Here is a 340,000-nt window from a genome sequence, read left to right as displayed (position 1 = left end):
ATTTGCTTGTCTTATCTGATTTTTAAAGAACATCCGGTCGCGCTTGGCTCACCGGGTCAGGGCTGCGTATTCTACGCTTTCCTGTTTTCGCGTCAAGTGATTTACTTCAAGGTTTTTCTGTTTGGCGATTTTGTCACCACACTCACCTTTTCGTTTACTTTCCGCGTTGTTACCTCAGCCCTGCCTGAGCAGTTTTGCCGTGACAACGGATGCGCATTATAGGGAGCCTGACTCGAAGTGCAAGCCCTTTTTAAAAGAAAAAGATCGCATGCCGATCTTTTAGGCAAAATGCGATCTTTCTTGGATCCAGACACTGAATTGGCTGGTTATTTAGCGGCGTTGACCGCAGGTGCGGCGGCTGGCGCCTCGATAATGCCTTTTAACAATGCTTCGGCTTTGGGGTCGTCCCAGTCAACGTAGCTTCTGACAAAGGCCACCAGCTGCCCTTCTCTGTTAAGGATAAAGGTGGCTGGAATGGTATCGAGGGGGAACACCTGCCTTAAGTTTTGCGGCGCATCGAAGAAAGAACCAAAGTCTTCCATCCCCTGTGCCTTTAAGAAGGCATCGACTTCAGCCTTGCCACCAGCATCAATAGAGATTGGCAGGAAGGCGAATGTCTTTGGGTCCAACTTGGCTTTAAGACGCTCCAGTGCCGGGATCTCCCTGACACAGGGCGGACACCAGGTGGCCCACATGTTAACCATCACGACCTTGCCCTGATACTGACTGAAGTCGACGGCTTTGCCACTTGCGTCTTCAAAGGGAACTGCTTCGATCGGAAACGGGTGGGGTAACTGGCGGATAAGATCGACGCTGGATGCCGGTTGCGCTGCTTGCTGTTGCATCCCCGGATAAGCGATGGCGGCCCCGGGGGCCGCCAACATCAGTGCGCAGACAATGCGCTTCATGATTTCTTACCCTTGTCGTCTGCTTCGACATCAGGCTTGTCGCCTTTGAGCAAGGCATCGAGTTCTGCTTGCTGCTCTGGCGTCAGGTCGGCCGCTTCCACCGGCTGATTACGCTGTTTACGAATAAACAGGATACCGGCGGTCAAACCGATCAGCAGCAGGATGACTGGCCCCAACCACAGAATGTAGGTACGACCTTCCATTCTTGGCTTATACAGCACGAAGTCACCGTAGCGGGTGGTCATGAACTCAATGATCTGATCGTCCGACTTACCCTCATCCACCATCTTGTACACTTCCAAACGCAGGTCGCGGGCAACCGGCGAGTTGGAGTCAATCAGGTTCTGATTCTGACACTGAGGACAGCGCAGCTCATGGGCCAGTGACAGCGCACGCTTCTGGTTATCTGCCGACTTGAACTCATAAGTGTCTACCGGCGTGGCCAGAACCAATGAGCTGAAGCACAGCAGCACCATGGCCAGTAATGCGTTCAACTGTTTCATGATGCGGCTCCTGTTGCGGCAGGGCTGTTGGCTGCCGCCTCTGTGGCGGCCTCCTGTTGCAGCTGCTTCACCATCGGATACAGGGTTTCAGTCCATACGCGCTGATCCACAGGACCTGCGTAGCGGAAACGAATAATCCCTTTATGGTCTACCAGGAAGGTTTCAGGCGCACCGTATACCCCAAGGTCCAGACCCAGACGGCCATCTTTATCAAAGATGTTCAGCGCATAAGGGTCGCCTTCGCGGCGCAGCTCACGAATAGCTTCGGCGCGCTCGTCGCGATAGTTGATGCCGTAGATTGGCACCAGCTTCTGGCGTGCCAACGACATCAGGAACGGATGCTCATACTTACAGGATGGGCACCAGGTCGCCCATACGTTCAGCAGTGCCACCTGACCTTTAAGGTTTTCCTGGGTGAGCATTTCACCCGGGGTTTCCAGTTTTTCCAGTTGGAAGGCAGGCACAGGCTTGCCCTCCAGTGCTGAATCCAGTTTCTGAGGATTGAGGAACAGGCCCTTGTAGAGGAACACGCCCATCCCCAGAAACAATACCAATGGAATGAATAAGACCAGCTTCTTCATTTTTTCTCCAAATCTCAGGCAGTTGCCAATTTGCCTTTGGCGTCTTGCTGCGCTTTGTCCTTGGCAGCAACCTTAACACGATAGCGTTTGTCTGAGGCAGCAAAGAAACCGCCCACCATCATGAAGATACCGCCGAACCACAACCAACGCACAAATGGCTTGTAGTTGAGACGCACCGCGTACTCGGTCGCGCTGATAGGGTCACCCATGGTGACGTACAGGTCACGGAACAGACCCCAGTCGATACCGGCTTCGGTCATGTCCATGGTGCGCACGTTGTACTGGCGACGATCCGGCTTGAGCAGGGTGACGAAGCTGTCACCTTTGTACACTTCAATCTGTCCTTGCTGAGCGGTGTAGTTTGGACCCACCACGTTTTTGGTCTCAAGGAACTTGAAGGTGTAACCGGCCAGCTCGTGGCTGACGCCGGGACCCATGCGCACGCTCTTCTCGATGGAGTAGTTGGACACCATGGTGCCACCTACTACCGACACAGCAATACCCAGGTGAGCGATGATCATCCCCAGTTGGCTGCGACCAAGACGCGCCAGGCTCAGGCCTTCGTTGGTCTTGATGGCGTTGTATCCGGCACGCAGGCTGGCGAGGGTGATCCACGTCGCGGTACCGATACCCAGGGCAACCCAGATATTGAACTCACCACCGGCGATGAAAGGCGCGGCAATACCTACCACTGCAGACACAATCGCAGGGATCATCAGCTGACGCTTCAGTTCACCGGCTTTGGCCTTCTTCCAGCGGATGATGGGGCCAATACCCATGAACACAAACATCACCAGCACGATAGGCACAAACACTGCGTTGAAGTATGGAGGGCCTACCGAAATCTTACCCATGCCCAGCGCATCAATCAGCAGTGGGTACAGGGTACCCAGCAGCACAGTGCCGCAAGCCACGGTCAACAGCAGGTTACACACCAGCAGCATGGTTTCTTTCGACCAAAGCTCAAACTTGGCCGGACTGGTCATCTCACTGGCGCGGAAGGCGAACAGAGTGAGCGAGCCACCAATGGCAAGACCGAGCAGCAACAGAATGAACATACCGCGGCTAGGATCGGCGGCAAATGAGTGCACCGATGTCAGTACCCCGGAACGTACGATAAAGGTACCCAGCAAACTCAGAGAGAAGGCGAAGATTGACAGCAGTACGGTCCAGTTACGGAAGGTGCCGCGTTTCTCAGTCACAATCAGCGAGTGCACCAGTGCAGTACCAATCAGCCATGGCATAAAGGATGCGTTCTCAACCGGATCCCAGAACCACCAGCCACCCCAGCCGAGCTCGTAGTAAGCCCACCAGGAACCTAGCGCGATACCGCCGGTCAGGAAAATCCAGGCTGCCAGAGTCCACGGACGGCTCCAGCGAGCCCAGGCAGAGTCAAGACGGCCACTGAGCAGCGCTGCAATCGCAAACGCAAAGCTCACCGAGAAGCCCACGTAACCCAGATACAGCATTGGCGGGTGGAAGATAAGACCCACGTCCTGCAGCATAGGATTCAGGTCACGCCCTTCCATTGGCGCCGGGAACAGGCGCTCGAATGGGCTGGAAGTCAGCAGCATGAACAGGGTGAAGCCCACGGTAATCATACCGAGCACCGCCAGTACCCGGGCGGTAAAGACTTCTTCCAGTCCCTTACTGAACTTGGCAACCGCCGCGGCCCAGACCGACAGGGAGAACACCCAGAACAGCAGAGAACCTTCGTGACCACCCCAAACGGCGGCGATCTTGAAGAAGCTGGGAAGTTGCGAATTGGAATGGTGCGCCACGTAGGCTACGGAGAAGTCATCGACCGCGAAGCTGTAGCCAAGGGTGATAACCGACAAACTGATAAAAAGGAACATGCCGTATGCTAACGGCCAGGCATAGCGCACAAGGTATTGATCCTTGCGTGCTACCCCGACAAGTGGCACGGTGCTGAGCAGGATGGCGAATGCCAGCCCTGTGATCAGCGCAAAGTGTCCAAGTTCCGGGATCATGGGTACTCCTCAGTCTTATATAGTCATGTCGACAGCCTGACTTCTACTATCGACGCACAACATGAATCACACATTAGTTTTTACGAATTTGCGCCATTTTAGTATTTGCTATAGTTCCTGTCTGCCACTTTCGCGCAAATATGGGTCGCCAGTCTCATTCTTGGTTTCACAGGCAAAACCGAGCTAACTCTACCCCTTGGCTGACATTCTGACGCCTTTTATCTGAATTGGTTGCAGTTAAATCAGCTTTCTGTGAACCAGTGCCCAACTCTGGCGTTTCCCGTCGGCGCTTAAGCTTATATTACTGTTCAATGAATATGCTTTTCGTATAATCTGACCCGCAAACCCGGCGGTATCGCCAGTCAAGGCAACCAAGGTGAAAAATAGATAATGACGACTTTCTGGATTCTGATTGCATTTGTTGTGCTGATCGGCCTTATGCTGATCTGGGTACCCCACTTCCGTCAGCAGCGCCTGCTCAAGACCGAAGAGGCAGGTGTACGTAAGCAAACCAACCTCGAGCTGTTCAACGAACGTCTCGCCATTCTCGAAAAAGAACTTGCCGAAGGCCTGCTGGATGACCAGGAATTTGAAGGCCTGAAGAAAGAGCTGGAAATCAGCCTGCTGCAGGACATTAAACAAGGCGCCGATGAATCGCTGGTTAATACAGTAAAACCCAAGGGCCTGCTGTGGCCAGTGCTGATGTCTGTCACGCTGCTGGGTATTTCCGGCTACCTGTATCAGGACCTGGGCCAGTACCAAAACGTATCTAACCCACCGCGCGCCGCCAATCCCCATGAAGGCATGACTGCCGAGCAAATCATGTCGCAGCGGGTACAAATGATGGAAATGGCCGTACAGGCCGAGCCGGACAACAGCCAGGCCTGGTTTAACCTGGGTCACGCCTATATCTCCGCCAATCGCTTTGATGAAGCGGTAAATGCCTTCGATAAAGTGATGGAGCTGGTTGGCACCCACGCCGAGCTGATTGGTCCCAAGGCCACAGCGCTGTACTACAAAAACAACCAGCAGATGTCGCCTGAGATCCAGGCGCTGATCGACCAGTCGCTGGCGCTGGATCCCAAAGATCCATCTACCCTGCTGCTGGTTGGTATGGATGCCTTCTTCACCGCCGAATACCAAAAGGCCATCGACGCCTGGCAGACCATTCTGGCCACCGATCGCAACGATATCGACCGCACTGCGCTGATCAACGCCATCGAAACTGCCAAAATGAAGATGATGTCTGAAACCGGCATGATGCCAACCGACAGCGTACATCAGGGCGTAGCAACAGCGGCTCCCACTGTAACTGTGCAGGTATCGGTATCGCCTGAGCTGGCAGCCAAGGTAAATGAAACCGATATGCTGTTCATCTTTGCCCGCGCCACCGAAGGCCCTAAAGTGCCACTGGCCGCAACCAAGCTGAGCGCCAAAACCCTGCCGGTTACCATCACTCTGGATGACAGCACCAACATGGGTGGCGATGTGAAGCTCAGCAGCGCCAAGCAGGTGGAAGTGATCGCAGTATTGTCCAAGCACGGTAGCGTGAAGCCACAAACTGGTGACATCAAGGGCACCCTGGCCTCCGTCGATGTGGGCGGCGAGTCTGTAAACCTGGTACTGGATACCCTGGTGCAGTAAAGCATCCATCTCGTTTAATGAAGCCGGCTAACCACGCCGGCTTTTTTATTGGCGCAGCCCTCTATTGGCACAGCTATTGGTTGGCGCAGCGGCTTAGTGGAGTAGCTCGTTATTGGAGTTGCTATTTGCTGGAGAAGCTATCTGTTAGAGAAGCGGTGCGGCCAAATCACAGGCAATAAAAAACCGGCCAGAGGGCCGGTTCTTCTAACTACATTCCAATTACTTGGACATGAACTCAATAGCGTTCTTGTAGTCTTCATCAGTACAGTCGGTACACATACCGCCTGGAGGCATAGCGTTCAGACCGCCTTTAACACTGGCAACCAGAGCGTCAACACCTTTGGCCAGACGTGGTTCCCACTGGGCAGCGTCGTGAGCCTTAGGCGCACCGGCTACGCCCATGCTGTGGCAAACCTGGCAAGCCTTGTTATAAATAGCTTCACCTTCTTGAGCAGATACGCTGGCAGCCATAGTCAGAGCAGCTACTGCAGTCATTGCTAACAGTTTTTTCATGTTCAATGTTCCTAATGCAAATACTTACATGCTCAACGCTGCCCTCGAAGGCAGACTAGTTTTAGCGAGCTAAGGGTACTACAAACTTCAAAAGATCTCACCTTTTTGTGAGATCTCTCCCAGCTTGTTTCGGGAGATGAGATTTAGGCCACAATTTCGGCAATATATTAGCAAATCTTAAAAAAGTTCCGGCATCATTGCACATATTGGAAGTGCATCAAATTGCTGATACTTAGTCACCTTACGAAGTAAACCCTGCCCTTTAAGTATGTTAGTATCGGCACAGTTCCACCGCTGGATTAGAGGTCTTGGTGACACAATTGACAACAACAACCAAAACACTGGTATCCGCAGATAAGCTGACCTGTATCCGTGAAGAAAGAATTCTCTTCGATGAGCTGAGTTTCAGCGTCAACGAAGGCGATATCATTCAGATCGAAGGCCCGAATGGGGCCGGTAAAACCAGCCTGCTCCGGATCCTTGCCGGACTCTCTCGCCCCTATGCCGGGCGCGTATTTTACCAAACCGAAGACATCACTCGCTGCCGCGACGAGTTTAACGAAGATCTCTTATATCTCGGGCACTTGGCGGGCGTTAAGAGCGAGCTCACCGCCGAAGAAAACCTTAACTTCAATTTAAGGTTAAGTGGCTATGATGACTTCAACAGCGGCGAAATCCTCGCCAAAGTCAACCTGAAAGGATTCGAAGAAGCACTGGCAGGCCACCTGTCCGCCGGACAGCACAGACGCACCGCACTGGCACGGCTGTGGCACACCAGCTGCAAAGTCTGGATCCTGGATGAACCCTTCACCGCCATCGATAAACGCGGCGTGGCTGAACTGGAACAACTGTTCCTGCGCCATGCTGACAACGGCGGCTGCGTCATCCTGACCACTCACCAGGATATGGGGCTCATCACGGACGAGCGGCTGCGCAAGCTCAAGCTCGAATACCGCTTTATATAAGGTTGGCTCCCATGAAACGAGGCATTAGCTACAGACAAGCGTTCTTCACTGTGCTCAAGCGCGATCTTAAGATCGCGGTACGTCACCGGGGAGACATTTTTAACCCGCTGCTGTTTTTTGTGATGGTAGTGACCCTGTTCCCACTGGGTATTGGCCCCGAGCCACAGGTGTTGACCCGCATTGCCCCCGGCATTATCTGGGTTGCGGCGCTGCTGGCATCCATGCTGTCGCTTGAGCGGCTGTTCAAGGCCGACTATGTCGACGGCTCGCTGGAACAAATGCTGCTGAGCCCGCAGCCACTGTATCTGACAGTGCTGGCCAAAGTGCTGGCCCACTGGCTGTTAACCGGGGTGCCACTGATTCTGGTATCACCGCTGCTGGCCGTGCTGCTGCACCTTGAGGACAACAGCTATGGTGCGCTGATGTCGACTCTGGCACTGGGTACACCAGTACTGAGTTTGCTTGGCGCCATCGGTGTTGCACTGACGGTTGGCCTGCGCAAAGGCGGGGTGCTGCTCAGTCTGCTTATCCTGCCGCTGTACATTCCGGTACTGATTTTTGCGACCAGTGCCATTGATGCCGCAGGAATGAATTTACCCTATGACGGCCAGCTCGCTATAATAGGGGCCATGCTGGTTGGGTCTTTAACACTGGCGCCCTTTGCAATTGGCGCATCACTGAGAGTGAGTACTAACTAATATGTGGAAGTGGTTACATCCTTACGCCGATCCCGAGCGTGCTTACAAGTTATCAGACAAACTCTTGCCCTGGTTTGCCTTTCTGGCTATCGCCTTTATTGCCACCGGTACCGTCTGGGGGTTGGCGTTTGCGCCGACTGACTACCAGCAGGGCGACAGCTACCGCATCATCTTTATCCACGTGCCGGCCGCTTCGATGTCGATGGCTGCTTACATGGGGATGGCCACCGCCGCCTTTATTGGCCTGGTATGGCAAATCAAGGCGGCCGACTGGACCGCAGCTGCCATCGCCCCAATCGGTGCGGTAGTCACCTTTATCGCCCTCTTCACCGGCGCCACTTGGGGTAAGCCTATGTGGGGTACCTGGTGGGTATGGGATGCGCGCCTGACCTCTGAGCTGGTGCTGCTGTTCCTGTACCTGGGTGTGATTGCCCTGTACGCCTCCTTTGAAGACAAGGTGCTGGCCGCCCGTGCCGCCGGCATTCTGGCGATTGTGGGTGTTATTAACATCCCGATTATCAAATACTCTGTGGAATGGTGGAGCTCACTGCACCAGCCATCCACCATCAGGATCACTGAGAAGTCCACCATGTCGACTGACATGCTGTACCCACTGCTCATCAATATCGTTGGATTTGGTTTGATGATCGGTGCTCTGACCCTGGTTCGATTCAAGGCCGAGATCCTGGCACGCAACGCCATGCGCCCATGGGTACGTCAAATGGCCCTGGCTCAAGGAGCTAAATAATGCAATTTGAAAGCTTTGCAGACTTTATCAACATGGGAGGTTATGCCTTCTATGTCTGGCTGGCTTACGGTGTTACCTTCACCAGCCTTATCACCCTTATCGTTCTTAGCACGCGCCAAAAAGGCAAGGTGCTCACGGAAATCGCTAAGAAAATCGCTCGGGAAGAGCGCCTGAAAGAAAGCCGGAGCAACAAAGAATGAACCCAAGACGTAAAAAGAGACTCGCCCTTGCAGTGGGCCTGATTGGTGGTGTGGCCGCGGTGGCTTCTTTGCTGCTGTACGCGCTGAACACCAACCTGAACCTGTTCTACACCCCTACCGAAATCATTCACGGTAAAGCCGATACCGGCATCAAGCCAGAAGCCGGCCAGCGCATCCGGGTGGGCGGCATGGTGACTGTTGGCTCCATGGTACGGGATCCCAACAGTCTGCACGTTGAGTTTGCCGTGCACGATGCCGGCGGCGGTGAAGTCATTGTGACTTATGATGATCTGTTGCCGGATCTCTTCCGTGAAGGCCAGGGCATTGTGGCTCAGGGCGTGCTGACCGAAGACGGCAAGCTGGAAGCCAGTGAAGTGCTCGCCAAGCACGACGAGAACTACATGCCGCCGGAAGTGGCTGAAGCCATGGGTAAAACCCATGAGAAGCTGCAGTACAGCGAAGATCAGAAAGGCGGTTCACGCTAATCTTCTCGAAAGCCTCCAATCGGAGGCTTTCTTTTTAACGGCAGGACTATACTTGGAGAAGTCATTCACGGAGATGACGCCATGTCCCGCTTGCTCATATTGCTCTGCTGCTTCCTGCTCTCGCCGGCGTTCGCCGCTCGGGTTGCCATTATCGAAAGCTACCATGCCGACTATGCCTGGGATCATGAGTACGTCCAGGGGATTGAAGATGTACTGACAGGCCATCAGCTCGAACGCTTTCAACTCGACACCAAACGTATTCAGCGTGAAGACTATGAAATGGCCGCAGACAGGGTCTGGAATGGCCTAACGGCCTATGACCCCGAACTGATATTGATTGGTGACGATAACGCCTTCAGATTGCTGTCAGCGCGTTTAAGCACATTGAATATTCCCGTGGTTTTCCTTGGGCTTAACGGTACACCCCGGGACTATGGTCTGGATCAGTTCAGCGCCATCACCGGGGTATTTGAACGGCCGCTGCTGAAACGCTCGGTGCTGTTTCTCAGTGCCTTGCTTAAAAAAGACGCCCCGCGAATTCTGGTGGTGTTTGATGCCTCAACCACTTCAACCGTATCCCACGATCATCTGAGTCAACTGGAGCCCTATGTGAAGGTTGGCAAAATTCATATCGATATCCGTCTGGATAACCGCAGCGAAGTGTGGCGGGAACGGGTAAGCCAGGCCAAAGCACAAGGCTACGATGCCATTATCGTTGGCCTCTACCATACTCTCTCAGAAGCTGATGGCAGCTATACCCAGCCCGACGAGATGCTCGGCTGGATCCACGACCACACCTCTGTGCCTTCCTTCGGTTTTTGGGATTTCTCGATTGGCCCCAGGGGCAACGTTGGCGGCTTTGTACTGGATGGCTATGCGCACGGCAAAACTGCAGCAGAGATGGCTGAACGTATTTTAAATGGTACTCCGGCGTCGAGTATCTATCCGGTGATAGACGACAGTGGCCGGTTTATTTTCAGTCGCAGTGGTATGAAAAAGTGGCAACTGACGGTGCCGGAAAGGCTGGATGGCAAAATCGACTGGATTGAATAAATCGCGGGCATAAAAAAACCGGACCCTAAGGTCCGGTTTTCTTCGCTTTCACTGATTACTCAGCGGCAGCTTCAACTTCAACAGCTACGGCAGCTTCTGGGCGACCTACCAGCTCGATGTAAGCCATAGGGGCTTTGTCACCGGCACGCAGACCACACTTCAGAATACGGGTGTAACCACCAGGACGCTCCTGGTAACGTGGACCCAGCTCGTTGAACAGTTTACCTACGACTTCTTGGTCGCGGGTGCGAGCAAACGCCAGACGACGGTTTGCTACGCTATCACTCTTAGCGAGTGTAATCAGGGGTTCAACTACGCGACGCAGTTCTTTCGCCTTCACAACGGTAGTCTTGATGATCTCGTGACGTACCAGTGAAGAAGCCATGTTGCGGAACATAGCCTGACGGTGGCTGCTGTTGCGGTTAAGTTGACGACCACTCTTACGATGGCGCATGACCTAATCCTTATAAACTATCTCTGTACCAATCCGGTCTTACAGGTCGTCTGCCAAGCTGGCTGGAGGCCAGTTTTCCAGACGCATACCCAACGACAGTCCGCGAGACGCCAATACGTCCTTGATCTCGGTAAGAGATTTCTTACCCAGGTTAGGAGTCTTGAGCAGCTCAACTTCAGTGCGTTGAACCAGATCACCGATGTAATGAATCGCTTCGGCCTTCAAGCAGTTGGCCGAACGTACAGTAAGCTCTAAATCGTCGACAGGACGCAGCAGAATAGGATCGAACTCTGGCTTCTCTTCTTTCTGCTCTGGAACAGACACATCACGCAGTTCTACAAACGCATCCAGCTGTTCAGCCAGAATGGTTGCAGAGCGACGGATGGCTTCTTCTGGATCGATAGTACCGTTAGTGGTCATATCGATTACCAGCTTATCCAGGTCAGTACGCTGCTCAACACGGGCCGCTTCTACGTTGTAGGCAATACGGGCAACCGGTGAGAAAGAAGCGTCAACCAGCAGACGGCCGATTGGGCGATCATCGTCTTCGTTCTGGGCACGGGCAGAAGCCGGCACATAACCACGACCACGCTCAACGCGGATACGCATGCTGATGTCATGATTACCGGTCAGGTGACAGATAACATGATCAGGGTTAGCGATGGTTACATCACCGTCGTGGGTGATGTCTGCTGCAGTAACAGGGCCTGCGCCGGACTTGCTCAGCGTGAGCATAGCCTCGTCTTTTCCTTCGATGATCACGGCCAAACCTTTCAGGTTCAACAGGATCTCGAGGATGTCTTCCTGAACGCCTTCCTTGCTGCTGTATTCGTGCAGTACACCGTCGATTTCAACTTCGGTGACCGCGCAGCCAGGCATGGACGACAGAAGGATACGACGCAACGCGTTACCCAAAGTGTGACCGAAACCACGCTCAAGCGGTTCCAGAACGACCTTGGCACGAGTTGGGCTAACCTGCTCGATGTCCACGAGACGCGGTTTAAGAAATTCTGTAACAGAACCCTGCATTGTGTCCTCTCTTGTTTGTTAGCCTTACTTAGAGTAAAGCTCGACGATCAGCTGTTCGTTAATATCCGCAGACAAATCGCTACGCTCTGGCAGACGCTTGAAAGCACCTTCCATCTTAGCGGCGTCTACTTCAACCCAAGTAGGCTTCTCACGCTGGGCAGCCACTTCCAAAGCCGCTTTGATACGGGCTTGAGTGCGTGACTTCTCACGGATGCTTACTACATCATTCGCAGACACTTTGAATGAAGGGATGTTAACAACACGACCGTTTACCATAACAGACTTATGGCTAACCAGCTGACGTGCTTCGGCACGAGTTGAACCAAAGCCCATACGATAAACTACGTTATCCAGGCGGGTTTCCAAAAGTTGCAACAGGTTTTCACCGGTGTTGCCTTTCAGACGTGCAGCTTCCTTATAGTAGTTACGGAACTGCTTTTCCAGTACACCGTAAATACGACGAACTTTCTGCTTCTCGCGCAGCTGAGTACCGTATTCAGACAGACGTGGCTTACGCGCACCGTGCTGGCCTGGAGCGGTTTCCAGCTTACACTTCGAATCAATTGCTCTCACACCGCTTTTCAGGAAGAGGTCAGTACCTTCCCGGCGGCTGAGCTTGAGCTTGGGACCCAAGTATCTTGCCATGTTCTTTCTCCAACTATCCTAACTAACGGCGTTACACGCGGCGTTTCTTAGGAGGGCGACAACCGTTGTGAGGGATCGGTGTCACGTCAGTGATGTTGGTGATTTTGTAACCAACAGCGTTCAGCGCACGAATGGCTGATTCACGACCTGGACCAGGACCCTTCACGAAAACTTCAAGGTTTTTCAGACCGTAGTCCTGAGCGGCAACGCCTGCACGCTCAGCTGCTACCTGAGCAGCAAACGGAGTAGACTTACGTGAACCACGGAAGCCTGAACCACCTGCAGTAGCCCAAGACAGAGCATTACCTTGACGATCGGTGATAGTCACGATTGTATTGTTGAAAGATGCATGGATGTGAGCCATGCCATCGGCAACCTGCTTACGTACGCGCTTGCGCGGAGAACGTGATGGAACTTTAGCCATTTCTCACCTTCCCGTTACTTCTTGATGGGTTTACGTGGACCTTTGCGAGTACGCGCATTGGTCTTGGTACGTTGCCCACGCAGGGGCAGGCTGCGACGATGACGGAGGCCACGATAACAACCAAGGTCCATCAGACGCTTGATGTTCATGGAAACCTCACGACGCAAGTCACCTTCTACTGTGTATTTGGCAACTTCTTCGCGCAGGGTATCGATTTGAGCTTCGCTCAATTCCTTGATCTTGGCATCTTCAGCAATGGCGGTAGCGGCGCAAATGGCTTTTGCGCGAGTACGACCAACACCGTAGATTGCAGTCAAAGCGATGACTGCGTGCTTATGATCAGGAATGTTAATGCCAGCTATACGGGCCACTATGCACTCCTTAAGTTAAAGGCCACCTGTGAAAAGCCCGAAAGGATACTCGACAGGTGACAGTTTTGCAAACATTTTTTGGCCAGCCCTGTTACCAGGGACTGGCCAGATTTTTTAGCCTTGACGCTGTTTGTGTTTTGGTTCAACACAGATAACGCGTACAACGCCGCTACGCTTGATGATCTTGCAGTTACGGCAGATCTTCTTCACGGAAGCTCGAACTTTCATTTCACAACTCCGTAAACTAACTTATCGGCCAAAGCGATCGAGATTCGCTTTGTTGATAAGGTTAGCTTTCTTCATTACAGACTCATATTGATGAGACATCATATGGGTCTGAACCTGAGCCATGAAGTCCATGATCACTACCACCATAATCAACAGGGAAGTACCGCCAAAATAGAACTGTACTTTCCAGGCGATGAGCATGAACTCCGGAATCAAACAGATAAAGGTAATGTATAACGCGCCTGCCAGAGTCAGTCGGGTCATCACTTTATCAATGTAACGCGAGGTCTGTTCGCCAGGACGGATCCCGGGAATGAACGCACCACTCTTCTTCAGGTTGTCTGCTGTCTCGCGTGGGTTAAACACCAGCGCGGTATAGAAGAAGCAGAAGAAGATGATCGCTGCTGCATAAAGCAGTGAGTACAGCGGTTGCCCAGGGCTTACGGCCAGCGAAATATCGCTCAGCCAAGACAGGGCTTCATTCTGACCGAACCACTGAGCCAGGGTTCCAGGGAACAGAATGATGCTGGACGCAAAGATTGGGGGAATAACACCCGCCATGTTCACTTTCAGTGGCAAGTGAGTGGATTGCGCGGCAAACACCTTACGGCCTTGTTGACGCTTGGCGTAGTTAACAACGATACGACGTTGACCACGCTCCACAAACACCACGAAATAAGTGACGGCGAATACAATCACGCCAATCAACAACAATACCAATACGTTCAAATCACCTTGACGCGCCTGCTCGGCCGTTTGGCCGATAGCTGATGGCAGGCCGGCCACGATACCTGCGAAAATCAGGATCGAAATACCGTTACCAATGCCACGCTCGGTAATCTGTTCGCCCAGCCACATCAGGAACATAGTCCCGGTAACCAAGCTCACCACCGCAACGAAATAGAACCCAAAACCTGGGTTCACTACCAGACCTGGAACTAGGTTAGGCAGACCGGTTGCGATACCGACCGACTGGAATGTACCCAACACCAGGGTACCCCAACGGGTGTATTGACTGATCTTGCGACGACCAGACTCACCTTCCTTTTTCAGTTCGGCGAGTGCGGGGTGCACTACAGTCAACAGCTGCATGATGATCGACGCCGAAATGTACGGCATGATCCCCAATGCGAATATTGAGGCACGCTCAAGGGCACCACCCGAGAACATGTTAAACATGCCCAAGATGGTTCCCTTCTGTTGAGCAAACAGCTCTGCTAATACAGCTGCGTCAATACCAGGAATTGGTACAAAAGAACCGGCACGAAACACGATAATTGCACCAATCACGAACAGGAGACGGGCTTTCAATTCTGACAGACCGCCTTTCGCGCTTTTTAAATCAAGTCCTGGTTTTGCCATCGACGTATTATTCCTCGATCTTTCCGCCAGCAGCTTCAATAGCTGCGCGTGCACCTTTGGTAACCTTCAGACCTTTTACGGTCACTGGGCGCTCAATGGTACCTGAAAGAACGATTTTCGCAAACTGGATGTTGCGAGTTACTACGTTCGCATCTTTCAGTGCGTTCAGGTCGATAACATCACCGTTAACTTTAGCCAGTTCGCCGAGACGAACTTCAGCAGTTACCATAGAAACACGAGAGGTAAAGCCGAACTTAGGCAGACGGATCTTAAGTGGCATTTGACCACCCTCGAAGCCTGGGCGTACACCGCCACCGCTACGAGATTTTTGACCCTTGTGACCGCGACCAGCGGTCTTGCCCAAGCCAGAACCAATACCACGGCCTACACGCTTAGGAGCAGACTTCGCGCCTACGGCAGGAGAAAGTGTGTTCAGACGCATTATCAGTCCTCCACCTTAACCATGTAGTAGACCTTATTGATCATACCGCGAACAGCTGGAGTATCTTCCAGTTCAACGGTGTGACCAATGCGACGCAGACCCAGGCCAGTCAGAGTGGCCTTGTGCTTTGGCAGACGGCCAATGGCACTTTTGGTCTGAGTTACTTTGATAGTTTTAGCCATGATGCATTACCCCCGAATTTCTTCGACGCTCAGACCACGCTTGGCAGCAACCTGCGCTGGTGACTTCATGTGCGTCAGAGCATCAACAGTCGCGCGAACGATGTTGATCGGGTTAGTGGAACCGTAGGCCTTAGACAGTACGTTGTGAACGCCTGCTACTTCCAGTACGGCGCGCATCGCACCACCGGCAATAATACCGGTACCCTGAGACGCTGGCTGCATGTAAACACGCGAACCGGTGTGACGTCCCTTAACTGGGTGGTGCAGAGTGCCTTCGTTCAGTTCTACAGTCACCATGTTACGGCGAGCCTTTTCCATTGCCTTTTGAATGGCAGCTGGAACTTCACGGGCTTTACCGTAGCCGTAGCCAACACGACCGTTACCGTCACCCACTACAGTCAATGCAGTGAAGCTGAAGATACGACCGCCCTTAACTACTTTAGAAACACGGTTTACTGCAATCAGTTTCTCTTGCAGATCGTCTTTCTGCTGCTGAGCTTCTACTTTAGCCATTGTAATAAACCCCTTAGAACTGGAGGCCAGCTTCACGAGCGGCGTCTGCCAGGGCAGCAACACGACCGTGATACTTGAAGCCAGAACGATCGAACGCAACAACAGTTACGCCCTTCTCGACGGCGCGTTCGGCGATGGCTTTACCAACGGCCTTAGCGGCATCCACGTTACCGGTAGACTTCAGGGCTTCCTTGATTGATTTCTCAACAGTAGAAGCCGCTGCAACAACCTGAGCTTCAGGATTGATCACCTGAGCGTAGATGTGACGTGGTGTACGATGTACAACCAGACGGTTCACGCCCAGCTCTTGGATCTTCTTGCGAGCGCGAGTAGCGCGACGCAAGCGAGATGATTTCTTATCCATATCGCGTTACCTTACTTCTTCTTAGCCTCTTTACGGCGTACCTGTTCGTCAGCATAGCGAACACCTTTACCTTTGTAAGGCTCAGGTGGACGATAGCCACGGATCTCAGCAGCCACTTGACCAACCAGTTCTTTGTCGATAGAACGCAGAACGATTTCGGTTTGGCTTGGGCATTCAGCAGTAACGCCAGCAGGCAGTTTGTGTACCAGCGGGTGAGAAAAACCCAGAGACAGGTCGACGTCGCTACCGGTTACTTTGGCGCGGTAACCCACACCAACCAGCTGCAACTTCTTCTCGAAACCCTGAGATACACCCACAACCATGTTGTTGATCAGGGCGCGTGCGGTACCCGCTTGAGCCCAAGCGTTAACAACGCCTTCAACAGGACCAAACTTGATAGCACCGTCTTCAACAGTCACTGCAACAGCGCTGTTGATTACGCGAGTCAGAGTACCCTTACCGCCTTTAACGGTAATTTCCTGACCGTTCAAGGTCACCTCTACGCCGGCAGGAATAGATACAGGTGCTTTTGCTACACGAGACATTCCTAGCTCCTTATGCTACGTAGCAGATAACCTCACCACCCATGCCAGCGAGGCGGGCGGCACGATCAGTCATCAGGCCTTTAGAAGTGGAAACGATTGCGATACCCAGGCCACCCATCACTTTTGGCAGTTCGTCTTTACCTTTGTAAATACGAAGACCAGGACGGCTCACGCGCTGGATAGTCTCAACAACTGGACGGCCCTGGAAGTACTTCAGAGTAACTTCCAGCTCGGCTTTATTGCCTTCAGACGCAACAGCGTAATCAGTGATATAACCTTCGTCTTTCAGCAGCTTAGCGATAGCTACTTTCAGTTTAGCGGAAGGCATCTTCACAGATACTTTGTTAGCAGCCTGGCCGTTACGGATACGGGTCAGCATATCCGCAATAGGATCTTGCATGCTCATATTAGCTTTCTCCGTGACAAGTACTTACCAGCTGGCCTTGCGCAGACCAGGAACCTCACCACGCATGGTAGCTTCACGCAGCTTGATACGGCTCAGGCCGAACTTGCGCAGGAAACCATGTGGGCGACCAGTTTGATTACAGCGGTTGCGCTGACGAGCGGCGCTGGAATCACGTGGTAAAGCTTGCAGCTTCAGAACAGCGTCCCAACGAGCTTCGTCGGTAGACTCTGGACTGTTGATGATAGCTTTCAGAGCAGCACGCTTTTCAGCATACTTAGCCACGAGAGCTGCACGCTTAGCTTCGCGTGCCTTCATTGAAGTTTTTGCCATTACGCTACCCCTTATTTCTTGAATGGGAAGTTAAAAGCGTCCAGAAGAGCACGACCTTCCTCATCGTTCTTGGCGGTTGTGGTGATCACAATGTCCATACCACGAACGCGATCGATCTTGTCATAGTCGATCTCAGGGAAGATGATTTGCTCACGCACGCCCATCGCGTAGTTACCACGGCCGTCGAACGACTTAGCGCTCAGACCACGGAAGTCACGGATACGAGGGATTGCGATATCCAGCAGACGCTCAAAGAATTCCCACATACGCTCACCGCGCAGGGTTACTTTGCAGCCAATAGGGTAGCCTTCACGGATTTTGAAACCAGCAACTGATTTGCGAGCAACAGTTACTACTGGCTTCTGACCAGCGATTGCAGTCATATCACGGACAGCATTTTCCATGATTTTCTTGTCAGCAACAGCTTCGCCAACACCCATGTTCAGGGTGATTTTCTCAATCCGAGGGACTTGCATGACACTGGTATAACCGAACTTTTTAGACAGTTCAGCGATAACAGTCTCTTTGTATTTATCATGCAGTTTCGCCATCGTTTACTCCAGTTACTTAACGAGTTCACCATTCGATTTGAAGAAACGTACTTTCTTGCCGTCTTCAAATCGGAAACCTACACGATCCGCCTTGCCAGTAGCAGGGTTAAAGATCGCCACATTTGATACTTGAATCGCAGCTTCTTTCTCTACGATGCCACCAGTGATACCCAGTTGTGGGTTCGGCTTGGTGTGCTTCTTAACGAGATTGATGCCTTCAACAACTACCTTGCCGGTAACCAGTACGCGAGTCACTTTGCCACGCTTACCTTTATCTTTACCGGTCAGAACAATCACTTCGTCTTCACGACGGATTTTTGCTGCCATTTTGAAGCTCCTTACAGTACTTCTGGTGCCAGCGACACAATCTTCATGAATTGCTCAGTACGCAGTTCACGTGTCACAGGTCCAAAGATACGAGTACCAATCGGCTGCAGGTTGTTGTTCAGCAGAACAGCTGCATTCCGATCGAAGCGAATGACAGAACCGTCTGGACGACGTACGCCTTTCTTAGTACGGACTACCACCGCGTTATACACATCACCTTTCTTCGCTTTAGCGCGAGGAATGGCTTCTTTAACAGAAACCTTGATGATGTCGCCGATACCGGCATAACGACGATGAGAGCCACCCAAGACCTTAATACACTGAACTCTGCGAGCGCCACTGTTACATGCGACGTCCAGAGTCGATTGCATTTGGATCATTTTAAGTGCTCCGCTATCGTTACTTCACGAACCCCATTATTGGGGCATTAACTAACCATTTTGGTCCAGAAACAGACAAAAATGGCGCGCAAGTATAACACCGTTAAATCTGAATGAACAGTGCTAAAAAACAAACGGCCCCAAAAAGGGGCCGTTTTTCTTTCCAGGCTAAAATTAAGCCTTAGAAACTACGTCTACCAGCGTCCAAGACTTGGTCTTAGACAGAGGACGACATTCGCGAATAGTCACTACGTCGCCTTCATTGCACTGGTTCAGTTCGTCGTGTGCATGGATCTTGGTTGTACGCTTGATGAACTTACCATAGATTGGGTGTTTCACCAGACGCTCAACAGCCACAGTAATGGACTTGTCCATCTTGTTGCTGGTCACGCGACCCTGCAAAGTACGGATTTTGTCAGACATTATGCACCCGCCTTAGAAGTAATAATGGTCTTAACACGCGCAATGTTACGGCGCACTTGCTTCAGCTGGTGAGTTTGGGCCAGCTGGCCAGTGGCGTGTTGCATACGCAGGTTAAACTGCTCACGCAGCAGACCAAGCAATTCAGCGTTCAGTTCTTCAACGCTCTTTTCTCTCAGTTCGCTCGCTTTCATTACATCACCGTCTTAATTACGAAGGTAGTCTTGATAGGCAGTTTGGCAGCGGCCAGACCGAAGGCTTCACGAGCCAACTCTTCTGGAACACCATCCATCTCATAGAGTACCTTACCAGGCTGAATCTGGCATACCCAGTATTCAACGTTACCTTTACCTTTACCCATACGCACTTCAAGAGGCTTAGCGGTAATAGGCTTGTCAGGGAAGACACGAATCCAGATCTTACCTTGACGCTTAACATGACGTGTCATAGCACGACGCGCAGACTCGATCTGACGGGCAGTCAGGCGACCACGGCCGACGGCTTTCAGACCAAAAGTACCGAAACTTACTTCAGTACCTGCAGCCAGACCACGGTTGCGGCCTTTGTGCATCTTGCGGAACTTCATACGTTTTGGTTGCAGCATTGCCGGCTCTCCTACTTGTTACGAGGCTTGCGCTTAGGTTGCTGCTGTTTCGGCTCTTCTACCTGAGGCAGCATACCGTCCAGAACTTCACCTTTGAAGACCCAAACTTTAATGCCGATCACACCGTAGGTGGTGTGGCTCTCAGAAGTAGCGTAGTCGATATCAGCACGCAGTGTGTGCAGAGGCACACGACCTTCACGGTACCATTCGGTACGCGCAATCTCAGCGCCGCCGAGACGGCCACTAACTTCAACTTTGATACCTTGTGCACCGATGCGCATGGCGTTCTGTACAGCGCGCTTCATAGCACGACGGAACATTACGCGACGCTCCAGCTGCTGAGCGATAGAATCAGCTACCAGCTTAGCGTCCAGCTCGGGCTTACGGATCTCAGCGATGTTAATTTGGGCAGGAGTGCCAGAAATCTTGGCAACTTCAGCGCGCAGTACTTCAACATCTTCACCCTTCTTACCGATCACAACGCCTGGACGGGCGGTGTGGATGGTAACGCGGATGCTTTTCGCTGGGCGTTCAATCACGATCTTGGATACAGATGCGGCTTCCAGTTTCTTTTCCAGAAACTTACGCACTTCCCAGTCGCTGTTCAGGTTATTTGCATAATCTGACTTATCGGCGTACCAGGTAGAGATCCAAGGCTTGGTGATACCCAGACGGATACCATTAGGATGTACTTTCTGTCCCATTGCTCTCTATCTCCTAGCGATCTGATACAACCACAGTGATGTGGCTGGTACGCTTCATGATACGATCAGCACGGCCTTTGGCACGTGGCATGATGCGCTTCATAGTTGGGCCTTCGTCAACGAAAACCTTGGCGATTTTCAGATCGTCAATGTCAGCGCCTTCGTTGTGCTCGGCGTTGGCGATAGCAGAATCAACGACTTTCTTAACCAGTACGGCAGCCTTTTTCGGGCTGAAAGTCAGAATCTCCAGGGCCTTTGCAACAGGCAGACCGCGGATCTGATCAGCAACCAGGCGAGCCTTCTGAGGCGACGTACGGGCAAAACGATGTTTAGCTAAAACTTCCATCTTAAGTCTCCCGTATTAGCGCTTCTTCGCTTTCTTATCAGCAGCGTGGCCGCGATAAGTGCGAGTTGGTGAAAACTCACCAAGCTTGTGACCAATCATCTCGTCAGTAACGAACACAGGTACGTGCTGACGCCCATTATGGACAGCGATGGTCAACCCAATCATTTGTGGGATGATCATAGAACGGCGTGACCAAGTCTTGATAGGCTTTTTGTCACCCGCTTCCACCGCTTTCTCTACCTTCTTCAGCAAGTGCAGGTCGATAAATGGACCTTTCTTGAGAGAACGTGGCATGGCGAATCCTCTTAATTACTTATTACGACGACGTACAATGTACTTGTCGGTGCGCTTGTTGCTACGAGTCTTATAACCCTTGGTTGGAACACCCCAAGGAGTTACTGGGTGACGGCCACCAGAAGTACGGCCTTCACCACCACCGTGTGGGTGATCTACCGGGTTCATGGCAACACCACGAACGGTTGGGCGTACACCTCTCCAACGCTTGGCACCAGCTTTACCCAGCTGACGCAGCATGTGCTCGGAGTTACCCACTTCACCCAGGGTAGCGCGACAGTCTACAGGCACTTTGCGCATTTCGCCGGAGCGCAGACGCAGAGTGGCGTATTCGCCATCACGAGCTACAACCTGAACATAAGCACCAGCAGAACGTGCGATCTGAGCACCTTTACCAGGCTTCATTTCCACCGCGTGAACAACAGAACCCACAGGGATGTTGCGCAATGGCAGAGCGTTACCCACTTTGATGTCTGCATCAACGCCAGAAACGACTTTGTCGCCAGCCTGCATGCCTTTGGCAGCCAGGATGTAACGACGCTCACCGTCGGCGTACAGCACCAGAGCGATGTTGGCGGTACGGTTTGGATCGTACTCCAGACGCTCAATCTTGCCTGGGATACCGTCTTTGTTACGCTTGAAATCGATCAGACGGTAATGTTGCTTGTGACCACCGCCAACGTGACGAACGGTGATACGACCAGTGTTGTTACGACCACCAGACTTAGACTTCTTGGCCAGCAGGCCAGCGAAAGGCTTGCCTTTGTGCAGATCGCTGTTAACGATCTTCACAACGCCACGACGACCTGGAGAAGTAGGCTTACACTTAACAATTGCCATGAGTAATCTCCTTACGCTTCAGCGCCAGCGAAGTCGATGTCAGCGCCGGCAGCCAGAGTCACATAGGCTTTTTTCCAATCGCTACGACGGCCTACACGGGCACCGTGACGCTTGGTTTTGCCTTTGTTGACGAGGGTGCGAACACCAGCAACTTCAACTTCGAACAGTTTTTCAACGGCAGCTTTGATTTCACTCTTGGTGGCATCGATAGCTACACGGAAAACTACAGTGTTGGTCTTCTCAGCAACCACAGTGCTCTTTTCAGAGATGTGTGGAGCCAGGATAACTTTCAGTAAACGCTCTTCGCGGATCATGCCAGCATCTCCTCGATTTGCTTCACAGCATCAGCAGTTACCAGGACCTTGTTGAACGCGATCAGGCTTACTGGATCCAGGCCTGCTACGTCACGCACGTCAACCTTGTACAGGTTACGAGCAGCCAGGAACAGGTTCTCGTCAACTTCTGCAGTCACAATCAGCACGTCTTCCAGGTCCATAGCTTTCAGCTTGGCCTTCAGTTCTTTAGTCTTAGGAGCTTCAACAGCAAACTCTTCAACTACAACCAGACGCTCTTGACGTACCAGCTCGGACAGAATGCTCTTCAGAGCGCCGCGGTACATCTTCTTGTTTACTTTTTGGCTGTGATCTTGGGTTTTAGCAGCGAATGTTACGCCACCACCACGCCACAGTGGACCTTTGATACCGCCGGCACGAGCGCGACCGGTACCCTTCTGGCGCCATGGCTTTTTGCCAGTGCCAGTGATTTCAGCGCGAGTCTTTTGAGCACGAGTGCCCTGACGCGCGTTCGCAGCGTAAGCTACAACTACCTGATGAACCAGTGCTTCGTTAAAGTCACGGCCGAAGGTAGTCTCGGAAACTTCAAGAGCGCGAGAAGCGTCTTTCAATACCAATTCCATTACTATCTCCTCAGACCTTAGGCTTTAACAGCTGGCTTGATGATCAGGTTGCCGTTGGTAGCGCCTGGAACGGCACCTTTAACCAGCAGCAGGTTACGCTCAACATCTACACGTACAACGTCCAGATTTTGAGTGGTAACGCGCTCAGCGCCCATGTGACCTGACATCTTCTTGCCTTTGAATACACGACCTGGCGTCTGGTTCTGACCGATAGAACCGTTAGCGCGGTGTGACAGAGAGTTACCGTGAGTCATGTCCTGAGTACGGAAGTTCCAGCGCTTAACGCCACCCTGGAAACCTTTACCCTTAGACTGACCAGTAACGTCTACTTTCTGCACGTCAGCGAAGATATCTACTTTCAGCTCAGCACCAACTTCAATGCCTTCGCCTTCACCGTCGGCCAGACGCATTTCCCACAGACCACGGCCGGCTTCAACGCCCGCCTTGGCAAAGTGGCCAGCTTCTGGCTTGGTTACGCGATGGGCTTTTTTGGCGCCAGTTGTAACTTGAAGTGCGCGGTAACCGTCGTTTTCCAGAGTCTTAACCTGGGTTACGCGGTTGGCTTCTACTTCGATTACAGTAACAGGGATAGACACGCCATCTTCGGTGAAGATGCGGGTCATGCCCACTTTACGACCAATAAGACCGATAGCCATCTCTACAAACCTCTTATAAGGATCTCTGTTAACCCAAGCTAATCTGGACATCAACGCCAGCAGCGAGATCCAGACGCATCAGGGCGTCAACGGTTTTCTCGGTTGGCTCAACGATGTCAACCAGACGCTTGTGAGTACGCAGTTCGTACTGGTCACGAGCATCTTTATTAACGTGCGGAGAGATCAAAACGGTGAAACGCTCTTTGCGAGTCGGCAGTGGGATAGGACCACGAACCTGAGCGCCAGTGCGCTTAGCAGTTTCAACGATTTCCGCGGTGGACTGATCGATCAAACGATGATCAAATCCTTTCAAGCGGATACGGATTCTTTGGTTCTGCATTGACCAGAGCTCCTAAAATGAACACATAAAAAATCACCCTCTAGCCATTTCCCTTTTGGGAAAGACAGAGCGAGATGATTTAACCGTTCGACCCCCAATCGGGGTCGCTGTAGTAGTGACCTTAAGCAAAAAGCCCGGTCAACTATGTCGCCAACCTAAGTTCGCGAGCGGCTTATTATACACGGCCGACACGCAGGATCAAGCTGGCTGAGCAATTCGTCGACAATAATCTGTCGAAACATAAGTAGCGCGGCATTATACGGACTTTTGCACAAATTGCCAGCTTTTTATGCACAGGCATTCTGGGGCCGATTTTTCTACCGGGCAACAAAAAGGCGACCCTGAGGTCGCCTTTTTCCAAGTCTACGAGATTACTCGTGGATCTTGGCTACTACACCAGCACCTACAGTGCGGCCGCCTTCACGGATAGCGAAGCGCAGGCCTTCGTCCATCGCGATTGGGCAAATCAGGGTAACAACCATCTTGATGTTGTCGCCTGGCATTACCATCTCTACGCCTTCTGGCAGTTCGATGGTACCGGTCACGTCAGTTGTACGGAAGTAGAACTGTGGACGGTAGCCTTTGAAGAATGGAGTGTGACGACCACCTTCTTCTTTAGACAGTACGTATACTTCTGATTCGAACTTGGTGTGTGGCTTGATGGTGCCTGGCTTGGACAGAACCTGACCACGCTCAACTTCATCACGCTTGGTACCACGCAGCAGGATACCGCAGTTCTCACCGGCACGACCTTCGTCCAGCAGCTTACGGAACATTTCTACGCCAGTACAAGTAGTCTTGGTGGTATCTTTGATACCAACGATTTCTACTTCTTCACCAACTTTAACGATACCGCGCTCTACACGACCGGTTACTACAGTACCACGGCCAGAGATTGAGAATACGTCTTCGATTGGCATCAGGAACGGCTTGTCGATAGCACGCTCTGGCTCAGGGATGTAAGTATCCAGGGCTTCAGCCAGCTCAAGGATCTTAGATTCCCAAGCTGGGTCACCTTCCAGCGCTTTCAGAGCAGAACCCTGAATTACTGGCAGGTCATCACCTGGGAAGTCGTATTCAGACAGCAGTTCACGAACTTCCATCTCTACCAGTTCCAGCAGCTCTTCGTCATCTACCATGTCACACTTGTTCATGAACACGATGATGAAAGGTACACCTACCTGACGAGACAGCAGGATGTGCTCACGAGTCTGTGGCATTGGGCCGTCAGTCGCAGCTACTACCAGGATAGCGCCGTCCATCTGGGCAGCACCGGTGATCATGTTTTTCACGTAGTCAGCGTGACCTGGGCAGTCAACGTGAGCGTAGTGACGAGTTGCAGTATCGTACTCGATGTGAGAGGTATTGATGGTAATACCGCGCTCACGCTCTTCTGGAGCGTTATCGATCTGAGAAAAGTCACGAGCCTCACCACCGAAAGTCTTGGTCAGTACGTGAGAGATAGCAGCAGTCAGAGTGGTTTTACCATGGTCAACGTGACCGATGGTGCCCACGTTTACGTGGGGCTTGTTACGTTCAAATTTAGCTTTAGCCACGATATATTCCTTTCTTTTCAGAAATACCCGTCAACACGAGCGGGTAATATCAGTTAGTTTAACAGTTACACCCTTGCTGGACATCAGCTGCGGGCTTCAATAACTGCCTTTGCAATGTTCTGCGGCGCGTCGGCGTACTTATAAAACTCCATGGAGTATGACGCACGACCCTGAGTTGCAGAGCGCAAATCAGTCGCATAACCAAACATTTCAGACAGAGGCACCACGGCATGGACTATCTTAACGCCACCGACGCCATCATCCATACCTTCAATCAGACCACGACGACGGTTCAGATCACCTACTACGTCACCCATGTAATCTTCTGGAGTGGTTACTTCTACCTTCATGCAAGGCTCGAGCAACACAGGTTTCGCCTCGAGTGCGCCCTTTTTGAAGCCCATTGAACCTGCAACTTTGAAGGCCATTTCGTTCGAGTCCACATCGTGGTAGGAACCATCGAACAGGGTGACCTTCACGTCCAGCACAGGGAAGCCGGCCAAAACACCGTTCTTCATCTGTTCCTGGATACCCTTGTCAACGGCAGGGATGTATTCCTTGGGAACCACACCACCCACGATTTCGTTGACAAATTCATAGCCGGCGCCTTCTTCGTTGGGCTCGATACGCAACCAGACGTGACCAAACTGACCACGACCACCGGATTGACGTACGAACTTACCTTCGGCTTCGACTTTGGCACGGATGGTTTCACGGTAGGCAACCTGAGGTTTACCCACGTTACACTCGACGTTAAATTCGCGACGCATACGGTCAACGATAATGTCCAAGTGTAGTTCACCCATACCTGAGATCAGAGTCTGACCTGATTCTGCATCGGTTTCTACCCGGAAAGACGGATCTTCAGCAGCCAGCTTTTGCAGCGCGATACCCATCTTGTCCTGGTCGGCCTTGGAGCGTGGCTCCACGGCAATAGTGATCACGGGCTCTGGGAACTCCATACGCTCGAGGATCACCTTATTGTCTGAGTCACACAGGGTATCCCCTGTGGTCACTTCTTTCAGACCGATGGCGGCGGCGATATCACCGGCACGCACTTCTTTGAGCTCAGTACGATCGTTGGCGTGCATCTGCACGATACGACCGATACGCTCACGCTTCTGCTTCACTGAGTTGTACACAGAGGCACCGGATTCCAGTACGCCTGAGTAAACGCGGATAAAGCACAAGGTACCCACGAATGGGTCAGTAGCAATCTTGAATGCCAGCGCAGAGAAAGGCGCGTTGTCGTCGGCATGACGCTCAACTTCTTTCTCATCATCGTCGATACCCTTAATCGCAGGTACGTCGACTGGAGCCGGCAGATACTCAACAACGGCATCCAGCACTGCTTGCACGCCTTTGTTCTTAAAGGCGCTGCCACAGGTGGCCAGAACGATTTCGTTGTTGATAGTACGCTGACGCAGTGCGGCCTTGATTTCAGCTTCGGTCAGTTCGCCTGATTCCAGGTACTTTTCCATCAGCTCTTCTGAGGCTTCGGCGGCACTTTCCACCAGGTACTCGCGCATTTCGGTGGCTTTATCCACCAAATCCGCAGGAATGTCTTCATAGGTGAAGGTCATCCCCTGGTCCGCTTCGTTCCAGTTGATGGCTTTCATCTTGATAAGGTCAATCACGCCTTTGAAGTGTTCTTCCGCACCAATGTTCAATTGGATAGGCACACAAGTAGCACCCAGACGCTTACGGATCTGGTTGCATACGCGATCGAAGTCGGCACCGGCACGGTCCATCTTGTTAACGAACACCATGCGCGGTACGCCATACTTGTTGGCCTGACGCCATACAGTCTCAGACTGAGGCTCAACGCCGGAGGCGCCGCAGAACACTACTACTGCACCGTCAAGTACGCGCAAAGAGCGCTCTACTTCGATGGTGAAGTCAACGTGTCCAGGGGTGTCGATGATGTTGATGCGGTGTTCGGTGAACTGGGCGTCCATACCGCGCCAGAAGGTGGTTACGGCAGCCGAGGTAATGGTAATACCACGTTCCTGCTCCTGAACCATCCAGTCAGTGGTCGCGGCACCATCGTGTACTTCACCGATTTTGTGAGACAGGCCAGTGTAAAACAGCACCCGTTCGGTGGTAGTCGTCTTACCTGCGTCAACGTGAGCACAGATACCGATGTTACGGTAACGCTCAATGGGAGTTGTACGAGCCACGATAATAACCCTCTATACCGGAATAACTTCCGGCAAAATCCGTAGCGGCGAGGACTGCCGAGGCAGTCCTCGCCATTTTTATTACCAGCGGTAATGAGCGAACGCTTTGTTCGCTTCGGCCATGCGGTGAACGTCTTCACGCTTCTTCACTGCAGTGCCTTTGTTGTCGGATGCATCCAGCAGTTCACCTGCCAGGCGCAGAGCCATAGATTTTTCACCACGCTTACGAGCAGCTTCAACCAACCAGCGCATCGCCAGAGCGTTGCGACGTACTGGACGGACTTCACAAGGTACCTGGTAAGTAGAACCACCAACACGGCGGGACTTAACTTCCACGGCAGGACGAACGTTGTCCAGAGCGGCTTCCAGAACCACCAGGTGGTCTTCGCCTTTCTTCTCGGCAACTACATCCAGAGCCTTGTAAATGATTTTTTCTGCGACGGATTTCTTACCGTCTTGCATAATGACGTTGATGAACTTAGCCAGCAACTCACTATTGAACTTTGGATCAGGCAGGATTTTGCGCTGACCTACTACGCGACGTCTTGGCATAACAATTCTCCGTATGCTTCAGGTATTTCCAAAACTGGAAGTTTTTAAAAAAAAGCTTGGCCTTACTTAACGGATAACCATTAAGACTTAGGACGCTTGGCACCGTACTTAGAACGAGCCTGACGGCGAGCGTTAACGCCAGCACAGTCCAGAGCGCCACGAATGGTGTGATAACGAACACCTGGCAGGTCTTTAACACGACCGCCACGGATCAGGATCACACTGTGCTCCTGCAGGTTGTGGCCTTCACCGCCGATATATGAAGTAACTTCAAAACCGTTGGTCAAACGCACACGAGCTACTTTACGCAGTGCAGAGTTTGGTTTCTTTGGGGTGGTGGTGTACACACGAGTACAAACACCACGCTTTTGTGGGCACGCTTCCAGTGCAGGCACATTAGTCTTGTCGACTTTTGGTGCACGTGGCTTACGTACCAACTGGTTTACAGTTGCCATGTTTTGCTCCGTTTAGTTGAAAAAGCTCAACGTAAGGGTGTAAAAATCTAATCCCACAGTAGTGGGACGCGGAATTTTAGAAAGGTCGGCGCAAACTGTCAAGAAATAGCCAACTTATGGACCGATTTACCGACAAAAAAGGCGCCTTTCGGCGCCTTTTTCACAGAGCAGTAACTTACTCTTGGCTACCGGCCAGGTTCAGCAGATCCGCCAGGTTCTGCTCAGCTTCGCTGGCAGTGATGGTCGGAGCCGCAGTTTCTTCACCCGCAGCACGCGCCTTGGCGCGGTTGGTGTGGTAAGCGAAACCGGTACCAGCCGGGATCAGACGACCCACAATCACGTTCTCTTTCAGACCGCGCAGGTTGTCGGACTTGCCGCCAACAGCCGCTTCGGTCAGAACGCGGGTGGTTTCCTGGAACGAGGCAGCAGAGATGAAGGACTCAGTCGCCAGAGACGCCTTGGTAATACCCAGCAGTTCACGTTCGAACTTGGCTGGCAGCTTACCGGCAGCTTCCAGATCGCGGTTGGCAATCTTCACGCGAGCCACTTCTACCTGTTCACCTTCCAGGAACTCAGAGTCACCGGCCTGGGTGATGATGCACTTACGCAGCATCTGGCGAATGATCACCTCGATGTGCTTGTCGTTGATCTTCACACCCTGCAGACGGTAAACGTCCTGTACTTCGTTCACGATGTAATTGGCCACGTTGTGGATGCCACGCAGACGCAGAATGTCATGAGCTGACTCTGGACCGTCGGCGATAACTTCACCACGCTCAACCTTTTCACCTTCGAACACGTTCAGGTTACGCCACTTAGGAATCATTTCCTCGTAAGCATCGCCACCGTCATTCGGGGTGATAACCAGACGGCGCTTACCTTTGGTTTCTTTACCGAAGGAGATAGTACCGCTGATTTCGGCCAGAATAGCAGGCTCTTTTGGACGACGGGCTTCGAACAAGTCAGCAACCCGTGGCAGACCACCGGTGATGTCGCGGGTCTTGGACGATTCCTGAGGAATACGAGCCAGGGCGTCACCCACGCTGATCTTGGCGTTGTCGTCCAGGTTCACAATCGCGTTACCAGGCAGGAAGTACTGCGCTGGCACGTCGGTGCCTGGGATAGTCAGGTCGTTGCCGTTGTCATCTACCAGACGAACTGCTGGACGCATTTCTTTACCGGCAGAGGTACGCTGACCTACGTCCAGTACCACGATTGAAGACAGACCGGTCAGTTCGTCGGTCTGACGGGTAATGGTTACACCGTCAATCATGTCTACGAACTTAATGCTACCTGCCACTTCAGTGATGATTGGGTGAGTGTGCGGATCCCAGTTCGCAATGATCTGGCCGGCATTCACCTCGGCACCTTCTTTGGTGTCAAGCACGGTACCGTAAGGCACCTTGTAGCGCTCTTTCTCACGACCCAGCTCATCGATGATGGCCAGCTCAGAAGAACGAGACACGATAACCAGTTTGCCGTCGCTGTTGGTAACGTACTTGGCGTTGTGCAACTTCAGAGTACCGGCGTTCTTCACCTGTACGCTGTTTTCGGCAGACGCTCGAGATGCCGCACCACCGATGTGGAACGTACGCATCGTCAGCTGTGTACCTGGTTCACCGATTGACTGGGCTGCAACCACACCGATGGCTTCACCCATGTTGATGATGTGACCACGGGCCAGGTCGCGGCCGTAACACTTGGCACACACACCAAAGTCGGTTTCACAGGTAATTACTGAGCGAACCTGAACTTCGTCAACGCTGTGCTGTTCGAGCTTGTCACACCAGGCTTCGTCCAGCAGAGTGTTACGAGGTGCCAGCACTTCGTCGGTACCTGGGTAGAACACGTCTTCGGCAACCACACGGCCCAGTACACGCTCACGCAGCGGCTCAACCACGTCACCGCCTTCGATCAGCGGCTTCATGGACAGACCTTCGGTCGCACCGCAGTCGTCTTCGATGATCACCAGATCCTGGGCCACATCCACCAGACGACGAGTCAGGTAACCGGAGTTCGCAGTCTTAAGTGCGGTATCCGCCAGACCCTTACGAGCACCGTGGGTAGAGATAAAGTACTGCAGTACGTTCAGACCTTCACGGAAGTTCGCCACGATGGGCGTTTCGATGATGGAGCCGTCTGGCTTGGCCATCAGACCACGCATACCCGCCAGCTGACGGATCTGAGCGGCACTACCCCGCGCGCCTGAGTCGGCCATCATGTAGATGCTGTTGAACGACTTCTGCTTTTCTTCTTCGCCCTGACGGTTAATCACTGTCTCAGTAGACAGGTTTTCCATCATGGCCTTGGACACCTTCTCGTTGGCGCTTGCCCAGATGTCGATCACCTTGTTGTAACGCTCACCGGCGGTTACCAGACCAGATTGGAACTGCTCCTGGATCTCGATAACTTCGGCTTCGGCGTCGGCAACCAGAGTGTACTTCTCTTCTGGGATCACCATGTCGTTGATACCCACGGAGGCACCAGAGATGGTGGCGTAGTGGAAACCGGTGTACATCAGTTGGTCAGCGAAGATAACGGTATCTTTCAGACCCAGCTGACGGTAACAGGTGTTCAGCAACTTGGAGATCTGCTTCTTGCCCATGTCCTGGTTCACCAGGTCGAAAGACAGACCTGCTGGCAGGATTTGCGACAGGATGGCACGACCAACAGTGGTATCAACGATACGACGCTGCTTGGTACGCTCACCGTTGTCACCCACGATGGTTTCGGTGATACGTACTTTCACGCGGGCGTGCAGCTCGGCAGCACCTACGCGGTACGCTTTTTCAGCTTCGGCAACAGACTCGAACGCCATGCCTTCACCGCGACCGTTTACACGCTCACGGCTGATGTAGTACAGACCCAATACCACGTCCTGAGAAGGAACGATGATTGGCTCACCGTTAGCTGGCGACAGGATGTTGTTGGTAGACATCATCAGCGCACGGGCTTCCAGCTGAGCTTCCAGAGTCAGAGGTACGTGTACCGCCATCTGGTCACCGTCGAAGTCGGCGTTGTATGCCGCACACACCAGTGGGTGCAGTTGGATTGCCTTACCTTCAATCAGTACAGGTTCGAACGCCTGAATACCCAGACGGTGCAGTGTTGGTGCACGGTTGAGCATCACTGGGTGTTCGCGGATCACTTCATCCAGTACGTCCCAAACCTCTGCAACTTCACGCTCTACCATCTTCTTGGCGGCTTTGATGGTGGTGGCCAGGCCACGACCTTCCAGCTTGCCGTAGATGAAGGGCTTGAACAGCTCGAGTGCCATTTTCTTTGGCAGACCGCACTGATGCAGACGCAGGGTAGGACCTACGGTAATTACCGAACGGCCAGAGTAGTCAACACGCTTACCGAGCAGGTTCTGACGGAAACGACCTTGCTTACCCTTGATCATGTCGGCCAGGGATTTCAGAGGACGCTTGTTAGAACCGGTAATGGCACGGCCACGACGACCGTTGTCCAGCAGCGCATCCACAGATTCCTGCAGCATACGCTTTTCGTTGCGTACGATGATGTCTGGCGCAGCCAGATCCAAAAGACGCTTCAGACGGTTGTTACGGTTGATCACACGGCGATACAGATCGTTCAGATCGGAAGTCGCAAAGCGGCCGCCGTCCAGTGGTACCAGAGGACGCAGGTCCGGTGGCAGAACTGGCAGCACTTTCAGGATCATCCACTCTGGCTTGTTGCCAGAAGTGTAGAAGGCTTCCATCAGCTTCAGACGCTTGGTCACTTTCTTGCGACGGGTCTCAGAGTTGATGGATGGCAGCTCTTCGCGCATCTGCTCGATTTCTTTCTCGAGGTCGATGGCACGCAGCAGATCCAGTACGGCTTCGGCGCCCATCTTGGCTTCGAATTCATCACCGTACTCTTCCAGAGAATCCAGGTAGTTTTCTTCGGTCAGCATCTGACCGCGCTCCAGGCTGGTCATGCCTGGCTCGATAACCACGTAAGATTCGAAATACAGTACGCGCTCGATATCACGCAGCGTCATATCCAGCATCAGACCGATACGGGACGGCAGTGATTTCAAGAACCAGATGTGAGCAACTGGGCTGGCCAGTTCGATGTGACCCATACGCTCACGACGTACTTTGGTCTGGGTGACTTCAACGCCACACTTCTCACAGATAACACCGCGGTGCTTGAGACGCTTGTACTTACCACACAGACACTCGTAGTCCTTCACAGGACCGAAGATGCGGGCACAGAACAGACCTTCGCGCTCAGGCTTGAAGGTACGGTAGTTGATGGTTTCTGGCTTTTTCACTTCACCAAAAGACCATGAACGGATCAGGTCGGGAGAAGCCAGACCGATCTTGATGCCTTCAAACTCTTCGGTCTTACCCTGCTGTTTCAGAAACTTTAATAAGTCTTTCACGTTTCTCTCCTGAAGGAGTTAAACCAGGTGCCCCGTCCTGCCGGGCGGGACACCGTGTTAATTGCCAAACGCGTTTGGCGCCCTGTTACTCTTGATCCAGCTCGATGTTGATACCGAGCGAACGGATCTCCTTCAGCAGTACGTTGAAGGACTCAGGCATACCAGGTTGCATCTGGTGGTTTCCGTCCACGATGTTCTTATACATCTGAGTACGGCCGTTCACGTCATCGGACTTAACAGTGAGCATTTCCTGGAGGGTGTACGCAGCACCGTATGCTTCCAGGGCCCACACTTCCATCTCACCGAAACGCTGACCACCGAACTGGGCTTTACCGCCGAGAGGCTGCTGGGTAACCAGACTGTAAGAGCCGGTAGAACGGGCGTGCATCTTGTCGTCTACCAAGTGGTTCAGCTTGAGCATGTACATGTAACCCACGGTTACATCACGCTCAAAGGCGTTGCCGGTACGACCATCAAACAGCTTCAGCTGACCAGAAGTCGGCAGGCCGGCGAGTTCGAGCATCTGCTTGATCTCTTTCTCTTTGGCGCCGTCGAACGCAGGAGTCGCAGTTGGCAGACCGTCTTTCAGGTGCTTGGCCAGGCGGATAACTTCTTCATCGGTGAAGGAGTCGATATCCACTTTCTGTTGGGTTTCACCCAGCTCGTAGGCCTGCTTGATGTAATCGCGCAGTTCGGCCAGTTCACGCTGCTCTTCGAGCATGGCGTTAATACGGTTACCGATACCCTTGGCTGCGGCACCCATGTGAACTTCCAGTACCTGACCGATGTTCATACGAGAAGGTACACCGAGTGGGTTCAGTACGATATCCACTGGGTTGCCTTGCTCGTCGTATGGCATGTCTTCGATAGGACAGATCTTGGAGATCACACCCTTGTTACCGTGACGACCCGCCATCTTGTCACCAGGCTGGATGGTACGCTTAACCGCCAGGTAAACCTTAACGATCTTCAGTACGCCTGGAGCCAGGTCATCGCCCTGGGTGATCTTGCGACGCTTGTGCTCAAACTTCTTGTCGAAGTCAGCTTTCAGCTCTTCGTGCTGTTCAGCCAGTTGCTCAAGTTCAGTCTGCTTGGTTTCGTCATCGATAACCTGAGTCAGCAGTTCCTTGCGTGGGATGGCATCCAGCTGAGCTTCGGTGTAACCACCGGCCAGCAGCAGACCACGGGCACGGCTCAGAACGCCTTCTTCGAGGATCTTGAACTCTTCGGTCAGGTCCTTACGAGCCTGAGCGATGTGCATCTCTTCGATTTCGATGGCACGCTTGTCTTTCTCAACGCCGTCACGGGTAAATACCTGAACGTCGATAACAGTACCAGTTACTGAGTTAGGAACGCGCAGTGAGCTGTCCTTAACGTCAGAAGCCTTCTCACCGAAGATGGCGCGCAGCAGTTTCTCTTCAGGGGTCAGCTGGGTTTCGCCTTTTGGCGTTACCTTACCAACCAGAATGTCACCGCCTTTCACTTCGGCACCGATGTAAACGATACCTGACTCGTCCAGCTTAGACAGCGCAGACTCACCCACGTTAGGGATGTCAGCGGTGATTTCTTCGCTGCCGAGCTTGGTGTCACGGGCGATACAGGACAGTTCCTGAATGTGAATAGTGGTGAAACGGTCGTCTTGAACTACACGCTCAGAGATGAGGATGGAGTCTTCGAAGTTGTAACCGTTCCATGGCATGAACGCCACGCGCATGTTCTGACCCAGAGCCAGATCACCAAGGTCGGTAGAAGGACCGTCAGCCAGTACGTCGCCACGAACGATAGGATCGCCTACCTGGCAGCATGGACGCTGGTTGATACAGGTGTTCTGGTTAGAACGGGTGTACTTGGTCAGGTTGTAGATGTCGATACCGGCTTCGCCTGGGCGCAGCTCATCTTCATTCACCTTAACCACGATGCGGCTGGCATCAACGTAATCGATCACACCGCCACGCTTGGCGGCTACTACTACGCCGGAGTCCACAGCCAGTGCGCGTTCGATACCGGTACCTACCAGCGGCTTTTCAGCGCGCAGGGTTGGAACGGCCTGACGTTGCATGTTCGCGCCCATCAGTGCGCGGTTAGCATCGTCGTGCTCGAGGAACGGAATCAAAGAAGCAGCAACAGAGATGATCTGCTGTGGCGATACGTCCATGTACTGGATGTCAGAGGCGCGCATAAAGGTAGATTCACCTTTATGACGACAGGCAACCTGTTCTTCCAGGATGCGGCCTTCGTTGTCCAGTTCGATGTTGGCCTGTGCAATCACATAGCGGCCTTCTTCGATGGCAGACAGGTATTCCACGTCGTCGGTTACTACGCCGTCAACCACTTTACGGTATGGAGTTTCCAGGAAGCCGTAAGAGTTGGTGCGGGCGAAGGTAGCCAGCGAGTTGATCAGACCAATGTTTGGACCTTCAGGGGTCTCAATTGGACACAGACGACCGTAGTGAGTTGGGTGCACGTCTCGCACTTCGAAGCCGGCACGCTCACGGGTCAGACCGCCTGGACCCAGGGCCGAAATACGGCGCTTGTGGGTTACTTCAGACAGCGGGTTGTTCTGGTCCATAAACTGAGACAGCTGAGAAGAACCGAAGAACTCTTTCACCGCGGCCGAAATTGGCTTGGCGTTGATGAGGTCCTGAGGCATCAGCTCGTTCAGGTCGCCCAGAGACAGACGTTCACGTACAGCGCGCTCAACACGTACCAGACCTACGCGGAACTGGTTTTCGGCCATTTCGCCAACGCTACGGATACGACGGTTACCCAGGTGGTCGATATCGTCCACTTCGTCGTTACCGTTACGGATTTCGATGATCTTCTTCATCACCGCAACGATATCGTCGTTAGACAGTACGCCAGTGCCCACGTCATCGGCAATTTCCAGACGACGGTTGAACTTCATACGACCTACTTTAGACAGGTCATAACGCTCTTCGCTGAAGAACAGGTTCTGGAACAGGGCTTCGGCAGCATCCTTGGTTGGTGGCTCGCCAGGACGCATCATGCGATAGATTTCAACCAGCGCCTCGAGGCGGTTGGTGGTGGAATCGATACGCAGGGTGTCAGAAATGTAGGCACCGTGATCCAGCTCGTTGATGTAGAGCGTGGAGATGTCCTTGATGCCGGCCAGCGACAGCTGAGCCAGATCTTCCAGACGTACTTCGTTGTTGGCGGTCAGCAGTACTTCGCCGGTATCCGGATCGATGTAGTCCTGAGCGGCAATCTTACCAACGATGTACTCAACCGGTACTTCCAGTTCAGTGGTGTTGGTTTTTTCCAGCTGGCGGATGTGACGCGCAGTGATGCGACGACCCTTCTCAACCACGAGGGTGCCTTCAGAGTCTTTGATGTCGTAGCTGGCGGTTTCGCCACGCAGACGCTCAGGCAGCAGCTTCATCACCAGAGAATCTTTCTTGATGCTGAAGTCTACGCGCTCAAAGAAGATATCCAGGATGTCTTGGGTAGAGTACTCGAGGGCACGCAGGATGATGGTCGCAGGCAGCTTACGACGACGGTCGATACGAACGAACAGTGCGTCTTTCGGATCGAACTCGAAGTCCAGCCATGAACCACGGTAAGGAATAATACGCGCGTTATACAGCACCTTGCCTGAAGAGTGAGTCTTACCACGATCGTGGTCGAAGAACACACCAGGAGAGCGGTGCAGCTGAGATACGATAACACGCTCGGTACCGTTAATAACGAAGGTACCGTTTTCAGTCATCAGAGGGATATCCCCCATGTAGACTTCTTGTTCTTTAATGTCTTTAACCGTGCCAGGAGCGGCTTCGCGGTCAAACAGCACCATGCGCAGTTTAACGCGCAGGGGGGCAGAATAAGTAACGCCACGGATTTGGCATTCTTTCACATCAAATACAGGCTCACCCAGCTTGTAGCTGACATATTGCAGCTCAGAGTTACCGGAAAAGCTCTTGATGGGGAAAACGCTGCGGAAGGCGGCTTCCAAACCGCGCTCACCGGTAGGATCTTGATCGGTGAACTTCTTGAAAGAATCTAACTGAATCGACAGCAGGTAAGGAATATCCAGCACCTGTGGACGCTTACCAAAGTCTTTGCGAATACGCTTCTTTTCAGAATAGGAGTAAACCATGGGTTTCCTCTTGCTTGCGAGATGTGACCAAGACTGAACTAACTCTTTGTTAATCCAGCACGTTTGCCCATCACCGTTGAAGGCAAGAACCTAACCAATAATCACTGCTAGGGACTGCAGACTGTGGCGATAAACGGTGAAAAAAATCGCCGGCGCTTACAGCGCAAAAAAGGCCGACGGCTAAAAAACCGTCAGCCTCCATCCGGGATCACTCCCGGATGTTGTAAGCTACAGAATAGCTTACTTGATCTCTACCTGAGCGCCAGCTTCTTCCAGCTCTTTCTTCAGAGCTTCAGCTTCTTCTTTAGATACAGCTTCTTTAACAGCTACTGGAGCAGCTTCGGCCATAGCTTTGGCTTCTTTCAGGCCCAGACCGGTAGCGCCACGGATAGCTTTAATAACAGCTACCTTGTTGTCGCCGTGAGCGGTCATAACTACGTCGAACTCGGTCTTCTCTTCAGCGGCAGCGGCTTCACCGGCACCACCGGCTACTACGGCAGCAGCAGCAGAAACACCGAACTTCTCTTCCATAGCTTCGATCAGTTCAACAACTTCCATTACAGACATAGCTGCAAAGGCTTCAAGGATTTGGTCTTTAGTGATAGACATAACAAAAATTTCCTAATGTTCTGAATTCAATTAATTCAAGCGGCCAGCTTAAAATTAAGCGGCTTCTTGCTTTTGATCGCGCAGAGCGGCCAGAGTACGAACGAACTTGCCAGCAGATGCTTCCTTCATAGTCATCATCAGCTGTGCCAGTGCTTCTTCGTAAGTTGGCAGTTTTGCCAAACGATCAATGTCAGCTGCAGGGATGAAGTTCCCTTCGAAAGCTGCACCTTTAACTTCGAATTTAGCTTGCTCTTTCGCGAAGTCTTTCAGCAGACGTGCGGCGGCACCTGGGTGCTCGTTAGAGAAAGCAATCAAAGTTGGGCCAGTGAACACTTCGTTCAGGCACTCAAAAGCAGTACCTTCAACTGCACGACGAGCCAGAGTGTTACGTACAACTTTTACGTACACAGCGTTGGCGCGAGCAGCTTTACGCAGAGCGGTCATGGCGCCTACAGTTACACCGCGAGAATCGGCTACAACTGCAGACAGTGCACCTTTGGCAGCTTCGTTGACTTCAGCAACAATCGCTTTTTTGTCTTCGAGTCTTAATGCCATTGGCTATACTCCTGGATTCTACCCGGGGAAACCCCGGAATTTACCTACCCACCCGAGGGTGAGTGACTTACGGTGCAGAGTATCCAGCAGAAAAAATCTAAACTGGGACTGACACCGTCTACGCAGGAAATTAAGTAAATCTAATGAGTTACACCTGCGGTCTTGGACGGAAACCTGCTCTCACCCGAAGGTAAAACACAGGCTTCAACCCACAAAAGTGCGCGCATTATAGACTAATGCGCGCCCCTTGTAAAATTAAGCAGTAGCTTCCAAGGTGCCCTGATCAACAGAAACACCGGCACCCATGGTGGTGGAAATGCTTACTTTCTTAACGTACTGGCCCTTGGCAGCAGCAGGCTTTTGCTTCTTCAGCGCAACCAGCAGAGCTTCCAGGTTTTCTTTCAGCTTAACAGAATCGAAATCAACCTTACCGATGGTGGTGTGGATGATACCGTTCTTGTCGTTACGGTAGCGAACCTGACCGGCCTTGGCATTCTTAACGGCTTCAGCAACGTTAGGAGTTACAGTACCAGTCTTAGGGTTAGGCATCAGGCCACGTGGACCCAGGATTTGACCCAGCATACCTACAACGCGCATTGCATCTGGAGAAGCAATAACTACGTCGAAGTTCATTTCGCCGGCTTTAACCTGCTCGGCCAGATCTTCCATACCTACCAGTTCAGCACCGGCTTCTTTGGCAGCTTCAGCGTTGGCACCCTGGGTGAACACGGCAACGCGCACGTCACGACCGGTACCGTGTGGCAGTACGATAGCGCCACGAACGTTCTGGTCAGATTTACGTGGGTCAACGCCCAGGTTAACGGCTACGTCTACGCTTTCAACGAACTTGGCAGTGGCCAGTTCTTTCAGCAGAGAGATAGCTTCGTTGATGTCATAGGCCTTGGTTGAATCCACTTTGTCGCGGATTACGCGCATGCGTTTAGTCAGCTTTGCCATTGTATTAGTCCTCTACTACCAAGCCCATGGAACGTGCAGTACCTTCGATTGAGCGAGACATCGCTTCAATGTCAGCACCAGTCATATCGGCGGCTTTGGTCTCAGCGATTTCCTGAACCTGAGCGCGCTTGATAGTACCCACTTTCTGGGTGTTAGGACGGCTAGAACCTGACTTCAGACCAGCAGCTTTCTTCAGCAGGAATGATGCTGGAGGAGTTTTGGTCTCGAAAGTGAAAGAGCGATCGTTGTAAACAGTGATCACTACTGGAATCGGCATGCCTTTCTCGAACTTTTCAGTACGAGCGTTAAAGGCCTTACAGAATTCCATGATGTTCACACCTTTTTGACCCAGAGCTGGACCAACTGGTGGAGATGGGTTAGCGGCACCAGCTGCAACTTGCAGCTTGATGTAAGCTTCAATTTTCTTTGCCATTGTGACATTTCCTCTATTTGGGTTCTAACGCCAACCCGCAACATGCGGTTCAGCTCCCCGAAAACAACGGGTGCGGATTATATAGAAACCCGCACCCGTTGCCAAACGGATTTTGTACTTTATTTAATCAGGACTTCTCAACCTGATTGAAGTCCAGCTCTACCGGAGTCGAGCGGCCGAAGATCATAACAGAGACCTTCACGCGGTTCTTGTCATAATCGACCTCTTCCACAGTACCGTTGAAATCGGCAAATGGACCGTCAACCACACGAACCACTTCACCTGGCTCGTACATGACGCGGTGAGTCGGAGACTCAGTGGTTTCCTGCAGACGACGTAGGATGGCTTCGGCTTCACGGTCAGTGATAGGCGCAGGACGGTCTGAGGTACCGCCGATAAAGCCCATCACACGTGGAATGCTTTTCACCAGGTGCCAGGAATCATCGTTCATTTCCATTTGCACCAGTACGTAACCGGGGAAGAATTTGCGCTCGCTCTTGCGACGCTGACCGGCACGCATTTCAACCACTTCTTCAGTTGGAACCAGTACTTCACCGAAGTACTCTTCCATGCCGTGCATCTTGATATGCTCGACCAGAGACTTGGCTACACGCCCCTCATAACCAGAGAAAGCCTGTACCACATACCATCTTTTCTTTGCTTCTTTAGCTTCAGTCATCGAGTTATACACCGGTGATCAGATTGACGATTCTCAGCAGCAGCGCGTCCAAACCCCAAAGGATCAGGGCCAAAACACCGGTCGCAGCCAGCACGATGAAGGTGGTGTTCAGGGCTTCCTGACGGGTAGGCCACACCACTTTTTTCACTTCGATGTGAGATTCACGGGCAAACGCCAGCGCCTGCTTACCCTTTTCGGTTTGCAGAGCCACAAAACCGGCGATGGCAAACGCCACAATTACACCCAGAGCACGCACGACCACGCTGGCCTCGCTATACATCTGGTTACCCACTACGGCCGCAGCCAGCAGCAGGATGGCTACGCCCCACTTCACGATATCCAGGGAGCTGCCCTGGTTTTCAGTATTTGTCGTCATCGGTTAATTCCGTTACTCACTACGGCCTGAGCTAGGTATCCCCTGTTGGGATCCGCCTATCCGAATTCGCCCCCAAGGATAGCCGCAGTGCGGTTTCGGGGCTCAAAAATCGGCCATAGATTGTATTCTTATTCAGCTTGCATAGCAAGGCCAGTTCAGCCACTTAGGCGCCGAGTTAGGCCACAAATGCCGGAAAAAGCAAAAGGCGACCCTAAGGTCGCCTTTTTCCAAGTCTACGAGATTACTCGTGGATCTTGGCTACTACACCAGCACCTACAGTGCGGCCGCCTTCACGGATAGCGAAGCGCAGGCCTTCGTCCATCGCGATTGGGCAAATCAGGGTGACAACCATCTTGATGTTGTCGCCTGGCATTACCATCTCTACGCCTTCTGGCAGTTCGATGGTACCGGTCACGTCAGTTGTACGGAAGTAGAACTGTGGACGGTAGCCTTTGAAGAATGGAGTGTGACGACCACCTTCTTCTTTAGACAGTACGTATACTTCTGATTCGAACTTGGTGTGTGGCTTGATGGTGCCTGGCTTGGACAGAACCTGACCACGCTCAACTTCATCACGCTTGGTACCACGCAGCAGGATACCGCAGTTCTCACCGGCACGACCTTCGTCCAGCAGCTTACGGAACATTTCTACGCCAGTACAAGTAGTCTTGGTGGTATCTTTGATACCAACGATTTCTACTTCTTCACCAACTTTAACGATACCGCGCTCTACACGACCGGTTACTACAGTACCACGGCCAGAGATTGAGAATACGTCTTCGATTGGCATCAGGAACGGCTTGTCGATAGCACGCTCTGGCTCAGGGATGTAAGTATCTAGGGCTTCAGCCAGCTCAAGGATCTTAGATTCCCAAGCTGGGTCACCTTCCAGTGCTTTCAGAGCAGAACCCTGAATTACTGGCAGGTCATCACCTGGGAAGTCGTATTCAGACAGCAGTTCACGAACTTCCATCTCTACCAGTTCCAGCAGCTCTTCGTCATCTACCATGTCACACTTGTTCATGAACACGATGATGAAAGGTACACCTACCTGACGAGACAGCAGGATGTGCTCACGAGTCTGTGGCATTGGGCCGTCAGTCGCAGCTACTACCAGGATAGCGCCGTCCATCTGGGCAGCACCGGTGATCATGTTTTTCACGTAGTCAGCGTGACCTGGGCAGTCAACGTGAGCGTAGTGACGAGTTGCAGTATCGTACTCGATGTGAGAGGTATTGATGGTAATACCGCGCTCACGCTCTTCTGGAGCGTTATCGATCTGAGAAAAGTCGCGAGCCTCACCGCCGAAAGTCTTGGTCAGCACGTGAGAGATAGCAGCAGTCAGAGTGGTTTTACCATGGTCAACGTGACCGATGGTACCCACGTTTACGTGGGGCTTGTTACGTTCAAATTTAGCTTTAGCCATGGTATTGCCTCAGTCCAAGATTCTTGGTGATGAAAACCTGCACATACAGAAAAAATCCGATGTCATTCAATGACATCGAACCGTTCGTTTAGATAAAAGGCGGCATGTTAAGAGAGGCTGGTGCTGATAGGCAGAATCGAACTGCCGACCTCATCCTTACCAAGGATGCGCTCTACCGACTGAGCTATATCAGCATCTCTTAATTTTTTGGAGCGGGCAGCGGGAATCGAACCCGCGTTATCAGCTTGGAAGGCTGGAGTAATACCATTATACGATGCCCGCGCAACCTAACTGTAGGCCACCTAGTACCTAGAAAATGGTGGAGGGAGAAGGATTCGAACCTTCGAAGGCGGAGCCGTCAGATTTACAGTCTGATCCCTTTGGCCACTCGGGAACCCCTCCAATCAAAATGGTGCCGGCACCAAGAGTCGAACTCGGGACCTACTGATTACAAGTCAGTTGCTCTACCAACTGAGCTATGCCGGCGCTTCATTTCGGTAGCGGATATTAGGTAAATGTGGCTTGGGTTGCAATAGAAAAATCGAATTTCAGCCAAAAAAAGTGCCAAGCGACGCTTTTTTGCACGGGCTCCGATGCAGATTACAACAAATTGCTTCCACTGGCCGACAATTGCCGTTGAACTATTGTTAATGGGCCATAGCTGTTGTACTGTGCGCAGCCTAAGGCGAGGAAATTGAATGATTAATAACCAGGCGCAGCAGGCGCTCTATCTCGATTTCGATCGGGAGCGCTGGGCAGAACTCAGGAACTCAGTTCCGCTGACGTTGGCAGAGGCCGATTTGGCTCGTCTGCGTGGTATTAATGAACGTATTTCCCTGTCTGAAGTGACCGACATATACCTGCCGCTGAGCCGTCTGCTTAACCTGATTGTGGGCGCCCGTCAGCAGCGCGGTGTGGTGTTGAATAAATTCCTGGGTAATCATCAGTCAGGCAGCCCTTATATCATCAGTATCGCCGGCAGTGTGGCCGTGGGCAAAAGTACCACCGCCCGTATTCTTCAGGCACTGCTGAAACAGTGGCCCGAACATCCCAAGGTTGATCTGGTAACCACCGACGGTTTTCTGTATCCACTGACCGAACTTAAGCGTAAGGGACTGCTGCAACGCAAAGGCTTCCCGGAAAGCTACGACACCAAGATGCTGATTGATTTCGTTTCATCGGTGAAGTCGGGTCAGGAACAGGTTGAAGCGCCGCTGTATTCTCACATTATTTATGACCGCCTGCCGGACACCCGTCAAATCATCGAAAAGCCGGACATTCTGATCCTCGAAGGCCTGAACGTACTGCAGACCGGGCTGGATTCGCCAGTGGATATCCGTCGTCCGTTCGTCTCGGATTTCGTCGACTTCTCTATTTATGTAGATGCCGATGAGTCATTACTGAAGGACTGGTATATCGAGCGTTTCCTGCAGTTCAGAAGCGGCGCCTTCGCCGATGAGAACTCTTACTTCCGTCACTACGCCAGTCTCGATGATGACTCAGCGCGGGAAATTGCGGCGCAGATCTGGGACAGTATTAACGGCCCTAACCTGCGGATGAACATTCAGCCCACCCGCGAGCGCGCCCATCTGATCCTGCAAAAGGGCGAAGATCACCTGATGAATCGGGTACTGCTGCGTAAGTAAGCTCTGTTCACACATAGCTCAATATAGAAAAATGCCGACCTTGGTGCAGATAACAACGATCTGCATCCCAGTCGGCATTGTCTTTCTTGACTGTCGCGAGTTTCTATCAGGCGGGTCGCAGGCTGATTTCCCCGCCGATAAAGCTTTTCAGTTCACCGTCAATGTCCAGCAGTAAAGCCCCCTGACTATCAATTCCGCGGCAAATCCCGCTCTCCACTTTGTCGGCCATCAGTAAGTTAACCTGCTTACCAATAAAGAGATCCGCTTGCTGCCAGCGAGTCACAAAGGCTCGTAACCCTTCGCGTTCAAACAGGGTTAAATCTGCCTGTAGCTGACGTTGCAGCTTTATCGCAAATTCGGTCTTGTCCGGCATGGCAACGCCCTGCAAATCAGCCCATGGCTGATCGATCGCCTCACCCTGTGCATCCGGCATGGCCATGTTCACCCCAATACCTATGATAAGCTCACAATTGCTGTCGGCCTGGCCTTTCATCTCCACCAGGATACCGGCAAGTTTACGGCCATCGAGGTACACATCATTCGGCCATTTAAGGCCAATATTATCTACCCCGAGATCAGCCAGTACCCTGGCAAGGGAGCAGCCGACAACGAGGCTCAGCCCCATCGCCTTGCTCATGCCATCGGTTAAACGCCAGAACAATGAGAAATACAGATGGCTGCCATAGGGTGACACCCACTTGCGTCCCCGACGGCCACGACCCGCAGACTGATGCTCGGCAATACACACATCGCCGCTTTCCAGCTCATCCGAATGGGACAACATAAAGGCATTGGTGCTGGGGATGTCATCAAAATAGAAGCAGCGCCGCTCAATCCCCTGTTTGAGTGCCGTCTCATCAATTAAAGAAACGGGCGTGGCCAGCTTATATCCACGGCCTTTCACACTGAAGATACTGAGTCCAAGGGTCTCAAGTACATCGATATGCTTGCTGATAGCCGCACGGGAAATACCGAGCCGCTCGGCCAGCGCTTCGCCTGACACAAACTCCTGGGTTGACAGCATGGCGATAATATCGCGCTTGCGTTGCCACTGTTCCATTTGCAGCTCCCTGTCTGGGTTAATCGTTTAAGAGTGAAAATCGGCCCACCACATTGGGCTCAGCTTCAAGTTGCACCCCAAAGCGAGTATGCACCTCATCGATAACATGTTTGGCGAGTTTAAGGATATCTTTGCCGCTGGCATTTCCAAAGTTAACCAGCACCAGCGCCTGTTTATCATGCACGCCCGCCTCGCCCAATCGAAAGCCTTTCAAGCCCGCTTTATCAATCAGCCAGCCAGCGGCCAGTTTCATCCGGCCATCTTCCAGGGCGTAAGCCACAGCATCGGGATACTGCTTTACTATGCTCGCAAAGGTTGCGGCATCCACAATAGGATTCTTAAAAAAGCTACCGGCATTCCCCAGCCTGGCAGGATCGGGAAGCTTCTCTGAGCGCACGGCTATCACCCGCTCGAAGATCATCTTCGGCGTCACTGTATCCATGCCAAACTCAGCCAGCGGGCCATAATTCAGTTTGGGCTGCCACAACTTAGGCAACTTAAAGCCGACCCGGGTAATAATAGCTTTACCGTTAAGCTGCTGTTTAAAGATGGAATCTCGGTAGCCAAACTGGCACTCGGCGGCCGTCAGCCTGACAGTCACGCACTCTGGCAGCGACAGGTACTCAACCCACTCACAGACATCCATCAGCTCAACACCATAGGCGCCTATGTTCTGAATAGGGGCTGCGCCAACAGTGCCTGGAATAAGCGCCAGGTTCTCAAGTCCCGGCATCTGCTTTTCAAGAGTCCAGCTCACCAGCTCATGCCAGTTTTCGCCGGCAGCCACACTTAAATGCCAGGCAGACTCATCCTCAAGGACCTCTATTCCCTTATTTGCCATCTTGAGCACAGTGGTATCTATGTCCGATGTCAGCACCACATTGCTGCCGCCACCGAGAACAAAGAATGACTGACCGCGCGCATCCAGCTCATGAATAAGCGCTGGCAACTCAGCGGCATCGGTGACCTCAATAAGCTCAGCACACTGATGATCGATACCAAAGGTATTATAGGACTTGAGAGAAACAGGCATACCGCTTTCCGCCACGAATAAAAAGCCATTGTAACCAAGGGTGGCATTCAGCGCATTAGCGACAGACAGAAACTGCCAATCCCACAAGGAATCTCGTTGATTGCGTGTAAATGTCGCAGTTGTGAAAGGTTTAAACGCAAAAAGGCCACCCGTTTGGGTGGCCTCTTCAACACTGTTTGTTTTCACTTTTCAAAGTGGAAACCAGAAATAGGCGCTTGGCAATGACCTACTCTCACATGGGGAGACCCCACACTACCATCGGCGCTGCTCCGTTTCACTACTGAGTTCGGAATGGGATCAGGTGGGACCAGAGCGCTATTGTCACCAAGCAAATTCGTTATGCCCTCGCTTTTTGGCAAGAACATGCAATTCGGAAAGCTGCTTTGCAGTAAATATGGTGGTCGCTACTGGGATCGAACCAGTGACCCCCTCCTTGTAAGGGAGGTGCTCTCCCGGCTGAGCTAAGCGACCGGTATTCTGTGCTATTGAGTTATCACTTCAATCAAGTCTGGTTTCTTCAAGACTATCTACACCATCTGAAACCCATCTGGGTTGTATGGTTAAGCCGCACGAGTCATTAGTACAGGTTAGCTCAACGCCTCACAACGCTTACACACCCTGCCTATCAACGTCCTGGTCTCGGACGGCTCTTCAGTGGACTCAAGGTCCAAGGGAAGACTCATCTTGGGGCTCGCTTCCCGCTTAGATGCTTTCAGCGGTTATCGATTCCGAACGTAGCTACCGGGCAATGCCATTGGCATGACAACCCGAACACCAGCGGTTCGTTCACTCCGGTCCTCTCGTACTAGGAGCAACCCCCCTCAATCTTCCAACGCCCACGGCAGATAGGGACCGAACTGTCTCACGACGTTCTGAACCCAGCTCGCGTACCACTTTAAATGGCGAACAGCCATACCCTTGGGACCGACTTCAGCCCCAGGATGTGATGAGCCGACATCGAGGTGCCAAACACCGCCGTCGATATGAACTCTTGGGCGGTATCAGCCTGTTATCCCCGGAGTACCTTTTATCCGTTGAGCGATGGCCCTTCCATACAGAACCACCGGATCACTATGACCTACTTTCGTACCTGCTCGACGTGTCTGTCTCGCAGTTAAGCTGGCTTGTGCCATTACACTAACCACACGATGTCCGACCGTGTTTAGCCAACCTTCGTGCTCCTCCGTTACTCTTTGGGAGGAGACCGCCCCAGTCAAACTACCCACCAGGCACTGTCCCTAGTCCGGATCCACGGACCGAGGTTAGAACACCAACACTACAAGGGTGGTATTTCAAGATTGACTCCACGAGAACTGGCGTTCCCGCTTCAAAGTCTCCCACCTATCCTACACATGTAGGGTCAATGTTCAGTGCCAAGCTATAGTAAAGGTTCACGGGGTCTTTCCGTCTAGCCGCGGGTATACGGCATCTTCACCGCAATTTCAACTTCACTGAGTCTCGGCTGGAGACAGCGTGGCCATCATTACGCCATTCGTGCAGGTCGGAACTTACCCGACAAGGAATTTCGCTACCTTAGGACCGTTATAGTTACGGCCGCCGTTTACCGGGGCTTCGATCATGAGCTTCTCTTGCGATAACCCAATCAATTAACCTTCCGGCACCGGGCAGGCGTCACACCGTATACTTCCTCTTGCGAGTTTGCACAGTGCTGTGTTTTTGATAAACAGTTGCAGCCACCTGGTATCTGCGACTGCCAGCAGCTTAAGGAGCAAGTCCCATCACCGCCAGCAGCGTACCTTCTCCCGAAGTTACGGTACCATTTTGCCTAGTTCCTTCAGCCGAGTTCTCTCAAGCGCCTTGGTATTCTCTACCCGACCACCTGTGTCGGTTTGGGGTACGATTCCTGCTAACCTGAAGCTTAGAAGATTTTCCTGGAAGCATGGCATCAACCACTTCAGTGCCGTAGCACCTCGTCATCAGCTCTCGGTATATATGTGCCCGGATTTGCCTAAGCACACTACCTACCACCTTAAACACGGACAACCAACGCCGTGCTGGCCTAGCCTTCTCCGTCTCTCCATCGCAGTTAGCAGAAGTACGGGAATATTAACCCGTTTCCCATCGACTACGCCTTTCGGCCTCGCCTTAGGGGTCGACTCACCCTGCCCCGATTAACGTTGGACAGGAACCCTTGGTCTTTCGGCGAGGGGGTTTTTCACCCCCTTTATCGTTACTCATGTCAGCATTCGCACTTCTGATACCTCCAGTGTGGGTTACCCCTTCACCTTCAACGGCTTACAGAACGCTCCTCTACCGCGTACACGTTATCGTGTACACCCGTAGCTTCGGTGAATTGCTTAGCCCCGTTACATCTTCCGCGCAGGCCGACTCGACTAGTGAGCTATTACGCTTTCTTTAAATGATGGCTGCTTCTAAGCCAACATCCTAGCTGTCTAAGCCTTCCCACATCGTTTCCCACTTAGCAATTACTTTGGGACCTTAGCTGACGGTCTGGGTTGTTTCCCTTTTGACGACGGACGTTAGCACCCGCCGTCTGTCTCCCGGATAGCACTCTTTGGTATTCGGAGTTTGCAAAGGGTTGGTAAGTCGGGATGACCCCCTAGCCTTAACAGTGCTCTACCCCCAAAGGTGTTCGTCCGAGGCGCTACCTAAATAGCTTTCGAGGAGAACCAGATATCTCCCGGTTTGATTGGCCTTTCACCCCCAGCCACAAGTCATCCGCTAATTTTTCAACATTAGTCGGTTCGGTCCTCCAGTTGATGTTACTCAACCTTCAACCTGCCCATGGCTAGATCACCGGGTTTCGGGTCTACGCCTTGCAACTAAACGCGCAGTTAACACTCGGTTTCCCTACGGCTCCGCTATTCGCTTAACCTCGCTACAAAACGTAAGTCGCTGACCCATTATACAAAAGGTACGCAGTCACGGTCTCAAGAACCGCTCCCACTGCTTGTACGTATACGGTTTCAGGTTCTATTTCACTCCCCTCACAGGGGTTCTTTTCGCCTTTCCCTCACGGTACTGGTTCACTATCGGTCAGTCAGGAGTATTTAGCCTTGGAGGATGGTCCCCCCATGTTCAGACAACATATCACGTGTGCCGCCTTACTCGATTTCATCATCGGTTAGTTGTCGTGTACGGGACTGTCACCCTGTACCGTTGCGCTTTCCAACGCATTCCACTAACACCCCGAAGACTTAAGGGCTAATCCCCGTTCGCTCGCCGCTACTGAGGGAATCTCGGTTGATTTCTTTTCCTGAGGGTACTTAGATGTTTCAGTTCCCCTCGTTCGCCTCACTAAGCTATGTATTCACTTAGTGATGACACCTTATGGTGCCGGGTTTCCCCATTCGGACATCGCTGGCTATAACGGTTGTTACTACCTCACCAACGCTTTTCGCAAGTTACTACGTCCTTCATCGCCTCTGACTGCCAAGGCATCCACCGTATACGCTTAGTCGCTTAACCATACAACCCGGATGAGTTTCCTCACCGTGCCGTATTGCAACCAGCTGGTTTTCGATAGTTCATTTTACTGAACTCGCCTTGAAGAATTTCCAAAACACTTGATTGAAGTGTTTGAGAACTCAATTTTTGTATTCACTGAACCGAAGTTCAGTTTCTACTATCAGCTTTCCAAATTGTTAAAGAGCGGGCTTAAAAAAGCCAAAGATAAATTCATCACTTATCTTTGGCGTCTCTATCCTTGGGACTTACGTCCTGAGACTCACATATTGAATAGTGGTGGAGCTATGCGGGATCGAACCGCAGACCTCCTGCGTGCAAAGCAGGCGCTCTCCCAGCTGAGCTATAGCCCCGTTTCTGCAATATGCAGTCTGAAACAAATACGTATTGATAAATCTCATTCAGGCGAGGCGGAAGCGGAGGACGTTTACTGGTGTAAACGACGACGTTTCCAACGAAGCATCAATGAGATTGGTGGGTCTGAGTAGACTCGAACTACCGACCTCTCGCTTATCAGGCGAACGCTCTAACCACCTGAGCTACAGACCCATCGCATTTGTCTCTTTATCTTCTATCAAGCAATCTGTGTGAACACTCAGCAGGATAATGTGTCGCTTAGGTAAGGAGGTGATCCAGCCCCAGGTTCCCCTAGGGCTACCTTGTTACGACTTCACCCCAGTCATGAACCACACCGTGGTAAACGCCCTCCCGAAGGTTAAGCTATCTACTTCTGGTGCAGCCCACTCCCATGGTGTGACGGGCGGTGTGTACAAGGCCCGGGAACGTATTCACCGTGGCATTCTGATCCACGATTACTAGCGATTCCGACTTCATGGAGTCGAGTTGCAGACTCCAATCCGGACTACGACCGGCTTTATGAGATTAGCTCCACCTCGCGGCTTCGCAACCCTCTGTACCGACCATTGTAGCACGTGTGTAGCCCTACTCGTAAGGGCCATGATGACTTGACGTCGTCCCCACCTTCCTCCGGTTTATCACCGGCAGTCTCCCTAAAGTTCCCGGCATTACCCGCTGGCAAGTAAGGATAAGGGTTGCGCTCGTTGCGGGACTTAACCCAACATTTCACAACACGAGCTGACGACAGCCATGCAGCACCTGTCTCAGAGTTCCCGAAGGCACCAATCCATCTCTGGAAAGTTCTCTGGATGTCAAGAGTAGGTAAGGTTCTTCGCGTTGCATCGAATTAAACCACATGCTCCACCGCTTGTGCGGGCCCCCGTCAATTCATTTGAGTTTTAACCTTGCGGCCGTACTCCCCAGGCGGTCTACTTAATGCGTTAGCTTGAGAGCCCAGTGTTCAAGACACCAAACTCCGAGTAGACATCGTTTACGGCGTGGACTACCAGGGTATCTAATCCTGTTTGCTCCCCACGCTTTCGTGCCTGAGCGTCAGTCTTTGTCCAGGGGGCCGCCTTCGCCACCGGTATTCCTCCAGATCTCTACGCATTTCACCGCTACACCTGGAATTCTACCCCCCTCTACAAGACTCTAGTCTGCCAGTTCGAAATGCAGTTCCCAGGTTGAGCCCGGGGCTTTCACATCTCGCTTAACAGACCGCCTGCGCACGCTTTACGCCCAGTAATTCCGATTAACGCTTGCACCCTCCGTATTACCGCGGCTGCTGGCACGGAGTTAGCCGGTGCTTCTTCTGTGGGTAACGTCACAGCTGATAGGTATTAACCATCAACCTTTCCTCCCCACTGAAAGTGCTTTACAACCCGAAGGCCTTCTTCACACACGCGGCATGGCTGGATCAGGGTTTCCCCCATTGTCCAATATTCCCCACTGCTGCCTCCCGTAGGAGTCTGGACCGTGTCTCAGTTCCAGTGTGGCTGTCCATCCTCTCAGAACAGCTAGGGATCGTCGCCTAGGTGAGCCATTACCTCACCTACTAGCTAATCCCGCCTGGGTTCATCCAATCGCGGAAGGCCCGAAGGTCCCCTCCTTTCCCCCGTAGGGCGTATGCGGTATTAGCAGTCGTTTCCAACTGTTATCCCCCTCGATTGGGCAGATCCCCAGGTATTACTCACCCGTCCGCCGCTCGCCGGCGAAGATAGCAAGCTATCTTCCCGCTGCCGCTCGACTTGCATGTGTTAGGCCTGCCGCCAGCGTTCAATCTGAGCCATGATCAAACTCTTCAATTAAAGTTTTGGTCTCAATGAATTTCTGCTGTCATGCTTCTGCATGAAAACTCTTTCATTGATAAAATCGTTTTGTCGACTTCATCAACCTGCGAGTATCCACACAGATTGCTTGATAAATTTTTAAAGAACGTGACCGACTTTCATCTGGTCAGGGCTGCGTATTCTACGCCATCCCGTTTTGACGTCAAGTGCTTTTTTAGCTCTTTCGGTCGACTGCCTAATTTTTGTTAAGGCCGTCGTTTGCGCTGTTTGACTGTCGTCATCCGCAGCGAACGAGGCGGCATTATAGGGAGGCTGACGGCAAGCACAAGCTCTTTTACCGCGCTTTTATTCTGACTGCCTTTAATTCAGACAATAAGGATGAATTACCGCCACTTATTGACCTTTGCTGTACAGATAGCACTCAAGGGCATATTTAGCTGATTTAGGAAGCATTAAACCAACGTTCATTTTTTCGACAGCGATCTGGTTTAATTCCAAATAATTCATTACTATATACCTGCTGTTAACAGTTCTTTATCATTTCCTTATTTTCATCAGAGTGAATTTGCATATGCAGAAATCATTTCTTATTGCGCTGGTCGCTGCCGCCGTTGGCGCCTTGGTGATATTCCAGTTTCTGCCCACCTTGCCTGCCTATTTAGCTTTTATTCTGGGCGCGATTCTGGCTGTGGGTGTTATTGCCGTGGTTCCGGCTTCTGGTACTCCTTCAGGCACTACCGAAACTGAATATAAGGGTCCAACCATGACCCTGTATGTTGGCAATCTGCCTTATCGTGTACACGAAGGCGAAGTGAAGGCTTTATTTGCTGAGTATGGTCCGGTTAATTCGGTTCGTTTGGTCAGGGATCGCAAGACGGGTCGTCGCAAAGGTTTTGGCTTTGTGGAAATGGCCGAGTCAGGCGCGCAAAAGGCCATGACTAAATTAAATGACTACACCTTCCAGGAACGTACCCTGAAGGTGAGAGAAGCGAAAAATCAGGACAATGAATCGGAGAAATCCGACGATTGATTGAATTGCCTTGGGTCTTCAGGGCAATTCTGCGTTTTGATTAGCTTTTAAAGCGGCGCACTTCGGTAAAGCCGTATGAATGTAAACTGGCGCTTAAGCCGCCGGATATCGAAGGCGTGGTATACCACGCCTTCATGCTATTTGGGCTTTGGCATTCGTGCTCGCCCTGACCTGCAAGCAAATGAGCAACTCGGCTGGCGATGGCTTTACCTGAATCGAGCAGCATGACTCCGTCGCCCAGCACCTGGGAAAACTCAGCCGCAAGCAGCGGAAAGTGGGTACATCCCAGCACCAATACATCGACCTGTGCTTCACGCACCGGGGCCAGTATCTGGCTAAGGTCGGTCATATTCACCGGCTGACCGGCCATTTTAGCTTCTGCCATGACCACCAGCTCTGAACTGCCAAACATATGTACCTGACAATGGCTGGCGAACTTTGCCACCAGATCGTGAGTGTAGCTTCGTCGAACCGTGCCCGGCGTGGCAATCAACCCAATGATCCCACTTTGACTGGACTGAGCGGCGGGCTTGATGGCTGGCACTACTCCCACAACCGGAATAGCCAGTGCCGCCCTTAATGCAGGCAACACCAGGGTACTGGCAGTATTGCAGGCAATGACCACCAGCGATGCCTTGATTTGCGCAGCGGCCTCCGCCACCAACGCCACACAACCGCTGATGAGTTCATCCTCTTTCAACTCGCCGTATGGCAGGCGGGCGTTATCGAACAGGTAGCAATAGTCCCGCGCCGGCAACGTACGACGAATTTCGTTCAGCACCGATAAACCACCGATACCCGAATCAAAAACCAGAATTGGACCTTGCAACTGAGGCTCCGATAGAAGATGAATGCCCGCGAATTTTCCCACAGCCTAAAATAAAGGGCAAAGCCAGAAAACTGGACATCCCCTCTCGCTGGGGTAAAATTTGCGCCCTTTTTAACGCCGGACGAGAAAGCAGATGAACCCACAAGTCATGGATCCCCAAGCCTACGAGCAGCAGCTCGAACAAAAGAGCCATGCTCTGACCGAGGCGTTTGCCCACTATAATCCGCCGGCGTTGGAGGTGTTTGCCTCGACTCCTGCTAACTACCGCATGCGCAGCGAGTTCCGGGTCTGGCACGATGGTGATGACCTGTTTTACTGCATGTTCGACAATGTAGCCAAAGAAAAGGTTCGTACCGACCAGTTTTTACCGGCAAGTGAACTCATCAACCAGATGATGCTGGCACTGATGGAGGAACTGAGACCGAATCGGGCGCTGCGTCATAAGCTGTTCCAGGTCGACTTCCTGTCTACCTTAAGCGGCGAAATCCTGGTGAGCCTGCTTTACCATCGTCAGCTCGATGACCTGTGGCTTGCCGAAGCCCGCGAGTTGAAAGCCAGACTCTCAAACCATTTCAAGGTGGATATCATCGGCCGTGCCCGCAAGCAGAAGTTTTGCCTCGACCGCGACTTTGTGGTGGAAACCCTCAATGTGAACGGCAAACCACTGCACTACAAGCAGGTTGAAAACAGCTTCACCCAGCCCAACGCCGGTGTGGCCGTGAAGATGCTGGAGTGGGCCATCGATGCTACCAAAGGTAGCCAAGGCGATTTGTTGGAGCTGTACTGTGGTAACGGCAACTTCTCCATTGCTCTGGCCGAGAACTTCGGCAAGGTGCTTGCCACCGAACTCGCCAAACCCTCGGTTGAAGCTGCCCAGTACAACATTCAAATCAATGGCGTGAAAAATCTCGACATTATCCGCATGTCGGCAGAAGACTTTACCGAGGCAATGAAAGGCGAAAAACGCTTCAACCGCCTGGGTGATATTGACCTCAACAGTTACCAGTGCAACACCATCTTTGTTGACCCACCGCGGGCTGGCCTGGATGAGGGCACGGTGAAGCTGGTGCAGGGCTATGAGAATATTCTCTATATCTCCTGTAACCCAGAGACCCTGAACGATAACCTCAAGGTACTCAGTGAAACCCACGACATAGTCCGTTTTGCGCTGTTTGATCAGTTCCCTTATACCCACCACACCGAAGCCGGTGTGATGCTAAAGCGCCGCCAGGCATAAGCAAGAATACCCAAGCTGCGGCCAAGGCCTGACTGCAACACCTGACGACAAAGCCTTTTCGCAACGCCGCGGAAAACAAAAACGGAGCCACTGGGCTCCGTTTTTCATTGCATCAAGGCTTATTTGTTTTCAGCCTTGTGCTGCAACACCTCGGCGCCCTTGGCGACCATCCGCAGCTGCAACACCAGCTGGTCGGCCAGTACCTTACGCTCCGACTTCTTCATATCCAGCGCCGCGGCTCCGGCGTTAAATACAAGAGTTACCATGGCTTCGGCCTGGGCACGGGCAAGTTCAGGCCGACGACGGGCCTTTTCTTCGGTGTAGTGCGCCAGCTCTGAAATAAAGTGTTCAATCTCGCGGGCAACGGCGGCACGAAACGGCGCCGAAGTACCTGAGCGTTCATGCAACAGAATGCGAAATACGTTGGGGTTGGAGTCCAGCACTTCCATAAAGGTATCAACCGAAATACGGATCACACTGCCACCCGCTTCGGCGCGCTGACGACCTTTGCGCATCATCTGACGCAGGGTTAAACCACCTTCGTCCACCATGGTCAGGCCAAGCTCGTTCATGTCTTTGAAATGACGATAAAAAGAGGTTGGAGCTATATTGGCTTCTCGGGCCACTTCCCTGAGGCTCAAACTGGAAAAACTGCGCTCGGCACTGAGCTGATTGAAGGCCGCATCTACCAAGGCGCGACGGGTCTTCTCTTTCTGCTGTGCTCTGATCCCCATGGCTTAATCCGTTCATCTTACTGATTCACTGGATAATAACGCTTTTGCCCTGAAAACACAGCCCCGCCTTTCTTGACCTTGTGAAGCCCCTCGACTAAATTAGCTTACAGATGTACGCTAAAAGCGATTTTTGGACACTATAATGAATAAACCTCCCATCATCTGGCTCAACCTCTCTCTGTTTGTTTTAACCTTTGGCACAGCAATAACACTTGTTCCCTGGCGGGGGATCACCCACGGCTTTGATGGCGCCGAATGGACAGCCTTTGTGGTGCTGGCCTTTTACAGCGGTTTGTCGATTACCGCGGGCTACCACAGGCTCTGGTCCCACAAGACCTACAAGGCAAACGCCGTAGTACGTTTCTTTTATGCCCTTGGCGGCGCACTGGCGCTACAAAACAGTGCCCTGCACTGGTCTTCCGACCATCGGGTGCATCACAAACATGTGGACAACAACGACAAAGACCCTTATTCAGCGAACATGGGTTTCTGGTACAGCCATATCGGCTGGATGCTGCGTGAGTATCAGGCCCACAGATACCACGATTACAACAACGTGCGGGATCTGCAGAACGACCCCATTGTGATGTGGCAACACAAGCATTATCTGGCACTCACAGTACTGATGAATATCGGCCTGCCAGCGCTGCTTGGCTGGATCAATGGTGACGTGTGGTCAATGCTGCTGCTCGCCGGCCTTGCCCGTCTGGTCGTTGTGCACCACTGCACTTTCTTTATCAACTCGCTGGCCCACATTTGGGGCTCGCAGCCTTACACCGATAAAAATACCGCCCGCGACAACCCGGTGCTGGCGTTTCTGACCTACGGTGAGGGTTACCACAACTTCCACCATATCTTTGAAAACGACTATCGCAACGGTATCCACTGGTGGGACTACGATCCAACCAAGTGGCTTATCAAAGGTCTCTCCTGGTTCGGTCTGGCCACTGACCTGCGTAAGGTGTCGGAAGAGCGTATTGAAAGTGCCAAACTGCAAATGCAGCTCAAGCGCAGCCAGAACCGTATCGCCGGGCGTAAGGACGCCGACGAACTGCTGGAAACCCTGCAACAGGAATATGAACGCCTCAAGCAGCAACTGCTGGCATACTACCAGGCCAAAAAGGAGCTATTGGATGCCCGTCGCTCACACCTGTGTGTGAAAGACATGCTGCCCAAAGTAGCCGAGCTCAAGTCGCGGCTTAAATTGCAGCAGCAAAGCTGGAACAGCCTGACCGCCACCTGCCGCTAATCCTGCCCGCGCGGCGCAAAGAAAACATACGGCCTCCTTGCATGGAGGCCGTATCCGTTTATCATGTTTGCCATCCCTTTCAGGCAGGCAATCGAAGTATGTCATCTCGCGATACTCACCCCATCAAACTGACCGAATACAGCCACGGCGCCGGTTGCGGCTGTAAAATTTCCCCCAAGGTGCTGGGCACAATTCTGGAGTCGCAGCTGCCAAGCTTTGTCGACCCCAATCTGCTGGTCGGCAACGCCAGCCGGGATGACGCCGCCGTTTATAAACTGAATGACACCACTGGCATTATCAGCACCACCGACTTTTTTATGCCGATCGTAGATGACCCTTTCACCTTTGGCCGCATCGCCGCCACCAACGCCATCAGCGATATCTATGCCATGGGCGGCACCCCGATTATGGCGATTGCCATTCTGGGCTGGCCAGTAAACACCCTGCCCGCCGAAGTGGCTCAGCAGGTAGTGGATGGCGGCCGCCAGGCTTGTATGGATGCCGGCATTATGCTGGCCGGTGGTCACAGTATCGACGCGCCCGAACCTATTTTTGGCCTGGCCGTTACCGGTCAGTTGCCACTCGAGCGCCTGAAGCAAAACAATACCGCCAAAGCCGGTGACAAGCTGTACCTCACCAAGCCCATAGGTATTGGTATTCTTACCACGGCGCAGAAGCAGAAAAAGCTGGCAGAGGCCGATGCCCACATAGCCCCTGAAGCCATGTGCACCCTCAATAAAATCGGTGCCGATATCGCCGTACTGCCCGGCGTGAGTGCCATGACCGACGTGACCGGTTTCGGCCTGGCCGGACACCTGCTGGAAATGTGTCAGGGCGCCAGTGTGGATGCTGAACTGAACCTCGATGCGGTGCCGCTGCTCGAGCGCGCCGAACATTACCTGAATCTGGGCTGCATCCCCGGCGGCACCCATAGAAACTTCGACAGCTACGGCGAACACCTGCCAACAGTGACCGAGCGTGAAAAGGCGCTGCTGTGCGACCCACAAACCAGTGGTGGTCTGCTGGTAGCGGTGAGCCAAGAGGCGGAAGCCGCATTGTGCGAACTACTCAGCAGCCAGGGCATAGCACCTGTGTGCATAGGCGAGCTGAAGGCTGGTCCCGGCAAGCTGCTGCTTAAATCCGGCGGTTTGGCATGAGCACAAATATCATCCCCGCCAGCCACTACCGGGACATCTTTTTGAGCGGGCATCCCATCATGGATGTGCGCGCGCCCATCGAGTTTAACAAGGGTGCCTTTCCCAACGCGGTGAATCTGCCGCTGATGACCGACAGTGAGCGGCAAAAAGTAGGCACTTGCTACAAGGAGCGTGGTCAGGACGCAGCAATCGAGCTTGGCCACCAGCTGGTTGGTGGCAAGGTTAAAGCCAGCCGCATTGAGGCTTGGAAAGCATTTTTTGAGGCGCACCCGCAGGGGTATCTCTATTGCTTCCGCGGTGGCTTACGGTCGCGCATTACTCAAAACTGGCTCAAAGAAGCCGGGCTCGATATTCCCTTTATCGAGGGCGGCTACAAGGCCATGCGCCAATTCCTGATTGATGAGATAGAAGCGGCGCCGGGTAAGCGCGAGATGCTGATCTTGAGCGGCATCACCGGCAGCGGTAAAACCGACTTTGTCCGCCTGCGAGGCGAATCGGTGGACCTTGAAGGCATCGCCAATCACAGGGGCTCAAGCTTTGGCCGTCAACACGAAGGTCAGCCGAGTCAGATAGACTTCGAAAACCGCCTTGCCATCGAACTGATGCGCCATCAGGAACAAGAACAGGCCAGGCTGCTGCTGGAGGATGAAAGCTTCCTCATCGGCCGTAATGCCATTCCCAACGTATTCTTCGAGCAGATGCAGCAGGCGCCGGTACTGGTGCTGACCGCCACCCTCGAAGAGCGCCTGCCGCGGCTGCTGGATGACTATGTGCACAAGATGCACAGCGGCTATGTTGAACGTCTGGGTGAAGAAGCTGGGTTTGCGGCCTTTACCGAGTTCCTGCTTGGCAGCCTTAAGGGCATTTACAAGCGCCTCGGCGGTAAGCTGCACAGCGAAGTGACCGAGCTGATGCAGCAGGCTTTGGCAACCCAGCAAAGCCGCAATGACACCAGCGGCCACCTCGCCTGGATTTCACTGCTGCTGGAAAGCTACTACGACCCCATGTATCACTATCAACTGGGTAAAAAGGCCGCCCGGGTGCGTTTCACCGGCACCCATGCCGAAATGCACGACTACCTCAGCAGCCTCTAAGCCCAAATATAAAGCCCTCGAATGAGGGCTTTATTGAGTTTTACTTTATTGAAACATCGATTATTTCAGAGGTATAGTTTTCAAAAAAGGTTGGCGTGAGTAAGGTTCCGCTCCGGCTCTGCAAGGCCCACTGTCTTCGAAGCTCATCTACTCCGCCAGACTGCCCGTAACCAAAACTTTCAAACATTACACCATAGGGTTCACTGGCGTCGATTTTAGCCAAGATGTCTTCTGGCAAGGTTAAATCCGGAAAAGTGCCTGTTACGGGAGCATTGATAGTCCAGGACATGTTATGCCCTGAAAAATCAACCACGAAGGCAGAACGGGAATTACCTATATTACTCAGGTCATAAGTAACGGCCGACTCACTTTCAACCCCCTGCAAGAAGGATTGAATTACAGCCAGCAATTGCTGGGAATTATCGTCGAGTGCCAATATCTGTGGCTGACTCGCATCTGCCACTCTTAAACGATTTGCACTATAATATACAACGTCTGCCTCGGCGCTACGTTCTAAAAATTCTAAGTGGCTGCCCTGAACAAAGTTGTGGGTATGAATGCCGGGAAATAAGTACAAAGCACCGGGGGTAGACATATAGTGGCGGCGCCCGTCCCGAGTCACCCCGTAAGCACTTGCCCCATCAAAGTATCCAGTAGATGCGGTCAGATTCACTTCTACCCCTAACTTGTCTTCTCCCGAGACTAACTCTTCGGTTAAATCCAACACGTCGTCTAACAGGTTAACATCCAATAAGGCGCCGTAGGCCGTATCATTCGGTACCGTTGGATGAAGCCATAAATCTACGCTGGGGTATTGTGCATCCGGTGCTTTACAGAAGCTATAAACACTCTCTTCAATAAGGGGGGTATTATCCAGATAGTGCTTTGAGTCTAAGAATATCTGATGTTCTGGAAAAGCGTCGGCAAGCTGAGTTGGATTAACCCTGACAGATTTGCATTCACAGCTATCATCCAAGGCATCATCATAACTCACGTTAATACCCAGATCCCCACCTTTGTATTCGAGACTGGTACTGATATAAAGCCAGGAATCAAAAAATGTCCGAACCAAACTGACATGGGCCGCATCAGCCGGTAAGGGGATATCTATATGACCTTGTGCGTCAGGTTGATGAACGGCCAATACAGAACCATCTTTTTTATGCAATACCACCTTCGCAGCGGTATCCGGAGACCTCACATCACACTTTGTACTTTGTCTGACAAAATCCCCTGAAAGCCTTGGTGCCGGAGGGGTTACCCCAGAATTACCACCTGAACTTCCTTGTGACTCACCCTCTCCCCCACCACCGCAAGCGGCCAGTGCCAACATCAGAAGACTTAACGTTAATTCCTTTTTCATAGCGCACTCCTGTTTTATTTTTTTGCGCCAGCAGAGCAGTTATATGAATGCTTCAACTACCGTTGCTCGACAGTGTTGACTGCGAAATACCTCAATTCAGACCAGCAATCCAATCAACAACGAGCTTTCCGACTTTGCAGGTCCACGAGCCTAACCGGACCAACCGAAAGCCCTCTGCCAAGGGCTTTCAAGTTGCCGTGGATTATTTGGCTCTTATAGTGATGGTTTCATAGATGTAATCATCTAGATTGACAGGGAAGGTTTGCGCTTTTTGTAGCTCCACGATTGCCTTGGTGTAGTCCGCATAGCTCCAATCGGGCTCATAACCAGAGAGCCTGAAAAACAGGTCTGCTTTATCCAGCGAATCCAGCTTGGCTTGAAAAGCGTCAGGGATTTTAAAATCAGGCAGAGTGCCAGATAAAGGTCCGGTCACATTCCAACTAACCACCAGAAATTCGACGAGTGATATATTCATCGCCTGCTTGCCTTCACTGAAAGAAGAGAAGTCATAGTTTACCGATGTCGCGTTGTTCATCCCTTCCAGCATCCGATAAAACTCACTGAGCACCAGTTGCTGATTGTGGGGGACATTCACATCCAGAGATGAAGTAAAGTCTGATACGGCTATTCTGCGGCCCTTACCGTAATACAAACTCGCTTCTGCGGTTTCTTCCAGCAGCTCGCTCTCAGATACAGTCAACTGTTGCCGGTCAAACAATGCTGGAAAAAAATGCGCGTCAGGTGCAGCCCAGTAACCCTGTCCACGCAGAGTGCCATCGACCAAGGCACTGCCATAGTGTCTTGGATTGGTCAGATTGCTGGTCACTGTAACCAGCTCTGACTGATTATCGGCACTGCTGAAACTACTTGCTTCCAGTATTATGTACTGCTCATCAGTCAGCTCACTGAATGCTTTTTTAAGAGCAAACGCCGGGTTACCCGCTATCTGGGGAGCAAGAGTCACCCGAAGCGTTTGACGTCCACCCTCACACAGCTGCTCATTCCAGACATTACTGGTTGAGCGAACCCGGAAGCCATTGACGTAAATATCATACGCGGGATAAGCCTGTTGTATTCCAGCATAGTCCAGGTAGACAGTCTTACAGTTACACTGGTCATCCATATAGCTTTCATAAAACCAATACTTACCCGCATCTCCAGCCGGCAGATTCATATCGGTGTACAAAGTCATTTCGTCAGAGTAATCGGAGATATCACCAACAGTGAGATGTTTGGCCTCTGTTGGCCATTCAATCTCGACCAATCCGCTGGTATCAGATGTTGTTTGCGAAAGAATAGTGCCATCATTACGATGGGCGATTACGGTTACGCCGGCACGCGCTTCTTCCAGTCCGCATTGCTGTGCGGCGGTAATTGTGCTGAGCTTGAGTTTTGGTGTACTGGGCACAGACGGGGAGCCATTGGAATTGCCTCCGCTATCAGTTCCACCATCACTCCCACCACCACAGGCGACCAGTGCCAACATTAAAATACTTAACGTTAATTCCTTTTTCATAGCACACTCCAGTCTTATTATTTTACCGCGCTATTAGAGCATTTGTTTAAGTTTCCAACAACTTTTGTTAAGGATGTTAAAAAAGCAATTCAGTCACCTTGGCCTGCAGTGCAAGACCGTCGGTTGCTGCGCCATCAACAGCAGGGGCAGTTTTAATCTCAACCTCGGGTCTGAATTCACCGAGATTGCCGTCAGGCGACAACCTGCCCTCCGGGAAAATACACACCAGCTCGCAATCCATCAGCGTCTAATCGATGCGCTCAAAGGCGGTGTTATAGGTCGTTTCGCACTGTTTGGGGGAGCAAATAGGGATGACGCCAACATGGCGGAATAGTTACTGCGCAGCAGGATCTCCGGGTAACGTCATCAGGCTTGGAGTAACAGATGCGCCGCGCGGCGATAGACTTCTCTATCACTAAACTCACCAAATTCCATTCTGACAATCATCCCCTCTATCAGGGTCATCAGACTCTCAACCCGAAACTCTTGGTCTTTCGCAGCAGAACCCAGCGCCTCCTTCAGCAGGGATCTCAGCCAGGCTTTGTGGTGTATCGCCTTGGCCGATATCGCCTCATCTACCTGTTTAAACTCCGCGAGCGCGTGCATAAACATACAGCCTTTGAAATCGGGTTGTTTGAACCAGTCAAAATGCCAATCGAGTATCGCATCCAGCCTGGATAACTCTGGCTGCCCTGTGCTGCCAGCCACCTCCAGCGCGGCATTTAACGATGCCTCCCAGCGTTGGTGACGACGCTCCAACACGGCCTCAATCAATTGATTTTTTGAGCCAAAGTGTCGGTACATTGAGGTTTTGGACACCTGCGCAGTGTCACGAATAAGGTCAACCCCCACGGCGGTATAACCAAACTCATTAAACAACCGCTCGGCTACATCTAGGATCTGCTCTCTTTTACTCATCGGCCTGACAATTCCGCCATCTAAAATTTTCCGTTGCACCAAGTGTACAGATCTGTATTATTTTTAAAAGTACAGATCTGTACACACCAGCTTCACGCTGAATCTTCTTGCACAAGGAAAACGCGATGAAACAACTTAGGGGCGGCGGCCCACTCCCCGCCAAGGCAACAACAAAGCAATTGATTAAAGGCCTGGCCGGCGGATTTTTTGGCATCTTGCTATTGGGGGGTATTGGCCACACCACCAGTGCGCCATGGCTGATGGCACCCTTTGGTGCCACCTGCGTGCTTCTGTTCGCAGCATCAGGCTCACCGCTCGCTCAACCACGGAATGTGATTGGTGGCCACTTGCTCGCCGCCAGCATAGGGCTGGCAGCGCTTTATATTTTGGGTGACTCAGTGCCGGTCATGGCACTGGCGGTGGGGCTCTCCATCATGATGATGCAGCTGTTTCGTGTTGTGCACCCACCAGCAGGAGCCAATCCGCTGGTGATAATCCTCGCAGGTAAAGCGGCGGTCGGCTGGGATTTTCTCATCACTCCTGTGCTGCTGGGCAGTGTTGCTCTGGTCGCGATAGCTGCTTTCATCAACAACATCGCCGAAGAAGCAAACTGGCCCAGCTATTGGCATGGTATTGGCCGCGGCAAACAGGAATAACCCCTTACTGTGAGGCTTAGCCTAAGGCGCACTGCCGGTCATTCCGGCTTATCAAGCAATTCGGCCACCTTGGCCTGCAGTGCATGACGGTCGGTTGCTGCGCCATCAACAGCAGGGGCAATCTTAATCTCGACCCTGGACCAGAAACGTTTGGGGCGGGTGGTCAGTGCATGGCCGTCCTTGTGACTGAAGAATGAACCCCACAAACCTTTCAGCGCCATGGGTACCACGGGCACTGGACGCCGGGCGAGGATTGTCTCAACCCCGGGCCTGAATTCACCGAGATTGCCGTCAGGCGACAACCTGCCCTCAGGGAAAATACACACCAGCTCCCCATCCATCAACGCCTCGTCGATACGCTCAAAGGCAGCGTTGTAGGTCGCCTCGCACTTTTTGGGTGAACAGATGGGGATAACTCCGGCGTGGCGGAACAGATATTTGAGCAGCGGCATTTCGCTGATGCTCTTGTCCATCACAAAACGCACCGGACGGGTGGAAGCGCCAAGCAGCAACAAGGCATCGACATAGCTCACATGGTTGGACACCAGCAGCGCCGCGCCTTCTTTGGGAATAAACTCCCGCCCCTTAATGCTCACCCGGTACAACAAATGGCTCAGCAGATAACTGGCAAAACGCTGAGCAAACTCAGGCACCTGACGGTATACATACCAGGCCACCACGGCATTCATCAGCGCCAGCAGCAGGAAGAGTTCGGGGATCCCCATTCCCACCACTCCAAGCAGCAACATAGACAGCAGTGCCGATACCACCATAAACAATGAATTGACTATGTTATTGGCAGCAATGGCGCGGGCACACTCGCCTTTGGCGGCCCGGGTTTGAATGAAGGCATACAGGGGCACGATAAAGAGGCCACCGCTGATGCCCACCATAAAGAGGTCGAACATCAAGCGCCAGTGCTGTGTCAGCTGCACAAATTCAGCCGCGCCATACAGGGAAGCTGGCGCCGCAATACCCGGCAGGGCAAACAGCATGTCCACCCCAAACAGAGTAAGACCGGCTACGCCGAAGGGCAGTACACCCAACTCTACCCGGCCAAAGGACAGGCGTTCGCACAGAAAGGAGCCCGCCGCAATGCCCACAGAAAACAGTGCCAGCAACACAGAAACCACAGTGGCATCACCATGAAGATGCTCGCGGGCAAAGTTAGGAAACTGAGTCAGATAGGTGGCCCCGAGGAACCAGAACCAGCTGATGGCCAGAATTGCCATCCAGATGGAAGGAGTACGCCTTACCCGGCGAATGCTGCGCCAGGTACCCGACAAAGGTGCAAAAGGCACCTTGTGTACCTTGCCCTGAGGCGGCAAGGCCGGGATCGCACGGCTACTCAGGTACCCAGCCAGCGCCAGCACGGCAACCGTTATGGCAGCAAACCAGGTGGCCCCGTCATTGGCCACCAGCAGCCCGGCGCTGAGGGTGCCCACCAGAATCGATAAGAAGGTACCCATTTCGACCCAGGCGTTTCCGCTGACCAACTCGTCTTCTTTCAGCGCCTGCGGCAGCAAAGAGTACTTTACCGGGCCAAAGTAGGCCGACTGACTGCCGGTCAAAAACAGCAGTAACAGCATCGCAAGGTAGTGCTCGCTCACCAGGGCCACCGCCGCACAGGACATAATCACCAGCTCAAGCAGCTTCAAACGGCGGATAAGCTTTGCCTTATCCATGTTGTCGGCAACCCCGCCCGCATGGGCCGAAAACAGGAAAAACGGCAAAATAAATACCCCGGCGGCCAGGTTCACAAACAGGTTGGGATCCATGGGCAGTTTGTCGACCTGGCTGTAAGCCACCAAAAGCAACAGTACATTCTTGTATATGTTGTCGTTGAGGGCCCCCAGACACTGAGTCAAAAAGTAGGGCAAAAAGCGGCGGCTCAGGATCATGGGTTCACCTCCCTGTGGTGATTGGTTAATGCCTCAATGGCATTGATTTGATTCTCAAGCTGAACAATGAGCAGTTTTGAAAGAGATTGATTGGCAAGAAACAACTTATCCTGCAGCGACAAGATGACTAAGCCATGTATTGCCGCCCACAGCAGCCGGGTTTGGCTGCGGGCAAGCTCTGCTGATAACGACGGAAACAACGCCGACACGCAGGCCTCGGGGTGGGACAGCACACGCTCAATCAGTGCCGAGTGCGCCTCGGGCAAGGGTGCCTCATCGGGCATCCTCAGCTCAAAGATAAGCGAAAACAAACTTTGGCTGGCCTCGGCAAGCTCACCGTAAGCGCTCACCATGGCGCTAAGCGCGTCAGCTGGCGCAAGTGTCTTTGTGGCAGTCGCAAAACTCGCCTCCAGCAGTGCCAGTTGCCTTGCCGCCACGGCAAGCAGCAAGTAATGAAAATTGCCGAACACCTTAATAAGGGTGCTGGGAGCATAACCTATGGATGCCGCCACCCGTCGCAGGCTGAGCGCCGATAGAGGCTCTTGCTGTAACAGCGCATCTACGGCTTCGATGGCCATAAGGCGGATTTCATCGTGACTGTGGTCTTGTCGTCGTGCCATTGCCGCTCCGGGCCACTGCTTAAATTAGCTTCAAGCTAACAGGGTACAAAATAAAAAACAATGTTCACAATAATTAAAAACGCCGTTCATTAAGCAAGCATTCAGAAAAGAAGGAAGGGTTAAGGTTGCGGGCCTGAAGTTCCCTGTGTACGAGTTTACTCAGGTTTCAGGAACGCCAAGTGTGATTAGCCTGAGTAGGCTGCGTGTGAGTGACCTGAGTGGGCTGCGTGTAAGTGACCTGAAGATGAGTGACCTGAGTTTGGCTCGCCTGAGCATCGCTGACCCGGCGCCTTGCTGATCTTAAACTACACTCGCTCGCCACTGTACCGTTTCGAGTTGCTTACTCAGGTACCATGCCAGCACATCAGCAACCTGTGCTCGCCCGGGCCGAAATAGTCGTGCTCAAGGGCTGTCTCGCTAAACCCCAGTTTTTGATACAAACCAAGTGCCGGGTTATCCGGTGCCACCGTCAGCTTTAACTGGCGGTAACCTTGCTGAAGACAATGCTGCATCAAGGCCTTACCGGCGCCAACGCCACGCTGACTGGCAAGCACTGCTACCGAAAGGATCCAGCCGGTGTCCCGTTCTTGCCCTGGGGTACACAGCACGTAACCAATCAGCTTATCATCGACGAAGGCGCCCACCAGACCGGTTGGCCAGGCATCGATGGCTTGGCGGAAAAAGAAATCAGGGTAGCAGTGGTCGCCAAAACAGGCCTGCTCAACGCCATGGGCAAGCTGCCAGTTGCTGGCATCGAGGGGTTTGATTTGCAAAATGTTATTCACCGATGAGGATCTTGTCCCATTCGAGATTGGGCGAGCCAACTACGATGAAGTTGGGATTTTCGAAAGTATCGCGTTCGTTGTAACTCAGGGGTTGCAGCTCGATATCCATCAGCTGGCCACCGGCTTCTTCGATAATGATCTGCGCCGCGCCGGTATCCCACTCGCCGGTGGGGCCGACCCGCACATAGCAATCCGCCCTGCCCTCGGCCACCAGACAACTCTTGAGCGCAGCGCCGCCCATCACCACCAGTTCACAGTGGCGTGGTTGATGAAAGAGTTTCAGTACCGATTGGGGATCCTGCCGACGGCTCACCGCCAGCCTGAGTGACGGCTCAGATGCGCCATCGATTTGCCGACTGGTAATGCGCACTTCCATGCCGCCGCTGCGCTTGTAGGCGCCAAGCCCCGCCACCGCGTAATAGCAAACGCCGGTCATAGGCACATAGACCACGCCCATCACAGGACGGTTGTGCTCAACCAGTGCAATAATTACCGAAAAATCGCCGCTACCGGCAATAAACTCGCCGGTGCCATCGAGCGGGTCAACCAGCCAATAGCAGGGCCAGTCGGCTCGTTCTGACAAGGGAATATCGGCCGCTTCTTCAGAAAGAATGGGGATATGGGGAGTAAGCGCCTTCAGGCCGTCGAGGATAATCTGGTTGGCGGCCAAATCCGCCGAGGTAACCGGGGTATTGTCAGATTTCACCACCCGCTCAAAATCCCCGGCCAGGTAGATCTCGCGGATCCGGTTTCCGGCACGGGTCGCAATGGCAATTGCTTCATCGACAAGCTGCTCTGGCTTCATAACCACTCCAGATTGGGGCTCAGCCTGTACTGGCCCGGGACACGTCTATTTAAGGTTTAGATGCTTCTGCGTCAAAAACAAAGCACTGACGCTACGGGATTCAGAGAAATCACTCAATTCGAGCAGCTCCTGCCACTTTTCCAGCGGCCAGGGCACAACTTCAATCGGCTCGGGCTCATCGCCTTCCAGACGGCTCTCATACAGGTCCTGAGCGAGAAAAATCTGCATCTTACTGGAGAAATAACCGGGCGCCAGGCTGAGTTCTTTCAGCAAGGTAAGCTTATGGGCCCCGAAACCGATTTCTTCCTGCAATTCGCGATTGGCAGCATCGATGGGGGCTTCGCCTGGGTCAACCAGGCCTTTTGGAAAGCCCAGCTCGTAGTTGTCGGTACCGGCGGCATATTCCCGCGCCAACAGCAGCTTATCACCCAGCACGGGCACAACCATCACAGCGCCGCGATTCGAGCCCTTCATGCGCTCGTAAAATCGCTCAACCTGATTGGAAAAACGCAGATGTACCTGCTCAATCTGAAACAGTCGGCTCTTGGCGACCGTCTCGGTATGCAGAATCTCCGGCTTTTGGCGCCGCTCAGCCATGCTCGCCCCTGATAGTTGAAATCCCTGAATCTTCTTGAGATACAATCTTACTATCCCGCATTTATTCTACCAATGGAATTTTCGTATGTTTCCCTGGGACGCAATCGACACCGTCTTGCTGGACATGGACGGCACCCTGCTCGACCTGCATTTCGACAACCACTTCTGGCTGTCGCTGGTGCCCGGCACCTTAAGCCGCACCCGTGGCATCAGTAACGAAGCAGCAAAAGAACTGGTACGTGAAGCCTACGACAGTGTCGCCGGCACCCTCGAGTGGTATTGCCTCGATTACTGGGAGTCACGCCTCGGGCTGGATATTATGGCGCTGCACCGCACCCTGGTAGACAGAATCAAACTAAGACAAGACAGCATGCCCTTCCTGCAGGCCTTAGCCGATGCCGGCAAGCGCCGTATTTTGCTCACCAACGCGCACCCAAACAGCCTGGCGCTGAAGCTCGAACACACAGAGCTTGCCAATGGCCTGGACGATATCCTCTCCAGCCATCAGACAGGCTATCCCAAGGAGTCGCCGCTGTTCTGGCAAGCCGTATTTGCCCGCTTCGAGCTTAACCCCAAGCGCTGCCTCTTTATCGACGACAGTGAAACCATTCTGAATGCCGCCAAGGCCGCCGGGATAGGCTTTCAGCTCGGGATCAGCAATCCCGACAGCCAGCAGCCCAATAAAGTGTTCCACGACTTTCCGGCGATCCACGACTACCGCCTGCTACTCAATGAGTTGCAACGTCGAAGTTAGTAAAAAAAGGCGCCTTAGGCGCCTTTTTTATTGTTTGCTCAAACCCCTGGAACCCGCCCCTGCCAGACGATAGGGTAGTATCCTTCGGCATCTTTGCGGCCAAGGAAGGCCAGGGCCTTTTTCATGTCAGCGGTTTGAAAATCGGTTTCGCGGATTTTGGCCTGTACCACCAGTTTGCCTTCATCGGCCAGCACCACAGTGCCAGCAAGCCCCAGCTGGTTTTTATCTTCCATGGCAACCAGTTGCACCTGGCCCGCTTCACAACTCAGGTTCAGCTCAATATTGCCAAGGGGATACTCACCGAATTGGTTTTTAAGATTGGCGTATTGGAGAAACAGCTTGCCGCTTAAGGCATCGCACCAGGGCTTACCCTGCTGGAATTCCGCCAACATCAGGCTCACATCCCCTTCCACCTTGGCACCAAACGGCAGCTTGGTGTTACCCAGCAAAAAGCCGTGGCCAGTGTCGAGCTTCAGATTGGCAACCCGGGCACCTGAGAGAGACCAGCCCAGTTCGCCTTTCATTTGCAGCGCAGAGCTGCGACCGCCTACCTGCACATCGGCCACCACAGCGCCGGTCAGCAACTTGAGCGCCTGTATATCCCAACGCACCTGCTCGAGCTGACGCTCGTTAATCTGTATCGTTTGCGCCTGCCCCTGCCACACTGTGCCGCTGACGCCACCCACATTCACGCCTTTTGGCATGGGAGCGAGCGCCACCACCACAGAGGCGGGCAGCAAGGCTATCAGGAACACCAGATACAGCAGGATGCCAATTAAAATCTTCTTCAACACGCGGTTAACCCTTTGCCCTTATTGGGCCAATTGAATACGACGAACCTTTACCATGCCGGGCGTATCGGTTTCGCCCACATCCAGCAGCTCAAGCGATAAGCCTTTTTGCTGCACCAAATCGCCAAGGTAACCCAGCAACGCATCGAAGGGCACATCGTCCATCCACAGCTGGATCTTATTGCCCTGTGGCTGCATCCGGGTGATGGTAAGACCATAACGACCGGCGGTCTGGTTAACCACATTGGTGATACTGCCCTGCATGGTCGGGCGGCTGCCATTTTGGCGCAGGCCTGCAAGCTTATTGGCGGTTTCTTTGACATAAGCCAGCGTTTGCTGCTGCGCCTTGAGGCGATTAACGGCGTCGGCTTCGGCATTGGCGATGGGGGTCCAAATGCCCCAATAGAACACGGCAATCAGCAACATCACGCCGCCAACGGCCACAATCTGCTGTTCACGGGTGGCCAGACTTTCCCACCAGGCTTTCAGCTTTTCCATGTTAGCGGCTCCTCAGGGTCAGGGTACTGGTCACGGCTTCATCGCTCGAGTTCATGGCGCCGGCATCCAGCTCAAAATCCTTGGCCACCAGTTCTTTGAACTTCTCGATTTGGGCGTAGTTAGTCGCACTGACCTGCATACGGATTTCATTGCGGGCGCTGTCGAATCTCAGGCTGTTGGGCTTAAGTTCAGGCACCGCCGCGAAAGAGGTTTTCAGGCTTTGCAGCATGACAAAGAATTCCGTGCCGCTGCCACTGCCGGAGAGCTTCTTAAGCTCGCTGTCGAGCTGTGAGCGCAGGTTCACAATACGGTTAGAGCCCGGCATCACCTGACGATAAATGGCTTCACTCTCTGCCTTGAGGCTATCGGCCTGCTGGCCCACCTGATAGATGGTCAGGCCCTTGTCCACCAGCGCCAGCAGCAGTGCCACGGCCACCACAATGGCGGCGCTCTTCCACTGCAGCAAATGCTTACTGAGTTCACGCTTGGGCTTGTACACCCCGGTCAGCAGGTTCATCGGCGCATGCAGAATGCCACGGGCCAACACCAGCATCGGCAGATCCAGCGTTTGCAGCTTAACTTCGGCGCCGGGCAGATTGATGTCGTTGTAAGTGGCCACTGTGGGCGCTATGTCCTGCTTATCCAGCAGCATAGGCAAGGCCACAGGCAGCCAGTCCTGAGGCAGGTTGTGACCCGTACCTTTACCGGTGCGCACCAATAGCTCCTGCCCCATCAGCATGGCGGCCCATTCACAGCTATCCAGCGGCAACGCCAGGCAATCAGGAACCAGTTTGCGGGCCTTGAGTCCAGCTTCCTGCAGCCAGCCAAGCCAGGTTTGCATCTGCTCGTGGGCCACTGCTGCCACCGCCAAACGCTCGCCTTCACGGCCACCCACCACAAAGTGCATATCATCTACATCGTCCGCGAGGTTCTCTTCCAGCATAAAGGGCAAGGCCTTGAGCGCCTGCCGCTGACCTTTTTCGGGCAGGTGAATTTCGGTCAGGGTCATGCTGGAGGCGGGCACCAGAATATCCACGGGCCTGTTGCCCGCTCGCTCGGTCAGGGTGGCGAGGGAATCTGCCCCGGGCAGTTCTCCCGAGGCAATGATCTCCTGCTCCTGCTCTGACCAAATCAGCCAGGCACAGCTGTCCTGAGCCTTGGCGCCCAGTCGGATAAATAGCCTTTCACTCACTGTCATTCTCCGGCCTCCACAGGGAGGCTGTATTGTTATTCTTTTTTACTGCTGACCGCCGTACTGGCGGGTCAGGGTGTCCATCTGGTTGCCACCGGTGCGGGCCAGCACGCTGTCGAGCCGGAACACCCTGTCATCCAGTTTGGACGCCGCTTCCAACAGGAAGAACTTGCTGTCCAGCACTATGCTGGATTTAATCTTGTCGTCGGCTTTGGCACTGGTCAGCTGCCAAAAATCGTCAATGTTATCGAAGCCGTCGGATGGCCGCTGATTGATAAGGCTCTCGGCCTCACCCACGCTGACTTGCCCATCCAGCATACCCACCAAAATGGCCGCCTGTTCCACCTTGAGGGTGTTGATGTTCAGCAGCTGGCGGTCATTGCCGGGAATGGCACACACATAGGGCGACAGCTTGCGGTACACATCTTCGGTAAAACCAATCACTGCCCTGAGTTCACTCTTGTGATTCATCAGGGTGTTGGCCGCCCGGTAAGGCACGGGGCGGGACTCATATTCGGCATCCTCGGCACCAAAGGGGCTGGTGATGGTATCTTCATCCAGATAATCCTTCAGGGTGTGGGTCAGGCGCTCGGCGCCAAAATCATCCATCCCCAGCGCCACCAGCAGCGCCTTGAATTGTCTGGCCGCCAAAGGCAGCTGCGGCTGCCCGTTTTCAACATCCTTTGAGGCCACCGACAGCGCATTGATATTAAAGCAGGCACGCATATCGCTGATTTTACCTGCTATTTCACCACCTTCGACCGGAAACACCACATTGGCCAGCGCCCAGTACTGTTGCAGGTGTACCTTGCCTTCGCTGTCGTCCAGATCCTGTTTCAAGACCTTACGTGCCAGTTCCTCCGCCGACAGAGCATACCAATAGCCCTGATCATACTGCGCCAGATTGAGTGTACGACGCATGCTGATCTGGTTGCGGGCAGTCACGTTACTGGCAATCACGGCAACAATAGCGACGATAAGCAGCACCACGATAAGGGCAACACCTCTTTGCTTACGCATCAGTATTCCCCCCCGCTCCGGCCGTTCTCATCTTCTTTCTCTTCGCCGTTGCCCGAACCGTTACCCGAGCCGTTGCCTGTGCCATTACCCGAACCATTGCCCGAGCCGTTTCCGGTTCCGTTACCGTTGCCGTTGCCGGAGTCATCATCTTTCCCGGACTCATCATCAGACTTGGCGGCAGCGCCCTTGGGCAACAGGAACTTGCGCTGAATTTTGCCAAAGCCTTCCAACTCGATTTCCATCGCGATAGCAGCGGGCAAAGCAGTGGCGTCTATCTTGCGCTCCCACTTGTCGCCCACGAAGAAGGCATATTCGACTCCAAGTACCTTATCAAACAGCACATCCTTCACTGGCTCGGCGCCGAACTCGGGCTCCGGATAAGGGTAATACCAGCGCTCCAGCTTACCCTCTATGACCACATAGGCCACCGACTGCACACTGCCACGGGGCAACTTGCCATCGGGATTGAGCCAGCCAATGCGAAAGAACACCAGGGCTTCACTTTCACTGTCCAGCATATCGGTACCGGTTTGCAGCACTGTGCTGCCGCGGCCACCTTCCAGCAGACGTGGCGTACGCGCCACCATCTGGCCAAGGTCGCGCTCAATGGCACCGAAGCCCTGCTGCAGGTAACGCAGCCGGGCACTGAAATCCTGAGTCACTTCATCGTTTTTCAGCACTGTGCCGAGTACAGCATTGGCCGCCAATCCCAGCAGCGCAAAAATGGCTATCGCCAGCAGCATCTCAATCAGGGTGAAACCCCGAGTGCGCGCCGCCTTGCTCCCCGGCATGCCAGCCTTATTCTTTATCGAAGACATAGCTGTTTATCTCGGCCAGGGTGCGGCTGTATCTGTCATCGTCGCTGACCTTAATGCGGATCAGCCGAAACTTGTCATCGGTGGTTTTAATCACCTCTTTGCGCCAGTACCAGGTACGGCCGGCAAGTTCAACCTCGCCGTCTTTCTTGCCTATGGCCGGAAACCCCGGCTCCAGGCGGGCATCCACCATCTGATTGTCGGCCACCCACTGTGCCAGGGTGCGCTCTTCCAGAATGGGCAGATTACCAATCATTTCGCTCATGCTTTTGGTGAGTGACAAAGCGGCAATGGCGAAAATCACCAGCGCCATCATCACTTCCAGCAACGTCATGGCCCGCTGACGCAAAAGGCGTTGCGGATGCTTAGAAGGCCTCATCGTCCGGCCTCCCCACCCTTACCCGGCCAAGGGCGTCGCCGGTGACCAACACAGCCACTTCGTCACCCAGCTGCTCGCGGCCGAGGAAATTTAGCTCGAAGGCCGTCATCTCACCGCTGGGGAACACCAGAATTTGTGGCTCGGGGTTCTTGGCTTTCTCTTCGGCGCTAGGCTCGTCGATAAAAGGCTCATCGAACCAGGATTCCTGCTCTTCTTCCTGATCCAGCGGCAGCCCTTCGACAATCAGGTTCAAACTGATGCCAGGCTGCATTTCACGCAGCGCCAGCAGGCGATCGTTTTCCAGTTTGTTCCATTTGCCTTCTTTGAAAATCACATATTGATACTGGGTGTCATCCACCACCACACCCAAAAACTGGCCGCTGAGCACGGCCTCGTCACGGATAAGGTCGGTGGCAGCCACAAACTGAGTGGCGGCCTTATCCAGCTCTGGTTTTATCCCCGACGAAGGCAAACTCAGGGTGACCGCAGCCGCAGCGATGCCCATTAAGAGCACCACCAGCAAGACTTCAATCAGGGTAAAACCACGTGCTTTCACTGGATGTCCGTATTACTGGAAGTTTTGCAGGTTCCAGTTACCGATATCGTCTTCGGTACCTGCTTGCATGTCCGGGCCAGCGCTGAAGATATCGATTTTGCCGTTCTCACCTGGGCTTAACAGCATATAGTCGTTGCGCCATGGATCCTGTGGCAGACGCTTCACATAACCGCCGTCACGATAGTTGCGTGGCTCGGGGGAAATAGTCGGCTTTTGCACCAAGGCTTCCAGGCCCTGCTCTGTAGTGGGGTATACGCTGTTATCCAGCTTGTACATGTCCAGTGCGTTTTCCAGCGCCACTATGTCGGCAACCGCCTTCTTGATATCGGCCGATTCCTTGTTACCCAGTACGTTTGGCAGCACCATGGCAGCCAACAGGCCCAGAATAACGATCACGACCATGATTTCCAGCAGGGTAAAACCGCGTTGTTGATTGCGCTTTTGCATCAAGCTTTCTCCTTGTAAAAATCGGTTTGGCAGCTTAACTGCCAATCAAATTGTTCATTTCCAGAATAGGTTGCAGGATGGCGAGTACGATAAAAAGCACCACCCCTGCCATGCTGATCACCAGCGCGGGTTGAAACACCCCCAACGCCAGATTCACATTGGCCTCGAATTCCCTGTCCTGGTTGTCTGCGGCCCGCTCCAGCATATCTTCGAGCTGACCACTCTTCTCGCCCGAGGCTATCATATACAGCATCATTGGCGGGAACAGCTTGGTGTTGGTGAGCGCCGTGCCAAGGCTGGTCCCCTCACGTACCCGCGCTGTCGCTTCTTCGACCGCTTCGCGCACCCGTAAGTTCTGCATCACATCGCCGGCGATACGCATACCATCGAGCAGCGGCACCGAGCTTGCACTCAAAATACTTAAGGTTCGGGCGAAACGGGCGGTGTTGATACTGCGGCTCACCCGACCGACCACCGGCAGACGCAGCAAAAACACATGGTATTTCATCTTGAACGCATCATTGCTGAGCATTCGCTGGAACACCACCACGGCCAAAATCAGCAGCCCGAGGATCAACAAGCCATAATCCTGCACGAAGGCGGAGGATGCCATCAAAATCTGAGTGGTAGCCGGAAGCTCCTGCCCCAAATGCTCAAACTGCGACACCACCTTGGGTACCACGGCGGCCAGCAACACAGCCACCACGCCGATGGCAACCAGAGTCAGCATCACAGGGTAAATCATCGCCTGGGTCAGCTTGGATTTAAGCTGTTGGCGCCGCTCGGTGTAATCGGCGAGGCGATTGAGCACCACCTCCAAATGGCCGGACTTTTCACCCGAGGCCACCATGGCGCGGTAGAGATCGTCAAAGATATGGGGGAATTCGGCCATGGAGTCGGCCAGCGAGTAACCTTCCACCACCCGTGAGCGCACTGCCATGATCATGGATGCCAGCCGGTCTTTTTCGCACTGCTGGCCCACGGCCTTCAGCGCTTCTTCCACCGGCAAACCGGACGCCACCAGGGTCGCTATCTGGCGGGTGATAAGCGCAAGCTCGGCCACCGAAATGCCACGGCGAAACAGGTTAAATCCTGCGCCCTTGGCCTTGGTTTCCTTTTCCACCACCGGCTCTATTTCCAGTGGCATCAGGCGCATGTCTCTTAACTGGCTGCGGGCGTGGCGGGCGCTGTCGGCTTCGACCACGCCTTTTTGCTGCTTGCCCTTGCCGTCGAGCGCCTTGTATTCAAAAGCCGGCATGCATTACTCCTCGCGGGTGACCCGCAGTACTTCTTCGAGGGTGGTAATGCCCGCGAGTACCTTCTGCATGCCGTCGTGACGAATGCTGGGCACCGACTGGCGAATGTGCTTTTCAATGGCCAGCTCACCACGGCCGCCGTGAATAAGCTCGCGCACAGTATCATCCACCAGCAGCAGCTCGTGGATACCGGTACGGCCGCGATAACCGTTGTGGCCACAGTGCTTACAACCTGTGGCTCGGTAAATCACCGCCTCTTCACTGCCAATGCCGAGCAGCTCACGTTCACGCTCGTCCGGTACGTGGGGCTCTTTACAGTTGGAGCACAGGGTACGCACCAGGCGCTGGGCCAGCACGCCGAGCAAGCTCGATGACACCAGGAAGGGCTCTACCCCCATGTCCTGCAAGCGGGTAATGGCGCCGGAGGCGGTGTTGGTGTGCAAGGTGGAAATCACCAGGTGACCGGTGAGCGAGGCCTGCACTGCAATCTGGGCGGTCTCGAGGTCACGGATTTCACCTATCATCACCACGTCGGGGTCCTGACGCAAAATCGCACGCAGGCCGCGGGCGAAGGTCATGTCCACCTTGGTGTTCACCTGGGTTTGACCTATGCCTTCGAGCTCATATTCGATGGGGTCTTCCACCGTGAGTATGTTGGTGTCGCGGGAGTTAATCTCGGTCAGACCGGCATAGAGGGTAGTACTCTTACCCGAACCCGTGGGGCCGGTGACCAGCAGAATGCCGTGGGGCTTACGGATAAGCTCATCGAAGCGGTAACGAATCGATTCTGTCATGCCCAGCTGGGCCAGGTTGAGGTTACCGGCGTTTTTATCGAGCAGACGCAGTACCACCCGCTCACCGTGGCTGGACGGCATGGTCGATACCCGCACATCCACGGCACGGCCGCCGATACGCAGCGAAATACGGCCATCCTGCGGCACCCGCTTCTCGGCGATGTCCAGACGGGCCATTACCTTGATACGGCTTACCAGCAGTGACGACAGCTTACGGTTGGGCTTGAGCACTTCCTTGAGTACCCCGTCCACCCGGAAACGCACCACCAGCTGCTTTTCATAGGTTTCGATATGGATATCCGAGGCCTCTTCTTTGATGGCTTCGGACAAGAGCGCGTTGATAAGCCGGATGATGGGGGCGTCGTCGTCGCCCTCCAGCAGATCTTCGGTCTGGGGCAGCTCTTCGGCGAGGGTGAACAGGTCCATCTCGTTGCCAATGTCTTCCATCAGCTGCTGCGCCTCGGACGAATTGGCCTGATATGCCTGGGTCAGCTTAGCCTCGAAGGCCGCTTGCTCCAGCCGCTGCAAAGGCACGGCTTCACCGGCGTAACGGCGCACTTCAAGCAACGCCGCCAGCGGCGTTTTCTCGGTGTAATACAGCCCCAGATTGCCGGACTCGTCCTTCGCCAGCACCAGGCCGAAGCGATGGGCAAAAGCAAATGGCAAGCGCTCACGGCTATTGGAGTGGTAAGCCTCGTCCGCCTGGGACTCGGCACTGACACCCAGCTCGCCCGACAAAAGCTCGAGGCTTTCGCCCTGATTGATGTCACTCATAGGCTCGCCCATTACTTGTTCTCATTGATGTAATTCAGGGCGGCGTCCTTTTCACGCATGTCGGTGTCCAGGCCCTTGCCTTCCTTGTAGCGATCGAGAATATCGTTCACTTCAGGCGGCAGATAATCTGACTGATTCCACTCTTCCAGAATCGGCACATCGGTATTGGGCATCAGGTTCACGCCACGGTCCTGCTGTTGCAGTTGCAGCGCGCGGAAGTAGTTGTACTTGCGACCGGCAATGCCTTCCATGGTGATACCGTCACGGATGATGGTGGGCTTGATAAACACCATCAGGTTTTTCTTTTTCTTGCCGCTGGAAGACGACTTGAACAGGTGACCCAGCAGTGGAATGTCACCAAGGATAGGCACCTTCTGCACGCTTTCCTGCACTTCTTCGTTGATAAGACCGCCAAGCACTACAATTTGGCCTGAATCGGCCATCACTGTGGTGGTCAAACGGCGGGTAGCAAAGGTCACGTCAACACCGGTTTTACCATTGATACCAGATACTTCCTGCTCAATAGCCAGCTTAACGGCATTGCCTTCGTTGATCTGTGGGGTGACTTTAAGCTTCACGCCCACTTCCTTACGCTCTACGGTCTGGAACGGGTTGGAGTTACCGTTGCTGGAGTTTTGTGAGCCGGTGAGGATAGGTACTTCGTCACCCACGATAAAGGCAGCTTCCTGGTTATCCAGAGTGGTGATGGACGGCGTGGCCAGTACGTTGGAGTTGGTGTCGGAGGACACGGCCTGAATAAGGGCACCGAAGTCGCCCATGGCCACGCCCCATGCCATGCCGTTCACCTTGCCCAGCGCCTGGGCCAGCAAGGTGATATCGCCTTGTTTCTCAGGGTTTTCTGTACAGGTGCCGTTTTCAGAACACACCTTGGTTCCTTCTACCGGACGGGCCTGCCAGATACCGGCGCCAATCTCACCTATGGTGGGACCAAGGTTGTTGAACTGGGTGCCACCACCGGATTCGGTCGCCCACTGCACGCCAAAGCCCACGTCATCGCCTTCGGCCACTTCCACGATAATGGCTTCTACCAATACCTGGGCGCGGCGGATATCTAGCTGATTGATGACGCTCTCCAGGGTGCGCATCTGATCCGGCTCGGCACTTATCACCAGGGCATTGGTGTCGGTGTGAGCCATGATGTTGATTTGGTTGCGACGCTTGCCGGGTGCCTGCTGGGCGCCGTCTTTATCGGCTTCCAGCTTCTGGGCAAAGCCGGTGAGCACTTCCACCAGATCTTCGGCCTTGGCATAACGCAGGTAACGTACCTTGGTGTTACCTGTGCTGGCCTGCTCGGCGTCGAGACGTTTCACCAGCTCCACTACCCGCTGGCGGCTCTTCTCATCGCCGCTGATCACCACGGCGTTGATACGCTCATCCGCCACGACTTTCGGAGCCTGTCCGGGCAGCTGAGCCTGGTTGGCAGAAGCACGGTAAAGGGTGTCGATAATCCGCACCATTTCAGAGGCAGAAGCGTGCTGCAGCGGCACCACAAGCACTTCGGTGTCGCCCTGCTTATCCACGCGCTTGACGATTTCCACCAGCTTGTTGACCACGGCGGCGCGGCCGGTGAGCATCAACACGTTGGACGGATCGTAGTTAACCACGTTGCCGCCACCGGCGTTATCGTTCAGCTGACGCAGCAGCGGCGCCAGTTGCTTGGCCTCTGAGTTGTACAGCGGCACTATGCGGGTCACCAGCTCGTCGCCTAAGCCTGGAGCCGAGTCGTCAGCCACACGGATGTTGGAGGTTTTGGCATCCTTGTCCTTGATGACCTTGAGCACGCCATTTTCCATTTCCACCACGGCGTAGCCATACACCTGCAGCACGTTCAGGAAGAACTGGAAGTACTGGTCTTCGGTGAGGTTATCGTAGCTTCTGACGTTAATCTTGCCGCGAATGGTGGGGTCGACAATGATAGTCTTGTTCAAACGCTTACCAACTGTGTTGATAAACTCCTGAATCTCGGCGTTTTTGAAACTTGGCGCCAGCTGTTCGTCGGCCGCGGATACCATCACAGGCGAAAGCAATACTGTACCGGCCATCAGGCTGGCAATCAGTTTGCGTCGGAATCCTTTGTTGTTCATCTAATTCTTATCCCCTAAATCTTGTGCTTATTGCGGCAAACTGAACATGATTTCAACCAGCTGACCTTCGCGCTCTACCATCACTGAAATTTCAGTGAGTTCGGACAGCTGTCCCATCAGCTCCAACGCCTGGGTGCTGACGGTCAAATCGTAACCGTTGATGGATTTGGCCAGATCGCCGGGCTTGAGGCCTGCCTGTTTGAACAGCCCGGGATCTTTGCCCGGTTGCAGACGATAGCCCGCCAGCTCTTCGCCACGGGTTACCGGAGAAATGGAAATGTAATCGGTGATCTTACTGGGGTCGGCCAGCAATTCATCACGGGAAGAAGACAATTCGGCGCCCACCTCGTCGCCACGCATATCGATACGGCGCACGTCCTCGTCGCGTTCGCGGCGGCTGTTACTGGCGGGAACAGAAGGAGAGTTGGTGTAAGGCACGCCATCGAGCATCAGGGTCTCGTAGCGGCCGGCGTTGGTGATAATCACCCGGTCGGCGTACACCTCTTTCAAAGACGCCGAGGTACCTTTGATTTTTTCACCCAGCTCGTAGGTTTCCTGGTTGCCACCGGATTCGATGATAGCCAGACCTTTCTGCTCGGCGGTGGAGGCCACAATGCCGGTCAGTACGATGGAAAGCGAGGTTTTAGGCGCGTCGGTAATGACTTCCTGAACCGGCTGTTCCTTGGGTTTGCTGTCGGCTTTGCCAAACAGCGACAGAGACTTGAGTCCGTCCAAATCCACGCTGCCACTGCCGCCTCCGGCGTTTACCGGGCTCGGGCGCCAGGCAACAGCCTCAGACTGCACAGGTACCAATCGCCAGCTGATCTCGGCCGCCAAATAACAGCAAACCGCGAACCCCAACCAAAAGGTAAGCCTACTCAGTGGTTTATGCGGTATGCTTCCTGCCCGTGCAATCACTTTATCCAATAAATCCATAATTTACGGACCCTCTTAACAGGTCTCTGTTCTGATTAGAATATTTTAGAAAAACCTGCATCATGCTAACCCAGCCATAACACGGCAACAACCCCATAACAGCGGTGCCTGTGGCGATTTTTAGCCATTTATGCTAACTTTGCGCGCCCGAAAAGGGTGTGAGGCAAGCCGCTAAATCGGTTTTTATGCGGCTGGATCAAGGCTGTGGCTTTCCAAGCTGTGATCCCATCCCTAATGTTGCAAAAATTTGCTTAGGTGGAGCGCGCGTGGATCAGAAGCACCAACCCCCACAATCCGTTCGTTTGGACAAATGGCTTTGGGCCGCCCGTTTTTACAAGACTCGGGCACTGGCCAAAGAGATGATTAACGGCGGTAAAGTACATTACAACGGGGCCCGCACCAAATCCAGCAAGAATGCGGAAGTGGGCGCCGTTCTTAAGATACGTCAGGGATATGACGAAAAAGAGGTGGTGATAGTGAAATTGTCGGAACAACGACAAAATGCCAGCATCGCCCAAACTTTGTATCAGGAAACGCCCGAGAGTGAGCGCAAGCGCGCCGACAACGCCGAGGCCAGACGCCTGAACATACTGAACAATCCGTCACCGGATACCAAACCCGACAAGAAGCAGCGACGCGAGCTCTTAAAGGCCAAATCCGGCGACTATTAATTTGGCCTGACGCCGATACCGAATAGAAGACAGCAAGATGAACAAAGACACTTTATACAGATACCTGTTTGAAAATGCCGATGTACGCGGTGAGCTGGTACAGCTGGCCGACGCCTATCAGTCAGTGGTCAATGCCCACAGCTACCCGGCGGTACTGCGCCGTTTCCTCGGCGAGCTGATGGCAGCCACCTCGCTGCTGACCGCCACCCTCAAGTTCAGCGGTGATATCGCAGTGCAGGTACAGGGCAACGGCCCTGTGTCACTGGCGGTGATCAACGGCAACAACCACCAGCAACTGCGCGGTGTGGCACGCTGGGACGGCGAGCTGGCTGACGATGCGAGCCTTGGCGATCTGTTTGGTCAGGGTTATATCGTGATCACCCTGACCCCGGACGAAGGCGAGCGTTATCAGGGCGTAGTGGCACTGGATAAGCCAACGCTGGCCGAGTGTATTCAGGACTACTTCCAGCAGTCTGAACAGCTGCCCACAGGTATTTGGCTGTTTGCCGATGGCGAACGTGCCGCCGGTATCTTCCTGCAGGTACTGCCAAGCGAAGAAGACCACAACGCCGAGTACGAGCACCTGACTACCCTCACCGCCACCATCAAGCAGGAAGAACTGCTGCAACTGCCGGCCGAGGAAGTGCTGCACCGTCTCTACCACGAGGAAGAAGTGCGCCTGTTCGACCCTGTGGAAGTCAGCTTTAAATGCACTTGCTCCCGCGAGCGCAGCGCTGCCGCCATTCGCAGCATCGAGAAAGCCGAAATCCTCGAAATCCTGGCCGAGCAGGGCCAAATCGAGATGGGCTGCGAGTACTGCAACAGCCAATACCGCTTCGATGCCATCGACATCGAAGCATTGTACGCCAATGGCTCCCTGACAGACTCAGGCACTGCAAAACAGTGACCGCGATCACAGCCATAAAACGGACGCCAGGGTGCGTCCGTTTTTTTTGACGAATTTTCAGATCCGGCTCACACATTGCAATCCGCTTAAGTTACAATCAGCGCGGGCGCCAGACCCGATAAATCAAGGCGCACCACAAACCGGCAACACAGATCGGTACCATAAATAGAAAACCTCTTAGAATTTGGAGACCTTACCTATGGCGGATGGAATCAACCGCGTACACCGTAATCCCTCAACTGCCGAGCTGGTAGAACTGGCACTCGCCAGAGGTGAAGGAGAGCTGACCGCCAATGGCGCCCTGGTTGCCAAGACCGGAGCCCGCACTGGCCGTTCTCCCAACGACCGCTTCATCGTCAAAGAGGCCGGTTCAGAAGCTGATATCGAATGGGGTGCAGTTAACAAGCCCTTCGCAGCCGACGCCTTCAACGCCCTGTGGGACCGTGTTGCAGCGTATCTGGCCGACAAAGAAGTGTTCGTATCCGATCTGGAAGTGGGCGCCGACCCTGAGCACTACCTGCCTGTTACCGTAACCACCGAATATGCCTGGCATCAGCTGTTTGCCCGTAACCTGTTCATCATTCCCGAAACCTTCAACAAGGCCGGTAAAGATGTGTGGCAAATCATGAACGCCCCAGGCTTCGTGTGTGAGCCTGAGCGTGACGGCACAGCCTCTGAGGCCACTGTTATCATCAACTTCGCTGAGCGCAAGGTACTGCTTGCCGGTCTGAAATATGCCGGTGAGATGAAGAAGTCCATGTTCTCGGTACAGAACTTCCTGCTGCCTGCCAAGGGCGTGCTGCCAATGCACTGCTCGGCCAACGTGGGCAAAGAGGGTGACACCACCCTGTTCTTCGGCCTGTCCGGCACCGGTAAGACTACCCTGTCAGCCGATCCCAAGCGCTTCCTCATCGGTGACGATGAGCACGGCTGGGCCCCAGGCAGCGTATTCAACATCGAAGGCGGCTGCTACGCCAAGTGTATCGACCTGAGCCAGAAGAACGAGCCGGTGATTTGGGATGCCATCCGCTTCGGCACCGTGCTGGAAAACGTAGTACTGGACGCCAATCGCGTACCTGACTACAAAGATTCCAGCCTGACCGAAAACACCCGCGCTGCCTACCCGCTGGAGCACATCGCCCAGCGCCAGGAAGCCAACCGTGGCGGCGAGCCACGCGCCGTGGTGTTCCTGACCTGTGACGTATCCGGCGTACTGCCTCCTGTGTCCAAGCTGACCAAGGAACAGGCCGCTTACCACTTCCTGTCTGGCTACACCGCCAAAGTAGGTTCGACTGAAATGGGCTCAACCTCTGCCATCCAGTCCACCTTCTCTACCTGTTTCGGTGCCCCTTTCTTCCCACGTCCTGCCGGCGTATACGCCGAGCTGCTGATGAAGCGCATCGAAGCCTTCAACAGCAAGGTCTATCTGGTGAACACCGGTTGGACCGGCGGTCCTTACGGTGTGGGCAAGCGTTTCGACATCCCGACCACCCGCGCTATTGTTGACGCCATCGTCAGCGGCGAGCTGGCCGACGTGGAAACCGTACACCTGGACAAGCTGAACCTGGACGTGCCCGTGGCCGTACCTGGCGTAGATTCTGCCCTGCTGAACCCGGTCAACACCTGGGGCGACAAGGCCAAGTACGACGAATACGCCCAGAAGCTGGCCGAAGAATTCCAGGCCAACTTCGCCAAGTATCAGGTACCTGATTCCATCAAGAACGCCGGCCCAAAAGCCTAAGCTGCTCCTGATGTAAAAAAACGGCTCCTTCGGGAGCCGTTTTTGTTGGCTGCGATTCACTGAAACCCCTGGCAAGCAGCGGTTGTTTGTGTGCTTATCCAATGTTATTGATAGCAATCCACAAACGAGATTGACTCACCAGCCAGGAAGTAACAACCAATGCAAACTACCCCAGAAGACCACCGTTTCGATGTGTTTGGCCAAACCATGTCGGTCAGCCGGGTCGCAGGGCAATGGCAGCTGTTTCTTGAGTCCAGCACCGGCATGAAACGGCGGGTATTCGATGTGGTGATCCCGGCCGAACTCACGGCCGCGGAACTGGCTGTCTATCTCGATGATATCTTCCACGAACGCGCCAGCGCCAAGTACCCCCGGGTCATCCCCATCGGCTGACTCCAAATTGTGAGCCAGATCAACGAAATATCCCTGTAGCAACAATGTCATGGTAAAAGGCTGGACAAGTGAGCGCTATGGTGCAAAAAATGGTCAATATAAGCCTTAAGCAGTAGAAGGATAATAACAAGCTTCAGCCAATTAGCCGGGGGGTATCAAGATGGCATTTAAACGCTATGCATCCGAACATGAAGAAGCCAAGGTCGATATGACCCCAATGCTCGACATCATATTTATCATGTTGATTTTCTTCATTGTTACCACATCCTTTGTGAAACCCATGGGTATTGATTACAACAAGCCAGAGAATGCCCAAAAGTCCAAAAACAAGGGCGACAATATTCTTATCACAGTCAATAAATCCGGTGTGGTGACCATGGAAGGCCGCTTGGTCGATATGGAAAGGATTACCGCCAATGTTGAGCGCAGGCTGGCTGAAACCCCGGGGGCGGCAGTGCTGATTCAGGCCGAGGGCGAGACTCTCCACGGCACCGTGGTGGGGGTAATGGACAGGGTGAAAACCGCTGGTGTGGCCAAAATCTCGGTGACCCAATCGGACGAATAGAGCCGAACTGGCCTGCGGTTTTCACCGCGCAATAAAAAATGGCTCCCGAAGGAGCCATTTTTTGTAGCTATCAGCGGCGGTTGAACACGGCGGCGACAATATCTCCCCAGCGCGGCTCTTTGCCATACATGCGAATGCCAAGCTCGAACACCCGCGCCGAGGCCTTGGACATCCACACCACGAACGCCGTAAGCAGCGCCAGCGAGCCCAGCCACTCCCACCAGGGTACGTCCGAGCTCATCACCCGCAGCGGCATGGCGCCAAAGGAAGTCAGCGGCAGCCAGCTCAGGATCTGCATCGCCTGACCTTCGGCGTTATCCATCACCATAAACACCGAGCCGATTAACAAACTCGGCAGCAACATCACCACGGTGCGGCCGGAATGGTTCGGATCATCAATGGTGGCGGTAAAGCCTGCGAGGAAGGTGTTGAGCAGCAACACCCCCATAATGAGAAACCCGAGCATGCACAGGATATCGCCGATGCCCAACGGAATACTGAGCGACGCCTTACCGGCGATGATACTTACGCCCTGGATCACCAGAAACGCTATCACCCCGTAGGTCACAATGGTTTTCAGCGAGAACAGCGACACGCCGATGATTTTGCCGTCAATCCACTCCCGAGGGGACACCAGCGTCAGCAGCTGCTCGGTTACCCTCTGTTGTTTTTCGCCGGTGATGGCGGTGAACATCAGTCCGAAACTGGCAAAGAAGCCGGTCATCAAAACCCCCAGAAACACCATGCCCACGATGCGTTTGAGTTTGCGCGCCTGCTCTTCTTCTGCACTCTCGCGGGTAAAGCTGATGGCAACCTCCGGCAGGGTATCGATAACCTGTTGCTGCTCAGCCGATAAAGGCAAGGCGGCAATCAACTGTTGCTGATGCCATCGCTGCAGCTGCGGTGTCAGCTTTTCAAGCCAACTGGTGGACTTCTCCCCCACCAGCTCAAGCTTGCCTTCGTGGGTCATCAGCAACAGATCCCAGTCTTTGCCAAGCGCCTGCGTTACCTGCTGCGCCGTATCGGCTGGAACCTGGGTAAACTGATATCCGGCAATGCTCGGCAGGGCCTCACCCACCACGGCAACCCGATAATCCTTGTCTATCCAGCCTTTAATTTGTGGCCAGGCCGACATGCCCATAAAGATCACCAACATTACAGCAATGCTGGCAAGTTCCTGTTTCCATTTGAGGAAACGTTTGAATTCAAATACAGCAATCTTCCAGCGGATCATACGGCTTCCTCCACTTCCCTGTTATTGCCGCCCACGGCCCTGAGATACAACTCGTGCAGATTTGGCTGCACAGGCGCGAAGGTCACCAGCTCGCCAAGGGCAGCCAGATCATTCAAAAATTGCTGCAAGCTGGCATCCCTGGTCTTGGTCAGCGACCAGTGCCCCTCGGCCGCAATCGCGGTATCTACCGTCGACAGTGCCTGCAAATCCGCGAGTTCAGGCTCGGGGCTCAGGGCGACCTGATAACCATCCCCCGGCGACAACTGCGCCATCACTTCGGCCAGGCTGCCGCTTGCCACTGGCTTGCCGTGGTTAATCAGCAGCATACGGTCGGCGAGACGCTCCACCAGCGCCATCTGATGGGCGCTGAGCACTATGCCCTTACCCGCCGCTCTAAGCTCAGCCAGCACAGATACCACCAGTTCCTGATTAACAGGATCCAGCCCGGAGAAAGGTTCATCGAGGATCAGCAGTTCGGGTTCGTGTAACAGACAAGCAATCAGCTGCACCTTTTGCTGATTGCCCTTGGAGAGTTGGCTGAGTTTGTCGCCACGCTTTTCGGCCAGCCCAAAGCGCTCGGTCCACAGCGCAATCTGACTGTCGATGCGCGCCTTGGGCAGACCACGCAGCTCGCCGATGTAATTCAGGTTTTGGGTAACAGTACGGTCCTGATACAGGCCGCGGTCTTCCGGCAGATAGCCGTAATCTTCTCTGGGCAAGCGCGACAGGGGCTTGCCGCCCTGGCTTATCACCAGCTCACCATTGTCAGGGCGGGTCAGCCCCACCAACATACGGATCAGCGACGACTTACCCGCACCATTTGGCCCAAGCAGCGCCAATATCTGGCCGCCTTCCACCTGCAGGCTCACGCCATCCACCGCCTTGACCGTGCTGTAACTCTTTTCAAGCCGGTTTGCCCGAATATGAATCATACCACCTCCCTATGTCGCTCCAGCGCAACCTTTGCCCAGAGCCATGTCATAATATGTCATCAATCCCGTTAAAATAAACACATCAATTACAATTGATTACACTTAATACTCTTTTAAGAAACATCGCCTTTGGCAGTGTAGTTGCCGTCACCAAGGCCCCTGGTGTGGCCGGTTTCCCCCTTGCGTACTGGCGGTAATTGCGAAAAGATAGGCCTTTGATTTTCAACGCCGCAAAAGGCCCCAGCATGCAGCTTTCCCTCACCAAATCCCGCCTTGCCCTGCTTGGCATCGCCCTCACCGCCGCCATGCCAGCCCTCGGCGGCGCCGTGAAAAATACCACCTTCGTCAACGACCCTATTCTGCCCCCAATTCAGCCATGGCAGGGAGCCAGTGAGTCGCTGCTGCAAGACCCAAAGCAAAGCTGGGCCACCCCGTTTGAGCAAAGTGGCGGGATAAAAAGCCCGGATTATCAAACCACCATGGCCTGGCTCGACAAGCTGGTGAGCCACAGCAAATATCTGTCCAAGGTGAGCCTGGGCAAGAGTCCACAGGGGCGGGATATCTGGATGATTGTTGCCAGCAAAGAAGGCCTGGCGACGCCGGATGCACTGGCGGGCACCGGTAAACCCAGCGTGCTGGTGCAGGCAGGGATCCACTCCGGTGAAATCGATGGCAAAGATGCCGGCATGATGCTGCTGCGGGATATAGAACACGGCGGCAAGAGCGAACTGCTGGAGTCGGCGAACCTGTTGTTTGTGCCTATTTTCAGCGTGGATGCCCATGAAAGAGCCAGCAAGTACAACCGGGTAAACCAACGCGGCCCGGTGACCATGGGCTGGCGCACCAACGCCCGCAACCTGAACCTTAACCGCGACTACGCCAAGGCCGACACCAAAGAAATGCAACTCATGCTGGCGGCCATCAACAGCTGGAATCCCAGCCTCTACATCGATGTGCATGTGACCGACGGCATCGACTACCAATACGATGTGACCTTTGGTTATAACCTCAAACAGGGCCTGAGCCCCGCCAGTTTTGCCTGGCTCGATGGCAGTTATCGTCCCGCCGTTGAAGCTGCCCTGAGCGCTGCCGGTCATGTGCCCGGCCCGCTGGTGTTTGCGCTGGACAATGCCGACATCCGCAAAGGTATGTCGCTGTGGAACGCCTCGCCACGCTTCTCCAACGGCTACGGCGATGCCCGCCACCTGCCCACCATCCTGATAGAAAACCACAGCCTCAAGCCCTACAAGCAGCGGGTGCTGGGCACCTATGTGATGCTGGAGCAAACCCTGAAAACCGTGGGCCAACAGGCCACAGCCCTGAAAACCGCCATCATGGAAGACAGCTTCCGTTACCCAGCGCAGGTTACCCTTAGCTGGAAGGAAGAAACCCAGGCCAGCGGCTGGGACTTCAAGGGCATTGGTTACAGCGTTGAAAAGAGCCCTATTTCCGGCGCCGATGTGGTGCGCTGGAATGGCGAGCCTGTCACCTACGAGCAGCTGCCGGTGATTGGCAACACGGCGCCGGACATCAGTGTCAGCCGACCCGAGGCCTATTACATTCTGCCCCAGTGGCAGGAAGCCATCGACAAGCTGGCGCTGCATGGGATTCGCTTCGAGCGCCTGCAAAAAGCCACCAAACTCAAGCTTGGCCGTTACAGCTTCAGCAATCCCGAATTTGGCGCCAAAGACTACGAAGGTCGTCAGCGGGTGAAGGCGGACACTGTGCTAAGTACCGTTGAAACCACGCTGCCGGCTGGCACGGTAAAGGTCAGCACTGAACAGGCACTTGGGGATCTGGCCATTTTGCTGCTGGAGCCTCAGTCACCGGACTCCCTGCTGCAATGGGGCCTGTTCAATCCCATCTTTACCCGCACCGAGTATATGGAGCAATACGCAGTAGAACCCATGGCCGCCGAGATGCTGGCCAAAGATCCGGCGCTGAAAAAGGCCTTTAACGAGGCGTTGAAGGATGAAACCTTTGCCGCAGACCCGGCAGCACGTTTGCGCTGGTTTTACGAGCGCAGCCCCTACTACGACGCCGAATACCTCAAGTACCCCGTGTATCGCAGCAACTGAGCTTGCGTAAATCCATAAACAAAAAAGCCGGGCACCTGCCCGGCTTTGTTATCCCTGAATGGGTCTGTAACGGCTTATTGGCCTTTGGTGGTCAGGTCAACCAGATGCACGCTCACTGATGCTACTCCGGCATCTGCATCAATGGCCGCTGCCAAAGCCAGCAGCTCAGCGCTGGCCGGCGCTTTGACCACAGCAAACTTGCCGTAAGTGTTCAGCACGGACACACCAAAGTTGGCCGCCAGGCCCTCGGCCGAGGCACCGTCAAGACGCACCACCAGCTCACCGCTGGCCTGGAACGACTTAAATCCGGTTTCATCCAGCAGCTGCTCGCCACTGAACAGCACTCCGGCGTTACCTACCTTCAAAAAGCGCTCGCCGTTGACGCTGATACCAAAAGCCGCCTCTGCCGGCACCGCAGCCAGTTCGGCATGGGCCAGCTCAGACACCGTTGGCAGATCGTCCGCCGCCAATACACTACCGGCAAACAAACCGGCGCACAGGATCATCATATGTTTCATAGGCTCTTTCCTCAGTGGCCGAAAATACGCAGTGACCAGTCACGCACCACGCCTGGCTCGGCGTTGTTGACTGTATTCAGCTTCAGCAGCTGACGGGTTTGGGTGTTGAAGGCCACAGTTTCACTGGTGCCCGCATCGGTATCCCTCACCCGCAGAGTCCAGACCCCGGCGGCCTGTTCGCCATAGAAGTGGTTGCTGAGCAGCACGCCATCTTCAATATTTTCTCCAATAAAGCCCACGCGCGGATTCATCAGAACGCTGCGGGTGCCGGAAGGTGACACCAGCTCAATCGCCAGATCGCGCAGACGACTGTGGTCAATATTGAGTTTCACCTGCACCGCTTCCACGGTGAGCGCTTGTTCCAGGTTCAGCTCGCTGGTTACGCCCTCAAGGGTCGCATCGGGGATCTGAGCATTGGCAGCCACATGGCTCCATGGAGTAACGACTTGCTCAGGCAGGTTTTGTACCCCACCGAACAGCACCTTCCACACGGCGGCATCCACATCCACCGAACCGAAACCATAGAAGTTATGGAAAGAATAACCTGCGGCATTGCGTTGCCAGCCAGGCAGGGCATCGTAGCTCGCCACAGTGCCATCGGCCTGGGTGAAGCTCAGCATGATGGGCGCGATATCGGCATCGTTCTGACGGGCAGTTTGCGCCAATACATGACGCACGGTGCGTGCATCCAGGGCGTGGTTGGCCGACATCACCACAGCGGCAGCGCCCGAGGCATTTGGCGCCGCAGAGGAAGTGCCGTTCATGGTGGCGGTGTAGTTGCACACAGGGTCAAGCTCGCTGCCACCATTGAGACGGTTGCTCGACGCGCCGGCGCGGTTCATGCCTTTGTCGCAGCCCTGAATATCTGTGGTGACTATGGCTGGCGCATCTGTGCCATATTCACCGCCCGGCGCGGCGACCCAGACGTTGGAACCCACAGACGAGTAAGACGAGCGCTTACCTTCGGCGTTGGTGGCCGACACCACCATGTTCCAGTAGTTGATGTTCTCGTGGGACAGGTTGGCGCTGTGGAACGGTAACCCATGGTTGTTGTAATACAGGCCGTCTTCACGTGGCAGGATAAGCCAGGCACCCAAGCGGTAGGTGCCGTAGCTGTTACCTGCGGACTTCACAAACAAAGAGCCCTGACCACGCTGACTGTCGTTGGTTACGTCGGCCATGGCGCTGTCTTTGGCCAGCAGCGAAGGATTGGCGTCGTAGTCATAGGGGAATGGCTTAAGCAGGGTTGAGCCATAACTCTGGTTATAGATGCGGGCGTCGGTAAAGCGGTTCAGCTCGCGCTTGCCGTTTTCGGCAGTGCGGCCGTGGGATAAAAACCAGCTCTGCTCGCTCTGGGCATCCAGATAGTTAAAGCCAATCAGGTTAGCAAGGGGGGCTACGCCGCGGCCACCCAGGCCATTGCCTTCCACCGCCGCAATAATGCCCGCCACGGCAGTACCGTGACCATGGCCGTCGGTAGGGTAACCCGAGCCATCCAGCAGGTTGATTGAGCCAGGCACCACGTTGGCGCGCAGGTCTTCATGATCGATCTCAACCCCTGAGTCGATTACCGCGACGGTAATGCCACGGCCCTTGATCCCCATGGCATGGGCAAAGTCCACATCCAGGTCTTCACCGGCGACACCGGTCAGCGGCGAGTAGCCATCCTGTCCGGTATTCTTCAGGTGCCACTGCTGTGGGGTAAAGGGGTCGCCGCCAAACAGCGGGTATTGCCACTGATCCGGGTTGGCCTGGGCAGTCCCTGCCATAGCCAACGAGATGCTGATGATGAGTCGATTTAACTTCATCGTGATTCCTTCTGTTGTCATTATTTTTGTGTTGCAAATGTTGTATTTGCAGCTCAAATGTACGGTTTTGTTATTTCCCATCCATACGTTAATCGCCTCGATTATTTCTTTTGGCTATAACAAGCCAAATCAGCGCCCAAACGGCCCTGCAGCGCGCCTGCGAGCGATAAAAAAACACACTGGGAATACACAGGGAAAACAGCACAAATCACTGATAAGTCAGTTCAAGAACAGGCTATCGGCCCAAGCAAAATGACAGCGATGTCATTTTATTGTTTTACGACACGGCCACCCATAACAAAGCGGTACGCCGTACTGGTAGGATGAGTTAAGGCAGGATTAGTAAGGCTCAGAAATCACAGAAAAATCAGCAAGCCGAAACCGGCTGCGACTTTTGATTGAATCAGCCTTACTGCCATACAAGCAACCGGACCAACGGCCGCCATGCAAAAAACCAAGCTCATAGGAGCCAAGTAAAAAAGCAGACCAGCAGTAGCCATGCAAGAAAGCAGGGCTGCGGATATCCGGGTACAGCTGCAGCTGATGGCTTGTGCTGCATGACCTTGTTGGAATCACAGCGCTGGCCATGAAAAAGCCGCCCACTGGCGGCTTCGTAAAGACACTGAACAGCAGGAAATATCAGTGGGCAGTGCTCAGCTCCGCCGGTGTCAGCATCAGATCGTCATACACGAAAAAGCCTTCGCTGCTTGCCGACTGCCACCAATGTTGCCACACGCCGGTGGCCCGCTCTTCCACCAGCTCGGCATGGGATAAGGGCTTCACCATGCTGCCAGCCGACATCAGCAAACCATAGGGTGTACGCCTTTTAATCATCTGTGGCACCAGCTTATTGGGACTATCAAGCCCCATACCACCGAGTAATTCATAGAAAGCATGCAAGGTGTTGTGATGAAAATTCTTCACCCGTTCGCTTTTCACTTCCACGTCCACGGCTTTACCCCGCACCGGATCCTGGGTGGCAATGCCCGTGGGACACATATTGGTGTTACAGTGGCGCGACTGAATGCAGCCCAGCGCCAGCATCATGGTGCGGGCGGCGTTGACGGTATCGGCACCCAGTGCCAACTTGGACAGCAAATCGAATGCCGAGGCGGTTTTACCCGAGGCAATAACGCGAATTTTGTCTCTGAGCCCCAAGCCTATCAGGGCGTTATTGACGAAATATACCCCTTCGAGGCACGCCATACCCATGCGGTTGGTGAACTCTACCGGCGCCGCCCCCGTGCCGCCTTCGGCGCCATCGACTGTGATAAAGTCAGGCAAGATGCCGGTTTCCAGCATGGCTTTGCCGATAGCCAGAAACTCCGCCGGATTACCGATACACAGCTTAAAGCCAACCGGTTTGCCACCGGACAATTGCCTCAGCTCTTTCACAAACCCAAGCAGCGCTTTGGGCGTTGCACATTTAGGGTGCACCGCAGGTGACACACAGTCTCTGTCCTGTGGGATCAGCCGGATCCGCGCGATTTCATCGGTGATCTTGGCCTTGGGCAGCACGCCGCCATGCCCGGGCTTGGCCCCCTGAGACAGCTTGATTTCAATCATCCTGACCTGGGGTAGCTTTGCCTGTCGGGCAAAGGCCTCGGCATCAAACTCCCCTTCGTGGGTGCGACAACCAAACAGGCCCGAGCCTATCTGCCACACCAGATCGCCACCGTGCTCAAGGTGATGGTCACTCACCCCGCCTTCGCCGGTGTTATGCCAAAAGCCGCCTTTTTTGGCGCCCAAGTTGAGCGCCTGAATGGCATTGGACGACAGCGAACCAAAGCTCATGGCGGAAATATTCAGCCGCGAGGCGCTGTAGGGCTGGGTGCAATCATCGCCGCCAAAGCTGACCCGCTTGCTGTCCTCTTTCACTTCACAGGGGCTGAGAGAGTGCCACAGACTCAAGTAGTTTTCCGACAGCAGATCCCGCTGGGTGCCAAAGGCGATGGTGTCACGCACGCCCTTGGAGCGCTGATAAACCAGTGAACGCTCCTCGCGATTAAAGGGCTTTTCTTCGGTATCGCTGGCAATAAAGTACTGCTGGATCTCCACCCGAAACGACTCCAGCCCATAGCGGATATAGGCCACCACCGGATACAGGCGGTTAAGACTGTGGCGGGAGAAAAACAGGTCGTAAAAACCTATCAGGGTGTAAGTCGCGGTTAACGCGAGCAAAATCCAGGCAATAACACCCGGGTGCTGGCTTACAAGCCAAATGGCCAGCGCGTTCCCCACTACCGCCACCAACCAGTACACCTTCTGCATAATCGTCATCGAGCAATTCCTTGAGCGTGCCGACACAGCGCCGGAACATCCTGTTAAATCCCAAAGGTATTATTGGGTTAAAAATCATGCTACTTGCATCTGCTGCAACAGAAAAGCCCCGAAATCACCCCGGGGCCCGGCATTTTGTCACCATACGTCGGCAAGCGCTTCAAACCCCTGGGGCGGAATCGCGCTTTGCCGCCAGTAGCGACCGCCATCCATGGTGCGGCCCAGCAGCGATTTATTCACCAGCTCCCGGCGGATTAGAGGGTGATCACCAAAGCAGATGAAAGGTTTGAGTAAGGCGTTTACTTCGGCCTCTGTGTATTCAACCCCATAGCGGAAACGACACCAGAAAAACCACAGGCTTTGTTGTTGCAGCGCAAACCGCGTCGGCCATTGGCGCAGCACATAGGCTTCATCCATAAAGGGCCTGAGTTTGGCAGGAATGGCGACATCCAACTGGCTTTGGCTTGCCGGCGCCGCCGTGACCGCAAAGGGATCGGGTTCGGTAACGGGCAATGTTGAATTGTCCTGCTCGGCTTTAAACTGTTGAAAATTTTGATAACCATTGGCGCGGGCAAGCAGGTTTAACATTTCCACATGGGTTGGGAACTGCTCACAGGCCATCAGTTGCTTACGCAGGGATTTGGCCAAAGCCGAGATATCGGCGGCCATAAAAGGCATTGGGTGTTTCATGACTGTACCTCGCACAGGCGCGCCCGCCTTGGGGTGTCAGTGATCGCCGGCTTCCAACGGGGCACGCGAATGTGTCGGTACCAATATGATAAGAGGGCAGGTTTAGCTCAGCTTGCGCTGCGGCGATGCCTGGGTGAACTGCAGACCCTGACAGCATCATACCCCGGCAGACACAGATGACAACCTCAGCTTTGCCATTTTTTCAAAAAGCACCTCAAGCCTTCGGCGCGCGCCTGCATCGACTGCGAAGCGGCGGGCGTTGGCGCTTGCCTGAGCAGGGCTTCAATGTGACGCCCTTCCAGCGCCTTAGCAAAATACCAACCCTGGATCAGATAGATACCCGAAGACAGCAACCAATCGAGATCATCCTGACTCTCCACCCCTTCCACCAGCAGCGCCACGCCCATGGAATCGGCGGTGCCCTTAATCAGCCTCAGCAGCGCGGCGATATGTGGATTACCGGCCACCCCATGCACAAATTGGCGGTCCACCTTCAGCAGGTTGCAGGCAATGGTTTTCAGGGTGCCGATATTGGACATGCCGGTGCCAAAATCATCCACCGCGATATGAAAACCAATCTCCTGTAAACGCTCGATGCGCTGACTGAGCACGCTGTCATCCAGGGGCACGCCGCTTTCGGTGATCTCCAGGGTGAAGTCGGCGGTTTTCAGGCCGTACCTTGTTGCCAGCTCGAACAATTTCACGTCCAGCGACTCTGTCTGCAAGGTGGTGCGGGAGATATTGACCGACATCTTCGGCAACGTCATCCCCTGACGTTGCCAGTGGCTGAGGTCACGACACACCTTCTCAAACATCAACAAATCCAGCGCCGGAGTTTTGCCCATGGCTTCAATCTGGGTCAGCACCTGCCACACCGGGGTATCGCTGTGCTCCGGGTTATGCCAGCGCAGCAGTGCTTCAAAGCCAAAGATGCCGCCCGAGGCCATATCCACCTGCGGCTGATAATAGGGAGCAAAATGATTTTCGGCGCTGTCGGCATGCAGGCAGGCCTGCAGATCTTTCGACAACCTGTGGTTGGCCACACCATCCTGATAATGGATGTTCGACAGCCCAAGACGCTGTTTTTCCGAGGCCGCCAACTCAGCCAGTTCGGTCAGGGCGGCGGCGCAGGCAAAATCAGGTTCGGCGCTGGCAATACCCACGCTCACATTGACCGAAATCGTCACCCCACCCTCGGTCACCGGCGCCTCAATGGCGTGCAATATCTGGCGCAGGTCGGCCTTTTGGTAACTGCCGGCCCAGGCATAGGCAAAGTTACCGGCGCCAAAATGCGCCAGCACGCCACCCTTGCACCATTGGCTGAGCCTTGAAGAGATATGTCGGATAACGGCATCACGAAAATCCAGCCCATAAGCGCTGGCAAGATGCCGCATCCGATGCACATGGATAAAGGCGGTACTGACTTTTTGCTGTGACTCATTCAGCAGCGCCTGGGTGCGGCGCAAAAAGCTTTTACGGTTTGGCAGCCCGGTCACGGGGCAGCGGTACATGTTCTGAATGGACTGATCCAGGTAGGCGCCAAGGCACTTGAGAATGGCCTGTTTTTCTTCGTCCATTCGGTGCGGCTGGGTATCCATCATCCACAGGGTTCCGACCGGAAAGCCACGCCCGCCCTGAAAGGCGTAGGCTGCATAGAAGCGAATAGAGGGCGCCTGACTCACCAGCGGATTGTGACAAAACCGCGGATCTTCACTGGCATTTTCCACCACAAACAGGTCATCGTGGGCATCGATGGCAGCACCGCAAAATGCCCCCTGCCGTGGCAGACTTTCCGCCTCAATGCCGTGGTGTGCCTTGATCCACACGGTATTGGAGTCGACCAGACTCACACCGCTGATGGGCATACCACACAGCTTGGCCAACAGCTCAGACATGGACTGCAGCGGGGTTTCGTTGTCTTCAATGACGGTTTGCAGCAGTTCAAGATCCTTCACCCGCATGGACTCGGCAAGGGTGGAGCCAACATCCATTACATTCAGCTCGGTTTTGTTCATGGCGACGCGACCTTGAAACAGGGACGTCTGAAAAGTGTAGTTCAAAAGCATGAGTTGCAGCCTGCCGGGTGCTAAGGCATGGCTTACCAGACTTCTGCGGCGCAGGAGTGCCAGGCAGCTGCTTGCGGCTAACTCACTGATAAGGCACCGGGCTTAGTCAAAGACGCTGGGCTTGGTCAAAGACGCTGGGCTTAGTCAGCTGCCAGCAATTCATCTACGCCCTGGTATTCGCCAATACTTCGACCAAAGTCATCCAATGCTGCCAGCACTGCCATAATCCTTGGCAACCCATACAGGCGGCGATGCACCTGAATAAACACCTCGCCCAGGTATTCCCTGTCCAGCGGCACCGGCAACAACACCAGAGACTTGAGCATCGGATGGCCCATAATGCCGTCGAACAGCACCATGGCACCAAGGCCCTGCACACAGGCCGCCAGCTGCACGTTGAAATCATCGCTGCTGAACACCGGCTTGAAGCCAGGCACCATGCGATTGAGCTCGCGGTTAACCTGAAAATGACCTTGATCGTCACTCCAGCAAATCAAATCCAGATCGCCGATTGTCGCCGCCGCAGACAGCGACGCCGCATAGTCGGCGCTGGCATAAAGCCCAGGCTTGCTGCGAAGCTTGCCCAGAGTCATCAGCCCAGGCTCAATCACCTCATGGGTGCGCAGGGCAATATCCGCCTCCCCGCGGGACAAATCCAGGGTCGTGGTGGTAGACAGCACTTCCAGCGTCAGTGCCGGGAAGCGCGCCTTTATCTGGCTGGCAAACTGGGTCAGCAGGGTCAGCGCAATACCGGGCGGCGCCGTCACCCGCACCTTGCCTGCAACCCGCTCAGCGGGACGGGCCAGACTGACCTCCGCATCCCGCGCCCACTGAGCCATTTGCGCCGCAGCCGGTAACAGACGCTCTCCTGCGGGCGCCAATTCACAGCCCTGTGGCTTTCGCACAAACAGTGGCTCGCCCAACTGTCCTTCAAGCTCGGCAATGCGGCGGCTCAGGGTGGGCTGGCCCAGCCCCAAATGGCGCGCAGCCGCGCTGAAACTGCCAAGTTCCGCCACCGCCACAAACAGACGAATATCTTCCCAGTTGAGTTTGCTGTTCATCGCATCCCTTATTCAGACAATTGCTATTCAAAAATGAATACACACATCAAAAATTAGCCAATTGTGGCTCACACCCATTCATGAAAGCATACCTAAAAGCTCACCAAGCACTCAACTGACGCGACAAATGATGAAGGAACCAAGATGAACAAACTCAGCCTGCCACGCCTGTTACTGCTCGCCGGCACATTGCTGGCGGTTATTCTGCTGGCGATGAACTGGGACACCCGCCAAACGAGCCACCCCAGCCAGCCGGCCAGTCTGGGCAAGCCCGTGTCGATGGCCGCCATGGAAGCCAGCCTCGAATCGCCCGGTAATATCGCCTTCACAATGCAGGTGAGCGCCGACTGGCAGGTGCCACTCAGCGGCCTGCTGAACTTAAACAGCGATGAGGCCAAAGCAGCAGGTCTGGTCGACAAAGACGAGCCCATAGAGGTGTATCTGTATGAATTTATCCATCCAACCCATGGCCGCTTTTTTATCGACACCGGCGTGGCTAAGGCGTTGCTGGACAACCCTGCCGACTTTGGCGTGGGCTCGCTGCTGCACAGCGCCTTTGGCTTTGAAAAACTCAAGCTGCGTCGCAGCAGCGGTGAACTGGCCGCAGGTGCGCCCATTGCAGGAATATTGCTGACCCATCTGCATCTGGACCATATCAGCGGCCTGCCGGAACTTGCCAAAGATATTCCCATCTACACCGGCACGCAGGAAGCCCACAGCCATGGGGTACTCAACCTCTTTACCCGCAAGGTGGCCGATACCCTGCTGGCTGGCAGGCCAGCGCTGAATGAATGGCGTTTCGATGAGCAAGGGGTAATAGACATATTTGGCGATGCCAGCGTGTTTGCCCTCAAGGTACCCGGCCACACCGAAGGCAGCAGCGCCTATGTGCTCAATACCCGGAATGGCCCGGTATTGATTGTGGGTGACACCAGCCATACGGCCTGGGGTTGGCAGCATGGGGTAGAACCGGGTGATTTCACCCAAAACCAGCCGCTGAACCGCCAAAGCCTGCTGGCGCTGAAGGCACTCAATGAGCGCCAGCCGCAGATGCAGGTATATCTTGGGCATCAGCGGTTGTGATACTTACAAAAAAGCCCCTTGCGGGGCTGGATTGAGGGTTTCAGGGCGTTTCACGCCCCGGGCCCAGCAAGGGGCAGGAGAAATAGGTATCCATGTCGTCCATCACGCCATCGCCGTTGGTATCTATCCACCAGCGGCCGCCCACATAGCCGTTGTCACCCGGGCCATATGCTGTGGTAGGGCCCATAGGGGCAGCCGGATCCAGCTGTTGATATCGGGCGTTGGGCCTAAATGGCAGTGGCGTGGTGGCAAAGGTATCGTAGTAAAGCCCTTGTCCTGACACATAAATGGTGCCCAGAGGTTTGCCGTTTCCACGGCCTTCGGCGAAGGCGCTTCCGGCGGCAGTACACAGCATCAGGCCGGCGACAATCAGTTTGCTATTCATAAGATGTTCTCCCAGGTTGGTCAGAAAGGGCGACGACCTAAACACCCTGCATTTGGAAGATTGCCCTTAAAAGATCACGGAAGGGTCACGCACAGGTCACAGCGGCTTCACGGTGTGCCCAGGTATCTCGCCTGAAGGCAATTTGTAAGCCCAAACCCATGTCGATAGCGTCGATACCACTGATAAGACCACACACAGCATCCAACAAACTTTTGCCTGGAAGCGCAGTTAACGCGATGAAATAAATGAAAAATGAATTTGCATAGTACATGAAGCCATAAAAATCAATAAAACCAACATAAAGTTTCATTTGATTTCACTGAGCAAAAAATACAACGTAGGGCGTACGGCAATCTCTGAAGCAAGGCATCATGACTCAAACTCTGACCCTGTTTTATCTCGACGAGCAGCCCGTTTATGCCCTCCCCGGCGAAACGGTACTGGATGCGCTGATACGTCACGGCCATGAGATGGGCCATTCATGCACCCCGGGCAACTGCCAGGCATGCTTACTCAAACATCTGGATGGTCCGCTGCCCCCAGCAGGACAAATTGGCCTGCCACCCACCCTGAAACAACAGGGCATGGTGCTGGCCTGTAATTGTCCGGCGCGTGCCAATATGCATCTGGTCAGCAATATCGAACAGCAGCTGTACCGGGCCAGACTGGTGCGGCGTCACTCGCTGAACGATGATGTCAGTCGCTTTGTGTTTGCCGCGCCGCCGGGCTATGCCTTTCAGCCGGGCCAGTGCGTGTCGATTCGCAACCCGGCCGGGGTGAGCCGCAGCTATGCCATTGCCTCGGGCGACGATGCCAATTCGTTTTCGCTGCACATTCGCCGTAAACCCAATGGCCTGTTCAGCAGCTGGCTACATGAAATCCTCAGCCCCGGCGATGAGATCCAGCTGACCGAACCCTGGGGACGCTGCCGTTATCGCAGTGCCTATGGCCAGGATGAACTGCTGATTTTCGCCTTCGATACCGGCATTGGTGCGGCCGTGGCCATGGTGGAAGAGGCTCTGGCCCGTGGCCACGAAGCGGATATTTATTTGTACCACTGGGGCCGCAGCCGCGAGGATTTATACCTGCACAAGCCGCTGCTGGAACTGATGCTGCGGGAGCGGCGCTTTTATTATCAGGGGCTGATTTCCAATCAGGGCGATTGTGACCGTATCGACCATAAGCGGATCCAATTGCGGGAAGCCACCGAGGTTCTGGCGCAGAAAATCCGTGTGAGTCGCTGGCAACGGCTGTTCCTGTTTGGCGACCCGGGCATGGTGGCCAAAATGGCCATTACCCCAAGGCTCAGACTGCTGGGGATGGATCGGGTGCACAGGGTGTCCTTTGATTATCGGGACTTACGCCGACTGCCCCGTTGATGCCACGCGGCATCCGGCGCTGAGGATACAAACACCCTGGCCAACCTGACTGCCGCACCGGGTCAGACAAAGGTGCCTTTCTGCCTGGGCAGGCTCGATGGCTGCCCGGTTACTGCTATGCTTGGCGAAGCCGCTGGCACCCCTTTTTGTTGCGACATCGAACAGAAAGGCAGCCGGAAGCAGAGTACAAACCACTCCCAATGAACGGAATCATAAGGAGCCACCCGTGAATCACATCCATGAGTCCAACGTGCTCGATGCCCTGCATCAGGGCCGAAAAATCGACGCCATCAAGATGCTTCGCGCCAGTCGAGGCATTGGCCTGAAAGAAGCCAATGATTTAATACAGAATTATCTGGTTGAGCATCCCCATCTGAGCGCGCAGATGCAAGGCCCCTACAATACCCTGATTGGGGTGGCAGTCCTGTTGGCCATGGTGTTGGGTGTCTGGTACTTCGGCTACGTGTTCTGATGCTTTTGGCGCTCTAAGCTAAACAATAAGCCAATCTTAAAGCTATTTGGTTAGCCGTTATTCCAGATAACGGCATTTCATGGCGCCAAGGACGAGTCTGCTATGCCAGAGGTAAATGCCCCGTTTTTACCAGGATAAGGGTTTCCTCATCCACGAAGGGGTGATGCTGGCTCATATGGGGGCTGCGGATCCAACTCAAGGCCGGGTAACTGCCGTATTCATCCTTGAATGTACCCCTGAGCACCAGAATCTCTTCACCGCCGAAGTGACGATGGGGGACAAACACTTCGCCCGCAGGCCAGAGCACCAGCGCCGTATGCTCGACCTCAAAACTGTGCAGCGGCATCACCTTAAGACCGCCGTGACCGGGCAGCCACTCGGCCTTGCTGGTATCCAGTCTCACGCTTACATCATCACCTTGGGCAAACTGAGCCAGTTTCACAAACAATATACAGCCCTGCTCGCTGAAAGGCGCATGGCTGCTGCCCGGTGGATTGCGAATATAAGTGCCCGGGCCATAGTCGCCGGTTTCATCGCTGAAGACCCCTTCGAGCACCAGTATCTCTTCGCCCCTTGGATGGCTGTGGCGAGCAAAACGAGCCCCCGGCGCGTAACGCACCAGACTGGTGGCATGGCCTGACTCTGCGCCCTCTCTGGCGAGGGGTTTACGCTCAATGCCCGCCAGCGGGCTGGGCAGCCAGGGTTGCTGGGCGGTGTCTATTACAACCCGCTTGGCGAAATCCATATTTAACATGCTAATCACCTCTCGGCGTTGGCAGCCGGCGGGCGGTAATCCCCCGCCAAACTGCATATCAAGGTCGTGTTACAGGGAGACTGCCGTCACCTTTACCGCATCGGCAATGGTGCGATAGTTCGGCGAGTACTGCTGTACAGAGGCCACAATCTCATCGTACTGGGCCTGGGTGCCGCTGCCCTTCACCTGAAAGTTAAACTTCAGCTCGGCAAATCCTATCGGCGCCTGCGGGTCTACGCCGAGGAAGCCACGCAAGTCCAGATCGCCGGTGATGGTCAGCTTCACCTCATCGAGTCGGATGCCATTGCTGGTCGCACCGGCAACAAATCCCACCATCATGCAGCCCGCCATGCCTCCCAGCAGATATTCCTGGGGAGTAGGATAACGGTTGTCACCCAGGAGCTGCTCCGGCTCACCCACATCAAAGCGAAAATCCTTTTCGATGAGGGTATCACCCAGGCGCTGGTTAAGGGTGCGAATTTCACTGTGCACCCCTCCACGCCAGTGGGCCTCGATGCCGTAACTTGAGACGGCGTCACCCGGTACCGCGGCGACCTGCTCTGTGTAGGCGGTCAGCGCCTCCAAATCTATGCCGTTCAACAGTGGTTCGCTCATCTGCTGCTCCTTAGTTTCTGCCAGCCATAACGCCACCGTCCACATCCAGGATGGTGCCAGTGATCCAGTCGGCCTTATCAGACAAGAGGAACTCGATGGAGTCTGCGATATCTTCCGGGCTACCGATGCGGCCAATTGGGTGGAAGTCGTTAAAACCAGCCAGGGTATCCTTAATCTGATCTTCGGCGATAAAGGACTTGTAAATGGTGGACATCACCACCGCAGGAGCCACGGCGTTTACACGAATGCCGTATTCGGCCAATTCCATCGCCAGGTTTTTGGTCAGGGCATGCAAGCCAGCCTTTTGCATCGAGTAGGCCGAAGAAGGTGTCGCCTTCACCGCCTGATGGGCCCACATGGAACCTATGTTCACTATGGCGCCACCACCGTGCTGCTGCATGTTTTTGGCAACGGCCTGGGTGATAAAGAAGAACGACTTGTTAATGTCGAGCTGCAAGTCGTAATCACGCTGGCTGTGCTCAAGGAAAGTCACGGGCTTAAAGAAGCCAGCCGCATTCACCAGATACTTGATATGACGCTTTTCTTCACCGAGCTGGGCGATGAAATTGGCAACGGCCTGCTGGTTGTACAGATCGACCTGTGCAGTCTCTACTTCACCACCTGTCTGCTGCTGTAGATCGGCTTTGGCTTCGGCCAGGGTCTTGGGATCGTGGGACAGGATGAGTGCTGTGTTACCCGCAAGTAGCATACGCTTGGCAGTTTCTTTACCCATACCGCTTGAGCCGCCAACAATCAGTGCAATTGATTTAGTCATGATTCGTTCCTCTGTTTAACTTGTCTATCTACCGATAGGTAGGTTTCAGGTGCAACTCTAGAGATCCGAATCAGGGTTGTCAACACCTACCTTCCGGTAGGTAGAAAAAAGTGTTATTCTGCCCGGCAATCGAAAGCACAGACAGAGCACCTATATGACGGCTTCTACCGTAGACAAGATTATGGATACCGCCGAGTCCCAGGTACGGGCCGGTGGTTATAATTCTTTTAGTTTCAGGGAAATATCTAAAGAAATAGGGATTAAGAGCGCCAGCATCCACTACCATTTCCCCACCAAGACCGACCTGGGGGTGGCTGTGGCCAGCCGCTATACCGACAGGTTTATGCAGCAACTAACTGCCTTGAGCGACACCCAGCCAGAGCCCCGGGCGAGACTGGAAGGCTATATAGACTTGTTTCGCCAAGCCCTGATCACCGACAGAAAGATGTGCCTCTGCGGCCAGCTCGCCAGCGAATCCGATGTGCTGCCGGAAGCCATTCAGCAGGAGACCCGGCGCTTTTTCGAGCTTAACCAGAGATGGCTGGAGCAAAATCTGTTTGCAGATGACCCCAATGCGGTGGCTCGTGGCGCCAGCCTGGTGGCAACGTTGGAAGGGGCATTGATGATGAGTAAGCTCATGGCCAACGAGCAGTTGTTCGAAGATATAGTGGCCGGCATAGCACTTTGAAACCTTCAAAATAACCAATTAGCTTAATTTAAAGCTAATTGGTTATTTATATTTCACAATCATTGGATTTCGAAGGGTAAATACGCCAGCCACAGCAATTGGCAGCCATAGCTGAGCCGCTGGTAAAGTCCCGGCTTGGTTTGTTGCCTGAAGGCCTTTGCCATGGCGAGCATAAACACCACTGTCAGTAGCAGTAACAGCAATGAAATGAGTCTGAACAGGGGGCTGAAGCTGCCACTGACAACCCCAATAAGCTGAGCAAGCAGTAAGGAAAGTACCATCAGCAAACCGGCCCAGGAATGGATTTTACAGGCGCGGCTGGGGGTAAGGGTTTTCGGGTCGGCGTCCATGGGAAAATAGCCTGCAACCCAGGTGCCTAAGCCATGAACTATCACCAAAGCGCCTAACACGGCACCGACCACACCGGCTGGCAGCAAATAGGCTCCGAGAGCCAGAAACATCACCCCAAGAGGGTAATTGTTAATCCGCGGTGAAAGGCGCTCGGTGGGCGCACCACTGGCTCCCAATTCACTGCAAAACTGTCTGCTGTGGCTGTACCCCAAATAACGAAACCCGGTAAACATTACCCCTAAGCTTATCCAAATGAGTATCACCAGCCCCAGCCAGGGGGCAAACATCTCAAGGCTCATTAACAGATCTCTGTGTAAAAAAGCGCCCCGAAAACGGGGCGCTTGATTCGATTTGAGTTTTTAACCCTTGGGCCAGCCGATGAGTGAGGCATTGGCCCAGTTGCCGCAGACACCCTTGGCTGTACTTTCGGTTTGCAGGCTCAGGGTTTCAACGCCGCGGATATCCAATTCTGGCTTGACCACCGCCGGCGCCTCAATCAGGCCCGAGTCGTACATCAGCTTGCCATCACCGAATATCTTAAAGTGCATGCCACCCTTGGTTTTGCAGCTGTCGTCGATACCAAGGTCAGCCCGCAGCAGCTGCCAGTTACCTTCGAGACGATAGTCGACCCTACTGTTGGCAGCCATCCCCAGCCCCTTGCTGAACTTAAGGCCGTTCATGCTCATGGGTTTGCCACCGATAGCAGTGTTTAACGCCACACGGCTGCCAGCGGACTTATCCAGCTTTTGCGGCGTGAGTTCGGCGAGGAACTGCTGGGTTCTGGGCGCTTTGGGCTCGGGCGCGGTCAGTACCTTGAACTCGCTGATGGTGATTGGCGTGACGCTCTTTGGCAGCAGCGCATTGAAGGCGCCGCCCTGACTCTTGGCCGCCGTCACCATGGGGTCGTTGCCAAGCTCATTCTGGGTGCTCAGTACCCTGAAACGCAGCAGGCTGCCGGGCTTGGGCACAAACTCCACCTTCTGCATGGTTTGGGATTTATCCAGCCTGCCCTTGGCCACCGGCTCGCCCCACTCGCCATTGTTTTCACCGAGGTAAACCTCGTAGTCGGCCACCTGACCATACTCCCAGTGCTTGTCGTTACGGGGCGCGATTTCAAACCCGGCAATAAAGCGGCGCTCGCCCAATGCCAGGGTAAACTCGTGGGCTCCAGTCTTTTGTGCCTGATCCCGCTTGGTTCTGAACCAGGTATCCGGATTGTTATCGAAGGCATTTTCCAGCGGATGCCCTGCTTCTTCGGCGGGACGGGCAAGCACCAGCAGGCTGTCGGCAGGGATTTCATTGCCAAGCTCGGGCGCCTGTGCGTAACCTGCGGTGGCAGCAAGCTGCTGTGATTCATCAATTTCCAGCTTGAACTCCAGCGCCTCACGCACCGAGACTTTTTCGGTTTTCACCAGCACAGTGCCGTACCTGGTATCCGAATAAGCCCAGCCACTCTTGGCCTTGGCGAGGGCAGCTTCATCCTTGAGGGCTTTAAGCTTTTTACCATCAAGCAGCACAGCATCTGGTTTTACGCGGGTATGCAGCCACAGCTCATAGACTCGCGCTTCATCCTGGCCATCGAACTTGCCCTCTGCCGCGCCAATGCTGACTTCAATGTCACCAGCCTTGCCCTCGTGCGCCTTCACCGCAAAGCGCTGGCGGGCAAACTCGCCCTGCTGATAACGACGGGTGTTGCCATCGTCTTCATACATCAGGTATTCAGACTCGCCATAAGGGTAAATATCCAGGGTCAGCACATCCTTGGGTTTATGCCCATCGTACAGCGCCTCTGGGTACATGGGGATAATGGCACCGGCACGGACAAACACCGGGATGGTGTTCAAATCCACCTGATAATCGATGCTGGCGCCGCCTTCAGGGGCATCCACCACCCGGCCGTCCCAGTAGTCAATCCATTGGCCTTTGGGCAGGTACACGTCTTCGCGCCAACCTTTGCTGGCGGTTTGTGAGCGATACACGGGGGCCACCAGCATGTCTTTACCCAGCAAAAACTGATACTTGTGCGCCTCTGTGTTGGCGGTGGGGTCGTCGCTGTAGTCCCACATCAGGCCGCGTACTATGGGCGCGCCGCTTTGCTCGGTTTCAAATGCCGTGGTGTACATGTAGGGGGTGAGGCGCATTTTCAGCTTCAAATAGTCGCGGTTGATGCTGCGATAGGGCTCATCGAACCACCAGGGGTGCTTGCGCGCCGCTTTTGACCAACCGGACATACCCATCAGCACCGGGGTAAAGGCCTTCCACTGCAAATCACGGGTAAAGGTTTCCGGGCTGCCACCAAAAATGGCGTCCACATCGCCGGTGGCATAAGCCTGACCGGACAGACCCGAGCCAATGAGGGTGGGAATATGCCAGCGGATATAGTCCCAGCTGCCGGACTGATCGCCGGTCCAGGTTACTGCGTAGCGCTGCATGCCGGCCCAGCCCATCACGGTCCAGAGGAAGGGGCGCGAGTCTGAATTATCCAGAATGCCATCGGCGGCGGCTTTGTTGGCATCCAGCGCATGCTGATAACCCTCACCGGTCCAGGCCACATCGAGCTTTTGCGCCCGGGTGCCGGCCTTACCCACTTCCCAGGCGATTTTATCTACCCCATCTTCGGTCCAAAGGCCGGTTCTGAAGCCGTATTTGGCAAGCCCTTCAACCACCTTGGGCAGGTCGGTATAGCCGCAGCCATAACCGTCGTTCGGTAATATCCAGCCGCCGGGCATATCGTGTTCGCGATATTTTTTGGCAACAGAGTCAATCACATCCGGCGTGGTACCCGTGGGGCCATCGCTCCAGCCATCGGGCACGGTGCCGGGCTTTTTAACGTTGTCGCCATCGTTGTAGCAGTCGGCGTCGCCGTATTCAAAGGCCCAGCGCGGGATGAGCCTGGCGCGGCCGGTTAGCTCTGTGTAGTCGGCCAGCACCTGCTGAATGCTGCCGGGGGCAAAGAAGAAGGCATCGAAACGACCCTCGTCGTGACCGAGGCGCAGGGCGTCGCTGCTTCTGAAGTCATAGCTGCCGTTGGCCCAGGTGTTGCGCAGCACGCCATAACCCTTACTCGACAGATAAAAAGGCGCCGGGCTGGGTCTGTCGCCCTCCTCCCAGCCGCCGGAGTATGAGATCTCCAGGCTCTTGCCCTTGAACTCGAAGGCGCCGTTTTGCTGGCCGCCACCGAAGAAGCGCTCGTCGGCATCTGTGCTCAGGGTCTGCACAGTGCTGGCCTCCCCAAGCTCCAGGCTTTGCAGCTCCTCGGTGATAAGGGTTTGATTATCGGCCTGATATAGAGCAAAGCGCAGTGGCGCTTCGTAAATTCGCAGTGCCAGCGCGCCTGTATTCAGCAGCCGATAGTCGCCTTCATCACTTAAGGTGAAGGGCACCGCGGGGTAATCGTTTTTAATTACTATGGATGCGGCTTTGCTGCCTTCGCCGACAAGCTTGCCACTGGCGCCCGCCTGAATGCGAATAAGTGTGGGCTTGAGCACATCAAGCTGCACCAGGGCGCCGCTGTCGGTATTGATGCTGACACTGCTGCCTTCGGCATTCAGGTTAACCAGCTTGCCCACGGGGGCGGCAATGGCGGTAGTGCCTATGGGTGCCAGTACCAAAGCCACGGCTAATGCCAGTTGCCTGGGTTTAATCGATGAAAGCCCGAAAGAGGCGTAGGGAGTGAGGGTTGCCATACATGTCCTTATCTGTCGCAAGGCGGTGACTTTCAGCAGTGCCTTTGCGATACAACCCATTTAATTCAGGAGGTTATCAATAGCAAATGCAGGCGGGCAAGCGCCTTTGCTGTGGTCATCTTTTATCTCATCAGACAATAAGAGCAGCTTAAACGAAAGTTTTCAACACTTTTGAAAACTTTCGATATCGAATTTAAATCACCCCAATGACATATGTCATCCGAAACTGCTGACAGCCCACACTGCCTTCAGCCCTGCAAGCGGCAGATACTTATCCCATCAACAGATGGAGGATAGGATCATGCAACAGACTTCAACCGTTTCTGAGTCACTGGATGTGCAATTACAGGCATTTCGGCAGCAGCGCGGCCTGGCAATGCCGCTATCGGGCACCTTTGTCTGGGCTGTACTGTTCGGTCTGAGTTTTATACTGCCTAAGTCGCAGCTGGTGATGGCAACCTTTATCCTGACCGGCAGCATAGTCTACCTTGCCATGGGTATCAGCCGCTTTACCGGCGAAAACATCTCCTTTAAGAAGCAGGCGAACCCTAATTGGTTTGAGACTGTCTTTCTGGCTGCGGTCGGGATGAGCTTTCTTACTTTCAGTATCACCTTGGTGGCGTTCAGGGAAAACTACCTGCTGCTCCCCTTCGCAGTGGCGGTGCAAAGCGGGCTGATGTGGCTGGTGTATGGAGTGTTAGCTGGCCGCAAAGTTGCCGTGGTCCACGCGATTGTACGTACCCTGCTGTGCACAGTGGCTTTTTTGCTCTGGCCCGAGCACAGCTTTACGCTGCAGCCGCTGATTGTGGTGTTGTGCTACGGATTCAGCATCCCACTGATGGAAAAGCACTGGCGCCGCCGTCAGGTGCTCAGCTTACATGCCGCCTGATAGCGGCGAATTCAAACACCAAGGGCGCCCGAGACAGGCGCCCCTGTTATACCAGAGGTTTGCGCGCCTTGATGGAAAACACCAAAGGCAGCGGCTTGCCGTCAAGGCGCTGGCGGAAACGCCCCGGCTCCTCTTCCAGCAGATTGTCGAAGCAGTCATAGGGGCTGAAGTCATATTCCCGCAGCGACTCAATCACCAAACCGGCGTTAATCAATGCCGAGACCACTTCACCCAGATCGTGGGACCAGCTGACCATGGTGTTCTCGGCCTCGCGGCTGTTTTCGGTGTAACTGCCCTCTTGCTCCACATCGGCTTTGCCGGTGTGAAAATAGTCGTAACCGTCCATCAGTGCCTTGATTGGATGAAACTCGGCAAGGAAGAAGAGGCCGCCGGGCTTAAGGCAGGAAGCGATGGTGTTGGCCCAGGCAGTTAAATCCGGCAACCAGCACAGCACCCCGTAGGAGGAATACACCAGCTCGAACTCGCCCTGTACCAGAGCACGGGCATCGAGCACATTGCCGCAGACGAAGTCTGCTCTGTCATCGAGCTTAAGTTCACTGGCAATGCTTGTTGCGGCGGCAATCGCCTTGGGGGAGAGATCAAGCCCGGTCACCGAAGCCGCGCCTGCGCGGGCCCATGACAGGGTGTCCTGACCGAAGTGGCACTGCAGGTGTAGCAGGCTCTTGCCGCGCACATCCAGCTCGGCGAGTTCTATTTCGCGCAAGCTGGTGTTGCCCGCCAGAAAGCCAGGGAGATCGTAAAAATCAGATTCGAGATGCAGCTCGGTACGGTTGTCCCAAGCGTTTTGATTTACAGTGAGAAAGTCGTCCATGATGTTATTTTTTAGCCGATGTTGCTGCCAAACATACCCGCTTTGACACTCAAGCACCAGCCACTAACAACATGGACGCAGTTTCAGCCAACCTGTAGCTTGCGAAAAGCTTCAACCGGCCAGAGAGACTTTCTTCTTGCCGGCCGCCTCGGCCCGCACGTCGGTATACAAGCGATACAGACCAAACAGCGGCAACAGCAGCATCAGCTTAAGTTGAATGTCCACCAGCGGCAGCTGCGGGAAAGGGGCCTTGGCCTGCAGGGCACTGATCAGCAGCGCCAGATACAGGGCGCCCAGCACCAGCATGCTGGTACGGGCCGACAGGTGGCAATCAGGCACGTAGCGCCAGGCGAGACGGGCACAGCCCCAACCAAGCCAGGCACCCATAACGATATCCAGCGGCCAATGGGCACCATTGGTCACCCGGCTCAGCCCAACCAGCACGGCGCCAAGCAGGATAATGGCTTTCAGATCGGCGCGGCGACACAGCGACCAGGCAATACCGGCCAGCGCAAACACAGTCCCGGTATGGGCAGAAGGCAGGCTGTGATTGAGACGCATGGCGCCAACAATCCGAATATCATCCAACACGGCGGCGGGGCGCATCACATCCAGCCCCTGCTTCATGGCGTTGATGATAAGCGCACTGAGGGCAATGGCACCGAGGGCTTTCCACAGCACCGAAGGACGAAAACACAGTAAAGTCACCCACAGGCAGGCGGCAATAACGCCATTGCCCAGATTGGTGATCAAGGCCAGCGGGGTATCAGGAAACGCCCTGCCCGCCTGGTTTAGCCACAAAAATCCCTGTTTGCTGGCTTCGGGAAACAGGCTGAAAAAAACAGCCAATGCACCCAAAAGGAAAAATACACTCTGTGCACCAGAGAGTTCAGTGTTACCCAGCTTCATCAAGCCGCCTCATTGTTATTTTTATGTAACTTTCGGCGTTAGCATATCGCTGCTTATGTCAATGAAGTGTCCACATCCGTCATACTTTTGTTGAACAGCACCCGGGCCACCACTTCGCTTGGGGCCATATCGATGGAAAACTGCCAGCCGTATCGCTTGCAAATGTCCTCCACCAGGATAAGCCCTATGCCGTGGCTTTCCCCATGGTCTATGGTTTCTCCGCCCAGATTGGAGATCAGCAGGCCACTGGTATCCACACTCAGCAGCACCCTGGCCCCCACGCTGTGGATAAAGGCATTGGCCAGCAGGTTTTCAATCAGGCAACTCACCAGCAGTGGGTGGGCATCAAGCTCGCAGGGCTGTACCCGCATGGCAAAATCGGCGGCGCTGCTTTGCCTGCGGGTAGCAAGACGCTCAAGCAAAGGCGCCAAAAATGCCTCATCCAACAGGCAGCGGCCATCTTTGTGTTCTGTCTTGCGGGCCAGCAGCAACAGCACACTGGCCAGGTTCTCCATTTGCTGTACTGCCCGCTGGGCACGCTGCATCGGCGGCGCATCCTTCTGCGCCATCTTACCCAGGGCGAGTTTGAGCACTGTCAGCGGCGTGCGGAACTCATGGCTGACGTAATGGGTGAAGTTCTTCTCCCGCGCCAGCGCCTGCTTTACCCGCGCATGGCTCTGATTCAGGGCGTTGACCAGCGCCACGTATTCGTGGGTGTCGTCGGCAAGGGGGATTGGCTGCAATGCTTCATTGCCGGTTTCCAGACTGCCGCGTTCCAGATGCTGCGCCAGGCTGCCAAAAGGTTTACCGATACGCCTTGCGGTGCTGCGGATATACAGGCTTGAAAGCAGCAGCAAGGCCGCACCGCCGCCAATCAGCAGGGTATCGAGCAAAAAGTCCTGCCAACCTTCCAGCTCAAACAAATCCGGGCGCTGCACCAGATACAGATGCCCAGCCTCCCGGGACACCACCAGCACGTTGAATTCCACATCGATATTGGGATGGTGCAGGTTATAAAGCCCGGGCTCACTGGATGGCAGTTGAGCGGCAAGTTCGGCAGGCAGCGATGGCAAAAGCTGGATCTGCGCCTCATCGGAGGGCGATAAGGCGCCGTGTTCATACGCATCGATCAGTTGCGGCGCCACCGTCTGCAAAAAGGCGCCACTGAGGTGGTTTTCCAGCGCATGGATGCCGTATTCAATCAACAGTGCATAACAGGCCAGCAGCACCGCAGCGCCAATCATAAAGCTGCGGTTAATCTTCTGTTCGATATTGGCATTCACAGCAGCCGGTATCCTTTGCGGGCCTGGGTGTGGATCCGCTTTTCGGTAAAGGGTTTATCGAGTTTTTGCCGCAGCAGATAAATGTGCTTTCGCAAAATATCGTCATCGGGCGGGCCTTCGGGCCAGACCGCCCGCTCCAGCACTTCGCGGCCGATAAGCTCGCCGGGGTGGCGCATCAGGCAGGTCAGCAGCGCAAAACACACCGGCGGCAATAACAGTTCTTCACCGGCGCGGTAGGCTTTATGGCTGCGTAAATCCAGCTCGATATCTTTATAGGTTAATGACTTGGAGAAACCTGCGCCCGAACAGCGTCTGACCACGGCATCAATCCTGAGCCTGAGCTCGTCCAGATCGAAAGGTTTAATCAGGTAGTCATCGGCACCGGCGCGCAGGCCATCGAGCAGATCGTCACGGGTGTCGCGGGCGGTGAGCATGATGACAGGCGTATTGACGCCGCCGTCCCGCAGGCGCTTGCACAGCGCCAGACCATCCATGCCGGGCAGGTTCAAATCCAGCAGGATCAAATCATAATTGTTCGACTGCGCTAACCTAAGACCTTGTAATCCATTGATTGCAAAGTCCCAGTCGTTATCACACAACTCTTCAGCCAGAGATGCAGCAATGTCGGCGTTGTCTTCCACCAGCAGAATTTTCACTCGGCACCCTCGGTAACCTTTTCCGAATTAGATACGGCATTTGCACTTAGGTTCCCGCAGCCAGACCCTGAGGCTATCAGGGCTTCCTTGCTGACCCTGGACAGTTTTTTCACCGCCAGTTCGCGCCGCAGCGCATCGCCGCGACTGCCAACATGCTCCTGATAAACCAGCGAAAGCGGCCCTCGACCACGCAAATACTTGGCCGCCTTGGGGCCGCCGCCCTGATGTTCACCGAAGCGGCGCGCCACATCTGTGGTCACGCCGGTGTATAGCTCACCGCCACCGCAGCGGATGATGTACAGCTGCCAGCTCTGGCTCACTCAAGCCCCCAGTGATGCAGGTTGAAAACGTACTCCAGCGCCATATCTGCAAACTGGCGGTAGCGGCCGGACTTACCGCCGTGCCCCGTATCGCACTGCCAGCCGTCGATCATTCAAGCCCCCAGTGATGCAGGTTGAAAACGTACTCCAGCGCCATATCTTCAAACTGGCGGTAGCGGCCGGACTCGCCGCCGTGGCCCGTATCACACTGCCAGCCGTCGATCACTCAAGCCCCCAGTGATGTAAGAAGAAGCCATACTCCAGCGCCATATCTTCAAACTGGCGGTAGCGGCCGGACTTACCGCCGTGACCCGCTTCCATATCGGTCACCAGCAAGAGTTCGTTGCTGTCGGTCTTGTAGTCGCGCAGCTTGGCCACCCATTTGGCCGGCTCAAAGTACTGCACCTGAGAATCGTGCAGCCCCGTAGTCACCAGCATGTGCGGATAGGCTTTGCGGGCCAGGTTGTCGTAGGGAGAGTAGCTCAGCATATAGTCGAAGCTGGGCTTTTCATTGGGGTTACCCCACTCGTCATATTCGTTGGTGGTCAGTGGAATCGACTCATCCAGCATGGTAGTTACCACATCCACAAAGGGTACGCCTGCGTTGATGGCCAGGTACTTTTCACCCGCCATATTGGCCACGGCGCCCATCAGTAAGCCGCCGGCACTGGCACCGCTGGCTACCACCTTATCTTTGGCGCCGTAACCCAGTTTGACCAAGCCGTCGGTCACATCGATAAAATCGGTAAAGCTGTTTATCTTGTTGAACATGCGCCCGGCGTCGTACCAGGGGCGCCCGAGCATTTCGCCGCCCCGCACATGGGCAATGGCATACACCACGCCCCGGTCAAGCAGGCTCAGGGCCGACAGCGAAAAGTCGGGGTCGACCACGCTGCCGTAGGCGCCATAGCCATATTGATACAGCGGATTGCTGCCATCTTTGTTGAACTTGTCTTTGCGGTACACCACAGACACAGGCACCAGGGTGCCGTCCCGCGCAGGCAACATCAGCCGCTCACTCTGATACGCCCCGGCTTCAAACCCCGGCACCTGCAGCTGCTTTTTCAGCTCACGCTTGCCGGTACTCAGGTTGTAATCAAAAGTGGAGTCCGGCGTGGTGAGGCTGGAATAGTGAAACCGCACCAGAGTTGAATCCTGCTCCGGATTCATCCCCAGCCAGGTGACATAGGCCGCTTCATCGAATTCGATTTCAGTGGGCGCAGTGCCATCGGGCTGATAGATACGGATATGGGTTTTACCCGCCTCACGGGTTTGCAGTACCAATGCCGACTTGAGCACCAGCACATCTTCAATCCGTACCGCTTCATCGTAAGGCAATACCTCACGCCACCTGGATTTGTCGGCGGTATGAGCCTTGTCGACCGCCATCAGCCGGAAATTGGTGGCCTGCCAATTGGTGAGCACGTAGTAGGTGTCGCCAAGCTTGGTAATCGAATACTCATGGTCTTCTTCCCGTGGCAGGAAGGGCACAAACTCGCCAAGAGGCGCATTGGCATCCAGCAGCTGCACTTCACTGGTGGTGGTGCTTTGGTGATAGAGCAGAATTTGGCTGCCATCCAGACTCTTGCCAAGGTCGATATAGAAGCTGTCGTCGGCCTCTTCATACACCAACACATCTTCGCTTTGGGGCGTGCCTAACTTGTGGCGGAATACCTGATAACCCAGCAGGGTTTGCGGATCTTTGGCGATATAAAACAGGTGCTGGCCATCGTTGGCCCAGATGGCTTCGCCTTCGGTGTTTTCCAGTACATCGTCAAGCAAGGCGCCAGTGGCAATGTCTTTGATATAAATACGGTAAATGCGGCGACTTAAGGTATCTTCGCCAAAGGCCAGCAGCTTGCCGTCTTCGCTGATGGTAGTTCGGCCAAGGGAGTAAAACTCGTGCCCGGCGGCACGTTCATTGGCGTCCAGCAGCACCTGCTCCGGGGCATCGAGCGACACCTTGCGGGCAATGATGGGGTATTCCCGCTCGCCTTCGACCCGGCGGTAGTAATACTGCCCCTTCCAGCGATAAGGCACCGAGCTGTCATCCTTCACCAGTCGCGATTTCATCTCATCGAACAGGGTGTCTTTCAGGGCCGTCCAGCCGCTCATGCGAGCCTTGGCATAGGCATTCTCGGCGTTCAGATACGCCAGAACCTCGGGGCTCTCGCGCTTATCATCCCTGAGCCAATAATAATTGTCGGTGCGACTGACACCATGCAGCGCCATGGTGTGAGGCACTTTTTTGGCAATGGGGGCGTCGGCGGCTTCTGGCGCCTGGGCGCTGTGATGACTGCAAGCAGACATAAATAAACATACTCCTGCTATCAAGGCGTTATGCTTCATAATTGCATTCCTTGGCTGAAACTGTACTCAGGGATTTCTGGCGGGCTCATGGCAGCAAACGGCGCCTGCCCGACGGCTTTTAGTTGTTGTATAACCTTTTTGTTGTTGCAGATCATAGTGCTGCCACGCCGTGTGATTTGCAAGACAGGCATAGCGCCGGCGTCAAAGAGAAACTGGACTCAGCCCGGGCTTAGTAGGACAATATCGCCGCTGTCACCCAGGTGACGGCATACATTCTCAGGGCGGGGTGAAATTCCCCACCGGCGGTAGATGAAGGGTCGTGATTTTACAGCACAACTCCTCAAAGCCCGCGAGCGCCTGCGAGCCAAGTTTCGCGCAGGGTCAGCAGATCCGGTGACGCAGCCATGCTGCCATTCCGGAGCCGACGGTGTTGTCCCGAAAGGTGAAAGGCGAGCTGTGGCTGCAGCTTTCATTCAGGGGCTCAGTCCGGATGGGAGAGAATGGTGAAACAGGTTCGGTTGTCCCGTCTGCCTTTGGCTGGCCGGGTGTTACTGCATGCCGCATACATGCACAGCGGCGGCGTAGCCGTACCTCACCTCTTGTCGATTGCTCTTGCCAGCAATCCGACATGTCTTTCTGTGCCCTGATCCAATAAATCAATGATGTTAAGGAATTTATTATGGATCAGTTTCAATCAAACCCTTCTTTGCTGGCGCAATACGGCAACCCGATTGAGCGGGTCGAAGCGGCCTTGTCTGCCCTTCGAAACGGTCGGGGCGTATTAGTGGTGGATGATGAAGATCGCGAAAACGAAGGCGACCTGATTTTTGCCGCCGAGAGTCTGACTGCGGCGCAAATGGCCATGCTGATTCGCGAATGCTCCGGCATTGTGTGCCTGTGCCTCACCGATGAGTGGGTTAAACAGCTGGAGCTGCCGCCTATGGTGGAAGACAACAGCAGCCAATACGGCACCGCATTCACCGTAAGTATTGAAGCCAGACATGGGGTTACCACGGGGGTGTCGGCTGCCGATCGGGTGACCACTATCCAGGCCGCCATTGCCGATGGTGCAAGACCTGAGCACCTTGCGCGCCCGGGGCATGTGTATCCGCTGCGGGCTCATCCGGCCGGGGTGCTGGGTCGTCGCGGCCACACCGAAGGCACGGTCGACCTGATGCGTCTGGCCGGACTCAAGCCTTTTGGCGTACTGTGCGAACTCACCAACGCCGACGGCACCATGGCCCGTTTGCCCGAAATAATCACCTTTGGTCAGCGCCACCAGATGCCGGTGCTGGCTATCGAAGATCTGGTGCAGTATCGCGAAGCCCTGCTGGCAAAAAGCGCCTGAGTTCAGTGCGGGGCCGCGGATACCACAGCGTATATGTGGCTGCCAATGCCTTAGCCGCCCGGCGAAAGTCAGGCCCAAAACTGCTTAAGTTTTAAACAGCGCACCCACCACGAAGGCGACTCCATGTCGCCTTTTTTCAGTCTATTACCGTACAGCAACCTCAAAAAATCAGTTTTTTGTCTGCCTTTTGTGACCTGGATTAGAAATCGATGAATTAAGGTTAGCCGCTCAATTTTCGCTGTGCTAAATCTTGCCGACCAAACGCTCTCACAGGGAAGTAAAGGGGTGCGATTACAATCCAAGATGGGGCTCTTTTACACATGGTGTCGCTGCACGACTACAGCCTGAGACAAAAACTGATCCTGTTTGCCGTTTTGCCTATTGTCATGCTGGCGGTATTCGGTATTGTCCGCGCCTGGGGTCTGCATCAGGAATTTCTCACCGCGCACCGCAACGCCATGGCGATTCAGGTCAGTAATCAAGTCAGCGACCTGATTTACGAACTGCAAAAAGAGCGCGGCCTGAGCCTCAACTGGCTGAGCGACCACCCCTCCACCACGGCCAAAGATCTCAATGCCCAGCAATCCATTACCGACCTGCACTACCGCCAGTTAATCCAGAGCGATCCGCTCGCCAAGTTACTGTCTGGACTCGAAGAAATCGACAGGCAGCTGTTCGATGAATGCCTCGCCAACATCAAAAAAAGCGCCAATCGTCTCACCCTTATTCGCCAGAAGCTGCTGCAGGAGCGGCGTATGGACGAACGCGCTTTTTTCAACGCCTTCAACGATGAACTCCTGCTGCTGGTGAACCAGTTGCAGCATCAGACCAATGATGCGGTGCAGTCGCGGGCCTATTCCGACCTGCTGCTGGCCCAAAGGATCCAGGAGCTGGCAGCCCGCGAGCGTGGCCTGCTCAATAATCTGCTCAGCTCAGATTCACTGGAGCTGGCGGCGATGCAGCCGTTGCAGGCGCTGATCCTCGAGCAGGCCCACGCCATGAGTCTGGCGCAGGACACCTTTGAGAATGAGCATCGACTGCTGTTTCTTCGGCTGCAATCTACATTGCAAAACCAGCAGGTGAAGGAAATCCGGGGGCTGCTCAACGAGCAGCGGCAGATAAGCCAGCTCGCCTGGGAACTCAGTGCCGGGCTTGGTTACGGCGGCCTTATCCATCATTTCAAAAACTACCTGCTGCGTGGTGACGAGGCCTATGCCGATGCCTTCAACGCCGACTGGCAGCGGATAAACCGGCTGCTGACCCAGCTGGAATCCAACAAACACTTAAGCCATGCCCAGCGTCAGGCGCTGCAGGACATTCGCGCCACCACCCTCGCCTACCACACCCACCTGCAGCGGATCCGCGAACTTAACCGCCGCGGCCTGAACGTGCGGGCGGTGGATGCCCAGGTGCAGGTGGATGACGGCCCCATGATGCGGGCGCTGGAGCATCTGAAGTATCCCGCACCGCCGGTGGCGGCTTCCCTGTGGTGGGATCTGGCCAGCGAGCGCATTGCCATGCTGCACGAACTGACCCATCAGATAAGTGGCAACATCGAAGAACTAAGTCGCCATCAGATGCGCATGGCGCTGTTATTTATCAGTATTTACAGTCTGGCCGCCGCACTCACCCTACTGGTCTCCCTGCTGCTGGGGCGGAAAATCATCGCCAGCTTTATGGGCAAAATTGAGAGCATCGCCACCGACATGCAGAAGATGGCCGATGACCCCAGGTTGGAGCTGACCATCAAAACCAAGGGCTCGGACGAGATTGCCCGCATGGCCGAGGCCATGAACAAGATGCTCAAAGAGCGCAAGAAATACCGCCAGGAGCTGGGGCGCGCCGCAGCCGTGTTCGAGTATTCCGCCGAAGGCATTATGGTGACCGACGCCGACAACCATATCGAACTGGTCAATCCCGCCTTCAGCCAAATTACCGGCTACAGCCTCGAGGAAGTCAAAGGCCGCAACCCGTCCATACTCAGCTCCCACCGCAACCCCGCCCACCTGTACGACGCCATGTGGGAGTCGCTGCGCACCACAGGCAAATGGGAAGGGGAAATCTGGAACCGCCGCAAGGATGGCCAGGTGTATCCCGAGTACCTCGCCATCACCCTGGTACGCGACGACGAGGGCCGCATAGTGCAGCACATTGGCCTGTTTATGGACATCAGCCGTCGCAAGCAATACGAGCAGGACATCTGGTACAAAGCCAATTTTGACGCCCTTACCGATCTGCCCAACCGCAAGCTGCTGTCGGAGCGTCTGGGCCATGAAATCAAGATGGCGCGCCACGATTCCCGCAAGCTGGCGGTGATGGTACTGGATTTGGACAGGTTCAAATTCGTTAACGACACCCAGGGCCACGACTCGGGCGATCTGCTGCTGAAAGCCGTGGCCGAACGGCTGCAGCAGATTTTGGGCTCCACCGACTTTTTGGCCCGCATCGGCGGCGATGAGTTTGTGATAGTGCTGCCAAGATTGGCGCAGGAATCCAGTGTCGAGCAGCAAGCCAAGCGGATCCTCGCCGGGCTCAGCGAGCCCTTTGTGTTGCAGGGCGCCAGCGTGGATGTGTCCGCCAGTCTGGGAGTGGGGATTTATCCCCAGGATGGTTTGGATGTGGAAACCCTGCTGCGCAATGCCGAAACCGCGTTGTATGGCGCCAAGGACGATGGTCGCGGCCACTTTAAATACTTCACTCCCGAGATGAATCAGGCGATGGTTGAACGGCTCGCCATGGAGCAGGCGCTGCGCCGCGCCGTCAGCCGGGATGAGTTTTTACTGCATTATCAGCCGGTCATGGACATTAAAACCGGCGACATCACCGCCATTGAAGCTCTGATCCGCTGGCAGGATCCGGACAAGGGGCTGATATCTCCTGCGCGCTTTATTCCGGTTGCCGAGGACATGGGGCTGATGCACGCCATCGGCAATTGGGTAATAGACAAGGCGCTTTGCGACCTGTCGCGGCTGCATGCCATGGGGCACGGTTTGAGTGTGGCCATCAATGTGTCGGCCTGTCAGTGCGACAGCAAGGGGCTGTCGCTGGAAGAACAGCTCAGAGGCGCTCTGTCGCGCCACGGTGTAGCGCCGCGCCATTTGCATGTGGAAATCACCGAAAGCATGTTGATGGACGACAGTAATCATTGCCTCGAAGTGCTGGGCCGTATCCGCGATTTGGGCTGCGCCATCTATCTGGATGACTTTGGCACCGGCTATTCTTCATTGAGTTATTTGAAGAAATTCCCCATCTCCGTCATCAAGATAGACAAGAGCTTTGTGGAGCAGCTGCCCGGCTGCGACTCAGATGCCAACCTGATCCGGGCCATTGTGCACATGGGTAAGTCGCTGGGGATGAAACTGGTGGCCGAAGGCATTGAAACTGAACAGCAGCAGGCGTTTTTGCAGAAGCTTGGCAGCGACTATGGCCAGGGCTTTTATATCTCCAAACCGCTGGCGTTTGACGAACTCACCGTCTGGCTCAATGAGCGCCTGGATCAGCGCAGAGGCCACTTCGACTCCATGAATATCTGAAACAAAAAAGCGGCCACCGGGCCGCTTTTTTGATTCCATCACCGCTTAAACAGCGGCTGGCTTCATAATGCTTTCGGCCTCTTTGGTGGCCAGCATTTCCAGGTCTTTATCGATAAAGAACAGTGCCTTGCCGTCTTCACCTACCAGGCGGATTTTGTCCACTATGCTCTTGAACAGCTTTTCTTCTTCGTGCTGCTCGGCCACGTACCACTGCAGGAAGTGGAAAGTAGAGTAGTCATGGCTGGTGAAGGCCGCATGGGCCAATTCATTGATTTTACGGGTAATGGTCTGCTCGTGCTCGTAGGTGTATTCGAACAGCGACAGCAGCGAAGTGAAGTCGGCACGGGGCGCTTCAATGGTGCCAATCAGCGGCAGGCCACCGGTTTCACTCACGTAGGTGAACAGACGACGCATATGACCCATTTCCTCATCGGCATGGGCACGCATAAAGTGGGCCGCCCCTTCAAATCCTTTGTCCTCACACCAGGCGCTCATCTGCAGATAGAGGTTGGATGAGAAAAATTCGAGGTTAATCTGCTCGTTGAGCTTGTCGATCATTGTGGCTGCCAACATGGTTCGTCCTTCATCTTTCGGGTTATTTTTACGTCGCGGCATTGTCCTTAACCCGCTGCAAAAGATCAACAAAATTTACCTAAATCAATGATTTTTAAATAGTAACACTTATCATTCTGATGCTAATGGCGCTTACATTTACTTACCATTGACTCATGTTTTGTTTACATCTGCCCATTATGCTTCGCAGCATGCCTGAAACAACCGGCCCCAGCCATGAACCTGACCCACACCAGCACCCGCAACCCGGCTGCCACTACAGTTGCTTTGATGCTAATTCTGATGTTTGGTCTGCTGGCCATTGCCAAACTGCCGGTGCAACTGCTGCCCAGCATTGAGCAGCCGCAAATCTCCGTGTTTAACAACTGGCGCGCGGCAGCGCCGCAGGAGATGGAATCCAACATCATAGAGCCGCAGGAAAATGTGCTGCGCCAGGTGCCCGGGGTCACTGAAATGACCTCCAATATTTCCCAGGGCTTTGGTGGCATCACCCTCACCTTCGATGTGGGCACCAATATGCAGGAGGCGATGATCAACGTGATCAACGCCCTCAACCAAACCCCGCCACGGCCGCTGGACGCCGGCGAGCCCTTTATCAATGTGGGCGGTGGCAACGGCGGTACGCCCAATCTGGCATCGCTGCTGATCTACACCCTGCCGGACAACCCCGAGACCGACCTGTCGCGTTACCAAAAGCTGATTGATGATCTGGTGGAGCCCAGGCTGCGTCAGGTCACAGGCGTTGGTGCGGTGCAGCTGCAAAGCCGTCTTCCCAAAGAGCTGCATATCGAGTTTGACCCCTTCCGCGCCGCAGCGCTGGGTATCACCCTCGACCAGCTGCGCTCGACCATTTCCCGCGCCGCCGATATTTCCGGCGGTACCGCCAAGGTAGGCAGACGCGAGTACACGGTGCGCTTTGCCGGCCAATACAAGCCCGAAACCCTGGGCCAACTGATTGTGGCCTACAACAACGGCCGCCCCGTGTATCTGCACGAGCTGGCCGAAATCCGGGTAACCACCACGGAGCAGCGCGGCTTTACCAAACGCAACGGCTTCCCGGCCTATTACATCACCTTGCAGGGCACCTTCGATGCCAACACTGTGGTGGCGCTGGATGGGGTTAATCAGGCCATCGCCGATCTGAACCGTGAGGTGCTCAACCCCCAGGGGCTGACCATAGAGCTGTCGTTCGACGCCTCGATTCACATCAAGCGCGCCATCCTGTTGGTGAAAGGTAATCTGGGGATTGGGGTGCTGCTGGCTTTGCTGATCCTGTATGCCTTCCTGCGGGATATGCGCGCCACCCTGATGATTGGCGTGACCATTCCGGTAGCCCTGTTGGTGGCCTTTATCACCCTGGAAGCCATGGGGCGTACCCTCAACATTATCTCCCTCGCCGGGCTGGCCTTTGCGGTGGGACTGGTGCTGGATGCAGCCATCATAGTGCAGGAAAACATAGTGCGGCTGCGCCAGCAGGGAATGGCGCTTGCCGAGGCGGTGCTCACAGGTACTGCCCAGGTTAAGGGTGCCCTGCTCGCTTCCACCGCCACCACTGTGGCCATCTTCCTGCCGGTGCTCTTTATGCCCGGGGTGGAGGGGCAGCTGTTTTCCGATCTGGCGCTGACTCTCTCAGTGGCGGTGGTGTCATCTTTTCTCAGCGCCATCAGCATTATTCCCATGCTCAACATGGTGTGGAAGGTCAAAGCCAGCCCTGCTCAAGGCAAGGATTACTGGCGACCACTGGCCGCCTGGATTGGCAAGCTCACCCACAGCCGCAAACTGGCAAGCTTTTGGTGTGCGCTGCTGATTGTGGGCACCAGCGTAATCAGTCTGGCGTTGATGCCACGGGTCGATTTTCTGCCCCAGGCCAGCGGCGATGGCATTTTTACCTTTTTCTCCCTGCCGCCCGGCGCCAATATCGAAGCCATGGAGGCCGAGCTTGGCACCTTGCTGATAAGTCGCCTGAAACCCTATTACGACAAGGAAAAACAGCCGTATATCAAGGGCTACAACTTCTCGGTGTTCGGCGCGTTCAACGTGCTGTTTATCTACCCCGAGGACCCGACCCGCATCGACGAAATGATAGGACTGCTTCGCAGCGAAATCCTTAAAGACCTGCCGGATACCCAGGCCTTCCCCAGCCGCAGCACCCTGCTGAACTTTGGCTTTAACGGCGGCCGCGCCATCAATATCGACCTGATTGGCTCTGACATGGAGCAATTGATGGAAGTGGCCTCCGCCGCCATGCCCATCATCAGCGAGGCTCTGCCGGGCGCAGTGGTGCGGCCAATCCCCGGGCTAAGTCTGGCGCAGCCGGAGCTGCAGCTCATCCCCGATGAGCATCGGCTGGCACAGGCTGGCGCCGACCGCAGCCAGATTGCCAACGCCATTCGCGCCTACACCTCGGGTTTGTGGGTGGGGGAATACTTCGACGGCAACGAGCGCATGGACGTACTGCTGAAAGGACCAACCTGGGAATACCCAGAGCAGCTCGCTGCCACCCCTGTATTTACCCAGGGCGCCGGGGTGCAAACCGTGGGCGAGCTGGCGCGCATCTCCCGTACCGTGGGGCCGACCCAGCTGCAACGGGTTAACGGCCGCCGGGCGATTTCGCTGTTGGTGATCCCGCCCCAGGATTTGTCCATGGATGAAGCCATGGAGCAACTGAACAACGATACTCTGGATAAAATCCGCGCCCTGTTGCCCTCCGAAGGTTCGCTGGCGTTCCGGGGGGTGGCCGACCGTCTCAGCCATACCATCACCCAGATGGGCACCAACTTCCTGATGGCCGTGATCATTCTGTTCCTGCTGATGGCAGCGCTGTTCAAGTCCGTCAAAGACAGCCTGCTGGTGATCCTGTCGATGCCGCTGGCCATTTGCGGTGGGGTGCTGAGCCTGCGACTGCTGAACCTGTTTAGCTTCCAGAGTCTGGATTTGCTCACCATGATTGGCTTTATCATCCTGCTGGGACTGGTGGTCAACAACGCTATTTTGCTGGTCGACCAAACCCGCCAGGGCTGCCGCGACGGCCTGAGTCTGGACGATGCCATTGCCGATGCCATTGCCACCCGGGCTCGGCCGGTTTACATGAGCACCCTCACCTCCATCTTCGGCATGTTGCCACTGATGCTGGTGCCAGGGGTAGGCAGCGAAATCTACCGTGGCCTTGCCGCCGTGATTGTGGGAGGCATGACCTTCTCGGCGCTGTTTACCCTGCTGTTGATGCCAAGTCTGCTCCGCCTTGCCGGCAGCCCCAAGGCCACCACGCCCGTACTGAATGAGGTAACCCAATGAAACCTGCCATCCTGACCGGCTTGCTGCTTGGCCTTGCCCTGAGCAGCGCCCATGGCGCCGATGAACGCACCGTTGGCGTAGCCAACGTCGAACAACGACCACTGTCGCCCAAGCTGATGGTGGTAGGCACAGTGCACAGCCGCAGCGTTGCCGAACTGACGCCGGGAGTGTCCGGCAAACTCGAATGGGTGATGGAGCCCGGCATCCGGGTCAACAGCGGTGAAACCGTTGCCCGGCTGGAAGACACCCAGCTCAAGCTGCAACTGGCAGAACAGCAGGCGCTGGTTGAGCGGGAGCAAATTACCCTGAGCCGACTGGAACGCAACCTGGAACGGTTGGAGCGACTCGCTGGCAGCCAGAGTATTTCCCGCACCGAGCTTGACGATACCCGTTCCGACCGCGACCTGGCCAAGAGCAATCTGACCCTGGCCAAGGTGCGGCTCGATATCATCCGCGACAACCTGAGCCGCACCCAGCTCAAGGCGCCCTTCAATGGTATTGTGATTGCCCGCCAGCATCAGGCCGGTGAAGACATAGGCCCCGCCGAACCCGTATTAACCATCACAGACCCGGATCATCTGGAGCTGCGACTGCACGCACCGCTTAAGCACAGCCGCCGGGTGAATGTGGGTGACGACCTCAGGGTGTATCACAGCCAGGGCGAGTTCAGCGCCCGTATTCGCAGCCTGATCCCTGTATCAGACGTGCGCAGCCAAACCTTTGAGGCCAGGCTGGATTTGCCCGAAGATATGGCCAAAGTGATCAACATAGGCGAGCTGGTATCGATGGCGCTGCCGATAGCACCGGCCACCCTCACCACCCTGGTGCCACGCGATGCGCTGGTGCTGCGCTCCAGCGGCGCGGCCGTGTTCAGGGTGAGCGCCGAGCAAACCGCCGAGCGCATTCCGGTGACCCTGGGCGACGGCGAAGGCCCCTGGATTGCGGTGGAAGGTGAACTGAGCCCCGGCGATCAGGTTGTGGTTCGCGGCGCCGAGACCCTCAGCGACGGCATGAAACTCAGCATCCGCCCGGGCAAAGGCCAGGCGATAGCCGCGGTGAAATAAGCCTGCCAGCCACTTGTGGCCCCCTTGGGCAGGCAAACTTGCGCTCAAGCACATTTTTGCCTGCCCAGATCATACAGTTATCCCCTCAGGACATGGCATAATGGCCGCTTGTTACCCACATTCGCCAATGACCGAGAACCTGAATGCACAGCCAAGACCCTTGCAGCAAACCGGGACTGATGCACCCGGACGACGCCATCGTTCAACTCCTGAGCCAGGTCAACACCATCAATGACACCGAAGTGGTGCCGCTCACCGACGCCCTGGGTCGGGTGCTGGCCGAAGATCTGGCCAGCCAGATTGACCTGCCACCGTTCAGCAACTCTGCCATGGATGGTTATGCCTTCCGCTTCGATGAGCTGCTCGCCCACAAGGGCGTGCTGACACTTGCCGGCAACGCCTTTGCCGGTCATCCATTCCATGGTGAACTCAAGCCCGGCCACTGTGTGCGCATCATGACCGGCGCCCCTGTGCCCACTGGCTGCGACACAGTGCAGATGCAGGAAGAAACCGAGGCCAATGGCGAGCAAATCCGCATTCAGGCCCCCAAGGCCAAAGGCGCCAATGTGCGCAGCCGCGGCGAAGAGCTGAGCGCCGGTGACAAGGTGCTCACCTCAGGGACCCGCATCCGAGCGGCAGAGCTGGGGGTGTTGGCTACGGTTGGCGTCAGTCAGGTGCGGGTGTACCGCAAGCTGCGGGTGGCGTTCTTTTCGACCGGAGACGAGCTGCGCCCGGTGGGCAGCGAGCTGGCACCGGGGCAGATTTATGACTCCAATCGCTACTCCATTCGCGGCCTGCTGGAAAAAGCCGGCATGGATTGGCTCGATTTGGGGGTGATCCCCGACAGTCCCGAAGCCATTCGTCAGGCCTTCCGCGATGCCGCCAGCCGTGCCGATGTGGTGCTCACATCGGGCGGCGTGTCTGTGGGTGAAGCCGATTTCACCAAACAAATTCTCGGCGAAGAAGGACAAATCACCTTCTGGAAGCTCGCCATCAAACCGGGCAAACCCTTTGCCTGTGGCCGCATTGGCGAGGCACTGTTCTGTGGCCTGCCCGGCAATCCGGTTTCCTCCATGGTGACCTTCCAAAAGCTGGTGTGGCCCATGCTGCGTAAGATGCAGGGCATGGCGCAAAAACCGGCTCTGCTGATTGAAGCCACCTTGGCCTCGCCTATTCGCAAGCAGCCAGGCCGGGTGGAGTATCAGCGCGGAATTTTAAGCCGCGATGCCAACGGGCTCTCGGTGCGGGTCACCGGCAGTCAGGGTTCAGGCATGCTCACCTCCATGAGCCTGGCCAACTGCTTTGTGCATCTGGCCCAGTTCCAGGGCGATACCGCCGCAGGCGAAACCGTGTTGGTGGAACCCTTTGATTCTGTGCTGGATTAAGGACCGATTTTGATGACCGAAGAGATCCTCAGCGACAGCGAGATGCTGCGTTACAGCCGCCAGATTTCCATCAAGGCGATGGATATAGACGGCCAGGAAAAACTCAAGCAGGCCAAGGTGTTGGTGATTGGTGCCGGAGGACTTGGCTGCGCCGCGATTCAGTATCTGGCGGTGGCCGGTGTGGGCGAGCTGACCCTGGTGGACTTCGATACCGTCGAGCTGTCAAACCTGCAACGCCAGGTGTTGCACCGCGACAGCCGTATTGGCATGGGCAAGGTGGAATCGGTCAAAATCGCCGTGACTGAGCTGAACCCCCATGTGCGGGTCACAACAATCAATGCCGTGCTGGACGATCCTGAGATGGATGCACTGGTGGCACAGCATCAGTTGGTGCTGGATTGCACCGACAATGTGGCGGTACGCACTCAGCTCAATCAGGCCTGTTTTAACCATAAGGTGCCGCTGGTGTCCGGCGCTGCCATTCGCATGGAAGGCACCGTCAGCGTGTTTGATTATCGCGGCGATACGCCCTGCTATCAGTGCTTCTCCAGCCTGTTTGGCGAGCAGCAACTGACCTGCGTCGAGTCGGGCATTCTCGCGCCCGTGGTGGGTATGATTGGCTGCATTCAGGCAGTGGAAGCCATCAAGGTGTTGACCGGCATGGGCAAACCACTGGCAGGACGCCTGCTGATGGTGGATGCCATGACCATGGAAATCCGCGAGATGAAACTGCCAAAACAAGCCACTTGCAGCGTTTGCGGCGCACAATCCAGCTAAGACGAGAATAAAAACGGCAGGGCTGTTTCTGACTCAGCCCAGCCTCGACCACTCCTCGATACCCCAGCCATCCAGGGCCGCCAGACGTTTCAGCAGCGCCGCCCTTGGGTGCTGCGACTCATTAATGTCCAGACTGTGGATACCGTAACGACGACAGAGCCTCAGCAGCACCAGCGCCAACTCGTCGGTTTTATCTTTGCTGTCCAGCGACAACCACATCCAGCGTGGCCGTTTGGCTTCCCGGGCCACGAAGCCGCCGAGGCGCCTTGGCTCACCCTGCTCCTGTAACACATAGAGCACTCCGGCGCGGGCCGGCAGCTCGGGCAAGGACGTGAGTTTGAGCGTATGAAATCCGAACATCTGCTCTCCTACAACAACAGCGGCAGTAACCTGTTGAAGATGACCAGATTTGTGTTTGGGATCAAGCAGAAAATGGGTGACGAAATGTAACGTCACCCACGGTATCAATAGAAGGGTTTGGGGTCTACATCCAGGCTGGATGGGGAAACTCCGCGCTCGATATGCAGCTCGGATTTGAGCAAGTCGACGAAGGTGACTTCGGTGTAATGGCGGTGCTTGAGCGAATAGAAACACTTCACCACCGGGTGCAGCGCGTCCCTGTCTTTGGACTCCCACACTATGCCCACGCGGCTATCGGACAGCTCCACCAGCGAGCCCACAGGGTAAACCCCCACACAGCGGATAAACTCGTACACCAACTCAGTATCCAGGTGGAACGGGGTGAGGCTGAGCAGAATTTTAAAGGCCGCCGCCGGACTCATGGCCTCTTTGTAACAGCGGGTGGCAGTCAGGGCATCGAAAATATCCACGATGCAGGACATGCGGCCATGCAGCGGAATTTCATCACCCTTGAGCCCCTTGGGATAACCACGGCCATCGAGCTTTTCGTGGTGCATCAGGCACACGTCTTTGGATATTTGCGACAGGCCTGTGGCTTCTTCCATCACATCAATGGCATACACCTGATGCAACTTCATGTGCTCAAATTCTTCCGGCGTCAGTTTGCCGGGCTTATGCAACACCTTGGAGTCGACCTTGATTTTGCCGATGTCGTGCAAAATGCCGCCGATGGCCATTTGCTTGAGCATCTCGCGGTCGAGCTTGAGGTATTTGCCGAAGGTGACCAGCAGAAAAGCCACGTTCACCGAGTGTTCCAGCAGGTAGGCGTCTTTATCACGCAGCGCCGAGACGCACTTGAGTGCATCGTCGTCCAGCATGATTGACTCAATCATGTTGTCTGCCAGCGCCTCAAAGGGGGCAACCTCGATGGCTTTGCCTTCGAAGGTTTCAGACAATACTTTGCGGATCAGCCCCTTGGCTTCGCCCAAAATCTTTTTTGCCTGGGTTTGCCTCACTTCACGGTTGGCTTTGGGCTTGGCGGCTTTGGGGGTGGCATCTGCCTCAACGGCAGCGCCATTGGTCTTTTTCAGACCGCATTCGTCGGACGAACGCTCAACGTCCACCCACACGGATTTAATGCCGTTTTTGCTGAGTTTAGCTATGGTATCCCGGCTTTTGATTTGCCCCGCATTGGCGATGGCAACCTTACCGTTATTATCGATGGCCGTGACAAACATACCCGGCAGCAGTTTGCTGACAGGCAGTTTTAAGAGATTGGTATCCGGCGCCTTATCGGCCATGGCGTGAATTCCCCCGTTTGTCACCATCAAGTGCTAATTATAATCCTAAGCCACAGACTGATGGCTTGCCTGAATCTTTGCTTTATACAACAAAAGACCTAGTAAACAATTCAGGAATACGCATTTTATGACGGTATTGCAACTCACACCACATTTCAAACTGGAAAGGCGCCGCTGCGGAGTGAGTTTTACGGGGAAATATAGGCGCCAACCCTTATAACATCAAATACTTAATTATTATTTCGATTGCTGTTTTTTCATGCACTCAAAACTGCCCACACTCCAGCGCCGACGGGCACAATTGAGACAGGAGGTCAGCACATCGTCCTGCTGCTCATCTTCATCGTCTGCCAAAAAGCCATCGCAGGCCGACGCCGCCTGCCGGGCCTTGATGAGATCCTGCCCAAAACGAAACCAGGCGCGGCCATCACGAATGTCAAAAAACGCGTCCATTAATAGTCCTTCAATTGCTGCTTGCGGGCATTGCGCCACGCGCCATCGACCCGGCTCACCAAAATCGCACTGCGGCCATGGCGGCGCACCGCCTTGAGCTTGCCCTGAATAAGCACCCGGTCATCATCGGGCAGCGGCTGGTCATCAAGGTCTATCACGGCATCGACACGGGTTTTGGCCAGCAGCGCACGCACCGACAATTCAACGCCCTCGCCTGCATGCTCACCTTTCCCGGCGCCTGCCTTGGCTGAGCCCGCTTGCACAGAGACACCCTGACCCACATCAAAATGCCCCTTGAGCCTGCCATCGTTACCATCGAGCCACAGCCCAAGCCCGGCCAACGCACCTATCACCCCCTGACCCGTGCCGCCATGCTCAGACAGATGCACACCCAGGCTATCGGCAAGGGCGTAGGCCTGAGCCTTGGTCAGCACCTGAGTTTTGGCGCTGTGACCAAAATCCACAAGCTCGGCTTGGGCGGCAAAATCATCCAGACACACAAACGCAAGCCCGGGGTCAGCGGCGGGCGCCGACTCGGCATGCAGCACAGCCACGGCAATCGCCTCGATTGCCGACACCGAAGCCTCGCCCTCATAGACAAAGCACATAGCACTGTTGTGGGAGGTGTAGGGAATATCCGGATGTACATACAGTTGATGACGCGACACCCAGGACGCCTCGCCGCCGCACTTGGCCATCAGTGCATTGGCGATATCTGTAGCTATATCTCCGGTGCCACGGGTGCCAATATCGTCGGTGTCATCAATCGCAATCAAATAGCGGTAAGCCATGGTCAGGGTTTCTCCTCATAAGCAGAAACAGAAATTAAATCATGAGCCTGCATTCGTTTTATCACCGGCGGCACCAGCGCAGCGCCCAGCAGCGCAAACACCAGCCCACCGAGAAATTCGATACCGCCCTGCAGCAGCGCAGCGCTGAGATCCATTCCGGCAAGGCTGGCGGCCACAAAGTCTCTGAGCCCCCAGGCAAGCGCGCCCGCCAACGCCAGAAAGATAAGCCGCAGCCACAAACTCTTATTGACCTGTGAGCCCTTGCCCGGCAGCGCATGACACAGCCCAAACATGGCCAGCAACATTGCCATCAGCTCCATGGCCAGTGCCGGGGCGCCAAATTTCACCAGCAGCAATACCCCCGACTTCCCCACTCCGAGCATCATTGCCAATAGCCCGGACAGCAAGCCGCAGGCGAACATGGCACCAGGGCGCGCCACCACCAGATGACACAACAGATAGAAGAAGCTCATCAGCAACATAGAGTGGCCCGACAGCCCCAGCTTCAACCGCAACATACTCTTGAGGGCAATCATCAGCGATGCGCAGAAACCGATAAACAGCGCCTGCTGTAAACCAAAGTCAGTTTTCATCCCTTTCTCCTTGCCGCGGCCATTGGGTGGGGCGCGGATGTTCGCCAAATCGTCGACTTTTTGCCGCCAGAGCCTGGCGCTGGGACAGCTTGAACAGCTCCAGCAGCAGCGGCGCTATCACAGTGTTTATCAGCTCGCCCCAGTTGCCGGGCGCAAGCAGCTCTTTGGGTGCAATGCGGGCACCACGAAGACGTTGAATGCGGTAGATCTCGCGGGCTTCCTGCAGCAAAAACGGCAGGGCGTTGAGGGAGGCGGTCAGCACAAAGGCCCAGCGCGGCGGCAATGCCGTGGCAAACAGGCCACCCAGACGCTCAGGTGCAAAACGCACTGCCAAAAACCAGGGCGGCACAAAGGCCAGAACCAGCCGGAACGAGACCAACAGGGCTTCATCGAGACGGCTGCTGCCCCAGAGCACAGCGTAAATGCTGCAGGTAATAACGCATTGCCACAAAAAGAGTTTAAGCAGCGGCAGCGGACTGGCCTGGCGACTGCCGAGCACCAGCATGGGCACGACCAACCCTGCCACCCACCAAAGCCACACAGGCGGCGCCATCAGGGCCGCCATCGACATGGCCAGGCTCGTCAGCGTTGCTGCCAGGCAGATGGGATCATTTATCCAGCGTTGCCTGTGGTCGCGGCTTAGTTGGGGTGGCTTAGAGCCCGGGACTTTTTCTTCCAGCGCTCTCGATTTCAGAGCTCCCGACTTCAGTGCTTTCATGGCGCCACCTCAGAGCAACGGCTGCGAGGCGGCTGGCCGCAGTCATCGGCAAACAGCGCACCACCAGCAATCCGCCAACACGGCTGGGTTGCCAGCGACTGGGGCACTCTGTGGCACGCCAGCAGGCACGCGCCCCCTTCTGACAGATACCACTGCAGCAGCCGCAAGCAGGCGCCAAGGCTGGCATGGTCCAGCCCGGCGAATGGGTCATCCAACAGCAGTACCGCGGGCTCGGTCAACATCAGCGATGCCAGCAGCACCAGATGCTGTTGCCCCCAGGACAGCTTGTGGGGCGAGCACTCACCAAGGTGGCTGATATTGAGAAAGCTCAGCATACCTGCCACCCGGGCAGACGAATTGGCCGTATGACGGATCCCAAAGGCCAGCTCTTCACGCACACTGAGCTCAAACAGCTGCCGGCAGGGCCGCTGCAGCATCAGTGCCATACCAGCAGTACCGGGTTTCGGCTTTCTGCCGTTGACCGTAATTGGCAGGCGCGCCCCATCCAGCAGCCCGGCCATGGCCTTGAGCAGGGTCGATTTGCCGCTGCCGTTGTCCCCCACCAGCAAGCTAAGCTCGCCGCGACTAAGGCTTAAGGGGGCAGCAGACACCAGCAGCGGGGGCGCTTTGGCATCGGGTTTCAGTTCAAAGGGGCCGATGGTGAGGACTTTCTTACCCAAGTTGACGGCGCAGAAGTCAGCGGCCTGACCTACATCCGACTGCTGCGACAAGGCCGCGGGTACAGGCACCAGTTGCTGACCAAGCTGCCAATATTTGTCGATAAGCCCCTGAAACGCTTCAGGGTGATGCTCGGCAATCACAATAGCCATGCCCTGAGCCTTGAGCCGCGCCAGCACAGTTTGCAACTCGGTAACGCCCGCATCATCGAGCTGTGCCCAGGGTTCATCGAGCAGCAACACTTTAGGTTCAAGCACTAACTGGCTTGCCAGCATCAGACGGTATTTTTGCCCGAGCGACAGGGTGTCGACCCGGGTTTCGAGGGGCATGTTCAGACCCGTACGCTTGAGGGCGGCCTGCACTTTGGCGGGCATCAATTCAGGAGCAAGGCCAATGTTCTCCAGCCCAAACGCCACCTCGGCGCCAACAGTGCGGCGAATTAGCTGCACCTGCGGGTCCTGCATCACCAGAGCGGCACGCACACCCTTGCCTGCCAACACGCGCCCAATCAAAGGCCGCTCATTGAGAGCGGCCATGGCATTAAGCAGAGTCGATTTGCCGCTGCCGGTTGCGCCCAGCAGACAATGGCACTCCCCCGGCAACAGCCGTAAATTCACATCGGCAAAAAGCGGCATATCAGGGGCGTAGCCAAAGCCCACCCCTTCCAGCGCTATCAGTGCCTCTGCACTCACAGACGCCAATCCACGCCCACAAACCACTGACGGCCCGCCTGCGGCAATGACTCACTCTCGGCGTAGTTTTCGTCCAGCAGGTTGGTGGCCTTGATATAGAGCGACAGCTGGTCGTTGAACAGCGGCTGCGACAACTTGAGGTCCAGCAGGTCGTAGTCAGGCAATTGATGGGCTTCCATTTGCTTGCCGCTGCGAACAAAGTAAATCTGATCCACCACCCGCTGCCAATCCAGGTGCAGCCGGGTGTCGGTGGGCAGACGGTAGTCCAGGGTCACGCCGTATTGGTGTTTGGGGCGATACTGCAGACCTTCGGTGCTGCCGGGGGTATCGTCCTCGCTGTCGAGATAGCTGTAGGACAGCCCCAGATCCAGTGATTCGGTCAGCGCCAGTTGCACCCGGCTGTCGATTCCGCGGAAGCGATAGTCGCCCACATTGGCGTAGACCCCGTCCACATCCTTGGCGATATAGTCATTGGCACGGGTTTCGTAGGCGTAAATTTCCAGACTGCCAAGGCCAAAACCCTGCTCCAGACCAAGCTCAAAATGCTCAGAGGTTTCACCGGTCAAATCAGCGTTACCAGCGGAGAGCGAGTGCAGGTTTTCCATGGTCGGAAAGCGCACCTTGCGCGCCGCCGAGGCGCTCAGGCGGGTGTGCTCCAGCGCTTGCCAATACAGGGCCGCCATGGCAGCAGGCTCATCCACCGACTGCTCGCCATCATATTGATACCAGGCACCACCAAGGGTGACCCCCCAGGCATCTGCCTGATATTGATATTCCGCCGCCAGGCTGTAGAGCCAGGCGTTGTCATCAAAGCCAGTAACGCCAGCTGTGCTGCCCGAGCCCGAACCACTGCCTGAGCCCGAACCGCCGCCAGAACCACTGCCTGAACCGCCGCCACTGCCAGAACCACCGCCGGAACCACTGCCAGAACCCGAGCCAGTGCCGGACCCGCTACCCGTATCGGTTGACCCAAACTGCTCAGACACTTCATCCCAGCGCTGCTCTTCTGCGCTGGCGGCGAAGGTCAGCAGGCTGCGGCTGCCAAGTTCGCTGATCAGTTGCAGGTTCAGCCCCTGTACCCTGGATTCGCCCCGCTGGCGCTGGGTCAGGGTGTCATACTTACCGTCGCTGTAGACACTTTCCAGAGTCTCGGTGCGATTGAAATAGCCATAACCCCGCAGGGTGAATACGTCGTCAAACTGGTGGGCAAGGCTCAGTTGGGCGCTGGTGTTTTTAAAGTCATCAACCCGTTCAAATTTGGCTTTGCCGCTGCCACTGCCGTCGCGGCCTGGCTTGCCCCACTCGCCCTGGCGCAGCGTGAGGTTGGCACCAATTTGGGTGCGGTCAGAAAGCCAGTAATTTCCCTGACCATAAAAGCTGTCGATTTCCTTGTCGGCATTGAGGCGATCGCCCTTGGGCTGATTCGGTGCGCCGGCATAATCGTCAGACAAGGGCCAACTGTCGCGGCTCTGCCGGGAAGCACTGACAAAACCCTGCCAGCGCTCACCGCTGCCACCCAGCGCCATGTCGGCGTTAAAGGTGTCGTTCTCAGCCAGTTCCATGCGACCACTCACACCGGCGTCTGCGCCGCTGCGGGTGATCACATTGATAACCCCGGCCGCGCCGCCCACGCCGTAAAGCACAGATGATGGCCCTACAGACACGTCCACCGCGGCAATCTGGCTGGTTGGGATCACACTGGGGTCGAACTGACCATCGGCGGCACTGCTGGCTGGTACGCCATTGATTAAGAAGGTGACATGGCGAGTCTTGAGACCACGGATATCGATACGGGGCGTGCCTTCACCACCGGTACGCACATGAATGCCGGGCACTGTGGCCAGCAATTGATCCAATGAAGCCACGCCGCTTTGGCGAATGTCGTCGGCATCGATGCGCCAATGGGTGGTGGCCATGGCTTCGGCAGTGGGCTGCTCGCCGCGCACCACCACAACCTCAGCGACGTTCAATAAGGGGTCGCGGGTGTCGGCACCGTGGGCCAGCCCGGAGGTAACAGCAAGCGTGAGCAAAGAAAGGCAAAAATAAGGCTTGGATACAGTCATTTTGTTGTTGGAATGGCATACGAATTCCACTATTTCAAAGACCTGGCACCCGAGTCTCAAGCAAAAGAATGACAAAATACGCCTTCGATCGACATATTTTGCATTTGTCCGAAGCCGAAAAGTCCCGTTGGGACATTTTGTCCGACGCTGAAATCGGCACAGGGTCAAAAGGGGGCAGATCACACAAGCGATGCAAAGTGACGGGCAACGCACAAAATCAGCATTTGCTCATTTAGCTTTTCGGCCGGATTCACACCTTGGACGCCTGACGATTGACACCGGCCAGCATGCTCTTTAAGTTTGGACGAACAACAATAAAAGCAGTGTGTTGCATCACTACCGGAGACCCTTTTGTCAGTCATGTCGCTGCCCGAGGCACGCCTGTCCCTCGAGGCCAAAATTCAGCGCCTTCGCCTTGCCCCGAGCAGTGAGCCCCTGGTTCAGCTGACCGAGACCGTGCACGCCTTGCCGCTGATCTCCTGGCTGGCATCGCAGGCCGTGTATCCGCGTATTTATTGGCATGGCCGCGATAAAGAAGAGGAAGTGGCCGCCATTGGCGTGGCTGCAGACTTCTTTTTCGACAGCCCGGTAACAGACCACAGCCTGGCCGAAATCTATCAGCGTCAGCGGGATTTGAGCCGCAACCAAAACATCCGCTATTACGGCGGGGTGGCATTTGATCGCGAAGTGGCAAGCTGGCCCGAATTTGGCCGGGCGCGCTTTGTGTTGCCACGGATTGAGCTCAGACGCAGTGGCAAAGACTTTGTACTGCTGCTGAACCTGAATTTTGAAGGTAAGTCGCGGGAAGATGAGTGTCAGGCGGCACTGAATGTGCTGGCGCAAATCCAAAAGCCCAGACCCTTGCCACCACCGGGCAAGGTGAGTCTGCTTGGCCGCAGCGAATACCCTGAGTTTCCACGCTGGAAGCAGTTGGTTGAGCAGGTGACCGCCGACAAGTTCAATCAGCACACCCCCAAGGTGGTGCTGTCGCGGCTGTCACAGTTGGAAATCAACGACCCTGTGGATCCCTGGATGGTGCTCGCCTGCTGGCAGGGGCGCAACCCTTCAAGTTTCCAGTTTGGGTTTCAGTTTTCCCCCGAGCGCACCTTTATTTCCTGCTCGCCCGAACGCCTGTATCGACGCCGCCAGCAGGAGCTGTTCACCGAGGCGCTGGCCGGCACCACGCTGCGCGGTATTACCCCGGAAGAAGATGAAGCCCTGGCCAATGCACTGCTGGATGACAGCAAAAACAGCCACGAGAATCAGCTGGTGCGTCAGCACATAGTGGAACATCTGGCGCCGCTGAGTCATTACGTGGGTGCCGAAGAGTCGCCACGGATATTCAAACTGCCCCACATCCAGCATCTGCACCGGGCTATCCGCGCCGAGCTGCGCCCCGGTGTGAACGATTTTCAGCTGCTGCTGGCACTGCACCCCACCCCGGCCGTTGGCGGCCTGCCACGGGACAGCGCCATGAGTTTTATCCGCCAGCAGGAAGGCTACAACCGCGGCTGGTATGCCGGAGCCTGTGGTTATCTGAACAAACACGAGAGTGAGTTTTCGGTGGCTATTCGCAGCGCGCTGATTGAACCCGGCCGTATCAATCTGTTTGCCGGTGCTGGCATAGTTGCGGGCTCAGATCCCGAAGCTGAGTGGCAGGAGCTGGACAATAAACTGGCGACTATTTTGTCGATTCTGGTGGAGCTTTAATCTTCCAACCCCAGCGCCTGTTGGGTTTGTCTGAACAGCTGATCCTGTATGCCATCGTTGATCATCTGTTTGTGGGCTTCATCGAAATGCACTTTCAGCGAGGCGCCAAAGCGGGTATCGGCGAAGCCAAAGTACACCTCGGCACTGAGCACATTATCCATAATCACGTAGTTAACCGGCTTGCCCAGGCGGCGGGTGGCGGCTTCCAGCCCCGGACGATAGTCCAGCACCGCGTCGATACGGCCCTCGTTGAGACGCTCAAGCATATCCACCAGGCTGCTGCTTTCTTCGTAATACATGGTGTGGGGAATAATGCGGTCGAATCCATAGGCGAGATAGGCCTGCACCTTTCGCAGCGCCAAACTCTCCAGCCCTTTCCAGTCGCGGGCCATGGCGGGGGTGAGCGCGATATCCACCTGATCCAGCTCCACCGCATACTGGCTGTATGAGCCACGGCGCAAGTCCCCCTGATACACCCCCAGCACTACGTCGGCCCGCTCGTGGGTCAGCAGTTGAATACTGCGGGCAAAGGGCACCACTGTGATTTTGAGTTCCCACTCGGGGGCCGGAAATGCCCGTTTGAGAATTTCGAAGTAATAACCCTCACCCCGGGTATCGGCGTACCCCAACCATGCAGCGGTAACTACCCGGATTTCTACAGGTTTTGCATTAGCCAAGGCACTGAAAAACAGCAGCATGCTACAGGTTAAGGCTCTTACTGATATGGGCATTTGGCCCCCACTCGCCGATGGACCCCATTTGACTAAGTGTAGTGGATTGGTGCCGGAATGATGATTTTGTGCGCTTTCCCCTTGCGTTGTTCGCTGCCATTCTTATAATGCGCAGCCCGGCGAGATATTGAGTAAAAACTCGTCGACTATTTAACCGGCCCCGGGCTTTTGCCCTGCGCTCCTGTTTTATTGCGGGTTCCCTCACCCCGCCAGCCCAACTAAAAAGGTCACAATATGAATTTGCAACTCACAAGCGCCCAGTATCGGCGTGCTCTTTTCCTGCTTGCCGGATTTCATATTCTGGTGATCAGTGCCAGTAACTATCTGGTTCAACTTCCTTTTCAGCTTTTTGGCTTCCATACCACCTGGGGCGCCTTCAGCTTTCCCTTTGTGTATTTGGCGACCGATTTGACCGTGCGCATCTTCGGCCAGCAGGCCGCAAGGCGGATTATTTTTCGCGCCATGGTGCCCGCACTGCTGATTTCCTACTTTATGGGCGTGCTGTTCCATCAGGGCCTGTGGCAAGGTCTGGGCGCAGCGGCAGAATTCAACAGCTTTGTATTCCGCATTGCGCTGGCGTCCTTCGCGGCCTACCTGTTTGGTCAGCTGATGGATATCCGGGTGTTTAACCGCCTGCGCCAGAGCCGCCGTTGGTGGGTTGCGCCTGCCGCCTCAACCTTTGCCGGTAACCTGCTCGATACCCTGGTATTTTTCAGCGTAGCCTTCTACGCCTCCAGCGACGCCTTTATGGCCGAGCACTGGGTGGAAATTGCCACCGTGGACTATGGTTTCAAGCTGTTGGTGAGCATAGGTTTGTTCCTGCCCGCCTACGGCGTGCTGCTGCGGGTGTTGCAGGATAAGATCCTCACCACAGAGAAACCGCAGCAATACTGCTGATGCAACTGGCCAGACCTGTTATAATGCGGCCGTTTTTTGTTCGGCCGCTGCTCAGGTAACGGCCTTTACTCTGCGGGAGAAGTTGATGTACTCCACTCACATTCAAGCCATTACCCAGTTCACCCTGGCCGATGCTCAACTGGCTGCGAACCTGATGCAAAGCATCCCTGAATTCGATAAGCCCGTCAGCGCCGAAGCCATGCTCGAGCGCATTGGTGCCGCCCCGGCGCTGCTGCTGCTGTGCTACGTTGAAGACGAACTGGCTGGTTTCAAATTGGGTTATGAGAAATCACCGGGCGAGTTTTACAGCTGGCTGGGTGGCGTATTGCCCGATTTTCGCAAGTTGGGACTGGCGCAATCCATGCTTTTGACCCAGGAGCAATGGGCCAGCGAACAGGGTTACAGCCTGCTGAAGGTGAAGACCCGCAACAGTTTCCCGGCCATGCTGTCGATGCTGGTGCAAAACCGCTATCAGATTGCTGCCATTCAAGGCGAAGGCGTGTCTCTGGCGGAGCAGAAGATCAGTCTGCAAAAAGCTCTGGTTTAAAAATATTGCAAAAACCACTTGCAAACACAATTGAGAATGATTATCGTTAACTTGCGTTCCAAAACTCATCCTTAACTGAAGCGAATTCTTCGGGTTATGGTGTTCCTGAGTTTGCAAAGCACGACATTGCTCACACACTCTATTTGGTGGCCGGGTTGCATAGCCCGGCTCTTTTTTTATCTGCCGCCCGCCAAACTCCCACAACTGCCGCACCTGAACCCCATCTGCATCCTGCCAGCGCTAAACAGGCCGCTTACACAAGCCCTTCACTGCGTACACCCTAAGTCACCAGCCAACACAGGTTTAAACCGCCAGTGCTGACTCACGCTTGCACACGAGCTTGCTGAAGCACACTGTTCGGGGGGTTATCGAAACTTTCGTGGATTTAAGCAAGAGCACCAGTTTGGCTACCGGAGCAGCCACATACCGCCCTCAAGGGCTTATAGCGACAGAAAGCCGCCAGGCTCAAGCTGCTTTACGTTGCGACTGGAATGTAAAGATGGGAAATAGCGATAAACAGGGGTTGCAAATTAAATGAGAATGATTATTATTTAATTGCGTTCCAAACTCATCCCCAACCGGTAATTCGGGCTGGTGTCTCTGAGTTAACATGCACGACATTGCTCACACACTCTTGTGACCGGATCCCCCGAGGATCCGGTTTTTTTTCGCTTGTGCATCAGGCTATTCAGTGGATTTGCGCACCGCCCAACATCAGGCCTTCGTAGGGGTTTTGCCCCCTGTCTTCCCGCGCCTCGTGATAAAGGCCGATGGTAAACATGGTGCCCTTGCCCTGGGTCGAGCTCACTTCGATAGTGCCACCGATACGTTTGATGATGCCATAGCTCAGGGACAAGCCGAGGCCGGTACCATCGCTGCGGGTGGTGTAGAAGGGGTCGAAAATGCGCCCAAGCTGCTCGGGGCGATACCGCATCCTTCATCTTCAATCTCAATCCGCACCCCAATGGGCTCGTCACGCACCACCCAATCGTAGGTACGGATCCAGATCCGGCCCTTGCCGTCCATCGCATGGGCGGCGTTAACCACCAGATTAATCAGCACCTGCAACAGTTGCGGCCGGTTCACCTGTACCGGGTAACTGGCGTTCAGCTCCTGAATAAGCACCACTTCCTGACGCTTGATGGAGTGGCGTACCAGCACCAGCATCTCTTCGATGATGGGGGTGATCTGATGCATCTCCAGCGGCGCATTGAACTCGCCCGGACGGCTGTATTGCAGCAGGCTGCGAATAATGGTGCTGATGCGCCCCACCTGCTCAATCACCAAATCGATTTCTTCTTCGACCCGACCGGCATCGGCGCCAAGTTCGGCCCGCAGCAGCTCCATATTGCCAAGGATAACCGCAGTGGGATTATTGATTTCATGGGCAATACCGGCGGTCAGCTCACCCAGGGCGGTGAGTTTCTCGTTGGTGACCAGCTGCGCCCGGGTTTCGTTGAGCAGCGCCACGTTGCGCTGCAGCTCTTCGGTTTTTTCCTGCAGACTGCGGGTTCGCTCTTCTACTTTCAATTCCAGCTGCTCGGCAGCGGACTGGATCTGGGTGTTGCGCCGCTGCAGCAAATCCAGCATGCGGTCGAACTGCTCGGCCAGATTGGCCAGCTCATTGTCTTTCTCAAGCCCCAATTCACCAATGCGCACGTTGCGGCCCGACTGCACCGCCTTTACCACATGGTGAATACGTTCAATGGGCTGCAGTAAACTGTAGGCGCCGCGATACACCAGCATGCCCGACACCAGCAGAACCAGCATCAAAATGGTGCCCAACTCAATAATGTTCAGCAGGTAGTTATGAATAAAGGGCGCTTCGGAAAAACCTGTGTAAATCATGCCGATACGCTGACCACGAATATCGGTCAGCGGCGCATAGGCCGAAATAAACCAGTCGTTGTACACAAAGGCGCGGTCCACCCAGGTTTGCCCCTGGGTCAGTACCTTGTGGCGCACTTCCTCAGACACCAGGCTGCCCAGTGCCCGCCCCTTGTCTTCGCCGTCGCGGGGGAAGAAGTGCAGCGGTACGTTGGTGCTGATGCGTACGTTGTCCATAAAGATGGTCACTGTGCCGATAGAGCGCTCCGGCAGCGTGCCCTGGTCGTAAACTAGGTCGCGGATATGGTCGACAATGCGGGTGTCGCGGTTCAGCAGCAGGCCGCCATCGAGGTACCAGGCCACCTTGCCACTGTTGTCGGCAATCGGCATCAGGCTGCGGCTCAGCATGCCTCTGTCTTCAATTTCGCGGTCCGGGGCATCGGCACGCAGGGTGGGCAGGATCTCCAGTCGGGCACGGTCGGCTAGCAGAGGATCCAGTCGCGCCAGCCGCGCCGAAGACAACACCATCAGCCCGGAATAGGCACTGCCTTCATGTACCTTGGGCAGCATCAGTCGCAGATCCGGGTCGGCAGCGGCCTTTTCCACACTCACAAGTCGCAGAAAATCCAGATCCATGATTTCTTTGCGCTGGGCCAGATACTCGTTGAACTCGGGAATGATGGCATCGTTACCCGCTAACTGGGCGCGAAAATAGTTCTGAAACTCCCAGGAGCCCAGCAGGGTTTCGAGTTGTTTCTCCTGCTGCAGCTGCACCTGTTCGAGGGTGTTGTTGGCTACCGTGAGGTCGGCCTTTACCTTCATAAACAACTGCTGGCCGGTGTAACTGATGTTCCAGTAGATGGTGATAAACACCAGGCTCACCAGAGTCAGCAGAATGGGCAGTAAGGTGAGGATCAGGATGCGGTAGCGCACCTTGGCCTGCATCTGGCGCCAGTCAACGCCAAAAAGCTGGGTGAAGAACGACATGCTCAGTCCTCCTCGCCCGGGCCTGCATCCAGGTCGAACCATTCCTTGAATTTACGATCGAGGGTTTTACGCGATACCCCAAGCTCACGCGCAGCCGCCGACTTATTACCGGCGTGGGCTTCAACCACCGCCAGCACATGGTGTTTTTCCACGTCCTTTAGGGGCCACTCCAGCGGATAGCCAAACTGACCGGGATCGGGCGCCTTGGTGGTTTGCTTCCAATATTCCGCCGGCGGCTTGCCCAGCAGAATGCAGCGCTCAATCATGTTGCGCAGCTCGCGGATGTTGCCCGGCCATTCGTGCTGCTGCAATTTGGTCAGGTCTTCATGGCTCCACACCAGCTCGCGCACGCCAAGCTCGGCACCGAGCATACGGGTAAAGTGATGGGTCAGTTCAACCACATCCTCAGGGCGCTCCCTAAGCGGCGGAATACGGATTTCCAAAACGTTAAGACGATAGTAGAGGTCGCGGCGGAAGTTGCCCGCTTCTACCTCATCGGCCAACTTACGGTTGGTGGCTGCCACCACCCGCACATCGATAGAGACTTCTTTTTCGCTGCCCACCGGGCGGATGGCTTTTTGCTCAAGCACCCGCAGCAGCGCGGTCTGCATCTTCAGTGGCATTTCGCCGATTTCATCGAGGAATATGGTGCCGCCGGAGGCAAAGCTGAACAGGCCTTCCCGCGCCCCCTTGGCGCCGGTAAAGGAACCCGCCGCATGGCCAAAGAGTTCGCTTTCGAGCAGCTCAGGCGCAATGGCGCCGCAGTTCACCGGCACGAAGGGCCCCTGACGGCCGGAAAGTTGATGCAGCTGCCTTGCCACCAGCTCTTTGCCGGTGCCGGACTCGCCTTCAATCAGCACCACAGAATTGGTGGGCGCCACCCGGGCGATGATGGATTTCACTTCCTGCATGGCTTCGCTGTTGCCGATGATGCTGGAGGAATAGCCAATGGACACTTCACGGCGCAGCATCAGATTTTCGCGCTTGAGCAGCCGCCGCTCTATGGCCCTGTCCACGGCTTTCAGCATCTGCTCGAGGTGGAACGGCTTCATGATGAAGTCAGACGCACCGGCACGCAGCGCCTGAATGGCCACTTCCATGTCGGCATAGCCGGTCATAAAAATGATGTCTGAGCGACGCTCTTCGTCGGCCAGCGCCTCATGCCAATCGATACCTGAGCGGCCAGGCAGGCGAATATCCACAATCAACAAATCAAAATGACAACGGCTGCGAAGCTGCTCAGCCTCTTCGACGCTGCCGGCGGTTTCCACCAGAGCAAACTTCTTCGACAGGGCTTTATTGAGAAAGGAACGCATCCCCGGCTCATCATCAACAATCAGCACAGAGACAGCAGTAGGCAGTGGTTTGGCAGCTTCGTTCTGGTTCATCTTGTCTTCTTCTGGACATTTTGACGCAATATGTGGTCATTCTATCACCGTGAGGTGGCCGATAGGTCAGTATGGACCACCCAAAATGGCCATTGGGACAATTTGTCTGAAGGTTTTTGCCACACTTGCGAGCTGCCTCACACTTTGTTCCGGGGACTGTGAAGCAAATCGCTATATATTCCTTGGCACCCAAATTGCTACAAGCAGCAGGAATAGCAACCCGACCCCAGGCCGGGCCATTTTTAAAGGCTAACAAAAAGCCAAGGAGAAACCATGTTCAGTACCAAACACCTTTTGGGCGCCGCACTGGCCGCAACGCTTATCAGCATTTACCCGGTTCAGGCCGAGGAAGTGATTAAACTGGCGACCACCACCAGTACCGAGAACTCCGGCCTGCTGAAAGAACTGCTGCCCACCTTCGAAGCCCAGAGCGGTTACAAGGTTCAGGTTATTGCCACCGGCACCGGCAAGGCGCTGGCCCTGGGTCGTCAGGGCGATGTGGATCTGGTAATGACCCACGCGCCATCGGCCGAAGCCAAGTTTGTGGAAGAAGGTTTTGGCACCGAGCCGCGCGGCATCATGGAAAACGACTTTGTGGTGCTTGGCCCCAAAAATGACCCTGCCAAAATCAAAGGCAGTGCCAACGCCGAAGAAGCGTTCAGCAAAATCGCCGCCTCAGGCGTGCCTTTCATTTCCCGCGGTGACGACTCAGGCACCCACAAGAAAGAACTGAAAATCTGGCAAGCCGCCAACGTAAAGCCCGACTTCAAAGGCTACACCTCTGTGGGTCAGGGCATGGGCAAAACCCTGCTGATGGCCAACGAAATGCAGGGCTATACCCTGTCTGACCGTGGCACTTACATTGCCTACAAGGGCAAGCTGGATCTGGATGTCGACTTCGATGGCGGCGCCACCCTGGCCAACCCCTATCAGGTGATCCTGATTAACTCTGCCAAGTACCCCAATCTGAACCACAAGGGTGCCAAGGCCCTGAGTGACTGGCTGATCAGCGCCGAAGGACAGAAGATGATCAATGACTTCAAGGTACAGGGAGAGCAACTCTTCAAGGCTACCTATCGTCAATGAATGAAGGCTGGTTCGCATTGATACAGCAGGCGCTTGGCCTGCTGTTTTCCCTCGATAAGGACGTTTGGTCCATCATTTGGGTGTCGTTCAGCGTATCGCTGGCGGCACTGCTTATCACCCTGGTGCCGTCGGTGCTGCTGGGCTTTGTGCTCGCCTTTAAGCAGTTCAGAGGCCGTAACTTTGTGCTCAATCTGGTGCAAACCCTGCAATCCATCCCCACAGTGGTGATTGGGCTGCTGGTGTACCTGCTATTGACCCGCATGGGCCCCCTTGGCGACCTGCGCTGGCTGTTTACCCAAAAGGGCATGATCCTCGGGCAAATGCTGATCTGCGCCCCTGTGCTGATTGCCATGAGCCAGGCCGCCTTTACCAGTGTCGACCGCCGCGCCTGGGAAACCGCCCTCACCCTTGGCGCCTCGCTGCCACGGGCCATTGCCATGGTCAGTCGTGAGCTGCGTGGACCATTGCTGCTGGCGGTCATCGCGGCCTTTTCCCGCATCGTCACCGAAGTGGGCTGCTCCATGATGGTGGGCGGCAATATCGAATATGTCACCCGTAACATTCCCACCGCCATTGCCCTTGAAACCAGTAAAGGCGACTTTGCCCAGGCGATCGCTCTGGGGCTGGTATTACTGTTTCTGGCGATTATTATGAACTTTGCCCTCGGAAGTCTGCGCGGCAAAAACCAGGTAAGGAGTCACTGATGGCCAGCATCATCGCCCGGGAACTGGGCATGAAGTTCCAGCAGCGACACTTGTTTGCCGGGGCCAACCTCACCTTCGCCCAAGGCGACTGCATCTACCTGATGGGCGACAATGGCAGCGGCAAAACCACCCTGATGAAAATCCTCGCTGGTCTGCAAGCCCCCAGCAGCGGTAGCGTGACGGCCGAAGGCTTTCCATCCAAGGGGCTTTGGCAAAAGAACAAGCTTCACGGCTGCGCCGTGTATCTGCATCAGCACCCGTACCTGTTCGACGGCACTGTCACCGAGAACCTGACCATGGCGGTGAAAATGGGCGTGCGCGACGCGTCAGTCAGCGCCAGCATCGAACAGGCGCTGGAGATGGCCAAACTTGGCCACCTGGCCCAGAGTCAGGCGAGCCATTTGTCAGGCGGTGAACGTCAGCGCCTTGCCATAGCCCGCGCCTGGCTGCTGAAACCCAAATTGCTGATGCTGGATGAACCTGTATCCAATATGGATAAGGAGTCCCGCGAGCTGGTGCAGGCCATGACCGCCCAGCTGAAAGCCGATGGCACCGGGCTTTTGATTGCCAGCCATCAGCACGGCCAGCTCACGGCGCTGTGCAACAGCCGCTGGCTGATTCAGGATGGCCGCATCGCCACCGACCTCGATATTCGTTTTCAACCTTCACAGGAAACCCACTATGTCCTTGCGAATTGATGCCGTGATCCTTGCCGGTGGCCAGGCCCGAAGAATGGGCGGCCAGGACAAGGGACTTGTCGAATTAATCGGCAAACCCATGATTGAACACGCCATAGATCGCATCCGGCCGCAGGTTAAGGAGATCCTGATCAACGCCAACCGCAATCAAAGTCGCTATGCTGACTACGCCGATACCGTATTTGGCGACGATGACAGCGGCTTTTTGGGCCCGCTGGCCGGCATGGTAGCCGCCATGGGCAAAACCCAGGCCGACCTCTTGTTGGTGGTGCCCTGCGACTGCCCTTGCCTGCCAAGGGATCTGGTGCCAAGACTCAAGGCCGCCATGGACGCCAACAACGCCGATGTGGCCGTTGCCAGCGATGGCGAGTACGAGCAGCCAGTAGTCATGCTGCTCAAGCCAGCGCTGCGTGACTCAATGAAGGCATTTTTGGATGCCGGTGAGCGCAAAATCGATTTTTGGTACGCCAAACACAAGGTGGCGGTGGAGTCCTTTGTCGACCAGCCAAACGCCTTTGTAAACGTCAATACGCCAGAGCAAGTAGAACAATTAACCCAGGCGCTGACTCAGTGATTTTTTAGAGGTGAGCATGACCACAGCCTTCCACAATCCGCTGCCCATTCCTGTGCTGGGCTTTTGTGCCTATAGCGGCACCGGCAAGACCACCTTACTGCTGAAGCTCATTCCAGAGCTCAATCGTCGCGGCCTCAAGCTCGCGGTTATCAAGCACGCCCACCACAACTTCGACGTGGATGTGCCCGGCAAAGACAGCTATGAGCTGCGTAAGGCCGGTGCCCGCCAGATGCTGGTGGCCTCCCATGTGCGCTGGGCACTGATGACCGAAGATCCCCGCGATTCAGACCCAGAACTCACCCACCTGCTTAAGCAAATCGAAGCCGACAAGGTAGATATAGTGCTGGTGGAAGGCTTTAAAAAGCTCGCCCTGCCCAAGGTGGAACTGCACCGCGCCGCCCACGGCAAGCCGTTTATTCATACTGAAGATCCCAACATTCTGGCGGTAGCCTGCTGCGACGACACCATACTGCCTGGCGACACCCCGAGGCTTGATATCAACAACGTCAGCAATATCGCCGACTTTGTCGAAAACCATATTCGCAACTGGCGTCCGGCCTGCCCTGCACTGCCACTGGCCCCAAGCTGCGGCTGCGAAGCGGATATGAGTAAAACTCTGTCGGTGCGTCAGGGTATAGATGCCATTCTCGAGCGGGTGCGGCCGGTGACAGAAACCGAATTTGCCGCCCTCGATGAACTGGACGGCCGGGTACTCTCCAAAGATGCGATTTCCCCCGTGGATGTACCCCAGCAAACCAACTCGGCGATGGATGGCTTTGCCTTTCGCTTTAGCGACCCCATGCCAGAATCACTGTCCATTGTTGGCAGTTCCTTTGCCGGACACGGCTTTGATGGCACTGTCGGCGCAGGAGAAGCGGTACGCATTATGACAGGCGCGCCGCTGCCGGCCGGGGCTGACTCGGTGCAGCCGCGGGAGATGGCCGACGACAAGGGCGACAGTGTCAGCCTGCAGGGCAAATTGACCATAGGGCAGCACGTACGCCTTGCCGGTGAAGATATTGCCGAAGGCGCGGTGGCGCTGCCTGGTGCCAGCCGCATTAATGCCGCTGCGGCAGGACTTTTGGCTTCGCTTGGCTTTGATAAGGTGAAGGTTAACCGCCGCCCACGGGTAGCTGTGTTCTCCACCGGCGATGAAGTCTCGGCGCCGGGCGAACCGCTCAAGCCCAGCTGCATTTACGACTCCAACCGCTTCACCATCAAGGCCATGGCCAAACGCCTCGGCTGTGAAGTCATCGACCTTGGCATTATTGAAGACAGCGAAGCGAGCCTGATGGCAGCACTGCAAGACGGCGCCAGCCGCGCCGATGTGGTGATAAGCTCCGGCGGCGTATCGGTTGGCGATGCCGATTACATCAAAACCGCGCTGGCAAAGCTTGGCCAGATTGGCTTTTGGCGTATCAACATGCGTCCCGGACGTCCGCTTGCCTTTGGTGAAATAGACAAGGCACTGTTTTTCGGCCTGCCCGGCAATCCGGTGGCAGTGATGGTGTCCTTCCTGCAATTTGTGCAGCCGGCACTGCGCAAACTTGCCGGCGAGAAAGACTATGCCCCCAAATTCATCCCCGCCATTGCCGATGAGCCGCTGCGCAGCCGCAGCGGTCGCACCGAGTTCTTCCGCGGTATTTACCGCCTTGGTGACGATGGCCGCCTGCATGTGAAAACCACAGGCGCCCAGGGCTCGGGCATGCTCAGTTCAATGGTCAAAGGCAATTGCCTGATTGTGATTGGCGAGCCCGACGAGCAACTGGCTGCGGGCAGCACTGTCTACATTCAGCCATTCGCCGATTTACTCTAAGGCCGCATCATGCAAACCCTTTGCGACAGCTTTGGCCGGACAGTGGAGTATCTGCGCCTGTCGGTAACCGACCGCTGTGATTTTCGCTGCGTTTACTGCATGGAAGAAGACCCCTGCTTTCTGGCCAAGGAGCAGGTACTGAGCCTCGAAGAACTGGCGCTTATCGGCCGCGCCTTTACCGAACTTGGGGTGAAAAAAATTCGTCTGACCGGCGGCGAGCCACTTATTCGCACCGACTGCGAAGAGCTGGTAAAGCAGCTTGGCAGTCTGCCGGGGCTCGACGACCTGTCGATGACCACCAATGGCTCACGCCTCGCCAAGCTGGCGCCCTCGTTAAAGGCCGCTGGGCTTAAGCGGCTTAACATCAGCCTGGATACCTTAAAGGGCGAGCGTTTCTCGGCGCTGACCCGCAATGGCAAGCTGGAGCGGGTCGTGGCAGGCATAGATGCCGCCATAGCCGCCGGCTTTAAGCGCATCAAAATCAACTCGGTGATCTTAAAAGACCAGAACGACGATGAGGTGCTGGATCTGGTGGAATTTTGCCGCAGCCGCAAGCTCGACATTGCCTTTATCGAAGAGATGCCCATTGGAGTGATGGATGAGCGGGAGTCATCCCGCCACTTATCCAGCGACGCGGTGCGGGCCATCATTGAAAGCCGCTATCCGCTCAGTTTGTCGGACAAACGCACCGGCGGTCCGGCGCGCTACTACCGCATGAGTGACAGCCCGATACATATCGGCTTTATCTCTCCCCACAGCCACAACTTCTGCCACGAGTGCAATCGGGTGCGGGTTACCGTGGAAGGCAGGTTACTGCTGTGCCTTGGCAACGAGCATTCGGTGGATCTCAAGGCGGTGCTGCGCCAGCATCCCGGTGATATAGAGCGCCTTAAAGCTGCCATCAGCGCCGCCATGCCACTTAAGCCCCGTGAACACAGGTTCGACACCGGAGAGGTGCAAATCCTGCGGTTTATGAACGCCACCGGCGGCTGAACCTTCGCCAATAGCCGTGATACACTGAGTGCCAGCATAACGCTGGCACTGTGTTTTTATGGGGTGAGATTTTTATGGCAATCAAGCGCCGCACCTGGAACAACATCATTATTATCGCCTGCATCGGCATGGTGTCGGTGCTGACGCTGCTCGACAGGCAAATGAACAGCCTGCCGGACGATGCCGTGCCCCTGTTTGACGACGCCACGCCGCTGACCGGCCTGCAATTGGACGGGCTGGCGCTGGAGCGCAAAGGCGGCGTGTTTGCCTGCGATAAGGATGTCAGCAACTGTGAAGGCTGGGGTAAAGCCTGGCTTGAGGTGAAAGTCTCTCCCATGAGCAAAACGCCTGAGCTGCCGAAGAATCCAAAAGAGCTGGTTATTCGTATTGGCACACTTGAGCCGCAGGTGTGGCTGATGTTCGATGACGGCATACTCAAGTCGCCCCAGGGCCACTGGTACCTGGTTCCGCCCAGCCTGCGGCTGGCACTGGAGCCAAAGCTCGCCACCAGTCACTGAATCTTTGTCACCACTGTATTTTTGCCTGATTAGCTGGAATAACCCATGCCTGAATTGCCGGAAGTAGAAGTTACCCGCCAGGGAATTGCCCCCCACCTCGAAGGCAACCTGGTCGAAGCCCTTATCGTGCGTAACGCCAGCCTGCGCTGGCCCGTGCCTGAACTCGCCCAGCGTATCGTCGGCCAAACCATTCGCGCAGTGCGCCGCCGCGCCAAGTACCTGCTTATCGACACAGACGCCGGCACCAGCATAGTGCATCTGGGCATGTCCGGCAGCCTGCGGGTATTGCCCAAAGACACCCCGGTAGAAAAGCACGACCATATCGATTTGGTGATGCAAAACGGTCGGGTACTGAGGTTTAACGATCCGCGCCGCTTTGGGGCCTGGCTCTGGTGTGAACTGCCGGAAGAAGCCCATCCGCTGCTGGAAAAACTCGGCCCCGAGCCCCTGTCATCGGCATTCCACGCCGAGCATCTGATTGCCGCCCTCAAGGGCAAGAAGAAGGCCATCAAGCTGTGCCTGATGGATAACGCCATAGTGGTGGGAGTGGGGAACATCTACGCCAACGAGGCGCTGTTTGCCGCCGGGATCCACCCAGAAGCCGAAGCCGGCAAGGTCGATGCCAAACGCCTGACGGTGCTCACCGCCGAGGTGAAAGCCATCCTCGCCCAGGCTATCAAGCAAGGGGGTACCACCCTGAAGGATTTTACCAATGCCGATGGCAAACCCGGCTACTTTGCTCAGAAGCTGCATGTGTATGGTCGCGGCGGTCAGCCCTGCACCGAATGTGGGCATCTGTTGTCTGAAATCCGCCTTGGTCAGCGCACCACGGTTTTCTGCCCCCTGTGTCAGCGTAAATAAATTCATCTATATCGCCGCTGATAATGATTTTATGCCATTAATGGGTGAATATTTGTACGCTATAAATTCACCAGTATGCTATGCCCACATCGGCTGCTGGTGAATTATTGCCCGACTCACTATAATGGCGCTCCTTTTGCCGTGCTGTGTGCGGTTTTGTTCAGAGTGGGTCACCCCGTGAGTTACGAATATCTCGCCCTACTGGCTGCGGCCTGCTGGGCTGTTGGCAGTTTGATGTCTGCCACCGCCTCTACCCATTTGGGTGCCTTCGCCTTTACCCGGCTGCGGATGCTGAGCGCCAGCCTGATGCTGTGGCTTATCGCACTGATGATGGGCAGCTGGCAAACCCTGACACCCGATAGCCTGTGGCTTTTGGCCGTATCGGGCATCATAGGTATCTTTATTGGTGATACGGCGCTGTTTGCCGCCATGAACCGCCTCGGCCCCCGTCGTGCCGGGGTGCTGTTTGCCACCCACTCACTGTTTTCGGCACTGCTGGCCTATCTGTTCCTCGGTGAAACCCTCTGGGGCTGGACTCTGATTGGCAGTTCGCTGCTGATAAGCGGCGTGATGACCGCCATCTTGTTTGGCAAGCGCAAGGGTGAAGAACATGCCTGGGAGAGCGGCAATCAGCAGATCAAGCGCGGCATCGCCCTGGCGCTGCTCTCCGCTCTGTGTCAGTCGGTATCGACTTTGATGCTCAAACCCCTGATGGAAACCGACATAGATGCGGTGGCCGCCTCGGCGGTACGCATGAGCACCGCCTTTGGGCTGCATTTTGCCCTGCTGGTACTGGGCTTTTCGGTGGCCAAAGCCAAGAGCCCGGCCACGCCCAAGGTGTTGGCTCTGACCGTTGGCAACGCCGCGCTGTCGATGGTGCTGGGTATGACGCTGATTTTGCAGGCTCTGAAACATGGCAACGCAGGACTGGTGGCAATTTTATCTTCGGTCAGCCCGATCCTGGTGCTGCCGCTGCTGTGGCTGGTGTACCGCAAAAGCCCGGCTATCGGCGCCTGGCTGGGCGCTGCCATGACAGTGGCAGGAACCATGCTGATCCTGGTGCATTAACCCGGCAGTCAATAGCAGCTATCAAAAAGCCCCTCGCAAGGGGCTTTTTTGTGGCTTCATCAAAGGATCAGAAGCTGAAATTCACCTGCACCGGATAGTGATCCGACAGCTCTTTGTAGTAGCCGTTGTGGTAGTAGCGGCCACTGCTCAGGTTCCAGTAGCCCTTGAGATACCACCAGTACCAATTCTCGGCCGCCTTGGGATAACGTACCGCCATCTCAGGGGCATTCAGCGGCTGTTTGTGATCCTTATGCCAGAAGATGTAATCCAGGGTATCGTTGTAATCCAGGCTGTAATCAAAGTAGTAGGCATTGGCCTTGGTGAACCAGTTGTACTTGGCCGGGAAAGAGCCAATTTCCGGGGTCTGAAAATGCAGGCCGCCGCGCACTGCCGCCAGCATATCGGCCACTTCATCCTGCTTGCTCCATTCCACATTCATATCGCCGCCGATAATCACAGGCTCTGAGGCAGGAATGGCTTGTGCTTCAATAAACGACTGAATTTCTGCGAGTTGCCCCAGGCGCACCTGATGTTCCTGTGCCGTATCGCCGTCATGGGTGGCCTGCAGATGGGTACCAATCAGGTGAAAACGCTCGCCGTTCTTGTCGATTTCCACATAGGCAAAGCCCTTGTTGGAATAGTAATCCCAGCTGCCCTGCAGACTGTGGTTAAACACGTGGGCCTTGCGTTTGATGATGGGATATTGCGACAAAATCACCACGCCGCCGCGGATCACCACCGGCGAATTGGAGCAGTTGCCGCTGAGGGCATCCCAGCCACGGCCGCTGCAATCCAGGCCGACGATTGGCGTCTGGTAGGGGTACTGCGTCGCCAGCCTGGCGAGGGCGCGCTCCGACTCGCTGTTGAATGCTTCGCTGATTAACAGCACTTCGGGTCTGTCATCCAGGGCAGCAATCACGCCGGGCAGGCGCTCGGCACGATTGGCCTGATCCCAGTCCTGCACGTTCAACTGCATGATGTTATAGGCCATCACCTTGAGCGACTCGGCAAAGCTGTGGGGGGCGAACAGTATCAGGGTAAACAACAAAATCTGATGCTTCTTCATGTGTGCATCTCCAGTCCATATGGTTATTGGTATTGTGATTTCCCGGCAGAAATCACTGCCGGAACAGCCAATACACCACAGGCCTGTGTCAGTGAGATGTAATTTGAATAAAAGCTTTATGAAAATCAGCCGTCTTTGCGAATCGAATCGAGGAATGCCAGAAATAATTCCGAGTGGGACGACACCCCCAGTTTGGCGTACAAATTCTTACGATGAATTTTCACCGTACCGGCGCAAATCGACAGCTCCTTACTGATAGACGCGCTCGAGTGCCCCCGCAGCAGCAGGCGGCAAATCTGCTGCTCCCGCCGGGTAAGCTGCTCCTTGCCAAACTCCAGAAACCCCTGCTCAAGCCGTTCGTGCAGGCTGTCTTTGGCAGGCCTTTCACCAAAACCGAAGCGGCCGTCGCGCCACAGGTTAGCCACAAAGGCCCGCACCAGAGGTTCGAACTGCCGCAATCTGTGCTTTTCGGCTTCATCGAAACGCTGACGATGATCGGCCCGCATCAGGGACACCACGGTACGGATCCCCGGCGCCGCCTCACCGAAGTAACCAATCTCGTCCCGCAGCAGCATCCGCCGGTAGTACGACAAATAGTATTCACTCAGGAAGAAGTGGTCCGGCGCCAGATCGCGAATGCCATAGAGATTGGCGGGCACTGCGTCGTAACTCGCCTTGTAGAAGGGGTCCAGCAGATAGGGGCCCGCCTGATAGTCGCTGACAAAATCACGGTACTGCTCGGCAGAAAAGGTATGAAACAGGCATAAAGGCACTTCTTCGCCGCTATAGGCAAACACCACGCAGTGGTCGAAGTCGCAGGCCCGCTTCAACATGGCCACCAGCTCCAACGCACTCTGGCCATCGGCCGCCCCGGTAAATACCCGGCCTATGTCCTCCACCCATTCCAGCAGTGGCCATCTCTCGGTTTGCGGGGCTGTCAGCGCCTCCATGGTCGCCTCCTGTCAGCATTAAGCGTTCAATATACTTAACAAAATGAGTCCGTATATGGAATGCAAAACGGCAAAATTATGGAGAAAAAATATACCTACAGGGATATGTAACGATAATTTTCAGCCTCTTATGCTGGCTAATACTTGAGTGCCATAGCCAGTGGCGGTAATGACCGGATGCAAATGTGATGAATGAATTTGACATAGAGTTCAGACAGGTTTCCAAGCGTTTTGGGGATCTGAACGCCGTGGACAACATCAGTTTTTCGGTTCCCAAGGGAGCATTCCACTCCTTTTTGGGCGCCTCCGGCTGCGGCAAAACCACCACACTAAGGATGATTGCCGGTTTCGAGCAGGCAAGCTGCGGCGAGGTCTTTATCGACGGCGAGCCCATGAACGGTATTCCGGCCTTTGAGCGTCCGGTCAACATGGTGTTTCAGCACTATGCCCTGTTCCCCCATATGAATGTGGCCGCCAATGTCGGCTATGGTCTGGCCTATCACAAGCCCAAACTCAGCAAAGCCGAGCTCGACAAGCGGGTGGATGAAGCGCTGGAAATGGTGCGTATGGGCCAATTCAAGACCCGGCGGATTTGGGAGCTTTCCGGCGGTCAGCAGCAGCGGGTGGCACTGGCAAGGGCATTGGTGAATAAACCCAAGGTGCTGTTACTGGACGAGCCGCTGGCGGCACTGGACCGTAAGCTTCGCAAAGAGATGCAAACCGAGCTGCTCAGACTGCAGCGGGAAGTGGGCATCACCTTTGTGATGGTGACCCACGATCAGGAAGAGGCGCTGTCACTGTCGGATCAGATTTCGGTAATGAAGGACGGCCGCATCATTCAAACCGCCAGCCCAAGGGAGCTGTACGATCACCCAGGCAGCGCCTATGTGGCCGACTTTATCGGCGAATCCAATCTGTTTTTCGGCGAGCTTCAGACCATCGACGGCAATACCCTCACGGTGAAAACCCCCAAGGGTGTGCTGCTGGCGGGTCGCAGCAGTGAAGGCGCCAGCGCCCTCACCCCGGGGGCCGAGTGCTGCATTTCGGTGCGGCCAGACCATATCCGCCTCAGCAAGCCCTCGGGGCAGCCGCAGGAGCTGGCCAAGGTTATCGACCAGATATTCCTTGGCAACCTGACCGAGTACCAACTGGCCTCTGAGCGTCACGGCACCCTCACGGTTCGTCTGCACGAAGGCAGCGACCAGGCGCCCCTGGACCACGGTGAACTGGTGGCGCTGGAGTGGGCCGCCGACAAGGCAGTCGCCCTGCCGCTTTAATATAACGATTTGTATTAACTCACATTCTCGATGTTTGCAGTGAGAAAAAAATAACGCCGCCACAGCGGCATGAAAGGAGTCAGACCATGAAGAACATCGACAGAAACACCTTTGCCAAAGAACTTGAGCGGCTGCGTAAAGGCAGCATCAGCCGCCGTGAGTTTTTGCGGGTCACCGGCCTTGGTATGGCCACCACTGTGATGGCCAGCGGCATGGCAGGCAGCCTGATGAGCGCCGCCGCCCGCGCCGGTGAAAAAGATATAGGCGATCGGGTTGCGCTGGCCACCTGGCCCAACTATCACGATGCGAAGAATTTCAATGAGTTTGCCGCCAAAACCGGCGCCAATGTGCAGGTGAATGTGTTTGGCTCCAACGAAGAGATGCTGGCCAAGTTGCAGGCCGGTGGCACCGGCTGGGACGTGTTTGTGCCCACCAACTACACCATCAGCACTTACGTCGAACTCGGGCTTATCGAGCCGCTCGATGTCAGCCGCCTGCCCAACTTCCGCCCCGAGGCCTATGAGAAACGCTTTATGGAGCAGGGCATTATCGACGGAAAAGTCTATGCCGTGCCCAAAAACTGGGGCACCACAGGCATCGTCTTTAACAGCAAACGCATCAAGTCGATGACCAGCTGGAAAGACTTCTTCGACGTGACCCGTGACTACGGCTCGGGCGGCACCATAGTGCACGACTACCAGCTCACCACCATTGGCAACGCACTCAAGTATTTCGGCTTCAGCTTCAACTCCTGTGAACCCGCCGAGCTGGCCAAGGCCGAGGCGCTGCTGCTGGACTGCAAGCCGCACCTGTATGCCATTACCTCGGATTATCAGCCGCCACTGAGAAACGGCGATGCCTGGATGTCCATGTGCTGGACCGGCGATGGCTCGCAGCTGCACAGAGACATGCCGGAAATGAAGTACATCCTCGGCCGCGAGGGTGGCGAGCTGTGGAGCGACTTCTACGCCATTCCCAAGAGCGCCGAGCACAAGGATGCAGCCTACGCCCTGATTAACCACCTGCTGGCACCGGCCACCAATGCTGCCGAGGTTCTGGCCCACGGTTACCCCAGTGGCGACAGCCGGGTCGATGCCCTGCTGCCCAAGACCATGTTGGAAGACCCCATCATGTACCCCGCCGCCGAGCTGCTGTCGGCACTGGAATTTGGTGCGGCCGCCACCCTGATAAACCCGGACCGCGCCGAGCTTATCGCCCGCTTTAAATCGGCCTGATAAGCAAAACCAAGGAGAAAACCATGGCCAGCCATGCCCTCGTCGCGCCGGGTCTCAAGTCCCGGATACTGATGCTGCTGCCCGCCTCGCTGGGGTTCCTGTTGCTGCTGATGCTGCCCATCGCCGTGATCCTGGCGTTCAGCGTTGGCGAGCGCGGCCCCGCCGGCGGTTATGTCGGCGGCTTCACCCTGGAGCACTACGCCAATCTGGGGGCGCGCTGGTCGGCCTTTAAAAATACGCTGGTGCTGGCACCACTTGGCACCCTCGGGTGCCTGTTGGTGGCCTATCCGCTGGCGTACTTTCTGGCGGTGAAGGCCAGCCGCTGGAAGTCGCTGCTGCTGACCCTGGTAATAGTGCCCTTCTGGACCAGTTTTCTTATCCGCACCTATGCCTGGATTTATATTCTCGGCGGCAAGGGCCTGCCCGCGCTGCTCGAAGGCATAGGGTTTGAGTATGTGCGGATGCTCAACACCCCGGGGGCCATCACCCTTGGCATCATTTACGGCTATTTGCCGCTGATGGTGTTCCCGATTTTTGTCACCCTCGACAAGCTGGATAAGCGGCTGCTGGAAGCCTCGGCGGACCTTGGCGGCAACCGGCTGTCGACCTTCCTGCGGATAACACTGCCGCTGTCGATGCCCGGCATCATCACCGGAGTGATGCTGGTGTTTATCCTGCTGATGGGGGAGTTCCTTATTCCGGCCATTCTCGGCGGCGGCAAGGTGTTCTTTGTCGGTAATGCCCTGGTGGATCTGTTCCTGCAGTCACGCAACTGGCCCTTTGGCGCCGCCATCGCCATGACTCTGGTGGCACTGATGCTGGTGATTATTGGCCTGTATCTGCGGCTGGTAAGGCGCTTCAACGACCGTCAGGCCCTGGCCGCGATTTAGGAGTTCAAAATGCTCAGAGGCTACTCGACCCTGGTTTACCTGTTTTTGTACGCGCCGATCCTGTTGGTGGTGGTGTTTGCCTTTAATGCCGGCAGCCACGCCACCAGCTTCGAGTGCTGCGGTGTCAGCTGGTTTGGCAAGGTCACCGACAACCCCTTTATGATGGAGGCGCTGTACAACAGCCTGCGCATCGCCCTCACCTCGGCGGTTATCGCCACCGTGTTTGGCACCATGGCGGTGCTGGCATTGGAAGATGTGAAAGGGCCGCTCAGAGCCACCGTCGATGGTCTTACCTACAGCGCCATTATCATCCCCGGCATAGTGATTGGCATCGCCAGCCTGTCGGCGATGAAGACCCTGTTCGATATGGCCAACCCTGTGATTGAAGCCATTTGGCCGGGCATCTTCGGCGAAGCCCCAAGATTGCAGATGGGCTTTTGGACCGTGGTCGCCTCCCACAGCCTGTTCACCATGGCGCTGGTAATGGTGATAGTACGCACCCGACTTGAAACCATGGACAAGCGGCTTATTGAGGCCTCGTTCGACCTCTACGCCAGCCCGCGTCAGACCCTGCTGCGGGTGACTCTGCCCTATTTGACCCCCGGGATTCTGGCGGCCTTCCTGCTGGCATTCACCTTCAGCTTCGATGACTTCATCATCGCCTTCTTTGTGGCGGGCAGTGAAACCACGCTGCCGATTTATATCTTCTCCTCCATTCGCCGCGGGGTAACCCCGGAGGTGAATGCCATTTCCACCCTGATCATCTGTGTCTCTCTGGCGCTGCTGTTTTCGGCCAGACTGCTCGAAACCCGCGGCCTGAACCGCAGCAAGAGGAATGCATAATGAAAGAGCATCTGTATATCAATGGCGAGTGGGTCAGCCCGGATCTGGGCGGCGGCTTCGATGTGATAAACCCGGCCACCGAAGAGGTATTTCACCGCGCCCCCGCCGGCAGCGAGGAAGACATCAATCATGCGGTCAACGCCGCCCGCAATGCCTTCGAGGGTGACTGGCGCAAGACCACAGGCAAGGACAGGGCCGCGCTACTGAACGGCATCGCCGACTGCATCGAGCGCGACAAGGACACCCTCGCCCACCTGGAAGTGACCGACAACGGCAAGCCGCTGCCCGAGGCACTTTGGGATATAGAAGACACCGCCGGTTGTTTTCGTTATTACGCTGAACTTGCCGAAACCCTCGATGAGCAGCAGGACACGCCGCTGCCCCTGCCGGATGCGCGTTTCAGCTGCCATATCCGCCACGAGCCCATTGGCGTGGCCGGGCAAATCATTCCCTGGAACTACCCCATGCTGATGGCGGCCTGGAAGGTCGCCCCCGCACTGGCGGCCGGGGCCACCATGGTGCTCAAGCCCTCGGAGCTGACTCCCATCACGGCACTGGAGCTTGGCAGCTATGCCGATGAAGTCGGCCTGCCTGCGGGGGTGCTCAACATAGTTACCGGCCTTGGAGTCGAGGCCGGGGTGCCTCTGGCGCGCCATCCGGGGGTCGATAAACTCGCCTTCACCGGCAGCGTGCCCACAGGCAGCAAAATCATGTCAGCGGCGGCGCAGCAGATTAAAAATGTCAGCCTGGAGCTTGGCGGTAAATCGGCCTTTATCCTGTTCGACGATGCGGATATCGAAGCCGCGGTGGAATGGGTGATGTTCGGCATCTTCTGGAATCAGGGCCAGGTGTGCAGCGCCACTTCAAGACTGCTGGTGCAACACGACATTGCCGACCGCTTCCTAGCGAGACTTAAACAGGAAGCGGACAAGCTCCCCCTCGGCAACGGCATGGAACCCGGGGTACTGCTGGGGCCACTGGTGAGCCGCGAGCAATACCACAAGGTGCTGCGCTTTATCGACTCGGCCCGCATGGATGGCGTTGAGATGCTTTGCGGCGGCGATGCGGGTATGGAAAAGGGCTACTTTGTGCGCCCCACTGTGCTGCTGGAGCCGCCGCTGAATCATCCCGTGTGGAGCGACGAAATCTTCGGCCCTGTGCTGGCGGTGAAGCGTTTCAAAACCGAGGCCGAAGCGGTGCAGCTCGCCAATCAGTCCCGCTTCGGGCTGGCGGCGGCGGTGATGTCGGCGGATCAGGACCGCTGTGCCCGGGTCGCCAACACCATGCGCGCCGGCATTGTGTGGATCAACTGCTCTCAACCCACCTTCAGCCAGGCGCCCTGGGGCGGCATGAAGCAGTCCGGCATCGGCCGCGAGCTTGGCCACTGGGGCCTCCACAACTACCTGGAAACCAAGCAGGTTACCCGTTATCAAGCGAGCGAGCCCTGGGGCTGGTATCTGAAGTAATCAGTCCTTGAGCCAATGCCCGGGATGGTCTGTATGGTATCTGTATTGCCGCACAGGCGCCGGGCAATCGGCGCTCATGGCCCTCTCGTCCACCAACATCCACTCATCCCTGTGGGCTATGCCCATGCTCTGCCCCAGTGACAGGTCGAAGCAGTCCAGTTCCGGCCCCTTGGGGATCAGCAGATAGCGTTTATCTCCGGCGGCCTTGCCTTCGGCAAGCCAGGCCCAGGCGTTGCGCTCCTGCTCTTCAACCGGCGCCAGGTAACTGAAATGGGTCACCGACATGGGCGAGAACAAAATGAACTGCTCCTTGAATTTCACCAGCCCGAGCTCGGCATCTTCCCCTATGGTATCGGCGGTATGCTGCATCAGCGCCTGCGGGGTGCGCATGGGGTCCAGCATCGGATAACCAAAGGTGCCAATCAGCAACCAACCCAGCAGGGTGACGGCGCCCGCCCCCAGCAGGGATGAGCGGCTTCTGAGCCACCAGATCAGCCCAAGCCAGGCAGCACCCAGGGCGATAAACAGGATGCCGATGCCAGTCAGGTCATTGGTGTAATCGGCAAGGCGCTCGGCCAGTTTGGGATGATGCGCCAGAGCCAGTACGCCCACCAGCACCACAAGCACACCGAGGAACCACAGCAGCCCCTTCACCAATAGCTCAAACCAACGCCTGGGCGTTTCGCCATCGAGCATGGCGGCCATGGCAAGGCAGGCCATGGGCAGAGCCGGCAGGATATAGACGTTACGCTTACCGGGGCTTAGGCTGAAGAACACCACCACCAGTAACACCCACAGCAGCAATATGGCGACCACGGGGTCAGCCTTGAGCCGTTGCCAGAGTTTTTTAGCGTGGGCGATGGCCAGCAGCGGCAAAGGGAACCACAGCCAGGGAATGACGCTCAGCACGAAAAAGTACCAGGGCTTGATATGGTGCCAGGCGTTAACGTAGCGCTCACCGGTTTGTTTAAATAGGATATTTTGCATGTAGGCCTGATGCTCAGGGGTCGCATCCAGCCACACCGCCAGCAGCATGGGGATAAGCCAGCAGCCAATCACCGCCAGCATCACCAGTGGACCGGCTGCCACCTTCCACGACCAGGCATTGTGGGGTAACAGCGCCCTGCCGGTAACTGTGCGCCAGCGATACCAGGCCAGCGGCAGCAACATTAATAGCGGCAGAAAACCCACGCCCTTGGTAATCACCCCAAGCCCCATAAAGCCCCAGGCGATAAAGAACCAACGCCAGTTCGGCCCCAGCACAAAGTGGCGGATAAGGCCGTAGCAACCGACGGTGATCCAGCAGGCCACCATGGCATCTATCTGGGCATTCTTGGCCTGCATCAAAAACTGCGGCACCAGCAGCAACAGCAGTGCGGCGTTTCGTCCCACGCGCACGCTCCACAGGCGGCAACCCAGATCGTAAACCAGCATCACGGTAATCAGACCGCAGAGGGCATTGGGGATCAAAAATGCCAGCTTGAGATTACCAATCAGCGCATAACAGGCGGCAATGGCCCACATAAACACCGGCGGTTTATCAGGATAAAATTCGCCGCCACGGGTGGGAAACAGCCACTCGCCGCCCATTACCATTTCACGGGCAACTTCCACAAAGCGCGGCTCATCCGCAGGCCAGGGCGAGCGCAGCCCCATACCAATCAGCATCACCAGGGTGGTCAGTACCAAGAGTGACCAGAACACCCTCTGTTTATTGTCATCCTTAAAAAAGCCCAGCAGATAATCCATACCCGTCCCTATGCTTCTTCAGCCAATTCATCCACCTGGCGTTTGAGGTGGCTGCGATACAAGAAGGCGCCGATGGCGCTCGATAGAATAAAGAGCCCTATGCTGATCCCAAGTTGCACATGGTCAGCAAGACCAATGCCCGCACCGGCAAAGCTGAAAATCAGCATTTGCGGCAAATAGCCAATGGCGCTGCCAAGCACAAAGCCGCCCACACCAACTTTGGTGGTACCGGCCAGGAGATTGGTCAGCAGATTGCTGCCCACGGGCAGCAGACGGATCATCAATACCTTAAGCCAGGTGTTGCTGGCTATCAGCGCCTCAAACCGCTCAAGTCGGTGGCCAAAGCGGCGACGCAGACTGCTTCGCACAGTCAGGCGCGCAAAGTAAAAGCTCATCAGGCAGCCAAGCACCGCCGCCAACGTGGAAAACAGCGCCCCATAAAAGCCGCCCATGGCAAAGCCGCAAACAAAGGCAATGGCCTGCCTTGGGCCGCCCACGGCGGTAAACAGACTGCCCGCCATCAGCAGCACAGCCATGGCCTGCACCCCGCCTTCTTTAACAAAACGGGCCACCCAGTTGGAGTCGGTGAGATGATCGAACCAGCCTTCCCTGGCCGCCAGCATAAGTGCCAGCAACACCAGTAAGGTCAGGCTGAGTTTACCGAGGCGTTTAAGATGGGTTTTCATGGCTGGATATGGTCGTCAATCCGCTCGACTTCAGCCACCTTGCCGCGGCGGATAAGCCACATTACCCCCATCAAATCGACTATGCCCACCCAGGCCCGATTCCAGGCGTTGTACTTTGACACACCAGCCTGCCTGTCCCTGTGGTTCACTTCACTGACATGCACTTCGCCGCCGAGGCGTTTGATCAGCGCGGGCAGATAACGGTGCATATGGTTAAAGTGCGGCAGACGCAAAAAGGTTTCCCGCGGGAAGAGTTTAAGACCGCAGCCGGTGTCCGGCACGCCGTCATTGAGCAGGGCATCGCGCACCTTATTGGCAACTCGGGACTGAAAACGTTTCCAGGCGGTGTCTTTGCGGTTTTTACGGTAACCGGCGATACAAAAGTGCGGATTGGTGACCTTATTGGCCACAGCTATCATCGCCGGAATATCGGCAGGATCGTTTTGGCCGTCAGCATCCAGGGTCACTATCCAGTCACCCTTGGCATTGAGCACACCGGTATGCACCGCGGTGCTCTGGCCGGTGCTGTTTTTGTGGCGCACAACCCGGGCATTGCAGCCGCATTCGTTGGCGGCATCCAACACTTCCTGGCCGGTGGCGTCACCGCTGCCATCATCGACCACGACAATTTCGAATGTTTGTTCTTCTTGAAGGGCGGCGGCAATTTCCCTGACCAGATTGCCGATGTTTCCCGTCTCATCTTTGGCGGGGATTACCACAGAAATCATTGACCTAAAACTCCTTTTGGCGGTATGCCGTATGGCCAGCATATCGTACGCAAGCCGTAAAGGATAGGGGGGATTTCTTTCGTAAACATGACAAAAAAGCGCGCCGGATGGCGCGCTTTTTACGATTTGATAACACTCATTCGGCGATTAGAAACGGTACTCGTAGCTGCCAAATACAGTCGCATCATTGCTGGAGTCGAGCTCGTAGTCTGACTTGGACACTGTGCCGCCCAGAGTCACCATACCGCTCAGCAGCGGTTGACGATAAGACACCTCCAGCATCAGCAGGTCTTCTTTCACAGGCTGAGGTGCCCACTTATTACCGGTACTGACGCCGTCCTTGTTCAGCTGCGCATAACGCAGGTAGGCGCTGATGCCCTTGCTGTCACTGAACTGGCCAATCAGGCCCAGCACCCAGGTTTCGGCGTCGCTGTCGTAGGTCGAACCCAGCGAACGGCGATAGTAGCGCGAACCGGAAAGATAGGTTGAATGTTCATAGAAGCAGTTGAAACTGTTGCTGTTTTCACTACAGGCCACCAGGGTGTCGGTGTACTCAACGAAAAGCTTATACTGCTGATCTTTAAAGCCAAAACGGGTATCAACACCGGCCATCTTGGCGCAGTCCGCCAGATCCCATGGCATGGGGCCACTGGAGTCTTCACAGGTACGCTCGAGGTAAATGCCCACGGGCACATCGAACCAGGTGTCGGCGTAGCGGATGTCCCAACCGGCCATCTGGTTACCCAGGCGCGAATTCAACGAAGGGTCGCAGTCCACAGAACCATCGGCACATTCACCACCGCCGGAGATGGTATCCCAGAAGGTACCCAGACCACAGTCCTGACCTTCGCCGCACATCTGCACCGTCCAGGAGGCACCAATTTCCACCTGTTTGATGGGGCGCAGGGTGCCGCGAAAATTCCACAGCAAGGTATCTTCAACCGCTCTGTCATCGTTCATCCAACTGATGCCCGTGGTCAGGGTCCAGGGACCAATCCACGACAGCCAGGGCGTTTCAAAGGCTGCCGCGTTATTGCGGCTCAGCATCAGTGACGGCATGGGACGGGCATTATTGGACTTGTGCAGCGCGGTATCGAATCCCGGGCCCCACCACTGCTCCACGGCACCGGCAGAAATCACCCAGTTGCCCAGCACTACAGCCGCCCAGGAATCGTCGAGGCGGAAGTCTTTATCATCCTGCGCATCGTAGGCGGCAGTGGCCGACAGCTTAAAGGCAAAGCGGTTGTCCATGTATTCATGGGAGGCTTTCAGCTCGCCCTTTTCACGGTAATCGCTGCCGTAATGCTGGAACCGCGCCGCATCGGTTGCGGCTGCGCCCTTGATACGGGTATTGCCGCGATTGTCCACCGCCTGACGATAGTAATAGTTAACCCGCGCGTAGGCAGCAGCTACATCCGGCGCCATCATCGACGGCTCAGCCTTGCCCAGATCCACGCCAATACCGGCCCACATCAGCGGAAAGGTATTCACCGGCATGGTGATCACCCCGGCATCAGCCAGCGCCTGAATATCGGCTCTGAGATAAACATCGGAAGAATCCACCCAGGGGGCGGCCTGCGCCTGGGAAGCCAGCAGTGCCAGACTCAGGGCAGATAAAGACAAGTACTTCATTAAAATCCCTTTTTAACTGTTACTTTTTACGGGGCAGCGCCAGCAGCTCGGCCGCAACCTCGGGGTGCACAAATTGGCTCACATCGCCGCCATGCAGTGCCACTTCTTTCACCAGAGTGGAAGAAATAAAGGAGTTTTCTTCGGCAGGGGTGAGAAACACACTCTCAAGCTCGGGGCTTAAGCGGCGGTTCATGTTAGCGAGCTGGAATTCGTATTCAAAGTCAGAAACTGCACGCAGGCCCCGCACCAGCACGCTGGCCTGCTGCTCTTTGGCGAAGTCCACCAGCAGCCCGGTAAAACCCACCACTTCCACATTATCCAGATGAGCGGTGACCTTGCGCAGCAGCTCCACCCGTTTCTCCAGTGAAAAACGTGGCTGCTTGGATGGGCTGGCCGCCACTCCGATAATCACATGCTTAAACAGATTCGCCGCTCTTTCTATCAGATCGGCATGACCATTGGTGACCGGATCAAAGGTTCCCGGGTAAATGGCTCTCGTGTGCATGCTCAGCGCTCCTATCGCTCAATAATCTTTGGCAGAGCGCCCATATTACCTCGGTTTTTGAGCAGTGACAGCTCATAGCACAGCTTTTGCCACAAACGTTTGCATCTGTTGCGCTCAACCTGACGTCTGTCGGCGGTTTTATTGATTTCACTGCCAAAGTCGCCATTCAGCACCGGAAACGGTCGGCTCACCAGACAATGCAGGTCCTTTTCAAACCAATACTGGATATCCATATCGATGGGTCTGGCAATGGGATAGGCGCTCGCGAGCAGTTTTTTCGCGCCGCTGGCCGAAACAAACTGCCCCGTGGTGGTCGAGGGCAGCTTCAAACAGCGGCAAAGGCTCAGGCCATTGCCTAAATCGAGTGTCTCCAGGGTGTCCTTGGTTTTGCTGCCATGGGAAAGCTTGATGTAGTCCCAATCGTTGGACAAACGTGGCAAAGCTTCGATAAAGCCTTTGATTTCTGGCGTTAATATCGCATCGTCTTCGAGGATAAGCGCAAAATCCAGCTCATCGGCAACAATACGCTCCCAGCAGCGCACATGGCTTAAATAGCAGCCGATTTCACCGTCATTGAGGATCTTGTCGTACTTGCGCTGATTCGCTTCCAGGTTAAATACCTGCGCTTTTTCATCGGCCGACAGCAAGCTGCCGCGCACGGCGCTGACCCTTTCATAGGGCAGGCCAAGGTCTTCCAGTTGTTTGGCCATGGACGTCATTCTGTCCACGCTGGAATCCAAATTAATTACCAGGACGCTATACTTCATTCGTCTTAGTCTCAATAAACTACAAGAGCGGGATTCTACCATAAGAGATGTCATTTTATTCGGCATCAGTAGCGGAATGAAACCGAGTTAACAAGACATTCAACAGACTGATGATATAATTCGCAGCCTGAACCTAAACTGTCGAGATCATCATGAAACTGCCAATCAGCGTTTTTATCATCACCAAAAACGAAGAGAAGCATCTGGCTAAAACCTTAGCCAGTGTTCAGTGCATGGATGAAATCATCTTGGTGGACTCTGGCAGCACAGATAAAACTCTGGAAATTGCCAGAGAATATGGCGCCACGGTTTATCATCAGGACTGGCTTGGATATGCCAAACAAAAACAACATGCTATGTCACTTTGCAAGCACGAGTGGGTATTGAATCTCGACGGTGACGAGGCCATCACCCCAGAGCTGGTGGCGGCTTTCGAAGAGATCATGACTCAGGATAAAGCAGACAGCGTACGTTTTTGGCGCAACGATATTTTTATTGGCGAGCCACTTTCCCGCTTCAGTAAAAAAGCCAACAACCACAGGTTCTATAAAAAGTCGAAATCCCACTTTGACGGCTCAAGAATGGCGCACGAAAGTGCTACTGTTGACGGCAAAGAGATATTTATCAACCTGGCCTTCAATCATTATGGTTACGATTCAATATCAGCCATAACCACAAAAAATAACACTTATTCAACATTGAAGGCGAAAGAGAAATATACCAAAGGCAAAGGTTATTCTCTGGCGAAATTAGTCTTGATATTCCCGCTGGTGTTTATAAAAGAGTATATTTTTCAACGTAAAGTATTTTCCGGCAAACGTGGGTTTATTTTGTCCATCATGGAGGCTTATTACGCTTTTATGAAGGAAGCCAAATTATTTGAATTCCACGAGCAGGACAAACGCTGATCCACGCGCAATGAAATTTCTGTTTGTTGTTCGTCAGTTAGCGCCAGGCGGTGCCGAGCTCGCCACCCAGCTGCTGGGGCGAAGCCTGCAAGGTCGCGGCCATCAGATCCACATCCTCTGCCTTGGCGACTTCAGCGCCGACGATGCCGCACTGTGGCAGCCCTGGGCTCAGGTTTCCGCGATAGACAAACACTGGCTGCGCCAGTTCACACCCGCCGCGGACGAGCAACTGGTGCTGGTCGATGGCGTTGGCCATCGCCATGCCCCCCGCAAACATGCCATCTCCATCATTCACAGCGACTGCAATGCCAGATTTCGTGCCCGAAAAGGGCTAATTGGCAAAGTGCGCAACCGCATCGAAGCCAGACGCAGATACCCAGGCCGCGAGATCCTGGTGTCCCGTGCCATGGCTGACGAACTGTCACGCTGGAGCGGTCGCCCCCACCCGGTGATCCCCAACCCCTTCGATGCTGATGCCGTGCGCCGGCTCGCCAATGAACAGGGCTGCGAGATTCCCACACCTTACCTGCTCCATATCGGCCGCATCAGCGCCGAAAAGCGTCAGGACAGGTTAATCCGCACCTATGCAGCCACCCCACAGTTACAGCAGCACAGATTGGTATTTGTCGGCAAAGAGCAGGACGAAACAAAGCCAGGGATCCCGGCACTGCAGGCGCTGGCTGCGGGTCTGGGCGTGGCTGATAAAGTGCTGTTTACCGGCAACCTATATAACCCTTTTCCACTTTTACAGCAGGCAGCCTGCCTGATCCTCTGCTCGGATTCCGAAACCATGGGATATGTGTTGCTCGAGGCCATGGCGCTCGATATCCCCATGGTCAGCACCGCCACCACGGGCGGCAAAGAGGTACTGGGCAACAGCTTCCCCGGACTGGTACAGTGCAACGCACAGCTGGGCAGCACCATTGCCGCCGCCCTGGCATCGCCGCAGCGGTTCAAAAAGTCGCTGCCGGCAGACTATGATGTCGATGCCGTTACCGATGCTTTTGAGCGCCTGGTCGAAAATCTGCGTTCCTGATCCCGCTACAAATGTTATCTACAGGAAACAGGGTTATCGGCCTGCTTGCTGTTGGTAACCAGGCTGCCAAACAAGCATTAACACTTGGTAAATTACTAAATTTTCATTATTTTTGGCTGGATTCCCTTATCTACAATACAGCTGTTATCGGTAATTTCTGTGTGCAGCTATGACCCTTTCTCTCATCATCACCACCTACAACTGGCCAGAAGCCCTCGACTCTGTATTGGCGTCGGTACTACAGCAAAGCCGTCTGCCGGATGAAATCATTGTGGCAGACGATGGTTCGGGCGACGCAACCCGGCAACTGATAGCAGCCTGGCAGCAAAAATCACCTGTGCCTTTGCACCACAGCTGGCAGGAAGACAAGGGGTTTAGGGTCGCCGAGAGTCGTAATAAAGCCATCAGCCGGGCGAAGGGCGATTACATCGTATTGATTGATGGCGACATGGCGCTGCACAGGCACTTCATCAAAGACCATCTGCAGGCGGCCACCCCGGGCTTTTTCATCTCGGGCAAACGGGTACGGATGACAGAAAAACTGAGCAAGGCGGTAATGAACCGGCAGACACAACCCCACCTGTTTTCGCCGGGACTTTACCGTGGCCGCTGCGCCGCAGTCCGCTTTCCCTGGTTGTCACGCCAGCTGGCGATGACCAAGACTGAGTCGGTGGACAGCATCCATGCCTGCAATATGGCGTTTTGGCGCCAGGATGCCTTAAAGGTCAATGGTTTTAATATCGCTTTTGAAGGTTGGGGGCCGGAAGACAAGGAGTTTGCCGCCCGGCTAATTCACAGCGGAGTAAAGCGCAAGGTGTTGAAATTTGCAGGCATCGCCTTTCATCTCTACCACCGCGAAAGCAGCAAAGCCATGCTCGACAAAAACGTCCAGCTGTTTGAGCGCTGTCTGTTTGAGCGCATCAGCCGCTGTGAATCAGGCCTGGCTCAAAGCCGGTAAGCAGGCTTAACGGCCAAACAGCGCTGATACCTTGCTGCGAAAACGCCGGAAAGCCACCGACAGGTCTTTCAGCCAGTCCGGCGTCGACAACTTGTAGCGAATACCACGGTGGTCGCCAATATGGCGCACATAGCCTTTCGGAAAAATCGCGCCACGGAAACCACGCTCAAAATAGGCTTCAGACAAGGTGCGCTCACCACTGTAAGCACTGATGGGCGCCACAATCTGATAGTCGCTTAACCGACGCAGCCCCGGATTGAAGGTAAAGCCATGCCAGAGATCGGCATTGGCATGCTTGCGATGGTTAACCTTCATCAGCTGATAGCTGAGCGAGCGCTCGCCGCCGGTATGCAGCAGCTCGGCATCCACCGGATGACCATTGGTGTCGTCCTGCTCCCGCAGCCATACAGTCACCACCTTCTCATCGGCGTCCAACACCCGGAACGAGTCCTCAATAAAGCCGGGGCGGTAGAATTCCCAATCATCTTCACAATGGAAAATATAGTCGCAACGCACCTCGGCGTAGGCGCGGTCGATGCTCTTCATCTGACCCAGTTGCGGTTGGTTGTGCAGTACGGTGAACTTCACATCGGCAAAGCGGGCCAGGGTGGCGTTGAGCCGATCGATATTGTGGCTGTCTTCGACGATGATGTGCTGGCTGATGGGATAGGTGTTGTGCTTGAAGAAACTGCGCAATGTTTTTTCAAGCAAATCAAATCTGTTGCAGCTGGTAATAACCAGTGCAACCTCACGGTTTGTCATACAGGTCCCTGGAGTTCGGCTTCCCTTTTAAAGAAGGGGAATCTATCAACCTTTTGAGCTTAATGCCAGATAGCTTGCTGCAACCTGACTCGCCTGTAACTTATGTGATAACTCTGATGGCAATGTTGCAACTTTATCCACCGCCAGCGCCTTGTCGATGGCAGCGGCCAGTGCTTTGGGGTCGCGTCTGGGCACCAGGTTGGCAGCAAGTTCACCCAGCAGTATCTCGTTGGGACCATGGGGGCAGTCGGTGCTCACCACGGGCGTATGAAGGGCCAGCGCCTCAATCAGGACCGTGGGCAGGCCTTCGTAGTCGGAGCTTAACACCAACATCCGAGCTTCGCGGATCCAGGGGTATGGATTGGTTTGGAATCCGGGCAGGATCAGCCGCTGCTCAACCCCATAGCGCCGCGCGAGTTTGAGCGCCTTTTTGGTGTTCTGGCACAGCAATACCAGGGGGATCTGGCTTTGGGTCAGCGCCAGCGCCTGCAACAGAATGTCGTGGCGCTTCTGTTTGGCGATACGACCAACATGGATGAGATAGGGCCCTGGCGGCAACTCGGCACTCTGGGCGGCTTTTTCACTTAAGTTTTCGAAGTCAAACGGGTTGTAAATCACCTTAGTCGCGGCTGGGCGAATACGTTTGCCTTCAATGATTTCTCTGGCAATGCCCGCAGAGACGGTCACCAGATGTTTGCCACTGAGGGCTTTTTTGGCCCGCAGCATCGACATATAGGCCAGCGGCCCCAGCTTGCGTTGCCGGCGCAGCTCTTCCTCAATGGAGTTGTGCACCACAAAATGCAGGTTTGGCAGTGACAGCCTCGACATCAGCAGGTTGCTTTTATCGAGGTTCGACAGGATAAGGTCAAACTCACCGTCGGCTTCCGTCAAACCGGCAAACAAACGTCCCAATTTGGCCGCTGAGCTGCCAAGGCGCCAGAAACCGGTGTAGTTGCCCGCACCCTTGCCAAAACAGCAGTGCACCTTAAGTCCTGCTGGCAACTGATGTTCGGTGTCTTCTTCCAGGGTAATAAACTCGACCCTGTGACCATCGGCAATCAGGGTTTGCGCCAATGTCAGCATCACCCGCTCTGCCCCGCCACCAGCGAGGCTGTCTATCACTATGGCAATCCGCTGACTCATTTGTGCTCCAACAGAGCCGACAGCTCGGCTTCGACCCAATCCAGACCATTACCGCAATCAGACTGCTGCAGCCGCAGGGTCAGCGCCTCGCATTCCGCATTGAGCATGGCCATTTTGGAGACCAGCTCGTCAGCCCCCGAGGACATCACCAGACCTTTGGCTTCACAGCGGGCAATGCGCGCCGGCTGATCCTTGGTCACCGCCACCGCAACGCAGGGCTTTTTCAGGGCTATCGCCTGCAGCAGGGTATCACCGCCGGACAGCACAGCGCCCCTGGCGGCCGCCAGCAGATTGATAAAATCGTGATTGGTCAAAGACGCCTGATACTGAATCCCCGGCCTTGGCGGCATCTCACCTTTGTACGCAGGGCCCATCACCGCCAGCGCCGGAATTCCGGTTTCACTGAACTGCTGCGATGCCGCCTCGACCAGCTGCAACATCGCCGCCCTGTCACCCAATGTGTGCGCGCCCGAACCGGCGTTCAGCAGCCAAAAGCCGCCGTATGTCAAACCGAGCTGCATCAGCAGCGCCTGCTGCCTTTCGGCATCAACCCTGGCAAAAAATGGCCCCGTTGCCACAGGAGTGGCACCGCCAAACAGCTGCAACTTGAAGCGGGAGAAGGCCGATACCTCGGGAATAGCAAACTCGGGCTGGGCAACCCAATGACAGTCTGTGAGGCGGGCGCGGGAGAGTTTCATACCTCTGCGGCGCTTGCGGGCATGCTGGCTGATAAAAATGACCGCCGCCCCCAGACGCTTGGCATGGGCCAGCTGACTGCGACGGCCCGAAGCATCAAACACCACCAAATCGGGTTTAAAGTCGGTCATGAAATTGCACACGGCTGCCACCGCCTTGGTGGGCGAGTCCTGCAGCAGTGTCGCGGGATAGGGGCAAGCGTTGCCGTAAGGGGCATCCCGACTCAGCAGAAAGTGTATCTGTGCCCCGGGCCAGAGCCGTTTTACTTCATCGGCAATGATGACGGAACGCATATACTCTCCGATACCTGTGGCATCGGAGACCGGGAGAAACAAGACGCGGGGATGCTGGCCTTCCACTTTGGCTCCATTTTCCTTTTAGTTATCAGGGCCGTTTATTTTTATGGCCTCAATCTTTCAAGGCCTTATCCATGGCGTCAATAACCGCAGCCACAGTAATTTTGTCCATCAGATGCGGGCCCTTGGCACGGGTACCCCAGGGCACAGCTTTGCCGGGGAACTGCTCGGCAATGGCCTCATCATACACGCTGACCACCAGCTCGGGGAATAAATAAGGCCCGGTACGGCCAGGGTTGGAATGGGCATACAGGCCAATCACAGGCGTGCCCTGGGTCACCGCCATATGGGCCGGGCCAGTGTCAGGGGCAATGACCAGAGAAACCCGCTTCAATAGCGCCAAAAGCTGCACCAAAGAGGTCTTTCCAATAAGATTGGTTAGCCCCACCGAACAATGAGCTTCAATTGCAGCGGCGAGATCTTTCTCAAGCTGGGCCGGACCACCACAAAGCAGCACCCGATAACCCTTGGAAACGGCATACTCGGCCGCGGCGGCGTAACGCTCAGGCAACCAGTTGCGCTCGGCTTTGCTGGCGGCGGCACAAATGGCCACCACTTTCTCGCCATCGGCAACCAGCTCACTGGCAAAGGCCTCGTCCGCAGCGGCAATGTGCATGTCCCAGCGAGGAGTCAGATCTGTAACCCCCAGCTTTTTGGCAAAGCCCATAAATCCTTCCAGCACATGGGGCGTAGCCAGGGCTTCGACCCGCTCATTGGTCACCAGCCACTGACCTTCTTTGGCGCGGGCACGGTCAAAACCAATGCGCACTTTGGCGGGGATCATCAACGAGGCGATGGTGGCTCTCAGCGCTACCTGCATGTGCAGCAGCACATCGAAATGACGCCCCTTGAGGGCACGACGCAGCTGACCATAAGCCTTGGAACCCTGTGATTTATCAAAAATCACAAACTCGATGCCCGGCAGGTGCTTGAGCAACTGATACTCCACCTTACCTATCACCCAGGTGATGGAAAGGCTGGGGTATTGGCGCTGAATCGCCTGCACCATGGCCACCGCATGGCACACATCGCCAATGGCAGAGAGGCGCAGCAGACACAAAGATTTCATCGTGTTAGGGTCAAATTTCATGGCATGGACACAGCTTGGTGCAAAGGCCGGATCTTAATGTAGAATGGCCGCAGGTTCCACGCTTTGGACAAGAATTCCACCCATGCAACTGCAAAAGCATCCCCCTTTTATCGTGGCCACAGCCGCGGGTGAATCCTGCTCACTGACCGCCAGCTGCTTCGAGCCCACCTACTGGCAAGGGTTGGATGCCGTGACCGGCACCTCCAAGGGACGCTATACCACCTGGTTTGTGCGCCACCCCGATGCCAATGAAGACTGGGTGCTGCGCCACTACTGGCGCGGCGGCCTGATGGAAAAGTTCAGCAAAGACAAATACCTGTTTGCCGGCATGGATAACACCCGCGCCATTGCAGAACTGGCGCTGCTGGAAAAGCTTCACAGTGAAGGTTTGCCGGTGCCGCGCCCGGTGGCTGCCCGGGTGCGCAGACACGCGCTTTGGTACAGTGCCGATATTCTGATTGAGCGGATGCCGGGCTGTCGTGATTTGCTCGCCTGGCTCGAGCAGGGCCCCATCAGCGAAGCCGACTGGAAAGCCCTGGGCAGTTGCATCGCCCGCTTTCATCGCCGCGGCGTATACCATGCCGACCTGAACGCCAAGAACATTCTCAAAGGCCCAGAGGGATTTGCACTGATTGACTTCGACCGGGGTGAAATCCGCACCCCGGCAGATAACTGGCAACAGGCCAACCTTTCAAGACTAAGGCGCTCTTTTAATAAAGAAAAAGGCAAGCTTCCCTCGCTTGCCTTTGATGATACTTGCTGGCAATGGCTGCTCAGCGGTTACCGCAACTGACCCGGCGGCTAAAGCAAGCTCTCCAATACCGCCAACTGCCGCTTGAGTGCGCCGCGGTTGGCGGCCACGACTTCAAGTCCGGCGTTACCGGCGCTTTCTCGCACTAGTGCATCGCCGGCCGTCGCCACTAACCAAGCCTCAAATGCAGCGGGGTTTTCACATACGCCAAGGTTACCGGCGTCGCTCAGCAGAGAAGTAATCTCTTTAAAGTCCCAGTGGTTTGGCCCCATGGCCACCGGCAGCCCCATGGCAGCAGGCTCCAGCGGATTATGACCGCCATTCTCAATCAGGGTACCGCCCACAAAGGCCGCATCGGCAGCGCCATACCAGGTGAGCAGCTCTCCCATGGTGTCGCCCAAAAGCACCTGAGTGCCTGATGTTGGTGACTCACCCAGGCTGCGTTTGGCCAGGCTGAATCCGGCCTCTTCGATGGCTCTGGCGGCATTGGCAAACTGCTCAGGATGGCGCGGCACCATAATCAGCAGCGACTGTGGCTTGGTAGTCAGCAACTGCCGGTGGGCACTGAGCATGGCGCTGAACTCCCCCGGGTGCACACTGCCCGCCACCCATACAAAGTCGTTATCCCGCTGCCACTCGCTCCTCAGGGCCCTGGCCTGCTTACGGCGCTCGGAGGGAATATCGATATCAAACTTCAAACTGCCACAGACGCTGATGCGGCTTGGGTCAACGCCGAGCGCCACAAAACGCTCAGCTTCCGGGGCTGTCTGCACTGCAATCCGGTCGAGGGATTTAAGCATGGGCGCAGTAAGCGCACGGTATTTGGTGTAGCTTGCGGCCGACTTTTGCGACAAACGGGCGTTCAGCAGCGAAACCTTGACGCCACGGGCCTTGGCGGCAGCGATGAGGTTTGGCCACAGCTCGGTTTCCATGATGATAAGCTCGGCGCAGCCCAGCTTGTTGATAAAGCGGCCCATGGCGAAATATAAATCAAACGGCAGATAGCAGTGCTGCACCTTATCGCCGAATGCCTTGATAACCTCGGCCGAGCCTGTGGGGCTGGTGGTGGTGACGGTAATGCTGAGCTCTGGCCGCTCGGCCATGATGGCGCGGATCAGCGGAATCGCGGCCAGAGTTTCGCCCATGGACACCGAATGGATCAGCAAATCCGTGGGCTTAAGTGGCGCCAATGCGAACCGCTCACCCCAGCGACCACGATAGTCTGGGCTCTTTATCGCTCTCAGCGCTAAATAAATCAGCAACAAAGGCGATAACACATATAGCAAAATGGAATAGAAAAATCGGGCCATAAGAACCAAGATATGTATGAGTTTTGCCTGATGAATTGCGGCAATGCTACCATAACCCGGGATGCAGACATAAGCACAGAGCGACCCGCCGGGAAGCGGCCGCCAAGAATAAGACAGGATACCCATGAAGACCCGCGATAAAATTATCCAGGCCAGTCTGGAGCTCTTTAACGAGCATGGCGAGCGAACCATTACCACTAACCACATCGCCGCCCATCTGGATATCAGCCCCGGAAACCTTTACTACCACTTCCGCAATAAAGAAGACATTATTCGCTGCATCTTCGATCAGTACGAACAGCACCTGCTCTCAGGCTTCAAACCCTACGATGGCCAGAAGGTGGATTTGGAACTGCTGATGGGCTACTTCGACGCCATGTTTTACACCATGTGGCAGTTCCGCTTTATGTACGCCAACCTGGCCGACATCCTGGCGCGGGATGAAACCCTCAAGTCGCGCTACCTCAAGGCGCAACAGGCGGTACTCGAGCAATCCATCGGGGTACTGAAGCAGCTCAAGCAAGACGGCATCTTTATCATTCCGGACGATCGCATCAGCGACCTGGCCGATACCATCAAGATGATCATCGGCTTTTGGATCAGCTACAAACTGACTCAATCAAGCATTGCCACCATCAACAAGGGCTCGCTGTACGAAGGCCTGCTGCGGGTGCTGATGATTTTCAAGGCCTATGCCACCCCGGACTCCCTGCCTACCTTCGACCGGCTCGAACAGCACTTTCAGGAGCTGGCTGCCTGACAGCCGCTGCGCTCACCCCAAGGTAAATTCCAGACACGGGCTCAGCCATGAGCCCGGCCACATTGCCACCGTCTGACTGGTGACATTTTCACCGCGACAGGACTACAATCAAACACAGACCTGTGCGGCCTACCCCAAGGTTACAAATTAGTTTTTCTTATGTGAAAACCTCGCACGCCCTAGCGCAATTTATGCGGTCATTCATGCAGCAAAAATAAGCTGCGGGCCAATTGAGTTTAGGGGTAGAATGCCGCCACTCCAACAAAAGCAGAATAAAGTTAACTAAGGAGAGACAAGTGGCATCAACCTCATTCTACGAGCAGATCAAACAGCAACTCGCCGACGTGAAGGCCGAAGGTCTTTATAAAAGCGAGCGGGTGATCGTCTCACCTCAACAGGCATCCATCAAAGTGGGCGGCGACGAAGTGATTAACTTCTGTGCCAACAACTATCTGGGCCTTGCCAACCACCCAGAACTGGTAAAAGCGGCTCAGGCCGGTTTGGCCGACCACGGCTTCGGTATGGCCTCAGTGCGCTTTATCTGCGGCACCCAGGACATCCACAAACAACTGGAAGCCAAGCTGTCCGAATTCCTCGGCACCGAAGACACCATCCTGTATTCCTCTTGCTTCGATGCCAACGCCGGTCTGTTTGAGACTCTGCTCGGCCCCGAAGATGCTATCGTCTCCGATGCCCTGAACCACGCTTCCATCATCGATGGCGTGCGCCTGTGTAAAGCCATGCGTTTCCGCTACGCCAACAACGATATGGCCGATCTGGAAACCCAGCTGAAGGCCGCCCGCGACGCCGGTGCCCGCCATATCCTTATCGCCACCGACGGCGTGTTCTCCATGGATGGCGTAATTGCCAACCTCAAGGGTGTGTGCGATCTCGCCGACCAATACGGCGCTCTGGTAATGGTTGACGACTCCCACGCGGTGGGCTTTGTTGGTCAAAACGGCCGTGGTACCCACGAATATTGCGACGTGATGGACAGAGTGGACATCATTACCGGCACCCTGGGCAAGGCCCTGGGCGGCGCTTCCGGTGGTTACACCTCAGGCAAAAAAGAAGTGATCGACTGGCTGCGTCAGCGCTCACGCCCTTACCTGTTCTCCAACTCCCTGGCTCCAGCCATCGTGGCCGCCTCTATCCGCGTACTGGATATGCTCAAAGAAGGCCAGGCCCTGCGTGAAGCCGTATGGGAAAACAGCCGCTACTTCCGCGAGCAGATGTCTGCCGCTGGCTTTAAGCTGGCCGGTGCCAACCACGCCATCGTTCCTGTGATGCTGGGCGATGCCAAACTGGCGGCCGAGTTTTCTGCCCGCCTGCTTAAAGAAGACATCTACGTGATTGGTTTCTCCTTCCCGGTGGTGCCAAAGGGCCAGGCCCGGATCCGCACCCAGATGTCCGCCGCCCACACCCGTGCGCAGCTGGACAAGGCCATTGAAGCCTTCACCCGTATCGGTAAGGAGATGGGCATCATCTGATGCCCTCGGAGCACACACATGAAAGCACTCGCTAAACTCAAGCCCGAAGAAGGCATTTGGATGGTTGATGCGCCCAAGCCAGAAATGGGCCACAACGATCTGCTGATTAAAATTCGCAAAACCGCCATCTGCGGTACCGACGTGCATATCTACAACTGGGACGAGTGGTCACAAAAGACCATTCCCGTGCCCATGGTGGTTGGCCACGAGTACGTGGGCGAAGTCGTTGATATCGGTCAGGAAGTTCGCGGTTTCAAGATTGGCGATCGGGTATCCGGTGAAGGCCACATCACCTGCGGTCACTGCCGTAACTGCCGCGCCGGCCGTACTCACCTGTGCCGCAACACCACAGGCGTTGGGGTAAACCGTGAAGGCTCGTTCGCTGAGTATCTGGTGATCCCGGCCTTTAACGCCTTCAAGATCCCCGATGATATCAGCGACGATCTGGCGGCAATCTTCGACCCCTTCGGCAACGCTGTGCACACAGCGCTGTCGTTCGATCTGGTTGGCGAAGATGTGCTGATCACCGGCGCCGGTCCTATTGGCATCATGGCTGCCGCCGTGTGCCGTCACGTAGGTGCCCGTCATGTGGTAATCACCGACGTGAACGAATACCGCCTGGAACTGGCCCGCAAGATGGGCGCCACCCGCGCCGTTAACGTGGCCAAAGAAAGCCTGAAAGACGTGATGAAAGACCTCGGCATGACCGAAGGCTTCGACGTGGGCCTGGAAATGTCCGGCGTACCGGCTGCCTTCCACGCCATGCTGGATACCATGAACCACGGCGGCAAAATCGCCATGCTGGGTATTCCCGGCGGCGAGATGGCAATCGACTGGAGCAAGGTGATCTTCAAGGGCCTCATCATCAAGGGCATCTACGGCCGCGAAATGTTTGAGACCTGGTACAAGATGGCCAGCCTGCTGCAATCTGGCCTGGATCTGTCTCCTATCATCACCCACCACTTCAAGGTGGACGACTTCCAGCAGGGCTTCGATGCCATGCGCTCCGGCCAGTCCGGCAAGGTCATCCTCAGCTGGGATTAATCCGGCATCGCACAGGGCGCTGTACAGACTATGGCGCCCTGTTGCACACTAGAGTACAGATCACAGCCTGGCGCCGACGCGCCGCTCGCTTTTTGAGAATCTTATGTCATTCAAACATCTGAGTGTAAATGAGCTTATCCACCTGCGCGCCGAACAGGGCGAGGGTGTGCAAATCGCCGATATCCGCGATCCCCAGAGTTTTGCCCACAGCCATATCGAAGGTTCGGTCAATCTCAGCAATGACAATCTGGCGCGCTTTATCGCCGAAGCCGATATGGACAAGCCTTTGGTCGTGGTGTGCTACCACGGCATCAGCAGCCAAAGTGCTGCCGGCTATCTGGTTGAACAGGGCTTCGATGAGGTGTATAGCCTCGATGGCGGTTACAGCGCCTGGGCTCAGGCGAACCTCTGATGGAATTCGGTCGCCTGCCAAACCCCAGAGCCGCTCAGGCACTGGTGGATTACCTCAAGAGTCGCGGCATTGAATGCCGACTGGCCGCGGACGAAAACGCCGTGGTGCTCCTGGTGGTAAATGGCAGCGATTATCCTGCCGCCAAGGCCGAGTTCGACTATTTTGTGCAGCATCCCACCGACGACAAGTACCTTGCCGCCTCCTGGGAAACCGGCACCACTTCGGCCAATCTGGATTACGGTGCCCCTGGGCTTGCCCTGCTGAGCCGCTTCGTGACTGCCGCCGGCCCACTCACCCTGATTATCTTTGCCGCCTGCATGCTGGTTTATGGCGCCCTCAACCTGGGCTTTGCCAGTCAAACCTATGAACTGCTTAGCTTTTTCGGTGCCACAGGCCCGATGAACACCAGCGAAGTCTGGCGGGTGTTTACCCCATCACTGCTGCATTTTTCGCTGATGCATATCAGCTTTAACCTGCTGTGGTGGTGGTATCTGGGTGGCAAAATCGAAACCCGCATCGGTACAGCGCCACTGCTGATTCTGCTACTGGTGGCGGGCACCCTGCCCAACGTGCTGCAGTACTTTGTGTCGGGCCCCAATTTTGGCGGCCTCTCCGGGGTGGTGTATGCCGTCGCTGGCTACACCTGGATAATGGGTGTACGCAAACCTGCCGCAGGCATAGGCCTGCCCGCAAGCTATATGGGCTTTATGGTGATCTGGCTGGTGCTGGGGTTCTTCGACATTCTTGGCCTGTCCATGGCCAATGGCGCCCACCTGGGCGGCCTTGCAGTAGGGTTATTGCAGGGACTGTGGGACAGTCGTCGCCGCTGAGCGTTTTGCTGGGCAGCGACAACCGCTGACGACGGTCAGGCCATCGCCAATACTTTATTGACCAGCTTTTCGATGCCCGAGTGCGCCTCGGCAATGCTGCCCGCCAGCATATAAGCGGGGGTGCTCACCACCTTGTTGGCCTCATCCACTACGATGTCATGCACTGATGCATCCTGATGCTCACCGCCCATGGCGCTGAAAGCCTCGCCGGTGCCCTTGTCGGTCCCTATGGTGCCTTTGGCGCCCTTGCCGTAAAGCTTGGGGATCATCACTGGGGCAATACAGATAAAGCCCACCGGCTTTTTCGCCAGTACAAACTCAGCGATAAAATCGCGCACCTCGGGGGCTAGGTCGCAGTCGGCGCCCACCAATGCAAAGTTACACAGGTTCTTGGCCGCGCCAAAGCCGCCGGGAATGATCAGCGCATCGAAGGCGGTCACATCCAGCTCAGAAGTGGCCTTGATATCGCCACGGGCAATGCGCGCCGCCTCGACCAATACGTTGCGGCTTTCGCCCTGAGCGACCTCGCCGGAGGCATGATTAACCACATGCAACAGGGGAATATCCGGCGCAAAACACTGGTAGGTCGCGCCCGCCCGGGACAGGCTCAGCAATGTCAGTACCGCCTCATGAATTTCACTGCCGTCGAACACGCCACAGCCGGCCAGCAGGACTGCGATATTCTTCATAAAAAATTCCCTCTTATGTAATTTGGTTTTAACAAAACTGACACAGATCGGTTGATCTGATTAAAAATCGTGCTAAGTTTATTCATCAGCTTTGGCGAGCAACAGGAAGTAGCATGGCTCGCCGGGCAAATAAAAACAACCAACAAAGAAATCCACAGATCAGGAAGATTTAACGGAATTGCCAAGCTCCTCACAGAAAACTTGAAAAACAATAATAATCAACAACATATAAAATTGCCCTTCAGCATTATCGAATGACATTCCAATTTGTTGATCTTTTAGCTCACAGACTTATCCACAGGCCGTGAGCCGTTCGCTGTGGCCGAATTTCCGTATCTGTGGCATGCTTAGCCCCCAAGAATCCATGGACTGTCGACGCCTATTTTATGCCTGATATAGCCAGCAACCCTCTCATCCTTGTGGATGGTTCCTCTTACCTCTACCGCGCCTATTACGCGCCCCCTCACCTGACCAACTCCAAGGGAGAGGCGACCGGCGCCGTTTATGGTGTGGTCAACATGCTCAGAAGCCTGTTGTCACGCTACCAGCCCACTCAGATGGCAGTGGTATTCGATGCCAAGGGCCCAACCTTCCGCAATGAAATGTTTGCCGACTATAAGGCCCACCGTCCGCCGATGCCTGACGACCTGCGCAGCCAGATTGCGCCGCTGCATCGCATCATCAAGGCGCTGGGTATTCCGCTTATCAGCATTTCCGGCGTTGAGGCCGACGACGTGATTGGTACCATTGCCGTGCAGGCCGGCAACGAAGGTCGCAGCGTGCTTATCAGCACCGGCGATAAAGACATGGCTCAGCTGGTGAACGAACATATCACCCTGATCAACACCATGACTGACACCATCCTTGGCCCGGACGAAGTGACCACCAAGTTCGGCGTGGGGCCGGAGCTGATTATCGACCTGCTGGCGATGATGGGTGATAAGGCCGATAACATCCCAGGTCTGCCCGGCGTTGGCGAGAAGACCGCGCTGGCAATGCTCACAGGCGCAGGCGGTGTGGCAAAACTGCTGGCCGAGCCCGATTGCGTCACAGACCTGGGCTTTCGCGGCGCCAAAACCATGGCAGCCAAAATTCGCGACAATGCCGAAATGCTGGAGCTGTCTTATCAGCTTGCTACCATCAAAACCGATGTAGAGCTTGAGCAGGACTGGCATCAGCTGTCGCTCACCGAGCCGGATCGTGACGAATTGATTGCCTGCTATGGCGAGATGGAGTTCAAGCGCTGGCTTGCCGAAGTGCTGGACAACAAGTCACCCCTCGGCGCCAGGGCTTCTGCAGCGCAGGCAAGCCAGGAGACTACCGAAACACCGGTGGCTGCCGCCATCGAAACCCAATACGACACCCTGCTGACCGACGCCGAGCTGGATGCCTGGCTTGAGAAGCTCGGCAAGGCCGAACTGATAGCGGTAGATACCGAGACTACCAGTCTCGACTATATGCAGGCCGAATTGGTGGGCCTGTCCTTCGCCATTGAACCCGGTAAGGCTGCTTACCTGCCGCTGGGGCACGACTATCCCGGCGCGCCGGAGCAGCTGCCGCGGGACGCCACCCTGGCCAAGCTCAAGCCACTGCTTGAAAATCCCGCCATCAAAAAAGTGGGCCAGAACCTCAAGTACGATATGAGCGTGCTGGCCAATGCCGGTATCCAGCTTAAAGGCGTGGCCTTCGATACCATGCTCGAATCCTACGTGTTCAACTCGGTGGCCAGTCGCCACGACATGGACGGTCTGGCGCTCAAGTATCTGGGCCACAAGAATATCAGCTTCGAAGAGATTGCCGGTAAAGGTGCCAAACAGCTCACCTTCAACCAGATTGCCCTCGAACAAGCCGCCCCCTATGCGGCCGAAGATGCCGATATCACCTTAAGACTGCATCAACATTTGTGGCCGCGCCTCAGTAAAGAAGAAGGCCTGGAGTCAGTATTTACCGAGCTCGAACTGCCGCTGATTGATGTGCTGTCTGATATCGAGCGCCGCGGCGTACTTATCGACAGCATGCTGCTGGGTCAGCAGAGTGAGGAGCTGGCACGCAAGATTGATGAGCTTGAAAAAAAGGCCCACGAGATTGCCGGTGAGCCCTTCAATCTGTCGTCGACCAAGCAGTTGCAGGAGCTGTTTTTCACCAAGCTGGGTTATCCGGTCATCAAAAAGACCCCAAAGGGCGCGCCTTCCACCGCCGAAGAAGTCTTGGTTGAGCTGGCACTGGACTACCCGCTGCCTAAGATCATCCTCGAGCATCGCAGTCTGACCAAGCTCAAGAGCACCTACACCGATAAGCTGCCACTGATGATCAATGGCCGCACCGGTCGGGTGCACACCAGCTATCATCAGGCCAACGCCGCCACCGGCCGTTTGTCGTCCAGCGACCCTAACCTGCAGAACATTCCTATTCGTACCGAGGAAGGCCGTCGTATCCGTCAGGCCTTTGTTGCGCCCGAGGGCAAACGCATTCTGGCGGCAGACTACTCGCAGATTGAACTGAGGATCATGGCGCATCTGTCCCAGGATGAAGGCCTGCTGCGTGCCTTTGCCGAAGGTAAGGACATTCACCGCGCCACCGCCGCCGAAGTGTTCGACGTGGCCTTCGAGACGGTGACGCCTGAACAGCGCCGCCGCGCCAAGGCGGTGAACTTCGGTCTGATTTACGGCATGTCGGCTTTTGGTCTGGCCCGTCAGTTGGATATTCCCCGCAACGAGGCACAAAGCTATATCGACACCTACTTTAAGCGCTACCCTGGCGTGCTTAAGTACATGGAAGACACCCGTGCCATGGCCTCGGAGCAAGGCTATGTGGCCACCCTGTTTGGCCGCCGTCTTTATCTGCCGGAAATCCGCGACCGCAACGCGATGCGCCGTCAGGCCGCCGAGCGCGCCGCCATTAACGCCCCGATGCAGGGCACGGCAGCTGACATCATCAAGAAGGCCATGATTGCCATTCAGCACTGGATTAACACCGAGACCCAGGGCGAAATTAAGATGATCATGCAGGTGCACGATGAACTGGTTTTCGAGGTGGATGCCGATAAGGCCGATGCCCTGAAAGACAAGGTGTGTGAAATGATGGCGGCCGCCGCCAGACTGGATGTGCCACTATTGGCCGAAGCGGGGCTTGGCGACAACTGGGATCAGGCCCACTGATAACCTCTGACTGATAACCTCTGTAAGTCCGTTGGCGGCGCAGTGTCGCCGCCAGCGGCTTTACCCTGCCAACACCAGCAAGATAAACTTCTGAAAATAAAAGAATATCAGTTATCGCCGTAACAGATCTTGTTATACCTCTTTTATACGCTCAATTCCGATTTCTGCATCTTCCTTACTGTCAGCCCCTTGTTTGGTCACCTCAGCTGACAGGGTAAGCCGCGCTTAGCGTTCAATTCCGCCTCAGCGCAGCTCAGATTGCTGGTGTAGCTGGGCTTCCCGCTACTTCTGTTTCTGTAAACCGACTTCTGATAGCCCCGGGTCTTCCTGCTGCTTCTTTCCACACTTCTCTCCACATTTGTCACCGCACTTGTCACCAAACTTCTCTCCACACTCGCGCATCTCGATGCGCTGCTCACCACATCGCTACTCACCAGATAGAACATCCAGGCAACGCTGAAACTCAGCGCCAGACGTCGGCGCGGCTGCAGTTAACTGGCCTCAGCCCGAATGATTGCGCCTGGCGCTAGTGCGAGACGAACTAGTCCTTTATGAACAATTGCGTCTTGCGCTATCACGCCAGACAGTAACAAGAGAGCGCTCGCCCTTTGGTGATAAGCAATTGATATAAAAATGTAAAAATCATCTGTGTGCATAAAGGTAAGTGCAGCAGCCAAACCTCTGCGCTCTCCGGGTCTTGTGCACAGCGCGTCAGAGGTCAGTTTACGGCTTGTGAATGCGGTTACCGGTGGACGTGTTAGTCACTCTCAGCAGTCTCAAAGGCCGAACAATCCGTATCAAATCCGGCAAAACAGTGAGAAGCTGAGTAAAGACTCTGGATGTAGCCTTTTGATCAGAAAAAATTCCATGAACGACTACTAAAAACCTAAGCGCCTGTTTATAGGCTCTTAATTGTAACTTTCAGATCAAATTAAGCTGCTTTTATGAGCGTTTCAGTGGGATCGACCTCACATTATTGTCTCTTTTTCAAAAAAACTGTTTTCATATTTCCGTCAATTACAGTATTATTCTCGGCGTAGGGTACAGAGGTTAAGATGTTCTATCTTTCAGACCTTTATTTCACTTGATAGTGATGCCAAATTATGGCGCCCCAGCATCTCGTATGCTGGGGCTTTTTTTATGCCCTGAAAAAATTTTAGAGCTTTTACTTTAATTTCACAGAAAGAGCGGATAAGATGTGTTCATTGAGAGCCATCGAAGCAGTTTGGTGGTACTTGAGTCTTGTTGAATTTTTAGCTTCTCCCCAAAAGAGCTAAGACTTTGCGCCGATGGCTGGTCCGTCGGCGTTTTTTTATGTCTGAAATCAACCGAATTTCAGCGTTACCGGGCACACCGACATCGGCTGGCCCCGTTAACACATTCCACACAGCTTAAAAATACCATGTAGCTTTAACATACTGTTTTTCAGGCAATAAAAAACGCCGCAAGCGGCGTTCTTAAATGCATTGAGATACGGTTATTCGCCGGTTTCTTCAGCCTCACCTTGCTCTTCGAGCCACTCTGGGTGACACCAGGCATCCAGAATCGACAGCACCTTCGGCTTGCCGGTGCCTTTTAAGGAAGAGAAGGGTTCAACACTCACCCAATCGCCAAATTCGGCCAGCTCTTTCCGTACCGCATTGACGGTTTTCATCTTGTCGCTCTGGCCCAGTTTGTCGGCCTTGGTGAGCAGTGCCAGCACAGGAATTTGACTCGCCACTGACCACTCAATCATCTGGCGATCGAGATCTTTCAGCGGATGACGAATATCCATCAACACCACCACGCCACTGAGGCATTCGCGCTTTTGCAGATATTCACCGAGGGCATTTTGCCATTTACGCTTCATATCCAGTGGCACCTTGGCAAAACCATAGCCGGGTAAGTCCACCAGGCGGCGCTGACTGTCCAGCTCAAACACGTTGATAAGCTGGGTACGCCCCGGCGTTTTACTGGTACGAGCCAGGTTCTTTTGCTCAGTCAAGGCATTGAGTGCACTGGATTTACCGGCGTTTGAACGACCGGCGAACGCAATTTCCACCCCGGTATCACCCGGCAGGTGCTTGTCGAGATGGGCGATATCCGGCGCACTGATCAAAAACTTGGTTTGACGAAAATCGATACGGGTTTGGCTCACTGTGGACTCCGGAATATTGTCAGGCTTGGGCAGAAATTGTCGAAGAATTGCTTACTTTTGCACGTTTTCGTGTAAAATATTGCACCGATCACATTACGCTATATTACCACGCTTGCGGGCCAGGCCGGTAAGCTCGGGACAATAATCTTAACAAGAAGTTGGAACGCTATGAAAAAGTTAGCTCTTGCGCTGTCTGTTCTCGCTGCTATGTCTACCACTGCGATGGCTGAAGGTGATGCGGCTGCGGGTCAATCTAAAGCGGCTCTGTGCGTTGCCTGCCACGGCGCCGACGGCAACAGCATGATCGACATGTACCCCAAGCTGGCCGGTCAACACGCCCATTACCTGGAAAAGCAGCTGCATGATTTCCAGAACGCCATGAAAACCGGCGGCAAAGAAGGCCGTATGGATCCTATCATGGGCGGCATGGTAATGACCCTGAACGAACAGGATATGGCTGATCTGGCCGCGTTTTTCGCCAGCCAGACTCAAACCCATGCTCCAGTAGCCGACGTACCCGCACTGGGCGAGCAACTCTACCTGGGTGGTGACATGTCTCGCGGTATCACTGCTTGTGTGGCCTGCCACGGTCCAGACGGCAAAGGTACTGAGCAAGCCGGTTTCCCAATGGTTTCTGGCCAGCACGCCAACTACATCAAGATCCAGCTGACCAAGTTCCGTGACAAGGCCCGTACCAACGACCTGAACGGTATGATGCAGGATGTGGCCAAGAAGCTCAGCGATGCTGACATCGAAGCCCTGTCCAAGTACATCGCTAACCTGAAGTAACCCTCAGGTGTGATATGAAGGGCGAGTATTATCGCCCTTTTTTACATCGCAAAGTTGACGTTTACGTCAACTGATTTTATTTTTACTTGACACCGATCACGCTTTTCGGTTTAATTACCCTCGTGCCAAAACAAACCCATCTGTATGAACAAAAATCATACTGACAACATACAGGTTTCGGTACGGTTTACATTCAAGATATAAGAATAAAGTTAACTAATAACAATAACATCGCTAAGCCCACTCACGAATAATAATAACGAGCAGTGATTTCATGATGAAATCCGGGTAAATCAAATAAGGGAACGCCGAATGTGGCATCTGGCTGTTTAGCCCTCCCCTTAAAATTTCAGGGATACTCAACCAACAGGATTCTGTGCCTTGCACAGGAGCGCACTGGAAGCGTAATGCTTTGGATGCACCGGCTGGATGCTGTTATCACTGGAAGGTACCTGTGACAAGGATGGTTTGCTTATCGTCAATGAAGACGGGTTGGTTAGCGGATGTGTCACAGACCATCTACGGAAACTGTTATCAGGAAGGTGACAGTATATAAAGAAAGTGTCTGGAAGACCGAAAACGAGAAATTTCCGCAAGGAAAGCAGTAAAAAGAAGACGGATCTGACCGGGAAAGTCACATAGCAAGTACGGATACTTGGAATCAGGATAGGGTGCTGAGGCACCGATGTTGAGGCGGCAGGCAACTGCCGCCTTTTTTCTTTCCCGTGATATACTTGCCCCGCCCTGACACTCGCCTCAACTATGGGATCCCATGCGACGTTGCCCCCTGTGCCTAAGGCTGGATACCCGGCTGTTTCATCAGGATAAGAAGCGCAGCTTCCACACCTGTGGTCACTGCGGCCTGGTATTTGCCGATGGCGGTGCCCATCTGCCACCCCAGGCCATTCGCAGTCGTTATGGCCGCGGCGGTTCCCTTGAAAACCAACGAAACCTGCCTCAGTTTGTGCTGCCTTTGCTGCATGAGCTCGGCCAGCAATCCCAGTCTTCTCTTTCTGGATTGAATTACGGCAGACTGCTCGATGACGAGACGCTGACTCTGATTGAGGAAGCTGGCCACCGGCTGAAACAGTACGATCCCTTTGTCGCCCCCGACACCGAAGCCCTGCAGCAGCAATACGATTTTATCTGCTGCTATCGGGTATTTGAGCACTTCGGCGCTCCGCATCGGGAATGGCAACTGTTCCAAAGGTTGCTCAGTGAAGGCGGCTACCTGGCGCTCAGCACCCGGCTGCTGACCGACCCAGGGCGTTTCGGCAAGTGGCATCACAAGAATAATCTGGCCCATGTCAGCTTCCCGAGCCGGGAAACCTTTGAATATCTGGCCGCTCACAGCGGCTTTAGGCTAATATTTGCCGAAAACGACCTCATCCTGATGCAAAAAGCATCGGGATCTGCTATAAAACGCGACCCAAACTTGACCCCGGGCAATTGAACCGGGTTATTCCAGGCACTGCGGAGTTAACACAGTCATGACCCGAATCAAAAAGTCACGCAAGCCAAGCGGCACCGCGCCCAAACACGCGCCCCGCACCCCAAAATCCGAGCGCGCGCCCTCATCCAAAAAGCGCGACACCGGCAATAAGTCCGGCAGCCGCCAGAACCCCGGTATGGACAAGCAAGGTGGTTCAGGCCAAAAGGGCAGCAAAGACCCACGTCACGGCAGCAAAAAGCCGATAGCACTGGAGCTGGCCCCACAAACCAAGGCGCCGGTAAAAGCTCCCAAGCCCAAGCAGCCAAAACTCAGTGACGAACAACTGCTGCTGAAACTCGAAGAAGATCCACGTCTGAACGAACTGCTGGATCGTCTGGAAGAAGGTCGGGTACTGGGCGGCGAAGATCAGCGCTGGCTCGATGAGCAACTGTCGAAAATCGAAGCCCTGATGGACAAACTCGGTATCAGCGATCTGGACGACAGCCAGGCCGACGCCAGAGATGACGATGACGCCCTGCTGGACAAATTCGAGTCTGGCGCCGAGCTGTTGAAACAGTATCAGGATAAAGACTAAAACGGAGCAGGCGAACCATGTCCTCTACTCTCGTCATTATTGCTGTAGTGATAGTGCTTGCCCTCGCGGCTTATGCGGCATCACTGCTGTGGAAACTGAAAAAGCAAAATGAAGCCCGCGCTGCGGCCGAGGCTGAGCGCAAGGCCGCCACCGATGCCCGCCGTGAGTCGATATTTGAAGACATTCGCTACATCGCCCACGCCATGCTGGAAGACAGATGTGAAGTCTCTGAAGGCGTGGTGCGCATTGCACGCCTGTTTGAGGTGTTGTCGCTGTCTGAGCGCGTCAGCGGCGACTATCCGGCGCTGTTTCAGCACTTTGAGCGCATCCGTAATCATCCCATCATGGAAGAGCGCAAGGCGCTGCCAAAGCAGGAACGGATGAAGCTTGATTTCGAGCGGATGAAGTCCGAGGCTGAACTCACAGAGGCAATTCTGGATGATGCCAAGCGTTTGAAAGACTTCAAGCTGGCAAGCTGCCACTGACAGTGAAGCTTCATGCATAAAAAAGGGCGCTCGGCGCCCTTTTCTTTTTGGCTGAAGTTATTTCACCTGTTCGCCGTCTTTAATCACCAGCTGCACGTTTTCAAGCAGGGCAATATTATCCAGCGGATTACCGCGAACCCCCACCAAATCCGCGAAGTTGCCTGGCTTGATGGCGCCCAGCTCGCTCTGCCCCAGCACATTGGCCGCCACCGAGGTAGCTGACTGAATTGCAGCCATGGGAGGCATGCCCGCCTGGGCCATCAGCACAAACTCGCGGCCATTGCTGCCATGCTCAAACACCCCGGCATCGGTACCAAAGGCGATGGTCACCCCAGCCTTGTAAGCCCTGGCAAAGGTGTCCTGAATTTTCGGGCCAATTTTAGCGGCTTTGGGGCGCACGATTTCAGGGAAGAAACCGTCAATTTTCGCCTTGTCGGCCACGTATTCGCCGGCGGTCAGGGTTGGCACCAGTGCAACCTTGTGTTTTTTCATTAGCGCAAACAGCTCATCATCCATGTAGGTGCCGTGCTCAATGGTGTTCACTCCGGCCAGAATGGCGCGCTTCATTCCTTCTTTGCCATGGGCATGCACCGCCACCTTAAAGCCGTAGTCTTTGGCGGCGGCCACTATGGCTTTGAGCTCTTCATCGGTAAACTGCGGGTTTTCACCGCTCTTGGCCACCGACAGTACCCCGCCGGTGGCGGTGATCTTAATCAGGTCCGAGCCGTCTTTATAGCGCTGACGCACCGCCTTATAGGCATCGACCGGACCGTTTATGACCCCTTGCTTGGGGCCGGGGTCGCCCACCAGCTCCTGATTGCGGCCGTTGGTCTTGTCGGCATGGCCGCCGGTGGTGCCAATGCTGGTACCGGCGGTAAAAATCCGCGGCCCCTGCACCCAACCTTTGTTGATGGCGTTACGCAGCGCGATTGAGGCATTGCCAGCATCGCCCAGGTCACGCACTGTGGTAAAGCCCGCATTGAGGGTACGTTTGCCATACATCACCCCACGCAGTGCCACGTCGGCCGGGTTCAGAGTATAGGGCTCGAGGTAAGAGTCTTTACTGCCCTGAAAGGTCAGGTGGGTATGCATATCGATAAAGCCTGGCATCAGGGTGCCATCACGCCAATCAATCACGGTATCGCCCGCGCCCGGCGTGCGATAGCCCCGCTCTACCGCCTGAATGCGGTTGCCGTCCAGCACCACTGTGGCCTCTTGCAAGGGCTTGGATGACTCACCGTCGATGACTGTTCCCGCATGGATGAGGGTCAGCGCGTGAGCATTGGCACATAACGCCCACAAAGTGACAGACAAGAGCGTCTTTTTCATGGATATTCCTTCTCCTGTGACGAAATTTACAACCTGGATCAAGGTTATTTGGCCGAAAAGGCCTCATACTTCGCCCATTGCTAAATTACCGGAGGACACGACTTGAAGCAGCCCACACAAATCAGCTGGGATCAGTCGATGATCGAGAAATACAACTACAGCGGTCCCCGTTACACCTCGTATCCCACGGCGCTGGAGTTCAACGACGGTTTCACCGAGCAGGATTTGCTGAGTGCCATTGAGCACAGCAAGAGCGACAAACTGTCACTCTATATTCACATTCCCTTCTGTGCCAAGCTTTGTTATTACTGCGGCTGCAACAAGGTCATTACCCGCCATGCCCACAAGGCCGATCAGTACATTGAGTACCTGGCGAGTGAAATCTTAAATCGTGCCCCCCTGTTCAAGGGCTATACCGTTACCCAGATGCACTGGGGCGGTGGTACTCCTACCTTCCTGAGCCCAGAGCAAATTCTGCGCCTGACCAAGCTTTTGAAGGACAATTTCAACTTTGCCGACGAAGGCGAGTTCTCCATCGAAGTTGACCCGCGCGAGATTGAGCTGACCATGCTCGATACCCTCAAAGAAGCCGGTTTCAACCGTATTTCCATTGGGGTACAGGACTTCAACAAGCAGGTGCAGGAAGCGGTAAACCGTCCGCAGGACGAGCAGTTTATTTTCGACCTGATTGCCAAGGCCAAGGCTATGGGTTTTGAGTCCACCAACGTGGACTTGATTTACGGCCTGCCCCATCAGACGCCGGAAAGCTTCGCCGAAACCATTCAGCGCATTCTGGATTTGTCGCCAGACCGTCTGTCGGTGTTCAACTACGCCCACCTGCCTGCACGCTTCGCCGCTCAGCGCAAGATTAAGGACGAAGACCTGCCATCACCGCAGCAGAAGCTGGAAATCCTGCACCAGACCATCGAGACCCTGGTGGACGCCGGTTATCAGTACATCGGCATGGATCACTTCGCCAAGCCCGATGACGAGCTGGCGCGTCTGCAACGCGACGGCAAGCTGCACCGTAACTTCCAGGGTTACACCACCCAGGAAGAATGCGACCTGCTCGGCCTCGGTGTGTCGTCCATCAGCCAGATTGGCGACTGCTACGCCCAGAACCAGAAAGATATCCGCCCCTACTACGAGGCCATCGACGACCATGGTCATGCACTGTGGAAGGGTTGCAAGCTCAATCACGACGACGAAATCCGCCGGGTGGTGATCAAGCAGCTTATCTGTCACTTCGATTTGGATATGGCCGTTATCGATGAAAAGTTCGGCTTCACCTTCGAGGACTACTTCGCCCAGGATTTGAAGCTGCTGCAAACCTTCATCGACGACAAGCTGGTGAGCATAGAAAACCGTCGCATCCATGTGTCTGAAACCGGCCGCCTGCTTATCCGCAACATCTGCATGTGCTTTGACGTGTACTTCCGCGAGAAGGCCCGTCAGCAGCAGTTCTCTCGGGTGATCTAAGCTTCAGGCTTCATCAGCCAACAAAAAACCGGCCACTTGGCCGGTTTTTTTATCAGCTTAATCGCTTACATCAGGCTTTGGCTGCGTACAGCGCTTTACGCTCTGAGTCAGAGATAAACGCCATCTCCACGCCATTGGCCTGCAGCTTGGCAAGCTCGGCGGCACTGAAGCCCATCTCGTTATGGGCAAGGGCGTACTCGTGCTTGATGTCGATATTGCTCACGCCCGGATCATCAGTGTTGAGGCACACAAGCACACCGGCATCCACGAAGGTGCGCAGTGGATGCTCAGCCAGCGACTTCACAGTAGAGGTTTGCAGGTTGGAGGTAGGGCAAGACTCGATACCTATGCTGTGCTTGGCCAGGTACTCCATCAGCTTGGGATCCTGAACCGCCTTCACGCCATGACCGATACGGGTCGCCCCCAGCTCCTGAATCGCCTGCCACATGCTCTCAGCACCGGCGGCTTCGCCTGCGTGTACTGTGATGTTAAGCCCTGAGTCACGCACCCGCTTGAAGTGGTCGTTAAACAGGTTACCAGGGAAGCCCAGCTCGTCACCGGCCAGGTCGATGGCCACCAGCTTGTCGCGGTGGGCCAGCAGGCCATTGAGCTCGGCGGTGCAGGCATCCACACCGAAGGAGCGGGACATGATGCCAATCAGGTTAATCTTCACCTGGGGATGGTCTTTCATGCCCTGATTTACGCCGTCAATCACGGCCTCCACCACGCCTTCGATAGGCAGCTTGTGGTTCATTGCCATGTAGTAAGGGCTGAAACGCAGCTCGGCATAATCGAGGCCGGACAGCGCCGCGTCGGCCACGTTTTCACGGGCAACCCGCTGCACTGCATCCAGGTCTGCGAGCACGGCTACCATCCAGTCGAGCTTTTTCAAAAACGCGACCAGGCTGGTTTCCTTACCCTGAATTTGAACGAAAGGCGCCAGCGTCTCCAGCGAGTCCGCCGGTAAGGCGATACCGTGCTGATGACCCAGCTCCCAAATGGTTTGCACCCGGACGTTGCCGTCAAGATGCCGGTGGAGATCCACCAAAGGAATCTTGTTATCGATCATAGTTAACCCCTGTTTGAATGCCCCGCCAATTGTGTTTTTATTCCTGGTCTTGGGCAGAGGTTAAGTTTAACACGCATTTAGGCGCACCATTTCGAGTAATCTTCACTCTGTTCGCAAAATCAACAATTTCTCACAAACTTAGCCGCTAAACTTCATCCACCGGGCTGGCAAGCAAAGCTGAGTCAGGCATAATCCCAGCTTGGAAAACACAAAATCACAAGGACAACGGCATGCACAAGCTCTTCACACCGTCACTGCTCGCGTTGGCACTGGCCGGCACCCTCGCCGGTTGCAACGTCAACACCACCGCCAGCGATGCTTACAGGTATTCCTACGACGCCAATCGCGCCCAGCAGCGCCCGGCCGCCGAAGAGCCCAAAGCCGCAGCGGCCGCCGTTGCCCCGGTTATTCTCGATAAGAACCTGCAAAGCATCATCGACAAAGCCTGGCAGCTGGATTTGGAAATCAGCCCCTCGCTGGCCTACAGCCAGGGCGACAAGTCTGCCGCAGGCAAGCTGTCAGATCTCTCCCCCGAGCGTCTGGCCGAGACCCAACTCAAGCGCCAGGGCCTGCTGGCCTCATTGAAGGCACTCGATCGCAGCAAGCTTTCCAAGGAAGACCGCATCAATGCCGATATCCTTCAGGGGCAAATTCAAAACGATGTCGACATGTATCAGTTTAAAGACCACTACATGCCCATCTCTTCCGAAGGCGGCTTCCACGCTTATATTGCTTCCATGGCCAAGGGCAGCTTCAAAACCCGCGAAGACTACGACAACTACCTCGCCAAGCTGAATGCCCTGCCGCAATACTTTGCCCAGCAAACCTTCTGGCTGCGCCAGGGGCTGGCAAGCGGCATTACCCCGCCCAAGGTTACCCTCAAGGGCTTTGAAGACAGTATCAGCGCCTTTATGGTGCCGGTGGAAGACAGCACCTATTTCGCCCCTTTCAAAGAGTTTCCGGCCCATTTCAGCGCCGCTGACAAGGCTGAATTGGCCAAAGCCGGTCGCAAGGCCGTAGCCGAGAAAGTGCTGCCCCAGTATCAGGCCTTCTATGACTTCATGACTGGCGAATACATGCCAAACGCCCGTGAAACCATCGCCGCCTACGATATGCCAAACGGCCAGGACTTCTACGAGAACCGGGTGCGCTACTACACCACCCTGGACATGACCTCGGACGAAGTGCACCAGTTGGGTCTCAAGGAAGTGGCGCGAATCCGCGCCGAAATGGAAGAGGTCATCAAGAGCACCGGCTTTAAGGGCAGCTTCGATGAGTTTCTGCACTTCCTGCGCACCGATCCGCGCTTCTACGCCACCACCCCAGAGCAACTGTTGAAAGAAGCCGCCTATATCGCCAAAAAGGCCGATGCCATGCTGCCAAAGTTCTTTGGCAAGCTGCCACGTCAGCCCTACGGCATAGAGCCGGTACCGGCAGAAATCGCCCCCAAGTACACCACAGGCCGCTATTCGGGCTCCTCCAGTGCGGATCAGCCCGGCTACTACTGGGTTAACACCTACGCGCTGGACAAGCGTCCATTGTACGAAATGGAAGCCCTGACCCTGCACGAAGCCGTGCCAGGTCACCACCTGCAAATCGCCCTCAATCAGGAGCTGGATAAGCTGCCCAACTTCCGCCGCTACAGCTATATTTCGGCCTTCGGTGAAGGTTGGGGCCTGTACAGCGAATACCTGGGGCTGGAAGGCGGTTTCTACACTGACCCTTACAGCAACTTTGGCCGCCTGACCTATGAGATGTGGCGCGCCGCCCGTCTGGTGGTCGACACCGGCATGCACGCCAAGGGCTGGAGCCGTCAGCAGGCCATCGACTTTATGGCCGGCAACACGGCGCTGTCGCTGCATAACGTCAACACCGAAATTGACCGCTACATCTCCTGGCCAGGTCAGGCGGTGTCGTACAAAATTGGAGAGTTGACCATCAAGCGTCTGCGCGCCAAGGCCGAAGCCGAGCTGGGTGACAAGTTTGATATCCGCGCCTTCCACGACGCAGTGCTGGCCCACGGCAGCGTGCCGCTGTCGGTGCTGGAGCAGCAAATCAACGACTTTATTGCCGCCGCCAAAGCGGCATGATGCGATTCCGGGGCCCATGGCCCCGGTATTTTTCCAGGACCCGAATACAAGAATCTGCTTTGAACACCAAGTTAACTATTCCGCCATCGCAGCAAACTCTGTTTGCCCAATGCGAACTTGGCAGCCTGACCACCAGCCCGGGCGTCGATATCGCCTGGCTGGCATTGGCACATCCCAGCCCAAAGGGCAGCATTGTGTTTTCCAACGGCCGTATCGAGGCCTTTCTCAAGTACCTGGAGCTGTATCAGGCCTTCTATGATGCAGGTTACAGCGTCTTTGCCCTCGACCATCGCGGTCAGGGGTTATCCAGTCGCCTGACGCCCAATCGTCATATGGGCCATGTAGCGCACTTTGCTGACTACCTCAGTGACTTCCACGCCTTTATGGAACAAGTGGTACTGCCGCGCGCCACAGGGCCGCTGTTTTTATCCGGCCACTCCATGGGCGGCGCCATTGGTACCTTGTATCTGCAGGGGCATCCGGGGCTGTTCCGCGCCGCCTGTTTCTCGGCGCCCATGTACGGCATCTGCCTGCCAATGAACAAGGTGTTTATTCGCTGGTTGGCCCATAAGCTGGATGCCAGCGCCAAGGGGCTGCCCAACTATATTCTGGGGGGCAAGGATTACACCCCGGCGCCCTTCGCCAAAAACGACCTCACCAAGAGTGAGGCACGTTATCAGGCTTACCGCGAGCTGTATGAGCAAAACCCGCAGCTGCAATTGGGCTCGCCCACCAACCGCTGGCTGCTGGAGGCACTGGATGCCTGCGATGAAAGCGTATTGGCTGCCCGCGAAACCAAAATCCCGCTGCTGGTACTGCAGGCCAGTGAAGACACCATAGTGGACAATAAGGCCCAGAACCGGGCGGTTGGCGGCCTGTGCGAGCTGCTGGCCATTGACGGCGCCCGCCACGAAATCTTTATGGAGTTGGATCCGGCAAGGGATAAGGCCATCAACGCCTTACTGAGCTTTTTCGCCAGCCACAGCTAACACCACCATCGACGGTCAGTGCATCACTGACCGCTTCAGGCAGCTCAACGGAAAGCTTGGGATTCGGAAAGCTTGGGATTCAGGCGCTGGCGCCGGTGCGGGTATCAAGCTCATCTGCCACCAGCAAGCTGGCCGACATGGGTTTGCCCAGCAAATAGCCCTGAAAGAAGTCACAATCGAGCACTGTCAGGTAATTCTGCTGCGCCTCGGTTTCTACCCCTTCGGCCACCACCTGCAGATTCAGGCTGTGGCTCATGTCCACAATCGCCCGCACTATGGCGTCGCCTGCCTCGGTACCGATACGGCCCACAAAGGCGGCGTCCAGCTTAAGCCGTGACAGCGGCAGACTCTGCAAATAGCTCAGCGACGAATAGCCGGTACCAAAGTCATCAATGGCAATCGAGAACCCGGCGCGGCGCAGGTGCTGCATCCGCTCGCTGATCACATTGAGATTGGACAGCAGCGCGTATTCGGTCAGCTCCAGCTCAATCTGCTTGGGCGACACCTGCTGCGCTTTGAGCAGCGCAATCAGACGCTCGACAAAATCACTCTGGTTGAAGTGGCGGGCGCTGATATTTACCGCCACCGCCGGCATGGGCGTGCCCTTGGCCTCCATCGCCTTGATGGTACGGCACACTTCCAGCAGCACCCACTGACCTATGTTGAGGATAAGGCCGCAGTCTTCTGCTACCGGAATAAACTTGGCCGGTGAAATCGGGCCTCGCTCGGGGTGATACCAGCGGCACAGCGCCTCGCAGCACACCAACTCGCCGTCACGGCTGTAAATCGGCTGGAACACCAGCGACAGCTGCTCGCGCTCAATGGCGTGACGCAATTCATTCTGCAGCCACAGGTTTTCGGTTGCCTTGTCTTCCAGCGCATCGTCGTACAGGGCACAGCCATTGCGGCCGCTGTCCTTGGCCTCGTACATGGCCATATCGGCACGGCGCAGCAGCTGCGAAGGCTCATGGGTATGGCGATTGTCGAACAGGCAAATCCCCACCGAAGCCGACACGTTAATCTGCTGATCCGACAGTTGGAAACTGCGCGCCAGCAACTGGCGCAGCTCGGCGCCCAATTGCAGCGCCTGATGGGAGGCCTGCGCCTCGTCCGGGGCCAAATCCAGCACCATGATGGCAAACTCATCACCGCCAAGACGCGATACCAGCGCGTTGCCGTTGAAGAAGCCCGACAGCCGCGCCGCCACCTGGATAAGCAAACGGTCGCCGTGGTGATGCCCCAAGGCATCATTAATCAGCTTGAAGTTATCCAAATCAATCAGCAGCAGCGCGCCCATACGCGGCAAACCGGTACCGCCGGACTGCTGAAACTCGTACAGGGCATCCATCACCGCCCGGCGGTTAGCCAGGTTGGTCAGTGCATCGTGATTGGCCTGATGGGCAATGGCCTGCTGATTACGCATGTCTTCAGATACATCCCGCTGACTGCCAATCACCCGCGCTGGTCTGCCATCGGGCTGCCATTCCACCACCATGCCACGGTCAAGCACCCAAATATAATGGCCCTGACGATGCATCAGCCGGTGACGGCTTTCATAGACTTCGGTTTCGCCGTTCAGATACGCCTGCAATCTGCTGATCACCTGCTCCCGATCTTCCGGATGCAGGCGGCCTTCCCAGGCGCTGTATTCGTTTTTCACTTCCATGGCGCCGTAGCCGAGCATTTCTTTCCAGCGGTCGGATAAGAACAGCTCGCCGGTACTGATTTGCCAGTCCCAGATGCCGGTTTGCGAGCCTTCCACGGCAAACAGCCAGCGCTGCTCGGAATCCCTGAGCTGCTTTAACGCCCGCTGCAATCGCTGCTCGGTGGAATGCAAATAGTCCTGCAACCGGGCCACTTCGCTGGAGGCCAGGGTGATGGGTTGGCCAAGTTCATCCACGTTGGCGCGGCGAGCCAGGCGCAGCAACTGCCGTAGCGGCCGCACCCCCACATAGTGAAACACCAGCAAAAACAGCAAAATGAAGATGGCGCCGCCACCCCAAATCTGCATAAAGCGCTGCTGCAATTGCCCCACGGCACGGCTATAGGCACCGGAGAGGTCGTATTCGAGGTAAATAAGGTTGATATCGCCGTAACGAGGGATGCCCTTGTGGCTCACGGGGTAGTAGGCCTGAATCGACAGGCGCTGCGGATTCACCTGTACCCAGGGCTTGTCGGCGGTAACGGTTTGCTGATGCCGCAGCACGTCGTAGCCATCAATCACCTGGCTGGCACGGCTGCCCTGCCACACCAGATGGTTGGCGTAGCGAATATTGCTGGCGGGATCCACCAACACCATCACCATCAGGTCGAGATCGGTGGCGGCGAGGGAAACTTCCTGGGAAATACGGTCAACGTCCTGCACCGCCAGTGCCTCAGACACTATGTGCTGCAGACGGAACATCTGCTGGCGGATTTGTGCCAGTTGCGACTCGGCAACCTGCTCCTGCTTTTGCGACTTTTCGTAGAAAAACTCTGCCCCCACCAAACACAGGTAGAGCAGGGTCAGGCACAGGGGTGCCATGATGGCCAGGGACAGTCGCGGCAGTCTTGGCAAAAGGGTTTCCATTCAGGTCGTTGCTAACAGGGCTTTATGCTATCGGTATTCCGTGGCTTTGGCAAAAAGCCGATAACATCTCAGCCTTACGTCCTAACGCAACAAGCTGAATATCAAGCTAAAAGCTACTGGTAGTATCTGATACTAAAACTGTGTTTCTGCCAAAACGCCCATTCAAAGGCCGCCAAAGGTATCGCAAGCCGCCATGGAAACCGCATTAAATCCGGTATCAAACCAGCGCATACGCTCGGCTGAACTGCCGTGGGTAAACTTCTCTGGCATCACCCGGCCGGTGGCGTTCTTCTGCAGGGTATCGTCGCCAATCGCCTTGGCGGCGTTGATGGCTTCTTCAAAATCGCCCCGCTCCAACATGCCTTTACGCTGGGCATCGGCGCCCCAGAATCCGGCCAGACAATCGGCCTGCAACTCGAGTTTCACCGACAGCTTGTTGCCCTCCACCTGACTGCTGCCCTGCTGGGCGCGGTGCACCTTGTCGGAGATATCCAGCAGATTCTGCACGTGGTGCGCCACTTCGTGGGCAATCACATAGGCCTGGGCAAAGTCGCCTCCGGCCTTGAGCTCGGTCTTCATTTGGCGGAAAAAGGATAAGTCGATATAGACCTTTTCATCGGGCGGGCAATAAAAAGGCCCCATGGCCGCCTGCCCCACGCCGCAGCGGGTTTGGGTGGCGCCGGTAAACATCACCAGAGTAGGCTCGCGGTATTGCATGCCCTGCTTGCTAAACTGGCTGCGCCAAAAGTCTTCGGTTTCGGCCAGAATCACCTTCACAAAGTCGGCCTCGGCCTGATAGGCCTTGGTATCGCCGGGCTCACTGGTCAGCTGTTGCCCCTGAGGCGCGATCAAATTAAGCGGGTTTTGCCCCAGCACCAGCATCACCACTACACCCACCAGCAGGATAATACGGCCGGTTTTGGTGCGCACCAGCCCCAGCAGCAGCGGCAACATCGAGCGCCCCGCGCCCCCGGCCACGCTCATCTGCTGCCCACGTCTGTCTTCTACATTGGAACTTTCCCGTCTGCCCTGCCAGCGCATGATTGTCTCCCAGCCCTGTCTGCCCGATTACGCCTGAGTTCATTCTATCGCCGCTGTCGGTAAAAGCGGCATACGACTAACTTGGGATAAATAGGGGATTGTGCGCAAGCGCAGCCAACTTATTGGGGTTATGAATAAACAAAAAGCGCCGAAAGGCGCTTTTTTAATAGCTTGGTTGAACAATCGGCTACTTGAACGTGAGATGACCGCCGAGGCGGAAACGGTTGCCGGGGTGGATAAGCCGGGCAAAGCTCACCACCCCCTGACGTGACCAGGTACGGCGGATGATCTGCAGGCAGGGCTCGCCTTCGGCCATATTAAGGCGACTGCGCACCTGCTCTTTGGGCATAATAGCCTCTATGGTGTGGCGCGCCTCGGTCAGCGGCGCCACCTGCGACAGATATTCGTGGGGTGTCTGGCTGCTGAAATCCTGCTCCAGATAGTGCGGAATGAGTTCTGGATTCACAAAGCGCTCCTCCAGTTGCAGCGGCAACCCCTGCTCGCAGTGCACCAGCAGTGAGTAAAACACCTCGCTGCCTTCTTCCAACCCCAGCGCAATGGCGATGGGTGCAATGGCTTTCATCGGCTCCAGCTCCAGCACCTGCACACTGTAGCCATGGCCACGGCCTTTAATCTCATCGGCAATGTTACGAATGGACAGGATGCTTGACTGCGATTTGAGCGACGCCACAAAGGTGCCCAGCCCCTGAGAGCGCTCCAACACCCCGGCCTCAACCAGTTCGGTCAGGGCTCGGCGGGCGGTCATGCGGCTGCAATCAAACTGTTCCGCCAGTTGGTTTTCCGACGGCACCCGGGTGTTTTCTTCCCACTCACCGGACTCGATATGACGCCGTATATATTCTTTGATTTCGGCAAACTTGGCTGTGGCCATGGGCATCCCTTAATTTCCGCCTGACGTGGTTTGCGGCTGTCTTTCTCGCCTGAGTGTCGGCTATAATCCATACTTGTATATACAAGTAGATACTGTCTGATCAGCAAAAGATCAAGCAGTAACAATAGATTAGTCGGTTGCCGCGCCCTATTGGCCATATTTACAGGCAAAATTACTGGCAAAAATGCCCTACAACACAGCCACAGCAGGAGTCAGCATGTCTTGGGATCAGGTTTGGATTGATATCAACATTGCCACCATGGACCCGTCCAAAAGCGAGGCCTACGGCGCCATCACAGATGCTGCGCTGGCGGTGAAAGACGGCAAAATCGCCTGGCTTGGCAAGCGTGCCGACCTGCCCGAATTTGATGTGCTGGCCACCCCGGTGCACCGTGGCCACGGCGGCTGGCTCACCCCCGGCCTGATCGATGCCCACACCCATCTGGTGTTTGCCGGTAACCGTGCCAACGAATTTGAACTGCGCCTGCAAGGCGCCAGCTATGAAGAAATCGCCCGCGCTGGCGGCGGTATTGTCAGCACAGTGAAGGCCTGCCGCGAAGCAGACGAAGCCGAGCTGTTCGACCTCGCCCGTCGCCGCCTCAATGCGCTGGCCAAAGAAGGGGTGACCACGGTGGAAATCAAATCAGGCTATGGCCTGGATCTGGACACCGAACTGAAACTGCTGCGGGTCGCCCGTGAGCTTGGCAAACATCACCATGTTGATGTGGTCACCACCTTCCTCGGCGCCCATGCGGTGCCGCCAGAGTTCAAAGGTCAGGGCGACGCAGGCACAGATGCCTATGTGGATCTGGTGGTTAACGAAATGCTGCCCGCCGTGGTGGCCGAGAACCTTGCCGATGCCGCCGACGTGTTCTGCGAAAACATTGCCTTCAACCTGGGGCAGACCGAGCGGGTGCTGAGCGCCGCCAAGGCGCTGGGGCTGGATATTAAGCTGCACGCCGAGCAACTCAGCAACCTTGGCGGCAGTGAACTGGCCGCGCGTTTGGGTGCCAAGTCGGTTGACCATATCGAATACCTCGACGAAGCCGGCGTGAAGGCCATCGCCCAAAGCGGCACCTGCGCCGTGCTCTTGCCGGGAGCCTTTTACTTCCTGCGGGAAACCAAGCTGCCTCCCATCGACCTTTTGCGTCAACATGGGGTGCCCATGGTGCTCGCCAGCGACTTTAACCCCGGCTCATCGCCCATCTGCTCGACCCTGCTGATGCTCAATATGGGTTGCACCCTGTTCCGCCTGACGCCGGAAGAAGCACTGGCCGGTGTTACCCGCAACGCCGCCCGCGCCCTTGGCCGCGAGCAGCGCGTTGGCGTATTGCGCGAAGGTATGGATGCCGACTTCTGCCTGTGGCGCATCTCCACCCCGGCGGAATTAGCCTATTCCTACGGCGTGAACCCTCTGGTGGATGTAGTGAAGGGTGGCAAACTTATTCACCAGTGATGCTGAGGCTCAGTCGCTGCAAGGCTGATTGAGCTTGTGCCAAACTGGCGTTTGGCGAATGCGGTTTTAAGCCCTACGGGCTTGCCGCTGTGAGCGGCTAACACCGAAGCCTTCCAGGCTTCACCCGGGCAAGGGCAGAAGCGGCCTGCAAGGCAAGCGACAGAACAGTTTCTGTCGCTTAGCTGTCGCCGAAGCGCTCTGCGCGCCACGCTGAGCCGGTGTGGACTTTCCTCCTATCTAATCCCATTAAACCGCCCCGACGAAGCGGACAACCCAATGCCAATCAATGCCGTTTAAGCACTTTCAGCACCTGCCATGTGAGGTAGCTTATGGCGAGGCTCAACATCAGGGCGATGGGTGAACACCACCAACCAAGTAGCTCCTGGTCGGCTGGTGTGCCACCTTTAATGGCACCAAAGGTGACAGAGGTGCCGCCCGGATTTGACCAAAGCCCGACATCCTGGGGCGAGACAAACTTGTACAGACCCGTCAGCAGTAATGCCAGGGCAATGATAAAGCCGAAAAAGCCCATGCCGTAATAGAGAAACTGACCTATACCCCTGCCGACGGCACGGATGGCACGAAAACCATCGGGCGGTGGCGTCCCGTTAAGGATGTGCCCTACGTATTGCTCCGCCAGCTCTCTTGGCGAACCGAAACCTTGCAATAACTGCTCGATATCGCACTGTTGTCCTTCGCTGGTCGCCGCCTCCAGCGCATCAAAAATATGGCTTTCTATTTCCCGCAGTACTTCATCTGCATCGACACGCTTGAGTCTGGCCAGATATTTGTCGAGGGAGTTTAAATAGTCGTGTATCAGTTGATGTTCAGTCATGTGATGTTCCTTTTTCACAGCCATTCAGGCTTTTTTCCAAGAGCGCGCTGATGTCCTCCACTGACTTTAGCCAGCGGGAGCGCAGCTCCAGCAATCTTTGTTCACCCAAGGTGGTAAGACAGAAGTACTTACGGGGCCGGGAATCACCCTCCTGCCGCCAATGGGCATCAATCAGGAGTTCCCGCTTGAGACGGTCGAGCAAGGGATACAGGGTGCCCTCGGTGATGCGCATGGTCTCGTAACTGTGCAACAGTTTTAGTAACTCAAGGCCATAGCGTTCACCGCCATACAAGGCCCCAAGCACCACCAGCTCGAGGGTCCCCTTCCTTAGCTGGATATCCCATTTCTCAGTTTGATTGTCTTCAATCACTTTATTAGTCATGTTTAACACACTACCTTGCACTACATAGCAATATGTTTAACACCATATACTGTTTGTTTGCAAGACTATTTATCCCTGGGGAAATTGAGAACAGCCGACTTGTTAAAGCACATCGCTGCCATCCTGGTAGCCCCTCATAAAAAACGCCGACTACTGTCGGCGTTTATTCACCCTGAACGAGTGTCAGGACAAGCAGGTTCATTCTCTGCGCTATCTCTGCACTATTGCAGGGCTATTCTGCCGTGGTCGGGTCTATCATGCGCCGGACCTCGCTCACCGAGGTCACAGGGAAACCGCCGCGCTCGGCGTGTTCCCGCACAAGGCGCTCATCCGGGGCGATGTAAACGCAGTACACCTTATCCGGGGTAACAAAGCTCTCGACCCACTGTACCTTGGGGCCCATTTCTTCCAGCACTGAACAGGACTTTTGCGAGATTTCGCGAAACTCTGCCGCGGATAAACCACCGGCGCCCGGTAAATCTCTTTCGATGATGAATTTAGGCATAACGACCTCCTTACAGGATCTCGTTCAGTATAGTTGCTGACAGGGCTCGCGCCCTGGGTTTGCAGACGGTTTGCCCCGCAAACACCAGTGGCTGAAAGCACGGCCGAAACCCTGCAAGACCCTGGCGGCACTGCTAGGCTTAATGGATGAAAAATTCACCAGAAATAGTCCAGGAAGGGATCCCATGCTTCTGTTTTTGAACGTGAAACAACGCATCCTGCTTATCGTCTCTCTGCCACTGCTGGTGTTTGCGCTGGTTGGGGCCTTTGTCATTTTTGAGCTTGGCAAACTGCAACATGAAATCGATGAGATGTTTGAGCAGAGGGTTATCCCCATGCACGAAATCTCCATGGTAAAGAATGACTTGGTTGTGACTATTCCCAAGCTGGTGTACAGCAATTTCAGTGGCAAACTGGCAAGCTACGATCTGAAAGCCGAGTTGGACCGAACTCTGGCGCACAGCATGTCGGAATGGCACAAATACAGGGCCTTGGATCATGGACCGCTGGAAAATCAGATGATTGTGGCGATAAGCCCCGATATCGAGGCATTCAGCAACTTTCTTTCCGAGCTTAAAGACAGCATCAATGGTCAGCCGGTTTCCAAATCACAAATCGACAGCCTGTTCGCGCTGAGCAAACCCCTGAGTGACCAATTTAAAGGCCTGATGGAAAAGCAGCTGGAAATGAGCCGGGAGCTTAAACAGCAGGGAGATAAAAACGCCCAGCTCAGTCGTCAGATCATCATCGGCAGCGTGGTTGGGATGATTTTCCTGCTCGGAGTGATTGGGGTTGTGGTGTTTCGCAGCATCAACAAGTCACTGACCGAGCTTGGCAATACCATCTCCCATATCACCAAAAGTGCCGACCTCACGGTGCGGGTGCGTCTGGAAGGCACAGATGAACTGGCCAAAATCGGCGAGGCATTCAATGCCATGGTCGCCAAGCTGCAAAATCTGGTGAATAACATTCTTTCAGGTGTGATGACCTTAAGCTCGGCTTCGGAAGAAATGAGCGCCATCAGCAATATGATGGCCGCCACCTCGGAGCAGCAAAGCCAGCAAACCACCCTTATCGCCAGCGCCGTGACTGAAATGAATGCCGCCATTCACGAGGTATCGCAAAATGCAGTCAGCACTTCCTCCCGCGCAGGCGACGTAGAAACCCTGACCCGCGAAGGCACCACGGCCATTCGCGAAAGCATAGACTCAGTGAATGTACTTGCCACCACAGTGCTGACTAATGGCAAGCTTATTCAGGATCTTAACCAGCAAAGCAATGAAATAAATCAGGTGGTGTTGATGATCCGTGGCGTGGCCGAGCAAACCAATCTGCTGGCACTGAACGCCGCCATTGAGGCCGCCCGCGCCGGTGACTCCGGCCGGGGTTTTGCGGTGGTGGCGGACGAAGTACGGCAGCTGGCACACGACACCCAAAAGGCCACCGAGAGCATCAGCGAGATGATTGGCCGCTTGCAGTCGATGTCGGAGCGGGCAGTAAAAGAGATGGCTGATGCAGAGCAAAGTGCCCAAAGCAGCATGGAAAAGGCTGAAAAATCTTCAGCTATCATCAGCCAGATCCAGGCGCAGATGAACGAAATAGTGCTGATGAATGCCCAGGTGTCCAGCGCCACCGAAGAGCAGTCGACAGTAATAGCCGAAATCACCCAAAGCATTACCGAATTCCACGAAAGCATTGCCGCCGTAACCGAAAATGCCCAGCAGAATGCGCTGGCCAGCAGCGACCTTGCCAATCTCGGCGCCAGCCTCAAGGGGGAAGTGGAGCAATTTGTGGTGTGAAAGCTGAGTCGCTGCAAGCCGTTTGGCGTTGTGTTCTCGCGCTGTTCAAGCTCTTGAGCGTTGTGTTCTCGCGCCGTTTGCAGCACTGTGCTCAAACGGTTTTCGGCGCCGGCTATTTGCCTAAGCGCCCTTCTATCAGATCACGCTTGCGCTGCAGGCAATCTGCAAGATAGTCCATCAACAGCCGGATACGCGGTACGGCACGAAGGTCTTCGTGAGTCAGCAACCAGATGTCCTGAAACGGATATGGTTTTGTATTATCAATAGCTTGCAGTGCTGGCATTTGGTCGGCGATGTAACAGGCCCCGCGTACCAGGCCGCCACTTTCGGCCGCTAGTTGATGACGCAGCACCAAATCATCCAGCACCAGAGCGACCCCGGCGTTCGGATAAGGCGATGCAGCAATCCAGTCCGCCGTGCCTGGCGCCGTTATCCAGCCAAGCTCGGCGGCGGGCCGCTGCAGATAGTCGGGGCGGCAATAATAACCAAGCCAAATGGGGAACAGCCGCCGTCCCACCAAATGCTCATCCGGGCTGTTTGACACCCGCACTACGATATCGGCTTCACAGCTATCGAGGCTCGCCAGCGCGTAGGAGCAATGGATCTGCAGCCTGATCTGCGGGTATTGCTGCTGAAACGCGCTGAGCTCATCCAGCAGCAGCCACTGGGCAATCGCGGGTGGAAGCGATAGGCGAATGTCGCCCTGCAGTGCATCTGTGGCGGCCAGTTCATCACGGCGATTGCCCTGAATAAGCCGCTCCATCTGCTGGGCTGCCTCAAGCAACCTTTGCCCCAGAGGCGTCAGCTGCAAGCCCTTGGGGGACGTCTCAAACACAGGCGCGGCGTACCTGTGGTTCAGTGCGGCCAGCCGTCTCGACACAGTGGCATGGTTCATCGACAGCAGCTTTGCCGCCGCCCGCAGGCTTTGCCCCCGCGCCAATGCCAGTATTACCCGGTAGTCATCCCAATTATCCATTCGCTCATCCACAGGCCCAACGCCAGCCCCCAAGGTAACCCCTTATGGCGGCGATGAAAACCGCAGCAATGTGAGCAAAGCTTTCAGTTCAGCGGGAAGGCGCCCTTATCGTCGTGCACCGCAAAGGCGGCAATTTGCCAGTGGCCATCCTGCTTGCTGAGCAGATAAGTCGCCCCCACCAGGTTGTAGCGCGAGCCATCGGCGCGAAAGCGCTCGGCCACGTTGCTCGCCAGTGCCAGTTGGCCGTCCAGCAGCCGCACATCTACCTTTTGCCAACGCACCCTGGCAACGCCCTTGGCCTTGAGGCTATCCAAAAAGCCCTGAATTTGGGTTGAAAACTCGGCTTCACTGGCCACCGCCGGAGCCCGGTTGTTTGACATCAGCATCAGCTGCGGCCGGTACAGCACAGGAGCCGAATCCAGCTTGCCGGTAGCCAGGTAGTGGTTGTATTTGGCCATATAGTGCTCGAACAGCTGGGCAATTTCGGCCTTGTCATCTACTGCCGTGTCATCGGCAGCCTTTGGGGACGGCGGCATGGATTGCTTACCACCGGCCACCTCACTGTCGGTCACCTGAAAGGTATCAGCGGCGCAGTAATCAATCAGCCCCGGTAAAGCCAGCGCAAAATGACTTGTGCCAAGCAGTGTCAATGCCAGCAGCCATCTGTAACTTCCGCCAAGTGGAAGGATCATCAGTTTTGGGTTCATCACATCATCCTTAATGGAGCCGATTGTCGAATGGGGGTTGTTGTCAATTGGCGGCCACCAACCAGGCCACCTTGGCTGAAACGCTATGGCCCATGCTAGCAAAGCTGCGCCGCAATACAGGTGGATAGTTTTTCGACATCCCTGTTGCGTTTTCGCACCACGCCAATTGCCGCCGGTCATATTTAAAAAATCGCGACCACACCGTTGACCTGTCTACAGCTTCATAGTTTAAGTTGTGTTATCAGGACTTGGAGACAAAGCAGATGGCATTACGCATTTCAGAACTGGCAAACCGGCTCGGATTGTCGCGCTCAACCCTGCTTTACTACGAGAAACAGGGACTTATCCGCGGCAAACGGCTGGATAACGGCTACCGGGTATACAGCGAAAAAGACGTACAACGGCTGACCCTGATCCAAAAGCTGCAGGCAGGCGGCCTCACCTTAAAAGAGTGTCTGGCCTGCCTCGATGAGCGGATCGACAGGGCACTGCTGCAAACCCGCCTAGCCGAGCTGGACGCCGAGATTGCCCAAAAGCAGGCTTCACGGACACTGCTTGCAGCCCTTCTGGGCGAAGGCGATTTGAAGGCGTGGCACGAGTCCCTCACAAAAGAAGCGCCCGAGGCGCATCTGGATTGGTTACAAACCCAGGGCTTCAGCGAAAAAGAAGCACTGCACCTGACATGGTTATCTAAAGATATGAACGAACACGACAAATTTATGGCCGACTTTATGCGCATTTTCGCCCCACTGACACGTTGGGCACCGGGCAGCGAGGCGGATACCTTAAAAGCACTGGCATCCGTGCCGCTGAAGCCAACGCGCATTCTCGACATCGGCTGCGGCAAGGGTCTGGCGACCGGCGTACTGGCCAGGCACACCCAGGCCAGCATCACCGCCATCGACAACGAAGAAGGTGCATTGGCCGAGCTGCAACAGCAGCTTCAGCACAGCGGCCTAACCAGTCGGGTCAGCACCCTGTGCGCCAGCATGACGGACATCCCACTGCCAGCGGCCAGCGCCGATCTGATTTGGGCCGAAGGCAGCGCCTATATCATGGGGGTCGAGCAGGCGCTCAAGTCCTGGCGTAAGCTGCTGGTCGATAACGGCGTGCTGGTCCTCAGCGATCTGGTGTGGCTGACAGACGACAAAGACCCTGAGGCCGTATCCTTCTGGCAGCAGGACTACCCCGCCATGACCTCGGTCGAGGCGAGAAAGGCACAGATGCAGGCGGCGGGTTTTGAGGTGATTGACAGCTTTAGCCTGAGTAATGAGGCCTGGCAGAGCTTTACCGGCCCTCTCGCCGCGAGAGTTGATGAGGTTTCCAAGCAGCTGGCAGGCTCGCAGGCGTTAGCCAATGTGCAGCGGGAGCTTGATATTTTCAGCCGCTTCCTCGGCCAGTTTGGCTATCAGTTCTTCGTGCTGCAAAAACGCGGTTAACCTTTTAACCGCCAATTCCCCCGCTTATCGGCAAATTCCCCCCGCTCAGGGTTTCTCACTGTAGCGGGGGTTTTTGTTTGCCTATTCTGGCTCCAACAACTGCGATGCAGTCGCAACCGATAAATCACGGAGCCAACAATGGATAACGCACTCAATAAATTAGAAAAACAGCTTTCAAGGCAAAAACTCATCAATGGCGTGCTGCTGGGCGGCTTGGTTGCCCTTGGCGCCTTGCAGCTGTATCAGGCAAGCGCCCCCAAGGTGTTCGATGAAATCTCAGTTGAGCGGATCAACATAGTCGAAAAGAGCGGCTTTAACCGCATGGTGCTGGCCAACTCCGAGCGCTCCCCCGGGGTCGACAAGTACGGCAAGGAAGTATGGCGCAGTGAAGAAGCCCGCCCCGGCATGATTTTCTATAACGACGAAGGCACCGAAAACGGCGGTTTTGTGTTCCGCGGCCACAAGAAAGACGGCCAGGTAGACCACGGCCTGCACATCAGCTTTGACCGCTACAACCAGGACCAAACCCTGATGATGCAGCACATAGAACAGGGCGATTATCAGCTGACCGGCCTGACTGTGATGGACCGCAGCGACCAGGAAATGGACTTCGCCAAAGTGCGCGAATATCTGGAGGCGAGCAAAGCAGGCGACACAGCCACTGCCGAAGCCATTTACGCCCAGCTTGAGAAAGACAAGCAGCTTGGCACCTACCGCGCCTTTTACGGCACCCTCAATGGCGATGCCAAATTGCAGCTGCACGACACCGATGGCAACAAACGCATCCAGATGGTCGTGACCGAAAGCGGCGAAGCCAAGCTGGAGTTCCTCGACGAAAAAGGTCAGGTTATACTCCGTCTTCCTGAAGGGACTAACTAATGGCAATGGCTAAGCTACTCAACATTCTGGCAATTTTTGCATTCTCACTGGCGGTGGCCTTTTACGCCGCCCTGCTGAGAACCGGCCCCGATGAGCCTTTGGTGGTGCATTTTGATGCCCCGGTTTGGATTGCGCTGCAATCCTTTGTGGCCCAGTGGCTGACCCTAAAATGCTATCAGCTGCTGAGCAAAGGCCAAGGGCTCAGCCCGCGTCCGAGCCACTACATCAAGGTGTATCTGGTTTCCGCCATCGCCTTTGCGCTGCTGATGAGCATTGCCACCCTGCCCATCGAAATCGCCGCCGGTTTGCAGCATATCGATGGCTACCATCTGCTGCTGTCCATCGCCACCAATCTGGCGCTGCACCTGATGGTGGGCGGCGTTACCCTGGTGCTCAAGGTGCTGGACAACCACCAGCAGCAAGCCGTGGCGCTTGAGCGGGAGAAAAAACTCGCCCTCGAACGTCAGGTTGCCCTGTTGCAGGCTCAGCTGGACCCGCACTTTTTATTCAATAATCTCAATGTATTGTCGGCACTTATCAGTAAAGACCCGGACGAGGCAGAGGAGTTTCTGCACACCTTTTGCGACATCTACCGCTATGTGCTGGAAAACCGTGAGCGGCCTTTGGTGCCGCTGCATCAGGAACTCGATTTTGCCCGGGACTATATGGCGCTTTTGGATATTCGCTTCAATGGCGCCTATCGGCTTGAGCTGCCGGATTTCACCGACGATGCCGCAGCGCTCAGTCAACTGCTTCCGCCCTGCACCTTGCAGTTAACCCTCGAAAATGCGGTGAAACACAATCAGGGTGACAGCACCGCGCCGCTGCCCATCAGGGTGCAGATCCGCGAGGGCGAAATCCAAATCCGCAACCCGATGCGTGAAAAGGCCTTTAAACCGGCTTCCAGCGGCCTTGGGCTTGCCAATCTTTCCGCCCGCAGCCTGAGCCTGTGCGGCCGGGACATTCGGGTAACCAAGGACAATGGCGAGTTCTGCATTGCCATTCCATTGCAAAACGCGGCGACAGCAAAGGTGCAAAGCAGCGCCGAGCCAAAAACCGCCACCACAACTCATACCACCAACAGACCCGCCGCCTGACCGGCGGCCATCACACAGGGAGAAGGCGTGAAAATACTGGTCATTGAAGACGAGCCGCTGGCGGCAGATAAACTGATAGGCTATATCGAGCGCTATTTCGACGGCGCCGAAGTGCTGGCGGTGCTGTCTCGGGTGGATGAAGTGATTGGCTTTTTCGAGCAGCCACAGGGGATAGCGGCGCCCGAGCTGATATTTTCTGATGTGGAATTGCTGGATGGTCAGGTGTTTACTGCCATGCAGGCGCTGGATTTGCCCTGCCCGGTGATTTTTACCACCTCTTACGAGCAATACTGGATGCAGGCCTTTGCCAATCAGGGCATCGAGTATCTGCTGAAGCCCTTTTCCTTTAAGCGTTTCAGCGAAGCCATGGCCAACTTCGAGCAGCTCAAACTGAGCCTGGCCGCCAGGGCCGCCGCCAAAGCGGGCAACTATAAGAGTCGGCTGCTGCTGAAAAAGGCCCAGGGGATGCAGGTATTAGCGCTTACCGACGTGGCCTGTTTTCGCACCTCCGGCGGGGTGGTGATGGCCTGCGACACAAGCGGCGAGCACCATATGCTCACCTCGGGCTCCATCAACGAACTGCAAACCCAGCTCGACCCCGAGGTGTTCTTTCGCATCAGCCGCAGCGACATGGTGAATATCAACTTTGTCGAACGATTTGAAAATTATGGCAAAGATACTCTGGCTGTGTATCTTTCCTGCCTCGATGAGCCGCTTATCACCAGCAAGACCCGCAGCGCCGAATTCCGCCGCTGGCTGGATACCTGAGTGGATGGCTGAGTGGATAGCAGAGGCACGCACCCGCTAAAAAGCACAGTTACAGCAGCTTGAGTTCGATGCCGCGCAGCACGGCGCGGGTGCGGTCACGGGCCACCAGCTTGGTGAGAATGGACGACACCTGATTGCGAATGGTGCCGCGGGACTTAAACAACGCCGAGGCAATTTCCACATTGGAGTATCCCGCCGCCATTAGTCGCAGCACGTCCAGCTCGCAGTCCGACAGCGGCGTGTACGGCAGGTCGCGATTGAGGGATTCAAGCTCGGCCCGGCTCACCACCCCAGCGGTGACAGCTGGTTGAATATGGCGCTTACCTGCGGCGAGCTTCAACACCGCCTCTGTGAGGCTTTGAAAGCTGATGTCTTTACGCAAATAGCCCTGCGCCCCCAGCCGCAAACTCTCCAGTACCAGCTCGTGCTCATCGAAGGTCGACAACATCAGCACCGGTATTGGCGCACTGCCTGCCAACCGCTCTTGCTCACGTAGCAGCTTCAGCGCCTCAATGCCTGACAGCCCTGGCATGCGCACATCCATGATGAGCAGCTCTGCGCCGCTGGCGGCGAGGGCATCAGGCAGCGCCTCAGCCGAGGTGGCTTTGGCCACCACTTTAATGGCCCCGTGCAGTGAGAGCAGGCTGCAAAGCCCCTCCAGCACCAGCAGCTGATCATCCACCACCATCACCTTCACGGCAGCGTTGTTGGCCGAATTGGTATCTATTTTCGGCTGTTGCGGTGGCACTGCCGACACTTGACTGGCTGACATCAGGCACCCTCCACCAGCGTCAGTGGCAGGCTGATGGTCAACGTCAATCCCAGACCACAGGCAACATCCAGTTCACCATCCAAGGCCTCAACCCGCTCCTGCATACCCTTGAGACCATTACCGGGTTCGAGGCTGGTGATCATGGCGCCGTTGTCACTGGCCTGCCAATAGAGGAAGGCATGGTCGCGCCAGATCTCCAGCCGACATTCACTGGCCTGACTGTGGCGACGGATATTGGTGATGGCTTCCTGGGTGGCACGCAGCAGCAGCTCGGCCACCGCAGCATTGGCGCAGCGCACCTTGTCATCGATGGCGAGGATCACCCTGGGCTTGTCGCAGTCATCAACCAGGGCCGACAGACTCTGGCTCAAATCCAGCCCCGACAGACTGCGAATATCCGACACCGCCCGGCGCACATCGGCCATCAGATCTTCGGCGAGCCCCTTGGCTTTATCCAGCTGGGCCGGTTCCGGCTGGCCACCGAGCTGGCGCATCAGCTCCAGTTGTAAATTAAGCGCTGTCAGGCGGTGGCCCATCAGGTCGTGCAAATCGCGGGCAATGCGAAGCCGTTCGTCGCGCTTGGCGGTATCCGCCAGCAGTGTCTGGGTCGCGCCAAGCTCCCGCAGCAATTGGCGGTTGGCCTCGTTGGCCTCGCTCTCTTTTAAATTGGCCCAGGACAGCCGCAGTGAAAACAGGTTGTAGGCGCTGTAGAGCACACCATTGGTCCAGCTGTATTCCATGTCGGTGGTGGCCACATACAACATTGGCAGGGCGATGGCCACGGCAATACAGCGGCGCAGCGGCATCACGCTGGGCAGATTGGTCATCAGAATAATGCTCAGGATAAGAATGATGCCGTTGGCCACCAACAGCAGCAGCGCCAACATGGCGGGAACCTGAAACATCAGTCGCCGCATCGGTGTCATGGCGGTGGCATTTGCGAAGGCAAACACCAGCGTAAGACCACACACCAGCACTATGGCCGGCAGCGGCGGCATATCAAAGCGCAAATCATGGCCCTGCCAGATTTGGCTGAGCGTGTACCAAAGCACAGGTACACACACCAGCAGCAACAGCAAAATATGCCCCGGGCTTTCGGGCGCGGCGCGGCTGGGCACATCCCGTTGCTGCCAAATCCGTTGCAGCCACCTTTGTTGCCAACCCCGTTGTAACGCTTCCATAGTCACATCCTTGATGATCACAGCTCTTGATAAAGCCCTCTGCGGCCCTGCTTGTCAATGACCAGCAAGTAGGAGCTGCCGAGGGAGCCATCACACACATCCACCGCAATGTTATTCACCTCGATAGTGCCAGCGCAGTTTTGCAAAATGAATCGCCCTTTCAGCTCACCGCGACTGAGACTGTAGTCTTTCCCTTCCACCTTGAGGCTGAGCGCATCGGCGGCAAATATCCGCAGTGAAAATTCGCTGTTCACGTCCTTACGTTCCATGGCAAATACCCGCACATCCAGCGGGCCATCCCCTTGCCAGGCCAGAAAATGATAGCGGCGCTCCCTTTTCACTTTGAGGGTAGTTTTGGCACTCAGCGACATACCCTCCACCGCCACATAGGCACTGATGCGCTCTTCCACATTGACTTCATGACTGATGGTTTCGGCAGTTGCGCCCACCGGCAGAGTCTTATAGTGGTATTTGCTGTTGGCCGGATCGCGCGCTTTGCCCTGCAGGTCAAAGTTGGCGATATAAAAACCCACCTCATGGTCGGTGGCATTGATCAGCTGATACTTGTTTTTGTAGTAGTTTGAGCCGAAGTTGGCGGTTTCCAGCGACTCGCTGTTACAACCACACAGGGGCAATAGCAGAAGCAGATATGCGGCTTTCATGGTTCCCTCCGGATTTGCCGTTAACCTTTGTCCAAGACTAAGGCGATGCCGGGCAGCAAACATGTGTCAGTTGTCACTTTCGACATCACCCTTGGCAAATATCCGTAAGCGGGATAGATTAAAAATCTTTGGATAACACACTGAAAAATAAGCCAGGAAGGCCCATGAAAACGAACCTATCTAAACTGAAAGTAGCTGCCGCTATCTCAGCCCTGTTGCCCCTGTTCGCCGCCGCCGAGCCAGCACTGCCGCAAACCGCTGAAGCCTGGGCCAGTGCAGCCAAAGCCGACATAGAAGCTGCGTATCAAATCACCCACGACAACCATCCAGGCATGTTCGACCCACTCAATCCCGGCTTCGGCGCCCAGCTCGAAAAGGCGCGCGACGACGCGCTGGCCTTGGTTCCCAAAGTAACCGACCCCATCAGTTATGTGATGGCCATCGGCCGTTTCAGCACTGTGCTGCAGGATGGTCATGCCGGCGCCTATACCGATTTTAAGCACCCGGGGTTTCCGCAAACCCGCTGGCCGGGATTTAATACTGTCTGGCGTGGCAACGACCTGTGGGTGTCTTACAGCGATCTGCCACAGCTTAAGCGCGGCGATAAGGTGCTGGGCTGCGACGTTAAATCCGTCGATACACTGTTCGATGAGCGGGTATTCCAATTTCAGGGGCAAAAAGATCAGCCAGGCCACAAATGGCGCTTCGGCCATCGGGTGCTCTCTGACTATGGCAATCCCTTTATCACAACCCCGGAGCGCTGTGAGTTTGATACTGCCAAGGGCAAGCAGAGCCTTACACTGAGCTGGTCAGCGCGGCCGGAAGCGGCACTCGAGGCACTGCAGAGCGATTTCAACGGCGATCGTCTGCCGGTGGGGCTGAGTTGGCATAAGGATATTGCCTGGGTAGCCATGCCAACCTTCACCCCGGACGAAAATGATACTGCCGCCTATGACAAGCTGGTGAGTGAACTCACCGCGCAGCGGGACAAACTCCAACAGGCAAAAGCCATAGTGCTCGACCTGCGCCACAATCAGGGCGGCTCGTCTTTATGGAGTGAACGTGTCGCCAAGGCATTGTGGGGCGAAGGCCGGGTGTTGCGCCGCCTTGAGGCCAAGGGTGCAGCCACCGAAGTCTGGTGGCGGGCATCGCCCGGCAATACCGTACATGTTCAAGGTATCGTTAAAGAGTTTGAGAGCGAGGGCCAGACAGAGTACCTGGAGTATTTCGCCGAGGCCGCCAGCGGCATGGCGGCTTCACTTAAGCAAAACGAGCCTTTTTTCAAACAAAAAGATGAGGTTCCGGCAATGAGCATGGCCGATGCCATGAAGGAGCAGCCTGGGGACATCCCGGCGCTGACAACCGCAGTGATTGCACTGGTGCCGGGCCAATGCGCCAGTGCCTGCCTGGATGCGCTGGATGCGTTCAAGCTATTTGACAACACTCGCCTGTTTGGCGCTCCAAGCAGTGCCGACTCAAGCTACATGGATATCCGTACCGAGGCGTTTCCATCCGGCCTAGGGGCCGTGATCATTCCCAACAAGGTGTATGTGAACCGCAGCCGCGGCAATGGCGAATACTACGCCCCCGACCTGCCGTACAACGGCCTGGACTGGTCAACCGAGGCGCTGCTGCAGGCGATCCGCCAGCGGTTGTAATAATCAGGCACTGACAGTTCTACGACCGGGTTTGACACAGCCGGGCATAGAGCTTGTCTGCCTCGGTAAAACCACGCACCCCGGTCAGCAGCTCACCGCGTTTACCCAGCAGCAGGATAACAGGTGTGCCGGGAATGCCACCCATGTCTTTGAGCAGCTTTGGCGGCGCCTTGTAGGCGGGATGGGGAAAGTTAAGCCGCAGCAGTGCCCGCTTGAGGCTGTGGCGGTCGGCATTGATGCCCAGCGCCAGTTGGTTAATCACACACTCTGGCCGATGCCGTTGCAAACTGCTGGCCTGCTTGACGCACCAGGGGCACTCGGGCTCGAAAAACATCAGCAGCGTTGGCTTGCCCTCAAAGCCAGCCAGGCTGCCATCCTCGCCACCACGCAGGTTTTGGTAATGGTAGTCGCCAAGCACATTGGCCCGGACCGGCTGGCCCGGGCTCAAGATGCCAATCAGCAACGCCAACAGCATCAACCGCCGCATCAGAACTCCATCTTCAAACCGGCATAGATCTCGCGGCCACGCAACGGCCCGTAGATGTAGCCAACGTCAAAGCCGCCATCAGCATCGAAGAACAGTGGCGTGTCTTCATCGCCGGCCTGGGTGTAATCCAGCAGGTTACTGACCCCGGCGTAAAGCGACAGGTTATCGTTCATCTGGTAGCTGGCGCGCATATCCAGCGTGAAGTACGCCGGTGCCTCGGTGATTTTTTTCGACTCGGCAACCACTTGCCCCATGGCATCGAGGCGGTTGTAGCCCTCGTAACCGTATTTGGCCAGATCGCGGCTGCCGACCCACACCAGGCTGGCGTATAGCTCCCATGGCTCAAAGTCCCAGTCCATATCCAGTGTGATGCGCTCTTCCACCGGTGCTATCGAGTAGGAAGACTCAAACACCGAGTCATAGCTGAACACCTCGCCGGTAAAATTTAGCGTGAGATCATCGCTGACCTTATAGCCAAGCGCCAGATCGGTGGTGATCACGGATGCCTTCTGATCGAGTTGGGTCAGCAGTGGGATCCCTTGCGCATTGGTGGTGAGGTAAGCCAGATGCTCGACTTCGGTCCAGGCCAGCGATGCCGTGGAAGTGAGGCGATCGCCTTCAAAACTGAGGGCATAGGTGGCCGAATGGGAAATTTCCAGCTCGTCGATGTCGATATCAAATCCGAGACTGCCATCGAGAATGCCGTGGTCAGTTTCGAAGAACGACAGCGGCGCGCGGTAGCCGCGTCCGGCCGAGAGCCGCGACGTCCACTGGTCATTGTGTCCTAGACGTATATCAATACGGGGCGACAGTAGCGACTCATCCAACTCCACGCCCGGTTTTGCCGGGTCGACAAAGTCGGCACTGACACGGTCGTAGCGCAGCGCGGCGGCGATTTCAAGGTTGTCTGTTGCCTGCCAGGTATCCTGCAAATAGATGCCTTGTGAGTCATAGTCAAAGGAATCAGAGACATAATCCGGGTTAGCCGACCCCGCCAGCGAGTGTGAACGCATCTCTTCGGTGCGAATGTCACCGCCAAAGGTCAGCAGCTGATTGTCGGTCAGGCTGTGGTTGATACGGATATCGGTAAACCACATGGTGTCTTTGGCACGGTAGTCAAATCCCTCGTAGAAGGAGTCTTGCTGATGATCCGCGTAGCTGACGGTGACATGGCTGTTCCAGCTGTCGTTAAACTCGTGCAGCCAACCCAGCGAAGCCTCGTTGCGCTCGGTATCTATCCATTCTGTGGTCTCCCATGCCTTCCCAATGAAGCGCTTTCGTACATCACCCTCGGCAAACAGGTCCTGGGTGGCTGAGCCTTCTCCATCATAGGCGGCCAAAATGCCGCCTATGCCGCCCGCCTCACCATCGGCAAAGGTTTTGCCCAGCATGGGGCCGCCAAAAATCTCAGAGCGAATATTGGCAAGGCGCAGCACAAGATTGTCATCGTAACCAATATCTTGCGACAGGCGGGCAGTGATGCTGCGGTTTTCCTGCTGCGGTGCTTCGTTCACCAGATTGTTGTCGACATCGACCTGATCCCGGTCGTCATATTGGGCCACCAAAGTCGCGCGTGTGCTACCATCCTCGCTCACCCCTTTTCCGAGCAATGCAAGTTTGCGATAACCGTTTTCACCGGCAGCAATATCCACCTCGGCACCGTTTTCGGTCGGCTCGGCGCTTATCACGTTGATAGTACCGCCAATGGCCTCGGGCGCAATCAGCGAAGCACCGGCACCGCGGGCCACTTCAATCCGGTCAATGCCCGTGGTTGGAATAGCATCTACCGCGTAATAACCGGAAATCATGGTGTGCACCGGCATGCCATCCACCAGAATTGTGGTGTGCTCACCGCGCATGCCATTGAGCATGATGCGTTTTACACCGCACATTGAGCACTCGTTGGACACCTTGACGCCAGGCGTATTGTCGATGGCCTCTGTGAGATTGACGGCATTTTTGTCTTCAATTTTGCCGGCGCTGATGACTTCGGTCTTCATGATGGTGTCGGCCAAGGTACCCGCCTGTTCAAGGCGCTGACGCACCCCGGTCACCGTGATGCGCTCAACCTCGGTTTCGGCACTTGCCGCCGAATTATTTTCATCGGCCACCACGAACGGGGATATGGTCCCCATCACCACTGCCAGCGCGCTGGCTAAATATGAAAGCTTCACCACTATTACTCCTGTTGGGCTACTGAAAACCCACACAGGATACGCCAATGATAATAATTATCATTTGAGATTGATCAAGATTCCAACTTTTATCTCATTTTGTATCAGCCATCGCAGGCCTCATGCAGCCACAGGTTTAGCAGTGCCGCCGCTCACCATAGCGCCTCCGCGCCATCAGCGCTGGCAAACACTAAGTGCAGCGGCGCACTCGATTCTTTGGTGGATCAGCTCTTTGGCGACTCGGTTATTGGGCGATTTAGTTCAGTGGCACAAAAATGTCGGTGATAAGGTCACACTCATCCACCTGATGCACAAAGTTCAGGTACTCGAAAAACAGCGGCGCTTCGCGCACGGTCTCACCACTTTGGGGCAGCCAGTCGCGGAAAAAACCGTAAATACTGGCATCCATGGTAGCGTGGCTGCCGAGGTGGCGAATAACGGCGTAGCGACCACCAGCGATTTCACCATTTTCCACGCCCTGAGGGTTAGCCGGCACGGTTGCTTTAACACTGCCAGCCACCTTAAAGCGAAAGTCCTGGGCTGGCATGGTGGCCGGATCGCCATTGGGAATGCCAAAGGTGCGCGAGCTGGCAATGGGTGAGAGCCCGGTTTGCTTGCGCCACTCGATAAAGCGCGCGCTGGTATCGAGCACCCGCGCCGGGTTGCCCTTGTGTTCCAGCCAGGCCACAGCCCGGCTTGGCATTTCAATCAGTTTTATGTCCATATCGGTTCCTGTTAACCCTTGCGGGGGCACTTTGATACTGTCCATAACCGAGTGCAACTGCGCCCAGTCAGGTGTCTGTCGAAATGCCGAAGGGCTCAGGCCAAGCTCGCGCTTAAAGGCACGGCTGAACGCCTCGGCGCTATCGAACCCGGCCTCCAGTGCGATGTCTAGCACCCGCATGGAATGCTCGAATCCGAGCCGAAACGACGCCCGTTTCAGCCGCTGCAGCTGCACAAAACGCCCCAGCGGAATGCCTAGCCCGGCCGCAAACAGTCGATGAAAGTGAAACCGCGACAAGTGCCCCACCCGACTTAAGCTGTCGAGGCTCAAATCCTCATCCAGATGACGACCTATGTAGTCGCACACCCTCGCAAGCCTGGGGTCGAGCCCTGTCGGCACAGTTGCCGCGAGGGCTCGTTCAAGCTCTGAGCTTATCTTTGATGACATCTCTTTTTGCTTCACTCTCTTGGTTTCGCTCGTATCTTTTACAGCCTGTCGCTTTGATTCAGGCAATCGCATTTCAACGGCCCCAGTGTGCCAAAGCCCAATCACCGCTGCCTGACCGATATTGCTGAATTAAAAACACCGACCCATGGGTCGGTGTTTTTATCGAAGTGGCAATTACTTGAGTTCAACCACGCCCGGATAATACACGTCCGCCGGTGATGTACGCGGTAAGGTTTTGGTAGTTGCAGCCCCACCGGCCAAAGGCACGGCAAACAACATATCATCAGCCCCAAGCCTTAATATACCCAGAATATCGCCATTGGTGTCTTCAGTGAGATAGCCAATTACCTTACCAGCGCCCAATGTTGCGACCGGTTGAACCTGATTAAGCTGCGAGTCGAACTGCATCAACTTACCATTCTCGGTCCCATAGTAAAGCTTGCCGTTTGTGGCGCTGAGCAGGCCAGTGGATGGTATATCGGTCAACCCGGCTACCACATCATTGTTCACCGGATGACCACAATCATTGCTTACGGCCTGTATAGCCCCCTGATTTGCTGTCGCACTGGCTCGGGTCGCCACATACCAGGTGTTGGTGGCGTCACTGAAGCTCAATCCTCTTACAGGTGAATGCCCGGCTGTACTCACAAACGCGCTGGAACCCTGAGCCTTGGTTTGCATGTTGTAGCAGTGGATAGTGCTGCTGGATACAAACCAGGCCTCATCATTTCTCAGTTGCAGCTCACTGGCGGCATGGGCACTGTCGGTGGTGCCAAAGGCCGATAGTTCGGTAAAGGCCAATGAATCTGGGTCAATACGGTATAGAACCTGTCTGAAGTTGTCTGACATATCGATTCCCAGCCCGACCAAGCCGCCACGGTCGTCTTCCTTCAGCGCTATACCCGGGCGAATATCTCCATTCCCACTGCCATATTGGATGATGGCGTTGATGGGGTCGTAACTGAATAGTGTACCTGCGCCACTGAAGCCCGGAGCATACCAAACACCGCCGTAAACTTTGCCGTTACTGTGAACCAATGGCTTGCCTATTGGGTATGCCCCCGCCTTGTAACCCAGACTGGTAACTGAAACGCTGTCATCCAAACGATCCTTGGTGATAATGGCGCCATAACGTGTGTCACCACCATCAAAGCTAATCACAGAGACATACCTGTCATTGATGCTGTCACCGGGAACATCGGCAATGCCAGGATCGCCCAGGAAGACATAGCCTCTGTCTCCACCGCCCACAATGAAGGGGGCATCAGAAAAGTTAAGACCGCCCACACTGCGCACCTGCGAGGGTTTCACCGTGATACCAAAAACCGTATTTGTACCCTGGGTACGTATGGCATCAGCCAAACCGGCAGCGTTTTCGTCTGCATTGGTAATATAAAGCGCACCGCCTGTCGTGGATGGGGCGAACCCAATTGCAACCTGACCAGCCCAGTTCGAGAAGCGCCTGACATCACTCGATTGTCCGCCGGCAGTGCTCACTTCTGTCAACATGGCTTGGTGCGACGAGTCGCCACGACAAACAGAGAACACATCGTTACCTATCCAGCGGAATACTCCCAGACTCTTCCAGCACTCGAAATTGACATAGCCGCCACTCCCTCCCGCACGGGTATTAACGTCAAAGATAGTGTTGCCGTTATTTTGTAAGGCGCTGACGAAGGTATCTCCCGAAACGTAGATGTATGGCCCTGAGTATAGGTAATTAAGAGAGCTGGAATAGGTCGAAACCATAAACGGGTTGGGCACCCAGGGCTTGCTCAGATCCTGAGCGTCAGAGGGCGTTAACTCGAGAACATTCGTTTTGGTCGCGAAACGGGAACTGTAGTTGGCGATAAATATCCGGTTAGCGCCATTCCACTGCATGTGCGCCAAGGGGGAACGACCATAGGTGTCTCCCTGAGCATCCGGCGCGCCAAGGTCAGCTATCCAGGCAAACTTGAGATAGTCCGGACTGCTTGCATCTATGTTCAGATAGAAGACTCTGCCCGCATCCAGGTAACTGCCATATTTGGCTAAACCAAACAGTGCCTTACCGGAAGGATGAAGCAGCAAGCGGGTGTCAAATCCATAAACGCGATCACCATTCACAATTTCATATTCAACATGGTGCAGAACATCAACGACTTTGGTCACAGGATCAAAACTCATTACCGCAGCACCGGCATACAGCCCCTCATTTGGCAGCATGAAATAGAACTTCCCGCTGGCTGGATTAAATTCCAATCCAAGATATCCGGTGGTTTGAACCCCAGGCTTACCTTTAAGACTCAGCAACGGATGAATGTCAGCAATACTTTTCTCGCTGATGGAATAAAGCCCACCCACCTGATCCTCTCCACCAAGGGAACTGCTCAGTATCAGCGTATGGCCACTGGGGACGGGGTTTGCTCCAATACCATCACTGGGCTTATTGGAAATGGCTACTGTCACCGGGCTGCTATCGAGCTTACCGTCGCTAACGATAAGCTGAGCGACATAACTGCCGGCAATATCCAGGGTAAACTGGCTGCTGGCCTGATTGGTACCACTCAACGAGGCCAGACTCTGGGCGGGCTTACTTATCAGCGCCCAGCGGTAACTCAAGGTATCACCATTGGCATCATAGGAAGCCTGGCCGCTTAAGGTGACCAGATCGCCAATATTCACTTGCTGGTCGTTGCCCGCATCGGCAACCGGAGCAACATTTTTAGCCACATCATGGATAAGTACAGTATCCGGCAGGCTGTTGCCCTTGCCATCACTCACCACCAGTTGCACAACATAGTCACCCACCAGATCGGTTTTTAACGTCGGATTGGCGCTGGCAATATCGCTCAGCAGAGCCACGCTGCCACTTGGTCGGGTCAGCAAAGCCCATTGATAGCTCAAACCATCACCATCGGCATCGAAGGAGGCGCTGCCATCGAGGATGACACTTTGCCCGGCTTCCACGCCCAAGTCTGGACCGGCATAGGCCACGGGTAAGGTGTTTTTGTCAAAATCACGCACTATGACAGTGGCAGGTACGCTATCGAGCTCGCCGTCATTCACCACCAGCTGCACTATGTAATCGCCGCTGAGGTCCGCCACAAACTGGGTATCTATGGTGTCAGTGGCGCTGAGCACAGCCGCACTGCCAGCCGGTTGGCTCAGCAATTTCCAGCGGTAACTCAATGCCTGCCCTTCCGGATCAGTAGAGCGGCTGCCACTGAGGTTCACCTTGCTGCCTTTGCTGGCCTTTTGATCGCTGCCTGCATCGGCAACCGGAGCCAGGTTAACATCGGTAATGATTACAGCGTCCGGCGCGCTGTCAGCGTAGCCATCGTTCACTATGAGTTGTGCCACATAGTGGCCCTGAATATCCACAGTCAAAGTCGGCTGCGCAGAGCCAGGATTATTTATCACCGCCTGACTGCCAGCCGGCTGGCTCACCAAGCTCCAGCGATAACTGAGCGGATCGCCATTGCCATCGGTGGAGGCACTGCCATCAAGCAGCACTGTCTGTCCCGGTCCGCCTTTAATATCACTGCCCGCGTGCGCCACCGGCGGCAGATTGCTGTCGGTCAGCAGTACAGTCACTGGCAAACTGTCACGGGTGCCATCGTTGACTATTAACTGTGCTACGTAGCTACCGGTAACATCCGGGGTAAAGAAGGGGTGGACACTGAATGGTTCGCTAAGCTGTGCCTGACTCCCCGAAGGTTTGTGCACCAACGACCAACGGTAACTGATGGCGTCACCATCCGGGTCGTGGGACGCAGTGCCATCAAGGTGCACCTCTTGCGAAGTGGTGATAAGCCTGTCATGCCCAGTTACCGCAATGGGTGCCCTGTTCACCGATGAAGCGGCATGAAGGGTTACTGTGGCCGTTTTACTGGCGCTGCTGGCGTCTTTGACCACCAATGCCACTATGTAATCGCCCGCCACGTCCGGCGTGATACTGGTTTCAGCCACGCTGGCATCCAGAAGATTGGCCTGGCTGCCCGCAGGCCGGGACACCATATGCCACTCATAGGTTAGGCTGTCGCCATCTGCATCAAAAGACCCGGAACCACTGACCCTGACTGCGGTGCCTAACGCCATAAAAGCACCGGCAACCGGTTTTGCAACCGGCACAGTATTGGCATCCGAGATAATCATCCTATCCGGCGCACTTTCCAGAGTACCATCACTAACCACCAGCTCAGCAATGTATTGCCCGGCAACATCATGCTGAAGCAGTGGGAAAGCGGTCTTATCAAGGTAGAGACTCGCCTGGCTGCCCGCGGGGCGCTCAACCAGAGTCCATGAATAACTCAGGCTGTCGCCATCCACATCAAAGCTTTGGCTACCATCCAGGGTAATGGCTGCGGTGCCAGACAGTTTGATATCTGCGCCGGCATCGGCGACCGGAGGCGTATCCGTGTCGGTGATCACCACCACCGCAGGATTGCTGCTTTGAGTGCCATTACTCACCACCAGCTGAACCCGATACTCACCGGGGCGGTCGAGTACCAGTCCCGGGTAGGGTTTAGTGGCGTCGGTTAGCTGGACCTGGCTGCCCGTTGGCCGGGAAAGGATCTGCCATTCAAAGGTCAAGGATTTGCCCGAAGGGTCATGGGAACCACTGCCATTCAGTACAACACTGGCCCCAGACTTGGCACGGATTGGATGTCCTGCATCGGCGATTGGTAATGCCTGTTCAACGGGAGGCTGAAGTGGAGGCTCGACGGGCGGCGTGATCACCGAATTATCCCTGTCTCCACTGCATCCCTGCAGCACAATCAAGATACAAAACCACCAGACCAATTGAATGCGGAACATGGCGCCTCTCCCTGATTTCTTTCACCTCGCAAAATATGAGTGAAAGTATAGACCATGGTCGGAGAGGCAAATTATTGAAAACACAATGGCATACGAAGTCTGACGTTCGGCCACCCGCCCTAATACAAAAGCATTATTGCCGCAGGGAAAGTCGGATGACCTCACCCTCTTTACTGGCCTGTAGCTGGGTGAGCATCCGCTGGTAATGATGCTGCCAGAAGGGATGGTCGGTCAGAGTTAACGCCTGCTCGAGCTGCTTGGCAGCTGCAGCGTTTTTACCCTGGGATGCCTGAATGGTGGCAAGCTCAAACTTGAGGCTGTGGTTCGTCGGCAAAGCGGTGGAGGCCTCGGTCAGCACGGCCATGGCCTGCAGCGGGGCGTCCGGCAAAGAGGCTTTGGCGAGTGCCGTGAGCGCGCCTTCCGCCGAGACCTCAAAGCCATACACATCCCTGGACAGATGCTGATAATAAGCAAGGATTGCCGCCACGCCCTGCTGGCTGATGGCGCTGTCGGCAGCGAGTGGCTTATGCACCTGGTCGAACACAAACTCGATGCCGTGGGCAACGCCCAGCACCGGCTGGGTCATGTAATAACTGCCGTCGAGTCTGAGGCTTTGCCATTTAAGGCTTTCTGGCGCATGGGCCTTGAGAAGGGTTTCAAACTCGGCGAAGGCGTCCAGTTCGCCACTCTCGAAATCACTGTCACTGGTGGATATTTGCAAAAAGCGGGTCTTACCGGCGAGGGACTTATCCAGGCTTTGCAGCCGAGTTTTCGCCTGTGACTGCACCTTGGCAAAGTCTTCACTCAGCACAGGGCTGATGGCGATATAGCCGTTGAACAGTGCTGGCCGCCTGAGCAATGTATGCAGCACCAGGCCGCCATTGCCGGTAAAACCGCTGACTATCTTAAAGCCGTTGTTGGGGTATTTGGCCGAAGCCGCGGGCAACAGGGAGTTTTCAACGAAATCCAGCAGAGCTTCATCGCCGGTTTCAATGGCCGCCGATTTAAGCTTACCCAGACCTTGATGGCCATTGGGCGGGGTGATCACTATGGTTTCGACCCAGGGCCAGCCGCCATTGTGGCTCATCCAGTCCTGCATTCCTGCCAGCAGCGGCTGCGCGCGGGGATGCCAGTCGAGCATCAGCACATATTTCTGGGTTTTATCTTCGCCGTAGTTTGCAGGCAGGGTGATGGTGAAGGTGGCGGGCTCGTCCCCCAGCAGTGGTGAGCGAACCTCAAGCAACTCTGACGAGGGGCCTTCTGCCGCCTGAACCTGCGGCGATAAAGCACTGATACTCAGCAAGCTGCCAAGCAATAAGGTGATGATTCTTCTCATTGAATTTCCTTTATTGGTGTTTTTTCATCCTTATTGCAGCTCAAGCTAAAGTAGCAGCCAGGGCGTCGCAAGTGAAAAGTCTGCAACCGGGCCGGTGCCACGCCGATTTCAGCCGTTCAACTGACCGATTTATCTGGCAAAGGGGCGCAATTCACTTTAGGATCTGCCTGCATCTTGGGCACTGTCTTTTGGCAGCAGTTAGTGGAGTAGCAATATCATGGGTATCAGAGCCATAGTCGTAGACACCGCCGGCACCACCACGGATCTCAACTTTATTCAGGAAACCCTGTTCCCTTACTCCGCTAAGGTGATGGCCGAGTTCCTGACCGAGCAGCAGCACAATCCACTGGTGGATTACTGCATGAGCGATGTGCGTGATATCGCGCTGGAGCCCGATGCCGACGTAGCCCGGGTGGCCGAGATTTTAGTGCAGTGGATTGCCGAAGACCGCAAAGTCACTCCGCTGAAAACCCTGCAGGGCCTGATCTGGAAACAGGGCTATGGCAAGGGTGAATTCAAAGGCCATATCTACCCCGACTTCATCGAAGCCATTAAACGCTACCGAGCTCAGGGCTTGCGGGTGTACAGCTTTTCCTCGGGTTCTGTCGATGCGCAAAAACTGCTGTTTGGCCACAGTGACGGCGGCGATCTGACCGAGCTGTTCAACGGCCACTTTGACACCCGCACCGGCAACAAGCTGGACAAACAGGCCTACTGCAACATAGTCAACACCATCAGCCTGACACCAAGGCAGATCCTGTTTGTGTCGGATCTGGTAGACGAACTCAAGGCCGCCGAGGCTGCCGGTATGATCACCTGCCAAATGGTGCGCGACAGCGCCATTCGCACTGGCAAATACCGCATCATCCAAAACTTTGATGAGCTGGCCTTCGACTGAGCCGACAGATGTTGTAGCGGCTTTTGCCTCGAAAACGCCCCGCCACGCGGGGCGTTTTGTTTTTTGCTTGAGCCTGCCCACAGTGCCTGTTAAGCTCGAACGAATATTAAACAGGCGTTTGAATCATGCAAAACTATTCCGACAAGCATCCCCACATCAGCCATATCCCTGTTGCCTGGGGGGAAATGGATGCCCTGCAGCACGTTAACAATGTGGCCTATTTCCGCTATTTCGAGACCGCCCGTATCGATTTTTTCGGTCGCTTCTTCCCACTGGACAACATGTATCGCCAGGGGCTTGGGCCGGTTATCAGCGAAAATCAGGCCAGATACAAACGCCCCGTAACCTATCCCGACACCCTGCAAGTGGGCGTGTGGGTGTCGGACGTACACCCGGACCGCTTCACCCTGCACTACGAAGTGTTCAGCGAAGCCCAGCAGGCCATTACCACCACAGGCACTTCCGTTGCGGTCATGTTCGACTTCAAACTGGGACGCAAAGCCGATATGCCGTCCGAAATGCTGGCCTTGCTCAAAAATCTTCAGCAAAGCGAACCTAGCTGACTTGTGATTGTCTCACCCTTGATTACACTTGGGTTATTGCCACGAAGATGGCAAGAGAATAACGACAACACTTATTATTGGCAGCGCGCATGAAATCCAAATTATTCCGTGTCATCGGCAGCTTTATGCTGCTCGGCCTGATGGCCGCTCCCGGCGCCTTTGGCGCCAGCAAATCTGAGACCAGCAAGCAGGAACTGGCCTCCTACAGCGCCATGTTGGTCGATACCAAAACCAACGAAGTGCTCTATTCCAGCAATCCCGAGGCTGTGATGCCCATTGCCTCGGTCTCCAAACTCATGACCGCCATGGTCACTCTGGATGCCAAGCTCTCCCTCAAAGAGAAGCTCACAGTCACCGTTGCCGAAAATCCCGAGATGAAGAATGTGTATTCCCGCATTCGCCTCGGCAGTACCTTAAGCCGCAAAGACGCCATGCTGCTCACCCTGATGTCGTCGGAGAATCGCGCCGCCACGACCCTGGCCCATCATTATCCCGGTGGATACAAGGCCTTTGTGAAAGCCATGAACGCCAAGGCCAAGGCGCTGGGCATGAGCAACAGCCACTTTGTTGAGCCCACCGGCCTGTCGGAGAAAAACGTATCTACGGCCGCGGATCTGGTGAAGTTGCTGCAGGCGGCCCGCAGTTATCCGCTGCTGGGCGAGCTGTCGTCTACCCCCAGTAAGTCAGTCACCTTTGGCAAACCCAGATACAGTCTGGCGTTTTACAACACCAACCGTCTGGTCAACAAAGACAGCTGGGATATCAATCTCACCAAGACCGGCTACACAGACGCCGCTGGCCACTGTTTGGTTATGCTAACCCGCATGGCCAAGCGGGATGTGGCCTTTGTGGTGCTGGACTCCTTTGGTAAACAAACCCATCTGGGCGATGCTGGCCGCCTGAAAAAGTGGCTAGAAACCGGCAAAGTCAGTCCAATCCCGGCATCGGCCAAAACCTATAAAGAACAACGCACCCGCGAACGCAAAGGTAATAACAAGGCTTAATCATGGAAGACATAGTGCACGATCAACAGCAACAGGCGTTTTTGCTTGGCCACCAGGGAGTGGAAGCCAGGCTTGAATATCAGCGCCGTGGCGATGCCATCGACTTCAGTCGCACCTTTGTGCCCCCGGAGCTGCGGGGTCAGGGGCTGGCCGAGCGCTTGGTGCGTTTCGGACTGGACTGGGCCAGGCAGCAAGGACTCGACATCCACGCCAGCTGCTGGTACGTTCAAAAATTCCTGTAGCGATACGTATTTAAAGGACACATCATGCCGACCCATCTGGTTGCCGCCACAGAATTCCAGACCAGCACCTGGTCCGGGGGCACCAGCACCCAGCTGTGGATCTATCCCAAAGGCGCAAGCCTGGCGGAACGCGACTTCGATTTTCGTCTCAGCAGCGCCATAGTCGAGGCCTCAGGCCCTTTCAGTGATTTCAGCGGTTACGACCGACTGTTGATTGTGCTGAGCGGCCAGATGTCGCTCACGGTAGATGGGGTAAAGGGCGCCGCCGAACTTGGCGCCGACACCGCCCCCTTCGAATTTGCCGGAGCCAGCCAAATCCATGCCGAACTTGGCAGTGCCGCGGTGGAAGACTTTAATCTGTTTGTGCCCGGGGGCGTGAAAAAGACCGCCGCGCGCCACAAGCTTGGGCCGCATCAGCGCTGGCATCAGCCGGATATGCCCCAGGCGTTGGTGTATGGTATTTACCTGCGTCAGGGCTACCTGATTGCCGGTGAAAACCTGGTTGATAGTGAGTACCCACTTATCATTTCATCCGCGCCATTGAATCTATTGACCGAAGCTCCCAGCGATTTTATCGCCTTTGCCATTGGTCATCGCCAATAAGCCGGTTCAGCGGTTGTCGTAACGGCGGATTTGCCAGAACTTCTGCTTCCAGTAGCTGTTGGTGAGGGATGAAATCATCACCCCCTGACTGGTGGAGGCGTGCACAAAACGCTGGTCGCCCAGAGACACCCCCACATGGCGGGTACTCCAACCGGTTTTGAAGAAGATAAGGTCGCCGGGGCGCTGCTTGCCCTTGGCCACAGGTTCGCCCAGTTCAAGTTGTTCTTCCACCGTGCGCGGCAATGCTTTGGCCGCCAGATCCCGGTACACCAGCAAGGTAAAACCGGAGCAGTCTATCCCCTTTTTGCTCATGCCGCCGAGACGATATGGCACCCCCTCCCAGTCAGCATAAAGCCACAGCAGCCGCTCGGCGCTGAGGCCATTGCTGCTGACTTGGGCTTGGGCCGGGGCAGCGGGCAGCTCCGGCTTTGAGCTACAGCCCACCAGCCACAGGCAACCCCCAAGCAGCAACAGGCGAAATATCTGTGTCATCCATGACATGGGCATTACTTCTTGGGTCTGAATGGCTTGATGACCGACTCATCGCATTCAAGATAAGGGCCGTCCATCAGGTCGATGCAATAAGGGATGGCCGGGAACACTGCATCCAGACATTCACGGATAGATTTGGGCTTGCCGGGCAGGTTTACTATCAGGGTGTCGTCTCTGAGACCGGCGGTTTGGCGCGACAAAATGGCCGTTGGCACAAACTTCAGTGACTCGGCACGCATCAGCTCGCCAAAGCCCGGCATCATCCTATGGCACACGGCTTCTGTTGCTTCCGGAGTCACATCACGCTTGGCAGGACCTGTGCCGCCAGTCGTGACCACCAGACAGCATTGCTCGTTGTCGGCCAGATCAATCAGGGTCGCTTCGATGTCGGCCTGCTCATCGGGAATAAGGCGATAAACGCTTTCCCATTCGCTGGTGAGATAGGCATTTAGGGTGTCGATAATGGCTTGACCCGAGAGATCTTCGTAGATACCGGCGCTGGCGCGGTCACTGACGGTCACTATGCCGATTCTGGCTTTGGCCATGGCTGCTTCCTTATGGCAAGACGGAGCCGCTCAGGGCGGCAACTTAATGGTCCTCTAAAATAACACAATCAGCAGCTTGCCAAAGTATCCCTGGTCACAAAGGCGACCGGGTTCAAACTTCAGGGTGACTCAACAAGATAAGATACGAGGTGAACAGCAGGATGAAGCGCGGATATTGGCAGCCTATATTCAGTGCCTATATCGTGTGCCTATATCGGATACCAAGGTTAAGCGCCGGGCGTTCAGGCAGACTGAACCTGACTTTGCTCCAGGGTATCCTGCAATGTCGCCAGGAAGCGCTCGCGATTATCAGCCAAAAACTCCCATTGCAGATTACGGGCAGCAACTTCCATTTCCTTGGCCACCGCAGCCAGTGGCCCCATGCACAGATTGCTGGCCGCGCCTTTAATGGAGTGCACTGCGGTGCGCACGGCGGCGAAGTCTTTGCGATCCATGGCAGTTTCAAAGGCCTCGCGGTACACCATCATTTCTTCAACAAACACCGTGAGAATGTCGCCCAGCAACTGCTCATCGCCTGACATCAATTGCAGCGCGCAGTGCCGGTCAAACAACTCTTCCGGCGTCACCAGCACCTCGCCCTCTTCATCGGATGGCTGCATATGCTGTGCGCTCAGGTAACGCTGCAACACCTCACTCAAGACACCGATTTCCAGCGGCTTGGCGACATAGTCGTTCATGCCGGCCTCCAGACACTGCTCTTTATCGCCTTTCATGGCGTTGGCGGTCATGGCGATAATCGGGATGTCTTTACACTGCTCACCGGCATCGCCCAGGCGAATCGCCACCGTGGCCTGATAGCCATCCATTTCCGGCATCAGGCAATCCATCAGTATGATGTCGTAGTTTTTGTGTTGCAGCGCCGACAGCGCCTCGAGGCCATTGAAGGCAACGTCCACATGATGCAGCCCAAGATTTCGCAGCATCCCCAGTGCCACCATCTGGTTTACCTTGTTATCTTCCACCAGCAGGATTTGCGCCGAGTCTTCAAAGTGCCGCTCGGCAGTTTCGAATCTGTGCTCTTCTTCAACGCCGCCACCACTCAGAATATCCACCAGCGCCAGGGTTTGCGGCGGACGACAGATAAACTGGCACTTGGGCTGAGCATCGGCCTGTAAACTCAGCTGCTGCTGATGGGAAATCACCGCCAGAACCTGACAGTGCTGCTGTTGACCAAGATCCGACAACCAGTCCAGCTCGGCATTAATGGATGCCAAATGCTGCGGCACTGAATAGATCAGCCAGTCAGATTCCTGCAGCCCCAGGCTGGCTTCCAGGCCTTCGCGGCCATTGAACGACTTCACCTGCAATTTCCAGCCGCTGAAAAGCTCCATCAGCATCCGCTCGGAGGCCCCCAGCTCTCCCGCCATAAACACCCGACCACAGGGCAATACCGGCGGCCAGCTGCGACTATGATTGGCCACGTCCGGCTTGAGGTGAATATGGAACTTGAACGTACTGCCGGCATCTTCGGCGCTGATCACCTTGATATCGCCATCCATCAGCTCGCACAGCCGCCGGGCAATCGACAAGCCCAGCCCGGTGCCGCCAAAGTGGCGGGTGGTGGATGAGTCGGCCTGGGTGAAGGGAGAAAACAATTGATCCTGTTTATCTTTGGGGATACCTATGCCGGTATCTTCAATGCTCACATCGAGCCGCAAGCCACTGGAGGCCTCGCGCTGCGCCTGCACCCGGATGGCAATCCAGCCCATCTCGGTAAACTTGATGGCGTTGCCCACCAGGTTTACCAGCACCTGCCGCAAACGGCTCGGATCGCCACGCACCCAGCGCACATGAATGCCGGAAACATCCAGCAGCATTTTCAGCCCTTTATCTTCAGCGCGTATTGCCAGCGGCTGCACAAACTCATCCAAAAGCTTAACCAGATCAAAGGGAATTTCTTCAATCTCAAACTTGCCGGATTCAATTTTGGAGAAGTCGAGAATATCGTTGAGCAGGGTCAGCAACGACTCGGCGCTGGAGGAAGCGACAGACACGTAATGACGCTGCTGAATCGACAGTTCAGTGCGCCCCAGCAGCGACAAAATGCCAATCACGCCGTTCATGGGGGTGCGGATTTCATGGCTCATACAGGCCAGAAAATCGGCCTTGGAGCGCGATGCCGCCTCGGCCTTCTCCCGGGCATCCATCAAGGCCCAGTTGTTGAATTCCAGCTCCTGGGCATAACTTTCAATTTTGCGCTCATTGGCCTTGATACGGCTTAAGTCCTCGATACAGGCAAAAAAGCCAACCACCTCACCTTCGCCATTAAAATCAGGCACATAAGTTGCCTGAATATAACGAACTTCCTCACCACTTCGCTCAATATCTGATTCAAACACCTGCTGCTGGCCTTCCAGTACCCGCTGCTGATAAGGGCGAACCAGCTCTTCGATGGGGGCAGGCAACACATCAGCCACCAAATGCCCAAGCACTTCTTCTTCCGATTTTTCAAGCCATTGCAGATACCGCTTGTTGATAAAGCGGTAACAGCGGCTGGCGTCTACATAGGCCAGTTGCACCGGGATCACGTTGGTCACCGCATCGATGTAGCGCCGGGAATCTTCCAGCTCCTTTTCCTGGGCAATCCGCTGCTTGATGGAAGCATTGTAACTATCGACCAAAAGCCCGAACTCATCATCGGACTCAAGCGAAATCTCCCGCTGGTGATCGGCGACTATCTGCCTGCGAATGGCGCTGATCGGCGCCAGCACCACCCGCTGCTGCACCAGGGTATTAATGCCGAGCAGCAACAAAAAGCCCAAACTCTGGATCACTACAAATTCAATCAGGTCGGCGCGTGCCTCCACCTCCAGCGGCGCTGTGTTGTAGGCCACATAGAGCGCGTATGGCCTGAGCCGCTGCACTTCGGGGGAGATAAGATATAGCCTCGAGCTTTGATGGAAGATGCCATCCATCATATGCAACTCAACATTATTGGATTGGGTCAGGGCATCGCCGATAAGCTTGCGGATATTGTCGCCATAGACTTCGGCCACGGTGCGGCCCAGGTACTCTGAGTGATTGTCAGCGACAATTCGGTCTTCGCTGACAAGGCTCATGCGGGTGATGGACTCCTTGGTGGAAAGTGCCAGCACCACCCGTTGTAAATCGGTGCGGCTGGCCCGGGTTTCCAGCGCCAGATTCAAGCTGTTGAGCAAGTCCACCATCTCATGGCGGGCCTGATCTTTAATACGCTCCCGCATATCGGCCTGGTAATACAACGACACCAGCAGGCACACCACCACCGCCAAAAAGGCCGTGGCTACATTCAGCTTGTAGCCCAGGCTCTTGCGCCCTTTGCCGGAAAATCCAACCATTACCTGGCTCCGGGTAAGGTAAACATTCCAATCACGTGACTGCAATCCCCTTGCAGGGCATTGATGTGCTTAAGGGTGGTGCACACCGAGCGCGCCATGTTTTCGAGCGCCGCCACATCGCTGAAAAGCCTTTGCTGGTCGGCCTCATTCAACAGGTACAAATCGTTAATGGCAGCGATGAAGTCTTCTGGTGGAATGCCTTCGCGGCGCGCCATTATGGCAACGGCTTCTTCCTGATGAGTTTGAAAATAGGTGAGTGATTTTTGCCATGCCTGATGCAACTTGGGCACCAGATCCGGCTGTGATTCCAGCACCTTAGCCGACAACGACAGGGTATCGAGGATTTCGCCGGGGATCTCGCGGGTAGTAAACACCAAGTGGTGCTCATCACTTTTCAGCGAGGCCATCGAGTAAGGGGGATAGGTCACCATGGCATCGATGGCGCCTGAGGCGAGCAGCCGCGCGCCATCGCCCTGCTCCACATTCACAACCTTTACGTCATCAAGCAGCATACCATGTGCCGCCAGCGCGCGGGTCAGGACATAAATGCCGAGAGAACTCACCTCGCAGCCGATGGTTTTCCCCTTCAGTGCCGGCAAGTCACTGAACTCCTTGCGGGTGACAATCACATCACCGCCGTTGGAGTAATCCGCCGCCAACACCACCTTGATGGGCTTGCCGCCGAAGGCTTCTACCTGCACGGCTTCAATCATGGTGCTGGTAAAGCCATCAACCCGTTCCGACAAGTAAGCACGCTGGGCATCCGATAAAGTCGCCACCTGCACCAACTCGATATTTAATCCAAGCTCGGTGAAAAAGCCCTTTTTCTCAGCCAGATACAACATTTCGTAGCCGGGCCATGGGTTAATGGCCACGATGATTTTGGGTGCTGGCGCAGGCTGACAGCTAAACAGAAAACAGGCCATCACCAGCAGAAAGAGGTGTCTCATGGTTATCCTTCCTGTTGCTTTTGTTGCTCTTGGAGCTTGGGCTTGATGGTCGATGCTTCGGCGCGGCAACACACCACCCGATTGCGCCCCTGAGACTTGGCCCGGTACACCCCGTCGTCCGCCATCACCAGCAAATGCGAAAAATCGGCGTTATAAGGGCTGGCTTCCACCAGGCCGAAACTGCCGGTGATCTTAAGCCCCTCGGGCTCCAGGTCCTCCAGTTGCTGGCGCAGCTTTTCCATTTTTTGGGCAGCCTTATCCAGGCTACAATCCAGTAAAATCACAAATTCTTCGCCGCCCAGGCGCGCGACCACATCTTCCTTTCGGGTGCTGGAATTGAGCAGCTTGGCCACCGCCATCAGCACCTTATCGCCGGTGATATGTCCATGGGTGTCATTCACCTTTTTAAAATGATCTATATCCACCAGCACCACTGTCATCGGCGAGCGATGACGCACCACCCGCGCCAGTCGCTGCCGGGCGGTTTCCACCAAAAAATGACGGTTGTAAAGGCCAGTGAGCTGATCGTGCAGCGCCATAAACTGCAAGCGGTCACGCTGTTGTTTGAGCTGAATATGGGCGGAGACGCGGGCACGGACTATGGCAGGACGGATGGGTTTGGTGATGTAATCCACGGCGCCCAGCTGCAAGCCGAGCTGCTCGTCGTCATCGGTATCCTTGCCGGTGACAAAAATAATCGGGATTTCGGCGGTCATGGGGTCGGACTTGAGCGCCTTGCACACCTCATAGCCATCGAGGTCAGGCATCACCACGTCCAGCAGGATGAGATCGGGTTGAGGTTCACTGCGGGCAAGCTTGAGACACTGGGCGCCACTCACGGCCTCACGGACGTTATAAAGGCCCTTCAGGCACTGCCCTATGACCAATAGGTTCGTCCTTACATCATCCACAATAAGAACGGTAAAAGGTTCCATCATCTTGGCTGCCCACTCCCGGCTCACACCCGAAATCCTTCCTGTCTGGAAAAGTGTAGCAGCCAAAAAAAAGGGCGATGGAAAAAGCCCTTATTTTCTGTAGAAAAATAGCCCGAAAGGCTCGCTTTTCGAGGCGAATTACACGGCTTCTCCGGCGGCGTGCCCAGAGCTCCATGCCCACTGGAAATTGTAACCGCCCAGCCAACCGGTTACATCCACCACCTCGCCGATGAAGTACAGCCCGGGGCAGGCCTTGGCCTCCATGGTCTTGGAAGACAGCGCATCGGTATCCACCCCGCCCAGAGTCACTTCGGCGGTGCGATAGCCTTCGGTGCCACCGGGAGCAATTTGCCAACTGGCAAAATAGCTGGCCAGGGCATCGATTTCGCCCTTGCCCAGTTGGTTCAGGGTTTTGTCGGGCAGTTCGCCAATTTCCACTAACCGCTCCACAAACCGCTTGGGCAACAAGCGTGATAGCGCATTCTTGATTGACAATTTAGGTGATTCAGCATTGATTGTTTTGTACCAGTCGACAAAATCGATACCCGGCAGCAAATCAAAGCTCACGGTTTCTCCGGGGCGCCAGAAGGAAGAAATCTGCAACACCGCGGGGCCGGACAGGCCTCTGTGGGTAAACAGCAGTGCCTCCGAGAATGACTGACCACAGGCGGCCGTTACCGTCACCGGCAGGCTGATACCGGCAAGACACTCGAACTTGGCCTTATCTTGTGGCTGCAATGTAAAGGGCACCAGTCCGGCGCTGGTCGGCAGCACAGGAAGGCCAAACTGTTCGGCAACTTTAAACCCGAACGGCGTGGCACCAAGTTTGGGCATCGACAAGCCGCCGCTGGCAATGACCAGAGAGTCGCAGCGATAGTCGCCTTCACTGGTGTGCAGCAAGAAGCCGCTATCTTCTTTACTGATTGTGAGGATTTCGGTGCGCAGCTGGGTCTTCACTCCTGCCCAGTCGCACTCGGTGGTCAGCATCTGAACAATGTCTTTGGCCGAGTCGTCGCAGAACAGTTGTCCGAGGGTCTTTTCGTGATAGGCGATGCCGTGGCGCTCGACCATATCGATAAAATCCCACTGGGTGTAACGCGCCAGCGCAGACTTTACAAAATGGGGGTTGGCACAGAGATACGCCGAGGGCTGGGTCTGCAGGTTGGTAAAGTTACAACGGCCACCGCCGCTGATCAGAATTTTGCGCCCCAACTGCTTGGCATTGTCGAGCAGCAACACATCACGGCCACGGTAACCCGCTGTCAGGGCACACATTAGCCCTGCCGCGCCCGCGCCAATAATGATGACCTGATGATGCTTACAATCCGACATCCGCCTGTTACTCCCGGACATAAAAAAAGGATGCCAATTCTAGCATCCTTTTTCCTGTTGCAGCGCGGCTTTTACTCGGCTGCTGTTTCGGATTTTTTCTCGCGGGCCAGCAACTCTTTGGCGGCGTCCAGTGGCGATTTGCCCTGATACAGCACGGCATAGATTTGCTCAGTAATAGGCATCTCTACCCCGAGGCGTTTGGCCAGGGTAAACACCTCTTTGGTGTTGCGATAGCCTTCAACCACCTGACCGATTTCAGCCTGCGCCGTATTCACGTCACAGCCCTTGCCCAGCGCCAGACCGAAGCGACGGTTGCGCGACTGGTTGTCGGTACAGGTCAGCACCAGGTCGCCAAGTCCGGCCATGCCCATAAAGGTGGCCTGCTGCGCGCCCAGCGCTTCACCGAGGCGGCTCAGTTCCACCAGGCCACGGGTGATAAGCGCAGTACGGGCGTTGGCGCCAAAGCCAATGCCGTCTGACATCCCGGCGCCAATAGCGATAACGTTCTTCACCGCCCCCCCCAATTGCAGGCCGATAAAGTCGTCGTTGGCATAAACCCGCAGGCGTTTGGGGCTGTGGAGCAGCTCCACCAGTTCTTCGGTAAAGCCCGGATCTGTGCCTGCCACCGAAATGGCCGTTGGTAAACCGGCGGCCAGCTCTTTGGCAAACGTAGGGCCAGAAAGCACTGCCAGCGGGAAGGCATCACCCAGCGCATCACGGGCCACATCCTGCAGCAAACGGCCGGTTTCAGGCTCAAGCCCCTTGGTCGCCCACACGATGCGGGCATCGTCTCTGAGCATCGGCTTGGCTTTACCCAGCACCTCGCCGAATACATGGCTAGGTACCACCACCAACACATTGCGCGAGGCCGCGAGGGCCTTGCCAAGGTCGGCTTCGGTGATCAGGCAGTCGGGAAAGGCAATCCCAGGCAGGAAAGCGGCATTGCAGCGCTCAGCAGCCAGAGTCGCGATATGCTCGGGGTCATGGCCCCACAGCAGGGTTTTGTGTCCGTTACTGGCCAAAGAAATGGCAAGGGCGGTGCCATAAGAGCCCGCCCCCAGTACCGTAATATCGGCAGTGTCTTTCATTGTTTGTTACGCGTTGGCTTCTTCGGTCTGCTCGGCCTGAACGGCGGCAGCTGCGCGCTGTTGCACGTACTGGGCAAACAGGGCATCGAAGTTCACAGGCGCCAGGTTCAGCTGTGGGAAAGTACCACGGCTCACCAGGCTGGCCACGGTTTCACGGGCATATGGGAACAGGATGTTAGGGCAGTAAGCACCCAGAGAGTGGGCCAGTTGAGGCTCAGTCAGACCACCGATGTGGAAGATACCGGCTTGCTGAACTTCACACAGGAATGCAGTTTCTTCGCCGTTTTTGGCAGTCACAGTCAGCGACAGAACTACTTCGAACACTTCGTCAGCCAGCTTGGTGCTGCGGGTATCCAGATCCAGTTTCACCTCTGGGTTCCATTCTTTTTGGAATACCGCTGGGCTGTTAGGGGTCTCGAAAGATACGTCCTTGGTGTAAACGCGTTGGATGTTGAACTGTGGGGCTTGTTGTTCGTTATTTGCTACTTCAGCCATAATTTCCTACCTATCAATATGTTGAGTCGGCTTTTACGTCGAAAGCCAGTCTAAAGGGCTGGGCTTTTGAGGCCGCAATGGATCTCAGTACCGTCCCGGTTCAGATCTTGCCAGCTAAAAAAACTTCAAAAGCCCTTTGCCGACCAATGGATCAGGGTGCTGCGGACCCGATTTCATGTGGCTTACACTGCAGTATTCTTCACATGAAAGCAACATCCGCCGCTGACCTCAGCGTTTTTTCTGCACAGGCATGTTGGCAGCCTGCCAATCGCCCATTCCGCCCTTGAGGCTAAAGACTTGTTCAAAGCCCTGAGCAACCAACAACTGCGCTGCCTGAGCTGAAGTCATGCCAGCGTTACACACCAATATAATGGGGGTGTTCTTGTTACTTTCAAGGGAAGAAATTTGATTATTTTTGATCTCAGACATGGTGATGTTCACGGCATCCACAATATGACCTTTGCGGAACTCTTCTTTACCGCGCACGTCCACCACCTTGGCATTTTGCTTGTTTACCAGCTGTACCAGCTCCTGAGTGCCAATGTGCTTGACCTTGGACGTCATCGACTTGATGGTGGTAACAACCAGTGCCAAAAACAGACCCAGCCAGGCGAGGCTGAGCATAGGGTTTGCCCTGAAAAACTCGATGTATTCTTGCATGATATCCCGTCGTTTTAGAGACCTGAAACTGTGTGGCCAGAGAGTATACCATCACAACGGCACAATGCAGCAAAAACGCCCTTTCTGTGGGGGCTTCTCACCTTTTTGTACACAAATGCCGTCGATGGCCGCAATCGGGGTAAATGGCTTTGTCCCCTCGGTGCTGACGTAGTAATATTTGAACAATTTCCGATTCCAACACTTCTTCCATTTATCAATCTTGAAGGTAAACCACGATGACAGCTAAACGTCCTCTGGCATTACTGATCCTCGACGGCTGGGGCTATCGCGAAGATCATGAGAGCAATGCCATCTTTCATGCCAACACCCCGGTTCTGGACAGACTCCATGCCACCTACCCCAACGGTCTAATCTCGGGCTCCGGCCACGACGTGGGCCTGCCCGATGGTCAGATGGGTAACTCCGAAGTGGGTCACATCAACCTGGGTTCCGGCCGTATCGTTTATCAGGAACTGACCCGCATCAGCAAAGCCATCGAAGATGGCGAGTTCGATGACAACCCGGCCCTGTGCCAGGCCGTTGATGCCGCGGTGGCCGCCAACGGTGCCGTGCACATTATGGGTCTGTTGTCGCCAGGTGGCGTACACAGCCACGAAGAGCATCTGGAAGCCATGGTGCGTCTGGCTGCCAAACGCGGTGCCACCAAGGTGTACCTGCATGCCTTCCTCGATGGCCGTGACACCCCGCCACGCAGCGCCAAATCCAGCCTGGAGCACTTTACCGAGCTGTTTGCCTCGCTGAATGTCGGTCGCATCGCTTCTATCGTTGGCCGCTACTTTGCCATGGACCGCGACAACCGCTGGGATCGCGTAGTTCAGGCCTATGACCTCATCACCCAGGGCAAGGGCAAGCACACAGCCGGCAACGCTGTCGACGCGCTGGAAGCGGCCTACAGCCGTGACGAAAACGACGAGTTTGTAGCTCCCACCGCCATTGTGGATGCCGATGGCAACAGCGTCAGCCTCAATGACGGCGATGCGCTGATTTTCATGAACTTCCGCGCCGACCGTGCCCGTCAGATCAGCCGCAGCTTTACCGACCCGTCCTTCGATGGATTCGAGCGTGTGGTAACGCCTAAAACCCATTTCGTGATGTTGACCGAATACGCCGGCGACATTCAGGGCGCCATAGCCTTCCCATCGGAAGATCTGGTCAACACCCTGGGCGAAGTGCTGCAGAATCGTTGCCTGACCCAGCTGCGTATTTCCGAAACCGAAAAATACGCCCACGTCACCTTCTTCTTCAATGGCGGTAAAGAGCAGCCATTCGAGGGCGAAGACCGCATCCTGATCAACTCGCCCAAGGTTGCCACCTATGATTTGCAGCCGGAGATGAGCTCAACCGAGTTGACGGATAAATTGGTGGAAGCGATTGAATCTGCTAAGTATGATGTCATCATCTGTAACTACCCCAATGGGGACATGGTGGGTCATACCGGCAATTTCGATGCCGCCGTTAAGGCCTGTGAAGCCGTTGATGCCTGCCTTGGTCGCGTTGTAGACGCCCTGGCCAAAGTGGGTGGCGAATGCATCATCACCGCCGACCACGGTAACGCCGAGCAGATGCGCGACCCGAGCACCGGGCAGGCGCACACGGCGCATACCAGCGAGCTGGTACCCTTCATTTTTGTTGGCCGCAACGCCACCATCGCTGAAGGCGGCCGCTTAAGCGACGTCGCACCCACTATGCTGAACCTTATGGGACAAGACATTCCGGCAGAAATGACCGGCCGTGTATTGATCACCACTGAAGAGTAAGCCATTTGTCACAGCGTATTCTGTGGAAAGCCGGCGTTATCGCTGGCTTTCTTTTGCTCTCCCTGCCGCTCCAGGCCGATGATCTGGCGCGGCGTCAGGCCGAGCTCAAAACGCTGCAAAGCCAAATTGCCAAGCAGCAGAATGCGCTGAAAGATACCAGCAAGCAGCGGGAGCAATTGCAAACGCTGCTGCGCAAAGATGAAGAAGCCATCGCGGCGGCCGCCAAGGCCATCACCCAAACCCGTGGCAAACTTAAAACCGTGGATGGAAAGCTTGAAGGCCTGAGAGTGCGCAGCAAAGAGCTCAATGCACTCAAAGCCACTCAGCAGGAAAGCCTGTCAAAACAGCTCGCCAGTGCCTATCTCGCCGGTAACCACGACTACACCAAGATGCTGCTCAGCCAGCAAAATCCCGCCACTATCGAGCGGATGCTGGCCTACTATCAATACCTTAACAACGCCCGCATCAAGGCTATTAACGAGCTCAAGCACACCATGGATGAGCTCAGGCAAAACCACGCCGACCAACTCGACGAGCAGGAAAAGCTGACTCAGCTGGTTGCCGAACAACAGCAGCAGGCCAAGCGACTCGAAAACGAGCAATCCCAGCGCCAGGCGACCTTAAAAGAGTTGCAAAAGACCCTGTCGTCCCGCGGCGCCGAACTTGAGCAGCTGCAAATCGAAGAGGCCAGCCTAAAGCGGGTGCTGGAGCAGGCAGTGAAATCGGCCAAGGCCAGCCCCAAACTTACCGGGCTTGCCAGTCAAAGGGGCAAACTTAGCTGGCCGACCAAGGGCCGCCTGACAGAGTCGTTCGGCAGCGCACGTTCAGGCCAAATCAAATGGAAAGGCGTGTTGTTGTCAGCGCCGGAAGGTCAGGACATCAAGGCGATTTCCGACGGCAAGGTCATTTATGCCGACTGGCTAAAAGGCTTTGGTATGGTGCTGGTACTGGACCATGGCAACGGCTACATGAGCCTCTATGGCCATGCCCAGGCACTGCTTAAAGGCCCGGGGGATGCGGTAAAGGGCGGCGATACCATCGCACTGGTAGGACGTTCCGGTGGACAGACACAGCCTGGCCTATACTTTGAGATAAGGCACAAGGGGCAAGCCGTCGACCCGGCAAATTACTGCAGACGCTGACGCAAAGGCCCCGTACAGCAGGGGGCCTTTATGTCGCAGTTCATCCGCTATCTGGGGGCCATGGTACTTGGCCTGACGCTCGGCCTCTCGGTCAGCCTCTCCGGGCAAGAGAACGCCAAATCCATCCTCAACCAGTATGACTACCCGTTGCTGGTAGACATCATGGACACCATTGAAACCTACTACGTAAACCAGATCAGCAGGGATGAACTGATCGAAGGTGCCATCGAAGGCATGTTCAAAAAACTCGACCCCTACTCGGGTTACCTTACCCATCAGGACCTGATTAACATCCGTGATGCCAACAAGGGTGAATACTTCGGTTACGGCTTTGAAGTGGCATCCGATGATGAGTTTATCCGCATTGTCTCCCCTTTTGCCGACTCGCCTGCCGCCAGGGCAGGCATTGTGGCTGGCGATCAAATTGTCGCTGTGAATAAGCATCAGGTGGCCGAAATGGCACTGAACGATGTATTGGCCGAAATCCGCTACCACAGCGTGCACGACCTGCCACTGACCCTGACTCTGCGACATGCCAATCAACAGAGTTATCAGGTCACCCTCAAGCCCGATACCATCTCGGTGGCGTCGGTACAGGGTAAGTGGCTTGAAGGCGACATCGGCTACATTCGTCTCACCAGCTTTCAGGACAGCACCACCCAGGAGCTGATAAACCAAATCAATCAATGGCAAACGCCAGCCCGAGGTTTGATTTTGGATTTGCGCAACAACCCGGGCGGGCTGCTGGACCAGGCTATCCGTATTGCGGACCTGTTCCTGGCCAAGGGTCGTATCGTCTCGACCTCAGGGCGCTTCTTCGATGCAAATTCCGATTACTTTGCCTCACCGCAAACCCTGATGACCAATGTGCCCATCCTGGTGCTGATCAACAAGGGCTCGGCCTCCGCCTCGGAAGTGCTCGCGGCAGCACTGCAGGAAAATGGCCGGGCGCTGCTGATTGGTGAAACCAGTTTCGGCAAGGGCACGGTGCAAAGCCTCATACCCACCATCCACATGGACAGCGCCATCAAGCTTACCATTGCCCACTACAACACCCCCAAGGGCAACGATATTCATGCAAAAGGGATAGAGCCGGATATCAAAATAGCAGTAAAAGCTGCTGTTAAAGACGAAACGGATGTGGCTATAATCAATTCAGAACAAGCTGAAAAACAAAACGAAGATCTGCCGCTGGCCTCGGCCATTGCCTGGATCGAAAACCAAAAATAACTGAAAAAAATAATATTACGTGCGCTATCTGCTTGGTTTGCTGCTTGCAGCAGGGATTTTTTCGGCCCAAGGGGCCCAATTGGCGATCATCATTGACGATATAGGCTATCGTCAGACCGATGAGGACGTCCTGTCACTTCCCAAAGATGTCACCCTCTCCGTGATCCCTCAGAGTCCTCTGGGGGTTTCTCTTGCCGGCAAGGCCCACACCAAGGGCCATGAAATCATGCTGCACATTCCCATGCAGGCACTGAATGGTCGTCCGCTTGGCAATGGCGGCCTGACAACCGATATGAGCGAAGAAGAGATTAAACGCAAAGTTGATGACGCCATTGTGCGCATTCCCTTCGCCAAAGGTGCCAACAACCATATGGGCAGTCTGCTTACCCAAATGGATAACCATATGTCCTGGGTGATGGAGCGACTCAAGCAGAACAATCTGTACTTTGTCGACAGTCTGACAACCCGCTACAGCAAAGCCGGCAACAAGGCTGAGCAGTTAGGCGTGCCACTACTGAAACGGCACGTATTTCTGGATAACGACACCAGTAAACGTGGATTGGAAAAGCAGTTTAAAGTGATGATGGAGCAGGCGCATCAGCAAGGCTTCGTGATTGCCATTGCCCACCCACATCCGGCGACGGTGAAGTTTTTGAAGGCCAATCTGCATAGATTGGCCGATGAAGGCATCAGCCTGGTGCCTACCTCTCATCTGCTGCCGTACCGTCTGGCACAGCAGCAAGGTGCTAGCCCAAGCGTAAGATTGAAATAGACGGGTCGGGCAGCAGTGCCAGCAATTCATCACGATTAGAGACAATGTCTGCCAGCGAATACTGATCCAGTACTGCAAGGTAAGCCGCGACTGCATCCGCCAAAATGCCCTTCAACTGGCACGCAGGTAACAGCCGACAAAGAGGCTTGGCACAATCGATAGGTGCCAGTGAATGTTCCAGCTCCCGCACCAGTTCACCCAGGTTAATCGCCTCGGCAGGCTTGGCCAGTCTGAAGCCGCCAGCCTTACCACGCACCGTCTGCAAGTAACCAGCCTTCCCCAGATGATGCACAATCTTGGAAACATGATTGGGTGACAATTCAAATACTTCAGTGATCTCAGCAATCCGGAACAAGGCGGTTCGCTCAGGCTGCACGGCCATATACATCAGGGTTCGGATCCCAAAATCGGTATAGCGGGTCAGTTGCATAAGTCCTCACCTACAATCAGTTGGTTTGCGTCTCGAGGGAAGTGATATTCCACAGCGCTTCGTCATCGCTACCGCCACACACATCGGCGGTTGCCTTAAAATCACTGCACACATCGGGGCGGTCTGCCTGGCCGAAGATCAGACAAAGATTCTCATCACTGAGCTGCACACATCGCACACCAGCGGGCTTGCCTTGTGGCATCCCTGGGATAGGACTACTGATAGAAGGCGCGATACAGCAGGCTCCACAGCCCAAACGACATTCCACTTCCGTTTCTCCGATTATACCGTTGAAAGCAAAATCACTCAGTTTCGAACCGCAATAGTGCCAACTGCCGCACGCAATTGAAAGAATCGGGCGGTAGACCAAATGCAAAAAGGCCACCCGTTTGGGTGGCCTCTTCACTTATTAGGCGTCTGGCAATGACCTACTCTCACATGGGGAGACCCCACACTACCATCGGCGCTGCTCCGTTTCACTACTGAGTTCGGAATGGGATCAGGTGGGACCAGAGCGCTATTGTCACCAGACAAATTCATTATGTCCCCGCCTTTGGGCAAGAACATGCAATTCAGAAAGCTGATGCTCTATCGAGCCTGAGTTATCACTTCAATCAAGTCTGGTTTCTTCAAGACTATCTACACCATCTGAAACCCATCTGGGTTGTATGGTTAAGCCGCACGAGTCATTAGTACAGGTTAGCTCAACGCCTCACAACGCTTACACACCCTGCCTATCAACGTCCTGGTCTCGGACGGCTCTTCAGTGGACTCAAGGTCCAAGGGAAGACTCATCTTGGGGCTCGCTTCCCGCTTAGATGCTTTCAGCGGTTATCGATTCCGAACGTAGCTACCGGGCAATGCCATTGGCATGACAACCCGAACACCAGCGGTTCGTTCACTCCGGTCCTCTCGTACTAGGAGCAACCCCCCTCAATCTTCCAACGCCCACGGCAGATAGGGACCGAACTGTCTCACGACGTTCTGAACCCAGCTCGCGTACCACTTTAAATGGCGAACAGCCATACCCTTGGGACCGACTTCAGCCCCAGGATGTGATGAGCCGACATCGAGGTGCCAAACACCGCCGTCGATATGAACTCTTGGGCGGTATCAGCCTGTTATCCCCGGAGTACCTTTTATCCGTTGAGCGATGGCCCTTCCATACAGAACCACCGGATCACTATGACCTACTTTCGTACCTGCTCGACGTGTCTGTCTCGCAGTTAAGCTGGCTTGTGCCATTACACTAACCACACGATGTCCGACCGTGTTTAGCCAACCTTCGTGCTCCTCCGTTACTCTTTGGGAGGAGACCGCCCCAGTCAAACTACCCACCAGGCACTGTCCCTAGTCCAGATTCATGGACCGAGGTTAGAACACCAACACTACAAGGGTGGTATTTCAAGATTGACTCCACGAGAACTGGCGTTCCCGCTTCAAAGTCTCCCACCTATCCTACACATGTAGGGTCAATGTTCAGTGCCAAGCTATAGTAAAGGTTCACGGGGTCTTTCCGTCTAGCCGCGGGTATACGGCATCTTCACCGCAATTTCAACTTCACTGAGTCTCGGCTGGAGACAGCGTGGCCATCATTACGCCATTCGTGCAGGTCGGAACTTACCCGACAAGGAATTTCGCTACCTTAGGACCGTTATAGTTACGGCCGCCGTTTACCGGGGCTTCGATCATGAGCTTCTCTTGCGATAACCCAATCAATTAACCTTCCGGCACCGGGCAGGCGTCACACCGTATACTTCCTCTTGCGAGTTTGCACAGTGCTGTGTTTTTGATAAACAGTTGCAGCCACCTGGTATCTGCGACTGCCAGCAGCTTAAGGAGCAAGTCCCATCACCGCCAGCAGCGTACCTTCTCCCGAAGTTACGGTACCATTTTGCCTAGTTCCTTCAGCCGAGTTCTCTCAAGCGCCTTGGTATTCTCTACCCGACCACCTGTGTCGGTTTGGGGTACGATTCCTGCTAACCTGAAGCTTAGAAGATTTTCCTGGAAGCATGGCATCAACCACTTCAGTGCCGTAGCACCTCGTCATCAGCTCTCGGTATATATGTGCCCGGATTTGCCTAAGCACACTACCTACCACCTTAAACACGGACAACCAACGCCGTGCTGGCCTAGCCTTCTCCGTCTCTCCATCGCAGTTAGCAGAAGTACGGGAATATTAACCCGTTTCCCATCGACTACGCCTTTCGGCCTCGCCTTAGGGGTCGACTCACCCTGCCCCGATTAACGTTGGACAGGAACCCTTGGTCTTTCGGCGAGGGGGTTTTTCACCCCCTTTATCGTTACTCATGTCAGCATTCGCACTTCTGATACCTCCAGTGTGGGTTACCCCTTCACCTTCAACGGCTTACAGAACGCTCCTCTACCGCGTACACGTTATCGTGCACACCCGTAGCTTCGGTGAATTGCTTAGCCCCGTTACATCTTCCGCGCAGGCCGACTCGACTAGTGAGCTATTACGCTTTCTTTAAATGATGGCTGCTTCTAAGCCAACATCCTAGCTGTCTAAGCCTTCCCACATCGTTTCCCACTTAGCAATTACTTTGGGACCTTAGCTGACGGTCTGGGTTGTTTCCCTTTTGACGACGGACGTTAGCACCCGCCGTCTGTCTCCCGGATAGCACTCTTTGGTATTCGGAGTTTGCAAAGGGTTGGTAAGTCGGGATGACCCCCTAGCCTTAACAGTGCTCTACCCCCAAAGGTGTTCGTCCGAGGCGCTACCTAAATAGCTTTCGAGGAGAACCAGATATCTCCCGGTTTGATTGGCCTTTCACCCCCAGCCACAAGTCATCCGCTAATTTTTCAACATTAGTCGGTTCGGTCCTCCAGTTGATGTTACTCAACCTTCAACCTGCCCATGGCTAGATCACCGGGTTTCGGGTCTACGCCTTGCAACTAAACGCGCAGTTAACACTCGGTTTCCCTACGGCTCCGCTATTCGCTTAACCTCGCTACAAAACGTAAGTCGCTGACCCATTATACAAAAGGTACGCAGTCACGGTCTCAAGAACCGCTCCCACTGCTTGTACGTATACGGTTTCAGGTTCTATTTCACTCCCCTCACAGGGGTTCTTTTCGCCTTTCCCTCACGGTACTGGTTCACTATCGGTCAGTCAGGAGTATTTAGCCTTGGAGGATGGTCCCCCCATGTTCAGACAACATATCACGTGTGCCGCCTTACTCGATTTCATCATCGGTTAGTTGTCGTGTACGGGACTGTCACCCTGTACCGTTGCGCTTTCCAACGCATTCCACTAACACCCCGAAGACTTAAGGGCTAATCCCCGTTCGCTCGCCGCTACTGAGGGAATCTCGGTTGATTTCTTTTCCTGAGGGTACTTAGATGTTTCAGTTCCCCTCGTTCGCCTCACTAAGCTATGTATTCACTTAGTGATGACACCTTATGGTGCCGGGTTTCCCCATTCGGACATCGCTGGCTATAACGGTTGTTACTACCTCACCAACGCTTTTCGCAAGTTACTACGTCCTTCATCGCCTCTGACTGCCAAGGCATCCACCGTATACGCTTAGTCGCTTAACCATACAACCCGGATGAGTTTCCTCACCGCGCTGTATTGCAACCAGCTGGTTTTCGATAGTTCATTTTACTGAACTCGCCTTGAAGAATTTCCAAAACACTTGATTGAAGTGTTTGAGAACTCAATTTTTGTATTCACTAAATCCGAAGATTCAGTTTCTACTATCAGCTTTCCAAATTGTTAAAGAGCATATCGCCTTACGGCAATATCAGGTTTAAGACAAACCTATCTGTGTGAACACTCAGCAGGATAATGTGTCGCTTAGGTAAGGAGGTGATCCAGCCCCAGGTTCCCCTAGGGCTACCTTGTTACGACTTCACCCCAGTCATGAACCACACCGTGGTAAACGCCCTCCCGAAGGTTAAGCTATCTACTTCTGGTGCAGCCCACTCCCATGGTGTGACGGGCGGTGTGTACAAGGCCCGGGAACGTATTCACCGTGGCATTCTGATCCACGATTACTAGCGATTCCGACTTCATGGAGTCGAGTTGCAGACTCCAATCCGGACTACGACCGGCTTTATGAGATTAGCTCCACCTCGCGGCTTCGCAACCCTCTGTACCGACCATTGTAGCACGTGTGTAGCCCTACTCGTAAGGGCCATGATGACTTGACGTCGTCCCCACCTTCCTCCGGTTTATCACCGGCAGTCTCCCTAAAGTTCCCGGCATTACCCGCTGGCAAGTAAGGATAAGGGTTGCGCTCGTTGCGGGACTTAACCCAACATTTCACAACACGAGCTGACGACAGCCATGCAGCACCTGTCTCAGAGTTCCCGAAGGCACCAATCCATCTCTGGAAAGTTCTCTGGATGTCAAGAGTAGGTAAGGTTCTTCGCGTTGCATCGAATTAAACCACATGCTCCACCGCTTGTGCGGGCCCCCGTCAATTCATTTGAGTTTTAACCTTGCGGCCGTACTCCCCAGGCGGTCTACTTAATGCGTTAGCTTGAGAGCCCAGTGTTCAAGACACCAAACTCCGAGTAGACATCGTTTACGGCGTGGACTACCAGGGTATCTAATCCTGTTTGCTCCCCACGCTTTCGTGCCTGAGCGTCAGTCTTTGTCCAGGGGGCCGCCTTCGCCACCGGTATTCCTCCAGATCTCTACGCATTTCACCGCTACACCTGGAATTCTACCCCCCTCTACAAGACTCTAGTCTGCCAGTTCGAAATGCAGTTCCCAGGTTGAGCCCGGGGCTTTCACATCTCGCTTAACAGACCGCCTGCGCACGCTTTACGCCCAGTAATTCCGATTAACGCTTGCACCCTCCGTATTACCGCGGCTGCTGGCACGGAGTTAGCCGGTGCTTCTTCTGTGGGTAACGTCACAGCTGATAGGTATTAACCATCAACCTTTCCTCCCCACTGAAAGTGCTTTACAACCCGAAGGCCTTCTTCACACACGCGGCATGGCTGGATCAGGGTTTCCCCCATTGTCCAATATTCCCCACTGCTGCCTCCCGTAGGAGTCTGGACCGTGTCTCAGTTCCAGTGTGGCTGTCCATCCTCTCAGAACAGCTAGGGATCGTCGCCTAGGTGAGCCATTACCTCACCTACTAGCTAATCCCGCCTGGGTTCATCCAATCGCGGAAGGCCCGAAGGTCCCCTCCTTTCCCCCGTAGGGCGTATGCGGTATTAGCAGTCGTTTCCAACTGTTATCCCCCTCGATTGGGCAGATCCCCAGGTATTACTCACCCGTCCGCCGCTCGCCGGCGAAGATAGCAAGCTATCTTCCCGCTGCCGCTCGACTTGCATGTGTTAGGCCTGCCGCCAGCGTTCAATCTGAGCCATGATCAAACTCTTCAATTAAAGTTTTGGTCTCAATGAATTTCTGCTGTCATGCTTCTGCATGAAAACTCCTTCATTGATAAAATCGTTTTGTCGACTTCATCAACCTGCGAGTATCCACACAGATTTGCTTGTCTTATCTGATTTTTAAAGAACATCCGGTCGCGCTTGGCTCACCGGGTCAGGGCTGCGTATTCTACGCTTTCCTGATTTCGCGTCAAGCAGTTTTTGCAAACTTTCTTTTCGCGCCGTTGAAACTCGCTTTCGCTCATCTCAACTCCCTTCACAACCCGCTACGCTTAGCGCCGCTTGCCGTGTCAGTGGATGCGCATTATAGGGACCCCAAACTTTTGCGCAAGGGGTGTTTTTAAGTTTTTTTGTTTTTTTACCTCGTTTGCGGGAAAAACGACCTGACCTGCCGATTTTACGGCCTTATAATGCGAAAAAACCGTCATTTTGTGAGATTTTTATGTCAAAGGCTCTGAGATCCTATAAAGGAATAGCCCCAAAATTGGGCGCAAATGTGTATATAGATGAAGCCTGTGTGCTGGTTGGTGATATTGAGCTTGGTGATGATGCCAGCGTTTGGCCTATGGTGGCCGCCCGTGGTGATGTGAACCATATCCGCATAGGTAAAAGAAGTAGCATCCAGGACGGCACCTGCTTACACGTCACCCGCAAGACCCCAGCCAAACCCGACGGACATCCACTGATTATTGGTGATGACGTAACCGTAGGCCACAAAGCCATGCTGCATGGCTGCACCGTAGGCAACCGGGTGTTGATTGGAATGGGCGCGATTGTTTTGGACGGTGCCCATGTGAGTGATGATGTGATTTTGGGCGCAGGCTCTTTGGTGCCACCCGGTAAGGTATTGGAGAGTGGTTACTTATATGTGGGCAGCCCGGTGAAACAAGCCAGGCCGCTGACCGAAGCTGAACTTAAGTTCCTGCCCCAGTCAGCGCAAAACTACGTGCTGCTGAAAGATGAGTATCTGCAGGAGCAGTCTCCCGCTTAAAGCTCTATCCGGCCCCACTCATCGAAGGCATCTTCTTCGATGAGTGATTCGGCCAGCTCTTCCACTTCAAAACGCACGCTTTCAAGCAGGGCTGCTGCGTTGGTAACAGTCACTTCTTCTCCGCTCATGGCGGCGAGACGCTCAAAGGGCAGGATACATTCAATACGCATGCCCTGTTGATGGGCCACCAGCATCAACTGCTGTTTTTTGCCATCGATGGAAATCGCATCGGCAAAGATAATGCTCTGATTCATTTTACACTCCTGAAATAAGACTCTGCCGCAAAGTTTGCAGCACCGGCGCAGTATTGGGTCTCACCTTGCGCCATAGATAAAAGCTTTCCGCCGCCTGCCCCACCAACATGCCCAAACCATCGATACAGTCTTTGGCACCCAGAGACCGGGCCCATTCGTTAAACACGGTGGCGTTGGCGCCATACATCATGTCATAACACACGGTTTGATTGTCGATGGCGCTGGCATCCAGTGCTGGCAAGTCACCATTAAGACTCGCCGAGGTTGAATTGATAATGACATCGAAGGGGCTGCGGATATTGTTGCCTTCAACAACTTGGATATTGGCCTCTGGACATAATGCAGCCAGCGCTTCGGCTTTGCTCAAGGTACGATTACTGATGGTCAGCCTGGCACCGGCACGAATAAGCGGCAGCAAGGCACCACGGGCCGCGCCGCCAGCCCCCACCAGGAGCACCCGCTTAGCATTTAGCTCAACACCATGGCGGATGAGGTCGGCCACCAGCCCCATGCCATCGGTGTTATCTCCCCGAAGTCGCCCGTCCGGCAACTTTATAAGTGTATTGACCGCACCGGCGATGCGGGCATCATCACTGAGCTCATCACAAAGGGCAAAGGCCTGCTCTTTAAAGGGCACTGTCACATTTGCCCCTCGGCCCCCTGCGGCCATAAATGTTGTCACGGCTTCGCCAAAGCCATCCAGAGGCGTCAGTATCGCCTCATAACTGAGGGTCTGCCCGGTTTCTTTGGCAAACATGGCATGAATTTGCGGCGACTTACTGTGGCTGATGGGATTGCCAAATACGGCGTATCTGTCTGTCATGGATAACAAATCGGCTATAGGGGTTGGCTTCAGTCTACCCTTGCCCTTTTGGTTACGGCAATGGCGCCGTGCAGAGGAATTTTCAGGCGCACCACAAAATACCGCGCTGATGTATACTGCCGGGCAGTTATTGCCAGACAAAAACCGTATTTACTGAGTAGCAAGATGAACTGGATAAAGAAGATATTCCGCCAACAGCCTCAGGATGACCGAGATCCGAATCAGTCCAACGCTTACGACATGATAGGTGGCGACAAAACCATTCGCGCCATTGCTAAACAGTTTTACGCCCGTATGCAGCAAGGTGAAGACACCCAAAAACTGCTGGCAATGCACCCGGGGCCAATCGAGCAATCAGAACAGAAGCTGTATGAGTTTTTAAGCGGCTGGCTCGGCGGACCTCAGCTGTTTCAGCAAAAGTATGGTCATCCTGCGCTGCGGGCAAGACACATGCCCTTCGCCATTGATGAGCAGATGCGGGATCAGTGGCTGCTGTGCATGCAGCATGCGCTGGAACAGGAAGTGGCAAATGAGCAACACCGCAAGGTGATCTACCAGGCTATTGCCACCCTGGCAGACCACATGCGTAACCAATAAGCCAAAATTAATACTGATTGGTTACTTTCGTGAATCAATTAGCCAGCCAGTCCTGGGGCTTGAGGAAGCGCTCGTACAGCTCCGCCTCAGGGGTCCCGGCTTCAGGACTGTAAGCATACTGCCAACGTACCAGCGGCGGCATCGACATCAAAATCGATTCGGTGCGGCCACCGGTTTGCAACCCAAACAGAGTGCCACGGTCGTACACCAAGTTAAATTCAACATAGCGGCCACGACGGTAAAGCTGAAAATCCCGCTCACGCTCGCCGTAAGCCGTGTCTTTACGACGCTCAACAATCGGCGCATAGGCCTTGAGGAAACCCTTACCCACCGCCTGCATGTAGTCAAAGCACTTATCAAATTCCCAATGGTTAAGATCGTCGAAGAACAGACCTCCAACACCACGGGTTTCACCACGGTGTGGCAGGAAGAAGTACTTATCGCACCACTCTTTGTACTTGGGATACACATCATCGCCGAAAGGCTCACACAGATCTTTGGCGCTTTGGTGCCACTCTTTCACGTCCGACTCAAACGGATAGTAAGGCGTTAAATCGAAACCGCCACCAAACCACCACACAGGGTCAGCACCCTCTTTACGGGCAATAAAGAAGCGTACGTTGGCATGGGTAGTTGGGATATAGGGGTTTTTGGGGTGGATAACCAAGGAAACCCCCATCGCCTCAAAACTGCGGCCAGCAAGCTCAGGCCGGTGCGCCGTAGCCGATGCAGGCATAGAGGCGCCCATCACATGGGAGAAGTTCACCCCGGCCTGCTCAAACACAGCACCATCGGTCAGCACCCGGCTGATCCCACCGCCGCCTTCGGCGCGCTGCCAGCTGTCGGTGGCAAAGCTTGCTTTACCATCCAGCCCTTCCAGGCCAGCGCAGATGTTTGCCTGCAGCTGCATTAAAAACGCTTTTACCTCATCGGCGTTGGGAAGTCCCATGCTGTGTTCCTTCTTATCCTTGTCTGAAAATATGGCCGGTTTGAATATCGATAATGGTGGATGGCTGCCGGGATGGCCCCAAATCACCCAGCACCACGGCATCAATTTTATCGCCAAGCTGAGTTTGCACTTCATCCAGCGTCAATGCTGGCGGCTCACCTGCCAGGTTGGCACTGGTGGACACCAGAGGCTTTTGGCAGGCATCACACATGGCACGCACGCCTTCATGGACGCTCACCCGCACGGCTATGGTATCAAAGCCGCCCCTGAGCATACGCGATACCCCGGCTTGGGCCGGAATCACAAAGGTGAACGGGCCGGGCCACTTGTCGAAGGCGGCCTGCAACTGATCTTCGGTCACGCGGCTTAAATCGAGATAGGGTTTCAGCTGGTCGAAGCCGCTGGCAATCAGAATCAGCCCCTTTTCCCACGGGCGCTGCTTTAGCGCCAACAGCTTCTCAATGGCAGCATCATTATCCGGATCGCAACCCAAACCATATACCGCCTCGGTGGGATAGGCCACCACGCCGCCACTTTCGATAATGCCACTGACTTCGGAGGGGTTTACCTGCAACATTAAGGTTATCTCAACGATTCATAAGTTCGCACCAATGCCACCCCAACACTCGGCAGGTCGCTCAGTATAGCGACAAGGCGGACAAGCTTAAAGAAATGTGCCCCGGGTCACAGAGGCCGTTTGTATTTGCACGGTTTATTGGGGCATTCGAGACGGCTGCCGCTGGCGCCTTTTCGTTGTACCAGCAGCGCAAAGCCACAATCTGGGCAAGTTTCAGCTACAGGCGGAAACTTGACCAAAAACTTGCACTTGGGGTAGCAGGAGCAGGCATAAAAGCCTTTGCCGTAGCGGTTGGTTCTGTGTTCCATCACACCGGTTTTGCACACCGGGCAGGCTACCGCCTCTTCCGGTGCGGCCTGATCGGGCTTTTCGATGTGATGACACTCAGGGTATTGAGTACAACCGATAAAAATACCGAAACGACCCGATTTGACCGCCAGTTCATGACCACATTCAGGGCAGGCTGAGCCCTCAATTACCTGAGTTTCGATGGATTCGTGCTGCACCAACGGCCGGGTGTACTGGCAATTAGGGTAGTTGTTGCAGCCAACAAAGCTGCCATGTTTGCTGTGACGCACCGACAGCTCGCTGCCGCATTCGGGGCAGAGCTCAAACTCACGCTCCAGGGCGTGCTCGTGGGCACTGAACAGGCTGTGATCTATCTTGGACATGGCGACCTCTACTGCAAACTGCCGCTATTTTAGCAATTGGCTGGCCTGGCCGAAAGCCAGCAAAGTCGAATAACCCAGCCCCATACATGAAGCCAGGTAAACGCCGCGCCTTAGCCAAGGCGTTGCCAGCGAGCGATGGCGAGCACCAGAGCACACAGAATTGTGAGAGGTGAAAACTCACAATAGCAATGTTATATTGTATCCAAAATAACAATAGAGACTTAACGTGAACTCCAAATCCCTCGCCCTCTGCCTGATGCTTGCCATAGCAGGCTGCGCTCAAACGCCCACATCAAACATTGCATTGACCGATACGCTTACGCCCAGGCTTGCCAACATTGAGCATACGCTGACAGCCGATGATGAACTCTACAGCATGGCCAACTTCAATCTGGCGCTGGCACTGCTGCAAAGGCCCGAAACCGATCATGAAAAGCTGCTGGTCTACCTTCGTGCCTACAGTTATTTCGGTGACATGAAGGTAATAGATGCAAAACAAGCCTCACGCCTTGCCGAGATTCTGGCGCAAATTGCGCAGGCCGCTCCTGACAGCAGCCGCGAGCAAATCGCCGTAGTGGGCTATCGCTTCTTTGCCGATAAAGACCGCGGCGCTGAGATTGCACCTTTTACTGAACTGCTGGCGTCGCAGCTGAAGCAATTGGCAGCACAACCTGCATCACTCGAGCGGGACTATGCCCTGTGGGAAACCCTGAGAGCTTATGGCTTTTTACTGTTTGAAAGCCGCAAGCACCCGGATAGCAGCCTAGCCAAAACTATGCTCGCATCAGATGCAAGCACAGTACTGCTGAACTTTGCAGGCAGCGATGCCGCCATCAGTGGCGCGGATGACTGGCCGCGAATGAATGCTTACTGGGCGCTGGCACTCTATCGTCTGGCGCTGCCAGCGGGCGACGATGGTGAAGCCACGCCTGCGGAGCGCAAACTGGATGAAGAGGTGAAAAACATTGCCGCAGCCGATGCCAAAAGTCGCGGCGAAGCGGCCAAAACGGCCTATACCCTGGGTTACCACGTCAACCGCTTTGCCGGCAAAGAAGCCTGCGAGCAGGATGCGCTTTGCGTGATCCCAGAGCTGACGCAGGTACTGCCCCAGCGCCATGAGTGTTCAGACAGCCTGTATATCCTGTCTCAGGATTTGACCGAGGCGGAGTTTGCCGAAAGCTGCACCCGACTGATTTCTCAGGAAGACAGTTTCCATGCCTTGCTGCAAACCGCCCGGGTAGCGACCGCCAACGACTTCAATCAGGCGCTGCAGGTCGTCGCTTTTAAAAACTGGAGCCAATACAACGCTTACGGACAACTGCTGTTTGATATAGGCACAGATAACGGCGGCATGTATATCGAAGGCACACCGTCCAAACCCGGCAATCAGGCCAGCTTTTTCGCCTTCCGCCAATGGTGGATTGCACCCGAATTCGCTATCTGGAATCTGAACCACGAATACGTGCATTACCTCGATGGCCGTTTTGTAAAATACGGCGGTTTTGGCCACTTCCCGGGCAAAATGGTGTGGTGGGCAGAGGGGCTGGCGGAATATGTCTCCAAAAGCAATGACAACCCCGACGCCATCAAGCTGGCGCGGGAAAAGCGCGCTGAAGCGCCCACCCTGGCGGATATCTTCGCAACCGAATACAAAGATGGATTGGACAGGACCTACCGCTGGAGTTATCTCGCCATCCGCTATCTGGCAGAGCAGCGTCCAGCCGCGTTAGTGGAGTTGTCGCGCCTGTTAAAGACCGATTATTTTGAAGGCTATGATGCCTTGCTAAGCCAAGTGGCCAGCGAAGAGCAAAGCGGTTTTGAAACCTGGTTGGATGGGCAAATTGCCCAAGCTGAAGCCCAGCCAAAAGATGCACCAACGCTGCCCCGCAAGCTTAACCGCTATGCCTACCGCGACTACTTAACGCCAGCGCATTTGCAACTGCCCAAGGATAAAACCGGCGTGCATTTCCATTTCTAAAACCGCTTTTGGTCACACTTGGCTTTGCTGAAACAATCCAAGCTAAAGGCACAATGAAAAAAGGAGACCTATGGTCTCCTTTCTTTTGATCAACTCATTTACGCAGCGCTTTTAGACAACTCTTTACGGAAGGAGTCTTGGCTCAGGAATGCAATCGGCCCGGCTGCTCGTCGAACATCATGTTTTCCATCTGGTTGTAGGCCATCTCCTGCCCGGGCGCATTGAACAGTACCATCATCACCACCCATTTGAGGTCGTCGAGGGTTAGGCTGGATTCATCCAGATCCATCACCCTGTCTATCACCATTTCACGGGCTTCGACGTTGAGCACTTTAATTTGTTCCAGAAACAGCAGGAAGCCACGGCATTCAACATCCAGACGTTCCAGCTCTTCCGGCGTATAGACACGGAAAGAGTGCTGTTCGTGACTGCACAGATAAGGCTGTTCACTGTCGCGCAAATCGGCCAGATGCTCGAGCCAATTCAGCGCCTTGATAATTTCCGACTGCCGGAAACCTGCCAGAACCAATTCTTTTTTCAGCTGGTCTTCGTCCACCAGCATATCCACTTCCAGGTCATTCTGAACATAGTTCTCGAATAGGTACATGAGGATGTCAAACATGGCTAATTCCTCCTGATTCTGACGTAACCACCGGGTACTGCAGCAACCCAACCTTGTAACTCCAACTCAAGTATTTGTTCCAGCACAAGATCTATCGGTTTACCACTATGTTCCACCAACCTGTCTAAGGGTGTGGTCTCATATTCTACACTAGCCAAGAGCTCTGGGTATGGCAACTCCTGACCTATTTCAGCCTGGATATGGGGGCGTTGGGGCAACATATCAAGCTGACAACGCAACATGGCGTCCAGTTCCTCCACTATATCGGCCGCCTCACACACAAGTTTTGCCCCCTGACGCAATAAATCGTGGCAGCCCTGATGGCGCTCATCGAGAATATTGCCGGGCACCGCAAACACTTCACGCCCCTCCTCCATTGCCAGCCTCGCACTGATTAACGAGCCACTCTTACGGGCCGCCTCCACCACCACAGTGCCCAGCGCAATCCCGGCGACAATCCGATTGCGCTTGGGAAAATTGCCGGCAAACACGCCAACATCCGGCCATAACTCGCTGACAATACAGCCCTTGGTTTGAATGTCCTGATACAGCCCCAGATGCTTTTTGGGATACACCTGCTCGATACCTGTGCCCAGGATCCCATGGGTTACCCCGCCAACACTCAAACAGCCCTGATGGCAGGCGCCATCGATACCAGCGGCGAGTCCACTGACCACAGCCAGGCCGCGACTGGCAAGATCCGCCGCCAGCTTGCGGGCCGTCTGAAGTCCGGTGTAACTGGCAGTCCTGCTGCCCACCATGGCGACAGCCGGAACGAGCAACGCCTGCGGCTGACCTTTCACAAACAACAAGGGAGGGGGATCGGAGATATTCTTAAGGAGCGGTGGATAGCAATCGCTGTCCGGACATAAAAGATGATGAAGTTCTGAGGTTTCCTGCCACTGGAGCGCAAGGTCAACCTTACGATAATCAATAGTTAAACCGGACCGCAGAGAGGGCGGCAAAGGCAGTGAGCCACTATCGCTTTCAAGCCTTTGCCTTAACTCATCCACATCCATGTGTTCGAGTAACTGTCGGATCCGGGCAGGTCCAAGCCCGGAAACCGCACCGACAATCAGCCAGTCGACCAGCGTCTGACTGATTTACTCCCCCTTAATCTCACTCTGTGAAGGCATAGAGAGTTTGTCATCCATACGAACCGGACGGCTGTTCACCATAATCAGGCCCATACTGACTTTATCAAACACCTTGAATACCATCAGATTACCGTGATAGACGTCAGGCAGCTTGATGGCATCATCACTGCCAAACTTGGCCATCAGGTCGGCATAGGCGTTACGATCTATGGTGGACACAGGGGTGCCATCTCCGTTGATCACCACGGTTTCACCATCGCGATGAATGGCAAATACATCACCGGGTTCAACACCATCGTTCTGACCTTTGCTGATATAGACCACATCCAGCTTACCGGCTTCACGAATTTCATCCTCAGTGCCAAGCACATAGGCATCCTGCACATCGGCAGGTTTAGGCATAAAGTAGGCCGACAACATCGAATCTTCTTCGATAGGCAGCACGCGGTAACCGGCTTTGGTTTCACGTAGATTGGTCAGCAGCTGCACCTTGGAGATCTCACCGGACTCAACTACCCGGCCACTGGCGGTTAAAATCACTTCCTGACCAAGCACCTCATCGGTGGCCTTGTCAGAGAAAGTCCGACCCGCGTTATAAGCGGCGACTTTCATGCCTTTGGGCAACTGCGCCTGCACATAAATAATGTCACTCTCGATATGATGGCGAGAGGGGCTTTCACCACCCAGAATCAGCGGCTGCTGAGCAAACCATTCCGCGTCGACCACACGGTTTTGGCTCAAATAAGGCTGAATAAGCTCCAGACTCACAGCAGGAATGGCGCCGCCCTTGGGCATCACCCGGCCTTCAGGGCTCTTACGCACCTGAGGCTTCACTACCAGCCGGGGTTGGCCGTCAATAAATACCAGTGTCAGGCGATCACCGGGATAAATCAGGTGGGGGTTGGCGATTTGCGGGTTGGCGTTCCACAGAGTGGGCCAACGCCAGGGGTCGTTAAGAAACTGGCCGGAGATATCCCACAGGGTGTCTCCTTTCTCTACGACATAGGTGTCCGGATGGCCTGGCTTAAGAGTCAGGGTATCAGCCAATGCAAACGAACTGGTTACCGACATTAACGCGACTAGAATTAACCGTTTCATGGGTGCATCCATGTTGTTTGGCTCGTTAGGCGAGCTTTTACTGTTATTGATTGTCGCTACGGATTAAAATTGACCCAATAGCAAAGTCAGTATAACCAACTGGCACGGATTTGACAGACTTGTTAAGAGTTTAAGTATGCCCTTACTGAAAGTATTACGCTTCCCCGATGAGAGATTGAGAACTGTTGCCCAGCCGGTAACCGAATTTACTCCTGAACTTCAGACCCAAATCGACAATATGTTCGAGACCATGTACGAAGAAAAGGGAATTGGTCTGGCGGCCACTCAGGTAGATTTTCATCAACGTCTTATCGTGATGGATCTTCAGGATGATATTGAACGCCCTAATGTGTTCATTAACCCTGAAATTGTGGCCAGAAGTGGCGATTTTTGTAATGAAGAAGGCTGCCTTTCGGTACCCGGCGTCTACGCCAAAGTGGATCGCGCCGAATTTGTGACCGTTAAGGCTCTGGATCGCCATGGCAAAGAATTTACCGTTGAAGCCGATGGTCTGTTCGCTATCTGTCTACAGCACGAAATGGATCACCTTATGGGCAAGCTGTTTGTCGACTATCTGTCGCCACTCAAGCGCCAGCGTATCCGTCAAAAGCTGGAAAAAGCCGCTCGTCACGAAAAATAAGATTCAGGTAACGTTTTGAAGCCACTGAAAATCATCTTTGCCGGTACGCCGGATTTTGCAGCGCGCCATCTGCAGGCGCTGCTGGGTTCAGACCATGAGGTCATTGCCGTTTACACCCAACCCGACCGTCCCGCCGGACGGGGGCAAAAACTCACACCCAGCCCGGTGAAGTCACTGGCGCTTGAGCACCAGATCCCTGTTTATCAGCCTAAATCACTGCGCAAAGAAGAGGCGCAGCAGGAACTGGCCGCCCTCGGTGCCGATATCATGGTAGTGGTGGCTTACGGCCTGATCCTGCCAAAGGTGGTGCTGGATACTCCGCGCCTTGGCTGTATCAACGTGCACGGCTCCATTCTGCCGCGCTGGCGCGGTGCGGCGCCCATCCAACGTGCCCTGTGGGCCGGTGACACTGAAACCGGCGTCACCATAATGCAAATGGATGTCGGCCTGGATACCGGCGATATGCTGCTCAAAACCCGCCTGCCCATCGAAGATGAAGACACCTCTGCCAGCCTGTATGAAAAGCTGGCCCAGCAAGGCCCCGAAGCATTACTGGACGCCCTCGCTGCCCTTAGCGAAGGCCGCCTGAGCGCCGAAAAACAGGACGAAGCCCAGGCCAACTATGCCGAGAAGCTCAGCAAAGAAGAGGCCCGTCTCGATTTTGCCAAGCCTGCCAAAAATCTGTGGCAGGAAGTACGCGCCTTTAACCCCTGGCCGGTGAGCTATTTCGAGCATCAGGGTCAGACCATCAAGGTATGGCAGACAAGCGTGCTGGCCGAATCCAGCGCCAAAACGCCCGGCACCATAGTTGCCGCCGGCAAACAAGGCATAGATATCGCGACCACCGATGGCGTGCTGCGTATTCACAAAATGCAGCTACCCGGCAAAAAGCCAATGGACGTGGCCGATATCCTCAATAGCCGCGGCGACTGGTTCGCTCCCGGCACCCTGCTGGCAAGCCCTGAGGCAAGCGAGTAATGAATATCCGAGCCCTCGCCGCCAAGGCGATTTTCGATGTGCTCGAGCGCGGCGTGTCGCTCTCGGTCGCCCTGCCCGCCCAGCAGCAACTGCTGCGTGATGGCAAAGACAAGGCACTGCTGGCCGAGATTTGCTATGGCGTCATGCGCCAACTGCCCCAGCTCGACAAGCTGGTCAGCGGCTACATGCAAAAGCCCCTCAAGGGTAAACAGCGCGTCATTCACCAGCTGCTGTTGGTGGGTGCCTATCAGCTGTATTTCACCCGGGTGCCGGCCCACGCCGCCATTTCCGAAACCGCCGAAGGCTGCCGCGCCCTCAAGTTTGAAAACCTGGTCAAGGTGGTCAACGGAGTACTGCGCAACATTCAGCGTCAGGTGCCGCCGCTGGATGAGTCCAACGACACCTTAAAATACAACTTCCCCGGCTGGATAATCCGCCGCCTTAAAGACGCCTACCCTGAAACCTGGGAAGACATCATTGAGGCGTCACATCAGCGCCCACCGATGTGGCTTAGAAACAACCGCCGCCACCAGAGCCGCGATGCCTATTTGCAGGCGCTTGCCGATGCAGAGATAAGCGCCGATGCGGGTCAGGGCGAAGATGCCATTTGCCTCGAATTTGCCACCGACGTTGCCCGCCTGCCGCATTTTGCCGATGGTGCGAGTTCAGTGCAGGACGGCGCTGCCCAGTGGGCTGCCAGTCTGCTGGCGCCACAAAACGGCGAGCTGGTATTGGATGCCTGCGCCGCCCCCGGCGGTAAGAGCTGCCACCTGCTGGAGCTGGCCGATATCGAGCTGGTCGCTGTGGATTTCGACGAAAAGCGCCTCGAGCGGGTGTCGCAAAACCTCGAGCGTCTCAAGCTCAATGCCAAAGTTATCCACGGCGATGCCGGCGATATCGGCAGTTGGTGGCAGGGCGACAAGTTTGACCGCATCCTGCTGGATGCGCCCTGCTCTGCAACCGGGGTGATCCGTCGCCACCCAGACATCAAATGGCTCAGACAAAACAACGACATTGCCGAGCTTGCCAAACTTCAGCAGCAAATTCTCGACAACTGCTGGCAGTGGCTCAAGCCTGGTGGCACACTGCTGTACGCAACCTGTTCCATTTTGCCTGAAGAAAACCGTGAGCAGATCAAGGCCTTCCTCGAACGCACCGCAGATGCAACCCTGGAAGCCCTGCCCAATCAGGCAGACAATAATGATATCGGCTGGCAAATCCTGCCGGGACAGGACGACATGGACGGGTTTTATTACGCCCGCCTGAAAAAAGCGCTGGTTTAGGGACTAGGCAAAACGCCATGAAAATTATCATCTTGGGCGCAGGTCAAGTCGGGGGAACCCTGGCAGAAAACCTGGTAGGCGAAAACAACGACATCACTATCGTCGACTCCGACAAAAATAAACTGCGCAGCCTGCAGGACAAATATGACCTGCGGGTGGTGGTGGGCCACGGTGCCCACCCGGATGTGCTGCGCGAGGCCGGTGCCGAAGATGCCGATATGCTGATTGCCGTGACCAACAGCGACGAGTGCAATATGTCGGCCTGTCAGATTGCCTACACCCTGTTTGGTACTCCCACCAAGATTGCCCGAATCCGCTCTGAGCAGTACCTGCACATGCAGGAGCGGCTGTTCATCGACAGCGAAACCAAAAACTCCGACAACCGCACCCGCGGCGGCTTTGTGATTGACGAACTGATTGCCCCCGAGCAGCTGGTCACGTCCTACATTCAGCGCCTGGTGGAATACCCAGGTGCCCTGCAGGTGCTGGAGTTTGCCGACGGTAAGCTGAGTCTGGTGGCGGTACGCGCCTACTACGGTGGCCCCCTGGTGGGCAACGCACTGGCGGCGCTGCGTGAGCACATGCCCAATATTGATACGCGGGTGGCGGCCATTTTCCGTCAGGGACGCCCCATCATGCCCCGCGGCACCACCATTATTGAAGCCGACGACGAAGTCTTCTTCGTGGCCGACAGCCGCCACATCCGCGCCGTGATGAGTGAAATGCAAAAGCTCGATAACAGCTACCGCAACATCATGATCGCCGGCGGCGGTAATATCGGTCTGGGTCTGGCGAAAAAGCTCGAGCGCAGCCATTCGGTCAAGTTGATTGAACACAGGGCCGAGCGCGCCGAGGCGCTGTCGGAAAAACTGGAAAACACCACGGTATTCTGCGGTGATGCCTCGGATCAGGAGTTGCTGCTCGAAGAGCACATCGACCAGACCGACGTGTTTATTGCAGTGACCAACGACGATGAAGCCAACATCATGTCGGCACTGCTGGCCAAGCGCATGGGTGCCAAAAAGGTGATGGTGCTTATTCAGCGCGAAGCCTATGTGGACATCGTTCAGGAAGCCAATATCGATATCGCCATTTCACCGCAGCAGGCTACCATTTCAGCGCTGCTGACCCACATTCGTCAGGGCGATATCTGCAACGTGTACTCACTGCGCCGCGGCGCCGCCGAGGCCATCGAAGCCATCGCCCACGGCGACCCCAGCACCTCCAAGGTGGTGGGCAAACAAATCGGGGAAATCCGTCTGCCACCGGGCACCACCATAGGTGCCATAGTGCGCAACGACGAGGTACTGATGGCCCACGACAAAACGGTGATCGAGCAAGGCGACCACGTCATCCTCTTCCTGGTAAACAAGAAGTTTATCGGCGAGGTGGAGAAGCTGTTCCAACCCAGCGCCTTCTTCTTCTGATAACCCAGAAACCGAGCCAGCCATGCTGAATTTCAGGCCCCTGCTCTTCATCCTCGGCACCTTCCTGTCGATGCTGGCAGGGTTCATGCTCATCCCGCTGCTGTTCGCCTTGCTGCACGGCGACGAAACCTCCGGCGCCTTTATGATTTCGGCCATGGTGACCGGGGTAGCTGCCAGTTTCTGCATCAGCGGCGGCAAACAAAAACACATCAAGCTCAATATCCGCGACATGTTTTTGCTGACCAGTATCACCTGGTTTGTCGTCAGCCTGTTCGCGGCGCTGCCCTTTACCCTCTACCACGGCATCAACTATACAGATGCCTTTTTCGAGACCATGTCCGGCATCACCACCACGGGTTCCACCGTGTTGTCGGGGCTCGACAATATGGACCGCAGTATCCTTATCTGGCGCTCGCTGTTGCAGTGGCTCGGAGGTATCGGCTTTATCGTGATGGCGGTGGCTGTGCTGCCGTTCCTCAACGTGGGTGGCATGCGGCTGTTTCGCACCGAATCGTCAGACTGGAGCGACAAGGCCACCCCCCGCACCCAGGACATGGCCAAGCACCTGTTCCAAATCTACATACTCCTGACCATACTTTGCGGTGTGGGCTACCACATGGCGGGCATGGATTGGTTTGAAGCCATCAACCACGCCATGACCACCCTCTCCACCGGCGGCTATTCCACGTCCGATGAATCCATGGCGCACTTCAGCCCCGGCGCCCACTGGGTCGGTACCGCCTTTATGCTGGCGGGTGGTCTGCCGCTGCTGCTGTTTGTACAGATGATCCGTGGCCGCACCCTCAAGGTATGGAACGATGCCCAGGTCAAGGGCTTCTTACTGTTTGTCGGTGCCGTGAGTGTGGCGCTGGCGGTATGGCTTGCACCTGTAAAGGAGCTTGCGTTTATCGATGCCCTGCGCCTGACCTGCTTTAACGTGGTGTCCGTGGTTACCACAACTGGTTACGGTCTCACCGACTACGGCGCCTGGGGACCACTGGCCAACGTGGCCTTTTTGTTTCTGATGTTTGTCGGCGCCTGCTCAGGCTCTACATCGGGCGGGATTAAGATCTTCCGCTTTCAAATCGCCTTCGCCATCATGCGCGAGCAATTAAAGCAGCAAATCCACCCGGCGGGCATCTTCCGTGAGCGCTACAACAACCGCCCCATCAGCGAAGACATCATTCGCTCCCTGGTCACCTTCATTCTGCTGTTTGTGGGTGTAACAGTGGCGCTGGCGGTGTTTCTGGTGGCGGTGGGGGTCGACCCCATGTCGAGCCTGACCGGCGCCATCACGGCGGTGACCAACGTGGGGCCAGGGCTTGGGCCTGTGATTGGCCCGGCGGGTAACTTTGCCGGTCTGCCCGACAGCGCCAAATGGGCACTGTCGCTGGGCATGTTACTTGGACGACTGGAGATCCTCACAGTGGCGGTGCTGTTCCATCCCAAGTTCTGGCAATACTGACGGCAATCAGGTTTTGGAATTGCCTTGCTCAGGCAGAGTCAGTCGGCTTGTGCCAACGTCAGCAAATGCTCCGCGTACTTGTCCACATCCTGCCAGTCGGTGTAGTCGATAACCGCCTTCGGGTCTGTCGGGCCGTTGGTCATCTTCATAATCAGCCGGATCATCAGGGCGTCGTACCAAGGCCATGAGGGGTAATCCACCTTACCGGCAATGATTTTCAGATCCTGGGGCTGCCAGGGCGACAGGCTCAGGAACTTCTGCAGATACTTGTTGTTTTCCAGCACCCGCTTCTCGGGATTACGGGCCACCACATTAATGCAATAGAAGCTTGATGGTCTTGACGCCAGCGCTCCCTGATAGCGGTTAACCAGTTCAAACACCGACTTATGGTAAGTGCCGTACAGCACACAGGCGCCCAGCGCCACCACATCGAAGCGCTGCCAGTCGGGCTCGGCGGCCAGCGCCTCGGCCACCGACATCAGGGTACACTCATGGCCCAGCGCGTTCAGCCTGGCGGCCATGGCTTCAGATATCTTGCGGGTATGGCCGCCACGGGAAAAATAAATGAGCAGGATCTGACGCTTGGCTGATTGAGACATGCTGGGCTCCGCAAACTATGGACACTTTATTGTGACAACCACGGCGGCAACTGTCCTGCCTTGAGGTCACAAACGGACATCATAAATGCGCAATTGCCACCGATGTCACAGTTATGAATGGGGAAATTGCCTTGGACGGCGCAGTCAATTAGAATCATCTAATCAAATGTTCCACTCAGGTTAACGGACAGAGGTTACAGATGCCACAGACTATTGATGTAAACGCCATGGTCGGCAACGCCGAAACCGCCGCAAAATGGCTGAAGGCCATCGCCAACCCCTATCGGTTGATGATCCTCTGTCTGCTGCTGGATAACGAGCTCAGCGTCACTGAGCTCAATGAAATTGTGCCCCTGAGCCAGTCAGCACTGTCTCAGCACCTGGCGGTGCTGCGGGCGGAAGATTTGGTGGATACCCGTAAAAGCTCTCAGCTGGTGTACTACAAGCTCAAAAACGAGCAGGTCACCGACATCATTTCTATCCTGCACAAACGCTATTGCAGCGTGTAACGCAGGCGCTCACGGCTTGCGGGCGGCAAAGGCATCGCCGAAGCCGTCAACCTTATCCCAATCGGTAAACTCAAAGGTGCCCTTCACATCGGTGGGGCCCTTGGTGATCCACATGATGAAACGGATCATGCTGCGGTCGAACAGGCCATAGCGGGGATAATCAATCTTACCGGCAAACACCCCCAACTGCTGTGGCTGCCACTTGGACAGCTGCAAAAACTTCTGCATATAAGGGTTGGTTTGAGGGGTGTTTTTCTCGCTTTTGCGCGCCACCACATTCACGGTGAAAAAGCCGTTTATTTTGCTGGCAAGAATCTCGGCATTCGCCGCGGCAAATTCAAACAGCGCCGGTCTGTGCTTGCCATACCTGATACTCGCACCAACCAGCACCTTGTCGGCCTCCGCCAGCAGCGGCGCCGCCGCACCAATTTCGGCCAGGGTGACTGTCTCACCCGCCGCTTCGCAGCGCGCCTTGATACGCTCGCAAATACGTAAGGTTTGGCCATCGACGGTGGAGTAAAGGATCAGGGTCTTCATTATCAGGTCTTCCAGAAGGTAGGCGTAAAGAGTACCAGCAGGGTAAAGATTTCCAGTCGGCCGAACAGCATGGCCACGACCAGCACCCACTTGGCGCCGTCGCCGATACTGGCATAGTTGCTGGCCACCTCACCCAAACCCGGGCCCAGGTTGTTCAAACAGGCCGCGGTGGCACTGAAGGCGGTAATATCGTCCAGCCCCATGGCCATCAAAATCAGCATACAAATCACGAACACCAGCGCGTAGGCCGAAAAGAAGCCCCATACCGCATCCACGACCCGATCAGGCAGCGCAGTATTACCGATACGAATAGAAAACATTGCCCGCGGATGGATAAGCCGCTTCAGCTCACGACTGCCCTGAAGCAACAGCAAGAGTACCCGGATAACCTTGATACCACCGGCGGTTGAACCGCCGCAGCCGCCGATAAAGCTTGAGAAAATCAGCAGCATCGGCAAAAACAGCGGCCACAGGTGGAAACTCTCGGTACCAAAGCCCGCAGTAGTCGAAATCGACACCGCCTGGAACAGCGCATAGTCCAGGGTTTCTTCGGCAGAATCGTAGATACCGGAGTGCAGCAAGGTGGCAAAACAGATAGCGGTCAACAGCAGTTGGATCACTATCAGGATCTTGAATTCGGTGTCCTTGAAATAGACCTTGAGATTAATGCCACGGCGACTGAACGCGGCAAAGTGGACACTGAAGTTCACCGCTGCAATCAGCAGAAACACCACGCAAATCATGTTGATCATAGGGCTGTCGAAGTAGCCCATGCTGGCGTCGTGGGTCGAGAAGCCACCGATGGCGATGGTGGAAAACGAGTGACAAATGGCATCGAACACCGACATACCGGCGGCCCAGTAGGCCAGCGCACAGGCGGTGGTCAGCAGCAGATAGATGTACCAGAGCGCCTTGGCGGTTTCGGCAATCCGCGGCGTCATCTTGCTGTCTTTCACCGGCCCCGGGATCTCAGCGCGATACAGCTGCATACCCCCGATACCCAGCACCGGCAGAATCGCCACCGCCAATACGATGATCCCCATACCACCGAGCCATTGCAACAAATGGCGGTAGAACAGAATCGCCTTGGGCAGGCTGTCGAGCCCCACAATGACGGTTGCCCCCGTGGTGGTCAGCGCCGAGAATGACTCAAAGAAGGAGTCGGTCCAGCTCAAATCGGGGGTGGAGGAGAAGATAAACGGCAAGGCACCTATGGAGCCCAGTACTGTCCAGAACAGCACCACAATCAGGAAGCCCTCACGGGTGCGCAGCTCAGATTTGTGCTGGCGGTTGGGATACCAGAACAGAAATCCCAAAATAAGGCTCACCACAAACGCCTGAATAAAAGCAGTACCGCCACCATCTTTGTAGTAGATGGCAACCAGCGCCGGTGGCAGCATGGTGATGGAAAAGAGCCCCATCAGCAGGCCGGTGATCCTTATTATTGTTCTGTATTGCATGGAGCTGCTTTTGGCATTCCCTTGTTGTGGGGCACTTTTTCGTTGTTCGAGGAATTGTCGCACAATTCCTTCGCGCTGACACTCATTCGAATTCGTCGAATTTGAGGACGATTTGCCCCTGGGTAAGCGTTGCCAGATCCCGGTTCAAATCCGCCAGATTCGCTTTGGGCAATTGCAGTTGCAGCGTGACCTTGCCGCCAAAATCCCGCTCGAGAATATCGCCGCCGTGTTTGCCCAGCAGATACTCGATATCCGCAAGCTGCCCATAGTCGCAGCAAAGACGGGAAGGATATTTAAGCTCCCGCAGCTGAGTTGGCAAATCAGGCAGTGCCTTTTTGATGCCCGAGGTATAGGCCCGAACCAGACCGCCCACCCCGAGTTTGGTGCCGCCGTAATAACGCACCACCACGGCACAAACCTCTCCCAACCCGGAGCCTTGCAGGGTGGCCAGCATAGGCCGACCGGCACTGCCGGAAGGCTCGCCATCATCGCTGGAACCTATGGCAACGCTGTTATCCGGCGCCGCCGCAATATAAGCCCAGCAGTAATGACTTGCACCAGGGTAGCGGCTTTTCACGTCAGTGAGCACTGACTTCAAATCGATTTCACTGCTGCAATGACTCAGAACCGTGATAAAGCGGCTGGCCTTGATTTCTTCTTCAAACACCAGCTCGCCCGCCGGAATGGGGTACTTCTCTGCCACTATCAGTTAAGTCCCAGATCCCGGGTCATGTTCTCGTTGCGTTCCTGATGCACAATCACATTATCCTCAATGCGAATGCCACCGAAGGGGCGCAGGGTGTCGACCATGTCCCAATTCACCAGGGCGCTGCGTCCATCATTTTTCAGGGCCGCCAGCAAAGAGTCGATGATGTAAAAACCGGGCTCAATGGTCAGCACCTGCCGCGGTGTCAGTATCCGGGTACAGCGCAAAAACGGATGTTCTGCGGGCGCTGCCAGATGGGTGCCTCGCTCGTCGTTGGCAAACCCGGCCACATCATGCACCTGCAGCCCCAGCATATGGCCAAGACCGTGGGGGAAAAACGCCGAGGTAACGCCCTGCTCGACCAGTGCGTCCTTATCTCCGCTGGCGATGTTCATTTCCAACATCAGCGCCGCCAGTTTGTCGTGGGTCGCCAGATGCAGCTCGGTAAAGCGCATGCCGGGGCGGATAAGCTCCACCAGTTCCCGTTGCAGCTTGTCCATGGCTTTGATTAAGTCGTCAAAGGCGTTCTTTTCAAACGCATAGGTACGGGTAATGTCGGAGGCATAGCCGTGGAAAGAGGCACCGGCATCAATCAAAAACGACAGCCGCTGCGCCGGATTGCTGTGCTCAAGCGCGGTGTAATGCAAAATAGCGGCGTTCTGATTGAGGGCGATAATATTGCCGTAGGGCACATCGTTCTCGCCCTGACCTATGGCCGACAGATACTGCTGCTGGATCTCAAACTCACTGGCGCCTTTATAAAAGGCTTCCCGCGCGGCATTGTGACCAATCACCGCAATGCGGTTGGCTTCACGCATACACTCAAGCTCGTAGTCGGTCTTAAAGCTGCGATGCCAGTGCAGGTAGTTCATCACCCCATCGGGGTTACGGCTCTTGAAGCCAAGTACATCGGCCACGTCCAGGTGCTCGCCAATGTAGGCCCAGCCATCGAGGTTTTTCGGCAGCAGGTCGGCCACTTTTTCGGCCTTGGTCAGCAGCTTGATATCAAAATGCTCGGTCCAGAAACTCTCGGGCACATCACTCACCTTGTGCCAAAAATCTTCGGGGCGATAAAACACCAGCACCGGTTTTTCCTGACCGTTGGTCAGAATCCAGCAGTTGGGATTATCCAGCACCGGCAGCCAGGCCTTGAAGTGGGGATTTACCTTGAAGGGATAGTTAATGTCATCGAGAAACTGGCGACGATACTGACCCGAATGAATAGCCAGTCCCTGCAGCTGCTCGCGGGCCAGCACATCGGCTACCCGGCGGGTTTGTTCCTGAATATGGTTGACGTACAGCGGGGCCAAATTTTCCATCATGTTCCATCCTCTGTGCTCATTACACCAACCGGCGGAAATTTGAAAAATCATATCCCAAACACCGTCTTGGCGAACTATTCTGTTTGCTGTGCAGTGTATCACAAAGGGTAAAAATCCTCCTCGCCGCCAAACAATTAAACGATCGTTTTAATTGGGTGTTGTAATTTTTGTTTTTTGGACGCACACTGGCAAACAAATGGTCAAATGATGGCCGCTATTGCTGTGAAAAAAGGAGAGTCCGTCGTCAGATGGATTCCTGACCAAAAAGGAAAGCAAGCACATGATCTACCAAAGCCCTACAATCCAGGTCGAATTGACCGGTGACAAGATTGCCCGGCTGTGTTTTAACGCACCCGGCTCGGTCAACAAGTTCGATCGTGAAACCCTCGCCGCCCTCGACGCTGCTCTTGACGCCATCAAGGCCTCCGACGCCAAAGCTGCCCTGCTGACCTCAGGCAAAGATACCTTTATCGTTGGCGCCGACATTACCGAATTCCTCGCCCTGTTTGCCGAAGAAGACGCCAAGCTGCAAGCATGGCTCGAGCAGGCCAATGTGGTGTTCAACAAGCTTGAAGACTTGCCTTTCCCCACTGCCTCAGCCATCAAGGGCTTTGCCCTGGGCGGCGGCTGTGAAACCATTCTGGCCACCGACTTCCGTATCGCAGATACCACCGCCAAGATTGGTCTGCCCGAGACCAAACTCGGTATCATCCCAGGCTTTGGCGGTACAGTGCGCCTGCCTCGCATCATAGGTGCCGATAACGCGCTGGAATGGATCACCACCGGCAAAGATCAGCGTCCTGAAGATGCCCTGAAAGTTGGCGCCATCGACGCAGTCACAGCGCCGGATGCTCTGGAAGCCGCAGCAACCCAAATGCTGAAAGATGCCATCGATGGCAAGCTCGACTGGCAAGCGCGCCGCGCCCGTAAGCAGTCGCCGCTGACGCTGCCGAAGCTCGAAGCCATGATGTCATTCACCACCGCCAAAGGCATGGTCTACGCCGTGGCCGGTAAGCATTACCCTGCGCCAATGGCCGCCGTGAGTGTGGTTGAAAAGGCTGCCGGCATGAGCCGCGCCGACGCGCTGCAGGTTGAACATCAAGCCTTTATTCAATTGGCCAAAACCGATGTAGCCACCGCGCTGATTGGTATCTTCCTTAACGATCAGGTTGTAAAAGGCAAAGCCAAGAAGGCCGGCAAACTCGCCAAAAACGTGAACCAGGCTGCCGTACTCGGCGCCGGTATCATGGGTGGCGGTATCGCCTATCAAAGTGCCAGCAAGGGCACCCCAATTGTGATGAAAGACATCAACCAGGCCGCTCTGGATCTGGGTCTGAACGAAGCCGCCAAGCTGCTTACCGCTCAGGTTTCCCGTGGTCGCTCCACGCCGGAGAAAATGGCCAAGGTGCTGAATAACATCACCCCTGCGCTGGACTACGCCCCCATTAAAGATGCCGCCGTGGTAGTTGAAGCCGTGGTGGAAAATCCAAAAGTGAAATCTGCGGTGCTGGCCGAGGTAGAAGGTCTGGTGGCTGACGACGCCATCATCGCCTCCAACACCTCGACCATCTCCATCGATTTCCTGGCCAAGAGCCTGAAGAACCCTGCGCGCTTCTGCGGCATGCACTTCTTTAATCCAGTACACAAGATGCCACTGGTGGAAGTGATCCGCGGTAAAGACACCAGCGAAGAAACCGTTGCCACTGTTGTTGCTTACGCCAGCAAGATGGGCAAGACCCCAATCGTGGTGAACGACTGCCCGGGCTTCTTCGTAAACCGCGTGCTGTTCCCCTACTTTGCAGGCTTTAATGGTCTGCTGGCCGACGGTGGCGACTTCGCAGCCATCGATAAGGTGATGGAAAAGCAATTCGGCTGGCCAATGGGCCCGGCTTACCTGCTCGACGTTGTGGGCCTGGACACAGGTCACCACGCTCAGGCGGTGATGGCCGAAGGCTTCCCTGATCGCATGGGCAAGTCCGGCAAAGATGCCATCGACGTCATGTACGAAGCCGGTCGCCTGGGCCAGAAAAATGGCAAGGGCTTCTATCAGTACAGCATCGATAAGCGCGGCAAGCCGAAGAAGGATGTGGACCCGGCTTCCTACGCTATGCTGGCCGAAGCCTTTGGCGAGCAGAAAGCCTTTGATGCCGATGAGATCATCGCCCGCACCATGATCCCCATGATCATCGAAACCGTTCGTTGTCTCGAAGAAGGTATTATCGCCAGCCCGGCCGAAGCCGATATGGGTCTGGTATATGGCCTTGGCTTCCCTCCATTCCGTGGCGGCGTGTTCCGCTATCTGGATACCATGGGCGTAGCCAACTTCGTGGCACTGGCCGATAAATATGCCCATCTGGGCGGCCTGTATCAGGTCACAGACGCCATGCGCGCTCTCGCGAGCAGCAATGGCAGCTACTATCCAAAGGCCTGATTAGGGAAGGAACATCAAAATGAAACAAGCCGTTATCGTAGATTGCATCCGTACCCCCATGGGCCGCTCCAAGGGTGGTGTATTCCGTAATGTTCGTGCCGAGACCCTGTCTGCCGAGCTGATGAAAGCTCTGCTGCTGCGCAATCCCGGTCTGGATCCCAACAGTGTTGAAGACGTGATTTGGGGCTGTGTGCAGCAAACCCTGGAACAGGGCTTTAACATTGCCCGTAACGCCTCGCTGCTGGCCGGCATCCCCAAGACTGCCGGTGCCGTTACCGTTAACCGCCTGTGTGGCTCTTCCATGGAAGCCCTGCATCAGGCCTCCCGCGCCATCATGACCGGCATGGGCGACACCTTTATCATCGGTGGTGTTGAGCACATGGGCCACGTGCCGATGAACCATGGTGTTGACTTCCACCCAGGCCTCGCCGCCAATGTGGCCAAGGCCTCTGGCATGATGGGTCTGACCGCCGAGATGCTGGGCAAGCTGCACGGCATCAGCCGTGAAATGCAGGACCAGTTCGCCGTGCGTTCACACCAGCGCGCCCACGCCGCAACCCTCGAAGGTCGCTTCGCTAAAGAGATTTATGCCATCGAAGGCCACGACGCCAACGGCGGCCTGATCAAAGTCGATTACGACGAAGTTATCCGCCCCGAGACGTCTCTGGAGTCACTGGCCAGCCTGCGCCCTGTGTTCGACCCAGCCAATGGCACAGTGACCGCCGGTACTTCTTCTGCGCTGTCTGACGGTGCTGCCGCCATGCTGGTGATGGAAGAAGAAAAAGCCCGCGCCCTCGGTCTGCCAATTCGCGCCCGCGTGCGCTCCATGGCCGTTGCCGGTTGCGATGCCGCCATCATGGGTTACGGCCCTGTTCCTGCCACCCAAAAAGCATTGGCCCGCGCCGGTCTCAGCATCCAGGACATGGATGTGATTGAGCTGAACGAAGCCTTTGCCGCTCAGTCTCTGCCATGCGTAAAAGACCTTGGGCTGATGGACGTAGTGGAAGATAAGGTGAACCTCAACGGCGGCGCTATCGCCCTGGGCCACCCACTGGGCTGCTCCGGTGCCCGTATCTCCACCACCCTGATCAACCTGATGGAACACAAGGATGCCACCCTCGGTTTGGCGACCATGTGTATCGGTCTGGGTCAGGGTATTGCGACTGTGTTTGAGCGGGTGTAACCCGCACTTTTGCTAACAAAAAGCCGACCATTGGGTCGGCTTTTTTTATGTTTCACGTGAAACCTCGCTTTCAGCTAACTCAGGTTTTGAAGCTTCCGCTGATGGCTTTTAAGTCCAGCGCCAACTCACTCAGCCGCGCCGATGCAACTGCGGTCTGCTCGGAACTGGCGGCATTCACCGAGGCCGAATCACTTATCACCGCCAGGCTCTGGCTTATCTCCTCGGCCGCCAGCGTTTGTTGTCCTGCCGCTGTGGCAATCTGCTCAGCGTTGGCGGCTATGGACTCAATCTCAATATGTGTATTGCGAATCGCCTCGGCGGTCGACTCGGCGCTGCTGACAGTCTGCTTCAGGTGCTCGGTGCTTTGGGCCATCACGCCTACCGCGTTTTGCGTGCCTTGCTGCAGTAACTCAATCATCTGCTCGATGTCCTGGGTAGACTGAGCCGTTTTCTGCGCCAGCTGCCGCACTTCATCGGCTACTACTGCAAAGCCGCGACCCTGCTCACCCGCCCTGGCCGCCTCAATGGCAGCGTTCAGAGCCAGCAGATTGGTCTGGTCGGCAATGCCCCGGATCACCTCAAGCACCTTACTGATGCCCTGGCTTTGGGATTCGGCATTGCGGATAACATCGGTCGCCTCAGTTATCGCCGACGCCAGGCCATTGATGGTGCCTATGTTGCTGCGCACCTGTTGATCGGCGATTTGCGACAACCCATAGGCCGCCTGAGTTGAATCGGCGACCTGACGGGCGTTATTGGCAACCTCGGCAATAGTGGCACTCATCTCGTGAATCGAAGCCGATACCCGCTCGATGTTGGATTGTTGCTGGAACAGGCTTTGATTGGTTTCTTCGCTGGCAACTCGGGTTTGCTCAGAGGCCGCCGAAAGCTGTGCAGTAATACCGACCATCCGCGACACAATATCGCGCAAGTTGTGAGACATGGTCTCCATAGCGAGGTAAACACCTGTCTTGTTACCCTTGCAAAAATCGATGGCCAAATCCCCTTTGGCAACCCGCTCTGAAATATGCTGCATTACCGCCGGTTCGCCCCCCAAAGGACGCAAAACTGAGCGCAGGATCAGCACCGCAAATCCGAGCACCACCAACACAGAAATCCCCAAAGCTATCCACAGGCTATTTTTAATAGCCACAACAGATTCCAGCGCTTCTGCCTCATCGATTTCCACAATCATCGCCCAGCGAATTTTACCGCTGAGATCAGGCGAAATTGGCTTGTATGCTGAGAGCACCTGATTGCCATTGTAATCGACGATAATTTCCATACCCTCTGACCCCCTCAGAGCCGTTTTCGAGGCCTTGGTATTCACGCCATTGGCTTCTACGGTACCGGCGAAGCTCGCCCTTACAGAACGGCCGTGAGAATCCAGAAAGGAGTCAGAACGCATACGGTAATCACTGCCAACCAGATAACTTTCGCCGGAATCACCCATGCCGGCTCTTTGCATCATCAAATGGTTTATCTTATCGATGGAAAGCTGCAGTGCGGCCACAGCAACCAGCTTACCGTTAAGCCAGACAGGCGCGCCGATAAAGGCAGCAGGCTCGCCCCGACTTGGTGCATAGGGCGCGAAGTCCACCATTTCAGCCTGCTGGCTGGCAATGACCCGTTGAAACAAGCTGGCCAGGTTCGAGTCCTGAAACGGCCCCGACACCAAGTTGGTACCATAGTCAGCTTCCCTCGCCTGGGTGTAGACCAGCGTGCCCTGCGGATCGATTACAAATACGTCGTAATAGCCATATTCGGCGGCCATCTTGTCGAAGTATTCATGATGTGTATGGGCAGTAGTTTTAAGCGTCGCACCATTGCTGTAGCTCAGCATGTCCGACACCGCCGTTGATAACATGGCGAGATCGGCGCGGGTGTCATTGAAGTAATCTTCAATCTGGTTTTGTTTGAGTTGTTGAACTGCCACAAGCTTGTTGAAAGCTTGCTCGGTCATGGCTGACTCGGCAAGACGTTGCACAACAAATCCGGTTACTAACAGTGGAACCAGACCTATTGCCAACAGCCCATACCATAAAGTTTTCCTGAAGGAGAGTATTTGCATAAGGTATTGATGATATTGGTTATTATTATTCCGGCGCACCCTAGCACACCGCTTGAGTCTGACAACGAATTTTCTGCTATGCCTTATACAAAGAACTGATTTGGGCTAATTTATAGGCGGAATCCTTCGTTAAACGGCGGCATTTTAGACATTATCCCTTAAGCCGAAATGAAAGTTTTGGAAGGTTCCAATAATGATGTTCCACGTGAAGCATCCAAGCCCACATTTTATGGCTCGCTGACTTGGTGATTCAGTGACCGTGGAGTAACATTAGCGTCGACTGTTACACCCTGAGAAAGAGCAAATGACTGATATTTTCGCCACTGCTAACAAAGAACTGGACGCCCTCGGATTACGATGCCCCGAGCCAGTGATGATGGTGCGTAAAACGGTGCGCCATATGGCTGATGGTGAAACCTTGCTGATCATCGCCGATGACCCGGCTACCACCCGCGATATTCCCAGCTTCTGCGAGTTTATGGATCACACCCTGGTGGCCAGTGATACCTCAGTTACTCCTTACCGCTACCTCATCAAAAAAGGGCTCTAGTCGAGCTCTGATGATTATTATTTGAAACAGAAATGAGGTTTTCCTGATCTGCAATTTGTGAGATAACACAAGCTGTTCCAACCAGCCTTGGGCATTCATTTTCTGCCCGGCCTTATCTCAATAACTATAACGATTAGGAAACCCGAATGTTCAAGACCCGTCTGCACCCCAGCGTGATTGCGGTGGCTTTGGCGTTTACGCCTGCCGCTTTTGCCAGTGACGAAGCCGAAACCTGGCAAGTCAATGCACCCCAAAATGCCCCTCTCGAAAAAGTCAGCGTGGATGTCAACGAAGGCACCTGGATGAACCTGAGCCTTAGCCCGGATGGCAAATACATAGTGTTTGACCTGCTGGGTGATATCTACCGCATCCCCGCCAAAGGTGGCGAGGCCGAAGTACTGGCCAGCGGTATCGCCTGGCAGATGCAGCCTGTTTATAGCCCGGATGGCAAATACATCGCATTCACGTCAGATCAGGATGGCGGCGATAATCTATGGGTAATGGATGCCGATGGCAAAAATGCCCGCGCCGTCACCAAAGAAACCTTCCGGCTAATCAACAGCCCGGCCTGGAGCCCTGACTCTCAATACCTTGTCGGTCGCAAGCATTTTACCGCCAGCCGCAGCCTTGGCGCCGGTGAAGTCTGGCTGTACCACATCACAGGTGGCGAAGGTGTGAAGCTCACTGAGCGTCCAAACGATCAAAAAGACCTGGGCGAACCCGCCTACTCTCCCGATGGCCGCTATATCTATTTCAGCCAGGATGCGACTCCGGGTAAAACCTTCCACTACTCCAAAGACTCAGTGAAAGGTATCTACAAGATTAAACGCTACGATACCCAAACCGGCGATATCGAAGTACTGATTGAAGGCACCGGCGGTGCCATTCGTCCAACACCAAGCCCAGATGGCAAAAAGCTGGCATTTATCCGCCGTGATGGTTTCCAATCTACTCTCTACTTGTTGGATTTAGAGTCTGGTGAGAAGCGTAAGCTTTACGGTGAACTCGACCGCGACATGCAGGAAACCTGGGCGATTCATGGGGTGTACCCCACCATGGCCTGGGATAAAGACAGTGAAGATCTGCTGTTTTGGGCCAAGGGCAAAATCCAGCGACTCAGTGTTGCCAGCAACAAGGTCACTGAAATTCCGTTCCACGTAAAAACCCAGATGGATATCCAGCCTTCGGTGCGATTCACCCAAAATCTGGATCAGGACAAGTTTGATGTGAAAATGCTGCGCATGGCGCAGGTATCACCCGACGGTAAACAGGTAGTGTATGAAGCCCTTGGAAAACTGTGGCTGAAGTCATTACCGGATGGCAAAGTCAGCCGCCTAACCAAACTTGCCGACGAAGTTGCTGAGCTATACCCAACCTGGTCCCGTGATGGCAAGCAATTGGCCTTCACCACCTGGAACGACAAAGATCAGGGTACGGTACAGGTTATTAGCCTTAGTGGCCGCAAGCTCACCAAGATTAGTGAGCACCCAGGTAAATACGTCGAGCCGGTGTTCTCACCCAAGGGTGATACTCTGGTGTACCGCAAAGCTAGTGGTGGCTATATTACCCCTCCCACCTGGTCGAATGATCCAGGCCTTTATAAGGCCGACATCAAATCCAGGAAGAACACGCGCATCAGTGCCATGGGTTTCCAACCTCAGTTTGGCGCCGATAATGAGCGGGTTTACTTTATGGAAAGTGGCGAGACGCCGCAGTTCTCATCCATCAACATGAATGGATTCGAGAAGCGCACTCACTACACCAGCAAGCATGCGACCGAATTCCGAATCTCTCCCGATGGTGAGCAACTGGCCTTTGCCGAGCGCTTCAAGGTTTTTGTTACCCCCTTCGCCAAGCATGGTGAGACCATTGAAATTGGTCCCAAGGCCAGCAACCTGCCAGTGACTCAACTGAGTGTTCGTGCCGGCGAAAGCCTGAGCTGGAACAGCAAGAGCAACCAGCTTTATTGGACCCTTGGTCCAGAGCTATATCAAATGCCGGTTGATCCCAGCTACGCCAAAGTCGAAGACAAAGACGCCAAGGTTGAACCTAAGATCACCCAAATCGGCTTTGAGAAGCAGGCAGATGTTCCACGTGGAACCATTGCCTTTGTCGGCGGCAAGGTAATTACCATGGAAAATGACCAGGTAATCGACAACGGCGTGGTGATAGTAACGGATAACAAAATTTCAGCTGTAGGCAGCAAAGACGCAGTAACCATTCCTGCATCGGCTGAAGTTATCAATATCAGCGGCAAGAGCATTATGCCAGGCCTGTTCGATGCCCACGCCCACGGTTCTCAGGGTGAAGATGAAATCATTCCTCAGCAGAACTGGAACCTCTATGCAGGCCTGTCGCTGGGTGTAACCAGCATCCATGACCCATCAAACGACACTACCGAAATCTTTGCCGCATCTGAGCAGCAAAAGGCCGGTAAGATCGTGGGCCCGAGGATCTTCTCAACCGGTACCATTCTGTACGGCGCCAACCTGCCCGGCTACACCAGCCACATCGACTCGGTTGACGATGCCAAGTTCCACCTGGAACGCCTGAAAAAAGTTGGTGCATTCAGCGTGAAAAGCTACAACCAGCCGCGCCGTAACCAGCGCCAACAGGTGATAGCGGCTGCCCGCGAGTTGGAAATGATGGTAGTGCCGGAAGGCGGCAGCTTGCTGCAGCACAACCTCACCATGATTGCCGATGGCCACACCACCATAGAGCACTCTCTGCCGGCTGGTGCCATCTACAACGACATCAAGCAGTTCTGGAGCCAAACCAAGGTTGCCTACACACCTACTCTGGTCGTGGCCTATGGCGGTATCTCCGGTGAGAACTATTGGTACGACAAGACCGAGGTATGGGCTCATCCACGTCTGTCCAAGTACGTACCGAGCGACCTACTGGAAGCGCGTTCCATGCGTCGCCCTACTGCACCGGATGGGCACTATAACCACTTCAATGTGGCTCGCGTAGCCAAAGAAGTGAATGATTTGGGCATAGTGCCAAACATTGGTGCCCACGGTCAGCGCGAAGGCTTGGCGGCCCATTGGGAAATGTGGATGTTTGCCCAGGGTGGCATGAGCAATATGGACGTGCTGAAAACAGCTACCATCAATCCTGCCAAAACCTTCGCCATGGATCATCAGCTGGGTTCAATCAAGGCTGGCAAACTCGCCGACCTTATCGTTATTGATGGTGACCCGCTGGCCGATATCCGCGTGACCGATAAGGTGACCCATACCATGGTCAACGGTAAGCTGTTTGACGCCGAAACCATGAACCAACTCAATGGTGACAAGCGCAAACGCCAACCCTTCTTCTTTGAGAAAATCTGACGTTAGCGCCTAAAGAAAACGCCTGAACAAAAAAGGTGTTCCACGTGGAACACCTTTTTTATTACCGGAAATCAGCCAGTAGCTTGTGGCACTAAAAATTCTTACTGCGGGTAACAGTGGCAATCTGTGGTGTGGTCATTCACCATGCCGACCGCCTGCATAAAGGCATAGCAAATGGTGGGGCCGACGAAGTTAAAGCCCAGTTTCTTAAGCGCCTTCGACATGGCTTCCGATTCCGCAGTCTGGGCCGGTACCTCTGAAATGGACGCAAACCGATTGACCTTGGGTGCGCCACCAACAAAACTCCACAAAAACGCAGAGAAGTCATTCCCGGCATCAACGTAACTCAGATAGGCGCGGGCGTTGCGGATAATGGAGTTCACCTTGGCACGGTTACGGACTATGCCCGGGTTTTGCAGCAGTTCTTCAACCTTGGCGTCATCGAAGCGAGCAATGATAGCGGGTTCAAAATCGGCGAAGGCAGCCTCGTAACTGGCCTGCTTTCTGAGGATGGTAATCCAGGACAATCCAGCCTGCTGACCATCGAGACAAAGCTTAGCAAACAGCTCTTTGGCATCGTAAACCGGCCTGCCCCATACCTCATCGTGATACTGCTGGTACTGAGCATCATCGCTGACCCAAGCGCATCTCACTTTGTTATCTGCCATTCAAAGTCCCTATTTAGCCGTAAATTCGCTCAAAAATAGCCTACATAAGCACAGATCTACAAGGTATAATCGAACCCATTTTCTATTTTCAGCTGACAGCAGTAGACATGACGACGAAATACGACGTAAAGACATTCCAGGGCTTTATTTTGACCCTGCAGGATTACTGGGCTCAGCAAGGCTGTGCCATTGTCCAACCACTGGATATGGAAGTCGGTGCCGGCACCTTCCACCCTCAGACCTTCCTGCGCGCCCTCGGCCCTGAGCCCATGAGCAGCGCCTATGTGCAGCCTTCACGCCGCCCTACCGATGGTCGCTACGGTGAAAACCCGAACCGCTTGCAACACTACTACCAGTTCCAGGTCGTATTGAAGCCATCCCCTGACAACATTCAGGAACTCTACTTAGGCTCGCTGCAAGCCCTGGGTATCGACACCCAAATCCACGACATCCGCTTCGTTGAAGACAACTGGGAATCGCCAACACTGGGCGCCTGGGGTCTGGGCTGGGAAGTGTGGCTCAACGGCATGGAAGTGACTCAGTTCACCTACTTCCAGCAAGTGGGCGGCATCGAATGCAGCCCAGTGACCGGTGAAATCACCTATGGTCTTGAGCGTCTGGCTATGTACATCCAGGGCGTAGACAGCGTTTACGATCTGGTCTGGACCGATGGCCCCATGGGCCGCATCACCTACGGCGATGTGTTCCACCAGAACGAAGTAGAACAGTCTACCTATAACTTTGAGCACGCCGATGTGGACTTCCTGTTCGGCATGTTCGACCAATGCGAAAAAGCCTGTCAGCATTTGTTGTCATTGGAAACTCCTCTGCCTCTGCCCGCTTACGAGCAAGTCATGAAGGCCTCACACGCGTTCAACCTGCTGGATGCCCGTCACGCAATCTCTGTGACCGAGCGTCAGCGCTACATTCTGCGTGTGCGCACCATGGCCAAGGCAGTTGCCGAAGCCTATTACAAGGCCCGCGAAGCCCTCGGCTTCCCGATGTGCAAATAAGAGGAAGATTAAATGAAATTCGAAAACCTGCTCATCGAAATCGGTACCGAAGAGCTGCCACCGAAGGCGCTGCGCACCCTGGCCGAATCCTTTCAGGCCAACTTCAGCGAAGAACTGACCAAGGCCGAACTGCCATTTGAATCTATCGAATGGTATGCCGCTCCACGTCGTCTGGCCCTGTACGTTAAGGGCCTGGCGACCGCTCAGGAAGACAAAGTCGTTGAAAAGCGAGGCCCTGCCGTGCAGTCCGCTTTCGATGCCGAGGGTAACCCCACCAAGGCCGCCGAAGGCTGGGCCCGTGGTAACGGTATTACCGTAGCCGAAGCTGAGCGTCTGGCCACTGACAAAGGCGAATGGCTGGTTTATCGTGCCAATGTTGCCGGTGAGCCTACAGCTGCTTTGGTGCCTGCCATGACCCAGCGCGCACTCGACAAGCTGCCTATCCCCAAGCCAATGCGCTGGGGCAGCAACAGCACTCAGTTTATCCGCCCCGTGCACACAGTTACCCTGCTGCTTGGCAGCGAACTGATTGCCGGTGAAGTGCTGGGCATCCAGTCTGACCGCATCATTCGCGGCCACCGCTTTATGGGCGAATCCAGCTTTAGCCTGGATCATGCCGATAACTACCTGGCTGCCCTGAAAGAGCGCGGTAAAGTCATCGCCGACTACCAGGCCCGTAAAGCCCTCATCAAGATTGATGCCGAAAAGGCCGCTGCCGAGATTGGTGGCAACGCCGACATCGAAGAAAGCCTGCTTGAAGAGGTGGCTTCACTGGTTGAATGGCCAGTGGTACTCACCGCCCACTTCGAAGACAAGTTCCTGGCCGTTCCTGCCGAAGCGCTGGTGTACACCATGAAGGGCGACCAGAAGTACTTCCCAGTGTTCTCAAACGAAGGCAAGCTGCTGCCAAACTTCATCTTTGTGGCCAATATTGAGTCCAAAGATCCGGCGCAAATCATTGCCGGTAACGAGAAGGTAGTTCGTCCACGTCTGGCCGACGCCGAATTCTTCTTTAACACCGACAAGAAGCACACCCTTGCAAGCCGCCTGGCGAGCCTGGAAACCGTGGTATTCCAAAAGCAACTTGGCACCCTGAAAGACCGCGCCGAGCGTATCTCTGCCCTCGCCGGCTTTATCGCAGGTCAGATTGGCGCCAGCAGCGAAGACGCCGCCCGTGCCGGTCTCCTGTCAAAGTGCGACCTGATGACCAACATGGTGATGGAATTCACCGACACCCAGGGCACCATGGGCATGCACTATGCGCGCCTCGACGGTGAAGCCGAAGCCGTTGCTGTGGCACTGGAAGAGCAATACAAGCCCAAGTTCAGTGGCGACAGCGTGCCTAGCGCCGGTGTTTCCTGCGCCGTGGCGCTGGCCGAGAAGCTCGACACCCTGTCTGGCATCTTCGGTATCGGTCAGGCACCTAAAGGCGCTGCAGACCCGTTCGCACTGCGCCGCGCCGCCATTGGTGTGCTGCGTATTATCGTAGAAAACAAATTGCCGCTGGATCTGGTTGATTTGATTGCCAAAGCAGTCGAATTGCACGGCGCCAACCTCAGCAATGCCCAGGCAGCCGATGAAGTGCTCGAGTTCCTGATGGCCCGCTTCCGCGCCTGGTATCAGGACAAAGGCATCAGCACCGACGTTATCCTCGCCGTGCTGGCCCGTCGTCCAACCCGCCCTGCGGATTTTGATGACCGTATCCTGGCGGTAAGCCACTTCCGCACCCTGGAGCAGGCCGCAGCGCTGGCCGCCGCCAACAAGCGTGTGTCCAACATTCTGGCTAAAGTGGAAGGTGAACTGCCAAGCAGCATCAATGCTGCACTGCTGAGCGAAGCCGCTGAAAAGGCGCTGGCCGCCAAGCTTGCGGAAGTAACACCTGTGATTGCCCCGCTGTTTGCTGCCGGTAACTACCAACAGGCACTGACCGAACTGGCTGCCCTGCGTGAGAGCGTGGATCAGTTCTTCGAAGACGTGATGGTCATGGCCGACGACCAGGCACTGCGTAACAACCGTCTGGCACTGCTTGGCAACCTGCGCGACCAGTTCCTGCACGTCGCCGACATTTCTCTGCTTCAGTAATGCTGCAGTAGCGAATGCCCGTCATAAAAAAACGCGCCTCAGGGCGCGTTTTTTATTGCCAAACTTACTGACAGCTACATTTTGTCAAACCTCAGCTTGCCAGCTGCAACAGCTTTTCGTGCAGGTCATCGAAGGTCTCTCTGTCCATGCCGATTCGCTCCAGCAAAGTAACAAGTTGAGTCTCATCAATACGCTCGGCCTGCCACAGCATGGAACATTCGCTGATATGGTTTGCAGTCCAAATGGCCTTGGGCAAAGGATCTGTGGGCATATTGTGTGGATTGGCCAGCGCCGCCAGAGAGCGGGCAAACAAAGGTGGTAACTGCCAGCTTCGCACCAGCACAGCACTGAGCAGCAGTGACTTTGAAGTCATTACCTGACGAAAGAGCCAGGATCTGGGCTGCTCGCCGGGTTCTGCCTTGGCGAATGCATCAATAAGCATCTGAAATATAGCGATTTTACCAACATCATGTAGCAAGCCGAGCATAAATGCCGTGTCCTGCTCTTCGCGGGTCAGTTCAGACGCCAGATAGGCCACCTGTAATGAATGACGCCATACCTCAGAGCCAAAGCGTCTGTAGTAAATTGGTTTAATTTCAATCACTTCACGCACGCGCACGCTGGTAACAAATCGTCGAAGCTGTTCGCGCCCCAGGGTCACCACGGCCTGCTGTAAACTGGTGATATCCTTGCTGCTGCGTCTGAAGGCGGGGGAATTACAGAGTTTCAGCACTTCGGCGCTCAGCACTGGGTCACGCTTGATGTACTTGAGCACCTCGTCGGTGTCCACCTCAGGATTGGCCAGTTGTTTGTCGAGCTCAATGATATCGTGCGGCAGCTTCAAGACCTTATCGGCAATCACGCTGGGCTGAGCCAATGCCTGTTCGACATTGGCCATCACCTCCTTTTCGAGGTTGTTGGCTATCCCCCCAGTGTCTTTGCCCCCGGCAAACAGCAAGCTGTAAAACAGTGCGGTAACGTCCACTGTTGGGCTATGGGCCTCCTCCCTGGCCTGCTCTGCCACCACGGCCAACGAACTGCGCACCTGCGCTCTGGCCACCGCTTCGGCGGTTTTTGCTGCCAGACCTTCACCACTTAAACTGCGTGGTCGCTCGACGATGGTGTTGTCCCTGATATTAAAGAGCTTATTAAAAAGCCGCATAAAAAAACTGCCCCTGACTTAAATCGCTGAGATTGTCTCGTGGCCCACAGAACCCGGGCTGAAAAAACATTTGGCAGGCATCTATCAATACTAGGCGCTGAGCCCAAATTTGCCAGTTAACCCAAGGCCTTCCTGCCCGGCCAGGCAAATTTGATACACACCTTAATCGCCGCTTAATAAATGGCGAAAACACCAACATTTTCGCAGCAATTCATTGACATGACAGAGGCCATTTTTTAGGGTCGAATGATACCTGTTAATCGGCAAAAACATCATGCCCAATCAGCCATTTCCGGACATTGCCTTACTGGGTGAACATCACCTGCTGCTAACACTGGCAAAGACCGGCTGTTCCGCCTCAACACTTGCCAATCAGGCAAAGATTTGGGCGTTGGCGCAGGAATGCCGCAGCAGAGGCGGGCTGACCGATATAACCCCCGGCATGAACAACCTCACCCTGTGCCTGGATGCCAATCAGGACCCCAACAGCTGGCAGCAGTGGCTGCAGAATATTTGGCCCCGTCTGCCGGTTGAAATTCCGGATGGGCGCCTGCATCGGGTACCCGTGCGTTACGGCAATGACTATGGCCCGGACCTGGAAGCCGTGGCCCGCTTCCACCACACATCCGCCGAAGAGATTATCCGCGCCCACTGTGCCACCGAGTATCGGGTAATGTTTTTAGGGTTTCTGCCGGGGTTTGCCTATTTGTCCGGGCTGCCAAGCCAGTTGCACACACCCAGGCTGGATGTGCCACGGCAACAGGTGCCCGCCGGCAGCGTGGGGATTGGCGGCGCCCAAACCGGCATCTACCCCTGTCAGGCTCCGGGCGGCTGGCAACTGATAGGTCGGACTGAGTTGCCGCTGTTTGATGCCAAACAGGAGCCTCCGTGCCGTTTTGCACCGGGCGACCGGATCCAGTTTGTCAGGGAGGTTTCCTGATCATGTTGGAAGTGCTGCAGGCAGGCATTCAAACCACGGTACAGGATCTCGGCCGCAGCGGCGTTGCCCATCTGGGCCTGCCCCGCAGTGGCGCGCTGGACCGTCAGGCTCTGCTGCTCGCCAACCGGTTGCTGGGGAATCCGGATAACACTGCTGGCCTCGAGTTTGCTCTCGGTCAGTCGAGTCTTAGATTTAATCGCGATGCCTGGATTGCGCTTACAGGTGCCGACTTCGATGCCCGAATCGATGCCAAGCCGGTCTGGAGCGGCTGGCGCAGCCTGATTAAAGCCGGACAGACACTTAGCCTACGCGGCCCAAAGGCAGGAATGCGAGCCTATTTGGCGGTGGACGGCGGTATTCAGGTGCCCCTGTTTATGGGCTCGGCCAGCACAGATTTATCCAGTGGCCTGGGCGGCCTTGAAGGACGAGCACTGAGGTCCGGCGACCGACTTGAGCTTGGGCCAGAACGGCCGCTGAAGCATCAGGTAGGCGCTATGCAAAGCCCCTGGGACAATCAGATAAGGGTGTTGCCAGGGCCGCAATATCCCCTGCTCGCCGAAACCTCAATACTCACAGAGTCAACGTGGCAATTACAGCCAAGCAGCAATCGTATGGGTGCCAGATTGACGGGGCCAGCGCTGCGCCTGAAGGCGCCGCTGGAGATGGCCTCCCAGGGCGTGTTCCCCGGGGTCATTCAACTGCCGCCATCGGGACAACCCATAGTGCTGTTAAACGATGCACAAACCACCGGCGGTTATCCGATTGTGGCCACAGTGATTGAGGCCGATCTGTGGAAACTCGCCCAGGCTCGGCCAGGGCAATCACTGCAATTTGTGTTGGTCGACCGCGCAGAAGCGCTGGCGGCCTGTGAACGCTGGAAACAGTATTTTTATCGCCTCGGCCGTGCCCTGGGCAGCGGAGAAGCCCATGTCTAATCTTCAGTTAAACGCCGATGTGGGCGAAGGTTATCCTTTTGATGCCGAGATTCTCGCGCTGGTGGATGCCGCCAACATTGCCTGTGGTGGCCACGCCGGCGACTCAGACAGCATGCGCGCCACGGTAAAGCTTGCCATGGCAAACGGCTGCCTGATTGGCGCCCATCCGTCATTCCCCGATAGAGTCAACTTTGGCCGCTTGCCGATGAACATGGATGCCACCGAGCTGACCACCAGCCTTATCGCCCAAATCCAGGCCCTGAAGCAGATTTGCGATGAAGAAGGCGCTGCGATGTTTCACGTGAAACCCCATGGCGCACTCTACAATCAGGCCGCTTTCGATAAAGAGTTGGCCACATGCCTTATCGAGGCGATACAGGCCGTCGACTCCGGGCTGGTATTAATGGGGTTGGCGGCAAGCCCGCTGCTGCAATGGGCCAGTGAGGCAGGCCTTAAGGTGCAGGCGGAGGCCTTTGCTGACCGCCGCTACGAGGCCGACGCGACCCTGGTGTCGCGGCAAAAACCGGGGGCCGTGATCCACAACCAAGTCGAAGCGCTGGCACAGGTGCAGGCGCTAATGTCGGGCAAGCTCACCAGTATCGATGGCACCCCACTCAGGCTAAGGGCCGACACCCTGTGCCTGCACGGTGACAATCCCGAGGCGCTGCAGTTTGCCCGCCGCATACGGGCATTGCAGGAGGCAAGCCATGCTGAATGAGCTGCTCGCCCTCAACTACTGGCCGCTGATCGGCATACCCGTGGTGGTGCTGGGCTTCGCATTGAGATTCAACCCCTTGCTGGTTGTTACCCTCGCGGGGCTGATTACCGGCTGGGCCGTTGGCATGGATGCCGCGACTTTGCTGGAGACCTTTGGCGAGAAGTTTCTCTCCAGCCGCCAGTTGGCGTCTTTTTTACTGATCCTGCCGGTGATAGCGCTACTGGAGCGGCACGGCCTCAGGGAGCGTGCCAAGGGCTGGATTGCCACCATCAAAAGCGCCACCACGGCGCGCATTTTGTCGCTCTACTTTGTGGTGCGCGAAGCCAGTGCCGCGCTGGGGCTGTTAAGCCTTGGTGGCCATGCCCAAACGGTGAGACCGCTGCTGGCCCCCATGGCCGAAGCCGCCGCCATCAATGCCTACGGGCCACTGCCCAAACCCATTCGCGACAAAATCGCTGCCCACGCCGCAGCCTGTGACAATGTGGCCATGTTCTTTGGTGAAGACATCTTTATCGCCTTCGGCGCCGTGCTGTTGATGGATGCCTTTCTCAAAGAAAATGGCATCCACGGCATCGAACCTTTGCACATCGGCCTGTGGGCAATCCCCACCGCCGTCGCGGCGCTGATTATTCATCTGTTCCGGCTCTCAAGGCTGGAAGCCGGCATTCGCCGCGATATCGCCCAATGGCAAGCGAAGGAAGATGCCAATCAGCAGGAGGCCGAAGCATGAGCCTTATCAGTATCGACGATATCTATCTGCTGATTGGGCTGGTGGTGGCCATTTTGGTGATACTGACCCTGAAAGACAAACAACATCCCAAACGGCTGACCACGGCCCTGTTTTGGGGTCTGTTTGGCAGCCTGTTCCTGTTTGGCGATCTGGCGGTAGATACCCTGGGCGCCAAACTGGCGCACCAGATTGCCGGCGCCATGGTGATTGGCATCGCCTTGCTGGCAGGAATGGGCTGGGTCAGCCTAGGCAGCTATCAGGAAACCAGCCCGGCGCAGAAAGCGGCCAGCGCCGAGCGGCTGGGTAATCGCATCTTTTTGCCGGCACTGCTTATCCCCCTGCTGACGGTAGCGGCTACCCTGCTGCTTGCTGGAGTCAGCGTCGGTGATGTGCTCCTGCTCGACCCCAAACATCAAACCCTGGCGGCACTGGCGCTGGCATGCGGCATCGCCCTGCTGGTGGGCTGGCGTCTGACCGGCGATAACCCGCTCAAGGCGGTGGCCGAGTCGCGCCGACTGGTAGACAGCATCGGCTGGGCCGCGATTCTGCCACAAATGTTGGCTATGCTTGGTGGAGTGTTTGTCGTGGCGCAAACCGGCGACAGCATCAAGGCGCTGGTCAGTTTGTTTGTAGACCCCAATAATCGCTTTGGACTGGTGGTTATTTACTGTGTGGGCATGGCGCTGTTTACCATGATCATGGGCAATGCCTTTGCCGCCTTCCCGGTGATGACCGCCGGTATCGCCCTGCCGTTTTTGATTGAGGGTCAAGGCGCCAGCCCGGCGCCCCTGATGGCCATTGGCATGTACTCGGGTTATTGTGGCACCCTGATGACGCCCATGGCTGCCAACTTCAATATAGTGCCGGCAGCGCTGCTCGACCTCGACGACAAGTATCAGGTCATCAAGGTGCAGATCCCTACGGCGCTGGCGCTGCTGACAACCAACATATTCCTGATGTATTTCATCGTTTTTGACTGAGCGAGCCCATTATGAAACCCGTGCCACTGATTTTGCTCACCGGATTTGAACCCTTTGGCGGCGAGGTAATTAACCCATCCTGGGAAGCAGTAAAAAACCTCGATGGCGAGCTTATCTGCCGCCACAGGATCAAGGCCATCAAGCTGCCCTGCGTATTCCACGATGCGCTCAGCCAGCTGACCGAGGCCATTGAGTACCACCAGCCAGCTCTGGTGCTGTGTGTTGGTCAGGCAAGCGGACGTAGTGAGCTGACCCTAGAGCGTATCGGCATCAATATCGACGATGCCCGTATTGCCGATAATCGAGGCCAGCAGCCCATCGATGAACCCGTGATAGCCGAGGGTCCGGCGGCCTACTTTGCCACCCTGCCCATCAAGGCCATGGTGCGCGACCTGCGCGAAGCCGGGATCCCTGCGGCCGTGTCCAATACCGCCGGCACCTTTGTCTGCAACCATGTGCTCTATGGCATGCTGCATCAGCTAAGCCAAACCCCTGAATGCCGCGGCGGCTTTTTGCATATTCCGCTGGCACCCGAACAAGCCTCACGGCTGCCGGGCACGCCATCAATGGCGCTGGAAACCGTTATCCACGGCCTGCGACTGATGCTGGCCACAGCCGTCACCACGGCCACCGACATCCACGAGAGCGCAGGACTGACCCACTGATGGCCTTCTTCGGCAAATACTTTTACCTGCTGGCTTTAGGCGCATAAAAAAGGGAAAGCACAGCTTTCCCTTTTTACTCATTAATCCCCTGAGGCTTATGCGCCTTACAGCCGTAGCTGTTCACTGCGGGAGCGGCGCTTGCCGTCGGCACCTATCGCCCGCGCCTCGACGTTTTTCCCACTGACAGCTACGGGTGCGGTCCATGGTTGCCAGTCGCCACCATCGAGCCGAAATTCCAGCCTGGTGCCCGGGTATGGGTGATTCAGGTGTAATTGCGCCGGGGCCGCATTCACGCCCGGTTCAATTTTGATACCCGGCGGCGCGATGCGATAGAAAATACCCGCCTTCTCCAGCTTGGCGAACTCACGCTGACCAAGGGCATTGGCGAAGCCTTGCCAATCACGACTTCTTGCCTGCTGACGTGCCTTGTCAAAGTAGCTGGTTTCACGGCTGAAATGACGGCCGCTTTGATACTCAAGCTCCCAATCCGCTTTGCGCCAGGCGCGTTCGGCCAGCGCCAGCATCCGCGGGTAAATCATGTATTCCGCCATGGCATCGCTGCGGATCATCTCGCTCCACAACTGGCCTTGCAGCCCCGCCGCCTTTTTGCCCGGCAACAAGGGCTCCTTATCATCGGCGCGATAGGCCTGGCCGCGAACGTCGGTCCAGAACTCAGCATGAGCAGGCAGATTGTCCGGCATAAAGCTGAACACCTTAAAACTGTCCAGCGCCCGGGTCGCCCAGTGGTTACCGGTTTCTTCTGGGTGGCTCACATAGGGGAAGTCGAAGTAAGTAACCTGCGGGGTGGAAATCACCACCTGCCAGCCCAGATTCATCTGCCGGTGAGCGACCTGATGCCCCTCTTCTGCCAGCAGGCTCCAGGCATTGGATTGCACCTCGCGCGGCATCAGCTCGGGGCGGGTTTCTCCCATGCCATCATTCCAGCCGGCCACCCGGATATTGCGCCCGGCCAGCATGGCGCTCACCTTCTCAATAAAGTAACCATTGAGGCTGTGGATTTTCGGCTCTTTCGCTCTTAGCGCCTCACAGGCCGGTGACTCAACCCAGGCTCCGGCAGTTTCATCGGCGCCAATATGATACAGCGACAGAGGTGCGCCCTCGGCGCTGTGCATGGCCGCAATCTCATCCACCACCTTGCCAACAAAACGGTAAGTCGACTCAAGACACACATTCAAGGTGTTGTCCCTGTAGTACTGAATCGATTGGTATTGGGTGGTATCGGTAAATTCGGTCAGCAGATACTCGTTGGCCTCAGCGTCCTTTGCCAATGCCATCAGGCGCCGATAACGGGCCTCCATGGCCTGAATCGCCGCCCGTGAATGCCCAGGCATATCCAGCGAGGGAATGAGTTGGATATGGTGCGCGGTGGCCAGGCGCAGCAGGCGCCGATAATCAGCCACACTCAGGTAACCATCCACCTGTGACGAGCCGCTGATGCCACTGCCAAGCTGGGGCAGCAAACAGCGGTTTTCATCCAAATCGAAACAGCGGCGACCGCCTATTTCAGTAAGCTCCGGCAGCCCGGGGATCTCCAGCCGCCAGCCTTCATCATCGGCCAGATGCAGATGCAGTTTGTTGAGCTTGTAAGCGCCCATCTGCACAATCAAACGCTCAAGAAACGCCAGCGAGTGGAAGTTACGCGCCAAATCCACGTGCATGCCGCGAAAGGCGTAGCGCGGGCTGTCGTTAATGCTCACGAGTGGCAGTTTGTCTTCTGCAGGTGTAATCAAACCCGCCAGGCTTTGCAGGCCATAAAAGAGCCCGGCTTCACCGTCGCCCTCAAGGCGAATGCCTGAGGCCTCGATATAGAGCCGATAGCCCTCAGGACTTACAGGCCTGGCACTATCAGCTGCCATGAGGGACACCACCAGCGGCACGCCGGTTGGCGATGGTTTAAACCCCAGCGACGCCAGCCGCGACAGCGCAGCGTCCATGGCAGCTGACATCCGGGCTGCCTCATCGGTGCTGGCGGCCTCAAGCTTGAGCCTAAAGCCGCTGGCGATGGCAATGCCGTCACCCGAATGAGCCTTCATCTGCACCGGCATAGGGATAAGCGCAGGCGTTTGTGATGCTAAAGCCTTCAGGCCATCAAGGCTCGCCAGCCCTGCGTAATAGTCATACAACCACTCGCCGTCAGCCAGCGGGGTCTTGTCCCGATCATCAAGCAGAAACTGGGCAGCAGAATCAAACGGCGCCAGATACGGCTGCCGCTCAAGGCCGGTTTCGGGGTCATGTTGCAACTGAGTGCTGGCAATCACCTTCGCTTCCCCAGCCGCCAGCAACACAAAATTCGGCATAAATTCAGAGCGGGTGATTTGTGAGCCCTTGCTGTAAAAACTCACCCTGTGGCCCTGCCCGGCCTTCAAGCCGTTAAAACCGGGCCCCGGGCTTAACTGATGCAAATCACCGTTGATATGGCGAATAACAAACTCGTCGCCCTCTACCTGATACACGGGGGTGAGCTGGCTGAAGTAGATTGACCAGTCGCTTGCTGCCACCTCGTTTGGCGAGGTCAATGTCACGCTGGAAAGGTAGCAGCGGCGCTGTGCAGCCGGACAGTGCTTGGCCGCGCTGTCTTCGAGCCGATATTGAACACTCAGGGTGTCGGCGGATGGCGCAGCGTACACACTCACACTCAGGCATAAGCCCGCGCCCAGGCATAAATCAGGCCACAGCCATTTCATGGTTGCTCTCTCCTTGATGTTGGAAAAACCAGTGGGCAGCGCCAATCAGCGCGGCATTGGCCTCGGTGGAAGGACGAATGCTCAGGCCCTCGAGGCGACTGACATCGGCGCGTTCAGCAAGCCGCTGCCACAGCGCGTCGTTAAACAGCGAAAAGGCCTGACTGACCGAGCCACCCAGCACGATTTCAGCCGGATCGTAGGCCAGCAGAGTCTGATAAATCAGCTCAGCCAGATGCTCGCCAAAGCGCTGAAACAGCACCAGCGCATCTGTATCCCCCGCCAGCGCCCGTGCCCGCACCTGCTCACCGGGACAATGGGCAAAGCGGCGGAAAAACTGCCCCGAGCAGTAGTGTTCCATAATGCCATCGAGATAGGGAAAGCAGCCAATTTCCCCCGCAGCGCAGTGCTTGCCCGAATACAGGCGTCCATCGAACACCACACCGGCGCCCACCCCTGTGCCCAGGGTAATGCCGAGTAAATTCCGCTTGTTGCCGAGCACCGACTCACCGAGGGCGAACAGGTTGGCATCGTTATTCAAACTCACCGGCAGCTGAAAACGCGCTTCGAGGTCGACAGCCAGTGGCTTGCCAATCAGGCACGGCAGATTCATCACCTCCAGCAAGGTGCCATTTTGCAGCGATACAGTACCCGGCACACCAATCGCAATGCCCCGAACCGAGCCATCAAGCTGCGGCTCAATGGCCTGGATCAGAAACAGCAGCATCCCGGCATAGTCGGCCTGCTGCGGCACGGGCAATCGGGTAATGGCCGCAACCGCATAGGTTTGAGTCTCATGCTTATCGGGGTAAGCCACCCGGCCAATGGCAAGCTTGGTGCCGCCCAAATCCAAACACAGCACACTCATCACGCTTGCTCCCCGGCCGATTGACCACCAAGCAGGGTACGGTTTCGCACCAGCGGCGTGGCGCTCAGACCAACCCAGGCGATATAGCCAAGGGGCAGCAGCAACACCATGAGTCCCAGCCTCAGGCTGACAAACCACTCAGCAACCAGCCCAATCAACGGCGAAATCAGGGCGCCGCCTATGATGCCGGTACAGAGAATACCGGCAAATGCGCCGTGATCCTCCGCCCGCGAGTTGAGTGCCAGCGAGAAGATCACCGACCACATAATAGAAATAAAGAAGCCAACCAATGGGAAACAAAGTACAGCCAGTTGGCTTCCGCCCCAGACAGCGAGCAAGAACGCAGTCGTTGCCCCCAGGGAAAACAAAATCAGTAGTTTCTGGCTGTCCACCAGCTTGAGCAGCAGCAAGCCCAGCACGCAGCCAAGGGTCATATAGAGCCAGAAGTCGCTCACCACAGAGGCGCCCACTGCCACGCTGTCGAGGCCGTGGTAGTGCTCGAGGAACACAGAAATGGCATTGGCCACTCCTTGCTCCAGCGCCACGTAAGCGACAATGGCGAAAAAGAATTTACGCACAGTGGCATCGGCAAACAGCGCCTTGTGTTTGTGCCAGCTGCCGACCCGCTCATCCTGCACCCGTACCACCCGGCTGATGGGCAAAAACCAGGTCAGGCATTGCATCAGCACGGCCACCAACGCAAACAGGGCATACATCCCCAGCCAGGCCATGGTGTCGGGGTTATCGGTCACCAATTGCTGATAGATAAGCGGTGTCAGGGTGGCGGCACCGCCGAATGCCAGCTGGGCTGCCACCGAGAAAAAAGCAAAGTGCTCCGGGCCCGCGGCCTGACGCAGCAGCGGATTAATCGCCACCTGCAGCAGGCTCATGCCTGCCCCGATACAAAACAGACTGACCATGGCCACGGTAAAGCTGGGATACAAATAAAACCCGCTGGCACCCACAAAGGCGAGGCCGAATGCCAATAACATCACCCGCTTTTCGCCCTGCGCTTCCACCAGCATACCGGCGGGAATCGACATCACCCCGTAGGCGATAAAAAAGGCGAAGGGAAACAGCCCGGCCAGGCTCAGGCCAATGTTGTAACTGTCAATCAGCGCAGGGAAAATTGGCCCCATGCTGTTGGTTATCAGTGAGATCACAAAAAAGGTGATCAGGGCATACAGCACTATCCATCGGTTATTCACGGTCAGCTCCTCTGTGGGATTTCAAGCTATTGTGACCGCAGGCATTCGCCACCGGTGATACCCCTGCCACCGGTATCGGTACTTTTCACGCACCCGAAACCGGCGCCGGCGCGGCAATTGCGATAGAAAAGTATCAAGCGTACAGAATCCGGTATTACCGAAAAGGCGAATGGACAGCACAATGGAGTTGGGCTTTCATAGCCATCCCCCTGCGAAAACAAAGGAGTTCAAAGGAATGAAGCCCTTATGTGAAAAAGTCATCCCGGATGAAAACAGTTCCTGGCGTTTTGGGCGCTACGATTGGCTGGAGATGGAATTCAATTGGCACTATCACCCCGAATATGAAATCTGCCTGACGCTGGGGGGCCGCGGGCTGCGCTATATGGGCGATCATATTGGTCGTTATGGCGAGTGGGATCTGGTGCTCATCGGCCCGGATATGCCCCACGCCTGGCAGTCTGAGCTCAGTGGTATCGAGCAGCGGGTGTATGTGGCGCAGCTGCCCGCCAGCTGGTTGCATCAGCAGCTGGCCGATCAGCCCGAGTTTGCCGCGCTGGCACCGCTGTTGAATCAGGCTGGCCGGGGGCTGAAATTCAGTGAAGCCAACGCCAAAGCCGCCCTGCCGCTGTTTGAAGCCATGGAACAGGCCACCCCGCTCAGAAGGCTGATCCTGCTGCTGGAATTGCTGCAACTTATGCTAACCGACCGCAGCGCCCACGCACTTTCCAGTACCCTGTATGCCAATAACAGCAAGCAGGAATACGCGGTGAAAAAGCTCGACCGGGTGATTGAGTACATCTACGAAAACTACACCACTGAACTGAGCGCAGGCGAGCTGGCCAAGCTGGCCCATATGAGCACCAACCATTTTCATCGTTTCTTCAAACAGCGAACCGAAAAAACCCTCACCGAGTTCATCAATCAGCTGCGGATTGCCAAGGCCTGCAAGCTGCTGATCACCCAGCACAGCCCGATTTCGGCCATCAGCGACCAGTGTGGCTTCAACAACCTGTCCAACTTTAACCGGCGCTTTTTGCAGATAAAAGGTATTCAGCCCAGCCTGTTCCGCCAGCGCTTTCGCGGCAAGTCAGTGCCCATTTAACGCCGCACTGACTAACCGGCTTTGGCGGTAAAAAACTGCTGCATCAGGCGCTGACTGAACGCCGATGCCGCCGCGCGCAAGTCTGCCGCCGGAGGCTGGTATGGCATGACCAGTTGGGGATTTCTGTCATCCAGCCCTGCCAGCAGCGCATACCAACTGGGCCTGAAATAGGCCAGTTTGCTGTCATGCTGATGTAAAAAGGCATCCAGATCCCCGCCCGCTCGCCACACGGTCAGCAGCTCGCTGAGCAAAGGCCCTGGCGGTGTTTGGCTGGCCGTCTGCCAGAATTCACTGTCCCGGCGCCGGGCGCACAGATAATGGGCCTGAATGTAGTCCACAATGCCATCCATCAGGGTTCGCCAGGCCTGATTAAAAGCCTGCTGACGGCTTACCAGCGGCGTATCCAGCGCCTCCTGTTGCAGGTACTGCTCCAGGGTATGCTGGGTCACCATCAAGGATGTGGCTTCCAGCGGCTCCACAAATCCCTGCGCCAGGCCGATGGCAAGCACATTGCCTTGCCAGCAGCGGCTGCGCACGCCAACTTTCATCGCCAAGTGTTTTACTGCCACATCGGGCGTCAATCCCAGGCGCGCCCTGAGCCTGAAGGCCGCTTCATCGGCGCTCAAGTGAGCCGAGCTGTAGACATAGCCATTGCCGGTACGGCTGGCCAGCGGAATTTGCCACAGCCAGCCGGCTTCCAACGCCTCTGCGCGGGTGAACGGCATGCCGGACACCGCCTCAGTGGCCACAGTCACGGCGCTGTCGCATAACAGCTTGTCTGCCAGGGATTCAAACGGCACCTGCAGCGCATCGCCAATCAGCAGCGCAGCAAAGCCGCTGGCATCGATAAAACGGCTGGCATCCAGACGCTGACCGTCGGAAAGGCTCAGCCCGGCCAGTGTGTCCGCATCCTGCATGTGCACCTGCACCACCTCGGCGGCGATACGCTGCACACCTGCGCCTTCGGCCACCCGGCGCAGCAGCACCGCCAGTTTGGCAGCATCGAAGTGATAGCCGTATTCCAGTGGCGCCGGCAGCGGCTTTGCCGCGATTGGATCAACACCCGCTCTGGCAAGCCTTGCGGCAATGAAATACTCATCCGGGCCGGTCCAGGGACCACGGCCACGACGCCTGGCGTTGGCGCCAAGGTAAAATACCTCCGCCGCCTTAAGATCCATCGGGCTTAGGAAGGGGTGAAAGTAGCGCTGCTCATCACCACCCCAGCTACCGAAATCAATGCCGGTTTTAAAGCTGGCATCGCACTCGGGCATCCACAGTGACTCCGCCAGCCCCAACGTCGCCATCAGCCGGCCAAAGTGCGGCGTAGAGCCTTCGCCAACACCTATGGTGCCAATCCGCTCCGACTCCACCAGCGCAATACGCCACTGGGGCCGCAAGCGACTGCACAGTGCCGCCGCCATCCAACCGGCGCTGCCACCGCCCACAATCAGCAAGTCGAACTGCTGCATCCTGTCCTCCAACCAAGGCCTTTCCCAAACACAAAGAGCCGATACAGGATCGGCTCTTTTCTTTGGCTCAGATTCAGAAGCGGTAAGCCGCTCCCAGGAAGTAGCGCGAACCAAACTCGATGGTGTTTTGGGTCAGACCGTAGTTCACGTCATAGGACTGAACCACTTCGTTGGTCAGGTTGACACCTTCGAGGCTGATATCGAGGTTTTCCATGGCATGCCAGATGATAGAGGCATCGACCTGCTGATAGCTGTCGTTGAGCACGTTCTGCACGCTGCCTACGCCAATGTACTCAGAGCGCCAGTTGTAGGCGATACGGGTACTGATGTAGTCGTTCTCGAAAAACACCGTGGTGTTGAAGGTATCTTCCGATACGCCCGGCACCATTTGGGTGGTTCCATCCGGAGTCTGGGTTTCGCTGTCGACATAGGTGTAGTTGGCAATAAAACCAAAGCCATTGTCGAAGTTGTGCTGCAGTTGCAGCTCCAGACCCAGCACCTCACCATCGCCGCCACTCTGTGGCTTGGTTACCCGGCACTTGCTCCACTCAGGTTCGCTGGCACCACAACCCTGCACGTATTCCACGGTTTGGGTGTTGAACACCATGTTGCTGATATCTTTGTAGAACAGTGCCGCAGACGCCATGGACGACTCGGTAAAGTACCACTCGATACCCAAGTCGGCCTGGTTTGCCTCGTAAGGCTTGAGGAAGGGGTTACCGCCGCTGGCTGAACCGAAGCTGGCTTCGATGGCCAGACCCGGGTTCAGGTCGCTGTAGTTAACCCTGGACATAACGCTGGATGCCGCAGCACGCAGAATAAGGTCGTCATTCAGGTCGTAGGCAAAGTTGATGCTTGGCAGCCAGTTGTCGTAGCTGGCATCCTCCTCGAACGGAGAAATATCGCCGCCGTTGCGGGTAAAGCCCGATGAGGTCTGGCTGGTATCCACATAGCGCAGGCCCATGTTACCGCGGAAGTTTTCACCGCTGAAATCGGCCTGAACATAGAGCGCCAGCATGTCCTCAGACACGGTAAAGGTGTTGCCGTAGTTGGCCACTTCCACCAGCTCGCCGTTGGCATATTTGTCGCTGATAAAGGCCCACCACTTATCGGCATCCAGATAGGCGTACGAGTTCAGGGTGTGGCCGCTGCTTTGGCTGTGCAGGCCGCTGAATACACCACCGCTCCAGTTGGAGAAGTTGCCGTTGGGCACAAAACCAATCACTTCAGAGGGGTTACGGTTAAAGGCAACGCGCTCGAAGTCGCTGCTGTTGTACTTCACGCCCACATCCAGCTTGTTGAAGAAGTCACCATCCAGCGGCAGGCTCAGATCCAGCTGGGCATAACGCACATCGTGGTCCTGTACTGTGGTTTCGTAGTTGGCTTCCTGGGCAAACTTAAGCTCGCTGGCATTGGTGGCATCCAGGCTGGTCAGCCACACCTGATAAGGTCCGGTGGCATCGTAGCTGAAGCCGCCATCGGTGCCGCCCTGACCATCGGGGAAGGCCGGGTCGCCAATGCGGTCGCCATCGTCAGTCGCCGGGATCCACCAGCTGGACGCGCCGCCCTGGGTGCCACCTTCAGAAGTGGAACGGCCAATCACGCCTGATAAATCAAAGCCATCGCCACTGTACTTGCCCGACAGGTTAAGCACGTCCGACTCCATGTTCACCGCTTGGCGCACCACAGGGTTGTAGATAATGGAGGCATAGCCCGGCGCAATGGTGGCCTGGGCGGTACCGCCCTGAGCATTGTTCACCACGTTGGACGAACCGGCGCCGCGGGCACCTATGGTCAGGAAGTTGTGGTTTACATGGGGGTTATCCAGCTCGAAGCGGAAGTAGTCCAGGCTGAACTCCAGCGCGTCGGTGGGGGCAAATTGCAGGGTCAGCTGAGCACTGCTGCGCTCACGCTCGGCCTTGTAAACCTGAGAGCCAATACCCCAGGCGCCGACGGTAGATTCCTGCCCGGTGGCAGCATCCTCGGCAAAGTATTCGTAATAGCCAGAGAGCGACTCGATCACATGGCGACCATCGACAATTTCTTCCACCGAGTAAGCGGCCAGCACACCCCAACGGGCATCTTCATCTTTCCAGCTGCCAAGGAAAGAGTAGCTGGGCTTGGTGTCATCGTAGAGGCTGCTTTGGGACGCTTCGGCCGACACCTGATAGGTATGGGCATCCAGCTCCAGCGGCTTGCGGGTTTTCAGGTTAACAGTACCACCGAGCGCGCCTTCTTCCATGGCGGCTTCCGGCGTCTTGAACACTTCAACTCCGGCGACCTGTTCGGCAGACAGCAGTTCCATGTTAAAGGTACGGCTGGCTGGGCCAAGGTCATACCAAGAGGTGCTGGCAACTGTCTGACCGTTCAGCAGAATGCGGGTGTGCTCAGGGGCGGTACCGCGAATGGTCACGCCGCTTACTTCACCGTATTGGCGATCCACCGACACGCCGGATATGCGCTGCAGCGCGTCACCTATGTTCTTATCAGGGAACTTGCCGATGTCCTCTGCCGTGACTGCATCCACCACGGCATTGGCAAAGCGCTTGGTGTTCATCGACGCTTCCACCGAGCGGCGAATACCACGTACTTCAATCACTTCCACATTGGCGTTGGCCGCTTCGGCCTCCCCGGTTTCGGCTGCATGCACCTGGGTGCCCGCCAATGCCTGAGCCACACAAACGGCCAGGAGGGAGGTTTTAAATATCCGCTGATTTAACATGTCCTTGCTTCCCTGTTGTTATGGGTGTTGTTTTTTTCTTCAGGCTAACTTACAGGGATAGCCAAGCCTTGGGCGGTACTATTCATCCCGGCATTGGTATTTTTCTCTGCTATTTGACACCCGGATGACAGCGCTGTTGCGGCGAAATGACACTGAGATAACCACATAAAAAGTGGCTGTTTTATAAGAGGTTATACGAAAGGGTTAATAAAAAAAGGGAAAGCAGCTGCTTTCCCTTTTTATTCCGAACCGGACGATTATACGTCGAGGTTGGCCACGTTGAGGGCGTTGGCCTCGATGAAGTCGCGGCGCGGTTCAACCTGATCGCCCATCAGGGTGGTGAACAGCTGGTCAGCAGCGATAGCATCTTCGATGGTTACCTGCAGCATACGGCGGCTTTCAGGATCCATGGTGGTTTCCCACAGCTGCTCTGGGTTCATCTCACCCAGACCCTTATAGCGCTGGATGTAGAGGCCACGCTTGGACTCGCCCACCAGCCAGTCGAGGGCTTCGATAAAGCTGGTCACCGGCTTCACTTTCTCGCCGCGCTGTACGTAACCACCTTCTTCAATCAGGCCATCGAGGGCGTTGGCCAGAGCGCCAAGCTTGCGATAGTCGCTGGACTGGAAGAAGTCGTAGCTGAACAGATACTCATGGTCGATACCGTGGCGACGCAGGGTCACCTTAGGTACGTACACCTGACGCTCTGGGTCGTGCTCGGCCACGGCGTTGTAAAGTACGCCGCTGCTTTCACGCTCAACCAGATCGGCCACAAAGGCATCACACCAGGCCTGTACCTTGGCCTGATCAGCCAGCATGTCGTTGCTCAGCACTGGGTGGTAGAGCATACGATCGGTCAGCACTTCCGGATAACGCAGATCCAGACGGGCGATGATGCCTTCCACTTCGCGGTACTGATTCACCAGTTTTTCCAGTGGCTCGCCGCTCATGCCGGGAGCGCCCTGTGATGGGTGAATAGAAGCGCCGTCGAGTGCGCCTGTGGTCAGGAACTCGGTCAGAGCCGGGTCGTCCTTCAGGTACTGCTCGTGCTTACCCTTTTTCACCTTGTACAGTGGTGGCTGGGCGATATACACGTAGCCGCGCTCAATCAGCTCAGGCATCTGACGGAAGAAGAAGGTCAGCAGCAGGGTACGAATGTGAGAACCGTCCACGTCAGCATCCGTCATGATGATGATGTAGTGGTAGCGGGTCTTGTCCGGGTCGTACTCGTCGCGGCCAATACCACAGCCCAGGGCGGTGATAAGGGTTGCCACTTCCTGAGAAGACAGCATCTTGTCGAAACGGGCTTTTTCTACGTTAAGGATTTTACCCTTCAGTGGCAGAATCGCCTGGTTTTTACGGTTTCGGCCTTGTTTGGCAGAGCCACCGGCCGAATCACCCTCCACTATGTAGATTTCGGAGAGTCCGGGATCTTTTTCCTGACAGTCAGCCAGCTTACCTGGCAGACCACCGAGGTCCAACGCGCCTTTACGACGGGTCATTTCACGGGCCTTACGGGCCGCTTCACGGGCACGGGCCGCGTCGATGATCTTGCCAACAATCAGCTTGGCATCACCCGGGTTTTCCAGCAGGTAATCACCGAGCTTCTCACCCATGGTCTGTTCAACCGCACTTTTTACTTCGCTGGATACCAGCTTGTCTTTGGTCTGGGAGCTGAACTTGGGATCAGGCACCTTCACCGAAATTACGGCGGTCAGACCTTCACGGGCGTCGTCACCGGTGGCGTTGGTCTTGTTCTTCTTGTTGTAACCCTCAGCTTCCATATAGTTGTTGAGGTTACGGGTCAGCGCGCCGCGGAAACCGGCAAGGTGGGTACCACCATCACGCTGGGGAATGTTGTTGGTAAAGCAGTAGATGTTTTCCTGGAAACCATCGTTCCACTGCATGGCCACTTCCACTGTGATACCGTCTTCGCGCTCTTGGGCGAAGTGGAAGATGTCCTTGTTTACCGGGGTCTTGTTGCGGTTCAGGTACTCAACGAAAGCACTGATACCACCTTCATATTTGAAGAATTCATCTTTGTTGTCGCGCTCGTCAACCAGACGAATACCCACACCTGAGTTCAGGAACGACAGCTCACGCACACGCTTGGCGAGAATATCGAAATGGAACAGGGTGTCGGAGAAGGTTTCTTCACTTGGCCAAAAACGCACTTCGGTACCGGTTTTGGTGGCATCACCAACAACCTTGATTGGCGCATCAGGTACACCGTGGGTGTAGAACTGCTCGTGTACCTTGCCGTCACGACGAATGGTCAGCTGCAACTTCTTGGACAGGGCGTTCACCACAGACACACCCACACCGTGCAGACCACCTGACACCTTGTAGGAGTTGTCGTCGAACTTACCACCGGCGTGCAGCACGGTCATGATCACCTCGGCGGCAGACACGCCTTCTTCCGGGTGAATTGCCACAGGAATACCACGGCCATCGTCTTTTACCGATACTGAGCCATCCACGTGAATGGTGATGGTGATTTCACTGCAGTGACCGGCAAGCGCCTCGTCGATAGAGTTATCGACGACTTCAAATACCATGTGATGCAGACCCGTACCATCGTCGGTGTCACCAATGTACATCCCTGGTCTTTTGCGTACTGCATCAAGGCCCTTAAGTACCTTAATACTCGACGAATCGTAAGTATTCTCTGACATATTTCTCTCTCGTCGGTTATGGAAGGGGCAAAATAAGTCCCAAAAAGCACTGCGACGGCACCACGGACTGCCCCGCCTGTGCCGCACCTTCCTTATTTAGTCTCTGTTACCCGGCCGGCCTGTACGTGAAACATCCTGTCGGGGGGCACAGGCAAAGAATCCACAATTGCTGAAGGCTCGATGGCGGTTACAAACAGCTGAGCGCCGGTATCTATAAGCTCTTTCAGCAACAGTTGCCTGTGCTTGGCATCCAACTCGGAGGGCAGATCGTCCACCAAATAGATGCTGTGTTTATCGATTTGTTGCTTGAGCAACTTACCCTGGGCAATGCGCAGGGCACACACCAATAACTTCAATTGTCCACGGGACAGCGCGTCCTGTGCGGGCAAATTGCCAACCCGCAGTCTGAGGTCTGCCTTGTGGGGGCCGCTGACCGTATGGCCTATGGCCAAATCCCGCGAATACTGGGCCTTGAGCAGGTCGGAAAACTCCGTTTTGCTGTCCCAGCCACGGGTGAAAGAAACCCGGATATCCACATCGGGTAAAAACTCCCCGATTATACCCTTAAGCACGCCATTTAACGAGCCTACATAATGGTTTCTTATCTCTGTGACTTCAAGGGCATAGCGAACTAATTCCTGATCCCAGAACGCGATATGTTCGTAACTGGCGCCATCTCTAAGCAGCTGATTTCGCTGCTTTAAAATCCGCCTTGTATTCATCCACGCCAAATGAAACTGTCTTGAGGCATGAAAGGCGCCCCAGTCAATGAACTGACGCCGGGCCGATGGGCCTTCAAACAGCAGCGAAAAGCTCTCGGGAGTGATCACTTGAATAGGCAGCGCCTCGGCGAGTTGCGACAGGCGTTTCACCTTGTCACCATCGATTTTGACTTCGGTATCACCGCTGCGATGACGCCGCAGACCAATGCGGCTTTCCCCTTGCTGACCCGCAGCAATGGCAAACAGGGTCAGGCTGTCGGCGTCGTTCTGAATAACCCGCTGGGACAAATGGCTTCGAAACGAGCGGCCCATGCCCAAAAAGTAAATGGCTTCAAGAATACTGGTTTTGCCACTGCCGTTGTGGCCATAAATGAGATTCAGCCCGGCGCCTGGGGCAAGCTGGGCTGAATCAATATTGCGAAACGCGTCGATGGAAAGACGACTGAGGCTCATACCAACAAAGACTCGTCAGCGACGGTCTTAGAGCCTCATCGGCATAACCACGTACATGGAATCTTCTTCCACGTGGTTTTCAATCAGGGCGCTGGAGTTGCTGTCGATGAGGGTGACACGCACTTCATCGGAACGCAGGCTGTTGAGTACGTCCAGCAGATAGGAGACGTTAAAGCCAATTTCCAGGGTGGTGGAGTTGTAATCCACGTCGATGATTTCTTCCGCTTCTTCCTGCTCTGGGTTGTTGGCGGTGATCTTCAGCAGCCCATCTTCCAGCAGAATACGCACACCACGGAACTTCTCGTTCGACAGAATCGATGCCCGCAGCAGCGCCTGTTTAAGCTGGTTACGGCTGGCAATCACGATTTTATCGCCGCCCTTTGGCAGCACCCGGCGGTAGTCGGGGAAGCGGCCATCCACCAGCTTACTGGTGAATACAGCGCTGGCAGTGGTGGCGCGAATAGCACTCTCACCAATGGCCAGGGTGATGTCCTGATCTTCTGCATCGAGCAGACGTGACATTTCCACCACACCTTTGCGGGGCACAATCACCTGCTTCTCTGGCAGCGAGGCCTCAATCACGCGGTGGCTCAGTGCCAGGCGATGACCATCGGTGGCCACGGCGCGCAGCACACTGCCTTCGGTTTCAATCAATAAACCGTTGAGGTAGTAACGCACGTCCTGGTTAGCCATGGAAAACTGAGTGGCATCGATAAGCGACTTGAGGGTGCCCTGCTTGAGGGTAAATTCGATGTCCGGGCGGAACGCCTCGACATTGGGGTATTCTTCTGCCGGCAGAGTAGCCAGCGAGAAACGGCTGCGGCCGCAGCGCAGCAACCATTTATTTTCCTGTTGCTCAACCTTGAGCTCAGACTGCTCCGGCAGGGACTTGACGATATCCAGCAGCTTCTTGGCAGGCACAGTGGTGCGGCCTTCCTGAACATCGCCGTGCACTGTGGCTTCCCCCACCAGCTCGACTTCCAGATCGGTACCGGTCATCTTAAGTGAGTGACCACTTACTTCCACCAAAAGATTCGCCAGAATAGGCAGGTTGTGGCGACGTTCCACAGCCCCGCTCACCAGTTGCAAGGGTTTTAACAGCGCGTCCCTATCGATAGAAAATTTCATTGTGTCCAAGTCCCTGTCTTTTAGGAAGATAAGGTACGAATCAGGTTGGCGTAATCTTCTTTGATATCGTGGCTCTCTTCACGGAGCTGGGCGATCTTACGACAGGCGTGCAGCACAGTCGTGTGGTCGCGACCACCAAAGGCATCGCCGATTTCCGGCAAACTCTGGTTGGTCAGCTCTTTAGAGAGGGCCATGGCCATCTGTCTTGGACGCGCCACACTGCGTGAGCGGCGCTTGGACAGCATATCAGCCATCTTGATCTTGTAGTATTCGGCCACCGTCTTCTGAATGTTGTCTATAGTGACCAATTTTTCCTGCAGAGCCAAGAGGTCGCGCAGGGCTTCGCGCACAAAATCGATGGTGATGGGTCGTCCGGTGAAGTTGGCGTTGGCAATTACCCGGTTCAGGGCACCTTCCAGCTCACGTACGTTGGAGCGCAGACGCTTGGCAATAAAGAAGGCCACTTCGTCGGGCAGATTGATGCCGCTCTCCTGCGCCTTACGCATCAAAATCGCCACCCGGGTCTCAAGCTCTGGTGGCTCGATGGCGACTGTCAGGCCCCAACCAAAGCGGGACTTGAGCCTGTCTTCTACCCCGTCGATCTCTTTGGGATAGCGATCCGAAGTCAGAATGATTTGATGATTGCCTTCCAGCAGCGCGTTAAAGGTGTGGAAGAATTCTTCCTGAGATCGGTCTTTGTTGGCAAAGAACTGAATGTCATCGATAAAGAGCGCGTCAACACTGCGGTAGTAACGCTTGAACTCTTCGATGGCATTGTTTTGCAGCGCCTTGACCATGTCCTGGACAAAACGCTCGGAATGCATGTACACCACCTTGGCATTGGGTTTGTTTTTAATAATGCCATTGCCCACAGCGTGCAGCAGGTGGGTCTTACCCAGACCGGTACCGCCATACAAAAACAGTGGGTTGTAAGCGCCACCCGGATTTTCGGCAACCTGCAAAGCGGCGGCCTTACCCAGTTGGTTGGACTTACCCTCAACGAAGTTGTCGAACTGGTAGGTGGGGTTGATGTTGCTGCGATGATTGCTCACCGCCGGCTCGGGCTGGCTGGCAAAGGCCGCACCTGGCTTGGGCTGAGACGGGGTGGCTTTGACGGTTGCAGCAGGGGTGGCAACCTGCGGCTTGGCAGAAGGACGGCTGCCAATGTCAAAACGCAGTTTGGGGGCATCGTCGCCCATCTGCTCGGTAAAGAATTGGTTGATGGAGTTGATGTACTTGTCGCGTACCCAATCCAACACGAAGCGGTTCGGTGCGTAGAGCACCAGGGTGTCCCCGTCCATTTCGGCCTGTAACGGTCTGATCCACATGCTGAATTGTTGCGCTGAAAGCTCGTCCTGCAGCCTGCCGATACACTGTTGCCAAAGTGAAACCGCCACGTATTCCGTCCCCAAAAAGATCTATCCAAAGGAGGAGTATTCTATCGGGACTCTGACCGGATCGCTATCCTTTAAATAGATTTATCAACAGGAAGATCGTCAGATCTGAATAACTTGGATCCGTCAAGATCGAATCAGATCTTTTTCTGGCCCATGTTGCACAAATCCTGCTTTCTAAAGGGATCCACCTTGATCTATAATGCGCGACCTTCGATCGGTTTTACGCGGGCTGGATCCACCAGATATTGTGTAGATGCACAGAGTTATCCACATTCTGTAGGGTTCTCTGCTAAGCGAAAGGGGAAAAATATTGGCTGTAATGTGTCGCTGGTGTGCCAGAGTTCTTGACGGATGGCGTTTAGGTGATTACAATTCGGCCTCTTTTTTGTGCCCTTGTCTCTGATTTCAGATTTACTGATACCAGCGTCAAGGAATGTTAACCAGTAAAGACGGATTGCCACCATGAGTAAACGTACTTTTCAACCTAGCAACCTGAAGCGCAAGCGTTCTCACGGCTTCCGCGCTCGCATGGCTACAGCTAACGGCCGTAAGGTACTGGCTCGCCGCCGTGCCAAAGGTCGCGCTCGTCTGTCTGCCTAATTCAGGTCGACGTCTAGGTGACTAGCTACACCTTTACGCGGGAGTTACGTTTGTTAACTCCCGCGCAATTTCAAGCTGTTTTTTCCAATCCCATCAAAGCATCTTCTGCTGAAATCACGCTACTTGCCATTCCCAACACACAGGAACATCCTCGTGTGGGTTTAACCGTACCTAAAAAACAGGTTAAACGGGCCCACGACCGTAACAGGGTCAAGCGCGTCATCCGGGAAAGTTTTAGATTGCAGCAACATGAAATCCCCTCACTGGACATAGTTGTGCTGGTGCGCAAAGGGGTGATGGATTTGGATAATGCTGCCCTTCACAAGCTGGTAGACAAGCTATGGCGCAAACTCAGTCGCCGTTTCAATGGCTAGCCACCAAGCTTATTCGCGGCTATCAAGTCTTTATCAGCCCATTCCTTGGGCCTAAGTGCCGTTTTCATCCCACCTGCTCCCATTACGCCATCGAAGCCATCCAGGTTCACGGAGCTATAAAAGGCAGTTGGTTTGCAATCAAACGCATATTAAAATGTCACCCTTTACATCCGGGCGGCCAAGATCCCGTCCCTCCGAAAAAAGACAGGTGTAATAAATAAGGCTATGGAATCACAACGCAATCTATTGCTCATCGGCCTGCTGTTTGTCAGTTTTTTGATCTGGCAACAGTGGGAATCCGACAAGGCACCCAAGCCAGCCACAGAAGTCACTGCGGCGGCCCAAATCCACGATCAGGCTATCAACAGTGATGTTCCAACAGCCAATACCGGAGTACCGGCCACTGTGGCCAGTAATCAGGACCTGATCCGTGTAACCACAGATCAGCTGGATGTGCAGATTAATCCAGTGGGCGGCGACATCGTTCATGCCGCACTGCTGACCCACAAGCTGGAGCAAAACGAAGATGCTCCTTTCGTACTGCTCGAGCAGAAAAACGGTTTCACCTACATCGCCCAAAGTGGTCTGATTGGTCGTGATGGTATCGACAGCGCCGCCAGTGGCCGCGCCAAGTTCGCTGCCGCTGCCAGCGCCTACAAACTGGCCGAAGGCCAGGACACTCTGGAAGTACCGCTGACCCTGACCAACAGTGAAGGCGTAACCTTCACCAAGGTATTTGTGTTCAAGCGTGGCCAGTTTGATGTGGGCGTGGATTACCGCGTAGCCAACAACTCATCAGCCCCTGTGCAGGTGCAGATGTACGGTCAGATTAAGCAAACCATCACTGCCCATGAAAGCAGCATGATGATGCCAACCTACCGCGGCGCCGCCTTCTCAACTGCCGATGTGCGTTACGAGAAGTACAGCTTCGATGACATGGGCAAGAAAGACCTGGAAGAGCCAACCCTGGGTGGCTGGGTTGCCATGCTGCAACACTACTTCGTGTCTGCCTGGGTACCGGCCGCTTCTGACAAGAACACCCTGTTCTCTTCTGTCAGTGCCGGCGGTATGGCCAACATTGGCTTCAAGGGCGCGGTACATGACGTAGCCCCCGGCGCCACTGAAACCATTTCAGCCACCTTCTACGTAGGTCCAAAAGATCAGGCGGCGCTGTCTGCATTGTCTGACACCCTGAACCTGGTAGTGGATTATGGCTTCCTGTGGTGGCTTGCTGTGCCAATCCACTGGATCCTGATGTTCTTCCAGAGCCTGGTGCACAACTGGGGTGTGGCCATTATTCTGGTAACCCTGACTGTACGTGGTCTCCTGTATCCGCTGACCAAGGCGCAATATGTGTCCATGGCCAAGATGCGTAACCTGCAGCCAAAGTTGCAGGACCTGAAAGACCGCTTCGGTGATGACCGCCAGAAAATGGGTCAGGCCATGATGGAGCTGTACAAGAAGGAAAAGGTAAACCCAATGGGCGGCTGTCTGCCAATCCTGTTGCAGATGCCAATCTTCATCGCCCTGTACTGGGTACTGCTGGAAAGCGTTGAGCTGCGCCATGCGCCATTCATGCTGTGGATCCAGGATTTGTCGGTGCAGGACCCTTACTACGTACTGCCGCTGCTGATGGGCGCCTCCATGTGGATGATGCAGAAGATGCAGCCAATGGCCCCCAACATGGACCCAATGCAACAGAAGATGCTGCAGTGGATGCCGGTGATCTTCACCGTGTTCTTCCTGTGGTTCCCTGCGGGTCTGGTACTCTACTGGCTGGTGGGTAACCTGGTTGCCATCACCCAGCAGAAGATTATTTATGCCCAGCTGGAGAAAAAAGGCTTAAAATAAGCCCATTTTTCAGGCTACACACTAAAAAGGCGACCTGAGGTCGCCTTTTTGTTTCCCTTTTGACTTTGAATAACAAGCGGAAAAACAGGTGACAACAGACACTATCGTGGCACAGGCCACAGCGCCCGGTCGGGGCGGCGTAGGTATCATCCGGGTATCCGGCAAGCTGGCCAGCGATGTGGCCAATGCCCTGCTGGGACACCTGCCCAAACCTCGCTACGCCGATTTCTGCGACTTCAAAGCGGCCGATGGCAGCGTGATTGATCAAGGCATAGCCCTGTTCTTTAAAGGCCCCAACTCCTTTACCGGCGAAGACGTGCTGGAACTGCAGGGCCACGGCGGCCAGGTGGTGATGGATATGCTTATTCGCGCCGTGCTCAAGGTCAAAGGGGTGCGTATTGCCCGCCCCGGCGAGTTCAGCGAGCAGGCGTTTATGAACGACAAGCTGGATTTGACCCAGGCCGAAGCCATTGCCGACCTGATTGATGCCACCAGCGAACAGGCCGCCAAGAGCGCCCTGCACTCACTGCAAGGTGAGTTCTCAACTCAGGTGCATACCCTGGTGGACAAAATCACCAACCTGCGTCTGTATGTGGAAGCCGCCATCGACTTTCCAGATGAAGAAGTGGATTTTTTGAGTGACGGCAAAATTGCCGCCGCGCTTTACGCCATCATCGACCAGCTCGATGAAGTGCAGGCCAGCGCCAAGCAAGGCAGCATTATCCGCGAAGGCATGAAGGTGGTGATTGCCGGGCGCCCCAACGCAGGTAAATCCAGCCTGCTCAATGCCCTGGCAGGTAAAGAATCTGCGATTGTGACCGACATTGCCGGCACCACCCGCGACGTTCTGCGCGAGCATATTCACCTCGACGGTATGCCACTGCACATTATCGATACCGCCGGTCTGCGGGACACCACAGACGAAGTGGAGCGTATTGGTATTGAGCGCGCCTGGAGTGAAATAGCCAGCGCCGATCGGGTGCTGTTTATGGTGGATGGCACAGACACGGCGGCGGTTGACCCACACGAGATCTGGCCCGATTTTATCGACCGCCTGCCCCAGGCTCTGGGTGTTACCGTGGTGCGCAACAAAGCCGATCTGACTGGCGAGCCACTGGAGGCCACCGAAGAGCAAGGCTACAGCGTCTACCGGATTTCGGCCAAGACCGGCCTGGGTGTGGATGCGCTCAAGCAGCACCTTAAATCGCTGATGGGTTATCAAAGTAACCTCGAAGGCGGCTTTATCGCCCGTCGTCGTCACCTGGAAGCGCTTGAGCAAGCCTCAGAGCATCTGCAACTGGGCAAGGTGCAGCTGGAAGTGTATCTGGCGGGCGAACTGCTGGCCGAGGAGCTGCGGATGGCGCAGCAGGCACTGTCTGAAATCACTGGCGAATTTACCTCAGACGATTTGCTCGGCAAGATTTTCAGCTCCTTCTGTATCGGCAAATAAGCCGCTTTTTGCGGCATAAAACGCGGTTGTCGCCCAGCGGCAGTCGCGTTTTTTATCGGCTCAACTGAGCAGCCAAAACAGTGCAATACTCACCATCATCAGCGATGACACACGTCCAAGCCAGGCACCGCGGCCCTTGGTCAGCAGCAGTTGATTCACCCTGTGACCGCCGTAGGCATAAATCAGCAGATTCAGGCATTCAATCAGCGCCACCAGACTCACAAACAGCAGGGTCTGGATCCCAAGCGGCAAGCTTGGGCTGATAAAAGGTGGCAGCAAGGTCATCATAAACAACCACGACTTGGGGTTGGAAATCGCCACCGAAAAGCCCCGCAGCATCAGTTCGCCACTGCGGCTGTCCGCCTGCACCGCCGCCAGACTGGTGGATGCATTGCGCCAGCCATCAATCCCCATCCACAGCAGATAAAGCGCGCCAAGGTATTTAAACAGCTGCATCAACAGCGGCTGTTCAACCAACACCTGGGTGTAACCAAGGAGTGCGGTAAGGGCTATCAAGGACACGCCCGCCACTTCGCCGGCAATTACCCACAGCGAGCGCCTGACTCCCAAACTGGCACCAAAACTCAGCGCCAACATCATGCAAAGCCCCGGCGATACCGAAATAACAAAGAAGGTCGGGATAAACATCAGCAGCAAGATCCACTCAGACATCTGCCCGCCCTCACCCTTGTTGCTCTGAAGGTGCAACCAGTCCGGGGATAGCGCCGAGGTAAGCAAGGCCCGCCTCGGTAAATCCGTGGCCCTGCAGCAAAGTGGCGGCAAAAGGTGGCGTTAACAGCGGCATGTCACTGCTAACCCTATGCACCCAATCCGGATTCCCTATGGCAGCAGTGCCAATGGCGACCAGGTCGCCGCCTGCGTCCAGCACCTGCTGCGCCGCAGCGCCGTCACGGATGTTGCCTGCAAACATCAGCGCGGTTTTGCCAATAAGGGCATTGGTCACTTCGCTAAGCAGCGCTGTCTCTTTGCCGCTGGCCTGCTTGAAGCTGTCGCCCATGGAAAAATGCACGTAATCGATATCCGCTGCCGCCAGTAAATCGGTTACTTCCAGCTGATGCTTAAGTTCTATCCCTTCGACATTGGCATAGCTTTCCGGCGACAACCTCACCCCCAACAGGAAGCTGCGGGGCAGTCGCTGACGTATGCCACGGATGATCTCAATCAGCAGCCGGGCACGATTCTCAAGGCTGCCGCCCCAGCGGTCACTGCGCCGGTTAAGCATGGGATTTAAAAAGTTACACAGCAAAAAGTGATGGGCAGCGTGCAGCTCAACCCCATCCAATCCGGCCTGATAGGCGCGCTCGGCAGAAGCAATAAAGGCGGCTATCAGTTGCTGAATTCCGGCTTCATCAAGCTCGGTCACCCCAAGCGGGTAACGGCCACCCGGCGCCTCGGCGCCTGGACCAACAGGTGCAGTGCCATTCAGCGCAGGCGCAGCGCGCACCCCGCCATGATGAAGTTGCACCAGCGCCAGCGCGTTATTTGCCTTTGCCGCCCGGGCAAACCGGCTGAAGGCCTGCTGCTGATGGTCTGTCATCAAGGCTGGCTGCCCTGCCCAGCAGCGACCGCCCGGCCACACCTGGGTAGCCGCCGCAATCAGCAGCCCAAAACCACCTTTGGCGCAATGCTCGAGCCAGTCGAGTTCTGCCTGACTCGGATTACCATCGGCATCGCTCATGTTATGGGTCAGCGGTGCCAGCACGGCACGATTCTTAAGCCGCACACCCGCCCGGGCAAACTCAAACCCGCTGTTTAATGCCTGACGCATTTGTCTCTCCAATTCATCAATCACAATGGCGACACGATAACTCACGACAAAAAAGATATAATCTATCCTTCAGGAAAGACATTGATGCCCAACAAGACACAATCGGCAGTCAATTTCGAGGATAGAAACATGAGCCAACACAAGCTGGATACCTTATATTTAATGCGACTGCTGGTCTGCATTGTGCGCTTTGGCTCCTTTGCCAGGGCGGCAGAGCACTTGGGCATTACCCCGAGTAAGGCCTCGAAAGATTTACGCTATTTAGAACAAAGCCTCAGCACCGTGTTGCTTAACCGCACCACCCGCCGGCTACAGCTGACCGATGCCGGAGAACTCACCTACCGCCAGGCAGACCAGATGCTTGCCCTGCACGAACAGCTGCTGGACGGGCTGCAAAATCGCCGCGAGTGCCTGAGTGGTGAACTCAGAATAACCGCCCCCATGCTGTGGGGCGAAGTGATGCTCACACCGCTGCTGCTTAAATTCAGGCAACAGCACCCATCGGTGCGGCTGGTCACCGACTTCAGTAATCGCACCTCAGATTTACTGCGGGACAATATTCATGTGGCGTTTCGCAGCACCGAGCTTAACCGCGAGCCCTATCTCGCCCGCTTTATTGCCAAGGATGAGATGGTGCTTTGCGCCAGCAAGGCCTATATGAGTGACAAATCAACCCTTTGCAGGCCGGAAGAATTACATCAGCACAGCCTTATCACCCGCTGCACCGATTATTCACGCCACGAACGCTGGACCTTGATGGATAAGGGAAAGGAACTGCATATGGACGTGGCGGGTGAACTTGCCTTCAGCCACAAGCAGGCGATTTATGCTGCCATGCAGCAGGGCTTTGGCATCGCCATCCTGCCCCGCTATCTGGTGGCCGATGAGCTGCTGGCCGGCACTGTGGTCGAAGTATTGCCCGACTTTAGCCCCAAGGGCGCAAGCTTCTATGCGCTTTACACCCAGCGCCGGGCCGAATCGGCGCTGGTGACTCACTTTATCGACTTTGTGATAGCCGAGATGGCTGCCCGCCCGGCGTTCGACGCAGCCTGAGCGGACTGGAACTTATCAATTGCCCGGTGCTTGCGGACCGTTTAACAGAGCTTCATTCAGTTTGGGAAGCTCAGATATGTTTTGCAGGTCGGTCATTTTTTGCAGGTCGTCGCTTCTTTGCGCCAACACCCGCACTATGTTTTCCAGATTAGCGGCAAGCGCTTTGGCCTTTTCTTCGGGGAACTTGCCCGCCAGAGAGGTTTCCAGCTTCTGACGCAGAGCGGCCAGCACAGCTTCTTTGTCTATATCGTCCACCTTGGTTTTAAGCTCAGCGGCGGCGCCGGCAATCTCCTGCAGTTCGGGCAAAATCCTGGCGTTTTTCAGTGGCGCCAGCAGCTCAAGATCCTTCAGGCTGGCACTGTCGACCTTGTCATCCAGGGTCACCAGCAGGTTATCGACCTTATCCAGGGTCTGCTCGCTGCGCTCAAGGAAGGGCGAAATGGCCGAGTCCTGCACCACGCCGGTCAGCTTATCCACTGTCAGGTACAAAAGCGCGGCCACCACAATCACAGGCATCAGCATGCCGGTTACCAACCCAACCCAGAAATTATTCAAACCGGCTGTAAAATTCTTCATCGCAATTCCCTTTAGTGAAGTCGTACTTAAGCGAGGAGTTTCGGCAAAACGCCCTGCCTGCACCACAGTATGATGTTCCGCCATTTTCAACAAGTTGAAACGAGTTGGATACTGGCGCCAGCTCACACATCAGGCTTTGGGCAACTTGCCAGCCAGCATATTCATCAGATGGCCAATCTTGGGCGACAGTTGCCGATTATGGGGATACAGGCCCCAAATGCCTTCTTTGGGTTCCTGAAATGGCTTCAGCAGCACCAGCAAACGGCCGTCGCGAATCGCTTCATCCACATAATAGCCGGGCAGCTGGGCTATCCCCATGCCTGCCAATGCCGCAGCCAGCAGGGTATTGCCGCTGCTGCAACTTAGCCGCCCTTTCACCTTCAGGCTGCGAAGCTTGCCCTCCTCCTGGAAGCGCCAGAATGGCAGGCTGCCGAGCAAACATTGATGACGACTGAGCTCCGACAGCGAATGGGGCGCACCATGACGGCTGACATACTCAGGCGACGCCACCAGATACTGCACCCGCTCGGCCAGCTTTCGCGCCATCATTGAGGAATCCGGCAACACCCCGAGGCGAATCGCCAAATCAAAACCGCCCTGCACCAAATCCAGCTGTTGATTGGTCAGCTCGCATTGCACTTCCACCTGCGGAAATTGCTGCATGTATTCCAATACAATTGGCATCACGTATTGCTCGCCGTAGGTCACAGGCGCCGTCATACGGATAAGCCCGCGCGGCTCATTTTTAAGGGACGACACCGCCCGCTCGGCTTCATCCAGACCATCGAGTACCTGGCGGCAGTGGCGGTAAAACAGTTGCCCGTCTTCGGTGAGCGACACCTTGCGCGTAGTGCGGTACAAAAGCTTACTGCCGAGGCGCTCTTCAAGCTCGCGCACCTGGCGGCTTACCTGGGCGGTACTGATCCCAAGCCGACCGGCAGCCGTGGTAAAGCTGTGCGCCTCGGCCACGGCCACAAATTCACAAATCCCTTCCCAGCGCATGATTATTTCTATCCAGTAAAAGTCATTTACCAATACAGCCGATTATCAATCATCAGCAAAGAAATACAATCAATCCCATCAAGCTTGCCGCAACGCTGTGCGCGCGGCTGTGCCTTTCGGGCCAATTGCCCCAAACCGACATATCAGGGAGGAACCCCATGTCAGCATCTTTTATTAAATCCCGCGCCGCCATTGCCTGGGGCCCGGGCCAGCCCTTATCCGTTGAAGAAGTGGATGTAATGTTGCCCAAGGCAGGCGAAGTGCTGGTGCGGATTGTCGCCACCGGTGTGTGCCATACAGATGCCTTTACCCTGTCGGGCGATGACCCCGAAGGCGTGTTTCCTGCGATTTTGGGCCACGAAGGCGGCGGCATTGTGGAAATGGTCGGCGAAGGCGTGACCAGCGTGGCAGTGGGCGACCATGTGATCCCGCTTTACACCGCCGAGTGCGGCAAATGTAAGTTCTGCACCTCGGGCAAGACCAACCTGTGCTCGGCGGTGCGTGCCACCCAGGGCAAGGGCCTGATGCCAGACGGCACCACCCGCTTTTATAAAGATGGCGAGCCGATTTATCACTACATGGGCTGCTCCACCTTCAGCGAATACACGGTGCTGCCGGAAATATCCCTCGCCAAAGTTAACCCCGAAGCGCCGCTGGAAGAAGTGTGTCTGCTGGGCTGCGGCGTCACCACCGGCATGGGCGCGGTGCTCAAAACCGCCAAGGTGAAAAAAGGCGACACAGTGGCGATTTTCGGCCTCGGCGGTATTGGTTTGTCGGCTGTGATTGGCGCCACCATGGCCGGTGCCAGCCGGATCATAGGTATAGATATCAACGACAGCAAATTTGAACTGGCCAAAAAGCTCGGCGCCACCGACTGCATCAACCCCAAAGACTACGACAAGCCGATTCAGGACGTGATTGTTGAGATGACCGACGGTGGCGTGGACTTCTCATTTGAGTGCATCGGCAATGTGAATGTGATGCGAAGCGCGCTGGAGTGTTGCCACAAGGGCTGGGGCGAGTCGGTGATCATTGGCGTGGCGGGCGCCGGGCAGGAAATTTCCACCCGTCCGTTCCAGCTGGTCACCGGCCGGGTGTGGCGCGGCAGTGCCTTTGGCGGCGTGAAAGGACGCTCCGAACTGCCGGGCATTGTTGAACAGTATCTGCGTGGCGAATTTGCCCTGAGTGACTTTATCACCCACACCATGGGACTGGATGCGATTAACGAAGCGTTCGATCTGATGCACGAAGGCAAAAGTATCCGCAGCGTGATCCATTACGATCGCAAATAAGGAGCGGCCATGACTCTGGAACTTGTCAGTGCCAATCGCAGCTTCGGCGGATGGCACAAGCAGTACAGCCATCAATCTGCCAGTCTGGATTGCAAAATGCGCTTTGCGATTTTTTTGCCGCCCCAGGCCGAAACCCAAAGCGTCCCTGTACTTTATTGGTTATCTGGGCTGACCTGCAGCGATGAAAACTTTATGCAGAAGGCTGGCGCCCAGCGCCTGGCCGCGACGCTTGGGCTTGCGATTGTGGCCATGGACACCAGCCCGCGCGGCGACGGCGTAGCCGACGATCCCGATGGCGCCTGGGACTTTGGCCTGGGGGCAGGTTTTTATCTCAATGCCACCGAAGCGCCATGGAGTAAGCACTACCGCATGTACGATTATGTGGTGAAAGAGCTGCCGAAGCTGATTGAAGCCAACTTTCCGGTCAGCAACAAACGCAGCATTGCCGGCCACTCCATGGGCGGCCACGGCGCCCTGACCATAGCGCTGAAAAACCCAGGTCGCTACGCCAGCGTGTCGGCGTTCAGCCCCATCTGCAATCCATGCCAAAGCCCCTGGGGTCAAAAGGCCTTTGGCAATTATTTGGGTAAAGACAGGGAAAGCTGGCGCGAATACGACAGCTGCGAACTGATAGGCCGCGGCGCCGATCCTATTCCCATGCTGGTGGATCAGGGCGATGCCGACAGCTTTTTAGAAATTGAACTGATGCCGCAGCGGCTGGTGGACGCAGCCGCCCGGGCGGATTTTCCGTTAAATCTGCGGATGCAGCCTGGCTACGATCACAGCTATTACTTCATCGCGAGCTTTATTGATGAGCACCTGGAGTTCCACCACCACTGGTTGACCAGGGGATAGTAAATTCTGCCAGCAAGGGCGCATGATCCGACAATTCTGTTGCCGGTGACTGCGCCCTTTTCAGCTCAAGGCCACGGTAAAACAACCAATCGAGTGGCATTCCCAAGCCATGACGCCGTTCATCCGGCGCAAAGGTAGCCGAGTTTAATCCTGATGATTCAATTAGTTGCTTAAGCCTTTCGAACCTATCCTGGCCCCAGCTGTTAAAATCGCCGCCAAAAAGAACCGGTCCCTGATGGGCGCCAATTAGGCTGAACAAAGCCGAAAGCTGCGTTTCCCAGTGGCTGAGTGAGAGATCGAAATTGATCCCGTGCAGATTAATCACCAGCAGAGTTTGGCCATTACTCAAACGGTAATAACTGCTCAAGGCGCCCTTGGGGATCCGTAAAAAGGGCTCGCTGGACAGGCTGCCGCACACCCTGGTAGCAGCGGCTTTTGCAGCCGTCATCACGCCATAATCCACGTCTTGAAACCGAAAAGCCGTTAAGTTGGCGTACTCAAAACCCGCGTCGGTGATGGCAGAGTGAAAGCTTTCGGTTTGCCCGGCTTCCTGCAACAGCATCAATTGCCAATGTTTTCCTGTCGACCAAAGTGCCTCAGGCCAGTACCCATCTGCCTGTTTATGGATATTCCACACCAGCACGGCGATTTGGCCGTTATTGTCGACAACGCCACTGGCCTGTTGGTACTCCAGACAGCTGTCGTTCGATGCTATATAAGCAGCGCCTGAGTGCGACAGCTGCGGCAACTGGCCATTTGGGAACTTGGGCAAGTTCTGCCAAACAGTGACAACCAACAGGATTACGGCAAACAAAACGATGCGAAACAACAGCCTTTGCAAAACGGTCATATAAAGGTATCCAATCCATTGAACTTCACCAGGCTGCGTCATGCTATCACAGGCGTGTCGGGCATCGGATCCATTTCACCGGCCGCGCCTTTGGGCTACCATGACGCCAACCCTTTTCGCATCAACGGACGTAACGATGGCAAAGATAGAAATCCTGATTGGTACCACCCTGGGCGGCAGCGAGTACGTGGCCGATGAACTGGCCGCGGTACTGAGCGACGCAGGCCACGAATGCAATACCTATTTGGATCCCTCGCTGGAAGAGCTGGATACCAGCGCCCTGTGGCTGGTGGTGTCGGCTACCCACGGCGCCGGCGATCTGCCCGATAATCTGCAGCCTTTTGCCAAGCAACTGATGCTGGCAATGCCGGATCTGAGTGGTTTGCGCTATGCCCTTTGCGCCATTGGTGATTCCAGCTACGACACCTTCTGTGAAGGCCCGGAAGCCCTTGTCGATTTATTGGACGACGCCGGTGCAAAAGCCTTTGTGGATAAGATCCGGATCGATGTACAGGCCGATCCCGTGCCGGAAGAGCCAGCCATTCAGTGGTTACAATCCTGGATGACCAGTCTTTAAGATCGGCTCATAGATCTTATCCCCACTCACTCACAAGTTAGATCTTTCTTATCCACAAATCTTGTTAGTTAATAATAAATTTGTGGATAAGATATTATTTAGATCTGATCTACCGTTGCATTACTCACTACCCGATCCGCTCAAAGATCCACCCTGTGGATAAAACACCGATCTATCCCCACCTTTTCTGGCAGTAGATCGCCAACAGATCACAGGATCTGGATCGCGCTATTTATTGTATTAAAAGGCTTTTTAGGCTTAACCACAGAAAATGGCGATCCTAATAGAAGATAAATATAAGAAGATCTATATAAAGATCTTAAGATCTATAAGGCGATCCCCTTTGGATCTTTCTGATGAAAGAGATCGTTCAACTCTGGCCTCAGCAGTGTTAAAATGCCCGGCTCGACTGAGGATCCTCTTTTTCGCTTTAAGGTAGTGTCATGCAATTTCATGAACGGTTTGATGTAATAGTTGTCGGCGGTGGTCATGCCGGTACCGAAGCCGCCCTGGCGGCAGCCCGCATGGGTTGCAAGACGCTGCTGCTGACCCATAACGTGGATACGTTGGGGCAAATGTCCTGTAATCCGGCCATCGGTGGCATTGGTAAAGGCCATCTGGTGAAGGAAATCGATGCCCTTGGCGGTGCCATGGCGATCGCAACCGACTTCTCCGGGATCCAGTTCCGTACTCTCAATTCCAGCAAAGGCCCGGCTGTACGTGCTACCCGTGCTCAGGCAGACAGAGCGCTCTACAAAGCCAAGATATTGAATATGCTGCAATTGCAGCCAAACCTGCGTATTTTCCAGCAGGCAGTAGACGATCTGGTGGTAGAGAACGGCCGCGTGGTGGGTGCCATTACCCAAATGGGTCTGGCCTTTGAAGCGCCAGCTGTAGTGCTGACGGCAGGCACCTTCCTGGGTGGCAAAATTCACATTGGTTTGGAAAACTACAGTGGCGGCCGTGCAGGCGATCAACCCGCCATTGCCCTTGCCCATCGATTACGGGAACTGCCACTGCGTGTAGGTCGCTTAAAAACCGGCACCCCACCGCGTATTGATGCCCGTACCATTGATTTTTCGGCCATGACTGAGCAGAAAGGCGACTCGCCGCTGCCGGTGATGTCTTTTATCGGTGAAGTAAGCCAGCACCCTGAGCAGATCTCCTGCTACATCACCCACACCAACGAGCGTACTCACGACATCATCCGTGGCGGGTTGGACAGAAGCCCCATGTACTCCGGGGTGATTGAGGGTATTGGTCCCCGTTACTGCCCGTCCATTGAAGACAAAATCCATCGTTTTTCCGACAAGAACTCGCATCAGATCTTTATCGAGCCAGAAGGCCTGACGACCACAGAAATTTACCCCAACGGCATCTCTACCAGTCTGCCATTCGATGTGCAGATCGAGCTGGTGCGCTCTATCCGCGGTATGGAACAGGCTGAGATCGTTCGTCCCGGTTATGCCATTGAGTACGATTATTTCGATCCACGTGATTTGAAAAACTCTCTGGAAACCAAAGTGATAGATGGTTTGTTCTTTGCCGGACAAATCAACGGCACCACAGGTTACGAAGAAGCCGGTGCTCAGGGATTGCTGGCCGGTATGAACGCCGCACTGCAGGTGCAGGGCAAAGAAGCCTGGGCGCCACGGCGCGATCAGGCTTACCTCGGAGTGTTGGTGGACGATCTGTCGACCCTGGGTACCAAAGAGCCCTACCGCATGTTCACCAGCCGCGCCGAATACCGCCTGCTGCTGCGTGAAGACAATGCCGATCTGCGCCTGACCGAAACCGGCCGTGAACTGGGCCTAGTGGACGACTTCCGCTGGCAGAAATTCAACGAGAAGCGTGAATCCATCGAGACTGAGCAGCAGCGCCTGCGCAGCCAGTGGGTGCACATGAACTCACCGCAACTGGCTGAACTGAATGAAACCCTGAGCGCGCCGCTGTCGCGGGAAGCATCTCTTGAAGATCTGCTGCGCCGTCCGGAAATGGATTACGAATCGCTGATGAAGATCGAGGGCTTCGGCCCAGGTCTTGCCGATCCGCTGGCCGCCGAACAGGTGCAGATTCAGGTGAAATACGCCGGTTACATCCAGCGTCAGCAGGATGAAATTGCCAAGGCCGAGCGTAACGAAAACACCCGTTTGCCTCTGGATCTGGACTACAGCGAAGTGCCGGGCCTGTCCAACGAGGTGACTGCCAAGCTCAATAACCACAAGCCGGAAACCATAGGTCAGGCGTCGCGCATTTCCGGTGTGACTCCGGCGGCCATTTCCATCTTGCTGGTTCACCTCAAAAAGCGTGGTCTGCTCAGAAAGAGCGCCTGAGTCGCTCGAAGCTGAACCAAAGGGAAGGCGCTGCCCTTCCCTTCACTTTTTCTGCCCTTCATAATAGCCCCATCAAACGTGGCATTAACGGAGTATCATCCTGTGTTAGCCGATAAACTCAGCCGGGATCTGGCCAAAGCCGGTCTTGAAATCAGTGCCGAACAGCAAACCAAACTGCTGGCCTTTGTGGCGCTGCTGGACAAGTGGAACAAGGCTTACAACCTGACGTCGGTAAGGGATCCGGGGCAGATGCTGACCCGTCATATCCTCGACAGCCTGGTGGTGTCGCCCCATTTGAGTGGCGATCGTTTTATCGATGTGGGCACAGGCCCTGGTTTGCCGGGGATCCCGCTGGCCATTATCAACCCTGACAAAGAATTTGTGCTGCTGGATAGCCTGGGCAAGCGTATTCGCTTCCAAAAGCAGGTGGCACTGGAGCTTGGGCTGAAAAACATCAGTTCGGTGGAAAGCCGGGTTGAGTTGTACCAGCCGGAGCAAGGGTTTGATGGGGTACTGAGCCGCGCCTTTGCCTCTGTGGGCGACATGCTCAGCTGGTGCCATCATCTGCCTGCTGAGCACGGTAGTTTTTATGCGCTCAAAGGCCAACTCAGCGATGAAGAGATGGCCGGGATCCCGCAAGGCTTTGTGTTAACAGAAACTGTCCGCCTGGACGTGCCGGGTCTGGATGAGCAGCGCCATCTGCTGAAATTGGTTAAAGCGTGAGTCTGCGCCTTGCAATTGGGCGCAACATCAAGCAACTTGTCCAAGGCACTGTGCCTGGAATGAACGACACAACGACAACAGGGTGAGATTGTGGGGAAAGTCATTGCCGTAGCCAACCAGAAAGGTGGCGTAGGAAAAACAACAACTTGCATTAACCTGGCGGCCTCTTTGGCGGCGACCAGACGCAAGGTACTGCTGATTGACCTCGATCCCCAGGGCAACGCCACTATGGGCAGCGGCGTCGATAAGTACGAAGCCGAAAACACCGCCTATGAGCTGCTCGTGGAAGAAAAGCCCTTCGATGAAGTGGTGATCCGAGACACCCAAGGCAAGTACGATCTCATTGCTGCCAACGGTGATGTGACTGCCGCCGAAATCAAGCTGATGGAATTCTTCGCCCGTGAAGTGCGGCTGCGCAATGCGCTGTCTGCCGTCAGGGACGAGTATGATTTTATCTTTATCGACTGCCCGCCTTCGCTGAACATGCTGACGGTAAATGCCATGTCGGCCGCCGACTCTGTGCTGGTGCCCATGCAGTGTGAGTACTTTGCGCTGGAAGGTCTCACCGCCCTTATCGATACCATCGGCAAGCTGGCCTCCATGGTGAATCCGGGGCTTGGCATCGAAGGAATTTTGCGTACCATGTACGATCCTCGCAACCGATTGGCCAATGACGTGTCCGATCAGCTCAAGCAGCATTTTGGCGAGAAGGTTTACCGCACTGTGATCCCCCGTAATATTCGTCTGGCTGAGGCTCCAAGTTTTGGCGCGCCCGCCATGTACTACGACAAATCCAGTGCCGGCGCCAAGGCCTACCTGGCCCTGGCGGGAGAGATTATTCGCCGGGGTGAGCAAACCCAGGCAAAGAAGCAGGCGTAAGGATTAGCAATGACTTTGAAAAAACGGGGCTTGGGTAAGGGACTGGATGCGCTGCTGAGCACCAGCCATGCCGCCAGCAAGAAACTGGAACAGGAAGCCGCGCGGGCCGACAAACAGGACGATTTGGTCCATCTGGACGTGGATTTGCTGCAGCCCGGCAAGTATCAGCCCCGTAAAGACATGTCTCCAGAGGCGCTGGAGGAGTTGGCAGAGTCCATTCGTGCTCAGGGCATCATTCAGCCCATAGTGGTGCGTAAAATCGCCGAGCAAAAGTATGAAATTATCGCCGGTGAACGCCGCTGGCGTGCGTCGCAACTGGCGAAGCTTGAAAAAGTACCTTGTATTATCAAGCAAGTACCCGATGAATCCGCCGTGGCCATCGCGCTGATTGAAAACATTCAGCGCGAAGATTTGAATGCCATGGAAGAGGCGATTGCGCTGCAGCGCCTGCTGGAAGAATTTGAACTCACCCACCAGCAGGTGGCCGATGCTGTGGGCAAATCGCGCACTACGGTCACTAACCTGCTGCGTCTCAACAGTCTGAACGACCCCGTTAAGCGCTTGCTTGAATACGGTGATATCGACATGGGGCATGCCCGTGCACTGCTCGCCGTAGAGGGTGAAGAACAGACAAATCTGGCAAGATTGGTTGCCGCTAAAGAGCTCACCGTTCGGGAAACTGAACGATTAATTAATAGAAGCTTAAATCCTCCCAAAGAAGCTGAAAAAGCTGTCAAAGATCACGATGTAACCCGTCTCGAGCAGCAGTTGATTGAGAAGCTTGGTGCCAAGGTTTCGATAAACCATGGCAGTAAGGGCAAAGGTAAAATTGTAATTAACTACCAAAATCTTGCTGAATTAGACGGGATTCTCAGCAAAATCCGCTGATTTAATGCAGTTAACAGAGTTTCATGTAAATTTGTGACGAATGTTAATCTTTGCATTTTGAATCTTTGGTCGTAGAACCGCTGAAAAGTGGCGATTTTGCGCATCTCAAAGTTGCATTGAAGGCCCGAAAAGGTATACTTTCGCAAGCTTTTTGTACTGTGACTTTTTACGGCATTTTGTTGTCCGGTCACCGAAACAAAAAGTCCGAATGCGGAGAATGAGAATTGAGCAAGGTTTTGGCGCGTCGTGGCCGGTGGTCTGCCTATAAATTGGTGTTGATGCAGGCGGCGGTGGCCGGGGGTGCATCGGTTCTCTTCTTCGTCGTATGGGGAGCGCAATACGGTATATCGGCTTTGGCCGGTACGCTGATAGCTGTGCTCCCTAATTTTGTATTCGCAACCCTCGCTTTTTCCCATTCGGGAGCAAGTGCATCAGGGAAGGTACTGAAAACCTTCTACTGGGGGGAAGCGGTAAAGTTGCTGTTAACCATTGCGCTGTTTTCGCTGGTGTTTATCAAACTTAAGGTCGTCTTTATGCCGCTTTTTGTTTGTTATTCCCTGGCACTGCTGGTGCACTGGACAGCGCCTTTATACTTCAAGCAAAAGTAAAGTGGGATGAATCATGGCTGCAACTGGTGAAGCGTTAACACCGCAGGGCTATATCCAGCATCACCTGACCAACCTTTCCGTTGGTGAAGGATTCTGGACATGGCATATTGATTCGTTGCTCTTTTCGGTTGGTCTTGGTGTTTTGTTTCTGTGGGTTTTCCGCAGCGTTGGCAAAAAGGCAACGACTGGCGTTCCCGGCAAGCTTCAGTGCTTCGTCGAGATGATCGTTGAGTTCGTTGACAACAGCGTGAAAGAAACCTTCCACGGTCGCAATGCCCTGATCGCTCCTCTCGCTCTGACCATCTTCGTTTGGGTTTTCATGATGAACTTCATGGACATGGTGCCAGTTGACTGGCTGCCACACACTGCAGCTCTGCTGGGTGTGCCTTACCTGAAAGTGGTTCCGACGACTGACCTGAACATCACCTTCAGCCTCGCGCTGGGTGTGTTCTTGCTGATTATCTACTACAGCATCAAGGTCAAGGGAGTGTCTGGTTTTGTGAAGGAACTGACACTGCAGCCCTTTAACCACTGGGCAATGATACCCGTCAACCTCCTGCTGGAATCAGTTACCCTGATCGCCAAGCCAATCTCATTGGCTCTGCGTCTATTCGGTAACCTGTATGCGGGTGAGTTGATCTTCATCCTTATTGCGCTGATGTATGGTGCCAACTGGCTGATCGCCTCCCTGGGTGTGACCCTGCAACTGGGCTGGTTGATTTTCCACATTCTGGTTATCACGCTGCAAGCGTTTATCTTCATGATGCTGACTATTGTTTACCTCAGCATGGCTCATGAAGATCATTAAGGATTGCTGAAGAAATTTTTTAACTAAATCATCAACTAATTTAGATTTAGATACTGGAGATACAGATGGAAACTATTCTGGGCTTTACTGCAATCGCTGTTGCTCTGCTGATTGGTATGGGTGCACTGGGTACCGCTATCGGTTTCGGTCTTCTGGGCGGCAAGTTCCTGGAAGGCGCTGCTCGTCAACCAGAAATGGCTCCTATGCTGCAGGTTAAGATGTTCATCGTGGCTGGTCTGCTCGACGCCGTAACCATGATCGGTGTGGGTATTGCTCTGTACATGCTGTTCACCAACCCACTGGGCGCAATGCTGTAATAAAACCGCTTCTGTCTTAACTCATAATAGGAGGCTGTTGTGAATATCAACGCTACCCTAATCGGTCAGACGGTCGCCTTTATTATCTTCGTGTGGTTCTGCATGAAGTATGTATGGCCCCCTTTGATGAATGCCATCGAAGAGCGCCAGAAGAGGATTGCTGACGGTCTTGCCAATGCTGACCGCGCGGCAAAAGACCTGGAGCTCGCTCAGGCCAAGGCCACCGAGCAGCTCAAAGAAGCCAAAGCTACAGCCAATGAAATCATCGAGTCTGCCAATAAGCGCAAGGCTCAGATCGTTGAAGAAGCAAAAGCCGAGGCTGATGCTGAGCGTGCACGTATCATCGCTCAGGGTAAAGCTGAAATTGAAGCTGAACGCAATCGCGTGAAAGAGGAACTGCGCAAGCAGGTTGCAACTCTGGCCCTTGTGGGTGCTGAGAAGATCCTCGAACGTTCGATTGATGCAGCCGCACACAGTGACATAGTTGAAAAGCTTGTCGCTGAAATTTGATAAGGGAGAAGGGGTATGGCTGAGTTAACCACCATTGCTCGCCCTTATGCAAAGGCAGCTTTTGATTTTGCCGTTGAAAAACAGGCCGTGGATAGCTGGGCAGAGATGCTCGGTTTTGCCGCACTGGTGACTGAAAATGAAACCATGCGTCCACTGCTCGCTGGCTCTATGGCCAGCAGCGCGCTCGCCAAACTCTTTATTGATGTTTGTGGTGAGCAGCTCAACGAGCACGGTCAAAACCTGATCAAGGTGATGGCTGAAAACGGTCGTTTGGAAGTACTGCCTGCTGTGACTCAGCTGTTTGCTGAGTACCGTCTGGAATGGGCCAAGGAAGTTGAAGCTGAAGTGGTATCTGCCACTGAGCTTTCCGAAGCACAACAACAGCAGATTAGTGTTTCCCTTGAGAAACGTCTCGCACGCAAAGTTAAGCTGAATTGCAGCGTGGATGCCGGCCTGATCGCCGGTGTAATTATCAAGGCAGGGGACCTCGTGATCGATGGTTCCGTCAGCGGCAAACTTGCCCGTCTGTCTGATAAGCTGCAATCGTAATTGGGAGTTTGAGCATGCAACTGAATTCCACTGAAATCAGCGATCTGATTAAGCAGCGGATCGAGCAGTTCGACGTAGTCAGCGAAGCCCGTAACGAAGGTACTATCGTTGCGGTGAGCGATGGCATCATCCGCGTACACGGCCTGGCCGATGTAATGCAGGGTGAAATGATCGAACTGCCAGGTAACCGTTATGCAATCGCGTTGAACCTCGAGCGCGATTCCGTAGGTGCCGTAGTAATGGGGCCTTACGCCGATCTGGCTGAGGGCGTAAAAGTTAAAACCACTGGCCGTATTCTGGAAGTTCCAGTTGGCCGCGGCCTGCTGGGCCGTGTGGTTAACACTCTGGGTGAGCCTATCGACGGCAAAGGCCCCGTCAACAATGACGGTTTCGCGCCTGTTGAAATGATCGCTCCTGGTGTAATTGACCGTAAGTCAGTTTCCCAGCCTGTACAGACTGGTTATAAAGCCGTTGACTCCATGATCCCAATCGGTCGTGGCCAGCGTGAGCTGATCATCGGTGACCGTCAGACTGGTAAGACTGCGATGGCTATCGACGCCATCATCAACCAGCGCGATTCCGGCATCAAGTGTGTGTACGTTGCAGTAGGCCAGAAGGCTTCTACCATCGCCAACGTAGTGCGCAAGCTGGAAGAGCACGGTGCTCTGGCCAACACCATTGTAGTGGTAGCTTCTGCTTCTGAAGCCGCTGCCCTGCAGTTCCTGGCGCCATACTCTGGTTGTACCATGGGTGAATACTTCCGTGACCGCGGTGAAGATGCCCTGATCGTATACGATGACCTGTCTAAGCAGGCCGTTGCTTACCGTCAGATCTCCCTGCTGCTGCGTCGTCCACCAGGACGTGAAGCTTACCCAGGTGACGTATTCTATTTGCACTCTCGTCTGCTGGAACGTGCTTCCCGCGTGAACGAAGAGTACGTTGAGAAGTTCACCGCCGGTGCTGTGACTGGTAAGACTGGTTCTTTGACCGCTCTGCCTATCATTGAAACTCAGGCTGGTGACGTATCAGCGTTCGTACCGACCAACGTAATTTCTATTACCGATGGTCAGATCTTCCTGGAAACCAACCTGTTTAACTCTGGCCTGCGTCCAGCGGTTAACCCAGGTATCTCGGTATCCCGTGTAGGTGGTGCCGCCCAGACCAAGATCATCAAGAAACTGTCCGGTGGTATCCGTACCGCGCTGGCACAGTATCGTGAGCTTGCTGCGTTCTCTCAGTTTGCATCTGACCTTGACGATGCAACTCGTGCTCAGCTGGAGCACGGTGAGCGTGTTACCGAACTGATGAAGCAGAAGCAATATGCCCCAATGAGCGTAGCCGAACAGGCCGTAGTGATCTTCGCTGCGGAAAAAGGCTTCCTGAAGGGTATTGCTCTGAAGAAGATCGGTGACTTCGAAGCCGCTCTGCTCGCATTCATGAACTCCGAGCACGCTGAGCTGATGAAGCTTATCAACGATACCGGCGACTACAATGCCGAAATCGAAGCTGAGCTGAAAGCTGGTCTCGACAAGTTCGTGGCAACCCAAACCTGGTAAAAATCGTCGAGGTGTCTTAAGGCACCTCAGGTCCAGATTGGAGAGTAGAGATGGCCGGCGCAAAAGAGATTAAAACCAAGATCGCGAGTGTGAAAAACACTCAGAAGATCACGTCCGCCATGGAAATGGTGGCAGCCAGCAAAATGCGCAGAGCGCAGGACCGCATGACTGCCAGCCGTCCATACGCGGAAAGCATGCGTAAGGTGATCGGTCACGTTGCCCAGGGTTCTCTTGAATACAAACACCCCTATTTAGAGGTGAGAGAAGCCAAGCGGGTCGGCTACATCGTTGTAGCGTCTGACCGCGGCCTTTGTGGTGGTCTGAACGTCAACCTGTTCAAAAAGGTTGTGTCAGACGTGAAAAGCTGGAAAGAGCAAGGCGTTGAGGTAGAGTTCTGCCCCATCGGTGCCCGCTCTGTACAGTTCTTCAAAGCTTTTGGCGGTCAGGTGTCAGCCCACGCCTCAGGCCTCGGTGATGCTCCAAAGCTCACTGACCTGATCGGGACTGTACGCGTGATGCTGCAGGCTTACAACGAAGGCAAACTGGATCGTCTGTATGTGGTATTCAACAAGTTTGTGAACACCATGACCCAGACGCCCGTGATCGAGCAGCTGCTGCCTTTGCCTAAATCCGATGATGATGAGATTGCTCATCACTGGGACTACATCTACGAGCAGGATCCGAAAGACCTTCTGGATACTCTGCTGGTGCGTTATGTGGAGTCTCAGGTGTATCAGGGTGTTGTGGAAAACATCGCGTCTGAACAGGCCGCCCGTATGGTGGCAATGAAGGCTGCGACTGACAACGCCGGTACGCTGATCGATGACCTGCAACTGGTATACAACAAGGCCCGTCAGGCTGCGATTACGCAGGAACTGTCGGAAATTGTTTCCGGTGCCGCAGCGGTTTAAGGCTTAGGTAACGAATACAAGTTTTAGAGGATTAATCATGAGCACAGGTACTGTTGTCCAAGTAATTGGCGCGGTTGTGGACGTTGAGTTTCCACAGCAATCCGTACCTCAGGTATATGACGCTCTGAAGATCACAGGTGAAGGTACCTGTAACGGTCTGGTGCTGGAAGTTCAGCAGCAGCTCGGTGGCGGTGTGGTTCGTACCATCGCCATGGGTTCTTCTGACGGTCTGCGTCGTGGTATCGAGGTTGAAAACACTGGTTCCGCTATTGCCGTTCCTGTTGGTAAGGCCACTCTGGGCCGTATCATGAACGTGCTGGGCGAGCCTGTGGATGAAGCGGGTCCTATCGGTGAAGATGAGCGTTATGTAATTCACCGTGAAGCTCCTTCCTATGAAGAGCAGTCAAACACTACTGAACTGCTGGAAACCGGTATCAAGGTAATCGACCTGGTTTGTCCATTCGCCAAGGGTGGTAAAGTAGGTCTGTTCGGTGGTGCGGGCGTTGGTAAGACAGTTAACATGATGGAACTGATCAACAACATCGCCAAGGCCCACTCTGGTCTGTCTGTATTCGCCGGTGTAGGTGAGCGTACCCGTGAAGGTAACGACTTCTACTACGAAATGCAGGAATCAGGCGTACTGGACAAGGTAGCCATGGTGTACGGTCAGATGAACGAACCACCAGGAAACCGTCTGCGTGTAGCTCTGACCGGTCTGACCATGGCTGAGAAGTTCCGTGACGAGGGTAAAGACGTACTGTTGTTCGTAGACAACATCTACCGTTACACCCTGGCCGGTACCGAAGTATCAGCACTGCTGGGTCGTATGCCATCAGCCGTAGGTTATCAGCCTACTCTGGCTGAAGAGATGGGTGTACTCCAGGAGCGTATTACTTCTACCAAGACTGGTTCTATTACCTCCGTACAGGCGGTATACGTACCAGCGGACGACTTGACCGACCCAAGCCCTGCCACCACCTTCGCCCACTTGGATGCGACCGTGGTACTGTCTCGTCAAATCGCTTCTCTGGGTATCTACCCAGCGGTTGACCCACTGGATTCCACCTCTCGTCAGCTGGATCCACTGGTAGTTGGCCAAGAGCACTATGACGTGGCTAACGGCGTTCAAAACGTTCTGCAGCGCTACAAAGAGCTGAAAGACATCATCGCGATTCTGGGTATGGACGAACTGTCAGACGACGACAAGATGACAGTATCCCGTGCCCGTAAGATTGAGCGTTTCCTGTCTCAGCCGTTCCACGTAGCGGAAGTATTTACCGGTTCTCCTGGTAAGTACGTGCCTCTGAAAGACACTATCCGTGGCTTCAAGGGCATTCTGGAAGGTGAGTTCGACCACATTCCAGAGCAAGCGTTCTACATGGTTGGCTCTGTCGACGAAGCCGTTGAGAAAGCCAACAAGAAGTAATTCGGGCCCTGCCTGAGTCTTAAATGGAGAACGCTATGGCCATGACAGTACATCTTGATATCGTAAGTGCAGAAACTCGCATTTTTTCCGGTCTGGTAGAACACCTGCAAGTGACCGGTGGCGAGGGTGAACTGGGCATCATGCCTGGCCACGCCCCTCTGCTGACTTTTATCAAACCTGGCATGGTGCGCATCGTTAAGCAGCACGGTAAAGAAGAGGTTTTCTACCTGTCCGGCGGTTTGCTGGAAGTACAAGCCAATTCTGTGTCTGTGCTGGCTGATGTGGCTTTGCGTGCCGAAGACATTGATGAGCAGGCGGCTCTGGAAGCCAAACGTCGCGCCGAGGCCCATATGGCCGAAGCCGGTGCCGATTTCAACTATGCCGCGGCAGCCATCGAGCTGGCCAAGGCCGTAGCTCAGCTGCGTGTGGTTGAAACCATCAAGAAAAACATTGCCAGATAAGGTGAATGTGTCCCAAAAAAGGCGCCCCAGGGCGCCTTTTTTATTGGGCTAAAATAGCCAGTCCTCTTCTGCACGGCGGTGAATTTTAGGCGGCCATCGGGTACACTTGCGCCAGATAAAAGATAAGGGACCTCCTATGTCGCTCAATGTTGTCATTCTCGCCGCCGGAAAAGGCACCCGCATGCGCTCAGACCTGCCCAAGGTACTGCACAGCGTCGCCCACAAACCCATGGTTCAGCACGTGATAGACACGGCACGTGAACTCAGTGCCGATAACATCAATCTGGTGTATGGCTATGGCGGCGAACTGCTGAAAGCAAAGCTGGGCGAGCAGCCGCTGAACTTTGTGTTGCAGGCCGAGCAGCTGGGTACCGGCCATGCGGTGGCGCAGGCGATTGACCACATCAATGACGAGGACACAGTGCTGGTGCTCTACGGCGACGTGCCGCTGACCCGCAAAGAAACCCTCGAAGCCTTGCTGGCTGCCCGCCAACCCGATGGCGTGGCCGTGCTGACGGTGCATCTTAACAACCCCACAGGCTATGGCCGCATGGTGCGCGAAGGTGGCAAAGTCGTTGGCATCATAGAGCAGAAAGATGCCAGCCCGGAGCAGCTCAAGATTAACGAAATCAACAGCGGCATCATGGCGCTGCCGGGCAAGCGGCTCAAGAGCTGGCTTGGCCGCCTCGAGAACAACAACGCCCAGGGCGAGTTTTACCTTACCGACGTGATAGCCATGGCCCACGCCGACGGTGTGGCAATTGATACCGCCCATCCCGCCAATCCCATCGAGACCGAAGGCGCCAACAACCGGGTGCAGCTGGCGGCACTTGAGCGTGCCTATCAGGCGCGCCGCGCCGAAGAGCTGATGCTTAATGGCGCCAACCTGCGTGACCCGGCCCGTATCGACATTCGCGGCGACGTGACTGTGGGCATGGACGTGATGATCGATGTGAACGTGATTTTTGAAGGCACGGTCAAGCTTGGCAATAACGTTACCATTGGTGCCGGTGCCATCCTTATCGACTGTGAGATTGCCGATAACGCCGAAATTAAGCCGTACAGCATTATCGAAGGTGCCAAGCTCGGTGATAGCGCCAGTGCTGGTCCATTCGCCCGTCTGCGCCCCGGCGCTGAGCTGCACAAAGATGCGCATATAGGCAACTTCGTTGAAATGAAAAAAGCCTTGCTGGGTGAAGGCTCCAAGGCCGGGCATCTGGCGTATCTTGGTGATGCTGAGATTGGTAAGGGCGTTAACATAGGCGCGGGCACCATCACCTGTAACTACGATGGTGCCAACAAGCACCTGACCGTGATTGAAGATGATGTGTTTGTCGGCAGCGATACCCAGCTGGTGGCACCTGTGGTGATCCGTAAGGGGGCGACCTTGGGCGCTGGCTCCACCATCACCCGCGAAGTGGGCGAAAATGAGTTGGTGATCACCCGCGTTAAGCAGCGCCATATTCAGGGCTGGCAACGTCCGGTGAAAAAGCCAAAGTAAAAGTTTTGGCTTAGTCAAAGGCGGCGCATTTGCGCCGCTTTTTCGTTTCTGAGGAACCTTTTGTGATCCCCATCACCTGCAATTGTAAATTACCGTAAAGAAAATCAAATAAGAACTATTCTCAATTATAGTGCTGCCGGTTTCGTAAGACTTTTTGACAGAGTTGGTAAAGAGGTAGGCATGTCACTCAAATTCTCCACCCTGAGCCTGGCCGTCGTGGCCGCGCTGCAATCCCCGTTGGCACTGGCCAATGAGGTATCAAATGGCAACATCGAGCGCATCGAAGTTAAAGGCCGCAGCTTCAACGAATATAAGGTTGGCGCAGCCAATGGCGCCATGCGCGGCGACATGTCCCTGCTGGAGACTCCCCAGTCGGTGAGCGTGATCCCGGACTTCGTGACCGATGAGCAGCTGGCCACAAACCTGGCCGAAGTGCTGGTGAATGACTCCTCCATTACCGCTGGCAGTCAGCGTTGGAACCGTCAGGTGTTTTCATTGCGGGGTTTCGAGCTGGACTCAGGCTCTGGTTACCTCGCCAACGGTCATCAGCTGTTTGCCCATTATGTATTGCCGATTGAAATCTTAAGTCAGGTGGAAGTGCTCAAGGGGCCTTCTTCCATGCTCTATGGTCAGTCTGGCCCCGGTGGCCTGGTGAACATGGTCACCAAGAAGCCCACTTACGACAACCTGTTCGAACTCGGTTTTGATACCGACGATTCAGGCTCGACCCGTTTCCAACTGGATGCCGGTGGCGCCATCAACGAGGCCGAAACCTTAAGATACCGCGCCGTGGGCGTGAAGCAGGACACCGAATACTGGCGCAGTTACTCGCCACTGGCGGGCGAGGCTGCCGAGCAGCAGGAGCGTGACCGCTGGCTTGGCTTTGTGGCTGTCGATTACGACATCAGCGATAACCTGCTGCTGTCGCTGCGCTACGACCGCACCGAAGACAAAACCGGCATCGATGTGGGCGGCTGGCTCGATAAAAGCGGTAACCTGATTGGTGGCCGTGAGCAAATCTGGGACATGCCCTGGGCCTTTACCGATAACAGCATTACCAACCTCGGCGCCGACATTGCCTGGCAGCTGAGCGACAACTGGAACCTGAAGCTTGGCTATAACGACCAGCAGTTCAACCGTCGTCGCTTCGATTCGTTGCCAACCTATAACGAAAACGCCATGACCGAAGGCTACAAGATCAGCCCCTTTGACCGTTTCGATGATTGGAGCCACAAGACGGCTTATGTGGATCTGAACGGCCAGTTTGAGCTGGCAGGTATGGAGCATAAGTTGCTGCTGGGTGCCAACAAGCTCGATTACGGTTATGCCCAGCTGCGGGTCAAGGGGAAAAGCCAAACCGTGATGCCCGGCGTGGCAGCCACCCGTCCGGATATCGACTATCACGACGATGACAGCTGGTACACCAGCGAATACGAGTTCTACGGTGTGTACCTGCAAGACCTTATCAGCATCAACGATCACTGGAAGGTGTTGGCCGGAGTACGTTTCGATGAGCAAAAAGAACAGAGTGGCAACGACAATGCACTGTCACCCAAGTTTGGGGTGATCTGGCAGCCGCAGCAGGATCTGAGCCTCTACGCCAACTACTCAAAGAGTTTTGTGCCTCAGGGTTCGGTAAATAATGAGAATGACCTGAGCGATAAGATGGAGCTCGATCCCGAGTTTGGTACCCAGTATGAACTCGGCGCCAAGTGGGAGCTGATGAATGGCGGCCTGCTGCTGACCGGCGCTCTGTTCGACATCGAAATCGACAACCGGGTGGTGGTGCATACCCTCGACACTCCGGTGGGCAGCGCGACCCAGCAAACCCGTCAGGACGGCGTTCAGCACCACAAGGGCTTTGAGCTGGGCGCTCAGGGTCAGGTGAGTGACAGTCTGTTCGTGACCGCCTCGATGATGTATCTGGATGCTCAGTACAAAACCGCCGATGCACTCAATGGCAAAACGCCTATCGATGCCCCCGAGTGGTCGGCCAATATCTGGAGTCGTTACGAGCTGACCGATAACTTTGCCATGAACTTCGGTGCCGTCTATGTGGGCGAGCGCTTTGCCGATACCCAAAACAGCATCAGTAAAGACGGTTACCTGCGTTTCGATATGGGGGCCGCCTACACCTTCCATATCGGTGGCAGTGAGTTCGATGTGCGTGCCAACGTGCGCAACCTGTTCGACACCGATTACCTCGATGGCGGCAATTACCAGATGGTCACCATAGGTCAGGAGCGCAACTTTAACCTGGCATTGAACGCCCGCTTCTAAGTCGTTCCGCTTTTTCATCAGGGCAGCCGTTTGGCTGCCTTTTTCGTTGCTTAAATTTCATTCTTGGTAAATTTGTTTCGTTTCTATATAATCTATCTTTCGAATCGAAAGTTAAGTTGAACGTAACGGATGACCAAACGCAACACTCAGCAGCGCCGCCGCAGCATTATCGAACTTCTGAATACCCAGGGTGAGGTGAATGTCGACCAGTTGGCGAGCGAGTTTGCCACCTCTGAGGTGACCATTCGCAAGGATTTGGCCGAGCTGGAAAAGGCCGGGCTGCTGTTTCGCCGTTATGGCGGTGCCATCCCACTGCCGCAGGAGCTGAATGCTCAGGCGGTGGCCATCTCCCCGGTGAAGCTCGCCATTGCCAAAGAGGCCGCCGGGCTTATCCGCGACCATAACCGCATCATCATCGACTATGGCAGCACCACTCTGGGGCTTATCCCCGAGCTTGCCCATCGTCGCGGGCTGGTGGTGATGACCAATTCGCTGCAGCTGGCCAATGCCATTCGCGAATTGGAGCAGGAACCGACCCTGCTGATGACCGGCGGCACCTGGGATCCGCACTCTGAAAGCTTTCAGGGGCTGGTGGCTGAGCAGGTGCTGCGTTCTTACGACTTCGATCAACTGTTTATTGGTGCCGATGGCATAGACCTCAGCCGCGGCACCACCACCTTCAACGAACTCGTTGGCCTGTCACGTGTGATGGCCGAAGTGTCGCGGGAGGTGATTGTCATGCTGGAGTCCGACAAGATAGGCCGGCGCATTCCCAATCTCGAACTGCCCTGGAGCCAGGTCAGCTGTGTGGTCACAGACAACAGATTGCCCAAAGAGGCAGTGGCCACTATCGAGTCCTACGGAGTGAAGGTGTATCTGGCAGACGTTCAGTAACCGTTATTTAGACCTTACGGAAAATACAAGCATGTGTGGAATCGTTGGCGCCGTGGCGCAAAGGGATGTGGCCGAAATTTTGCTCGAGGGCCTGCGTCGTCTGGAATATCGTGGTTATGACTCGGCCGGTATGGCCATCATCAACCACAGTGAAATGAACCGTACCCGCCGCGTAGGCAAGGTGCAGGAGCTGGCCGATGCACTGGCCGAAGCGCCGCTTGCCGGTGGTACCGGCATCGCCCACACCCGCTGGGCCACCCATGGTGAGCCAAGCGAGCGCAATGCCCACCCGCACCAGTCCGAGGGCGATATCGCCGTGGTGCACAATGGCATTATCGAAAACCACGCCAAGCTGCGTGAGCGCTTAAAGGGCCTGGGTTATCAGTTCAATTCCGACACCGATACCGAAGTGATTTGCCACCTGGTGCACCATGAACTCAAGAGCCACGACACCCTGCTGGCCGCTGTGCAGGCCACGGTGAAGCAGCTCGAAGGCGCTTACGGCACTGTGGTGATTGACCGCCGTGACGCCGAGCGCATGGTTGTCGCCCGCAGTGGCAGCCCGCTGGTGATTGGCTTTGGTTTGGGCGAAAACTTTGTGGCTTCCGATCAACTGGCACTGCTGCCGGTAACCCGCACTTTTGCCTTCCTCGAAGAAGGGGATGTGGCCGAAGTGATGCGCCGCAGCGTGCGTATCTTCGATGTAAACGGCAATGAAGTTGAGCGCGAAGCCAAAGAGTCAGAAGTAACCCACGATGCCGGCGATAAGGGCGAGTACCGCCACTATATGCTCAAGGAAATCTATGAGCAGCCACGGGCGCTGGCGCGCACCCTCGAAGGCCGTATCGCCAATATGCAGGTGCAGGACAGCGCCTTCGGCGACAAGGCCGCCGAGCTTTTGAAAGATATCAAGCACGTGCAAATCATCGCCTGTGGTACCAGCTACCATGCGGGCATGACTGCCCGTTACTGGCTGGAGCAGTGGGCCGGCGTGTCGTGCAACGTGGAAATCGCCTCCGAGTTTCGCTATCGCAAGTCGCACCTGTTCCCCAACAGCCTGCTGGTGACCATTTCCCAGTCCGGCGAGACCGCCGATACCCTGGCGGCGCTGCGTCTGGCGAAAGAGATGGGCTATCAGGCTACCCTGACCATCTGTAACGTGCCCGGCTCGTCACTGGTGCGTGAATCCGATATGGCTTACATGATGAAAGCCGGTGCTGAAATCGGCGTGGCTTCGACCAAGGCTTTTACCGTGCAGCTGGCGGGTCTGTTGATGCTTACCGCCGTGATTGGCCGCAACAATGGCATGTCTGCTGAGCTGCAATCATCTTTAACCCAAAGCCTGCAATCACTGCCGGCCAAGGTTGAGCAGGCGCTGGGTCTGGATGATGCCATTGCTTCACTGGCCGAAGACTTCGCCGACAAGCACCATGCGCTGTTCCTCGGCCGTGGCGATCAGTACCCCATCGCCATGGAAGGAGCGCTCAAGCTTAAGGAAATCTCCTACATCCACGCCGAAGCCTACGCTTCCGGCGAGCTCAAGCACGGCCCGCTGGCGCTGATTGATGCCGATATGCCGGTGATTGTGGTGGCGCCCAATAACGAGCTTTTGGAAAAATTAAAGTCGAACGTGGAAGAAGTGCGCGCCCGCGGCGGTCTTATGTATGTGTTTGCCGACAAAGACGCTGAATTTGCCTCGGATGAAACCATGAAAGTGATCCCGGTGCCGCATTGTGATGAGTTTATGGCACCGCTCATCTACACCATTCCGCTGCAGCTGCTGTCGTACCACGTGGCCCTGATCAAGGGTACCGACGTCGACCAGCCACGCAACCTGGCAAAGTCAGTGACTGTCGAATAACCAAGTTGTATGTCGAGTATTGCCTCCCCTCGGGGAGGCTTTTTTGTTTATTTCGGGGTGCAGTTTTCAATGGCTAGCTTTGCCAGTGCAGGTTTGTCGGCATTATCTGCTAGCGCAATTAGTTTATTTTGTTGCTCCAAACACTGGGTCTGATTTGCATAAATAGCTGATAATTTTACGGCTTCCGTTAAATGTTGGGAGGCAACACCGGTCGAAAACACTTTACCCACGTTTAAACTGGCATTGTCTTTCGCACCGCCACTTTCTGAACTAAAACTGCCGTATGTCGACATGGCATCTGTACGAGGCGTTTGCAGTAGGCTCACCATATCAATGAAGTCCTTCTCGGATTTGGCTAACTGTGCTTGCTTTAAGATGACATCTTGTTCGGCATTTTGGGTGGCGGGATCCGCTATTCCTTTGGATGATGCCAAAGAATCTCTGTTATTAACTGCTTGTGTAAGGTCTTGTTTGCTTTTAAGCAAGTTGTCGAATTTGGCTTTTGAGCCAGGAACTTGCTCCAGCGTTTGCATTATTGTTTGCTTGCCGTAAGTTGCTTCCAATTTATCAATTGTTGTTTGCCCTTCTTTTGAAACAGCCACGGGTACGTAGGCAGCATCCACAGATTTAACGCCGAGATTGATTGATACACCTTGTGCATCGTTGGCATTGGCGCTTACATCCACGCCGACAATGACTTTTGATGAATACACTAAGGGAGCCTGTTGCAATGGCGTGCAGGCCGTTATCAGCGTCAAAGCTGCAAAGGTTACCAGGGTTGATCTAATTGTCATTTTGAGTCCCTCCATGGGATGCGATACAGATGTTATCTAACGATTGTTGATGCCGTTGCAGCAAAGACAGGAGCAATTCCAATTGCTCCGGATCTTCAAGCCACAGCACTACATGGCACTTGGCGTCTATGGGAACTGAGGCAAGTTGTTCACTTACCCATCCCAAGGTGGTGCCAGTGGGTGTCGAGATAAATCCCAGTCCTTTAGTCTCCACCAATGCGATAGCTCCTATATTGGGAGTCACATTGATGATGGGGAAGCCAAAATAGCGCTCAACACTGACAGTGTTGTCGTCGTAAATCTTGATAGATGTGCAGGCGCTCAGCAGCATCAGCGATACTGATGCTGTTATATACCTGAGGGAAACAGAAAGCGTGCGCGCCAAACCAACCTCCATGTTATTCACACGGAGCTGTCGCTTGTTTCGACTGCAAAGGTCAAATCCATTTCTTTGCAAATGTGAAACATTGGGCTGTGTGAATGTTCTTCACTCAATTGTTAGTTGTATTAGAGATGAATTAACATTCAACTTAAGGTTGATAAGCTATTGGTGGTAATAAGTTTAGTTGGTTTGATATGGCATTGATCTGGCTTACGCCTCAATCAAAAGTACGGACTTTTTTGCTTCAATCCGCTTCCATACCTTTTCGTGGAAGTAAAACACCACTGTGTTGATGGTGGGCTCTATCAGGGCCACAGCACCTCCAACGACAACGCTGCCGGTGAGCAGATAGGTGATGCTGAAGGCCACACCAAAGTGCAGCATGGCAAAGGTCATGGTCTTTAACATAGTGGTTTCCCCCATAGATGAATTAATTTAAATGATAATGGTTATCACTTGCAAGTAAAGTTAAATTGTTCAATTGGGGTAAACGAGCGGGTCGATTAAAACAAAAGACGCAGCGTGGGGCTGCGTCTTGGATGGGATGCTTGGCTGCTATCAGTAGTGCCAGGGGAACTTGCTGTAATCCTGATCGCGCTTTTCCAGGAAGGCATCGCGACCTTCCTGGGCCTCATCGGTGCCGTAGGCCAGGCGGGTTGCTTCACCGGCAAACAGTTGCTGGCCGACCAAGCCGTCATCGGGCAGGTTAAAGCCGTATTTAAGCATGCGCATGGCGGTGGGCGACTTGGAGTTAATCTCTTTGGCCCAGCGCAGTGCTTCCACTTCAAGCTCGGCATGGGGAATGCTGCGATTGACCATACCCATGGCTACCGCTTCATCGGCACTGTAGTTAAAGCCGAGGAAGAAGATTTCCCGCGCCCGCTTTTGCCCCACCATCTTGGCCAGATAAGCGCTGCCGTAGCCGGAGTCGAAGCTGGCCACATCCGGATCCGTTTGTTTGAATACGGCATGTTCTTTGGACGCTAAAGTGAGGTCGCACACCACGTGCAAACTGTGGCCGCCGCCCACGGCCCAGCCCGGCACCACGGCAATGACCACTTTTGGCATAAAGCGGATAAGCCGCTGCACTTCGAGAATGTGCAGTCTGCCCATGCGCGCCACATCTGCACTGCCAGGCTCGGCGCCTTCGTACTTGTAGCCGTCTTTACCACGAATACGCTGATCACCGCCGGAGGAAAACGAATACTGGCCTTTGGCGGACGGGCCATTACCGGTGAGCAGTACGCAGCCTACGTCTGACCATTGGCGGGCATGGTCCAGGGCGGTGTAAAGCTCATCCACGGTTTTGGGGCGGAAGGCATTCAGGCAGTCGGGACGGTTGAAGGCGATACGTACAGTGCCCTGATCTTTGGCTCTGTGGTAGGTAATGTCTTCGAATGCAAAACCGGGTACTTCTGTCCAGAGATCTGGATCAAAATTATCAGAAACTTTTTGGGTCATGACTGAGCCTGCCTGTGTTCAGATTAGTTGCCACAGGCTAGGCTCAAGTCAGTTTTGGGTCAATGCTTTAAGGAAAAAGCTATGGGATGGGCGACAAAAATTATCAGAGGTTGTCGCAAATAAACTGCAGGTTTTCTTTATCAAAAACCGGGTGAGTGGCATTGGCGCTGCCGCAGTATTCGGTTTTGAAATCGATCACACTGTTTTTATCGGTCAGTACAGCATCAAATTCTGAAAGCTCGGCAGAGGACAGGCGCTCGCCTATCTCAGCCTTGAGTTTCTGCAATCTGCCGTCAACCCTGATGATCTGGGTACCGGTCAACGAATCGAGCTTTCGCTCGATTTTTTTCAGCACCGCCTGGGTTTCGGCGATAGGCTCATCAAGCTTGTCGGTTTCGGTATACAGGTAATATAAGCCACCTGCGAGGGCTGCCAGGATAATCCATCCTCTCATCTTTTGGTCCAATCGAGTGAATGTGCACTATAAATATGGCTATAATAAGCCACTTTTCGAGCAATATTAAAGCAGTAATAAAGGCTGTCAGATGAACGCAGATTCGAATAACAAGGACTACTCGAAAGCCGAGCGGATCAAAATCCACCAACCGGATGCCGGTAAGGCGGACCGATTCAACCCGCGAAACCGTATATATGTCCGCGCCGTGGATGGTTTGTGGAGTAAACTGCGCCGCCGCATGGGTTGGGTGGCTATGTTGTTCTTCCTTATCTTGCCCTGGCTCCCATGGGGTGATAGGCAAGCCGTTTGGTTCAACCTGGCCGAACAGAAATTTCATATTTTCGGTTTGACCATCTGGCCTCAGGATCTGACGTTGCTGGCGGCGCTGTTTATGATTGCCGCCTTTGGTCTGTTCTTTGTGACTACCTACCTTGGCCGGGTCTGGTGCGGCTATACCTGTCCGCAAACCGTGTGGACCTTTATCTTTATCTGGTTTGAAGAAAAACTCGAAGGCCCGCGCAACAAGCGGATCAAAATGGACCAGATGCCATGGAACTTCGATAAGACCTGGCGCAAAACCGCCAAGCATGCCAGCTGGCTGCTGATATCCTTCCTCACCGCCACCACGTTTGTTTCCTATTTTGTGCCAACCCGCGAGCTCTATCTCGATGTGCTGACACTCAATGCCAGCGGTGGCGTCTACTTCTGGGTCATCTTCTTTACCTTCGCCACTTACGGTAATGCTGGTTGGATGCGGGAAATCATGTGTATCCACATGTGCCCTTACGCCCGCTTCCAGGCAGCCATGTTCGACAAGAACACCTTTATTGTGGGTTATGACGCGGCCCGAGGCGAAACCCGTGGTCCACGTTCACGTAAAGCTGACCCTAAAGAAATGGGACTGGGCGACTGTATCGACTGTGACCTCTGTGTGCAGGTGTGCCCAACCGGTATCGATATCCGTAATGGCATGCAGTATGAGTGTATTAACTGCGGCGCCTGTATCGATGCCTGCGATCAGACCATGGACCGTATGGGTTACGCCAAAGGCCTTATCAGTTACACCACAGAAAATAAGCTTGAGGGTAAGCAGGAAAAAGTCATGCGGCCCAAGCTGGTGGGCTACGGTGTGGTGCTCACCGCCATGGTGCTGGTATTCGTTGGCCTGGTAGCGACCATCTCGCCACTGCGTATTGATGTTATCCGCGACCGTAATGCGCTTTACCGTCAGGATAGTCGTGGCCTGATTGAAAACACCTTTACCCTGAAGATCCTTAACAAGACAGAAGTGAGCCACGTTTATCGTCTGTCGGTAGAAGGCTTGCCAAACTACCGCTGGATTGGTGAGCAGACTGTTTCGGTCAACGCCGGTGAAGTGCTCACCCTGCCCGTCAGTGTGGCCGTGGACCCGGTGGAGTTGAAACGGCCCATTACCAAAATCAATATCCGGGTAGTGGCAGAAGACGTTCCTGAAGTCGAAGCCGTGCAGGAAACCCGTTTCTTCGGGCCTTAACCAGGTTCGCCAAAAGGTGCCAACAGGCACCAGGGCATGCAACCAACACACAAAAAAGGGGCGAAATGCCCCTTTTTTGTGCTTTTAGTTCGCAAAATAAACGAACGCGATAAAAACCGAAGTTTTCTTCAAAAAAGCCCTTGCGCAAAAGTTTGGTGTCCCTATAATGCGCATCCACTGACACGGCAAGCGGCGCTAAGCGTAGCGGGTTGTGAAGGGAGTTGAGATGAGCGAAAGCGAGTTTCAACGGCGCGAAAAGAAAGTTTGCAAAAACTGCTTGACGCGAAAGCAGGAAAGCGTAGAATACGCAGCCCTGACCCGGTGAGCCAAGCGCGACCGGATG

General features: G+C 55.2%; 314 protein-coding genes, 7 tRNA genes, 6 rRNA genes and 2 pseudogenes. 132 read left to right on the top strand and 197 right to left on the bottom strand.

Annotated elements, in window-relative coordinates:
- Positions 1–326 precede the first annotated feature (326 nt).
- From STH12_RS19630 to STH12_RS19615, 4 genes are read right to left on the bottom strand one after another with little or no spacing between them, the layout of a single operon-like run.
- Positions 327–908, bottom strand: a complete 582-nt coding sequence (locus STH12_RS19630) for a TlpA disulfide reductase family protein (protein WP_126169109.1) — start codon at positions 906–908, stop codon at positions 327–329.
- Positions 905–1,411: a heme lyase NrfEFG subunit NrfF gene (nrfF, locus tag STH12_RS19625; RefSeq protein ID WP_126169108.1), complete on the bottom strand. Its 507-nt coding sequence runs from the start codon at positions 1,409–1,411 to the stop codon at positions 905–907. Before nrfF ends, STH12_RS19630 begins: the two co-directional genes overlap by 4 nt.
- Positions 1,408–1,992 (bottom strand): DsbE family thiol:disulfide interchange protein, encoded by a 585-nt coding sequence (locus STH12_RS19620; protein ID WP_126169107.1) that lies wholly within the window; start codon positions 1,990–1,992, stop codon positions 1,408–1,410. The genes nrfF and STH12_RS19620 overlap by 4 nt, the downstream gene beginning before the upstream one ends.
- Before the next feature lie 14 nt (positions 1,993–2,006).
- Positions 2,007–3,983 (bottom strand): heme lyase CcmF/NrfE family subunit, encoded by a 1,977-nt coding sequence (locus STH12_RS19615; protein WP_126169106.1) that lies wholly within the window; start codon positions 3,981–3,983, stop codon positions 2,007–2,009.
- A 390-nt stretch (positions 3,984–4,373) separates the two neighbouring features.
- On the opposite strand from STH12_RS19615, the gene ccmI reads away from it, so the two are divergent.
- Positions 4,374–5,627: a c-type cytochrome biogenesis protein CcmI gene (gene ccmI / locus STH12_RS19610; RefSeq protein WP_126169105.1), complete on the top strand. Its 1,254-nt coding sequence runs from the start codon at positions 4,374–4,376 to the stop codon at positions 5,625–5,627.
- A 219-nt stretch (positions 5,628–5,846) separates the two neighbouring features.
- On the opposite strand, the gene STH12_RS19605 is transcribed toward ccmI, so the two are convergent.
- The gene (locus STH12_RS19605) at positions 5,847–6,140 is read right to left on the bottom strand and encodes a c-type cytochrome (protein ID WP_126169104.1); all 294 of its coding nucleotides are present in this window, start codon (positions 6,138–6,140) and stop codon (positions 5,847–5,849) included.
- A 320-nt stretch (positions 6,141–6,460) separates the two neighbouring features.
- Between STH12_RS19605 and ccmA the strand changes: the two genes are divergently transcribed.
- From ccmA to STH12_RS19575, 6 genes are all read left to right on the top strand, one after another.
- The gene (ccmA, locus tag STH12_RS19600) at positions 6,461–7,105 is read left to right on the top strand and encodes a cytochrome c biogenesis heme-transporting ATPase CcmA (RefSeq protein WP_418856590.1); all 645 of its coding nucleotides are present in this window, start codon (positions 6,461–6,463) and stop codon (positions 7,103–7,105) included.
- 11 nt (positions 7,106–7,116) lie between these two features.
- Entirely contained in the window at positions 7,117–7,803 is a 687-nt protein-coding gene (gene ccmB, locus STH12_RS19595) for a heme exporter protein CcmB (RefSeq protein WP_126169102.1), read from the top strand.
- Between the two features lies 1 nt (position 7,804).
- Positions 7,805–8,551: a heme ABC transporter permease gene (locus STH12_RS19590; protein ID WP_126169101.1), complete on the top strand. Its 747-nt coding sequence runs from the start codon at positions 7,805–7,807 to the stop codon at positions 8,549–8,551.
- Complete coding sequence (gene ccmD / locus STH12_RS19585; protein WP_126169100.1) at positions 8,551–8,751, top strand: heme exporter protein CcmD; 201 nt, start codon at positions 8,551–8,553, stop codon at positions 8,749–8,751. Before STH12_RS19590 ends, ccmD begins: the two co-directional genes overlap by 1 nt.
- Positions 8,748–9,236 (top strand): cytochrome c maturation protein CcmE, encoded by a 489-nt coding sequence (gene ccmE / locus STH12_RS19580; protein ID WP_126169099.1) that lies wholly within the window; start codon positions 8,748–8,750, stop codon positions 9,234–9,236. The genes ccmD and ccmE overlap by 4 nt, the downstream gene beginning before the upstream one ends.
- Before the next feature lie 81 nt (positions 9,237–9,317).
- A complete protein-coding gene (locus tag STH12_RS19575; RefSeq protein ID WP_126169098.1) occupies positions 9,318–10,289 on the top strand; it encodes an ABC transporter substrate-binding protein in 972 nt (323 codons plus the stop codon).
- 55 nt (positions 10,290–10,344) lie between these two features.
- Here the strand turns inward: STH12_RS19575 and rplQ are convergent, their stop codons facing one another.
- From rplQ to STH12_RS19350, 45 genes are all read right to left on the bottom strand, one after another.
- Positions 10,345–10,743 (bottom strand): 50S ribosomal protein L17, encoded by a 399-nt coding sequence (gene rplQ, locus STH12_RS19570; protein WP_126169097.1) that lies wholly within the window; start codon positions 10,741–10,743, stop codon positions 10,345–10,347.
- Between the two features lie 39 nt (positions 10,744–10,782).
- Complete coding sequence (locus tag STH12_RS19565) at positions 10,783–11,772, bottom strand: DNA-directed RNA polymerase subunit alpha (RefSeq protein WP_126169096.1); 990 nt, start codon at positions 11,770–11,772, stop codon at positions 10,783–10,785.
- A gap of 24 nt (positions 11,773–11,796) precedes the next feature.
- Complete coding sequence (rpsD, locus tag STH12_RS19560) at positions 11,797–12,417, bottom strand: 30S ribosomal protein S4 (protein WP_011758358.1); 621 nt, start codon at positions 12,415–12,417, stop codon at positions 11,797–11,799.
- Positions 12,418–12,448: 31 nt separating this feature from the next.
- Positions 12,449–12,841 (bottom strand): 30S ribosomal protein S11, encoded by a 393-nt coding sequence (gene rpsK / locus STH12_RS19555; RefSeq protein WP_011758357.1) that lies wholly within the window; start codon positions 12,839–12,841, stop codon positions 12,449–12,451.
- Between the two features lie 14 nt (positions 12,842–12,855).
- Positions 12,856–13,212 (bottom strand): 30S ribosomal protein S13, encoded by a 357-nt coding sequence (rpsM, locus tag STH12_RS19550; RefSeq protein WP_126169095.1) that lies wholly within the window; start codon positions 13,210–13,212, stop codon positions 12,856–12,858.
- A 114-nt stretch (positions 13,213–13,326) separates the two neighbouring features.
- Positions 13,327–13,440: a 50S ribosomal protein L36 gene (gene rpmJ / locus STH12_RS19545; RefSeq protein ID WP_011758355.1), complete on the bottom strand. Its 114-nt coding sequence runs from the start codon at positions 13,438–13,440 to the stop codon at positions 13,327–13,329.
- A 21-nt stretch (positions 13,441–13,461) separates the two neighbouring features.
- Positions 13,462–14,802 carry a preprotein translocase subunit SecY gene (gene secY / locus STH12_RS19540; protein ID WP_126169094.1) on the bottom strand — a complete coding sequence of 447 codons (1,341 nt, stop codon included), beginning with the start codon at positions 14,800–14,802 and terminating at the stop codon, positions 13,462–13,464.
- A 7-nt stretch (positions 14,803–14,809) separates the two neighbouring features.
- On the bottom strand, positions 14,810–15,244 hold the full coding sequence (gene rplO / locus STH12_RS19535; RefSeq protein WP_126169093.1) for a 50S ribosomal protein L15: 435 nt from the start codon (positions 15,242–15,244) through the stop codon (positions 14,810–14,812).
- A gap of 2 nt (positions 15,245–15,246) precedes the next feature.
- The gene (rpmD, locus tag STH12_RS19530; protein ID WP_011758352.1) at positions 15,247–15,426 is read right to left on the bottom strand and encodes a 50S ribosomal protein L30; all 180 of its coding nucleotides are present in this window, start codon (positions 15,424–15,426) and stop codon (positions 15,247–15,249) included.
- 6 nt (positions 15,427–15,432) lie between these two features.
- Positions 15,433–15,939 carry a 30S ribosomal protein S5 gene (rpsE, locus tag STH12_RS19525; protein ID WP_011758351.1) on the bottom strand — a complete coding sequence of 169 codons (507 nt, stop codon included), beginning with the start codon at positions 15,937–15,939 and terminating at the stop codon, positions 15,433–15,435.
- A gap of 13 nt (positions 15,940–15,952) precedes the next feature.
- On the bottom strand, positions 15,953–16,303 hold the full coding sequence (gene rplR / locus STH12_RS19520) for a 50S ribosomal protein L18 (protein ID WP_126169092.1): 351 nt from the start codon (positions 16,301–16,303) through the stop codon (positions 15,953–15,955).
- Between the two features lie 11 nt (positions 16,304–16,314).
- Entirely contained in the window at positions 16,315–16,848 is a 534-nt protein-coding gene (gene rplF / locus STH12_RS19515; RefSeq protein WP_126169091.1) for a 50S ribosomal protein L6, read from the bottom strand.
- Positions 16,849–16,858: 10 nt separating this feature from the next.
- A complete protein-coding gene (rpsH, locus tag STH12_RS19510; RefSeq protein WP_011758348.1) occupies positions 16,859–17,254 on the bottom strand; it encodes a 30S ribosomal protein S8 in 396 nt (131 codons plus the stop codon).
- A gap of 24 nt (positions 17,255–17,278) precedes the next feature.
- Positions 17,279–17,584, bottom strand: a complete 306-nt coding sequence (gene rpsN / locus STH12_RS19505) for a 30S ribosomal protein S14 (protein ID WP_126169090.1) — start codon at positions 17,582–17,584, stop codon at positions 17,279–17,281.
- Between the two features lie 11 nt (positions 17,585–17,595).
- Positions 17,596–18,135 carry a 50S ribosomal protein L5 gene (rplE, locus tag STH12_RS19500; RefSeq protein ID WP_011758346.1) on the bottom strand — a complete coding sequence of 180 codons (540 nt, stop codon included), beginning with the start codon at positions 18,133–18,135 and terminating at the stop codon, positions 17,596–17,598.
- 12 nt (positions 18,136–18,147) lie between these two features.
- A complete protein-coding gene (rplX, locus tag STH12_RS19495) occupies positions 18,148–18,462 on the bottom strand; it encodes a 50S ribosomal protein L24 (protein WP_011758345.1) in 315 nt (104 codons plus the stop codon).
- 11 nt (positions 18,463–18,473) lie between these two features.
- Positions 18,474–18,842: a 50S ribosomal protein L14 gene (rplN, locus tag STH12_RS19490; RefSeq protein WP_011758344.1), complete on the bottom strand. Its 369-nt coding sequence runs from the start codon at positions 18,840–18,842 to the stop codon at positions 18,474–18,476.
- A 174-nt stretch (positions 18,843–19,016) separates the two neighbouring features.
- Positions 19,017–19,265 (bottom strand): 30S ribosomal protein S17, encoded by a 249-nt coding sequence (gene rpsQ, locus STH12_RS19485; protein ID WP_126169089.1) that lies wholly within the window; start codon positions 19,263–19,265, stop codon positions 19,017–19,019.
- The gene (gene rpmC / locus STH12_RS19480; protein WP_011758342.1) at positions 19,265–19,456 is read right to left on the bottom strand and encodes a 50S ribosomal protein L29; all 192 of its coding nucleotides are present in this window, start codon (positions 19,454–19,456) and stop codon (positions 19,265–19,267) included. The genes rpsQ and rpmC overlap by 1 nt, the downstream gene beginning before the upstream one ends.
- The gene (gene rplP / locus STH12_RS19475) at positions 19,456–19,866 is read right to left on the bottom strand and encodes a 50S ribosomal protein L16 (RefSeq protein ID WP_126169088.1); all 411 of its coding nucleotides are present in this window, start codon (positions 19,864–19,866) and stop codon (positions 19,456–19,458) included. Before rplP ends, rpmC begins: the two co-directional genes overlap by 1 nt.
- Positions 19,867–19,877: 11 nt before the next feature.
- Complete coding sequence (rpsC, locus tag STH12_RS19470; protein WP_126169087.1) at positions 19,878–20,570, bottom strand: 30S ribosomal protein S3; 693 nt, start codon at positions 20,568–20,570, stop codon at positions 19,878–19,880.
- 13 nt (positions 20,571–20,583) lie between these two features.
- Positions 20,584–20,916, bottom strand: coding sequence for a 50S ribosomal protein L22 (rplV, locus tag STH12_RS19465; RefSeq protein WP_126169086.1), 333 nt, complete (start codon positions 20,914–20,916; stop codon positions 20,584–20,586).
- Positions 20,917–20,931: 15 nt separating this feature from the next.
- Positions 20,932–21,210: a 30S ribosomal protein S19 gene (gene rpsS, locus STH12_RS19460; RefSeq protein WP_011758338.1), complete on the bottom strand. Its 279-nt coding sequence runs from the start codon at positions 21,208–21,210 to the stop codon at positions 20,932–20,934.
- Between the two features lie 15 nt (positions 21,211–21,225).
- Positions 21,226–22,050, bottom strand: a complete 825-nt coding sequence (rplB, locus tag STH12_RS19455; protein WP_126169085.1) for a 50S ribosomal protein L2 — start codon at positions 22,048–22,050, stop codon at positions 21,226–21,228.
- Between the two features lie 11 nt (positions 22,051–22,061).
- A complete protein-coding gene (rplW, locus tag STH12_RS19450; RefSeq protein ID WP_126169084.1) occupies positions 22,062–22,364 on the bottom strand; it encodes a 50S ribosomal protein L23 in 303 nt (100 codons plus the stop codon).
- Positions 22,361–22,966, bottom strand: coding sequence for a 50S ribosomal protein L4 (rplD, locus tag STH12_RS19445; protein WP_126169083.1), 606 nt, complete (start codon positions 22,964–22,966; stop codon positions 22,361–22,363). Before rplD ends, rplW begins: the two co-directional genes overlap by 4 nt.
- Before the next feature lie 17 nt (positions 22,967–22,983).
- The gene (gene rplC / locus STH12_RS19440; protein WP_126169082.1) at positions 22,984–23,622 is read right to left on the bottom strand and encodes a 50S ribosomal protein L3; all 639 of its coding nucleotides are present in this window, start codon (positions 23,620–23,622) and stop codon (positions 22,984–22,986) included.
- 28 nt (positions 23,623–23,650) lie between these two features.
- Positions 23,651–23,962, bottom strand: coding sequence for a 30S ribosomal protein S10 (gene rpsJ / locus STH12_RS19435; protein ID WP_011758333.1), 312 nt, complete (start codon positions 23,960–23,962; stop codon positions 23,651–23,653).
- A 371-nt stretch (positions 23,963–24,333) separates the two neighbouring features.
- On the bottom strand, positions 24,334–25,518 hold the full coding sequence (gene tuf / locus STH12_RS19430; RefSeq protein ID WP_126169070.1) for an elongation factor Tu: 1,185 nt from the start codon (positions 25,516–25,518) through the stop codon (positions 24,334–24,336).
- Between the two features lie 83 nt (positions 25,519–25,601).
- A complete protein-coding gene (gene fusA, locus STH12_RS19425) occupies positions 25,602–27,698 on the bottom strand; it encodes an elongation factor G (protein WP_126169081.1) in 2,097 nt (698 codons plus the stop codon).
- A gap of 81 nt (positions 27,699–27,779) precedes the next feature.
- The gene (gene rpsG, locus STH12_RS19420) at positions 27,780–28,250 is read right to left on the bottom strand and encodes a 30S ribosomal protein S7 (protein ID WP_126169080.1); all 471 of its coding nucleotides are present in this window, start codon (positions 28,248–28,250) and stop codon (positions 27,780–27,782) included.
- 80 nt (positions 28,251–28,330) lie between these two features.
- A complete protein-coding gene (gene rpsL, locus STH12_RS19415) occupies positions 28,331–28,705 on the bottom strand; it encodes a 30S ribosomal protein S12 (RefSeq protein WP_126169079.1) in 375 nt (124 codons plus the stop codon).
- 175 nt (positions 28,706–28,880) lie between these two features.
- Complete coding sequence (rpoC, locus tag STH12_RS19410; protein ID WP_126169078.1) at positions 28,881–33,095, bottom strand: DNA-directed RNA polymerase subunit beta'; 4,215 nt, start codon at positions 33,093–33,095, stop codon at positions 28,881–28,883.
- Between the two features lie 85 nt (positions 33,096–33,180).
- On the bottom strand, positions 33,181–37,209 hold the full coding sequence (rpoB, locus tag STH12_RS19405) for a DNA-directed RNA polymerase subunit beta (protein ID WP_126169077.1): 4,029 nt from the start codon (positions 37,207–37,209) through the stop codon (positions 33,181–33,183).
- A 240-nt stretch (positions 37,210–37,449) separates the two neighbouring features.
- Positions 37,450–37,818 (bottom strand): 50S ribosomal protein L7/L12, encoded by a 369-nt coding sequence (gene rplL, locus STH12_RS19400; RefSeq protein ID WP_126169076.1) that lies wholly within the window; start codon positions 37,816–37,818, stop codon positions 37,450–37,452.
- A gap of 54 nt (positions 37,819–37,872) precedes the next feature.
- On the bottom strand, positions 37,873–38,373 hold the full coding sequence (rplJ, locus tag STH12_RS19395; RefSeq protein WP_126169075.1) for a 50S ribosomal protein L10: 501 nt from the start codon (positions 38,371–38,373) through the stop codon (positions 37,873–37,875).
- Between the two features lie 255 nt (positions 38,374–38,628).
- A complete protein-coding gene (rplA, locus tag STH12_RS19390) occupies positions 38,629–39,330 on the bottom strand; it encodes a 50S ribosomal protein L1 (RefSeq protein WP_126169074.1) in 702 nt (233 codons plus the stop codon).
- 4 nt (positions 39,331–39,334) lie between these two features.
- A complete protein-coding gene (rplK, locus tag STH12_RS19385; RefSeq protein ID WP_126169073.1) occupies positions 39,335–39,763 on the bottom strand; it encodes a 50S ribosomal protein L11 in 429 nt (142 codons plus the stop codon).
- 127 nt (positions 39,764–39,890) lie between these two features.
- Positions 39,891–40,442 (bottom strand): transcription termination/antitermination protein NusG, encoded by a 552-nt coding sequence (gene nusG / locus STH12_RS19380; RefSeq protein WP_126169072.1) that lies wholly within the window; start codon positions 40,440–40,442, stop codon positions 39,891–39,893.
- 4 nt (positions 40,443–40,446) lie between these two features.
- A complete protein-coding gene (gene secE / locus STH12_RS19375; RefSeq protein WP_126169071.1) occupies positions 40,447–40,818 on the bottom strand; it encodes a preprotein translocase subunit SecE in 372 nt (123 codons plus the stop codon).
- Between the two features lie 241 nt (positions 40,819–41,059).
- Positions 41,060–42,244 carry an elongation factor Tu gene (gene tuf / locus STH12_RS19370; RefSeq protein ID WP_126169070.1) on the bottom strand — a complete coding sequence of 395 codons (1,185 nt, stop codon included), beginning with the start codon at positions 42,242–42,244 and terminating at the stop codon, positions 41,060–41,062.
- 118 nt (positions 42,245–42,362) lie between these two features.
- Positions 42,363–42,438, bottom strand: a tRNA-Thr gene (locus STH12_RS19365).
- A gap of 14 nt (positions 42,439–42,452) precedes the next feature.
- Positions 42,453–42,526: transfer RNA gene (locus tag STH12_RS19360), tRNA-Gly, on the bottom strand.
- Between the two features lie 35 nt (positions 42,527–42,561).
- Positions 42,562–42,646: transfer RNA gene (locus STH12_RS19355), tRNA-Tyr, on the bottom strand.
- An 8-nt stretch (positions 42,647–42,654) separates the two neighbouring features.
- A tRNA-Thr gene (locus STH12_RS19350) sits at positions 42,655–42,730 on the bottom strand.
- 212 nt (positions 42,731–42,942) lie between these two features.
- Here STH12_RS19350 and coaA point away from each other — a divergent pair.
- Entirely contained in the window at positions 42,943–43,890 is a 948-nt protein-coding gene (gene coaA, locus STH12_RS19345) for a type I pantothenate kinase (protein WP_126169069.1), read from the top strand.
- 106 nt (positions 43,891–43,996) lie between these two features.
- Here coaA and birA read toward each other — a convergent pair whose 3' ends face one another.
- The 8 genes from birA to STH12_RS19305 all read right to left on the bottom strand — a co-directional run bounded on the left by birA (position 43,997) and on the right by STH12_RS19305 (position 51,595).
- Positions 43,997–44,950, bottom strand: coding sequence for a bifunctional biotin--[acetyl-CoA-carboxylase] ligase/biotin operon repressor BirA (gene birA / locus STH12_RS19340; RefSeq protein WP_126169068.1), 954 nt, complete (start codon positions 44,948–44,950; stop codon positions 43,997–43,999).
- Between the two features lie 19 nt (positions 44,951–44,969).
- Complete coding sequence (gene murB, locus STH12_RS19335; RefSeq protein WP_126169594.1) at positions 44,970–45,983, bottom strand: UDP-N-acetylmuramate dehydrogenase; 1,014 nt, start codon at positions 45,981–45,983, stop codon at positions 44,970–44,972.
- Between the two features lie 213 nt (positions 45,984–46,196).
- Positions 46,197–46,312: ribosomal RNA gene (gene rrf, locus STH12_RS19330) — 5S ribosomal RNA — on the bottom strand.
- Positions 46,313–46,378: 66 nt separating this feature from the next.
- Positions 46,379–46,454 (bottom strand) — tRNA-Val (locus tag STH12_RS19325).
- A gap of 85 nt (positions 46,455–46,539) precedes the next feature.
- Positions 46,540–49,433 (bottom strand): 23S ribosomal RNA (locus tag STH12_RS19320).
- 274 nt (positions 49,434–49,707) lie between these two features.
- Positions 49,708–49,783: transfer RNA gene (locus STH12_RS19315), tRNA-Ala, on the bottom strand.
- Between the two features lie 119 nt (positions 49,784–49,902).
- Positions 49,903–49,979 (bottom strand) — tRNA-Ile (locus STH12_RS19310).
- Between the two features lie 71 nt (positions 49,980–50,050).
- A 16S ribosomal RNA gene (locus tag STH12_RS19305) occupies positions 50,051–51,595 on the bottom strand.
- Together the 16S, 23S and 5S rRNA genes with 3 tRNA genes alongside form the textbook arrangement of a ribosomal RNA operon.
- Positions 51,596–52,148: 553 nt before the next feature.
- Between STH12_RS19305 and STH12_RS19300 the strand changes: the two genes are divergently transcribed.
- Positions 52,149–52,607 (top strand): RNA recognition motif domain-containing protein, encoded by a 459-nt coding sequence (locus STH12_RS19300; RefSeq protein WP_126169067.1) that lies wholly within the window; start codon positions 52,149–52,151, stop codon positions 52,605–52,607.
- A gap of 40 nt (positions 52,608–52,647) precedes the next feature.
- Here STH12_RS19300 and murI read toward each other — a convergent pair whose 3' ends face one another.
- Positions 52,648–53,436, bottom strand: coding sequence for a glutamate racemase (gene murI / locus STH12_RS19295; RefSeq protein WP_126169066.1), 789 nt, complete (start codon positions 53,434–53,436; stop codon positions 52,648–52,650).
- A 133-nt stretch (positions 53,437–53,569) separates the two neighbouring features.
- On the opposite strand from murI, the gene trmA reads away from it, so the two are divergent.
- Positions 53,570–54,673 (top strand): tRNA (uridine(54)-C5)-methyltransferase TrmA, encoded by a 1,104-nt coding sequence (gene trmA / locus STH12_RS19290; protein WP_126169065.1) that lies wholly within the window; start codon positions 53,570–53,572, stop codon positions 54,671–54,673.
- Positions 54,674–54,792: 119 nt separating this feature from the next.
- Here trmA and fabR read toward each other — a convergent pair whose 3' ends face one another.
- Positions 54,793–55,407, bottom strand: a complete 615-nt coding sequence (gene fabR / locus STH12_RS19285; protein ID WP_126169064.1) for an HTH-type transcriptional repressor FabR — start codon at positions 55,405–55,407, stop codon at positions 54,793–54,795.
- 142 nt (positions 55,408–55,549) lie between these two features.
- Here fabR and STH12_RS19280 point away from each other — a divergent pair, with 142 nt between their 5' ends.
- The 3 genes from STH12_RS19280 (at position 55,550) to mnmH (ending at position 58,907) form a co-directional block, all read left to right on the top strand.
- A complete protein-coding gene (locus tag STH12_RS19280) occupies positions 55,550–56,656 on the top strand; it encodes a fatty acid desaturase (protein WP_126169063.1) in 1,107 nt (368 codons plus the stop codon).
- Positions 56,657–56,754: 98 nt separating this feature from the next.
- The gene (gene selD / locus STH12_RS19275) at positions 56,755–57,813 is read left to right on the top strand and encodes a selenide, water dikinase SelD (protein ID WP_126169062.1); all 1,059 of its coding nucleotides are present in this window, start codon (positions 56,755–56,757) and stop codon (positions 57,811–57,813) included.
- Positions 57,810–58,907 (top strand): tRNA 2-selenouridine(34) synthase MnmH, encoded by a 1,098-nt coding sequence (gene mnmH / locus STH12_RS19270; protein WP_126169061.1) that lies wholly within the window; start codon positions 57,810–57,812, stop codon positions 58,905–58,907. Before selD ends, mnmH begins: the two co-directional genes overlap by 4 nt.
- 40 nt (positions 58,908–58,947) lie before the next feature.
- On the opposite strand, the gene STH12_RS19265 is transcribed toward mnmH, so the two are convergent.
- From STH12_RS19265 to STH12_RS19250, 4 genes and pseudogenes are all read right to left on the bottom strand, one after another.
- The gene (locus tag STH12_RS19265) at positions 58,948–60,270 is read right to left on the bottom strand and encodes a hypothetical protein (RefSeq protein WP_126169060.1); all 1,323 of its coding nucleotides are present in this window, start codon (positions 60,268–60,270) and stop codon (positions 58,948–58,950) included.
- A gap of 202 nt (positions 60,271–60,472) precedes the next feature.
- Positions 60,473–61,786: a hypothetical protein gene (locus STH12_RS19260; RefSeq protein ID WP_126169059.1), complete on the bottom strand. Its 1,314-nt coding sequence runs from the start codon at positions 61,784–61,786 to the stop codon at positions 60,473–60,475.
- 76 nt (positions 61,787–61,862) lie between these two features.
- Positions 61,863–62,120 (bottom strand): annotated as a pseudogene (locus STH12_RS19255) (MFS transporter); the annotation flags it as partial.
- Between the two features lie 32 nt (positions 62,121–62,152).
- Positions 62,153–62,743 carry a TetR/AcrR family transcriptional regulator gene (locus tag STH12_RS19250; RefSeq protein WP_218567762.1) on the bottom strand — a complete coding sequence of 197 codons (591 nt, stop codon included), beginning with the start codon at positions 62,741–62,743 and terminating at the stop codon, positions 62,153–62,155.
- 86 nt (positions 62,744–62,829) lie between these two features.
- Here STH12_RS19250 and STH12_RS19245 point away from each other — a divergent pair, with 86 nt between their 5' ends.
- Positions 62,830–63,360 (top strand): HPP family protein, encoded by a 531-nt coding sequence (locus STH12_RS19245; protein WP_126169058.1) that lies wholly within the window; start codon positions 62,830–62,832, stop codon positions 63,358–63,360.
- A gap of 38 nt (positions 63,361–63,398) precedes the next feature.
- Here the strand turns inward: STH12_RS19245 and STH12_RS19240 are convergent, their stop codons facing one another.
- The 5 genes from STH12_RS19240 to nudE all read right to left on the bottom strand — a co-directional run bounded on the left by STH12_RS19240 (position 63,399) and on the right by nudE (position 68,068).
- Positions 63,399–65,261, bottom strand: coding sequence for an MFS transporter (locus STH12_RS19240; protein ID WP_126169057.1), 1,863 nt, complete (start codon positions 65,259–65,261; stop codon positions 63,399–63,401).
- Positions 65,258–65,881 carry a TetR/AcrR family transcriptional regulator gene (locus STH12_RS19235; protein ID WP_126169056.1) on the bottom strand — a complete coding sequence of 208 codons (624 nt, stop codon included), beginning with the start codon at positions 65,879–65,881 and terminating at the stop codon, positions 65,258–65,260. Before STH12_RS19235 ends, STH12_RS19240 begins: the two co-directional genes overlap by 4 nt.
- Before the next feature lie 344 nt (positions 65,882–66,225).
- The gene (locus tag STH12_RS19230; RefSeq protein ID WP_237158674.1) at positions 66,226–66,666 is read right to left on the bottom strand and encodes a GNAT family N-acetyltransferase; all 441 of its coding nucleotides are present in this window, start codon (positions 66,664–66,666) and stop codon (positions 66,226–66,228) included.
- Positions 66,659–67,471, bottom strand: coding sequence for a 3'(2'),5'-bisphosphate nucleotidase CysQ (cysQ, locus tag STH12_RS19225; RefSeq protein ID WP_126169055.1), 813 nt, complete (start codon positions 67,469–67,471; stop codon positions 66,659–66,661). Before cysQ ends, STH12_RS19230 begins: the two co-directional genes overlap by 8 nt.
- A gap of 45 nt (positions 67,472–67,516) precedes the next feature.
- Positions 67,517–68,068: an ADP compounds hydrolase NudE gene (gene nudE, locus STH12_RS19220; RefSeq protein WP_126169054.1), complete on the bottom strand. Its 552-nt coding sequence runs from the start codon at positions 68,066–68,068 to the stop codon at positions 67,517–67,519.
- An 85-nt stretch (positions 68,069–68,153) separates the two neighbouring features.
- Here nudE and yrfG point away from each other — a divergent pair, with 85 nt between their 5' ends.
- The gene (yrfG, locus tag STH12_RS19215; protein ID WP_126169053.1) at positions 68,154–68,822 is read left to right on the top strand and encodes a GMP/IMP nucleotidase; all 669 of its coding nucleotides are present in this window, start codon (positions 68,154–68,156) and stop codon (positions 68,820–68,822) included.
- Between the two features lie 38 nt (positions 68,823–68,860).
- Here the strand turns inward: yrfG and STH12_RS19210 are convergent, their stop codons facing one another.
- Genes STH12_RS19210 through gspC form a run of 12 tightly spaced genes read right to left on the bottom strand, consistent with a single transcriptional unit; the run spans position 68,861 to position 80,385 of the window.
- Positions 68,861–69,616, bottom strand: a complete 756-nt coding sequence (locus tag STH12_RS19210; protein WP_126169052.1) for a type II secretion system protein N — start codon at positions 69,614–69,616, stop codon at positions 68,861–68,863.
- Between the two features lie 18 nt (positions 69,617–69,634).
- On the bottom strand, positions 69,635–70,111 hold the full coding sequence (locus tag STH12_RS19205) for a type II secretion system protein M (RefSeq protein WP_126169051.1): 477 nt from the start codon (positions 70,109–70,111) through the stop codon (positions 69,635–69,637).
- A 1-nt stretch (position 70,112) separates the two neighbouring features.
- A complete protein-coding gene (gene gspL / locus STH12_RS19200) occupies positions 70,113–71,303 on the bottom strand; it encodes a type II secretion system protein GspL (protein WP_164551317.1) in 1,191 nt (396 codons plus the stop codon).
- 45 nt (positions 71,304–71,348) lie between these two features.
- Entirely contained in the window at positions 71,349–72,323 is a 975-nt protein-coding gene (gene gspK / locus STH12_RS19195) for a type II secretion system minor pseudopilin GspK (protein ID WP_126169049.1), read from the bottom strand.
- Complete coding sequence (gene gspJ, locus STH12_RS19190) at positions 72,323–73,114, bottom strand: type II secretion system minor pseudopilin GspJ (RefSeq protein ID WP_126169048.1); 792 nt, start codon at positions 73,112–73,114, stop codon at positions 72,323–72,325. The genes gspK and gspJ overlap by 1 nt, the downstream gene beginning before the upstream one ends.
- 7 nt (positions 73,115–73,121) lie before the next feature.
- Positions 73,122–73,517 carry a type II secretion system minor pseudopilin GspI gene (gene gspI, locus STH12_RS19185; RefSeq protein WP_126169047.1) on the bottom strand — a complete coding sequence of 132 codons (396 nt, stop codon included), beginning with the start codon at positions 73,515–73,517 and terminating at the stop codon, positions 73,122–73,124.
- Complete coding sequence (gene gspH / locus STH12_RS19180) at positions 73,504–74,073, bottom strand: type II secretion system minor pseudopilin GspH (RefSeq protein ID WP_126169046.1); 570 nt, start codon at positions 74,071–74,073, stop codon at positions 73,504–73,506. The genes gspI and gspH overlap by 14 nt, the downstream gene beginning before the upstream one ends.
- Before the next feature lie 12 nt (positions 74,074–74,085).
- Positions 74,086–74,520, bottom strand: a complete 435-nt coding sequence (gene gspG, locus STH12_RS19175; RefSeq protein ID WP_126169045.1) for a type II secretion system major pseudopilin GspG — start codon at positions 74,518–74,520, stop codon at positions 74,086–74,088.
- A gap of 34 nt (positions 74,521–74,554) precedes the next feature.
- Complete coding sequence (gene gspF, locus STH12_RS19170) at positions 74,555–75,778, bottom strand: type II secretion system inner membrane protein GspF (RefSeq protein WP_126169044.1); 1,224 nt, start codon at positions 75,776–75,778, stop codon at positions 74,555–74,557.
- A 3-nt stretch (positions 75,779–75,781) separates the two neighbouring features.
- Positions 75,782–77,344: a type II secretion system ATPase GspE gene (gene gspE / locus STH12_RS19165; RefSeq protein WP_126169043.1), complete on the bottom strand. Its 1,563-nt coding sequence runs from the start codon at positions 77,342–77,344 to the stop codon at positions 75,782–75,784.
- Positions 77,345–77,355: 11 nt separating this feature from the next.
- On the bottom strand, positions 77,356–79,449 hold the full coding sequence (gene gspD / locus STH12_RS19160) for a type II secretion system secretin GspD (protein ID WP_126169042.1): 2,094 nt from the start codon (positions 79,447–79,449) through the stop codon (positions 77,356–77,358).
- 27 nt (positions 79,450–79,476) lie between these two features.
- Complete coding sequence (gspC, locus tag STH12_RS19155) at positions 79,477–80,385, bottom strand: type II secretion system protein GspC (protein WP_126169041.1); 909 nt, start codon at positions 80,383–80,385, stop codon at positions 79,477–79,479.
- 266 nt (positions 80,386–80,651) lie between these two features.
- Between gspC and hslR the strand changes: the two genes are divergently transcribed.
- The 5 genes from hslR (at position 80,652) to STH12_RS19130 (ending at position 84,662) form a co-directional block, all read left to right on the top strand.
- The gene (gene hslR / locus STH12_RS19150) at positions 80,652–81,056 is read left to right on the top strand and encodes a ribosome-associated heat shock protein Hsp15 (RefSeq protein ID WP_126169040.1); all 405 of its coding nucleotides are present in this window, start codon (positions 80,652–80,654) and stop codon (positions 81,054–81,056) included.
- A gap of 37 nt (positions 81,057–81,093) precedes the next feature.
- Complete coding sequence (gene hslO, locus STH12_RS19145) at positions 81,094–81,963, top strand: Hsp33 family molecular chaperone HslO (protein WP_126169039.1); 870 nt, start codon at positions 81,094–81,096, stop codon at positions 81,961–81,963.
- Between the two features lie 199 nt (positions 81,964–82,162).
- Positions 82,163–83,704, top strand: a complete 1,542-nt coding sequence (locus STH12_RS19140; RefSeq protein WP_126169038.1) for a phosphoenolpyruvate carboxykinase — start codon at positions 82,163–82,165, stop codon at positions 83,702–83,704.
- A gap of 159 nt (positions 83,705–83,863) precedes the next feature.
- A complete protein-coding gene (locus STH12_RS19135) occupies positions 83,864–84,097 on the top strand; it encodes a DUF7661 family protein (protein ID WP_126169037.1) in 234 nt (77 codons plus the stop codon).
- Between the two features lie 160 nt (positions 84,098–84,257).
- Positions 84,258–84,662: an ExbD/TolR family protein gene (locus STH12_RS19130; protein WP_126169036.1), complete on the top strand. Its 405-nt coding sequence runs from the start codon at positions 84,258–84,260 to the stop codon at positions 84,660–84,662.
- A gap of 70 nt (positions 84,663–84,732) precedes the next feature.
- Here the strand turns inward: STH12_RS19130 and STH12_RS19125 are convergent, their stop codons facing one another.
- Positions 84,733–85,896, bottom strand: coding sequence for an ABC transporter permease (locus STH12_RS19125; protein ID WP_126169035.1), 1,164 nt, complete (start codon positions 85,894–85,896; stop codon positions 84,733–84,735).
- Positions 85,893–86,828 carry an ABC transporter ATP-binding protein gene (locus STH12_RS19120; RefSeq protein ID WP_174234574.1) on the bottom strand — a complete coding sequence of 312 codons (936 nt, stop codon included), beginning with the start codon at positions 86,826–86,828 and terminating at the stop codon, positions 85,893–85,895. Before STH12_RS19120 ends, STH12_RS19125 begins: the two co-directional genes overlap by 4 nt.
- Before the next feature lie 245 nt (positions 86,829–87,073).
- Between STH12_RS19120 and STH12_RS19115 the strand changes: the two genes are divergently transcribed.
- Complete coding sequence (locus tag STH12_RS19115; RefSeq protein ID WP_126169034.1) at positions 87,074–88,906, top strand: M14 family metallopeptidase; 1,833 nt, start codon at positions 87,074–87,076, stop codon at positions 88,904–88,906.
- A gap of 74 nt (positions 88,907–88,980) precedes the next feature.
- Here STH12_RS19115 and STH12_RS19110 read toward each other — a convergent pair whose 3' ends face one another.
- Together STH12_RS19110 and STH12_RS19105 are read right to left on the bottom strand one after the other, a co-directional pair.
- Positions 88,981–89,424, bottom strand: a complete 444-nt coding sequence (locus STH12_RS19110) for a hypothetical protein (RefSeq protein ID WP_126169033.1) — start codon at positions 89,422–89,424, stop codon at positions 88,981–88,983.
- An 11-nt stretch (positions 89,425–89,435) separates the two neighbouring features.
- On the bottom strand, positions 89,436–91,232 hold the full coding sequence (locus STH12_RS19105) for a S8 family peptidase (protein WP_126169032.1): 1,797 nt from the start codon (positions 91,230–91,232) through the stop codon (positions 89,436–89,438).
- On the opposite strand from STH12_RS19105, the gene STH12_RS19100 reads away from it, so the two are divergent.
- Positions 91,210–91,488, top strand: coding sequence for a hypothetical protein (locus STH12_RS19100; RefSeq protein ID WP_126169031.1), 279 nt, complete (start codon positions 91,210–91,212; stop codon positions 91,486–91,488). The two genes, STH12_RS19105 and STH12_RS19100, sit on opposite strands and share 23 nt — an antisense overlap.
- A 383-nt stretch (positions 91,489–91,871) precedes the next feature.
- Here STH12_RS19100 and STH12_RS19095 read toward each other — a convergent pair whose 3' ends face one another.
- The 4 genes from STH12_RS19095 to STH12_RS19080 all read right to left on the bottom strand — a co-directional run bounded on the left by STH12_RS19095 (position 91,872) and on the right by STH12_RS19080 (position 97,329).
- The gene (locus STH12_RS19095; RefSeq protein WP_126169030.1) at positions 91,872–93,512 is read right to left on the bottom strand and encodes an FMN-binding glutamate synthase family protein; all 1,641 of its coding nucleotides are present in this window, start codon (positions 93,510–93,512) and stop codon (positions 91,872–91,874) included.
- Positions 93,513–93,650: 138 nt separating this feature from the next.
- Positions 93,651–94,202, bottom strand: coding sequence for a DUF2087 domain-containing protein (locus tag STH12_RS19090; RefSeq protein ID WP_126169029.1), 552 nt, complete (start codon positions 94,200–94,202; stop codon positions 93,651–93,653).
- 185 nt (positions 94,203–94,387) lie between these two features.
- Positions 94,388–96,217, bottom strand: coding sequence for a sensor domain-containing diguanylate cyclase (locus STH12_RS19085; protein ID WP_164551256.1), 1,830 nt, complete (start codon positions 96,215–96,217; stop codon positions 94,388–94,390).
- Between the two features lie 191 nt (positions 96,218–96,408).
- Positions 96,409–97,329 (bottom strand): LysR family transcriptional regulator, encoded by a 921-nt coding sequence (locus tag STH12_RS19080; RefSeq protein WP_126169027.1) that lies wholly within the window; start codon positions 97,327–97,329, stop codon positions 96,409–96,411.
- Positions 97,330–97,473: 144 nt separating this feature from the next.
- Between STH12_RS19080 and STH12_RS19075 the strand changes: the two genes are divergently transcribed.
- Positions 97,474–98,412, top strand: a complete 939-nt coding sequence (locus tag STH12_RS19075) for an MBL fold metallo-hydrolase (protein ID WP_126169026.1) — start codon at positions 97,474–97,476, stop codon at positions 98,410–98,412.
- A gap of 40 nt (positions 98,413–98,452) precedes the next feature.
- Here the strand turns inward: STH12_RS19075 and STH12_RS19070 are convergent, their stop codons facing one another.
- Both STH12_RS19070 and STH12_RS19065 read right to left on the bottom strand, forming a co-directional pair.
- On the bottom strand, positions 98,453–98,797 hold the full coding sequence (locus STH12_RS19070; RefSeq protein ID WP_126169025.1) for a hypothetical protein: 345 nt from the start codon (positions 98,795–98,797) through the stop codon (positions 98,453–98,455).
- A gap of 85 nt (positions 98,798–98,882) precedes the next feature.
- Positions 98,883–99,107 carry a hypothetical protein gene (locus tag STH12_RS19065; protein WP_126169024.1) on the bottom strand — a complete coding sequence of 75 codons (225 nt, stop codon included), beginning with the start codon at positions 99,105–99,107 and terminating at the stop codon, positions 98,883–98,885.
- 61 nt (positions 99,108–99,168) lie between these two features.
- On the opposite strand from STH12_RS19065, the gene STH12_RS19060 reads away from it, so the two are divergent.
- Complete coding sequence (locus STH12_RS19060; protein WP_126169023.1) at positions 99,169–100,176, top strand: 2Fe-2S iron-sulfur cluster binding domain-containing protein; 1,008 nt, start codon at positions 99,169–99,171, stop codon at positions 100,174–100,176.
- Between the two features lie 226 nt (positions 100,177–100,402).
- Positions 100,403–100,648 carry a 50S ribosomal protein L7/L12 gene (locus tag STH12_RS19055; RefSeq protein WP_126169022.1) on the top strand — a complete coding sequence of 82 codons (246 nt, stop codon included), beginning with the start codon at positions 100,403–100,405 and terminating at the stop codon, positions 100,646–100,648.
- 100 nt (positions 100,649–100,748) lie between these two features.
- Here the strand turns inward: STH12_RS19055 and STH12_RS19050 are convergent, their stop codons facing one another.
- The 3 genes from STH12_RS19050 to STH12_RS19040 form a co-directional block, all read right to left on the bottom strand.
- Complete coding sequence (locus STH12_RS19050; RefSeq protein WP_126169021.1) at positions 100,749–101,402, bottom strand: cupin domain-containing protein; 654 nt, start codon at positions 101,400–101,402, stop codon at positions 100,749–100,751.
- 69 nt (positions 101,403–101,471) lie between these two features.
- Positions 101,472–102,017 carry an OsmC family protein gene (locus STH12_RS19045; RefSeq protein WP_126169020.1) on the bottom strand — a complete coding sequence of 182 codons (546 nt, stop codon included), beginning with the start codon at positions 102,015–102,017 and terminating at the stop codon, positions 101,472–101,474.
- Positions 102,018–102,027: 10 nt separating this feature from the next.
- Positions 102,028–102,792: an SDR family NAD(P)-dependent oxidoreductase gene (locus STH12_RS19040; protein WP_126169019.1), complete on the bottom strand. Its 765-nt coding sequence runs from the start codon at positions 102,790–102,792 to the stop codon at positions 102,028–102,030.
- A gap of 154 nt (positions 102,793–102,946) precedes the next feature.
- Between STH12_RS19040 and STH12_RS19035 the strand changes: the two genes are divergently transcribed.
- Positions 102,947–103,480, top strand: a complete 534-nt coding sequence (locus STH12_RS19035; RefSeq protein ID WP_126169018.1) for a TetR/AcrR family transcriptional regulator — start codon at positions 102,947–102,949, stop codon at positions 103,478–103,480.
- Positions 103,481–103,539: 59 nt separating this feature from the next.
- Here STH12_RS19035 and STH12_RS19030 read toward each other — a convergent pair whose 3' ends face one another.
- On the bottom strand, positions 103,540–104,130 hold the full coding sequence (locus STH12_RS19030; RefSeq protein ID WP_174234573.1) for a DUF998 domain-containing protein: 591 nt from the start codon (positions 104,128–104,130) through the stop codon (positions 103,540–103,542).
- A 60-nt stretch (positions 104,131–104,190) separates the two neighbouring features.
- Positions 104,191–107,517, bottom strand: coding sequence for an NPCBM/NEW2 domain-containing protein (locus STH12_RS19025; protein WP_126169017.1), 3,327 nt, complete (start codon positions 107,515–107,517; stop codon positions 104,191–104,193).
- 301 nt (positions 107,518–107,818) lie between these two features.
- On the opposite strand from STH12_RS19025, the gene STH12_RS19020 reads away from it, so the two are divergent.
- Complete coding sequence (locus STH12_RS19020) at positions 107,819–108,406, top strand: DUF7010 family protein (RefSeq protein ID WP_126169016.1); 588 nt, start codon at positions 107,819–107,821, stop codon at positions 108,404–108,406.
- A 46-nt stretch (positions 108,407–108,452) separates the two neighbouring features.
- Here STH12_RS19020 and STH12_RS19015 read toward each other — a convergent pair whose 3' ends face one another.
- The 6 genes and pseudogenes from STH12_RS19015 to STH12_RS18990 all read right to left on the bottom strand — a co-directional run bounded on the left by STH12_RS19015 (position 108,453) and on the right by STH12_RS18990 (position 114,755).
- On the bottom strand, positions 108,453–109,238 hold the full coding sequence (locus tag STH12_RS19015; RefSeq protein ID WP_126169015.1) for a class I SAM-dependent methyltransferase: 786 nt from the start codon (positions 109,236–109,238) through the stop codon (positions 108,453–108,455).
- A gap of 111 nt (positions 109,239–109,349) precedes the next feature.
- Entirely contained in the window at positions 109,350–110,147 is a 798-nt protein-coding gene (locus STH12_RS19010) for a phosphatase PAP2 family protein (RefSeq protein WP_126169014.1), read from the bottom strand.
- Between the two features lie 53 nt (positions 110,148–110,200).
- Positions 110,201–111,430 (bottom strand): sensor histidine kinase, encoded by a 1,230-nt coding sequence (locus STH12_RS19005; RefSeq protein WP_126169013.1) that lies wholly within the window; start codon positions 111,428–111,430, stop codon positions 110,201–110,203.
- Entirely contained in the window at positions 111,427–112,086 is a 660-nt protein-coding gene (locus STH12_RS19000; RefSeq protein ID WP_126169012.1) for a response regulator transcription factor, read from the bottom strand. Before STH12_RS19000 ends, STH12_RS19005 begins: the two co-directional genes overlap by 4 nt.
- A pseudogene (locus STH12_RS18995) lies at positions 112,083–112,403 on the bottom strand (GIY-YIG nuclease family protein); the annotation flags it as partial. The gene STH12_RS19000 and the pseudogene STH12_RS18995, both read right to left, overlap by 4 nt.
- 225 nt (positions 112,404–112,628) lie before the next feature.
- Positions 112,629–114,755: a S9 family peptidase gene (locus STH12_RS18990; RefSeq protein ID WP_126169010.1), complete on the bottom strand. Its 2,127-nt coding sequence runs from the start codon at positions 114,753–114,755 to the stop codon at positions 112,629–112,631.
- A 640-nt stretch (positions 114,756–115,395) separates the two neighbouring features.
- Here STH12_RS18990 and ribB point away from each other — a divergent pair.
- Both ribB and STH12_RS18980 read left to right on the top strand, forming a co-directional pair.
- Complete coding sequence (ribB, locus tag STH12_RS18985; protein WP_126169009.1) at positions 115,396–116,064, top strand: 3,4-dihydroxy-2-butanone-4-phosphate synthase; 669 nt, start codon at positions 115,396–115,398, stop codon at positions 116,062–116,064.
- Positions 116,065–116,384: 320 nt separating this feature from the next.
- Entirely contained in the window at positions 116,385–119,597 is a 3,213-nt protein-coding gene (locus STH12_RS18980; protein WP_126169008.1) for an EAL domain-containing protein, read from the top strand.
- 45 nt (positions 119,598–119,642) lie between these two features.
- On the opposite strand, the gene ftnA is transcribed toward STH12_RS18980, so the two are convergent.
- Entirely contained in the window at positions 119,643–120,170 is a 528-nt protein-coding gene (ftnA, locus tag STH12_RS18975) for a non-heme ferritin (RefSeq protein ID WP_126169007.1), read from the bottom strand.
- Positions 120,171–120,386: 216 nt separating this feature from the next.
- Here ftnA and STH12_RS18970 point away from each other — a divergent pair, with 216 nt between their 5' ends.
- The 4 genes from STH12_RS18970 to moeB all read left to right on the top strand — a co-directional run bounded on the left by STH12_RS18970 (position 120,387) and on the right by moeB (position 126,690).
- A complete protein-coding gene (locus STH12_RS18970) occupies positions 120,387–123,464 on the top strand; it encodes an efflux RND transporter permease subunit (protein WP_126169006.1) in 3,078 nt (1,025 codons plus the stop codon).
- A complete protein-coding gene (locus tag STH12_RS18965) occupies positions 123,461–124,528 on the top strand; it encodes an efflux RND transporter periplasmic adaptor subunit (RefSeq protein WP_126169005.1) in 1,068 nt (355 codons plus the stop codon). The genes STH12_RS18970 and STH12_RS18965 overlap by 4 nt, the downstream gene beginning before the upstream one ends.
- A gap of 143 nt (positions 124,529–124,671) precedes the next feature.
- A complete protein-coding gene (gene moeA, locus STH12_RS18960; RefSeq protein WP_126169004.1) occupies positions 124,672–125,913 on the top strand; it encodes a molybdopterin molybdotransferase MoeA in 1,242 nt (413 codons plus the stop codon).
- A 12-nt stretch (positions 125,914–125,925) separates the two neighbouring features.
- Complete coding sequence (gene moeB / locus STH12_RS18955) at positions 125,926–126,690, top strand: molybdopterin-synthase adenylyltransferase MoeB (protein WP_126169003.1); 765 nt, start codon at positions 125,926–125,928, stop codon at positions 126,688–126,690.
- A 33-nt stretch (positions 126,691–126,723) separates the two neighbouring features.
- On the opposite strand, the gene STH12_RS18950 is transcribed toward moeB, so the two are convergent.
- The 8 genes from STH12_RS18950 to STH12_RS18915 form a co-directional block, all read right to left on the bottom strand.
- On the bottom strand, positions 126,724–127,050 hold the full coding sequence (locus STH12_RS18950) for a hypothetical protein (RefSeq protein ID WP_126169002.1): 327 nt from the start codon (positions 127,048–127,050) through the stop codon (positions 126,724–126,726).
- A 104-nt stretch (positions 127,051–127,154) separates the two neighbouring features.
- Positions 127,155–128,351 carry an HD-GYP domain-containing protein gene (locus STH12_RS18945; RefSeq protein ID WP_126169001.1) on the bottom strand — a complete coding sequence of 399 codons (1,197 nt, stop codon included), beginning with the start codon at positions 128,349–128,351 and terminating at the stop codon, positions 127,155–127,157.
- 237 nt (positions 128,352–128,588) lie between these two features.
- The gene (locus STH12_RS18940; protein WP_126169000.1) at positions 128,589–128,804 is read right to left on the bottom strand and encodes a hypothetical protein; all 216 of its coding nucleotides are present in this window, start codon (positions 128,802–128,804) and stop codon (positions 128,589–128,591) included.
- Complete coding sequence (locus STH12_RS18935) at positions 128,804–129,595, bottom strand: DNA-binding protein (RefSeq protein ID WP_126168999.1); 792 nt, start codon at positions 129,593–129,595, stop codon at positions 128,804–128,806. The genes STH12_RS18940 and STH12_RS18935 overlap by 1 nt, the downstream gene beginning before the upstream one ends.
- Positions 129,596–129,597: 2 nt before the next feature.
- Positions 129,598–130,188 carry a core component of ECF transporter gene (locus STH12_RS18930; RefSeq protein ID WP_126168998.1) on the bottom strand — a complete coding sequence of 197 codons (591 nt, stop codon included), beginning with the start codon at positions 130,186–130,188 and terminating at the stop codon, positions 129,598–129,600.
- Positions 130,178–130,906 (bottom strand): energy-coupling factor transporter transmembrane component T, encoded by a 729-nt coding sequence (locus STH12_RS18925; protein WP_126168997.1) that lies wholly within the window; start codon positions 130,904–130,906, stop codon positions 130,178–130,180. Before STH12_RS18925 ends, STH12_RS18930 begins: the two co-directional genes overlap by 11 nt.
- The gene (locus STH12_RS18920) at positions 130,903–132,276 is read right to left on the bottom strand and encodes an ATP-binding cassette domain-containing protein (RefSeq protein ID WP_126168996.1); all 1,374 of its coding nucleotides are present in this window, start codon (positions 132,274–132,276) and stop codon (positions 130,903–130,905) included. Before STH12_RS18920 ends, STH12_RS18925 begins: the two co-directional genes overlap by 4 nt.
- Positions 132,273–134,339, bottom strand: a complete 2,067-nt coding sequence (locus STH12_RS18915; protein WP_126168995.1) for a TonB-dependent receptor plug domain-containing protein — start codon at positions 134,337–134,339, stop codon at positions 132,273–132,275. Before STH12_RS18915 ends, STH12_RS18920 begins: the two co-directional genes overlap by 4 nt.
- A 351-nt stretch (positions 134,340–134,690) precedes the next feature.
- Here STH12_RS18915 and STH12_RS18910 point away from each other — a divergent pair, with 351 nt between their 5' ends.
- The gene (locus STH12_RS18910; RefSeq protein ID WP_418856589.1) at positions 134,691–136,049 is read left to right on the top strand and encodes an isochorismate synthase; all 1,359 of its coding nucleotides are present in this window, start codon (positions 134,691–134,693) and stop codon (positions 136,047–136,049) included.
- On the opposite strand, the gene STH12_RS18905 is transcribed toward STH12_RS18910, so the two are convergent.
- Positions 136,046–136,780: a substrate-binding periplasmic protein gene (locus tag STH12_RS18905; protein ID WP_126168994.1), complete on the bottom strand. Its 735-nt coding sequence runs from the start codon at positions 136,778–136,780 to the stop codon at positions 136,046–136,048. The genes STH12_RS18910 and STH12_RS18905 overlap by 4 nt on opposite strands.
- Before the next feature lie 234 nt (positions 136,781–137,014).
- Between STH12_RS18905 and STH12_RS18900 the strand changes: the two genes are divergently transcribed.
- On the top strand, positions 137,015–137,677 hold the full coding sequence (locus tag STH12_RS18900; protein WP_126168993.1) for a 7-cyano-7-deazaguanine/7-aminomethyl-7-deazaguanine transporter: 663 nt from the start codon (positions 137,015–137,017) through the stop codon (positions 137,675–137,677).
- Positions 137,678–137,762: 85 nt separating this feature from the next.
- On the top strand, positions 137,763–138,224 hold the full coding sequence (locus tag STH12_RS18895) for a GNAT family N-acetyltransferase (protein WP_126168992.1): 462 nt from the start codon (positions 137,763–137,765) through the stop codon (positions 138,222–138,224).
- A 688-nt stretch (positions 138,225–138,912) separates the two neighbouring features.
- Here the strand turns inward: STH12_RS18895 and STH12_RS21800 are convergent.
- The 3 genes from STH12_RS21800 to STH12_RS18885 are packed head-to-tail and all read right to left on the bottom strand — an operon-like array spanning position 138,913 to position 142,426.
- Positions 138,913–139,158, bottom strand: coding sequence for an ATP-binding protein (locus tag STH12_RS21800; RefSeq protein ID WP_418856588.1), 246 nt, complete (start codon positions 139,156–139,158; stop codon positions 138,913–138,915).
- Entirely contained in the window at positions 139,071–141,038 is a 1,968-nt protein-coding gene (locus STH12_RS18890; RefSeq protein WP_418856587.1) for a sensor histidine kinase, read from the bottom strand. Before STH12_RS18890 ends, STH12_RS21800 begins: the two co-directional genes overlap by 88 nt.
- Positions 141,039–141,040: 2 nt before the next feature.
- Positions 141,041–142,426, bottom strand: a complete 1,386-nt coding sequence (locus STH12_RS18885) for a sigma-54-dependent transcriptional regulator (RefSeq protein ID WP_126168991.1) — start codon at positions 142,424–142,426, stop codon at positions 141,041–141,043.
- Positions 142,427–142,699: 273 nt separating this feature from the next.
- Here STH12_RS18885 and STH12_RS18880 point away from each other — a divergent pair, with 273 nt between their 5' ends.
- The 9 genes from STH12_RS18880 (at position 142,700) to STH12_RS18840 (ending at position 150,744) form a co-directional block, all read left to right on the top strand.
- Positions 142,700–143,512 (top strand): ABC transporter substrate-binding protein, encoded by an 813-nt coding sequence (locus tag STH12_RS18880; protein WP_126168990.1) that lies wholly within the window; start codon positions 142,700–142,702, stop codon positions 143,510–143,512.
- Positions 143,509–144,216 (top strand): ABC transporter permease, encoded by a 708-nt coding sequence (locus STH12_RS18875; RefSeq protein ID WP_126168989.1) that lies wholly within the window; start codon positions 143,509–143,511, stop codon positions 144,214–144,216. Before STH12_RS18880 ends, STH12_RS18875 begins: the two co-directional genes overlap by 4 nt.
- A complete protein-coding gene (locus STH12_RS18870; protein ID WP_126168988.1) occupies positions 144,216–144,914 on the top strand; it encodes an ABC transporter ATP-binding protein in 699 nt (232 codons plus the stop codon). The genes STH12_RS18875 and STH12_RS18870 overlap by 1 nt, the downstream gene beginning before the upstream one ends.
- Positions 144,898–145,488 (top strand): molybdenum cofactor guanylyltransferase MobA, encoded by a 591-nt coding sequence (gene mobA, locus STH12_RS18865; RefSeq protein WP_126168987.1) that lies wholly within the window; start codon positions 144,898–144,900, stop codon positions 145,486–145,488. The genes STH12_RS18870 and mobA overlap by 17 nt, the downstream gene beginning before the upstream one ends.
- A gap of 16 nt (positions 145,489–145,504) precedes the next feature.
- A complete protein-coding gene (locus STH12_RS18860; protein WP_126168986.1) occupies positions 145,505–147,304 on the top strand; it encodes a bifunctional molybdopterin-guanine dinucleotide biosynthesis adaptor protein MobB/molybdopterin molybdotransferase MoeA in 1,800 nt (599 codons plus the stop codon).
- 9 nt (positions 147,305–147,313) lie between these two features.
- Entirely contained in the window at positions 147,314–148,297 is a 984-nt protein-coding gene (gene moaA, locus STH12_RS18855) for a GTP 3',8-cyclase MoaA (protein WP_126168985.1), read from the top strand.
- 74 nt (positions 148,298–148,371) lie between these two features.
- Positions 148,372–148,815: a hypothetical protein gene (locus STH12_RS18850; protein ID WP_126168984.1), complete on the top strand. Its 444-nt coding sequence runs from the start codon at positions 148,372–148,374 to the stop codon at positions 148,813–148,815.
- Between the two features lie 45 nt (positions 148,816–148,860).
- Complete coding sequence (gene mutM, locus STH12_RS18845) at positions 148,861–149,676, top strand: bifunctional DNA-formamidopyrimidine glycosylase/DNA-(apurinic or apyrimidinic site) lyase (RefSeq protein WP_126168983.1); 816 nt, start codon at positions 148,861–148,863, stop codon at positions 149,674–149,676.
- 177 nt (positions 149,677–149,853) lie between these two features.
- Positions 149,854–150,744 (top strand): DMT family transporter, encoded by an 891-nt coding sequence (locus STH12_RS18840; RefSeq protein WP_126168982.1) that lies wholly within the window; start codon positions 149,854–149,856, stop codon positions 150,742–150,744.
- A gap of 67 nt (positions 150,745–150,811) precedes the next feature.
- Here STH12_RS18840 and STH12_RS18835 read toward each other — a convergent pair whose 3' ends face one another.
- Positions 150,812–151,810, bottom strand: coding sequence for a sphingomyelin phosphodiesterase (locus STH12_RS18835; protein ID WP_126168981.1), 999 nt, complete (start codon positions 151,808–151,810; stop codon positions 150,812–150,814).
- Positions 151,811–151,935: 125 nt separating this feature from the next.
- Positions 151,936–152,760: a helix-turn-helix transcriptional regulator gene (locus STH12_RS18830; RefSeq protein WP_126168980.1), complete on the bottom strand. Its 825-nt coding sequence runs from the start codon at positions 152,758–152,760 to the stop codon at positions 151,936–151,938.
- A 188-nt stretch (positions 152,761–152,948) separates the two neighbouring features.
- On the opposite strand from STH12_RS18830, the gene STH12_RS18825 reads away from it, so the two are divergent.
- The 5 genes from STH12_RS18825 (at position 152,949) to STH12_RS18805 (ending at position 158,471) form a co-directional block, all read left to right on the top strand.
- Positions 152,949–154,037, top strand: a complete 1,089-nt coding sequence (locus STH12_RS18825) for an ABC transporter ATP-binding protein (RefSeq protein WP_126169588.1) — start codon at positions 152,949–152,951, stop codon at positions 154,035–154,037.
- Between the two features lie 86 nt (positions 154,038–154,123).
- Positions 154,124–155,272, top strand: a complete 1,149-nt coding sequence (locus STH12_RS18820; RefSeq protein WP_126168979.1) for an ABC transporter substrate-binding protein — start codon at positions 154,124–154,126, stop codon at positions 155,270–155,272.
- A 23-nt stretch (positions 155,273–155,295) separates the two neighbouring features.
- Positions 155,296–156,162: an ABC transporter permease gene (locus STH12_RS18815; protein ID WP_126168978.1), complete on the top strand. Its 867-nt coding sequence runs from the start codon at positions 155,296–155,298 to the stop codon at positions 156,160–156,162.
- 9 nt (positions 156,163–156,171) lie between these two features.
- Entirely contained in the window at positions 156,172–157,005 is an 834-nt protein-coding gene (locus STH12_RS18810; RefSeq protein WP_126168977.1) for an ABC transporter permease, read from the top strand.
- Positions 157,005–158,471: an aldehyde dehydrogenase family protein gene (locus STH12_RS18805; RefSeq protein WP_126168976.1), complete on the top strand. Its 1,467-nt coding sequence runs from the start codon at positions 157,005–157,007 to the stop codon at positions 158,469–158,471. Before STH12_RS18810 ends, STH12_RS18805 begins: the two co-directional genes overlap by 1 nt.
- Here the strand turns inward: STH12_RS18805 and STH12_RS18800 are convergent, their stop codons facing one another.
- The 6 genes from STH12_RS18800 to STH12_RS18775 form a co-directional block, all read right to left on the bottom strand.
- Positions 158,472–160,220: an ArnT family glycosyltransferase gene (locus tag STH12_RS18800; protein WP_126168975.1), complete on the bottom strand. Its 1,749-nt coding sequence runs from the start codon at positions 160,218–160,220 to the stop codon at positions 158,472–158,474.
- 8 nt (positions 160,221–160,228) lie between these two features.
- Positions 160,229–160,906, bottom strand: coding sequence for a TVP38/TMEM64 family protein (locus STH12_RS18795; protein WP_126168974.1), 678 nt, complete (start codon positions 160,904–160,906; stop codon positions 160,229–160,231).
- Positions 160,903–161,634, bottom strand: coding sequence for a glycosyltransferase family 2 protein (locus STH12_RS18790; RefSeq protein ID WP_126168973.1), 732 nt, complete (start codon positions 161,632–161,634; stop codon positions 160,903–160,905). The genes STH12_RS18795 and STH12_RS18790 overlap by 4 nt, the downstream gene beginning before the upstream one ends.
- Before the next feature lie 147 nt (positions 161,635–161,781).
- Positions 161,782–163,266 (bottom strand): capsule assembly Wzi family protein, encoded by a 1,485-nt coding sequence (locus STH12_RS18785; RefSeq protein ID WP_126168972.1) that lies wholly within the window; start codon positions 163,264–163,266, stop codon positions 161,782–161,784.
- A 19-nt stretch (positions 163,267–163,285) separates the two neighbouring features.
- Positions 163,286–163,771 (bottom strand): pantetheine-phosphate adenylyltransferase, encoded by a 486-nt coding sequence (coaD, locus tag STH12_RS18780; RefSeq protein ID WP_126168971.1) that lies wholly within the window; start codon positions 163,769–163,771, stop codon positions 163,286–163,288.
- An 11-nt stretch (positions 163,772–163,782) separates the two neighbouring features.
- Positions 163,783–164,538: a glycosyltransferase family 25 protein gene (locus STH12_RS18775; protein WP_126168970.1), complete on the bottom strand. Its 756-nt coding sequence runs from the start codon at positions 164,536–164,538 to the stop codon at positions 163,783–163,785.
- Positions 164,539–164,690: 152 nt separating this feature from the next.
- On the opposite strand from STH12_RS18775, the gene STH12_RS18770 reads away from it, so the two are divergent.
- From STH12_RS18770 to STH12_RS18760, 3 genes are all read left to right on the top strand, one after another.
- On the top strand, positions 164,691–165,446 hold the full coding sequence (locus STH12_RS18770) for a glycosyltransferase family 2 protein (protein WP_126168969.1): 756 nt from the start codon (positions 164,691–164,693) through the stop codon (positions 165,444–165,446).
- A 10-nt stretch (positions 165,447–165,456) separates the two neighbouring features.
- Positions 165,457–166,482 carry a glycosyltransferase gene (locus STH12_RS18765; protein WP_126168968.1) on the top strand — a complete coding sequence of 342 codons (1,026 nt, stop codon included), beginning with the start codon at positions 165,457–165,459 and terminating at the stop codon, positions 166,480–166,482.
- 169 nt (positions 166,483–166,651) lie between these two features.
- Entirely contained in the window at positions 166,652–167,440 is a 789-nt protein-coding gene (locus tag STH12_RS18760; RefSeq protein ID WP_126168967.1) for a glycosyltransferase family 2 protein, read from the top strand.
- Between the two features lie 6 nt (positions 167,441–167,446).
- On the opposite strand, the gene STH12_RS18755 is transcribed toward STH12_RS18760, so the two are convergent.
- The 4 genes from STH12_RS18755 to STH12_RS18740 all read right to left on the bottom strand — a co-directional run bounded on the left by STH12_RS18755 (position 167,447) and on the right by STH12_RS18740 (position 171,487).
- Positions 167,447–168,202, bottom strand: a complete 756-nt coding sequence (locus tag STH12_RS18755; RefSeq protein ID WP_126168966.1) for a glycosyltransferase family 2 protein — start codon at positions 168,200–168,202, stop codon at positions 167,447–167,449.
- Between the two features lie 45 nt (positions 168,203–168,247).
- Positions 168,248–169,345 carry a glycosyltransferase gene (locus tag STH12_RS18750; RefSeq protein WP_126168965.1) on the bottom strand — a complete coding sequence of 366 codons (1,098 nt, stop codon included), beginning with the start codon at positions 169,343–169,345 and terminating at the stop codon, positions 168,248–168,250.
- Positions 169,342–170,334 carry a hypothetical protein gene (locus tag STH12_RS18745; RefSeq protein WP_126168964.1) on the bottom strand — a complete coding sequence of 331 codons (993 nt, stop codon included), beginning with the start codon at positions 170,332–170,334 and terminating at the stop codon, positions 169,342–169,344. Before STH12_RS18745 ends, STH12_RS18750 begins: the two co-directional genes overlap by 4 nt.
- A 115-nt stretch (positions 170,335–170,449) precedes the next feature.
- Positions 170,450–171,487: a glycosyltransferase family 9 protein gene (locus STH12_RS18740; RefSeq protein WP_126168963.1), complete on the bottom strand. Its 1,038-nt coding sequence runs from the start codon at positions 171,485–171,487 to the stop codon at positions 170,450–170,452.
- 82 nt (positions 171,488–171,569) lie between these two features.
- On the opposite strand from STH12_RS18740, the gene STH12_RS18735 reads away from it, so the two are divergent.
- Positions 171,570–172,280 (top strand): 3-deoxy-D-manno-octulosonic acid kinase, encoded by a 711-nt coding sequence (locus STH12_RS18735; protein ID WP_164551254.1) that lies wholly within the window; start codon positions 171,570–171,572, stop codon positions 172,278–172,280.
- Positions 172,281–172,288: 8 nt separating this feature from the next.
- Here the strand turns inward: STH12_RS18735 and waaA are convergent, their stop codons facing one another.
- Positions 172,289–173,548 (bottom strand): lipid IV(A) 3-deoxy-D-manno-octulosonic acid transferase, encoded by a 1,260-nt coding sequence (gene waaA / locus STH12_RS18730; RefSeq protein ID WP_126168961.1) that lies wholly within the window; start codon positions 173,546–173,548, stop codon positions 172,289–172,291.
- Between the two features lie 124 nt (positions 173,549–173,672).
- Between waaA and STH12_RS18725 the strand changes: the two genes are divergently transcribed.
- The 5 genes from STH12_RS18725 to glpG all read left to right on the top strand — a co-directional run bounded on the left by STH12_RS18725 (position 173,673) and on the right by glpG (position 178,084).
- On the top strand, positions 173,673–174,308 hold the full coding sequence (locus STH12_RS18725) for a TetR/AcrR family transcriptional regulator (RefSeq protein WP_126168960.1): 636 nt from the start codon (positions 173,673–173,675) through the stop codon (positions 174,306–174,308).
- Positions 174,309–174,604: 296 nt separating this feature from the next.
- Positions 174,605–175,798: a glycine C-acetyltransferase gene (locus STH12_RS18720; protein WP_126168959.1), complete on the top strand. Its 1,194-nt coding sequence runs from the start codon at positions 174,605–174,607 to the stop codon at positions 175,796–175,798.
- 18 nt (positions 175,799–175,816) lie between these two features.
- Positions 175,817–176,842 carry an L-threonine 3-dehydrogenase gene (tdh, locus tag STH12_RS18715; protein WP_126168958.1) on the top strand — a complete coding sequence of 342 codons (1,026 nt, stop codon included), beginning with the start codon at positions 175,817–175,819 and terminating at the stop codon, positions 176,840–176,842.
- Between the two features lie 103 nt (positions 176,843–176,945).
- Complete coding sequence (glpE, locus tag STH12_RS18710; RefSeq protein WP_126168957.1) at positions 176,946–177,254, top strand: thiosulfate sulfurtransferase GlpE; 309 nt, start codon at positions 176,946–176,948, stop codon at positions 177,252–177,254.
- The gene (gene glpG, locus STH12_RS18705) at positions 177,251–178,084 is read left to right on the top strand and encodes a rhomboid family intramembrane serine protease GlpG (RefSeq protein WP_126168956.1); all 834 of its coding nucleotides are present in this window, start codon (positions 177,251–177,253) and stop codon (positions 178,082–178,084) included. The genes glpE and glpG overlap by 4 nt, the downstream gene beginning before the upstream one ends.
- A gap of 35 nt (positions 178,085–178,119) precedes the next feature.
- On the opposite strand, the gene elbB is transcribed toward glpG, so the two are convergent.
- Complete coding sequence (elbB, locus tag STH12_RS18700; RefSeq protein ID WP_126168955.1) at positions 178,120–178,773, bottom strand: isoprenoid biosynthesis glyoxalase ElbB; 654 nt, start codon at positions 178,771–178,773, stop codon at positions 178,120–178,122.
- A 386-nt stretch (positions 178,774–179,159) separates the two neighbouring features.
- On the opposite strand from elbB, the gene polA reads away from it, so the two are divergent.
- Positions 179,160–181,931 carry a DNA polymerase I gene (polA, locus tag STH12_RS18695; protein ID WP_126168954.1) on the top strand — a complete coding sequence of 924 codons (2,772 nt, stop codon included), beginning with the start codon at positions 179,160–179,162 and terminating at the stop codon, positions 181,929–181,931.
- 1,477 nt (positions 181,932–183,408) lie between these two features.
- Here polA and yihA read toward each other — a convergent pair.
- Positions 183,409–184,068, bottom strand: coding sequence for a ribosome biogenesis GTP-binding protein YihA/YsxC (yihA, locus tag STH12_RS18690; RefSeq protein WP_126168953.1), 660 nt, complete (start codon positions 184,066–184,068; stop codon positions 183,409–183,411).
- Between the two features lie 168 nt (positions 184,069–184,236).
- Here yihA and STH12_RS18685 point away from each other — a divergent pair, with 168 nt between their 5' ends.
- The 4 genes from STH12_RS18685 to STH12_RS18670 all read left to right on the top strand — a co-directional run bounded on the left by STH12_RS18685 (position 184,237) and on the right by STH12_RS18670 (position 187,369).
- Positions 184,237–184,857, top strand: a complete 621-nt coding sequence (locus tag STH12_RS18685) for a c-type cytochrome (RefSeq protein WP_126168952.1) — start codon at positions 184,237–184,239, stop codon at positions 184,855–184,857.
- 772 nt (positions 184,858–185,629) lie between these two features.
- A complete protein-coding gene (locus tag STH12_RS18680) occupies positions 185,630–186,310 on the top strand; it encodes a methyltransferase domain-containing protein (RefSeq protein WP_126168951.1) in 681 nt (226 codons plus the stop codon).
- Positions 186,311–186,347: 37 nt separating this feature from the next.
- The gene (gene yihI / locus STH12_RS18675; protein ID WP_126168950.1) at positions 186,348–186,884 is read left to right on the top strand and encodes a Der GTPase-activating protein YihI; all 537 of its coding nucleotides are present in this window, start codon (positions 186,348–186,350) and stop codon (positions 186,882–186,884) included.
- Between the two features lie 17 nt (positions 186,885–186,901).
- Positions 186,902–187,369, top strand: a complete 468-nt coding sequence (locus STH12_RS18670) for a DUF2489 domain-containing protein (protein WP_126168949.1) — start codon at positions 186,902–186,904, stop codon at positions 187,367–187,369.
- A 57-nt stretch (positions 187,370–187,426) separates the two neighbouring features.
- Here STH12_RS18670 and STH12_RS18665 read toward each other — a convergent pair whose 3' ends face one another.
- Positions 187,427–188,698 carry a metal-dependent hydrolase family protein gene (locus STH12_RS18665; RefSeq protein ID WP_126168948.1) on the bottom strand — a complete coding sequence of 424 codons (1,272 nt, stop codon included), beginning with the start codon at positions 188,696–188,698 and terminating at the stop codon, positions 187,427–187,429.
- Between the two features lie 138 nt (positions 188,699–188,836).
- Here STH12_RS18665 and hemN point away from each other — a divergent pair, with 138 nt between their 5' ends.
- Complete coding sequence (gene hemN, locus STH12_RS18660; protein WP_218567793.1) at positions 188,837–190,177, top strand: oxygen-independent coproporphyrinogen III oxidase; 1,341 nt, start codon at positions 188,837–188,839, stop codon at positions 190,175–190,177.
- A gap of 70 nt (positions 190,178–190,247) precedes the next feature.
- Here hemN and add read toward each other — a convergent pair whose 3' ends face one another.
- Positions 190,248–191,246 carry an adenosine deaminase gene (gene add, locus STH12_RS18655; RefSeq protein WP_126168946.1) on the bottom strand — a complete coding sequence of 333 codons (999 nt, stop codon included), beginning with the start codon at positions 191,244–191,246 and terminating at the stop codon, positions 190,248–190,250.
- Positions 191,247–191,476: 230 nt separating this feature from the next.
- On the opposite strand from add, the gene STH12_RS18650 reads away from it, so the two are divergent.
- Together STH12_RS18650 and STH12_RS18645 are read left to right on the top strand one after the other, a co-directional pair.
- Entirely contained in the window at positions 191,477–193,336 is a 1,860-nt protein-coding gene (locus STH12_RS18650; RefSeq protein WP_126168945.1) for a DUF885 domain-containing protein, read from the top strand.
- The gene (locus STH12_RS18645) at positions 193,336–194,325 is read left to right on the top strand and encodes an alpha/beta fold hydrolase (RefSeq protein WP_164551314.1); all 990 of its coding nucleotides are present in this window, start codon (positions 193,336–193,338) and stop codon (positions 194,323–194,325) included. The genes STH12_RS18650 and STH12_RS18645 overlap by 1 nt, the downstream gene beginning before the upstream one ends.
- Before the next feature lie 79 nt (positions 194,326–194,404).
- On the opposite strand, the gene STH12_RS18640 is transcribed toward STH12_RS18645, so the two are convergent.
- From STH12_RS18640 to hutC, 3 genes are all read right to left on the bottom strand, one after another.
- The gene (locus STH12_RS18640) at positions 194,405–196,894 is read right to left on the bottom strand and encodes a putative bifunctional diguanylate cyclase/phosphodiesterase (protein ID WP_237158672.1); all 2,490 of its coding nucleotides are present in this window, start codon (positions 196,892–196,894) and stop codon (positions 194,405–194,407) included.
- A gap of 162 nt (positions 196,895–197,056) precedes the next feature.
- Positions 197,057–197,935 (bottom strand): KPN_02809 family neutral zinc metallopeptidase, encoded by an 879-nt coding sequence (ypfJ, locus tag STH12_RS18635; protein WP_126168944.1) that lies wholly within the window; start codon positions 197,933–197,935, stop codon positions 197,057–197,059.
- 187 nt (positions 197,936–198,122) lie between these two features.
- Positions 198,123–198,827 carry a histidine utilization repressor gene (hutC, locus tag STH12_RS18630; protein ID WP_126168943.1) on the bottom strand — a complete coding sequence of 235 codons (705 nt, stop codon included), beginning with the start codon at positions 198,825–198,827 and terminating at the stop codon, positions 198,123–198,125.
- Between the two features lie 217 nt (positions 198,828–199,044).
- Here hutC and hutI point away from each other — a divergent pair, with 217 nt between their 5' ends.
- Positions 199,045–200,283: an imidazolonepropionase gene (hutI, locus tag STH12_RS18625; RefSeq protein ID WP_126168942.1), complete on the top strand. Its 1,239-nt coding sequence runs from the start codon at positions 199,045–199,047 to the stop codon at positions 200,281–200,283.
- 283 nt (positions 200,284–200,566) lie between these two features.
- On the opposite strand, the gene STH12_RS18620 is transcribed toward hutI, so the two are convergent.
- The 3 genes from STH12_RS18620 to STH12_RS18610 all read right to left on the bottom strand — a co-directional run bounded on the left by STH12_RS18620 (position 200,567) and on the right by STH12_RS18610 (position 202,005).
- A complete protein-coding gene (locus STH12_RS18620; RefSeq protein WP_126168941.1) occupies positions 200,567–201,118 on the bottom strand; it encodes an HAAS signaling domain-containing protein in 552 nt (183 codons plus the stop codon).
- Positions 201,111–201,500 carry a PadR family transcriptional regulator gene (locus tag STH12_RS18615; RefSeq protein WP_126168940.1) on the bottom strand — a complete coding sequence of 130 codons (390 nt, stop codon included), beginning with the start codon at positions 201,498–201,500 and terminating at the stop codon, positions 201,111–201,113. Before STH12_RS18615 ends, STH12_RS18620 begins: the two co-directional genes overlap by 8 nt.
- Positions 201,501–201,732: 232 nt before the next feature.
- Positions 201,733–202,005: a DUF4242 domain-containing protein gene (locus tag STH12_RS18610; protein WP_126168939.1), complete on the bottom strand. Its 273-nt coding sequence runs from the start codon at positions 202,003–202,005 to the stop codon at positions 201,733–201,735.
- 184 nt (positions 202,006–202,189) lie between these two features.
- Between STH12_RS18610 and STH12_RS18605 the strand changes: the two genes are divergently transcribed.
- Positions 202,190–203,803 carry a methyl-accepting chemotaxis protein gene (locus STH12_RS18605; protein WP_164551253.1) on the top strand — a complete coding sequence of 538 codons (1,614 nt, stop codon included), beginning with the start codon at positions 202,190–202,192 and terminating at the stop codon, positions 203,801–203,803.
- Between the two features lie 112 nt (positions 203,804–203,915).
- On the opposite strand, the gene STH12_RS18600 is transcribed toward STH12_RS18605, so the two are convergent.
- Positions 203,916–204,779, bottom strand: a complete 864-nt coding sequence (locus tag STH12_RS18600) for a LysR family transcriptional regulator (protein WP_126168937.1) — start codon at positions 204,777–204,779, stop codon at positions 203,916–203,918.
- Between the two features lie 83 nt (positions 204,780–204,862).
- Positions 204,863–205,486 (bottom strand): hypothetical protein, encoded by a 624-nt coding sequence (locus STH12_RS18595; RefSeq protein WP_237158671.1) that lies wholly within the window; start codon positions 205,484–205,486, stop codon positions 204,863–204,865.
- A 263-nt stretch (positions 205,487–205,749) separates the two neighbouring features.
- Here STH12_RS18595 and STH12_RS18590 point away from each other — a divergent pair, with 263 nt between their 5' ends.
- The 4 genes from STH12_RS18590 (at position 205,750) to STH12_RS18575 (ending at position 209,669) form a co-directional block, all read left to right on the top strand.
- The gene (locus STH12_RS18590; protein WP_126168936.1) at positions 205,750–206,925 is read left to right on the top strand and encodes a MerR family transcriptional regulator; all 1,176 of its coding nucleotides are present in this window, start codon (positions 205,750–205,752) and stop codon (positions 206,923–206,925) included.
- Between the two features lie 138 nt (positions 206,926–207,063).
- Entirely contained in the window at positions 207,064–207,804 is a 741-nt protein-coding gene (locus tag STH12_RS18585; RefSeq protein ID WP_126168935.1) for a hypothetical protein, read from the top strand.
- Between the two features lie 5 nt (positions 207,805–207,809).
- Positions 207,810–208,901 (top strand): sensor histidine kinase, encoded by a 1,092-nt coding sequence (locus tag STH12_RS18580; protein WP_164551252.1) that lies wholly within the window; start codon positions 207,810–207,812, stop codon positions 208,899–208,901.
- A 27-nt stretch (positions 208,902–208,928) separates the two neighbouring features.
- The gene (locus tag STH12_RS18575) at positions 208,929–209,669 is read left to right on the top strand and encodes a LytR/AlgR family response regulator transcription factor (protein ID WP_126168933.1); all 741 of its coding nucleotides are present in this window, start codon (positions 208,929–208,931) and stop codon (positions 209,667–209,669) included.
- 49 nt (positions 209,670–209,718) lie between these two features.
- Here the strand turns inward: STH12_RS18575 and STH12_RS18570 are convergent, their stop codons facing one another.
- The 3 genes from STH12_RS18570 to STH12_RS18560 are packed head-to-tail and all read right to left on the bottom strand — an operon-like array spanning position 209,719 to position 212,284.
- Complete coding sequence (locus STH12_RS18570) at positions 209,719–210,441, bottom strand: response regulator transcription factor (RefSeq protein ID WP_126168932.1); 723 nt, start codon at positions 210,439–210,441, stop codon at positions 209,719–209,721.
- A complete protein-coding gene (locus tag STH12_RS18565) occupies positions 210,441–211,622 on the bottom strand; it encodes a sensor histidine kinase (RefSeq protein ID WP_126168931.1) in 1,182 nt (393 codons plus the stop codon). Before STH12_RS18565 ends, STH12_RS18570 begins: the two co-directional genes overlap by 1 nt.
- 17 nt (positions 211,623–211,639) lie before the next feature.
- Positions 211,640–212,284, bottom strand: coding sequence for a hypothetical protein (locus tag STH12_RS18560; protein ID WP_126168930.1), 645 nt, complete (start codon positions 212,282–212,284; stop codon positions 211,640–211,642).
- A 164-nt stretch (positions 212,285–212,448) separates the two neighbouring features.
- Here STH12_RS18560 and STH12_RS18555 point away from each other — a divergent pair, with 164 nt between their 5' ends.
- The gene (locus STH12_RS18555; RefSeq protein WP_126168929.1) at positions 212,449–213,942 is read left to right on the top strand and encodes a S41 family peptidase; all 1,494 of its coding nucleotides are present in this window, start codon (positions 212,449–212,451) and stop codon (positions 213,940–213,942) included.
- Positions 213,943–213,961: 19 nt separating this feature from the next.
- Here STH12_RS18555 and STH12_RS18550 read toward each other — a convergent pair whose 3' ends face one another.
- The 5 genes from STH12_RS18550 to STH12_RS18530 all read right to left on the bottom strand — a co-directional run bounded on the left by STH12_RS18550 (position 213,962) and on the right by STH12_RS18530 (position 223,910).
- Complete coding sequence (locus tag STH12_RS18550; protein ID WP_126168928.1) at positions 213,962–214,429, bottom strand: TlpA family protein disulfide reductase; 468 nt, start codon at positions 214,427–214,429, stop codon at positions 213,962–213,964.
- Positions 214,429–216,603 (bottom strand): TonB-dependent receptor plug domain-containing protein, encoded by a 2,175-nt coding sequence (locus STH12_RS18545; RefSeq protein ID WP_237158670.1) that lies wholly within the window; start codon positions 216,601–216,603, stop codon positions 214,429–214,431. The genes STH12_RS18550 and STH12_RS18545 overlap by 1 nt, the downstream gene beginning before the upstream one ends.
- Positions 216,604–216,859: 256 nt before the next feature.
- Positions 216,860–217,774: an AraC family transcriptional regulator gene (locus STH12_RS18540; protein ID WP_237158668.1), complete on the bottom strand. Its 915-nt coding sequence runs from the start codon at positions 217,772–217,774 to the stop codon at positions 216,860–216,862.
- A gap of 174 nt (positions 217,775–217,948) precedes the next feature.
- Positions 217,949–222,574: a PKD domain-containing protein gene (locus STH12_RS21750; RefSeq protein WP_126168927.1), complete on the bottom strand. Its 4,626-nt coding sequence runs from the start codon at positions 222,572–222,574 to the stop codon at positions 217,949–217,951.
- 133 nt (positions 222,575–222,707) lie between these two features.
- Positions 222,708–223,910 (bottom strand): alpha/beta hydrolase-fold protein, encoded by a 1,203-nt coding sequence (locus tag STH12_RS18530; RefSeq protein ID WP_126168926.1) that lies wholly within the window; start codon positions 223,908–223,910, stop codon positions 222,708–222,710.
- Between the two features lie 217 nt (positions 223,911–224,127).
- Here STH12_RS18530 and mtnC point away from each other — a divergent pair, with 217 nt between their 5' ends.
- The 5 genes from mtnC to STH12_RS18505 all read left to right on the top strand — a co-directional run bounded on the left by mtnC (position 224,128) and on the right by STH12_RS18505 (position 227,220).
- Positions 224,128–224,808: an acireductone synthase gene (gene mtnC, locus STH12_RS18525; protein ID WP_126168925.1), complete on the top strand. Its 681-nt coding sequence runs from the start codon at positions 224,128–224,130 to the stop codon at positions 224,806–224,808.
- Positions 224,809–224,933: 125 nt separating this feature from the next.
- Positions 224,934–225,371, top strand: a complete 438-nt coding sequence (locus tag STH12_RS18520) for an acyl-CoA thioesterase (RefSeq protein WP_126168924.1) — start codon at positions 224,934–224,936, stop codon at positions 225,369–225,371.
- Positions 225,372–225,511: 140 nt separating this feature from the next.
- Complete coding sequence (gene pbpG, locus STH12_RS18515; protein ID WP_418856632.1) at positions 225,512–226,375, top strand: D-alanyl-D-alanine endopeptidase; 864 nt, start codon at positions 225,512–225,514, stop codon at positions 226,373–226,375.
- Positions 226,376–226,377: 2 nt separating this feature from the next.
- The gene (locus STH12_RS18510; RefSeq protein WP_126168922.1) at positions 226,378–226,617 is read left to right on the top strand and encodes a GNAT family N-acetyltransferase; all 240 of its coding nucleotides are present in this window, start codon (positions 226,378–226,380) and stop codon (positions 226,615–226,617) included.
- Between the two features lie 24 nt (positions 226,618–226,641).
- Entirely contained in the window at positions 226,642–227,220 is a 579-nt protein-coding gene (locus tag STH12_RS18505) for a HutD/Ves family protein (RefSeq protein ID WP_126168921.1), read from the top strand.
- Between the two features lie 6 nt (positions 227,221–227,226).
- On the opposite strand, the gene STH12_RS18500 is transcribed toward STH12_RS18505, so the two are convergent.
- From STH12_RS18500 to STH12_RS18460, 9 genes are all read right to left on the bottom strand, one after another.
- The gene (locus STH12_RS18500) at positions 227,227–227,721 is read right to left on the bottom strand and encodes an NlpC/P60 family protein (protein WP_126168920.1); all 495 of its coding nucleotides are present in this window, start codon (positions 227,719–227,721) and stop codon (positions 227,227–227,229) included.
- 5 nt (positions 227,722–227,726) lie between these two features.
- Entirely contained in the window at positions 227,727–228,257 is a 531-nt protein-coding gene (gene mog / locus STH12_RS18495) for a molybdopterin adenylyltransferase (RefSeq protein WP_126168919.1), read from the bottom strand.
- Between the two features lie 242 nt (positions 228,258–228,499).
- Positions 228,500–231,595 (bottom strand): hybrid sensor histidine kinase/response regulator, encoded by a 3,096-nt coding sequence (locus STH12_RS18490; protein WP_126168918.1) that lies wholly within the window; start codon positions 231,593–231,595, stop codon positions 228,500–228,502.
- A complete protein-coding gene (locus STH12_RS18485) occupies positions 231,595–232,545 on the bottom strand; it encodes an ABC transporter substrate-binding protein (RefSeq protein WP_126168917.1) in 951 nt (316 codons plus the stop codon). Before STH12_RS18485 ends, STH12_RS18490 begins: the two co-directional genes overlap by 1 nt.
- A 2-nt stretch (positions 232,546–232,547) precedes the next feature.
- Entirely contained in the window at positions 232,548–233,507 is a 960-nt protein-coding gene (locus STH12_RS18480) for a GGDEF domain-containing response regulator (protein WP_335925342.1), read from the bottom strand.
- Positions 233,508–233,618: 111 nt separating this feature from the next.
- Positions 233,619–234,812 (bottom strand): BaiN/RdsA family NAD(P)/FAD-dependent oxidoreductase, encoded by a 1,194-nt coding sequence (locus tag STH12_RS18475; protein ID WP_126168916.1) that lies wholly within the window; start codon positions 234,810–234,812, stop codon positions 233,619–233,621.
- 71 nt (positions 234,813–234,883) lie between these two features.
- Positions 234,884–235,900 carry an NAD(P)H-dependent glycerol-3-phosphate dehydrogenase gene (gene gpsA, locus STH12_RS18470; RefSeq protein WP_126168915.1) on the bottom strand — a complete coding sequence of 339 codons (1,017 nt, stop codon included), beginning with the start codon at positions 235,898–235,900 and terminating at the stop codon, positions 234,884–234,886.
- Positions 235,901–235,906: 6 nt separating this feature from the next.
- Positions 235,907–236,395: a protein-export chaperone SecB gene (gene secB, locus STH12_RS18465; RefSeq protein WP_126168914.1), complete on the bottom strand. Its 489-nt coding sequence runs from the start codon at positions 236,393–236,395 to the stop codon at positions 235,907–235,909.
- A gap of 228 nt (positions 236,396–236,623) precedes the next feature.
- Positions 236,624–237,055 carry a rhodanese-like domain-containing protein gene (locus tag STH12_RS18460; RefSeq protein ID WP_126168913.1) on the bottom strand — a complete coding sequence of 144 codons (432 nt, stop codon included), beginning with the start codon at positions 237,053–237,055 and terminating at the stop codon, positions 236,624–236,626.
- A gap of 236 nt (positions 237,056–237,291) precedes the next feature.
- On the opposite strand from STH12_RS18460, the gene gpmM reads away from it, so the two are divergent.
- From gpmM to STH12_RS18440, 4 genes are read left to right on the top strand one after another with little or no spacing between them, the layout of a single operon-like run.
- Positions 237,292–238,833, top strand: a complete 1,542-nt coding sequence (gene gpmM, locus STH12_RS18455) for a 2,3-bisphosphoglycerate-independent phosphoglycerate mutase (RefSeq protein ID WP_126168912.1) — start codon at positions 237,292–237,294, stop codon at positions 238,831–238,833.
- Positions 238,834–238,838: 5 nt separating this feature from the next.
- On the top strand, positions 238,839–239,975 hold the full coding sequence (locus STH12_RS18450; protein ID WP_126168911.1) for a murein hydrolase activator EnvC family protein: 1,137 nt from the start codon (positions 238,839–238,841) through the stop codon (positions 239,973–239,975).
- A 30-nt stretch (positions 239,976–240,005) separates the two neighbouring features.
- Complete coding sequence (locus STH12_RS18445; RefSeq protein ID WP_126168910.1) at positions 240,006–241,205, top strand: S41 family peptidase; 1,200 nt, start codon at positions 240,006–240,008, stop codon at positions 241,203–241,205.
- Between the two features lie 19 nt (positions 241,206–241,224).
- Positions 241,225–241,977 (top strand): divergent polysaccharide deacetylase family protein, encoded by a 753-nt coding sequence (locus tag STH12_RS18440; RefSeq protein ID WP_126168909.1) that lies wholly within the window; start codon positions 241,225–241,227, stop codon positions 241,975–241,977.
- On the opposite strand, the gene STH12_RS18435 is transcribed toward STH12_RS18440, so the two are convergent.
- The 5 genes from STH12_RS18435 to STH12_RS18415 all read right to left on the bottom strand — a co-directional run bounded on the left by STH12_RS18435 (position 241,952) and on the right by STH12_RS18415 (position 247,778).
- A complete protein-coding gene (locus STH12_RS18435) occupies positions 241,952–242,407 on the bottom strand; it encodes an Rrf2 family transcriptional regulator (RefSeq protein WP_126168908.1) in 456 nt (151 codons plus the stop codon). The genes STH12_RS18440 and STH12_RS18435 overlap by 26 nt on opposite strands.
- Positions 242,408–242,423: 16 nt before the next feature.
- Positions 242,424–242,675: a YkgJ family cysteine cluster protein gene (locus STH12_RS18430; protein ID WP_126168907.1), complete on the bottom strand. Its 252-nt coding sequence runs from the start codon at positions 242,673–242,675 to the stop codon at positions 242,424–242,426.
- A 147-nt stretch (positions 242,676–242,822) separates the two neighbouring features.
- A 5S ribosomal RNA gene (rrf, locus tag STH12_RS18425) occupies positions 242,823–242,938 on the bottom strand.
- 137 nt (positions 242,939–243,075) lie between these two features.
- Positions 243,076–245,969: ribosomal RNA gene (locus tag STH12_RS18420) — 23S ribosomal RNA — on the bottom strand.
- 264 nt (positions 245,970–246,233) lie between these two features.
- A 16S ribosomal RNA gene (locus tag STH12_RS18415) occupies positions 246,234–247,778 on the bottom strand.
- A gap of 448 nt (positions 247,779–248,226) precedes the next feature.
- Here STH12_RS18415 and STH12_RS18410 point away from each other — a divergent pair.
- A complete protein-coding gene (locus STH12_RS18410; RefSeq protein WP_126168906.1) occupies positions 248,227–248,775 on the top strand; it encodes a gamma carbonic anhydrase family protein in 549 nt (182 codons plus the stop codon).
- On the opposite strand, the gene STH12_RS18405 is transcribed toward STH12_RS18410, so the two are convergent.
- Both STH12_RS18405 and aroE read right to left on the bottom strand, forming a co-directional pair.
- Positions 248,772–249,029 carry a DUF1488 family protein gene (locus STH12_RS18405; RefSeq protein WP_126168905.1) on the bottom strand — a complete coding sequence of 86 codons (258 nt, stop codon included), beginning with the start codon at positions 249,027–249,029 and terminating at the stop codon, positions 248,772–248,774. The genes STH12_RS18410 and STH12_RS18405 overlap by 4 nt on opposite strands.
- A gap of 1 nt (position 249,030) precedes the next feature.
- On the bottom strand, positions 249,031–249,852 hold the full coding sequence (aroE, locus tag STH12_RS18400) for a shikimate dehydrogenase (protein ID WP_126168904.1): 822 nt from the start codon (positions 249,850–249,852) through the stop codon (positions 249,031–249,033).
- A gap of 165 nt (positions 249,853–250,017) precedes the next feature.
- On the opposite strand from aroE, the gene STH12_RS18395 reads away from it, so the two are divergent.
- Positions 250,018–250,449: a group II truncated hemoglobin gene (locus STH12_RS18395; RefSeq protein ID WP_126168903.1), complete on the top strand. Its 432-nt coding sequence runs from the start codon at positions 250,018–250,020 to the stop codon at positions 250,447–250,449.
- A 34-nt stretch (positions 250,450–250,483) separates the two neighbouring features.
- On the opposite strand, the gene hemF is transcribed toward STH12_RS18395, so the two are convergent.
- The 3 genes from hemF to STH12_RS18380 form a co-directional block, all read right to left on the bottom strand.
- Positions 250,484–251,398, bottom strand: coding sequence for an oxygen-dependent coproporphyrinogen oxidase (gene hemF / locus STH12_RS18390; RefSeq protein WP_126168902.1), 915 nt, complete (start codon positions 251,396–251,398; stop codon positions 250,484–250,486).
- A 13-nt stretch (positions 251,399–251,411) separates the two neighbouring features.
- A complete protein-coding gene (gene tsaC, locus STH12_RS18385; protein WP_126168901.1) occupies positions 251,412–251,975 on the bottom strand; it encodes an L-threonylcarbamoyladenylate synthase type 1 TsaC in 564 nt (187 codons plus the stop codon).
- Positions 251,976–252,082: 107 nt separating this feature from the next.
- Positions 252,083–252,646, bottom strand: coding sequence for a DNA topoisomerase family protein (locus tag STH12_RS18380; RefSeq protein WP_126168900.1), 564 nt, complete (start codon positions 252,644–252,646; stop codon positions 252,083–252,085).
- A 226-nt stretch (positions 252,647–252,872) separates the two neighbouring features.
- On the opposite strand from STH12_RS18380, the gene STH12_RS18375 reads away from it, so the two are divergent.
- Positions 252,873–254,624 carry a collagenase gene (locus STH12_RS18375; RefSeq protein ID WP_237158666.1) on the top strand — a complete coding sequence of 584 codons (1,752 nt, stop codon included), beginning with the start codon at positions 252,873–252,875 and terminating at the stop codon, positions 254,622–254,624.
- Positions 254,625–254,766: 142 nt separating this feature from the next.
- Here STH12_RS18375 and STH12_RS18370 read toward each other — a convergent pair whose 3' ends face one another.
- The 3 genes from STH12_RS18370 to STH12_RS18360 form a co-directional block, all read right to left on the bottom strand.
- Complete coding sequence (locus tag STH12_RS18370) at positions 254,767–255,246, bottom strand: DUF494 family protein (RefSeq protein ID WP_126168899.1); 480 nt, start codon at positions 255,244–255,246, stop codon at positions 254,767–254,769.
- A gap of 2 nt (positions 255,247–255,248) precedes the next feature.
- Positions 255,249–256,265: a DNA-processing protein DprA gene (dprA, locus tag STH12_RS18365; protein ID WP_126168898.1), complete on the bottom strand. Its 1,017-nt coding sequence runs from the start codon at positions 256,263–256,265 to the stop codon at positions 255,249–255,251.
- A gap of 84 nt (positions 256,266–256,349) precedes the next feature.
- Entirely contained in the window at positions 256,350–257,453 is a 1,104-nt protein-coding gene (locus STH12_RS18360) for a LysM peptidoglycan-binding domain-containing protein (RefSeq protein WP_126168897.1), read from the bottom strand.
- Positions 257,454–257,577: 124 nt separating this feature from the next.
- Between STH12_RS18360 and def the strand changes: the two genes are divergently transcribed.
- Genes def through STH12_RS18335 form a run of 5 tightly spaced genes read left to right on the top strand, consistent with a single transcriptional unit; the run spans position 257,578 to position 263,234 of the window.
- On the top strand, positions 257,578–258,081 hold the full coding sequence (gene def / locus STH12_RS18355; RefSeq protein WP_218567760.1) for a peptide deformylase: 504 nt from the start codon (positions 257,578–257,580) through the stop codon (positions 258,079–258,081).
- Positions 258,082–258,096: 15 nt separating this feature from the next.
- Positions 258,097–259,059 carry a methionyl-tRNA formyltransferase gene (gene fmt, locus STH12_RS18350; protein WP_126168895.1) on the top strand — a complete coding sequence of 321 codons (963 nt, stop codon included), beginning with the start codon at positions 258,097–258,099 and terminating at the stop codon, positions 259,057–259,059.
- On the top strand, positions 259,059–260,342 hold the full coding sequence (rsmB, locus tag STH12_RS18345) for a 16S rRNA (cytosine(967)-C(5))-methyltransferase RsmB (protein WP_126168894.1): 1,284 nt from the start codon (positions 259,059–259,061) through the stop codon (positions 260,340–260,342). The genes fmt and rsmB overlap by 1 nt, the downstream gene beginning before the upstream one ends.
- A gap of 17 nt (positions 260,343–260,359) precedes the next feature.
- On the top strand, positions 260,360–261,769 hold the full coding sequence (gene trkA, locus STH12_RS18340; RefSeq protein ID WP_126168893.1) for a Trk system potassium transporter TrkA: 1,410 nt from the start codon (positions 260,360–260,362) through the stop codon (positions 261,767–261,769).
- Positions 261,770–261,791: 22 nt separating this feature from the next.
- Complete coding sequence (locus STH12_RS18335) at positions 261,792–263,234, top strand: TrkH family potassium uptake protein (RefSeq protein ID WP_126168892.1); 1,443 nt, start codon at positions 261,792–261,794, stop codon at positions 263,232–263,234.
- Positions 263,235–263,272: 38 nt separating this feature from the next.
- On the opposite strand, the gene hemG (STH12_RS18330) is transcribed toward STH12_RS18335, so the two are convergent.
- Positions 263,273–263,833 carry a menaquinone-dependent protoporphyrinogen IX dehydrogenase gene (gene hemG, locus STH12_RS18330; RefSeq protein WP_126168891.1) on the bottom strand — a complete coding sequence of 187 codons (561 nt, stop codon included), beginning with the start codon at positions 263,831–263,833 and terminating at the stop codon, positions 263,273–263,275.
- Positions 263,834–264,033: 200 nt separating this feature from the next.
- Between hemG (STH12_RS18330) and STH12_RS18325 the strand changes: the two genes are divergently transcribed.
- Complete coding sequence (locus STH12_RS18325; RefSeq protein WP_126168890.1) at positions 264,034–264,342, top strand: ArsR/SmtB family transcription factor; 309 nt, start codon at positions 264,034–264,036, stop codon at positions 264,340–264,342.
- Between the two features lie 9 nt (positions 264,343–264,351).
- Here STH12_RS18325 and hemG (STH12_RS18320) read toward each other — a convergent pair whose 3' ends face one another.
- From hemG (STH12_RS18320) to pepQ, 4 genes are all read right to left on the bottom strand, one after another.
- Positions 264,352–264,879, bottom strand: a complete 528-nt coding sequence (gene hemG, locus STH12_RS18320) for a menaquinone-dependent protoporphyrinogen IX dehydrogenase (RefSeq protein ID WP_126168889.1) — start codon at positions 264,877–264,879, stop codon at positions 264,352–264,354.
- Positions 264,880–264,881: 2 nt separating this feature from the next.
- Entirely contained in the window at positions 264,882–266,339 is a 1,458-nt protein-coding gene (locus STH12_RS18315) for a TrkH family potassium uptake protein (protein ID WP_126168888.1), read from the bottom strand.
- 82 nt (positions 266,340–266,421) lie between these two features.
- Positions 266,422–267,042: a YigZ family protein gene (locus tag STH12_RS18310; protein ID WP_126168887.1), complete on the bottom strand. Its 621-nt coding sequence runs from the start codon at positions 267,040–267,042 to the stop codon at positions 266,422–266,424.
- 2 nt (positions 267,043–267,044) lie between these two features.
- Positions 267,045–268,364 carry a Xaa-Pro dipeptidase gene (gene pepQ / locus STH12_RS18305; protein ID WP_126169580.1) on the bottom strand — a complete coding sequence of 440 codons (1,320 nt, stop codon included), beginning with the start codon at positions 268,362–268,364 and terminating at the stop codon, positions 267,045–267,047.
- Positions 268,365–268,647: 283 nt separating this feature from the next.
- Between pepQ and fadB the strand changes: the two genes are divergently transcribed.
- Both fadB and fadA read left to right on the top strand, forming a co-directional pair.
- Complete coding sequence (gene fadB, locus STH12_RS18300) at positions 268,648–270,798, top strand: fatty acid oxidation complex subunit alpha FadB (RefSeq protein ID WP_126168886.1); 2,151 nt, start codon at positions 268,648–268,650, stop codon at positions 270,796–270,798.
- A 19-nt stretch (positions 270,799–270,817) separates the two neighbouring features.
- Positions 270,818–271,981 carry an acetyl-CoA C-acyltransferase FadA gene (fadA, locus tag STH12_RS18295; protein ID WP_126168885.1) on the top strand — a complete coding sequence of 388 codons (1,164 nt, stop codon included), beginning with the start codon at positions 270,818–270,820 and terminating at the stop codon, positions 271,979–271,981.
- Positions 271,982–272,060: 79 nt separating this feature from the next.
- Here fadA and STH12_RS18290 read toward each other — a convergent pair whose 3' ends face one another.
- On the bottom strand, positions 272,061–273,968 hold the full coding sequence (locus STH12_RS18290; RefSeq protein WP_164551251.1) for a methyl-accepting chemotaxis protein: 1,908 nt from the start codon (positions 273,966–273,968) through the stop codon (positions 272,061–272,063).
- 388 nt (positions 273,969–274,356) lie between these two features.
- On the opposite strand from STH12_RS18290, the gene tusA reads away from it, so the two are divergent.
- Positions 274,357–274,602 carry a sulfurtransferase TusA gene (tusA, locus tag STH12_RS18285; RefSeq protein WP_126168883.1) on the top strand — a complete coding sequence of 82 codons (246 nt, stop codon included), beginning with the start codon at positions 274,357–274,359 and terminating at the stop codon, positions 274,600–274,602.
- A gap of 146 nt (positions 274,603–274,748) precedes the next feature.
- A complete protein-coding gene (locus STH12_RS18280; protein WP_126168882.1) occupies positions 274,749–277,937 on the top strand; it encodes an amidohydrolase family protein in 3,189 nt (1,062 codons plus the stop codon).
- A 101-nt stretch (positions 277,938–278,038) separates the two neighbouring features.
- Here the strand turns inward: STH12_RS18280 and STH12_RS18275 are convergent, their stop codons facing one another.
- Complete coding sequence (locus tag STH12_RS18275; protein WP_126168881.1) at positions 278,039–278,605, bottom strand: DNA-3-methyladenine glycosylase I; 567 nt, start codon at positions 278,603–278,605, stop codon at positions 278,039–278,041.
- Positions 278,606–278,712: 107 nt separating this feature from the next.
- On the opposite strand from STH12_RS18275, the gene glyQ reads away from it, so the two are divergent.
- Both glyQ and glyS read left to right on the top strand, forming a co-directional pair.
- Positions 278,713–279,618, top strand: coding sequence for a glycine--tRNA ligase subunit alpha (gene glyQ / locus STH12_RS18270; RefSeq protein ID WP_126168880.1), 906 nt, complete (start codon positions 278,713–278,715; stop codon positions 279,616–279,618).
- A gap of 12 nt (positions 279,619–279,630) precedes the next feature.
- Positions 279,631–281,700: a glycine--tRNA ligase subunit beta gene (gene glyS / locus STH12_RS18265; RefSeq protein WP_126168879.1), complete on the top strand. Its 2,070-nt coding sequence runs from the start codon at positions 279,631–279,633 to the stop codon at positions 281,698–281,700.
- Positions 281,701–281,791: 91 nt separating this feature from the next.
- Here glyS and STH12_RS18260 read toward each other — a convergent pair whose 3' ends face one another.
- Positions 281,792–282,862: an HDOD domain-containing protein gene (locus tag STH12_RS18260; RefSeq protein WP_126168878.1), complete on the bottom strand. Its 1,071-nt coding sequence runs from the start codon at positions 282,860–282,862 to the stop codon at positions 281,792–281,794.
- Positions 282,863–283,136: 274 nt separating this feature from the next.
- On the opposite strand from STH12_RS18260, the gene pxpB reads away from it, so the two are divergent.
- Genes pxpB through pcp form a run of 6 tightly spaced genes read left to right on the top strand, consistent with a single transcriptional unit; the run spans position 283,137 to position 287,830 of the window.
- A complete protein-coding gene (gene pxpB / locus STH12_RS18255; RefSeq protein WP_126168877.1) occupies positions 283,137–283,802 on the top strand; it encodes a 5-oxoprolinase subunit PxpB in 666 nt (221 codons plus the stop codon).
- Between the two features lie 2 nt (positions 283,803–283,804).
- Entirely contained in the window at positions 283,805–284,737 is a 933-nt protein-coding gene (locus tag STH12_RS18250; protein ID WP_126168876.1) for a 5-oxoprolinase subunit C family protein, read from the top strand.
- Positions 284,730–285,455 carry a 5-oxoprolinase subunit PxpA gene (pxpA, locus tag STH12_RS18245; protein ID WP_126168875.1) on the top strand — a complete coding sequence of 242 codons (726 nt, stop codon included), beginning with the start codon at positions 284,730–284,732 and terminating at the stop codon, positions 285,453–285,455. Before STH12_RS18250 ends, pxpA begins: the two co-directional genes overlap by 8 nt.
- The gene (locus STH12_RS18240; protein ID WP_126168874.1) at positions 285,445–286,185 is read left to right on the top strand and encodes a DUF969 domain-containing protein; all 741 of its coding nucleotides are present in this window, start codon (positions 285,445–285,447) and stop codon (positions 286,183–286,185) included. The genes pxpA and STH12_RS18240 overlap by 11 nt, the downstream gene beginning before the upstream one ends.
- On the top strand, positions 286,182–287,165 hold the full coding sequence (locus STH12_RS18235; protein WP_126168873.1) for a DUF979 domain-containing protein: 984 nt from the start codon (positions 286,182–286,184) through the stop codon (positions 287,163–287,165). Before STH12_RS18240 ends, STH12_RS18235 begins: the two co-directional genes overlap by 4 nt.
- 11 nt (positions 287,166–287,176) lie before the next feature.
- A complete protein-coding gene (gene pcp, locus STH12_RS18230; RefSeq protein ID WP_126168872.1) occupies positions 287,177–287,830 on the top strand; it encodes a pyroglutamyl-peptidase I in 654 nt (217 codons plus the stop codon).
- A 104-nt stretch (positions 287,831–287,934) separates the two neighbouring features.
- Here pcp and STH12_RS18225 read toward each other — a convergent pair whose 3' ends face one another.
- Genes STH12_RS18225 through STH12_RS18215 form a run of 3 tightly spaced genes read right to left on the bottom strand, consistent with a single transcriptional unit; the run spans position 287,935 to position 292,608 of the window.
- Positions 287,935–290,535 carry a family 20 glycosylhydrolase gene (locus tag STH12_RS18225; RefSeq protein ID WP_126168871.1) on the bottom strand — a complete coding sequence of 867 codons (2,601 nt, stop codon included), beginning with the start codon at positions 290,533–290,535 and terminating at the stop codon, positions 287,935–287,937.
- Positions 290,516–291,400, bottom strand: a complete 885-nt coding sequence (locus STH12_RS18220; RefSeq protein WP_126168870.1) for an ROK family protein — start codon at positions 291,398–291,400, stop codon at positions 290,516–290,518. Before STH12_RS18220 ends, STH12_RS18225 begins: the two co-directional genes overlap by 20 nt.
- Entirely contained in the window at positions 291,400–292,608 is a 1,209-nt protein-coding gene (locus STH12_RS18215; protein WP_126168869.1) for an MFS transporter, read from the bottom strand. Before STH12_RS18215 ends, STH12_RS18220 begins: the two co-directional genes overlap by 1 nt.
- A 235-nt stretch (positions 292,609–292,843) precedes the next feature.
- Between STH12_RS18215 and STH12_RS18210 the strand changes: the two genes are divergently transcribed.
- Positions 292,844–293,710, top strand: a complete 867-nt coding sequence (locus tag STH12_RS18210; protein ID WP_126168868.1) for a helix-turn-helix domain-containing protein — start codon at positions 292,844–292,846, stop codon at positions 293,708–293,710.
- Positions 293,711–293,721: 11 nt separating this feature from the next.
- On the opposite strand, the gene STH12_RS18205 is transcribed toward STH12_RS18210, so the two are convergent.
- From STH12_RS18205 to dnaA, 6 genes are all read right to left on the bottom strand, one after another.
- Positions 293,722–295,179: a tryptophan halogenase family protein gene (locus STH12_RS18205; RefSeq protein WP_126168867.1), complete on the bottom strand. Its 1,458-nt coding sequence runs from the start codon at positions 295,177–295,179 to the stop codon at positions 293,722–293,724.
- A gap of 73 nt (positions 295,180–295,252) precedes the next feature.
- Positions 295,253–297,901: a TonB-dependent receptor gene (locus tag STH12_RS18200; protein ID WP_126168866.1), complete on the bottom strand. Its 2,649-nt coding sequence runs from the start codon at positions 297,899–297,901 to the stop codon at positions 295,253–295,255.
- A 257-nt stretch (positions 297,902–298,158) separates the two neighbouring features.
- Complete coding sequence (gene gyrB / locus STH12_RS18195; RefSeq protein ID WP_126168865.1) at positions 298,159–300,576, bottom strand: DNA topoisomerase (ATP-hydrolyzing) subunit B; 2,418 nt, start codon at positions 300,574–300,576, stop codon at positions 298,159–298,161.
- A gap of 92 nt (positions 300,577–300,668) precedes the next feature.
- Positions 300,669–301,751 (bottom strand): DNA replication/repair protein RecF, encoded by a 1,083-nt coding sequence (recF, locus tag STH12_RS18190; RefSeq protein ID WP_126168864.1) that lies wholly within the window; start codon positions 301,749–301,751, stop codon positions 300,669–300,671.
- Between the two features lie 27 nt (positions 301,752–301,778).
- Positions 301,779–302,879 carry a DNA polymerase III subunit beta gene (dnaN, locus tag STH12_RS18185; RefSeq protein WP_126168863.1) on the bottom strand — a complete coding sequence of 367 codons (1,101 nt, stop codon included), beginning with the start codon at positions 302,877–302,879 and terminating at the stop codon, positions 301,779–301,781.
- A gap of 20 nt (positions 302,880–302,899) precedes the next feature.
- Positions 302,900–304,276 (bottom strand): chromosomal replication initiator protein DnaA, encoded by a 1,377-nt coding sequence (gene dnaA, locus STH12_RS18180; protein WP_126168862.1) that lies wholly within the window; start codon positions 304,274–304,276, stop codon positions 302,900–302,902.
- 462 nt (positions 304,277–304,738) lie between these two features.
- On the opposite strand from dnaA, the gene rpmH reads away from it, so the two are divergent.
- The 5 genes from rpmH (at position 304,739) to mnmE (ending at position 308,551) form a co-directional block, all read left to right on the top strand.
- Complete coding sequence (rpmH, locus tag STH12_RS18175) at positions 304,739–304,876, top strand: 50S ribosomal protein L34 (RefSeq protein ID WP_011758135.1); 138 nt, start codon at positions 304,739–304,741, stop codon at positions 304,874–304,876.
- A gap of 17 nt (positions 304,877–304,893) precedes the next feature.
- Positions 304,894–305,250: a ribonuclease P protein component gene (gene rnpA / locus STH12_RS18170; protein WP_126168861.1), complete on the top strand. Its 357-nt coding sequence runs from the start codon at positions 304,894–304,896 to the stop codon at positions 305,248–305,250.
- Complete coding sequence (yidD, locus tag STH12_RS18165) at positions 305,217–305,471, top strand: membrane protein insertion efficiency factor YidD (protein WP_126168860.1); 255 nt, start codon at positions 305,217–305,219, stop codon at positions 305,469–305,471. Before rnpA ends, yidD begins: the two co-directional genes overlap by 34 nt.
- Positions 305,472–305,475: 4 nt before the next feature.
- Positions 305,476–307,101 carry a membrane protein insertase YidC gene (gene yidC / locus STH12_RS18160; protein ID WP_126168859.1) on the top strand — a complete coding sequence of 542 codons (1,626 nt, stop codon included), beginning with the start codon at positions 305,476–305,478 and terminating at the stop codon, positions 307,099–307,101.
- A gap of 88 nt (positions 307,102–307,189) precedes the next feature.
- The gene (mnmE, locus tag STH12_RS18155; protein ID WP_126168858.1) at positions 307,190–308,551 is read left to right on the top strand and encodes a tRNA uridine-5-carboxymethylaminomethyl(34) synthesis GTPase MnmE; all 1,362 of its coding nucleotides are present in this window, start codon (positions 307,190–307,192) and stop codon (positions 308,549–308,551) included.
- Between the two features lie 60 nt (positions 308,552–308,611).
- Here mnmE and STH12_RS18150 read toward each other — a convergent pair whose 3' ends face one another.
- Both STH12_RS18150 and STH12_RS18145 read right to left on the bottom strand, forming a co-directional pair.
- Positions 308,612–309,223, bottom strand: coding sequence for a LysE family translocator (locus tag STH12_RS18150; protein WP_126168857.1), 612 nt, complete (start codon positions 309,221–309,223; stop codon positions 308,612–308,614).
- 10 nt (positions 309,224–309,233) lie between these two features.
- Positions 309,234–310,340: an NADH:flavin oxidoreductase gene (locus tag STH12_RS18145; RefSeq protein WP_126168856.1), complete on the bottom strand. Its 1,107-nt coding sequence runs from the start codon at positions 310,338–310,340 to the stop codon at positions 309,234–309,236.
- Positions 310,341–310,469: 129 nt separating this feature from the next.
- Between STH12_RS18145 and STH12_RS18140 the strand changes: the two genes are divergently transcribed.
- Positions 310,470–311,393 carry a LysR family transcriptional regulator gene (locus STH12_RS18140; RefSeq protein WP_126168855.1) on the top strand — a complete coding sequence of 308 codons (924 nt, stop codon included), beginning with the start codon at positions 310,470–310,472 and terminating at the stop codon, positions 311,391–311,393.
- A 15-nt stretch (positions 311,394–311,408) separates the two neighbouring features.
- Here the strand turns inward: STH12_RS18140 and STH12_RS18135 are convergent, their stop codons facing one another.
- Together STH12_RS18135 and STH12_RS18130 are read right to left on the bottom strand one after the other, a co-directional pair.
- On the bottom strand, positions 311,409–311,969 hold the full coding sequence (locus tag STH12_RS18135; RefSeq protein WP_237158664.1) for a hypothetical protein: 561 nt from the start codon (positions 311,967–311,969) through the stop codon (positions 311,409–311,411).
- 129 nt (positions 311,970–312,098) lie between these two features.
- Positions 312,099–312,974, bottom strand: coding sequence for a LysR family transcriptional regulator (locus tag STH12_RS18130; RefSeq protein WP_126169579.1), 876 nt, complete (start codon positions 312,972–312,974; stop codon positions 312,099–312,101).
- A gap of 155 nt (positions 312,975–313,129) precedes the next feature.
- On the opposite strand from STH12_RS18130, the gene STH12_RS18125 reads away from it, so the two are divergent.
- Together STH12_RS18125 and fghA are read left to right on the top strand one after the other, a co-directional pair.
- Positions 313,130–314,263 (top strand): S-(hydroxymethyl)glutathione dehydrogenase/class III alcohol dehydrogenase, encoded by a 1,134-nt coding sequence (locus STH12_RS18125; protein ID WP_011758127.1) that lies wholly within the window; start codon positions 313,130–313,132, stop codon positions 314,261–314,263.
- A 9-nt stretch (positions 314,264–314,272) separates the two neighbouring features.
- On the top strand, positions 314,273–315,118 hold the full coding sequence (gene fghA, locus STH12_RS18120; RefSeq protein WP_126168854.1) for an S-formylglutathione hydrolase: 846 nt from the start codon (positions 314,273–314,275) through the stop codon (positions 315,116–315,118).
- On the opposite strand, the gene STH12_RS18115 is transcribed toward fghA, so the two are convergent.
- Positions 315,069–315,968 (bottom strand): endonuclease/exonuclease/phosphatase family protein, encoded by a 900-nt coding sequence (locus STH12_RS18115; RefSeq protein ID WP_164551250.1) that lies wholly within the window; start codon positions 315,966–315,968, stop codon positions 315,069–315,071. The genes fghA and STH12_RS18115 overlap by 50 nt on opposite strands.
- Positions 315,969–316,104: 136 nt before the next feature.
- Between STH12_RS18115 and mioC the strand changes: the two genes are divergently transcribed.
- The 18 genes from mioC (at position 316,105) to glmS (ending at position 335,050) form a co-directional block, all read left to right on the top strand.
- Positions 316,105–316,545 carry an FMN-binding protein MioC gene (gene mioC, locus STH12_RS18110; protein WP_126168852.1) on the top strand — a complete coding sequence of 147 codons (441 nt, stop codon included), beginning with the start codon at positions 316,105–316,107 and terminating at the stop codon, positions 316,543–316,545.
- Positions 316,546–316,988: 443 nt separating this feature from the next.
- Positions 316,989–318,878, top strand: coding sequence for a tRNA uridine-5-carboxymethylaminomethyl(34) synthesis enzyme MnmG (mnmG, locus tag STH12_RS18105; RefSeq protein WP_126168851.1), 1,890 nt, complete (start codon positions 316,989–316,991; stop codon positions 318,876–318,878).
- A 102-nt stretch (positions 318,879–318,980) separates the two neighbouring features.
- Entirely contained in the window at positions 318,981–319,601 is a 621-nt protein-coding gene (rsmG, locus tag STH12_RS18100) for a 16S rRNA (guanine(527)-N(7))-methyltransferase RsmG (RefSeq protein WP_126168850.1), read from the top strand.
- 90 nt (positions 319,602–319,691) lie between these two features.
- Positions 319,692–320,480 (top strand): ParA family protein, encoded by a 789-nt coding sequence (locus STH12_RS18095; RefSeq protein ID WP_126168849.1) that lies wholly within the window; start codon positions 319,692–319,694, stop codon positions 320,478–320,480.
- Positions 320,481–320,489: 9 nt separating this feature from the next.
- Entirely contained in the window at positions 320,490–321,368 is an 879-nt protein-coding gene (locus STH12_RS18090) for a ParB/RepB/Spo0J family partition protein (protein ID WP_126168848.1), read from the top strand.
- A 224-nt stretch (positions 321,369–321,592) separates the two neighbouring features.
- Positions 321,593–321,976, top strand: a complete 384-nt coding sequence (locus STH12_RS18085) for an ATP synthase subunit I (protein WP_126168847.1) — start codon at positions 321,593–321,595, stop codon at positions 321,974–321,976.
- A 13-nt stretch (positions 321,977–321,989) separates the two neighbouring features.
- A complete protein-coding gene (atpB, locus tag STH12_RS18080) occupies positions 321,990–322,784 on the top strand; it encodes a F0F1 ATP synthase subunit A (RefSeq protein WP_126168846.1) in 795 nt (264 codons plus the stop codon).
- A gap of 65 nt (positions 322,785–322,849) precedes the next feature.
- A complete protein-coding gene (gene atpE / locus STH12_RS18075) occupies positions 322,850–323,101 on the top strand; it encodes a F0F1 ATP synthase subunit C (protein ID WP_011761755.1) in 252 nt (83 codons plus the stop codon).
- A gap of 39 nt (positions 323,102–323,140) precedes the next feature.
- Positions 323,141–323,611: a F0F1 ATP synthase subunit B gene (atpF, locus tag STH12_RS18070; RefSeq protein ID WP_126168845.1), complete on the top strand. Its 471-nt coding sequence runs from the start codon at positions 323,141–323,143 to the stop codon at positions 323,609–323,611.
- 15 nt (positions 323,612–323,626) lie between these two features.
- The gene (atpH, locus tag STH12_RS18065) at positions 323,627–324,160 is read left to right on the top strand and encodes a F0F1 ATP synthase subunit delta (protein ID WP_126168844.1); all 534 of its coding nucleotides are present in this window, start codon (positions 323,627–323,629) and stop codon (positions 324,158–324,160) included.
- Positions 324,161–324,174: 14 nt separating this feature from the next.
- Complete coding sequence (gene atpA / locus STH12_RS18060; protein ID WP_126168843.1) at positions 324,175–325,716, top strand: F0F1 ATP synthase subunit alpha; 1,542 nt, start codon at positions 324,175–324,177, stop codon at positions 325,714–325,716.
- Positions 325,717–325,766: 50 nt separating this feature from the next.
- Positions 325,767–326,627 (top strand): F0F1 ATP synthase subunit gamma, encoded by an 861-nt coding sequence (gene atpG / locus STH12_RS18055; protein ID WP_126168842.1) that lies wholly within the window; start codon positions 325,767–325,769, stop codon positions 326,625–326,627.
- A gap of 37 nt (positions 326,628–326,664) precedes the next feature.
- Complete coding sequence (gene atpD / locus STH12_RS18050) at positions 326,665–328,053, top strand: F0F1 ATP synthase subunit beta (RefSeq protein WP_126168841.1); 1,389 nt, start codon at positions 326,665–326,667, stop codon at positions 328,051–328,053.
- A gap of 35 nt (positions 328,054–328,088) precedes the next feature.
- The gene (locus STH12_RS18045; protein WP_126168840.1) at positions 328,089–328,514 is read left to right on the top strand and encodes a F0F1 ATP synthase subunit epsilon; all 426 of its coding nucleotides are present in this window, start codon (positions 328,089–328,091) and stop codon (positions 328,512–328,514) included.
- Positions 328,515–328,650: 136 nt separating this feature from the next.
- Positions 328,651–330,015 (top strand): bifunctional UDP-N-acetylglucosamine diphosphorylase/glucosamine-1-phosphate N-acetyltransferase GlmU, encoded by a 1,365-nt coding sequence (gene glmU, locus STH12_RS18040; RefSeq protein WP_126168839.1) that lies wholly within the window; start codon positions 328,651–328,653, stop codon positions 330,013–330,015.
- A 180-nt stretch (positions 330,016–330,195) separates the two neighbouring features.
- A complete protein-coding gene (locus STH12_RS18035) occupies positions 330,196–332,295 on the top strand; it encodes a TonB-dependent siderophore receptor (RefSeq protein WP_126168838.1) in 2,100 nt (699 codons plus the stop codon).
- Between the two features lie 129 nt (positions 332,296–332,424).
- Positions 332,425–333,189, top strand: coding sequence for a DeoR/GlpR family DNA-binding transcription regulator (locus STH12_RS18030; RefSeq protein ID WP_126168837.1), 765 nt, complete (start codon positions 332,425–332,427; stop codon positions 333,187–333,189).
- A 31-nt stretch (positions 333,190–333,220) separates the two neighbouring features.
- Positions 333,221–335,050, top strand: a complete 1,830-nt coding sequence (gene glmS / locus STH12_RS18025) for a glutamine--fructose-6-phosphate transaminase (isomerizing) (protein ID WP_126168836.1) — start codon at positions 333,221–333,223, stop codon at positions 335,048–335,050.
- Between the two features lie 47 nt (positions 335,051–335,097).
- Here the strand turns inward: glmS and STH12_RS18020 are convergent, their stop codons facing one another.
- The 5 genes from STH12_RS18020 to STH12_RS18000 form a co-directional block, all read right to left on the bottom strand.
- Positions 335,098–335,844, bottom strand: a complete 747-nt coding sequence (locus STH12_RS18020; protein WP_126168835.1) for a hypothetical protein — start codon at positions 335,842–335,844, stop codon at positions 335,098–335,100.
- Positions 335,834–336,229 (bottom strand): hypothetical protein, encoded by a 396-nt coding sequence (locus STH12_RS18015; protein ID WP_126168834.1) that lies wholly within the window; start codon positions 336,227–336,229, stop codon positions 335,834–335,836. The genes STH12_RS18020 and STH12_RS18015 overlap by 11 nt, the downstream gene beginning before the upstream one ends.
- Positions 336,230–336,436: 207 nt before the next feature.
- The gene (locus STH12_RS18010; protein ID WP_126168833.1) at positions 336,437–336,634 is read right to left on the bottom strand and encodes a DUF2061 domain-containing protein; all 198 of its coding nucleotides are present in this window, start codon (positions 336,632–336,634) and stop codon (positions 336,437–336,439) included.
- 150 nt (positions 336,635–336,784) lie between these two features.
- Positions 336,785–337,687, bottom strand: a complete 903-nt coding sequence (locus STH12_RS18005) for a 1,4-dihydroxy-2-naphthoyl-CoA synthase (protein ID WP_126168832.1) — start codon at positions 337,685–337,687, stop codon at positions 336,785–336,787.
- Positions 337,688–337,790: 103 nt separating this feature from the next.
- A complete protein-coding gene (locus STH12_RS18000) occupies positions 337,791–338,141 on the bottom strand; it encodes a hypothetical protein (RefSeq protein WP_126168831.1) in 351 nt (116 codons plus the stop codon).
- A gap of 91 nt (positions 338,142–338,232) precedes the next feature.
- On the opposite strand from STH12_RS18000, the gene ccoG reads away from it, so the two are divergent.
- Positions 338,233–339,657: a cytochrome c oxidase accessory protein CcoG gene (ccoG, locus tag STH12_RS17995; RefSeq protein WP_126168830.1), complete on the top strand. Its 1,425-nt coding sequence runs from the start codon at positions 338,233–338,235 to the stop codon at positions 339,655–339,657.
- Positions 339,658–340,000: the final 343 nt, after the last annotated feature.

The organism is Shewanella khirikhana (genome assembly GCF_003957745.1).
Classification (GTDB): domain Bacteria; phylum Pseudomonadota; class Gammaproteobacteria; order Enterobacterales; family Shewanellaceae; genus Shewanella; species Shewanella khirikhana.
The sequence above is the reverse complement of the archived record's forward strand: the minus strand, read 5'-3'. Positions and strand labels throughout refer to the sequence as shown.

Bases quoted from the DNA above. Each gene is read 5' to 3' on its own strand.
- STH12_RS19630 (WP_126169109.1), bottom strand. From the start codon at position 908: ATGAAGCGCATTGTCTGCGCACTGATGTTGGCGGCCCCCGGGGCCGCC.
- STH12_RS18830 (WP_126168980.1), bottom strand. From the start codon at position 152,760: ATGGAGGCGCTGACAGCCCCGCAAACCGAGAGATGGCCACTGCTGGAA.
- gspF (WP_126169044.1), bottom strand. From the start codon at position 75,778: ATGCCGGCTTTTGAATACAAGGCGCTCGACGGCAAGGGCAAGCAGCAA.
- rpsD (WP_011758358.1), bottom strand. From the start codon at position 12,417: ATGGCAAGATACTTGGGTCCCAAGCTCAAGCTCAGCCGCCGGGAAGGT.
- STH12_RS19265 (WP_126169060.1), bottom strand. From the start codon at position 60,270: ATGAAAAAGGAATTAACGTTAAGTCTTCTGATGTTGGCACTGGCCGCT.
- atpG (WP_126168842.1), top strand. From the start codon at position 325,767: ATGGCCGGCGCAAAAGAGATTAAAACCAAGATCGCGAGTGTGAAAAAC.
- STH12_RS18315 (WP_126168888.1), bottom strand. From the start codon at position 266,339: ATGCAATACAGAACAATAATAAGGATCACCGGCCTGCTGATGGGGCTC.
- STH12_RS18950 (WP_126169002.1), bottom strand. From the start codon at position 127,050: ATGTTCGGATTTCATACGCTCAAACTCACGTCCTTGCCCGAGCTGCCG.
- cysQ (WP_126169055.1), bottom strand. From the start codon at position 67,471: ATGAAGCCAGAGCAGCTTGTCGATGAAGCAATTGCCATTGCGACCCGT.
- STH12_RS19045 (WP_126169020.1), bottom strand. From the start codon at position 102,017: ATGAGCGAACCACTGTTGAACGGCATAGATTTGGAGGCGCTGACCGCC.
- STH12_RS18850 (WP_126168984.1), top strand. From the start codon at position 148,372: ATGGCAATCAAGCGCCGCACCTGGAACAACATCATTATTATCGCCTGC.
- rplD (WP_126169083.1), bottom strand. From the start codon at position 22,966: ATGGAATTGGTATTGAAAGACGCTTCTCGCGCTCTTGAAGTTTCCGAG.
- rpsJ (WP_011758333.1), bottom strand. From the start codon at position 23,962: ATGCAGAACCAAAGAATCCGTATCCGCTTGAAAGGATTTGATCATCGT.
- gpmM (WP_126168912.1), top strand. From the start codon at position 237,292: ATGACAGCTAAACGTCCTCTGGCATTACTGATCCTCGACGGCTGGGGC.
- STH12_RS18435 (WP_126168908.1), bottom strand. From the start codon at position 242,407: ATGCAACTGACCCGCTATACCGATTTTGGGATCCGAACCCTGATGTAT.
- STH12_RS19020 (WP_126169016.1), top strand. From the start codon at position 107,819: ATGCAACAGACTTCAACCGTTTCTGAGTCACTGGATGTGCAATTACAG.
- atpD (WP_126168841.1), top strand. From the start codon at position 326,665: ATGAGCACAGGTACTGTTGTCCAAGTAATTGGCGCGGTTGTGGACGTT.
- STH12_RS18220 (WP_126168870.1), bottom strand. From the start codon at position 291,400: ATGAGTGTGCTGTGTTTGGATTTGGGCGGCACCAAGCTTGCCATTGGC.
- yidD (WP_126168860.1), top strand. From the start codon at position 305,217: ATGGCGCAAACTCAGTCGCCGTTTCAATGGCTAGCCACCAAGCTTATT.
- mobA (WP_126168987.1), top strand. From the start codon at position 144,898: ATGTCCTTGCGAATTGATGCCGTGATCCTTGCCGGTGGCCAGGCCCGA.
- glyS (WP_126168879.1), top strand. From the start codon at position 279,631: ATGAAATTCGAAAACCTGCTCATCGAAATCGGTACCGAAGAGCTGCCA.
- STH12_RS18500 (WP_126168920.1), bottom strand. From the start codon at position 227,721: ATGTCATGGATGACACAGATATTTCGCCTGTTGCTGCTTGGGGGTTGC.
- STH12_RS18490 (WP_126168918.1), bottom strand. From the start codon at position 231,595: ATGGTTGGATTTTCCGGCAAAGGGCGCAAGAGCCTGGGCTACAAGCTG.
- STH12_RS19095 (WP_126169030.1), bottom strand. From the start codon at position 93,512: ATGACGATTATGCAGAAGGTGTACTGGTTGGTGGCGGTAGTGGGGAAC.
- STH12_RS18825 (WP_126169588.1), top strand. From the start codon at position 152,949: ATGAATGAATTTGACATAGAGTTCAGACAGGTTTCCAAGCGTTTTGGG.
- birA (WP_126169068.1), bottom strand. From the start codon at position 44,950: ATGGAACAGTGGCAACGCAAGCGCGATATTATCGCCATGCTGTCAACC.
- gyrB (WP_126168865.1), bottom strand. From the start codon at position 300,576: ATGTCAGAGAATACTTACGATTCGTCGAGTATTAAGGTACTTAAGGGC.
- STH12_RS18640 (WP_237158672.1), bottom strand. From the start codon at position 196,894: ATGGAAACCCTTTTGCCAAGACTGCCGCGACTGTCCCTGGCCATCATG.
- STH12_RS18935 (WP_126168999.1), bottom strand. From the start codon at position 129,595: ATGGCTTACCGCTATTTGATTGCGATTGATGACACCGACGATATTGGC.
- STH12_RS18530 (WP_126168926.1), bottom strand. From the start codon at position 223,910: ATGAGAAGAATCATCACCTTATTGCTTGGCAGCTTGCTGAGTATCAGT.
- hslO (WP_126169039.1), top strand. From the start codon at position 81,094: ATGAACAAAGACACTTTATACAGATACCTGTTTGAAAATGCCGATGTA.
- STH12_RS19025 (WP_126169017.1), bottom strand. From the start codon at position 107,517: ATGGCAACCCTCACTCCCTACGCCTCTTTCGGGCTTTCATCGATTAAA.
- rpmH (WP_011758135.1), top strand. From the start codon at position 304,739: ATGAGTAAACGTACTTTTCAACCTAGCAACCTGAAGCGCAAGCGTTCT.
- STH12_RS18835 (WP_126168981.1), bottom strand. From the start codon at position 151,810: ATGAAGAAGCATCAGATTTTGTTGTTTACCCTGATACTGTTCGCCCCC.
- STH12_RS18930 (WP_126168998.1), bottom strand. From the start codon at position 130,188: ATGAAAACTGACTTTGGTTTACAGCAGGCGCTGTTTATCGGTTTCTGC.
- yihI (WP_126168950.1), top strand. From the start codon at position 186,348: ATGACCCGAATCAAAAAGTCACGCAAGCCAAGCGGCACCGCGCCCAAA.
- STH12_RS18010 (WP_126168833.1), bottom strand. From the start codon at position 336,634: ATGTTAAAGACCATGACCTTTGCCATGCTGCACTTTGGTGTGGCCTTC.
- murB (WP_126169594.1), bottom strand. From the start codon at position 45,983: ATGCCTGTTTCTCTCAAGTCCTATAATACCTTTGGTATCGATCATCAG.
- STH12_RS18775 (WP_126168970.1), bottom strand. From the start codon at position 164,538: ATGAAGTATAGCGTCCTGGTAATTAATTTGGATTCCAGCGTGGACAGA.
- STH12_RS18560 (WP_126168930.1), bottom strand. From the start codon at position 212,284: ATGAAAGCCGCATATCTGCTTCTGCTATTGCCCCTGTGTGGTTGTAAC.
- ccoG (WP_126168830.1), top strand. From the start codon at position 338,233: ATGAACGCAGATTCGAATAACAAGGACTACTCGAAAGCCGAGCGGATC.
- STH12_RS18405 (WP_126168905.1), bottom strand. From the start codon at position 249,029: ATGAATCAGAGCATTATCTTTGCCGATGCGATTTCCATCGATGGCAAA.
- pxpB (WP_126168877.1), top strand. From the start codon at position 283,137: ATGCCCAATCAGCCATTTCCGGACATTGCCTTACTGGGTGAACATCAC.
- mnmH (WP_126169061.1), top strand. From the start codon at position 57,810: ATGAGCACAAATATCATCCCCGCCAGCCACTACCGGGACATCTTTTTG.
- STH12_RS18360 (WP_126168897.1), bottom strand. From the start codon at position 257,453: ATGGATGCACCCATGAAACGGTTAATTCTAGTCGCGTTAATGTCGGTA.
- STH12_RS18680 (WP_126168951.1), top strand. From the start codon at position 185,630: ATGCGACGTTGCCCCCTGTGCCTAAGGCTGGATACCCGGCTGTTTCAT.
- ccmE (WP_126169099.1), top strand. From the start codon at position 8,748: ATGAACCCAAGACGTAAAAAGAGACTCGCCCTTGCAGTGGGCCTGATT.
- mnmG (WP_126168851.1), top strand. From the start codon at position 316,989: ATGCAATTTCATGAACGGTTTGATGTAATAGTTGTCGGCGGTGGTCAT.
- STH12_RS19240 (WP_126169057.1), bottom strand. From the start codon at position 65,261: ATGATCCTGAGCCGCCGCTTTTTGCCCTACTTTTTGACTCAGTGTCTG.
- STH12_RS19080 (WP_126169027.1), bottom strand. From the start codon at position 97,329: ATGAACAGCAAACTCAACTGGGAAGATATTCGTCTGTTTGTGGCGGTG.
- ypfJ (WP_126168944.1), bottom strand. From the start codon at position 197,935: ATGCGCTGGCAGGGCAGACGGGAAAGTTCCAATGTAGAAGACAGACGT.
- STH12_RS18520 (WP_126168924.1), top strand. From the start codon at position 224,934: ATGCAAAACTATTCCGACAAGCATCCCCACATCAGCCATATCCCTGTT.
- rplV (WP_126169086.1), bottom strand. From the start codon at position 20,916: ATGGAAGTTTTAGCTAAACATCGTTTTGCCCGTACGTCGCCTCAGAAG.
- STH12_RS18595 (WP_237158671.1), bottom strand. From the start codon at position 205,486: ATGAACCCAAAACTGATGATCCTTCCACTTGGCGGAAGTTACAGATGG.
- STH12_RS18755 (WP_126168966.1), bottom strand. From the start codon at position 168,202: ATGACAAACCGTGAGGTTGCACTGGTTATTACCAGCTGCAACAGATTT.
- hemG (WP_126168891.1), bottom strand. From the start codon at position 263,833: ATGTCTCAATCAGCCAAGCGTCAGATCCTGCTCATTTATTTTTCCCGT.
- STH12_RS18235 (WP_126168873.1), top strand. From the start codon at position 286,182: ATGAGCCTTATCAGTATCGACGATATCTATCTGCTGATTGGGCTGGTG.
- STH12_RS21750 (WP_126168927.1), bottom strand. From the start codon at position 222,574: ATGTTCCGCATTCAATTGGTCTGGTGGTTTTGTATCTTGATTGTGCTG.
- rplQ (WP_126169097.1), bottom strand. From the start codon at position 10,743: ATGCGCCATCGTAAGAGTGGTCGTCAACTTAACCGCAACAGCAGCCAC.
- gspK (WP_126169049.1), bottom strand. From the start codon at position 72,323: ATGCGTAAGCAAAGAGGTGTTGCCCTTATCGTGGTGCTGCTTATCGTC.
- STH12_RS19615 (WP_126169106.1), bottom strand. From the start codon at position 3,983: ATGATCCCGGAACTTGGACACTTTGCGCTGATCACAGGGCTGGCATTC.
- STH12_RS18885 (WP_126168991.1), bottom strand. From the start codon at position 142,426: ATGAACCAGAACGAAGCTGCCAAACCACTGCCTACTGCTGTCTCTGTG.
- secE (WP_126169071.1), bottom strand. From the start codon at position 40,818: ATGACGACAAATACTGAAAACCAGGGCAGCTCCCTGGATATCGTGAAG.
- glpE (WP_126168957.1), top strand. From the start codon at position 176,946: ATGTCATTCAAACATCTGAGTGTAAATGAGCTTATCCACCTGCGCGCC.
- STH12_RS18260 (WP_126168878.1), bottom strand. From the start codon at position 282,862: ATGCGGCTTTTTAATAAGCTCTTTAATATCAGGGACAACACCATCGTC.
- fadA (WP_126168885.1), top strand. From the start codon at position 270,818: ATGAAACAAGCCGTTATCGTAGATTGCATCCGTACCCCCATGGGCCGC.
- STH12_RS19035 (WP_126169018.1), top strand. From the start codon at position 102,947: ATGACGGCTTCTACCGTAGACAAGATTATGGATACCGCCGAGTCCCAG.
- hemN (WP_218567793.1), top strand. From the start codon at position 188,837: ATGATCGAGAAATACAACTACAGCGGTCCCCGTTACACCTCGTATCCC.
- mioC (WP_126168852.1), top strand. From the start codon at position 316,105: ATGGCAAAGATAGAAATCCTGATTGGTACCACCCTGGGCGGCAGCGAG.
- coaA (WP_126169069.1), top strand. From the start codon at position 42,943: ATGATTAATAACCAGGCGCAGCAGGCGCTCTATCTCGATTTCGATCGG.
- STH12_RS18145 (WP_126168856.1), bottom strand. From the start codon at position 310,340: ATGCGTCAGGCATTAAACAGCGGGTTTGAGTTTGCCCGGGCGGGTGTG.
- elbB (WP_126168955.1), bottom strand. From the start codon at position 178,773: ATGAAGAATATCGCAGTCCTGCTGGCCGGCTGTGGCGTGTTCGACGGC.
- pepQ (WP_126169580.1), bottom strand. From the start codon at position 268,364: ATGGAAAATTTGGCCCCGCTGTACGTCAACCATATTCAGGAACAAACC.
- STH12_RS18610 (WP_126168939.1), bottom strand. From the start codon at position 202,005: ATGCCTAAATTCATCATCGAAAGAGATTTACCGGGCGCCGGTGGTTTA.
- ccmI (WP_126169105.1), top strand. From the start codon at position 4,374: ATGACGACTTTCTGGATTCTGATTGCATTTGTTGTGCTGATCGGCCTT.
- STH12_RS18785 (WP_126168972.1), bottom strand. From the start codon at position 163,266: ATGAAGTACTTGTCTTTATCTGCCCTGAGTCTGGCACTGCTGGCTTCC.
- STH12_RS19130 (WP_126169036.1), top strand. From the start codon at position 84,258: ATGGCATTTAAACGCTATGCATCCGAACATGAAGAAGCCAAGGTCGAT.
- STH12_RS18745 (WP_126168964.1), bottom strand. From the start codon at position 170,334: ATGCGTTCCGTCATCATTGCCGATGAAGTAAAACGGCTCTGGCCCGGG.
- nudE (WP_126169054.1), bottom strand. From the start codon at position 68,068: ATGGCTGAGCGGCGCCAAAAGCCGGAGATTCTGCATACCGAGACGGTC.
- STH12_RS18550 (WP_126168928.1), bottom strand. From the start codon at position 214,429: ATGCGGCGGTTGATGCTGTTGGCGTTGCTGATTGGCATCTTGAGCCCG.
- mog (WP_126168919.1), bottom strand. From the start codon at position 228,257: ATGGCCAAAGCCAGAATCGGCATAGTGACCGTCAGTGACCGCGCCAGC.
- STH12_RS18125 (WP_011758127.1), top strand. From the start codon at position 313,130: ATGTCAGCATCTTTTATTAAATCCCGCGCCGCCATTGCCTGGGGCCCG.
- STH12_RS18510 (WP_126168922.1), top strand. From the start codon at position 226,378: ATGGAAGACATAGTGCACGATCAACAGCAACAGGCGTTTTTGCTTGGC.
- STH12_RS19565 (WP_126169096.1), bottom strand. From the start codon at position 11,772: ATGCAGGGTTCTGTTACAGAATTTCTTAAACCGCGTCTCGTGGACATC.
- STH12_RS19300 (WP_126169067.1), top strand. From the start codon at position 52,149: ATGCAGAAATCATTTCTTATTGCGCTGGTCGCTGCCGCCGTTGGCGCC.
- atpH (WP_126168844.1), top strand. From the start codon at position 323,627: ATGGCTGAGTTAACCACCATTGCTCGCCCTTATGCAAAGGCAGCTTTT.
- STH12_RS18875 (WP_126168989.1), top strand. From the start codon at position 143,509: ATGAATGAAGGCTGGTTCGCATTGATACAGCAGGCGCTTGGCCTGCTG.
- tdh (WP_126168958.1), top strand. From the start codon at position 175,817: ATGAAAGCACTCGCTAAACTCAAGCCCGAAGAAGGCATTTGGATGGTT.
- moaA (WP_126168985.1), top strand. From the start codon at position 147,314: ATGCAAACCCTTTGCGACAGCTTTGGCCGGACAGTGGAGTATCTGCGC.
- STH12_RS18580 (WP_164551252.1), top strand. From the start codon at position 207,810: ATGGCTAAGCTACTCAACATTCTGGCAATTTTTGCATTCTCACTGGCG.
- glmU (WP_126168839.1), top strand. From the start codon at position 328,651: ATGTCGCTCAATGTTGTCATTCTCGCCGCCGGAAAAGGCACCCGCATG.
- STH12_RS18620 (WP_126168941.1), bottom strand. From the start codon at position 201,118: ATGACTGAACATCAACTGATACACGACTATTTAAACTCCCTCGACAAA.
- STH12_RS18590 (WP_126168936.1), top strand. From the start codon at position 205,750: ATGGCATTACGCATTTCAGAACTGGCAAACCGGCTCGGATTGTCGCGC.
- STH12_RS19030 (WP_174234573.1), bottom strand. From the start codon at position 104,130: ATGAGCCTTGAGATGTTTGCCCCCTGGCTGGGGCTGGTGATACTCATT.
- STH12_RS18905 (WP_126168994.1), bottom strand. From the start codon at position 136,780: ATGCCCATATCAGTAAGAGCCTTAACCTGTAGCATGCTGCTGTTTTTC.
- STH12_RS19280 (WP_126169063.1), top strand. From the start codon at position 55,550: ATGAATAAACCTCCCATCATCTGGCTCAACCTCTCTCTGTTTGTTTTA.
- add (WP_126168946.1), bottom strand. From the start codon at position 191,246: ATGATCGATAACAAGATTCCTTTGGTGGATCTCCACCGGCATCTTGAC.
- STH12_RS18380 (WP_126168900.1), bottom strand. From the start codon at position 252,646: ATGTCCAAGATAGATCACAGCCTGTTCAGTGCCCACGAGCACGCCCTG.
- STH12_RS19120 (WP_174234574.1), bottom strand. From the start codon at position 86,828: ATGATTCATATTCGGGCAAACCGGCTTGAAAAGAGTTACAGCACGGTC.
- STH12_RS18325 (WP_126168890.1), top strand. From the start codon at position 264,034: ATGCCACAGACTATTGATGTAAACGCCATGGTCGGCAACGCCGAAACC.
- STH12_RS18770 (WP_126168969.1), top strand. From the start codon at position 164,691: ATGAAACTGCCAATCAGCGTTTTTATCATCACCAAAAACGAAGAGAAG.
- secY (WP_126169094.1), bottom strand. From the start codon at position 14,802: ATGGCAAAACCAGGACTTGATTTAAAAAGCGCGAAAGGCGGTCTGTCA.
- rplB (WP_126169085.1), bottom strand. From the start codon at position 22,050: ATGGCAATTGTTAAGTGTAAGCCTACTTCTCCAGGTCGTCGTGGCGTT.
- STH12_RS18740 (WP_126168963.1), bottom strand. From the start codon at position 171,487: ATGAAATTTGACCCTAACACGATGAAATCTTTGTGTCTGCTGCGCCTC.
- STH12_RS18685 (WP_126168952.1), top strand. From the start codon at position 184,237: ATGAAAAAGTTAGCTCTTGCGCTGTCTGTTCTCGCTGCTATGTCTACC.
- STH12_RS18765 (WP_126168968.1), top strand. From the start codon at position 165,457: ATGAAATTTCTGTTTGTTGTTCGTCAGTTAGCGCCAGGCGGTGCCGAG.
- STH12_RS19110 (WP_126169033.1), bottom strand. From the start codon at position 89,424: ATGAAACATATGATGATCCTGTGCGCCGGTTTGTTTGCCGGTAGTGTA.
- rplK (WP_126169073.1), bottom strand. From the start codon at position 39,763: ATGGCAAAGAAAATTGAAGCTTACATCAAGCTGCAAGTTGCAGCTGGT.
- rpmJ (WP_011758355.1), bottom strand. From the start codon at position 13,440: ATGAAAGTTCGAGCTTCCGTGAAGAAGATCTGCCGTAACTGCAAGATC.
- gspG (WP_126169045.1), bottom strand. From the start codon at position 74,520: ATGCAAAAGCGCAATCAACAACGCGGTTTTACCCTGCTGGAAATCATG.
- STH12_RS18965 (WP_126169005.1), top strand. From the start codon at position 123,461: ATGAAACCTGCCATCCTGACCGGCTTGCTGCTTGGCCTTGCCCTGAGC.
- rplP (WP_126169088.1), bottom strand. From the start codon at position 19,866: ATGCTGCAACCAAAACGTATGAAGTTCCGCAAGATGCACAAAGGCCGC.
- STH12_RS18735 (WP_164551254.1), top strand. From the start codon at position 171,570: ATGCAACTGCAAAAGCATCCCCCTTTTATCGTGGCCACAGCCGCGGGT.
- glyQ (WP_126168880.1), top strand. From the start codon at position 278,713: ATGACGACGAAATACGACGTAAAGACATTCCAGGGCTTTATTTTGACC.
- gspJ (WP_126169048.1), bottom strand. From the start codon at position 73,114: ATGCCGGGGAGCAAGGCGGCGCGCACTCGGGGTTTCACCCTGATTGAG.
- STH12_RS18810 (WP_126168977.1), top strand. From the start codon at position 156,172: ATGCTCAGAGGCTACTCGACCCTGGTTTACCTGTTTTTGTACGCGCCG.
- waaA (WP_126168961.1), bottom strand. From the start codon at position 173,548: ATGGCCCGATTTTTCTATTCCATTTTGCTATATGTGTTATCGCCTTTG.
- STH12_RS19245 (WP_126169058.1), top strand. From the start codon at position 62,830: ATGAAACAACTTAGGGGCGGCGGCCCACTCCCCGCCAAGGCAACAACA.
- aroE (WP_126168904.1), bottom strand. From the start codon at position 249,852: ATGACAGACAGATACGCCGTATTTGGCAATCCCATCAGCCACAGTAAG.
- STH12_RS18725 (WP_126168960.1), top strand. From the start codon at position 173,673: ATGAAGACCCGCGATAAAATTATCCAGGCCAGTCTGGAGCTCTTTAAC.
- polA (WP_126168954.1), top strand. From the start codon at position 179,160: ATGCCTGATATAGCCAGCAACCCTCTCATCCTTGTGGATGGTTCCTCT.
- STH12_RS18570 (WP_126168932.1), bottom strand. From the start codon at position 210,441: ATGTCAGCCAGTCAAGTGTCGGCAGTGCCACCGCAACAGCCGAAAATA.
- recF (WP_126168864.1), bottom strand. From the start codon at position 301,751: ATGAGCCTCAGTCGTCTTTCCATCGACGCGTTTCGCAATATTGATTCA.
- gpsA (WP_126168915.1), bottom strand. From the start codon at position 235,900: ATGAAAGACACTGCCGATATTACGGTACTGGGGGCGGGCTCTTATGGC.
- mutM (WP_126168983.1), top strand. From the start codon at position 148,861: ATGCCTGAATTGCCGGAAGTAGAAGTTACCCGCCAGGGAATTGCCCCC.
- STH12_RS18140 (WP_126168855.1), top strand. From the start codon at position 310,470: ATGAGCCAACACAAGCTGGATACCTTATATTTAATGCGACTGCTGGTC.
- STH12_RS18135 (WP_237158664.1), bottom strand. From the start codon at position 311,969: ATGAAGAATTTTACAGCCGGTTTGAATAATTTCTGGGTTGGGTTGGTA.
- trmA (WP_126169065.1), top strand. From the start codon at position 53,570: ATGAACCCACAAGTCATGGATCCCCAAGCCTACGAGCAGCAGCTCGAA.
- STH12_RS19090 (WP_126169029.1), bottom strand. From the start codon at position 94,202: ATGAAACACCCAATGCCTTTTATGGCCGCCGATATCTCGGCTTTGGCC.
- STH12_RS18250 (WP_126168876.1), top strand. From the start codon at position 283,805: ATGTTGGAAGTGCTGCAGGCAGGCATTCAAACCACGGTACAGGATCTC.
- rplL (WP_126169076.1), bottom strand. From the start codon at position 37,818: ATGTCTATCACTAAAGACCAAATCCTTGAAGCCTTTGCAGCTATGTCT.
- rplN (WP_011758344.1), bottom strand. From the start codon at position 18,842: ATGATCCAAATGCAATCGACTCTGGACGTCGCATGTAACAGTGGCGCT.
- STH12_RS19105 (WP_126169032.1), bottom strand. From the start codon at position 91,232: ATGAAGTTAAATCGACTCATCATCAGCATCTCGTTGGCTATGGCAGGG.
- rpsE (WP_011758351.1), bottom strand. From the start codon at position 15,939: ATGGCTAAAGTAGAAGCTCAGCAGCAGAAAGACGATCTGCAAGAGAAA.
- STH12_RS19085 (WP_164551256.1), bottom strand. From the start codon at position 96,217: ATGAACAAAACCGAGCTGAATGTAATGGATGTTGGCTCCACCCTTGCC.
- atpB (WP_126168846.1), top strand. From the start codon at position 321,990: ATGGCTGCAACTGGTGAAGCGTTAACACCGCAGGGCTATATCCAGCAT.
- tsaC (WP_126168901.1), bottom strand. From the start codon at position 251,975: ATGTTGCAGGTAAACCCCTCCGAAGTCAGTGGCATTATCGAAAGTGGC.
- fabR (WP_126169064.1), bottom strand. From the start codon at position 55,407: ATGGGGATCAGAGCACAGCAGAAAGAGAAGACCCGTCGCGCCTTGGTA.
- STH12_RS19100 (WP_126169031.1), top strand. From the start codon at position 91,210: ATGATGAGTCGATTTAACTTCATCGTGATTCCTTCTGTTGTCATTATT.
- STH12_RS18045 (WP_126168840.1), top strand. From the start codon at position 328,089: ATGGCCATGACAGTACATCTTGATATCGTAAGTGCAGAAACTCGCATT.
- STH12_RS18460 (WP_126168913.1), bottom strand. From the start codon at position 237,055: ATGCAAGAATACATCGAGTTTTTCAGGGCAAACCCTATGCTCAGCCTC.
- STH12_RS18445 (WP_126168910.1), top strand. From the start codon at position 240,006: ATGTCGCAGTTCATCCGCTATCTGGGGGCCATGGTACTTGGCCTGACG.
- STH12_RS19060 (WP_126169023.1), top strand. From the start codon at position 99,169: ATGACTCAAACTCTGACCCTGTTTTATCTCGACGAGCAGCCCGTTTAT.
- rsmB (WP_126168894.1), top strand. From the start codon at position 259,059: ATGAATATCCGAGCCCTCGCCGCCAAGGCGATTTTCGATGTGCTCGAG.
- STH12_RS18030 (WP_126168837.1), top strand. From the start codon at position 332,425: ATGACCAAACGCAACACTCAGCAGCGCCGCCGCAGCATTATCGAACTT.
- STH12_RS18555 (WP_126168929.1), top strand. From the start codon at position 212,449: ATGAAAACGAACCTATCTAAACTGAAAGTAGCTGCCGCTATCTCAGCC.
- STH12_RS18370 (WP_126168899.1), bottom strand. From the start codon at position 255,246: ATGTTTGACATCCTCATGTACCTATTCGAGAACTATGTTCAGAATGAC.
- STH12_RS18210 (WP_126168868.1), top strand. From the start codon at position 292,844: ATGAAGCCCTTATGTGAAAAAGTCATCCCGGATGAAAACAGTTCCTGG.
- dprA (WP_126168898.1), bottom strand. From the start codon at position 256,265: ATGGATGTGGATGAGTTAAGGCAAAGGCTTGAAAGCGATAGTGGCTCA.
- STH12_RS18585 (WP_126168935.1), top strand. From the start codon at position 207,064: ATGGATAACGCACTCAATAAATTAGAAAAACAGCTTTCAAGGCAAAAA.
- trkA (WP_126168893.1), top strand. From the start codon at position 260,360: ATGAAAATTATCATCTTGGGCGCAGGTCAAGTCGGGGGAACCCTGGCA.
- STH12_RS18795 (WP_126168974.1), bottom strand. From the start codon at position 160,906: ATGAAAACCCATCTTAAACGCCTCGGTAAACTCAGCCTGACCTTACTG.
- coaD (WP_126168971.1), bottom strand. From the start codon at position 163,771: ATGCACACGAGAGCCATTTACCCGGGAACCTTTGATCCGGTCACCAAT.
- STH12_RS18410 (WP_126168906.1), top strand. From the start codon at position 248,227: ATGTCAAAGGCTCTGAGATCCTATAAAGGAATAGCCCCAAAATTGGGC.
- ribB (WP_126169009.1), top strand. From the start codon at position 115,396: ATGGATCAGTTTCAATCAAACCCTTCTTTGCTGGCGCAATACGGCAAC.
- STH12_RS19075 (WP_126169026.1), top strand. From the start codon at position 97,474: ATGAACAAACTCAGCCTGCCACGCCTGTTACTGCTCGCCGGCACATTG.
- STH12_RS19065 (WP_126169024.1), bottom strand. From the start codon at position 99,107: ATGAAACTTTATGTTGGTTTTATTGATTTTTATGGCTTCATGTACTAT.
- STH12_RS18880 (WP_126168990.1), top strand. From the start codon at position 142,700: ATGTTCAGTACCAAACACCTTTTGGGCGCCGCACTGGCCGCAACGCTT.
- STH12_RS19260 (WP_126169059.1), bottom strand. From the start codon at position 61,786: ATGAAAAAGGAATTAACGTTAAGTATTTTAATGTTGGCACTGGTCGCC.
- STH12_RS18275 (WP_126168881.1), bottom strand. From the start codon at position 278,605: ATGGCAGATAACAAAGTGAGATGCGCTTGGGTCAGCGATGATGCTCAG.
- STH12_RS18335 (WP_126168892.1), top strand. From the start codon at position 261,792: ATGCTGAATTTCAGGCCCCTGCTCTTCATCCTCGGCACCTTCCTGTCG.
- STH12_RS18990 (WP_126169010.1), bottom strand. From the start codon at position 114,755: ATGAAGCATAACGCCTTGATAGCAGGAGTATGTTTATTTATGTCTGCT.
- rpmC (WP_011758342.1), bottom strand. From the start codon at position 19,456: ATGAAAGCGAGCGAACTGAGAGAAAAGAGCGTTGAAGAACTGAACGCT.
- STH12_RS19575 (WP_126169098.1), top strand. From the start codon at position 9,318: ATGTCCCGCTTGCTCATATTGCTCTGCTGCTTCCTGCTCTCGCCGGCG.
- STH12_RS19590 (WP_126169101.1), top strand. From the start codon at position 7,805: ATGTGGAAGTGGTTACATCCTTACGCCGATCCCGAGCGTGCTTACAAG.
- rplO (WP_126169093.1), bottom strand. From the start codon at position 15,244: ATGCGTCTGAACACACTTTCTCCTGCCGTAGGCGCGAAGTCTGCTCCT.
- ccmD (WP_126169100.1), top strand. From the start codon at position 8,551: ATGCAATTTGAAAGCTTTGCAGACTTTATCAACATGGGAGGTTATGCC.
- STH12_RS19235 (WP_126169056.1), bottom strand. From the start codon at position 65,881: ATGGCACGACGACAAGACCACAGTCACGATGAAATCCGCCTTATGGCC.
- pcp (WP_126168872.1), top strand. From the start codon at position 287,177: ATGAAACCCGTGCCACTGATTTTGCTCACCGGATTTGAACCCTTTGGC.
- STH12_RS18760 (WP_126168967.1), top strand. From the start codon at position 166,652: ATGACCCTTTCTCTCATCATCACCACCTACAACTGGCCAGAAGCCCTC.
- STH12_RS19115 (WP_126169034.1), top strand. From the start codon at position 87,074: ATGCAGCTTTCCCTCACCAAATCCCGCCTTGCCCTGCTTGGCATCGCC.
- rplR (WP_126169092.1), bottom strand. From the start codon at position 16,303: ATGGATAAGAAATCATCTCGCTTGCGTCGCGCTACTCGCGCTCGCAAG.
- STH12_RS19050 (WP_126169021.1), bottom strand. From the start codon at position 101,402: ATGTTAAATATGGATTTCGCCAAGCGGGTTGTAATAGACACCGCCCAG.
- STH12_RS18665 (WP_126168948.1), bottom strand. From the start codon at position 188,698: ATGAAAAAGACGCTCTTGTCTGTCACTTTGTGGGCGTTATGTGCCAAT.
- STH12_RS18820 (WP_126168979.1), top strand. From the start codon at position 154,124: ATGAAGAACATCGACAGAAACACCTTTGCCAAAGAACTTGAGCGGCTG.
- moeB (WP_126169003.1), top strand. From the start codon at position 125,926: ATGACCGAAGAGATCCTCAGCGACAGCGAGATGCTGCGTTACAGCCGC.
- STH12_RS19620 (WP_126169107.1), bottom strand. From the start codon at position 1,992: ATGAAGAAGCTGGTCTTATTCATTCCATTGGTATTGTTTCTGGGGATG.
- STH12_RS18505 (WP_126168921.1), top strand. From the start codon at position 226,642: ATGCCGACCCATCTGGTTGCCGCCACAGAATTCCAGACCAGCACCTGG.
- STH12_RS18240 (WP_126168874.1), top strand. From the start codon at position 285,445: ATGCTGAATGAGCTGCTCGCCCTCAACTACTGGCCGCTGATCGGCATA.
- STH12_RS18005 (WP_126168832.1), bottom strand. From the start codon at position 337,687: ATGACCCAAAAAGTTTCTGATAATTTTGATCCAGATCTCTGGACAGAA.
- STH12_RS18605 (WP_164551253.1), top strand. From the start codon at position 202,190: ATGCTTCTGTTTTTGAACGTGAAACAACGCATCCTGCTTATCGTCTCT.
- STH12_RS18670 (WP_126168949.1), top strand. From the start codon at position 186,902: ATGTCCTCTACTCTCGTCATTATTGCTGTAGTGATAGTGCTTGCCCTC.
- def (WP_218567760.1), top strand. From the start codon at position 257,578: ATGCCCTTACTGAAAGTATTACGCTTCCCCGATGAGAGATTGAGAACT.
- rplW (WP_126169084.1), bottom strand. From the start codon at position 22,364: ATGATCCGCGAAGAGCGTTTACTGAAAGTTATCCTGGCTCCACACATC.
- STH12_RS19205 (WP_126169051.1), bottom strand. From the start codon at position 70,111: ATGGAAAAGCTGAAAGCCTGGTGGGAAAGTCTGGCCACCCGTGAACAG.
- STH12_RS19125 (WP_126169035.1), bottom strand. From the start codon at position 85,896: ATGATCCGCTGGAAGATTGCTGTATTTGAATTCAAACGTTTCCTCAAA.
- glmS (WP_126168836.1), top strand. From the start codon at position 333,221: ATGTGTGGAATCGTTGGCGCCGTGGCGCAAAGGGATGTGGCCGAAATT.
- rplJ (WP_126169075.1), bottom strand. From the start codon at position 38,373: ATGGCATTAAGACTCGAAGACAAAAAAGCGATTGTTGCTGAAGTCAAC.
- moeA (WP_126169004.1), top strand. From the start codon at position 124,672: ATGCACAGCCAAGACCCTTGCAGCAAACCGGGACTGATGCACCCGGAC.
- STH12_RS18565 (WP_126168931.1), bottom strand. From the start codon at position 211,622: ATGGAAGCGTTACAACGGGGTTGGCAACAAAGGTGGCTGCAACGGATT.
- STH12_RS19015 (WP_126169015.1), bottom strand. From the start codon at position 109,238: ATGGACGACTTTCTCACTGTAAATCAAAACGCTTGGGACAACCGTACC.
- STH12_RS18600 (WP_126168937.1), bottom strand. From the start codon at position 204,779: ATGGATAATTGGGATGACTACCGGGTAATACTGGCATTGGCGCGGGGG.
- nrfF (WP_126169108.1), bottom strand. From the start codon at position 1,411: ATGAAACAGTTGAACGCATTACTGGCCATGGTGCTGCTGTGCTTCAGC.
- rpsQ (WP_126169089.1), bottom strand. From the start codon at position 19,265: ATGTCTGACAAAATCCGTACTTTGCAGGGTCGCGTGACCAGCAACAAG.
- STH12_RS18900 (WP_126168993.1), top strand. From the start codon at position 137,015: ATGAATTTGCAACTCACAAGCGCCCAGTATCGGCGTGCTCTTTTCCTG.
- STH12_RS18915 (WP_126168995.1), bottom strand. From the start codon at position 134,339: ATGACTGTATCCAAGCCTTATTTTTGCCTTTCTTTGCTCACGCTTGCT.
- mtnC (WP_126168925.1), top strand. From the start codon at position 224,128: ATGGGTATCAGAGCCATAGTCGTAGACACCGCCGGCACCACCACGGAT.
- pbpG (WP_418856632.1), top strand. From the start codon at position 225,512: ATGGCCGCTCCCGGCGCCTTTGGCGCCAGCAAATCTGAGACCAGCAAG.
- rplA (WP_126169074.1), bottom strand. From the start codon at position 39,330: ATGGCAAAGCTGACTAAACGCATGCGCGTAATCCGCGACAAAGTGGAT.
- yidC (WP_126168859.1), top strand. From the start codon at position 305,476: ATGGAATCACAACGCAATCTATTGCTCATCGGCCTGCTGTTTGTCAGT.
- atpA (WP_126168843.1), top strand. From the start codon at position 324,175: ATGCAACTGAATTCCACTGAAATCAGCGATCTGATTAAGCAGCGGATC.
- gspE (WP_126169043.1), bottom strand. From the start codon at position 77,344: ATGAGTGACATCAATCAGGGCGAAAGCCTCGAGCTTTTGTCGGGCGAG.
- STH12_RS19140 (WP_126169038.1), top strand. From the start codon at position 82,163: ATGGCGGATGGAATCAACCGCGTACACCGTAATCCCTCAACTGCCGAG.
- STH12_RS19135 (WP_126169037.1), top strand. From the start codon at position 83,864: ATGCAAACTACCCCAGAAGACCACCGTTTCGATGTGTTTGGCCAAACC.
- STH12_RS18800 (WP_126168975.1), bottom strand. From the start codon at position 160,220: ATGGATTATCTGCTGGGCTTTTTTAAGGATGACAATAAACAGAGGGTG.
- gspC (WP_126169041.1), bottom strand. From the start codon at position 80,385: ATGGATTTATTGGATAAAGTGATTGCACGGGCAGGAAGCATACCGCAT.
- selD (WP_126169062.1), top strand. From the start codon at position 56,755: ATGTCATCTCGCGATACTCACCCCATCAAACTGACCGAATACAGCCAC.
- STH12_RS18980 (WP_126169008.1), top strand. From the start codon at position 116,385: ATGGTGTCGCTGCACGACTACAGCCTGAGACAAAAACTGATCCTGTTT.
- STH12_RS18150 (WP_126168857.1), bottom strand. From the start codon at position 309,223: ATGTCTGAGTGGATCTTGCTGCTGATGTTTATCCCGACCTTCTTTGTT.
- STH12_RS18200 (WP_126168866.1), bottom strand. From the start codon at position 297,901: ATGTTAAATCAGCGGATATTTAAAACCTCCCTCCTGGCCGTTTGTGTG.
- STH12_RS19605 (WP_126169104.1), bottom strand. From the start codon at position 6,140: ATGAAAAAACTGTTAGCAATGACTGCAGTAGCTGCTCTGACTATGGCT.
- STH12_RS21800 (WP_418856588.1), bottom strand. From the start codon at position 139,158: ATGCGGTATCGCCCCGAGCAGCTTGGGCGCATTTTCGACCCCTTCTAC.
- STH12_RS18395 (WP_126168903.1), top strand. From the start codon at position 250,018: ATGAACTGGATAAAGAAGATATTCCGCCAACAGCCTCAGGATGACCGA.
- rpmD (WP_011758352.1), bottom strand. From the start codon at position 15,426: ATGGCTAAAACTATCAAAGTAACTCAGACCAAAAGTGCCATTGGCCGT.
- STH12_RS19070 (WP_126169025.1), bottom strand. From the start codon at position 98,797: ATGAATAGCAAACTGATTGTCGCCGGCCTGATGCTGTGTACTGCCGCC.
- STH12_RS18790 (WP_126168973.1), bottom strand. From the start codon at position 161,634: ATGATTTCTGTGGTAATCCCCGCCAAAGATGAGACGGGAAACATCGGC.
- rpsC (WP_126169087.1), bottom strand. From the start codon at position 20,570: ATGGGACAGAAAGTACATCCTAATGGTATCCGTCTGGGTATCACCAAG.
- rplX (WP_011758345.1), bottom strand. From the start codon at position 18,462: ATGGCAGCAAAAATCCGTCGTGAAGACGAAGTGATTGTTCTGACCGGT.
- STH12_RS18000 (WP_126168831.1), bottom strand. From the start codon at position 338,141: ATGAGAGGATGGATTATCCTGGCAGCCCTCGCAGGTGGCTTATATTAC.
- hutC (WP_126168943.1), bottom strand. From the start codon at position 198,827: ATGGCCACAGCCAAGTTTGCCGAAATCAAAGAATATATACGGCGTCAT.
- STH12_RS18970 (WP_126169006.1), top strand. From the start codon at position 120,387: ATGAACCTGACCCACACCAGCACCCGCAACCCGGCTGCCACTACAGTT.
- STH12_RS18225 (WP_126168871.1), bottom strand. From the start codon at position 290,535: ATGAAATGGCTGTGGCCTGATTTATGCCTGGGCGCGGGCTTATGCCTG.
- rpoB (WP_126169077.1), bottom strand. From the start codon at position 37,209: ATGGTTTACTCCTATTCTGAAAAGAAGCGTATTCGCAAAGACTTTGGT.
- rplE (WP_011758346.1), bottom strand. From the start codon at position 18,135: ATGGCGAAACTGCATGATAAATACAAAGAGACTGTTATCGCTGAACTG.
- STH12_RS18650 (WP_126168945.1), top strand. From the start codon at position 191,477: ATGCACAAGCTCTTCACACCGTCACTGCTCGCGTTGGCACTGGCCGGC.
- ftnA (WP_126169007.1), bottom strand. From the start codon at position 120,170: ATGTTGGCAGCCACAATGATCGACAAGCTCAACGAGCAGATTAACCTC.
- STH12_RS18945 (WP_126169001.1), bottom strand. From the start codon at position 128,351: ATGGCCGATAAGGCGCCGGATACCAATCTCTTAAAACTGCCTGTCAGC.
- STH12_RS18115 (WP_164551250.1), bottom strand. From the start codon at position 315,968: ATGACCGTTTTGCAAAGGCTGTTGTTTCGCATCGTTTTGTTTGCCGTA.
- gspI (WP_126169047.1), bottom strand. From the start codon at position 73,517: ATGAGGCCTTCTAAGCATCCGCAACGCCTTTTGCGTCAGCGGGCCATG.
- tusA (WP_126168883.1), top strand. From the start codon at position 274,357: ATGACTGATATTTTCGCCACTGCTAACAAAGAACTGGACGCCCTCGGA.
- STH12_RS18815 (WP_126168978.1), top strand. From the start codon at position 155,296: ATGGCCAGCCATGCCCTCGTCGCGCCGGGTCTCAAGTCCCGGATACTG.
- STH12_RS18750 (WP_126168965.1), bottom strand. From the start codon at position 169,345: ATGAGTCAGCGGATTGCCATAGTGATAGACAGCCTCGCTGGTGGCGGG.
- nusG (WP_126169072.1), bottom strand. From the start codon at position 40,442: ATGACTGAAGCTAAAGAAGCAAAGAAAAGATGGTATGTGGTACAGGCT.
- atpE (WP_011761755.1), top strand. From the start codon at position 322,850: ATGGAAACTATTCTGGGCTTTACTGCAATCGCTGTTGCTCTGCTGATT.
- STH12_RS18205 (WP_126168867.1), bottom strand. From the start codon at position 295,179: ATGCAGCAGTTCGACTTGCTGATTGTGGGCGGTGGCAGCGCCGGTTGG.
- STH12_RS18485 (WP_126168917.1), bottom strand. From the start codon at position 232,545: ATGAGACACCTCTTTCTGCTGGTGATGGCCTGTTTTCTGTTTAGCTGT.
- STH12_RS19040 (WP_126169019.1), bottom strand. From the start codon at position 102,792: ATGACTAAATCAATTGCACTGATTGTTGGCGGCTCAAGCGGTATGGGT.
- STH12_RS18035 (WP_126168838.1), top strand. From the start codon at position 330,196: ATGTCACTCAAATTCTCCACCCTGAGCCTGGCCGTCGTGGCCGCGCTG.
- STH12_RS18890 (WP_418856587.1), bottom strand. From the start codon at position 141,038: ATGTCGTTCTTCACCCAGCTTTTTGGCGTTGACTGGCGCCAGATGCAG.
- fadB (WP_126168886.1), top strand. From the start codon at position 268,648: ATGATCTACCAAAGCCCTACAATCCAGGTCGAATTGACCGGTGACAAG.
- hemG (WP_126168889.1), bottom strand. From the start codon at position 264,879: ATGAAGACCCTGATCCTTTACTCCACCGTCGATGGCCAAACCTTACGT.
- yrfG (WP_126169053.1), top strand. From the start codon at position 68,154: ATGTTTCCCTGGGACGCAATCGACACCGTCTTGCTGGACATGGACGGC.
- STH12_RS18090 (WP_126168848.1), top strand. From the start codon at position 320,490: ATGACTTTGAAAAAACGGGGCTTGGGTAAGGGACTGGATGCGCTGCTG.
- rpsN (WP_126169090.1), bottom strand. From the start codon at position 17,584: ATGGCAAAAACTTCAATGAAGGCACGCGAAGCTAAGCGTGCAGCTCTC.
- STH12_RS18020 (WP_126168835.1), bottom strand. From the start codon at position 335,844: ATGACAATTAGATCAACCCTGGTAACCTTTGCAGCTTTGACGCTGATA.
- STH12_RS18870 (WP_126168988.1), top strand. From the start codon at position 144,216: ATGGCCAGCATCATCGCCCGGGAACTGGGCATGAAGTTCCAGCAGCGA.
- STH12_RS18645 (WP_164551314.1), top strand. From the start codon at position 193,336: ATGCGATTCCGGGGCCCATGGCCCCGGTATTTTTCCAGGACCCGAATA.
- hemF (WP_126168902.1), bottom strand. From the start codon at position 251,398: ATGGGACTTCCCAACGCCGATGAGGTAAAAGCGTTTTTAATGCAGCTG.
- secB (WP_126168914.1), bottom strand. From the start codon at position 236,395: ATGGCTGAAGTAGCAAATAACGAACAACAAGCCCCACAGTTCAACATC.
- STH12_RS19010 (WP_126169014.1), bottom strand. From the start codon at position 110,147: ATGAAGCTGGGTAACACTGAACTCTCTGGTGCACAGAGTGTATTTTTC.
- rpsS (WP_011758338.1), bottom strand. From the start codon at position 21,210: ATGCCACGTTCTCTCAAGAAAGGTCCATTTATCGACCTGCACTTGCTG.
- STH12_RS18280 (WP_126168882.1), top strand. From the start codon at position 274,749: ATGTTCAAGACCCGTCTGCACCCCAGCGTGATTGCGGTGGCTTTGGCG.
- STH12_RS18805 (WP_126168976.1), top strand. From the start codon at position 157,005: ATGAAAGAGCATCTGTATATCAATGGCGAGTGGGTCAGCCCGGATCTG.
- rplC (WP_126169082.1), bottom strand. From the start codon at position 23,622: ATGGCTATCGGTCTTATTGGTCGTAAAGTGGGCATGACCCGCATCTTC.
- rpsK (WP_011758357.1), bottom strand. From the start codon at position 12,841: ATGGCTAAAGTTCCATCACGTTCTCCGCGCAAGCGCGTACGTAAGCAG.
- rplF (WP_126169091.1), bottom strand. From the start codon at position 16,848: ATGTCTCGTGTAGCAAAAGCACCTGTATCTATTCCTGCCGGCGTAGAG.
- STH12_RS18940 (WP_126169000.1), bottom strand. From the start codon at position 128,804: ATGGACGCGTTTTTTGACATTCGTGATGGCCGCGCCTGGTTTCGTTTT.
- dnaN (WP_126168863.1), bottom strand. From the start codon at position 302,879: ATGAAATTTTCTATCGATAGGGACGCGCTGTTAAAACCCTTGCAACTG.
- STH12_RS18925 (WP_126168997.1), bottom strand. From the start codon at position 130,906: ATGAAAGCACTGAAGTCGGGAGCTCTGAAATCGAGAGCGCTGGAAGAA.
- STH12_RS18895 (WP_126168992.1), top strand. From the start codon at position 137,763: ATGTACTCCACTCACATTCAAGCCATTACCCAGTTCACCCTGGCCGAT.
- rpsL (WP_126169079.1), bottom strand. From the start codon at position 28,705: ATGGCAACTGTAAACCAGTTGGTACGTAAGCCACGTGCACCAAAAGTC.
- STH12_RS18615 (WP_126168940.1), bottom strand. From the start codon at position 201,500: ATGACTAATAAAGTGATTGAAGACAATCAAACTGAGAAATGGGATATC.
- hutI (WP_126168942.1), top strand. From the start codon at position 199,045: ATGTCTTGGGATCAGGTTTGGATTGATATCAACATTGCCACCATGGAC.
- STH12_RS18540 (WP_237158668.1), bottom strand. From the start codon at position 217,774: ATGTCATCAAAGATAAGCTCAGAGCTTGAACGAGCCCTCGCGGCAACT.
- gspD (WP_126169042.1), bottom strand. From the start codon at position 79,449: ATGAACAACAAAGGATTCCGACGCAAACTGATTGCCAGCCTGATGGCC.
- STH12_RS18475 (WP_126168916.1), bottom strand. From the start codon at position 234,812: ATGTCGGATTGTAAGCATCATCAGGTCATCATTATTGGCGCGGGCGCG.
- rpsH (WP_011758348.1), bottom strand. From the start codon at position 17,254: ATGAGCATGCAAGATCCTATTGCGGATATGCTGACCCGTATCCGTAAC.
- rpsG (WP_126169080.1), bottom strand. From the start codon at position 28,250: ATGCCAAGACGTCGCGTAGTAGGTCAGCGCAAAATCCTGCCTGATCCA.
- fghA (WP_126168854.1), top strand. From the start codon at position 314,273: ATGACTCTGGAACTTGTCAGTGCCAATCGCAGCTTCGGCGGATGGCAC.
- STH12_RS18860 (WP_126168986.1), top strand. From the start codon at position 145,505: ATGACCACAGCCTTCCACAATCCGCTGCCCATTCCTGTGCTGGGCTTT.
- pxpA (WP_126168875.1), top strand. From the start codon at position 284,730: ATGTCTAATCTTCAGTTAAACGCCGATGTGGGCGAAGGTTATCCTTTT.
- ccmB (WP_126169102.1), top strand. From the start codon at position 7,117: ATGAAACGAGGCATTAGCTACAGACAAGCGTTCTTCACTGTGCTCAAG.
- tuf (WP_126169070.1), bottom strand. From the start codon at position 42,244: ATGGCTAAAGCTAAATTTGAACGTAACAAGCCCCACGTAAACGTGGGT.